Below are 344,359 nucleotides of genomic sequence, written 5' to 3' on the forward strand. Positions count from 1 at the left end.
GCGCATCGGCGCGGTGCGGAAGCGCCCGACGATCGGCTCGGAGACGAGATGGCTGGAATAGGGATCGCTGGCGGTGAAGCGATAGAAGATGTCCTGGTCCGGCAAGAGGCCCTGCAGCATCGCCTTGACCGTGTTGTCGGACGCGATCGTCGCCTTCTCGACGGGCAGGCGCGACGCGTTCAGGAAGCTCTCGGTCGTCGAATATTCCAGCGTCACCTCGGCCGGCCGGTCCACCCGCGCCCAGACCATGCCGGAGGAGCAATCGACATCGCCCGACTGCACGCCGTGGGAAAAGACCGGGCTGCCATGGCGCCGCGCATAATAGGGAACGGCCAGCGCCGAGGAGGTCGCGAGCGCGCCCGCCCCTGCGGTGTGAAGGAACGAGCGCCGCGTCAGCGTCTCGGGAACAATCGCCATGCCACCTCCGGCCAAGCCCGCGAATCGACGGGCAGACCATGAGTCCCGGGCATGTCAGTCCGGTAACGGGACGATGACGGTTCACCCAAGATTCGGTGACAGGACGATGACGCGCCTCAGGGCGCCTTGCCCTCTTCCGGCTGCTCGACGGAGTGGCGCATGATCAGCGGCATCTGCGACAGCGTGAAGAGAATGGTGATGGGCATGGTGCCCCAGACCTTGAAGGCCACCCAGAAATCCGTCGAGAAGGAGCGCCACACAACCTCGTTCAGCACCGCGAGGAAGACGAAGAACAGGCCCCAGCGCAGCGTCAGCTTGCGCCAACCCTCGTCGGTGAGCCTGAAGGCAGCGTGGAAGACGTAGCCGAGCAGCGATTTGCCGAAGAGAAGGCCGCCGAGCAGGATGGCACCGAACAGCGAATTGACGATGGTCGGCTTCATCTTGATGAAGGTGTCGTTCTGCAGCCAGAGCGTCAGCGCGCCGAAGACGAAGACGACGATGCCTGATATCAGCGGCATCATCGGCAGGGTGCGCGTCAGGACCCAGGAGACGACGAGGGCGATCGCCGTCGCCGCCATGAAGAGGCCCGTGGCGATGAAGATCGGCCCGCCCATCTCGGCCAGAACCGGAAACTGCGCGGCCAGCCACTCGCCGCGGGAATTGGCGAAGAAGAACACGACGAGGGGGCCGAGTTCCAGCACCATCTTGAGGAGCGGGCTGATCTTCTCCTCCGCCTTGGCCGGGGCGTCCAGCGTTGCCTTGCTCATGCCTCAACTCCTGCGATCGCTTCCGCGAAATCCTTGGCCTCGAAGGGTTCGAGATCGTCGATCCCCTCCCCGACACCGATGAAATAGACCGGCAGCTTGTGCTTGGCGGCAATCGCCACAAGGATGCCGCCGCGGGCCGTACCGTCCAATTTTGTCATGATCAGGCCCGAGACGCCCGCGACATTGCGGAAAATCTCCACCTGGTTCATGGCGTTCTGCCCGGTCGTCGCATCGAGCGTCTGGAGAACGGTGTGCGGGGCGTCGGGATCGAGCTTGCCGAGCACGCGCACGATCTTCTCCAGCTCCGCCATCAGCTCCGTCTTGTTCTGCAGGCGGCCGGCCGTGTCGATGATCAGGACGTCGCTCTTCTTCAGCTTCGCCTGCTCATAGGCTTCATAGGCGAGCCCCGCCGCATCCGCGCCGAGCTTCGAGGAGACGATGTCGGAGCCCGTGCGCTCCGCCCAGATCTTCAGTTGCTCGATGGCCGCCGCACGGAACGTATCGCCCGCCGCCATCATCACCTTCAGGCCCGCGCCCGAGAGCTTGGCCGCGAGCTTGCCGATCGTCGTCGTCTTGCCGGTGCCGTTGACGCCGACGACGAGGATGACATGCGGCTTGTGGTTGAGGTCGAGCGCGAGCGGCTTGGCGACGGGACCGAGGACCTTGGTGATCTCGCTCGCCATGATGCGCGACACATCCGCGCCCGTGACGTCCTTGCCGTAGCGCTCGGAGGCGAGCGTATCGGTGATGCGCAGCGCCGTCTCCACGCCGAGATCGGCCTGGATCAGCAGGTCTTCGAGGTCCTGCAGCGTATCGTCGTCGAGCTTGCGCTTGGTGAAGAGGCTGCTGATCTGGCCGGTGAGCTGCGAGGAGGTGCGGGCAAGCCCCTCGCGCAGGCGCTGGAACCAGGTGCGCTTCACCTGCGGCGCCGGGACGTCCACGACCGGTTCGCGCGCGGCCGCCGCAAAACCCTTCGGCAAGGCGGGCGCCTCGGCCTTCGGCTCGCTGCGGATCGCCTCTTCGAGGACCGGGTCTTCCGTCTCCGCAGGCGCCGTTTCTTCGGCCCGGACGATCTCGTCCTGCGGCTCGATGATCTCTTCCGCCGCTACGGGCTCCGCATCGACGATCTCCTCGACGGGAGCGACTGGCTCTTCCTCGGTAGAATCCTCCACCGTATCGGGCGCCGGCGCGTCATCCGCCGGGCCACCGGCGGTCTCCATCTCGGCGGGCGCGACCGGGTCTTCCGCAACGGGCAGATCCGGGGCGTGCGGGAGCGGATAGATGTCCGGCTCGGCTTCGTCGGGCACATGCTGCGCGGCTTCGGGATTGGCGGCCTCGGCCTCGTCGAGCAGCGCGTCCCGCTCCTCGACGACGGCAGGCTCTAGGCTTTCCGCGGCCGGTTCAGGCGCGACCTCGACGACCTTCGGCTCGACGACCGGCGCTTCCGCCTCCGGCTTCTGCTCGGGGGCGGTGTCTTTTCCGAAGGTGAAGATCTTCTTGATGAAGCCGAGGGCCATGAAGGATGTGTCCGCTAGTTATGCGAGAGGGCGGTTTCGGGCCGCATCGTCAGGTGTCTGCCATTGTGGCCGGTGATCGTGACCGGCACAAGGTCGCGGGGCTTGAGGCCCGCGGCATCGACGAGCGTGAAATTTTCCGTGTGGGCGAGGCCGTTGTTCTCGACGAGGATGATCTCCCGCTTCCCGATCATGGAAGCAAGATGGGCCTCGGCGAGCCGTTTTCCAGTCTCGCGCAGGCGGCTGGCGCGAGACTTGACGAGCGCCCGGTCGAGCTGCGGCATGCGCGCGGCCGGCGTGCCGGGGCGCGGGCTGTAGGGAAAGACGTGCAGATGGGCGATGCCGCAGTCTTCCGCAAGCCGCGCCGCATTGGCGAACATGTCTTCCGTTTCGGTCGGGAAGCCGGCGATCATGTCCGCGCCGAAACTGATATCGGGGCGAAGCGCGCGTACGCGCCCGCAGAAGGCGCGCGCATCGGCGCTGGAATGGCGGCGCTTCATGCGCTTGAGGATCAGGTCGTCGCCATGCTGGAGCGACAGATGCAGATGCGGCATGAAGCGCGGTTCGTCCGCGATGAGGTCCCAGAGGTGATCGTCCGCCTCGATGCTGTCGATCGAGGAGAGGCGAAGACGCCGGATATCCGGCACCTGCTTCAACAGCGTCTTGGCGAGGTATCCGAGGCTCGGCCGGCCCGGCAGGTCCGCGCCGTAGCTGGTGGCGTCGACGCCGGTCAGCACGATCTCACAGTAGCCGCTCTCGGTGAGCTTTCGCACCTGGTCGACGACGGCGCCCATCGGCACCGAGCGGGAATTGCCCCGGCCATAGGGAATGATGCAGAAGGTACAGCGATGGTCGCAGCCGTTCTGCACCTGCACGAAGGCGCGCACATGGCCGTCGATCAGCTTCACCATCTGCGGCGCGGTCTCGCGCACGCTCATGATGTCGTTGACGCGCAGCTTCTCTTCCGCCGAAACGCCGAAATCCGGCAGCGCGCGGTAGGAGGCGCTTTTCAGCTTCTCCTCGTTGCCGAGCACGGCGTCGACTTCCGGCATGTCGGCAAAGGTGTGCTTCTCCGTCTGCGCCGCGCAGCCGGTGACGATGATGCGGGCATGCGGATTGTCCCGCCGAGCCCGGCGGATCGCCTGGCGCGCCTGGCGCACGGCCTCGCCCGTCACGGCGCAGGTGTTGACAAGCACGGCATTGTTCAGCCCCGCCTTCTCGGCTTCGGCGCGCATCACTTCCGATTCGTAGGTGTTGAGCCGACAGCCGAAGGTTATGACCTCTACGCCGCTCAAAGGGCGGCCGCCTCGGCATCATCGCGGCGGAAGGCGCCTGTCGAAGGATCGAGCATGCCGGACCACTCCCATTCGGCCGGCCCGGTCATGACGACGTGATCGTCCCCGCGCCATTCGATGGTCAGCACGCCGCGGTTCGGGCTGCTGGCGACGGTTATCGCGACCGTGCGGCCCGTGCGGCCCGTGCGCGCGCCGGAAACGCCGGCAGCGCAGGCGGCCGAGCCGCAGGCGAGCGTCAGGCCGGCGCCGCGCTCCCAGGTGCGGGTCGTCATCGAGGCATTCGAGGTCACCTGCGCCAGCGTGATGTTCGCCTTTTCGGGGAACATCGGATGGTTTTCCAGCAGGGGGCCGAAGCGTTCGAGATCGAAGCTCATCGGATCGCGGTCGACCCAGAAGACGGCATGCGGATTGCCCATCGACATGGCGGCCGGCGAATGCAGCACCGGCGCGTCGATCGGACCGATCTGCAGTTCGATGCGGCTCGTGTCGAAGAATTCTTCAGCGAGCGGGATGCGGTTCCAGTCGAAGACCGGCTTGCCCATGTCGACGGAAATTGTGCCGTCCTCATGCTCTACGGCATTCAGGATGCCGGCGACGGTCTGGAAGGTGAAGACCTTCTTGCCCGTCTCGGCGGCCAGCGCCTGCACGACGCAGCGCGTGCCGTTGCCGCAGGCCTGCGCCTTGGAGCCATCGCAGTTGAGGATGTCGATGAAGGCATCCGTTCCGTCGACCCGCGGATCGTGGATCGCCATGATCTGGTCGAAGCGGGTGGCGGGATCGGCGTTGAGCGCGATCGCCGCCTCCGGCGTCACGACATCGCTGCGGCCGCGCATGTCCACGACCAGGATCATGTTTCCCAGCCCGTTCATCTTCGCGAAATCGACCGTCTTTGTCATTACACTCTGCCCATCCGGGCCGAACACGCCCGTTGCGGCCGTATATGGCGGAAAATCCCGCGGATTTCCAGTGCCTTGCTCAGACCGCGACAGCGGGAACATCGAACACTTCGCCCGGCCGCAGCGCGCGAAACCGTTCGCGGGCGATGCCGGCCGCATCGAGCGCCGCTTCCAGCGCGGCGAGCGGTTCGTCGATCGCCTCGTTCGTCAGCCGGAAGGTGCCCCAATGGTGGCCGGCCACATAGGCCGCACCGGAGGCCACCATGCCCTGAACCGCCTCGTCCGGGTTCTGGTGTTGCGGACGCATGAACCAGCGCGGCTCATAGGCGCCGAACGGCAGGTTGGCCAGGCGGATCGGCCCATGTTTCTCGCGGATCGCCCGGTAGTTGATGCCCTGGTGAAAGCCGGTATCGCCGACATGGTAGATCTTTCCGCCGGGCGTCTCGATGAGAAAGGCGGACCAGAGCGCCATGCGCCGGTCGCCGAGCCCGCGCGCCGACCAGTGGTGGCAGGGCTCGCAATGGAGCGTCACCCCGTCAGCCACCGTCAGCGCGCGACCCCAGTCCATCGTCGTTATGCGCGCCCTGTCGACCGTCGGCACGATGATGCGATCATTGCCGAGCGGCGTGACGATCCGGCAATCGTCCCGCTCGGCGAGCGCTTTCAGCGTCGCAAGGTCGAGATGGTCGTAGTGATTGTGCGTGACGAGCACGAGGTCGATCTTCGGCAGGTCGGCAAGGCGGATGCCCGGTGGGTTGACCCGCTTGGGCCCGGCGAAGGTGAACGGGCTTGCGCGGTCGCTCCAGACCGGATCGGTCAGGATATTGAGGCCGGCGGTCTGGATGAGCAGCGCCGCATGGCCCGCCAGCGTGACGACGAGGCGATCGCCGGCGATACGCGGTTCCGGAACGGCTGATGGAAAGGGGCTCGGCCAGTCGAGCGGCCAGGCGGAGCGCCCGCCCCCGAGCTGCCAGCGCATCAGTTCGAAAAAGCTGTTCGGCTCCTCGCCGTTCGGATTGAAGAAATGCGTGCCGTCGAAATGGTCGCTGAGCGGCCCGTCATAATAGCGCTTGGCCGCAAGGCTGCGGCTCCCAAAGCCGCTGCCGGCGAGCGTCGCCAGCGCACCGATGCCCGACCATTTGAGGAACGTCCGACGGTTCATCGGTGAAAGATAGGTTGCGCCCCGCCGCACTGCAATGCGCCCTCGCCACCTCCCGGAAAATTTACGGCGTAGCGGAATTGCCCGCTGTCCTTGACTTTCCGGCCTCTTTGCTGTTTAAGCCGCGCCATCTGCGACAAGCAACGAGACTTGCAGCCACCGACCGGGACCCTATTGGCGGTATAAACAGATCCCGGAGGTCAACACCCGACAGCGCGATGCGCCCTCGGGTGCTTTTCGGCTTTGCGTCTTGTTTTTGGCGCGGATGGCACCGATGTTTCCGCCTGACGCGGAAACAAGAAGGAAGACGTGATGTTTGAAACACTCCAGGACCGCCTTGGCTCCATTCTCAATGGACTGACAGGCCGTGGCGCGCTTTCCGAGGCCGATGTCTCGGCGGCGCTGCGCGAGGTCCGCCGTGCGCTTCTCGAAGCGGACGTGGCCCTGGAAGTGGTGCGCTCCTTCACCGATGCCGTGCGCGAAAAGGCCGTCGGCGCGGAAATCCTGAAGTCGATCAAGCCCGGCCAGATGGTCGTCAAGCTCGTGCATGACGAGCTGGTCTCGATGCTCGGCTCCGAAGGCGTCTCGATCGACCTCAACGCCGCCGCCCCCGTCGTCATCATGATGGTGGGTCTGCAGGGCTCCGGCAAGACGACGACGTCCGGCAAGATCGCCAACCGGTTGAAGACGCGCGACAAGAAGAAGGTCCTGATGGCCTCGCTCGACACGCGCCGCCCGGCCGCGCAGGAGCAGCTTCGCCAGCTCGGCGTGCAGACCGGCATCGATACGCTGCCTGTTATCGCCGGCCAGTCGCCGACCGATATCGCCGCGCGCGCCGTGCAGGCTGCAAAGCTCGGCGGCCATGACGTCGTCATCCTCGACACCGCCGGCCGAACCCATATCGACGAACCGCTGATGATCGAGATGGCGGAGATCAAGCGGAAGTCCAATCCGCACGAGATCCTGCTCGTCGCCGATGCGCTGACCGGCCAGGACGCCGTCAACCTCGCCCGCAACTTCGACGACCGCGTCGGCATCACCGGCCTCGTCCTGACCCGCATGGACGGCGACGGCCGCGGCGGCGCGGCCCTTTCCATGCGCGCCGTCACCGGCAAGCCGATCAAGCTGATCGGCGTCGGCGAGAAGATGGGCGAGCTGGAGGAATTCCACCCCCGGCGCGTCGCCGACCGCATCCTCGGCATGGGCGACATCGTCTCGCTCGTCGAGAAGGCGGCGGAGAATATCGACGCCGAGAAGGCGGCCGCCATGGCCGCCAAGATGGCCAAGGGCAAGTTCGACCTCAACGACCTCGCCGACCAGCTCGGACAGATGCAGAAGATGGGCGGCATGGGCGGCATCATGGGGCTTATGCCCGGCATGGCCGGCATGAAGGACAAGATGTCCGCCGCCGGCCTCGACGACAAGCTGTTCGCCCGCCAGATCGCCATCATCAATTCGATGACCAGGGCCGAGCGCGCCAATCCCGACCTGCTCAAGCATTCCCGCAAGAAGCGCATCGCCGCCGGCTCCGGCACCGATGCTAGCGACATCAACAAGCTTCTGAAGATGCACCGCCAGATGGCGGACATGATGAAGATGATGGGCGGCAAGAAGGGCGGCATGATGAAGCAGATGATGGGCGGTCTTGCCAGCAAGATGGGCCTTGGCGGCGGCATGGGCGGCATGCCCGACCTGTCCAAGATGGATCCGAAGCAGCTCGAGGCGCTCGCCAAGCAGGCGGAAGCCGCCGGCATCAAGCCGGGCAGCCTGCCGGGCCTTGGCGGTGGCGGTGGCCTTCCGGGCCTCGGGGGTGGACGCCTGCCCGGTCTCGGCGGCCTTCCGGGCCTTCCCGGCCTGCCGAAGAAGAAGTGAGGGGACGCGGCATGACGATCGATCCGAAGGTCAAGCAGCAATTGGGGGAATACCGGCAGTCGATCGACAATATCGACGCTGCCCTTGTGCATATGCTCGCCGAACGCTTCCGCTGTACCCAGGCGGTGGGCGTGCTCAAGGCGACGCATGAACTGCCGCCGGCCGATCCGGCGCGCGAGGAATACCAGATCGAACGCCTTCGCCGCCTGGCGAAGGATGCCAATCTGGATCCGGATTTCGCGGAGAAGTTCCTGAACTTCATCATCCGCGAGGTGATCCGGCACCATGAAGCCATTGCCGCTGAACACAGCGGCGCAAACCAGAACACCGCTTGAAAAGCGGTTCACGTCACATCCAAGGAGTAATGACATGTCCCTGAAAATCCGTCTCGCCCGCGGTGGCTCCAAGAAGCGCCCGTACTACCAGATCGTCGTTGCCGACGCCCGTTCGCCGCGCGACGGCCGCTTCCTGGAAAAGCTCGGTTCCTGGAACCCGATGCTCGGCAAGGACGACGCAAACCGCGTCCAGATCGACGCCGACCGCGCCAAGGAATGGCTCGCCAAGGGCGCCCAGCCGACCGACCGCGTTGCCCGCTTCCTCGATGAGGCCGGTGTCGTGAAGCGCGACGCCCGCAACAACCCGGAAAAGGCAAAGCCGGGCAAGAAGGCCCTCGAGCGCGCTGCCGAGAAGAAGCAGAAGGAAGAAGACGCCGCTGCTGCCGCCGCTGGCGAATAATCCTTCGCGACCAACCCCTCCTCCGTCATGCTCGGGTAGGCCCGAGCATGACGTCAGCGGGTGGGGCGAGGTTTGTCATCAAGCTGGCGGGCGGCGTGTTTCATGCCGCCCGTTTTCATTTGGAGCCGTGGCGCGAACGTAATAAAGCCTAGGCGTCCCATACACACGGAACCGAACCATGGCGAAACTGGAAAATCCCGTCCTCATGGGCACCGTCGGCGCGGCACAGGGCCTGCGCGGCGAGGTCCGCGTGAAATCCTATACGATCGACCCGACGGCGATCGGCGACTATGGCCATCTCCACACCGAGGACGGCCGGTCCTTCGAGGTGCTCGAAGTGCGCGAGGCGAAGAATGTCGTCGTGGTGCGCTTTCGCGGCGTCAACGACCGCAATGCCGCCGAGGCGCTCACCGGCACCGATCTCTATATCGAGCGCGACAACCTGCCGGACGAGGAACTGGACGAGGACGAGTTCTTCTATGCCGACCTCGAAGGGCTGGAAGCCGTCGATACCGACGGCCGCAGCCACGGCAAGGTGACGGGTATCTTCGATTTCGGCGCTGGCGACCTTCTCGAACTCAAGGGGCCCGGCAAGCGGCCCGTGCTCATTCCCTTCTCCGAAGCGGCCGTGCTGGAGATCGACCTCGAAGGCGGGCGCCTTCTGATCGACGCCGTCGCCGCCGGCCTGGAGGATGACGGGAACGACGGCCCGGGCAGCCGGCGCCGCCGTCCGCCGCAAGAAGACGGCGGAGAGTGACGTGGCTTTCCGCGCCACCATCCTGACGCTCTATCCGGAGATGTTCCCGGGATTTCTCGGGCAGTCGCTCTCCGGCAAGGCGCTCGCGCGCGGCGACTGGGCGCTCGACTGCGTGCAGATCCGCGATTTCACCACCGATCGCCACCGCACAGTGGACGACACGCCAGCCGGCGGCGGCGCCGGCATGGTGCTGAAGCCGGATGTGCTTGCCCGCGCCATCGACCACGCCTCTGAAGGCGACAGCCGCCCGCGCCTCCTGATGAGCCCGCGCGGCCGCCCGTTGACACAGGCCCGTGTCCGGGAACTGGCGGCAGGCAACGGCGCCATCATCGTCTGCGGCCGCTTCGAGGGTGTCGACCAGCGCGTCATCGACGGGCGGCAGCTCGAAGAGGTCTCGATCGGCGATTACATCCTCTCCGGCGGCGAGCCCGCGGCGATGATCCTGCTCGACGCCGTGGTGCGCATCCTGCCGGGCGTCATGGGCAATGCGCTTTCGGGCGAGCATGAGAGCTTCGAGGGCGGACTGCTGGAGCACCCGCACTATACCCGCCCGCAGGTCTGGGAAGGCATGGAGATCCCGGGCGTGCTCACCTCCGGCCACCACGCGGCGATCGAGAAATGGCGGCGCGAGGAGGCGGAACAGTTGACGCGCGCGCGTCGGCCCGATCTTCTCTCCGCTCAGCCCGTCACGAAATAATAGACCGTCAGCGCAAGGCCGACCGCGACCACAAGGCCGCGGATGACCGGCTGCGGCACGCGCCGCGCCGCCCAGACACCGGCATAGCCGCCGATCGCGCCCGCCGGCACCATGACCGCCGCCTGCGGCCAGCCGACCACGCCGCCGCTGGCGAAGACAACGATCGCCATGGCCGCGATGACGACGGCAACGAAATTCTTCAGCGCGTTCAGCCGGTGATAGTCGCCGCCCTTGGTGAGGCCCAGCACGGCGAGCGTCATGATGCCCATGCCCGCACCAAAAAAGCCGCCATAGATCGAGGTGATGCCCTGGAGGGCAAGGCCAAGCGGCGAGATCGGCTTTTCCGGGCTCAGCGTCCTGGGCTTGAGATAGGGTCCGGCCGCGAAGATCGCGGTCGCCGCCAGCAGGAGCCACGGCACCAGCGCGCGAAACGAGGGATTGGAGAGCGAGAGCAGCAGCATGGCCCCGGCAAGGCCGCCGACAAGCGACAGCGCGCCGAGCAGCAGCGCTTCCTTCCAGTCGGCGCGGATTTCCTTGGCATAGGCGAGCGTCGAGGTGACATAGCCGGGAAACTGGGTGATCGAGGAGGTGGCGTTGGCGACGATCGGCGGCAGGCCGGTCAGCGTCATCGCGCCGAAGGTCAGGAACGTACCCCCGCCGGCGATGGCGTTCACCACGCCCGACAGGAAGCCCGCGATGAACAGAAAGATGGCGTCGAAAACGGTCATGATGCTCCCCCGGCACGGCGGCTGTGGCTGCGCCCTCCTCAAGCGCGTGATAGCGTGGCGCCGGAAGGGCGGCAAGGCCCGAAGAACCGCCCTTCCGGCGCGGAATCTTTTGCCGTTGCGGCATGTCGCGCAAAAGCGCGCAGCGGTTTTGCGACAGCGGCATGCGCAAAACCAAAGCTTTGAAGCGCAGGGAGGGCATCGGAAAGGTCGCGATGCGCTTTAGGGGATGACAAGCCGGTTCGTTTGGTGTATTGGCCCGCACGGATTTGGGATTACTCCCGCCGACCTGCAATCAAAGAATGGCGAATCCGCTCCGTCCGGCAACGGACTAACCTTAGAGGCCATGGCCCAGAAGGTGACCGTCGAGCGCTCTGGCTGTTTCAGAAGAACCAGAAGGTTAGACCGATGAACATCATCCAGCAGCTCGAAGCCGAACAGGCCGCGAAGATCGAAGCCAAGCGCACCCTCCCGGAATTCTCCCCGGGCGACACCGTCCGCGTCAACGTGCGCGTCACGGAAGGTTCGCGTACCCGCGTCCAGGCCTATGAAGGCGTCTGCATCGCCCGTTCCGGCGGCGGCCTCAACGAGAGCTTCACCGTTCGCAAGATCTCCTACGGCGAAGGCGTCGAGCGCGTCTTCCCGGTTTACTCGCCGCTCGTCGAAAGCGTCGACGTCGTGCGCCGCGGTAAGGTCCGCCGCGCCAAGCTCTACTACCTGCGTGATCGCCGCGGCAAGTCGGCTCGTATCGTCGAGAACACCGGCACGCGCGCCCGCAAGCTGAACGATGCCGAGCGCCAGGCCATTGCCGAGGAAAAGGCACGTCTCGAGGCCGAGAAGGTGGCAGCCGCCCAGGCGCTCGCCGCTGAAAAGGCCGCAGCAGAAGCTGCCGAAGCCGCAAAGGCCGCGGAAGCTGCCGCCGAATAATCCGGCAGCCGCATCCATTCGAAGAAGCCGTCGGCCTTGCCGACGGCTTTTTTGTTTTACGGAAAAGCCTTTGCACGCAAGCGCCGTGCTTGCCTCCCTGCCTGAACCTGTGAGAGTGTTCCGCCGCCACAATTTCAGGAGCATATTTTGATGTTTTCCCGCCGCGCTGTTCTCGCAGGCCTTGCCGCCGCCGCCCTCATGCCCGCTGTCACCTTCGCCGCGGACCTGCCCGATCTCGGCGGCAAGACCGTCGTCGTCGTCACGGAGAACGCCTATCCGCCGCTGCAGTTCGTCGATCCGAAGTCGGGCGAGCAGATCGGCTGGGAATATGACGCGATGAACGAGATCGCCAAGCGGCTGAACTTCAAGGTCGAATACCAGAACGCCAGTTGGGACACGATGATCCAGGCGGTCTCCGACAACCAGTACAATATCGGCATGACCGGCATCACCATCAAGGACGACCGCAAGGAGAAGGTCGACTTCTCCGACCCCTACATGCGTTCGCAGCAGTTCATGCTGGTGCGCGGGGACGAGGAACGCTTCAACGACGCAAAATCCTTCGCGGCGCTGACCGATGGCCTGATCGCTGCCCAGCCCGGCACCTCGCCCTTCTACACCGCCGTCTATGAAATCCTCGACGGCAACGAGCAGAACCCGCGCATCAAGCTGTTCGAGACCTTCGGTGCGACCGTGCAGGCACTGCAGGCCGGCGACGTCGACCTGGTGCTCACCGACAGCGTCGCGGCCAAGGGCTATGTCGATGCCTCGGGCGGCAAGCTCAAGGTGGTCGGCGGGCCGCTCGGCACCGAGGACTTCGGCTTCATCTTCCCGAAGGGCTCCGATCTCGTCGCCCCTGTCAACGCGGCGATCGCGGCGTTGACGGCGGACGGCACGCTGGAAAGCCTCAACAAGAAGTGGTTCCTCGACTACAAGATGGGTGAGTGACGGGCAGCCATGGCTCCCGCTTCCCCTGATACGGCGAAGGGCGACTATCCCTGGTGGCTGGTCGCCCTCGGCGTCATCGCGCTGGCGCTTGCCGGCATCATCATTGCCAATGACCTCTACAGGCAGGTGTTCAGCGTCGTGCTGAAGGGACTGTGGGTGACGATCTTCGTGACCCTCGTCGCCTTCCTGCTCGCCACCCTGCTCGGCCTCGCCGTCGCCCTGATGGCGCTCTCCGAAAGCAAGGCGCTGCGCCAGATCGCGCGCTTCTACACGGAGGTGATCCGGGGCGTGCCGGTGCTCGTCCTGCTCTTCTACATCGCCTTCGTCGGCGCCCCGGCACTGGTGGCAGTGATCAATTTCGCGATCGGCCCGCTCCTTGCCGCCGGCTACCTGGAGCCTGTGCAGGTGCGCGACCTCTCGCTGATGTGGCGGGCGATCATCGCGCTGATGATCGGCTATTCCGCCTTCATCGCCGAGGTCTTTCGCGCGGGCATCCAGTCCGTCGACAAGGGGCAGATCGAGGCGGCGAAGGCGCTTGGCCTGTCGCGCTTCCAGCGCTTCCGCCTCGTCGTCTTTCCGCAGGCCGTGCGCGTCATCCTGCCGCCGCTCGGCAATGACTTCGTGGCGATGGTGAAGGATTCCTCGCTCGTCTCCGTGCTCGGCGTCGCCGACATCACCCAGATGGGCAAGGTCTACGCGTCGGGCTCGTTCCGCTTTTTCGAGACCTATTCCATCGTCGCCTATGTCTACCTCATCCTGACCATCGGCCTTTCCCTGGCCCTGCGGGCGCTGGAAAGACGTCTCCGACGGACATGATCCCTGCGCGCACGCGGGTGATCAGACGGTCGCCGCGCACCAACTTGCCGTGCCGTCAAAAAATCGTTATATGCGGGGCATGGAATCCAAGTTCGGATGCACGGAAAGGCATGTCGTCGTGCTGCAGGATCACAAGCGCCTGCCGGCACGCTTCTTTGCGCGTGTCTTCGGGGCGCTTATCAGCCGCCTATCCTGATCGCTCTCGATCCTGCGAGCCACGGGCTCGCCAAATTCCTGTACCCTAAACATGCCAAGCGGATGAAGAGCCATGAGCGCACCCCGTACCCTCTATGACAAGATTTTCGACGACCATATCGTCAGCCGCCAGGAAGACGGAACCTGTCTTCTCTACATCGACCGTCACCTCGTTCACGAAGTGACGTCGCCGCAGGCCTTCGAGGGCCTGCGCATGGCCGGCCGCAAGGTGCGCGCGCCGGAAAAGACGCTCGCCGTCGTCGACCACAACGTTCCCACCTCGCCGGACCGCCACCAGGGCATCAAGAACGAGGAAAGCCGGATCCAGGTCGAGGCGCTCGCCAAGAACGCCGCCGATTTCGGCGTGGAATACTATTCCGAAAAGGACGTGCGCCAGGGCATCGTGCACATCGTCGGCCCCGAGCAGGGCTTTACCCTGCCGGGCATGACCATCGTCTGCGGTGACAGCCACACCTCCACGCACGGCGCGTTCGGCGCGCTGGCGCATGGCATCGGCACCTCCGAAGTGGAGCATGTTCTCGCCACCCAGACGCTGATCCAGAAGAAGGCGAAGAACATGCTGGTGCGCGTCGACGGGAAGCTTCCCGAAGGCGTGACGGCCAAGGACATCATCCTTGCCATCATCGGCGAGATCGGCACCGCCGGCGGCACCGGCCACGTCATCGAGTTCGCCGGCGAGGCGATCCGTTCGCTGTCGATGGAAGGCCGCATGACGATCTGCAACATGACGATCGAAGGCGGCGCCCGCGCCGGCCTGATCGCGCCGGACGAGACCACCTTCGAATACATCAAGGACAAGCCACGCGCGCCCAAGGGCAAGGCGCTGGAGATGGCGCTGGACTACTGGAAGACGCTCTACACCGAGGAAGGCGCGCATTTCGACCGCGTCGTCGTGCTCGACGCCGCCAACCTGCCGCCGATCGTCTCCTGGGGCTCCTCGCCGGAGGACGTCGTCTCCGTCGAAGGCGTCGTGCCGAACCCCGACGATATCGAGGACGAGACCAAGCGCTCCTCCAAGTGGCGTGCACTCGACTATATGGGCCTGAAGCCGGGCACGAAGATCACCGACATCGCCATCGACCGCGTCTTCATCGGCTCGTGCACCAACGGCCGCATCGAGGACCTGCGCGCCGTCGCCGCCGTCGTCGAGGGCAGGAAGGTCGCTTCGACCGTCGACGCCATGATCGTCCCGGGCTCCGGCCTCGTGAAGGAGCAGGCGGAAGCCGAAGGCCTCGACAGGATCTTCAAGGACGCCGGCTTCGACTGGCGCGAGCCGGGCTGCTCCATGTGCCTTGCCATGAACGACGACCGCCTGAAGCCGGGCGAGCGCTGCGCCTCCACCTCGAACCGCAACTTCGAGGGCCGCCAGGGCTTCAAGGGCCGCACGCATCTCGTCTCGCCCGCCATGGCCGCGGCCGCTGCAATCGCCGGCCACTTCGTCGATATCCGCGACTGGAAGTGATCACGGCATCATCGCCATCGTGATAGAAGGCCGGGAGCATGCTCCCGGCCTTTTCGTTTGAAGGAGAGATCCCCGTGAAACGCCTTCTCCTCCTCCGCCACGCCAAGTCCGCCTGGCCCGAGGGCGTCGAAGACCACGCCCGCCCCCTCGCCGACCGCGGCCGCCGTGATGCCCCACGCATGGGCGCCTACATTGCATCGGAAGGCCTCGACCCGGATTTCGCGCTGGTCTCCTCCGCCCGGCGCACGCAGGAAACCTGGGCCCTCGTCTCGCCGGCCCTCGCAAAGCCTTGCCCGTCCCGCACGGTGGCGCCGATCTACGAGGCCGAACCGGCGGCCATCCTCACGGCGATCCGGCAGGCACCGGCGGAGAGCGAGACGCTGCTCGTCATCGGCCACAATCCAGGTTTCGAGGATCTGGCGGCCTTGCTCGCGCCACAGGGCGAGGCAACGGCGCTGGCGCGGCTACGGACAAAATTCCCGACGGCGGGGCTCGCCGTCATCGCTTTCGACATCGAGACATGGACGGACATTGCGCCGGGAGCAGGCCGGCTCGAAAGCTTCGTGACGCCGAAGACGCTGCCATAGACGAAACGGGCGGCCAAGCCGCCCCAATGCAGCCATCAGCGCGTATCAGCGACGCTCGGCACCCCACCCTCCACGTCATCCTCGGGCTTGACCCGAGGATGACGGAGGAGTTTTGCGGTTTGGCTGGCTTAGAACGTCGCCGTCATCGGATCGGGGCCGATGCGCTTGCCATCCTTTTCGAGGCTCGCGAAGGTCGCCATGTCCTCGTCGTCGAGCTTGAAGTCGAACACCTTGAAATTCTCCGCGATGCGCGACGGCGTCACGGACTTCGGGATCACCACCAGCCCGTTGTCGATGTGCCAGCGGGTGATGACCTGTGCCGGCGTGCGGCCGTGTTTTGCCGCGACCCTGGCGACGACCGGGTTTTCCAGGAGCGTGCCCTGACCGAGCGGGCTCCAGGACTGGGTGACGATCCGGTGCTTGTCGTGATAGGCGCGGGCCTCCTTCTGGGGGAAGTCCGGGTGCAGCTCGATCTGGTTGATGACCGGGGTGATGCCGGTCTCGTCGATCAGGCGCTGCAGGTGCTCCGGATAGAAGTTGGACACGCCGATCGAGCGGGCGCGACCTTCCTTCTGGAGCTGGATGAAGGCCTTCCAGCTATCGACATACTGGTCGCGCTTCGGCGCCGGCCAGTGGATGAGGTAGAGATCGACATAGTCGGTGCCGAGCCGCTTCAGGCTGGCGTCAAAGGCCTTCAGCGTCGCATCGTAGCCCTGATCGGAATTCCAGAGCTTTGTGGTGAGAAAGATCTCCGAACGGGCAATGCCGGAGGCGCGGATGCCCTCGCCGACCCCAGCCTCGTTCTCATAGATCGCGGCCGTGTCGACATGGCGATAGCCGGCGTCGAGCGCGGCCTTGACCGCGGTCACGGCCGTGTCGTTCGGGGTCTGCCAGACGCCGAGGCCGACCTGGGGAATGCTGTTGCCGTCGTGAAACAGGATTGTCGGTTGATCGCTCATCAGAATCTCTCCGTGAAAAAATGGCGTGCTTGAACCCGGGCGGGTTTCCCGTGGCGCCTTGAAGCCCGGCGACGGTCGAGGCTGATATAGGTTCCGCATCGCCGCATGTCAGCCTCCCTCGGTAAAATCCTCAGAGCACCCGCACGACCGTGCCGCGCCGCAGATGCGGCAGGATGCGCAGCATGTCGCGCCGTGCAAGGGCGATGCAGCCGGCCGTCGGCTCATAGCCGGGGCGGATGAGGTGGAAGAAGATCGCCGAGCCGGCATGGCGGCGGCGCGTGGTCACGTTCCAGTCGAGCACCAGGCAGATGTCGTAGAGCGCGTCCTTGCGCTGCATCTCCTCATGGCTCGGCTTGAAGGGCGCGCGCACGAGACGGTTGTAGGACGGATGCTGCGGCGCGTCGCACCACAGCATGGTGGGTCGGATGCGCCGGAGCGGCAGGGCGCTTTGCGGCTGGGCCAGCCGGTCACCGCGCAGGAAGCCGGAGAGAAGCGGCATGGCGGCGATCGGCGTCGCGCCGTCGCCCTCGCGCTTGCGGCTGGTTCGCCCGGAGCGGCCGATGGCGGCGGGCAGGCGCAGGGGGCCGACCTGGACGATGGCGCGGGTCTTCCTGCCCGGTGCCGGGCGCACCAGGATCGTCTTCACGCAATGTTCAGCAGATGTGATCCGGCTCATGTTGCTCCGCCATATTCGCGCCTTGTGGTAACCTGACTGGCTAAGCCATGGGCGGGCTTGCCAAAAGTCCCAATTCCCTTACTTTCCAGAGGAATGCCGAGAGGTAAAGCATGACATCCCGCACAATCCTTCTTGTCGATGACGACAACGACCTGCGCGAGACACTCGTCGAGCAGCTTTCGCTCTACGAGGAGTTCTCGACGCTCGAGGAAACCACCGCCGGCAAGGGCATCCAGACCGCCCGCGCCAATCAGATCGACCTCCTGATCATGGATGTCGGCCTGCCGGACATGGACGGTCGCGAAGCCGTGAAGCTGCTGCGCAAGGGCGGCTTCAAGGCGCCAATCATCATGCTGACCGGACACGACACCGATTCGGACACGATCCTCGGCCTCGAGGCCGGCGCGAACGATTACGTGACGAAGCCCTTCCGCTTCGCCGTGCTGCTCGCGCGCATCCGCGCCCAGCTTCGCCAGCACGAGAGCAGCGAGGACGCCACCTTCACCGTCGGCCCCTATACGTTCAAGCCCGGCCAGAAGCTGCTGACGCTGGAAAACGGCCAGAAGATCCGCCTGACGGAGAAGGAGGCGGCGATCATCCGCTATCTCTACCGCGCCGACCAGAAGGTGGTGACGCGCGACGTGCTGCTGGAGGAGGTCTGGGGCTACAATTCCGGCGTCACGACCCACACGCTGGAGACCCATGTCTATCGTCTGCGCCAGAAGATCGAGCGGGACCCTTCCAATGCGGAGATTCTCGTGACAGAGAACGGCGGTTACAAGATCGTACCTTAGCTTTTCACGCAACTCCGGACGGAAAACCGCTTCACACTTTTCCTGGACGTGCTTTTGAGGAACGCCCGCCGTGGGTCTCAGCGACGACATCGCCCTTCTTTCCCGCGTGCCGCTCTTCGCCGGCCTTGCCGACGACAAGCTGCGGCTGATGGCCTTCGGCGCCGAGCGGCGGCGGCTGGTGGAGGGACAGACGCTGTTTCGCGAGGGCACCTCGGCCGATTGCGGCTTCGTCGTCGCCTACGGGGCGTTCCGGCTCACCTCGACGCTCCGGGACGGAACGACGCGCGACGAAGGCACGGCCGGCGCCGGCACGCTGCTTTCCGAGCTCGCGATGATTTCCGCCGTGGAGCGCAAATATACGGCCGTGGCGACGGAAGACAGCGAGGTCATCCGTATCAACCGCCCGCTCTTCCGCCGCATGCTGGAGGAATATCCCGACGTTGCCGTGCTCGTGGACGCGCGCATCCGCGAGAACCTTTCGGCGATGATCAGCCAGATGCGCGGGCTCGCCGGGCGGTTTGCCTGAGACGAGAGGCTCCTGCACAAGGACCTGCAATCGCAGTTTCACCCCTCATCCGGCCTGCCGGCCACCTTCTCCCCGTAAACGGGGCGAAGGAGATATGCCGCGCACTTTTCCCCAACCAGCAGCCGTTCGCGGGGCACGTCCCCTCTCCCCGCCTGCGGGGAGAGGGTCAGGGTGAGGGGCAAATCCCTTAAAAATCGAACTCCGCAATCACCGGCACATGGTCGGACGGCCGTTCCCAGCCCCGCGCCTCGCGGATCACCGCGATGTTGCTGAGATGCGGCTCGAGGTCGGCGGAGGACCAGATATGATCGAGGCGGCGCCCCTTGTTGGCGGCGACCCAGTCGGCCGAGCGGTAGCTCCACCACGTATAGAGCTTTTCATGGGCCGGCACCTTGCGGCGCATGAGGTCGACCCAGGCGCCCTTGGTCATGACGTCGATGAGGCCTTCCGTCTCGATCGGCGTGTGGCTGACGATCTTGAGGAGCTGCTTGTGCGACCAGACGTCGTGCTCCAGCGGGGCGATGTTGAGGTCGCCGACGAGGATCGAGGAAATGCCGGCCTCGGCCTCGGCGTGCAGCAGCTTCATCTCCTCGATGAAATCCAGCTTGTGGCCGAATTTCGGATTGATCGTGCGGTCCGGCTCGTCGCCGCCGGCGGGCACATAGAAATTGTGCAGGCGGATCGATTTGTTCCGATGGTGGAAGAGCACCGAGACATGGCGCGCATCGCCGACGCCGCAATAGTCGCGCCGCTCGACGAGTTCGGTCAGCGGCAGGCGGGAGATGGTGGCGACACCGTGATAGCCCTTCTGGCCGTGCATGACGATATGCTCGTAGCCCAGCGCCTTCAGCGGCTTGGACGGAAAGAGATCGTTCGGACACTTGGTTTCCTGCAGGCACAGGATGTCCGGCGAGAAGGTCTTCAGGAAATGCTCGACGAGCGGCATGCGCAGCCGCACGGAGTTGATGTTCCAGGTCGCAATCGAAAGTGCCATGCCATCGCCCTCAAAAACACCCGGCCCGTTTTCACGGGCCGGTCGGGGCGTCTTAGCGCATGAAGGGCGAACCGGAAAAGGCCTCAGGCCCGAATTAACCGCCCTTGTTGCGCACTTCGTCGTAAGGAATGGAGAAGACCTTGTCGTCGAGCTTCACGCCGGTCTTGACGTTGAAGATCATCACGGAGGTGTCCTTGCCCTGCGCGTCGGTGATCGTCCACTGGCGCAGGTCGTAGGTCTTGGGATCGAACATCATGGTGATGGTCGAATCGCCGAACATGTTCCTGTCGCCGAGCACGATCGTCGTCAGGTCCGATTCTTCCTTGACGCTACGCACCATCTTGGCGGAAAGGTCGATCCTCTCGCCGAGCAGCAGGTTGAGCGGCGTCTTGGAGAGCGGATAGAGATCCCAGGTCTTCAGCTTGCGATTGCCGATGACGACGGCCTTGCCGTCGGCGATGACGCGCATCGGCGAAGGCTCCTCGTAGTTGAAGCGGATCTTGCCGGGACGGTAGATGTAGAACTTGCCGCCGGTCTGCTCGCCGCGCGGGCCGAACTGCACGAACTCGCCCATCATCGTCTTCACCGAGGCGAAGTGATCGGCGATCTTCTGGGCCGCACCGCTCGCCTGCGCCGAAGCCTCGACGGGCGAGAGCGCCGAAAGGCCGGCGGCCAGCGTGAAGGCCATCAGGCAGGTGAAGCCACGGCGGGTCAGCGTTCCGGTCGCGTGGCCGTTTTCCGATCTGATCATGTCGGTCTCCTTCATGCGTTCTTCATGCGGGCCAAACGCGGCGCCATAATGGCATGCGGCCCTGACGCGAGACTTGCCGGTCGAAACGCCGCAAAAGGCGCTCCGTTCCCGGTCAGCGTCCCGAAATTTCATCCTCCGTCGGCACGAGGATCTCGCGCTTGCCGGCGTGGTTGGCCGGGCCGATCAGCCCTTCCTTCTCCATGCGCTCGATCAGCGAGGCGGCGCGGTTGTAGCCGATGCCGAGGCGGCGCTGGATATAGGAGGTCGACGCCTTGCCGTCGCGCAGCACGACAGCCACCGCCTGGTCGTAGGGATCGTCCGAATCGTCGAGATTGGCGGTTCCGGCCGGACCATGACCACCCTCGCCGTCATCGTCGTCGTCCTCGGTGATCGCGTCAAGATACTGCGGCGCGCCTTGCGTCTTCAGATGCGCGACGACGGCTTCCACCTCGCCATCCGAGACGAAGGGGCCGTGCACGCGCTGGATGCGCCCGCCGCCGGCCATGTAGAGCATGTCGCCCATGCCGAGCAGCTGCTCGGCGCCCTGTTCGCCGAGGATGGTGCGGCTGTCGATCTTCGACGTCACCTGGAAGGAGATGCGCGTCGGGAAATTCGCCTTGATCGTGCCGGTGATGACGTCGACGGAGGGGCGCTGCGTCGCCATGATGACGTGGATGCCGGCGGCACGCGCCATCTGGGCAAGCCGCTGCACGGCGCCTTCGATGTCCTTGCCGGCGACCATCATCAGGTCGGCCATCTCGTCGATGATGACGACGATATAGGGCATCGGCTGGAGGTCGAACTCCTCCGTCTCGTACATCGCCTCGCCCGTCTGGCGGTCGAAGCCGGTCTGCACGGTGCGGCTGATCTGCTCGCCCTTGGCCAGCGCCTGCTCGACGCGGCTGTTGAAGCCGTCGATGTTGCGCACGCCGATCTTCGACATCTTCTTGTAGCGCTCCTCCATCTCGCGCACCGTCCACTTGAGGGCGACGACGGCCTTCTTCGGATCAGTGACGACGGGGGAGAGCAGATGCGGGATGCCGTCATAGACGGAGAGTTCCAGCATCTTCGGATCGATCATGATCAGGCGGCACTGTTCCGGCTTCAGCCGGTAGAGCAGCGACAGGATCATGGTGTTGATGGCGACGGACTTGCCCGAGCCCGTGGTGCCGGCGACGAGCAGGTGCGGCATCTTGGCGATGTCGGAAATCACCGGCTCGCCGCCGATCGTCTTGCCGAGAGCCATGGCGAGCCTGGCCTTCGAAGTCTCGAAGTCGCGGCTGGCGATGAGCTCGCGCAGGTAGACCGTCTCGCGGCTCTGGTTCGGCAGTTCGATGCCGATGGCGTTGCGGCCCGGCACGACGGCGACGCGGGCGGCGATCGCGCTCATCGAGCGGGCGATGTCGTCGGCAAGGCCGATGACGCGGGAGGACTTGATGCCGGGCGCCGGTTCCAGCTCGTAGAGCGTGACGACCGGGCCGGGACGGACATGGATGATCTCGCCCTTCACGCCGAAATCCTCCAGCACGCCTTCCAGCATGCGGGCGTTCTGCTCCAGCGCGTCGGCCGAAAGGGTCATGTCGCGCACCTGGCCCTTTGGCTCGGCGAGCAGGTGGATCGGCGGCAGCGCGAAACCATCCGGGCCGACGAAAGAGGTCTGCGCCTCGCGCTCGATGCGCTGGCCGGGCTTCGGCCGGGCAGCGGCGGGAACGACGCGGGCGGTCGTCGCCGGCATGGGCGGGCGGGCCGGCGCGCGGCGCGGCGCCCAGTCGGCGGCGATGTCGTCCATGTCGTCGTCGGGGAGGAGGCCGCTGGGGCGGGCAATCGGCTCGTCCATGTCGAAGGGCAGGTCGTCGTCATCGTCGGCCATCGGCGGAGCGGCGACGACGCGGCGGCCATCGAGGGAGGGCTCGACGCGATCGGCGGAGCGGGACGGCGTGCGGGCGCGGGCCGGCTCGTTCAGCGTGCCGAACTCGTCCTCGTTGAAATCATAGGGCTGCTCGATGCCGCGCGCCTTGCGGCGGCGGTTGGCGAGGCCGAAGATGCGGCGGAACCGCGCCTGGCCGGTATACCAGGCATGGGTCATGGCGCCGGCAAGGACGGTGAGCGGGCCTTCCCGCTCGTCGTCCTCTTCCTCGGCGATGGTGCGGGCGCGGCTCGGCGTCGGGACGGGCGCGAAATCCTCCTCGTCGTCGATCGCCACCGAGCCGATCAGGCCTGCGGCGAAGACCATCAGCCAGGCGGCGGGAATGGCGATGATGCCGCCGAGGATGCTGGCGAAGAGGCCGGTCGGATAGGCACCGGTGAACAGCGCGGGAAAGCGCAGGATCATGTCGCCGAAGACGCCGCCAAGGCCGGTCGGCAGCGGCCAGGTGACGGGCCCGGGCACGCAGGCGAGCGCCGCGGAGGCGAGGATCGCCCCCCCGAGCCAGGCGCCGGCGCGCTGCGGCACCCGGTTGAAGCGCCGACCGCTGATCAGCGCCAGGCCCCAGGCGACGACCGGCAACAGCGCGATGACGCTGGCAAGGCCGAAGAACTGCATGAAGATATCGGCGAAGACGGCGCCGGAATAACCGAGGATGTTGGCCGGCTCGCCGCCCGAGGCATAGGAGAGGCTGGGGTCGGAGACATTCCAGGTGGAGAGCGCGGCAATGGCGAAGGCAAGGCCGAGGAAGACGCAGATCCCGAGGAGGATCTGCACCTGCCGCCAGACGAATGCCGACAGAACGAAGCGGTCGTGACGGTTGTCCAGTCCTGCCGAAATGCTTCTGCTCATGGTTAAAGCCTATGGTCCACGCAAGAAATCGCACCTTTTCCGCCGAATCGCGGACTGTGCCTGACTGTGAACCCTACGAAGGAAGCCTTAATGGCATGTTAACCATGCAGCCTCGCGACATGGTTTCTCTCCGGTAAACGAAAAGGGCCCGGACACAAGGTCCGGGCCAAGGGCGGCATAGATGTCCTATGACCGCGACGGGATGTTTGGCGGCGGCCGCTGGGAGCCGCCGCAGGCATCTTAGGAGTGGTAGGCCGCTTCGCCGTGGGAGGAGAGATCGAGGCCTTCGCGCTCGGATTCGACGGTGACGCGCAGGCCGACGATCATGTCGACGATCTTGTAGAGGATCGCCGAGCCGATACCGCACCACAGGATGGTGACGATGACCGACTTGATCTGGATCCAGACCTGGCCGCCCATGCCGATACCTTCGGCATAGCCGACGCCACCGAGCGAGGTGGCGGCGAAGATGCCCGAGCCGATGGCACCGACAATGCCGCCGACGCCATGGACGCCGAAGACGTCCGCGGTGTCGTCATATCCGAACTTGTTCTTGACGACGGAGACGAAGAAGTAGCAGAGCGCCGAAGCGATCGCGCCGAGGAAGATGGCACCGATCGGACCGACGGCACCGGCGGCCGGCGTGACGGCGACGAGGCCGGCGATGACGCCCGATGCCGCACCCAGCATGGAAGCCTTGCCGCGGGCGAAGGATTCGATCACGCACCAGGCAACGACCGCGCCGGCGGTGGCGGTGAAGGTGTTGATCATCGCAAGGCCGGCGACGCCGTTAGCGGCGGCTGCCGAGCCGGCGTTGAAGCCGTACCAGCCGACCCACAGCATGGAGGCGCCGACCATGGTCAGCGTCATGGAGTGCGGCGCCATCATGTCCTTGCCGAAGCCGGTGCGCTTGCCGACCATGATCGCGCCGACGAGGCCCGCAACGCCGGCATTGATGTGAACGACGGTGCCGCCGGCAAAGTCGATCGCACCCCAGTCCCACATCAGCGCGCCGTCACCCGACCAGACCATGTGCGCCATCGGGAAGTAGACGAAGGTGACCCACAGGATGCAGAACAGCACGACGGCGGAGAACTTGATGCGCTCGGCAAACGCGCCGACGATCAGCGCCGGCGTGATGCAGGCAAACGTCATCTGGAAGGCGATGAAGACATATTCCGGGATCGAGCCGGAGACGCTGTCGGGCGTCACGCCGGAAAGGAACAGCTTCTCGAAGCCGCCGACGAAGGTGTTGAGGCCGCCGCCATTGGAGAAGGCGAGGCTGTAGCCGTAGACCACCCAGACGATCATGATCGCGGCGGAAACGACCAGGCACTGCATGAGGACGGACAGCATGTTCTTGCTGCGCACGAGGCCGCCGTAGAAGAGGGCGAGGCCCGGCAGGATCATGAAGAGGACGAGAACGGTCGAGGTCAGCATCCAGGCGGTATCGCCGGAGTTGATCGCGGCCTCGGCTGCGGCCGGCGCGGCTTCGGTTGCCGTTTCCGTTGCTTCCTGCGCAAGGGCCATCACCGGCGCCAGCAGGCCTGCTGCGACGACACCGACGCGGGCGAATGTGTTGAGGATCGAATTAGACGACATTAAGAATGCTCCCTGATCTGCCGTTTGCTTAGAGCGCTTCGGAATCGGTTTCGCCGGTGCGGATGCGCACGGCATGGTCGATCGAGTAGACAAAGATCTTGCCGTCGCCGATCTGGCCGGTCTTGGCGGCAGACGCGATCGCCTCGACGGCCTTGTCGACGACATCGCCAGGCACGGCGATCTCGATCTTCAGTTTCGGCAGGAAGCTGACGGCATATTCGGTGCCGCGGTAGATTTCCGTATGCCCCTTCTGGCGCCCGTACCCCTTCACCTCGGTCACGGTCAGGCCCTGGATGCCGACAGCGGTGAGGGCTTCGCGCACCTCATCGAGTTTGAACGGCTTGATAATGGCCATCACAATTTTCATCTGGTTTCCCATCCTTCGTGCTTGTCCCCAGCCGGGGGCCATCTCTCCTCATCGTTGGCGACGTCACGTCGACCACGACTGGGAACTACACATTCAAGGGGCGTGCCAGATTCGAACGGATCGGCTAAGCTTTTGAAATCAAATCGATAAAAATGAAAGTCATGCTGCGGCGCAAAAAATCGCCACCGCATGTGATTAAAAATAAGGCATTAATAGGATATTGAGCAAAAACTAGTCAGTTGCCTTTTTCCGAATCAGCCCTTCCTGGGCGACGGAGGCAATCAGGGTGCCGCTGCGGGTGAAAATCGCGCCACGGGTCATGCCGCGTCCGCCGGAAGCCGAGGGGCTGTCCTGGCTGTAGAGCAGCCAGTCGTCGAGAACCGGCGGGCGATGGAACCACATGGCATGGTCGAGGCTGGCGACCTGCAGCGTGCGGTCGAGCACCGAGGTGCCATGCGCGAAGAGCGAGGTATCGAGCAGCGTCATGTCCGAGAGATAGGCGAGCACGGCCGCCTGCAGGTGGCGCTCGGCCGGCACCGGACCTGTGGTGCGCACCCAGATGTTCTGCCGCGGCTCCAGCTTGTCTCCCGAAAAATAGTGCGCCAGCGAAACCGGCCGCAGCTCGATCGGCCGCGGCCGCTGCCAGTAGGCGCGGATATGCTCCGGCGCCTCGGTCATGAACCGTTCCTTCAGCTCCGCCTCGCCGAGCAGGTTTTCCGGCTGCGGCACGTCCGGCATCGGCACCTGATGCTCGAAACCGTTCTCCTCGTCCTGGAAGGAGGCGGTCATGAAGTAGATCGGCTTGTCATGCTGGATGGCGACGACGCGGCGCGTGGCGAAGGAGCCGCCGTCCCGGATGTTCTCGACATCGTAGATGATCGGCACGGAGGGATCGCCCGGCCGGACGAAATAGGCGTGCAGCGAATGCACGAAACGCCCCGCCTTCTCCACCGTCCGGGTCGCTGCGACCAGCGCCTGGCCGATCACCTGCCCGCCGAACACCCGCTGCCAGCCGACCTGCGGGCTCTTGCCGCGGAACAGCCGGCTTTCCAGCCGCTCCAGGTCCAGCGTCTCCAAAAGGACATCCATGGCGGGGTTCTTCGCAGGCTGACGCGACATTTGGACGTGACTCCGACGGTAGGAATACGGTTCCTCCTCCTCTATATAGAGGGGCAGAAGACCTCAAGCGGCCAGGAGTGCACCATGCCCGAAGCAACCATGCTCGACGTTCTTGTCGCCGGCGGTGGTTATGTCGGCCTGTCGCTGGCCGTTGCCATCAAGAAGGCCGCCCCGCATCTCGCCGTCACCGTGGTCGACGGCGCGCCGGAACATGCCTGGCAGAAGGATGAGCGCGCCTTCGCGATCGTGGCGGCCGCGCGCAACCTGCTCGATGTCATCGGCATCTGGAACGAGATCGCGCCCGAGGCGGAGCCGATCCGCCGCATGGTGATCACCGATTCGCGCACAGCCGATCCCGTGCGTCCCGTCTTCCTCACCTTCGAGGGCGCCGGCTCCGGTGACGACGGCCAGCCCTTCGCCCATATGGTGCCCAACCGCGCCGTGACGAGCAGCCTGCTGCGCCAGGCCGGAACGCTCGGCATCCCCGTGCGCTGGGCGACCTCGGCGGAGGGTTTTGCGACCGACCAGCACGCAACGACGGTCCGCCTGTCCGACGGAACCGAATGCCGGACCCGCCTCCTCGTCGCCTGCGACGGCGTGCGCTCGAAACTGCGCGACATGGCCGGCATCAAGACCGTTCACTTCGACTACGGCCAGTCCGGCATCGTCACGACGGTGGAACACGAACGCCCGCATGAAGGCACGGCGGAGGAGCATTTCCTGCCCGCCGGCCCCTTCGCCACGCTGCCGCTCACCGGCAACCGCTCCTCGCTCGTCTGGACAGAGCGCACGGAGGATGCCCGCCGCCTCGTCGAGAGCGATGACCTCGTCTTCGAGGAGGAGCTGGAGCGCCGCTTCGGCCACAAGCTGGGCGCGCTGAAGGTCGTCGGCGGCCGCCGCGCCTTCCCGCTCGGCCTGACGCTCGCCCGCGCCTTCGTCGCGCCGCGCTTCGCGCTCGCGGGGGACGCCGCGCACGGCATCCACCCGATTTCCGGTCAGGGCCTCAATCTCGGCTTCAAGGACGTGGCGGCGCTCGCCGAAACCATCGTCGAGGCCGACCGCCTCGGCCTCGATATCGGCGCGATCTCGGTGCTGGAGCGCTACGAGCGCTGGCGCCGCTTCGACACGGTGCGCATGGGCATCACCACGGATGTGCTGAACCGCCTGTTCTCCAACGATGCGACGCCGCTGCGCGTGCTGCGCGATGTCGGCCTCGGCGTCGTCGATCGCCTGCCGGGGCTGAAATCCTTCTTCATCCGCCAGGCGGAAGGCACCGCCGGCAGCGGACATCCGCGCATGCTGGCCGGGCAGCGAATCTGATCCGATGACCAGCCCGCAGTCTAATCCTTGATTTCCCGCGCCTCGGAAATCAGCATGATCGGGATGCCGTCGCGGATCGGATAGGCGAGCCTGGCCTTTTCCGACACGAGTTCGCCCGCGGCCGCGTCATAGGTCAGCCGCCCCTTTGTCAGCGGGCACACGAGAAGTTCAAGCAGCTTGGGATCGACGCGGCTGGTGCTGGAGTTCATCACGCCCGCCTATTGCAGCATCGTGTCGACGTCGCCATAACCGCGCGCCAGCACGATCTCGGTGATGGCGATCAGCGTTTCCGCCCGCGTCTTGAGATCCGGCGCCTCCAGCAGCGCCTGCTTTTCCGCCGGACCATAGGGCGACATCATCGCCATGGAATTGACGAGCGTCGCGTTGCTGGCACGCTCCACGCTCTCCCAGTCGGCCTCCAGCTTGTTGGCGTCGAGATAGGCCTTGAAGGCGGCGAGCAGCGCCTCGCGGTCGACGCTCTGCTCGTCGTCGCGCGCCAAAAGGTCGGTGATGAAGGGCGCGATGCGGAAACTGCGGTAGGACTTGTCACCGCATATCTCCTCCAGCAGGCGATAGCGGCAGACGCCGGTGAGCGAGATGATGTAGCGCCCGTCGCCGGTCTCGGCAAAGGAGGTGATGCGGCCGATGCAGCCGACCTGGCAGAGGGCGGGCGTATCCGTCACGGCGTCATCCACGCGGTCGGCGCCGAAGACGGGCTGCACCATGCCGATCAGCCGGTGCGTGGCGAGCGCGTCGTCGAACATGGAAAGGTAACGCGGTTCGAAGATGTTGAGCGGCAATTGCCCGCCGGGCAGGAGGAGGGCACCGGTCAACGGAAAGACGGGGATGGCCTCGGGCAGGTCCTCCGGCTTCAGATAACGCGCATTTCCCACATGCATGATAGTGCCTTCCCATTGCGCCCGGCGCGCGATCCGTCTCCCGCCCCGCGCCAGCGCGCCTCCCCCGAATGTGGGGTCGGCGCGGCATTTCTCAAGGGATGCCCCGCCGTTCTCCCGGAAAAAGCCTCAGGAAAACAGGATCGACGACAGCTTGCGCCGCGCGGCGATCGTCGCCGGATCCTTCGGACCCCAGACGTCGAAGAACTGCAGAAGCTCGCGGCGAGCGCCGTCGTCGTCGAAGGCGCGGTCGCGCTTCATGATGAAGAGCAGGTGATCGGCCGCCGCCTGGCGGTCGCCCTCGACATTGCGGATCTTGGCGAGCTTCAGCCGCGCCGCATGATCGTCCGGATCAAGCGCCAGCGCCTGTTCGAGCGCCGCGGGATCGCCGAGCTTGCGGGCTTCCTCGATCTGGTCGAGCTTCTTCAGCACCGCCGCGACGGCCGGGTCGGCCAAAACGGCCTCGGGCAGGTTGCCGAGGATCTGGCGGGCATTTTCCGGCTGGCCGGCGGCGATCATGCATTCGGCAATGCCGGCAAGGGCCTGCGGATTTTCCGGATCGGCCTGCAAGAGCGCGCCGTAGAGGTCGGCCGCGCCGGCAAGGTCGCCCGCATCGAACAGTGTCTTCGCTTCGGCAAGCAGCGCCTCGATCTCGGCCTTCTCGTCCGCGCCGGCGGGGCCTGCGACCTTGTCGATGAAGTCGCGGATCTGACTTTCCGGCACCGCGCCCATGAAGCCGTCGACCGGCCGGCCGCCGACGAAGGCGACGACCGCGGGGATGGACTGGATGCCGAGCTGGCCGGGAATGGAGGGATGGTCGTCGATGTTGAGCTTGACGAGCTTCACGCGGCCCGCACTCTCCCGCACGACCTTCTCGATGATCGGCTGGAGCTGCTTGCACGGGCCGCACCAGGGCGCCCAGAAATCGACGAGAACGGGCTGCTGGCGCGAGGCCTCCAGCACGTCGCGCGAAAAATTCGCCGTCGTCGTGTCCTTGATGAGGTCATCCGCCGGTGCCGCGCCGCCAAAGCTCGCCGAGACGTTCATCTGGCCGCCATAAGACGATGCGTAGGGGTTGTCGCCTGCACTCATGGGTCTCTCCTGTGGCGCCAAGCGCCTCGATGTCGTGTCTGTGCCCCAGATCGTATGTCAGGCCGTGACTTTCAAGACAAGCGGCTCGTGGCCGGTCGCCTCGATGAAGCGCAGGAGATCCTTCGAACCGATCGAGGTCGTCGCATCGTTCCTGAGCGGATGGCCGTTGATCGTGTCGAAGGCCATCAGGTCCGCATCGATGATGATCTTCACCTTGCCCGCCGTGTCGTTGATCACCCCGAAGGCGGTGACGGCGCCGGGAATGACCCCGAGATACTCCATCAGCTTCTCCGGCTTGCCGAAGGAGACGCGGCTCGCGGCACCGATGACCGAATGCACGGTCTTCAGGTCCACCGTCGCATGCTCCTCGACGGTCATCAGGAAATAATTGTCCTTCTTGTCCTTCACGAAGAGGTTTTTCGTGTGGCCGCCGGGAATTTCGTCGCGCAGCGCCACCGATTCGGCGACGGTGAAGACCGGCGCATGCTCTTTCGTGCTGTGGGCGATGCCCAGATCATCGAGAAACTGGAAGAGATCCCTGTCGGTCTTCGGCTGCGCTTCGGTCATTTTCCTGCTTGTCCCGGCTCAATTGACGTCCATCCGCTGATAGGACGTCGGCCGCACGAGCGCAACCGCCTGAGAATCCGGGACTTTGAAAGTCTCCGCATTTTTTTCTTCAAAATCTGACATTTCCCTGTTGCATTTGAAAAAACCTTGGGCCATATACCGCCCGTCGCCGCAACGCAGCGACCTTCGGCCACCGACTACCCCAGGCCGTCGACGATGAGCGGGTGTAGCTCAGGGGTAGAGCACAACCTTGCCAAGGTTGGGGTCGAGCGTTCGAATCGCTTCACCCGCTCCATTCTTCCTAATGGTTCAAAGCCTCGGTTCGCCGGGGCTTTTGTGTTTTCTGCGACAGGGATTGCGCGCTCAAGACGGGGGCGGGCGGTTTTCGGCGCGCCAGGTTGCGGGGCTCATGGCGGTGACCCGGCGGAATTCGCGGTTGAAGTTCGACTTGGTCTGGAAGCCGGATTCGAGCATGGCCGATGTCACCGGCATGTCGGTGTCGCGCAGCAGCCGGCAGGCCTCCGCGATGCGGAAATCGTTGATATATTGCGAGACGTTCCTGCCGGTCAGGCGGTTGATCGCGCCGGAAATCTGCCGGGCCGGTACGCCTGCCCGCCGGGCGAGGCGCGCAAGCGTCAGGTTTTCGTCGCGGAAGAGTTTCTGGTCGGCAAGGAGCCGGTCGACCCGCTCCAGCACGTCGCGATCCCGTTCCGACGTCGAATCATCCCGATCGCCCTCCTCCGGTGGAACGGGCATGGCGCGGGCGCGGGCAGCGACCGCCGCGGTGAGGCCGGCCAGGAAGAGGCTGAGCAGGTTGGCGTTGCTGACGATCATCGGCACGTTCTCGCCGCGGCTCCACTCGAAATCCAGCACGATGGCAATGTCGAGGGACGCCGAGAGGCAGAGCGAGCCGGCGGCGATGAGCAGCGCCTTGTGTGCCCCTACGGCGCCATCGAGCCGGGCCTCGTCCAGCCCATCGGGGCCGGCATTGGCGAGCCGCAGGAGGATGACGGCATAGCCGACGAAGATGACGACGAGCGCGCCGTCGATGAGATCGGGCGCCAGCATCAGGAGGGCGAAGATCAGCACCGGCGGCGCGGCGTTCAGCCAGGGAAGATCCGCCCGATCACGATGCATGAGGCTCTGGAAGCTCGCCAGCACCAGCGGCGGCAGGCCGCCCGCCAGCACGGGCAGGACATAGCGCACCGCCGTCACGTCATAGCCCCAGCGCAGGCCGACGGCGATCGATTGCAGGATGCAGAGCCCGATCAAGGCGAGGAACGGCCGGTTGCCACCTTCCTGCTGGCGCAGGAGCGCGACGAAACGCAGGAGCAGCAGGAGGGCGACGACGAAAGGCAGGGGAACGAAGAGCACGGGCAGCACGGATCGGTTGGCGTTGGCGGGCATCATGATCCCGATCGCGATCAAGGGCGACCTCAAACACGATCGAGGACGCGACGAAGGGCAGGTCGCGGCGAGGATCTGCCGGTCAAGTCCTATCGAACGAGGTTCCGATGTCCATCCTTTCCCTGTTTTCCGCCTTCCTCCTTGCCAGCGCCGCCGCCACGCCCGCCCATGCCGCCGAGGTCGGCGTCCGCACGACAACCGTCTTTGCGCCGGAGCGCGGGCGCGATATCGACGTCACGGTCTGGTATCCGGCCAGGGCCGGCGGCGCGCCGCTCCTGATCGGCGACAATCAGCTGTTCAAGGGCGCGCCGGCGCATGGCGATGCATCCGTCGCCAAAGGGCGTTTTCCGCTCGTGCTGCTCTCGCATGGCTCGGGCAGCCGGGTGGAGGGCATGAGCTGGCTTGCGACGGCGCTGGCCGAGGCCGGCTTCGTCGTCGCCGGGCCGAACCATCCCGGCACGACGAGCGGCGATTCGACGCCGGCCGCAACGCCGAGACTCTGGGAGCGCACCGCCGACCTCTCCGCCCTGATCGATGCCTTTTCGCAGGACACCGCCTGGCGCGCGACGATCGACCCGGCGCGCATCGGCGTCGTCGGCTTCTCGCTCGGCGGCGCGGCGGCGATGGAGATCGCCGGCGCACGGGCCGATCTCGAGGCCTATGCCCGCTATTGCGACGATTACGGCAAGTGGGATTGCGCCTGGTTCGCCGGCGGCCGGGGATATGTCGGCGACAAGCCGGTGGCGGTGGAGAAGGTCGACCTGCGCATGCTCGACAAGGCCCGCTTCGAGCAATCGAACCGGGATGCGCGGGTGCGCGGGGTGGTCGCGGTGGACCCGGGGCTGGCCCAGGCCTATGTCGCGGACAGCCTGAAGGCGATCGACATCCCGCTCACCTTCATCAATCTCGGCACTGCGGACGCGATCCCCGAAGCGGTGATCGCGGACGGACTGGCGGCGCTGGTGCCGCAGGCCTCCTATGCGGCGATCGCGGACGCCGTGCATTTCAGCTTCCTGCCGGAATGCAAGAAGGGCGGCGCCGACCTGCTGAAATCCGTGGGCGAGGTGGATCCGATCTGCGACGACCCCGGCGGCCGCACCCGGGCGGACATCCATGCCGAGCTGAAACGGCGGATCATCGATGCCCTCCGGAGCAGCCTGAAGAGCTCGTTCTGATCAAAAGAAGAAGGGCCAGCGGCCGGTTCCGGTCGCTGGCCCTTCGGCATGCGGTGCGGGATGCGGCTTACGCCGCCCGGCGCTGGTAGGCGGCGTTGCCGCGCTCCTCGCCGATATGGAACTGCGAGAGCGCGGCCTGAAGCTGGGCGGCCTCGCTGGCGAGCACCTGGCTGGCGGCGGTCGTCTCCTCCACCATGGCGGCGTTCTGCTGGGTCATCTGGTCCATCTGGTTGACGGCCGTGTTGATCTCGCCGAGCGCCGCAGACTGTTCCTGCGCCGCGCGGGTGATCGAGACGACATGGTCGTTGACGCGGTTGACGAGGTCCTTGATCTCCGAGAGCACGTCGCCGGTCGACAGCACCAGCGCCACCCCGCCCTTCACCTCGCCTGCCGAGGCGTTGATCAGTGCCTTGATCTCCTTGGCGGCATTGGCCGAGCGCTGGGCGAGCTCGCGCACCTCCTGGGCGACGACCGCAAAACCGCGGCCGGCCTCGCCCGCGCGGGCGGCCTCGACGCCGGCATTCAGCGCCAGGAGGTTCGTCTGGAAGGCGATCTCGTCGATGACGGAGATGATCTGGTTGATCTTCTGCGAGGACTGCTCGATGCGGCCCATGGCGTCGATGGCGTTCTGGACGATATCGCCGGATTTCTCGGCGCTGTCCTTCGCCTCGCGCACGATCTCGGAGGCCTCCAGCGCGCGGCTCGTCGAGGTTTTCACCGTGGTGGTGATTTCCTCGAGCGCGGCGGCGGTTTCCTCCAGCGAGGCGGCCTGCTGCTCCGTGCGGTGGGCGAGCTGGTCGGCGGCGGCGGAAAGCTCACGCGAATTGCCGGTGATGGTGCCGGCGGTCGAAAGGATGCCGGTCATGGTGCTGCGCAGCGTCAGCATCGCGCCGTTGACGTTTTCCTGGAGCTCGGCGAAATCGCCCTGGAAATGACCGGCCATTTCCTGCGTCAAGTCGGCATGGGAGAGCGAGGCGATCACGCGGCGCACTTCGCTGACGCCCCGGTCGACATTCTCGACCAGCGCGTTGACGCCGGTGGCGAAGCGGCGGAGGTCCTCATCCTCGTAGGCCTTGGTGATGCGGCGCGAGAAATCCCCGGCGGCAGCGGCAGCCACGATCGAGCTGATGTTCGCCTGCAGGTCCTTGCTCTGCGCCTGGAGGGCCGCTTCCTGCGCCTCCATCTCGCGCATCTGCATCTCGTTGGCGCGGAAGACGTCGAGCGTGCGCGCCATGGCGCCGATCTCGTCCTTGCGCTCGGTGCAGGGAATGGCATCGTCGAGCTTGCCGGCGGCGAGGTTGGACATCACGCCGGTCAGAAGCTGGATCGGACGAACGATGCCGGTGCGCGCAAGCAGCGTGCTGAGCAGCATGCCCGCGACGATACAGATGAAGGCGGTTGCCAGCAGCACGGCCTGCGTCGTCGTCGAGCGCGAGAGGGCTTCGGCGCGCGATTGCGAGAGCGTTTCGGCCGAATAGGTCGTATAGAGCTTGAGCGCGGCGGTGACCGCCTTCTGGCCTTCCAGCGCCTTGTCGAGCGCGGCGAGCATGGCGGCGCGATCCTGGCCCTGCGGCGAGCCGGCAACAGTGACCATGGCCCGGATGTCCTCGAAATAGGGCGCCAGCGATTCGCGCACGCCATCGAGCAGCTTGTTCTCCTCGGCATCGGCCGTCGAGGCGATCTTCGGCAGGCGATCCAGCATTTCCTTGGCGCGCGTTTCCGTCTCCGCGGCAAAGTCGGCCGCCTTTTCCGGTGCAAGCGCCAGTTGATAGGTCATGCGGCTGATGGCGATGACGTCGATGCGCAGGTCCATGGCCTCCCGCGCCACTTCTTCACGCGCACCGGTATCCTGCAGCGCCGAACCGAGCGAGCGCAAACCGCCACCGCCGACGACGGCGATCGTACCGGCCGCAAGACCCATCATGAGCATGAGAAGGCCGACCTTGCGGGAAATGGAGAGATCCGAGATTTTCATGGACAACGCCCCTGAGGGCGAGCGCCGCCATCCTGGCACGTTCAATCCCACACAACCTGGCAGCATCCCAGGTCCATGGGGTTGGTTTTTCCGGCACAAAGGTTTCGATTTTGTTGCCGTCCGGCACCGCAATGCGGGATTTCACCCCTTGCGGAAGACGTAATCCGTTTCCTGCCGCAAAACTTCGCCGGGCCGGAGAACGGCATTCGGAAAATGGCCGTGGTTGACGGCGTCCGGCCAGACCTGCGTTTCGAGGCAGAAACCGGCAAAAGCCCCATAACGGCGGCCTTCCAGCCCCGGAACGGCCGGGGCGACCTTGGCGCCGGTATAGAGCTGCACGCCGGGCTCGGTGGTCGCCACCTCCAGCGAGACGCCGGACTGCGGGCTACGGACCTCGGCCACCGGCCGTTTCGCTTGCCGCCGCGGCGAGAGGCAGAAATTGTGGTCGAAGGCGATCCCGCCCGCCTCCGTCTGCCGGCGCAGCGGCGTCCATTGCCGCAGATCGAAGGGCGTGCCGGCGACGGGGCGGATCTCGCCGGTCGGAATCAGTCTTTCATCGACGGGCAGGTAATGTTCCGCCGCGACACGAATCTCGTGGCCGAGCGCGTCGGGGCTGCCATCGAGGCTGAAATAGCTGTGCTGGCAAAGGTTGACGGGAGTCGGCGCATCCGTCGTGGCCTCATAGACGACGGAGAGCACGCCCTCGCCGGAAAGCCTGTAGGTGCAGGTGATGGCACAATTGCCGGGATAGCCGGCGCGGCCAGCAGGGTCGATCAGCGACAGGGTGACGACGTCGGTGTCCTGTGCGGCGATGCGCCAGTTCTGCCGACCGATGCCGTCTCTGCCGCCATGCAGATGGGTGACCCCACCCTCGTTGCATTCGAGCTGGAAATCCGCGTCGTCGATCGAGAAACGCCCGTCCTTGATGCGGTTGGCGCAGCGCCCGGGCGTCGCGCCGAAATAGGGCGAGTGATGGAGATAGCCGGCAAGGTCCTCGAAGCCGAGCACCAGCGGCGCATCGTGCCCGTCAAGCCGAAGGTCCTGGATGACCGCCCCCCAGGTGAGGACATGCGCCACCAGCCCGCCGCCGGCAAGGCGGATCCGCTCGACCGTTTCGCCATTCTCCAGGCGCCCGAAGATTTCATTTCCGCTGCCCACGCTCGCCTCTCCTCCGCTGGTCGCCGGTCCGGCGCGGCAACCTGCTGCAATTCCCCTTCATCCGCAACAGAAAAGTCATACTTTTCGACGGCCCTGTTCAGAAGGATTTCTGGTAGATGATGAAGGGCGTCTTGTCGGCGATGCGGTCATAGAGCTGGCGCGCCGTCGTGTTGAACGCCTGCGTCATCCAGTAAACCTCGGGCGAGCCCGCCTCTTTTGCCTTGGCATAGACGCCTTCGATCAACGCCCGGCCGATGCCGGAGCCGCGCACGTCGGGATCGGCAAAGAGATCCTGCAGGTAGCAGACATTGCCGATCGTCCAGCAGGAGCGGTGGAAGAGGTAGTGCGCAAGACCGACGGGCTTGCCGTCGAGCGTGGCGAGGAGGCCGCGATACTCGCCCTCCGATGCCTTGCCCGTCAGCCGGGCGAAGGTGGTGGCATAGACCTCCTCCGGCAGCACCGTCTCGTAGAAGGCGAGATAGGCGGTCCACAGGCGTCGCCATTCGCCTTCATCATCTTCATGCAGCGGGCGAATGACGACACGGCTCATGGGTCAGGCTCCGGTTCCGATCTTTTCCAGATCGTAGGGTGTGGTCTGGTAGATCTCGTTGATCCAGTTGCCGAAGAGCAGATGCGCATGGCCGCGCCAGCGGTTCTGCGGCGGCAGCGACGGATCGTTGTGCGGGAAATAGTTCTTCGGCAGCTTGATCGGCACGCCGGCCGAGACATCGCGGAAATATTCGTCGGCGAGCGAGGTGGAATCATATTCCACATGGTTGAAGATATAGAGGCGGTTTCCGGCCTGCTCCCGCACGAGGCAGACGCCGGTCTCGTCGGAATCGAGCAGGATGTCGAGCTCCGGCACCGCCCGGATGTCCTCGATGCGGATTTCCGTCCAGCGCGAGACCGGCACCTCGAAATTGTCGGAGAAACCGTTGAGATAGACCGACGAAGGCTTGCGGTTGTGATGGCGGTAGACGCCGAAGGCCTTTTCCTCCAGCGTGTGCTTCGGCACGCCGTGGAAATGATAGATCGCCGCCATCGCGCCCCAGCAGACATTCAGCGTCGAATGAACGTTGGTCGTAGTCCAGTCGAGGATCTGCTTCATCTCGTCCCAATAGGTGACGTCCTCGTAGTCGAGCGTCTCGACAGGCGCGCCGGTGATGATGAAACCGTCGAACTTGCGGTGCCGCACCTCCTCCCACGTATCGTAGAAGGCGAGCAGGTGCTCTTCCGACGTATTCTTCGCCCGGTGTCCGCCGACGCGCACCAGCGACAGCTCGACCTGCAGCGGGGAGGCGCCGACAAGGCGCGCCATCTGCACTTCCGTCTTGATCTTGTTCGGCATGAGGTTGAGCAGCCCGATCTGCAAGGGGCGGATATCCTGCCGGATCGCCACCGTCTCGGTCATCACCCGCACGCCCTCGTTGACGAGGGTTTCGAAGGCGGGAAGCGTATCGGGAATCTTGATGGGCATGTCTCACTCGATCGAAAAACAAAACCGGCCGCAACAGTGTCGCAACCGGTCCACGGAAGGTTTTTCCTCGCGCGGCCCTTTAGCGACTTGTTTAACGTGGCTGCAAGCCGGCCGGCCAAATCACCACGAGCCGTTTAAATAGCGCTAGTCAGGCGATGAATCAATCCATGGCCGGAAACGGGCAAGGCCCGGATGCGACGGGCATCCGGGCCTTGCTTCTACAAAAAAGGCGGCAGCTCAGTAGTAGCTGTAGTAACGCTTCTTGTAATAGACCTTGCCGCCCCAACCGCCGCCCCAGCGATGGCCGTAGTAGCCGTCATGGTGGCGCTTGACGCGGTAGTGCTTCTTGTAGCCGTGATGGCCGTGGCCGTAGCTCTTCCAGCCGTAGCTCTTGTGGCCGTAACCGTAATAGCCGGCCTGCGACGGGGCGGCGAAGGAAACAGCGGCGACGACGGCGACGACGGCGGAAATGACGAACTTGCGCATGGGACTCTCCTGATCTCTTCCGGGTTACAGGATGAGCTCCTCTCATCCAGTGATCAGACTGTCCCATATTGCCGGGCACGGCGCTGTTCCGGATGGAACACGGCCCCGGCAACCCTGATTTCGAGGTCGCCTACCCTTCCAGCTCCTCGCGCAGCATTTCCAGTTCCAGCCATTCTTCCTCCATCGCCGTCAGGGATTGGCGCAGCTTTTCCATCTCCGCGGCCAGCCTGTTGAAGGTGGCGGGATCCTTGGTGAAGAGGGCGGGATCGGCCATCTTCGCCTCGCGGGCGGCGATCTCCTTCTCCGCCTTCTCCATTTCCTTCGGCAGGTTCTCCAGGGCGAATTTCTGCTTGTAGGAGAGCTTCGCCTTGCCCCTGTTCTCCGCCGGGGCCGCGGCGGATGTCTCGACCGCCTTCGCCTTCTCGGCCTTTTCCGCCTTGCGCTTCTCCTCGATCGCGCCGCGGCGCTGCGCCATCATGTCGGAATAGCCGCCGGCATATTCGATCCAGCGACCGTCGGGACTTTCCGGGTCGGCGGGTGCGATGGTCGAGGTGACGGTGCGGTCGAGGAAGTCGCGGTCGTGGCTGACGAGCAGCACGGTGCCGGCAAAGCCCGCGACGATCTCCTGCAGGAGGTCGAGCGTCTCGATGTCGAGGTCGTTGGTCGGCTCGTCGAGGATGAGGAGGTTTGTCGGCCGCGACAGGATGCGCGCCAGCATCAGCCGGGCGCGCTCACCGCCCGAGAGGTTGCGGATCGGCGTGCGGGCCTGCTCGGGCTGGAACAGGAACTCCTTCATGTAGCCGGTGACGTGCCGCTGTTCCCCGTTGACGAGCAGCGTCTCGCCGCGCCCGTCCGTGAGGTAATGGGCGAGCGTGTCGTCGAGGTTGAGGTCCTCGCGGCGCTGGTCGAGCGTGGCGATCTCCAGGTTCGTGCCGAGCTTGACGGTGCCGCTGTCGGGCGCCAGTTGCCCGGTCAGCATCTTGAGCAGCGTCGTCTTGCCGGCGCCGTTCGGGCCGACGAGGCCGATGCAATCGCCGCGATGCACGCGGATCGAGAACGGCGCGACGATAGTGCGCTCGCCATAGGCCTTGGTGATCTTCTCCGCCTCGATCACCAGCTTGCCGGATTCCTGCGCATCGGAGGCGCTGGCCTGCACGCTGCCCTGCGGCCCCTTGTGGCCGCGATAGCGGGCGCGCAGATCGTGTAGCGCGCCGAGGCGGCGCATGTTGCGCTTGCGCCTTGCGGTGACGCCGTAGCGCAGCCAGTGCTCCTCGCGCTCGATCGCCTTGCCGAGCTTGTGCTGCTCCAGCTCCTCGGCCTCCAGCACCTCGTCGCGCCAGGCCTCGAAATGGCCGAAGCCGCGGTTGAGCCGCCGCGACTGGCCGCGATCCAGCCAGACGGTGGCGTTGGACACCTTTTCGAGGAAGCGGCGGTCGTGCGAGATGACGACGAGGGCCGAGCGGGTGGACTGCAGCTCGCCTTCCAGCCATTCGATGGTCGGAAGATCGAGATGGTTGGTCGGCTCGTCGAGGAGAAGGATGTCCGGCTCCGGCGCCATCACCCGGGCCAGCGCCGCCCGGCGCGCCTCGCCGCCCGACAGCGATTTCGGGTCCTCGCTGCCGGTAAGCCCGAGATGTTCGAGCAGATAGGTGACGCGATAGGGATCGTCGCTCGGCCCGAGGCCCGCCTCCGCATAGGCCGCGACCGTGTCGTAGCCGTCGAAATCCGGGGCCTGGTGCAGGTAGCGGATGGTCGCGGAAGGATGACGGAACACCTCGCCGGACTGCGCCTCGGCAAGGCCGGCGGCGATCTTCATCAGCGTCGACTTGCCCGAGCCGTTGCGGCCGACGAGTGAGATGCGGTCGCCCGGCTCCACCTGCAGGCTGGCGCCGGCGAGCAGCGGCGTGCCACCGAAGCTGAGGAAGATGTCGTCGAGTTTGAGAATGGGCGGTGCCAAGGGTCAGGCTCCTGAAAGATCGTAGGGCCGGGCGATGAGAATGGCGCGGCCGGCGGCGAGCGAAAGGCGGATGGGGCCTTCCGCCACGTTGGAGATGGTGCGCGAGGAGCCGAAGGGCAGCGAAAAGTCCTTCAGCGGATAGCGCGCATTGTCGATGGTGAGGCCCGAAAGGGGCGCAAGGCCGAGAATGGAGAAGAGGCTGCCCTTCGGCAGGTCGATGTCGCGACGGCCCGGCAGCAGGGGCCAGGCCTCCTCCTCACCGGAGGTGAGCTTCACGGCGAACCCCATCTCCTCCAGCGAGACGGCATAGAGGAGATGCATCAGCGCATGGTCGCTGCGCTCCCCGCCCAGCGCGCCGGCGAGCAAAATGGCGCGTGCCCCGCGCTCGGCCGCGACCGAGACGGCAAGCGCCCCGTCGGTCTCGTTCTTGGCGGCGGGATAGGGCTGTCGCTCGACCTGCGGCCAGGCGGCGACAAGCTCGGGCGGGGTCGAATCGAAATCGCCCACCCAGAGTTCCGGCACGGCACCAAGGCTTTCCGCATGCCGCATGCCGCCATCCGCGGCGACGACGCGCGCGCCGGCCATGTCCGCGCGAAGACGCGGCGTCACGATGAGCGCGCCCCCGAGAAGGACGACGAATTTCGGGTCTGTCGATACCGGCATGGTCATGGCTGATGCCCTTAGCGCATGTTCTTCAGAAAGGGAAAGATTTTGCGGCCGAAGGGCAAGGCATGGCCGACGGAAGGCATGAAACGCAAGAAGCGCGGGCAGAGCCCGCGCTTCGTTCTGGTCAGGACCGGAGCCTGCCTCAGGCGGCCTTGCTTGCCGCGACGGCGCGCGGCGAGAAGAGCAGCCGGTCGGAACCGGCGGTCACCTTGACGGTCGAGCCGTCCGGGATATCCCCGGCAAGGATCTTCTCCGCCAGCGGATCCTGAAGATGCTTCTGGATCGCCCGCTTGAGGGGACGCGCACCATAGACCGGGTCGTAGCCCTTCTCGGCCAGCCAGTGCACGGCGTCCTCGTCGAGGTCGAGCACGATCTTGCGATCCTCCAGCAGCTTGCGCAGGCGCGTGAGCTGGATGTCGACGATCGCGCCCATTTCCGACCGCCGGAGGCGATGGAACAGGATGATCTCGTCGATCCGGTTCAGGAATTCCGGCCGGAACGCCATCTTGACGACATCCATGACCTGGTCGCGGACGCTGTCGCTGTCCTCGTTCTCGCCGAGTGCCGTCAGATATTCGGCACCGAGGTTCGAGGTCATGATGATCATCGTGTTGCGGAAGTCCACGGTACGGCCCTGGCCGTCGGTCAGGCGGCCGTCGTCGAGGACCTGCAGGAGCACGTTGAAGACATCCGGATGCGCCTTCTCGATCTCGTCGAACAGCACGACCTGGTAGGGCCGGCGGCGGACGGATTCGGTGAGCGCACCGCCTTCCTCATAGCCGACATAGCCGGGAGGCGCGCCGATCAGCCGGGCCACGGAGTGCTTCTCCATGTATTCCGACATGTCCATGCGCTGGATCGCCGTCTCGTCGTCGAAGAGGAAGCGGGCGAGCGCCTTGGTCAGCTCCGTCTTGCCGACGCCCGTCGGGCCGAGGAAGATGAACGAGCCGATCGGCCGGTTCGGATCCTGCAGGCCGGCGCGCGCGCGGCGAACGGCGCGGGAAACCGCCTGGACGGCATCGCCCTGGCCGACGACCCACTTGCCGAGTTCGTCTTCCATGCGCAAGAGCTTGTCGCGTTCGCCTTCCAGCATCTTGTCCACGGGAATGCCCGTCCAGCGGGAGACCACATGGGCGATGTTGTCGGGGGTCACGACCTCCTGCACCATCGGATCGACATCGCCGACATCGCGGCCTTCGGCCTCTTCCAGCTCCTTTTCGAGCTTCGGAATGATGCCATAGGCAAGCTCGCCGGCGCGCTGGAATTCACCCTTGCGCTGGGAAATGGCAAGTTCGTTGCGCAGCTCGTCGAGCTGGCGCTTCAGGTCGGCGGCGCGGCCGAGCTTCGACTTTTCCGCCTGCCAGCGCGCGGTGAGCGCAGAGGCTTCCTCTTCCAGCGCGGCGAGGTCGATCTCCAGCTTTTCGAGGCGATCCTGCGACGAGCGGTCGGTCTCCTTCTTCAGGGCCTCGCGTTCGATCTTGAGCTGGATGATGCGACGGTCGAGCTCGTCCAGTTCCTCGGGCTTGGAATCCACCTGCATGCGCAGCCGCGAAGCGGCTTCGTCCATCAGGTCGATCGCCTTGTCCGGCAGGAAGCGATCCGTGATGTAGCGGTTGGAGAGCGTGGCGGCGGCGACCAGGGCCGAATCGGAAATCCGGACCTTGTGGTGCTGCTCGTACTTCTCCTTGAGGCCGCGCAGGATCGAGATCGTGTCCTCGACGGTCGGCTCGTCCACCATGACGGGCTGGAATCGGCGTGCGAGCGCCGCGTCCTTCTCGACATGCTTGCGGTATTCATCAAGCGTGGTCGCGCCGACGCAGTGCAATTCGCCGCGGGCGAGCGCGGGCTTCAGCAGGTTGGAGGCGTCCATCGCCCCGTCCGCCTTGCCGGCGCCGACCAGCGTGTGCATCTCGTCGATGAACAGGATGATCTCGCCGTCTTCCGCCTGCACTTCGGCAAGCACGGCCTTCAGGCGCTCCTCGAATTCACCGCGATATTTCGCACCGGCGATCAGCGCGCCCATGTCGAGCGCCATCAGCTTCTTTTCCTTCAGGCTCTCCGGCACGTCGCCGTTGACGATGCGCAGCGCAAGGCCTTCGGCGATCGCTGTCTTACCGACGCCGGGTTCACCGATGAGGACCGGATTGTTCTTCGTGCGGCGCGACAGGACCTGGATCGTGCGGCGGATCTCGTCGTCGCGGCCGATCACCGGATCGAGCCGGCCTTCGCGCGCATCGGCCGTCAGGTCCCGTGCGAACTTCTTCAGCGAATCGAAGCCCTGCTCCGCGCTCGCCGTGTCGGCGGTGCGGCCCTTGCGGATATCGTTGATGACCTGGTTGAGCTTGGCCGGCGTCACGCCGGCCTTCGCCAGGATATCAGACGTCGCCGCGGATTTTTCGATCGCGAGCGCCAGAAGCAGGCGTTCGACGGTGACAAAGCTGTCGCCGGCCTTCTTGGCGGCCTCTTCGGCGGTGGAGAAAACCTTTGCAAGCGGCTGGGAGAGATAGACCTGCCCGTTGCCGCCGGAAACTTTCGGCTGCTTGGCAAGCGCGGCATCGTTGGCGATCCGCGCGTCACGCGCATTGCCGCCGGCCCGCTCGATCAGCGACGTCGCCATGCCCTGCTCGTCGTCGAGCAGCACCTTCAGGACGTGTTCGGGCGTGAACTGCGGATTGCCGTCGGCCAGCGCCTTCGTCTGGGCGGATTGCAGGAAGCCGCGAACGCGTTCGGAGTATTTTTCAATGTTCATCATTCACCTCCAGGACTCGGCCGGCCCTTCGAGGCACCGGTCGACGTTTCAGGATAAGGCCCCCATCAAGGCGAGCCTGTCATGCTTGCGATCGTCCGGCCTTGCGACCGATCAACCGCCTGAAGCGAATATGGTGGAGGTTTTCCCGAATTAAAGGGAGCGTCCGGCCGCTGTTCGAGATTTTTCGCAGGCGCCTTGCGAAACGCAAGAACCCGGCACGAGGCCGGGTTCTTCTGGGGTATCGAAATGCCGTTATTCCGAGGCTTCGAGGGCCGGAGCGGCATCGCCGGCGGGCTGTGCGCCCTCACCGGCGGCCTCTGCCTCGCCGCGGCGCGGACGGCGCGGGCGGGGCGTGCTGCGGCGGCGCGCCGGAGCGCGGCCGGCGGCGGGAGCTGCAGCTTCGTCCTCGAGCGAGACTTCGGCCGGCGTACCTTCGATCACCGGCTGCGGGCCGGTGCCATCGATGACGGGCTGTTCGACTGCGGCGGGAGCCGCGGCGACCGGGGTCGGCGCAGCAGCGGCAACGGGTGCGGGCTCGTCGACGGCGGTCGAATCGATCTCGTCGGAGTCCCGCTCGAAACCGTCGCGGTCGTTATAATCGGTCCGCTCGGCATTGTCGGAGCGCTCGTCCCGCGGGAAGCGGTCCTGCATCTGCGCCTGGGCGGCGGCAATGATGCGGTTGTAGTGCTCGGCATGCTGCAGATAGTTTTCCGCCATGACGCGGTCGCCGGCGCTCTGGGCGTCGCGGGCAAGCGCTGAATATTTCTCGGCGATATGCTGGGCCGTGCCCCTGATCTTCACGTCCGGACCGGAACTGTCATAGGTCCGTGTCAGAGGATTTCCGCCCTTGCGGTGTTGGTTGTTGTTATTGTTGTTATTATTGTTGTTGTTACGCCCGCGGCCGCGCTTGTTTTGCTGTCCTGGCCTCATATGTCACTCACCTAACGTATCGTGTCTTGATGATCATGTGTCTGCACGCCTGATCGGGCCACGCCAGATCAAGCATCCTTACCCGCGGGCAAACCACGCCGGTCGGTGGTCCTGTCGCCGTAAGACGTCAAATTAACAGGTACCCGCACTAGGCAGTCTTCAACCCTAGCAACTCTTCGAGAGAGCAATCCTCGCGATCGGGTCATGCAGGAACGAATCTCTGTGCCATGACCGCTTGCCCAGTGCGTGGCCGCAACCTATCCCGCTTCTTTCCCGATTCCAAGCCTTTTCTTTGCGGTCGCAGAATTTGCTGTGCTTGCGCAGCAAATTACAGGGCAACCGCCCTTGTAAAGAGAAGAACACGGTCGTTGCCGCCAAGATCCTTGATCGCCGCAATCCGCGAAAAACCCTTTTCACGCATGATCGCCGTGACCTGATCCTTCTGGTCGTAACCGATTTCGTAAGCCACCAGGCCGTTATCCCTGATATGATCGCCCGCTCCGGCAGCGATGGCGCGATAGGCATCGAGCCCATCTTCCCCGCCATCCAGTGCCAGTATCGGATCGTGGAGCCGGACCTCGTCGTCCAGCGTTCCGACCACGGAGCGGACGATATAGGGGGGATTTGACACGATGATGTCGAACACCCCGGTCACGGCTGCAAACCAGTCGCTCTCGACCGCCTCGAAGCGATCCGCGACCCCGTTGATATCGGCATTGCGCCGCGCCGTTTCAAGGGCGCCGGCCGAAAGATCGGCCCCCACCCCGGTCGCCCCGGGCACGAGATCAAGGAGGGCCAGGCAGATCGCACCCGTTCCGGTGCCGAGATCGAGGATGCGGCAACCGCCCGTCGCACGCACGATCCGCTCTGCATGGGGCACGAGCGCATCGACGAGGACCTCGGTGTCCGGCCGCGGTTCCAGCGTTTCCGGCGACAGCGCGAGGTCGAGCCGGGAAAAGGCCCGGCGGCCAAGGATGCGGTGGACCGGTTCGCGCGCGATGCGGCGGGCGAGCGCGTCGTCGACGGCCTGTCGCTCGTCCTCCCCCAGGGCGCGATTGCCCTCGGTTATGAAGGATGTCGGCGTCAGGTCCAGCAGACCCATGAGCAGGGTTCGCGCATCGCCGGCTGGGTCTGTGATGCCCGCCTCGGCAAGCCGGCGCCGCGCCGCGGCCAGCACCTCGGCGAGCGTCGCGCCGTTCATCGGCCCTGTTCGCCGAGCTGCGCGAGGAGGCCCGCCTGATAGTCGGCGACCAGCGCATCGACCACCTCGTCGATCTCGCCGACCATCATGCGATCGAGCTTGTAGAGCGTCAGGTTGATGCGGTGGTCCGTGACACGGCCCTGCGGGAAATTGTAGGTGCGAATGCGCTCGGAACGGTCACCCGAGCCGACCTGGCTCTTGCGGTCGGCGGAGCGCTCGCTTTCCGCGCGCTGGCGCTCGATGTCGTAGAGCCGCGAGCGCAGCACCTGCATGGCCTTGGCGCGGTTCTGGTGCTGCGACTTTTCCGAACTCGTCACGACGAGGCCGGTCGGCAGGTGGGTGATGCGCACGGCCGAGTCCGTCGTGTTGACGTGCTGGCCGCCGGCGCCCGAGGAGCGCATCGTGTCGACGCGGATATCCTCCGGACGGATCTCGATGTCGATCTCCTCCGCCTCCGGCAACACGGCAACGGTCGCCGCCGAGGTATGGATGCGCCCGCTGGCCTCCGTCTCCGGAACACGCTGGACGCGGTGCACACCCGATTCGAACTTTAGCTTGGCGAAGACGCCGCGCCCGGTGATGGTCGCGATGATTTCCTTGAAGCCGCCGGCCTCGCCCTCGCTGGAAGACAGGACCTCCACTTTCCAGCCATGCGCGGCGGCATAACGCTCGTACATGCGGAAAAGGTCACCGGCAAAGAGCGCGGCTTCCGAGCCGCCCGTGCCGGCGCGGATTTCGAGGATCGCGCTCTTCTCGTCGGCGGCATCCTTCGGGAGAAGCAGGATCTGCATCTCCTTTTCCAGGCCCTCCAGCCGTTCCTTCAGCTCCGGCAGCTCCATCTCCGCAAGATCGCGCATCTCGCGATCCGTCGCCTTGTCGGCAAGCAGCGCGTCGAGATCGGCGATCTCGCCGCTGACCTTCTGGTATTCGCGGATCTTCGCCACAACGGGCTGAAGCTCGGAATATTCGGAGGCAAGACGCACATAGGTCTCCGAATCCGGTCCCGCCGACATGCGCGCCTCGATCTCGCCGAAACGGCGTTCGAGTTCGCGCATCTTTTCAACGGGAAGCTTCGCCACCGTTTAAACTCCAGTCAGGTCTTTAAAGCGGAACGCCGTTCTCGGCCGCGAAATCCGTGAGGATCTGGCGGATCGAGGCCGTCGGCCTGGTATCGTCGAGCGCCGGCATCAGCACCGCTTCGAGCTTGCCCGCATCGAGCGACAGCAGCATCGACTTGACCGGGCCGATCGCCGCCGGCGACATCGAGACCGAACGGAAGCCGATGCCGAGCAGCGCCATGGCCGAGATCGGCTTGCTCGCCATCTCGCCGCAAAGCGTCACCGGCGTGTCGTTGCGTATGCCGGCGCGCACGATATCGCGCAGGATGCGCAGGAACGGCCGGCCGAGCGTGTCGAAGCGGTCGGAGACGCGGGCATTGCCGCGGTCGACCGCCATGGCGAACTGGAAGAGGTCGTTCGAGCCGACTGACACGAAATCGACCTCGGCCATCAGCTCGTCGAGCTGCCAGAGCAGCGCCGGCACCTCCAGCATGGCGCCGAACTGCAGCTTCTTGGGCAGTTGCTCACCGATCTTCGACTGGCGCTGGATTTCCTTCTGGAGAAGGTCGCGGACCTCCTTCAGTTCGGAAACCTCGGTCACCATCGGCAGCATCAGTCGCAGATCGGCGCCCGCCGCGGCGCGCAGCATGGCGCGAAGCTGGGTGCGCAGGAGGCCCGGCCGGTCGAGCGACAGGCGGATGGCCCGCCAGCCGAGCGCCGGGTTCTCTTCCTCCGCCGCGCGGAAATAGGGCACGACCTTGTCACCGCCGATATCGAGCGTGCGGAAGGTGACGGGGCGGCCGCCGGCTTGCTTCAGCACGTTGCGATAGAACGCCTCCTGCTCCTCCGCCTTCGGCATGGTCGAGGCGATCATGAACTGGAGCTCGGTGCGGAAGAGGCCGATGCCGGATGCGCCGGATTCGTTGAGATGCGGCAGGTCGACGAGCAGGCCCGCATTCATCTGGAGGCTGATCGCGCGGCCGTCCTTCGTGACAGGCTCGACCGCGCGCAGCGCCCGGTACTGCTCCTGCCGGCGGGCGCGGAAGCGCACCTTCTCCTCGTAGGAGCGCTGGAGGTCCGGCAGCGGCCGCAGATGCACCCGGCCGTCGTCCCCGTCGATGATGATCGGATCGCCGTTTTCCGCCAGCGCCACGGCGCCGGCCGCCTGGCCGACCACCGGAATGCCCATGGCCCGCGCGACGATCACCACATGGCTGGTGACGGCACCTTCCTCAAGCACCAGACCGCGCACGTTCTGCCGCGGATAATCGAGCAGCTCCGCCGCCCCCATGGCGCGCGCCACGACGATCGCATCGTTCGGGAAGCTGCTGGCCGAAAGCTTCGCGCCATAGCCGGTGAGCTGGCGCAGCAGGCGATTGGCGAGATCGTCGAAATCGTGCATGCGCTCGCGCAGATAGGGATCCGTCAGGCGGATCATGCGCGCCTTGGTCTCGCTCTGCACGCGCTCGACCGCCGCTTCCGCGGTCAGGCCGTTGCGGATCGCCTCTTCGAGCTTCCTCACCCAGCCGCGGTCATGCGCGAACATGCGGTAGGTTTCCAGCACCTCGCGGTGCTCGCCCTCCATCGACACTTCACGGCGCGACAGCATGTCGTCGATCGAGATGCGTAGCGACCCGAGCGCTTCGGCAAGCCGGCCGAGTTCGTGTTCGGAATCCTCGTTCAGAAGGTTGGTGACGACGATGCGCGGCTCGTGCAGCACGACATAGCCGAGGCCGATGCCCTCGCCGAAGCTCGACCCCTCGATCGCGACGGGACGGGACAGGTCCAGCTCCAGGCCGGGCTTGGTGAGCTTCTTCAGCTCCCCGGTCGCCACCATTTCCGCAATCACCATCGCCGTCGTTTCGAGCGCCTCCACCTCGTCTTCGCGGTAGGTGCGGCTCGCCTTGTTCTGCACGACAAGCACGCCGAGCGCCCTGCCGGTGCGCAAGATAGGAACGCCGAGGAAGGAGTGGTAGATCTCCTCGCCCGTTTCCGGCAGGTAGGTGAAGGCGGGATGCGACTGGGCGTCGGAGAGGTTCAGCGGCCGCGCGGAGGCGGCGATGGTGCCGACAAGGCCCTGGCCCATCTTGAGCTGGGCGAGGTGGACGGCACCGGGATTGAGACCTTCGGTCGCATAGAGTTCGAGCACGCCATCGGAGCGCAGCACGTAGACGGAACACACTTCCGCGACCATGTTCTGCGCGATCTGGCGCACGATCTGGTCAAGGCGCTCCTGCGGCTCGAGCGGCTCCGCCATCAATTCGCGCAGCCGCTTGAGAAGAACGCGCGGACCCGCGGAGAGGTCTCTCATCGCGTGGCGTCTCCCGAAAATAACACTACCCTTGCCGGCGCGGGCCACGCCGGCGATCAGAAGATCGGCGCCGAGTCGGCCGGTCCTTACTTCTTATCGAGACCGTAGACGGAATGCAAAGTCCGAACGGCGAGTTCGGCATAGGGACCGTCGATCAGGATGGAAATCTTGATTTCCGAAGTGGTGATCGCCTTGATGTTGATGCCCTTTTCCGCCAGCGCCTGGAAGGCGGAGGCGGCGACGCCCGCATGGCTGCGCATGCCGATGCCGATGACCGACACCTTGACGAGGCCCGTCTCGTGCTGGATCACGTCGAAACCGACCTTTTCCTTGGCGCCTTCCAGCACCTTGAGCGCCTTCTCCATGTCGCCCGAGGGAACCGTGAAGGTCATGTCGGTCTTGGAGCCGTCCTCGGAAATGTTCTGGACGATCATGTCGACATTGATATGCGCCTCGGCGAGCGGGCCGAAGATCGCGGCCGAGACACCCGGCCGGTCGGCGACGCGGCGGAGCGAGATCTGCGCTTCATCCTTGGCATAGGCGATGCCGGTTACGACTTCCTGTTCCACGATCTCATCCTCATCACAAATCAGCGTACCGGGCGGGTTCAGAAGATCGCCCATGCCCGGCGCATCGGGATCCTCGAAAGAGGAACGAACGAAGGTGCGCACCTTGTGCACCATGGCGAGCTCCACCGAGCGCACCTGCAGGACCTTGGCGCCGAGCGAGGCCATTTCGAGCATTTCCTCGAAGGCGATCTTCTTCAGGCGCCGGGCCTTCGGCTCGATGCGCGGGTCGGTGGTGTAGACGCCGTCAACGTCGGTATAGATGTCGCAGCGGTCCGCCTTGACGGCGGCGGCGATGGCGACGGCGGAGGTGTCCGAACCGCCGCGGCCGAGCGTCGCGACGCGGTTGTCCGGGCCGAGGCCCTGGAAGCCGGCGACGACCGCGACCTGGCCCTCGCCCATGCGGCGGATGATCTCCGCGCCGTCGATATCGAGGATGCGGGCGGCGCCGTGCGCATTGTCGGTCCGGATCGGAATCTGCCAGCCCTGCCAGGAGCGGGCATTGATGTCCATCGACTGGAGCGCGATGGCGAGCAGCCCTGCCGTCACCAGTTCGCCGGAGGCGACGATCGCGTCATATTCGCGCGCGTCGTAAAAGGGGGAGTTCGCGCCCGTCACCTTCGGCATGTTCTGCACCCAGGCGACCAGTTCGTTGGTCTTGCCGGACATGGCCGAGACGACGACGGCGACCTCGTGGCCGGCATCGACCTCGCGTTTCACATGGCGGGCCACATTGTGGATACGGTCGAGGTCAGCGACGGATGTTCCGCCGAATTTCATCACGATGCGTGCCATGGTGTGTACCGCTATTTTCAATGTTTCGCGCGAGCGCGCGGGAGAAACCGCGGGGTCTCTTAGCGGAAGACCCCGCGCTGCGCAATGCATGGATTCCGGCTGAGACGAAAAGACCCGCGCACCTTCCGGCACGCGGGTAAAGGGGATCGGATGATGAAGGCCGCGGGCGAAAAACACCCGCGGCCGGTTCGGCTTACTTCTGCCAGCTCTTGACGAGTTCGTCGTAATTGACGGTGAGCGGCTGTTCCTTCTCGTTCTCGATCTTGAGCTGCGGCGCAAGGTTGCCCTTTGCGACGGCATCCTTGTTCCAGTATTCGAGATCGTGCTCCTCGGCGAGCTTCGGACCCATGTCGCCCATGACGCCGGCGCGTTCGAGGCGCTCCAGCACCTTCTCCTGCTCGGCGCACAGCGAATCCATGGCTTCCTGCGCGCTCTTGGCGCCCGAGGAGGCATCGCCGATCGCCTGCCACCACAACTGTGCCAGCTTCGGATAGTCCGGGATGTTCGTGCCGGTCGGCGACCACTGCACGCGGGCCGGCGAACGGTAGAACTCGATCAGACCGCCCAGCTTCGGCGCCCGCTCCGTGAAGGACGGATGGGCGATCGAGGATTCGCGGATGAGCGTCAGGCCGACATGGCTCTTCTTGACGTCGACCGTCTTGGAGACGACGAACTGCGCATAGAGCCAGGCAGCCTTGGCGCGGTCTTCAGGCGTCGACTTCAACAGCGTCCAGGAACCCACGTCCTGATAGCCGAGCTTCATGCCTTCCTTCCAGTAGACGCCGTGCGGCGACGGGGCGAAGCGCCACTTCGGCGTGCCGTCCTCGTTGACGACCGGCAGACCTTCCTTCACGAAGTCGGCGGTGAACGCCGTATAGGTGAACATCTGCTGGGCGACTTCGCCCTGCGAAGGAACCGGGCCGGATTCGGAGAAGGTCATGCCGCCGGCTGCTGCCGGTGCATAGGCCTTCAGCCAGTCGAGGTACTTCTGGATGGCATAGACCGAAGCCGGGCCGTTGGTGTCGCCGCCGCGGGCGACGCACGAGCCGACCGGACGGGAATTTTCGTCGACCTTGATGCCCCATTCGTCGACCGGCAGGCCGTTCGGGATGCCCTTGTCGCCGTTGCCGGCCATCGAGAGCCAGGCATCGGTGAAGCGCCAGCCGAGCGACGGGTCCTTCTTGCCGTAGTCCATGTGGCCATAGACCTTCTTGCCGTCGATCTCGCGACCGGTGAAGAACTCGGCGATGTCCTCATAGGCCGACCAGTTGACCGGAACGCCGAGGTCGTAGCCGTACTTCTCCTTGAAGTCCGCCTTGTTCTTCTCGTCGTTGAACCAGTCGTAGCGGAACCAGTAGAGGTTCGCGAACTGCTGGTCGGGAAGCTGGTAGAGCTTGCCGTCCGGCGCCGTCGTGAAGGACTTGCCGATGAAGTCGTCGAGGTCGAGGCCGGGATTTGTGACGTCCTTGCCTTCGTTCGCCATGAAATCGGTCAGCGAACGGGCCTGCTGGTAGCGCCAATGGGTGCCGATCAGGTCCGAATCGTTGACATAGGCGTCGTAGATGTTCTCGCCCGACTGCATCTGCGTCTGGAGCTTCTCGATGACGTCGCCTTCGCCGATCAGATCGTGGGTGATCTTGATGCCGGTGATGGCGGTGAAGGCCGGCGCAAGGACCTTCGATTCGTATTCATGCGTGGTGATCGTTTCGGAGACGACCTTGATCTCCATGCCGGCGAAGGGCTTGGCGGCATCGATGAACCACTGCATCTCCGCTTCCTGGCCGGCGCGGTCGAGCGTGGACAGGTCGCCGATTTCCGCATCGAGGAATTTCGTGGCGGCGTCCATGTCCGCGAATGCGGAACCGGTGAACGCCAGCAGCATGACTGCCGTCGTCGTCAGAAGTTGCTTTCGCATATTGATCCTCCCTTGGGGTTTTGCGATTGCATGCGCGAAGGCCCCTATTCTCCCCGGGGCCTTCCTTTCCTTTGCCTAGACGAAGCGGAACACGCCGATGGCGTAGACCACGGACAAGGCAAGAGCCCACCACAGGTTGGGACCGACGAGCCCCAGCCATGCGAGATGAATGAACGCCGAGCCGAGCAGCGACACGAAGAGCCGGTCGCCGCGGGTCGTCTCGAAGCGCAGGATGCCGACGCGCGGGGACCCGCCCGGACGGGCATATTCCCACACCGCCATCAGCGCGATCAGCGTGAAGATCGTCAGGAAGAACATGGCCGTCGGGAACGACCAGGCCATCCAGCCGCCCGGAATGAGCGAAGCGAACCAGTCGCGCGCGCCGTCCTTGACGGGGATCGCCATGACGAGGAGGCCGGTGATGACGGCATAGGCGGCGAGCACGGCGGCAAGCGCCACCGGCCAGCGGTTGTTGCGGTTTGCGACGGCGGCCATCAGACCCTCCCCAGGGCAAAGCCCTTGGCGATGTAGTTGCGGACGAAATAGATGACGAGCGCGCCGGGAATGATGGTCAGAACCCCGGCGGCGGCGAGCACGCCCCAGTCCATGCCCGAGGCCGAGACCGTACGCGTCATCGTGGCGGCGATGGGCTTTGCGTCCGTCGTCGTCAGCGTGCGGGCGATGAGCAGTTCGACCCAGGAGAACATGAAGCAGAAGAAAGCCGCGACACCGATGCCCGAGGCGATCAGCGGCACGAAGATCTTGGCGAAGAACTTCGGGAACGAATAGCCGTCGATATAGGCGGTCTCGTCGATCTCCTTCGGCACGCCGGACATGAAGCCCTCGAGGATCCAGACGGCGAGCGGCACGTTGAACAGGCAGTGCGCGATGGCGACGGCGATATGCGTGTCGATCAGGCCGAAGGCAGAATAGAGCTGGAAGAACGGCAGCGCGAAGACGGCCGGCGGCGCCATGCGGTTGGTCAGCAGCCAGAAGAACAGGTGCTTGTCACCGAGGAAGCGGTAGCGCGAGAAGGCGTAGGCCGCCGGCAGCGCCACGGCGACCGAGATGACCGTGTTCAAGACCACGTAGAGGATCGAGTTGATATAGCCGGAATACCAGGCCGGATCGGTGAAGATCACGGTGTAGTTCCGGAGCGTCGGCGACTGCGGCCAGAGCGAGAAGACGCCGGTGATCTCCTGGTTCGTCTTGAAGCTCATGTTGACGAGCCAGTAGATCGGCAGCATCAGGAAGACGATGTAGAGCGTCGGCACGAGCCAGGAGAGGCTGCGCTTCGAGCCGGCCCTGGCCTTCGCGCCGGCATTGCTCGCAACGCTCGTCTGGATTGTGTTTGCGGTGGTTGCCTGTGAGGTCATGGTTTCCTCCCTCACGCCTGTTCGTCGCTGCTGGTCATGACCGTGTAGAAGATCCACGAGAGCAGCAGGATGATCAGGAAGTAGATGATGGACATGGCCGCGGCCGGGCCGAGGTCGAACTGGCCGATCGCCATCTTGACGAGGTCGATCGACAGGAAGGTGGTCGAGTTGCCGGGGCCGCCGCCGGTGACGACGAAGGGCTCGGTATAGATCATGAAACTGTCCATGAAGCGCAGCAGGAAGGCGATGAGGAGCACGCGCTTCATCTTCGGAAGCTGGATGTAGCGGAACACGGCCCAGCGCGACGCGCCGTCGATCTTGGCGGCCTGGTAATAGGCCTCCGGGATCGAGACGAGGCCGGCATAGCACAGCAGCACGACAAGGCTCGTCCAGTGCCAGACGTCCATGATAATCAGCGTCATCCAGGCATCGAAGACATTATTGACATAGTTGTAGTTGATGCCGAGCGAATGGAGCGTGCGGCCGAGCAGGCCGATGTCGACGCGGCCGAAGACCTGCCAGATCGTGCCGACGACGTTCCACGGAATGAGCAGCGGCAGCGCCATCAGCACCAGGCAGACCGGCACGCCGAGACCCTTCTTCGGCATGTTCAGCGCGATCAGGATGCCGAGCGGGATCTCGATGGAAAGGATGATGCCGGAAAAGAGCAGGTTGCGCCCGAGCGCCTGCCAGAAACGGTCGGATTCCAGAACGTCCGAGAACCAGCCGACGCCGTTCCAGAAGAACTGGTTGTTGCCGAACGTGTCCTGGACCGAATAGTTCACCACCGTCATCAGCGGGATCACCGCCGAGAAGGCGACGAGCAGCAGCACGGGCAGGACCATGAACCAGGCCTTGTTGTTCCAGGTCTTGTTCATCGTCAGCCCTCCCTGCCGACACGCCAGGAATCGGCGTAGATGTTGATGGCCGCGGGGTCGAAGGTGACACGCGGCTCGGCCGGGATCTCGCCGTCCTCGGAAACGACGATGGCGATCGGCTTGCCGGCGAATTCGGCGCGCACGATCTTCTGGCGGCCGATATCCTCGACCTTGCTGATCGAGACGGGCATGCCCTCGCGCGACAGCGAAATGAATTCCGGGCGGATGCCGAGTTCCGTCTTCGCGCCGGCGGCGACCTGCGGCCGGTAGTCGAGCGTAAGCGTCTCCTCACCGATCTTGATGCTGCTGCCATCGATGGAGGCCGGCAGCACGTTCATGCCCGGCGAACCGATGAAGTAGCCGACGAAGGTGTGGCTCGGCTTCTCGAAAAGCTCGGCCGGCGTGCCGATCTGCACGATCTGGCCGTCATACATGACGACCACCTTGTCGGCGAAGGTCAGCGCCTCGGTCTGGTCATGCGTGACGTAGACCATGGTGAAGCCGAACTGCCGGTGCAGCTTCTTCAGTTGCGAGCGCAGCACCCATTTCATGTGCGGGTCGATGACGGTCAGCGGCTCGTCGAAGAGGATGGCGTTGACGTCGTTGCGCACGAGGCCGCGACCGAGCGAGATCTTCTGCTTCTGGTCGGCGGTGAGCCCGCGCGCCGTCTTCTTCGCCCAACTCGAAAGATCGATCATCTCAAGGATTTCGCGCACGCGACGGTCGACTTCGGGCTCGGCAACGCCACGGTTGCGCAGCGGAAAGGCGAGGTTGTCGTAGACCGTCATCGTATCGTAGATGACCGGGAACTGAAAAACCTGCGCGATGTTGCGCTGCTGCGTCGAAAGGTACGTGACATCCTTGCCATCGAACAGGATGCGCCCCTCGGACGGCTGCAGCAGGCCGGAGATGATGTTGAGCAGCGTGGTCTTGCCGCAGCCCGAGGGACCGAGCAGCGCATAGGCGCCGCCGTCGTTCCACTCGTGGTGCACTTCCTTCAGCGCATAGTCCGCCTCCGATTTCGGCTTTTCGCCGTAGGCGTGGCGGATGTGGTCGAGATTGATGCGTGCCATGGTCTCCTCCTCAGGCCGCCGCGGCCGCGGGTTCCGCGATCGCCCTGCCATCCGTGCCGAAGGCCATCAGGTGGCGCGTGTCGACATGGACGGTGATGACCGCGTCCGGCTCGATGTCATGGATGCCCGGCGAGAGCATGACCCAGCGGCTGCCCTCGAATTCGATGTGAATGAAGCTCTCGGAGCCCGCGATCTCCGAAATCGCGGTGCGCGCCTGAAGGCTTGCGGAAGCCGGATGCTGGCTCGCAAGCGCCAGGTGATGCGGGTGGAAGGCGATGGTGCAGGGGCCGTCCGGCAGCGCCGCGAGATGCGCCGGCACCGGCAGGACCGGCTTGCCGCCGATCTCGAAATGGCCACCGTTCTTCAGCACCTGCATGGTGTTGAGCGGCGGGTCCGCGAAGGTGCGGGCCGTCAGAAGATCGTTCGGACGGCGATAGACGTCGATCGTGCGGCCGAACTGCGTGATGCGGCCCTCCGACAGCGTCGCCGTGTTGCCGCCGAGCAGCAGCGCCTCGGAGGGTTCCGTCGTCGCATAGACGAAGATCGCGCCGGAGGCGGCGAAGATCTTCGGCAGTTCGAGGCGCAGTTCCTCGCGCAGCTTGTAATCGAGGTTGGCGAGCGGCTCGTCGAGCAGCACGAGGCTGGCATTCTTGACGATGGCGCGGGCGAGCGCCGTGCGCTGCTGCTGGCCGCCCGAAAGGTTGAGCGGCGTGCGGTCGAGATAGGGCGTCAGCTTCAGAAGATCGGCCGCCTTGCGCACTTCCCGGTCGATGGTCGCGCTATCGGCGCCCTTGATGCGCATCGGCGAGGCGATGTTCTCGTAGACGGTCAGCGCCGGATAGTTGATGAACTGCTGGTAGACCATGGCGACGCCGCGATCCTGCACGCGCACGCCCGTCACGTCCTTGCCGTCGAACCAGACGGAACCGGATGTCGGCTTGTCGAGGCCGGCCATCAGCCGCATCAGCGAGGTTTTTCCCGAAAGCGTCGGGCCGAGCAGCACGTTGAGCGAGCCGCGCTCGAGCACGAGGTTGGTCGGATGGATATGCGTCTCCGCCCCCGCCACCTTCGCGATGTTCTTAAGTTCCAGCATTCCTGTCTCCGTCGTTCCTCCCAGCCACCGGATGAGGGCGCTAGTGGGGAGCCGCCTGTGCGGCCGCCATGTAGTCTTCCAGTGCGGCCGCCTCCGCGGCCGTCAGATGCAATCCGCGTTTGGTCCGCCGCCACAGCACGTCCTCGGCATGCCGGGCCCATTCCTCCTTCATCAGCCAGCGCACTTCACGCTCATAGAGGTCGCTGCCGAAATGCCGGCCGAGATCGTCGATGCCCTTCGCACCGTCCAGCATCGCTGCCGCCCGCGTGCCGTAGAGCCGAACGAGCCGGCGGGCATGGGCCGGGGCGAGGAAGGCGAACCGCGCGGAAAGCGCCTTCACCTCGACATCGAACCCGTCGACCTTGAAATCGCCGCCGGGCAGGCGTGAGCCGGCCGTCCAGCGATCTCCCTTCGCGCCGATCGCATCCTCGATCTTCTCCAGCGCCGATTCGGCGAGGCGCCGGTAGGTGGTGAGCTTGCCGCCGAAGATGTTGAGCAGCGGTGCCTGGCCATCGCCGCCCTCGACCTTCAGCACGTAGTCGCGCGTCGCTTCCTGCGCCTTGCTGGCGCCGTCGTCGAAGAGCGGGCGCACGCCGGAATAGGTCCAGACGATGTCGTTCCGCGTCACGGGTTCGGCGAAATATTCGCTCGCCGAGGCGCAAAGATAATCGATTTCCGCGTCGCTGATGCGAACATCCCGGGGATCGCCCTGATAGTCCTGGTCGGTCGTGCCGATCAGCGTGAATTCTTCCTGGTAGGGAATGGCGAACATGATACGCCCGTCCGGGTTCTGGAAGAAGTATGCGCGCGGATCGGAGAACTTCCTCTTCACGACGATGTGACTGCCCTGCACGAGGCGGACATTGTGCACGTCGTTTCGGCCGAAGGCGGTTGAGAGGACCTTGTCAATCCAGGGGCCTGCCGCATTGACCAGCATGCGCGCACGAACGTTTTCACGCGCGCCCGTCTCGACATTCTCGGTCTCGACGGTCCAGTGGCCGTTTTCGCGGCGCGCGGTGACGACCTTGGTACCGGTGCGGATATCCGCGCCGCGATCGGCGGCGTCACGGGCATTCAGGACGACGAGGCGCGCATCGTCCACCCAGCCGTCGGAATATTCGAAGGCCTTGCGGAAGAGCTTCTTCAGCGGCCCGCCGGCCGGGTCCTTTGCAAGGTCGAGCGTGCGGGTGGCCGGCAACAGCTTGCGCCCGCCGATATAGTCATACAGGAACAGGCCGAGGCGGATGAGCCAGGCCGGGCGCAGGCCGCCCTTCTGGAAGGGCAGCACGAAGCGCATCGGCCAGATGACGTGCGGCGCCATGGCCCAGAGCACTTCGCGCTCCATCAACGCCTCGCGCACCAGGCGGAATTCGTAATGTTCGAGGTAACGCAGGCCACCATGGATGAGCTTGGTGGAGGCCGAGGACGTGCCCGACGCAAAGTCCTTCATCTCGGCAAGCACGACCGAATAACCACGGCCCGCCGCATCGCGCGCGATGCCGCAGCCGTTGATGCCGCCACCGATAACGAAAATATCGCGGATCACGTCGCCGTTCAAAGTTCCCTCCCCATTTCGCATCGCACAAATCCTGCGCAGTTGCGAAAGCCAGTGGAGTTAAAACGAAAACATTTCGAATGTCAAACGAATGCGAGTGAAAATACCGTTTCCTCCTTTCAGGCGAGCGAAGACGTCTCCACGAGACGCACGTCATGCTCCTGGCAAATGCTTCGAATGCCCTCGAAAGGACAGTTGTCGGTGATAAAGGTGTGGACCTGCGAAAGGTGGCCGATGCGAACCGGCGCGGTCCTTTCGAATTTCGTCGAATCCGAAACCAGGATGACATGGCGCGCATTCGCGATGATCGCCTGCGCCACCTTCACCTCGCGATAGTCGAAGTCGAGCAGCGCGCCGTCCTCATCGATCGCGGAAACGCCGATGACGGCATAGTCCACCTTGAACTGGCGGATGAAATCGACCGCCGCCTCGCCGACGATGCCGCCGTCCGCGCCGCGCACGACGCCGCCGGCGATCACCACCTCGATCGAGGGGTAGACGCGCAAACGGTTGGCGACGTTGATATTATTGGTGATGACCATCAATTCCTTGTGATCGAGCAGCGCCTCGCCCACCGCCTCCGTCGTCGTGCCGATATTGATGAAGAGCGAGGAATTGTCCGGGATCATGGCGGCGGCGGCTCGGCCGATCGCCTGTTTTTCCGGCGCGGCGATGGAGCGGCGCGCCTCGTATTTGACGTTTTCGTTGCCGCTCGGGAACAGCGCCCCGCCATGGATGCGCGTCAACACCTTGTTATCGCAGAGATCGTTGAGATCCTTGCGGATGGTCTGCGGCGTCACGGAGAAGCGTGCCGCAAGGTCTTCCACGAGCACGCGGCCCTCGGCCTTGGCGAGATCGAGGATTTCCGCCTGGCGACCTGTCAGAAACATCGGCTCCTCCCATTGCTTTCGTTTGTTTTCATAATATGCAAAAACGAAAGCACATCAATTGATCCGCCCCGCCTTCTTGGAGTGCGCCCCACTTTTTGTGATACTGGGCGGGCAGCAGGTCGCGGCCAGCATCGGAGGACAGCACATGTTTCATCCAGCCTTGTTCAAGGGGGCGAACGTCGTCGTGACGGGCGCGGGGCGCGGCATCGGCCTGGAGACCGCCCGGCAGTTCCTCGATTGCGGCGCCCATGTGCTGCTGCATGGCGGGCGCGCGGCATCCGGTCCCCTGCCCGATTTCCTGGAAGCCGCCGTCGCGGAGGCCCGCGCCCATATCGTCTATTCGGACTTCCTCGTCGAAGGCGGCATCGGGGCGATCCTGCAGCGGGTGGACAGCCTCTTCCCGCATGTCGACGTGTTGATCAACAATGCCGGCACGATGGTCGGCCGCTTCCCGGCCGCCGAGCTGACGGACGAACAGTACGAAACCATCGTGCGCCTCAACCAGACCTCCGTCGTCGAGGTGACGCGCGCGCTGCTGCCCTCCTTGCGGCGGGCGCCAAGCGCCGCCATCGTCAACACGGTCTCGATCTCGGCGCTGACCGGCGGCAGCCCGGGTTCGGCGATCTATTCGGCGACCAAGGCCTTCGTGTCGACCTATTCCAAGGGGCTGGCACGCGAGCTCGCGCCGGACGGCATCCGCGTCAACTGCGTCTCGCCGGGCACGATCACCACCGACTTCCATTCGCGCTATTCATCGGCCGAAAAGCTGGAGGCGACGCGCAAGACCATTCCGCTGCAGCGGCTCGGCACGGCGGAGGACTGCGCCCCCGCCTATCTCTTCCTCGCCTCCAAGGCCCTTTCCGGCTATATCACCGGCCAGGTGCTGGAGGTGAACGGGGGCCAGTTGATCTGCTGAGATCAGGCCTCGATCAGGCATTGATGTCGATGACGACGCGGCCTTTCACCTTGCCCTCGAGGATCCTGCCGGCCAGCTCCGGCAGGTCGGACAGCCGGTGCTCCACCACCATGGCCTCCAGCTTGTCCATCGGCAGGTCGGCGGCGATGCGGTTCCAGGCATCGACGCGCTGGTCGTAGGGCCGCATGACCGAATCGATGCCGAGCAGGCTGACACCACGCAGGAGGAACGGGATGACGGTGAAGGAGGGAACCGCGGCACCGGCGGCAAGGCCGACCGCGGCGACGGCGCCGTCATATTTCATCTGCTTGAGCACCCGCGCCAGCATGTCGCCGCCGACCGCATCGACGGCACCGGCCCAGCGCTCCGATTCCAGCGGCTTGCTGCTCGCCTCCGACAGCTCACCGCGGTCGACGATCGTTTCGGCACCCAGTTCCTTCAGGTAGCCCGCCGTTTCCGGCCGCCCCGTGACGGCGGCGACCGAATAGCCGAGCCGTGCCAGCAGCGCGACCGCCACCGAGCCGACGCCGCCCGCCGCGCCCGTCACCAGCACCTCGCCCTTCAGCGGCGAGAGCCCGGCCTCTTCCAGCGCGATGACGGACATCATGGAGGTGAGCCCCGCCGTGCCGATCGCCATGGCCTGCCGGGTCGAAAGCTCCTCGGGCAGCGGCACCAGCCAGTCGGCCTTGACCTTCGCCCGCGTCGCGTACCCGCCCCACCAGACTTCGCCGACCCGCCAGCCGGTCAGCACCACCCGGTCGCCCGGCCGGTAGCGCGGATCGTCCGAGGCTTCGACCGTGCCGGCGAAATCGACGCCCGGCACATGCGGGAAGGTACGCACCAGGCCGCCCTTGCCGTTGATGCAGAGCCCGTCCTTGTAGTTGAGCGTCGAATATTCGACGGCGACGGTGACATCGCCGTCCGGAAGCCGCGAATCCTCCAGTTCCCGGACAGATGCGGAAACCGCGCCATCTGCATCCTTTTCGACCAGCAATGCCTGAAACGTCATGGCGTCCTCCTCGTGATCATCCATCCGCCCCAGATATAGGGCGCGGGGCATTGGTGCCGCCACTGTTCTTTTGTATCAAGGACGCGGAGGCACGGGATGATAGACAAGCTCGAATACTTCATTGCGCTCGCCCGCGAGAAACATTTCGCCCGGGCGGCGGAAGAACTCGGCATCTCGCAGCCGACGCTTTCGGCGGCGATCCGCCAGCTGGAGGACCATCTGGGCGTGATGCTCGTCGTGCGCGGCTCGCGCTACCAGGGCCTGACGCCGGAAGGCCAGCGCGTGCTCGAATGGGCCCGCCGCATCGTCGGCGACACGCGCACCATGCGCGAGGAGATGCGCGCGGCGCGCAAGGGCCTGTCCGGCCATATCCGCCTCGCCGCCATCCCGACGACGCTCGCCATGGTGCCGCGCATCACCGCACCCTTCCAGGAAAAGCACCCCGACGTCACCTTCTCCATCGTCTCGACCACGTCGATCAAGATCCTCGGCCTCCTGGAGAACCTGGAGATCGACGCCGGCCTCACCTATCTGGAGAACGAGCCGCTCGGCCGCGTGACGAGCGTGCCGCTGCTGCACGAGCACTATTGCCTCGTCACCGCCAAGGGCACGCCCTTTGCCGATCGCGCGACCGTGACCTGGCAGGAAGCCGGCAGCGTTAGGCTTTGCCTATTGACCGCCGACATGCAGAACCGCCGCATCATCAACCGGCACTTTGCCGAAGCCGGCGTTTCGGTGGAACCCTCGCTGGAAGCCAACTCGATGATCGTGCTGTTCTCCCATGTGCGCACGGGACGCTGGGCGAGCATCATGCCGCGAAACGTCGCAAAATCGTTTGGATTTCCTGACGAAATAAGTATGGTTTCCCTCGTCGAACCCGAACCGCACCACACCGTCGGCCTCGTTGCCACCCATCGCGAGCCCTTCACCCCGCTCGTGTCCGCCCTGCTGCACGAAGCGCGCGTGCTGGCGGAGAAGGGGATCGATTGATAGGATTTTTCTATCGATCAACGGCTTTGCTTTATTGACCGGTCGTCTCCCGGCTGAGAAGCTGTTAGAATAACGCGTGGATCGACAGGGTTCCGGTCTTCGCCGAGCAGTTTCAATGGTATCGGCGCGACAGAACCCGGAGGCCTTGCGGTTCATTCGTGTCGGTTGGGAGGCCTGACGATGAATGTGCACGTATCCGGCAGCGATGTCGGCGCAAGAACGCTGGCGATCGTCAGCGAACTGAAGGGGCTCGAAGGGCCGCTTCTTCCCATCCTGCACGAGATCCAGGCGGAGTTCGGCTTCGTGCCGCAGGAGAGCCTGCCGGTGATCGCCCGCGAACTCAACCTGTCGCGCGCCGAGGTGCATGGCGTCGTCACCTTCTATCACGACTATCGCGACCATCCGACCGGGCGGCATGTGCTGAAGCTCTGTCGCGCCGAGGCCTGTCAGTCGATGGGCGGGGACGAGCTGGCCGAGCGCGTGAAGGCGCTGCTCGGCATCGATTTCCACCAGACGACGCTGGACGGCGCCGTCACGCTCGAACCGATCTACTGTCTCGGGCTCTGTTCCTGCGCACCCGCCGCGATGCTCGACGGCGAGGTGCATGGACGGGTCGATGCGGATCTGGCGAAGGAACTCGTCGCGGAGGCACGCCGATGACCGTTCGTCTCTACGTTCCCCGCGATGCCGCAGCCCTTGCGCTCGGCGCAGACCGCGTCGCCAAGGCCTTCTCCCGCGAGGCGGAGGCCCGCGGGCTCGACATTGCGATCGTGCGCAACGGCTCGCGCGGCATGCACTGGCTGGAGCCGCTGGTCGAGGTCGAGACGGCTGAAGGCCGCATCGCCTACGGGCCCGTCAGGCCCGCCGACGTGCCCGGCCTGCTCGATGCCGGCCTGCTGGACGGCAAGGCCCACCCGCTCTGTCTTGGCGGAACGGAAGAGATTCCGTTCCTGAAGAACCAGACCCGCCTCACCTTCGCCCGCTGCGGCGTCATCGATCCCGTCTCGCTCGAGGACTACAAGGCCCATGGCGGCCTCCGGGGCCTCAAAAAGGCCATCGCGATGGCGCCCGCCGACATCGTCAAGGAAGTCACCGACAGCGGCCTGCGCGGCCGCGGCGGCGCGGGCTTCCCGACGGGCATCAAATGGAAGACGGTTCTCGATGCGCCGGGTGACCAAAAATACATTGTCTGCAATGCCGACGAGGGCGACAGCGGCACCTTCGCCGACCGCATGATCATGGAGGGCGATCCCTTCGTGCTGATCGAGGGCATGGCGATCGCGGGCCTCGCCACCGGCGCCACCAAGGGTTACGTCTACACCCGCTCCGAATATCCGCACGCCATCGCCGTGATGAACGAGGCCGTCGCCATCGCGCGCGCCGCCGGCATGCTCGGCCCATCCGTGCTCGGCTCCGGCAGGGCGTTCGACATGGAAATCCGCGTCGGCGCCGGCGCCTATGTCTGCGGCGAGGAGACGGCGCTGCTCAACAGCCTGGAAGGCAAGCGCGGCATCGTGCGCGCCAAGCCGCCGCTGCCGGCCCTGCAGGGTTTCATGGGCCGTCCCACGGTGGTCAACAACGTCATCTCGCTCGCCTCCGTGCCGATCGTCATGGACAAGGGCGCCGCCTATTACCGCGATTTCGGCATGGGTCGCTCGCGCGGCACCATTCCGATCCAGATCGCCGGCAACGTCAAGCATGGCGGGCTCTACGAAACCGCCTTCGGCCTGACGCTCGGCGAGATCGTCGACACGATTGGCGGCGGCACCGCCTCCGGAAGGCCGGTCCGCGCCGTCCAGGTCGGCGGCCCGCTCGGCGCCTATTTCCCGCGCGCCCTGTTCGACACGCCCTTCGACTACGAGGCCTTCGCCGCGAAGGACGGCCTCATCGGCCATGCCGGCATCACCGTCTTCGACGACACGGTCGACATGCTGAAGCAGGCGCGCTTCGCCATGGAATTCTGCGCCGTCGAAAGCTGCGGTAAGTGCACGCCCTGCCGCATCGGTTCGACGCGCGGCGTCGAGACCGCGGACAAGATCGCCCGGGGCATCGAGCCGGAGAAGAACCGCGAACTGCTCGCCGACCTCTGCAACACCATGAAGTTCGGTTCGCTCTGCGCACTCGGCGGCTTCACGCCCTATCCCGTCATGAGCGCCATGACGCATTTCCCGGAGGATTTTTCCCCGGCCCCGATGGTGGAGGCGGCGGAATGAGCGCGACGGAAAAGGTCAAGGGCCCGGCATCCTACTTCCCCTCGATCGAGAAGACCTACGGTCAGCCGATCGAGCACTGGAAAGAGATCATCCGCGCGCAGGACGGCAAGGCGCATATGCAGATCGTCGCGTTCCTCAAGGAAACGCACGGCCTCGGCCATGGCCATGCCAATGCGCTCGTCGCGGCGACGCTCGCCGAGAAGACGTCGTAGAAACAAGTGAAGTCGCCGCCCACCCGCGGCGCAACGGATTGACCCGGAGGTTCCCATGCCCCTCGTTCCAGAAATCGACTTCGGCACTCCCGCCTCCCGCTCGGAAAGGATGGTGACGCTCACCATCGACGGGAACGAGATCACCGTTCCCGAGGGCACCTCCATCATGCGCGCCTCGATGGAAGCCGGCATAAAGGTGCCGAAACTCTGCGCCACCGACATGGTGGATGCCTTCGGCTCCTGCCGGCTCTGCCTCGTCGAGATCGAGGGCCGCAACGGCACGCCCGCCTCCTGCACGACCCCGGTGGCGCCCGGCCTCGTCGTCCACACCCAGACGAGCCGGCTCAAAGACATCCGCAAGGGCGTGATGGAGCTCTACATCTCCGACCACCCGCTCGACTGTCTCACCTGCGCGGCGAACGGCGACTGCGAGCTGCAGGACATGGCCGGGGCGGTCGGCCTGCGCGACGTGCGCTACGGCTACGAGGGCGACAACCACGTCAAGGCCCGCAACAACGGCGAGATCAACGCCCGCTGGATGCCGAAGGACGAATCGAACCCCTATTTCACCTACGATCCGTCGAAATGCATCGTCTGCTCGCGCTGCGTGCGGGCCTGCGAGGAGGTGCAGGGCACCTTCGCGCTGACCATCGAGGGCCGCGGCTTCGACAGCCGCGTCTCGCCCGGCATGCATGAGCATTTCCTCGAATCCGAATGCGTCTCCTGCGGCGCCTGCGTGCAGGCCTGCCCGACGGCGACGCTGACCGAGAAATCCGTCATCGAGATCGGACAGCCGGAGCATTCCGTCGTCACGACCTGCGCCTATTGCGGCGTCGGCTGCTCCTTCAAGGCGGAAATGCGCGGCGAGGAGCTGGTGCGCATGGTGCCCTGGAAGGATGGCCAGGCGAACCGCGGCCATTCCTGCGTCAAGGGCCGCTTCGCCTATGGCTACTCGACCCACAAGGAGCGCATCCTCAACCCGATGATCCGCGAGAAGATCTCGGACCCGTGGCGCGAGGTGACCTGGGAGGAAGCCAATGCCCATGTCGCCGCCGAGTTCCGCCGCATCCAGTACCAGTACGGCCGGGATTCGATCGGCGGCATCACCTCCTCGCGCTGCACCAACGAGGAGACCTTCCTCGTCCAGAAGCTGATCCGCGCCGGCTTCGGCAACAACAATGTCGACACCTGCGCCCGCGTCTGTCATTCGCCGACGGGCTACGGCCTCGGCCAGGCCTTCGGCACCTCCGCCGGCACGCAGAATTTCGACAGCGTCGAGCACACGGATGTCGTCATCGTCATCGGCGCCAACCCGACGGACGGCCACCCGGTCTTCGCCTCGCGCCTGAAGAAGCGCCTGCGCCAGGGCGCCAAGCTGATCGTCATCGATCCGCGCCGCATCGAGCTCGTCTCCTCGCCGCACATCAAGTCGTCCTATCACCTGCCGCTGAAGCCCGGCACGAACGTCGCCGTCGTCACGGCGCTCGCCCATGTCATCGTGACGGAAGGCCTCTACGACGAAAAATTCATCCGCGAGCGCTGCGACTGGTCGGAGTTCGAGGACTGGGCCGCCTTCGTCGCCGAGCCGCGCCACAGCCCCGAGGAAACCGAAGCCTTCACCGGCGTGCCGGCGGAGACGCTGCGCGGCGCCGCCCGCCTGTTCGCCACCGGCGGCAACGGCTCGATCTATTACGGCCTCGGCGTTACCGAGCACAGCCAGGGCTCGACCACCGTCATGGCGATCGCCAACCTTGCCATGGCGACCGGCAATATCGGCCGCGAGGGCGTCGGCGTGAACCCGCTGCGCGGCCAGAACAACGTGCAGGGCTCGTGCGACATGGGCTCCTTCCCGCATGAACTGCCGGGCTACCGCCATATCTCCGACGACGCGACGCGCGAGATCTTCGAGAAGCTTTGGGGCGTGACGCTCAACAACGAGCCGGGCCTGCGCATCCCCAACATGCTGGACGCCGCCGTCGAGGGCACGTTCAAGGGCCTTTACATCCAGGGCGAGGACATCCTCCAGTCCGACCCGGACACCAGGCACGTCTCCGCAGGCCTGGCCGCCATGGAATGTGTTGTCGTGCAGGACCTCTTCCTCAACGAGACGGCGAACTACGCCCATGTCTTCCTGCCGGGCTCGACCTTCCTCGAAAAGGACGGCACCTTCACCAATGCCGAGCGCCGCATCAACCGCGTGCGCCGCGTGATGACGCCGAAGAACGGCTATGCGGACTGGGAGGTCACCCAGAACCTCGCCAGGGCCATGGGCCTTGCCTGGAACTACAGCCATCCCTCCGAGATCATGGACGAGATCGCCGCGACGACGCCGAGCTTCGCCCTCGTCTCCTACGACTATCTGGAGAAGAACGGCTCGGTGCAGTGGCCCTGCAACGAGAAGAATCCCAAGGGCTCGCCGATCATGCACATCAACGGCTTCGTGCGCGGCAAGGGCAAGTTCATCCGCACGGAATATGTCGCGACGGACGAGAAGACCGGCCCGCGCTTCCCGCTGCTGCTCACGACCGGCCGCATCCTCAGCCAGTACAATGTCGGCGCCCAGACGCGGCGCACGGAAAACGTCGTCTGGCACGAGGAGGACCGGCTGGAGATCCACCCGCACGATGCGGAAAACCGCGGCATTCGCGACGGCGACTGGGTGCGCCTCGCCAGCCGCGCCGGCGAGACGACGCTGCGCGCCCTCGTCACCGATCGCGTCGCGCCGGGCGTCGTCTACACGACCTTCCACCACCCGACGACGCAGGCAAATGTCATCACCACCGATTTCTCCGACTGGGCGACGAACTGTCCGGAGTATAAGGTGACCGCCGTGCAGATCTCGCCGTCGAACGGCCCATCCGACTGGCAGATCGAATATGACGAACTGGCCCGTCGCTCGCGCCGGATCAGGGGCAAGCTGGAGGCAGCGGAGTAGGATAGCGGCGTGCCGGATTTTTCCACCACGACCAAGGTCGCCGAGATCGCCCGCCGCAACGGGCGGCTCGCGGAGGGCGAGCGCTTCGTGCCGGAGGAAACCCCGGTCGCCTTCTCCTATGCCGGCTCGACCCATGCCGTGATGATGGCGACGCCCGCCGACCTCGATGATTTCGCCGTCGGCTTCAGCCTGACGGAGGGCATCATCACCGATCCCGGCGAGATCGAGACCATCGAGGTGCTAGCCGAGGACAAGGGCATCGACGTGCAGATCCGGCTGGCGGACGCGCAGAACGACGCGCTGACCGCCCGCCGCCGCCACATGGCCGGCCCCGTCGGCTGCGGGCTCTGCGGCATCGAATCGATCGAGCAGGCCGTGCGCGTGACGCCCTCGGTGCGTGCCTCCTCCCTTACGCTCAGCGAAGATGCGGTCGTCGAGGCGGTACGCCTGCTGAACGGCCAGCAGCCGCTGCACATGGTGACGCGCGCCGTGCATGGCGCCGGGTTCTACGTCCCGGGCGAAGGCCTCATCGCCGTGCGGGAGGATGTCGGCCGGCACAATGCGCTCGACAAGCTCGTCGGCGCCGCGCGGCGGGCGGGCCATGCGGGCAGCACCGGCGCCGTCGTGGTGACGAGCCGCGTTTCCGTCGAGATGGTGCAGAAGACCGCGATCATCGGCAGCCCCTTCATCATCGCCATTTCCGCGCCGACGGCGCTCGCCATCCGCACCGCCGAAGAGGCCGGCATGACGCTGATCGCGCTGGTGCGCGGCGAGGAGTTCGAGATTTTCACCGGCGCGGAGCGCATCGTCTCCGGCACGCAACGCCGGATCGGCAACGGTTAGGAGACAGGAATGTCGGAAGGCAACAAGCTCGTCAGGATGGCAAACCAGATCGCCACCTTCTTCCACTCGCAGCCGGCGAGCGAGGCGGCGAACGGCGTGGCGACCCATATCAACAAGTTCTGGGAGCCGCGCATGCGCCGGCAATTCTTCGACATCGTCGACAACCATGGCGGCGAAGGGCTCGACAGCCTCGTCCTTCAGGCCGCGCCGCTGATCCACCGCCCGCCGCCGGCCGAAGTGCCGCCGGCAGCACGGGCCGGCAACGCCGCCGCCCATTGATTCCATCCCGAGAACGCGAACGGCCGGCATTGCTGCCGGCCGTTTTCATGCCGCGGTGCCCTCAGAACTCTTACCAGTTCTCCGTTGCCGGCGCCGTGGAGCCGCGCGGCGCACGCATGCTGCGCGCCATGGCATGAAGCTGCGATACGGGGGTGGGCGACGGCGTGCGCTGCACCGGCTGGGCGGGGTTGCCCGCTAGCCGGAACCGGCGGATGAGCGCGTGCAGCGCATCGGCTTCCCGCGCCATGGCGTGGCTTGCCGCCGTGCTCTCTTCCACCATCGCCGCATTCTGCTGCGTCGCCTGGTCCATCGCATTGACCGACTGGTTGATCTCGCGAAGCCCGGTCGATTGCTCCCGCGAAGCCTCGACGATGGCCACCACGTTGGCATGCACGTCCTGCACCTGCACCAGGATCTCCTGAAGCGCCCGCCCCGTCTCGTCGACCAGCGCCACGCCGCTCCTGACCTGCTCGCCGGAGGTGGTGATCAGCGCCTTGATATCCTTGGCGGCGCTGGCGGACCGCTGGGCGAGCTCGCGCACCTCCTGTGCCACGACGGCGAAGCCCTTGCCCGCCTCGCCCGCCCGTGCCGCCTCGACACCGGCATTGAGCGCCAGGAGGTTGGTCTGGAAGGCGATGTCATCGATGACGCCGATGATGTTGGAGATCTCCCGCGAGGACTGCTCGATCTGACCCATCGCGTCGATCGCCTTCTTGACGACCGCGCCGGATTTTTCCGCGCCCGCCCGGGTCTTGCCGACCAGCATGCCGGCCTCGTCGGCCCGCCGGCTCGAATCGCCGACCGTCGTGGTGATCTCGTCGAGGGCGGCAGCGGTTTCCTCGACGGAAGCCGCCTGCTGCTCGGTGCGCTTGGCGAGGTCGTCCGCCGCCGAGCGGATCTGCTGCGCACCGGAGGCGATCGCATTGGCGTTGCTCTCGACCGTGCGCATCGCCTCGTGCAGGCCGGCCACCGCCTCGTTGAAGTCGCTGCGCACCGTCTCCATCGACGGCACGAAGGCCGTGGCGAGGGTCTGCGTCAGGTCCCCCTCGGCCAGCGCCTTCAGCGCACCGCCGAGCGCGTTGATCGCCGACATGCGCTCGGTCACATCCGTCGCGAACTTGACCACCTTGTAGACCCGGCCGGAAAGGTCGCGGATCGGGTTATAGGCCGCCTGGATCCAGATCTCGCGCCCGCCCTTGCCGTAACGCACGAATTCATTGGAGATGAAGCGGCCCTCGGCCAAGCTTCTCCAGAAATCCACATAGGCCGTGGTCTGCACATAGGCGGGATCGCAGAACATACGATGATGCTTGCCGCGGATTTCGGAAAGGTCATAGCCGAGCGCCGCGCAGAAATTCTCGTTGGCATGAAGAATTTCGCCCGTTGGCGTGAACTCGATCACGGCCTGCGAGCGGGAGATCGCATCGAGCTTGGCGGCGTCTTCGCTCGCCTGCATCTTCGCCTGGGTGATGTCTGTCGCGAACTTGACGACCTTGTAGGGCTTGCCGCCGCGAAAGACCGGATTGTACGAGGCCTGGATCCAGATCTCGCCGCCATCCTTGCGCAGGCGCTTGTAGCTGGTGGCATCGTATTCCCCCCGTCCGAGCCGCGCCCAGAACTGGCGATACTCCTCGCTCGCCGTATAGGCCGCCTCGCAGAACATGCGATGATGCTTGCCGACGATCTCCTTCAGCTCGTAGCCGAGCGTCCGGCAGAAGTTCTCGTTGGCGGTCAGGATCGTACCGGTGAGATCGAACTGGATCACGGCCTGCGAGCGCGACAGCGCGTCGAAGATATGGCCCGCATCCATGGATTTTGCGAATGAAAGCATGACCTGTCCCTCTGTGCGATGCCACGGCCGGGATTGCGCGCATGGCGATCCTCATGTGTTGACACTCAGGCGCGGACGCCGCGGCGACCGCGCACTGGCAGCGGTGAAAACAATCTTCGCGAGAGGCTTCATGCCGGAGCGATGAAATGCGCATCTACAATCAAAGATGGCATTGCAGGCTTAAGAATCCATGAAAATCGAACGGCAAGATTATGAAGATACTATATAACAATGCTTTACGCCTGAACCTGGAGTTCGGAACTCAAGTTACGTTAGGTGAGCTCCGTCCTGCGCGCAAGCAAACTATCGTTAAAGTTGCATAAACAAACCGGCAACAAAAAAACCGCCGTACAATCGCACGGCGGTTCTTCATTCCAACGATGTTCGGGACGGATCAGGCCGCCATGTCTTCCACGTCGCGCTCCTTGAACATGCGCGCCAGGTTGAGGAAGCAGATCATGCCGTTCTCATGGGCGATGATGCCTTCCGCATAGACCTTGTCGAAGGAGGTCGTCACTTCCGGCACCGGCTGGATCTGCTCGCTGCGGATGGTGAGGATGTCGGAGACGCGATCGACGACGAGGCCGACGACCATGCTGTGCACTTCGGCAACCACGATGGCGCTGCGCTCGTTCGCTTCGGTGCTCTTCATGCCGAGCTTGTGGGCGAGATCGATGATCGGGATCACGGTGCCGCGCAGGTTCATCACGCCGATGACATCGGGCGGGGAATGCGGGATCGGCGTGGACGGCGCCCAGCCGCGGATTTCGCGGATCGTCGTCGTCTTCACACAGAATTCCTGATCGTGCAGGCGGAATGCGATGATTTCGAGCGTGTCGCCGGCAAAGCCGGCCGTCTTGATGGAGGTCATCGGGGTCTTTCCAGTTTCATCTGCTTCGTGCCCCGATCCTATGCACGGCCTGGTTAAAATCTTTCAAACGCGGCGCGGTTTGTTGCGCCCCGCACGCAAAAGGCCCCGCGTCACCGCGAAAGCACCCGGCAGCCTCCGCCGTGCCCTCAATATTCCTTCTCGTAGAAGATGCCCGCTCCCGCGCTGCCACCGCTGCCGGCCTCGCCGCGCAGCTTCAGGCCGCGGCCGACATCGAGGTTGATGACCGCCTTGGCGCCGTTCGTCTCCGGGTCCTGCTTCAGCTCGATATAGGTCCGCTCGTTGAGATATTTGCCGGCCGAGACCGCCGCCCGGCCTTCCGCATCCGTCGTGATGTCGAGGTCGTCGACGCCGAGCTTGCTGCGCAGGCTGTCGAGCAGGCCGGTCGAGCTGCCGCCGGCAAGCTGGCTGGCAGCCGAGGCGAGCTGGGCGATCTGCACCGCCGAAAGGTTCGACATCGAGCGGTTGAAGATGAGCTGCGCCAGGATCTCATCCTGCGGCAGCGAGGGCGAGGAGGCGAAAGTGACCGTCGGGTTGTTGGCAAGGCCGGCCACCGTCACCGTGATTTCCGTCGAGCCAACCGTGCTGCCGGCCACCAGATTGACCGTCGGCACGAGCCCCCCCGCAAAGCCGATATGGGCGCTGGTGAAGTCGAGGCGGCGCGTCAGGATCTCCATGCGCCCGCGCTCCAGTTCGAAACCACCTGACACGACCGGCGCGGCGGAGGTGCCGGTGATCTTCAGGCTGCCGCCGAGTTCCGCATTGATGCCCCGGCCGCGCACGAAGAGCTGGCCCGGCGCCTCGATGGTAAGGTCCAGCGCGATGCCGCGCGAGGCGCCGCTGCTGCCCTGGTCACGCTGCACGTCCGCCGTCATGCGCTTGACGTCGGCCGGCGCGTTGCGGTGCTTGATGTCGATTTCGGAGAGCGAAGCCGGCAGTTTCTGCGGAATGGTGATGTTCGCCTTGTTGATGCGCAGCTTGCCGCCGAGCGAAAGTCCGGCCACCGGCCCCTTCAGCGTCAGGTCGCCCGCGACATTGGCCGTCACCAGCGTGCCGTCGACATAGGTGATGTCGCCGAGCTTGACGGCGACATCTACCGGAAAGCCGCTCGCCGGATCGATGCCGACGCGCCCGCTGGCCGAAAGCTGGCCGCCGCTGGCGAGCCGGCCGGAAACCGTCTCGATCACCGCCTGCCGCCCATCCATGGTGACGCGGATCGTCAGGTTCTCCACCGCGAGGTTGCGGCGCACGTCGACGAGCCGCGCGCCGCCGGCCGTGATGCTGCCGGTGATCGAGGGTGCGGCCGCCGTGCCGCCGATGGAGACATCGACATCGGCATTGCCGGTCAGGACGAAGCCCTGGGCGGAAAGCTGGCCCTGCAGCAGGCCGAACGGCACCGTACCGTTGAACTTGAGCCCGAGCGGCGTCGCCCCGCCGATGCCGACGGTGCCGCCGCCGCGGAAGGAGAGGCCGCCGCCGCCCGAAAGCACCGTATCGAGCCGCACCTGGTTGTTGGAATATTCACCCTTGGCATTGATGGAAAGCACCCCGATGCCTGCGCCGCGGGTCTGGCTCGTCGCCGCCCCGTCCCAGTCCAGCGCATAAGTGACGACCGGCGCCGACGCGCGGCCCTTCACCGTGACCGTGCCGTCGATCGTGCCCTCCGCACCGAGGCCGGCGGCGAAATTGTTGACGAGCGCAGCCGGCAGCGCCGTAAGGCGGGCGGACAAATCCAGCGTCTCGCCCGCCCGGCCGGAGACCGCGATGGAGCCGCGGCCAGCCTGGATCGTCAGCCCGTCGAGCGCGGCGACACCGTTGACAACACCGATCGTCGTCGGCTTGGCCAGTTTTAAGGCGATGCCCCGCGGTGCCGCCTCGAAGGCCTCAAGGGCGACGTCCAGCCCGCCGTTGCGCTGGATGACCTTGCCCTTCGTCAGAAGCGGCGCGTCGTCGAGGCGGCCGGTCAGGTCGAAATTGGTCGCCTGCCCTTCGCGTGAAAAGTCGAGCTTCAGCGCGTCCAGCCGGTTCTCGCCCGAAGCGACCCGCTCGGCGCGCACCGTGCCTGATATCGCGGCGGTGGCGAGATCGGCAATGGCGAGATCGACGACCGGCCTGGTGATGCTCAGCGTATCGCGCCGGATGGCGGAGCCCGAAGCCTGGATGGTCGCGGACGTCCTGCCATTGCCGGTCGCGATTTCCACCTGGCCGGAAAGATCGCCGGCCGCCTGCTGCCCCGCCATGGCGGCGAGCAGGCCGAGATCGGGGAAATCGAAGCGGATCGTGCCATCAGGCATGAAGTTCTCCGCCAGCGCGAGCGAGCCCTTCAGCGTGTTCGGGCCGATCTCTGCCTCCAGCACCGGCACGGAGATGCGCCCGCCCTGCGAGGTGATGCTGGAGCGCACATTGATCGGCTGGCCGTCGAGCGCACCGGTCGCCGTCAGCTCGCCGGACGGGCTGTCGGCGACGGCCTTGCCGGTCAGCGTCACGACGAGGTCGCTGAGCGTGCGGCCGGAGAGGGTCGCCCCGCTCGACGTGACCTTGGCGGACACATCGAGCCCCGCGACGGGGCCGGTGGCGGAGAGTTCGAAGGCCGCCTCACCCGCCGCATCGGCGAGCAGCTTGCCGAGGTCCAGCACCTTGCCGGTCAGCGCGGCATCGAGCGTGCCATTGCCGAGCGAGACCGTGCCCGCCGTCTCCAGCGTGCCGGACTTGACCTGGAGGCCGGAAACCTGAACGGCGCCGTCACCCGCCACCTGGACCCGCCCCTCCATCGCGATCGTCGTGTCGAACTTGCCGGCCAGCGCCGGCGGCAGCACGGCCGGCAGCGCGAAGAGGCGGAAATTGACGTCGGCCTCGCGGCTTTGCAGCCCGTAGCGGCCGGAGAGCGTGCCGCCGATGCTGGCGCTTTCGAGCGTCGCGGGATCGAAGGCGATTTCATCCGGCGAGATATTCAGCGTCGCAACCAGCTTCGCCGGCCCCTTCACCATGCGGTCGAGATCGGCGTTGGCAAAGGCCGTCAGCCCGGTTTCCAGCGTCGCGTCGATGCGGCCGGACTGGCTGGCAACGTTGAAGGCATCGCTTCTAGCCGTCAGGCGGATGTTCTCCACCCGGCCGGCCGGCAGTTCGGCGGAAACCACGGTGGCATTGGCCTCAAGCGCCGCAGCGCTCGCCTCGCCGGTCAGCGAGATATCGGCGCCCTCGATCAGTACGCGCGCATCGCCCCCGGCAAGCGGCCAGCGGAAATCGATCGGCCCGTCCTTGCCGGAGAGCTTGACGTCGAGGTCGTTCGCGCCCTTGGCGCTGACGGTGCCGGAGGCGGCCAGCGTCATGGCACCGGTCGAGATGGAACCCTTCTCGATGCGCAGCATGTCCGAACCGTCGAAGGCCGCGACCACGTCGATGCCCGTCTCGCCGGCAAAGAGCGGGCGAAGCTGCGGCGGCATCAGCGCATCGAAGGTGCCGCCGCCATTGAGCGCGATCGTGTGCAGGCCGTTCGCCGAAAGATCGTGGCGGCCGTCGACCCTCAGCATTTCCGTGCCGTCGAGCGATGCGGAAAGCCGGCCGGTCCACTGCGAGAGCGGACCGTCGCCCGTCAGGCGGATCGCCACGGCCGGATCGTTCGGCAGCTTGAGCAGCGCCGCGAGCAGCCCGCCCTTCGGCTCGGCGACGTCGGCTTCGAGGCGAAGCTCGTTACCGGCCGGATTGAAGACGATATCGGCGGCGACCCGGGCATCCGGCCGCGCCTTCTCGGAAGCGGAGAGCTTTATCGCAACGCTCTCGGCGGTCGCATCGCCGCTGCCGGCAACGACGATGCGCTGGTCCCGCCCGGCGACCGTGCCGGAGACGAAAAGTTCCGGGATCGCCAGCGCGCCGACATGCACCTCCACCGGCAGGGTGAACGGTTCGTCCGATGGCTCCGCATCGGCCTTCGGCTCCGGCAGGCGCAGCAGGGAAACGGAAGAGGCGGAGACGCGCTCGGCCTCGAAGCTGAAGAACAGAAGCTCCCAGGGCGACCAGTCGACGGCAAGGTCGCGGATTTCCGCATAGGTGCCCTTCGCGTCCCCCACCGTGATCGTGCCGGCCCGCAGCTTGCCCGTGAGCAGGCCCGAGGGCTCGCTGATCGAGATCACCTGCCCGCTCGCCGCGGCGATCTTCTCCACCTGCGAGACGGCAAAACGCGCGCCCGCATCGGTAAAACCGACGAAACCGATGAACGCGACAAGAAGAACCAGGAGAATGGCAAGGCCATAACCGAGATAACGGAGCGTGGCGCGGAGAATTCGGGACAGCCTGTTCATGCCTTATCCATTTCGCGTGCGAAGAGCGCAAGGAATCGCTCCGGTCCGTCTTGAATCTGAATCGCGCGGCCGATCAAGAGTCTAGACGAAAATTGAGGCGACAGTCAGAAGGTTTGGCCGATGCCGGCATAGACGCCGAAGGAGGTGCCCCCGGGATATTTCTTCAGCGGCACGGCGACATCGAGGCGCAGCGGCCCGAACGGCGTCGCATAGCGCAGGCCGATGCCCGCGCCGGCGCGGATGTCCTTGAAATCGGGCACTTCGTCAGTCGAGACCGTGCCGACGTCGATGAAGGGCACGACGCCGATCGTCTCGGTGACGCCGATGCGCGCCTCGGCCGTGGCCGCGACATAGGAACGACCGCCGAGCAGCTTGTTGCGGCCGTCGCGCGGCGAGATCTCCTGGTAACCGTAGCCGCGCACCGTGCCGCCGCCGCCGAGGAAGAAGCGCCGCGTCGCCGGAATGTCCGAGAGTTCGTCGCCGCCGATGATCGTGCCGGCGGCAAGCTTCCCCGCCAGCACGAAGCGTTTCTCCTCGCCGAACGCCTGGTAACCGGTGATCGCGCCTTCGAAGCTGGAGAAGAAGGTGCCGCGCTCGATCTCGTAGCTCGGCTTCGCATTGATCATCGCGCGATAGCCTTCCGTCGGGTTCAGCTTGTCGTCGCGTGTGTCGCGCACATATTCGATCGGGATGGCGAGCGTGAGGTACTTGTTCTTGCCGAAGGCATCCTCGACATCGCTCCACATGACCTCGCCGCCCGCGCTGACCGTATCCCTGTCGGAAAGCTCGACGCTGACGCCGGCTGCGGCCGTGGTGGTGAACGCCTTGTAGGCATCGGGATCGACGATCGAGGCCTTGAGGCTGGCATTGAAGGTCGAGGCTGGCCCGAACGCCCCGGGCTTGGAGAAGAGGATGCCCACCGAATAGTCGAGATTGCCGATATCCGACTCGCCGATCCGGTTGACCGACCCTTCGAGGCGCAGGGATTCGGCCTGGCCGAAAAGATTGCGGTGGCCCCAGTAGCCCTGCAGGCCCAGGCCGTCCGTGTTCGAATATTGCGCGCCGACGCCGAAATAGCGGTGCTTGCCTTCGGAGACCTCGATGGTCATCGGCAGCGAACCGTCCGGCGCCAGCTTGTCGGCCTCGCGGATCGTCACGCTGGAGAAGACGCCGAGCGTGCGCAGCCGCTCGGCCGCCTTGGTAAGTGCTTCCGGCGAATAGGGCTGGCCGGCATTGATGCGCGAATAGCGCTGCACGAAATCCGGATCGACCGTCTTGGTGCCGGAAACGCCGACCTCGCCGACGGGCGCGACCGGACCGCCCTCGGCCGCGATCACCACGTCGACGGTCTGCGTCTTGTGGTCCGCCGTCGCGTTGCGCTCGGTGAGCCTGGCCAGCGGCCGGCCTTCGGCCTTCAGGTCGACGACGACCTTCTCGCCGGCCTTCAGGATGAGGGTGGAATCGGCCCGCGCGCCGGGCACCAGCCCGTAATCAGCCGGATTGCGCCCCTCCGCATCGCCGGAGAAGGCGACCTCGCCGAAGGTGAAGGCCGGACCGGGCTCGACGCTGATCGTCACCGGAACGGCGCCACGCTGGTTGAATTCGGGATTGGGCGGCAGCGAATCGAGGTCCTGCCCGCCGACCGTCACGGTCACCACGCCGCCGTAGCGGGCCTTTTCATAAAGCGCGGCGAGGATGCGGTCGCGGTCGTCGCGCGCCTTGATGACGAGGCCGAGATCGCCGGAGACCGGCGTTCCCTCGTCCTGCTTGAGACGCGCGGTGTTCTCGATCGCTTGCTTGAGGTCGTCGTCGTCCGTGCCGGGATCGAGCGTCAGCGTGTAGTTCACGGGATCGATGACGGCGGCGGCCGCCTCCTCGTCGTCACCCTCGAAGAACTTCATGCCGAAGAGCTCGAAGGCAGAGGCCGGCGGAGCCGACAAGGGACCACACACCAGCGCAGCAGCAACCGCGAGCGCGGTGCCAGCTCTCAGAAACGCAATACTCTTTTCCGGCCGGTTCACTTTATCCCGCATCCGCAGCTATCCATCGCCTTTCTCCTTCAGGTGCGGTGCGCGCGGCGGACCGACAGCTTTCCGTCACAGACTTCAGGCGCCCCGTCTCATACGGAGCTTTCAGGCAGGAAAAGACCCTAACGCGTTAGGTTTTCCGTAATGTTAACGGCGGTTTTACACGGATGGAGACAAGATTTGAAGCACCGCAGCGGTGATTTTACGCCACACCCGTAAAAGCAAAAGCCCCGGAGACACTCCGGGGCTTCGCATAGGTTGCATGAACCGACTATCAGTAACCTGACGGGCAACGGTCGATGTAGCGGCGGCCGTAGCGGTCACGGTAGTAGCACTGGCCCGGCTGTTCGGAGACGCTGCCGATGACAGCACCCGAGACACCGCCGATGGCCGCGCCGACGGCGGCACCGCGCACGTTACCCGTAACCGCGCCACCGATGATCGCGCCGGAGACGGCGCCGATACCCGCACCCTTTTCGGTCTGCGTGCAGCTGGCCACGGCCAGGCCGACCAGAACGAGCGCAATGACTTTCTTCATGAAGATGTTCTCCAAAGTTGAGCAGCGGCCACGTTTGCCGGGTCCGCCCTATCCCCTTCTACTCAGGCAACATACCCCGGCCGTCTTCAACGGTCAGGTTTGTCCAAGGTCGAAAATATACCCGGAAATCGGGAAGTCCATGGCATTGAAGTATTTTTTTGGCGTGCGAATAAATATCGTTTCCATTTCGTTTGATTGGCCCCAACACTTCGACCGGTCACGAGAAATTTCGCGGTTGCCTGAAAGTACCGGTTGATCGCCGCCGCAAAAAGTCAAATGATATGACTGTTGATGCCGCACCGGCGGTCGGAGGAACGGCCGGCGGCATTCCCGCTACGAATACAGTGCAGACAATGCTGGTGTCGTTTGATCCCAGGCCCGCGTCGTGAGGACGCCCGCTGCATGTGACGTCGGATCGATCGCCCCAGCGGACAATGAACCGCCAGGGAGGAACGCATGGCGAAAGTGGCAATGACCGTCAATGGCCGGAAGGTGAGCCGCGAGTGCGAGGACCGCACGCTGCTCGTCCATTTCATTCGCGACCAGCTCAGTCTCACCGGAACCCATGTCGGCTGCGATACGTCCCAGTGCGGGGCCTGCGTCGTGCATATGGACGGCAAGGCGGTGAAGAGCTGTTCGATCCTGGCGGCCCAGGCCGCCGGCGCCGAGATCCTCACCATTGAGGGCCTTGCGGCCAATGGCGAGCTGCACCCTGTCCAGGCCGCCTTCAAGGCCAATCACGGCCTGCAATGCGGCTTCTGTACGCCCGGCATGGTGATGAGCGCGGTCGACATGATCAACCGCTACGACGCAAGGCTCGACGAGAAGACGGTGCGGGAAAACCTCGAAGGCAATATCTGTCGATGCACCGGCTACCACAACATCGTGAAAGCCATCCTGGCCGCCGCCGCGGAAATGGGCGCGGCAGGCCGGCAGGCAGCGGAATAGGCGTTAGGCAATAGGCAGTAGCCAGCAGGGCGGCCAATTGCGCGACGGTGAAATCCCCAGCGCCTATTGGCTAACGCCTACTGCCTCACTTCTCTGGAGGAGATGAAGATGGGTGTCGAAGGCATCGGCGCGCGTGTCGCGCGAAAGGAAGACAAGCGGTTCCTCATGGGCCAGGGCCGCTACACGGACGACATGTCCGTGCCGGGCATGCGTTATGCGGCCTTCGTGCGCTCGCCGCATGCGCACGCGAAGATCAGGAGCATCGATACGTCGGCGGCAAAGGACATGCCCGGCGTCATGGCCGTGCTCACCGGCAGAGAGATGCTCGACGACGGCATCGGCAACCTGATCTGCGGCTGGATGATCCATTCCAAGGACGGTTCGCCGATGAAGATGGGCGCCTGGCGGCCGATCGCGCACGAGACAGTGCGCTATGTCGGCGACGCCGTCGCCGTGGTTGTCGCCGACAGCATGGGCGAGGCGCGCGATGCGGCCGAGGCCGTCCTCGTCGACTACGAGGTGCTGCCGGCCGTCACCGACGCCGTCAGGGCACTCGAAGCCGGCCAGCCGCAGCTCCACCCCGAGGCGCCCGGCAACCTCATCTTCGACTGGCAGCTCGGCGATTCCGACGCCACCGATGCGGCCATCGCCGCGGCCGCCCATGTCACGGAAATGCGGATCGTCAACAACCGGCTCGCGCCGAACCCGATGGAACCGCGCGCCGCGCTCGGCATCTATGATTCCGCCGAGGACCACTACACCTGCTACACGACCAGCCAGAACCCGCATGTCGCCCGCCTCGTCATGAGCGCCTTCTACAATGTCGCGCCGGAAAACAAGCTGCGGGTCATCGCCCCGGATGTCGGCGGCGGTTTCGGCTCGAAGATCTTCATCTATCCGGAGGAGATCGTCTGTCTGTGGGCCTCCAAGCGCGCGGGCGTGCCGGTGAAATGGACGAGCGACCGCACCGAGGCCTTCCTCACCGATGCGCACGGCCGCGACCATGTCTCGACCGTCAAGATGGCCTTCGATGCCGACAACCGAATCACGGCCCTGAAGGTCGACACGATCGCCAATTTCGGCGCCTACATGTCGCTCTTCTCCTCCTCTGTGCCGACCTATCTCTATGCCACCCTGCTCTCCGGCCAGTACGCCATCCCGGCCATCCATGCCAATGTGCGCGCGGTCTACACCAACACCGCCGCCGTCGACGCCTATCGCGGCGCCGGCCGGCCGGAAGCGACCTACCTGCTCGAACGCACCATGGAGACGGCCGCGCGCGAGCTCGGCGTCTCGCCGGCGGAGCTTCGCCGCATCAACTTCATCCGCGCCTTCCCCCACCAGACGCCCGTCATCATGAATTATGACGCCGGCGACTACGAGGCCTCGCTGGAAGCCGCCATGGCGGCCGCCGACTGGACCGGCTTTCCCGCCCGCAAGGCGGAAGCCGCAAGCCGCGGCATGAAGCGGGGCATCGGCATGAGCTGCTATATCGAGGCCTGCGGCATCGCGCCGTCGGCGGCGGTCGGCTCGCTCGGCGCCGGCGTCGGTCTCTGGGAATCGGCCGAGGTGCGCGTCAACGCCGTCGGCACGATCGAGGTTCTGACCGGCTCGCACAGCCACGGCCAGGGCCATGAGACGACCTTCGCCCAGCTCGTCGCCGAACGCTTCGGCGTGCCGATCGACAGCGTCTCCATCGTGCACGGCGACACCGACAAGGTGCAGATGGGCATGGGCACCTACGGCTCGCGCTCCGGCGCCGTCGGCATGTCCGCCATCGTCAAGGCGCTCGACAAGGTGGAGGCCAAGGCCAAGAAGATCGCCGCCCACCTGATGGAGGCCGACGAGAGCGACATCGTCATCGAGAACGGCGCGCTGAAGGTCGCCGGCACGGACAAGTCGGTGCCGTGGTTCCAGATGGCGCTGGCCGCCTATACCGCGCACAACCTGCCCTCCGGCATGGAGCCGGGCCTCAAGGAAGGCGCCTTCTACGACCCGTCCAACTTCACCTTCCCGGCCGGCTGCTACATCGCGGAAGTCGAGGTCGATCCGGAAACCGGCAAGACGACGATCGTCCAGTTCGTCGCCGCCGACGATTTCGGCAACATCATCAACCCGATGATCGTCGAGGGCCAGGTGCATGGCGGCATTGCCCAGGGCATCGGCCAGGCGCTGCTCGAAGGCGTGCACTACGATCCGGAGACGGGCCAGCTTCTGACGGCGAGCTACATGGACTACACCATGCCGCGTGCCGACGACCTGCCCTCCTTCAAGGTCTCGCACCAGGTGACGCCCTGCCCGGGCAATCCGCTCGGCATCAAGGGCTGCGGCGAGGCGGGCGCCATCGGCTCGCCGCCGGCACTGATCAACGCCATCACCGACGCCATCGGCAACAATGACCTCACCATGCCGGCAACGCCCCAGAAGGTCTGGGCGGCGGCGCTGGCCGCCGGCAACTGACGGAGGACGCCATGTACGCCACGAATTACCATCGCCCCTCCTCGATCGCCGAGGCCGTCGCCCTGCAGTCCTCTTCCGATGAGGCGAAATACGTCTCCGGCGGCATGACGCTGATTCCCACCATGAAACAGCGCCTCGCCGCCCCGTCCGATCTCGTCGACCTCCGCCACATCGCGGAGTTGAAGGGCATCTCCGTCAACGCCAGCCGGGTGCGCATCGGGGCCGGCACGACGCATGCCGAGGTCTCGGCCTCGCCCGAGCTTGCGGCCGCCTGCCCGGCGATCTGCCACCTCGCCGCCCATATCGGCGACCCGCATGTGCGGCATATGGGCACGATCGGCGGCTCCATCGCCAACAACGACCCGGCCGCCGACTACCCCTCCGCCATGCTGGCGCTGGGCGCGACGATCGTCACCAATGCCAGGGAGATCCCGGCCGACGACTTCTTCACCGGCCTCTTCGAGACGGCGCTGGAAGACGGCGAGATCGTCGTCGCGGTGACCTTCGACATGCCTGCGAAAGCCGCCTATTCCAAGTTCCCGAACCCGGCCTCGCGTTATGCCATGACCGGCGTCTTCGTGGCGAAGGCGCAGGACGGCGGCGTGCGGGTGGCGGTGACAGGCGCCGGCGCCAACGGCGTCTTCCGCCATGCCGGGCTGGAAGCCGCGCTTTCCGCCGACTGGTCAGCCGATGCCGCAGCGGGCGTGACCGTCGATGCCGGCGACCTGCTCTCGGACATCCACGGCAGCGCGGAATATCGCGCCAATCTCGTGAAGGTCATGGCCAAGCGCGCCGTCGCCGCCGCCTGACCCCTCGAAAAACTTGAAACTGTTCGATTAAAAGGACGGTTGAGGCCGTCCTTTTTTCATGCAGACTTGACATGCATCAACAGGAAATGGCCTTTGGGGGCTTAGGATACATTGGAATGGTTCAAAGGTGGCGCCGATTTGCCGCAGCGGATACCGTTGCGGGAAAAGGGCGTCTGATATAGCCGACTGAACGACCGCCAACGATGATGATGTCCGGGTTTCCGCCGGACAGGAGACTCTGGATGGACTTCGAGACCTACTTCAAGAACGAGCTGGACGGCCTGCATCAGGAAGGCCGCTATCGCGTTTTCGCCGACCTGGAGCGCCAGAAGGGCAATTTCCCGAGGGCGACCCGCCATACGGCGAACGGCCCGCAGGACGTCACGGTCTGGTGCTCGAACGACTATCTCGGCATGGGCCAGCATCCCAAGGTGACCGAGGCGATGAAGCTCGCCATCGACCAGTGTGGCGCCGGTGCCGGCGGCACCCGCAACATCTCCGGCACCAACCACTATCACGTCATCCTTGAGCGCGAGCTCGCCGACCTGCACGGCAAGGAATCGGCCCTGCTCTTCACCTCGGGCTATGTGTCCAACTGGGCCGCGCTCGGCACGCTCTGTTCCAGGATCCCCGGCATCATCTGTTTCTCCGATGCCGGCAACCACGCCTCGATGATCGAGGGCATCCGCCATTCGAAATGCGAGCGGGTGATCTGGAAGCACAACGACCTGAAGGACCTCGAAGCCAAGCTTTCCGCCGCCGATCCGAAGGCGCCGAAGCTGATCGCCTTCGAATCGGTCTATTCCATGGACGGCGACATCGCCCCCATCAAGGAGATCTGTGACCTCGCCGACAAATACGGCGCGATGACCTATCTCGATGAAGTGCATGCCGTCGGCATGTACGGCCCGCGCGGCGGCGGCATTGCCGAACGCGAAGGCCTGATGCACCGCCTGACCCTTATCGAGGGCACGCTCGGCAAGGCCTTCGGCGTCATGGGCGGCTACATTGCCGGCTCGGCGGCGCTCTGCGACTTCGTGCGCTCCTTCGCCTCCGGCTTCATCTTCACGACGTCGCTGCCGCCGGCGATCGCTGCCGGCGCGGCCGCGGCCATCCGCCATCTCAAGGAAAGCCAGGTCGAACGCTTCGCCCACCAGGAGCGCGTGCGCAAGCTGCGCAGCCTGCTCGACCGCAACGGCATTCCGCACATGCCCAATCCGAGCCATATCGTGCCGGTCATGGTCGGCGATGCGGCCAAGTGCAAGTGGATCTCGGACCTGCTGCTCGACAATTTCGGCATCTACGTCCAGCCGATCAACTATCCGACCGTACCGAAGAAGACCGAGCGCCTGCGCATCACGCCGACGCCGCTGCATGACGATGCCGATATCGAGCACCTCGTCGGCGCCCTGCATTCGCTCTGGTCGCGCTGTGCGCTCGCCCGCGCCGTCGCCTGACGGATCGGCGTAAGCCAGCACTATCCGATGAGCCCGGCGGCCACCCGCCGGGCTTCTTCGTCCGCGGCAAAGACATCGTCCATGGACGCGGCCGGCGGCAGATGCGTGAGCCTGTCCATCACCGCCTCGGCAATATCGGCCATTGCGAGGAAACCGATGCGCCCGCCGACAAAGGCATGGAACGCCACCTCCTCGGCCGCATTCATCACCGCGCCCTGCAGGCCGCCGCGCTCCAGCGCCGTGCGGGCCAGGCGCAGCGCCGGGAAGCGCTCTTCATCCGGCGCCTCGAAATCGAGCCGCGACAGTTTTGCGAAATCCAGCCGGTCGACATTGAGCGGCGAACGCCCGGGATAGGTCAGCGCATAGCCGATCGCCGTGCGCATGTCCGGTGCGCCGAGCTGCGCCAGCACCGAGCCGTCGACATAACCGACCATAGAATGGATGATCGACTGCGGATGCACCACCACCTCGATCTGGTCCGGCCTGACATCGAAGAGGTGCTTCGCCTCGATCATCTCCAGGGCCTTGTTGAACATGGAGGCGCTGCCGATCGAGATTTTGAGGCCCATCGACCAGTTGGGATGAGCCCGGGCGATATCGGCGGTGACATCGGCCATCTGCGCGCGGCTCCAGGTGCGGAACGGCCCGCCGGAAGCCGTCAGCACGATGCGCTCGACCGCGTGGCGCTGGTCGTCCTCCAGCGCCTGGAAGATCGCGCTGTGTTCGCTGTCGACCGGGATGAGCCGCCCGCCGCCCGCAGCGACGGCCCGGACGAAGAGGTCGCCGGCCGAGACGAGGCATTCCTTGTTGGCGAGCGCGATGTCCGCGCCCTTCCTCGCCGCCGCCAGCGTCGGCGCAAGGCCGGCCGTGCCGACGATCGCCGCCATCACCCAGTCCGCTTCGCCGGAGGCCGCTTCCAGCAGCGCCGAGCGTCCCGCCGCCGCTTCGATGCCGCTGCCGGCAAGAGCCTCCTTCAGCGCGCCGTAGCGGCTCTCGTCCGCCGTCACCGCCATCCTCGCCCCGCAGTCCTTCGCCTGCGCGGCGAGGAGATCGACATTGCCGTTGCCGGTCAGCGCCAGGACCTCGTAGCGATCCTGCCCGCCGAGCTGTCGCACCACGTCGAGCGTGCTGGTGCCGATGGAGCCTGTCGAGCCGAGAATGGTGATGCGGCGCTTTTGCCGCGCGTCGGGAGCCATGGTGAAGTCCGCGATTTTCTTGTTATCGACAGAAGGCTCTACAGGCGAAAGACGCCTGCAACAAGTCATGGAAATGCTGTAAAGCGAAGGCTGCGCCCGTCTTCGCAACCCCGCGGCTTGACCTTTTCGCCCGGACGGCCATAACGTCCCGGCAAAGCGGTCTTCCGCGCTGACGCGATTGGAGAAATCTGTGCACCGACGCCTGAGAGTATGGACCCTCGCCTGCCTCGCCTTCATGGCGGCAGCTCCGGCCTATGCCGACGAGCCGGTCCCGGGTGGTCTCGGCGGCACCTGGCTTGCCGAGGATATCGGCGGCAATGGTGTCATCGACGACCTGCAGACGACGCTGGAAATCAAGCCGGACGGCTCCTATGGCGGCAATGGCGGCTGCAACACCTATCGCGGCAAGCTGAAGGTGCAGAACGGCAACATCGCCTTCGCCCCCGCCGCCGCGACGCGCAAGATGTGCGCGCCGGCCATCATGGACCAGGAGCAGAAGTTCTTCGACGCGCTCGGCACCGTGACCTCGTGGAAGCTCGAAAACGGCATCCTGCACCTGACGGGCAAGGAAGGCGCACCCGCGATCCGCCTCGCCGGCCTCAAGAACAACACCGACATCGTCATCCGCCTGCCAGGCCCCGAACAGAGCGTGGCACGCGAAACGATCAACTACCAGTGCGACGCTGAGCAGCGCGTCGTCGTCGAATACATCAATGCCGGCGCCAATTCGCTCGCCGTCCTGAGGATCGCCGAAGAGACGGTCATCGCCGCCAACGTGCTCTCGGCCTCCGGCGCCAAATATGCCGGCGGCCAGTATGAATGGTGGACGAAGGACGACGAGGCAACGCTCTACGACCTGACCGGGGGCGAGAACGCGCCGGGCGTCAGCTGCCGCAAGACCGGCTGAGCCGGCCGGTCATTGGAGGGGGACATCGCATGCCCACATTCCGCGTCGGACAGAAGGTCGTCTGCATCAACGACCGCTTCAAGAACGTCTCGATCGACCAGGGCATCCGCAAGGGGCAGGTCTACACGGTCCGCTGGACCGGCCACTACCGCCACTATGTCGACGGCGACTTCTACGGCATCAAGCTGATGGAGCTCTACCGCGGCAAGGACGATGGCCCGGAAGGCTACGGCGCCGACGACATGCCCTTCCGCGCCAGCCGCTTCCGCCCGCTCGTGTCCGATCGCATCCGCAGCCTCCTCGGCCTCAAGGCCCCGCAGCCGAAGGTCGTCACCAAACCTTCGATCGTGCCGTCCATCCGCACCAAGCCCCGTGTCGTCACGCCGGAGCGCGAGAAGGAAGACGTCTGACGACATTCGGGGAACGGTGACCCCCCGCGCGACTCGACTCCACGACTTGGGCACGCGAGGGAGCAATATCCGCACGATGGAGGCCCCCATGCGCCACCTCATTCTTGTCGCCGCCCTCGCCTTGCTCGGCGCCTGCACCGCCGACCGCCCGGCAAACTGCGTCGTCACGCCCGCCGACCTCGTCGAGTGCGAGGCGAAGTAAAGGCCGTGCACAGGCTGAATGATCAGGCCGACGTCACCCTTTGAAGGTATCTTGGACGAAAGGCCACAAGCATGGCGGCCGCACCGCATCCTCTGCGCTTGCGAACAGCGCGCCGCGACTCAGAAGCAAGTGGTGATCCCGCCGCGATTCGAACGCGGGACCCCCAGATTAGGAATCTGGTGCTCTATCCTGCTGAGCTACGGGACCACTGATTGCACCCATACAAAAGCCGGGGCTTTTAGCCAAGTGGTTTTCAGGCCGCGAGGCGGCTTTCGGCGAGCTTGACCCAATAGCTCACCCCATGGGGGATGGCATCGTCGTTGAAATCGTAGGCCGGGTGGTGCAGGCCCGCGCTGTCGCCGTTGCCCAGGAAGATGAAGGCGCCGGGGCGGGCGAGCAGCATGTAGGAGAAATCCTCGCCGCCCATCATCGGATCGAGCGACGGGTCGACCGCGGCCTCGCCGGCGATCTCGCGCGCGACGGCGACGGCGTGGCCGGTCTCCTCGGGGTGGTTGGCCGTGACGGGATAGTTGCGGTGGTAGCCGACCGTGATCTCGGCGCCGTGGGCGGCCGCAAGGCCGTCGCAGATCTGGCGGATGCGGGTTTCCGCCTCCTGGCGCATCTCGGCGCTCAGGGTGCGCACGGTGCCGGCAAGCTGCGCCGTCTCCGGGATGACATTGTGGGCGAAGCCGGCGTTGAACTTGGTGACGGAGACGACGAGGGACGCGATGGGATCGGCGACACGCGAGACGATGGTCTGGAGCGCGGAAACCACCTGGGCGCCGATGACGATCGGATCGACCGTCTTGTGCGGCAGGGCGGCATGGCCGCCGCGGCCCCTGACCGTGATGCTGAACTCGTCGGTCGCCGCCATGATCGGGCCGGGGCGTGTGCCGAAGGAGCCGACCGGCATGCCCGGCAGGTTGTGCATGCCGTAGACCTCGGCAATGCCGAAGCGCTCCATCATGCCTTCCTTGACCATCTCGTTGCCGCCGCCGCCGCCCTCTTCGGCCGGCTGGAAGATGACCGCGACATTGCCGGAGAAATTGCGCGTCTCAGCAAGGTATTTCGCCGCACCGAGCAGCATGGCCGTGTGGCCGTCATGGCCGCAGGCATGCATCTTGCCCTTGGCGGTCGAGGCCCAGGGTTTTCCGCTCGCCTCCTCGATCGGCAGCGCATCCATGTCGGCGCGAAGGCCGATCGTGCGCCCCTCGCCCTTGCCGCGGATGAGGCCGACGACGCCCGTGCGGCCGATGCCGGTCACGATTTCGTCGACGCCGAATTCGCGCAGCTTCCCGGCCACGAAGGCGGCGGTCTTTTCCACGGCGAAGAGGATTTCCGGCTCCCGGTGGATCTGCCTGCGCCATTCAGCGATTTCGTCCTGCATCTCTGCGGCGCGGTTGAGGATGGGCATGCAACACTTCCTGTCATTTCGGCCGCAAAACCGGCCATCTGCATTCGATGGCTTTGCCATCACGGTGCCATATAGGTTAAATAGGGCGACGGTTCGAGACAACTCCCGATTTCGAGGACACAGCCTTGCAGATGAACGGACGAACGACGCGCCGGAGCGCATGGTTTTTGGGCTCCAGCCTGCTGCTCGCAGCCACCCTTCTGGCAACCGCGGCAACCGCCGCGCCGCGCATCCTTGTGGACGTCAACACGCTGAAGGTCATCGAGCACGAGGATGCCTTCCAGCGCTGGTATCCGGCCTCGCTGACCAAGCTGATGACCGCCTACACCGTCTTCCGCGCGATCAAGGCCGGCGAGGTCTCGCTGGAAAGCACGGTGACGATGACGAAGAACGCCGCCGCCGAGCCGCCGAGCAAGATGTACTACAAGCCCGGCCAGAAGATGACGCTCGACAGTGCGCTGAAGATCATCCTGGTGAAATCGGCCAACGACGTCGCCGTGGCGATCGGCGAATCCGTCGCCGGTTCGGATCAGGCTTTCGTCGCCCGCATGAATGCCGAAGCTGCCCGCATCGGCATGAGTTCCTCGCATTTCATCAATCCGCACGGCCTGCCCGGCAAGGGCCAGTACACGACGGCGCGCGACCTTGCCGTGCTCGCCGTGACGCTGAAGCGCGAATTCCCGCAATACGCCTCCTATTTCGCGCTGGAAGGTTTCACCACCGGCAAGAAGCAATATCCGAACTTCAACATGCTGATCGGCCGCTTCGACGGCGCGGACGGCATGAAGACCGGCTTCATCTGCGCCTCCGGCTTCAACCAGGTGTCCTCGGCCACCCGCAACGGCCGCAGCGTCGTCTCCGTCGTGCTCGGCTCCGACAGCCTCGGCGCGCGCGCGGACATTTCCGCCGGCATGCTGGAAAAGGGCCTGACGAAGCAGGCGGGCAATGTGCCGACACTCGGCCAGTTGCGCCCCTATGGCGAGACGCGCGACATCGTCGCCGACGTTTCGCAGGAGATCTGCTCGAAACACGCGGCCAAGGTGCGCAGCGAAAGCCGCGACGAGGCCGGGCGCCAGAAGCTCGTCTCGCCCTATATCCATGAGTTGAACCGGCCGCTGAAGCTGGTCTTCGCGGGCCTTATCGGCGGGGACACGGCCAAGCCCGCGGGCAACGAACAGGTCGCCGTCGGCGATACCGGCGGCCTTGCCAACGTGCCGATCCCGATCCCGCGTCCCACGACCTTCTGATTGGCCCTATTTGATTGGAAAGACCATGACCCCTGCTGAGCGGCGCGTGCCGGTTTCCGTGCTGACCGGATTTCTGGGCGCGGGCAAGACGACCCTGCTCAACCGCCTGCTGAAGGATCCGACGCTCACCGACACGGCCGTCATCATCAACGAATTCGGCGAGGTCGGCATTGACCACCTGCTCGTCGAACAGTCGAGCGACGGCGTCATCGAGCTTTCCGACGGATGCCTGTGCTGCACGATCCGCGGCGAGCTGGTCGATACGCTCGCCGACCTGATGGACCGCATGCAGACGGGCAGGATCCAGCCGCTGAAGCGCGTGGTGATCGAGACGACCGGCCTTGCCGATCCCGCGCCGGTGCTGCAATCCGTCATGGGCAATCCGGTGCTCAGCCAGTCCTTCAGCCTCGACGGCGTGATCACCGTGGTCGATGCCGTCCACGGCCTGTCGACGCTCGCCAACCATCCCGAGGCGGTCAAGCAGGTCGCCGTCGCCGATCGCGTGCTGATCAGCAAGATCTCGCTTGCCGATGCCGCGGCGGTGGAAGCGGTGCAGCGGGAGATCGCCGCACTCAATCCGCGGGCGAGCGTCTCGGACATCGACACGCCCGGCCTCGTCGGCCCGGCCCTCCTGGCCAACGGCCTCTACGATCCCGGCAGCAAGATCCCGGACGTCCGCCGCTGGCTGCACGAAGAGGCGCACGACCACCATGATCATGGGCACGATCACGCGCATCACCACGATCATGACCACCACCATCACGGCCATGACCACGGGCATCATCACCATCATGCCCACCAGCACGCCCATGACGTGACCCGCCACGACGCGACGATCCGCTCCTTCAGCATCGTGCACGACCGGCCGGTCGATCCGATGGCGCTGGAGATGTTCATCGATCTCCTGCGCTCCGCGCACGGGGAAAAGCTCCTGCGCATGAAGGGCATCGTGCTGATGTCCAACAATCCGGAGCGGCCGCTGGTGCTGCAGGGCGTGCAGAGCGTCTTCCATCCGCCGGAGCGCCTTTCCGCCTGGCCCGACCCCGCCGACCGTCGCACGCGGCTGGTGCTGATCACCAGGGACCTGCCGGAAGCCTTCGTGCGCGATCTCTTCGATGCCTTCACCGGCACGCCGAGGATCGACCGGCCGGACCGCGCCGCGCTGTCCGACAATCCCCTCGCCATTCCGGGCCTGCGCCTCTGATACCGGGCGGGGCAGGCGCTTACGGCATCCGCTGGAAGCGCCTTGCCATGCGCACCGTAAGCGCAGTGGCGTTGCGCAGGCATTCGGCACCGCGGCCGTCGTCGACCGCCAGCGTCGCCAGAAACGGCAAAGACCCGGATGCAGGGGACATCCGGGCCTTCGGGGAGGTCGGCGGGAAACGCGCTTACTTGCAGACCTTGACCGTCTTGAAGATGACATTGCCGTAGTAGTCGTAGGCCTTGACCTTCTTGATGAAGCAGTGCGGCTTGTAGCCGTAGCTGTAGTAGCCGGCCTGCGAGGGGGCGGCGAAGGAGACAGCGGCAACGAGGGCGACGGTGGCGGAAACGATGATCTTGCGCATGGGTCTCTCCTGATCTCTTGTTGGGGATGAGCCTCTCTCATCCGGTGATCAGAAGATCTCACATCGTCCCGCCCGCCGCTGTTTCGCAGGAAACAGGCGGGCGCGGCCCCGAAATCAGAAGCGGGCGCCGGCGAAATGGGCGATCTGCGCGCCGAGTTCGTAATAGCCCTCGCGCATCGAGCGGAAGGACTGCGCCTCGGGCGCGCTCACCGGCAGCGGCAGGTCCGTCTCGGCGATCTCACCGGAAATGAGCTCCGCCAGCGTGCGGCCGAAGACCGTGCCGGGCGCGATGCCGCGGCCGTTGTAGCCGGAAAAGCCGATGACGTTCTCGGCAAGGCGGTGGAAGCGCGGCAGGTTGTCCGTCGTCATGCCGATCTTGCCGTACCATTCCGCCTCGAAGGGGACATCGCCGATCGCAGGGAAGAGCTTTTTCAGCGCGCGCCGCGCCCAGGCCTTGTGGATGCCGGTGCCCGTGCCGCGCAGCGCGCCGACGCTGCCGAACACCAGCCGGCCGCGCTTGTCGAAGCGGAAGGAGGAGAGCACGTCCTTCGTGTCCCAGGCACCCTGCCGCTCCGGCAGGATCTTTGCCTGCATCTCGGGCGAAAGCGGCGCGGTGGCGAAGTTGAAATAGGGCAGGTGCACGAGCTCGCTGCGCACCTCGTTCCAGGGCGCCACCGTATAGGCATTGGTGGCGACGACCACCCAGTCCGCCGTGACGGAGCCGCGCGCGGTCTTCACCGTCCACCGTTTTCCCGTCCGCTCCGCGCCCGTCACCGGGCTTGCCGTGAAGACCGCAGCGCCGGCCGCAATCGCCGCGCGGGCAAGGCCGCGCGCATAGGCGAGCGGCTGGATCGTGCCGGCGCGCAGGTCGAGGAGCGAGCCCGCATAGGCCTCCGTGCCCACCTTCGCCGCCGTCTCGGCCGCGTCCAGCAGGCGAACCGGCGCGCCACGGCGGGCCCATTGCTCGGCGCGCTGCTTCAGTTCGTCGAGACCGGATTGGCCGACGGCGCAATGCAGCGTGCCGGCCGGGTTGATCTCGCAATCGATCGCATGCTTTTCGACGAGGTCGAACACGGCACGCGGCGCATTGCCGAGAAGTTCCAGCAGCCGGCTGCCGTACAGGTCGCCGAGCACGCCGGGCAGTTCGTCGGGCATCACCCACATGCCGGCATTGACGAGGCCGACATTGCGGCCCGAGCCGCCGTAGCCGATCTCCGCCCCTTCGAGCAGGATGACCCGCGTGCCGCGCTCGGCCAGATGCAGCGCCGTCGAGAAACCGGTATACCCGCCGCCGACGATGACGACATCCGCCTCCGCCCTGCCGGAAAAGGCGACGGTTTCGGGGGCGGGCGGAGCGGTCATCTCCCAAAGGCCATGGGAGCGCGGGTCGTTGAGCATGGGCGTCAGTCTTTTCCGGAGGAGGAGGATTTCTCGCCGCACAATCGGCCATGCGGCCCGACGACTAAAGCAAAAAATGAGAACGGGGTCATGCCCCCGCCGCATGATCGGCCGCGAAAATCCTATGCCGGGACCTGCCGGGAAATCCAGGCGCGAAACGCCTGGCTCAGCGGATTTTCGAGCTTTCCTTCCGGCACGACGAGATAATAGCTGTTCTCCGTCTCCATCGGCCGGTCGAAGACGACGGCGAGCCGGCCGCTCGCCAGCTCCTGCTCGATCAGGTAATGCGGCAGCAGCGCGAAGCCGAGCCCCGCGACGGCCGTCTCGATGACCATGGAGAACTGGTCGAAGCGATGGCCACGATAGGCCGTATCCGCCGAACCGCCGTTCAGCTCGAACCATTGCGCCCAGAGCTTCGGGCGCGTCGCAAGATGCAGGAGCGGCGCCCGCTCCAGGTCCTTCGGCTCGGCAAGGTTCCAGGATTTCACCAGCTCCGGGCTTGCCGCGGGGAGAATGACCTCGCTGCACAGATAGGTACAGGCCGCCCGCGCCCAGACCGGCTGGCCGTAGTGGATCGCGAGGTCGAAATTCTCCTCGTCGAAATCGAACGGCGCCGAGCGCGAGGCGATGTTGATGATCGTGCCGGGATTTTCCGCAAGGAAGCCCGGAATGCGCGGCGTCAGCCAGCGGCTGCCGAAGGTCGGCAGCGTCGCGATGGAAAGGCTGTGCTCGGAGGAGGCCGATGCCATGGCGCGCAGCATGGTCTCCTCCGTCTGGTGCAGCAGCTTGCGCACTTCCGGCAGGAAACGGCGGCCATCGTCGGAGAGCACCACGCGCTGGCGCACGCGCTCGAACAGCAGCACGCCCAGCTGTTCCTCAAGGTCCTTGATCTGGCGGCTGACGGCGCTCTGGGTGAGGTTCAGCTCATGGGCCGCCTGCGTGAAGCTGCCGTGGCGCGCGGCGCATTCGAACGCCTGCAGCGTGGTGACGTCGGGGATCAGCCTTCGACTGAGCTTCATTCTTTCCTCGCATCAACATAGTCAGAACGGTCGCAATCGCGGCAAGAAACGATCCGGTATGATCCGTTTTGAGAATGATCAGGGCCTCCCACCCTTCTAAAGCAATTCCAGGAAAAGTGTGAAGCGGTTTTCCATGCGGAATTGCGCAACATCGAGATGAGACCGCTCGCCATGAAAGCAAATTCGCACGTTTCCGCCGACAAGATCCGCGCGGACTTCTCCGCCGCGATGTCCGCCATGTACCGCAACGAGGTTCCCGCCTATGGCACGCTGATGTCGCTGGTGGCCGAGGTGAACGCCGAGACGCTTGCCGCCGACCCCGTCCTCAGGGAGCGCCTGGAGGCGACCGACACGCTGGAGCGCATCTCCGAGGAACGTCATGGCGCCATCCGCCTCGGCACGCCGGGCGAGCTTTCCATGATGCGCCGCGTCTTCGCCGTCATGGGCATGTTCCCGGTCGGCTACTACGACCTCTCCACCGCCGGCGTTCCCGTGCACTCCACCGCCTTCCGCCCGGTCGGCGCCGAAAGCCTCAGCCGCAACCCCTTCCGCGTCTTCACCTCGCTGCTGCGCCTCGATCTCATCGCCGACGAAAAACTGCGTGAAGAAGCGGCCGACGTGCTCGCCGCGCGAAAGATCTTCACCGACGAGGCCGTCAGGCTCGTCGAGAAGGCCGAACGTGACGGCGGCCTCGATGAAACCGATGCCGCCCGTTTCGTCAGCGAAGTGCTGGAAACCTTCCGCTGGCACGACCAGGCCATCGTCAGCGCCGACATGTACAGGCGCCTGCACGACGCGCATCGCCTGATCGCCGACGTCGTCTCCTTCAAGGGTCCGCACATCAACCACCTGACACCGCGCACGCTCGACATCGACAAGGTACAGGCCCGCATGCCGGAAGAGGGCATCGCCCCGAAGGCCGTCGTCGAGGGCCCGCCGACCCGCACCTGCCCGATCCTCCTGCGCCAGACCTCGTTCAAGGCGCTGGAGGAGGCCGTCTCCTACATCGGCGCCGATGGCGCCTGGCAGCAAGGCTCCCACACGGCCCGCTTCGGCGAGATCGAGCAGCGCGGCGTGGCGCTGACGCCGAAGGGCCGCGCGCTCTACGACAGGCTGCTCACCGAGACGCGCGCCCGCGTGCGCCCGGCCGCCGACGGCTCCAATGCCGCCGAATACGAGGCCGCGCTTGCCGACGTCTTCAAGGCTTTCCCGGATGACTGGGACGGCATCCGCAAGGCGGGCCTCGGCTATTTCACCTATTGCCTGACGGAGAAGGGCAAGGCCGTCACCGGCCGCAACACCGATCTCGAAACGGCGATCGAAGCCGGTCTCATCCGCTTCGACCCGATCGTCTACGAGGATTTCCTGCCGGTCAGCGCCGCGGGCATCTTCCAGTCGAATCTCGGCGACGACGCGACCCAGGACTTCGTCGCCAGCCCGAACCAGGTGATGTTCGAGCGCGATCTCGGCCATGCCGTCCTCGACGAATTCGCCCACTATGCCGCCATCCAGCGCGCGTCGCTTGAAATGTGCCTCGGCATCGTCAACATGGCTGCCGCTGCGGAGTGACGGAAGAGCGCATGATCGAGGCACGCCATATCGAAGCGCTGAAGGCCCTTGCCGGCGAGAAGGGTCTTCTCACCGAAGAAGCCGACATGGCCGCCTACGAGACCGGCGCGCGCTACGACAGGGGCCGCGCCGCCTTCGTCGCCCGCCCGGCCACGACGGCGGAGGCCTCCGCCATCATCTCCTATTGCGTGCGGAACGCCATCGCGCTCGTGCCGCAGTCCGGCAATACCGGCCTCGTCTCCGGCTCGACGCCCGACGGGAGCGGCCGACAGGGCGTGCTCAGCCTCGACCGCCTGACCGCCCCCTTCGACCTCGACCGGGTGAACCGCTCGGTCAGGGCCGGGGCGGGCCTGCGCCTTTCCGACCTCAACGGCAAGCTGGAAGACAGCGGCCTCTTCTTCCCGATCGACCTCGGCGCCGACCCGCGCCTCGGCGGCATGATCGCGACGAACACCGGCGGCTCGCGGTTCCTGCGCTACGGCGACGTGCGCCGCAATATTCTCGGCCTCACCGTGGTGCTCGCCGACGAGGCCGGCACCGTGCTCGACCTCTCCTCGGACCTGCGCAAGAACAATACCGGCGTCGACTGGAAACAGCTCTTCATCGGCACGTCGGGCGCCTTCGGCGTCGTCACCGAATGCGTGCTGAACCTCGAACCCGCCCCGAAACAGTCCGCCACCGCCCTGCTCGTGCCCGCCTCGGCAGACCAGGTCGCGACGCTGCTCGTCGCCATGGAAGACGCGCTCGGCAGCTATCTCTCGGCCTTCGAGGGCATGTCCGGCAATGCGGTCGCCGCCGCGCTCGATCATGTGCCGTCGCTGCGCAATCCCTTCCAGGGCGGCGTGGTGCCCGACTTCGTCATCCTCGCGGAAATCTCCCGCTCCACTCCGCCGCGCGCGGGCGAGCAGCCGCTCGACGCGGTGCTGGAAGAGGTGCTCGCCGCGATCTGGGAGCGCGAGGGCGCACCGCTCGCCGACGCCTTCGTCGGCCCGCCGCACGAGATCTGGGCGCTGCGCCATGCGCTCTCGGAGGGCGTGAAGCATCGCGGGCGATTGATCGCCTTCGATCTGTCCTTCCGCCGGGGTGACATCATGCCCTTCCTCGCCCATATGAAGGCGGAAATGCCTGATCACTTCGAGGACGTCACGATCTGCGACTTCGGCCATATCGGCGACGGCGGCGTGCATTTCAACCTGGTCGTCGCGAAGGACGATCCGCGGCTTGCCGATTCCGATTTCGAAGCGGACCTGCGCGAATGGGTCTTCACCGTCGCGGTCGAGCAATTCGGCGGCAGCTTCAGCGCGGAACACGCCATCGGCCGCAAGAACCAGGCCTTCTACGACAGATACACCCCGGAAAAGCTCCGCGCGCTTGCGGCCGGGCTGAAAACCATCACCTCGCCGGGCCCGCTCGGCACCATCACATTCTAAAAACAGACAGGGAGACACCCCATGACGAAAGTCGACGTGAAACAGGAAACCGAAACCCTTCTCGACAAGCTCGGCGTCGCGCGCAGCGCCTGGCAGGGCGGCGACATGGCCTCCTACAGCCCGGTCACCGGCGAGGAGATCGGCAAGCTGAAGACCGTTTCGGCCGCCGAGGCCGACAAGGCGATCGACGCCGCCCACGACGCCTTCAAGGCCTGGCGTCTCGTTCCCGCACCGAAGCGCGGCGAGCTCGTCCGCCTGCTCGGCGAGGAACTGCGCGCCGCCAAGGCCGATCTCGGCCGCCTCGTCTCCATCGAGGCCGGCAAGATCACCTCCGAAGGCCTCGGCGAAGTGCAGGAAATGATCGACATCTGCGATTTCGCCGTCGGCCTCTCCCGCCAGCTCTACGGCCTGACGATCGCCACCGAACGCCCCGGCCACCGCATGATGGAGACCTGGCACCCGCTCGGCGTCGTCGGCATCATCTCGGCCTTCAACTTCCCGGTCGCCGTCTGGTCGTGGAACGCCGCGCTGGCGCTGGTCGCCGGCAATTCCATCGTCTGGAAGCCGTCCGAAAAGACCCCGCTGACCGCCCTTGCATCGCAGGCGATCTTCGAGCGCGCCCTCGCCCGTTTCGGCGACGCCCCGGCGAACCTGTCGCAGGTCCTCATCGGCGACCGCGCCATCGGCGAAGCCCTCGTCGACAATCCCAAGGTCGCGCTCGTCTCGGCCACCGGCTCCACCCGCATGGGCAAGGAAGTCGGCCCGCGTCTTGCCAAGCGCTTTGCCCGTTCGATCCTCGAACTCGGCGGCAACAACGCCGGCATCGTCTGCCCCTCGGCCGACCTCGACATGGCGCTGCGCGCGATTGCCTTCGGCGCCATGGGCACCGCCGGCCAGCGCTGCACGACGCTGCGCCGCCTCTTCGTGCATGACAGCGTCTACGACCAGCTCGTGCCGCGCCTGAAGAAGGCCTATACCAGCGTTTCCGTCGGCAACCCGCTGGAAACCTCGGCGCTCGTCGGCCCGCTCGTCGACAAGCAGGCCTTCGACGGCATGCAGAAGGCGCTGGCAGCAGCCAAGGCCGAAGGCGGTTCCGTCACCGGCGGCGAACGCGTCGCGGAAGCCGGAAAGGACACGGCCTACTACGTCAAGCCCGCCATCGTCGAAATGCCGAAGCAGGCCGGCCCGGTTCTCGAAGAGACCTTCGCGCCGATCCTCTATGTCATGAAGTATTCCGACTTCGACGCCGTCCTGGACGATCACAACGCCGTTTCGGCCGGCCTCTCCTCGTCGATCTTCACGCTGAACATGCAGGAAGCCGAGCGCTTCCTCGCCGCCGACGGCTCGGATTGCGGCATCGCCAATGTCAATATCGGCACTTCGGGCGCGGAAATCGGCGGCGCGTTTGGCGGCGAGAAGGAAACCGGCGGCGGCCGCGAGAGCGGCTCCGACGCGTGGAAGGCCTATATGCGCCGCGCCACCAACACGGTGAACTATTCGAAGGCCCTGCCGCTCGCCCAGGGCGTCTCCTTCGACATCGAGTAGGCCGTGATGGATAACCGGACCAAGACAGAGGAGGCGGGCTTCACGCCCGCCTCGCGCATCGCCGCCATCGGCGTCTCGAAAATCCTGCAGATCGGCGCCCGCGCCGCTGCAATGAAGAAGGACGGCCTGCCGGTCATCATCCTCGGCGCCGGCGAGCCGGACTTCGACACGCCGGACAATGTCAAGGCCGCCGCCAAGGCCGCCATCGACCGCGGCGAGACGAAATACACCGCGCTCGACGGCACGCCGGAGCTGAAGAAGGCGATCTCCGAGAAATTCCGCCGCGAGAACGATGTCGACTATGCGCTCGACGAGATCACCGTCGCGACGGGCGCCAAGCAGATCCTGTTCAACGCCTTCATGGCGACGATCGATCCGGGCGACGAGGTGATCATTCCGACGCCCTACTGGACCTCCTATTCCGACATCGTGGAGATCTGCGGCGGCGTGCCGGTGCTGATCCCCTGCGACGCCGAGGCCGGTTTCCGCCTGAAGGCCGAGCAGCTCGAAAGGGCGATCACGCCGAAGACACGCTGGGTGCTGTTCAACTCGCCGTCGAACCCGTCGGGCGCCGCCTATGGCGAGGCCGACTACCGCCCGCTCCTCGACGTGCTGCTGAGACACCCGCATGTCTGGCTGATGGTCGACGACATGTACGAACACATCGTCTACGATGGATTCAGGTTCGTCACCCCCGTCGCCATCGAACCGCGCCTGAAGAACCGCGCGCTGACGATCAACGGCGTCTCCAAGGCCTATGCCATGACCGGCTGGCGCATCGGCTATGCCGGCGGCCCGAAGGCGCTGATCAAGGCCATGGCCGTGATCCAGAGCCAGGCGACCTCCTGCCCGTCCTCGGTCAGCCAGGCCGCCTCGGTCGAGGCGCTCACCGGCCCGCAGGATTTCCTCAAGGACCGTCAGGCGAGCTTCAAGCGCCGCCGCGACCTCGTCGTCTCGGCGCTGAACGCCATCCCCGGCCTTGCCTGCCGCACCCCGGAAGGCGCCTTCTACACCTTCGCCGGCTGCGCGGGCGTGATCGGCAAGGTGACGCCGAAGGGCAGGCGCATCGAAGCCGACAGCGACTTCACGGACTATCTCCTGGAAGACGCCCATGTCGCCGTCGTGCCCGGCTCGGCCTTCGGCCTTTCCCCCTATTTCCGCATCTCCTGCGCCACGTCGGAAGCGGAACTGACGGAAGCGCTGAAGCGCATCGCGGACGCCTGCGCAAAGCTCGCCTGAGCCGCGCCACCAATCGGGCAAAAGAAAAGGGGCCTCGAAAGAGGCCCCATTTTTATGGATCCGCGCCTTGTGGCGTTCTCTACTTCCCCGCGGCCGAGCCACAGATGCGAAAACGCCCCGGTCCGAACCGGGGCGTTTGAGGGGTCTGGAAGGTCAGGCGGCGCGGGCGCCGTGGTGTTCCTGGGCGTAGTAGTGACCGAAACGGTTGGCGAGGAAGGTGTCGAGGGCGATTTCCTCCTGGCGGACGAAACCCTCGGCGCGCAGCGAACCGTCGGCGAGCATGTCGAGCACGGCGCAGATCGAGCCGGCCGTGGTGATCTGGATGGCGGAATGCAGGACGCCGGCAACCGGGGCGCTGTAGACCTTGTTGGCGTAGGTTTCCTGGATCAGGCGACCGCCCTTGCGGCCCGAGACGGTCACGAAGATGATGACGACGTCCTGCGTGGTGGTCGGCAGGGCGTTTTCAAAAATGTCCTTGAGGACTTCGCGGCGGTGGCGCAGGCCGAGATCGTTGAGCAGCGCCTTCATGATGGCAGCGTGTCCGGGATAGCGGATCGTCTTGTAGTTCAGCGTGCGGACCTTGCCCTTCAGCGATTCGCAGAGCGTGCCGAGGCCGCCGGAGGTGTTGAAGGCCTCGTAGGTGACGCCGTCGAGCGAGAATTCCTCGCGCTCTTCGAGGGCCGGAACCTCGATCAGCGCGCTTTCGACGATGGCTTCGCAGGGCTCGATATATTCGTTGATGACGCCGTCCGTGCTCCAGGTGAGATTGTAGTTCAGGGCATTGGACGGGTACTGCGGCAGGGCGCCGACACGCATGCGCACGCTTTCGAGCGAATCGAAGCGGCTGGCGAGGTCGTTGGCGACAATCGAGATGAAGCCCGGTGCAAGGCCGCACTGCGGGATGAAGGCCGTCTTGGCGTTTTCCGCGATGCGCTTGACCTGGCGGGTGGATTCGACGTCTTCCGTGAGGTCGAGATAGTGCAGGCCCGCATCGGCGGCAGCTTCCGCGATGGCGACGGTCAGGTGGTAGGGCGCGGCGGAGAGAACGGCGAACTTGCCGGCGAGAAGGGCGCGCAGGGCAGAGCCGTCGGCAATGTCGACGACGGCGGTCGAAACGGCAGGGTGGCGCTCGATGGCGGCGAGCTGCTCGTCCGAACGGTCGGCGACGGTGACGCGGTAATCCCCGCTGTGAGCCAGCATGCGGGCGATGGTCGAGCCGATCTTGCCTGCGCCGATGACGACGATGTCCTTCATGTGATTTCCCTCCGGCATGAATTGATGCACTAATTTTGAGGGCGATGGGTGTCGATTTAAAGCGCCATATCCGGCATAATACATCATCGATATCGGCAGAATGACGGTGAAAATGAGCATTTCGACGCTAGGAGCCAAAGATCGCGAACTTCTCGCCATCCTCAGCGAGAACGCCCGCGAACAGACCGCGACGATCGCCCGCAAACTGGGTCTTTCCCGCACGACCGTGCAGGCGAAGATCGACCGGCTGGAGCGGGACGGGGTGATCGCCGGCTACGGCGTCAAGCTCTCGGATGCCTATGAGAGCGGCATGGTGAAGGCGCATGTGCTGATCACCATCGCGCCCAAGACGCTGGCGCGCATCACCACGGAGCTGCACGCCATCTCGGCCGTGCGCACGCTGCATTCGGTGAGCGGCAGTTTCGACCTGATCGCCGTGGTCGAGGCGGCATCGATCGCCGAACTCGACCACCTGATCGACCGCATCGGCGCGATCGACGGGGTGGAGCGCACGCTGTCGTCGATCATCCTGTCGACGCGGATCCGGCGTTAGGAAACAGCACCGGACTGGCGGGACGGCCAATCAGGGCTCACCTTATGCCCTTCGTCCCCGGAGCAAGCCGGGGAGGAATGCTTGTCGTCAAAACACCGCCGTCTTCAGAGGCCGAAGGCATCCTTGAACTGATACCACCACGAACCGATGGTGGAATATTGCGCGCGGAACAGGCGCCCGCCGGGGAAGGGGATCCAGGGCAGCTTTTCGAACTGGCTGAAGCGGGAGAGGTCGCCGTCGATCGCCTCGCTGAGGATGCGGCCGAAAAGGTGCGAGCCGGTCACGCCGTGGCCGCTGTAGCCATGGGCGAAATAGGTGTTCTTGCCGATCTTGCCCATCTGCGGCACGCGCGAGAAGGAGAGGGCGAAATTGCCGCTCCAGGCATAGTCGATCTTCACGCCCTTCAGCGACGGGAAGACCTTTTCGAGGTTCGGGCGGATCTTTGCCCTGACGTCCGCCGGGTCGGTGCCGCCGTAGACGGTGCCGCCGCCGAAGATCATGCGCTTGTCGGCCGACAGGCGGAAATAATCGAGGATATAGCGCACGTCCTCGACGCACATGTCGCTCGGGATCAGCGCGTCGGCGCGCTCGGCGCCGAGCGGTTCGGTGGCGACCATCTGGGTGGAGACCGGCATGACGCGCGAGACGAGCTTCGGCACGACATGGCCGAGATAGGCATTGCCGCAGAGCACGGCGACATTGGCCGTCACGCTGCCCTTCGCCGTGTGGATGACCGGCTTTTCCGCCTCGTGCTCGACGCGGGTGACGGGCGACTGCTCGTAGATCACGCCGCCGAGCGATTCCAGCGCCTTCGCCTCGCCAAGCGTGAGGTTGAGCGGGTGCATGTGGCCGCCGGTCGTATCCAGCATGCCGCCGATATAGGCGTCGGTGTTGACGAGCTTGCGCATCGCCGCCTTGTCGAGCATCTGGTGGTCGTCCATGCCGTAGCTCTTCCACAGGGCCTTCTTGTGTTCGAGGTCCTTCATGTGGGCGGGCGTATAGGCGGCATAGATGTTGCCGGTCTTCAGGTCGCAGTCGATATCGTACTGGGAAACGAGGCGGCGGATGATCTTGCCGCCCTCCTGCACCAGGCCGCCGACGAAGGCGCCGGCCTCAACGCCATAGCGGCGCTTGATCGTGTCGAGGCTGGCATTGAGGCCGTTGACGATCTGGCCGCCATTGCGGCCGGACGCACCCCAGCCGATGCCGGCGCCCTCGACCATCACCACCTTGTAGCCCTTTTCGGCAAGGTGGATGGCGGTCGAAAGGCCGGAATAGCCGGCGCCGAGCACGGCGACGTCGGCTGTCACCGCGCCTTCCAGCACTTTCGGCGTGCGGACGATGTTGCGGGAGGCGGCGTAGTAGCTGTCGGGGTAGGCACCGTTGCCGGCATAGGAGTCTTGCTTGGCCATCAGACGATTTCCAGGTAGGCGCTGAATTCGAAGTCGGTCACCTGTTCGGCGAAACCGGCGATTTCCTGCCGCTTGCAGGCGATCAGCATGGAGCGAAGGTCGGTGTCGAAGATTTCGGAGACGATCGAGCCGTTCTCGAAGGCGGTGACGGCCGAACCCCATTCGCTCGGAATGCGCGGCAGTTGTGAGAGATAGGCCCGGCCCGAGACCGGCGCCGGCGGCTCCCATTTGTTGCGGATGCCGACGAGGGCGGCGCCGAGAATGCCGGCCATGACGAGGTAGGGATTGGCGTCCGCGCCGGCGACGCGATGCTCGATGCGCCGCGCCTTGTTGTTGCCGCCGGGGATGCGGATGGCGGCGGTGCGGTTCTCGTAGCCCCAGGAGATCGAGGTTGGCGCGTGGGTATCGGGGCGCAGGCGCCGGTAGGAATTGTAGTGCGGCGCAAAGAGCAGCGTCGATTCCGCCATGCCGCGCATCAGGCCCGCCACGGCGTGCTTCATGATGTCGGAACCCTCGGGTGTGCCGTCGTCGAAGACGTTGTCGCCCTTCTCGTCGACCAGGCTGAAATGCATGTGCATGCCGCTGCCCGAACGCATGCCGTAGGGCTTTGCCATGAAGGTGGCGGCAAAGCCGTGCTTGCGCGCGACGCCCTTGATGATGCGCTTGAAGAACAGCGCGTCGTCGGCGGCCTTCAACGGATCGTCGGTATGCATCAGGTTGATTTCGAACTGGCCGATGCCGTTTTCCGCGACGGCCGAATCCGCCGGCACGTTCTGCCGCTCACATTCCGCATAGACGTCGGAGAAGAACTGGCCGAAATCGTCGAGTTCGTCGATGGAGAGGATGGCATCGGAATCGAGACGCTTGCCGGTATAGGGCGAGATCGGCGGCTCGGCATGATCGGGCTCGGCGTCGATCAGGTAGAATTCCATCTCCGAGGCGACGACGGGGCGCAGGCCCAATTCGTGATACTGCCGCACGATATGGGCGAGCGCCTGGCGCGGATCGGCGAGGAACGGTTCACCACCCTCCTTGAACAGCCAGAGCGGCACGACGGCCGACGGCTTTAGCGTCCAGTTGACCGGGAGCGCGCCGCGGCCCGTGGGGCTGCAGATGCCGTCCATGTCGCCCGAGGCGAAGACGTGGCTGGAGCCGACGATGTCCTCGCCCCACACGTCCACGCCGACGATGGACAGCGGCATGCGGATACCGCCCTTCAGCACCTTTTCCGCCTGTCCGACGGGCACGCGCTTGCCGCGCAGGATGCCGTTCAGGTCGCAGACTACGGCCTGGATGCTCTCCACGCCGTCGGCATTGATCAGCCAATTGGCATCATTGTTCGCAGTCATGGTTCCCTTCCGTATCACATAATTATTTTTGTGATCACATTTTCAAAATATGCACACTTTCTTGTCGGGGGTCAAGCTGCTAGAACCTGTCACAAAGCATAGGATAGCATCTGGCAGCCTTTCGTGGAGGGATGGATTGGGCAACTTGGCGCTTGAGCCACTGGACCGGCCGGAAGGCATGACGACGCATGAATATGCGCACCGGCGCCTGCGCCAGGCGATCATGGTCGGCTCGATCCGGCCGGGGGAATCGCTGACGATCCGCGGCATCGCCGAAGCGATGGAGAGTAGCCCGACACCGGTGCGCGAGGCGTTGCGCCGCCTCTCGTCGGAAGGCGCGCTGCGCGTGCTCGACAACAGGCGCATCATGGTGCCGCGCATGACGGCGGACCGGTTCAGCGAACTCGTCTCGCTGCGTTCCGTGCTGGAGCAGCATGCCGCGCGCCGGGCGGTGCCGCATATCACGGAGCGCCGGATCGACCGGCTGGAAGAGATCGACAGGGCGCAGGACGAGGCGATCGCCCGCAAGGACAATGCCAATGCCCTGCTCCTGAACCAGGAATTCCATCGCACGCTCTATACCGCCAATCCCGAGCAGGTGATCATGCCGATGGTGGAGAGCATCTGGCTCCAGCTCGGCCCCTTCCTCGGTATCGCCATGGAGCATGTCGCCCAGCTCTATTTCGTCGATCGCCACCAGGAAGCGATCGCCGCGCTGCGCAAGCGCGACGAGGACGCCGTGGCGTCCGCCATCAAGGCCGATATTTCCGAGGGCATCGGCGGCTTCGAACACGCGGCGATCGAAAACCTGCTGCGGCTGGCGGGACAATGACGCGCCTTGCCTTGGCGCGAGCCCGCATGCATTGATGCGCAAACGAAAATCTCCTGGGGCAGGCTCATGAAGACGGATGTCATCGTTCTCGGCGCGGGCGTGGTCGGCATTTCGACCGCGATCCATCTCCTCCGGCGCGGCAAGTCGGTGGTGCTCGTCGACCGCCGCGGCGCGGCGGAAGAAACCTCCTACGGCAATGCCGGCCTGATCCAGCGCGAGGGCGTCTTCCCCTATGGTTTCCCGCATGATTTCGGCGCGCTCTTCCGCTATGCGCTGAACAACACGATCGACGCGCACTACCACCCCTCGGCGATCCCCGGCATCATTCCGTTCCTTGCCCGCTACTGGTGGCATTCCGGCTTCCGCCAGCACCAGAGCATCGCCCATCTCTATGCGCCGCTCATCGAGAACTCGATTTCCGAACATGCCGACCTCATCGCCGCGTCCGGCGCGGACGACCTCATCCGCAAGGACGGCTGGATGAAGGTTTTCCGCACGGAGAAGGAGCGCGACAAGGCCTATGCGGACGCCGAAAAGCTGTCGGCCAATTTCGGCGTCAACCACCAGAAGCTGACGACGCGGGAGGTGGCCGAGGTCGAGCCGTCCATCCGCGCCGAGCTCACCGGCGGCCTGCGCTGGACCGACCCATGGTCGATCCTCGATCCGCAGAGCCTCCTGAAGCGCTACCTCGCCTATTTCCAGTCGCTCGGCGGCGAACTCAAGTCGGGCGATGCAGCGACCATCGAGCATGTGCTGGAAGGTGAAGGCTGGCGCATCGCCACGCCGGAAGGCCCGCTCGAAGGCAAGGAAGTCGTCGTCGCGCTCGGTCCCTGGGCCGATACGGTGACGCGCAAGCTCGGCTACCGCTTCCCGCTCGCCGTCAAGCGCGGCTATCACATGCATTACGGTGCGGAAGAGGGCGCGACGCTCAACAACTGGGTGCTGGATGCCGAGCGCGGCTATTTCCTCGCGCCCATGCAGCGCGGCATCCGCCTCACCACCGGGGCCGAATTCGCCAAGCGCGACACGCGCAAGACGCCGGTGCAGTTGCGCCGGGCCGAAAAGGTGGCGCGGGAATTCTTCCCGCTCGCCGAACGCCGCGACGAGGAGCCCTGGATGGGCGCCCGCCCCTGCACGCCGGACATGATGCCGATCATCGGCAAGGCTCCGCGCCACGCCGGCCTCTGGTTCGCCTTCGGCCACGCCCATCACGGCATGACGCTCGGCCCGATCACCGGCCGCGTGCTGGCGGAAAAGATGCTGGGCGAGCGGACCGTCATCAATATCGGCCCCTATCGCCCCGAGCGTTTCATCGCGTGACCGAAAAGAGGCAGGCAGGCTTTTTGACAGGTCGGGGCCGGCGCTTTCGCCGGCCTTTTGCTTGCCGCCGCCCTCTTGCGCCCCGCCGCAAGCGGGATTATGCCTTGCCTTGCTCTAACGGGGTGCCCGCGGATTTCGATCCGCTGGCTGAGAGGCGGTTTCGCCAACCCGAAGAACCTGATCCGGCTCGTACCGGCGGAGGGATTAGACGGCACATCCAGCGCCCTACTCCCGTTTTGTGAACAGCAAGGAGGCGCGGATGCGCAAGACACTTTTCTCCACCATCGCGGCGCTCGCCGTTTCCCTCGCCCTTCCCGTGCTGGCGCAGGAAAAGACGCTGACCGTCTACACCTATGAGAGCTTCGTCGCCGAATGGGGTCCCGGCCCGAAGGTCAAGGAAGCCTTCGAGAAAACCTGCGGCTGCACCGTCGAATGGGTCGGCGTTGCCGACGGCGTGGAACTCCTGACGCGCCTGAAGCTCGAAGGCGAGGGCACGAAGGCCGACCTGGTGCTCGGCCTCGACACCAACCTGATCACCGAGGCCAAGGCGACCGGCCTCTTCGAGGCGCACGGCCTTTCGCCGGAAGGCCTGACGGTGCCGGGCGGTTTTTCCGACGACACGTTCCTGCCCTACGACTACGGCCATTTCGCCGTCGTCTATGACAGCGAGACGCTCAAGACCCCGCCGACGAGCCTGAAGGAGCTGGTCGAGGGCGACCCGTCGCAAAAAATCGTCATCGAGGACCCGCGCACCTCGACGCCGGGTCTCGGCCTGCTGCTGTGGGTGAAGTCGGTCTATGGCGACGAGGCGGCCGGGGCCTGGGGCAAGCTGAAGGACCGCGTGCTGACGGTGACACCCGGCTGGTCGGAAGCCTACGGCCTCTTCACCAAGGGCGAGGCGCCGATGGTGCTGTCCTACACGACCTCGCCCGCCTACCACGTCATCGCGGAACAGACCGAGCGCTACAAGGCCGCCGCCTTCTCCGAGGGCCACTACGTGCAGATCGAGGTCGCCGGCCTGACGCGCACCGCCGACGACAAGGATCTTGCCCGCCAGTTCCTCACCTTCATGACCGGCCCGGACTTCCAGTCGATCATCCCGGAGACCAACTGGATGATGCCGGCCGCAAAGACGAAGGATCCGCTGCCTGCAGCCTTCGACGCGCTGGTGAAGCCGGAAAAGACCTTCCTGATGTCGTCGGACGAGGTCGCGGCCAACCGCAAGGCCTGGATCGACGAATGGCTGGCGGCGATGAGCGCCAGGTAACGTGATCTTCGCCCGCACTGAGCGACGGACGCTGCGTGTCGCCGGGGGCCTCGCCCTCGGCACCGTGCTCGCCTTCGTCGGTGCGGCGACGGCCGTGCTTCTCGCTCATGCCGGCCCTGGCGCCGGTGCGCCGCTCCTTGATGCCTATATCGGACGCGTCGCGCGGTTCACGCTGCTGCAGGCGACGCTCTCCACGCTGCTGTCCGTCCTGCTCGCCATTCCCGTCGCCCGGGCGCTCGCCCGGCAGCGGGATTTTCCGGGCCGCGTCTGGATCATCCGGCTGTCCGTCGTGCCGCTCGGCCTGCCGGCGCTGGTCGCCGCGCTCGGCGTCATCGAGATCTGGGGCCGGCAGGGCGTCGTCAACGACCTGCTCGGGCTTGCCGGGCTGCAGAACCCGGTCAGCGTCTACGGGCTTGCCGGCATCCTGATCGCCCACGTCTTCTTCAACCTGCCGCTCGCCGCGCGCTTCCTGCTGGCGGCCCTCGACCGCATTCCGGCGGAATACTGGCTGACCTCCGCCAATCTCGGCATGGGCGGCGGCGCGGTGTTCCGGCTGATCGAATGGCCGGTGATCCGGCGGGTCCTGCCGGGCATCGCCGGCCTCGTCTTCATGCTCTGCACGACGAGCTTCACCATCGTGCTGACGCTCGGCGGCGGGCCGGCCGCGACCACGATCGAGGTGGCGATCTACCAGGCGCTGCGCTTCGATTTCGACCCCCAGCGCGCGGTGCTGCTCGCCTTCCTGCAGATCCTCGTCACGGCAAGCCTGCTCTGGCTGATCTCGCTGTTCGCCCGCCCGCCCGAGGAAGGCATGACGGCGGGCCGCGCCATCCGCCGTTTCGACGGCCGCAGGCGGCGCGTCCCCGACGGCCTCGTCATCCTTCTCTTCACCCTCTTCACCGCCGCCCCGCTCGCCGCCACCCTCGTCTCGGGCCTTTCCGCCGATCTCGGCCGGCTGGCGCTCGATCCGCTGCTGCACCGGGCGCTCCTCACCAGCCTTGCCATTTCCTTCGCCTCAGCCTGCCTCAGCCTCGCGATCGCGCTGCCCATCGTGCTCGTGCCGCGGCTTGCCGAAACGGGCGATGCGGGCATCGCGACGCGGCTGATGGGCCGCGCACTGCCGGCGGTCGGTTCGCTCATCCTGCTCGTGCCGCCGGTCGTCGTCGCCACGGGCTGGTTCCTCGTGCTGAGGACCTTCGGCGAGACCGGGCGCTTCGCCCCTGCCGTCATCACCGTCCTCAATGCGCTGATGGCGCTGCCCTTCGTCGTGCGCGTGCTGGAGCCGGCCTATCGCACCCACCTCTCGCGCACCACCCGGCTCGCGCTCAGCCTCGGCGTCACCGGATTGCATCGCCTGCGATGGATCGACCTGCCGGCCCTGAAGAAGCCGCTGCTCACGGCCTTCGCCTTCGCCATGGCGCTGTCGCTCGGCGATCTCGGCGCCGTCGCCATCTTCGGCGCGGAAGGCTTCATCACCCTGCCCTGGCTGCTTTTCTCCCGCATGGCGAGTTATCGCACGGCGGACGCCGCCGGCATCGCGCTGCTGCTCGGCGTGATATGCCTTCTCCTGACGCTGCCCTCGACCACGGCGGAGCGCCCGACCGAAAGACAAAGCGCCGATGCCTGACCTTGCCATCCGCCTCACCGATGTCATCGTGCGCTTCGAGGAGAAGCGGCTTTCCTTCGACTGCGCCATTCCCACCGGTGCCGCAGTCGCCGTGGCCGGCCCCTCGGGCGCAGGAAAATCGACGCTGTTCAACGTCATCGCCGGCTTCCAGGCGCCGGCTTCGGGCGATGTCCGGCTGCTCGGCGAAGACATGGCGGGGCGCGATCCCGCGGAACGGCCGGTCTCGATCATCTTCCAGGACAACAATCTCTTCGCGCATCTGACGATCGCCGACAATGTCGGCCTCGGCATCGATCCGGCGCTGCGGCTGGATGCGCCGGCACGCCAGCGCGTGTTCACGGCGCTCGCGCGCGTCGGCCTCGGCGGCTACGAGCGGCGCCTGCCGGGCTCGCTTTCCGGCGGCGAGCGGCAGCGCGTGGCGCTCGCCCGCGCCCTGGTGCGGCGCCGACCCATCCTCCTGCTCGACGAGCCCTTCGCCGCGCTCGATCCGGCCATGCGGGCGGAGATGGCGAAACTTCTGGCGGAACTGCGCAGCGAGACGAAGAGCACGATGCTCTTCATCACCCACCAGCCGGAGGACATCCGCCGGCTGGCCGACCGGGTGATGTTCCTTGAGGCGGGCGCGATCCTTCTCGATGAGCCCGTCGGCGATTTCCTCTCGCGTCGGGAACCACCGGCCGTTGCAAAATTCCTCGGTCATTCCGCGCTTTAGCGGCGCGACCGGCGGGGCGTTCCGGCGGCACGCCACAATTTGGACGCCCCCCTGTGTCACCGGAGCCACAAGGGAAGCGTTTGTCGAATCGGGAGTTGCCGGCCAGGTATGGTGCGTCTATCTCATCCATTCGAGGACCCGGTTCGGGCTGTGGGCAAGAGATATGGCGAGAGCATCGCAGGAAGCTGCAATGGTATGCGGACGCGGGGTTTTGAAGCCCCTTGCGGCGTTGATGCTTGCCGGCACGCTTCTGTCAGGCTGCCAGTCGATCATCGAGCAGACCTATGAGCCGACGATCTCGCCCTCGTCCAATCCGCAGATTGTCGAAGAGGTGCAGAAGAACGACCCGCGCGCCCAGATGGGCGCCCGCGAGCACCCGCGCATCGTCGCGAGCTACGGCGGCGAATACAAGGACGCCAAGACCGAGCGGCTGGTCGCCCGCATTGCCGGCGCGCTGACGCTCGTTTCGGAAAACCCGAACCAGTCCTACCGCATCACCATCCTGAATTCCCCCGCGATCAACGCCTTCGCACTGCCGGGTGGCTATCTCTACGTGACCCGCGGCCTGCTGGCACTCGCCAACGACGCCTCGGAGGTCGCCGCCGTGCTCTCGCACGAAATGGCGCACGTCACCGCCAACCACGGCATCGAGCGACAGAAGAAGGAAGAGGCCGAGGTCATCGCCAGCCGCGTCGTGGCCGAGGTGCTTTCCAGCAACATCGCCGGCAAGCAGGCCCTGGCGCGCGGAAAGCTGCGCCTTGCCGCCTTCTCGCGCAACCAGGAACTCCAGGCGGACGTCATTGGCGTGCGCATGCTGGGCGAGGCGGGCTACGACCCCTATGCCGCCGCCCGCTTCCTCGATTCCATGGCGGCCTATGCCCGCTTCACCGCGGTCGATCCCGATTCCGACCAGAGCCTCGACTTCCTGTCGAGCCACCCGAACGCGCCGCAGCGCGTGGAGCTGGCGCGCCTGCATGCCCGGGCCTTCGGGGCGGAAGGCTCGATCGGCGACCGCGGCCGCGATTACTATCTCGCCGGCATCGATGGCCTGCTCTACGGCGATGCGCCGGAAGAAGGCTATGTGCGCGGCCAGACCTTCCTGCACGGCAAGCTCGGCATCCGCTTCGACGTGCCGGCCGGCTTCCAGATCGACAACAAGGCCGATGCGGTGCTGGCGACGGGTCCCGGGGATGTCGCGATCCGCTTCGACGGTGTCGCCGACAGCCGCAAGCAGAACCTCGTCAACTACATTTCGAGCGGCTGGGTGACCGGGCTCAAGCCGGAGACGATCCAGCCTATCACGATCAACGGGCTGGAGGCGGCGACGGCCAAGGCGGCGGCCGACCGCTGGGAATTCGACGTCACGGTCGTGCGCATCGACAACCAGATCTACCGCTTCCTGACGGCGGTTCCGGTGGGCTCGACTGCGCTGGAGCCGACCGCCGCGATCCTCAGGACCTCGTTCCGCAAGCTGACGCCGCCCGAAGTCGCCTCGCTGAAGCCGCTGCGCGTGCGCGTCGTCACGGCGCGGGCAGGCGACACCGTCGCCTCGCTGGCAGGGCGGATGATGGGCACGGACCGCAAGCTCGACCTCTTCCGCCTGATCAACGCGATGACGGCGGCAAGCACCGTCCGCCCGGGCGAAAAGTTCAAGATCATCAGCGAATAGGCATCTTGCCAAACAAAAACCCCGCCGGAAACGGCGGGGTTTTTGTTTGTTGGCGAACCTCGCCTCACCCCCGACGTCATCCTCGGCCTTGAGCCGAGGATCCACCGGCGTGCCCAAAGCGTCGGGTCAAGCCCGACCATCACGGAGGAGAAGTTTGGCGGACTGTCTCTCTTCGAAGTGAGACCCCGCCGTCTCCGGCGGGGTTCTTTCATTCAACCCTTCATCCGGCTTGGCGTTACTCGCGGTTGCCGAGGAAGCGCAGCAGGAACAGGAAGAGGTTGATGAAGTCGAGGTAGAGCGTCAGCGCGCCCATGATGGCCTTGCGGCCGGCAACGGCGACCTCGTCGGCTTCAAAATACATTTCCTTGATCTTCTGCGTGTCCCAGGCCGTCAGGCCCGCGAAGACCAGGACGCCGATCGCGGAGATCGCGAAGTCGAGCGCGGAGGACTGCAGGAACAGGTTGACGAGCGAGGCGATGATCAGGCCGAACAGGCCCATGATCAGGAACGAGCCGATCGCGGAGAGGTCCCGCTTCGTCGTGTAGCCGAACAGCGACAGCGCGCCGAAGGCGGCGGCGGAGACGAAGAAGGTCTGCGCGATGCTGGCGCCGGTATAGATCAGGAAGATCGACGACAGCGACAGGCCCATCAGGCCGGCATAGACCCAGAAGGTCGCCTGCGCGGCCGAAACGCTCATCTTGTGGATGCGGAAGCTCAGGAAGAAGACCAGCGCCAGCGGGGCGAGCATCACGACCCACTTCAGCGGGCTCACATAGATCGCGTAACCGAAGCTCGTGAGCTGGCCACCGGCAAAGGCGGCCTGCGAGGCGAAATACGCCACGACCCCGGTGATCGCGAGGCCCAGGGCCATCAGGTTGTAGACCCGGAGCATATAGGCGCGCAGGCCCTCGTCGATGACGGCACCGGCCTGAGCGCCGGCATGGGCCGTTCGGGTCTGGTAGTTGCGAAGATCAGCCATGTTTTCCTCTCGTAAAGCCCCCTGTGGTGACGGTGTCGGGTTCCCGTTTATTCGCCGATGGTCGGCACGGAATCCGGGCATCCGCTGCGGGGCTCCAGCTTGCCTGCGTTCAATATGCGCATGAATTGTGTCTCGTACAAGACCCGCGGCCCCTACGGGGCCCCGGATCCTGCCGGTCTCAAAGCTCGCGCAGCACGGGCGCGGCCTTCTGCCCCAGGATGCGCCAGGTGCCGGCAAGGCCGATGCCGACGGTCATGACGAGCGCCGTGACGACCGTCATGACGGCGACGTCCGGCAGGAAGCTCGACGGGAGCGTCATGATGCGGCTCACCACGAACCAGGCCGCCACCCCGCCGGCGAAGAGCGCGAAGACCGCCGTCGCCAACCCCAGCATGAGATATTCGTAGCTGAAGGCGCGGATCAGCGTGGCGCGCGTCGCACCCAGCGTCTTGAGGACCACGGCATCGTGCACGCGCGCCCGGTTGCCGGCGGCGAGCGCCCCGGCGAGCACGAGGATCGAGGCGATGAGCGCGACGGCCGCGGCGGCGCGAATGGCGGTGGCGAGCTGGCCGACCAGTTCGTTCACCACGTCGAGCGCATCCTTGACGCGCACGCTGGTGATCGTCGGGAAGGCATTGGTGACGGCCTTCAAGGTCGCCGCCTCCTGCCCGGCCGTCGCCTGCGGGTCGATCACCGTCGCCAGCCACGCATGCGGCGCGCCGGCAAAGGTGTTCGGCGAGAAGACCATGACGAAGTTGATCGACAGCGATTCCCATTCGACATTGCGGAAATTGGCGATGCGCGCCGTGATGTTGCGGCCGAGCACGTTGACCGTCACGCTGTCGCCGATCTTGAGGCCGAGTTCGCGGCCCTCCTCTGCAGCGAAGGAGACGAGCGGCTCGCCGGAATAATCCTCCGGCCACCATTCGCCTTCGGCAAGCGTGGAGTTTTCCGGCGTGCGCTTGGCATAGGTGATGCCGCGGTCGCCGCGCAGCACCCATTGCCCCTCCGGCGGCACCTTGACCTTCGAGACCTCGACGCCGTTCAGCTCCATGACGCGGCCGCGCAGCATGGGCACCTCGATGATCTTGCCGTCGGGCATGTTCGCCTGCAGCACGGTGCGGAACCCGTCGAGCTCGCTGCCCTGGATATCGACGAAGAAGAAGTTCGGCGCGCGCTCCGGCAGGTTGCCGGTGAGCTCCCGGCGCAGATTGCCGTCGATCAGCGTCAACGTGACGAGAAGCGCAAGGCCGAGGCCGAGCGACAGCACGACAGAGGAGGTCAGCGCGCCCGGCCGGTGGATATTGCCGACCGCCAGCCGCAAGGCCGGCGAATTGACGCGCGGGCTGCGTTTCGCGAGCGCGGTGATCAGCATGGCGACGGCGCGCAGCACGACGAAGGCGAAGGCGATCGCCCCGAGGAAGACGACGGCGATGTAGCGGTCATAGGCCGTGGCGATGGCAAGCCCGGCGAGCGCCGCAAGAAGCAGCGCCGCGCCCGCGACATAGGGCCAGCTCGGCAGGCGTCCTGCCTCGAAACCCTGCTCGCGGAAGAGCGCCGTCGCCGGCACCTCGCGGGCATGGCCGAGCGGCATGATGGCGAAGGCCAGCGCCGTCAAGAGGCCGAAGACGGCGGCGAGCAGCAGGGCCGCGGGATAGATCGTCGCCTCCGCCGGCACCGGCAGCACGCCGTCGAGGAAGCCCATCGCCACCATGGGCATCAGCGCGCCCGCCACGAGGCCGATCAGGATGCCGACCACGGCGATCAGCACAATCTGCGCAAGATAGACCAGCGCCACCAGCGAGGCCGGCGCGCCGAGGCACTTGAAGGTGGCGATGACGGAGCGCTTGGAATCGAGATAGGCGCGCACCGCATTGGCAACGCCGACGCCGCCGACGATCAGCGCCGTCAGGCCGACCAGCGTCAGGAACTGCGAGAAGCGCGTGATGTTGTTGGTGAGCGAAGGCGCCGCGCTGTTGGAGGTGCGGATCGACCAGCCGGCCTGCGGGAAGGCTTTCGTGGCGTCCGCCCGCACCCTGGACAGCGACATGCCGGCATCGGCAAGCCGGATGCGGTAGGCGTTCTCCACGAGGCTGCCGGTCTGCACGAGACCGCTCGCCTGCATGGCCTCTTCCGAGATCATCAGCCGCGGCGCGAAGCCGAACCCTTCCGAAACCGCGTCCGGCTCGCGCACCAGCGTCGCCGTCACCTTCAGCCTGGCCGTGCCGAGCAGGATCTCGTCGCCGACGGCGATGCCGAGACGGTCGAGCAGCAGCGGCGCGACGACCGCGCCGAAGGCCTCGCCGTCCCTGGCGAAGAGGGTCGCGGACGGTTGCTGGGAGCTGGTTTCCAGCGTGCCGTAGAGCGGATAGGCGCCGTCGACGCCTTTCGCCTCGACCAGCGTCTGGTCGGACCCGTCGGGCAGGCGCGCCATGGAGCGCAGGCTGGAGGAGAGGGAAACATCGCCCAGCCCCTGGAAGTGCTTCAGCTCTTCCGGGGTCGCGAAGCGGTTGTTGAATTCGAAGCGCACGTCGCCCGCAAGCAGGGTCTGCCCCTGCGAGGCGATCGCCTGGGTGATGGCGCTCGACACCGAATTGACACCCGCGATCGCCGCCGTTCCGAGCGCGATGCAGGCGAGGAAGATGTAGAACCCCTTGAGGCCGCCGCGCATTTCGCGCAGCGCCAGGCGAAGCGCCAGCGGAAACTGTCTGAGGACCGTGCCGATCCTCATGCCGGCACCGCCTCGGCCAGCGTCGCCTTGATCGGCGCCGCGCCGGAAACGATCTCGCCGGAGCGCATGGCAACCTGCCGGCTGCACCGGGCGGCGAGCGCGGGATCATGCGTCACCAGCACCAGCGTCATGCCGCGCTCGGCCTGCTTGGCGAAGAGAAGATCGGCGATCTGCCGGCCGGTCTCGGTGTCGAGGTTGCCGGTCGGCTCGTCGGCGATCAGCAGTTTCGGCGAGGGCGCGAGCGCCCGGGCGATCGCCACGCGCTGCTGCTCGCCGCCCGAGAGCTGGCCGGGATAGTGCGACAGGCGCTCGCCGAGGCCGACCGCCGTCAGTTCCCGCCGGGCGATCTCGAAGGCGTCCCGCACATTGGCGAGCTCCAGCGGCACAGCGACGTTTTCCAGCGCCGTCATGTTGGGAATGAGGTGGAAGGACTGGAAGACGATGCCGATATTGCGGCCGCGGAAATCGGCCACCTGGTCCTCGGTCATGCCGTGCAGGCCCGCGCCGTCGATATGGATCTCGCCGCTGTCCAGCCGTTCGAGCCCGGCCAGCACCATCAGGAGCGTCGACTTGCCGGAGCCGGACGGGCCGACGATGCCGACCGATTCGCCCCCCTCGATCGAAAGGTCGATCCCCTTCAGCACATGAACGGAGGCGGCCGCCCGGCCGAGGGTGAGATCGGCTTTTTTGAGATCGATGATGGTTTTGGCCAAGGAATTCTGCCCTATATGTCTTGAAGCAACTGGAATGCCAGCAATCTAGGATCAGCAACATGTCGTTTAAAGCGGCGCTTGGATTTTTCGCCTCACTTGCAATCACAGCTTTGTTATCCGTGAATGCCGCCCGGGCGGAGCCCGTGAAGCTCGTCGGCTTCGGCGACAGCCTGATGGCCGGCTACCAGCTACCCGCGACGGACGCCTTTCCGGTGAAGCTGGAGAAGGCGCTGCGCGAAAAGGGCTACGAGGTCGAGATCGCCAATGCCGGCGTTTCCGGCGACACGAGCTCCGGCGGCCTTGCCCGGCTCGACTGGTCGATCCCCGAGGGCACGCAAGGCGTGATTCTGGAACTCGGCGCCAACGACGCGCTGCGCGGCATTCCGCCGGAACAGACGGAGAAGAACCTCGACGCCATGCTGACGCGCCTCAAGGAGCGCGGCATCGCGGTGCTGCTTGCCGGCATGCTGGCCCCGCCGAACATGGGCCCCGACTACGGCGAGCGCTTCAACAGCATCTACCGGCGCATGGCGGAAAAGCACGGCGCCGCGCTCTATCCGTTCTTCCTCGACGGGGTCGTCACCAAGGCGAACCTGCAGCTCGACGACGGCATGCATCCGAATTCCGAGGGGGTTGACGTGATGGTCGCGACGATGCTTCCGGCCGCCGAAGCGTTCATCAAATCGATACCGGCGAAGGAGTAGTTTTCGCGGGTGCGAAATAAGGGTTGCGCAAAAATCCATTGCGTGATTCGCTGACAGTACATTCCAGCAGGGAGAAGTCGCCATGCCGAGACTTTTCGTCGCCCTCGAAGTGCCGCGCAATGCTGCCATGAGCCTCTCCTTGCTGAGAGGCGGACTTCCCGGAGCCCGCTGGATCGATGTCGAGAACTTCCACATTACCTTGCGTTTCATCGGCGATATCGACGGCCGCACCGCCGACGAGGTGGTCGACAAGCTCGACCGCATCGAGCGCCCGGAATTCCAGCTCGCCCTGTCGGGCCTAGGCTCCTTCGGCTCGAAGAAGCCGCATTCCGTCTTCGCCGGCGTGACGCAGGCGCCGGAAATGTACGCCCTCCAGGGCGAAATCGAGCGCATCTGCCAGCGCCTGGGCCTTCCCGCCGATCCGCGAAAGTTCACGCCCCACGTCACGCTCGCCCGCCTGCGCAACGCCCGCATCGAGGACGTCGCCCACTACCTTTCCGGTCGCGGCAATTTCCACACCGCCCCCTTCACGGTGAACCGCTTCGTGCTGATGTCCTCGAAGGAATCCGTCGGCGGCGGGCCATACCTCACGGAAGAGGTTTTCCCGCTTTACGAGTCCGGCGGCGGCTGGGACGGCGCGGACCTGCGCGACCATCCGGTTTGACCGGCGATACGGCGCACATCTCCAGGAGAGGACCGCCCTAACCGGGCAGCGGCGGCAAATCGGGTGCGTTCAGGCCCTGAAAGGGATCGCGCCACGCATCCATCTTTTCGAGCCGCTCGTTCCAGCGTTCTATCGCGGGATATTCGGCGAGCGGCAGCCGGGCGGCGTCGTTGAACGGCAGAAACGTCGCCATGCGGAAATCCGCAAAGGAAACCGCATCGCCGACGAGCCATGCGCGGTTTGCCAGTTCGCTCTCCAGCATGGCGGCGGCCTTGTGAAACTGCTGCAGTCCCTCTTCAACCATCCGCTCGTCGCAGGGCCCGAAGCCGTAACGCTGTTTCGTGCCGCGCTCCCAATGCACGATGTCGCATGCCTTGACGAAGTTTTCCTTCGCCCAGCTGATCCAGCGGATCATGTCCGGTTCCTCGTCGTCCGTCCGCCAGAAGTTCGAACCGGCGCTGCGCGAGAGCCAGCAGACGATGGCATCGCTCTCCCACAACGTCCGGCCGGGCAGCTCCAGAATTGGCAACAGCAGGTTCGGATTGAGTGAAATGTAACGCTCCGCCTGGCCCGGAGCGCGGGGAGCGGCGAACTCGAATTCGACGTCAGCGTCCAAGAATCGGGCCGCAGCGACCGTCAGGCGAGGGTTGGGATTACGGCTGAAATGGATCTTCATCTGGTTTGTCTCCGCTTGTCACCCCTCAAGGACGAACGAAGCGGTCACGGTCCGACACGGGAAGATGGAATCATGGCCGCTCGCGACTTCGCTTCGCGCCGGTCGGCCCATCAGGGCGCAGCCGCATCGCGCTTAATCCTTGATGCGATTCGGTATTTCGTGGCGCCGCAGCCAACCCCGCCAGTCCATTGTGGTGAACAAACCCTGAATCATCCCATGTCAGCGATTCGTCTCCGATTTGTTCGCAGACTGTTCCAGGCACCGTTCAATGCTGGAGAAAAGCGGCGCTTTTCGCCTTGCCCCTTGCCATTGTCCGCCTCGATGGGCATCTGTTGCCTGCCGGATGCGTCCGGCGAGAGTTGAAACCTGCCGGGGCGTGACTTGTCGCAAGCACCCATGATCTTGAGCGGCCGCGGGGTCACCGCGGTGCTCGGCCCGACCAATACGGGCAAGACCCACTACGCAATCGAACGCATGGTGGCACATGAGACGGGCATCATCGGCCTGCCTCTGCGCCTCTTGGCGCGCGAGGTCTATACGCGCCTCGTCGACAGGGTCGGCCAGCACAATGTGGCGCTCGTCACCGGCGAGGAGAAGATCACGCCGCACATGGCGCGCTATTCGGTCTGCACGGTGGAGGCGATGCCGCGCGAGACGCGCGCCTCCTTCGTCGCGATCGACGAGGTGCAGCTTGCCGGCGATCTCGAACGCGGCCACATTTTCACCGACCGGGTGCTGCATCTGCGCGGCCGCGACGAGACGCTGCTGCTCGGCGCCGCCACCATGAAGCCGATCCTCGAACAGTTGCTGCCGGGCCTCAACGTCGTGGAGCGCCCGCGGCTTTCCCAGCTCTTCTATTCCGGCTCCAAGAAGATCACCCGCCTGCCCCAGCGCACGGCCATCGTCGCCTTCTCGGCCGACGAGGTCTATGCGATCGCCGAACTGATCCGCCGCCAGCGCGGCGGGGCGGCGGTGGTGCTCGGCGCACTTAGCCCCCGCACCCGCAACGCCCAGGTCGCGCTCTACCAGGAGGGCGACGTCGAATATCTCGTCGCGACCGATGCGATCGGCATGGGCCTCAACCTCGACGTCGACCATGTCACCTTCGCCCAGGACCGCAAGTTCGACGGCTACCAGTTCCGCAACCTCAATCCCGCCGAGCTCGCCCAGATCGCCGGCCGCGCCGGCCGGCACCTGCGCGACGGCACCTTCGGCGTGACGGGCCGCGTCGATCCCTTCGACGACGAGCTGGTCAAGCGCATCGAGACGCACCAGTTCGACCCGGTGCGCGTCCTGCAATGGCGCACGCCCCGCTTCGACTATTCGTCTCTTGCGAACCTGCGCAAGTCGCTCGATGCGCCGCCGCCGATAGGCGGGCTGACGCGGGCGCTGCCGGCCGTCGACCAGCAGGCGCTGGAGCACCTGTCACGCTACCCCGACGTCCGTGATCTCGCGACGACGCCGGAACGTGTCGAAAAGCTCTGGGAGGCCTGCGCGCTTCCAGACTACCGCCGCATCACCCCCGCCCAGCACGCCGACCTCATCTCGACGCTCTATGCGGATCTCATAAAACGCGGCACAGTTAACGAAGACTTCATGGCCGACCAGGTGCGCCGCGCCGATAGAACCGATGGCGAGATCGACACGCTTTCGGCACGAATCGCACAGATAAGGACATGGACCTATGTGTCGAATCGGCCCGGATGGCTTGCCGATCCGACACACTGGCAGGAAAAGACGCGGGAAATCGAAGACCGATTGTCCGATGCGCTACATGAACGGTTGACGAAACGCTTTGTTGATCGCAGGACATCTGTGCTCATGAAGCGCCTGAGAGAGAATGCGATGCTGGAAGCTGAAATCAGTGTGAATGGCGATGTCTTCGTAGAGGGACATCATGTCGGGCAGTTGGCCGGTTTCCGGTTTACGCTGGCCTCCGGAACGGAAGGTCCCGATGCGAAGGCCGTGCAAGCGGCTGCGCAGAAGGCGCTCGCGCTGGAGTTCGAAGCCCGCGCCGCACGCCTGCACGCCGCCGGCAACAGCGATCTCGCGCTCGGCTCCGACGGCACCGTGCGCTGGCTCGGCGATCCCGTCGCGCGCCTGGCGGCAAGCGACCACGTCATGCGCCCGCGCGTCATCCTGCTCTCCGACGAGCAGCTGACCGGCAATGCGCGCGACCACGTCGCCGCCCGCATCGAGCGTTTCGTGAACCATCACATCGCGACCGTGCTGAAGCCGCTCGACGACCTTTCGCGCGCCGAAGACCTGCAGGGCCTCGCCAAGGGCCTCGCCTTCCAGCTCGTCGAAAACCTCGGCGTGCTCTTCCGCCGCGACGTGGCGGAGGACGTGAAGTCGCTCGACCAGGAAGCCCGCGCCTCGATCCGCAAGCACGGCATCCGCTTCGGCGCCTACCACATCTTCATGCCCGCGCTCCTGAAGCCGGCCCCGGCCGAGCTCATCACCCTGCTCTGGGCGCTGAAGAACGACGGCCTCGACAAGCCGGGCTACGGCGACCTCATCCCGGTGCTCGCCGCCGGCCGCACCTCCGTCGTCACCGATCCGAGCTTCGAGCGCGCCTTCTACAAGCTCGCCGGCTTCCGCTTCCTCGGCAAGCGGGCCGTGCGCATCGACATCCTGGAGCGCCTTGCCGACCTCATCCGCCCGCTGCTGCAGTGGAAGCCGGGCACGCCGCGCCCCGAGGGCGCCTATGACGGCCGCCGCTTCATGGCGACGACCGCCATGCTCTCCATCCTCGGCGCGACGCCGGACGACATGGAAGAGATCCTCAAGGGCCTCGGCTACCGCGCCGACAGCGTGAAGGCCGAGGAAGTCGCCGCCCATCTCGCCGCGCAGGCCCCGGCTCCGGCCGATGCCGCCGCCGCAGCGCCGGCCGAAGCAAATACGGAAGCGTCCGACGAACACGACGCCGATGCGGCGGAGGGCGAAGGCGAAGCCCCGGCTGCCGCCGTCGAGGCATCGGTTGCCCCCGTCGAAGCCCCGGCCGCCGAGACCGTCGAAGATCCGGTACCGGCAGAAGCCGCTGCAGAAGGCGAACCGGTCGAAGCCAAGCCCGTGCTGCTCTGGCGCCCGGGCTCGCGCCACGACAACCAGCGCCAGGGCCACCGCCAAGGCGGTGAGCGTCAGGGACAGGGCGAGCGTCGCGGCGGTGATCGCCATCGCGGCCAGCCGGCCGGCGAACGCGGCGAGCGGCGTGACGGCGGCCGCGGCCGGCCCGACCAGGCCAAGGGCCGCGACGGAAAGCCGCAGGGCGGCAATCGCCCGGATCGGAATGAGCATCGCCCCGATCGCGGCGGCAAGCCGCAGCAGGCGAAATTCGAAGCCCGGCCGCCCCGCAAGGAAAAGCCGATCGACCCGGATTCCCCCTTCGCCAAGCTCGCAGCGCTCAAGGAGCAGATGAAGAAGTAGGCCGATGGCACGCGACGAGGAACAGCCGGCAGGTCAGGCGCGACAGCGCATCGACAAATGGCTGTTCTTCGCGCGGCTGCGCAAGTCCCGCTCGCTGGCGGCGAAATCCGTGGAAACGGGCGATGTCAGCGTCAACGGCCAGAACATCCGCCAGCCCTCGCACATGGTGCGTCCCGGCGATGTCGTGGTGCTCTCGCTTGACCGGCACGACATGGTGGTGAAGGTGCTGCAGCCGGGCGAACGCCGCGGGCCCTACGAGGAGGCCCGGCTTCTCTACAGCGACATGACGCCGCCCCCACCGCCGCGCGAGGAGCGCTCGCTCTTCGAGCAGGCGACGCGCGAACGCGGCGCCGGCCGGCCCACCAAGCGGGAACGCCGCGAAACCGACCGCCTGCACGGTTTTCCCGGCGACGACGAGGATTAGAATTCTATACCTCGCATGCGCCCGGCAGCGCATGTATTACGCTTGCAAACCGCCCGCAAAGCCTTTACCTCAGCCTCCGGACGGCCCTTTACGCGCGCGGTCTCTCATGTCCGGCAAGCCGATCGCGTGACGGATACTGCGGTGACGGATGGTCTCGTCCGCACCCGCCTTATGACGATTCTGGAGTTCCTCATGACGTATGTCGTGACCGACAACTGCATTCGCTGCAAGTACACGGACTGCGTGGAAGTGTGCCCCGTCGACTGTTTCTACGAGGGTGAGAATTTCCTGGTCATCCACCCCGACGAATGCATCGACTGCGGTGTCTGCGAACCGGAATGTCCCGCCGAGGCGATCAAGCCGGATACCGAGCCGGGGCTCGACAAGTGGCTGCAGATCAACACGGAATTCGCCGCCATCTGGCCGAACATCACGGTCAAGCGCGATGCGATGCCGGAAGCGAAGGAAATGGACGGCGTGGAAGGCAAGTACGAGAAGTACTTCTCTCCCAATCCGGGCCAGGGCGATTGATCGCCGCATAGCGCGGCAAGCGAAGCTGGGGAAAAAAGCATGCTCCCGTCAAAAGGCGATGGGACAGGCTTGATGACCCATGCGAAGCAAATTATTGATTTCGGCACTTTTTTGTGGTAGGGTCCCGATACTGATCCACATCGCGGCATTTTGCGTGCCCGAACACCACCACGAAAGCAAACGATCCCTCGACGCCGCTCACCTCCCATAGGCAGCTCCGGTTGCTCAAATGTGAACGCGTCGCCGGGGACCTTTTTGCGCATGGCGGACGGACCAGAGTGGTGACACCGCAACGGTGCCCCCCGTCTTTCCCGGGTCCCCGGACCCACCCGGCCATGCCGGGAGCGTAACAGGGAGTATTTGAACAGAATGACGACCCAGCAGAAGAAATCTTCCACGCGCCAGGGCTTCAAGACCGGTGAATCGATCGTCTATCCCGCTCACGGCGTTGGCCAGATCGTGGCCATCGAGGAGCAGGAAGTCGCCGGCATGAAGCTTGAGCTTTTTGTCATCGATTTCGAAAAGGACAAGATGCGTCTCAAGGTGCCGGTTGCCAAGGCCGTTTCGATCGGCATGCGCAAACTGTCGGAGACCGATTTCGTCGACCGCGCGCTGAAGGTTGTCCAGGGCAAGGCACGCGTGAAGCGCACCATGTGGTCGCGCCGCGCGCAGGAATACGATGCCAAGATCAATTCGGGCGACCTGATCTCGATCGCCGAAGTGGTCCGTGACCTCTACCGCGCGGAAAACCAGCCGGAACAGTCCTATTCCGAGCGCCAGCTTTATGAAGCCGCGCTCGACCGCATGGCCCGTGAAATCGCCGCCGTCAACAAGATGTCGGAAACCGAGGCCGTCCGCCTCGTCGAAACGAACCTCGCCAAGGGTCCGAAGCGTGGCAAGTCCATCGAAGAGGACGACTCGCAGGACGAAGCGGCCTGATCTAGGGCGGCACGCTCGATTTTAAAGCCCGGCTGGCAACAGCCGGGTTTTTTTATGGGAACTTTTCCGGTCGTCGGCCGTTGCTCACGCGAGGACGACCGGCTTCGGGCGCCCGGCGGTGTGGCTTGCCCACTTTATTTTCTCGAAAACCGTTTTCGAGTGATCCGTTGGTCTTTCCGAAACGTCATCGTCAAGCAGGGCGCAAGGCCAGGAGCAGGAATGGGCCTGCTTGCGCCGGTTCGGTTAACGTGGAGAGACCCCCATGGCTACGACGACCGCAGACCGCCGCATGATCAAGCTCGCAATGTCCGCGCCCTATCTCGAACGGGACGAGGAACAGGCGCTGGCCCAGGCCTGGAAGAACAACAAGGATCAGGAAGCCCGCAACCGCATCGCCATGGCCCATATGCGCCTGGTGGTCTCGATGGCCGGGAAGTTCAGGAACTTCGGCCTGCCCCTCGGCGATCTCGTACAGGAAGGCTATATCGGGCTCTTGGAAGCCGCTGCCCGCTTCGAGCCGGAACGGCAGGTGCGCTTTTCCACCTATGCCAGCTGGTGGATCCGCGCCTCGATCCAGGACTATGTGCTGCGCAACTGGTCGATCGTGCGCGGCGGCACCAGTTCGGCGCAGAAGGCGCTCTTCTTCAACCTGCGGCGCCTGCGCGCGCGCCTCGCCCGCGGCGACACATACCTCACCGCCGAGGCGATGCACCAGGAGATCGCGGCCGCGCTCGGTGTCAGCACCGCCGACGTGCGCACCATGGATGCCCGCCTTTCCTCCTCCGACGTCTCGCTCCAGGCGCCGATCTCCTCCGCCGAGGGGGAGGGCTCGAACCGGCTCGACTTTCTCACCAGCGATGCCCCCCTTCCCGACGAGCAGGCGGAAGGCAGCATCGACGGTGAACGCCGCCATCACTGGCTGCATGCCGCGCTCGGCCAGCTCAACGAGCGCGAGATGAAGATTATCCGCGCCCGGCGGCTGGCGGAGAACGGCGCGACGCTCGAGGAACTCGGCGCCGTGCTCGGCATTTCCAAGGAGCGCGTGCGCCAGATCGAGAACCGGGCGCTGGAAAAACTGCGCGCCGTGCTGGTCAGCAAGACCACGGATTTCGCCTACGCCTGATACGCCTGACGGTGGAGCAGCCCGCAGGGGCCTGGTTTCAACCCGGGCCTCTTCATCGGCGTCGTGCTAAAAAACCTTACCGTTTCGTCCGGCAATCAAACGTGATGATCCCCGTTCATTGACGTTTCTGCCGATTCATGCGCATTGCTACGCAATCATGCATGATTGGATTCGGCAATGTCGGGACAGGACCTTCTTCTGCTTGACGAACGGCAAGACCTGATCCGCGCGCGGCTCGACCTTTCGGGGCGGGTGATCGCGGCGGAGCTGGCGCAGGAACTCGGCGTATCGGAAGACACGATCCGGCGGGACCTGCGTGAAATGGCGGCCTCCGGCCTCTGCCGCCGGGTCTATGGCGGGGCTCTCCGCATGACGCACGCCTCCACCACGATGAACGAGCGCATGGCGATTGCCGGCGAACGCAAGGCGGCGCTCGCCCGCGCGGCCGCCGGTCTCATCCCCGCCGGCGCCACCGTCTTCCTCGATGCCGGCAGCACCAATGTCGCGCTCGCCCGCGCCTTGCCGGCAGGCGCCGGCCTTACCGTCGCCACCAACGGGCCGGCCATTGCCGCGGCGCTTCTCGAACGCGACATCGCGACGATCCAGCTCGGCGGACTGATCGATGCCCGCTCGGGCGCGGCGATCGGCGCCAAGGCGATGCGCGACGCCGAGGCCCTGCGGCCGGACATCCTGGTGCTCGGCGTCTGCGGCATCGATCCGGAGGCCGGCGTCACCGCCGACACGTTCGAGGAGGCGGAATTCAAGCGCTTCGTCGCCTCGCGCAGCCGGACGGTGATCGTCATCGTCACCAACGACAAGCTTTTCACCGCAGCCCCCTATTCCGTCATCCCCTTGCCGCGCGTGGCCAGCGCCGTGATCGAGGCGGATGCGGGCGAGAGCGAAGCCGCCCTGCTCGCAGCCACCGGCATCGACATCCTGCGGGCCGGATAGGCGCCCCTCCCAGCATCCCGAAACGGACCTCCCATGACGACGCCCGAAAATGCCATCAAAGGCACCACTTTCGCGAAAACCGCCTTTCCACCGACGCGGCTTGCCGTCTCCGGCCTTTTCCTGCTGAACGGCATCTTCGCCGGCGCCTGGGCACCGAAGATCCCGGAATTCGCCAGCCGCCTGTCGCTCTCCGAATCCGGGCTCGGCCTGATGATCATGTGCTTCGGCATCGGCTCGCTCGTGCTGATGCCGATCGCCGGCATCCTGATCGCCCATTACGGCACGACGCGCACGGTCAAGGGCGCCGCGATCCTCTTCCTGTCCACCCTGATCCTGCTCTCCCTCGCCCCGACCGTTCCGCTGGGCGCCTTCGCCATCTTCCTCTTCGGCGGCCTGATGGGCGCGATGGACGTCGCCATGAACGGCAATGCCGTCGAGGTCGAAAAATCCATGCGGCGCGCGATCATGTCGTCCTGCCACGCCTTCTGGAGCCTCGGCGCCTTCCTCGGCGCCACGACCGGCGGTTTCCTCATCGAAGCCCTTGGCGTGATGGGCCATGCGGTGCTGCTCACCGGGCTCGGCGCCGTTGCGCTCGGCCTTGCCTGGCCCTTCGTGCTGCACGATGCGCCGCACCCCAGCGAGAAGCGCCAGAAGGTGCGCCTGCCGACGACGCTGCTGCCCTGGCTGATCGGCCTCATGGCGCTGTTCTCCATGGTGCCGGAAGGCGCGATCCTCGACTGGGGCGCGCTCTACATGCGCGACGAACTCGGCGCCTCGCTGGCGGTTTCCGGCTTCGCCTTCGGCGCCTTCTCGCTCACCATGGCCACCATGCGCTTTGCCGGCGACCATGTACGCGACCGCTTCGGCGCGGTGAGGACGCTGCGGTTCTGCACCGTCATGGCGATGATCGGCATGGTGATCTCGGGCATCGCGCCGAATGCCTATGTAGCGGTCCTCGGTTTCGCCATCTGCGGCATCGGCATTTCCAACATGGTGCCGATCGCCTTTTCCGCCGCCGGCAACCTGCCCGGCTTCGCTCAAGGGGTCGCGCTCTCCGTCGCGACGGTCATGGGCTATTCCGGCTCCCTTTTCGCCCCCTCCGTCATCGGCTTCATCGCCGAGCATACGGGCTTTTCCATCATCTTCGCCCTGCTGCCGGTGCTTTTCATCGTCGTGCTGCTGCTCTCGCACCATGCCGTGCATGCGGATGTGCGGGAACGCCCCTGAACGCGGGACGGGCGGCGATCAAATCGTCGCGCGTTCCCGTCCCGGCGGTTGACAAGCCCGGTTTCCTGATCCACCTGAGGGCAAAGGCTGCGCGAGCGATGCCGTGCGCGGCCGGTTTTCGAGCAAGAGGCTCCAGAATGTCCTTCTCCTTCGACTTTGAACCGAAGCCGCGACGCCGGTCCGTCGGCGTCGATGTCGGCGGCGTGCTCGTCGGCGGCGGTGCGCCGGTCGTCGTGCAGTCGATGACCAATACGGATACGGCCGATATCGACGGGACGGTGGCGCAGGTCGCCGCCCTCCACCGCGCCGGCTCGGAGATCGTGCGCATCACGGTCGACCGCGACGAGAGCGCGGCGGCGGTGCCGAAGATCCGCGAACGCCTCTTGCGCCTCGGCATGGACGTGCCGCTCGTCGGCGACTTCCACTATATCGGCCACAAGCTGCTCGCCGACCATCCGGCTTGCGCCGAGGCGCTGGCGAAATACCGCATCAATCCCGGCAATGTCGGCTTCAAGGACAAGAAGGACAGGCAGTTCGCCGCCATCGTCGAAACGGCGATCCGCCATGACAAGCCGGTGCGCATCGGCGTCAACTGGGGCTCGCTCGACCAGGAGCTCCTGACCCGGCTGATGGACGAGAACCAGGACAAGGGCTTTCCGCTGACCGCCCAGCAGGTGATGCGCGAGGCGATCTGCCAGTCGGCGCTGCTGTCCGCCGAGCTTGCCGAGGAGATCGGCCTGCCGCGCGACCACATCATCCTCTCGGCGAAGGTCTCCAACGTACAGGACCTCATCGCCGTCTATGCGATGCTCTCGGCGCGCTCCGACCATGCGCTGCATCTTGGCCTGACGGAAGCCGGCATGGGCACGAAGGGCGTCGTCGCCTCCTCCGCCTCGCTCGGCATCCTCATGCAGCAGGGCATCGGCGACACGATCCGCATCTCGCTGACCCCCGAGCCCGGCGGCGACCGAACCCGCGAGGTGCAGGTGGCGCAGGAACTGCTGCAGGTCATGGGCTTCCGCCAGTTCATCCCCGTCGTCGCCGCCTGTCCGGGCTGCGGTCGCACCACCTCCACGGTCTTCCAGGAACTCGCCCAGAAGATCCAGGACGACATCCGCAAGAACATGCCGGTCTGGCGGGAAAAATATCCGGGCGTCGAGGGGCTGAAGGTCGCGGTCATGGGCTGCATCGTCAACGGCCCGGGCGAAAGCAAGCATGCCGATATCGGCATCTCGCTGCCCGGCACCGGCGAACTGCCGATCGCTCCCGTCTATGTCGACGGCAAGAAGGCCATGACGCTGCGCGGCACCAACATCGCCGGCGAATTCGAGACGCTCGTCAACGACTATATCGAGAAGCGCTACGGCCAGGGCCAGGCGGCCGCCGAGTAGGGGCGGCCCTGGAGGGTTTGTCATTTCCACATGGAAACCGGGATCCGCTTTCCTGGAAATGCTCCAAACCTCAGACGATCTCCTCGACAGCGGCGATCAGCCGGTCGCATTCCTCGGGCGTGCCGATGGTGATGCGCAGGAAATCGGAGATGCGCGGCTTGGCGAAATGGCGCACCAGCACGGCGCGCTCGCGCAGACCCTTCGCCAGCGCCTCGCCGCTCACGGCCGGATGACGGGCGAAGACGAAGTTCGCCTGCGAGGGCAGCACCTCGAAGCCGCGCTGGCGGAGCGCCCCGGTGACGCGTTCGCGCGTCTCGATGACCTTGTCCCGCGTCTCGTCGAACCATTCGCGATCATCGATGGCGGCCGCGGCGCCGGCCTGCGCGATGCGGTCGAGCGGATAGGAATTGAAGCTGTCCTTCACGCGCTCCAGCGCATCGATCAGCGGGCGCTGGCCGATGGCATAGCCGACGCGCAGGCCCGCCAGCGAGCGGGACTTCGACAGTGTGTGGACGACGAGCAGGTTGTCGTATTTCCTGGTCAGCGGGATCGCGCTTTCACCGCCGAAGTCGATATAGGCCTCGTCGACCACCACCGGCTGGTCCGGGTGCCCGGCAACCAGCGCCTCGATGGCGGCAAGCGGCAGGCCGATGCCGGTGGGGGCGTTCGGGTTCGGCAGGATGATGGCGCCGCAGGGCCGATCGTAGTCAGCAAGATCGATGGTGAAGTCGTCCTTCAGCGCAATCTCCTCCGACTGAATGCCGAAGAGCCGGCAGTAAGTCGGGTAGAAGCTGTAGGTGATGTCGGGATAGACGAGCGGCTTGTCGTGCTTGAGGAGCGCGACGAAGGCGTGCGCCAGCACCTCGTCCGAACCGTTTCCGACAAAGACCTCGTCCGCGTCCACCCCATGGAAACGGGCGATCGACTGGCGCAGCGCCAGCGCGCTCGGATCCGGATAGAGCTTCAGGCTGTCGGCGATAGCGGCCTGCATGGCGGCGATCGCCTTCGGTGACGGGCCGTAGGGGTTTTCGTTGGTGTTGAGCTTGATGAGGTTTTGAATGCGCGGCTGTTCGCCGGCAACATAGGGCTTGAGCGTGGCGACGATGGGCGACCAGAATTTGCTCATGGCGTCAGTTCCTGCGATTGGCGATGAAATGGGCGGTTTCGATCAGGATGCCGGCCCGCTGGCCGAACGGCGCAAGAAGCGCCTCGGCCTCCGCAACGAGTTCGCGCAGGCGGTTCTCCGCCCAGGCCTGGCCGCGCCGGGCGACCAGCGTCGCCTTGCCGCGATCGGCATCCTTGCCGGTCGCCTTGCCCATGGTCGCGGCATCGGCGGTGAGGTCGAGCAGGTCGTCGGCGATCTGGAAGGCAAGGCCCACCGTTTCGCCATAGCGGCGCAGCGTCAGCCGGTCCCCCGCCGAGGCGCCCGCAACGATCGCGCCGGCCTCGCAGGCAAAGCGCAGCAGCGCGCCGGTCTTCATCTTCTGCAGCGTCACGATGCCCGCCTCGTCCGGCGCATCGGTCTCGGCCGCAAGGTCGAGCGCCTGGCCGCCGGCCATGCCGCCGATGCCGGCGGCGCGGGCGAGCGCCAGCACCAGCGCCGTCTTGGTGCCATCGGGCAGGCGCGTTTCGGGCGCCGCGACGATGTCGAAGGCGAGCGTCAGCAGGCTGTCGCCGGCAAGGATCGCTGCCGCCTCGTCGAAGGCGATGTGCACGGTCGGCTGGCCACGGCGCAGGTCATCGTCGTCCATGGCCGGCAGGTCGTCATGCACGAGCGAATAGCAGTGGATGCATTCGAGCGCGGCGCCGACGCGCAGCGCCGCCGTGCGCTCCACGCCCGGAAAGAGCGCGGCGGATTCGATGACGAGGAAGGGCCGCAGCCGCTTGCCGCCGTTGAGCACGCCGTGGCGCATGGCGGCGAGCAGCCGTTCGGGGCGGGCGATCTCGTCCGCCGCGACGCTGCCGGACAGCAGCATTGCCAGCAGCGCCTCCACCGCCTCGGCATTGCCCTTCAGCAGGGACTGGAATTCCTGGTAACGTTCGCTCATGGCCGCTCTTTGGCATGGGCTCCGGGCCGAAGCAACGGCCATGCCCGGGCTGCTTCAAAGAATCGCGCCGCAGACTGGTTTTTGGCGAGCCGTGACGGTATGAAGGCGCAACGACGGAAGGACGGACGCCGGCTCTTGGACATCGTACCGGAAACACGCGCAGATACGGTCAACACGGAGACAGAAGCCGGTGAGAAGGACGGTTGGATGAGCCGGCTTCGCCGGAACTGGCGACGCCTCGTGCTGGTGGTCCTGGCCATCGTCGCGCTGCCCTATGTGCTGATCCTGCTCTACACGATCGAATTCGTGCGCCCGGTTTCCACGCTGATGCTGCGCGATCTCGCGCTCCTGCGCGGCTACGATCGGCAATGGGTGGCGTTCGACGATATCTCGCCCAACCTGGTGCAGGCGGTGATGATGTCCGAGGACGGTCAGTTCTGCCGCCATGCCGGTGTCGACTGGGGCGAGATGCGCGCCGTCGTCAACGAGGCGCTGGCCGGCGAGCAGACGCGCGGCGCCAGCACGATCCCGATGCAGACGGCCAAGAACCTCTTCCTCTGGAACGGCCGCTCCTTCGTGCGCAAGGCAATGGAACTGCCGCTCGCCGTCGCGGCGGATTTCGTGTGGAGCAAGCGGCGGCTGATGGAGATCTACCTCAACATCGCCGAATGGGGCCCCGGCATCTACGGCATCGAGGCGGCGGCGCAGCATCATTTCAAGGTGCCGGCCGCCAAGCTCTCGCGCCGGCAGGCCGCCCTTCTCGCCGTCTCGCTGCCGAATCCCTACGAGCGCAATGCCGGAAAGCCGGGCCGCGGCCTGCAGCGCCTCGCCCACCTCATCGAGCGGCGCGCCAGCCGCTCAGGCGAATATATCAAGTGCCTTTATGAGTGAGTTCAGGCCTTTTCATTGGTGCCGGCCCCGGTGAAGACCTAGGGTCTCCGCCATGTCAAAAGCGCGCGGGAGCACCATGTCGGACCTCATCCTCTATGTCGGCAACAAGAACTATTCCTCCTGGTCCTTCCGGCCCTGGATCGCCATGGCGGCGGCCGGCGTGCCGTTCACCGACAAGGTCATCCCCTTCGACTTTCCCGCCGGCAACCCGGAATTCATCAAGATCTCGCCGACGGGGAAGGTGCCGGTGCTGCACCATGGCGCGGTGCGGGTGTGGGAATCGCTCGCGATCATCGAATATGTCGCCGAGCTCTTTCCCGATGCCGGCATCTGGCCGAAGGACGGCGCGGCACGGGCCGAGGCGCGGGCGATCTCGATGGAGATGCTCTCCGGCTTCCGGGCGCTGCGCAACGCCTGCCCGATGAACATCCGCCGCAAGCCGGGCGAAATCGACCTGCCGGACGGCGTGACGGATGACGTCGCCCGCATCGAGACGATCTGGAAGACGGCGCTCGCGCGCTCCGGCGGACCGTTCCTGTTCGGCGCCTTTTGCGCCGCCGATGCGATGTATGCGCCTGTTGTCAACCGGTTCGAGGCCTATTGCCTGACACGCGACGAAACCGTCCTGGCCTATATGGCGCGCATGAAGGCGCATCCGGCCTGGCGGACGTGGCAGACGGCGGCGCTGGCCGAGCCGTGGATCGTGCCCGAAGACGAGGTCTGACCGGCGGAATCGAAAAAAACCGTCCGGGGACTGGTCAAGCGGGATTTTGCTGTGTATAAGCCGGCCCAATTTCCGAGATAAAGACATGTCCCTGTCGCCCATCCGGTGGCCCGTGGATGTGTTTGCCCGATAAGTGGAGTTAGTGAAATGGCTGTACCGAAAAGAAAAACGAGCCCGTCCAAGCGCGGTATGCGCCGTTCCGCAGACGCTCTGAAGGGTTCGACCTACATCGAAGACAAGAACTCGGGCGAACTGCGCCGTCCGCACCATATCGACCTGAAGACCGGCATGTACCGCGGTCGCCAGGTTCTGACGCCGAAGGAAAACGCGTAAGCGTTTTCGGCATCAGCAGAGATCAGGGGCCGGCTTGCCGGCCCTTTTCTTTTGGGCCATCCGCCCCCGGAATGCCTGGCCGCCGCCGCGACGACATTTTCTTGTGCCGATTCTTGGGCTAAGAGGGCCATGAGGCCGCTCGTGCGACGATGATCGTTAGGGTATTTCCGCTTTTCTTCGAATCGCGAAAACGCCCTATCTGTTTGTTTTACGCAGTTCCGGGCGCAGGACCGCTTCGCACTTTTGCTGGAATTGCCCTAGGAGACCGCCGCCCATGCTTCTGGCCATACCGCTGCTGATCATCCCGTTCGCCCTCTACAACCTCGCCATGACCGGCCTTTTCGGGGACGGCGGCGTCGCCGTGCTCGACAGCGAGGTGATGGCAGTCAACATGCTGTCCGGCACGACCTGGACCATGGCCTTCGGCGACCTCCTCATCCTGATCGCGCTCGTGCTGCTCTTCGTGGAGATCCTGAAGGCCACGCGCCCAGGCTCGCGCGCACTGCTCGATCACATGCTCTCCATGGTGCTGTTCGTGGTGTTTCTCGTCGAGTTCCTGCTGGTGCAGGGCGCGGCGACGCAGATCTTCTTCATCCTGATGACGATCACCTTCATCGATGTCATCGCAGGTTTTGCCGTGTCGATCCGCACGGCGAGCCGGGATCTTTCGATCGGGCTGTGACGGGCGCGGGCCTGCCCGCGCCGGCCCGTTTTCAGCTGAGGTTGTCGAGCTTCGTCTGCAGCGCGCGTAGCTGTTCCTTCAGTTCGTCGAGATCCTTGGCCTCGGCCTTGCGCGTCTCCTTCGGCGGCGCGGCATTGGCGAAGGGTGAGAACATCTTCATCGCCTGCTGGAACAGTTCCGTGTTGCGCCGCGTCGTCTCCTCGATCAGCGCCATCGGCACCTGCAGGTTCTTGCCGAGCGGCGTGTCGCCGAAGGTCTTGTTGATCTGCTCGCGCATCTGCGACTGCTGCTCGGTGAAGGCCTGCATGGAGTGCTCGAGATAGCTCGGCACCACCATCTGCATCTGGTCGCCATAATAGGAGATGAGCTGGCGGAGGAACGAGATGGGCAAAAGCGTGTTGCCGGTCTTCGATTCCTGCTCGAAAATGATCTGCGTCAGCACCGAATGGGTGATGTCCTCGCCGGATTTGGCATCCTGCACGGTGAAATCCTCGCCCTTCTTCACCATGACCGCGAGATCGTCCAGCGTCACATAGGTGCTCGTGCCCGTGTTGTAGAGCCGCCGGTTCGCATATTTCTTGATGACGATCTGACCGTCGTTCCTGGCCATTAGGGTCTCCTCATCCCCGTATTTCCATTTCTTTTTTGGTCCCGGCGAGTATCGGCAAAAAGACGCGCGCTGACAATCGAATTGTGCGATGCGGCGAGCAATGCTGCGCAACATGGTTTTTCATGCTGCATGCCGCTTCCATGAAATTTTAGCGGCACCGGATATCCCGTTTGACTCTCCCCCTCCGCTTTGCCAGTTTTGATTTCGGGAGAACCGCCAAGCTCGCGCCGTTCGCGCGCCGGGCCTGGTTCCAAGGCCGACCGCAAGGTCGTCAGAACTGAGGAAGCACATATGAGCACCCCATCCATCGTCATCGCAAGCGCCGGCCGCACCGCGGTCGGTTCCTTCAACGGAGCCTTCGCCAACACGCCTGCCCACGAGCTCGGGGCGGCGGTCATTTCGGCGGTTCTGGAGCGCGCGGGCGTGGCAGTGGGCGAGGTGGACGAGGTGATCCTCGGCCAGGTCCTGCCGGCCGGCGAAGGCCAGAACCCGGCCCGCCAGGCCGCCATGAAGGCCGGCATCCCGCAGGAGGCGACCGCCTGGGGCATGAACCAGCTCTGCGGCTCGGGCCTGCGCGCGGTCGCGCTCGGCATGCAGCAGATCGCCACGGGCGATGCGAACATCATCGTCGCCGGCGGCATGGAATCCATGTCCATGGCGCCGCACTGCGCGCACCTGCGCGGTGGCGTGAAGATGGGCGATTTCAAGATGATCGACACGATGATCAAGGACGGCCTGACCGACGCCTTCTACGGCTATCACATGGGCATCACCGCCGAGAACGTCGCCAAGCAGTGGCAGCTTTCGCGCGACGAGCAGGATGCCTTCGCGGTTTCCTCGCAGAACAAGGCCGAGGCCGCCCAGAAGGACGGCCGCTTCAAGGACGAGATCGTCCCCTTCATCGTCAAGGGCCGCAAGGGCGACGTCACGGTCGACGCCGACGAATATATCCGTCATGGCGCGACGCTCGATTCGATGGCCAAGCTGCGGCCCGCCTTCGACAAGGAAGGCACCGTGACGGCCGCCAATGCCTCCGGCATCAATGACGGCGCCGCCGCCGCCCTCCTGATGAGCGAAGCCGAAGCCTCACGCCGCGGCATCCAGCCGCTCGCCCGCATCGTCTCCTGGGCGACCGCCGGCGTCGACCCGAAGATCATGGGCACCGGCCCGATCCCCGCCTCCCGCAAGGCGCTGGAGCGCGCTGGCTGGAAGATCGGCGACCTCGACCTCGTGGAAGCCAACGAGGCCTTCGCCGCCCAGGCCTGCGCCGTCAACAAGGACCTCGGCTGGGATCCTTCGATCGTCAACGTCAACGGCGGCGCCATCGCCATCGGTCACCCGATCGGTGCCTCCGGCGCCCGCATCCTCAACACGCTCCTCTTCGAGATGAAGCGCCGCGGCGCCAGGAAGGGCCTTGCCACGCTCTGCATCGGCGGCGGCATGGGCGTGGCGATGTGCGTTGAGAGCATGTAAGCATTAGCTTACGGACTGCTTTGCCATGACCCGCCGCCGGCGGGGCGACGGGTCGACTCGAAAAACAGTTTCAGGGGAGTGAGCCACATGAGCAGGGTAGCATTGGTAACGGGCGGATCGCGGGGCATCGGCGCGGCCATTTCGGTGGCGCTGAAGGCCGCGGGATACACGGTGGCCGCGAACTATGCCGGCAATGACGATGCCGCGAACGCCTTCAAGGCGGAGACCGGCATCCCGGTCTACAAATGGGACGTTTCGAGCTACGAATCCTGCGTCGAGGGGATCGGCAAGGTGGAGGCCGACCTCGGTCCGGTGGACATCCTCGTCAACAATGCGGGCATCACCCGCGACGCGATGTTCCACAAGATGACCCCGGACCAGTGGGGCGCGGTGATCAACACCAACCTCACCGGCCTCTTCAACATGACCCATCCGGTCTGGTCCGGCATGCGCGACCGCAGCTTCGGCCGCGTCATCAACATCTCCTCGATCAACGGCCAGAAGGGCCAGATGGGCCAGGCGAACTATTCCGCCGCCAAGGCCGGCGACCTCGGCTTCACCAAGGCGCTCGCCCAGGAAGGCGCCGCCAAGGGCATCACGGTCAACGCCATCTGCCCGGGTTACATCGGCACCGAAATGGTGCGCGCCATCCCGGAAAAGGTGCTGAACGAGCGGATCATCCCGCAGATCCCGGTCGGCCGCCTCGGCGAGCCGGACGAGATCGCCCGCATCGTCGTCTTCCTCGCCTCGGACGATGCCGGCTTCATCACCGGCTCGACCATCTCGGCTAATGGCGGCCAGTTCTTCGTCTGACCGCCTTTCATCGCAAACGGAACACGGCGCCTTCGGGCGCCGTTTTCCATGGTAGGATCGACCGGAAAGGAGCGCGCCATGAAACAGGAAAAGCTGAGCGAAGAGGCGATCGCCGCGGCGATCGCGGCCCTTGACGGCTGGACCCGCTCGGATGACGGCATCGCCATCCAGAAGACATTCAAGTTCAAGACCTTCCGCGAGGCCTTCGGCTTCATGACCGAGGGCGCGCTGGCGGCGGAAAAATTCAACCATCATCCCGAATGGTTCAACGTCTACAACCGCGTCGAGGTGCGCCTCACGAACCACGATGCGGGTGGTCTCACCGAGCTCGATGTCAAGCTGGCGACCGCAATGGACAAGGCGGCGGCCCTGCGCACGAAGAGTTGAAGACCCGTGAAGCCGTTCCCATATCATTCCCGCCGGGTTTTTTCCGGCATCGCCACCTGAAGGAGGCCGTGCATGGATGATGTGAAGATCGGCGAGATCCTTCTGCCGGGAGACGAGGACGAGCAGGAGCGTCAGGAGAACCGCGTGAAGAAGCGGTTCTGGCCGGTCCTCAAGCGCGCGATGCGGCAGGTGCCGTTCTCCCGCGATCTCGTCGCCGCCTACTATTGCGCGCTGGATCCCCGCACGCCGACCAAGGTACGCGGCATCCTGCTCGCCGCCCTCGCCTATTTCGTATTGCCGCTCGACGGCATTCCGGATTTCTTCGCGCTGGTCGGCTTTTCCGACGACATCGCCGTGCTGACGGCCGCCTTCGCCGCCATCCGCGGGCATATCCGCGAAGACCACTACGTGGCCGCCGACAAGGCGCTCGCGGACGAGCCGGATGCGCAGCCGGCCGGCTGAACCCGGCCGCCGCCCTTCCCGCGCTCGACCTCAGGGCGAGAAGTCAAATTCTTGCCCTATTCCTTGTGCCTTAAATGGCCTCGACGGGTTCTATCTCACCAAATGGGGACTGGGCACGCGCGCCTTTCTCAGCAGTTCCGGCAAACAGGCGAAGCGGAATTGCACCAACGAAGAGCGGCGGCGTTTCTGGAAGGCAGCGGCGTATTTCGACGCAAATTTGTCCCGGTGCGGCGCGGCAGACCTTTGTAAAATGAATGCATGTTGACGGTTTGGTAACCTGAATTAAGTCAAAATAAATCAAATCGTCATCATGCGTGGCCGACACCGGCATCGAGGGCACCGCCTTCGGCCGGGCAATCACTGGCAAGACAACCGGCAGGAAAACATGTTCGTAAGAAAGCTCGCAACCGCACTCGCCCTCGTCGTCGTGACCGCAGGCGTTGCCTCGGCCCAGACGCCGACGCGCATTCAGCAGTTCAATGCCTGGGGTGCCTATTCCTACCAGGCAAAGGGCGGCAAGGTCTGCTACGTGCTGTCGGTGCCGAAGGAGAAGAACCCGGCCGGCGTCGACCACGGCGACGTCTTCTTCCTCGTCTCCCAGCGCCCGGGCCAGAACATCAGCTACGAGCCGCAGGCGATGATGGGCTATCCGCTGCAGGAGGCCTCCAAGGTCAACGTCGTCATCGACGGGCGCACCTTCGTGATGTTCACCAAGGGCAATTCGGCCTGGGTGGAGAACGCCGCGGAAGAGCCGGCCCTCGTTGCGGCCATGAAGGGCGGCAGGGACATGCAGGTCCAGGCGAAATCCCGCCGCGGCACGGGCACGTCCTACTCCTATTCGCTGTCGGGCATTTCGGCGGCGCTGAAGCAGATCGAAAGCTGCCGTTGATCCGTCTTGCAGGCAGAAACGGAAAAGGCCGGCGCCTCCGCCGGCCTTTTCGTTTTCAGCGGCCGGGCGGACAGGTGACTTTGTGCCGGAACAATGCTAAAGGGCCGGCAACCGGGCCTTGCGCCGCATCGAGCGGCACCGGCAGGCCCCCAATGAACTTCTATCGAGCATGGACCGCTTGCGGCGCAGGAACCTGCGCCGGCGTGCCATGATCTTGAGGATGACCCGATGGCAAGCATGGACTTTCTCAACACGGCCGAGCCCGTCAAGGCGCCGCTCGTGCGCACCCTTCCCGCCGCTGAAAAGCCCTCGCTGATCGGCCTTTCGCGCGAGGAGATGGGCCGCGCGCTCGTCGAAAAGGGCGTCAACGAGCGCCAGGTGAAGATGCGCGTCAGCCAGCTCTGGCACTGGCTCTATGTGCGCGGCGTTTCCGATTTCGACGACATGACCAATGTCTCCAAGGACATGCGCGAAATGCTGAAGACGCATTTCACCATCGCCCGTCCCGAGATCGTCGACGAGCAGATCTCCAGCGACGGCACCCGCAAATGGCTCTTGCGCTTCCCCCCGCGCGGCGCCGGCCGGCCGGTCGAGATCGAAACCGTCTACATTCCCGAGGAAGGCCGCGGCACGCTCTGCATTTCCAGCCAGGTCGGCTGCACGCTCACCTGCTCCTTCTGTCACACCGGCACGCAGAAGCTGGTGCGCAACCTGACGGCCGAGGAAATCCTCTCGCAGTTGCTGCTCGCCCGCGACCGGCTGGGCGATTTCCCGGACCGCGACACGCCGGCCGGCGCCATCGTGCCGGCGGAAGGGCGCAAGGTCTCCAACATCGTCATGATGGGCATGGGCGAGCCGCTCTACAATTTCGAGAGCGTCAAGACGGCGCTGCTGATCGCCACCGACGGCGACGGCCTGTCGCTCTCCAAGCGCCGCGTGACGCTGTCGACCTCGGGCATCGTGCCGGAGATCTACCGGACCGGCTCGGAGATCGGCGTCATGCTGGCCATCTCGCTGCATGCCGTGCGCGACGACCTGCGCGACATGCTGGTGCCGATCAATAAAAAATATCCGCTAAAGGAGCTGCTGGACGCCTGCCGCGCCTATCCGAGCCTGTCGAACGCCCGGCGCATCACCTTCGAATATGTGATGCTGAAGGACGTCAACGACACGCTGGAGGATGCCAAGCTGCTGGTGCAGTTGTTGAAGGGCATTCCCGCGAAGATCAACCTCATCCCCTTCAATCCCTGGCCGGGCACCAACTACCAGTGTTCGGACTGGGAGCAGATCGAGCGTTTCGCCGATTTCATCAACCAGGCGGGCTATGCCTCGCCGATCCGCACCCCGCGCGGTCGCGACATCCTCGCCGCCTGCGGCCAGCTGAAATCGGAATCCGAGCGCATGCGCAAGGTCGACCGCATGGCCTTCGAGGCGATGATGATCGTCGGGCACGGCGAGGACGACTGAGGGGCCTTCATCCGGTCGCGCCGGGGGCCGCATCCTCCCGAGGTTGAGAACCTCTCTTCCATCATGCTCGGGCTTGACCCGAGCATCCACGCCGCGGGTGTCAGGTAGATCCTCGGCTCGGGGCCGAGGATGACGAAGTGGGTGGGCAATGCCTGCCGGCCATCCTCCCCGTGCGAGACGCTTCTCCGAGGGGCGGGCGCGGACAATGCCCCTTGTTCGGCACTTTGCCGCACCCATCCCATCATGAATTGTGATTGAAGCAGTCGATTCCGAGAATTGATTTGAAGGCACGTTTTGCCTAGAACCAGCCTAAAATCATTCTAGGGAGACCATCCATGCGCCACCTTCTGCTCGCTTTCGCGGCCACGCTCGCGATTTCGCTGCCGGCCAAGGCCGAGGACGTCACGGTTGCCGTGACCGCCATCGTCGAACATCCGGCCCTCGACGCCGCCCGTGACGGCGTGAAGGAAGCGCTGGAGGCCGCCGGCTACAAGGAAGGCGAGAACCTGAAGTTCCTCTACGAATCGGCGCAGGGCAACCCCGCGACGGCCGCGCAGATCGCCCGCCAGTTCGCCGGTGAGGACCCCAGCGTCATCGTGCCGATCTCCACGCCGTCCGCCCAGGCCGTGGTTTCCGCGACGAAGGACATCCCGGTCGTCTTCACGGCCGTCTCCGACCCGCTCGGCGCACAGCTCGTCAAGGACATGGACAAGCCCGGCGGCAATGTCACCGGCCTGTCCGACATGTCGCCGGTCGCCGAGCACCTGGCGCTGATCAAGGAAATCCTGCCCGAAGCCAAAACGATCGGCTACCTCTACAATTCGGGTGAGGCGAATTCGGTGTCGCTGCTCGCCGTCTTGAAGGAAGAGGCCGAGAAGGCCGGCCTGACCGTCGTCGAATCCGCCGCCACCAAGTCCGCCGAAGTCCAGGGTGCCGCCCGCGCGCTCGTCGGCCGCGCCGATGCGATCTACATCCCGACGGACAACACGATCATCTCCGCGCTGGAAGGCGCGGTCGCCGTTGCCGAGGAGGCAAAGCTGCCGCTCTTCACCGCCGACACGGATTCCGTCTCGCGCGGCGCCATCGCGGCGCTCGGCTTCAACTACAAGGACGTCGGCCGACAGACCGGCGAAGTCGTCGTGCGCATCCTCAAGGGCGAGAACCCGGGCGACATCGCCGTGAAGGTTGCCGCCGGCACCGACCTCGTCGTCAACAAGGGTGCTGCCGCCAAGATGGGCGTCACGCTTCCGGAAGCCGTCGTCGGCCGCGCGACCCGCGTGATCGAATAAGCCCGGGTTTCCCGGACATTTCCAATCGGAATCAACCGCTGCCGGATCGCCCGGCAGCGGTTGATCTGTTAAGAAGGCCCTTCCCGCGGAAAATGCGGAACGGGTGACAAAGAGAAAGCCGAAACCGTGAGCCTGATTGCCTTCTGGGGTGCCGTCGAACTGGGGCTGGTCTATGCCTTCGTCGCGATCGGCGTCTACCTTGCCTTCCGCGTGCTGGATTTTCCGGATCTCACGGTGGACGGCTCGTTTCCGCTCGGCGCGGCCGTCGCAGCCGTGCTGATCATCGCAGGCGTCAACCCGTGGATCGCCGCCGCGGTCGCCATGGTGGCCGGCGCCATTGCCGGCCTCGTCACGGCGATGCTGAACGTGCGCTTCCGCATCCTCAACCTGCTCGCCTCGATCCTGACCATGATCGCGCTCTTCTCGGTCAACCTGCGCGTCATGGGCAAGCCGAACGTCGCGCTGATCAATGCCGACACGATGATCAGCCCGTTCTTCGGCCATGGGCTGCGCGATTTCTACGTCCGCCCGCTCTTCGTCGGCATCCTGGTCGTCGTCGCGGTCGTGGTCGTCTGGCGCTTCCTGGAAAGCGATGCCGGCCTCTCGATGCGCGCGACGGGGGCGAATGCCCGCATGGCCCGCGCGCAGGGCGTCGACACCAACCGCCAGATCTATCTCGGCATCGCGCTCTCCAATGCGCTCGTCGCACTCGGCGGTGCGCTCTTTGCCCAGACGAACGGCTTTGCAGATGTCACCTCGGGCGTCGGCACCATCGTGGTCGGCCTTGCCGCCGTCATCATCGGCGAGACGCTGTTCGGTGCCAGGGGCATCCTCATCGCGCTGATCGGCTGCGTGCTCGGCTCGATCCTCTACCGCATCGCCATCCAGCTCGCGCTCTCCTCCGACGTGCTCGGCCTCCAGGCCTCCGACCTCAATTTCGTGACGGCCCTGCTCGTCACCGTAGCGCTCGTCCTGCCGCGCCTTCGCCGCGGGGGAGCCGCCTGATGATCTCCGTTTCCGATATCAAGGTCGTCTTCGGCAAGGGCACACCACTGCAGAAGCAGGCGCTGAACGGCGTCAGCCTCACCATCGAGGAAGGCCAGTTCGTCACCGTCATCGGCTCGAACGGCGCCGGCAAGTCGACGCTGCTCGGTGTTCTCGCCGGCGATGTCATCGCCACCGAAGGCCAGGTCAAGATCGGCACGACGGACGTGACCCGCCAGGGCACCGCCGCCCGCGCAGGCCGCGTCGCCCGCGTCTTCCAGGACCCGCTGACGGGCAGTTGCGGCGCGCTTTCCATCGAGGAGAACCTTGCGCTCGCCGCCCGCCGCGGCGAACGGCGCGGCCTTGCCTCCGCCCTCGGCCCCCAGCGCCGTACACTTTTCCGCGAGCGCATCGCCGAACTGAACCTCGGCCTCGAAAACCGCATGCGCGACCGGATGGACCTGCTCTCCGGCGGCCAGCGCCAGGCCGTCTCGCTCGTCATGGCGACGCTCGCCGGCTCCGACGTGCTGCTGCTCGACGAGCACACCGCGGCGCTCGATCCCGGCATGGCCGAGTTCATCATGACCCTCACGCAGAAGATCGTCTCCGAGCGCAGGCTGACGACGCTGATGGTGACGCATTCCATGCGCCAGGCGCTGGACTACGGCCACCGCACCGTCATGCTGCACGGCGGCGAGATCGTTCTCGACGTCGCTGGCGACAGCCGCAAGACGCTGCAGGTCGAGGACCTGATCGCCATGTTCCGCAAGATGCGTGGCCAGACGCTGGACGACGACGCGCTGCTGATCGGCTGAGGTGCCAACAAAGCGCCCGATTCCCTGCGCAGCGTGCCGCCTTGGAGAAGGAGGCGCCCATGCTGTTTCGTCGCACGCTGCTTGCAGGCGGCCTGGTCTCGGGGGCCGCCCTCGTTTTGCCGGCGGGCTTGCGGGCACAACCGGCCGAAGACGGCGCGCAAAAACTCGTGGTCGCGGCGCGGCGGCAGATCGGCGTCACGCTGACCTATGATCCCGCCTATTCCCGGCTGGACTATCCCGGCGGCGACGTGCCGCGGGAGCGGGGCGTGTGCACCGATGTCATCGTGCGCGCCTATCGCGACGGCCTTGCCATCGATCTCCAGGTCCTCGTGCACGAGGACATGCGCAAGGCCTTTTCCGCCTATCCGGCGCTCTGGGGCCTGAAGCGCACCGACCGCAACATCGACCATCGCCGCGTACCGAACCTGCAGACCTTCCTGAAGCGGGCGGGTGCCGCCCTGCCGGCCAGCAGGGATAGCGCGGACTACCGGCCGGGCGACATCGTCTCGCAGATGCTGCCGGGCAACCTGCCGCATATCGGCATCGTGGCGGACGACCGCAGTGCCGACGGCGCGCGCCCCCTCCTCGTGCACAATATCGGTGCCGGGGCGCGGCTGGAGGACGTGCTCTTCGCCTATCCCCTCACCGGTCACTACCGCTACCGGGTGTGACCCCGCTCAGCGCGCCTGCGTGAACAGGATCTTCGCCGCGAAGACGGAGAAGACGCCGGCAAAGGTATAGTCGATGCCGCGCAGCACCCTGGGGTTCCGCTGGAGCCAGGATGCCAGCTTGTCGGCGGCGAGGATCACCAGGATGTTCACGGGTATGCCGACGACAATGAAGAACAGGCCGAGGAAAATCAGCTTGCCGGTGACATCGGGATCGCCCGCGCTGATGAACTGCGGCAGGAAGGTCATGAAGAAGATGATGACCTTCGGATTGAGCAGGTTCACCCAGAAGCCGCTGGAAATATTGGCAAGCGCCGTCCCGCGCGGCCCCGCCGTCGCCTTGACGGAGAGGCTGGAGCCGTAGCGGATCGCCTGGATGGCCAGCCACAGGAGATAGGCGGCGCCACCGGTCTTCAGCATCAGGAAGGCGGTCGGCGAGGCCGTGATGAGGGCGGAGATGCCGAAGGCGACCAGCAGCGTGTGCACCACGATGCCGAGGCTGGTGCCGGCCACCACATAGAGCGCCGGCCCGCGCCCCTGCGAGAGCGCACGGCTGATCGACAGCGTCATGTCGGGACCGGGCGTCATCGCGAGCAGCAGGCTCGCGGCCGTGAAGGCGAGAAGCGTCGGAAGCGTGGGCAGGAAGTCCATGGCGAAGCCCTGAAAGCCGGAGGAGGTGAAAAACCTCTAATCCGGCTTTCCGGAAAACGCCAATCAAAGTCTATGATCGGCTGTAACGGCAATCCTTTGTCCCCTCACCCGTCGCCCTGTCGGGATGCCTGGGCAAGGCTCGCCGGCATCAGGCGCCTTCGACGAAGGCGCGGAACTTTTCGGCATAGTCCTTGTGCCAGCGCGACAGCGGCGGGCGGTTCTCGATGACATCGCCGACCGCCCAGGCCATGCGGCGCTCGTCAAGCGCGCGCGGCACGTCGTTGTCCGGGCACAGGATGTAGAAATCGCCGCGCTCCAGGCTCTGCATCATGAAATCGACGGTCTGGGCCGGCGTCCAGGCGGCATCCGGCTTTTCCGTCCGCTCGCCCTTCGTCAGCTCGGTGAAGACGAAGCCGGGGATCAGGAGATGGGCCGAGAGCCGTGCCCCCGCCGTGTTGCGCAATTCGTGCTGGAGCGCCTCGGTGAAGACCTTCACGCCGGCCTTGGAGACATTGTAGGCGGGGTTGCCGGGCGGCGTGGTGATGCCCTGCTTGGAGCCGGTATTGATGATGAGACCCGGTTCGCCATGGGCCAGCATGTTCGGGCCGAAGACCTGCGTGCCGTGGATGACACCCATCAGGTTGACGGCGAGGATATGGTCCCAGTTCGCCTCGGCGCTGAAGATGGAGGTGTCCGGCTGGATGCCGGCATTGTTCATCAGCACATGCACGCGCCCGAAGCGTTGCAGCACGGCGCGCTCCAGCGCCTCCAGCTCATGCCGGTGCGCGACGTCCGTCTCCACGGCCATGACATTCGCCTCGCCGGCGATGGTTTCGAGCTCGACGCGGGCTTCGCCCAGCCGGTCGACATTGCGGTCCGCGATGGCAACGCACATGCCGGCCTCGGCGAAACGTTTTGCGGCGGCAAGGCCGATGCCGGCGGCCCCGCCGGTGATGACGGCGACATTGGATTCCTTGAGAATGTCTTGAACGTTCGTCATGGGATCATCCCCTTCCATGGTCCACTCGGGAAGATATGGGGTCTATGCCGACAGGGTCAAATCCGCCCGCGCGCCGCCATGCGGCGGCACGCGCCCTTGCGTCACGCGCCAATCTCGCTAAAAGTGCCGCGACACCGGGCTTTCGCGGGTTTGCCGCGTCCCTCCATGCAACGGACCTCATCACCATGGCATCACACAAAGACGTGAAGAAAGTCGTGCTGGCCTATTCGGGCGGCCTCGACACCTCGATCATCCTGAAATGGCTCCAGACCGAACTTGGCGCGGAAGTCGTGACCTTCACCGCCGATCTCGGCCAGGGCGAAGAGCTGGAGCCGGCGCGCAAGAAGGCCGAGATGCTCGGCATCAAGGAGATCTTCATCGAGGACGTGCGCGAGGAATTCGTGCGCGATTTCGTCTTCCCGATGTTCCGCGCCAATGCCGTCTACGAGGGCGTCTACCTGCTCGGCACCTCGATCGCCCGCCCGCTGATCTCCAAACATCTCATCGAGATCGCCGCCAAGACCGGCGCCGACGCCATCGCCCACGGCGCGACCGGCAAGGGCAACGACCAGGTCCGCTTCGAGCTGTCCGCCTATGCGCTGAACCCCGACATCAAGATCATCGCACCCTGGCGCGACTGGTCGTTCAAGAGCCGCACGCATCTCCTGGAATTCGCCGAGCAGCACCAGATCCCGGTCGCCAAGGACAAGAAAGGCGAAGCGCCGTTCTCGGTCGACGCGAACCTCTTGCACTCCTCTTCCGAGGGCAAGGTGCTGGAAGACCCGGCCGTCGAGGCACCGGAATATGTGCATATGCGCACCATTTCCCCGGAATCCGCACCGGACAAGGCGACCGTCATCAAGGTCGGCTTCGAGCGCGGCGATGCCGTCTCCATCAACGGCGTGCGCATGTCGCCGGCGACGCTTTTGGCGACCCTCAACAATTACGGCCGCGACAACGGCATCGGCCGCCTCGACCTCGTGGAAAACCGCTTCGTCGGCATGAAATCGCGCGGCGTCTACGAGACGCCCGGCGGCACGATCCTGCTCGCCGCGCACCGCGCCATCGAATCGATCACGCTCGACCGCGGCGCCGCGCATCTCAAGGACGAGCTGATGCCGCGCTATGCCGAGCTGATCTATTACGGCTTCTGGTTCTCACCGGAGCGCGAGATGCTGCAGGCCCTCATCGACAAGAGCCAGGAGCATGTCGAGGGCGAAGTGACGCTGAAGCTCTACAAGGGCAATGTCATGGTCATCGGCCGCGAATCGGACAAGTCGCTCTATTCCGACAAGCTGGTCACCTTCGAGGACGACCAGGGCGCCTACGACCAGAAGGATGCCGCCGGCTTCATCAAGCTGAACGCGCTGCGCCTGCGCACGCTCGCTGCCCGCAAGCGCCGCGGCTGATCGCCGGATCGCGACCAGACAAGAGGCCCGCTGCCGTTCCCGGCAGCGGGCCTTTTCGTTTCCGGCAGGCGTTATTCCGCCGGCTCGGCGGCAAGCTGCGCATCGCGGCTGCAGATCGCGTGATACCAGGCGTAGGACAGGATCCCCATCAGGCCCATGGCAGGAATGATGGTGCCGAAGGCGAAAAGCGGCATGCCGATGGCGGCGGCAAGCAGGCCCGCAAGAAAGCCGGCCCCCATCTGGATGAAGCCCATGGCCGCGGAAGCCGAACCGGCGATCTCGGGGAAGGGCTCCATGGCGGCCGTCATCATATAGGGCATGACGAAGGCGATGCCGAAGGCGTAGATGCCGACCGGCCCCATGACGCTGAGGAAGCTCGGCGTCAGCAGATGCGACGTGAGCGCGATCAAAAAGCTGGCAAAGCCGATGAAGCAAAGGCCGGGCAGGACGATCCGGGCGGGCGCGACCGTGCGCATCAGAAGGCGCACGCAGACCGTGCCGGCGAAGAAGAAACCCGACTGCATGAGCATGCCGACGCCGAACTCCGTCGGCGTCAGGCCGACCGTGCCGATCAGGACGAAGGGCAGCATGGTCGCCTGGCCGTAGAGCGCCCCGACCGCGCCGGCCATGACGAGCGTGGCGGAAACGAAGCGGCGGCTCGTGGCAAGCGCTGCGTAGCCCGCAAGGATCGGGCCGATGCGGCCCTTCGCCGGATCCCGCACCGTGGTCTCGGCCATAAAGAAATAGACCGCACCGCAGGCCGCCAGCGCAAAGCCCACCATCAGGAAGAAGATCGACTGCCAGCCGAACAGGCCGAGCGCAAAGCCGCCGAGCGTCGGCGAGACGGCCGGGCCGACGGCCAGCATCATGCCGACCATGTTCATGATGCGGGCGGCCTCGGTGCCCGTGAACTGGTCGCGCACGATGGCGCGCGAGACGGTCATGCCGACCGACGCGCCGATGCCCTGCACGAGACGGCCGGCCAGGAGCACGCCGACGCTCGGCGCGAAGGCCGCCATCAAGCTGCCGGCGAGATAGACGGTCATGAAGATCAGGGTGGTCTTCCGCCGGCCGAGCACGTCCGACATGGTGCCGGAGACGAGCTGCGACAGCGCGAAACCGGCGAAATAGAGCGAAAGCGTCAGCTTGATCGCCGATTCCGTCGAGGAGAAGGCGCGCACAAGCTCCGGCATGGCCGGCGTATAGAGCGCCATGGAAACGGGACCGAGCGCGACGAGGAAGGCGGCGATGACGCTGGTGCGGCGCTCGCTCATGCGCGGCGTCGTCATCGGCCGGCGTCCTTTGCGAGCGCCGGAGCGGCGCTATCCTCCTCAAGGGCACAGAGATTCGCGCGCAGCCGCTTCAGCCGGTCGCGGATCAGTTCCAGCTCCTCCGGGCCGATGCCGCTCGTCACATGCTCCATCAGCTCGATCTGCTCGGTGCGGATACTGGCGATGAGGGCGCCGGCCGCCGGCGTGGTGAAGATCAGCTTGGCCCGGCGATCGGCCGGGTCGGGACGGCGCTCGATGAAGCCGAGGCTCTGCAGGCGGTCGAGATAGGTCGAGAGCGTCATCGGCTCGATGCCCATGCGCTGGGCGATGTCGAGCTGGCGGCTGCCCTCCAGCGTGGCGATGCGCACAAGGGTGCGCGCCTCGCCCGGCGTGAGGCCGAGACCGGCGGTGGCGATGCGGCGCTCGAAAGCGCTGCGCAGCATGCGGGCAACGTCGATGAGGACGAAACCGAGGGCGTCGGGATCGGGTCGAGAGGACATGTTCACTTTCTGGCTTATTGTAAGCGTAGCTTACTATGCATTGCCGGAAGGAACAACCGCCAAGCCACGACTGCGGCGCATGGCTGCCTTGCGAAACGGCAAATTTTTCGGGCACCACCCGAATGAAAATAACCGGAATGCTGAAAATTCAATAGGATAATCGGCATTCTCGACCTGCCATTCGGCACCGTCATGGCTGCCCTGCTTCAAGCTCGGCGCCCCTTCGCCAGAGAAGGGCAGGAGGGCGGCGCGCCCTCCCGGACAGCAGCCGTCCTAACCATCCACCGCGGGGAAGCGGATCGTCACGCAGAGGCCCCGGCCGTCCGCACCGCTGTCCAGCACCATCGTCGCATCGAACAGGGCGGCGATTTCCTCCACGATGGGCAGGCCGAGGCCCATGCCCGGCGCATCGCGATGCTCGCCGCGGGAGAAGCGCTGGCGCACGAGGCCGCGGCGTTCGGGCGGAATGCCGGGACCATTATCCTCCACGCCGAGAAGCACGGCACCCGCGGCGCGGCGCACGCGAACCGTCACCTCCGCCCCGTTGCCGGCATAGGCGATGGCGTTTTCCAGGAGATTGCGCAGGAGCTCGCCGAAAAGCAGCGGCTCGGCGCGGGCGAAGGCAGGTCCCTCTCCCTCGAAGCCGAGATCGATGCCGGCCTCGGCGGCCGTGGGCACGCGGTCGGCGGTGAGCTGCTGGGCGAGTGCGGCGATATCGACCGGCGCCGTCTTCTGCGGCTCGTTGGAGCCGGCGGCATCGATCTTGGCCATCAGCAGGAGCTGGGCGAGGATACGCTCGGCATGAGCGACGGCGGCATCGCCCTTGCGGGCGGCCTCCTGCGCCTCCTCCAGCGTGCCGGCGCGGCTCGCCAGCGCGAGCTGGGTGCGGATGATGGCGAGCGGCGTTCGCAGCTGGTGGCTGGCATTGCCGGAAAAATGCCGGAGCGCGTCGAGCGCCGATTGCAGGCGCACCATGAAGGAATTGACGGTATCGACGAGCCCCTGCACCTCGCTCGGCACGCGCTGCTCGATCGGGTGCAGGTCGTTCGGGCTGCGTTCGGCAATGGCGTCGCTGAGCCTGTAGAGCGGCCGGAGCGACACGGTGACGGCGATCCAGACGATGAGGGCGGCCCCCGCGATCATCATGGCAAGGCGCAGCGCCGACCGCAGCAGGATCGTCTGGGTCAGCTGGCGGCGGGCGATGGTGGTCTCGGCGACGGTGACGGCGAAGGGCACGGAATTGATGCCGGTCGACGCCGAACGCTGCAGCACCGCGATGCGGATCGGCTCGCCGCGGAAGGTCGCATCCCCAAAGCCCATCGGCTGGCCCGCCGTCTCCGGGATCGTCGGCAGGGTCTGGTAGCCGGTGATGAACTGGCCGGGCGGCCCGTCGACGCGGTAGAAGACCCGGTCCTGCGCGGCCGAGGTCAGCATTTCCAAGGCGACATAGGGAATGTCCACCTCGAGCGTGCCGTTCTCCGTCACCACGACCCGCTCGGCAATCGCCAGCGCCGACCCGGCGAGCACCCGGTCGGAAACCTCGTTCGCCGTCTTGACGGCCTCGTGATAGGTATCGACGAGCGCGACCGTGCCGATCACCGCCGTCGAGACGAGCAGCCAGAGCAGCAGGCGGCGGCGCAGCGATGAGGCCGGAAGGAGCGTCAAGCGGCGGGCGCCTTGTCGAGATAGTAGCCGATGCCGCGGGCGGTGCGCACGGTCAGCCCGTGCGGCGCCAGCCTCTTGCGGAGCCGGCTGACATATTGCTCGATGGCATTGGCCGAGAGATCGTCGTCGAAGGCGGCGAGCGATTGCATGATCGCTTCCTTGGCGACCACCTTTCCGGCGCGCATGAAGAGGATTTCGAGCAGGCCGAGTTCACGGGCGGGAATGTCGAGCGGCGCGCCGTCGGCGGAAAAGCTGCGCGAGTTGAGGTCCAGCACGACGCCGCCGAAGGTGATCGCCGCCGAGCGCAGCCCCGCCTGCCGGCGCAGCAGCATGCGCACGCGCGCCTCGAATTCCGAGATGTCGAAGGGTTTTATCATGTAGTCGTCGGCGCCGAGGTCGAGGCCGCGCACCCGCTCCTCCGGCGCGCCGCGGGCGGTGAGGATCAGGACGGCCGCCTTGCTCCGGCGCGCCCGCATGGCGCGCAGCACGTCGAGGCCGTCCATTTCGGGCAGCGTGAGGTCGAGGATGACGAGGTCGAAGCTCTCCGACGCGATGGCGGCATCGGCGGAGGCGCCGTCGCGCACCACGTCCACCGCATGCCCGGTGCCCTTCAGGATGGCGGACAGGCCATCCGCCAGGGCTTCGTTGTCCTCGACCAGCAGAATGCGCACGCCGTTCGTCCTCCCGCCGTGAACTTAACGGCGGGCGGCGCACTTGTGAACGGCCTCGCGCTTTGGCAAGGTCGCCCCATGCGTCTTGTCCTCATGCTTCTCGCGCTCCTGGCAGCGCCCCTGCCCGCATTTTCCGAGCCGGCCTTCTTCCCGGCCCGCAACGGCGATGCGGATGCGCCGGTGCTCGTCGTCTATTCCTCGCTGGACGAACCGCTCGCCCGGCCGATGATCGAGGGCTTCCAGCAGGCCAATCCGGATGTGGCGCTGCGCTATGACGAGATGCTGACCGGCGAGGTCTACGACCGCATCGTGCGCGAGACGGATGCCGGGGAGAAGACGGCCGATTTCGCCTTCTCCTCGGCGATGGACCTCCAGGTCAAGCTCAGCAATGACGGCTATGCCCAGCGCAGCGACCTGCCGATGAGCGACCGCTGGCCGGCCTGGGCCAACTGGCGCAACACCGCCTATGCGCTGACCTTCGAGCCCGCCGTCTTCGTCTACCACAAGCCGAGCTTCAAGGACGAGAAGCCGCCGGCCTCGCGCGCCGAGTTCGTCGACTACCTCAAGCGGCAGGGCGAGAAGGTCTACGGCCGCATCGGCACCTACGACATCGAGCGTTCCGGCGTCGGCTTCCTCTTCATGGCGCGCGATCAGGAGCAGTTCGGCGACATCTGGACGGTGATCCAGGCCATGGGGGCAGCGGGGGTGAAGCTCTATTCCACCAGCTCGGCCATCCTGGAGCGCGTCGCCGACGGGCGTTTCGTGCTCGGCTACAACATCCTCGGCTCCTACGCGGCGGACTGGGCCTCGCGCCATCCCGATGTCGGCATCGTGCTGCCGAAGGACTATACCGTCGTGATGTCGCGCATCGGCCTCGTGCCGCAGGCCGCCGCCTCCCCCGAACTCGGCCGGCGCTACCTCGCCTTCTTCATGTCGAAGGAGGGCCAGACGATCATGGCCCGCGAACTGCAGATCGCCGCCGTCAGCCCCGAAGTGTCGGGCACCAACACGGCGCGCACGATGAGCGCGCTGCTCGGCGCGCAGCTCAAGCCCGTACCTGTCAGCCCGGGCCTGATGGTCTATCTCGACCAGGTGAAGCGGGCCCGGCTCATCGCCCGCTGGAACGAGGTTCTGCGCACGCAGTAGCGCGAAGCGCGGCCATGCGGCAGCGCAATGTCAGGTAGATGTCAGCTTCCTGTGGTGCCTTTGGGCTCTTCATCGTCCGTGGAGGCGGACGGAAGACCGGGAGGAGAATTCTGCCGAGATCGCGCCCGCGGACATCCGTTCGCGCCGCCACCGGCCGCCCATCCTCCCGCCAGAGGCAACGATGCGCGCAAAGCCGCGCCTGACGGAGGATACACTCTTGAAACACTTCTTCCTGGCATCCCTCATCGCCGGCGCCATGGCGCTTCCGGCGCTCGCCGCCGATTACACGATCATCGCCCCGGCCGGCCCGGGCGGCGGCTGGGACCAGACCGCCCGTTCGCTGCAGACCGTCCTGCAGGACGAGAAGATCTCCGGCAGCGTGCAGGTGGTGAACGTTCCGGGCGCCGGCGGCACGATCGGCCTTGCCCAGTTCGCCAGCCAGAACAGCGGCAACCCGAACGCCCTCATTGTCGGCGGTTACGTCATGGTCGGCGCGATCCTCACCAACCAGTCGCCGGTGACGCTCAACGACGTGACGCCGATCGCCCGCCTCACCGGCGAATATGAAGCGATCGTCGTTCCGGCCGCTTCGCCGATCCAGACCATGGGCGACCTCGTGACGGCCCTGAAGGCCGATCCGGGCGCCGTTTCCTGGGCCGGCGGCTCGGCCGGCGGCACGGACCACATCACGGCCGGCCTGATCGCCAAGGCCGCCGGCGTCGATCCGACCAGGATCAACTACATCGCCTATTCCGGCGGCGGCGAGGCGCTTGCCGCCATCCTCGGCAACCAGGTGACAGCCGGCATTTCCGGCTATGGCGAGTTCGAGGCCCAGGTGAAGGCCGGCACGTTGCGCCTGATCGCCATCTCCAGCGCCGAGCGCGTGGACGGCATCGACGCCCCGACCATCAAGGAAGGCGGCCTCGACGTCGTCGTCGAGAACTGGCGCATGGTCGCCGCAGCGCCCGGCCTTTCGGCCGAGCAGGTGGCAGCCATCAACACCGATATCGAGAAGGTCGTGAACTCCGCCGCCTGGCAGGACACCCTGAAGACGAAGGGCTGGCAGAACACCTATCTGGCCGGCGATGCCTTCAAGGAGCAGCTCGAAAAGGACGTCGCCGCGACGGAAAGCATCCTCAAGGACATCGGGCTCGTCAAATGAGCGGGGTCCCCTCCAACGAAAGGCGCCGCCCCGACCGGGCGGCGCTGGTCATCGCCCCCGTCCTCTTCGCCATCGCCGCCGTGATCTGGTGGGATGCCGGACGCCTTGCGGAGATGAGCAACTATTCCCGCATCGGCCCCGCCACCGTGCCGCATGTCGTTGCCATCGGCCTTGCCCTGCTCGCCGTCTGGACGGCTTTCGAAGCCTGGCGCGGCGACTTCCCGGAGCGCGAGCCGATCGAGGTCAAGCCGGTCGTCTTCATCGTGGCGGGCCTTGCCGGGCAGATGCTGCTGCTCAAGACCGCGGGCTTCTCGATTGCGACGGGCATGCTCTTCGCCCTGACCGCCTTCGGCTTCGGCCGGCGCAAGCTGTGGATCTCGCTGCCGATCGGCATCGCCTTCAGCTTCGTCGTCTACATCATCTTCGGCCGCTTCCTGCAGCTCTCGCTGCCCGCCGGGCCGCTGGAACACCTGTTCTTCTGAGGAGCTGACGATGGGTACATTCGAATTCCTGCTGCAGGGCGTCACCATCGCCGCCCAGCCGATGAACCTGCTCTATGCGCTGATCGGCGTGACGCTCGGCACCGCCGTCGGCGTTCTGCCCGGCATCGGCCCGGCCCTCACCGTGGCGCTCCTGCTGCCCGTCACCTACAAGCTCGATCCGGCCGGCTCCCTCATCATGTTCGCCGGCATCTACTACGGCGGCATGTATGGCGGCTCGACGACCTCGATCCTGCTCAACACGCCGGGCGAAAGCGCCTCCGTCGTCACCGCGCTCGAGGGCAACAAGATGGCCCGCGCCGGCCGCGGCGGACCCGCGCTCGCGACGGCGGCGATCGGCTCCTTCGTGGCCGGTCTCATCGCCACGCTCTGTCTCGCCTTCATCGCGCCCTTCGTGGTCAAGTTCGCGCTCTCCTTCGGCCCGCGGGAATATTTCGCGCTGATGGTGCTCGCCTTCGTCACCGTTTCGGCGGCCTTCGGCGATTCGACGTTGCGCGGCCTCACCGCCCTCTTCGTCGGCCTCAGCCTTGCCGTCATCGGCATCGACCAGCAGACCGGCCAGGCGCGGCTTTCCTTCGGCATTCCGGACCTGCTCGACGGCATCGAGGTGACGACGCTCGCCGTCGCCATGTTCGCCATCGGCGAGACGCTCTACGTCGCCTGCCAGGGCGACCGCATCCCCGACAAGGTCGAGGCGGTGAAGGGTTCGATCTGGATGAGCGCGCAGGACTGGGCCCGCTCCTGGAAGCCGTGGCTGCGCGGCACCTTCATCGGCTTCCCGATCGGCGCCATGCCGGCCGGCGGCGCCGATATCGCCAGCTTCCTGTCCTATTCGACGGAAAAGCAGTTCTCCAGCCACAAGGAAGAGTTCGGCAAGGGCGCCATCGAGGGCGTCGCCGGCCCGGAGGCGGCGAACAATGCGTCCGCCGCCGGCACGCTCGTGCCGCTGCTCTCGCTCGGCCTGCCGACCACGGCGACGGCGGCGATCATGCTCGCCGGCTTCCAGCAATACGGCCTGCAGCCAGGCCCGCTCCTGTTCGCGACCAATCCGCAGCTCGTCTGGGGCCTGATCGCCAGCCTGCTCATCGCCAATTTCATGCTGCTGGTCTTAAACCTGCCGCTGATCGGCCTCTGGGTGAAGCTGCTGACGATCCCGAAACCCTGGCTCTATGCCGGCATCCTGCTCTTTGCGACGCTCGGCACGATCGGCGCCAACCCGTCGGTCTTCGAACTCGGCATGCTGCTCGTCTTCGGCCTGCTCGGCTTTGCCATGCGCATCTTCGGCTATCCGATCGCGCCCGTCGTCGTCGGCCTCATCCTCGGGCCGATGGCGGAGCAGCAATTGCGCCGGGCGCTGGCGATCAGTCAGGGCGATGTCTCCGCGCTCTTCCTGTCGCCGATCGCTGCCGTACTCTTCGTGCTGGCGATCCTCGCCGTCGTCGTGCCGCTCATCCTGCGCGCCCGCGGCAAGGGCGAAGTGCTCTCGCAGTTCGCGGCCAACGAAGACTGAACCTTACCGACGGTCCCTCCCAAGGCCGAACAAGACGCAGGCCGGAAACGCCCATTTCCGGCCTGCGTCCGTTGCATGGCTGGGCTGAGATTCCGTTACTTGTCCTTTGAGGCCCGAGACATCATCTTCTGCTCGTAAGCTAAAACAGAAAGCGAGCAATCCAATGACCACCCTCCGCAACTCCTTCGCCCAGGGCTTCTTCGGCCGGGCCTTCGCCGTACTGAGCGCTGCCAATGCAGCCGCCGCGGCTGTCGAAGGGCACCGCCGCCCGAAGGAACGCGACCTGAGAACGCTCGGCATCAATCCCGCCGACTTCCCGCGCGTCTGACGCCGTAGAGAGAATTCCTTGAACAAAAAGGCCCGCTGGTCGCAAGACCGGCGGGCCTTCTGTATTCGGGGCTTCGTCTTCTTCTGAAGACGAAGGAGCCGGCCGTCGGAACGGCCGGCCCATGGTGCCTCAGGCGCGTTCGCCGAGATGGGCCGCCACGCGGTCGGAGCCGTGCAGGTCGCCATGGATTTCCCGCGCACGTTCCCGCTTGTTGTAGCGGATCGACGACCAGAGCGAGATGCCGATCAGCGTCGCGCCGCCAAGGCCGGTGATGACTTCCGGAATGTGCACCAGCGTCTGGCAATACATGACCACCGAGAGGATGAGGATCGCGTAGAACGCGCCGTGCTCCAGGTAGCGGTATTCGGCCAGCGTGCCCTTGTCGACGAGCATGATCGTCATCGAGCGCACATACATGGCGCCGATGCCGAGGCCGATCGCGATGATGAAGAGGTTCTGCGTCAGCGCGAAGGCGCCGATGACGCCGTCGAAGGAGAAGCTGGCATCGAGCACTTCCAGATAGATGAAGGCGCCGAGGCCGCCCTTGGCCGCTTCCGACATCGCCTTCTGCGAGGCATCGAGCAAGCCGCCGACGACTTCCACCGCAAGGAAGGTCAGGAGGCCGTAGATGGCGGAGAAGACGAAGGTATTGGCGTCCTCGCCCTCGAGCAGGTTCGAGAAGACCAGGATCAGCAGCAGCACGAAGGCGATCTCGATGCCCTTGACGGTGGCCGAGCGGGCCATGTGCTTCTCGATGAAGCCGATCCAGTGCACGTCTTTCTCATGGTTGAAGAAGTAGGTAAGGCCGACCATCATCAGGAAGGTGCCGCCAAAGGCAGCGATCGGCAGATGCGCGTCGTTCATGATGCGGGCATATTCCGCCGGCTCGCGGGCCGCCAGCAGGATCGCCTCGAACGGGCCGATGCGGGCCGCGATCACCACGATCAGCAGCGGGAAGACGATGCGCATGCCGAAGACGGCGATGATGATGCCCCAGGTCAGGAAGCGGTGCTGCCACACCGGCGTCATGTCCTTGAGCTTGTTCGCATTGACGATGGCGTTGTCGAAGGAGAGCGAGATCTCCAGCACCGCAAGCACGGCGCAGATGAAGAAGACGGTCGCCATGCCGGAAAGCGTTCCGGTCGTCTGCCAGCCGAGCCAGGCGCCGAGCACCAAGCCGATGGCGGTGAAGATGAATGCCCACTTCAGGTAGGAAAGGGTGGATTTGCCTTCGCCGTTGCCGATCATGACAGCGCCTCCATGCTGGAGGTACGGGAAAGCGAAAAACGCATACCGCAAAGGGCATGCGGGTCAGGCATTGTCAGGATGTTCATGTGCGTATGAATCCGCCGGCTAATTGCTGGCGGTACCGACATCACGAGAGCGCCGTAAAAACTCTCGCCAGAGGGGCCCGGCACCAAGGTTCACCGCGGCAACCCGATGTCAAAGGCCGCGGATGGCCATCTTTTCACCGAAGTTGCCCTCCGCGTCAAGAGGCGGGCCGCCGCTCGTGCCCTAACGCCGTGATCGCCCAGCGGTTCCCGGCTATTTTGCGCGGCCGCCCTGTACCAAAGCCCCCCTCCATTCCTATATTCGCCGCACGCTGATTTGCCAGAAAGGACCAGACTCCCATGACCGAAACGCGCATCGATCCCGCCCTCGTCGAGTGGACCGGCCTCAACGGCCTGCCGCGTTTCGATCTCGTCAAGGACGACGCCTTCGCGGACGGGTTTGCCGCCGCGCTCGCCGCGCACGAGGCGGAGATCGATGCCATCGCCGGCAATCCGGAGCCCGCGACCTTCGACAACACGATCGCCGCGCTCGAAATTGCCGGCGACGAACTCTCCCGCGTTTCCGCGCTCTTCTGGAGCCGGGCCGGCGCCAACACCAACGACACGATCCAGGCCCTGGAACGCGACATCGCGCCAAAGATGTCGCGGCACTATTCGAAGATCGGCACCAATGCCGCGCTCTTCGCCCGCATCGACGCGCTCTGGGAGGCCCGCGAGACGCTGAACCTCTCGCTGGAACAGACCCGCGTGCTGGAGCGGCACTGGAAGGGCTTCGTCAAGTCCGGCGCCAGGCTGGCAAAGCCGGAACAGGACCGGCTCGCCGCGATCAACGAGACGCTGGCCGGGCTCGGCGCGAAATTCGGCCAGAACGTGCTGGCCGACGAGAAGAACTGGGCGCTCCTGCTCGACGAGGGCGATGCGCTCGACGGCCTGCCGGACTTCCTGAAGGACGCCATGGCCGCCGCGGCTCGCGAACGCGGCGAGGACGGCCGCTTCGCCGTCACGCTGTCGCGCTCGATCATCGAGCCCTTCCTCACCTTCTCCGCCCGCCGGGACCTGCGCGAACAGGCTTTTCGCGCCTGGGTGGCGCGGGGCGAGAATAAAGGTGAGACGGACAATCGCGGCATCGTCAGGGAGACGCTGGCGCTGCGCGCCGAAAAGGCCGGCCTGCTCGGCTACGAAAATTTCGCCGCGCTGAAACTCGACAACACCATGGCCAAGACGCCGGAGGCAGTGAACGGCCTCTTGATGCAGGTCTGGGAAAAGGCCGTGGCGCGGGCGCGCGAGGAAGAGGCGGAACTCGCCGCCCTCGCCGCGGAGGAAGGCCACAACCATGCGGTCATGCCCTGGGACTGGCGCTATCATGCCGAAAAGCTGCGCGCGAAGAAGTTCAGCTTCTCCGAGGCGGAGCTGAAGCCCTATCTGCAACTGGAAAAGATCATCGACGCCTGCTTCGACGTCGCCGGGCGGCTGTTCGGCATCCGCGCCGTCGAGAAGACCGGCGTGCCGGTCTATCACCCCGATGTCCGCGTCTTCGAGATCCGCGACCGCGACGACCGGCTCGTCGCCATGTTCCTCGGCGACTACTTCGCCCGCGCCTCCAAGCGCTCGGGCGCGTGGATGAGCTCCTACCAGAGCCAGCACCGCCTGCCGCTCAAGAACGGCACGGTCGGCGAACTGCCGATCATCTACAATGTCTGCAACTTCGCCAAGCCTGCCGAAGGCAAGCCGGCGCTGCTTTCGCTCGACGATGCGCGCACGCTCTTCCATGAATTCGGCCATGCCCTGCACGGCATGCTCTCCGACGTCACCTACCCCTCGGTCTCGGGCACCGGCGTCGCGCGCGATTTCGTCGAACTGCCCTCGCAGCTCTATGAGCACTGGCTGACCGTGCCGGAGATCCTGACGCGCTATGCGGTGCACTACCAGACCGGCGAGGCGATGCCCGCGGCGCTGCTCGACAAGGTGCTCGCCGCCCGCACCTTCAATTCCGGTTTCGCGACGGTGGAGTTCACGTCCTCCGCCCTCGTCGACATGGCCTTCCACACGCGCGGCACCGTCGAGGACCCGATGGCGGTGCAGCAGGAGGTGCTGGAAACGATCGGCCTGCCGGCATCCATCGTCATGCGCCACGCCACGCCGCATTTCCAGCACGTCTTCTCCGGCGACGGCTATTCGGCGGGCTACTATTCCTACATGTGGTCGGAGGTGCTCGACGCCGACGCCTTCGCCGCCTTCACCGAGACGGGCGATGCCTTCGACCCGGCCATGGCCGCGCGGCTGAAGACCTATATCTACGCCGTCGGCGGCTCGGTCGATCCGGAAGACGCCTACAAGGCCTTCCGCGGCAAGCTGCCGAGCCCGGAGGCCATGCTGGAAAAGAAGGGCCTCGCCGCCTGATGGCCATTCCGGCCGGGCTCCATGGCCCGGTCGGCGGCCTGTCTCAGCCGGCCTGCGCCGGCGTGCCGAGCGCCTTTTCGATGGCGGGATAAAGCCCGTCCTTGAGGCTCCTGTCGTCGAAGGGGCCGACCTTCTTGTAGAGGATCGTCCCGTCCGGGCCGACAAGGTAGGATTCCGGGATGCCGTAGACGCCCCAGTCGATCGCCATCTTGCCGACGGGGTCGAGGCCGATGGCGGAGAAGGGATTGCCAAGCTCGCCGAGGAAGCGCAGCGCGTTCTCGCTTCCGTCCTTGTAGTTGACGCCGACGACATTGAGGCGCGGGTCCTTGGACAGCGCCAGGATGACCGGATGCTCCTGCCGGCAGGGCACGCACCAGGACGCCCAGAAATTGACGAGCGTCAGCTTGCCCTTGCCGCTCTCGGCCGTCAGCGCCGGCACCTGCGCGCCGTCCTTCATCGCCCCGACCAGCGGCTCCAGGTCGCGGTAGGGCGCCTTGGTGCCGATCAGCGCGGAGGGGATTTCGGACGTGTTGCGGTTGGGATCGGTCAGCATGGTGAAGAAGATCGCCGCCATGCCCGCGAAGATCGCCAGGGGAAGCGCCGCAAGGACGAGGCGCGTGCGCTTGCCGCCGCTCCCCGCATTGCCGTCGGTGCTGCTCATGGCTTTTCCCCGCTGCGCGCCGAACGGCGGCGGATGCCTGCCGCTTCGAGCTGCGCCAACTCGCGGTGGCGCGCGCGATGGTCCAGCCAGACCCACAGGACGAGGACCGCCACGACGGCGAAGGCGGCGACATAGGATGCCGTCACATAGAAGGCATGGCTCATGCCGCATCTCCCGGGCGGCCGGCGGAGCGGGCGGCATACCGGCGCAGCACGGCGATGCGCCGTCGCAGGATCTCGTTGCGCATGGCAAGGACGTGCAGCGTGAAGAACAGGAACGTGAAGGCGACCGCCATCACGAGGAGCGGCCAGAGGAATTCCGGGTCGATGGTCGGCCCGTCGAGCCGCACGACGCTGGCCGGCTGGTGCAGCGTGTTCCACCATTCGACGGAGAACTTGATGATCGGGATGTTGACGAAGCCGACGAGGATGAGCACAGCGCTCACCTTGGCCGCCCGCGTCGGATCGTCCATGGCGCGGTTGAGCGCGATCAGCCCGAGATACATCAGGAACAGAACGAAGACGGAGGTGAGCCGCGCGTCCCACACCCACCAGGTGCCCCACATGGGCTTGCCCCAGAGCGAGCCGGTGATGAGGGCGACCAGCGTGAAGCAGGCGCCGATCGGCGCGGCCGCCTTGGCGGACACATCGGCGAGCGGATGGCGCCAGACGAGCGTGCCGAGCGCCGAAAGCGCCATGACCGTATAGCACATCATGGAAAGCCAGGCCGCCGGCACATGCACATACATGATGCGCACCGTCTCGCCCTGCTGGTAGTCGCCTGTCGTGGTGAAGGAGAGATAGAGCCCCGCGGCGAAAAGACAGAGCGTCAGCCCGGCAAGATAGGGCCAGACGATCGCGACCAGCGCCAGGAACCGGGTCGGGTTGGCGAGGTCGCTGAATTTGCGGATGGCAAGGCTTGGTTCGCTCATGATGGTTCTTTAACGCGGAAGCCCCCCCGCTTCAATTGATCTGCCGCAATCACATTCCCGTCAATTCGTCGCGTCAGTCGCTCGAAAGCCGAAGCGCCGCCGCCGCCGCCACCGGGCCGATGACGGCGAAGAACAGGTTGAGCGCGACGAGGACGAGGAAGGGCGGCAGGAAGGGCGCCGGGTCCTCAATCGCCGCATGGACCGCGCTGACGCCGAAGATCAGCACGGGAATGGCGAGCGGCAGAACGAGGATCGACACGAGCAGGCCGCCGCGCGGCAGCGCCACGGCAATGCCCGCCCCCGCCGCCCCGATGAAGGTGAGTGCCGGCGTGCCGGCAAGCAGCGTCAGCGTCGTCGCCCCGATCGCAATCTCGTCCATATTCATGAAGAGCCCGAGCAGCGGCGAGGCGATAACGAGCGGCAGGCCGGTCGCGATCCAGTGCGCCAGGCACTTGACGAACACCGTCAGCACCAGCGGCGTCTCCTGCATCAGGAGAAGATCGAGCGATCCGTCCTCACGCTCGGCCTGGAACAGCCGGTCGAGCCCGAGCAGCGCGGCGAGCAGCGCGCCGATCCACAGGATCGCCGGGCCGATGCGCGAGAGCAGGTTGAGGTCCGGCCCGACGCCGAAGGGAATGACCGCGACGACCGTCATGAAGAAGAGGACACCGATCAACGCGCCGCCGCCGGCACGCACGGAGAGTTTGATATCGCGCAAGAGAAGGGGAATCATGCCCAGCCTCCCGCGTCGACCGACACGAACCCCGCCAGCCGCAGCTCCCGCGCACCCTCAAGCCCGAGCGGCTGGTGCGTCGCGGCGATGGCGAGGCCGCCGCGGGCCAGATGCGCCATGACGAGGCCGGAAAACATCTCCTCGGCTGCGACGTCCAGCGCCGCCGTCGGCTCGTCGAGGATCCAGACCGGCCGCCAGGCGACGAGCAGCTTGGCCATCGCCATGCGGCGCTGCTGGCCGGCCGAGAGATAGCCGAACGGCAGGTGGGCGATGCCGCCGAGACCGACGGCCTCCACCGCCGCATCGACGGTGACGCCCTCGCCTCCGGCAAAATCGCCGAAGAAGGCCTTCCAGAAGGTAAGGTTCTCCTCCACCGTCAGCTCGCGCTTCATCGCATTGCGGTGGCCGAGATAATGCGCGGCCTCGCCGACGCGCTCGACCGGTTGCGCTGCAGCAAGAAGTTTCGCCGTTCCCGATTCCGCCGGCAGAAGGCCCGCGAGCACCCGCAGCAGCGTCGACTTGCCGGAGCCGTTCGGCCCCTTGACGACAAGCGCCTCGCCGCCGGCGATTTCGAAGGAAATATCGTGGAAAATCAAATCCTCGCCGCGCTTGGCACTCAATCCTTCGGCGACGAGCCGCATGATGTTTCACTTTCCCTTTACGACCTTGGTCGCAACGCAAAAAATTGTCCCGATTTGCCGGCCGGCACTCTGGAACGTTTCTTAGAAATTATCTATAACGCCGGCGACACGCCAGCGGTCGGCGTGAATTTGATGTTCAGCGCCGAACACGGGAGTGAATTCCGGGTACGGACAGCGGAAATGGCCGCACCCGCATCCCGACAGGCGCTTTGGCGCGCGGGCGTTCGTACGTCAGTTTCTGGCGACCAGACGGAACGGGGTATAACGTGTCCAGATCCCTAGACAGTTTCAATTGTCGTTCGACCTTGACGGTGAACGGCACCGACTATGTGTATTACAGCCTGCCGAAGGCCGAGGCGAACGGGCTTGCCGGGGTCTCGAAGCTGCCCTATTCGATGAAGGTGCTGCTGGAGAACCTGTTGCGCTTCGAGGACGGTCGTTCGGTGACGAAGGAGCACATCCTGTCGGTCGCCGCATGGCTTTCCAACAAGGGCACGGTGGAGAACGAGATCGCCTATCGCCCGGCGCGCGTCCTGATGCAGGATTTTACCGGCGTTCCGGCGGTGGTCGACCTTGCGGCGATGCGCGATGCGATGGTCTCGCTCGGCGGCGATCCGGAGAAGATCAACCCGCTGGTGCCCGTCGACCTCGTCATCGACCATTCGGTCATCGTCGACGAGTTCGGCACGCCGACCGCCTTTGCCCGCAACGTGGAGCTGGAATACGCGCGCAACGGCGAGCGCTACCGCTTCCTGAAGTGGGGCCAGCAGGCGTTCAAGAACTTCCGCGTCGTTCCGCCGGGCACGGGCATCTGTCATCAGGTCAATCTGGAATATCTGGGCCAGACGGTTTGGACCAAGGACGAAGACGGCGAGATCGTCGCCTACCCGGATACGTGCGTGGGCACGGACAGCCACACGACGATGATCAACGGCCTCGGCGTGCTCGGCTGGGGCGTCGGCGGCATCGAGGCGGAGGCGGCCATGCTCGGCCAGCCGGTCTCCATGCTGCTGCCCGAGGTCATCGGCTTCAAGCTGACGGGCAAGCTGAAGGAAGGCGTGACGGCGACCGACCTGGTGCTGATGGTCGTGCAGATGCTGCGCAAGAAGGGCGTGGTGTCGAAGTTCGTCGAGTTCTTCGGCCCCGGCCTCGACAACATGACGCTGGCCGACCGCGCGACGATTGGCAATATGGGTCCGGAATACGGCGCGACCTGCGGCTTCTTCCCGGTCGATGCCGAGACGGTCAACTACCTCACCATGTCGGGCCGCGAAGAACAGCGCATCGCGCTGGTCGAGGCCTATTCGAAGGCTCAAGGCATGTGGCGTGACGGCGACGGCTCCGACCTCGTCTTCACCGACACGCTGGAGCTCGACCTCGGCGACGTGGTTCCGGCCATGGCCGGCCCGAAGCGCCCGGAAGGCCGCATCCCGCTGGAGAACATCGCCTCGGGCTTTGCGAGCGCGATGGAGAACGACTACAAGAAGCCGGGCCAGCTCGAGAACCGCTATCCGGTCGAGGGCACGGATTACGATCTCGGCCATGGCGACGTGGCGATCGCCGCCATCACGTCCTGCACCAACACGTCGAACCCGTCGGTGCTGATCGCCGCCGGGCTTCTGGCCCGCAACGCGGTCGCCAAGGGCCTGAAGACCAAGCCGTGGGTGAAGACGTCGCTGGCGCCCGGATCGCAGGTCGTCGGCGAATACCTTGCCAAGTCCGGCCTGCAGGCCGATCTCGACGCGCTCGGCTTCAACCTCGTCGGCTTCGGCTGCACGACCTGCATCGGCAATTCCGGCCCGCTGCCGGGTCCGGTCTCCAGGACGATCAACGACAAGGGGCTGATCGCCGCGGGCGTCCTGTCGGGCAACCGCAACTTCGAGGGCCGCATCTCGCCGGACGTGCAGGCGAACTACCTCGCCTCCCCGCCACTCGTCGTCGCCTATGCGCTGGCCGGCTCCGTGCAGAAGGACCTGACGAGCGAGCCGCTCGGCGAGGACAGGGACGGCAAGCCCGTCTACCTCAAGGACATCTGGCCCTCCTCGCAGGAGATCCAGGCCTTCATCATGAAGTATGTCACGCGCGAGCTCTACGCCTCCAAATATGCCGACGTGTTCAAGGGCGACGCCAACTGGCAGGCCGTGCAGGTGCCGGCGGGCCAGACCTATGCCTGGGACGACCAGTCGACCTATGTGCAGAACCCGCCCTACTTCGTCGGCATGGGCAAGACCGGCTCGGGCCTTTCCGACATCAGGGGCGCGCGGGTGCTGGGCCTGTTCGGCGACAAGATCACCACCGACCACATCTCGCCGGCCGGCTCGATCAAGGCGGCCTCGCCTGCCGGCAGCTACCTGATCGGCCATGGCGTCGGCGTCGCCGACTTCAACCAGTACGGCACGCGGCGCGGCAACCATGAGGTGATGATGCGCGGCACCTTCGCCAATATCCGCATCCGCAACCACATGCTGGGGCCGAACGGCAAGGAGGGTGGCTACACGATCCACTATCCGACGAAGGAGGAGATGTCGATCTACGACGCGGCGATGAAGTACAAGGAGGAGGGCGTTCCGCTCGTCATCTTCGCGGGCGTGGAATACGGCAACGGTTCCTCGCGCGACTGGGCGGCCAAGGGCACCAACCTTCTCGGCGTCAAGGCCGTGATCGCCCAGTCCTTCGAGCGCATCCACCGCTCCAACCTCGTCGGCATGGGCGTCGTGCCCTTCGTCTTCGAGGACGGCACGACCTGGGCCTCCCTCGACCTGAAGGGCGACGAGACCGTCACCATCGAGGGCCTGGAAGGCGACATCAAGCCGCGCGAGAAGAAGATCGCCAGGATCACCTATGCCGACGGCACCGTCAGGGACGTCCCGCTGCTCTGCCGCATCGATACCCTCGACGAGGTCACATACATGAACAACGGCGGCATCCTGCAAACCGTCCTCAGAGACCTCGCAGCCTGAGCGATTTCCGCTTGAACGATGAAATGCCGGGGCTTTCGCCCCGGCATTTCCCGTTTTCAGGACCGGAAATCTCCACTATCGGTTTCACTCCATCGTGACTTCCTGTTGAAGCGGCAAGCGCGTATGACGGGCTCAAAAGGCTGGCATTTGCCGGCGCTCCACTGGAATTGATCATGCCGAGACCGCACATACCGCACTGTCTGGCGATCCTGCTGATGTTGGGAGCCGGCATTGACGCTTCCCTTGCCGGAGAAACCGTTCGCCCGAAAGGCGTCGTCGAGCTTTTTACCAGCCAGGGTTGTTCGTCCTGCCCGCCCGCCGACAAGGCGCTGGAGACGCTGGCGCGCGAGGGCGAGGTGGTCGCACTCTCCTATCATGTCGACTACTGGAACTATCTCGGCTGGGCCGACACGCTCGCTTCCAAGGACAATACCGACCGGCAATATGCCTATGCCCGCATGTTCGGCCGCAACGGCGTCTATACGCCGCAGGCCGTGCTGAACGGCCGCGAGCACATCAACGGCGCCGACATCACCGGCATCCGCTCGCGGATCGGCGCGATGCCCGGCGAAAACAAGGGCCTCCAGGTGCCCGTCGACGTCGAGGTGAAGAACGACGAGCTGCGCATCCGCGTCGGCGGCGGCGAAGGCAAGGCCAATATCGTCATCGCCTATTTCGAGCGCGAGCGCACGATCAACATCGAAAAGGGCGAGAACCGCGGCAAGATCGTGAACTACTGGCACGCTGTCACCGACATGGAGACGATCGGCATGTGGGAGGGCAAGGAAACCAACCTGGTGCTGCCCGCCGACATGCTGAAGAAGAAAAAGAAGTCCGGCGGCTGCGCCGTGCTGCTCCAGCGCATGCGCACGGCCGATACGCCCGGCGCCATCCTGGGCGCGACGGTGCTGACGGGCGACAAGGCTTCGCGCTAGGACAACTGCACCCTGTGCAGCGCCTGCAGCGGCCTTGCGGAAACAGCATGGAGAAAACGAACACCCTGGAGCGCGCGAGCGTTCCAGGGGAGGTCCGGTCCGGCTTCTTCGAGGGGCTTGGGGCTTGAGGGTTCGAAGAAAGACGGACCGGACCTGGACGAAGTCACCGGCAACGGAATACAGGGCGACTTCGACAGACGCTTCCCGTACCAGCCGCTTCCCGCACAAGGCAGCGGGCCGGTACGAGCTGCGACCGGCGAACTCTCTCCTGTAATTTGGGCGTCTGTTTGTCTGAATTGCGGCGAGACGGATTTTTGCGAGAACGTCCGCCCTGTCCATCCGCCTTGCATTTCGACACCGCTCAGGCACACTGTCACCGAGCCGTCATGGACGAAGCGCGGAGAACCGATGACAGATCAGCCGGATTTGCAGGCTTCCAACGTCGTGGTCGACCTGCTGGATTACCGAAACAGCAGGGACCCCTTGCCGGTAACCTTCCATCGACGGGAACTCGACGCAATCCTCTGGGTCTATGGCCGCATGGTCGGCGAAGGGGAATGGCGCGACTACGCCATCGACCACCTGCGCGACAGGGCCGTGTTCTCCGTCTTCAAGCGCTCCGGCGAAATGCCGCTCTACCGCATCGAGAAGAACCCGAAGCTCGCCGCCAAGCAGGGTGCCTACAGCGTGATCAACACGCATGGCACCATCCTGAAGCGCGGCCACGAGCTGAAACAGGTGCTGAAGATCTTCGACAAGGTGCTCCGTCTCGTCGAGACGTGAACCGTTACGCCATCGTTCCCGGAAAATCCGTCGCCGACGGCTCGGTTTGCGCACCCTCGCCGAGCGCGCGCTGCATGAAGACCGTGTCGAGCCAGCGCCCGTGCTTGAAGCCGGTCGCCGTCATCCGGCCGCTATGCGCGAAGCCCAAAGCGCTGTGCACGGCGATCGAGGCCGGATGCGCCCCGCCGATGACCGCCACCATCTGCCGGAAGCCGAGCGCCGTGCAGCGGCGGATGAGCTCCGCCAGCAGCGCCTTTCCGACACCCTTGCCGCGCGCTTCCGGCGCCAGATAGACCGAATCCTCGACGAGCCAGCGATAGGCCGGCCGTGTGCGGAAGGCCGACGCATAGGCATAACCGAGGATGAGGCCGGTCTGCTCCACCGCGACGATATAGGGATAGTCCTTGCCGGTGATCGCCTTGAAGCGCGCCTCCATCTCGTCGAGCGACGGCGGGTCGATCTCGTAGCTCGCCACCCCGTTCAGCACGGATTCGCGGTAGATTTCGGTGAAGGCGGAGATGTCGCCGAGGGCGGCGGTGCGGATGACGAAGCTCATGGAAGCCTCAGGGTCTCAAAGGCGATTTCGGGAAAAGCGAGCGCTGGTTTTGCGTCCGAAACGGCCTGAAAACAAGAGAAGGATGTGGAATGGAGCCTCCATCCCACATCCTTTCGCGATTTTACGACCCTGCCCCGCCGGTCAGGCGCCGAAGACGACGAGCAGGTCCTTGGCGTCGATCTGGTCGCCCGCTTTGACGAGGACCTCCGAGATCGTGCCGTCCTTTTCCGCATGCAGCGCCGTTTCCATCTTCATCGCCTCGATGGAGAGCAGCACGTCGCCGGCCTTGACCTGTTGGCCTGCCGAGACCGAGACCGTCGAGATGACGCCCGGCATCGGCGCGCCCAGATGGGCGGCATTGCCGATGTCGGCCTTGCGGCGCACGGCCGAGGTGGCGGCGCGATTGCGGTCCGGCACCTTGATGAGGCGCGGCTGGCCGTTCAGCTCGAAGAACACCTTCACCATGCCCTGTGCATCCGGCTCGCTTTTCGCCTGGTGCAGGATGACGAGGGAGACGCCCTTCTCCAGTTCCGGCTGAAGCTCCTCGCCGGGGGCAAGGCCGTAGAAATAGGCCGGCGTCGGCAGCACGCTGACCGGGCCGTAGGTATCGGCGGCCAGCGCATAGTCGGTGAAGACCTTCGGATACATGAGATAGGAGGCGAATTCGAAATCGTCGACCTTGCGCTCCAGCTTGTCCTCGATGGCCTTGCGCTCGGCATCGAGATCGGCCGGCGGCAGCAGCGAGCCGGGAACGGCCGTATAGGGCTCTTCGCCCTTCAGCGCCTTCTTCTGCAGGCCCGCCGGCCAGCCGCCCGGAGGCTGGCCGAGATCGCCTTTCAGCATCGAGACGACCGATTCCGGGAAGGCGATGTCCTTGGCCGGGTTCTCCACGTCGGCAACGGTGAGGTCCTGGCTGACCATCATCAGCGCCATGTCGCCCACCACCTTGGAGGACGGCGTCACCTTGACGATGTCGCCGAACATCTGGTTGGCATCGGCATAGGCCTGGGCGACCTTGTGCCACTTGGTTTCGAGCCCAAGCGAGCGGGCCTGTTCCTTGAGGTTGGTGAACTGGCCGCCCGGCATTTCATGGAGATAGACTTCCGAGGCCGGCCCCTTGAGGTCGCTTTCGAAGGCGGCGTACTGGAAGCGCACGGCCTCCCAGTAGAAGGAGATGCGGCGGATCCATTCGGGATCGAGGCCCGGATCGCGCTCCGACCCCTTCAGCGCCTCGACGATCGAGCCGAGGCAGGGCTGCGACGTGTTACCCGACAGCGCATCCATCGCCGCATCCACCACGTCAACGCCGGATTCGACGGCGGCAAGCACGGTCGCCGCGGCGATGCCCGACGTATCGTGGGTGTGGAAATGGATCGGCAGGTCGGTCGCCTCGCGCAGCGCCTTGAACAGCACGCGGGCGGCGGTGGGCTTCAGGAGGCCCGCCATGTCCTTCAGCGCGATCATGTGCGCACCGGCCTTTTCCAGCTCGCCGGCGAGGTTGGTATAATACTTGAGATCGTATTTCGGGCGGGCGGAATTGAGGAGGTCCCCCGTGTAGCAGATCGCCGCCTCGCAGATGCGGTTCTCCTCGGCGACGGCGTCCATCGAGACGCGCATGTTGTCGACCCAGTTGAGGCAGTCGAAGACGCGGAAGACGTCGATGCCGCCCTTGGCCGCCTGGCGCACGAAGTACTTCACGACATTATCTGGATAGTTCTTGTAGCCGACGCCGTTTGCCCCGCGCAGCAGCATCTGGAGCAGCAGGTTCGGCGCGTCCTCGCGGATACGGGCAAGGCGATCCCACGGATCTTCCGTCAGGAAGCGCATGGAGACGTCGAAGGTGGCGCCGCCCCAACATTCGAGCGAGAAGAGCTGCGGCAGGGCGCGCGCATAGGTGCCGGCGACGCGGGCGATGTCGTGGGTGCGCATGCGGGTTGCCAGCAGAGACTGGTGGCCGTCGCGCATGGTCGTGTCGGTGAGGAGGACGCGGCTTTCGGCGCGCAGCCATTCGGCGAACTTCTTCGGCCCGAGTTCGTCGAGCTTCTGCTTGGTGCCGGCGGGGATGTCGCCCTCGATGAAGGGCACGACGGGCTTGGCGACGTCGGCCGGCGGCTTCGGACGGCCCTTGGCCTCCGGATGGCCGTTGACGGTGACGTCGGCGAGGTAGGTGAGCAGCTTCGTCGCGCGGTCCTGGCGCTTCACCTGCTGGAAGAGTTCCGGTGTCGTGTCGATGAAGCGGGTCGTGTAGCTGTTGTCGCGGAATTTCTCGTGGCCGATGATGGCTTCCAGGAAGGTGAGGTTGGTGGCGACGCCGCGGATGCGGAACTCGCGCAGCGCGCGGTCCATGCGGGTGATCGCCTCGACCGGGTTCGGCGCCCAGGCGGTGACCTTGACGAGCAGCGGATCGTAGAAGCGGGTGATGACCGCGCCCGGATAGGCCGTGCCGCCGTCAAGGCGGATGCCGAAGCCGGAGGCCGAGCGGTAGCCGGTGATGCGGCCGTAGTCGGGAATGAAGTTCTGTTCCGGGTCTTCCGTGGTGATGCGGCACTGGAGCGCATGGCCGTTGAGGCGGATATCCTCCTGCTTCGGCACGCCCGATTGCGGCGTGCCGATCGCCTCGCCGTCGAGGATGTGGATCTGCGCCTTGACGATGTCGATGCCGGTCACGACTTCCGTGACGGTGTGCTCGACCTGGATGCGCGGGTTGACCTCGATGAAGTAGAATTTTCCCGTGTCGGCATCCATCAGGTACTCGACCGTGCCGGCGCCGATGTAATTCGTCGCGCGGGCGATCTTCAGCGAATAGTCGGCCAATTCCTGGCGCTGCGCATCCGAAAGATAGGGCGCGGGCGCGCGCTCGACGACCTTCTGGTTGCGGCGCTGGATGGAGCAGTCGCGCTCGAAGAGATGCACGACATTGCCGTGCGTATCGCCGAGGATCTGGCTTTCGACGTGGCGGGCGCGCTCGACGAGCTTTTCGAGATAGACCTCGTCCTTACCGAAGGCGGCCTTGGCCTCGCGCTTGGCTTCCGTCACCTCGCGGATCAGGTCCTTCGGATCGCGGATGGCGCGCATGCCGCGCCCGCCGCCGCCCCAGGAGGCCTTGAGCATGACGGGATAGCCGATCTCGGCGGCGAGGCGATGAATTTCCTTCTCGTCGTCCGGCAGCGGCTCGGTCGCCGGCACGACCGGCACGCCGACGGAAATGGCGAGGTTGCGGGCAGCGACCTTGTTGCCGAGCTGGCGCATCGTATCGGGCCGCGGGCCGATGAAGGTGATGCCGGCCGCATCGCAGGCATCGACGAATTCCGGGCTTTCCGACAAGAGGCCGTAGCCCGGATGGATCGCATCCGCCCCGGAAAGCTTGGCGACACGGATCACCTCGTCGATCGAAAGATAGCTCTCGATGGGGCCGAGATCGCGGGCCAGGTGCGAGCCACGGCCGATCTGGTAGCTCTCATCCGCCTTGAAGCGGTGCAGCGCCAGTTTGTCCTCTTCCGCCCATATCGCGACCGTTTTGAGCCCCAGTTCATTGGCCGCGCGGAACACGCGGATGGCGATTTCTGAACGGTTGGCGACAAGGATCTTGGAAATGGGCAAGTCGGACTCCTCAATGACTTGGAAGCGGGAAATGCTGCACCCGCGAAGAGGATTATTAGCGGGTAATTTTCAAAGTTCAATTTTGGAGTCGCCATCCGGCGAAAGATTTGCGGCCTGGAGGGCAAGTTCCGCAAAGGTGCGCCGGGGCATGGCGCAACGGAATTGCGCAAAACCAGACGGATACAACGTTTTCGCAAAGAGCGGTGAGCCGCGGCGGCTCAGGAGACGAGCCCCAGCCGGAAGGCGATGGCGATGGCGTGGTGCCGGTTGCGCGCGCCGAGCTTTTCCTGGATGCCGTTCATGTACCAGTCCACCGTATGGCTGGAAATGCCGAGAACCCGGCCGATGTCATGGGAGGTCATGCCTTCGGCCAGGAGGCTGAGCGCCTCCATCTCGCGGCGTGTCAATTCCACGTCCACGATGGCGGAAAGGCGGGCGGCGGCCTCCGGATCGGCGGCATGGATGAGCTTCCAGTAGAGCCGCCGCGCGATTCCGTCGAACAGGCCGACTTCCACGCTTTCCAGGTCGATCGGCTTGCCGCCGAGGCTGAGGCTGCCGAGAAGTCCCCGACGGCCATGGACGGGGAACACGTAACCGTCCTCCAGTCCGTTCTGCCGCGCGTCCACCATCATGCGCTCCATGCGCTTGCGGTGCGGGCTGAGGCGGAAGGCGCCGAGCGTGTCGCGCCAGCGGAAGCCCGCCTGCGCATGGCCGAGATAGCGCATCGTCGGATCGACCTGCATGTAGCGCTTGCGCAGATAGGTTTCGAGCCAGCCCTTGGGCCAATGGCCGGCAAGCAGCAGGCTCGGCGGGTCTTCCGCCGGCTTCGGCGCCTGGAGGAGGCCGTAGTAATCGAACCCGTACAACTTGATAAGACGCTCGAACTCGGCCGTGGTTTCCTCCCGGCCGCGCAACTCGTCGATCAGTGCAAGAAACTGCACCAGCAAGTTGATCTTCATGTGCCCCGCGCTTGAATAGCTTTGTTAACCAACTGATAAAGCTGAACCCGGCCGCAATCGGCCCAAGCGCCCCATTCATTGTCCCCATCTGACAGATGGCAGGAAGGCGGAGCGAAAATCAATCGCTTTGCACGCATGGCAGGCCTGAAATCGCATAATCACGCAAGATTTCAGCCGAGTCATGAAATTTGCTTGGCCGGGGAGAACTTTTGCCCCTTCCGCTGATTAATAGGCTGAGCCAAGGGACGGAAGGTGCCAATGCTGCACCGCATAACAGGTATTGCCGGAAAGGCCCGCATTCGTGTCTTTGTTTCAGGTTTATGCAAGAGCCCTCAGCTATCTCGGGGTCTACAAGATCCGCGTCGGTTCGGTCGTCGCCGCCAACATCGTGCTCGCGGTGATAACCATTGCCGAGCCGGTCCTGTTCGGCCGCATCATCGATGCCATTTCCACCAAGGGCGACGTGACGCCCATGCTTCTCCTGTGGGCGGGCTTCGGCCTGTTCAACACGATCGCCTTCGTGCTCGTCGCGCGCGAGGCCGACCGGCTGGCACATGGCCGGCGGGCGAGCCTGCTGACGGAAGCCTTCGGCCGCATCATCTCCATGCCGCTCGCCTGGCATAGCCAGCGCGGCACCTCCAATGCGCTGCACACGCTGCTGCGCGCCTGCGAGACGCTGTTCGGCCTCTGGCTCGAATTCATGCGCACGCACCTCGCCACCGCCGTCGCGCTCGTCCTGCTCATTCCCACGGCGTTTGCGATGGACTATCGCCTCTCGCTCGTGCTGCTGGTGCTCGGCGTTGCCTATGTCATCATCGGCAAAGTGGTGATGAACCGCACCCGCGAAGGCCAGGCCTCGGTCGAGAACCACTATCACACCGTCTTCTCCCATGTGTCGGACTCGATCAGCAACGTCTCGGTCGTGCACAGCTACAACCGCATCGAAGCCGAAACGCGGGAGCTGAAGCGCTTTGCCGAACGCCTGATCAATGCACAGTATCCGGTGCTCGACTGGTGGGCGCTGGCGAGCGCGCTGAACCGCATCGCCTCGACGATCTCGATGATGACCATCCTCGTCATCGGCACGGTTCTGGTGCAGCGGGGCGAAATCAAGGTGGGCGACGTCATTGCCTTCATCGGCTTCGCAGGCCTGCTCATCGGCCGCCTCGACCAGATGAAGGCCTTCGCCACGCAGATCTTCGAGGCGCGCGCCAAGCTGGAGGACTTCTTCACGCTGGAAGACGCCGTCAAGGAGCGCGAGGAACCGACGGGCGCCGGCGATCTCGGCGAGGTCAAGGGCAAGGTCGAGTACCGCAACGTCAATTTCGACTTCGCCAATGCCACCCAGGGCGTCAGCGACGTCTCCTTCACGGTGGAGGCAGGTCAGACCGTCGCCATCGTCGGTCCGACCGGCGCCGGCAAGACGACGCTCGTCAACCTGCTGCAGCGCGTCTACGAGCCGAAGTCCGGCCAGATCCTCATCGACGGCGTCGACATCTCGACGGTGACGCGCAAGTCGTTGCGTCGCTCGATCGCCACCGTGTTCCAGGATGCGGGCCTGCTCAACCGCTCGATCTCCGACAATATCCGCCTGGGCCGCGAAGGCGCCACGCAGGCGGAAATCGAGGCGGCGGCGGAAGCGGCCGCGGCGGGCGACTTCATCGCCTCGCGCCAGGGCGGCTACGAGACCCATGTCGGCGAGCGCGGCAACCGCCTGTCCGGTGGCGAGCGCCAGCGCATCGCCATCGCCCGCGCCATCCTCAAGAACGCGCCGATCCTCGTGCTCGACGAGGCGACCAGCGCGCTCGACGTGGAGACGGAAGCGCGCGTGAAGACGGCAATCGACCAGCTCCGGCGCAACCGCACGACCTTCATCATCGCGCATCGCCTGTCGACCGTCCGCGAGGCCGACCTCGTCGTCTTCATGGATCACGGCAGGATCGCCGAGATGGGCACGTTCAACGATCTCAGCCAGAGCAACGGCCGCTTCGCCGCCCTGCTGCGCGCCAGCGGCATCCTGACCGACGACGACGTGCGCAAGAGCCACACCGCCGCCTGATCGGCGTCGTCACCGCGGAGCATCGCTCCCCTTGACCGGCAGGGCCCCAAGGCCCTGCCGTCTTGCATTCTGGGCGATGACGGCGGCCTGCCAGTCGAGGTAGCGTGCATAGGCGAAGTGCAGCACGATGCCGAGCAAGACATAGAGCGTGCCGATAAGGGGGTTCTTGCCCGTAACGAACATCATCACCTGCCCCGCCATGGCGAGGATCGTGCCGAAGATGAAGACGGCGAGCGAATGCCGCCCGATCGCGACGAGCGGGTGGGAGAGCGGCAGCGCGGCCCAGTTCGAGAGGACCGGGATCGTCGCCACGAGATAGGCCCCCGCCAGCACATGCAGGAGCCGGGTCGTCGAGAGGAACGTCTTGTCGAAGCCCGTCAGCACCGCCGGCAGGCCGTAGGAGAAGTCGATGCTCCACCAGGAGAACACGACCCAGAGCATCGTGACGACGAGATAGGCCGCCGAAAGCGCGAGCAGGACCGGATTGCGCGCGATCCCCTTTTTCCTCGCCCGCAGCACGCCGACGAAGCCGATGACGAACAGGAACTGCCAGGACAGCGGATTGAGGAACCAGTAGCCGTCGTCCAGGAAGTTCGACGGCGCGATGTGCCAGACGCCCGCGCAGAGCCAGAGCGTGCCGGACACGGCGAGCAGCAGCATGGCGCTGCGCCGGTAGAGCCAGAGAAAGCCGGGCAGCATCAGGAAGACGACGGCATACATGGACAGGATGTTGTTGTAGCCGAACTGATGGCCGAGCAGCACCATGCTGACGACGCCCTGTTCCGTACGGTCGACGACAGCGCGCAGGTTGATCTCCGAGAGCAGATCCGGCCGGTCGAACCACAGTGCCCCGCCGGCAAAGATCGCGAAGGTGACGATGCTCGTCATGATATGGGCGACATAGAGCGTGAGAGCCCGGCGCAGGATGCGCAGCGTCACGGCAAGGCGTTCGCCGATGGCGAAGCGCGATCCGTAGGCGAGCCCCACGGACATGCCGGAAATCAGCACGAAGGCTTCCGCCGAATCGGAAAAGCCGAAATTCTTGTGCGTCAGGTGTTCCAGATACTGGCCGGGAACGTGGTTGACGAAGATCGTCAGGAGGGCAAGGGCCCGGAAGACGTCGAGGCGTGTGTCGCGTTGCCGCGGCACGGCGCCTGTCGGTCCAAATTTGTCTGTCATGATGCTCTGATCCACATGGCGTGGATCAGAGCAAATAGCCCTCGTTTGAAGATTTGATGACAGAGCCGTTCACACATGTCTGCCATCCACCGTCGCCGGCCCGCTCGACGCGGATCGACAGTTTCCTGCCGTCGAGATCGAGCGTCGCTTCGTAGCCGCTCCATGCCGCCGGCAGCGCCGGATTGACGAAGAGGCGGCCGCCTTCCTTTCGGATGCCGAGAATGCCTTCCACCGCCGCGCGGTAGAGCCAGCCGGCCGAGCCCGTATACCAGGACCAGCCGCCGCGCCCCGTGCGCTCGCCCTCGCCATAGACATCTGCGGCGACGACATAGGGTTCCACGCGGTAGAGTTCGGCCGCGTCCGGGCTCAATGCATGGTTGACGGGGTTGAGGATGCTGAAGCAGGTCCAGGCATCCTCCGCCCGGCCGAGGCGGGCGAGCGCCAGCACGACCCAGGTCGCTGCATGGGTATATTGCCCGCCGTTCTCCCGCACGCCCGGCGGATAGGCTTTTATATAGCCGGGGTCCTGCGGCGTCTCGACGAAGGGCGGGGTGAACAGACGGATGACGCCGTTCTCCCGGTCGACGAGGTTGTCCATGACCGCATCCATCGCCTGGCGCGACCGCTCCGCATCGCCGATGCCGGACAGCACGCTCCAGCTCTGCGCGATCGAATCGATCCGGCATTCGGCGTTTTCCGCCGAACCAAGCGGCGTGCCGTCGTCGAACGTGCCGCGGCGATAGTAGCCGCCGTCCCAGCCCGCCGTTTCCAGCGCCACCTTGAGGCGGCCGAGATGTTCCTGCCAGAGGTCGGCGCGGGGATGATCGCCGCGCTCGCGGGCAACGGGGATGAAGCCGGAGAGCGTGCCCGCCAGGAACCAGCCGAGCCAGACGCTCGTGCCCCGGCCCGCCTCGCCGACACGGTTCATGCCGTCGTTCCAGTCGCCGCCGAGGATGAGCGGCAGGCCGTTCTCCCCGGTGCGGCGGAGCGCAAGATCGAGCGCGCGGGCGCAATGCTCGTAGAGCGATGCTTCCTGCGCGGAGCGCTCCGGCGTGTAGAAGGCGTCGTGCTGCCCCTCGGCGAGCGGCGCGCCTTCGATGAAGGCGAGCGTTTCATCGAGGATCGCCCGGTCGCCGGTGGTGCGGCAATAATAGTCCACCGCATGGGCGAGCCACACCACATCGTCGGAGATCAGTGTACGCACGCCGGCCCCGCTGTCGGGCAACCACCAATGCTGCACGTCGCCCTCGACGAACTGGCGCGAGGCCGCATTGAGGATCTGCCCCCGGGCAAGCTCCGGACGATGCAGGATGAAGGCGAGCGTATCCTGCAACTGGTCGCGGAAGCCAAAGGCCCCGCTCGCCTGGTAGAAGGCCGAACGCGCCTGGATGCGGCAGCCCAGCGCCTGATAGGGCAGCCAGTCGTTGACCATGCGGTCGAGCGCGGCATCCGGCGTCTTGACCTGCAACGTGCCGGTAAAATCGCTCCAATAGGCACGGACGGCGGCCATGACGGCGTCGAAATCGGCTTGGCGGCTCTTTTCGGCGAGCGTCCGGGCGCTCTCCGTATCGGCCGTATCGCCGAGCACGAAGAGGAGTTCCCGCTTTTCGCCCGGCTTCAGGACGATCTCGACGGCGAGGGCCGCGCAGGGATCGCCGATGCCCTCGGCCGAGCCCGAAAGCGCCTGCCCAGCCGCAACGGCGGCCGGCAGCACGATATCGCCGCCGCGGCCGATGAATTCGCGGCGCCTGGCGGTAAAGCCCGCCACCGGCGCGTCGACGGCGAAGAAGCTGGTCCGGCCGGAAAAGTCGAAGCTGTAGGGATTGGTGGCGAAGAGCGCACCGCTCTCCTCGTCATGGCTGGTCAAAACGAAGGGCGCGGTTTTCGCCGGATTGTTGCCGAGCACCCATTCGACATAGCCGTAGACCGTCAGGCTGCGTTCCGTCTCGCCGGTGTTTTTCAGGACGAGACGGGAATATTTGACCGGCTCTTCCGGGTCGACCGTCTGCACGAGGTCGAGCTCGATACCGTCCTCCCAGCTACGGAAGGCGGAATAGCCGAGGCCGTGCCAGGCCTCGAACTTGACCGACTTCTTGCGCGAGAGGGCGGCGAAGGGCGCGATGACGGCGCCGCTCTCGCGATCCCGCACGTAAAACGCTTCGCCCGGCCGGTTGATGACCGGATCGTTCGTCCAGTGCGTCAGCTGGAAATCGCGCGAATTGCGGCTCCAGGTGTAGCTTGCGCCTTCCGCCGAGACGTGGAAGCCGAAATGCGGGTTGGCGATGACGTTGATCCACGGCTGGGGCGTCGCCTCGCCGCCGCGAAGCCGCACGGCATATTCCCGGCGCTCCTCGTTGAAACCGCCGAAACCGTTCCAGAAGGTGAGACCCTTGCCGTCGATCTCCACCGGTTCGCCAACGAGAGCAGGCAGTTTCGGCGCGGGCGCCGGCGTCGTCTCGGTCTTTGCCTCCTCCTCCCCGCGGGGCGTTGCGAAGAGGGAGACCGTACGGGCGATCTGGTCGGAGAGCGTGCCGTTGCGGGCGTGGAAGACCGCGCGGGCCGTCGCCAGCAACGCCTGCCAGGTGGTGACGTCCATCAGGTCGCGGCGCACCGTGAAGACATGCTGGCGCGCGCCGTCGGACTGGCTGCGGATGCGCAGGTTCTCGCACATATGGTCGAGCGTGTGCTGCATGTCCTGCGCATAGGAGGCGGCGCGCTCGTTGAGGATGACGAGATCGGCGATGACGCCGCGATGGCGCAGGTAATCCTGCGCGCGCAACGCCTCGCGGGCGACTTCCACGTCGATCTCGTCGTTGATGCGCAGCACGAAGATCGGGAAATCGCCCGAGATCGCCAGCGGCCAGAGCGCCGACTGGGCGGTGAGGCCGTTCTCGATCGTGCCGGTGTCGGCGCGCAGGTGCATGTCCGGATAGGTGAGGTAGCGGCCGAGCATCTGGAAGCTCGCCGCCTCCTGCGAGGTGACGCCGACATGGCGCATATGCACCTGCGAGCGCGTCCAGGCATGGATCATCTCGTGGTTGAAGCTGTCCGGGTGGCGGTAGCGGTCGATGGCGGCGTCCAGCTCCGCACGGCTCGGCGCGGCAATGGTCCAGAAGATGACCTTGACCTTCTTGCCCGCCGGCACGCGCACGACGCGGCGCAGCGCCATGACCGGATCGAGCGTGAAGCCGTCCGTGCCGGAAAGCTGCGCGCCCGGATCGAAGGCGGCGGCATTGGTCAGCGCGCGGCCGCGGCCGATGAAGCGGCGACGGTCCGTCTCGACCTCGGTGCGGCGCGAAGGCCCGGCATTGTCCACGATGAGGTGGGCGATCGCCATGTCCGGCTCGTTCGGATTGCGCTTCTGCCGCTCGGCGCGGATGACGTCGCCGCGCTTGCCGATCTCCGTCCGGATGAACATCTTCGAGAACATCGGGTGGGCATTGTCGGCCTCGTCCGTCGAGATGACGGGCTCCATATAGGAGGTCACCTCGATGAAGCGGTCTTCCGGCCCTGTGTTGAGCAGCGTCAGGCGGCGGCCTTCCGCATCGTGCTCGGTGGCGACGATGCATTCGACCTCGCTGGTCAGCGTGCCGACGGTCTTGATGAATTCCGCCTTGTCGTCGCCGAACTGGGTCTTCGTCACCTCGCCTTCCGCACGCTTCGGCTCGGCGGTAGCGGACCACCAGTCGTTCGTCGCCGTATCGCGCAGGAAGATGAAGGAGCCCCAGCGGTCTTCCGTCGGATCGGGCTTCCAGCGCGTGACGGACTGGCCGTTCCAGCGCGAATAGCCGGCACCGGTCGCCGTCAGCATCACGGCATAGTGGCCGTTCGACAGGAAGACCGTCTCGCGCTCCTTCAAGAAGGGTTCCTTGATGATGCGGATTTCCGGGCGCAGCAGGTCGGCCTGGGTGCTGCCGACGGTCTCCGGCTCACGCTTGGCGTTGATGACCGGAATGTCGCGCGGCGCCTTCTCCTGCAGGAGCAGCTCGGCCGCCTCGATGACAGGATCGGCGTGGAACCGCTCGCGCAGCGCACCGTTGAAGACGACGTTGGCGACCGCGGCGATCGACATGCCGTGATGGTGCGCCATGTAGTTGCGCACCACGGCGCAGGTCTTGCCCTCCGGCACGCGGGTCGGCGTGAAGTCCACGGCATCGTGGAAGCCGTAGACGCCGAGCGCGCCAAGTTTTCTCAGACGTTCGAGGTTTTCCAGCGCCGCCTTGGGCGCATATTGCGTCGCCAGCAGCGAGGCATAGGGCGCGATGACGGCATTCTGGCCGAGACCACGTTTCAGGCCGAGCGTCGGCACGCCGAAATTGGTGTACTGATAGGTCAGCTCGTGGTCGCGGGCGTTGAAGGCCGCTTCCGAAATGCCCCAGGGCGTGCCGAGGCGGCGTCCGTGGTTCATCTGCTCGACGACGACGAGGTTGTTGGTCTGGTTCAGGATGCCGCCCTGGCGCTCCTGCATGACGAGCGGCGGCATCAGGTATTCGAACATCGAGCCGGACCAGGAGACCAGCGCGCCGCGCGAGCCGACCGGCACGACCGGGCGACCGAGCTTGTACCAGTGTTCTGTCGGAAGGTCGCCCTTGGCGATGGCGAAAAGGCTCGTCAGGCGCGCTTCCGAAGCGAGCAGGTCGTAGCAGGCCTCGTCCAGTTCATTGGTCTCGACGCGGTAGCCGATCGAGAGCAGGCGGCGTTCCGGGCGGAAGAGGAAGCCGAAATCCATCGAGAAGGCGATGTCGCGCGCGCGGTCGCGCAGCACGACGAGGCGCTCGCGCAGGCCCTCGATGCTGCCGAGGTCGAAGACGCTGTCGGCGATATGCGCCTCGCAGGTCGCAACCAGCGCGCCGGCCCATCTGGCGAGCTCCCCGCTTTCGGCCGACTTGATCTCGTGGTCGAGGTTGACGATCAGCTTGTTGACGTCGCGCGCCAGCACCGCGAGGTTAATGACGCGGATGGAGGCGAATTCGTGCTCGCGCTTGACGGCGGCGAGCGCATTGTGGAAGCCGGCGATGCGCTCCTCGATGAGGCGGCGCAGGGGGCGCACGGTCTTGCGGTCGTCGGGAAGCTGCTTCAGCGTCTCGGAAAGGATCGAGGCGACGTCGCCGATGCCGTCGAGGCTGCCCTGGAGATGGGCCGAGGGGGCTTCCGCCCATTCGCGACACATGGAGGAGACGGCGATGAGATGGCCGGCAAGGTTGCCGCTGTCGACCGCCGAGACATAGCGCGGGCCCAGCGTTTCCAGCGTATTGGTGCGATACCAGTTGTAGAGGTGGCCGCGATATTTCGGCATGCCGTCGATGGTGGCGATGGTCTGTTCGAGGCGGCGGACCGTCTCCTCGAAGCTGATCCAGCCGAAATCACGGGCGGAAATCACCGAAAGCAGGTAGACGCCGATATTGGTCGGCGAGGTGCGCTCGGCGAGCACCGGCTGCGGCGTTTCCTGGAAATTGTCCGGCGGCAGGTAATGCTGCTCGGCGGTGACGAAGGTTTCGAAATAGCGCCAGGTGCGGCGCGCGATCTTGCGCAGTTCCGTCGCGACATGGTCGGAGACGACGAGCTGGTCCTCGGTCTCGGCCGTCTGGCTGACATACCAGGCAATGGCCGGCGAGAGCGCCCAGACGAGGGCGAAGGGGATTCCGATGAAAGGCAAGCCCGTCTTCGAGACCATGGCGAGCGCCACGGAGAGCGCGGCGAGCGCCGGGGCCTGCCACATCGATTTGTAATGGGCGAGAATGCCGCCGCGCGCGGCGCTGTCGGCCTGCGCGGCCGTGCGCCATTCCAGCATCAGCTTGCGGCTGACAATGGTGCGGTAGAGCGAGCGGACGATCGCATCGGCCATCAGGGCCGCCGAATGGGCGATGAAGGCGATGCGCAGCGCGACCTGGGCATTGGCCGCGCGGATATCCGAGATGACCCGGTGCACATGGGCGCGCGCGACAATGTCGTTGCGGCGGGGCATGATGCCGGAAATCAGCGAGAGCGTCGGGGCGACGAAGAGCAGGAAGATCAGCACGAGCTGCCAGATCAGCGCCTGGCGCGGCTCCATGTAGTACCAGCCCATGACGGAGGCGACGAGCCAGCCGACGGGGATGAGGCTGCGGCGCAGGTTGTCGTACATCTTCCAGCGGCCGAGCATGGAAATGCCGCTCGACGGGCCGAAGATATAGGGGATGAGCTGCCAGTCGCCGCGCGCCCAGCGATGCTGGCGCGAGGTTTCGGTGCCGTAGCGCGTCGGGAAGTCCTCGACCAGCTCGACATCCGTCACCAGCGCGCAATGGGCGAGCGAGCCTTCGAGCAGGTCGTGGCTGAGGACGGAATTCTCCTCGATCCGGCCCTTCACCGCCGTCTCGAAGGCATCGACATGGTAGAGGCCCTTGCCGGTGAACGTGCCTTCCCCGACGAAATCCTGGTAGACGTCGGAGACCGTGAAGACATAGGGGTCGATGCCGCGGTCGGCGGAGAAGATGCGCTGGAAGGTCGAGGCTTCCTTGCCCGTCGTCAGCGAGGGGGTGACGCGCGGCTGCAGGATGCTGTAGCCGGCTATGACCTCGCCCTTTTCCGCGTCGATCACCGGGCGGTTGATCGGGTGGTGCAGCTTGCCGACGAGCTTCGTCACCGCATCGCGCATCAGGCGTGTGTCGGAATCGAGCGTCATGACGTATTTCACGTCCGCCGGCACGATGTTGGCGCCCGGCAGGAAGGTGGTGTCGCCGTCGCCGCGCAAGAGCAGATTCAGCTCGTGCAGCTTGCCGCGCTTGCGCTCCCAGCCCATCCAGCAGCCTTCGGAGGGATTGTAGAGGCGGCGGCGGTGTAGCAGGTAGAAACGCGTCCGGCCGTCATAGGCGTAGCGCGCGGAGAGTGTCGCGATCTCGCGCTTGGCGTAGTCGAGCACGTCGAGGTCGGCCGGAGATTCCTCCACCTGGCTGTCGGCCCAGTCGCTGAGCAGCGCGAAATAGATCTCGCCGCGCGGATTGGCGAGGTAGTGCACTTCGAGATTGCGCACCAATTCGTCGACGTGGTCGCGCTTGGAGATCAGACAGGGCACGACGACGAGCGTGCGCGCATCCTCGGGAATGCCATCCTTGAACTCGTAGCCGACGAGGCGCGAGGGCGTGACGAAGAAGGTGACGAGCGTGTTGAACAGGCCCGTCGCCCCCTCCGAAGCGGGCAGGGCGAAAAGCACCAGCATGATCAGCCAGGCGCCATCCGGGATATCGAGCTGGTCGAGGAAATAATAGACCGCGATCATCGCCAGGAGCGTCAGCAGGATGTTCGGGCCGGCGATGGCGAACCAGTCGAGCTTGCGGCCGAAGCGCACGATGCGCTGGACGATCGACGGGCGGTAGCCGATGCGCTTTTCGAGCAGCTTGCGCTTCTTGCCGACGAGGAAGGCCGCGACATTGGCCTCGTAGTCGGGGTCTTCCGCGTGGGCGGCAGCATCTTCCGCCGTCATCGCCAGCGCCGTCTCGGTCACCTCCAGCTCGGTCTTGCCGGAGCGGCGGGCGAAACGCTCGATCGTGTTGCGGTACTTGTTGCGCGAGCCGAAATCGAGGTCGCTGTAGTCGGACCCCTGGCGCAGCGCCTCGTCGAGGCGGCTGACGCTCTCGAACCAGACGGGCCATTCCGTGTCGTCCACCGCACGCAGGCTCTTGATGAGCGAGCTCATCGTCACATTGCCGGAGGACAGGCGGTTGTTCTCCGCGACGATCAGCTCTTCGAGGTCGCTGCCGCGGCTCTCGATCTTGCGTTCCAGCCACTGGATCACCGCGCCGGAGGCCGTCAGGCCATCGCGCAGGCGATAGAGGAGCTGGATCACGAAGGTGTTGTCGTCGATGAAGCTCTCCAGCGACTGGAGATGCGCGATGGACTTTTCCGGATCGTTGAGGCGGATCAGCTCATCGGCCACCTCGTTGGCCTTGAAGCGCATTTTCCGTGAACGCTCGACGCGGCTGGAAATGCGGCGGAGGTTTTCGAGCAGTACGAAGCGGATGAAGGAGGGCAGCGCCCAGAGTTCGCCGATCTTCAGCGCGTCGACCTTCTGGAACCCCTGGACGAAGGCCGTCAGGCCCTCGTGCGAGACGCCGCTATGGGTATGCGCGACATAGAGCCAGGCGAGCGCCAGCGTGCGCGGCATCACCTGCCCTTCGACCTCGATGGTCGGAAGCTGGCGATAGAAGCGGCGCGGAAAATCGCGGCGGACCTCCTGGATCGCCTCTTCGACGACATAGTAGTTGTCGAGCAACCATTCGGCCGCCGGCGTGATCTGGGCGCCCGCCTCGACATCCTTGGCCGTCGCGCGATAGACGCGGAAGATTTCCTTCTCGTTTTCCTTGTGCCGGGCGCGGAACTCGAAGGGCTGGAAGCCGGGCAGCGGCGCGCTCTTGTCGCGCGCCAGGGCCTCACCGCATTCGGCCAGCTCTTCCAGCGTCAGATAGGTGGCGCGGATCGAATCGTTATAGTCGATCTGCTTGGCGTCAGCATCGCGCGAGGCGGCTTGCGGCGTATTGTGAAGGGGCATGTTTCTGATTCTGGATCCGGCCATGTTGAACCATCCGGCAACGGCCTTTGTGCCGAACGGTTTCTTGCGGACAGGCTTCATCTCGGTGCCGCGATCAGCCATGCGACCAAACAGCGCCCCGACGGCGCGGATGGGGTGGACATGGCTCAGGCGACACGCTGGTAGGCATCCTGGCCGCGTGGTGCATGAAAACGGCATTTTTTAGCCGTAAGGACAGAGACTTGCAACATGTCAACAGGACCGGATGGCACAGCATTGACCCTCATTTGCGGTTTTGGTGAATCGCCCGCCCCGCGTAAAGGGCGAGGGGGCGCATAGAACCGGTGGATGCGAAATGCCCGAGGTCGATAAAAGTTCCCAACGCCCTTGTCGCGCCTGTGCATGACCGATCCCGCCATTGACTTGCAGCCTCGCCCAAGCCAGTCTGCCGGCGTCAGGGTCTTCCGAGTCGATCGGCTCGGAGGCTAAGAGGGAAGCCGGTGCGATGCTCCGAAAGGAGCGCCAAGACCGGCGCTGCCCCCGCAACTGTGAACGGCGAGCTGCTGTCGCTCCAGGCCACTGGTGGATATCACCGGGAAGGCGAGACAGACGCGATGACCCGCAAGCCAGGAGACCTGCCCTGACAGTCGTAACGTCCATGGGCGGGGTGTCCCAGTGGTGCGCTTGCTTTTCGCCCTCCGGGCGAAGTTCCAGCAGCGTGCGTCCGGTCATCCCCCAATTTTCCGATTGGGGAAGAAAATGCTTGCCATCACCAATGACGGTCCTTCCGGCACCGGAAAGCCGGAATCCATCTTCATCTCCTGGCTGCTCTGGCAGCCGCGCGGCGCCGACCTTGCCGTCGAGGCGCTGAAGGAGGTGCAGAAACTTTCGCGCTACGAGAAGGTCGATCCGGATATCGCCCGCCTGAAGGCGCTTTTCGCCTCGCTGGCCGGGTCGGATCGGCTGGTGCACTGACCACAGCCGCATAAAGACATATTGACATAAAGATATCTTTATGTGATCTCCGGTGCAGGATTATTGCACCGGAGGGCTTTGCCATGGCCAAATCGCACCTGGACACCCTGTTCGGCCCCGAACTGCCGCCGCGCGACGGACGCGAGATCCTCGCCGCCCTCCAGGCCGCCGCGCGCGAGCGCATCCTCGTGCTCGACGGCGCCATGGGCACGGAAATCCAGACGCTCAAGCTGGTGGAGGAGGATTTCCGCGGCGAGCGCTTCGGCGACTGCGCCTGCCACCAGCAGGGCAACAACGATCTCCTGACGCTGACCCAGCCGGCGGCGATCGAGGACATCCACTATCGCTATGCGCTCGCCGGCGCGGACATCCTGGAAACCAACACCTTCTCCTCCACGACCATCGCCCAGGCCGACTACGGCATGGAGGACATGGTCTACGAACTCAACCGCGACGGCGCGCGCCTTGCCCGCCGCGCCGGCCTCAGGGCCGCCGAGAAGGACGGACGTCGCCGGTTCGTCGCCGGCGCGCTCGGCCCGACGAACCGCACCGCCTCCATCTCGCCGGACGTCAACAATCCCGGCTACCGCGCCGTCACCTTCGACGATCTGCGCATCGCCTATGCCGACCAGGTGCGCGGTCTCATCGACGGCGGCGCCGACATCATCCTCATCGAGACGATCTTCGACACGCTGAACGCCAAGGCGGCGATCTTCGCCACCCGCGCGGTCTTCGAGGAAAAGGGAATCGAACTGCCCGTCATGATCTCGGGCACGATCACTGACCTCTCGGGCCGCACGCTCTCCGGCCAGACGCCGGAGGCCTTCTGGAATTCGGTGCGCCACGCCGAGCCCTTCTCCATCGGCCTCAACTGCGCGCTCGGCGCCAATGCCATGCGCGCCCATCTCGCGGAGATCTCGTCCGTCGCCCAGACCTTCGTCTGCGCCTATCCCAATGCCGGCCTGCCGAACGCCTTCGGCAAATATGACGAAACACCGGAGGAAATGGCCGCCCAGATCGAGGGCTTCATGCGCGATGGCCTCGTCAACATCGTCGGCGGCTGCTGCGGCTCGACGCCGGACCATATCCGCGCCATCGCCGCGGCCGCCGCGCGCCACTCGCCACGCGAAATCCCCGACATCCCGCGCCACATGCGCCTCTCGGGCCTCGAACCCTTCACGCTGACCGAGGCCATCCCCTTCGTGAATGTCGGCGAGCGCACCAACGTCACCGGCTCGGCGAAATTCCGCAAGCTGATCACCGCGGGCGACTATGCCGCGGCGCTCGATGTCGCGCGCGACCAGGTGGCGAACGGCGCGCAGGTCATCGACATCAACATGGACGAGGGCCTGATCGATTCCACAAGGGCAATGGTGGAATATCTCAACCTCATCGCCGCCGAGCCCGACATCGCCCGCGTTCCGGTGATGATCGATTCGTCGAAATGGGAGGTGATCGAGGCGGGCCTGAAATGCGTGCAGGGCAAGCCGCTGGTCAACTCGATCTCGCTGAAGGAGGGCGAAGAAGCCTTCCTGCATCACGCCAAACTGGTGCGCGCCTATGGCGCCGCCGTCGTCGTCATGGCCTTCGACGAGAAGGGCCAGGCCGACACGAAGGCGCGCAAGGTGGAGATCTGCACCCGCGCCTACAGGCTGCTCACCGAAGTCGCCGGCCTTGCGCCTGAAGATATCGTCTTCGACCTCAACATCTTCGCCGTCGCGACGGGCATCGAGGAGCACGACAATTACGGCGTCGACTTCATCGAGGCGACGGTCGAAATCACCGCGACGCTGCCGCATGTCCATGTGTCCGGCGGCGTCTCCAACCTTTCCTTCTCCTTCCGCGGCAACGAGCCGGTGCGGGAAGCCATGCACGCCGTCTTCCTCTACCACGCCATCCAGGCGGGCATGGACATGGGCATCGTCAATGCCGGCCAGCTCGCCGTCTACGATACGATCGAGCCGGAACTGCGCGAGGCCTGCGAGGACGTGGTGCTGAACCGCGCACCGAAGGCCGGCGGCACCGCCACCGAGCGCCTGCTCGACATCGCCGAACGCTTCAAGGGCACTGCCGGCAAGGAAGCCAGGGAACGCGACCTCGCCTGGCGCGACTGGCCGGTGGAAAAACGCCTCGAACATGCCCTCGTCAACGGCATCACCGAATTCGTCGAGATCGACACGGAAGAGGCGCGGCAGAACGCCGAACGCCCGCTGCACGTCATCGAAGGCCCTCTGATGGCCGGCATGAACGTCGTGGGCGACCTCTTCGGCGCCGGAAAGATGTTCCTGCCGCAGGTCGTCAAATCCGCCCGCGTGATGAAGCAGGCCGTCGCCGTTCTGCTGCCTTACATGGAGGCCGAAAAGCTCGCCAATGGCGGCGGCAGCGAACGGCAGAGCGCGGGCAAGATCCTGATGGCGACCGTCAAGGGCGACGTGCACGACATCGGCAAGAACATCGTCGGCGTCGTGCTCGCCTGCAACAATTACGAGATCATCGACCTCGGCGTCATGGTGCCGGCGACGAAGATCCTCGAAACGGCGAAGGCCGAGAAGGTCGACATCATCGGCCTCTCCGGTCTCATCACCCCCTCGCTCGACGAGATGGTGCATGTCGCCTCGGAAATGGAGCGCGAAGGCTTCGACATCCCCCTCCTCATCGGCGGGGCGACGACGAGCCGCGTGCACACGGCGGTGAAGATCCATCCGCGCTACGACCGCGGCCAGGCGGTCTACGTCACCGACGCCAGCCGCGCCGTCGGCGTGGTCGGCTCCCTGCTGTCGGCCGAGATGAAGCCCGGCTATGTCGAGACGCTGAAGGCCGAATACCGCAAGGTCGCCGATGCACATGCGCGTAGCGAGGCGGAAAAGCAGCGCCTGCCGATCGCCAGGGCCCGCGCCAACGCGTTCAGGGCGGACTGGTCCGCCTATGAGCCGAAGCCGCCCTCCTTCCTCGGCACCCGCGTCTTCCAGGACTGGGACCTGGCGGAGCTTGCCCGCTATATCGACTGGACGCCGTTCTTCCAGACCTGGGAGCTGAAGGGCGTCTATCCGAAGATCCTCGACGACGAGAAGCAGGGGCCTGCCGCCCGCCAGCTCTTTGCCGATGCCCAGGCGATGCTGGAGAAGATCATTTCGGAAAAATGGTTCACGCCGAAGGCCATCGTCGGCTTCTGGCCGGCCGGCACGGTCGGCGATGACATCCGCCTCTTCACCGACGAGACGCGAAGCAAGGAACTTGCCACCTTCTTCACGCTGCGCCAGCAGCTTTCCAAGCGCGACGGGCGGCCGAACGTGGCGCTCTCCGATTTCGTCGCGCCCATCGACAGCGGCAAGCACGACTATCTCGGCGGCTTCGTCGTGACGGCGGGCATCGGCGAAATCGCCATCGCCGAGCGCTTCGAACGGGCGAACGACGACTACAACTCGATCCTCGTCAAGGCGCTCGCCGACCGCTTCGCCGAGGCCTTCGCCGAACGCATGCACGAATATGTGCGCAAGGAGCTCTGGGGCTATGCGGCGGAGGAGACCTTCTCGCCCACCGACCTCATCGGCGAGCCCTATGCCGGCATCCGCCCCGCGCCGGGCTATCCCGCCCAGCCGGACCATACGGAAAAGACGACGCTCTTCCGCCTGCTCGATGCCGAGAGGGAAATCGGCGTCGAACTCACCGAAAGCTATGCGATGTGGCCCGGCTCCTCCGTCTCCGGCCTCTACATCGCCTCGCCGGAAAGCTACTATTTCGGCGTTGCCAAGGTGGAGCGGGACCAGGTGGAGGACTATGCCCGCCGCAAGGGCATGGCCGTCACGGAGGTGGAGCGCTGGCTCGGCCCGGTGCTCAACTATGTGCCTGTAACCGCGCGGGAAAACGCGGCCTGAGCTTCCTCAGGCCGTCGCGAGGTTCAGAAGCACGGCCATCCCGTAGCTCACGACGACCAGCACGCCGAGCGACAGGACGACCGCGGCCGTCACCCGCGGACCTGCCCGCATCACGCGCCTGAGGTCGATGCCGAGGCCGAGGGCGGCCATGGAGAGGATCGTCAGCACGGTCGCGGCGCGCGCCATGCCTTCGGCAAGCCCCGCATCGATCACGCCGAAGCTGCGCGCGGCGAGCATGGCGAGGAAGCCGAGGATGAACCACGGCACCAGCCGGTGCAGCGCCGGGCGACGGCCGCTCTCCTTGCCCGCGGCGAGCGAGAGGAGGAAGATCACCGGCCCCAGCATCAGCACGCGCACGAGCTTGACGAAGGTGCCGATCTGGATGCTGAGCGCGGAGACCGGGGCGGTGGCCGCCAGCACCTGCGGCACCGCATAGACCGTCATGCCCGCCATCACGCCGTAGCCCGTCGCCGACAGGCCGAGCAGCGGCACCAGCACCGGCAGCAGCAGCACCGTGACCATGCCGAGAACGGCGGTGAAGGCGATGGAGGAGGCGACGTCCTCCGCATCCGCATGAATGACCGGCGCCGTCGCGGCAATCGCGGAATTGCCGCAGATCGAATTGCCGCAGGCGACCAGCAGCGCGACGGTGCGGGAAAGGCCGAGGCCGCGCCCGATGGCATAGCTTGCCAGGAGCACCACGCCCACCACCGCCGCGATCGCCCCGATCAGCGGCCAGCCCATGCCGGCGATCGCCGTGGCGCTGACGCCCGCGCCGAGAAGCACGATGGCGATCTCGAGGAAGTATTTCGCGGAGAAGGCGATGCCGGGATCGAACACAGCCGGCCGCCTCAGCAGCAGCCGACAGGCGGCGCCGAGGAGGATCGCCAGCACGAGCGCCTCGATCCACGCCCCGCCGGCAAGCCGTATTTCCAGCCGTTCGGCGAGCACTGCGAGGCCCGACACGAAGCCGGAGAGGAGCACGCCGGGCAGAAGTACGCGAATTCCAAGGATTGCTGGTTTGTTAGGTGAATTTTCCATGCGCGGACGATGCGCTTGAAAACCTATTCGATCCATCGGTAAATATCGGACATTTCATTCGACTGGATCGAACAGATGATGACGCTGGAACAGCTCCGGATCTTCGTCGCCGTGGCGGAACGAGAGCATCTGACGAAGGCCGCCGATGCGCTGAACCTAACACCCTCGGCCGTCAGCTCGGCGATCCGCGTGCTGGAGGAGCGCTACGGCATCGCGCTGTTCCATCGCACGGGGCGGCGGATCGAGCTGACCGAGACGGGCGAGGCCTTCCTGCCGGAGGCGCGGGCCACGCTGGCACGGGCAGGCAGCGCGGACCTCTTCCTCACCGAGATCGGCGGCCTGAAACGCGGCACGCTGACGCTCGCCGCCAGCCAGACCGTCGCCGGCTACTGGTTGCCGCCGCGTCTCATGCGCTTCCGCGACGCCTATGCGGCGATCGATATCCGCCTGACCGGCGGCAATACCGACGAGGCTGCCGAGGCGGTTCTCGACGGACGGGCGGAGCTCGGTTTCGTCGAAGGCGAGATCGACCATCCCGCCCTCGCCCAGCGCATCATTGCGCGCGACCGGGTGGTCATCGTCGCGCCATCGGACCATCCGCTCGCCGGCAAGCCCGGCATCGATGCGGAGGATCTGGCCGCCGCCCGCTGGGTGCTGCGCGAGCCGGGCTCGGGCACGCGGCGCGCCCTGACGGCGGCGCTGCCCGAGGAGGCGCTGGACATCGCGCTTTCCCTGCCCTCCAACGAGGCCGTGCGCAGTGCCGTGCTCGCCGGGCAGGCGCTGACGGCGGTCTCCGAATTCGTCGTGGAGGACGACCTTGCCGCCGGCCGCATGGCCCGCATCGCCTTCGACCTGCCGGAGCGCGCCTTCCGCCTGCTCCGCCACAAGGAGCGCTACCGCTCAAGGGCCTCGCTCGCCTTCGAAGCCCTATTGGCCTAAAGCCCGTCGCGTCCCCGGAACCGGCGCTGGTAGGCGGGATCATAGAGCGAGCTTTCGCGAAAATCCTCCGCGCCAAGCGTGCGGCCGACGAAGATCAGCGCCGTGCGCTCGATCGGCTCCTCGGCTACCTTCGCCACGATATCGGCCAGCGTGCCGCGCACCACGCGCTCATCGGGCCAGGAGGCCTTGACCACGATCGCCACCGGGCAATCCGCGCCATAGAGCGGCGTCAGGTCCATGACGACCTTGTCCAGCGCGTGGATGGCAAGATGGATCGCCAGCGTCGCCCCCGTCGCGCCGAAATTCTTGAGCGTCTCGCGGTTCGGCATCGGCGAGGCGCGGCCGGAAACCCGGGTGAGCACGAGGCTCTGCGCGACGGCGGGAATGGTGAGCTCGCGGCCGAGCGCGGCGGCGGCGGCGGCAAAGGAGGGCACGCCCGGCGTCAGCGTATAGGCAAGCCCGTGCTTTTCCAGCCGACGAATCTGCTCGGCGACGGCGCTCCAGACGGAGAGATCGCCGGAATGCAGCCGTGCCACATCCTCGCCCGCGGCGGCGGCGCGCAGATATTCCGCCTCGATCTCGTCGAGCGACATCGGCGCCGTATCGACGATGCGCGCACCCGGCGGGCAATATTGCAGAAGCTCCGGCGACACGATGGAGCCGGCATAGAGGCAGACCGGGCAGACGCCGATGAGATCACGGCCGCGCACGGTGATGAGATCGGCAGCGCCGGGGCCGGCGCCGATGAAGTGAACGGTCATTCCTCGTCCTCGATAGGTTGCGCCGGTTTCAGCCAGGCCCACTGCGTGACCGGCATGGCCGGCCGCCAGCCCGTCATCTGCCCGACGGGCGATGCGCGCGCGATGTCGATCCGGATCAGCGAACCGCCGAGCCGGGCATGCTGGGCAAGGAGCACGGCTTCCATTTCCGTCGTCACCGCATTGGCGACAAGCCGGCCGCCCGGCTTCAGGCCGTCGATCGCCGCCGGCATGACGCCCGCCTCGCTGCCGCCGCCGCCGATGAAGATCGCGTCCGGCGCGGCCAGTCCGGCAAGCGCCTCCGGCGCCGCCCCCTCGACCACGGCAAGGCCCGGCACGCCGAAGCGCCCGGCATTGCGGCGGATGCGGGCAGCGCGCTCCGCATGGCCCTCGATGGCGATGGCCCGGAGCGATGGGTCGGCCAGCATCCATTCGATGCCGATCGAGCCCGAGCCGGCGCCGATATCCCAGAGAAGCTCGCCGCGGCGCGGCGCAAGGGCCGAGAGCGTCAGCGCACGGACCTCGCGCTTGGTGATCTGGCCGTCATGCTCGAACAGCCCGTCGTCGAGGCCCGGCGTACAGGCGAGCACCCGCGCGCCATCTCCGGCGGCAACCTCCACCGCGCAGACATTCAGCATGTCGGCCCCGTCGAGGGCGAACCGACCGGCCTGATGGTGGCTCACCCGCTCCCGCGCGCCGCCGAGCGCCTCGAGCACGGTCAGCGCCGAGCCGCCAAAACCGCTTTCCGCCAGCAGCGCGGCAAGCGCCGCCGGCCCGTCGCCGTCCGAGGTCAGCGCCAGGATACGGCAACCGGGATGCAGGTGCGGGCGGATGAGATCGGCGGGACGGCCGTGCAGCGAAACGCAGACCGTGTCCTGCAGGGCCCAGCCCATGCGCGATGCGGCAAGGCTGAAGGCGGAGGGCGCCGGGAAGACGCGCATCTCCGCCCGCGCGATGCGCCGGGAAAGCGTGACGCCGACGCCGTAGAAGAACGGATCGCCCGAGGCGAGCACGACGACAGGCCGGCCCCGCGCGGCCAGAACCGCCTCCACGGAGCGCTCGAAGGGGCTGAGCCAGCCGTGGCGCGCGCCGCGGATCGCCGCATCGGCAAGTGCCAGGTGCCGCGCGCCGCCGAAGACGATTTCGGCGCGACCGATCGCGGTCTTGGCCTCGTCGCCGAGACCCGCTAGACCGTCTTCGCCGATCCCGACGATGGAAAGCCAGGGGGCGGCTGTCGAAAGGGGCTGATCAGGCGTGGACAAGCGACGCATCCTCATCTTGGGCGGCACGGCGGAGGCGCGCGACCTTGCCGGTGCGCTCGCCGGCAGGACCGATCTTGCCGTCACGCTGTCGCTCGCCGGCCGCACGCTCGATCCCGCGCCGCAGCCCGTGCCCGTCCGCACCGGCGGCTTCGGCGGCGTCGAGGGGCTTTCGACCTATCTTTGCGAGAATTCCATCGATCTCCTGATCGACGCGACGCATCCCTTCGCCCGGCAGATCTCCGCCAATGCCCGCGCCGCCAGCGCGGCGACCGGCCTCCCGCTGCTGCGGCTGGAGCGGCGCGGCTGGGATGCGGTGGAGGGCGACCGCTGGACATGTGTCGCCACGGTGACCGAGGCCGTCAGCGCGCTCGGCGAAACGCCGCGCCGGGTGTTCCTTGCCATCGGCCGCCAGGAGGCGAAGGCCTTCGACGCCGCGCCGCAGCACTACTATCTCGTGCGCAGCGTCGATCCCGTCGATCCGCCGCTTGCCGCCCCCGACGTCGCCTACCTGCTCGCCCGCGGCCCGTTTGCCGTGGAAGCGGAGGTCGAACTTCTGCGCGACCATCGCATCGATGTCGTCGTCAGCAAGAATTCCGGCGGCGACGCCACCTATGGCAAGATCGTCGCCGCGCGCATTCTCGGCCTGCCCGTCGTTCTGGTCGAGCGGGCGGAAGCGCGCGATAGCCACCACGCGGGAACCGTCGAGGATGCGGTGCGGCTCGCCGATCATCTCGTCGGCTCTTCGAGGAAGCGCGGCGTATAGACGAGGTCCGGCAGGCCCGGGCGGGAAATGACGCGCGTGGCCGGCGAGCCGATGACGACGCAGGTCGCCATGTCGGCACGCTCCGCCTCGGCCTCGCCGAGCGGCATGACCAGCATGCGCTCGTCCGGCCGGCCCGCGGCGCGGCCGAAGATGACGGGTGTTGCGGCCGGCAGCGTCCCGCGCAGGATCTCGAAGGCCCGGCCGAGCTGCCAGGGCCGCGCCTTGCTGATCGGATTGTAGAGCGCGATCACAAGGCCGGCCCCGGACACGAGGCGCAACCGCGTCTCGATGACTTCCCAGGGTTTCAGGTTGTCGGACAGCGAGATGGCGCAGAAATCGTGACCAAGCGGCGCGCCGATGCGCGCGGCGACCGCCAGCATGGCGGTGACGCCGGGCACGATGGTGAGATCCACCCTCTTCCATTCGTCCGGCCCCGCATCGATCGCCTCGCAGACGGCAGCCGCCATGGCGAAGACGCCGGGATCGCCGCCCGAGACGACGCAGACATCGACACCCTCGGCCGCCCGTCTCAGCGCGGCCTCGGCCCGGTTCAGCTCTTCACGGTTGTCGGAGGCGACCTTGATCTGGTCCGGCCGGAGGTTCAGCCGGTCGATATAGGGAAAATAGCCGAAGAATTCGCGCGAGGCCTCGACCGCCTGCCGTGCTTCCGGCGTCATCTGGTCCGGATTGCCCGGCCCGGTGCCGATCACGAAAAGCCGGCCCGTCATGCGCGGCCGCTCCAGCCCGGCACGAGGACCAGCGAGAAATAGGGCGCGGTGTCGTCGAGCTTTTCGGAAAGCCGCATGGACCGGCTGGCCGGCATGGTGCCGCGCTCGACATAGATCGCCTCGCCGAGCCGGCCGGCGCTCGCCAGCGCCCGGCGGATCTTCGGCAGATTGCGGCCGACCTTCATGATGACGGCGGCCTCGGTGTCGACGAGGCGGCGCGACAGTTCCGCCTCGCCCATCGTGCCCGGCAGCACGGAGAGCACGTCGTCGCCCTGCACGATCGGCAGCCCCGACAGTGACCAGCAGCCGGACATGGCGGTGATGCCGGGAATGACCTCGGTCGGGAAGCGATCGGCGAGCCGCACATGCAGGTGCATGTAGGAGCCGTAGAACATCGGATCGCCTTCCGAGAGGATGGCGACCGTGCGGCCGGCGGCAAGGTGCTGCGCGACGGCGGCCGCCGAGGCATCGTAGAAGGCCGTGATCTGGCGCTTGTATTCGTCGTGGTCCTTGTCGATTTCCGTCGTCACCGGATAGTAGAGCGGCAGCTCCGCCATGCCGGGCTTCAACAGGCCCTCGACGATCGCCCGTCCATTGCCCGCGCGGCCGGCCTTGGCGAAATAGGCGAGCACATCCGCCTCGCCGATCGCCCGCACCGCCTTCAAGGTCAGGAGTTCCGGATCGCCCGGTCCCGTACCCACGCCATAAAGTCGTCCCGTCACCGTCGCCACCATGTTCACAGTCCCGGCCTCGCCAGCGAATTGAGCGCCGCCGCCGTCATGGCGCTGCCGCCGAGGCGCCCGCGCACGATGGCGAAGGGCACGCCGTAGGAATTCTCGGCGAGCGCATCCTTGGATTCCGCGGCGCCGACGAAGCCAACCGGCATGCCGAGGATCGCCGCCGGTTTCGGCGCGCCATCTCTTAGGAGTTCGAGCAGGTAGAACAGCGCCGTCGGCGCATTGCCGATGGCGACGACAGAGCCGGCGAGGCGATCGAGCCAGAGGCGGATGGCCGCGGCCGAGCGCGTGTTGCCGATGTCCCGGGCGATGTCGGGCGTGCGCGGATCGCGCAGCATGCAGAGCACGTCGTTGCCGGCCGGCAGCCGGGCGGCGGTAACGCCCCGCGCGACCATCTCGGCATCGCAGAAGATCGGCGCGCCGGCCTGGAGCGCACCACGCGCCGCCGTGACGAAACCGGGAGAGAAGACGAAATGCGCCGCCGCCTCGACGAGGCCGGCGGCATGGATCATGCGCACCGCGACATCCGACTCCTCTTCGGAAAAGCGCGAGAGATCGGCTTCCGCGCGGATGATCGCGAAGGATTTCTCATAGATGGCCGTGCCATCCTTGATGTAGTCGTAATCGGTCATTGTTGGCCTTGATAAGCGGAAACAAGAGTGGCGGGCGCGGTGCGGTCGATGAGGTTTCCGGCCGTCTCGCCCTCTGCACGGCGCGCGCGCAGGAGGGCACCGAGACGGGTGAGAGCGGGCCGCAGCGCATCGGCGGGCAGGATCGCCGCGGCGGCATCGCCCGCGCGTCCACCAAGAATAAGGCCGACACCGGCGGCGGTGCCGCACAACGTGACGGCGGCGGCGGCCGGATGGGCGCAGCCCTTCGGGCAACCGGAGACATGCACGTCGAAGGAGCCGTCCAGGAGATCGCCCGCCTCCGCCACAAGGGCATCGGCGACGGCATGGGTATCGAAGCTGGCCGCGGCGCAACCGGCGGCGCCGGCGCAGACGGAGACGGCCCGTCCGGGCGCATCCTGCGTGCTCCAGACGCGTTCCCGCATCGCGCAGGCCTGCGCGGCGGCAAGCATCTGCGCACGGAGCCCGCGCACCAGCAGCGTGTGGTGCGGCGCAAGGCGGAATTCCGTCGCACCGCAGCCGGCAAGCGCGCGCACCAGCGCGGCAAGCCGGTCGGCATGGATCTGGCCATAGGCCGGGGCAAGCCCCAGCACCGTTTCGGTGCCGATCCGGTGCGCGCCGAGCGGATGAACGGGCGAACCGGTGGAAAGCGGCGGAGCCGGATCCGCACCGAGCGCGGCCGCCAGCAGCACGGGATCGAGATCCCGCGCCCGCGCCGCCGGCCCGATGGCGGCAAGGGCGGCGGCGACCGTCATCACGCCCTCGACAGCCCTTTCGCCGGGCAGCAGCGCAACGGCCCGCGCCGTGGCGCGATCGCCGCCGACGGAAAGCCGCCAGGCGAGGCCCTGTGCACCGGCGACGGCGTCGAGCCGGATATCGGCGACCATGTCGGCAAGGGAAAGCACGCCCCCGCCATCGACGACGACGGCAAGCTTGGGCGCCAGAGAAAGGGCGGCATCGGCAAGGGCCGCGCGCAGCGCATCGGCAAACGGCAAGGCATCGGCAAGCTCGGCCGGGTCGATGCCGGTAAGCGGCGGCACCTCGATGGCGACGCCCGTCTGCGGGGTAATGCCGGCCGCGGCAAGGCCGGCGGCAAGATGCGGAACGGAGGCTTCGGTGAGGCCGCGAAGCTGGAGATTGCCGCGCGCGGTGATCTCGATGAGGCCGTTGCCGTGCGCCCGTGCCAGATCGGCAAGGGCGAGGAGGTCTTGTGCCGTCAGGGCCGTCGCGACGGGGCGCAGGCGCACCAGAAGGCCGTCGCCGGTCCGCATCGGGGCGGCAATGGAGGGGCAGGCGCCGCGTCGCAACGTGCCGGTCTCGCCCGGGGGCAATACGCAGGTCGCCGTCATGCCGCGCCCTCCTCCGCCTCGGGTGCCGGGCGGCGGATCAGGTAGGTGTCCATGATCCAGCCGTGCGCCGCGCGCGCCTTGCGGCGCGTCTCGCTGATGGTGTCGGCGATATCGGCAAGCCGGCCGGACAGCAGGATCTCGTGCGGCGTACCGAGATAGGCGCCCCACCAGATGTCCGCCTCCGGGTCCTCCACCCTGCGGAAGGCCTCGACGCCGTCGAGCATGACGAGCGCATCGCGCGCGGCGCCCGGCCAGGCCTCGGCGAGGCGGCGGCCGGTGGTGATCTCGACGGGCAGGCCGATGCGGTTGAGCGTGATGGCATGGCTGGCGCAGAGCGCCTGGACGCTGGTGATGCCCGGAATGACCTCGATCTCGAAGGCGACGCGGCCGGCCGTGCGTACATGATCGACGATGCGCAGCGTGCTGTCATAGAGCATCGGATCGCCCCAGACGAGCAGGCCGAGCGTCTCGTCCTCGCCGACGTCATCTAGAAGGGTGCGTTCGTAGATAGTGGCGATGGCACGGTGCCAGTCGTTGACACCGTCCTCGTAGCTGCCGTCGGCGCGGCGCACCGGCACGGCATAATCGAGGATGCGGCAGCGCGCATTCTCGAGGAACCGGTCGCAGATCTCGCGGCGCGCATCGGCCAGAAAGGCCTTTTCGTCGCCCTTCGTCGGAATGAGCAGCACATCCGCCCGGTTCAGCGCACCCACCGCCTGAACGGTCATGTGCTCGGGATTGCCCGCGCCGATCCCGATGACCAGTATCTTTCTCAAAGTCCGTCTCCCGTGCGACCCCGCGCTCCCGGTTCGCGGCCCGACTTGGGTCCCGCACCCCTTCCTAATCCCAAAAGCCGGCGGAAAACAGTCCCCGGATCGCGTCCTTTGCCGGTCTTTTTGAGACTCAGGCGGCCGCGCGGCTGGTCAGATAGGCGCGCGGCGAGGTCCCCAGCATGCGCTTGAACATGGTGGTGAAGGCCGGCACGCTCTCATAACCGGCATCGAGCGCCACGCGCGTCACCGGCTCGCCGGCGGCAAGGCGCGGCAGGCAGGCGAAAAGACAGGCCTGCTGGCGCCAGGTGACGAAGCTGACGCCCGTCTCCTGCCGGAAGAAGCGCGTGAAGGTGCGCCGGCTCATGTTCAAGCGCCATGCCCAATCATCGATCTTGGCGACCGGCGAGGGCTGTTCGACGAAATCCCGGCAGAGTTCGGCCAGCCGGCCGCTTGCCGGAAAGGGCAGGCCGAGCCGGCGCTCCGGCAGGCGGCCGATCTCGTCGAGCAGCAGCGCCATGACGAGTTCGCTGCGCCCGCGATCCTCCGCCAGATCGTCCTGCCGGACGGTTTCCGTGATGAGCTGGCGGGCAAGGTCCGTCACCTCCAGCACGGTGGGCACCAGCGAGGCGGCCCGGCCCTCCGGCGAATAGATATAGACCGAGCGCATGCTGACATCGCTGAGCATCTCGACGGAATGTTCGAGACCGCGCGGGATGAGCAGCGCATGGCCGGGCGGGATCATCCAGCGCCCGCGCTCCGTCCCCACCAGCACCACGCCGGCGAAGACGCACAGGAACTGCGTGCGGCGATGGCGGTGCGGCGGCACCGTATAGCCGCCCGGAATCTCCGAACTGTGGACCAGGACATCCGTATTCGCCTGTTCCATGCGGGAAAGGTTGCGGATGTGGTCGTCATCGAGCGCCTTGCGGCGCTCATCGGTCAGTTTTTCCATCTTTGGCCCACTCGCGTAAGAAATGGACCTCAGCACGAAAGCAGGCCGCTGGCAATCCCTGTATGGGAAGCAGCCATGACGCGGAATTCGCGCGTATCATTCGAGGCCATCATGTCGACAGTCGTTCCCGCGGCGCCCCGCAGCGCTGCCACCACCACCTATTCCATCATCGTCGCCGTCAGCGCCTGCCACATGCTGAACGACATCATGCAGTCGCTGCTGACGTCGCTCTACCCGCTGCTGAAGGAAAACTACGCGCTCGATTTCGTGCAGATCGGCCTTCTGACCATGGCCTTCCAGGTGACGGCCTCGCTGCTGCAGCCGGCCGTCGGCATCGTGACGGACCGCTGGCCGATGCCCTTCTCGCTGCCGGTCGGCATGGGCAGCACATTCGTCGGCCTCATCATGCTCGCCTATGCGCACAGCTTCCCGGTTCTGGTCTTCGGCGCCTGCCTGATCGGCCTCGGCTCGGCGATCTTCCATCCGGAATCCTCGCGCGTCGCCCGCCTTGCCTCCGGCGGCCGCCACGGGCTTGCACAGTCGATGTTCCAGGTCGGCGGCAATGCCGGCACGGCGATCGGGCCGCTGCTCGCCGCCTTCATCGTGCTGCCCTTCGGCCAGACGAGCGTCGCCTGGTTCTCGGTGGTCGCGCTCCTCGGCATGGTCATCCTCAGCTGGGTCGGCAACTGGTATGCCGGCGAGCGGCGCCTGGCCGCCGGCCGGCCGGCCGTCAGCCGCGCGCTGCCGCTGCCGCGCGGAAAGGTCGCCTGGGCGCTTGCCGTTCTGGTTCTGCTGACGACGACGAAGAACGCCTATCTCGCCAGCATATCGAGCTATTTCACCTTCTATACGATCGAGAATTTCGGCCTTGGCGTGCGCGATGCGCAGCTCATGCTGTTCCTCTTCCTCGGTGCCTCGGCACTCGGCGTGTTCATGGGCGGGCCGATCGGCGACCGGTTCGGCGCGCGCTTCGTCATCTGGTTCTCGATCCTCGGCGTCATCCCCTTCGCGCTGATGCTGCCCTATGCGAACCTGTTCTGGACGGGCGTGCTGACGGTGCTGATCGGGCTGATCTTCTCCTCCGCCTTCTCCGCCATCGTCGTCTTCGCGCAGGAGCTGATCCCGGGCCGCGTCGGCATGATCGCCGGCATCTTCTTCGGCTTCGCCTTCGGGGCGGGCGGCCTCGGCGCGGCGGTGCTCGGCATCTTCGCCGACAGCCACGGCATCAACTTCGTCTACCAGATCTGCTCCTACATGCCGCTGCTCGGCATTCTGACGATCTTCCTGCCCCGCCTGCCGGGACAACATTGAGACGAAACTGAAAAGGCCGGCGTTTTCGCCGGCCTTTTTGTTCGGGGATCAGCCCATTCGCTCGGACTTGTAGGAACCCGGGCTCGGCGGGAAGACGATGGTCTTGTTGCCGTTCATGAAGACGCGGTGGTGGATGTGCGCATGCACGGCACGGGCGAGAACCTGGCTCTCCACGTCGCGGCCGATCGAGACATAATCTTCCGCCGACTGCGCATGGGTGATGCGCGCGACGTCCTGCTCGATGATCGGGCCTTCGTCGAGATCCTCGGTGACATAGTGTGCCGTCGCGCCGATCAGCTTCACGCCGCGCTCGAAAGCCTGCTTGTAGGGGTTGGCCCCCTTGAAGGACGGCAGGAACGAGTGGTGGATGTTGATGATGCGGCCCGACATCTTCTTGCAGACGGCATCCGACAGGACCTGCATGTAGCGGGCAAGAACGATCAGCTCGGCGCCGGACTGTTCTACCACTTCCATCAGCCGCGCCTCGGCCTGCGGCTTGTTCTCCTTCGTCACCTTGATGTGGTGGAAGGGGATGTCGTGGTTGACGATGACCTTCTGGTAATCGAAATGATTGGAGACCACGCCGACGATGTCGATCGGCAGCGCACCGATCTTCCAGCGGTAGAGCAGGTCGTTGAGGCAATGGCCGAAGCGCGAGACCATCAGCAGCACCTTCATGCGCTCGTCGCTGTCGTTGAAGCGGTATGTCATGCCGAAGGGCTTGGCGACCGGGGCGAAACCGGCCTTGATGTCCTCCTCCGACACGCCTTCCTGGGAAAGGAAGGTCAGGCGCATGAAGAACAGGCCCGTCTCCAGGTCGTCGAACTGCGACGAGTCGGAGATGTAACACCCCTTTTCGGCGAGGTAGCCGGTGATCGCGGCGACGATGCCGCGGGTCGATTGGCAGGATACGGTCAGGACGTGGCTTTTCATCGGTTCGTTTCTCGCGTTCGGCCGGTGCAGGGGCAAAGCACCGGCGATCCCCTTGTCTGCGGGCCGCACTCACGGCTTGGCGCATATTTCAGGCCGCTTGCCTCTGCGCAAGCCCTGCAATGGCCAGAAGCTACGCCGGCTCTTGCAAGGAATCCCTCCGGTTCGCGACATCCAATGCGTCGAAACTGCCAAGTGGGGCCTTCACGGCCCGCTCCACCGGTTCCGCGCCGTCACGCATGATCCGGCCTGACGGGGACGGCGAACGAATCTTTCAGCGATGCAAGGCCGCCCGTGACGGACAAAAATCCGTCTAGACACTATTATGGACACATGTTCTATAAAATGGACAGATTCGCCGGGAGCACGCCATGCATCTTTCCATGTGGACCTATCCCTGGGACATCCAGGACCAGGGATTGGAGGCGCTTGCCGCCGATCTTTCCGGCCGCGCCGGCCTCAACACGGTGAGCCTTGCGACCGCCTACCATGCCGGCCGCTTCCTCCAGCCGCGCAGCCCGCAACAGAAGGCCTATTTCCCGGAAGACGGCACCGTTTATTTCCGGCCGGACGAAGCGCTGTGGCAGGGCAAGGAAATCCGCCCCCTGATGGCGCAGAACGTCACTGACCGCGGCGACATGCTGGACGCCCTGACCAAAGCGCGCGCGACGACCGGCCTTGCCGTCTCCTGCTGGACGGTCTGCCTGCACAACACCCGCCTCGGCATGCTGCATCCCGACCATGTGACCCGCAACGCCTTCGGCAATGCCAACCATTACAACCTCTGCCCCTCCAGCCCGGCGGCGCGCGATTATGTCGTTACGCTGGTCCGCGACATAACGGTGAACCACAGGCCGGACATGCTGGAGCTGGAAAGCCCCAACTTCATGGGCTTCGCCCACGAATACCACCATGAGAAGGACGGCGTCGGCCTCAATGCCGAGGACGATTTCCTCCTGTCGCTCTGCTTCTGCGACCATTGCGCCGCCCGCGCCCGGAAGGCCGGCGTGCCGGTGGACGGCGCCCAAGAAACGGTGGCGCGCTTCATCGCCGAACTGTGCGAGCGCGCGGTGCCGGAAAAGCAGTTCCCCGATTTCCCCGCCGCCGGCATCGATGCCTTCCGCGATCACCCCGACCTGCACGCCTTCCTCGCCTGGCGCACCGAGCCGGTGACGAGCCTGATCGGCGAGATCAAGGCGGCCGCCGACCCGGCGACGCGCATCGTGCTGATCGACCTGAAGGACGGCTGGCTCGGCGGCGTCGACCTCGAAGCGGTCGGGAAGCTCTGCGACGGCGCGATCCTCTGCTGCTACGACATGGCGCCGGAGGCCGTCGGCGACGTCATCCGCACCGGCCGGGCGATGCTCGGCCCGGACAAGTTCCTGGGTCTGGGACTGCGCGTCTTCTATCCCGAGGTCGATGGCCCGGCCATCCTTTCCGCCCGTGCGAAGGCCGCCGTCGAGGCCGGTGCCGACGGCGTGAACTTCTACAATTACGGGCTCATTCCGGCAAAGCGCCTCGACTGGGTGAAGGAAACCGTCAGCGCGATCACCTGAGGTCTCAACCGTCGATCGGCTCGGCGACCTGGATCAGGCAGTCGCCGGCCTGGCTGTCGCAATGCAGCCGATGCGAGATGACGATGCCGCTTTCGGCAAAACGCAGCTCCTCCTCCGGCTGCTCCAGCCGTTCGAGATCATGATACCAGCCGGCAAGATCGCCCGCAGAGACGGTCGCGCCGAGCGGCACGGCGGGCTCGAACCAGCCGCGCCGGTCCGCATGGATGCCCTGGCTGTGTCGCGACAGCGACAGGAGCTGCAGGGCCGGTGGGGCGGCAAGCGGCACGCGCGACAGCACCGGCGCATCCGCAATGCCGAGTGCCATGAGCAGCCGGTCGATCGCCGCCGCCGTGAACGCCATGCTCTCCGGCGTCACCGTGCCGCCGCCGCCGAATTCGCCGGAAAGGCCGATCGTGCCGGCCCGTCCCGCCGCGCCCATGGAGGTCGGCGCCGCCGGTCCGTTATCGGCGATGAAGGCATGCGCGGCGCCCATTGCCCGCATCAGCGCGACCGAGCGCGCAAAGCGCGCGGCATCCGCCTGCCGCTCGATCAGCGTGCAGGGCAGATGCGCCATGGAGGTGCCGCCCGAATGCAGGTCGAGCACCGCGTCATGGCGCGGGAAGAGATCGTGTTCGAGGAAATGCGCCAGCCGCGCCGTGGGCGTGCCGGCCGGATCACCGGGAAAGGCGCGGTTGAGATTGCCGCCGTCGAAGGGCGAGCAGCGCTTCGCCGCCATCACCGCCGGCAGGTTGGCCATCGGCAGGATGGTGACGGCGCCGCGGATTTTCGTGATGTCGAGCCGGCGCATCAGCCGCCCGAGCTGGAGCTCACCCTCGTATTCGTCGCCGTGATTGCCCGCCATCAGCAGCAGGCTCGGCCCCTCGCCGTTCTTCAGCCGCAGGATGGGGATGCGGATCTGGTAATAGGGCGAGCGGTCGACCGAATAGGGGATGGCGAGATGCCCGGCCTGCCGGCCGTCCCGGGAAAGATCGATCGGATTGACGAGGCCGCTGTGCATGGTGGCTCCAGTTCGGGCGCGGATGTCAGAGCGCGGCGACGGCGGTCATTTCGACGCGCAGGTCCGGATCGGCAAGGCGGGCCTCGACGCAGGCGCGGGCCGGCGGGTTCTCCGGGTCGATCCAGGCATCGTAGACACCGTTCATCGCCTCGAAATCGACGATCGCCGGCAGGAAGACATTGACGGCGAGCAGTTTCGAGCGATCCGTGCCGGCTTCCTTCAGAAGGGCGTCGATCTTGCCGAGCACGTCGCGCGTCTGGTCCTCGAGGCCAGCCTTGCGGTTTTCCGCGACCTGGCCGGCAATATAGACGAGCCCGCCATAGCTGACGGCCTGGCTCATGCGCGAACCCTTCTGGTAACGCTGGATCATGGGGTATTTTCCTTTCTTCGTGGGAGGGTCAGCCGAAGCTGGTGGGATAGGCCGCCGTGACCGTGTGGTCGGGAGCAAGGCCGTAGAGGATCGCGTGCCGGTCGAGGCAGGTGCAGGGATGCGAGATGCCGAACTCGACCACGTCGCCGATACGCATATCGCTGCCGGCGGGAAGCGAAACGAAGGCATGCTGGTCGTTGAGGCGGAGCACGTCGGCCCCGGCAAGGCCGCCAAGCAATGCCCCGTCGCGATAGAGCGCCAGCGGCCGCGGCAGGCCCTGGTCCATCGCGACATCGCGCAGGCCCATGCCGCAGATCGCAAGGCCCGGCTCGGGCAGCGACAGCACCTCGGCCCAGACCCGCAGCGCCGGCCTGAAGCCGCTACCGGCCAAACGGACCTGCCCGCCGAAGCGGAAGCCCGCACGGGCATCCAGCCCGGCAAGGCCGCGCTCGTAGACGCCGTGATCATGGAAGAAGATCGCGCCGCTGCGCAGCACGAGCCGGCTGTCGGGATCGGCGGCGACGGCGGCGGAGAGGCCGGCCACCACCCGGTCGAAGAAGACCGAGCCGCCCGCCGTCACGATCAGCGGCCGCGCATCGCCGACACGGGCGCGGACCCCAGGCAGGAAGGCCGCCGTCAGCGCCACCAGCCCGTCGATCCGGCGCAGGGTCTCTTCCGCGTCCGCCGTTGCGGCGGCGCCCTCATAGGTCGCGATGCCGGTGAGCCGGAAGGCGGGCGTTTCCGCGGCAAGGATGGCATCAAGGATCGCGCCCGCCGCTTCGGCGCTGCGCACCCCGGCACGGCCGGCGCCGAGCTCGACGAGGAGCCCGAGCGGCGGGAGGCCCTTGCGCCCCTGCCAGGCGGCCCGCAGGGCGTCGACCAGGTCGACCGAATCGACGAAGACGTGCAGCTCCGCATCGGGATGGTTTGCGGCAAGCGCCGCGAGCCGGCGCGCGGCCGCCGCACCGCCGATCTCGTTGGCGAGGATCAGCCGGCGCTGGCCGGCCTTCAGCAGCACGGCGGCCTGGCGGATATCAGCCACCGTGGTGCCCCAGGCGCCGGCCGCCAGCAGCGCGCCGGCAAGCGCCGCCGACATCGGCGTCTTCGCATGGGGCGCGATGGCAATACCGTGATCGCGCACATAGTCCATCATCAGCGCGACATTGCCGGCAAAAGCCGCCTGGTCGAGCGAGATCAGCGGCAGCGCCATCGCGCCGTCATAGGGCTTCCAGCCCTGCCTGCCGACGGCATCGAGCGGCAGGGGCGCATGGCCCGGCGGAAAGCCGCGGATACGGTCGTCGATCACGGGATTGTCCGGTCCGGTCACGGAAAGGTCAGGCATGATTTCCTCCCCTGGCCGCGACGGGATCGGCGATCCCGAGGCGATAGGTGTCGTTGGCGGTGGTGAAGAAGAGGGCACGCTGCTCGTCGAGCGACAGCGGTTCGGCAGCCCCGCGAAAGACGGCATAGATCGCGTCGAACGAGGCATGCAGGCCAGCGACGGGAAAATCGCAGGCGAACATCGCCCGGCGAGGGCCGAAACAGGTAAGGCAATGCGCGATCACCGGGTGCAGGCTTTCCGGCGTCCACTTATTGTCATAGGCGACGAGGTCGGAGATCTTCAGCCGCACATTCTCTTCGCGGCCGAGCGCCGCAAGGCCGCCGCGCCAGAGCGCCATGCCCTCCGCGCTGCGATCGGCCGGGCTGCCGCCATGGTTGAGCACGAAGAGCGTCTGCGGAAAGGCGCGCACGAGATCGAGCGCCTCGTCCATCTGCCAGGGATAGAGCATGAGGTCGAAGACGAGATCGTGCCGGGCGAGATGGGACAAGCCGGCGCGCCAGGCGGGATCGGCCATGCGGTGGGCGCGGGAGGCGAAGCTCTTTGCCGGCTCCGGATGCCAGCTAACGATATCGCGGATACCGGCGACGTCGGGATTGGCCGCCTCCGCCTCGATCAGGCGGGCGGCGTCGGGACTGTCGAGCGGAACGCGGGCAACGCAGCGCTTCGCCACGCCGGACGTCCGGTCGAGACCGGCGAGCCAGCGGCTTTCCTCCAGCGGGTGGGCATCGGACCAGCCGGCCTCGACATGCACGCTGGCCACCACGTTCTGGTTCGCCGTATCCCGGCGGTAGTCTTCCACGCCGTAGTCCCGCAGGATCGGCGCGAGGCTGCCATAGACCATTTCCCCGCCCTCTGTCCGCGCCCTTTCCAGCCAGGGGTGACGCTTCAGCGAGAGGTCCCAAAGGTGGTGATGCGGGTCGATCACCGGCCCGACATAGCGCACCGTCATCGCCGCGCCTCGCGGCCGGAGATGAGCAGAAGCGCGAGGATCAGCGAGCCGAACATGATGGAGCGCCAGCCCGGCGAGGCATTGACGACGGTGATCAGCGCCGTGGTGGTGACGAGCAGGATGGCGCCGGGAATGGTGCCGGCATAGGTGCCGCGCCCGCCGAGGATGGAGGTGCCACCGAGCACGACCGCGGCGATCGACATCAGGAGATAGGGATCGCCGATGCCGACATAGCCCTGCCGGTTCATGCCGAGCACCAGGATGCCGGCAAGCCCCGCGAAGAAGCCGGACAGCGCATAGAGGAGCAGCGTGTTCCTGGCCACGCTGACGCCGGAAAGCCGGGCGGCCAGCGGATTGGCCCCGAGCGCGAGGAAGCGCGCGCCGAGCGGCATGCGGTGGATGATGAGGAGCACGACAATCGAGACGGCGATCCAGAGGAGGATGCCGGCGGGAATGCCGAGGGGACGGGCCTGGCCGAGCAGGATGACCGCCGGATTGCCGACCGTGACGGCGCTGCCGCCGGCGACGATGACGAGCAGCCCCTGGAGAAACGTCGCCATGGCGAGCGTCATGATGATCGGCGGCACGCGCAGATAGGCCGCGCCCGCCCCGTTGAGGAGGCCGATGCCGGTGGCGAGGGCAAGGGCGAGCACGATGCCGACGAGGCCGGTCGGGTCGGCGGCCGGCGAGATCAGCGGCAGCAGGATCGCCGTGACGGTGATGACCGCCCCGACGGAGAGGTCGATGCCGCCCATCAGGATGACCAGCGTCTGCCCGGCCGCGACGATGCCGATGACGGCGGCAAGCTCCAGGAGATAACGCAGGTGCCCGTAGGCGCCGAAGCCGCGCAGCGTGAGGCTGGCGACGAGCCAGACGAGGGCCACCAGGAGGAAGGTCAGGAGCGGCGGATTGCGGAACACGGCTTTCGCGGCCTTCATCGCCTTGCCCTCCATTGCTTCAAGAGTTCCGGCACCGCCACGGCGCCGACGATGATCAGGCCCTGCGCGACATATTGCGCGACCGGCGGGAAACCGAGGAAGAACATGACGTTGATCATGACCGAGAGCAGCAGGCTGCCGCAGATCGCGCCGCGCATCGTGCCCTTGCCGCCGAGGAAGCCGACGCCGCCGAGCACGGCGGCCGCGATGGAATTCAGCGTGGAGGGCGTGCCGATGACCGGATCGCCCGAGCCCGTCTGCGCCGCGACGAAGAGGCCCGCCAGCGCCGCCAGCAGGCCGGACAGCGCGAAGGCGACGATCTTCACCCGCTCGACCGGAACGCCGGAGCGGAAGGCGCCGATCGGGTTGTCGCCGGCGGCATAGATGCCGATGCCGAGCGGCGTCGCCAGGAACGCCTTCCAGCCGAGGAGGATGGCGACGAGCAGCAGGAAGGCGACCGGCGTGTGGCCGGCGAGCGTCGTCGACAGCCAGTCCGGAATGAAGCCGCCCGGACGCGGCAGCAGGATCAGCGCGACGCCGGTGATGATGAAGGAACCGGCCAGCGTGACGATGATGGCCGGCAGCCGCAGATGGGCGACGATGGCGCCGGTGACGGCGCCGATGGCAAGACCGGCAAGCGCGACGGCGAGGATGCCGCCGGGAACGCCCAGCGCGCCGCCCATGGTCGTCGCCGCGATCACCGCGCCGAGGCTGACCAGCGGGCCGATGGCAAGCGTGATGCCGCCGTTCAGCATCAGGAGCGCCTGCGCCATGGTGACGAGCGCCAGCGGGAACCAGTTCTGCGTGAACTTGGAAAAGCCGCTGACGGAGAGGATGCCGGGAAACAGCACCGCATAGAGGACGAGGAAGGCTGCGACGACCAGATAGAGGCCGCCGAGGCCGCGATTGCGGCCGCGCTGGATGGCGCCGTAAAGCCAACCGGAGGACGGAACGGCGCTCATGCGGCCTCTCCCTGTTCGTGGATGCCCATGGCGGCGCCGACGATGGCCTCCTCGCTGATCGCCGCGCCGGAAAGCCGGGCCGCGACGCGCCCTTCGCGCAGCACGACGACGCGATCGCACAGATGCACGAGTTCCGGCGTATCGGAGCTGGCGAGGATGACGAGCCTTCCTTCGGCGGCAAACGCGCGCAGCATGAGGTAGATCTCGCGCTTGGTCTCGATATCGACGCCGCGCGTCGGATCGTTGAGCAGCAGGATGGACGGATCGAGCGGCAGCCACTTGGCGAGCGCCACCTTCTGCTGGTTGCCGCCGGAGAGCGCCTGCACCGGCCGGGCGACGTCGCCCTTGATCGTCAGGCGCCGCGCCAGGTCGGCGATCAGCCCGGCCTCCGCCGCGCGGTCGCGAAAACCGCGGCGGGCGAGCCGGCCGAGCGAGGGCAGGATGAGATTGGCGGCGATGGAATGAGGCAGGACCAGCCCCTCATGCTTGCGATCCGCCGGCACATAGACGATGCCCGCGGCATTCGCCTCGCCGACATGGGCGGGCAGGCGGGGAAGGCCGGAGACCTCGGCATGGTCGGCCCGTGCTGGAATGGCGCCGTAAAGGCCGAGCAGCAGGTCTTCCTGCCCCTGCCCGACAAGGCCGCCGATGCCGACGATCTCGCCGGCGCGGGCGGAAAAGCCGATCTCGCGCACGAGGCCGGCCGAGAGTTTTTCGACGCTTATGCGCGTCGCGCCGGGCGCGGCGACCGGGCGCGGCGGGAAGAGATCGCCCGTCTCGCGGCCCACCATGAGGCGCACGAGCCCCTCGCCGTCGATGCCGGCCAGCGACTGGTCCGCCGTGACGCCGCCGTCCTTCAGCACCGTGACATGGGCGCAGAGCGCCTGCACCTCGTTGAGCCGGTGGGAGATGTAGAGGAGCGCCGTGCCGCGATCGCGCAGCGTCCCGATGAGGCGGGCGAGAATGCCGGCCTCATGCGCGGAAAGCGAGGAGGTCGGCTCGTCGAGGATCAGCACGCGCGGCTTGCGGAACAGCGCCTTGGCGATCTCCACCATCTGCCGGCGGCCGAGCGAAAGATCGGCGACCGGCATGTCGAGCGGCTCGGTGAGCCCCACCATGGCGCAGACCTCCCGCACGCCCTTCTGAAGCGCGGCATAGTCGATGAGGCCGAAACGCCGCGGAAAGGCGCCGAGCCCGATATTCTCTGCGATCGACAGGTCGGCGGTGAGGCTCAGCTCCTGCTGCACCACGGCAATGCCCGCGGCGCGGGCGGCGGCCGGGCTGAAACGCCCGATCGGCCGGCCATCGACGAGGATGGCGCCGCCGTCCGGCTGGAGAGCGCCGGAAAGGAGATTGATCAGCGTGGATTTTCCCGCGCCGTTCTCCCCGAGCAGGGCATGGACCCTGCCCGGATGAAGGGCGATGTCGACGCCCTTCAGAACGGGATTGCCGAAAAACCCCTTGAACACCTGCCGGGCCTCCAGCAGGGGTCTTGTTTCCGTCATGACGGCATCCTTCGCGGAATTACTGGGCGAGCAGCTTGTCGAACAGCGCCTTGTCGTAATCCGAGTAGATGTAGCCGTCGGCCGGGAACTGGTCTGCACGAGCGAGGTAGGTGTCGATGGTGCTGTCGTCGATGACGGGCAGCGGCACCTTGACGAAGGCCGGCACGTCCTTGCCTTCCAGCGCCTGCACGGCCGTGTAGACGGCGAGCGCACCGAGCCAGTTCGGCTGCATGGTGGCCCAGCCCTTCAGGCCCTTTTCCTTCCACAGTTCGAGGAACTGGCGGGCGTTCTCGCCGGTGATCGGCACCTGCTCGCGGCCCTGGCGGTCGAAGGCCATGACGGAACCGGCCGAGATCGCGCCGCCGAGCGAGAGCACGCCGTCGATCTCCGGATTGGCGAAGAGCAGGCTGGTCATCGCTTCCTGCGCGGGGGCGGAATTGTACTCCGTATTGGTCTCGGTGATGATTTCGAGGCCCGGATTGGCGTCGAGCACCGGCTGGGCGCCCTTGCGGCGGTCATCGCTGACGGAAATGCCGGCCGGGCCGTTCATGACGATGATCTTGCCCTTGCCGCCGAGCTGGTCGGCAAGCCACTTGGCAGCGCCCGCGCCCCATTCGCTGGAATCGGTGTTGATCTTCGCCGTCACCTTGTCCGTGTTGACGAGGCTGTCGAAGTTCACCACCGCGATACCCTTGTCGCAGGCATCCGAAATGACGCGGTCGAGCGCATTGGAGGAGCCGGCGATGACCACGATCGCATCGACATTGGCGTCGATCATCGACTGGATGTGCTGGATCTGCGTCTGGGCGTTGCCCTGCGCGTCCGTGATCATCAGGTCCTTCACAAGGCCGGCCGTCTTCAGCTCCTCGACCTCGGCGGCAATGGTGCCTTCGGTCTGCTTCATCCAGGTCGGCACCGAATAGATGTTCGCCCAGCCGACCGTATAGGGCGCCTTGCGGTCGCCCTTGATGCAATTGGCGGCGGCCGAGGCGCTGCCGGCCGAAAGGGCAAGGATGGCCGCAGCGGCGGCGACGCCCGCGAGAAGGCGGCTGCGCCGCGAAACGGTCGGGCTGTTTTCAAGCGTTTTCATGTCGTTCCCCTTTTTTGCGGCAGCAGATACGGGCTTGCCATCCGTTAATGTCCAATATATTGAACATATGATCCTTATAATGGACGATGTGATCTTATGCCGAATTTTCCGCCCTGCAAGGGGAGGTCGAAAATTTCGCATGCGACGACGACCGGCCGCCGCGGATTGACAGATCGCACGGGCGGCGGGAGAAGCGTGACGAGGACGAAGGCAGGAACAGACGAGATGGATGCTATTGCGGATGATGCAGGCGGCAAGCGGGCCCGGGGGCTCGATCGCGCCTTCGAGATCCTCGATTTCCTGCGCCAGAAGCGGCAGGCGCTGAAGCCGAACGAGATCGCCGCGCAGATCGGCGCGCCGCGCTCATCGGTCTACGAGCTGGTGAACCTCCTCCTGCGCAACGGCATCCTGGAATTCACCGGCGGCGACGGCCGCGTCTATCTCGGGCGGAAACTCTATTTCCTCGGCGCGGCCTACGAGAACCATTTCGACTTCACCCGCGAATGCGAGGCGGCACTGGAGCGGCTGGCCGGCGAAACGCGCGAGACTGCGCAGTTCTGCATGCTGGATGGCAACAAATACACCGTCGTGCACATGCGCGAGGGCGCAAGGCCCTTCCGCATCTCCACCGATATCGGCCAATCGGTGCCGATCCCGTGGACCGCTTCCGGCCGCCTGCTCGTTGCGCATATGACGGACGAGGAGATCCTCGCCTTCATCCCGCCGCAGGATTTCCAGCTTCCGGGCGGCGAATGGCTCGACCCGCAGGCCTTCCTCACCGAGGTGCGCCAGGCCGGGCACGAAGGCTTCTTCACCTTCAACAGCATCGTCGACAGCTTCACCCATTGCTTCGCCGTGCCGGTCATGGACGAGGGGCATGCCGCCGCCACGCTGTGCCTCGTCACCCCGCGCGACGACGGGCTGGCCAATCGCGATCGCTACCTCACCTGCCTGAAGGATGCGGCCGCCAGCCTCAGCCAGGCGCCGACCCGGCCGAGGCGCGGCTGACTGCTCGGGCTTAACCCGCCCGATTGGACAGCCAGCGATCGATACCCTCGGCCGCCGCCCGACCGGTCGCAAGGCAGGCCGTCAGCAGGTAACCGCCGGTCGGCGCCTCCCAGTCGAGCATTTCGCCGGCCACGAAGACCCCCGGCAGGGCCTTCAGCCCATAGTCCGCATCGACGGCATCGAATCGGATGCCGCCCGCCACGGAAATCGCCTCCGCGATCGGCCGCGGCCGGACGAGAGGGACCGGCAGCGCCTTGATCGCCGCGGCCAGCGCGCCGGGCGGCAAGGCCGGGACCTCACGGACACATTCCCGCAGCAGGGCCGCCTTGACCCCGTCGAGGCCCGCGCCCTTGCGGAGCCGGCTGGAAAAGCTCGCCTTGCCGCCCTGCCGGGCCAGGTCGGCCGCAAGCCGCGCGAGGCTGCGCCCGGGTGCAAGATCGAGCGTGAGGGAGGCCGCGCCCGACGCCTCCAGCGCATCGCGCAGCGCCGCCGCATGGGCATAGACGAGGCTGCCCTCGATGCCCGTCTTCGAGACGACGAATTCGCCGGGGATCGTGCCCGCCGCGGACTGCGCCGTGACGCCCTTGACCGGCGCGCCGGCAAAGCGCTCGGCGAAGACCGGCGACCAGTCCACGTCGAAACCGCAATTGGCCGGGCGGAAGGGCGCGATGCCGACGCCCCGTTCCGCAAGGCCATCGACCCAGGCCGCATCCGAGCCGAGCCGCGGCCAACTCGCGCCGCCGAGCGCCAGCAGGACCGCATCGAACGCCATCACGACCGCGCCATCGGGCGTCTCGACACGCAGCCCTTCCGGCGCAAACCCCGTCCAGCGATGGCGCACGCGGATGGCGACGCCCTGCCCTTCCAACCGCGCCCGCCAGGCCCGCAGCAACGGCGAGGCCTTCATGGCGACCGGAAACACCCGTCCCGAGGACCCGACAAAGGTCTTTGTGCCGAGCCCCTCCGCCCAGGCCCGCAGATCTTCGGGCGTGAAGGCATCGAGCGCCGGCCGCAGATGCGCGCCCGCCGCGCCGAAGCGGGCGGCGAAACGGTCATAGGGCTCGGAATGGGTGATGTTGAGACCCGACTTTCCGGCCAGCAGGAACTTTCGCCCGATGGTCGGCATGGCTTCCAGCACGCTCACCGCATGGCCGCGCGCCGCAAGCACCTCCGCCGCCATCAGCCCGGCCGGCCCGCCGCCGACGATCCCGATCCGCCGCTTGTCCATTCCGCACCGCCTTGAAACCCTGCGCCGTTCTCATAAATCGTCTCCGGCGGCTTCGCCAGCATTCTTGCCGGTATATGATCCGCACAGCAGAATCAGGAGACGGATATGGACATCAAGCGCAACGGCACCAGCCCCTCGACGCCAGGCCCGGCCGACTATTTCACCGGCAAGGTCCGCCTCGACACGCCCTTCAAGGCGCAAGCGCCCGGCCGCGCCGGCGGCGCCATCGTCACCTTCGAGCCCGGCGCCCGCACCGCCTGGCACACCCATCCGCTGGGCCAGACCGTCATCGTCACATCAGGCCTCGGCTGGGCGCAGCGCGAGGGCGGGCCGATCGAGGAGATCCGCCCGGGCGACGTCGTCTGGTTCCCGCCCGGCGAAAAACACTGGCACGGAGCGACGGACAAGACCGCGATGACCCACGTCGCCGTCGCCGAAGCGCAGGATGGTTCGCCCGTGACCTGGCTGGAACAGGTGACGGACGAGCAATATCTCGGCAAGGCGTGAGAACCAGCCGCTCGCCCCTTTGGCTCAGTTCGGAAGGCCGGGCGCCTCGTGGCCGGTCTGGGCGACATAGTCGGTATAGCCGCCCGGATATTGATGCACGTCGTCACCGTTGAGCTCCAGCACGCGGTTCGACAGCGCGCCGAGGAAATGGCGGTCGTGCGACACGAAGAGCATGGTGCCCTCGTATTCCGAGAGCGCCTTGATCAGCATTTCCTTGGTATCGAGGTCGAGATGGTTCGTCGGCTCGTCGAGGATCAGGAAGTTCGGCGGATCGAACAGCATCGCCGCCATCACCAGCCGCGCCTTCTCGCCGCCGGACAGAACCCGGCACTTCTTCTCCACGTCGTCGCCCGAAAAGCCGAAGCAGCCGGCGAGCGTGCGCAGCGGCCCCTGCCCCGCGCGCGGAAACTCCGCCTCCAGCCACTGGAACACGGTCAGGTCCCCGTCGAGCAGATCCATAGCATGCTGTGCAAAATAGCCGACCTTGACGCTCGCCCCGATCGTCACGCTGCCCGTATCCGGGCGCGCCGCCCCGGCGACGAGCTTCAGCAGCGTCGACTTTCCGGCCCCGTTGATGCCCATCACGCACCAGCGCTCCTTCCGGCGGATGAGGAAGCTGAAATCCCGGTAGATGGACCGGCTGCCATAGGCCTTGTCGACATTCCTGAGGCTGACGACGTCCTCGCCCGAGCGCGGCGCCGGCTTGAACTCGAACAGGACCGTCTGGCGACGGCGCGGCGGCTCGACGCGCTCGATCTTGTCGAGCTTCTTGACCCGGCTCTGCACCTGCGCGGCATGGGAGGCACGCGCCTTGAAGCGCTCGATGAACTTGATCTCCTTGGCGAGCATCGCCTGCTGGCGCTCGAACTGCGCCTGCTGCTGCTTCTCGTTCTGCGCCCGCTGCTGCTCGTAGAAGGCATAATCGCCCGAATAAGTGGTGAGCGAGCCGGCATCGATCTCGATGATCTTCGTCACGATGCGGTTCATGAACTCGCGGTCGTGCGAGGTCATCAAAAGCGCGCCGTCATAGCCCTTCAGGAACTGCTCCAGCCAGATCAGGCTTTCGAGATCGAGATGGTTGCTCGGCTCGTCGAGCAGCATGACGTCCGGCCGCATCAGGAGGATGCGCGCCAGCGCCACCCGCATCTTCCAGCCGCCGGAGAGCTTGCCGACATCGCCGTCCATCATCTCCTGGCTGAAGCTCAGGCCCGCCAGCACCTCGCGCGCCCGGCTTTCCAATCCGTAGCCGTCGAGCTCCTCGTAGCGCGCCTGCACCTCGCCATACCGCTCGATGATGGCGTCCATCTCGTCGAGCCGGTCCGGATCGACCATCGCCGCCTCGAGCGCGCGCAGCTCCGCGGCGACCGAACTCACCGGCCCCGCCCCGTCCATCACCTCGGTGACGGCGCTGCGCCCTTCCATCTCGCCGACATCCTGGCTGAAATAGCCGATCGAGACCGCCTTCTCGACCGAGACCTGCCCCTCGTCCGGCGCCTCCTGCCCGGTGATCATGCGAAAGAGCGTCGTCTTGCCGGCCCCGTTCGGCCCGACAAGCCCGATCTTCTCTCCCCGGTTCAACGCGGCGGACGCCTCGATGAACAGGATGCGATGGCTGTTGGACTTGCTGATGTTCTCGATGCGGATCATGAAAAACCGGGCCTCGTCGTGTCCCGCGCCCTATGCCATGACGCACCGCACCAAGTCCATGCGCCCGCCGCAGGAAAGCAGGCAAATCACGCAGTAATGCTAAGAAGGAAGTTTATGGCGGAGAGGGTGGGATTCGAACCCACGATACCCTTGCAGGTATGCCGCATTTCGAGTGCGGTGCATTCGACCTCTCTGCCACCTCTCCGCATCAGGTCGGCGCCTTTTGAGCGCGGGCGGTACATAGCGGGTGTCGGGCGGGGTTGCAAGGGGGCTGGGGCGCGGAAAGTTCATCTATTTGTCATGGTGACGGAAATCCCCTTGACAGTTTTCATGGCCTCACCTATTGCGCAAGGTGCAGTGGCATAGGTCTGACCCGTGCCGCAACGCTGGTTCTTTGTGCCGCCCGGCCTTGTCTATTGCAAGCGCCTGTCTCGCAACGAACCGCTTGAGCCGGCGGTGCGCCAATGCATCGCCATTACCGACTGACAAAAAGACGGCCTTGCCTTCAGAGGCAAAGAGCCGGCACGAACATGAAAGGATAAAATATGTTCGCAGTCATCAAGACCGGCGGTAAGCAGTACCGCGTGGCCGCCAACGACGTCCTGACGATTGAAAAGCTGTCGGGCGACGCAGGCGCCAAGATCGAATTCACCGAAGTGCTGATGGTCGGCGTCGGCGCCGATGCCACGATCGGCGCGCCCTTCGTCGAAGGCGCCGTCGTGACGGCCGAAGTCGTCGAGCATGGCCGTGGCAAGAAGGTCATCGCCTTCAAGAAGCGCCGCCGCCAGAACTCGAAGCGCTCGCGCGGCCATCGTCAGCACAACACGACTGTCCGCATTCTCGACATCGCCGCAGCCGGCAAGGCAAAGAAGGCTTCCAAGAAGTCCGAAGCCGCCGCTGAAGCCGCAGCCGAATAATCTGGACAGGTAAAGGAGAACTCCCATGGCACACAAAAAAGCTGGCGGCTCCTCGCGCAACGGTCGCGATTCCGAGTCCAAGCGCCTTGGCGTGAAGAAGTTCGGCGGCGAAGCCGTCGTCGCAGGCAACATTATCGTCCGTCAGCGTGGCACGCAGTGGCATCCCGGTGCCAATGTCGGCCTCGGCAAGGATCACACGATCTTCGCCCTTACGGCTGGCAATGTGAATTTCCGTACGAAGGCCAACGGTCGCGTCTACGTGTCTGTCGCCCCGAAAGCGGAAGCAGCGGAATAAGCCGGTAGCGCTCTAAAACAGCCGGCGTCTCATCGACCCGGCTGACGCTACAGGTTCAGGCCTGAAGAAAAAAGGGGAGATGGGGCAAGACTCATCTCCCCTTTTTGCTCTGGAGGACTGAACCATGCAGACCGAATTGTTAAGGGACGACCAATCACGGTCTCCCAAGGAACGGCTGAGGCCTGAACGGTCGAGGACCGATTGCCCGATCTTGCTGTCGCAGAGGCTCGTCATGAGAGCCCCGCACGAAGACGACATCGACGCCCTTGCCCATCTCGCCAACAACGCCAATATCGCCAACATGGTCGCCCGCATGCCGCACCCCTATACGGTCGCGGATGCTGCCGATTTCGTGCGACGCACACGCGCCGGCGCGATTGGCAAGTGCGTCTATGCCATTACGAAAGCCGACAACGGTGCCTTCCTCGGATGCTGCGGGATCGAACCGCACGAGGACGGGCGGACGGTCGAGCTCGGCTATTGGCTGGGCGAGCCCTACTGGAACCAGGGTTATGTCACCGAGGCGGCCCACGCGCTGATCGACATGGTCTTCCGCACCCGCGACATCGAGCAGATCGATGCGCGCTGCCGGGTCATGAACATCCCCTCGCGCCGGGTCATCCAGAAGTGCGGCTTCCAGTTCCAGGCGACCGGCATGGTGCAGAGCCTTGCCGTCGGCGGCATGGTGCCCGTCGAATGGTACCGGCTGGACCGCAAGACCTGGGTCTCGCTGAAGAGCTGGGGAGGCATGCGATGAACGCCATGCAGACCCAGATGGAACGCGCGTCCGTCGCCGGCCCCGGGCCCTGCCCGACCGTCGCGACGGCGCGCCTCGTCCTGCGCCCGCACCGCATGTCCGATGCGCAGGCGATCGCCCAGTCGCTGAACGACTTCCAGGTCTCGCGCATGCTGGCGCGGGTGCCCGCGCCCTATGACCGGCAGGATGCGGCCGAATGGCTTTCCGTCGCCACCACCGATCTCGCCGAGGGCTGGGCCTTCGCCATCACCGCGGGGGACGACGTGCATATCGGCTGCGTCTCCTTCGAGCGCCGCCGCGGCGGATGGGAGCTCGGCTACTGGCTGAACCGCTTCTACTGGGGACGGGGCTATATGAGCGAGGCCGTGCATGCGGCGACGGCGCGGTTCCTGATGCGGATGCCCGGCACGGACATCCGGTCCGGCATCTTCGCCGACAACGTCGCTTCGCTCAGGGTGCAGGAGAAGGCGGGCTTCCGCATCACCGGATGCAGCGATCTCTTCTGCGTCGCCCGTGGCGCGATGGTGCCGCATATCGAGACGCGGCTGGAGCCGGGCGATTTCCGCCCGGCGGCGCCGCGGCACTGAAAAAGAGCGGGGCGGAGAGATCCGCCCCGACCATGACGGTCACGACAGTTCGAACCAGACCGGCAGATGATCGGAACCGAAGGCGGTCTCGTCGACCCAGGCGTCCGTCAGCCGTTCCACGAGGCCATGGCTGAGGAAGCAGTAATCGAGGAAGAGGCGCTCGGCATGGTTCTTCGGATCGACCCAGCTATAGCTGGCGGCATGGCGCTTGCCGAGACCGGCCAGCGCGTCGACCGGATGGGTGGCACGGATCTGCCGGCCGTAGAGCGCATCCACGCCGCCGACCATCTCGCAATATTCCGGCGATTCCGGCACCATGTTGAAATCGCCCATCAGCACGTAGTCCTCCGGCACCGGCGGCTCGGCGAGGCCGAATTCATGGGCGCCGGAAATCGCGCCGCCCTCGACGGGGTAGAGCCGCGCACGATCCTTGAGGGTGCGGATCTGCGCGATGCGCTCGTCGCGGTGCACGTGGTCGAGATGCACGGAATAGACGCGGAGCGGCCCCCTGGGCGTGGCGATCACCGCCTCGGTCGCGCCGCGCTGCAGGTTCAGCTTGTCGAGGGTGCGCGTGCGCGGCAGGAGGATGGTGCGGGTCGACAGGATCGGCCAGCGCGAGAAGATCATGTTGCCGAACTGGAAGCGGCGGTTGACCACGCGGCCCTGCTCGATCGCCGAGCCCGCATCGAGATCGCAGGCCGCGCCGAAGACGGAATAGTGATTGGCAAGCAGCGTCTGCAACTCGGCGACCATGTCGACATGGTCGTTGCGGCTGAAATTGCGGGTCACTTCCTGCAGCGCGATGATATCGGCGCCGTGAATGCTGGAGACGATGCGCGGCAGATCGAACCGGTTGTCGAGACCGATGCCGTACTGGACGTTGTAGCTGACGAATTTCACGATAGTCTTTGACCTCTCACGGAAGCGGCTATATCGAAGACGGCACTATGAAAATACGAGAAAAGCGAACGGCGAGCCGATGAAGTTCCTGGACGAAGCAAAAGTCTATATCCGGTCCGGTGACGGCGGGGCAGGGGCTGTCTCGTTCCGTCGTGAAAAATTCGTGGAATTCGGCGGCCCCGATGGCGGCGATGGCGGGCGTGGCGGCGATGTCTGGGTGGAGGCCGTCAACGGCCTCAACACGCTGATCGACTTCCGCTACCAGCAGCATTTCAAGGCCGCGACCGGCACGCACGGCATGGGCCGCAACCGCACCGGCGCGAACGGCGCCAGCGTGACGCTGAAGGTGCCGGTCGGCACGCAGATCTTCGAGGAAGACAACGAGACGCTGATCGTCGACCTGGTGACGGAAGGCCAGCGCTTCAAGCTGGCCGCCGGCGGCAATGGCGGCTTCGGCAATGCGCATTTCAAGTCGGCGACCAATCAGGCGCCGAACTGGGCCAATCCGGGCCTGGAAGGCGACGAGAAGACCATCTGGCTGCGCCTTAAGCTGATCGCAGATGCGGGCCTCGTCGGCCTGCCCAACGCGGGGAAATCGACCTTCCTCGCCACCTGCACGCGGGCCCGGCCGAAGATCGCCAACTATCCCTTCACCACGCTGCACCCCAATCTCGGCGTCGCGACGATCGACGGCGGCGAGTTCATCCTCGCCGACATTCCCGGCCTCATCGAGGGCGCGCATGACGGCATCGGGCTCGGCGACCGGTTCCTCGGCCATGTCGAACGCACGCGCGTGCTGCTGCACCTCGTCTCCGCGCAGGAGGAGGACGTCGCCAAGGCCTACAGGACGGTCAAGCACGAGCTGGAAGCCTATGGCGGCGGCATCACCGACAAGCCGGAGATCGTCGCGCTCTCGCAGATCGACCTGCTCGACGAGGACGAGCTGAAGAAGAAGACCAAGGCGCTGGCGAAGGCGAGCGGGCAGACGCCGTTCCAGATTTCCGCCGTCGCCAATGTCGGCATGACGGGCACGCTCCGGGCGCTGCGCGACATCATCGTTGAGGCGAAGAACTCCGGATCCGACGACTGAGATGACGAAGCACCGCAAACCGCTCGGAAAACACCGCCGGATTGTGATCAAGATCGGCTCGGCCCTGCTCGTCGACCGCGCGAGCGGCCTGAAAAAGGCCTGGCTCGACGCCATGTGCAGGGACATAGCGGCGCTGCGCGCCGGCGGCACGGAGGTGCTCGTCGTCTCCTCCGGCGCCATTGCGCTCGGCCGCTCCGTGCTGAAAGTGCCCTCGGGCGCCCTGAAGCTGGAGGAGAGCCAGGCCGCCGCCGCCGTCGGCCAGATCGCGCTGGCCCGCGCCTGGTCGGAAAGCCTCTCGATGGACGGCATCGTCGCCGGCCAGATTCTCCTGACGCTGGGCGATACGGAGGAACGGCGTCGCTACCTCAACGCCCGCGCGACGATCAACCAGCTCCTGAAACTCGGCGCCGTGCCCATCATCAACGAGAACGACACGGTCGCGACGACGGAAATCCGCTACGGCGACAACGACCGGCTCGCCGCGCGCGTCGCCACCATGACCGGCGCCGACCTGCTCGTCCTGCTCTCCGATATCGACGGGCTCTACACGGCCCCGCCGCATCTCGACCCGGAGGCGCGTTTCCTCGAAACCATCGCGGCGATCACGCCCGAGATCGAGGCCATGGCTGGCGGCGCGGCCTCGGAACTGTCGCGCGGCGGCATGCGCACCAAGATCGATGCCGGCAAGATCGCGACGGGCGCGGGCTGCGCCATGATCATCGCCTCCGGCAAGGTCGACCACCCGCTGCGCGCCGTCGAGCAAGGCGCGCGCTCCTCCTGGTTCGCGCCCTCGGGCTCGCCGGTGACGGCGCGCAAGACCTGGATCGCCGGGCAGCTCCAGCCGGCCGGCCGGCTGGAGATCGACGCCGGCGCGGAAACGGCGCTGACCTCGGGCAAGAGCCTGCTGCCGGCCGGCGTGCGCGGCGTCTGGGGCACGTTCTCGCGCGGCGACACGGTCTCGATCTACGGCACGAACGGGCGCGAGATCGCCCGCGGGCTTGCCGGCTACGACGCGGACGAGGCCCGCATGATCATCGGCAAGAAATCGGCGGAGATCGCCGCTATCCTTGGTTATGCCGGCCGCGCCGCCATGGTGCACAGGGACGACCTCGTGGTGACCGGCCTTTCCGCGCCGCTCGCCGCCGAGGCGAAAAAGGACGTCAGCCATGCTTGACCAGGTCAGGACCGATATCGACAGCCTGATGGCCGAGATCGGCCGCAATGCCCGCGCCGCGGCGCGGCCGCTCGCCATCGCCACCGCCGAGGCGAAGAACCGCGCGCTTGACGCGATGGCCGCGGAAATCCTTGCCGGCCGCGATGCCATCCTCGCCGCCAATGCCATCGACCTTGCCAATGCCAGGGAAAGCGGCGTCGCCGCTTCCTTCATCGACCGGCTGACGCTGACGGCCGAGCGCATCGAGGGGATTGCGGGCGCGCTCCGCGACATTGCCGGCCTGAAGGACCCGGTCGGCGACGTCATTGCCGAATGGGACCGGCCGAACGGCCTGCATATCGAGCGCGTGCGCACGCCGCTCGGCGTCATCGGCGTCATCTATGAAAGCCGGCCGAACGTGACGGCGGATGCCGGGGCGCTGTGCCTCAAGGCCGGCAATGCCGTGATCCTGCGCGGCGGCTCGGACAGCGTGAATTCATCGCAGGCGATCCATTCCTGCCTCGTCGCCGGCCTCAAGGCCGCCGGCCTGCCGGAACACGCCATCCAGTACGTGCCCGTCACGGACCGTGCCGCCGTCGGCGCCATGCTGTCCGGTCTCGGCGGCACGATCGACGTCATCGTGCCGCGCGGGGGAAAAAGCCTCGTCGCCCGCGTGCAGAGCGAGGCGCGCGTGCCGGTCTTCGCCCATCTCGAAGGCCTCTGCCACATCTATGTCGACAAATCCGCCGATCTCGACATGGCGAAGACGATCGTCGTCAACGCGAAGATGCGCCGCACGGGCATCTGCGGCGCGGCAGAGACGCTGCTGATCGACCGCGCCGCGGCCGACACGCATCTCGCGCCGCTTCTTGAAGGTCTGCGCGCCGCCGGCTGCGAGGTGCGCGCGACGGACGAGATCCGCGCCCGGATCGAAAACCTTGTCGCCGCGACGGAAACGGACTGGTCGACCGAATATCTCGACGCCATCATCTCCGTCACGCTCGTCGACGGCATTTCCGGCGCGATCGAGCATATCAACCGCTGGTCCTCCGCCCATACGGAAGCCGTGATCGCCGAGGATCCCGCGGTCGTCGAGCGCTTCTTCACGGAAATCGATTCGGCGATCCTGCTGCACAACGCCTCCACCCAGTTCGCCGATGGCGGCGAGTTCGGCATGGGCGGCGAGATCGGCATCGCGACGGGCAAGATGCATGCGCGCGGCCCCGTCGGCGTCGAGCAGCTCACCTCCTTCAAATACCGCGTGCGCGGCACCGGACAGGTGCGGCCCTAAGTGACGTCGGACGCGGTTGCAGAGCGCTACCTGAGAATGCCGCATGCGGAAAAGGGCATGGCGATCGGCCTGTTCGGCGGCTCGTTCAACCCGCCGCATGAGGGCCATGCGCTGGTCGCGGAAATCGCCCTGCGCCGCCTCGGCCTCGACCAGCTCTGGTGGATGGTGACCCCCGGCAACCCCTTGAAGGACCACCGGAACCTCGCCCCGCTCGCCGAGCGCATCCGCCTCAGCGAGGACATCGCCCCCGGCCCGCGCGTCAAGGTGACGGCCTTCGAGAAGCGGCTTGGCCAGAGCTATACGGCGAAGACCCTCCAGCGTGTGCAGGCGCTCAACCGCGGCGTCCATTTCGTCTGGATCATGGGCGCCGACAATCTCGGCACCTTCCACCGCTGGCAGAACTGGCAGAAGATCGCCTGCACCTTTCCCATTGCCGTCATCGACCGGCCGGGCTCGACGCTCGCCTATCTCTCCTCACGCATGGCCAAGACCTTCGACTATGCACGCATCGACGAGGAGGATGCGATGTCGCTTGCCCGCCGCCGGGCGCCGGCCTGGACCTTCATCCACGGCCCCCGCTCGCCGCTCAGCTCCACGGCGCTGCGCAGCCAGGCGGCCCTAGAGAAAACCATCCCTCAGAAGTGACGTCTTGAAAGTGGTAACCTTTGATGCCTACATTTGGTAGGTGCCGGCCCGACACGCCGGTGCAAGACGTGCTTGTCCTGTTACACAGAAAGGAACGAACCTGACAACAGTGCACGCGAAGGGAAGCGTCATCGGCGTTTTCTCAAAGAGCGCGGGAAGGGGCGACGATGCCGCCGACCGTGCCCTTCAACTGGTCCTCGCAAGCCTCGAGGACTCGAAGGCAGAAGATATCGTCACCATCAACATTGCCGGCAAATCGGCGCTGGGCGACTACATGGTGGTCGTATCCGGACGCTCGAACCGTCATGTCATGGCGATTGCCGACCACCTCATCTCCGATCTCAAGGACGAAGGCCTGGGCAATGCCCGCGTCGAAGGCCTGGAGGCGGGCGACTGGGTGCTGATCGACACGGGCGATATCATCGTTCACGTGTTCCGGCCGGAAGTCCGGGAGTTCTACAACATCGAACGGATGTGGGCGGCTCCCGAGATCGAGGACGGCACCGTCCATTGAAATGACGCCGGGCGCCTGTCCGGCGAGGAAAAACGGTGGCGCGGCTTAGGCGTCACCCGAACGGACAGGGCTGCGGCGATGCGGGTTGGACTTTTTGCGGTTGGACGGCTGAAGGCCGGCCCTGAGAAGGATCTTGCGGCCCGCTACATGGACCGCTTCGCCAAGGCCGGCCCCGCGATCGGCCTGGAGCTCGGCAAGCTTGCCGAGGTCGGCGAAAGCCGCGCCGGCAATGCCGAGACGCGCAAGCGCGAGGAAGCGGCCCTGCTGCAGAAGGCGCTGCCCGACGGCGCCGTGCTGATCCTGCTCGACGAGCGCGGCAAGGCGCTCGACTCCCCCGCCTTTGCCGATCTCATCGGCGGGTTTCGCGATGCCGGCAAGCGCGAGCTGATGATCGCCATCGGCGGTGCCGACGGGCTCGATCCCGCCCTCTACGAGCGCGCCGACGCCACGCTCTGCCTTGGCAAGATGACCTGGCCGCACCAGCTCGTGCGCATCCTCATCGCCGAACAGCTCTATCGCGCCGTCACCATTCTCTCCGGCCACCCCTATCACCGTAGCTGACGCAAGCGTCACCGCCGCGCAAGGCTGGAGGCGCAGGATGGGCCGCAGCCGTATTTTCGGCGCGGTTTGTTGGCCAAGTGACGTTCTTGGCGAAAGCGCCAAATCAGCATAGAGCGGGGAGAACGGACGTTCGGGGAGCGATGAGGAAAGCCCAGACAACCAATCGGGGGGAAGGCGCCGGCCGTCTGCTGCGGCCGGCTTGGCTTTGTGCTGCCCTGATGCTGGCGCTTCTTCCCCACCCCATCGCCGCCGAGCCGAACGAGACCGGCGTCGCGCTGGAAAAGACGGGATCGCTGCCGAAGGCCGAGCCCGATCCGGCGGCCGCCCTGACGCTGCGCCGCGATAGCACGCGCCGTGAGCTCGAAGCGCTCTCCCAGTCCATCACGGTCTCCGAAGAGAAGACGAAACAGCTCGAAGCCGAGATCGCCAAGCTGGAAAAGACCCGCCAGACCCTGCGCGAGGAAATCGTCAAGTCGGCCGCCATGCGCAAGAGCATGGAGGAAAAGATCCTTGCCGGCGAAAAGCGGCTGGAGGGCATGCGCGAGCGCGAAGCGGGCGTTCGCGCCTCGCTGCACGAGCGCCGCGGCCTCCTGGCTGAGGTTCTCGCCGCGCTCCAGCGCATGGGGCGAAACCCGCCGCCCGCCCTGCTCGTCAATCCGGAGGACGCCCTCTCCTCGGTCAGGAGCGCCATTCTCCTCGGCGCGGTCGTTCCGGGCATCCGCAAGGAAACGGAAGATCTCGTCGACGACCTGACGGCGCTGATGGACATCAAGAGCGACATCGACCGCGAGCGCACGGAACTGACCGATGCCATGCAGCGGCGCATCGAGGAGGAAAAGCGCTCCGAACTGCTGGTCGCCCAGAACGAGGCGCTGGCGCAGACCAACAGCCGCACGCTGGCCGCCGAACGTCGCCGCGCCGAGGAACTCGCCGCCCGCGCCACCAGCCTCGAAGGCCTGATCGGCAGCCTGGAGCGCGACATCGGCTCCGTGCGCGACGCCGCCGCGCTCGCCCGCGCCAAAGAAGAGGAACGGCGGGGCCAGAGCGAGGCCGAGCGGGAGAAGGCGAGGGCGCTTGCCCGCGACAGCGTGCCCGACAAAAACCGCATTGCTCCGGCATATGAATTCTCCGAACTGCAGGCGAAACTGGACTTTCCCGTGGCGGGCGACGTTCTGCGCCAATTCGGCGAGGCGGACGGCACCGGCCATGATTCGCAGGGGCTGACGCTGGCGGCCAATCCGGGCGCGCTGGTCACGGCCCCCGCCGATGGGTGGATCGTCTTTGCCGGCACGTTCCGCAGTTATGGGCGCATGATCATCCTGAACGCCGGGGAGGGCTACCATCTCGTCCTTGCCGGCATGGACCGGGTGAGCGTGCGGGAGGGTCAGTTCGTCGTGGCGGGAGAACCGCTCGCCGTGATGGGCGAAAAAAGGGTGGCGAGTGTCAACGCTTTGACGCTGGAAACGGACAAGCCGACACTTTACATTGAATTCCGAAAGAACGGAAAACCGGTTGATTCCCGGCCGTGGTGGTCCGCTAAAAATTCTGGAAAGGCACGCAATGATACGTAGGGCTTCTCTTGTTCTCGTCGGTGCACTGATGGGTGCCACGGCGATGAGCGTCATCAACACGGCCACATTGCCGGCCGAAGCCGCCGGCTCGTCGACCTATCGCGAGCTTTCCATCTTCGGCGACGTCTTCGAGCGCGTGCGCGCGCAATACGTGACGCCGCCCAAGGAAGACCAGCTCATCGAGAATGCCATCAACGGCATGCTCACCTCGCTCGATCCGCATTCCTCCTACATGAATGCCAAGGACGCCGAGGACATGCGCACCCAGACGCGCGGTGAATTCGGCGGTCTCGGCATCGAAGTCACGATGGAAGACGAGCTGGTCAAGGTCATCACGCCGATCGACGACACGCCGGCCGCGCGCGCGGGCGTGCTTGCCGGCGACTTCATCTCCAAGATCGACGGCCAGGACGTGCGCGGCCTGAAGCTGGAGGAAGCGGTCGAGAAGATGCGCGGCGCCGTCAACACGCCGATCAAGCTGACGCTGATCCGCAAGGGCGCCGACAAGCCGATCGAGCTGACCATCATGCGCGACATCATCGCCGTGCGGGCCGTGAAATCCCGCGTCGAGAACGATGTCGGCTATCTCCGCGTCATCTCCTTCACGGAAAAGACCTATGACGACCTGGAAGCCGCGATCACCAAGATCAAGGAAGAGGTTCCGGCCGACAAGCTGAAGGGCTACGTGCTCGACCTGCGCCTCAACCCGGGCGGCCTGCTCGACCAGGCGATCAACGTCTCCGACGCCTTCCTGGAGCGCGGCGAGGTCGTCTCGACCCGCGGCCGCAACGAGGACGAGACCCGCCGCTTCAACGCGACGCCGGGCGACATCACCGACGGCAAGCCGGTCATCGTCATGGTCAATGGCGGTTCTGCCTCGGCGTCGGAAATCGTCGCCGGTGCGCTGCAGGACCTGCGCCGCGCCACCGTGCTCGGCACGCGCTCCTTCGGCAAGGGTTCCGTCCAGACCATCATCCCGATGGGCGATGCCGGCGCGTTGCGCCTGACGACGGCGCTCTATTACACGCCGTCCGGCAAGTCGATCCAGGGCACCGGCATCACGCCCGACATCACCGTCGAACAGCCGCTGCCGCCCGAATTGCAGGGCAAGCTGGAAGCCGCCGGCGAATCGAACCTGCGCGGCCACATCCAGGGCCAGAGCGAGACGCAGGAAGGCTCGGGCTCCTCGGCCTATGTGCCGCCGGAAGCCAAGGACGACCTCCAGCTTCAATACGCGCTGGAACTCTTGCGCGGCGAGAAGACCGACAAGGCCTTCCCGGCCAATCCGGAAAAGGCCGAGCTGAAGAAGTAACCCGCCTCCGCCGGGCCCGTGACGCACGGGCCCGGATTTATCCATGCACCACAAGCATGTCGTGATCGCAGAACCGCCGCACGCTTTTGCGTGACATGCTCTGGAGTCTTGTTTTACCGCATTCTCCGACGCCGAAGCGGTGCCGCTTCGGCTGGAAATGCTCTAGCGGCCGGCGCGGACTGACCTTGGGCACAGACATTCACGCACCTCTCGGCCAGAACCGCAAGGCAAGGCCCCGACCGGCGGGACCGTCGCGGTTCTCCACCGGCACGATCCTGTTCACGCTTGCCGCCATCGGTCTCATCGGCTTTTCGAGCTGGACCGCGACCGCCCCGAGCGGCCTTGACACCACGCCTTACAGCCCCCCGACGGAAGAAACCGTCGCGCAGGCGACCGCCGAAGGCAAGGCCGACCAGAAGACGGCGGCGGCGGCGAAGGACGGCGTGCGCCGCGCGAACGGCCTTTCCGGCGCCCGCGTCCAGGAAACGCTGACCGACGACGGCAATGTCGTGCGCACCTACACGCCCGGCACGCGCAGCGGCACCGGCCCGCTCATCATCGAGGCGAACCGCATCGGCCAGGACGCACGCTCCGCCGCCTTCCCGAACGAGGATCTGCTGGAGGAGACGTCCGACGGCAGGATCCCGATCATCGGCCTCGACGGCACGCGGCCGATGGACCAGTACGCCCGCCCCTGGTCCGGCGCGCGCGGCACGCGCATCGCCATCGTCGTCGGCGGGCTCGGCCTCAGCCAGACGGGCACGCAGCGCGCCATCCGCGAACTGCCGGGCGAAGTGACGCTCGCCTTCGCCGCCAGCGGCAACAGCCTGTCGCGCTGGATGCAGGAGGCCCGCCGCGGCGGCCACGAGATCTTGCTGCAGATGCCGCTGGAGCCCTTCGACTATCCGCAGAACGACCCCGGCCCCTATACGCTGCGCACCGATCGCGGCGAGGCCGGGAATCTTTCGGAACTGCACCGCGCCATGGCGCAGATCACCAACTATACCGGCATCGTCAATTTCATGGGCGGCCGCTTCCTGTCCGATGCCGACGCGCTGGAGCCGGTCATCCGCGACATTTCGAGCCGCGGCCTCTTCTTCCTCGATGACGGCAGTTCGGCACAGTCGCTGTCCGGCACCCTTGCCGGCGCCGTCGAGGCCCCGCACGCCTTTGCCGACCTCCAGCTCGACGGCGATCTGTCGCGTGAGGCGATCTTGAGGAAGCTCGACGAACTCGAACGCATCGCCCGGCGCAACGGCACGGCGATCGGCATGGCCTCGGCCTTCGATGAAAGTGTGGACGCGATCCGCGAATGGTGCGAGGAAGCAGGCGGCCGCGGCATCGAGATCGTCGGCGTCGCGTCGCTCGCAGCCGTTCCCGCCAAGCAATAGGACATTTCGATGGGCAAGGAAAAGGACAAGGGGATCAGGGCCGAGGACCTGCCGTACCGTCCCTGTGTCGGCATCATGGTGCTGAACGCCGAGAACAAGGTCTGGGCAGGCCGGCGGATTCCCGTCGGCAATTCCGAATATGACGGCTCGCCGCAGCTCTGGCAGATGCCGCAGGGCGGCATCGACAAGGGCGAGGACCCGCTGAAGGCCGCCTATCGCGAACTCTACGAGGAAACCGGCATCCGCAACGTCTCGCTGCTCGCCGATGCCGGCCGCTGGATCAATTACGACCTGCCCGCCCACCTGATCGGCGTCGGCCTCAAGGGCAAGTATCGCGGCCAGACGCAGCGCTGGTACGCGTTCCGCTTCGAGGGCGCGGAGGACGAGATCGCCATCAATCCACCACCGGGCGGTCACGACGCGGAATTCGACGCCTGGGAATGGAAGCCGATGCGCGATCTGCCGGACCTCATCGTGCCCTTCAAGCGCAAGGTCTACGAGGAGGTCGTCGCGGCCTTCGCGCATCTGGCGCCCTGACGACACCCGCTCCGGAATTGCGGCAGGAGAAATGCAAAAACCCCGGTCACAAGACCGGGGTTTTCTGTGTCGGGCGTAGGGCTTGCGCCTTATTCGGCTTCGTTCGCCGGCGCCGCGTTGAGCTGACCGTACTTTTCCTCGCCGAGCTTGCCGAGCAGCTCCAGCTGGGTTTCGAGGAAATCGATATGACCTTCCTCGTCGGCCAGCAGCTCCTCGAACAGCTTCATGGTGACGTAGTCACCGGCGTCATGACAGATGTCGCGCGATTTCTTGTAGGCCGTGCGGGCGTCGTATTCGCCGGCAAGATCGGCTTCCAGCACTTCCTTGACGTTCTGGCCGATGCGAAGCGGCGCGACGGTCTGGAGGTTCGGATGGCCCTCGAGGAAGATGATGCGGGCGACGAGCTTGTCGGCGTGCTGCATCTCTTCGATCGACTCGGCGCGCTCCTTCTTGGCGAGCAGCGTGTAGCCCCAGTCTTCCAGCAGACGATAATGAAGCCAGTACTGGTTGACGGCACCGAGTTCGAGATAGAGCGCTTCGTTAAGCTGCTCGATGACTTTTTTGTCGCCTTTCAAGGTCCGCTCTCCTGTTTTCTTCGTGGAATTGTTTGAGGCGGGTCATGAAATCAAATATCTCGTCATCCGTCGAGTGGCGGCCGGCGTGATACTGCTCGGTCGTGCGGATGATGATGTCGACGACATTGGGGAAACAGCCGCAGCAGCGGCCGCGCTTCTGCATGGCGTGATAGACTTTTGCGGGCACGATGAGCTGCCAACAGTCCTCGTCGAGGAGGCTGTTGATCACGTCAACGATTTCCTTTTCGGTGATGAAGTTACAGCTGCAAACCAGCATTTCGTCTTGCCTGCCATACGCAAAGTACTGAGTTTCCGGGATTAAGCAAAAGACGACCCTGACTGTCAAGAATGAACAGGTCAGCCTTGTTGACTCATCAGTTTAGAGTCATTCTAATCTTGATTATAAATGTCGTCTTTTCATAGACTTATGGCCCGGATCGCGCCGTCGAAACACGGCGTGGCTGCGGCAAACTGACCGATCACATTTTGTTGCAGAACCGCCCCGGACCCGATTCCATCACGCCGGCCGTTCTCCGCTCCTGACAGCGAAGGATCGAATCGACCGGCAGCGCGGTGCGCTCGCGCGCCGATGCACGCGGGGCATGCAATTTCATCCCTCGAAAAACGCTGGAAATCGTCTATATGACGGGCAAAGGAGAGCCCATGGCCCGCATTGACCAGACCGAGGATTGGCGCACGCGCCACGCCCCGACCATCAGCGCTTTCGAATCCCTGGCGGTGGAAGCCTATGGCCACCTGCCGGAAGAGTTCCGTGCGCTCACCGGCAACCTCATCATCGAGATCGCCGAGTTCCCGAGCGACGACGTCTTCGAGGACATGGCGCTGGAGACTCCGTTCGACCTGCTCGGCCTTTTCGAAGGCCGCGGCATCACCGAGCGCTTCACCGTCGAGACCGGCGAAATGCCGAACCGCATCACCCTCTACCGCCGCCCCATCCTCGACTATTGGGCGGAGAACGAGGAAACGCTGGGCGACATCGTCACCCATGTCCTCATCCACGAGATCGGCCACCATTTCGGCCTGTCGGACGACGACATGGAACGCATCGAGGCGAGCGCGGAAATCGCGGCGGGCTGAGCCGCCATCACCGAACCACAGCCGTCTCTTTCGTCATGGTCTGGCTTGACCCGTCCATCCACACCTCATCCTCGGGTTAAACCCGAGGATGACGGAGGTGAGGGAGGCGAGGTCTGCCGGAACGTCGGCGGCAGAGGGCGCCCGGGAGCATGTTCTCCCGCTTACTGCTCGGAAAGCTTGATATCGGGCGTATATTCCTTGCCCGGCACATCCTTCACCACCGCCTGGCCGCACTGCATCAGCTTGGTCTCGGCATTGTAGGCATAGGTCGGCGAACCGTGCAGGTCCCAGCCCTTGTTCAGCGCCAGCGTCACCTTGTGGCAGAACGAGGCATCATCAGGGCCGGTGAGGAAGCGGTAGACTTTCATGCTTTCTTCTTTCTGTCATTGATCAGGTCGGCCTTGGCGAGAATGCGCCCGGCCTGGTCGGCATGGAGCTTTTCGACCATGCGGCCGGCAAGGGAGACGACAGCCCTGCCGGCATTGTCGGGCGCAGCGAAGGCGGAGACGATGGCGAGCGCCTCGGCCGCCTCGGCCTCCGTGACGCCATAGGCTTCATTGGCGGCGGCGATCTGCGCGGGATGGATCAGCATCTTGCCGTCAAAGCCCATCTGCCGGCCCTGCCGGCATTCCGCCCCGAAATTCTCGTCGTCGGAAAAATCGTTGAAGACGCTGTCGATGACGTCGAGGCCGCAGGCCCGCGCCGCCACGACGACCTGCAGCAGCAGCGGCACGAGGAAGGGGCGGCCGGGAACATCCGCGATACCGGTTTCCTTGCGCAGGTCGTTGAGGCCGACGACGAAACAATCCAGCCGCCCGCCACGGGTGCGGCCCGTCTCGGCGATGGCGGCGAGGTTGAGGAGGGACGCTGCCGTCTCGATCATCGCCCAGAGGCGCGGCCCGTCATCCGCCCCCGCTTCGGAAAGCCAGTCGGCGACGGTCAGCACGTCCTGCGGTTCGGAGACTTTCGGCAGCAGCACCGCATCGGGCATGCAATCGAGCACCGCCTCAAGATCGAGCACGCCGTCCGGCCCGTCGAGCGCGTTGATCCGGATGACGTGCTCCTGGCCGGAGGAGCGGTCGAGCGTCTTGAAGTGCTCGACGAGGGCGGCGCGCGCCTCCGCCTTCTTCTCCGGCAGCACGGAATCCTCAAGGTCGAAGATGACGGCATCGCAATCGAGCAGGGCCGACTTGGCGAGCGCCCGCGCATTGACGGCGGGAACGCTGAGCACCGAGCGGCGCAGGCGAAGCGGATGGTGATGCGGTGTCCTGTTCATCCGCCCTTTTTGCCGCGCTTTGCCACGGCCCGCAAGCGCCGCGACATCGCTCTTGCCCGCAGGACGCTTTGGCGCACCGGATCCGGCGTATTCGGCCTTGCAATGAACAAATTCGCCCCCCACATTGCTTTATAGAGAAAGGGCAAATCAAAATGCAGCGCATCCGCTCCGTCGTCTTCGCCGTCTTCACCATGCTTGTCGCAGGCGCGACCTTCCTGTTCGCCGCCTCCGTGGGCCTTACCATCGCCGGCATCGTCGCCGTGCTGATGCTCGGTTCCATGCTCGCCGCCAAGCTCCAGCCGGCTCCGGTCCGCGCCACCGCGCGCAATGACCGCCGGGCGCCCGGTCAGCGCGAACCGCGCATCTGGAACGACGGCCGCGGCACGATCATCGACCTTTAAGAAGGTTTCGCTCCCGAAAGGGACGCCCGGGCGCTTTTTGCGCGCCCGGCATTTGCGTTTGACGCCCGGCTTTCCGGAAGATTCTCCTTCAAATCCGCGGAAAACTCATCTAAACGCTTGTGCCAACCGACATCATCGCATTTCGAGGGTTTTCGCATGGACAAGTTCGTCAAGCTGACCGGCGTCGCCGCGCCGCTTCCCGTCGTCAATATCGACACGGACATGATCATTCCGAAGGATTACCTCAAGACGATCAAGCGCACCGGCCTCGGCAAGGGTCTTTTCGCCGAAGCGCGCTACAACGAGGACGGCAGCGTCAACCCGGATTTCGTGCTGAACAAGCCGGCCTACCAGAACGCATCGATTCTCGTCGCCGGCGACAATTTCGGCTGCGGCTCCTCGCGCGAACACGCGCCCTGGGCCCTGCTCGACTTCGGCATCCGCTGCGTCATCTCCACCAGCTTCGCCGATATCTTCTACAACAACTGTTTCAAGAACGGCATCCTGCCGATCGTCGTCAGCCAGGATGATCTCGACAAGCTGATGGACGACGCCAGCCGCGGCTCCAACGCCATCCTGACCGTCGACCTGGAAGCCCAGGAAATCACCGGTCCCGACGGTGGCCGCATCACGTTCGAGATCGACGCCTTCCGCCGTCACTGCCTGCTGAACGGCCTCGACGACATCGGCCTGACGCTGGAGAAGGCGGCCTCGATCGACACTTTCGAGAAGCAGGCCGCGACCTCGCGCCCCTGGGCTTGAAGAGCATGCGCCGGCTGATCTCGTCCGGCTCTCCCTTCGAAGCGACGGCGGGCTATTCGCGCGCCGTCGTTCAGGGCAACTGGTGCTTCGTGTCGGGCACGACCGGCTACGACTATGCCACCATGACCATGCCCGAAAGCGTCGAGGACCAGACGCGCAACACGCTCGCCACCATCGGCAAGGTTCTGCAGGAGGCCGGTTTCTCCTTCGCCGACGTCGTGCGCTGCCACTACTACGTGACCGACGCCGCCTTCGCCGACCGCGTCTTCCCGATCCTCGGCGAGACCTTCGGAACGATCCGCCCTGCGGCCACCATGGTCGTCTGCGACCTCATCCGGCCGGAAATGCTCATCGAGATCGAAGTCACGGCGCTGCGCGCGAACTAAAGCATGTCGCGCAAACGTGTGCAGCGGTTTTGCGATAACGACATGCGAAAAATCAAAGACCTAAAGCGCGGGAGCGATCTGAAAGATCGCGATGCCGCTTTAGCCGAAAGGCGAAACGCCTCGCGCAAAATTCTTTCTTTTCGACGATTTTCCTTGAACGGAAGTTGCGCTAAGAAGCGCGCGACCATTCCGTGACATCAAGGACAATCCCATGACAGCGCGCACCCTCCTCCTTCTGCCCGGCGACGGCATCGGCCCGGAAGCCATGGCGGAAGTCCGCAAGATCATCGCCTACATGAACGCCGAACGCGGCGCCGGCTTTGAGACCGACGAAGGCCTCGTCGGCGGCTCGGCCTATGATGCCCATGGCGCGGCGATCTCGGAAGGCGACATGGAGAAGGCGCTCGCGGCCGACGCCGTGCTGTTCGGCGCCGTCGGCGGCCCGAAATGGGATGCCGTGCCCTATGAGGTGCGCCCGGAGGCCGGCCTCCTGCGCCTGCGCAAGGACCTGAAACTGTTCGCGAACCTGCGCCCGGCCATCTGCTATCCGGCGCTCGCCAACGCCTCCTCGCTGAAGCCGGAACTCGTCGAAGGCCTCGACATCCTCATCGTGCGCGAACTCACGGGCGGCGTCTATTTCGGCGAGCCGAAGGAGATCATCGACCTCGGCAACGGCCAGAAGCGCGGCATCGACACGCAGGTCTACGACACCTACGAGATCGAGCGCATCGCCGGCGTCGCCTTCGAACTCGCACGCACGCGCAACAACCGCGTCTGCTCCATGGAAAAGCGCAACGTCATGAAGTCCGGCGTGCTCTGGAACCAGGTGGTGACGGAAACGCACAAGCGCAGCTATTCCGACGTTCAGCTCGAGCACATGCTGGCCGATGCCGGCGGCATGCAGCTCGTGCGCGCGCCGAAGCAGTTCGACGTCATCGTGACGGACAACCTCTTCGGCGACATGCTCTCCGACGTCGCCGCCATGCTGACCGGCTCGCTCGGCATGCTGCCGTCCGCCTCGCTCGGCGCGCCCGACGCCAAGGGGCAGCGCAAGGCGCTCTACGAGCCCGTGCACGGCTCGGCGCCGGACATTGCCGGCAAGGGCATCGCCAACCCGATCGCCATGATCGCCTCCTTCGCCATGTGCCTGCGCTACTCCTTCAACATGGTCGCGGACGCCGACAACCTGGAAAAGGCGATCGCCGAGGTGCTCGACAGCGGCATCCGCACCGGCGACATCATGGCCGAAGGCTGCCGCAAGGTCGGCACCGCGGAAATGGGCGACGCCATCCTCGCCGCCTTCAAGAAGCTTTCGGCCTGAGCAATACCCCCTTCATCCGGCCCTTCGGACCATCTTCTCCTCAGTGGGAAGAAGGGGCTGGCAACCGGATGAGGGGACTGTGACCACGACCGAAAAAGGCTCCCGGCGCCAGCGCTCCGGGAGCCTTTTTCGTTACGGGTCCCTTGAAAAGCGGGCGGCGGCCAACACATGGAAGCCACGCCGTTCTCGAAGGATCGCCATGAACCGACCGCTTGCGACCTCCACGCTCTGGATCTTCGCCCTGACCGCCGTACTCGTCGTGGCCCTCATTCCCTTCGATCCCATGCTTTCGCAGCATGCACAGGGCCTGCCCGGCACCATCGTGAGCTTCAACGAGCGCATCACCGATTTCGGCACCTTCAGCTGGATGATCTACGGCTCCGGCTTCACCGTCATCCTCGCCTATATCGTCCACCGGGTCAGCCGGAACGAGACATTGGTGGGCCGGGCAAGGACGGCGCGGCGGCTGTCGCTCTATTTCTTCCTGACGATCGGCGCCGCAAGCGCCCTCGTCCATCTCTTCAAGATCATCGTGGGGCGCGCACGGCCGGAGCTTTTTGCCGAACTCGGCGCCTACAGCCTGACGCCCTTCGCCAACGACAACCTGTTCCAGAGCTTCCCTTCCGGCCATTCCGCCGCCGTCGGCTCGTTTTTCGGCGCCTTTTCCATGCTGGCGCCGCGGCTGCGCCCGCTCTTCTTCCTGGGCGCGCTGGCGATCGGCATCTCCCGCGTCATCGTCGGGGCGCACTATCCGAGCGACGTCGCCGCCGGCCTCCTGCTCGGCCTCTGGACGGCCATCGCCACGGCCTTCTTCTTTGCCGGCCGGGAATGGCTCTTCCGCTTCGACGCGCGCGGCTGGCCGCTGCCGAAATCCCTGCTGCCGCCCAAGGGCCAATAAAAAACCCGGCCCGTGTCGCCACGGGCCGGATCGCCATGAACTATCGGAAGGGGGAGATCAATCCATGGCGTGGATGTCGCGGTCCTTCGTTTCCGGCAGGAAGAGAAGACCGATGACCAGCGTGATGCCAGCGAAGACGATCGGGTACCAGAGGCCGTAGTAGATGTCGCCCTGGGCCGCGCTCATCGCGAAGGCCGTCGCCGGAAGCAGGCCGCCGAACCAGCCGTTGCCGATATGGTAGGGCAGCGACATGCCGGTGTAGCGGATGCGGGTCGGGAACAGCTCGACCAGCAGGGCGGCGATCGGGCCGTAGACCATCGTGACGTAGATCACGAGAACGGTCAGCACGGCGATGATCGTGATCCAGTTCACGCGCGCCGGATCGGCCACCATGGTGAAGGCACCGCCCTTGTCGATCGTGTAGACCGCCATGTCGGAGACCCCGGCGGCTTCCTCGGCCGTCAGCAGCTTGGCCGTGACGAGGTCGGCAGCCGGCATGGTCGCCTTCTCGCCGGCGCGGATGGCGGCGGCATCAAGGGCGAGTTCCGGGTTGCCTGCGATGAAGGCATCCAGCTTGGAATCCGGAACCTTGACCGCACCGCGGACCAGCGGGTAACCGTTCGCCTGCAGGGCCAGGTTGGTTTCCTTCTGGAAGGCCGCGTCGAGCGTCTTGACCTGGTCGGCCGAAGCGATGGCATCGTAGCTCGAGATCGTCTTGTCGCCGATCTGGACCGTTGCTGCCGTGCCGGCAGCCGCCGTGGTGACGACGTCATAAGGCACCGAGTTGCGGGTCAGGAACGAGGTCGCGATGTCGCACGAGGTGGTGAACTTCGCCGTGCCGGTCGGGTTGAACTGGAACTTGCAGTCGCCCGGAGCAGCGGTGACCGTTGCGCGGATCGTGTCCTGCGCCGTTGCCAGCGCCGGGTTGCCGGCCCAGGTCAAAGCCTTGAACAGCGGGAAGTAGGTCAGCATGGCGAGCACCAGGCCGGCCATGATGATCGGCTTGCGGCCGATCTTGTCCGACAGCCAGCCGAAGAAGACGAAGAAGCCGGTGCCGATGAGCAGCGAGCAGGCGACCATGATGTTGGCCGACTGGCTCTCGACCTTGAGAACGCCCGTCAGGAAGAAGAGCGCATAGAACTGGCCGGAATACCAGACGACGGCCTGGCCGACGACGGCGCCGAAGAGCGCGAGCAGCGCGATCTTGGCGTTGCGCCACTGGCCGAAGGCTTCCGTCAGCGGTGCCTTGGAGCCCTTGCCTTCTTCCTTCATCTTCGCGAAGGCCGGCGATTCGTTCATCTTCAGACGGATCCAGACGGAAACGCCGAGGAGCACGACCGACAGCAGGAACGGAATGCGCCAGCCCCACTCGGCGAAGGCTTCCTTGCCGACGATGAACTGCACCGCGAGGATGACGATCAGCGACAGGAACAGGCCGAGCGTCGCCGTCGTCTGGATCCACGAGGTGAAGTAACCGCGTCTGCCGTCCGGAGCATGCTCGGCCACGTAGGTCGCGGCACCGCCATATTCCCCGCCGAGCGCCAGACCCTGCAGCATGCGCAGGATGATCAGGATGATCGGCGCGGCAATGCCGATGGTGGCGGCACCGGGCAGGAGGCCCACGACGAAGGTCGAGACGCCCATGATCAGGATGGTGACAAGGAAGGTGTACTTGCGGCCGACGAGGTCGCCGAGGCGGCCGAACACCAGCGCGCCGAACGGACGCACGAGGAAGCCGGCGGCGAAGGCGAGCAGCGCGAAGATGTTGCGCGTCGTCTCCGGATACTGGCTGAAGAAGGTGGCGCCGATATAGATCGCCAGCGAGCCGTAAAGATAGAAGTCGTACCACTCGAAAACGGTGCCGAGCGAAGAGGCGAAGATCACCTTCTTCTGCTCGCCCGTCATGGGCGCAGCCTTGGCGTTGCCCACGGTCGAAACATTTGCCATTTCATTGTCCTCCACGAAAACGGCGTAGCGGGGCAGCCCATGACGGTCCGGAGTTTCTCCCTAAAAACACCGGACGGGGTGCGCCTGATGAAAGGATGGCAGAAAACGCCTTGCTGCATCAGCGCTGCTTTGGGCTTATGACTTTCGGCGTAAGACTTAAGTCGAGGGCGCTGGCGAAATCCCGGATCGTTCACGCAAGGCTTGACTCTTCGGCAGATGAGCGTATTCAGCACGCACGCAAAGGAACCGCCATGTACCGCTATGGTCTCGCCATCGCCCGCATGATCGCTCCGGCCTTCACCGCCGGACGGGTTCGTCATTGCGTATCGATTTCCAAAACAATGGCCAAAACGACGACGAAAACCGTCTGACGTCTCTGGCCACCGCTCTCTCCCCGGTATGGCCGGGGACCGGAACCCGCGTCATGGCCGGCGGGTTTCACCTCCTGAACCCGCGGAGAGACAGAGAAAGAGAGCTTTAGACATGGGTTTCAAGATCGCAGTCGCCGGCGCGACCGGCAATGTCGGCCGCGAAATGCTGAACATCCTTTCCGAGCGCGGTTTCCCGGCTGACGAAGTCGTGGCGCTCGCCTCCGCCCGTTCGCAGGGCACCGAGGTCTCCTTCGGCGACAGGACGCTGAAGGTGCAGAACCTCGAAAACTACGATTTCTCCGACACGGACATCTGCCTGATGTCGGCCGGCGGCACGGTTTCGCAGAAGTATTCGCCGAAGATCGGCGCCCAGGGCTGCGTCGTCATCGACAACTCCTCGGCCTGGCGCTACGACGCCGACGTGCCGCTGATCGTTCCGGAAGTGAACCCCGACGCCGTCACGCAGTTCACCCGCAAGAACATCATCGCGAACCCCAATTGCTCGACCGCCCAGCTCGTCGTCGCGCTGAAGCCGCTGCATGATCGCGCCACCATCAAGCGCGTCGTCGTGTCGACCTACCAGTCGGTCTCCGGCGCCGGCAAGGACGGCATGGACGAACTCTTCAACCAGACCCGCGCCGTCTTCGTCGCCGATCCGATCGAATCGAAGAAGTTCACCAAGCGCATCGCCTTCAACGTCATCCCGCACATCGACGTGTTCATGGAGGACGGCTACACGAAGGAAGAGTGGAAGGTTCTCGCCGAGACCAAGAAGATGCTCGACCCGAAGATCAAGGTGACCTGCACGGCCGTGCGCGTTCCCGTCTTCATCGGCCATTCCGAATCGGTCAACATCGAATTCGAGAAGGAAATCACGGCGGACGAGGCCCGCGAGATCCTGCGCGAGGCGCCGGGTTGCCAGGTCATCGACAAGCACGAGAACGGCGGCTACATCACCCCGTACGAATCGGCCGGCGAGGATGCCACCTACATTTCGCGCATCCGCGAGGACGCGACGGTCGAGAACGGCCTCAACATGTGGGTCGTCTCCGACAACCTGCGCAAGGGTGCCGCGCTCAACGCCATCCAGATCGCGGAGCTGCTCGTTGCCCGCGGCCTGATCAAGGCGAAGAAGCAGGCTGCCTGACGGCGGAAAGCGGAGCGCATCGCCTTTTCGAGAAAATTGGCAACGCTCCCTTAATCAATTTTAAATAAAAGTCCCGGTTGTTCCGTCTGAGGACAATCGGGACTTCGCTTTGAAGCGGTCCCGGCGGCATCGCCGGAACGGTTCACGGCAAGGTGCGATGACAGGAACAGGAGAGCATGGCATGCTTTCCCAGCGGAATTGACGAGATCACGGGGTTTTTCATGGGCATGACAAAGAGCGTGGCCAAGGTGCTGGCCGCAATGATCGCCATGGCGGCAGTGCCGGCGGTGGCCGAAGCGGCCAAGTGCGGCAACGACGGGGGCGGTTTTCCGGCCTGGGTAGAGGCGTTCAAGGACGAGGCGGCCGGCCGCGGCATCAGCCGTTCGACGATCGACAAGGCCTTCTCCAATGTCAGCTATGCCCGCGCCACGATCCGCGCCGACCGCGGCCAGAAGAGCTTCAAGCTCTCGCTCGAACAGTTCATGCAGAAGCGTGGCGGCCAGGCGATCATCCGCCGCGGCAAGAGCCTGAAGAAGCAGAATGCCGCGCTCTTCCAGCGCATCGAGGCGCGCTACGGTGTGCCGGCCGGCCCGCTGCTCGCCATCTGGGGCATGGAAACCGGCTTCGGCGGCTTCCTCGGCAAGGAACACACGATCTCGGCCGTCGCGACGCTCGCCTATGACTGCCGCCGGTCGGACTATTTCACCAACCAGCTCTACGCCACGCTCCAGCTCGTGCAGAAGGGCATCCTGTCGACCTCGGCCCGCGGCGCGGCGCATGGCGAAATCGGCCAGACGCAGTTCCTGCCGGCCAACGTTTTGAAATACGGCGTCGACGGCGACGGCAACGGCCGTATCGACCTCGTCGGTTCCAAGGCCGACGCGCTCGCCTCCACGGCCAACTTCCTGCGCGGCCACGGCTGGAGCGCCGGCGGCGGCTACCAGCCGGGCCAGACCAATTTCAGCGCATTGCAGGGTTGGAACGCGGCGAGCGTCTACCAGCGCGCGATCGCCATCATCGGTGCGGAAATCGACGGCGACTGATCGGCCCCGGGCCTCTCTCTGGCCATGGTCGGGTTTGACCCGACCATCCACGCTGCGGATACGGCGGTGGATTCTCGATGAGGCCGAGAGTGAGAAAAGAGCGATATATCAATAAGATAACCCGGTGCGAGCCTTCGCGCCGGGTTTTTCGTTATATGCCGGGGCGCTGGAAGTCGCCGGTCTTGGCGTCCATGATCCACAATTCGCCCGTCGAAATATCGAACCAGGCCCCGTGGAGCTGGATGCGGCCGCGCTCTTCCAGGATGCGCACGCAGGGGAAGCTGCGCAGGTTGGTGAGCGAATTGCGGATCGAGACGCGCTCCAGCGCACGCTGGCGCTCGCCCTGGGTCAGGATCTCGGCGCCCTGGATCTGTTCGGCGACGGGCTTCAGCATGCCCATCCACTTGCCGATGAAATCACCGGGCGACAGCGGCTCGGCATCCGGATCGAGCGCCGCGGAAATGCCGCCGCAGCGGCCATGGCCCATCACCACGATATCGCTGACCTTCAGCGACTGCACGGCGAATTCGAGCGCCGCCGACGTCGCATGGAACTGGCCGTCCGGCTCGTAGGGCGGCACGAGGTTGGCGACGTTGCGCACCACGAAGAGCTCGCCCGGCCCGCTGTCGAAGATCGTCTCCGGCGCGGCGCGGGAATCGCAGCAGGCGATCACCAGTGTCTTCGGTTTCTGGCCCGTCTCGGCCAATGCCCTGTAGCGCGCCGACTGCTCGGCGTAACGGCCGGACATGAAGTTGCGGTAGCCGTTCAGAAGACGATCGGGAAAACGGTTCATGGCGTCGGAATACCCCCGTGTAACAATCTACCGGATGAGGCCCCATCCGACCCTGCATAAACCATTCCGAAAGGCAGGGCGCAAGGCCGGATCGTTCAGGATCGCCGCGGCTGGGCCGGATGCACGAGGCGGCGCATGTGCACCATCGCCATGGGCGTGGAAATGCTGGAGGCGTCCTGTTCGAGCGTCAGCTCGTCGGCACCGCGCTTGGCTGTGCGTGCGACGATCTCGAAGACGCTGGCGGTCGCCATCATCAGGGCGCGCTCTTCCGGCAGGCCCTCCATCATCCGGGAGAGGAAGATCGCGGCCAGAAGGTCCCCCGTGCCGTTCGGCGGGTTCGGCACGAGCCGGTGCTCCGCCAGCAGCGCATGGCGCCCGGAGAGATAGAGATTGCCGGTGCTCCCCGCCATCAGCGCCAGCGAGGAGGTGACGAGCATGCGGGCAGGCCCGAGCGACAGCGCCGCCTCCATGATCGCCCCGTTGGTCTCGAGCGGCGCGCCGGCAAGCCAGGCAAGCTCGAAACGGTTGGGCGTGGCGATCGAGGCGAGGGGGATCAGCGCATCGCGGATCGCCACGGCCGTATCCTCCGGAACGTAAAGGCCGCGATCGTCGCCGCAGACCGGATCGCACATATAGACGAGATCGGGATTTTCCGCCCGCAGGGCCGTGACGAGCCGCGCCACCGAATGGGCCTGCGCAGCACTGCCGAGATAGCCGGACAGCACCGCCTTGACCTCGCCCCGCCAGGGCGCGCGGATGAGATCGGAGATCATCGCGTCGAAATCGTCAGCGGAAATCGCCACCCGCGTCGAACGCCCGCGACCGGGATGCCAGGGCAGGATGACGGTCGGCAGCGCCCAGACCGGATGGCCGAGCGTCTCGAGCGCGAAGACGGCGGCGCGGTTGCCCACCGTGCCGCGCACCACATGGCTCGAAATCACGATGACCGCGCCCTTGTCGCTCTCGTTCATAACCGGCTCCCCTGGTTCCGGCCGAGTGATGACAAGGGGGTCATTTCCTGTCAACGCCCACCCCTTTTTCGACCGTCGGCCGAAACGGGGAAAAAAGCAGCTCCGGCCGTTTTCGGGCTGCTTTTCGACGAGAAAACACGGATTTCACGACAAAACGACAGTGAAACTGACCTATCTTGGACAAAATCGATTGAATTTTCTCGCGATTCCACAAATTCCGTCGCGCGTATTTTTTCTTCTGCTAACGTCCGGCCATCGGATTCGAGGGAGAATTCCATGGGTGCCAGGACCAACGTGAAAAGAGAAAAACACATCGAGGCCGCAAAGGCCGCAGCCGCCGCCCTCGGCGCGAAGACGCTGAACCCGGACATCCTCTTCGGGCGCGCCAGCAAGGACGACCTCGAGCACTATACCGGCGAGATGCTGGCCGTCGCGGCCGCCCATGCCATGGCCGAGATCGAGGCCTGGGACGGCACGGAACCGCGCATCACCGTCACCACGCTGGCCGATGTTCGCCCGCAGGGCCAGCCCGTCTCGGTTCTGTCCGTCACCGACCGCAACCAGCCGTTCCTTTATGATTCGGTGATGGGCGAGGTGACGAGCACCCATCGCGACATCCACCTGGCGATCCACCCCATTCTCGTCGTGACGCCGGGCGAAGCGCCGAAACTCTTCTCGCCGGACGAGGACAGCGACCCGGCGCAGCGCGTCAGCCATATCGAGATCCACCTGTCCGAACTGGCACCGAACGAGGCCGCGGCGCTCGCCGAGCGGGTCGGGACCGTGCTCGACCAGGTGCACCTGGCCGTCGACGACTGGCCTTCCATGCTGGAAAAGCTCGACAGCGTCACGGCCGACATGGAGCGCTACGCCAAGGAGAAGCCGGGCAAGGAGGAGGCACTCGCCTTCCTTCACTGGCTGCGGGGCAACAACTTCACCTTCCTCGGCATGCGTGAATACAGCTATTCCGGCAAGGGCGAGGCGGCGACCGTCGAACGCGGCGGCGAAGGCCTCGGCATCCTCTCCGATCCCGACGTGCGCGTGCTGCGCCTCGGCAAGGACGCGGTAACGACGACGCCGGAAATCCTCGAATTCCTCGAAGGCCCTGATTTCCTGATCGTCACGAAGGCGAATGTGAAATCCGTCGTGCATCGCCGGGCCTATATGGACTATGTCGGCCTCAAGCGATTCAACGAGAAGGGCAAGGTCATCGGAGAACTGCGCATCGTCGGCCTCTTCACCTCGACGGCCTATACCCATGCCGCCGGCCAGATCCCGCTGCTGCGCTCCAAGGTCGAGCACATCATCGAGCATTTCGGCTACGATCCGAAGAGCCATTCCGGCAAGATGCTGATCAACACGCTGGAATCCTATCCGCGCGACGATCTCTTCCAGATCGACACCGGGCTGCTCGCCACCTTCTGCGAGCAGATCAACGAACTTGCCGACCGGCCGCGCATCCGCGTGCTGCCGCGCATCGACCGTTTCGACCGCTTCGTCTCGGTCATCGTCTACGTGCCGCGCGAACAGTACGATTCCGATGTACGGGAAAAGATCGGCAACTATCTGAAGTCGGCTTATGACGGCCGCGTCTCGGCCTATTATCCGGCCTTTCCGGAAGGCGGCCTTGCCCGCGTGCACTTCATCATCGGCCGTTCCGGCGGCAAGACGCCGCGCATCCCGCAGGGCAAGCTCGAACAGGCGGTGCGCGAGATCGCCACCCGCTGGACCGACCGCTTCGAGGCGCTCTCCAACGCGGACGGCGTGCGGCTCGTCACCGACCGCAGCTACCAGGAGGACTTCACCCCCGCCGAGGCCCATGCGGACCTGGCGCTGATCACCACGGCGACGCCCGAGAACCCGATCAGCATCGCCTTCTACCGCAAGGCCTGGCACACGGATCTCGCCTCGGTCGAATTGAAGATCTTCCATGCCGGCGAGCCCGTTTCGCTGTCGCGGCGCGTGCCGCTGCTGGAAAACCTCGGCTTCAACGTCATCAGCGAGCAGACGCACGACCTGACGCTGGCCAGCCTCGACGGCGACGGGCGCCGCGTCATCCTGCATGACATGGAGCTGCGGCACCGCGACGGCGTCGAGATCAACCTTGCCAGGCTGAGCCCGATGCTGGAGGAGGCGTTCCTCGCCGCCTGGCACGGCGAGGTGGATGACGACGCGCTGAACCGCCTCGTCCTCACCGGCGGCCTCTCCGCCCGCCAGATCATGGCGCTGCGCACCTATTCGCGCTACCTGCGCCAGACGGGCATCGCCTATTCGCAGGGCTATATCGCCGATACGCTCAACAAGTATCCGCCGATCGCCGCCGACCTCTTCCGCCTGTTCGAGACGCGCCTCGACCCGAAGCTCTCCGAGCGCCAGCGCGAGAAGAAATCCGCGGACGTGGCGACGGCCATAGAGGCGGCGCTGGCCAACGTGCCGAGCCTCGACGAGGATCGGATCCTGCGCCGCTACGTCAACGCCATCGAGGCCACGCTGCGCACCAACTATTTCCAGCGTGATGCAGACGGCAAGCCGCGTAAAACGCTGGCGATCAAGCTCGACCCGAAGGCCCTGGACGGCCTGCCGGAGCCGCGGCCCTTCCGCGAGATCTTCGTCTACGGCGCCGAGGTGGAGGGCGTGCACCTGCGCTTCGGCAAGGTCGCCCGCGGCGGCCTGCGCTGGTCCGACCGCGCGCAGGACTACCGCACGGAAGTGCTCGGTCTCGTGAAAGCCCAGCAGGTCAAGAACTCGGTCATCGTGCCCGTCGGCGCCAAGGGCGGCTTCTATCCGAAGCAGCTTCCCGTCGGCGGCAGCCGTGACGCCGTCTTCAAGGCCGGCACCGAGGCCTACAAGACCTATATCCGCACGCTGCTCTCCGTCACCGACAACATCGTCGGCCAGGACGTCGTGCCGCCGGCCGATACGATACGCCTCGACGGGGACGACCCCTATTTCGTCGTCGCCGCCGACAAGGGCACGGCGACCTTCTCCGATACGGCGAACGGGCTGGCGCAGGAAGCCGGCTTCTGGCTCGACGACGCCTTTGCCTCGGGCGGCTCGGCCGGCTACGACCACAAGAAGATGGGCATCACCGCCCGCGGCGCCTGGGAAACCGTCAAGCGCCATTTCCGCGAGATGAACATCGACATCCAGAAGACGCCGTTCACGGTCGCCGGCGTCGGCGACATGTCGGGCGACGTCTTCGGCAACGGCATGCTCTTGTCGCGCAAGATCCGGCTCCTCGCCGCCTTCGACCATCGCGACATCTTCATCGATCCCAATCCCGATACCGACACGTCCTTCGCCGAGCGCCGCCGCATGTTCAACCTGCCGCGTTCGAGCTGGCAGGATTACGATCGCTCCGTGCTCTCAAAGGGTGCGATGATCATCCCGCGCACGGAAAAATCCGTGACGCTGACGCCGGAAGCCATGGCCGTCATCGGCATCGACAAGGCCAAGGCGACGCCCTTCGAGATCATGACCGCGATCCTCAAGGCACCGGTCGATCTCCTGTGGTTCGGCGGCATCGGCACCTATATCCGCGGCCAGAACGAGACGGATGCGGAGGTCGGCGACCGCGCCAACGACCCGATCCGCATCGTCGCCGACGATGTGCGCGCCAAGGTGATCGGCGAGGGCGCCAATCTCGGCGTCACCCAGCGCGGCCGCATCGCCTTCGGCCTCAAGGGCGGGCGCTGCAACTCGGATGCCATCGACAATTCGGCCGGCGTGAATTCGTCGGACGTCGAGGTCAACATCAAGATCGCGCTCGCCTCTGCCATGCGCGAGGACCGGTTGCCGCGCGCCAAGCGCAACGTGCTGCTCGCCGCGATGACGGACGAGGTGGGTCACCTTGTGCTGCGCAACAACTACCTGCAATCCCTCGCGATCTCGCTGACGGAACGTCAGGGTACGGCCAACCGCGCGCCGCTGACCCGCCTGATGGACCGTCTGGAGGCTGCCGGCCAGCTCAACCGCAAGGTCGAGACGCTGCCGGACGACCGTACGGTGGCCGAGCGCTACCAGGCCGGCAAGCCGCTGACGCGGCCGGAGATCGGCGTGCTGCTCTCCTATGCCAAGCTGGTGCTGTTCGACGAACTGGTCGGCACCGACCTGCCGGACGAGCCCTATTTCGAACCGACGCTGATGAGCTACTTCCCGGCGAAGATGCAGAAGGCCTATGCGGACGACATCCGCGCCCATCGCCTGCGCCGCGAGATCATCGCGACGATCCTTGCAAACGAGGTGATCAACCGCGGCGGCCCGGCCTTCGTCAACACGCTGACGGATGGTACCGGCTTCGGTCCCGCCAATGCGGTGAAGGCGGCCGTCATCGCGCGCGACGGCTACGGCCTCGCCGCGCTCTATGCCGGCGTCGACGCCCTGGACAACCAGGTCTCCGGCTCCGTGCAGAACGAGCTCTACGAGGAGATCGGCCGCATCTACGCCTCCGTCACCAGCCTGCTCCTGACCACCGGGGCGGTATCAGGCCCCATGGGTGAGGCGGTGCACAAGCTCAAGCAGGCCCTGAAGCAACTGCGCCCGCAGCTTTCCACCCTCATTTCCGAACAGGCCGGCGACGAGGCCCGCCGCAAGGCCCATGCCTATGAGGACGAAGGCGTGCCGACGGAGCTGGCGGAAGAGATCGTCACGCTCTCCATGCTGACCTTCGTGCCGGAAGTCATGCTGATCGCCGGGGCGACGGGCGACACGCTCGGCAAGACGGCGCAGGCGTTTGCCGGCATCAGCGCGGCGCTCAATATCGGCCGGCTGCTTTCGGCGGCCAGCCGCATTCCGACCAGCGATCTCTACGAGGCACTCGCCCTGCAGCGCAGCCTCACCGACATCGCCAATGCCCGCCGCGATCTCGCCACCGTGGTGCTGACGCGCCACAAGGGCGACAAGACACCGCTCGCCACCTGGCAGCAGGGCGACCGCGAGCGGCTCGCCCGCGTCACCGCCAACCTCTCGGCGCTGACGGAAGCCGGCGAAGCCACGCTCGCCAAGGTAAGCGTCGCCGCCGGCATCCTGAGCGACCTTGCGCAGGAACGGGCACGATAAAGCCAACCTCGTCGCAGCCGTCTTTCGGCGGCTGCGACTGCTTCCGAAGCATATGGAATCAGACGTCGCCGTTCCCTTGTCCCTTCGCGGGGAGAAGAAGATGGGGCGGCGTTCTCATTCCATAGGCGATTGCCTGCCTTGCGGTAGACGGCCGGCAGGCACGAGGCGGGCGCTCTTTTTCACCGTCGTCCCACCCGTTGAACCCCATCACCCGCAAATGCTAGCCTCGCCCCGAACCGGCGCGAAAAAACCGCCGCTGCAACGATTCGAGGAGCAAGCGTGCGCGAAAACCGCCTCGGCATAACGGGCTGGATGCTGTTCGACTGGGCGGCGCAGCCCTTCTTCACGGTCATCACCACCTTCATCTTCGGCCCCTATCTCGTCTCGCGCCTCACCGAGGATCACGCGGCCGGGCAGGCGGCCTGGAGCTACACGCTCACCATCGCCGGCGTCGCCATCGCGCTGCTCGCCCCCGTCATGGGCTCCATCGCCGATGCCTCCGGCGCGCGAAAACCCTGGATCGCCGCCTTCGCCGCCGTCAAGATCCTGTCGCTCCTCGCCCTCTGGTATGCGGCGCCCGGCAGCAGCCTCGTCTTCGCCATGGCGATGATCGTGCTCGCCACCGTGACGGCGGAATTCTCCATCGTCTTCAACGATTCGATGATGCCGCGCCTCGTCAGCCCCGCGGATGTCGGCCGCATCTCCAACATCGCCTGGGGCCTCGGCTATCTCGGCGGCATGATCGTGCTGATCGCCGTCGTCGCGCTGCTGGCCGCAAACCCGGAGACCGGCCGGACGGCGATCGGCATCAGCCCGCTCTTCGGCCTCGACGCCGCCGCCGGCGAGGATGCCCGCATCACCGGGCCGATCTCGGCGCTCTGGTATCTCGTCTTCATCCTGCCGATGTTCTTCTTCACGCCGGACCAGAGCCGCGGGCTGCCCATTGCGGCCGCCGTGCGCGCCGGCTTTGCCGACCTCTCCGTCGCGCTGCGCGACCTGCGCAGGAAGCCGGGCATCCTGCGCTTCCTCATCGCGCGGATGATCTACCAGGACGGGGTCAACGGGCTGCTGGCGCTCGGCGGAACCTTCGCCGCCGGCATGTTCGCCTGGCAGACCTTCGAGCTCGGCATCTACGGCATCATCCTCAACGTGGTGGCGATCGGCGGCTGCCTCTATGCCAGCCGCATGGACAGGCGCCTCGGCTCGAAGGCCGTCGTCGTGATGAGCCTCGTCTGCCTGATCCTCGCCACCATCGGCATCGTCTCCACCGGCCCGGGCTTCACGCTGTTCGGCCTCATCCCTCTGCCGACCACCGATTCCGGCGGCCTGTTCGGCACCGCGGCGGAAAAGGCCTATATCGTCTACGGCCTCATGATCGGCGTCGCCTTCGGCCCCGTCCAGGCCTCCGCCCGGTCCTATCTCGCAAGAAGCATCCATCCCGACGAGGCAGGCCGCTATTTCGGCCTCTATGCCCTGTCCGGCCGGGCCACGTCCTTCCTCGCGCCGCTCTCCGTCGCGCTCGTCACCACGGCAACCGGCTCCGCCCGCCTGGGCATGATGGCGCTCATCGCCTTCCTCCTCACCGGTTTCCTGCTCCTGCTGCGCACGCCCTATCCGGCAGCGAAAGTTGAGGCCTGAAACGAAAAACGCCCCGCGAACGGGGCGTTTCTATCCGGCAAAGAATCCGGCTACAGAAGCCCCCGTGCACGAGGGTAAAGCCGTCTTGCCGGAGTTGCGCAGCGACCAGACCGATTTAGTGGCGGAAATGGCGCATGCCGGTGAAGACCATGGCAACGCCCGCTTCGTCGGCCGCGGCGATCACCTCCGCATCGCGCATCGAACCACCCGGCTGGATCACCGCCGTGGCGCCTGCGGCAATCGCCGAAAGCAGACCGTCGGCGAAGGGCAGGAAGGCTTCCGACGCGACGGCCGAGCCACGGGTCAGCGGCTCGGCAAGGCCCATGGCCTTGGCCGCTTCCTCGGCCTTCAGGCCGGCGATGCGGGCGGAATCGACGCGGCTCATCTGGCCGGCGCCGATGCCGGCCGTCTGGCCGTCCTTGGCATAGACCACGGCATTCGACTTGACGTGCTTGGCGACCTTGAAGGCGAACTTCATGTCTTCCAGCTCCTGCGCCGTCGGCGCACGCCTGGTGACGACCTTCAGTTCGAGGTCCTCGACCATGCCGTTGTCCCGGCTCTGCACGAGGAGGCCGCCCGACACCGTCTTGGCCGAAAGGCCCGGCACGCGCGGATCGGGCAGGGCGCCCGTCACCAGCAGGCGCAGGTTCGGCTTGCCGGCGATGACGGCGCGGGCCTTCTCGTCCGCGTCCGGCGCGATGATGACCTCGGTGAAGAGCTTGACGATCTCTTCCGCCGTCTCGCCGTCGAGCGTGGTGTTGAGCGCGATGATACCGCCGAAGGCCGAGACCGGATCGCAGGCGAGCGCCCGCGCATAGGCTTCCTTCAGCGTCCTGCCGGTGGCGACGCCGCAGGGATTGGCATGCTTGATGATCGCACAGGCCGGACCGTTTTCCGGCAGGAACTCGGCGACGAGCTCGAAGGCGGCATCGGTATCGTTGATATTGTTGTAGGAAAGCTGCTTGCCCTGCAGCAGCGTGGCGGTCGCCACGCCCGGACGGTTTTCACCGGTCACGTAGAAGCCCGCCTTCTGGTGCGGGTTCTCGCCGTAGCGCATCTCCTCCTTCAGGACGCCGCCGAGCACGCGGTGGCGCGGCATGGGTATATCGAGCGCATCGGCGAACCAGTTGGAGATCGCCGCATCATAGGCCGCCGTGCGGGCATAGGCCTTCGCCGCCATGCGCTGGCGGAAGGCGTAGGAAGTCGAACCATCGGCAAGTTCCTCCAGCAGCGCGGGATAATCGGCGGGATCGGTGACGATGGTCACATAGGCGTGGTTCTTGGCCGAGGCGCGGATCATCGCCGGGCCGCCGATATCGATGTTCTCGACCGTCGTCGGATAGTCGCCGCCCTTGGCGCGCACTTCCTCGAAGGGATAGAGGTTGATGACCGCAAGGTCGATCGCGCCGATGCCATGCGCCTTCATCGCCTCGACATGCTCCGCGTCGTCGCGGATCGCAAGCAGGCCGCCATGCACGGCGGGATGCAGCGTCTTCACGCGGCCATCCATGATTTCCGGAAAGCCCGTGACCTCGGAAACGTCGGTGACGTCGAGCCCGGCATCGCTGAGCGCCTTGTGCGTGCCGCCGGTCGAGAGCAGCCGCACGCCCTTTTCGGCAAGGGCGCGGGCGAGATCGACGATACCGGCCTTGTCGGAGACGGACAGCAGTGCCGTGCGCAGGGGGACACGGTCAGGGGCGGGGATTTTCTTGGAAATGACGGCCATGGGACGCTCCGTTCTGACGGCCCGGGAGGAGGGCCGGATGGTCATGTGCCCCGTTATCACAGGGCCGGCCCCGAGAAAACCGCCAAAAGCCGGGAATTCTCAGCGTTGCCGCACCAATGACCATTGAACCTCCGCCACCCTGGCAAGCGGCATGGTCAGCGTAAGCTGGCGCGACGCCCTGACGCCGGAGGGATCGGCGAAGAAGACATCCTCCTCTTCCTCCACGGCGACGTCGACGCAGGTCAGCGCCCAGGCCTCGCCATCGGGCGCGATCAGCCGCGTCTCGTTGGCCGAAACCCGATAGAGCTGGATCGTCGGAGGGATATGGAAGCGCACCACGGCGGTGCCCTTCTCGATTGCCCCATCCGGGTCGGCGGGCTTGTAGAAGCGCTCCCGGCCGCGGATCTCGCTGCCCGTCGCCGCCACGAGGATATCCCGTTCGTAGAGCAGGCCGAAGCGCTTGAGATAACCGTCGTGGGTCGCCGTCACGCTGTCGGCGCCGGACTGGCGCTCGGCACGCGACACATCCACCTTGCCGACGCCGCCGACGACGATCGGCCCGAGGAAACGGGAGGTGGAGATGCGCGAGGAGGACGTGTCGTTGAGCGTAGCGACGGAATGGGCCGCCGTGGTGCGCGACATCTGCCTGAGCGCCTCGCCGGCGAAACGCGGGCGCCCGGAATTGACGATGAAGCGGTTCTTGCCCGAGGACATTTCGATGGAAAGCGCACCGGCAGCGGCCGTCGCCGAAAGATCGACCGACTTGGGCACGCCCGTGTCCATCAGCACGACCGTCTCCTTGACCGCCAGGCGGTCGTAACGGCTCTGCGGCAGCGCCTTGAAGGGCGCGCCGCCGGTCTCGTCGTAGCGCAGCACCGACATCAGCTCGTTCGCCAGCGTATAGGTCGCGCCGTTGAACAACGCCAGCTCGCCGCCCTGGTGGCGGAAGAAGCGCAGCGCCGGGAAGATGCGGTCGATCGAGGGGATGAGCTGCGCGGGCACGTCATGGCCAAGATTGACATAGGTCTGGCGCAGCGGCAGCAGGTCGAGCAGCACGTCGAGCGCGGCCCGCGGATTGCGCGAGGAATGGCCGCCATCGGGCAGGATCTGCCGGTCGAGTTCCTCGTCGAGATGGCGGGCGGCCTTGCGCATGCGCGAGGCGGAGGCCGGCATGGCGATCGAGGCCATGGCGAGCGCGATGCGCACCCTCAGCCGCGGCTCGCCGTCGCGCGTCGTATCGGCGACATGGCGCAGATAGCGAACCTGGAAGGCAAGACTCTTCAGGAAGCGACGATAGAAGGGGTAATCGGCATCCTTCAGGACGACCGGCGAATGGGACAGCCAGGCAATGATGCGCTGCGCGGCGACATCGGGCCGCCAGGCAAGACCACCGATGACGCGTCCGTGGCTCTGCAGCCAGTCGTCGACGATGAAGCGGGCGGTGTGGGCGGCCTTTTCGGGATCGACCAGCCGCATATGCCGCAGCCAGCCGAAGGAATGCAGGCGCACGGCGAACTCCTCCGAGGGAAGCTCCAGTGCGAAGGGCGATTCGCCGTCGCATTCGAGGACGCGGCCGGCCAGCGGGAAACGTCCGGCGACGATTTCTTCGCCGGCAAACAAATCAGCGGGGTGAAGGTCCGTCGGGGCCACGACCAGCCGATCCGGCGTGCCGCCGGAAAAACGCATGGCACTGATTCGCCCGAGGGCGAGCCTCCGCGAAAACCGGCGCCAACCCTCACGCATATACAGATAGAGAAGCCGCTGCCTGTCGGAAAGCTGCATGGTTAACGAATGCCTCCTTGGCCTATAGCTAGGCCGAGAAGGCAAGCGGCGTCAATTGACCGGCGGTCGATGGGCTGTTGACGACGGCTGAAGTCTTTCGGAAGGGCCTTGGCAGCTCAGCCGGCATGGACGAGCCGTACGGCATAAAACCCGTCCAGGCCGCCGGCATGGCCGACCGTCGCGGGCAGCATGGCAGGCGTGGTGCGGAATTCGCCGCGCGGAGAGATCGCCGCCTCCAGACCCGGCCAATCGGCGGGATCGATCGGCGCGATGCGCCAGTCCGGATTGTCGGCGAGAACCCGGGCAACCATGTCCTCGCCCTCGCTCGGATCGAGCGAGCAGTTGGAGAAGACCAGCTCCCCGCCGGGGCGCACGAGCGTCAGTGCGTGGCGCAGCAGGCGCTCCTGCAGGCCGGCCAGCTTGCCGATATCCTCCGGTCCCTTGGTCCACAATACATCGGGATGGCGACGGATCGTGCCCGTCGAGGAGCAGGGCGCATCGAGCAGCACGGCATCGAACAGCTCGCCCGGACGGTATTCCGCCATGTTCGCCTCGACCGTCTCGGCCGAAAGATGCAGCCGGTCGAGATTGCCGATGAGCCGCTTCAGGCGATTGCCGGACTGGTCGAGGGCGGTGACCCTGGCGCCGGCAGCGGCAAGCTGCGCGGTCTTGCCGCCGGGTGCGGCGCAGAGATCGGCGACCCGCTTGCCGGCAAGGTCGGAAAACAGTTTTGCCGGCAGGCTCGCCGCGGCATCCTGCACCCACCATTCCCCGGCCTCGAAGCCTTCGAGCGCCGGAATGGCGCCGGAGGCAACGGGCAGGCGCACCGAACCGGTCGGCAGCACCAGGCCGCCGAGCCGCGCGGCCCAGCCTTCCGGGTCCGATTTCACAGTGAGGTCGACAGTGGAGGGTTCGAGCAGCGCATCGGCAATACGCGCGGCATGGTCACGGCCATAGACGGCGGAAAGCCGCTCATGGAACCAGGTCGGAATAACGGAAACCGCTTTTGTCGCCGTCAGATGCGAGGCCTTTTCGCGCGAAAGGCGGCGCAGCACCGCATTGGTGAGGCTGGCGAAGCGGCGGTTGCGCGGGTCGATCTGCGCCTGCTCGACCGCAAGGTCGACGGCGGAATGATCAGGCACGTCGAGATAAAGGATCTGCGCCGCCGCGACCGTCAGCACATGATGCAGCGCGCGGGCGCCGTCCGGCAGGGGCGTGCCGACGAGCGTATCCAGGATGGCCTCGATACGGGGGAGGTGGCGCAACGCCGTGTTGAGGATGGCCCGGACAAGCGCGCGGTCGGCATCGTTCAACTGGCAATAGGCCGGATTGCCGTTTTCGAGGTCGAGCATGCCGTCGAGCGGCGTCTTGCGATCGATGACCGCCGCCAGGATCTTGGCCGCGGCCTGCCGGGCCCGCAGGCCCGGCTTTTCCGGATGGTTCGCAGCAGGCCCCGGAGACGGCGCCTTGCCGCCGGGGCGATGGCGTTTCGGATGCGTTCTGTTTTTGTGTTTGTCGTCGTTCAAGACCAGGGACCTTTGGGCGGTTCGGAACCACCGCGTCCCCAGCCGGTCGACGGGACGGAGCGCGATTTGCGGGACGGATTATCAGCCCGCACCGGCTCCGTCGAGCGTGTCTGCATGCCGCGGGCCATTTCCTGAAGCGCCGCGATACGGTTCTCCGTGTTCGGATGGGTGGAGAACAGGTTGTCCATGCGCTCGCCCGACAGCGGATTGATGATGAACATATGGGCGGTCGCCGGATTATGCTCGGCAGCCTCGTTGGGAATGCGGCCGGCGGCAATGGCGATCTTCTTCAAGGCCGAGGCGAGCCAGAGCGGGTTGCCGCAGATCTCCGCCCCACGCTTGTCGGCAGAATATTCGCGCGTCCGGCTGATCGCCATCTGCACCAGCATGGCGGCGAAGGGCGCGACGATCATGGCGATGAGCACGCCGATGAAGCCGAGCGGATTGTTGTTCTCCCGGTTGCCGCTGCCGCCGAAGAACATGGCGAAGTTGGCGAGCATGGAGATCGCACCGGCGATCGTCGCCGTCAGCGTCATGGTCAGCGTGTCGCGGTTCTGGATATGGGCGAGTTCATGCGCCATCACGCCCGCCACCTCTTCATAGCTCAGGGCATGGAGCAGGCCCGTCGAGGCGGCTACCGCGGCGTTCTGCGGGTTGCGGCCGGTGGCAAAGGCATTCGGCTGGTCGCTGTTGATGACATAGACGCGCGGCATGGGCAGACCGGCACGCTTGGCAAGATCGCGCACGATGCCGTAATATTCCGGCGCCGAACGCTCATCGACCTCCTTGGCGCCGTACATGGACAGCACCATGCGATCGGAATTCCAATAGGAGAAGAAGTTCATGGCGATCGCGACGAGAAGCGCGATCATCATGCCGCCCTTGCCGCCGATGAGCAGGCCCACGCCCATGAAAAGCGCCGTCATGGCGGCGAGAAGCATGGCTGTGCGAACGATGTTCATGCGTTTTCGGCTCCTGTCTGGTCTCTTGCCGGGTTGCCACTCCCCCCGTTGTCAAGGGAATGTTTCACGTGAATCAGCGCTTTCCACAACGCCTTCATACCTAGCTTTGCATGTCGTTATCGCAAAACCGCTGCACACTTTTGCGCGACATGCCATATATGATGGGAAGCGAACAGGAATTCTTCAATATCCGGGAAGGATGCCCAATTTGATGGAAAGCGACAACGACAATCATACGGACGGCCGGAAAGTGCTTCCGCCCGCCGCCCAGCGTGCCCTTCGGGAAGCCGAGGAGCGGCGCAAGGCCGCCCCGCCGGTCGAACCCGCGCCGGAGATCGGCGGACGCGGCGGCGCCGACCCGGCACGCTTCGGCGATTGGGAGATCAAGGGCCGGGCGATCGATTTTTGAGAGGAAATCCGGAGAGCGGCCGTGACACATCGTCTCCCTCTCCATCGTCATGGTCGGGCTTGACCCGACCATCCACGGCCACAGGTGGAGCGTGGATCCTCGGGTCGAGCCCGAGGATGACGTCGGGAGGCAATCTTCCAGAAAGTTGATTCTTCAAACGAAAACGGCGGCCCGAAGCCGCCGTTTCGCTTTATGTTTCAAACTCAGCCGGCAGCCTTGTTCTGCCGGTTGGCGATCAGGTCGTCCACGACGGCCGGATCGGCGAGGGTGGACGTATCGCCGAGCGAACCGAAATCGTCCTCGGCGATCTTGCGCAGGATGCGGCGCATGATCTTGCCGGAGCGCGTCTTCGGCAGGCCGGGCGAGAACTGGATCTTGTCGGGCGTGGCGATCGGGCCGATCTCCTTGCGCACATGCTTGACGAGGTCCTGGCGCAGCGTATCCGTACCCTCTTCGCCCGCCATCAGCGAGACGTAGCAATAGATGCCCTGTCCCTTGAGGCTGTGCGGATAACCGACGACGGCGGCTTCCGAAACGAGGTGGTGCGAGACGAGGGCCGATTCGATTTCAGCCGTGCCGAGGCGGTGGCCGGAAATATTGAGCACGTCGTCGACGCGGCCGGTGATCCAGTAATAGCCGTCCTCGTCGCGCCGGCAGCCGTCACCGGTGAAGTACTTGCCCTTGTAGGTCGAAAAATAGGTTTCGACGAAACGCTTGTGATCGCCATAGACGGTGCGCATCTGGCCCGGCCAGCTGTCGGTGATGCAGAGATTGCCGTCGGCCGGCCCTTCCAGCACATTACCCTCGTTGTCGACGAGCTGCGGCTTGATACCGAAGAACGGCCGCGTGGCGGAGCCCGGCTTGAGCTCCGTCGCGCCCGGCAGCGGGGTGATCAGGATGCCGCCGGTCTCCGTCTGCCACCAGGTATCGACGATCGGCGAACGCCCTTCGCCGACGACGTTGTAATACCATTCCCAGGCTTCCGGATTGATCGGCTCGCCCACCGAACCGAGCAGGCGCAGCGACGAGCGCGACGAGCGCTTCACGAAGGCGTCGCCCGCTCCCATCAGCGCGCGGATCGCCGTCGGGGCGGTGTAGAAGATGTTGACCTTGTGCTTGTCGACCACCTCCCAGAAGCGGCCGGCATCCGGGAAGTTCGGCACGCCTTCGAACATCAGCGTGGTCGCGCGGTTCGCCAGCGGCCCGTAGACAATGTAGGAATGGCCCGTGACCCAGCCGACATCGGCCGTGCACCAGTAGACATCGCCGTCCTGGTAATCGAAGACGTATTTGTGCGTCATCGAGGCATAGACGAGGTAGCCGGCCGTGGTGTGCAGCACGCCCTTCGGCTTGCCGGTCGAGCCGGACGTGTAGAGGATGAAGAGCGGATCTTCCGCCTTCATCCTGGCCGGCGGGCAATCGCGCGGCACGGTCAGCACCTCCTGGTGGTGCCAGATGTCGCGGCCCGGCGCCCAGCCGATCTTGCCGCCGGTGCGGCGCACGACCAGGACCTTGTTGACGATGACATGCTGCTTGGCGGCGATGTCGATCGCCGTATCGGTGTTTTCCTTCAGCGGGATCGGCTTGCCGCCACGCACGCCCTCGTCGCAGGTGACGATGAAGGTGGATTCGCAGTCGACGATGCGGCCGGCCAGCGCATCCGGCGAGAAGCCGCCGAAGACGACGGAATGCACGGCGCCGATGCGCGCGCAGGCGAGCATGGCATAGGCCGCTTCCGGGATCATCGGCATGTAGATGGTGACGCGGTCGCCCTTCTTGACGCCGTGCTTCTTCATGACGTTCGCCATGCGGCAGACGTGTTCGTAGAGCTCGTTATAGGTGATCTTCTTGTCGATATAGGGGTTGTCGCCTTCCCAGATGATGGCGACGTCGTCGCCATGCGCCTTGAGGTGGCGGTCGATGCAATTGTAGGAGACGTTGGTGATGCCGTCCTCGAACCACTTGATCGGCACCTTGCCGGAAAACGATGTGTTCTTCACCTTGGTATAGGGCTTGAACCAGTCGATGCGCATGCCGTGCTTGTCCCAGAAGCGCTCCGGGTTCTCGATGCTTTCGCGATACCAGTTCTGATAGGTTTCGTTGTCGATCAGCGCACGGCTTTTCGCGGACTTCAGCACCGGATAGGTCTTTGCGGACATGGATTCCTCCTCACTGCGCATGGACGGGAAAACCGCGTCTCCTCCGGCTTCCCGCATCTCCGTCGCCATACATATCAGGTCAAATCCTTCGGGCAATTAGACAAAAGGTCATTTGCGCTTGAAGAATTGCATTTCTGCGACGGTGATTGTATAGAGGGCCGAATTCCCGGAACATAGTGGTTACACCCCACGGCCCGCGACACCGGCGCGGACGGACAGAAGGACTATATCCATGGCTCAGCAGCTCCTCATGCCAAAGGCGACCGCGGTCTGGCTGGTCGACAACACGGCGCTGTCGTTCGACCAGATCGCCACATTCTGCAAACTGCACCCGCTCGAAGTGAAGGCCATTGCCGACGGCGAATCGGCCCAGGGCATCAAGGGCCTCGACCCGATCTCCACCGGCCAGCTTTCGCGCGAGGAGATCGCCCGCGCCGAAGCCAATCCGAATCACAAGCTGAAGCTGTCCGAACCGAAGGTCCGCGTGCCGGAATCCAAGCGCAAGGGCCCGCGCTACACGCCGGTCTCCAAGCGCCAGGACCGTCCCAACGCCATTCTCTGGCTGGTGCGCAACCATCCGGAACTCAAGGATGCGCAGATCTCGCGTCTCGTCGGCACGACCAAGTCGACGATCGAACAGATCCGCGAACGCACCCACTGGAACTCGACCAACCTGACGCCGATGGACCCCGTGACGCTGGGCCTGTGCTCGCAGATCGACCTCGACCTCGAAGTCGAACGCGCCTCGAAGGGCCGACCGCTGCCGACCGCTGCCGAACTCGGCGCGACGCTGGAATCCGCGCAGGAAACGGAAAAGCTGCCCTACAGCACCGACCGCGAGGACGAGAAGGAAATCGACGCCGACGCCGTCTTCGCCAAGCTGAAGTCGTTGAAGTCGGCCACGCCGGACGAAGACGAAGACGACCGCTTCTGAGCCACACTCTTTTCGAGGCGGTGCCCCCTCTCATCCGTCACGCTCGGGCTTGATCCGAGCATGACGACAGCGGACGGGAAAGTTTCCCATTTATGCAACCCGGCCTTTCGGCCGGGTTTTTTATTGCTCAGACGATCCGCCGCCCGGACAGGACCTCGGCGATCTCGTCGAGGATGGCGGGATCGTCGATGGTCGCCGGCATCTTCCAGTCCACCCGGTCGGCAATCTTCTGCATGGTGCCGCGCAGGATCTTTCCGGAACGCGTTTTCGGCAGGCGCTTCACGCAGATCGCCGTCTTGAAGGCGGCGACCGGACCGATGCGTTCGCGCACGAGGCCCACAACCTCCTGCTCCACGAGCGATGATTCACGTGAAACACCGCTCTTCAGCACGAGGAAACCGGCCGGCAGCTGGCCTTTCAAGGCATCGGCGACGCCGATGACGGCACATTCGGCGACGTCGGGATGGCTGGCGCAGACCTCTTCCATCGCGCCCGTCGACAGACGGTGGCCGGCGACGTTGATGATGTCGTCGGTGCGCGACATGATGAAGACATAGCCGTCCTCGTCGACATAGCCGGCATCGGCGGTCTTGTAATAGCCGGGGAATTCCGACAGGCAGGCCGAGCGGAAACGCTCGTCGGCGTTCCAGAAGGTCGTCAGGCAGCCGGGGGGCAGGGGCAGCTTGATGGCGATGTTGCCGAGCGTGCCGGGCGCCACCTCATGGCCGGCATCGTCGAGCACATGCAGTTCGTAGCCCGGCATGGGTACGGTCGGGGAGCCGTGTTTTACGGGCAACTGGCCGAGGCCGAGCGGATTGCCGACGATCGCCCAACCAGTCTCCGTCTGCCACCAGTGATCGATGACCGGCACGCCGAGCACCGCCTCAGCCCAGCGGATCGTGTCCGGATCGGCCCGCTCGCCGGCAAGGAACAGCGCGCGCAGGCTGGAAATGTCGTGCCGCTTGACGAGCGCGCCCTCCGGGTCCTCCTTGCGGATGGCGCGAAAGGCCGTCGGGGCGGTGAAGAGCACCGAGACCTTGTAGTCCTCCACCACGCGCCAGAAGGCGCCGGCATCCGGCGTGCCGACCGGCTTGCCCTCATAGAGCACCGTGGTGCTGCCGTTGAGAAGCGGCGCATAGACGATGTAGGAATGGCCGACGACCCAGCCGATATCCGACGCCGCCCAGTAGACCTCGCCGCGCTCCACGCCGTAGAACGCCCGCATCGTCCAGGCGAGCGCGACCATGTGGCCGCCATTGTCGCGGATGACGCCCTTGGGCTGGCCGGTCGTGCCCGACGTATAGAGGATATAGAGCGGATCGGTGGCCGCCAGCGGTGCGCAGGAAATGATGCGCCCCGCATCCCGCGCCGCCGCAAGCGCGGGGCCGAGATCGACATCGCGCCCCGCTTTCAGCTCCGCCGCCAGTTCCGGCCGCTGCAAGACGAGGCAGCGCTCCGGCTTGTGCCCGGCAAGCTCGATCGCCGTGTCGAGCAGCGGCTTGTAGGCGACCACGCGATTGGGCTCGATGCCGCAGCTTGCGGTGACGACGAGCTTGGCGGTGGAATCGTCGATGCGTGCCGCAAGCTCGCTCGCGGCGAAGCCGCCGAACACCACCGAATGGATCGCCCCGATGCGCGCGCAGGCGAGCATGGCGAAGACCGCCTCGGGGATCATCGGCATGTAGAGAATGACGCGGTCGCCCTTCTCCACGCCCTGATCGACGAGCACCGCCGCCATGGCATTCACATGGGTGAGGAGCTCGTCGTAGCTGTAGCGCGCCTTGCGGCCGGTCACCGGGCTGTCATAGATCAGCGCGGCGTCCGCGCCGTGACCCGCCGCCACATGCCGGTCCACGCAATTGTGACAGGTATTGCCGACCGCATCGGGAAACCAGCGCCCGTAGACGCCCTGTTCAGCGTCGAAAATATCCGTCGGTTCGCTGAACCAGTCGATCGCCCGGGCCGCTTCGGCCCAATGACCCCTGTGGTCATTCTTCCACGCCCGATAGATCTCGGCATAGGTCTTCTGCATCGCATCCTCCATGTCCGGCCATGAAACCGGCCGGCTCCTCCAGAGGAAAGAATAGGAGAGGACGATGCGTCGGAAAAGCCAGACGAAAGCCGCAAGCGGCAAATCGCCCCTTGCGCTTCGTCAAGCGAGGATGTCAGCGCGTTCCGAAAATCGCCGAACCGACGCGCACGCTGGTCGCGCCGAAGCCGATGGCGACATCGTAGTCGCCGGACATGCCCATCGACAGCCGGTCGAGATTGCAGCGTTCGGCGAGCTTGGCGAGCAAGGCGAAATGCGGGCCTGGATTCTCGTCCGCCGGCGGAATGCACATCAGCCCCTCGATGGTGAGGCCGAGCTCGTCGCGGCAGAGGGCGACGAAGGCGACCGTATCGTCCGGCGCGATGCCGGCCTTCTGTGGTTCAAGCCCGGTATTGACCTGGACATAGAGCCGCAGCGCACGCCCCTGCCGCGCCATTTCGGCGGCGATCGCGCGGGCGATCTTCTCCCGGTCCACCGTCTCGATGACATCGAAGAGCGCCACGGCCTCGGCCGTCTTGTTGGATTGCAGCGGGCCGATCAGGTGAAGCTCGATGCCGGCCGTCTCGGCGCGCAGCGCAGGCCACTTGCCCTGGGCCTCCTGCACGCGGTTTTCGCCGAACACACGCTGGCCGGCCGCGATCGCCGGGCGAATCGCCTCGGCATCGAAGGTTTTCGAGACCGCCACCAGCGTCACCGCCTCGGGCCTGCGGCCGGCTTCGGCAGCCGCCTTGCGCATCCGGTTGCGAACGTCCTCGAGACGGTCCTGAAGGTCCATGCTCATTCTCCATCGGCATCTGGTTCCGGACCTAGCGAAATCGGCACGGTTTGCCAAGCGCGCGCATGCCGTATCTCTTTGGCCGGAGGCCGGAAAACTTGACGCTTCGGCGGTTTCATGATGAAGGTCTCGGCACCATATTCGCATGGGCGCACCGCCCTCCAAGACTCCCAAAAGACTTCCGGAACATCAAAGACATGGCCACCGAACGTTACAATCCGCGCGATGCCGAACCCCGCTGGCAGGCAAAATGGAACGACGACAGCGTCTTCCTGACCAAGAACGACGATCCGCGCGAGAAGTACTACGTCCTCGAGATGTTCCCCTATCCGTCGGGCCGCATCCATATGGGCCATGTGCGCAACTATGCGATGGGCGACGTGGTCGCGCGCTACAAGCGCGCCCGCGGCTACAATGTGCTGCATCCGATGGGCTGGGACGCCTTCGGCATGCCCGCCGAAAACGCCGCCATGCAGAACAAGGTGCACCCCAAGGGCTGGACCTACGACAACATCGCGACCATGCGCAACCAGTTGAAGTCCATGGGCCTCTCGCTGGACTGGTCGCGCGAATTCGCCACCTGCGACGTGGACTATTACCACCGCCAGCAGCACCTCTTCCTCGATTTCCTGGAAAAGGGCCTCGTCTACCGCAAGCAGTCCAAGGTGAACTGGGACCCGGTCGACCATACGGTGCTTGCCAACGAGCAGGTCATCGACGGCCGTGGCTGGCGCTCCGGCGCGCTCGTCGAGCAGCGCGAGCTGACCCAGTGGTTCTTCCGCATCACCGATTTCAGCCAGGATCTGCTCGATTCTCTGGAAACGCTCGACCAGTGGCCGGAAAAGGTCCGGCTGATGCAGAAGAACTGGATCGGCCGTTCCGAAGGCATGCTGGTGCGCTGGGAAATTTCCGAAGGCGCGGGCCTGACGGGCGAAAAGGACGTCACCGTCTACACGACCCGTCCCGACACGCTGTTCGGCGCCTCCTTCATCGCCATCTCCGCCGACCACCCGCTTGCCCGGGAGGCGTCTGCTAAGAACCCCGAGATCATGGCCTTCGCCGAGGAATGCCGCCGCGCCGGCACCTCGCTTGCGGCGCTGGAAACGGCGGAGAAGAAGGGCATGGACACCGGCATCCGCGTGCGCCATCCCTTCGACGCGGCCTGGGAGCTGCCCGTCTACATCGCCAACTTCGTGCTGATGGACTACGGCACGGGCGCCATCTTCGGCTGCCCTTCCGGCGACCAGCGCGACCTCGACTTCGCCCGCAAATATAACCTGCCGGTCGTGCCCGTCGTCATGCCGAAGGATGGCGACGCGGCCACCTTCGCCATCGCCGACGAGGCCTATGTCGGCGACGGCGTGATGATCAATTCCGGCTTCCTCGACGGCCTTGGCACCGAGGAAGCCTTCGAGGAGGTCGCGAACCGCCTCTCCGCCATCACGCTCGGCAACTCGCCGCAGGGCGAGCGCAAGGTGAACTTCCGCCTGCGCGACTGGGGCATTTCGCGCCAGCGTTACTGGGGCTGCCCGATCCCGGTCATCCACTGCGAGCAGTGCGGCGTCGTGCCCGTGCCGAAGGCCGACCTGCCGGTAAAATTGCCCGACGACGTCACCTTCGACAAGCCGGGCAACCCGCTCGACCGCCATCCGACCTGGCGCCACGTCGCCTGCCCGCAATGCGGCGGTGATGCCCGCCGCGAGACGGACACGATGGACACCTTCGTCGATTCGTCCTGGTACTTCGCCCGCTTCACCGCCCCGTGGGAAAACAACCCGACGGACCCCGCTGCCGCCAATGCCTGGCTGCCGGTCGACCAGTATATCGGCGGCATCGAGCATGCGATCCTGCACCTGCTCTATTCGCGCTTCTTCACCCGCGCCATGCAGGTCGCCGGCCATCTCGACCTGAAGGAACCCTTCAAGGGCCTCTTCACCCAGGGCATGGTGGTACACGAGACCTATAGCCGCGCCGTCGACGGCAAGCGCGAATGGGTGACGCCCGCCGAAATCCGCATCGAGGAAGAGGGCGGCAAGCGCCGCGCGGTCCATCTTGAATCCGGCGAAGAAATCGCCATCGGCTCGATCGAGAAGATGTCGAAGTCGAAGAAGAACGTCGTCGACCCCGACGACATCATCGCCTCCTATGGCGCCGATACCGCCCGTTTCTTCGTGCTCTCCGACTCCCCGCCGGATCGCGACGTCATCTGGTCGGAAGCTGGCGTTGAAGGAGCCCATCGCTTCGTCCAGCGCGTCTGGCGCCTTGTTTCCGAGGCCGCGCCGGCCCTCAAGGCCGCGGAAAGCCGCCCCGGAGCGGACGGCGAAGCGCTCGCCGTCTCGCAGGTCGCGCACAAGACGCTGAAGGCCGTGCAGGCCGATTACGACAAGCTCGCCTTCAACAAGGCCGTTGCGCGCATCTACGAATTCGTCAACGCGCTTGCCGCGCCGCTAACCGCCGCCGCTGCCGGCAAGGCCTCGGCCGATGTCGTTGCCGCCCTGCGTGAAGCGGTCGGCATCCTGATCCGCATCGTCGCGCCGATGACGCCGCATCTGGCGGAAGAATGCTGGCGCGAGATCGGTGGCGAAGGCCTCGTCGCAACGACCCCCTGGCCGTCCTACGAAGACCGCCTCGTCGCAGACGACGAAGTCACCCTGCCCGTGCAGATCAACGGCAAGAAGCGCGCGGATTTGACAATCGCCCGCGATGCGGACCAGACTGCCGTCCAGGCGGCCGTTCTGGCGCTCGACGCCGTCCAGGCCGTGCTCGCCGGCCAGCAACCCAAGAAGATCATCGTCGTACCGCAGAGGATCGTGAATGTTGTTGTCTGACGGAACCGGCCTCTCCCGGTTCGCAAAGGCGTTTGCCGGCATCGCCATCCTTGGCGTCATCGCCGGCTGCCAGGTGCGGCCGCTTTATTCCACGCCCGCCGGCACGGAGGGCAAGCTTGCCGCCGTGGCCATCTCGAAGGCCGATGACCGTGTGGAACAGCAGGTCCGCAACGACCTGATCTTCCTCTTCTCGGGCGGCGCCGGCGAGACGCAGAGCGCGCTCTATCACCTGGATCTCAACGTGACGGTCCGCAAGATCGGCGTGCTGCTCGACGTGCGCGACGACATTCCGCGCGCCGGCCGCATCGTCGTCTCGGCCGACTACAATCTCGTGCAGACCGACTCCGGCGAAACATTGGCGTCCGGCAAGCGTTCGGCTGTCGCTCTCGTCGATTATCCCGTGCAGGAATTTGCCAAGCTGCGCGCCGTCAGGGATGCGGAAAACCGTGGTGCCCGTGAGCTGGCGGAGCTGATCCGCGCAGACGTCGCGTCGGCGCTCGGCCGACGCTGAGCCGGCTATGGCCGAGGTCAAGTCGCACGAGTTCGACGGTTTCCTGAAGCGCAAACCGCTGCCCGTACGGCTCTTCCTGATCTACGGCCCCGATCGGGGCCTCGTTTCCGAACGTGCCGCGGCGCTTGCCGCGGCCAGCGGCGTCGATCTCACCGACGCCTTTTCCGTCGTGAAACTCGATGCCGGCGAGATCGGCGGCCAGCCGGGCCGGCTGATCGACGAGATGAACGCGATCGGCCTTTTCGGCGGCGATCGTCTTGTCTGGGTCCGCAATGCCGGCGGCGAGAAGGGCCTTTCCGACGCGCTGGACATCCTGGCCAAGATGCCGACCGGGCCATCCACCCTGATCATCGAGGCGGGCGACCTGAAGAAGGGCGCCGGACTGCGCAAGGCCGCCGAATCCAGTTCGGCCGTCGTGGCCATCCCCTGCTATGCCGATGACGGACGCGCCCTGCAGGCGCTCATCGACCAGGAGCTCGCATCCGAGGGCCTGCGCATTTCCCCCGCGGCCCGCACGCGCCTGGTGGAAACCATCGGCGGCGACCGGCTTGCCTCGCGCAACGAGGTGCGCAAGCTGGCACTCTACTGCCGGGGCAGGGAGTTGATCGAGGAACAGGATGTCGAGGAGATCGTCGGCGATGCCAGCGCGATCTCGACGGACGATGCCATAGACGCCATCCTCAAGGGCGACAAGGACGGTTTCCTGCACGCCATCCAGAAGATCGTCTCCTCCAAGACACCGGTCTTCCTCGTGCTGCAGGGATGCCTGCGGCAGTTCCAGCTCCTCGAATTGATGCGGGCGGAGATGGATGAAAAGCGGGCACCGGCCGCCCAGGCCATGGCGACCCTGGGCCGCCATCTGCATTTCCGCCGCAAGCCGATTGTCGAAAATGCCTTGAAAACCTGGACGGGGCAGGCGATCCGGCGTGAAACACAACGCCTGCAGGCCGCCATATTGCAAAGCCGGCAGCGGCCGGCCCTGGAAGACACAATCGCCATGCAAACCATGCTGGCGACCGTGCTTCAATCCGCACGGCGTTGAATCCGGCTAAGGATATTATCGCCGCTCCAGAAGACGGCAGATTTCCTCGAGCTGTTCGAGCGTCTTGTAGGCGATCCGCAGTTGTCCGCCGCTACCCTTGTGATTGACGGTCACATCAAGGCCGAGCACGTCCGAAAGCGTGCGTTCCAGCGCCAGTGTATCGGCATCCTTCTCGTCCTTACGCGGCGCCTGGCCGTGATTGGGATCGCTCTGCGCCTTGATGTCGTTCTGCGCAAGACGCTCCGCGTCACGCACCGACATGCCCTTCGCGACGACGGTCTTGGCTAGTCCGACGGGATCGGACGTGGGAATGAGCGCACGCGCATGGCCGGCAGAAAGCGAGCCGGAGGCCAGCATCTCACGCACCGGCTCCGGCAGCTTCAACAGACGAAGGCTGTTCGCCACGTGACTGCGGCTCTTGCCGATGATCTCGCCGAGATCGTTCTGCGTGTAGCCGTGATCGGCGATCAGCAGCTCATAACCCATCGCCTCTTCCAACGGGTTGAGATCGGAGCGCTGCACGTTTTCCACGATGGCGATTTCCAGCGCCGTACGGTCATCCACGTCCCTGATAATGACCGGAATATCGATCAGGCCGGCGAGCTGTGCGGCCCGCCAGCGACGCTCACCGGCGATGATCTCGTAACGATTGTCTGCCGTGGTGCGCACGACGACCGGCTGCACGATGCCATGCTGGCGAATGGAGGAGGCCAGGTCCTGCAGTTCTGATTCATCGAAGTAGCGCCGCGGATTGCGCGGATTGCGCCCGACGAACTCGATCGGAACCAGGCGATCCGGATTCACCGCCGGGCGTTCGCCGACATCGGCGGCGGGAAGCTGGTCCATTTCACCGATCAGGGCGGCAAGGCCGCGGCCAAGGCGCCGCTTTGAGTTGTCTTCGTTCATCGGTTCTACTCACGGATACTGAAATCAGGCAGCCCGACGCTGCCTTTCACGCTGGATCACCTCGGAAGCAAGCTGAAGATAGGCCTGGCTTCCGGCGCATTTGAGATCGTAGAGAATCGCCGGCTTGCCGTAGGAGGGCGCCTCGGACACGCGCACATTGCGCGGAATGAGCGTATGGTAGACCTTTTCGCCAAGATGTGTGCGCACATCATTGACCACCTGCTGCGCAAGATTGTTGCGCGAGTCGAACATGGTGAGCACGATGCCCTGGATATCCAAGTAAGGATTGACGGTACGGCGCACCTGATCCACCGTCTCCAAAAGCTGGCTGAGCCCTTCCAACGCAAAGAACTCGCATTGCAGGGGCACCAGCACCGAATGCGCGGCGGCAAGGGCATTCATGGTCAGCAGGTTGAAGGACGGCGGGCAATCAACCAGCACGTAAGAGTAAGACCGCGCCTCCGCCGATGCGAGCGCCCGCCGCAGCCGGAAGACGCGGTCGTTCTGCTGCGCGATCTCCATTTCGATGCCCAGGAGGTCCATCGTCGAGGGAATAATCGACAGATTGGGTACAGCCGTCTGCAGCACCGTCTCGGCAACTCCGTGGCTGCCGATCAAAAGGTCATAGGAAGAGAGCTCGCGGTTGCGGCGATCGATGCCGAGCCCCGTGCTGGCATTACCCTGGGGGTCCAGATCGACGATCAGCACACGCTCGCCGATCGCGGCCAGCGCCGTGGCAAGGTTGATCGCGGTGGTCGTCTTGCCGACGCCACCCTTCTGGTTTGCAATGGTGATGATCCGGTTCTTTTCGCCTGCCATGGACATCCGCCAATCACCCGCGTTTTCGCGAAAGCTTCGAAAGTTCGAGCACCACGGAATCCGGCTCGACAACACTGGCATGTTTTACCAGATCGAATCTCCACCTTCCATGCGCTTTCTCGACCTCCCGCTGATAATCCCGGCCTTTATGGAGGAAAAACTTGAGATCCGGATTGCGCTCGGCCCAGGGCAGGCCGAAATCCAACAAAAGATCCAGATCCGCCAGGGCCCGAGCCGAAATCGCATCACAATGCGCGATCGCGGTCGGCGCCTCCTCGATGCGAATCGCGTGCACCGAGGCACGCGCACCCGTTTCCAGGATGGCTGTCCGCAGAAAGGCGGCTTTCTTGTTGTTGCTTTCGACGAGATGAACCCATCCATCTCCTGCACCAGCCAGAAGAATACCGGTAACAATGCCCGGAAACCCACCACCACTGCCGAGATCGGCCCAGATCCGCGGCCCCGGGCACAGTGCGTAAATCTGCACACTATCGATGATATGGCGGTTCCAGACTTCCGCCAATGTCGAGGGCGCCACCAGATTGATGGTCTTCGCCCATTTCTGGAAGAGAGCGACAAAAGCGTTCAGCCTATCCTCAGTTTCACGTGAAACATTCAGGCCGGCAAACTCTCGGGGAAGCTGATTCATGCGCTGGCAGTCCGTTGTGTCGAAACCCCACCGGGGACAACACGCTTGAGATAGGCAAGCAGAAGCGTCAAGGCGGCCGGCGTCATGCCATCCACCCGCGCGGCCTGCGCGAGATTTGCCGGTCGAGCCGTCGCCAGCTTCTGCTGAAGTTCTATGGAAAGGCCCGGCAAGGCACTGAAGTCGAAATCGGCGGGAATACTCCGTTCCTCCTCTCGTCGCGCCTCGGCGATATCGGCCTCCTGCCGGCTCATGTAGACCGCATAGCTGGCCTCGATTTCGACAGCATCGCGAACGCGCGGTGAAAAGGCGTCGAGCTCCGGCCACACCGCCGCCAACCGTGTGAAGTCGATATCCGGATAGGCGAGAAGGTCATAAGCACTGCGGCGCACACCATCCTGGTTGATGCGGATTCCCTTGCTCGTGGCTTCATTGGGCGACAATTTCAAGGAACGAAGTTTTTCGCGCGCAACCTGCATCTCCGTCGACCATTGCTCGAAAAGATGGCGCCGATCTGCACCGACGACGCCAAGAGCCATGCCGGACGGCGTCAACCGCACATCGGCATTGTCGGCGCGAAGCGAAAGGCGGTACTCCGCGCGGGAGGTGAACATGCGGTAAGGCTCGGTCACGCCGCGGGATGTCAGGTCGTCCAGCATGACGCCGATATAACTCTCCGTGCGGCTGAAAACATGGCCGTCCATGCCCGTTGCCCGCCGCGCGGCGTTGAGGCCTGCAACCAGCCCTTGGGCGGCTGCTTCCTCATACCCCGTCGTTCCATTGATCTGACCGGCCAGGAAGAGCCCGGGTTGACGGCGCGCCTCCAAGGTCGCGGATAGCTCGCGCGGATCGACATGATCATATTCGATCGCGTAGCCCGGTTGCAGGATACGGACCCGCTCCAGTCCCGGAATCGTATGAATGAAGGCCTGCTGCACATCAGCCGGTAGCGATGTCGAAATACCATTCGGATAAACCGTGTCGTCGTCCAGGCCTTCCGGTTCAAGGAAGATCTGATGACCGTCGCGTTCGCCGAACTTGACAATCTTGTCCTCGATCGACGGGCAATAGCGTGGACCGACACCTTCAATCTGGCCCGAATACATCGCGGAACGCCCGATATTCTCCTCGATGATGCGGTGGGTCGCGGACGTCGTTCGGGTCACGCCGCATTCGATCTGCGGTGTCGTGATCCGATCCGTCATGAAGGAGAAGGGCACCGGTTCATCATCCGCCGCCTGACGCCCGACCGCATTCCAATCAATGGTCCGGCCATCAAGGCGCGCAGGCGTGCCTGTCTTCAGGCGGCCCAGCTTTAAGCCGAGACGTTCGAATGTCGCCGACAGCCCTACTGACGGTTCTTCTCCCACACGGCCGGCAGGTATCTTTTCGGAGCCGATATGAATAAGGCCTCGCAGGAACGTACCCGTCGTGATCACGACGGCGCCGCAAGCAAGACGGCGACCATCCTTCAAAACAACAGCCGCGACATGTCCATCGTGGCAATCGAGGTCATAGGCGTCACCCTCGATAACGGTCAGTCCGGGTATCTGTGCGATCTCCGCCTGCATGGCTTCGCGATAAAGCCTTCGGTCCGCTTGAGTCCGTGGGCCGCGCACGGCCGGACCCTTCCGGCGGTTCAGCAGCCGGAACTGGATACCGGCCCGATCCGCAACCCGTCCCATCAATCCATCGAGAGCATCCACTTCCCGGACAAGGTGGCCCTTGCCGAGACCGCCGATAGCGGGGTTACAGGACATGACCCCGATCGTCGACGCCTTGTGGCTCAAGAGAGCGGTTTGCGCGCCAAAGCGGGCGGACGCGGCGGCCGCTTCGACCCCCGCATGACCGCCACCAATCACCACCACATCATATATCGTCATTGCTGCCATATCGAACCACCTGTTTCACGTGAAACGTACAAAGCGACTCGTGTACGTTGTGTTGTTTCACGTGAATCACTTGCCTATGCAAAATTCCGAAAAGATCACGTCCAACAGATTTTCCACATCCACCCGCCCCGTGACCCGGCCGAGTGCTTGCCCGGCCAAACGAAGATGCTCTGCCTGTATATCAAGACCTCGGTCGCCCACAGCCAACGCGGCTTCGATATGAGCGCAGGTCGCCGCCAGATTGTCGGCATGGCGCTGGCGGGTTGGCAGCGCCAAGGCGCTACCTTGATCGAGATCCGGGAGATAGCTACCCACGCGATCAAGGAGCTCTGCTATGCCATCCCCTGTCCGCACGGAGATCATAACATCTGCGTTCGGCGCCGGCCAGGCAGTATCCCGCATATCTGCCTTGGTGCGTACTCGAACAACCGGACCATCATATCCTTCGATAAAGGCGGCCCAGTCGGGATTGTCGACCGCGGACAGGAGGAGGACCAGATGTGCTTCGGCCATCGATCGCTGCGTTCTGCGAATGCCTTCCTGTTCGACAAGATCGTCCGTCTCACGCAGGCCAGCCGTATCATAAAGTCGAACGGCAAAGCCGTCGAGGTCGAGATCGACATGCAGGACATCGCGTGTCGTTCCCGGAATCTCGGTGACGATGGCAACGTCTCTGCGTGCCAGATGATTCAGCAGACTCGACTTGCCGGCATTGGGCGGACCGACGATCACCACCTTGAGGCCATCCCGCACGATCTCTCCCACTCTTACGCCAGAAAGATGGTTAAGGATTTCCTGCTTCAGCGTCTGCATGTCCTGCCAGATTGCACTCGCCACGGAGCCGGGAACATCGTCCTCGTCGGCAAAATCCAGTTCGGCTTCGATCATCGCACGTGCATGCGTCAGCCGTTTCGCCCACGAATCATAAAGCTTCGACAATCCCCCGACGACTGCTCCGCCGCCAGACGGCGTTGCATCTCGGTCTCCGCAACGATCAGATCCGCAAGGCCTTCGACCTCGACCAGATCCATGCGACCATTCAAGAAAGCCCTTCGGGAGAATTCCCCGGCCTCTGCGGCGCGCAACCCTTCCATCGTGGCGAGTTCTGCAAGAACGGCCTTTACCGTCGCCCGGCCACCGTGAATCTGTAACTCGGCACAGTCCTCGCCCGTGAAGGAATTCGGTCCAGGAAAAACCAGGACAAGGCCGTCATCGAGTTTCTCACCGTTCCGGTTTCGAATCGAAAGGAGAGAGGCGCGACGTTCCGGTGGTTGGCGACCACAGAGTGCTTCAACAGCCCTCCCGCTAGCCGGCCCGCTCAGCCGAACCACCGCCACGCCGGATGGCAGGCCGCCGCTCGACAAGGCAAAGATCGTGTCCGTGGAACGCATGGGCTCATTATTCCGGATGCGAATCGGTAAGTCCGTTTCGGAGGAGAATCGATTCTCTCTTCTCAAATGAAAATGGTCCCGCCTTGCGGCGGGACCATGACGCGCGGAACGCGGTGTACGGCTTATGTGTTCATCGAATCGAAGAAATCGCCGTTGTTCTTCGTCTGCTTCAGCTTGTCGATGAGGAACTCGATCGCATCCGTGGTGCCCATCGGGGCAAGGATGCGCCGCAGAACGAAGATCTTCTGGAGATCCTGCCGCGGCACCAGAAGGTCTTCCTTGCGCGTGCCGGACTTGAGGATATCCATGGCCGGGAAGATGCGCTTGTCGGCGACCTTGCGGTCCAGCACGATTTCCGAGTTACCGGTACCCTTGAATTCCTCGAAGATCACTTCGTCCATACGGCTGCCGGTGTCGATCAGCGCCGTCGCAATGATCGTCAGCGAACCACCTTCCTCGATGTTGCGCGCCGCGCCGAAGAAACGCTTCGGGCGCTGCAGGGCGTTCGCGTCGACGCCGCCGGTCAGGACCTTGCCCGACGACGGAACGACCGTGTTGTAGGCCCGGCCGAGGCGGGTGATCGAATCGAGCAGGATGACGACGTCCCGGCCATGCTCGACGAGGCGCTTGGCCTTCTCGATGACCATTTCGGCGACCTGGACGTGGCGCGTCGCCGGCTCGTCGAAGGTCGAGGAAACGACTTCGCCCCGCACCGACCGCTGCATGTCCGTCACTTCCTCCGGACGCTCGTCGATCAAGAGGACGATGAGGTAACATTCCGGATGGTTGGCGGTGATCGAATGGGCAATGTTCTGCAGGAGAACCGTCTTACCCGTTCGCGGCGGGGCGACGATGAGGCCGCGCTGGCCCTTGCCGAGCGGTGCGACGAGATCGATGACGCGCGGAGAAAGATCCTTCGAGGTCGGGATCTCGAGTTCCATCTTGAAGCGCTCGTTCGGGTAGAGCGGCGTCAGGTTGTCGAAGTGGACCTTGTGACGGATCTTCTCCGGGTCGTCGAAATTGATCGTATTGACCTTGAGCAGAGCGAAATAGCGCTCGCCTTCCTTCGGGCCACGGATCGGGCCTTCCACCGTATCGCCGGTCTTCAGCGAGAAGCGGCGGATCTGGGAGGGCGAAATGTAGATATCGTCGGGGCCTGGCAGATAGTTCGCATTGGCCGAACGCAGGAAGCCGAAACCGTCCTGCAGCACTTCCACGACACCCTCGCCGATGATTTCCACGTCCTGCGCGGCCAGCATCTTCAGGATCGCAAACATCAGTTCCTGCTTGCGCATCGTGCTCGCGTTTTCGACCTCAAGCGATTCGGCAAAGGCAAGCAGGTCGGTCGGAGTCTTGTTCTTGAGGTCTTGTAGCTTCATTTCGGCCATGAATGGTCCATGCTGGGTGTCATCGGGATGGGAAAAGGCGTGCGGGTCAAGGCCGAACTGCGGGGGGAACGGTGCAGTTCACTGAACGAATACACATGCCACGAAAGATGAGATGCGCGGAAAATAGCGGTTCCGGTGCTGGCCTGCAAGGGGGCATTGGAATTTCATCCGTTTTGTCGCGAAAGACTCAGAACGGTTTGACGACGACCAGGACGACGATGAGGATCATCAGAAGCGCCGGCGCCTCGTTCCAGATGCGCCACTGGCGGCCTGTCCTGGTGTTGCGGTCCTCGGCAAAGGCCTTCACGGCGCGCCCATAAAATTGATGCACAGCGGAAAGGAGGACGACGAAGGCGAGCTTGGCGTGCAGCCAGCCGCCCTGGAAACCATGGACGGACCAGGCGAGGTAGAGGCCGAGCAGCCAGGAAAGGCCCATCGCCGGCTGCATGATGACCCGGTAGAGCCGCTGTTCCATCACCTTGAAGACCCGCGCTTCGGCCGAACCGGGCGGGGCGTCCGTGTGATAGACGAAGAGCCGCGGCAGATAGAGCAGGCCCGCCATCCACGAGATGACGGCGATGATGTGCAGCGCCTTGATCCAGAGATAGAGGTCCTCGGGCGGATAGAGCACGAGGAGGAGGGCAAGCAGCGCAAAGAGCGTGAGCGCCACCGCGGCACGTAGCCGCGCGCGGCGCCCCGCGCTCTCACCCGCCTGCTTCTCGCTCACCGCGCCGCTCCGCGCACACGCGCCACGAGACGCGTGACGTTGTCCGGATCCGCCTGCGGCGTGATGCCGTGACCGAGATTGAAGATCAGCGGCCCATTGCCAAGCGCCTGCAGGATGGCATCGATACCCTCGTCGAGCGCCGTGCCGCCGGCAACCACCCGCATCGGATCGAGATTGCCCTGGACGGGACCGTCCTTCTGCAGGTCGGCGGCAAAGGAGAGCGGCACGGACCAGTCGAGGCCGATCGCATCGGCACCGGTCTGCTGCCGGTAGGATTTCAGCAACAGGCCCGCACCCTTGGCGAAGGCGATAACCTTCGCCTGCGGGCGGCGGGCCTTGACCGAGGCGATGATCTTTTGCACGGGGCGGACGGCGAAATCGGCAAATTCGCGCTCGCCGAGAACACCGGCCCAGGAATCGAAGATCTGCACCGCATCGGCGCCGGCATCGATCTGCGCCACAAGGTAATCGGCCGAGAGCTCGGCAAGCACGTCGAGCAGGTGCGCGAAGGCGCGCGGTTCCCTGTAGGCGAAGAGACGCGCGGGAGCCTGGTCCGGCGTTCCGTGGCCGGCGATCATGTAGGTGGCAACGGTCCAGGGCGCGCCGCAGAAGCCGAGCAGCGCCGTTTCCTCGGGCAGGGCGCCCCGGATGCGGCCGACCGCCTCTATGACCGGCTTGAGGTGATCTGCCACCCCGTCGCCCTTCAGGGCCAGAATGCCATCGACATCGATCGGATCGAGGCGCGGTCCATGGCCTTCCTCGAAGCGGACATTGCGCTCCAGGGCGTCGGGAATGACGAGGATATCGGAGAACAGGATCGCTGCGTCGAAGCCATAGCGACGGATCGGCTGGAGCGTCACTTCCGTGGCCAGTTCCGGCGAATAACAGAGATCGAGGAAGCTTCCTGCTGCCGCGCGCGTCTGCCGGTATTCCGGCAGGTATCGTCCGGCCTGGCGCATCAGCCAGAGGGGAGGGGGGGAGATCGTTTTCCCGTTCAGGACATCGACGATCTTCCGGTTTTTCGCAGACACCGCGGGGTTCTCCCAATCAATCAAATAATCTCTTTGAAAAGGTTTCTATTTCTTAGAGTCGGTGACTATCAAGGATTAAATCCTCTCCACAGGGATCCGGCCTTGCCGGCAATGCACGGGAAAAGACGAGGCGTGATGGAAGAATTTTTGAGGAAATTGCGGAAAACCGGATTCGTCTTTTCGAATCAAGATGATTCCCGGCAGCCTGTAACGGCCTGTCCTGTGGACGAGCTGTGGAGCGGCGCGACACTTTGCCGTGTCATGAGTCTTATCCACACCGGCGCTGAATCCCTTTCCCGCCGCCCGCCGATTGTGGATAAAAGAGCAGTTATCCTCTTGCCTCCGAACCCCTGCCGTTCTTAGCTCGGTGCTGTCCCGGTTCATCAACAGGGGGCGGAGGATATTGTGGAAAGCACCAAAAACTACTTCCATCTGCACCTGATATCGGACTCGACGGGCGAGACGCTGATTGCCGCGGGGCGCGCGGCGGCCGCGCAATTCCAGTCGTCCCAGGCGCTCGAACATGTCTATCCGCTGATCCGCAACCGCAAGCAGCTCATGCCCGTGCTCGATGCCATCGACGGCGCCCCGGGCATCGTGCTCTATACGATCGTCGACCGGGAGCTTTCCGAGATCATCGATCAGCGTTGCCGGGAGATGGGTGTTCCCTGCGTCTCCGTGCTCGAACCGGTCATCGACCTCTTCCAGTCCTATCTCGGCGCGCCGTCGCGGCGGCGGGTGGGGGCGCAGCATGTGATGAACGCGGATTATTTCGCGCGCATCGACGCGCTCAACTTCACGATGGATCATGACGACGGGCAGCTGCCGGCCGATCTCGATGAGGCGGATGTCATCCTTGTCGGCATCAGCCGGACCTCGAAGACGCCGACGAGCATCTATCTCGCCAATCGCGGCATAAAGACCGCCAATGTGCCGATCGTGCTCGGCGTGCCCCTGCCGGAACGGCTGGCGACGGCGATGAAACCGCTGATCGTCGGGCTGATCGCCACGACGGATCGCATTGCCCAGGTGCGGCAGAACCGGGTGCTCGGCCAGACGCAGGATTTTCGCGGCGACGACTATATAGACCGGGCACAGATTTCCGAGGAGCTGAAATATGCCCGCGCCATCTGCGCGCGCAACAACTGGCCGATCATCGACGTCACCCGGCGCTCGATCGAGGAAACGGCCGCCGCTATCGTTGCTCTTCGCCCGAAGCTTCGCTAACCCGGAGCGGCAAACGGAGATTTCCATGACATCGTTGATCCTCGCCTCGCAAAGTCCCTTTCGCCGCATGCTGATGGAAAATGCGGGCCTTGCCTTTGAAACCGAGGCGGCGGCCATCGACGAGCGTGCGGTCGAGACGGCGCTTGCCGCGCGCAATCCCACGCCGCAGGAGGTCGCCGAGGCATTGGCGATCGAAAAGGCACTGGATGTCGCGCGCCGTCGTCCCGGCACCCTTGTCATCGGCTCCGACCAGACGCTGTCTCTGGAGGGGCGGGTGTTTCACAAGCCGGCCAACATGGCGGAAGCAAGGACCCACCTCCTGGCCATGTCCGGCCGCACCCATTCCCTGAACTGCGGCATTGCCCTGGTGCGGGATGGTGAGACGCTGTGGAGCCACGTTTCCATCGCGCATCTGACGATGCGGCCGCTGTCGGATGCCTTCATCGACCGTCACCTGGCGCGGGTCGGCACGCGGGTGCTGGCGAGCGTCGGCGCCTATCAGCTCGAAGGGGAAGGGGTGCAGCTCTTCGAGCGGATCGACGGCGACTATTTCACCATACTCGGGCTTCCCTTGCTTCCCTTGCTGGCTAAACTTCGCGATCTCGGTGCCATCGATGCATGATTCACGTGAAACATTCGTTCGCCATGCCTTTGTCACGGGCTATCCGGTCAAACATTCACGCTCGCCGTTGATCCATGGCTACTGGCTGAAATCGCTGGGACTGCAGGGGTCCTATACGCGGCAGGAGGTTTCGCCCGAAGATTTCGCCGGCTTCATTTCCCGGTTGAAAAGCGGCGAATCCGGCTTCGTTGGCGGCAATGTCACTATCCCGCACAAGGAAACGGCCTTCAGCCTTGCCGACCGGCCGGATGCGCTCAGCGAAGAGCTCGGGGCCTCGAACACGCTCTGGCTGGAGGACGGCCGGCTCCATGCGACCAACACGGACGGTCTTGGCTTCCTCGCCAATCTCGATGCCGCCGCGCCGGGCTGGGACAATACGGCTCGCGCCGTCATCCTCGGTGCGGGCGGGGCGAGCCGTGCGATCATTCAGGCGGTGCGCGATCGCGGTATCGGGGAGATCCATGTCGTCAACCGCACCGTCGGGCGGGCGCAGGAGCTCGCCGATCGTTTCGGGCGGAAGGTGCATGCCCATGCCATGGACGCCTTGCGGGAGGTGTCGGCAGGCGCGGGGCTTTTCGTCAACACGACCTCGCTCGGCATGGACGGCGAGGCGGCGCCGGACTTCGACTTCTCCCCGATGGCGGAGGGTGCTGTCGTGACCGACATTGTCTATGTGCCGCTGGTCACGCCGATCCTGCGCCAGGCGGCGGAGCAGGGGTTCGCCATGGTGGACGGTCTCGGCATGCTGCTCCATCAGGCAGTGCCCGGTTTTGAGAAATGGTTCGGTGTCCGTCCGACTGTCGATGCGGAGCTGCGCCAATTGATCCTCGCCGACATGGAGGCGCATTGATGATCGTGCTCGGCCTTACCGGATCGATCGGTACGGGCAAGTCGACGACCGCGGCGATGTTCCGCGATCTCGGCGTGCCGGTGCATGATGCCGATGCGACGGTGCATGATCTCTATCGCACGGACGCCGTCACGCCGGTCGCCGAGCAATTTCCCGAAGCGCTCAGGGACGGGGTCATCGACCGCAAGGCACTGTCGGCGGTGCTTGCGCGGTTCCCCGACCGCTTCGCCGCGCTGGAGGCGATCATCCACCCGCTCGTACGGGCACGCGAAAAAGCCTTTCTCGATGCGGAGCGGGATCGCGGTTCCCCGCTCGTCCTGCTCGATATCCCCCTGCTCTACGAGACCGGGGGCGAGGCGCGGGTGGACAAGGTGGTGGTCGTCACTTGCGATCCGGACATACAAAGACAGCGCGTGCTCGCCCGCCCGGGCATGACGGAGGAGAAATTCCAGCTCATCCTGTCGCGCCAGACGCCGGACGCGGAAAAGCGCAAGCGCGCCGATTTCCTCATCGATACCGGCAAGGGGCTTGAAGCGGCGCGCAAAGCGGTGGAAGAGATTGTCGGAAGTTTGAAGGGAAAAGAGGACTGATGCGCGAGATCATCTTCGATACGGAAACGACCGGCCTCGACAGCAAGCTCGACCGCGTCATCGAAATCGGCGGCGTGGAGCTGGAGAATCATTTCCCGACCGGCCGCACGCTGCACCTTTTCATCAGCCCGGGCGACCGCAAGGTGCACCCGGATGCGCTTGCCGTGCACGGCATCACGGACGAGTTCCTGAAGGACAAGCCGTCCTTCGCCGATCTGGCGCAGCAGATCCTCGATTTCTTCGGCGATGCCCGCTGGGTGGCACACAATGCCAACTTCGACATGGGCTTCATCAATGCCGAGTTCGAGCGCATCGGCCTGCCGCCGATCCTGCAGGAAAAGGTGACGGACACGCTGGCGCTGGCGCGCCGCAAGCATCCGATGGGGCCGAACTCGCTCGATGCGCTCTGCCGGCGCTACGGCATCGACAATTCGCACCGCACGAAACACGGCGCCCTGCTCGACTCCGAACTGCTCGCGGAAGTCTATATCGAGATGATCGGCGGCCGGCAGGCGGCGCTCGGGCTCGGCATGGCCGAGAGCGGCCGGCGGACGCTGGTCGAGGCGGAGGACGACGTCGTCCTGCCGCTCGGCGTCAGGCCGAAGCCGCTTGCGCCCCGTCTCTCCGAGGAGGAGCGCGCCGCCCATGCCGCCATGGTGCAGAAGATGGGCGACAAGGCGATCTGGACAAAATACGGCGATTGAAACCGGCCAGCTTTCCGGAAGGCAAAAGAAAACGCCCGGTCACCAGGTGGCCGGGCGTTTTCGTTGAATACCGGTGCTCGCCTCAGTTGGCGTTGACCTTGGCCTTGACCTGTTCCTCGGCCATGCGCTGGGTGAACATCTGCGCAAAGTCGATCGGGTCGATCATCAGCGGCGGGAAGCCGCCATTGCGGGTCGCGTCGGCGATGATCTGGCGGGCGAAGGGGAAGAGCAGGCGCGGGCACTCGATGAAGAGGACCGGCAGCATGTGCTCCTGCGGGAAGCCCGTGACGCGGAAGACGCCGCCATAGGCGAGCTCGGCGTTGAAGAGCATCTTGTCGCCGTCCTTGGCTTCCGCGTTCAGCGAAAGGATGACGTCGAAGTCCGTCTCGGAGAGCGGGTTCGCATTGACGTTGACGCTGATGTTGATCGCCGGCGCCTTGTCACGGGCCTGGAGCGACCGCGGTGCACCCGGGTTTTCGAAGGAGAAATCCTTCACATACTGCGCCAGAATGTTGAGCGAGGGGCTCGCGGCGTTGTTCTCGGTTGCTGCGTCGGTCATGGAAATATCCTCGGGGACTCTGGAAAGTCAGGCCATCTAGCATTTCAGCCCCGGGCTTACAACCCGCCGTCAGGGCCGGCCATCGCGATGAAAGTCGCTTTCGTCGAGATCGATCGTGCGCTGGGGATCTGTCTGCGGCCGGTTGCCGGGACGTGTGCCGCCGATGTCGACGACCACGATGTTGCGCATCAGCCGGTTCCAGAGGAACGCGCGGACCGGCGGCAGAAACAGGGCGAGTCCCACGATATCGGTGAGGAAGCCGGGGATCAGCAGCAGGATGCCGGCGATCATGATCATCGCCGCATCGAGTATTTCCTTGCCCGGCGCGTGGCCCTGCTTGCCGGACTGGCGTAGCCGCGCAAGCACGCCGAACCCCTGGATGCGCATCAGCACGACGCCGGCGACGGCCGAGAGCACGACCAGCGACAGGGTGGCAAAAAGGCCGATGCGCCGTCCGACAAGAATGAAGCAGGCGATCTCCGCCAGCGGCAGCAGGAGAATGAAGAGGGGAATGAGACGTCGCAGCATGGCCTTCACTGTCGCACAGATTCGCGCGGGCCGATACTGCCGGCGCCATTTGCGCGCGCCTTGGTCGCATTCACGTCATCGCCATTTGAATGATCGGGTTTTGCGGACTATATGGGAAAGGAACAAGAAAAACGAAAACGGCTGCGGATCGATAATGGGCTCATTCGACTTTGTGACGATTTTTTTCCTGGTGGCTGCGGTGGTCATCTTCCTGCAGCTGCGCAGCGTGCTCGGCCGGCGCACCGGCAGCGAGCGCCCGCCCTTCGATCCCTATTCCAAGCGCGAGGCCGCCGGCGAGGCTGATTCGGCCGATCGCGGCAAGGTGGTCACCCTGCCGCGGCGGGATGGGACGGACGAGGAGGAAAATCCCTATGCGTCCGTCGATGGCTTTGCCGCACCGGGCACGCCGCTCAACGAGCAGCTCCGCCAGCTCGTCAAGGTCGACCCGTCCTTCAACCCGAAGGAATTCGTCAACGGCGCGCGCATGGCCTATGAAATGATCGTCGTCGCCTTTGCCGACGGCGACCGCAAGGCACTGAAGAATCTCCTGTCGCGCGAGGTCTATGAAGGCTTCGACGCGGCCATCTCGGAACGCGAGAGAAACGGGGAGGTCGTCCGCTCCAGCTTCGTCGGCATCGAGAAGGCCGATATCGTCAGCGCCGAGGTCAAGGACAGCGAGGCGAATGTGACGCTGCGCATCGTCAGCCAGCTGATCTCGGCCACCTATGACAAGTCCGGCACGCTGATCGAGGGCGATGCGGAAACGGTGGCCGAGGTCAACGATCTCTGGACCTTCGCCCGCGACACCCGCTCGCGCGACCCGAACTGGAAGCTGATCGCCACCGAATCGGAAGGCTGAGCGAGGCAGGCCAATGGACTATCGCCTGGTTCCGGCCCGGTTTTCGGCGCTTCCCGGCTGGAACGAGGATGATCCGACAGCGCTTCTATCGGCAATGGCCCGCTGCCGCGATCACATCCGCACCGTAAAACCCTACAGGACAGGCTCGCTCGGCATCACTGCCGGCGAGCTTCTGGCTCTGCTCGACGCGGCGGCGGACGAGAAGCCGGAAGGGCCTGCCGCCGTGCGCGCCTTCTTCGAGGCGCAGTGCGTGCCGTTCCTCATCGAGAAGGCGGATGGTTCGCCCGGTTTCGTCACGGCCTTCTATGAGCCGGAGGTCGCCGTGCGGGCGGAGCCGGACGCGGAGTTCCGCCATCCCTTCTACGCCCGGCCGGAGGATCTGGTCGATATCGCCGACAACAATCGCCCGGCCGGTTTCCCGCCGGGCTTTGCATTCGGGCTCCAGACCGCCGGCGGCATCGTCGAACATCCCGACCGCGGCGAGATCGAGCGCGGCTATCTCTCGGGCCGCGGGCTGGAAATCGCCTATGCCCGCTCGAAGGTGGACGTCTTCTTCGCCCATGTGCAGGGCGCCGCGCGGCTCGTCTATCCGGACGGGTCGGTCAGGCGAATCACCTACGCCGCCAAGAGCGGCCATCCCTTTTCCGCGATCGGCAAGCTGCTGATCGACCGCGGCGAGATCGATGCGGCAACCGTCTCCATGGCTTCGATCCGTGACTGGCTGGCCCGCAACGAGGATCAGGTCGATGCCGTGCTCCGGCACAACCGCTCCTTCATCTTCTTCAAGGAAGCCGGGGTCGAAGATCTGTCGCTCGGCCCGATCGCCGCGGCGAAAGTGCCGCTCGTCGCCGGCCGTTCGCTCGCGGTCGACCGGATGATCCACACCTTCGGCCTGCCCTTCTTCATTTCGAGCGACAGCCTCACCCATATGGACGGCGGCAAGCCCTTCCGCCGCCTGATGCTGGCGCTCGACACCGGAACGGCGATCGTCGGCCCGGCGCGCGGCGATATCTTCACCGGTTCGGGCGATGCGGCGGGCGCGCTGGCCGGCCATGTGCGCAATGCGGCGACCTTCCATATCCTCGTGCCGAAGGCAGCGGCGGAGCGATACCTCCATGCCGAAGGATAAGACGCTTTCGAGCGAGGACCGTATCCTCTGGGGCAAGGTGGCGCGCAGCACGCGCGCACTGCCGGGCAGGCTCGACGCGCTGACGGAGTTCGAGGCGGCCTTCGCGGAAAAGCCGGAGGCCGAGAAGAAGCCCGAGCCGGAACCGAAGAAGACGAAATCCGCTCCGCCCGCCGAAGGCATCGCGCTCACCATCGGCCGCGACAAGGAGACCCGGCACCACCCGCTGGAGCGTCCGGTCAAGCGCAAGATCGCCAAGGGCCGCCTGGCGCTGGAAGCGCGCATCGACCTGCACGGCATGATCCAGAGCGAGGCGCATGGCTTCCTGCTCGGCTTTCTCATCCGGGCGCACGAACGGGGCCTGCGCCATGTGCTTGTGATCACCGGCAAGGGCACCTCGCTCGGCAGCGACGGCGCCTTGAAGCGGGCGGTGCCGCTGTGGTTCTCCCTGCCGGAGTTCCGGCCGCTGATTTCCTCCTACGAGCCGGCGGCGCGCAACCACGGCGGCGACGGCGCGCTCTATGTCCGGCTTGCCCGGCATCCGGGAGAAAAACGATGACGACACCCTTCGGCAAGGCCGTGCGGCACCTGCGCGATCGCAAGGGCGTTTCGCAGAAGGACATGGCCAAGGCGCTCGGCGTCAGTCCGGCCTATCTTTCGGCGCTGGAGAACGGCAAGCGCGGCACGCCGAGCTTCGATTTCCTCCAGCGCGTGGCGGGATACTTCAACGTCATCTGGGACGAGGCCGAGGACCTGTTCCGTATCGCCCGGATTTCCGATCCGCGCGTCGTGGTCGATACGTCGGGCCTGCCACCGGAATATACGGCCTTTGCCAACCGGCTTTCGGCGGAAATCCGCGACCTGCCGCCCGAGACAGTGCGCCGTCTTGCCGGTATTCTGGAAAAAGCATGCAATAACCGGGTAAAACCCGGCTGATCCCCTGAATTCTGCCGTGTTTGACCGCTCTCAGATTTGGAACTTCAGGGCAAAATCCCTATATTCAAGGACTTGGAAAGCGGTGATTCGCCGCGCTTCCCGCCTTCCGCGAACACTCTGGAAAGACGTTTGAATGACTGACACACCCGAGACCGAAAACGGCCCGGCCGAATATGGCGCAGACTCGATCAAGGTCCTCAAGGGGCTTGATGCTGTGCGCAAGCGCCCCGGCATGTATATCGGCGATACCGATGACGGCTCGGGCCTGCACCATATGGTCTACGAGGTCGTCGACAACGCGATCGACGAGGCGCTTGCCGGCCATGCGGATATCGTGACGGTCACGCTCAATCCGGACGGGTCCGTGACGGTGACCGACAACGGCCGCGGCATCCCGACCGACATCCACAAGGAAGAGGGCGTCTCCGCCGCCGAGGTCATCATGACCCAGCTCCATGCCGGCGGCAAATTCGACCAGAATTCCTACAAGGTTTCCGGCGGCCTGCACGGCGTCGGCGTCTCGGTGGTGAATGCGCTTTCGGTCAAGCTGAAGCTGAAGATCCGCCGCGGCGGCAAGATCCACGAGATGAGCTTCACCCATGGCGTGGCCGACGGCCCGCTGACGGTGACGGGCGAGTGCGGCAGCGAGACGGGCACGGAAGTGACTTTCCTGCCCTCGACCGAGACCTTCTCGAACATCGATTTCAACTATGCGACGCTGGAACACCGCCTGCGCGAGCTCGCCTTCCTGAATTCCGGCGTGCGCATCCTGCTCACCGATCGCCGCCATTCGGATATCAAGCAGGACGAATTGATGTACGAGGGGGGCCTCGAAGCCTTCGTGACCTATCTCGACCGGGCGAAGAAGCCGCTGGTCTCCAAGCCCATCGCCATCCGGGGTGAGAAGGACGGCATCACCGTCGAAGTCGCAATGTGGTGGAACGACAGCTACCACGAGAACGTGCTCTGCTTCACCAACAACATTCCCCAGCGCGACGGCGGCACGCATATGGCGGGCTTCCGCGGTGCGCTGACCCGCCAGGTCGTCTCCTATGCCGATACATCCGGCATCACCAAGAAGGAGAAGGTGACGCTGCAGGGCGAGGATTGCCGCGAAGGCCTGACAGCGGTGCTGTCGGTCAAGGTTCCTGATCCGAAATTCTCCTCGCAGACCAAGGACAAGCTGGTCTCCTCCGAAGTCCGCCCGGCCGTGGAGAACCTCGTCAACGAGGCGCTCTCCACCTGGTTCGAGGAACATCCCGCCGATGCCAGGACGCTTGTCGGTAAGGTGGTCGAGGCCGCCGCCGCCCGCGAGGCCGCGCGCAAGGCGCGTGAGCTGACGCGGCGCAAGGGTGCGCTCGACATTTCCTCGCTGCCCGGCAAGCTCGCCGACTGCTCCGAGCGCGATCCCGCGAAATCCGAACTCTTCCTCGTCGAGGGTGATTCGGCCGGCGGCTCGGCCAAGCAGGGCCGCTCGCGCGAGAACCAGGCGATCCTGCCGCTGCGCGGAAAGATCCTCAATGTCGAGCGCGCGCGTTTCGACAAGATGCTCTCGAGCCAGGAGATCGGCACGCTGATCACCGCGCTCGGCACCTCGATCGGCAAGGACGAGTTCAACGCCGACAAGCTGCGCTACCACAAGATCATCATCATGACGGACGCAGACGTCGACGGCGCGCATATCCGCACCCTGCTGCTCACCTTCTTCTTCCGGCAGATGCCGGAGCTGATCGAGCGCGGCCATCTCTACATCGCCCAGCCGCCGCTCTATAAGGTGGCGCGCGGCAAATCGAGCCAGTACCTGAAGAACGAGAAGGCGCTGGAGGATTACCTCGTCGCCGTCGGCCTCGACGATGCGGCGCTGGAGCTGAGTTCCGGTGAAGTGCGCGCCGGCCAGGATATCCTGGAGCTGATCCAGGATGCGCTGCGCCTGCGCACGCTGCTCGACGGCCTGCATTCGCGCTACAGCCGCGCGATCATCGAACAGGCGGCCATTGCCGGTGCGCTGAACCTCGAGCTCAGCCACGACCGCGAGGCCTATGCCGCCAAGGCGGAAGAGGTCGCCCGCCGGCTCGATCTCATCGCCGAGGAGACGGAGCGCGGCTGGACCGGGTCCGTCGCCCCGGATGGCGGCCTGCGCTTCGAGCGCATGGTGCGCGGCGTCAAGGAGTTCGCGCATATCGACATGGCGCTGATCGGCTCGTCCGATGCCCGCCATATCGACCAGCTTTCGGCTCGCTTCCAGGAAACCTATGCCGTGCCGCCGGTGCTGCGCCGCAAGGACGGCCAGGTCGAGATCTCCGGTCCGCGCGCGCTGCTCGACGCCGTTTTTGCGGCCGGCCGCAAGGGTCTATCCATGCAGCGCTACAAGGGCCTTGGCGAGATGAATGCCGAGCAGCTCTGGGAAACGACGCTCGATCCGAACGTCCGCTCGCTGCTGCAGGTGCGGGTGTCCGATGCGACGGACGCCGACGGCCTCTTCGCCCGCCTGATGGGCGACGAGGTGGAGCCGCGCCGCGACTTCATCCAGGAAAACGCCCTCAGCGTCGCCAACCTCGATATCTAAGCAAGAGAGCCGCCGAAGGGCGGCTCTCTTTTATCGAAAAGATATTGCCCTCTCCTCCGTCATGGTCGGGCTTGCCCGACCGCTCCGAGCGCGACGATGGATCCTCGGGTCAAGTCCGAGGATGACGACAGAGGGTGGGGCTTAGAGCAATTCCAGCAAAAGTGCGTAGCGGTTTTGCGTCCGGAATTGCGTAAAAACAAACAGATAGAGCGTTTTCGCGATTCGAAGAAAAGCGGAAATGCTCTAGGCGGCCGTGCGCCCATTGCAAGCCGTTTCAGGGCACGAAGCGGCCTTCGGAGACGAACTCTTCCACCTTCTTGCGCCCGCTCGGCACCTCGCGCTTCATCAGATCCTCCGGCAGCGTCTCCTTCGGGGCGATCTTGCCGATCGCAAGCGCCGCCTCCACGCGGAAACCGTCGGGAATGCCGAGAACCTCTCTCGCCTTCTCCCGGTCGATGCCGCCCATGCCATGGGCATGATAGCCGGCGCGCGTCGCTTCGAGGGCGAGATAGGCCCAGGCGGCGCCCGTGTCGAAGGCGTGGGTATAGGCCGGGCGCATCTCGCCGGCGGCGTTCGCCCGGTGGGTCTGCGAGATGATCACGGCGAGCACGGCGGCCTTGTCCGCCCAGCGGCGGTTGCCCTCGTCCAGCGTGTTGTAGATCCGCTCGAAGGCCTCGGTGCCGCGATGGCCGTAGACGAAGCGCCAGGGCTGGCCGTTGGCGGCGGAGGGTGCCCAGCGCGCCGCCTCGAACAGTGAAAGCAGCGTCTCATGCGGCATCGCCTCGCCGGTGAAGGCGCGGGGCGACCAGCGGTCGAGGTAGATGGGGTCGATGGCGTGGTCCGCGGTGCGGCCGGTCGGATGGGTCATTGCAAGCCTCGAATGTCAGTTTGGCCGGCCGACCTTAGACCCGGCGGCGCGTCGCGCGAAGCGGTAAAATCGCGTTCCTGTCGCATTGTCGAACCGGTGGGGGAGGCAATATAACCCTTCCGACATGTGAGAAACGGCATCGCGAAATGGGAGATATCCGATGAGCCTCAAAGACCCGAGCCTGCTGCGCCAGGCAGCCCTCGTTGGCACCCGCTGGATCGAGGCGGATGACAGCGGCATCGCCGTGAAGAACCCCGCGACGGGCGAACTGGTCGGCTACGTTCCCAAGCTCGGCGCGAAGGAGACGAAAGAGGCGATCGACGCCGCGGCGACCGCACAGAAGGGCTGGGCCGCCCGCACCGCCAAGGAGCGTTCGGCCGTGCTCAGAAAATGGTTCGAGCTGATGGTCGAGAACAAGGACGATCTCGGCCGCATCCTGACGATGGAGCAGGGCAAGCCGCTGGCCGAGGCCACCGGCGAAATCGTCTATGGCGCAAGCTTCGTCGAATGGTTCGCCGAAGAAGCCCGTCGCCTCTATGGCGACATCGTGCCCGGCCACCAGAAGGACAAGCGCATCCTCGTGATGAAGCAGCCGATCGGCGTCGTCGCGGCCATCACGCCCTGGAACTTCCCGAACGCCATGATCACCCGCAAGGCCGGCCCGGCCTTTGCCGCCGGTTGCGCCATGGTGCTGAAGCCCGCCTCGCAGACGCCCTTCTCGGCCATCGCCATCGCCATCCTCGCCGAGCGCGCCGGCCTTCCTTCCGGCCTCTTCTCGGTCATCACGGGCTCTGCCCGCGAGATCGGCGCGGAGCTCACGGCCAACCCGACCGTGCGCAAGCTCACCTTCACCGGTTCGACGGAAATCGGCGCCGAGCTCTACAAGCAGTGCGCCCCGACCATCAAGAAGCTCGGCCTGGAACTTGGCGGCAACGCCCCCTTCATCGTCTTCGACGACGCAGACCTCGATGCGGCCGTCGAGGGCGCGCTGATCGCAAAATTCCGCAACAACGGCCAGACCTGCGTCTGCGCCAACCGCATCTATGTGCAGGATGCCGTCTATGACGCCTTTTCCGAAAAGCTTGCCGCCGCCGTCGGCAAGCTGAAGACCGGCAACGGCTTCGATGACGGCGTCGTGCTCGGCCCGCTGATCGACCAGGCGGCGCTCGAAAAGGTCGAGGAGCACGTTTCCGACGCAGTGAAGAAGGGCGGCCGCGTGGTGCGGGGCGGCAAGCGGCATGCGCTCGGCGGCACCTTCTACGAGGCGACCGTCATTGCCGACGTGACGCCCGATATGGCCGTCGCCCGCGAGGAGACCTTCGGCCCCGTCGCGCCGCTCTTCCGCTTTACGGACGAGGACGACGTCGTTGCCCAGGCGAACGACACGGAATTCGGCCTTGCCTCCTATTTCTACGCCAAGGACCTGTCGCGGGTCTTCCGCGTCGCCGAGGCACTGGAATATGGCATGGTCGGCGTCAACACCGGTCTGATCTCGACGGCGGAAGCCCCGTTCGGCGGCGTCAAGCTCTCCGGCCTCGGCCGCGAGGGCTCGAAATACGGCATCGAGGAGTTCACCGAGATCAAATATGTCTGCCTCGGCGGCATCGCCTGAGATCAGATGACAGGAAAGACCCGGCCGGCATCGTCCGGCCGGTTTTGTTTTGAGAGGGAAAATCGTGGCAGCACCGAAAAACACTTTCAAGGCCGCGCTTCGCGAAGGCCGGTTCCAGCTCGGCCTGTGGGCGGCGCTCGGCAGTGCCTATGCGGCGGAAATCCTGTCCGGCAGCGGTTATGACTGGCTGCTGATCGACGGCGAGCACGGGCCGAACGACATGCCGCTGATCAGCGCGCAGATCGGGGCGCTGCACCGCTCGCCGACCCATGCCATGGTCCGCCCGCCGATGGGCGAGGCCTGGATCCTGAAGCAACTGCTCGACCAGGGCGCGCAGACCTTCCTCATCCCGATGGTCGAATCGGCGAAGGAGGCCGAGGCGCTGGTGCGCGCGGTGCGCTATCCGCCGCACGGCATCCGCGGTGTCGGCGCCGGCCTCGGCCGCGCGAGCGACTTCAACCGCACGCCGGATTACCTGACGACCGCCAATGACGAGATCTGCCTCATCGTGCAGGTCGAAAGCCGGGCCGGCCTTGCGGCGATCGACGAGATCGCGGCGGTGGAGGGCGTCGACGGCATCTTCATCGGCCCGTCGGATCTTGCCGCCGACATGGGGCTCCTCGGCAATCCCGGCGCGCCGGAGGTGCTTGCGGCGATCACCCATATCTTCGCGCGCACAAAGGCCCATGGCAAGGCGCGCGGCATCATGACCGTGTCGCTGCCGCAGGCCGCGGTCTACCGCGATCTCGGCGCGGATTTCATGGCGATCGGCACCGACGTCAATTGCCTGGTATCGGCCGCCGAGGCCCTGCGCCGCAGCTTCCTCGGCGAAGAGGGGAGCGAAAAGCGCGGCGGCGGTTACTGACCGCTCCCGCACGTCCATCCGACGTGAAGGCCTCTCGGATGGACGTGCGGTAAAAACAATAGCCTATAGCCGTTTCGGCGTGCCGGACTGCGCCGGAAGCGCTCCGGGGAGGGCCGTCCTCGTCAGTTGATCGATTGCAGGAGCGTTTCGCGCGCGGATTTCAGGTGCTGCCGGCAGGCCAGCTCGATCTCGATCGGATCGAGCGAGCGCAATGCCGCGATATAGGCAAGGTGCTCTTCCAGAGCCCGGGCATTGCGCTCGCGGGCATTCGTCTTGTTCCACTGGTAGTGGTAGTGGAAGACGATGGCGATGACGTCGTAGAAATCGACGATGAAGCGGTTCTTCGAGGCCCGGTGCACGAGGAGGTGGAAGCGCTCGTCCAGCTCGGAGAAATCCCGGTAGCGGTTCTCGATGTCGGCGAGGATCGCGTGGTGTACCGCCTCGATCGCGTCGAGTTCCTGCCAGGCGGGATGATCCTCCGGCAGGCGGGCGAAGGCGGTGGCCGAGCGCAGCTCGAACATCTCGCGCACTTCCGTCAGCTCCAGCGCGAAGTCCCGGGTAAAGCCCTTCAGCACCCAATGGCTGTTCGGCCGTTTCTCGATGAGGCCGAAGCGGCTGAAGCGGATGAGGAATTCGCGCACGCTCGTCGTGCCGATGCCGATCTCGCGGGCGAGTTCCAGTTCGTTGATCTGCATGCCCGGCTCGGCGCCGCCGGCGAGAATCCGGCGCATGAAGCTGCGTTCGATGATCTCGGAGAGCGAATCCGTTTCTTCGGTCGGAAAATAATCGGCGGCGACCGGCTTGCGCAGCACGATCTTGCGCCGCTTCTCCCAGGTGAGAAGGCCGACCTCCTCCAGTCGGGTGAGGATCGCGCGGACGGTCGTGCGGCTGATGCCGAGCGTGGCGCCGAGTTCCGGCTCCGAAGGCAGGTTCGCGGTCTGCTCCAGCAGTTTCAGGCAGCGATTGAAGGCGTCCTTGAAGACGGTGTTCTGTTTGGCCATGGGTGCCGCCGGTTTTCTGGTCTGTTGCGTCCCTTACGGGCTGACCGGGCGAAAGGCCAGACGCGGGTCGCTTGAAGCGCCGGCGCCGTCATCTCCCCGTTTCCTCCTTCCCGCATATTACCCATTGACGATAATCTGTCTATTGTCGATAAAAGACAAACGACGGCGGGAGGACGCCGGCGGGGAGGCTCAATGAAGACGCGGACCATCGGCAGGACGGCTCTTGCTGTGACCGAATTCAGTTTCGGCACCGCGGCGCTGGGCGGTCTTTACCGGGCCTGCCCCGCGATGCGGCGATGGCGACGCTTCAGCTCGCCTGGGACGAGGGCCTTCGCTATTTCGATACCGCGCCCTGGTACGGTTTCGGCCTTGCGGAGCGCCGCATCGGCGATTTCCTGCGCGACAAGCCGAAGGGCAGCTGGGTGCTGTCCAGCAAGGTCGGCCGCATCATGGTGCCGGTCGCGGACGACAAGGTGCCGAGCTACGGCTATGTCGAACCGCTGCCCTTCGACGTGCGCTACGACTACAGCTATGACGGCATCATGCGCTCCGTCGAGCTCAGCCATGCCCGCCTCGGGCTGAACCGCATCGATATTCTCTATGTGCACGATATCGGCGTCTACACGCATGGAGCCGAGCGCAACGCCTTCCATCTGCGCCAACTGCTGGAGTCCGGCCTCAAGGCGCTGGAGGAACTGAAGGCGTCGGGCGTCATCAAGGCCTACGGGCTCGGCGTCAACGAGGTGCCGGTCTGCCTTGACGTGCTCGGGAACGCCGATCTCGACTGCATCCTGCTCGCCGGCCGCTACACGCTGCTCGACCGCTCGGCTGTCGCGGAGCTGCTGCCGTTGTGCGGGAAGAAGGGCACGTCCCTGGTGGTCGGCGGCGTCTTCAATTCCGGCATCCTGGCGACGGGGCCGGTGGAGGGCGCGCATTTCGACTACATGCCGGCAACGCCTGATGTCGTGGCCAAGGTCGGCGCGATGATGGCGATCGCGCAGCAAGGGGGTGTGCCGCTCGCCGCGCCGGCCCTCCAGTTTCCGCTCAGCCACCCGGCCGTCGCCTCGGTGCTGATCGGCACCGCGAAGCCGGAGAGCCTGCGCCGCAACATCGCATTGGCGCGCATGGACCTGCCGAAAGACATTTACCCGGCTTTCGAGCCGCATATAGTGGTCGCGCCGGACCTCGGGGAAAACGCCGTCCGGCAATGATTTCGATCTGGGAGGATCGCCAGGGCATGTTGAAAGGCATTCATCCGCTGCTCGGGCCGGACCTGCTGCACGCCATCCGGACCATGGGCCATGGCGACGACATCGTCATCGCCGACGCCAATTTCCCCTCGAGTTTCCTCGGCCCGAAGGTCATCCGGGCCGACGGGGTCGATGCCGTGTCGATCACCGAAGCGATCCTCGCGCATATGCCGCTCGATACCTTCGTCCCGCAGGCCGTCTGGCGCATGGAGGTGGTCGGCGATCCCGCGGCGGTGCCCGAGGTCTGCGCGACCTTCCAGGATCTCGTCCACCGGCTGGCCGGCGATTTCACGGTGCATGCGGTCGAGCGCTTCGCCTTCTACGAGATGGCGCGGAAGGCGGCCTATATCGTCGCCACGACGGAGTTCCGCCTCTATGGCAATATCATTCTGAAAAAGGGTGTCGTGCACCCGCACGAGGTTTTTCGGGTCTAGCCGCCGGGCGGCCGCCGTTTGGGAGGACGGATGGCATGGACTGGAGCAGTTTCAAGGGACGCGTTTTCGTGAAAGGCCGCTTGCTTGCCAGCCCGGGCAGGCGGGTGTAGCGTGATCAAAATATGTTTTTTATCGATAAAAGATCGAGTTGTCCGCTTCCCGCGACGCGATCCCAACAGGAACGGGAAGCATTTGAGAGGAGAAACCTGATGAGCATTGTAAGATCGCTTCTGTCTCGCCGCGCCTTCACGGCGCTTGCGGGTGCCGCAGTCCTCGCCACCATGAACCCTGCCGCGTCCTTCGCGCAGGACGTCACCATCCCGATCATCGTCAAGGACACGACGTCCTTCTACTGGCAGATCGTGCTCGCCGGGGCACGCGCGGCGGGCAAGGACCTCGGAGTCAACGTGCCGGAACTCGGCGCGCAGTCGGAATCCGACATCAACGGCCAGATCAGCATCCTCGAAAACGCCGTGGCCGGCGGACCGGCGGCCGTCGTCATCTCGCCGACGGAATTCAAGGCGCTCGGCAAGCCGGTCGACGAGGCAGCCAAGTCCGTGCCGATCATCGGCATCGATTCGGGCGCTGACTCCCAGGCCTTCACCTCGTTCCTGACGACGGACAACGTCCAGGGCGGCCGCATCGCGGCGGACGGCCTTGCCGCGGCGATCAAGGCCGCAACGGGCAAGGAAGAGGGCGAGATCGCCATCATCACCAGCCTGCCGGGCGTCGGCTCGCTCGACCAGCGCCGCGAGGGCTTCCTCGACCAGGTCAAGACGAAATATCCGGGCCTGACCGTGGTGGCGGACAAGTATGCGGACGGCCAGGCCACCACCGGCCTCAACATGATGACTGACCTCATCACCGCCAATCCGAACCTCGTCGGCGTCTTCGCCTCCAACCTCATCATGGCGCAGGGCGTCGGCCAGGCGATCGCGGAAAACAAGCTCGGCGACAAGATCAAGGTCATCGGCTTCGATTCGGACGAAAAGACCGTCGGCTTCCTCAAGGAAGGCGTGCTGGCCGGCCTCGTCGTGCAGGATCCCTACCGCATGGGCTATGACGGCGTGAAGACGGCGCTCGCGGTCTCCAAGGGCGAGAAGGTCGAAACCTTCGTCGACACGGGCGCGAACCTCGTGACCCAGGAAAACATGGCCGATCCGAAGATCGACGCGCTGCTCAACCCGAAGATCTGATCGCTTCCCGCGAAGCGTTTGACGATCCCCCGCCCGGACCGCATGATCCGGGCGGGACGCTTTCCACGCAGTCAGGAGGAGACAGCGATGAGCAGCCTGGAAGAGCTCAGCCATCGGCATGAAGACGAGGCGAAGCTCGCCGAATCCGAAGCGGTGCCGCGCGGCGCGCCCATCCTCGAATTGCGTGGACTGCAGAAGAAATACGGCCTCGTGGAAGCGCTGAAGCCGGCGACGATCACGTTCCTTGCCGGTGAGATCCACGCCATCGTCGGCGAGAACGGCGCCGGCAAATCCACCCTCATCAAGCTTCTGACCGGCGTCATCCGCCGCACGGCCGGCGAGGTGCTCTGGTGCGGCAAGCCCGTCCAGCTCGCGACCCCGAACGAGGCGATTTCCCGCGGTATCAATGCCGTGCACCAGGAGGTCGTGCTCTGCCCGCATCTTTCGGTGGCGGCGAACATGTTCCTCGGCGACGAGATGAACCGCTACGGCCTGATGCGCAAGGGCGCGATGGAGCGCGCGGCCCAGGCGGTGCTCGACGATCTCGGCTTCCAGCTTCCGGCCGCCGCCCTTCTCGGCAGCCTCACCATCGGCCAGCAGCAGCTCGTCGCGACCGCCCGGGCCGCCATGCGCGGCATCCGCTTCCTCATTTTCGACGAGCCGACCGCCTATCTGACGCGCCAGGAATCGGCCCAGCTCTTCCGGCTCATTCGCCGGCTGCGCGACCAGGGCGTGACGATCGTCTATATCAGCCACCGCATGGAGGAGGTCTTCGAGCTGGCGGACCGCGTCTCGGTGCTGCGTGACGGCACCCATGTCGGCACGCGCCTGATAAGCGAGACCAACGAGAACGAGCTGATCGCGCTGATGATCAACCGTTCGATCGAGCAGATCTACCACAAGGAGAAGGTGCCGGTCGGCAAGGTCATCGTCGAGACGCGCGGCCTGTCCGGCCCGGGTTTCAGCGATGTGTCGCTTTCGGTGCGCGCCGGCGAGATCGTCGGCCTCTACGGCCTGATCGGCGCCGGCCGCAGCGAGTTCGCCCTCGGCCTCTACGGCCGCCAGCCGGTCTCGGCCGGCGAGATCTTCTGGGACGGCGCGAAGGTCGAGATCCGCAACGAGCGCCAGGCGATGGAGCTCGGCATCGCGCTTGCCCCGGAAAGCCGCCGCGACCAGGGGCTCTGCCTCAACCTGCCGATCGGCCTCAACATCAACCTGCCGATCTTCAGGAGGCTGAGCTCCGGCCTGACGATCCGCCGCGGCGACGAGGCCGCCAACGCCGACCGGCAGATCCGCGACCTGCGCATCAAGACGCCGTCGCGCCGCGTGCTCGCCTCTGCCATGTCCGGCGGCAACCAGCAGAAGATCGTCATCGGCAAGTGGCTGAGCCACGGCGCGCGGCTGTTCATCTTCGACGAGCCGACCGTCGGCGTCGACGTCGGCACCAAGGCGGAGATCTACCGCCTGTTCGGCGAACTCCTGAAGCAGGGCGCCGGCATCATCCTCATCTCGTCCTATCTGCCGGAAGTCTATGAACTGGCCGACCGGCTGCACGTCTTCCGCGGCGGCCGGCTCGTCGCCAGCCACGACCACCGGGCGGCCACCCACGAGGACGTCCTGACCCAGGCCATCGGCATCTGAACCGCCGCGCGAAAAAAGGGAGAAGAACATGAGCGTGGACACGACGACGGAAAGCGCACCGGCACCCAAGAAGGGCACGAACATCCTGCTCGGCCTGACACTGCTCGGGTTGCTGCTGTTCCTCTGGCTGCTGCTCGGCCTGTCCACCAATGCCTTCTGGACGCCGAACAACATCAGCAACCTCCTGCGCCAGGGGGCGATGACGGCGATCCTGGCGGTCGGCCAGACCTTCGTCATCATCACGGCCGGAATCGACCTCTCCGTCGGGGCCATCGTCGGCTTCACCAGCGTCATCGTCGCCTGGCTGCTGCAGGCCGGCGTGCCGCTCTGGCTGTCGATCATCCTGACGCTGCTGATCGGCGTCGCCATCGGTGCCTTTCACGGCTTCGGCATCGTGCGCATGGGCCTGCCGCCCTTCATCATCACGCTGGCGACGCTGACCTCGCTGCGCGGCATCGGCCTGCTCATCACCAACGGTTCGACGATCTCGATCAGCCACGAAGGCTTCACGAACTTCTCCCGCGCCGATTTCCTCGGCGTGCCGAGCCTGTTCTGGATGGTCATCCTGGTGGCCATCCCCGCCTTCGTCTTTCTGCATCTCTCGCGCTGGGGGCGCTATCTCTTCGCGGTCGGCTCGAACAAGGAGGCGGCGCGGCTTTCCGGCGTCAATGTCGACCGCACCATCTATCTCGCCTATATCCTGTCGGCCACCTGCGCCGCCTTCGTCGGCCTCTTGCTCGCCTCGCGCATCGGCATCGGCAACGCCACGCAGGCGGAGGGCTGGGAGCTGCAGGCCATCGCCTCCTCCGTCATCGGCGGCACCAGCCTTTTCGGCGCGGTCGGCTCGGTGCACGGCCCGCTGCTCGGCGCCTTCATCCTCGCGACCATCAACAACGGCGCGAACCTCCTCAACCTCAATTCCTTCTGGCAGCGAATCATCACCGGCCTCCTGATCATCGTCATCGTCTATTTCGACCAGTTGCGCCGCCGCGGAAGCCGTTGAGATGAAAGCCGTCGTCTGTGTGGAACCCGGCCACCTCGAAGCAGTCGAGCGCGCGAACCCGGCCGACCTGCCGGAGGGCTGGGTGCGCGTCGCCGTCAGCCATGTCGGCATCTGCGGCACCGATTACCATATCTTCGAGGGCAAGCACCCGTTCCTCGAATATCCCCGGGTGATGGGCCACGAGGTTTCGGCGACCGTCCTCGATCCCGGCACGAGCCCGCTTGCCGCCGGCGCGCCTGTGGTCGTGAATCCCTATCTTTCCTGCGGCACCTGCGTCGCCTGCCGGCAGGGCAAGCCGAACTGCTGCACGGCGATCCGCGTGCTCGGCGTGCACACGGACGGCGCGTTCTGCGAGGAGATCCTGCTGCCGGCGGACAATCTCTATCCGGCCGACGGCCTGTCGCTGGAGGCGGCGGCGACGGTGGAGTTCCTGGCGATCGGCGCCCATGCGGTGCGCCGGTCGCTGGCGCCGGTGGGCGCGCGCGCCCTCGTCATCGGCGCCGGCCCGATCGGCCTCGGCACGGCGCTCTTCTCGCGCATCGCCGGCCATGACGTCACCCTGATGGACACCTCCGCCGAGCGGCTCGCCATGGCGGCGGAGCGCTTCGGCCTGGCAAAGGGCATCCTTGCCGGCCCCGGTGCAGCCGAAGCGGTGCTGGCGGCCACCGGCGGCGAAGGCTTCGAAGCCGTCTTCGACGCGACGGGTTATGCGCAATCCATCGAGGCGGCCTTCCACCATGTCGCTCATGGCGGCACGCTGGTGCTCGTATCCGTGGTGAAGGAGGACATCCGCTTTTCCGATCCCGAGTTCCACAAGCGCGAGATGATGCTGATCGGCAGCCGCAATGCCACACGCGCCGATTTCGAGCATGTGATGGCGAACATCCGCGCCGGCCGCGTGCCCGTGGAGGCGCTGGTGACCCATCGCACCACGCTCGAAAATGTCCCGGTCGACCTTGCCCGCTGGGCGACCGAAAAATCGGGTCTCATCAAGGCCGTCGTGCGCATATCGCCTGAAAGCTGAAAACGCGATGAAAAGCCTTAAATCCGTTCATGCCCGCGAAAGGTTCACAGGTTTAGGATGTCCATGCGGCGTGTTGCCACGCAGCGAAAACATGTTAGTCTTTTCGCATCTGCGGAAACCGGGGTGACACGGTGCAGAGGGCTCTGAGCCCGGCACCCAGAATGGGGTATCGCGTCCGATGTATTATCAGCTCTACGAACTCAACCATGCGGTTATGGCACCTTGGCGCGCCGTGGCGGACCAGATGCGTCTCGCCTTCCGCAACCCGCTCAATCCGCTCACCCACACCTATTTCGGCCGCACCATGGCCGCCGGTTTCGAAGTGCTGGAGCGCAGCACCCGGCGCTACGGCAAGCCCGATTTCGACCTTCCGACCGCCTTCATCGACGGCCAGAGCGTTTCCGTGCATGAAAGGGTCGTCTGGCAGCGCCCCTTCTGCAATCTCGTCCATTTCGAGCGCTGTCTGCCGGCCGGCCACCGCAAGGACCCGAAGGTCCTGATCGTCGCGCCGATGTCCGGTCACTATGCGACGCTGCTGCGCGGCACGGTCGAGGCGCTGCTGCCGCATGCGGAGGTCCACATCACCGACTGGGTGGACGCGCGCATGGTGCCGCTGTCGGACGGCGGCTTCGATCTCGACGACTATATCGACTACGTCATCCAGATGCTGCACGCGCTGGGGCCGGATACCCATGTCATCGCCGTGTGCCAGCCGGCGGTGCCGGTGCTGGCCGCCGTCGCTGTCATGGAAGCCGACAACGACCCGCTGTCGCCCTCCACCATGACGTTGATGGGCGGGCCGATCGACACGCGCATCAACCCGACCGCCGTCAACAAGCTGGCGGAAGAAAAGCCGATCGAATGGTTCCGCGACAATGTCATCATGCCCGTGCCGTGGCCGCAGCCCGGTTTCATGCGCATGGTCTATCCGGGCTTCCTGCAACTGTCGGGCTTCATGTCGATGAATCTCGACCGCCATGTCATCGCCCACAAGGAGTTCTTCGCCCATCTGGTCAAGAATGACGGCGATGCGGCCGAAAAGCACCGCGACTTCTATGACGAATATCTCGCCGTCATGGATCTCACCGCCGAATTCTATCTCCAGACGGTCGAGACGGTGTTCATGAAGCACGCGCTGCCGAAGGGCGAGATGATGCACCGCTCGCGCCCGGTCGATACGACGGCGATCCGCAAGGTGGCGCTGCTCACCGTCGAGGGCGAGAACGACGACATCTCCGGCGTCGGCCAGACGAAGGCGGCGCAGACGATCTGCACCAACATCCCCGACCACATGCGCATGCACTACATGCAGCCGGATGTCGGCCATTACGGCGTCTTCAACGGCTCGCGCTTCCGCCGGGAGATTGCCCCGCGCATCCTGTCCTTCATCGCCGAGCATGGCCGTGGCGAAAAGGCAAAGCCCGTGACGCCGCGCGTCATCAAGGGCGGCAAGGCTGGCGCTGGCGCCTGATTTTTTGGTCCGCTTTCAGGCACTTGCCCGAATTGTCGGGGCATTGTCTTGAACGCGATCCGTGCTCTGCCCACATCGGATTCACCGGAAACCAGGGTGGTTTCCGCCGATCGTGAGGAAGATTGCACATGAACCAGTCAGCGCTTATTCGTCCGGACTGGACGCCTGCGACCATCGCCCTGATGGTGCTCGGCTTCGTGGTGTTCTGGCCGCTCGGCCTTGCCATGCTTGCCTACATCATCTTCGGCGACCGTCTGAAATCCTTCAAGAAAGACGCCAACGATACCGTCGACGGCATGTTCGCCTCCTGCCGCGGCAAGTTCGGCCGCCGCGGCGGTTCCGCCTTCCGCAGCGCCACCGGCAACGTCGCCTTCGACGACTGGCGTGATGCCGAACTCTCCCGTCTCGACGAGGAACGCCGCAAGCTCGACGAGATGCGCGAGGAATTCGACTCCTATGTCCGCGAGCTTCGCCGCGCCAAGGACCAGGAGGAATTCGACCGCTTCATGCGCGAACGCCGCGCCAAGGGCCAGGGCGACGTCCCGGGCTTCCCGGCGACCTGAACGGACGATACCGCGTGGAGATAGGGCATTCCGCCTCCCACACCCTCCGTCATGGTCGGGCTTGACCCGACCATCCATGCCGCCGGGTGTTGGATCCTCGAGGCGAGCCCGAGGATGAGGGAGGAAAAGGGATCGCGACCCTGGAAAGACCGGCGCCTCGAGCGCCGGTTTTTCGTCGGGGCGTTTCAGTTTCGGCCGAATCGGCTATGAAAGGCAGCATGTTCCCCTCGCTTCGCAAGCCCAGAAAGGCCCTGAAGACGCCGCCTCCGCCGGAGCGGCGGGAAATGGACGTCAACGGCAAGCGCCTGCCGCTCACCATAAGGCGGGATTTTCGCGCGACGCGGCTCACCCTGCGCATCGAGCCGGGCGGGCGGGCGCTGCGCATGACGGTGCCGAGCGGCATTGCCGAGCGCGAGATCCGCGACTTCCTCGATCGCCACCAGGGCTGGCTGATGACGAAGCTCGCCAGGTTCCGCACGACGAACGAGCTCATGGACGGCGGCTATGTGATGATCCGCGGCGTCTCCCATCGCATCGAGGCGACCGGCCGGCTGCGCGGCCTGACGGAGGCCCTGGTCATCGACGACGAGGCGGTGCTGCGTGTCGGCGGCATGGAGGAGAGCATTCCCCGCCGCATCTGCGATTTCCTGAAGAAGGAGGCCCGGCTGGAGCTGGAACGGCTCGTCGCCGTGCATGCCGGCCGCATCGGCAAGCGCGTGAAGTCGCTGACGCTGCGCGATACCCGCAGCCGCTGGGGTTCCTGCTCGGCGGACGGCGCGCTCAGCTTCTCCTGGCGCATCGCCATGGCGCCGCCCGGCGTGATCGATTATCTCGCCGCCCACGAGGTGGCGCATCTGAAGGAAATGAACCACAGCCCGGCCTTCTGGGCGCTGTGCGAGCAGCTCTGCCCGACGACCGAGGATGCCAAGCGCTGGCTGAAGCGCAATGGCAGCCTGCTGCACGCCGTCGATTTCGGCTGAATTCAGCGGCCGCGATCGGCGAGCGCCTCGCGGATCTTCTTGTCCGTATTGTACTGTCCCAGCGCATAGACCGCCCAGATGGCGGCCGGCAGCCAGCCGATCAGCGTGATCTGCAGGATGAGGCAGATGATGCCGGCAATCGGCCGCCCGATGGTGAAGAAGACGAGAAAGGGCAGAAGGATGGCGATGATGAGCCGCATGGGGATCTCCAAACTAAAGTCCCCTTCCATATGGGCCCGTTCAAAGCGGGCGCAAGGGTGGCGCTTCCCGAGGCTCAGGTGCCGTCTTTCGGCTCGACTCTTCCGGTGATTCGTGCGACTCCCTGCGCCCATGAAACGTGAAACGCCACTCGACATCAAAATCTGCGGGCTGAAGACCGAAGAGGCCGTCGACAGGGCCGTGGCGCTCGGCGCCACCCATATCGGCTTCATCTTCTTTCCCAAGAGCCCGCGCAACATCGAGCCGTCCGACGCCGGACGCCTCGCGGATCGGGTGCGCGGCCGGGTGAAGATCGTCGCCGTCACTGTCAATGCCGACAATGACGACCTCGACGAGATCGTCGACCAGCTCTCGCCCGATATCCTTCAGTTGCACGGCAGCGAAAGCCCGGAGCGCGTTTTGAACGTCAAGGCCGTTTACGGCCTGCCCGTCATGAAGGCCTTTTCGGTGCGCGAGGCGGACGATCTGAAGAAGATCGATCCCTATATCGGCATCGCCGACCGGTTCCTCTTCGATGCCAAGCCCCCGGCGGGCTCCGAGCTTCCGGGCGGCAACGGCGTCTCCTTCGACTGGACGCTCATGCATTTGCTTGACGGAAGCGTCGATTACATGCTTTCCGGTGGGTTGAACAAGGATAACCTCGCCGAGGCCGTAAGGCTGACCGGCGCGCCGGGCATCGACGCCAGTTCCGGGGTCGAGAGCGCCCCGGGCGTCAAGGACCTCGGCCTGATGGACGCATTTTTTGAAGCGGTACGGGAAGCGGAACGCCAGACCGCCGCAGGGAGAGGCAAGTGAACCAGTCACCCAACCTGAATTCGTACCGCGAGGGTCCGGACGAGGACGGCCGTTTCGGCATTTTCGGCGGTCGTTTCGTCGCCGAAACCCTGATGCCGCTGATCCTCGATCTTCAGGATGAGTGGAACAAGGCCAAGACCGATCCGGCCTTCCAGGCAGAGCTGAAGCATCTCGGCGCGCATTATATCGGCCGCCCGAGCCCGCTCTATTATGCCGAGCGGCTGACGCAGCATCTCGGCGGCGCGAAGATCTATTTCAAGCGCGAGGAGCTGAACCACACCGGCTCGCACAAGATCAACAACTGCATCGGCCAGATCCTTCTCGCCAAGCGCATGGGCAAGACGCGCATAATCGCGGAAACCGGCGCCGGCCAGCATGGCGTGGCCTCGGCCACCGTCGCCGCGCGCTTCGGGTTCCCCTGCGTCGTCTACATGGGCGCGACGGATGTCGAGCGCCAGGCGCCCAACGTCTTCCGCATGAAGCTGCTCGGTGCCGAGGTTCGCCCGGTCACCGCCGGCCATGGCACGCTGAAGGACGCCATGAACGAGGCGCTGCGCGACTGGGTCACCAATGTCGAGGACACCTATTACCTGATCGGCACCGCCGCCGGCCCACATCCCTATCCGGAACTGGTGCGCGACTTCCAGGCCGTGATCGGCACGGAAGCCCGCGAGCAGATGCTGGAAGCCGAAGGCCGCCTGCCGGACATGGTGGTCGCGGCCGTCGGCGGCGGCTCCAATGCCATCGGCATCTTCCATCCCTTCCTCGATGACAAGAACGTCCGGATCGTCGGCGTCGAAGCGGGCGGCAAGGGGCTCGACGGAGACGAGCACTGTGCCTCGCTCACCGCCGGCTCGCCGGGCGTGCTGCACGGCAACCGCACCTATCTGCTGCAGGATGCCGACGGCCAGATCAAGGAAGGCCATTCGATCTCCGCCGGCCTCGACTATCCCGGCATCGGCCCGGAGCATGCCTGGCTGCACCAGATCGGCCGCGCCGAGTATGTGCCGATCATGGACGAGGAGGCGCTGGAAGCCTTCCAGCTCCTTACCCGGCTTGAAGGCATCATCCCGGCGCTGGAGCCGAGCCACGCCATCGCCGAGGTGATCAAGCGGGCGCCCAAGATGGGCAAGGACCAGATCATCCTGATGAACCTCTCCGGCCGCGGCGACAAGGATATCTTCACCGTCGGCAAGATCCTCGGCATGGAGCTCTAAGATGACCGCACGCATGGACAAACGCTTTGCGGATCTCGCCGCCGAAGGCCGCCCGGCCCTCGTCACCTATTTCATGGGCGGCGATCCGGATTATGCCAGCTCGCTGGAGATCATGAAGGCGCTGCCGAAGGCCGGCTCCGACGTCATCGAGCTCGGCATGCCCTTCTCCGACCCGATGGCCGACGGCCCGGCCATCCAGCTCGCCGGCCAGCGCGCGCTGAAGGGCGGCCAGACGCTGGCCAAGACGCTGCAGATGGCCCGCGACTTCCGAAAGGACGATGATGCGACGCCGATCGTGCTGATGGGCTATTACAACCCGATCTACATCTACGGCGTCGAGCGCTTCCTCGACGAGGCGCTGGAGGCCGGCATCGACGGCCTCATCGTCGTCGACCTGCCGCCGGAAATGGACGACGAGCTCTGCCTGCCGGCGCTTGCCAAGGGCATCAACTTCATTCGCCTCGCGACGCCGACGACGGACGACAAGCGCCTGCCGGCCGTCCTGAAGAACACGTCCGGCTTCGTCTACTACGTCTCGATGAACGGCATTACCGGCTCGGCCCTGCCGGATCCCGCGCTGATCGGCGGTGCGGTCGGCCGCATCAAGGCGCATACCAAGCTGCCGGTCTGCGTCGGCTTCGGCGTCAAGACGGCGGAACATGCCCGCGCCATCGGCGCCTCGGCGGATGGTGTCGTCGTCGGCACGGCGATCGTCAACCAGATCGCTTCCAGCCTGACGGCGGACGGCACGGCGAGCGCCGCCACCGTCGCCGGCGTCGAGACGCTGGTGATGAGCCTTGCCTCGGGCGTGCGCGGCGCGCGCCTTGCGGCAGCGGAGTGAAATTCCCACATGGGAACGGATAAAGGCGATTCCGGGAGACGCATGACGCGGTTTTCCCGGGATTGCGCAGATTAACGGGAGTCTAGACCGTGAACTGGATCACGAATTACGTTCGGCCGAAGATCAACTCGATGCTCGGCCGCCCCAACCGGGATGTTCCCGAAAATCTCTGGATCAAGTGCCCGGAAACCGGCGAGATGGTGTTTCACCGCGATCTCGAGGAGAACAAGTGGGTCATTCCCGCCTCTGGCTACCACATGAAGATGCCGGCCAAGGCCCGCCTCAAGGACCTCTTCGACGACGGCGTCTATGAGGCCCTGCAGCAGCCGAAGGTGGCGCAGGACCCGCTGAAGTTCCGCGATTCGAAGAAATACACCGACCGCCTGAAGGACAGCCGCGCCAAGACCGACCTCGAGGACACGATCGTCGCCGGCGTCGGCAAGATGCGCGGCGTCAAGATCGTCGCCGTCGTGCACGAGTTCAACTTCATGGGCGGTTCGCTCGGCATCGCCGCGGGCGAGGCGATCATCAAGGCCTTCGAACGGGCGATCGCCGAAAAGTGCCCGCTCGTCATGTTCCCCGCCTCGGGCGGCGCGCGCATGCAGGAAGGCATCCTCTCGCTGATGCAGCTGCCGCGCACCACGGTCGCCGTGGAAATGCTGAAGGAGGCCGGCCAGCCCTATATCGTCGTGCTCACCAACCCGACGACCGGCGGCGTGACGGCCTCCTACGCCATGCTGGGCGATATCCACCTTGCCGAGCCGGGCGCCGAGATCTGCTTTGCCGGCAAGCGCGTCATCGAGCAGACGATCCGCGAGAAGCTGCCCGAAGGCTTCCAGACCTCGGAATACCTCCTGGAGCACGGCATGGTCGACCTCGTCGTCAAGCGCCATGACATTCCCGATACGCTCGCCCGCCTTCTGAAGATCCTCATGAAGAAGCCGGCAACCGCGTCCGTCACCAATGACGCGCTCGCCATCGCGGCCCAGTAAGCCGGACCGGCGGAGGGCGGCATGACGATGGTAACGGCCAGCGAAGCGGCAGCGGAGATCGAGAAGCTTCTCGGTCTCCATCCCAAGGGGTTCGATCTTTCGCTGGACCGCATCACGCGGCTGCTTGCCGCCCTCGGCGATCCGCACCTGAAACTGCCGCCGGTCATCCATGTGGCCGGCACCAACGGCAAGGGCTCCGTCACGGCCTTCTGCCGGGCGATCCTGGAGGCCGAGGGCCTCGGCGTCCACGTCCACACCTCCCCCCATCTCGTCAACTGGCACGAGCGCTACCGGCTCGCCGTCAAGGGCGAGCGCGGCGCGCTGGTCGGCGATGCCGTGCTGGCCGATGCCGTGCGCCGCGTGGCGGAGGCCAATGGCGGCGAGAAGATCACCGTCTTCGAGATCCTGACCGCCGTCACCTTCCTCCTCTTTTCCGAGCATCCGGCCGACGTGGCGATCATCGAGGTCGGCCTCGGCGGCCGTTTCGATGCGACCAACATCATCCCGCGCCCGGCCGTTTCCGTCATCATGCCGATCTCGCTCGACCACCAGGCCTATCTCGGCGACCGCGTCGAGCTGATCGCGGCGGAAAAGGCCGGCATCATGAAGCGCGGCGCGCCCGTCGTCATCGGCTACCAGTCGGAAGAGGCAGCCCGCGACGTGCTGGTCGAGACCGCCGAACGGCTCGGCTGCCCGCATGCCGTCTACGGCCAGGATTTTATGGCCCATGAGGAATTCGGCCGGCTCGTCTACCAGGACGAATTCGGCCTTGCCGACCTGCCGTTGCCGCGCCTGCCCGGCCGCCATCAATATGCCAATGCCGCCGCGGCGATCCGCGCCGTCAAGGCCGCCGGCCTTGCCGTTTCCGAACGGGCGCTGGAGCAGGGCCTTGCCCGCGTCGAATGGCCGGGCCGCCTGCAGCGGCTGACGGACGGCGCGCTCCTGCGGCTTGCCCCGCGCGGCAGCGAGATCTGGGTCGATGGCGGGCACAATCCCGGCGCCGGCCAGGTCATCGCCGAAACCATGGCGAATTTCGAGGAGCGCGAGCCGCGTCCGCTCTTCCTTGTCACCGGCATGATCAACACCAAGGAGCCGGTCGGCTATTTCGAGCCCTTCGGCGGCCTTGCCGAACGGGTCTTCACCGTGCCGATCCGCGGCTCAGATGCCGGCCTCGATCCCGTGGCGCTTGCCGCTGACGCGGCCCGCGCCGGCCTGGAGGCCGAACCACTGTCGACCGTTGCCGATGCGCTCGCCGAAATCGCCCGCATCACCGAGGAGGACGACGTGCCGCCGCGCATCCTGATCGGCGGCTCGCTCTACCTCGTCGGCGACGTTCTCGCCGACAACGGCACGCCCCCCGCCTGAGCACAAAAAAGCCCGGCCGAAGCCGGGCTTGATCGGGTCAAATCGCGCGGCCGGTCAGGCGGCGCTGGAGATCCAGCTCGAAAGGGCGGTCTTCGGCGCGGCGCCGACCTTGATGTCGGCGACTTCGCCACCCTTGAACATGGCGAGCGTCGGAATGGAGCGCACGCCGTACTGGGCGGCCAGTTCCGGGTTCTCGTCGATGTTCAGCTTGGCGACCTTCACCTTGCCGGCGAGTTCCGTCGAGATCTCCTCGAGCGCGGGGGCGATCATCTTGCACGGGCCGCACCATTCAGCCCAGAAATCGACGATGACCGGCTCTGCGGAATTGAGAACTTCAGCCTGGAAGTTGGACTGGTCGACTTTTACGGTAGCCATGAGGCTCTCCTTGGATGGTGATCGTTGTACCCAATGTGATGCAGGTGCGGGTCGCTTTCAAGGCCCGGCACCGCTCTGCCGGCGCCCCGCGGGGCGACCGGTCGTCCCGTCCGGTATCTCACTTCGAGGCGAGTTCGGCAAGGCTCGCCTCCATCAGGCCGGCATCCAGCCAATAGGTTTTTGCCGCTTCCGTGTAGATCAGCCCGCAGCGGATTTCCCGCTCTGGATAGAGCGGCGCGAGGATCGCACGGTAGATCGCAAGCTGCGCCCGGTGCTCGAAGGGAATGTCGGCAAGCGAGGCCGGCGGCACGCGGTTCGTCTTGAAGTCGACGATCTCGACAGCCGCATCGGTGATCGCCATGCGGTCGATACGGCCGGAGACCGCGTAGTCCCGGCTGCCGAGCGTCAGCGTGCCCATGATCGACACTTCCGCCCGGGCTGCGGGCGAGAAGATCGCGGCGAGGTCCCCGTCGCCGATCACCGCGAGCGCTGCTTCGGCCAGCGAGGCCTGTGCGCTTTCCGGCCAGTGGGCGGCCGCCCGTTCGAGATAGCGCCGCGCCGCCGCCGGCCGTTCCGCGGCATCGAAGGCGGGCAGGACCTGGAGGAAACGGTGCAGGATGCGTCCGCGCTCCATCGCAAGGCCGGCGCCGGGAACGCCGCCCTTCCGGCCGAAGAGCGCCGAGGGCACCAGGAGGTCCGCCGCATCCGTCTCGATCACCGCCGCCGCGCCCGAAGGGCTGAGCGGCCGGGGCAGCGATCTCTGCGGTGGCAGGGGCCGGCCCAGTGCCTCCGGAAGCGCGATCGCCGCTCTCTCCTCGGCAGGAGCCGTGGTAGCCGCCTCCAGGGTCGCCGCCCCGGTCTCGCGCCAGGCAAATCCCGGCCAGCTCTCGCCTGCCGTCGAGAAAGTCTTTTCAACGCACCGCGCACCATCGGCCGAAAGCGCCGCCGTGATCATCTGATGCCAGGTGTCCTTGTTCTCCAGCCGGCCGCGATAGCCGCAGACGACGAGGCGGTCCGCCGCGCGTGTCATCGCCACGTAGAGCAGGCGGCGATATTCCTCCTCCGCGCCGGCCTTGATGCGCTCCGCATCGGCCGCCGTCAGCGCGTTGCCGAAGTCCTTGAGCGGCAGCCAGGCCGGCAGGCCGCCGGCAAGGCCGGGCGCCGCAAGGAAGCGCAGATGCGGCATGTGGCTGGGGCTGAAGGGTTTCGCCCCGCCGTCGACGAGAAAGACGACCGGCGCCTCCAGGCCCTTGGCGGCATGCACCGTCATGATGCGGATCTCGCCGCGCGCCTTGTCCTGCTCGCGCTTGACGGTCGGGGCTTCGAGTTCCAGCGTGGAGACGAAGGCCTGCAGGCCCGGCAGGCCGTTCTCCTCCTGCTCCAGCGCGAATGTCAGGAACTCGTCGATGATCTCGCCGGCTTCCGTCCCGAGCCGGGCGAGGAAGGCCCGCCGCCCGCCGCCGGCACCCAGGATGCGCGCATAGAAATCGTGCACGGCCTGGCCCTGCGCATCGCGCAGCATGTCCCTGAGACGCCGCACGATGCCGGCCAGCACCGCGTCCTCTTCCGCCGCCGCGACGAGCCGCGCCCAGAGCCCCTGTTTTTCGCCGCGCCGCGCCGCCAGCGCGAACAACGCCTCCTCATCGAGGTTGAACAGCGGGCTCTTCAGCAGCGCGGCCAGCGAAAGGTCGTCCTCCGGCAGCACGGCGAAGCGGCCGAGCGCCATCAGGTCCTGCACGGCGATGTGCTTCGTCAGCACCAGCCGGTCGGCGCCGGCGACGGGCAGGTTGTGCCGCTGCTTCAGGGTGCGCGTCAGCGCATTGACGAAGGCATCGCGCTTGCGCACCAGCACGATGACGTCGCCGGCCGCCATCGGCCGCGTCTTGCCCTTTTCCGTCACCGTCTCCCGGCCGATCCAGGCCGCGAGCGTATCGGCGATGCGCCGGGCCAGCACGTTGATCGGCGCCTCCTCGGCCACCGCGTCGAAGGGCGCCGTCCAGTCCTCCTCGTCGAGCCCCGGCGGCGCGGCGATCACCTCCCAGATATCGACCGCGCCCGGCTCGCGCCCGCGGTTGGAGGCGTGCACGATCTCGCTGCCATCCGGCGTCAGGCCGCGCGCATTGGCGGGGTCGAGAAAGACCTGGTCGACGGCCGAGAGCACCTCGCGCGTCGAGCGGAAGGAAAGCAGCAGCCGGATGGGGCTGAAGGCGGCCTTCGCCGCCTGCGTGCGGCGAAGAACCGCGCGGCCCTCCTCGGCGAAACGCTCCGGCCGGGCGCCCTGGAAGGAATAGATCGACTGCTTCTCGTCGCCGACGGCGAAGATCGTGCGCTCCCGGTCCCGCGCCGTTTCGCCGGCAAAGAAATCGTCGGTCAGCGATTTGACGATCTGCCATTGCCGCGGGCTGGTGTCCTGCGCCTCGTCGACGAGGATGTGGTCGATGCCCTGGTCGAGCTTGTAGTGCACCCAGGCGCTCACCCGCTCGCGCGTGAGCAGCCGCGCGGTGCGGTCGATCAGGTCGTCGAAGTCGAGCAGGCTGCGCGCGCGCTTCAGGTCCTCGTAGTCCCCGATCAGCCGTTCGGCGATGACGAGCGCCGCGCGCGTCGCCTCGTACATGCGGAACCGCCGCAGCCGGTCGTCGCAGGCGATCACATGCGCCTGGGCGGCCAGAAGCGCGGCTTCGAGGTGGGGTGCGCTGTCACGAACCTTCTTCGACAGGAACGACCGGTCGAGGCTGCGCGGCGTGCCTTTATCGGTGAAGAAGAGATCGTGCAGCGCGGCGCGCCGGGCCTCGGCATCGGCCAGCCGGGCCACGCCGCGCAGGCCCGCGGCGGTGGCCTTCACCGTGTCGCTGCCAAGGTTCTCCGCCGCCGCGAGATAGGAATCGAGCACCGCGCCCTGCAAACCGTCAAGCGGCCAGAAGGCGGCGAGGATGTCGTCGGCCGTCTCGTGCGGGTCGAGCCCGGTTTCCCGGCGCAGCACGGCCTCCACGCCGCCCGCCTTCGCTGCGCCGTCCAGGAATTCGCGGATCGGCCCGCGGCTCGCCACGATATCGGCGATCAGCCGCTCCAGCCCGGTGTCGTCGGCAATGTCGAGCACGGTGGCGAAGGCGGCGGCGAGCGTGCTGTCGTCCTCGTTCGTCGTCGCCGTCAGGAGCGTGCGGCGGGCATCGGCCAGCAGCACGGCGGCGGCCCGGTCGTCGAGCACGGAGAAGTGGCCGGCGACATTGGCTTCCAGCGGGAACTGGTGCAGCAGCGCCTCGCAGAAGGCGTGGATCGTCTGGATCTTCAGCCCGCCCGGCGTTTCGAGCGCGCGCGCGAAGAGGCGTCGCGCCTCGGCGAGCTTGAACAGGTCCGGCTCCCGGTCCTCGATCACCGCCACGCGCTCGGTCAGCGCTTCGTCGGAGAGCGTCGCCCATTCCGCCAGCCGTTCGAAGACGCGGTTCGACATTTCGGAGGCCGCGGCCTTGGTATAGGTGAGGCACAGGATGGCGGAGGGCCGGCAGCCGGCGAGAAGCAGGCGGATCACGCGCTGCGTCAGCACATGGGTCTTGCCCGAGCCGGCATTGGCCGAAACCCAGGCCGAGCGCGCGGGATCGGAGGCCGTCGCCTGTTTCTGCGTGGTCCAGCTCAGCCAGGCGGCGGGCTCGGCGGAGGCGGGACGATCGTCCTCAAGCATCCTCGCCCTCCCCGTTGCTTTCCGCCGAGGACCATTCGGCGACGCGCGCGAGGTGGTCGTATTCCCCGCCATAGTCCCGTTCCTGTTCGGGAATGAGCCGGGAGGCAAAGCCGTAGCGGCCCTCGATGAGGCCCGTCAGCAGCTTTTCCAGCTCCGTCAGGGCTTCCTCGGCAAGCTCGACGGCGGATTTCGGCGTGACGTTCGCCGATTTGGCATGCTCGTTGTTCACCTGTTCGGCCTTGAACCGTTCGCCGGGTTTAAGGCGCACATAGAGAAGGTTTGCCGGCTCGCGAATTCCGGCCCGGCGGAAGGCGCCGCGCCGGATCGCCGCCGCCTCCAGCGCGAGCTGCGGGTCGAGCAACGCCCGCGCCACCCTCATCGAGGGCGTGCTGCCGGTCTTGTAGTCGAGAAGGTCGGCGCTGCCGTCCGGCAGGATGTCGATGCGGTCGGCAATGCCGGTCAGGCGGATGCCGCCGACCGACAGGTCGAGCGAGGCCGGCACCTCCGTCAGGCTCTCGCGCACGCCACCCGCCCGCTCCAGGTGCCAGTGGACGAAGGCGCGGGCGACGGCGGCAAAGCGCGGCCGCCAGACGGCGTCGATATGCGGGGGCAGGGCGACGGCGTCGAATTCTTCCGCAAGGATGCGGCCGATGAGGGTAAGGGGCTCGCCGCTCGCCTCTTCGCGCACGAAGCGGTCGACGATGCGGTGGTAGAGCGAGCCGCGCTCGGCCGGCCCGGGATCGAGATTGAAGGGTGCGATCGGATCGAGGCGCAGGATATGGCGGGCATAGATCGCATAGGGATCGCGCCGGAGACGCCCCACCTCGCTGAAGGAGTATTTCCTCGGCTGCAGCTCGGCCGGCGGATGCGGCGCCGGGCGGCGGGCATTCGGCACGGGCGGGCTGCGGTCGATGGCGTTCGCCCAGTCGATGAGGTTCCTTCCGCGCGCCTTGAGGTCGGCGGCAAGGGTGGGGCCGCCGACGGCGATGAGCCGCTGCAGCCAACGCGAGGCGACGGTCGGCGCGGTGCCGTTGCGCAGCGCCCGCGTCAGCACCAGTTTCGGTGCGGCAGCGGCCATCTGCAGGTCGTGGCCGAGCTGGCCGATGCGCCGTTCCGGTGGCTCCAGGCCGATCTCCACCTTCATGATGCGCGACAGGAAGGCGTCGTTCGCCGCCTGCCCCGGCCAGGTGCCTTCGTTGAGCCCGCCGATCACCACAGTGTCGACGCTCTGCAGGCGCGATTCGAGCGCGCCGAAGATGAAGACGCGCGGATGGCGCATGGAGCGCGGCTTGACGCTTTCGCTGGCCGCCAGTGCCTCGATGATGTCGCACCATTGCGGCCCGTCGGCCTCGATCTGCCCGTCCGTCTCGATCACGCTCTTGAAGAGGTTCGCCAGGCTGTCGCCGGCCTCGCCGGACCAGAGGGCGGCAAGGTTGCCGTGCTCGTCCACCGCCACGGCTTCGAGCGCGCGGCCGGTCCGTTCCGACCAGTCGGAGACCGCAAGCTTTGAGGAGAAGCGCCGGCCCGTGCGGCTTTCCTGCACGAGCGCGCCGGCAAGCGGCTCGACGGCTTCTGCGATACGGCGGGCGAGGTCGCGGGCAAGCGGGATTGCGGCCTCGGAAAGCGCCATGCGCCATTCCGGCGGGTGGCGATCCTGCGCCTGCCGGGCAAGGGCGGCCTCGAGCAGCGGTTCGAGCGTGGAAATGTCGATCTCGGCCGTGCCGCCGCGCAGCGCCGTCAGCTCCAGCGCGGTGACGGCCTCGGCAAGGTCCGCCACGGGCAGGCCGAAGCGGGCGAGCGGGTGTTTCAGCAGCGCGACGAGCGGCACCGGGTCGCCCGGCCGCAGCGCCGCCTCGGTGAGGAGACGCAGGAGCGTGCCCTGCGGCGTGGAGAGCAAGGGCGTGCCGGCCGAATCGTCCGCCTCGATGCCGAAGCGGGCAAGCTCCGCCGCCACGCGCCGGCCGAGCTTGCGGTCGGGCGTGATCAGCGCCGCCTGGGCGTCCTCGCCATCCTCCAGCGCCAGGCGCAGGGCAATGGCGATCGCCACCGCTTCTTCCCGCTCGTTGGCTGCCTCGACGAGCGACACGGCCTCGAAGGCCTCGGCGAGGCGGCCCGCATCGAGCGTGCCGCGAACCTCACCCCAGCCGGCCGTCGCCTGCGTCGGCAGGAAGGCACTGGAGAGGACCTGCGAGCGATATTCCAGCGCTTCGGGCGGCGTTCCGAGCAATTCGACATCCGCGCGCGTGCAGCCCATGCGGGCAAGCAGGCGGTGGAGGCCGTATTGCGGATGGCTGCGGGCTGCGGCATCGGGCTTCGGGGCGCCGTCGCCGCCGGCCTGGTGGCCGACCAGCAGCCATTCGGCATCTGACATGAAACGATCGAGCCCCGGCAGGATGACGACGCCGTTGGGCAGGTCCGCCACAGCCGCGATCAGGCCGGCGGTCGCGGGAATGGAGCCCGTCGAGCCGGCGATGATGACGGGGCCGGCAGGCGGCATGGCGCGGTAGCGTTCCGTCTCGGCATGCAGCGTCGCGTTGCGCCGCAGCGACGGGGAGGAGCGGTTGAGCTCCGTCAGCCGCGCCGGCCAGAATTCGCTGGCGATCTTCAGGAATTCGGCGGTGAGCTGCCACCAGAGCGCATGGTTGGAGACGTCGAGATTGTCGAGCGCCAGCCAGTCGAGCTCTTCCGTCTCCATCGCGTCGATGATTTCGGCGAGGTTGCGGGCAAGCCAGACGGCATCGGCGGGGCTCGCGGGCGCGACGAGCGGGCTTTCCGCATGCACGGAGGTGACCGCCGCGGGCAGTTGGTTGCGCCAGGCGAGCACGAGGCGGGCGAGTTCGAGAAGGCGCGCCGGGCCGGACAGCGGCTCGGCCATGTCCAGCAGCGCCGGCGCTGCCTCGTCGAAGAAGCCGCTGTCGTCTTCCGTCTCGCCGAGCGCGCGGATGACCGGCAGGATGGCCGAGCGCCCGCCGAAGAGATCGACGAATTCCGAGCGCAGCACGCGGGCGGAGCGGCGGGTCGGCACGTAGATCGTCACGTCGGCCAGCGCCAGCGGGTCGGCGGGGTCATAGGTGAAGCCGGGCACGAGCCGGCCGTCGACAAGGCTCTGGGCAGTCGTCCTCAGGAAGGGCAGGCTCGCCGGGATGGAATAGATGCGCCCGCGCGCCCGCGTCACGCCGCCGCCTCGCGCGCCGCGCCGATGACGGCTTCCGCCGCGCCGATCGCCTCCGGCGTGCCGACGGTGATCCAGTGGCCGTCCATCACGATGCCGTGGAGGCGGCCGTTTTCGATCGCCCGGTCGAAATAGATGTTGAGGTTGAAGGCGTCCTCGGGCGCATCGTCGAAGAGGGCCGGCATCATGGCGATGGCGCCGGCATAGACGAAGGCTGTTCCGTCGCCCTCCCGGTAGCGCGCCAGCCGCCCGTCGGCGTCCATGGAGAAATCCTTCTTGCCGTTGTGGCCGGTCGTGTCCTCCAGCTTCACGCAGAGCAGCAGCATGTCCATGCGCTTGGGGTCGAACGCCTCCGCCAGCCGTTCGAGATTGCTCGGCTCGCCGGGCTTCTCGCCGATCCAGAAGAGGTCCGCATTCATCACGAAGACGGGATCGCGGCCAAGCAGTTTCAGGCCCCTGGCGAGCCCGCCGCCGGAATTCATCAGGCGCTCCGTCTCGTCGGAGAGGATGATCTCCGGCACCGCTCGGCCGGCAAGATGCGCGATCATCTGGTCGGCGAAATGGTGCACGTTGACGACGGCGCGCTTGACGCCGGCCGCGGCCAGCGCGTCGAGCCCGTAGTCGATCATCGCCTTGCCGGCGACCGGCACCAGCGGCTTCGGCATCGTGTCGGTGATGGGGCGCAGGCGGGTGCCGAGGCCGGCGGCCAGCACCATGGCGTCTTCGATCTTCATCGGCTGCTCGCGATCATGATTCGGTCGCGAGGATTCCAGCCTTTTCGCACCACTCGCGCAAGGGGGCGAGGTCGGGATGGGCGAGCGCCCGTTCCAGATTGCGCAGGGTGCGCGGCATGTGACGCATATAGGCCGGCTTGCCGTCGCGCTGCATCAGCCGCACCCAGAGGCCGACGAGCTTGCAGTTGCGCTGCGCCGCCATGACATGCCAGTCGCGCAGGAAGCGCTCCCGGTTAAAGCCGGGATCCGCAGCCCGCAGCGACAGGTAATGGTCGAGCACGCTTTCCGCCACGCCCTCCGGCATGTCGACACGCGCATCCTGCACCAGCGAGGCGACGTCATAGGCCGAGGGGCCGATCATCGCATCCTGGAAATCGATGATGCCGACCCGGTCGGTGCCGGTCGCCTCCGGCCGCCAGATGATGTTCGGCGAGTGGAAGTCGCGCAGCAGCAGATTGTGCTCGGCGGCGGCAAGGCTGTCGATCAGCCCGTTCCACAGGGTGACATAGCCGCGGCGCTCGTCCTCGCTTGCCGGCGTGCCGCGCGTGTAGGGCAGGTACCAGTCGATGAGGAGGCTCACCTCGATCTGCATGGCGTCGCGGTCGAAATCCGGCACGCGGTGCACGATGTCGCCGGCAACGGGAAGGTCGCGCTCAGCGGCCTCCCCATGCAGATGCGCAAGGCAGGCGGCGCTTTCGCGGTAGCGCTCGGCGATCGGCATGCCGTTCTCGTCGAGCACGCCTTCGCTGCCGAGGTCCTCGATCAGGAGGATGCCCGCATCGATGTCCATCGCGTGGATGGCCGGAGCGCGCAGGCCGCGCGCCACGAGATACCGGCCGATGGCGATGAAGGGTTTCACGTCCTCGGCGATATGGGCGATCTGCTGGTAATATTTGCCATGGGCAAGGATCGGCCCCGGCGTGTGGCGTGGCGAATCCATCAGCACGAAACGCGCGCCGCCGACATCGACATGTTCATAGGCCCGCACCGAGGCATCGCCCGTCAGGTGGCGGCGCGCGGCATTTCGGTAGCCGGCTTCATCGAGGAAGGCGCGGATCGCCAGTGAGCGGCGGATGCGCGCCAGCGCCGGTGCCGGGGCGTCGATGGTGACGCGCCGCCCGTCCCCCTCATGCAGGAAGGTGAGCGTGATGCCGTCCGCCGGCAGCGCGCCAAAACCCTTTTCCGGCCATTCGACGAGGCAGATGCCGTCGGAGAGCGCTTCGTCGAAGCCGAGTTCGTCGATCTCCGCGGCATCGGCGATGCGATAGAGGTCGAAATGGGCGACGGGGATGCGCAGATCGTAGCTCTGGACCAGCGTGAAGGTCGGGCTCGGCACCTCGAGATAGGCGTCGTCGGCGATCGCCCGGATCAGCGCGCGGGAAAAGGTCGATTTGCCGGCGCCGAGATCGCCCGACAGCGCGACATAGTCGCCGCGCTTCAGGCCGAGCGCCATGTCCTCGCCGAAGCGGATGGTCGCGGCTTCGTCGGGAAGGAAGAGGTCGAGCGCCATCCGGGCCTATTCCGCCGCGGCGAAGGAGGTCATCGTCGCAGACGGGATGCGGCAGGTGACATCCGTGCCGCGCCCCTCGCGGCTGTCGATGGTGACGGTGCCGTGGTGCAGGCTGACGAAGCTCTCGACGATCGAGAGGCCGAGGCCCGCGCCGCCGCGCCGGCCGTGGCTTTCGAAGCGATCGAACACCGTCTGCAGCACGTCCTGCGGAATGCCCGGCCCGCGGTCGGAAACGGTGAAGACGAGGTCGGCGGCCTCGCGCCAGCATTTGAGGCCGATCGAGCTGCCTTCCGGTGCGAAATTCGCGGCATTGCTCAGCAGTTTTATCAGGATCTGCTTGAGGCGCTGCTGGTCGGCGACGATGGTGCCGAGATTGTCGGGGGCGGTGATTTCCAGCGTCACCTGCGCCTCGTGCAGCCGGTCGGCGAACTGCATGGAGACGTCGTCGAGCAGGTCCGTCAGGTTGATCTCGCTGTAGTCGAGCTCCATGATGCCGGCATCGACGGTGGCAAGGTCGAGGATGTCGTTGACGATGGTGAGCAGCACCGCCGAGGATGTCGCGATATGGTCGACATATTCGGCCTGCCGGTCGTTGAGCTCGCCCATGGTCGGCGTCTTCAGGAGATCGGCGAAGCCGATGATGTTGGTCAGCGGCGAGCGCAGCTCGTAGGAGACGTGCTGGACGAAATCGTTCTTCAGCGCATCGGCCTTGCGCAGCGCCTCGTTCTTTTCGGTGAGGGCCCGGCTGACGCGCACGCTGTCGGTGATGTTGACGAAGGTCAGCATCGTCTGGGCGTTGGAAAGCGGGATGACGGCGAAGTCGAGCACCAGCCCGGTGCGCAGCTCCAGCACGCCCTGGCAGGAGGGGCGCTCGTCGTCGAAGCTGGTGATGATATGGGCGAAGCGCTTCCAGCCGTCCGGCTTGTCGTAGGACGGCGCGCAGGCCTGCTCGATGGCGCGGATATGGGTGCCGGATTTCGCCTCGGCCTCGCTGATGCCCCAGAGCGCGCGGAAGGCCGGGTTGGAGAGGCGGATGCGCCCGTCCGGGCTGAACACGGCGACGCCCTCGGCGAGGTGGTCGATCGTCTCGTCCTGCACCTGCACCAGCGTGTTGTAGCGGGTTTCGAGATCGACCTTTTCCGTCAGGTTCTCGAAGACCCAGGTCGCGCCGCCCTGCGGGCGGGCGGTGGCGAAGACGCGCAGCGTCTGGCCGTTCGGCAGGTGCCAGAGGTCTGTCTGGGTGTCGATCGCGCGATAGACGGAAAGCGCATTGTCCTTCCACTGTTTCCAGTTGAGCTGTTCCGGCAGCTTTCCGCCGGCGCGAAGGCGGTCGAGCAGTTCGCCATTGCCGGGCTTGCCTTCGAGGAAGGCCGTGTCGATCTCCCACATGCGCTGGAAGGCCTGGTTGTAGAACTGCAGGCGCTGCTCGCCGTCGAAGATCGCGACGGGCGTTGCGAGGTGATCGAGCGTTTCCGCGTGGCTCTTCAGCGTGCGCACCAGTTCCTCGCGCACCGCCTCGATATCGGAGACATTGACGGCGATGCCGGCCGAGCCCGACGGGCTGCGCGCATCGACGACGTCGAAGAAGCTGCGGTTGCCGTGCACGACGGTGGAGACCTTGTCGCGGAACGGCGCGTCATAGGTGCTGGCGGCGCGGATTTTTTCGCGCGCGATGGTGGGGAGAAGCTCGCGGCCCTCGGTGACGGCGCTGGCCGCGTCCCTGGCCTCGACGGCCTCGGCATAGGCCTCGTTCACCCAGGCAAGCGAGCCGTCGGCGGCGCGCTGCCAGACGGGCAGGTCGATCTGGTCGAGCAGGCCCTGCAGCGTGGTGAGCGCCTGGACCAGCCGGTCGCGCTCCAGCCTCAACTCGGCGGCTTCCGCGCGCAAATTGTTCAGCGCCACGAAGCGCACGAAGGCCTGGCCGCCGGAAACGCGGCCCTGCGCTTCCAGCACTTCCTCGCGGCTCGTTTCGAGGATCAGGTCGAAACTCTGCGCCTGCGAGCGCAGCCGCTCCACGGCGCGCTCGATCTCAGCGGCGGAGGTGGGCTTCAGCCAGCGGCCGAAGGCGAGGAAATCGCGGTCGGCCTGCGGCGCGCCGGTCTCCGCCGGCAGCTGGCCCAGGAATTCCGGCTTCTCCGAAAGGCCGTCCCAGACGACGATGCGCCGGTCCTTGTCGCCGATCAGCGCCTGCAGGCGGGAAACATTGTGGCGGGCGTCGGAAAGATGCGCCTTCAGTTCGCGGCTTTCCGTCTCCATGCGGCCGCGCTGGCGGATCATCCAGATCGCCGAGACCATCGCCGCCGACATCACGCCGAGCAGCATGGAAACGGTGACGATTTCCGTGGTGGCGAGATAGGGGCCGGCCGCATGCGCCGGGCCGGCAAATGCCGTCAGCGCCGAGCCGGCCGACAGTGCCGATACGAGACGACGCCTGCCGTCCGTAAACCATTCGTTAACCATAAATTTATTCTGCGCAAGCGAATGCGCCCTGTTCCGCCCCGGCACGGCAAAAGCCTGCCCGGAACGGCCTCGTTTTCTGTCCGCCATCATCCCCGGTATGTCTCCGTCCGTTTGCCGCCTGATCGACAAGACATCCCAATCCGGCGCGAAGGGTCCGCATCTGCACGCCGAATCAATGCTTTAAACGATACTTGTTTCCAGAATCGTCGGGAAGGGAGGCGCCCAAAAAAGAAGCCGCGCGCCTTGTCAAGCGCGCAGCCCCTAGATGTTGTGGATAACCTGGGTAAGGATCAGTACCTGTAGTGCTCGGCCTTGAACGGACCCTGGGTCGTCACGCCGATATAGCCGGCCTGCTCCTCGGAGAGTTCCGTCAGGCGCGCGCCGAGCTTGGCAAGGTGCAGGCGGGCGACCTTCTCGTCGAGCTGCTTCGGCAGCACGTAGACCTCGTTCTTGTAGGTCTCGCCCTTGGTGAAGAGCTCGATCTGGGCGAGGACCTGGTTGGAGAAGGAGGCGGACATCACGAAGGAGGGGTGGCCGGTGGCGTTGCCGAGGTTCAAGAGGCGGCCTTCCGACAGAAGGATCATGCGGTTGCCCTTCGGGAACTCGATCATGTCGACCTGCGGCTTGATGTTGGTCCACTTGAGATTGCGCAGCGCGGCGACCTGGATCTCGTTGTCGAAGTGGCCGATATTGCCGACGATCGCCATGTCCTTCATCTCGCGCATGTGCTCGAGGCGGATGACGTCCTTGTTGCCTGTGGTCGTGATGAAGATGTCGGCGGTGGAGACGACGTCTTCGAGCTGCACGACCTCGAAGCCGTCCATGGCAGCCTGCAGGGCGCAGATCGGGTCGATTTCCGTCACCTTCACGCGCGCGCCGGCGCCGCGCAGCGAGGCGGCGGAACCCTTGCCCACGTCGCCATAGCCGCAGACCACGGCGACCTTGCCGGCCATCATGACGTCGGTGCCGCGGCGGATGCCGTCGACCAGCGATTCCTTGCAGCCGTACTTGTTGTCGAACTTCGACTTGGTGACCGAGTCGTTGACGTTGATCGCCGGGAAGGGCAGCAGGCCCTTCTGCTGGAGCTGGTAGAGACGGTTGACGCCGGTGGTGGTCTCTTCCGTCACGCCCTTGATGGCGTCGCGCTGCTTGGTGAACCAGCCCGGGGAGGCGGCGAGGCGCTTCTTGATCTGGGCGAAGAGGATTTCCTCTTCTTCCGAGCCGGGGTTGACCAGCACGTTCTCGCCGGCTTCGGCGCGCGCGCCGAGCAGGATGTACATGGTGGCGTCGCCGCCATCGTCGAGGATCATGTTGGAAAGGCCGCCATCGGCCCACTGGAAGATCTTGTCGGTATATTCCCAGTATTCGGTGAGCGTCTCACCCTTCACGGCATAGACCGGGATGCCGGCGGCGGCGATCGCGGCGGCGGCGTGGTCCTGCGTGGAGAAGATGTTGCACGAGGCCCAGCGCACATCCGCGCCGAGCGCGACCAGCGTCTCGATGAGCACGGCGGTCTGGATCGTCATGTGCAGCGAGCCGGTGATGCGTGCGCCCTTCAGCGGCTTGGACGCGCCGAATTCGTCGCGGCAGGCCATCAGGCCCGGCATTTCCGTTTCGGCGATCTGAATTTCCTTGCGGCCGAAATCGGCGAGCGCGATGTCGGCGACGTGGTAGTCCTGCGTGGTGGTCATGGGGTCTCCAGCCTTTTGGCACGTGCGGCATGAAGATGCCTGCGCACATGCGTGGAACGAACAGTTCCTGTTCGTGATGGCGCTTCCTATCAGGAAATGCCGGCTGGAGCAACAGGATATAAAGAAGTCTTTATATCCTTATATCATCGCATGGCTTACATTTCTTCGCCGAAACGATCGGCCACCAGCGCATCGAGCGCATCAAGGACCTCGCGGGCCTGGGCGCCGACCGCCGTCACCAGCACGGAACAGCCGGGGCTGGCGGCGAGCATCATCAGGCCCATGATCGAGGTGCCGCCCACCGTCATGCCGTCCTTGGAGACGGTAACCTCGGCGTCGTAGCCGTCGACCGTCTGGACGAATTTCGCCGAGGCGCGGGCGTGCAGACCGCGCTTGTTGATGATGAGGAGCTCTTTCGAGACGGTCATGGAGGGCGGAGAACCTTATTTGCCGCTCAAGACGCGGCTTGCCACGTTGATATATTTGCGGCCGGCCTCGGAGGCGTCGATCAGCGCCTTCTCCATGTTGTTCTCGCCGCGGATGCCGGCAAGCTTGATCAGCATGGGAAGGTTCACGCCGGCGATCACCTCTATGCCGTCGCCACTCATCACGGAAATGGCGAGGTTCGAGGGGGTGCCACCGAACATGTCGGTGAGGATGATGACGCCATGGCCCTGGTCGGCCTTCATCACCGCTTCCAGAATATCCTGGCGGCGCTGGTCCATGTCGTCCTCGGGGCCGATGCAGACGGTCTCGATCGCCTTTTGCGGACCAACGACATGTTCAAGGGCGTGCCGGAATTCCTCCGCAAGCTTGCCATGGGTGACAAGCACCAGTCCGATCATCAGCAGTCGCTCCAGTTTCCCAACTCAAACGGACGGCGGAATACCGCAATGCAGCAATTCCGTCCACCGTTGGGGTGGCCATCATGTCAATGAAAAGACCAAGTGCAAGCCCAAAATGCCCGATTCTGCTTTTTGACCGGGCTTTTGGGGTCAACTCTTGAGGATTTCCGGGTGAATCGCGACCAAGGTCGAAAGAGCGCTCACGCCGGGAAAGAGCGGCAGCCGGGTAAGGGGCAGCACGAACGACGGCAGGACCGCGACGGTTTCCCCTTCCGGCGGCAGGCGCTCGGCGAAAGGCGGTTCGATCGGCCGGATCGCCCGGGTCAGAACGGCCGCTTCGATCGTCTCCACCGCCACGATCCCGGCCCCGCGGATCTCCGCCAGGCCGGCGATGCTTTTTGGCGCACGGGCGATGAGCCGTCCGTTCGCTTCGGTGATGAAAACCTGGTCGTCGCTGATCAGGGCGGCGAAAAGGCCGCGCGCGCGGGCCTCCTCGATGCAGTGGAGCGCGACGGCGCTTTTTCCGGTGCCGGAGGGGCCGATGAACAGAAGCCCCGTCGTGCCGATGACGATCGCGGTGGCATGGAGGTTGACGGGCACTGCGTTCGGCATGCCCCTCATACCGCTGCCGCGACCTTCTCCCCGCAAGCGGGGAGAAGGGGGATGTTGCTTCGGTTTCCCAAGGCAATATCCGTTGTCGTGAAAGGGAAATTTCGCCTCTTGCCCCTTCTCCCCGCTTGCGGGGAGAAGGTCGCGGCAGCGGGATGAGGGGCGGCTTTCCCCGCAGGTCTCATCTTTTCCCGCGAAACCCCGCTCATTTCTGGTTGCCGGTCGGCAGCGACAGCGTGAAGCGGGCGCCGGCCAGTTCGCCGGTCGCCTTGTCGACGATGTTGTCGGCCTTCAGCGTGCCGCCATGCGCCTCGGCGATCTGCCGCGAGATGGAAAGGCCGAGACCGGAATTCTGGCCGAAATCCTCGGTGGCGGGGCGGTCCGTATAGAACCGCTCGAAGATGCGGTCGATGTTTTCCGCCTGGATGCCGGGGCCGTTGTCCTCGACCTGGATGATGCAGCGGTCGTTCCGCCCGCGCGACAGGCGCACGACGATGCGCCCGCCGGGATCCGGCACGAAGGAGCGGGCATTCTCGATGAGGTTGGTGACGATCTGGCCGATGCGCAGCTCGTAGCCCGATATCTCGAATTTCGCCTTCGGATTGTCCTTGCGGTCCACCACGAAATCGAGGGTGACCGGCTTCTTGCGCGTGTTGACCTGGCGGGAAATGTCGATGAGGTCGCCGAGCAGCTTTTCGAGGTCGACGGTGCGCGCATCGCTGCGGGCAAGCTCGGCATCGAGGCGGGACGCGTCCGAGATGTCGCTGATCAGGCGGTCGAGCCGGCGCACGTCGTGCTGGATGATGTCGAGGAGGCGCTTCTTCGATTCGTCCGTGCGCGCGAGCGGAAGCGTCTCGACGGCGCTGCGCAGCGAGGTCAGCGGGTTCTTCAGCTCGTGGCTGACATCGGCGGCAAAGCTCTCGATCGCGTCGATGCGGTCGTAGAGCGCGTTCGTCATCTGGCGCAGTGCAATCGAAAGGTTGCCGATCTCGTCCTGGCGCACCGAGAAGTCGGGGATCTCCTCGCGCTCCTTCGCGCCGCGCCGCACGCGGATCGCCGCCGCCGCAAGCCGGCGCAGCGGATTGGCGATGGTGCTGGAGAGCAGCAGCGACAGCGCGATGTTGACGAGGCCGGCGACGCCCGCGACGCGCATGATGGCAAGCCGCTCGGCATGGACGATCTTGTCGATGTCGCCCGCCTGGGTGGAGAGCAGCAAGACGCCGAGCACCGCCCGAAAACGCTGCACGGGCACGGCGACCGAGACGATCAGCTCGCCCTTGTCGTTGACGCGCACGACCGCACCGCGCACGCCGGTCAGCGCGTTCATCACTTCCGGATAGATCGAGCCGTCGCCGCCCGGCGCTTCCTTGTACTGCGGCAGGTTGCTCGGCTGGAGGATGCGGTTGAACCAGACGTTCATGCGCTCGATGAGGCTGGTGCTCTCCGGCTCCACCGGCGGCAGGTCGAAGCGCAGCACTTGGCCCTGCGTATAGAGATGGCGCGAATCGAGCAGCAGGTTGGCGTCCGTGTCGTAGATGCGCGCGCGGGTGCGGGTCGGCGAGATCAGCCTTCTCAGCACGGGCGCCACGCGCTCCGGATTGATCGGGAATTCGAGGTCCTCGTCGTTCGGCAGCGGCGTGATGCTCTGGCCGGCCTGCAGCTCCAGCAGCTTTTCCGGGTCGATGGTGATCGAGTTGGTGTCGACGGAGGCGGAGGCGGAGATCGCGCCGGCGATGATCTCGCCCTGGGTCAGGAGACTCTCGACGCGCGCGTCGATCAGCCCCTCGCGGAACTGGTTGAGATAGAGGATGCCCGCGACGAGCACGACGAGCGCGACGAGGTTGAAGAACAGGATGCGGCGCGTCAGGCTCGAAAAGACGGCATTGCCGAAGATGCGCCGGGCGAGCGTGAAGGGATGGGTCCAGCGGCGGCGGAGGGAGCGCGGCGCGGGCCGGCCCTCGACGTCGTCCCCATCCTTGTCCGGTCCATCCTTTTCCGACATTGTCTGCAACAAGCGGCTTCATCCTTCATGCCGGCGGCATGGTGCCGCCTGACCGCGGCATGCCATCGCCGCCGCGGTCCATGCAAGCGAAATCGCGTTTCAAGCGGTTTCGCGGAAGCGATACCCCACGCCGTAGAGCGTTTCGATCATGTCGAAGTCGGTGTCGACCATCTTGAACTTCTTGCGCAGCCGCTTGATGTGGCTGTCGATGGTGCGGTCGTCGACATAGACCTGCTCGTCATAGGCCGCGTCCATCAGCGAATCGCGGCTCTTCACCACGCCGGGGCGCTGGGCCAGCGAATGCAGGATGAGGAATTCGGTCACGGTCAGCGTCACCGGCTCGCCCTTCCAGGTGCAGGTATGGCGCTCCTGGTCCATGACGAGCTGGCCGCGCTCCAGCGAGCGGGCGGCGACTTCCCCCGCCTTCGCCGTGCTGCCGGCGGCCCCGGCGGAGGCGGCTGCCTCGCGGCTGGAGGCCCGGCGCAGGATCGCCTTGACGCGCTCGACCAGCAGGCGCTGCGAGAACGGCTTGGTGATGAAGTCGTCCGCGCCCATCTTCAGGCCGAACAGTTCGTCGATCTCCTCGTCCTTCGAGGTGAGGAAGATGACGGGGATATCGGATTTCTGGCGCAGCCGGCGCAGCAGTTCCATGCCGTCCATGCGCGGCATCTTGATGTCGAAGATCGCAAGATGCGGCGGACGGGCAAGAAGGCCGTCGAGCGCCGAGGCGCCGTCCGTATAGGTCTCCACCTTGTAGCCTTCGGCCTCCAGGGCGATCGACACGGATGTCAGAATATTCCGGTCGTCGTCAACGAGTGCGATCGTCTGCATCCTGCTAGTCTCCATATTCATGGGCGCCTTTCCCGACCTCGGATCGTTTCCTGTCCTGGATGTGATGCGCCTTCCTGGGGGTAAAGGTGGAACAAATTGTGGCGAAGATAAAGGGAGACGTTTCGGGCCGGCTTTCGGAGTTGTTTTTAAATCGATTATTCAAACGATTAAAAAAGTCACATAATTCTTTAAATCGATTAATTAATTGATATCATTGCCTAATTTCTACTTTCCTCTTGTCTTTGTGACAGGTGCGCATTAGGTTCTCGCAAAATTCACACCAGTCTTGTCGCCCTGGAGGAAAACTGGACCATGCAGGAACTCGGCGTTCGCAACCCCGCTCTGGGGCTCACCGCGATGGGTATCAACACCAACGGCACGGTCCGGTACAACTTTGCAGCAGAGGCCCTCTATGAAGAGGCCCTCGGTCGCGGCGAGGCGGTCAAGACGGCCCATGGCGCCCTCCGCGCCCTCACCGGCCAGCACACCGGCCGCTCGCCCAAGGACAAGTTCGTCGTGCGCGACGAGAACACCGAGGGTGCCATCTGGTGGGACAACAACAAGGCCGTCTCGCGCGAGCATTTCGACGTGCTGCACGCCGACATGCTGGCCCATGCGGCTGATCGCGACCTCTTCGTGCAGGATCTCGTCGGCGGCGCCGATGCCGATTACGCCCTGCCGACCCGCGTCGTCACGGAACTCGCCTGGCATTCGCTGTTCATCCGTAACCTGCTCATCCGCCCGGACGAGAAGGACCTTGCGGCCTTCGCGCCGAAACTGACGATCATCGACCTGCCGACCTTCAAGGCCGATCCGGAGCGCCACGGCGCCCGCACGGAAACCATGATCGCCTGCGACCTGACGCGCGGCATCGTGCTGATCGCGGGCACCTTCTACGCCGGCGAGATGAAGAAGTCGGTCTTCACCGTGCTCAACTGGCTGCTGCCCTCGGAAAAGGTCATGCCGATGCACTGCTCGGCCAATGTCGGCCCGGATGGTGACGCGGCCGTGTTCTTCGGCCTTTCGGGCACCGGCAAGACGACGCTGTCGGCCGATCCGAGCCGCACGCTGGTCGGCGACGACGAGCACGGCTGGGGCGAAAACGGCATCTTCAACTTCGAAGGCGGCTGCTACGCCAAGGCGATCCGCCTTTCGGCCGAGGCCGAGCCGGAAATCTACGCGACGACGCAGCGTTTCGGCTCAGTTCTGGAGAACGTCGTGCTCGACGCCAACGGCGTTCCTGACTTCAACGACGGCTCGCTGACGGAAAACACCCGCTGCGCCTATCCGCTGGACTTCATCCCGAATGCCAGCAAGACCGGCCGCGCGCCGCATCCGAAGACGATCATCATGCTGACGGCCGATGCCTTCGGCGTCATGCCGCCGATCGCCAAGCTGACGCCCGACCAGGCCATGTACCACTTCCTTTCCGGCTACACCGCCAAGGTCGCCGGCACGGAACGCGGCGTGACCGAGCCGGAAGCCACCTTCTCGACCTGCTTCGGCGCGCCCTTCATGCCGCGCCATCCGACGGTCTACGGCAACCTGCTGAAGGAACTGATTGCCGAGCACGACGTCGATTGCTGGCTGGTCAACACCGGCTGGACGGGTGGCGCCTATGGCGAAGGCCGCCGCATGCCGATCAAGGCGACGCGCACCCTGCTCGCCAGCGCGCTGGACGGTTCGCTGAAGGACGCGCTCTTCCGCCGCGACGACAATTTCGGCTTCCAGGTTCCCGTTTCGGTGCCGGGCGTCGACACGAAGATTCTCGACCCGCGCTCGACCTGGGCCAACGGCGCTGCCTATGACAAGCAGGCCCGCAAGCTCGTCGACATGTTCATCGCGAATTTCGAGAAGTTCGAGAACCATGTGGATGGCGGCGTGCGCGATGCCGCGCCGGGCCTGAAGGTCGCCGCCGAATAAGGCTTTTCGGCAATGATTCACGTGAAACCCGGCCCCTGCGGTCGGGTTTTTCGTCTGCGTTTTTCCTCTTTGGCGGCGGCTTCCCGTTTTGCCCGGTGCCGGTTAAAACGGCCGGGAAAGGAATTTCCATGGCCAGCGCCCCCCTCTACATCAAGAGTTCCATCACGATCGCCGGTTGGGAGCTGACCGAGCAGTTCGTGCTGGCGGGTGGTCCGGGTGGGCAGAACGTCAACAAGGTCTCGACGGCCGTGCAGCTCTTCTTCGACCTGCGCAACTCGCCCTCGCTGAGCGACCGGGTGAAGGCCAATGCGGAAAGGCTGGCCGGCCGCAAGGTCTCCAAGGACGGCGTGCTGATGATCGAGGCGAACCGCTTCCGCAGCCAGGAGCGCAACCGGGAGGATGCGCGCGAGCGGCTGAAGGAGCTGATCCTCAAGGCGGCCGAACCGCCGCCGCCGGTGCGCAAGAAGACGAAGCCGACGAAAGGCTCGGTCGAACGCCGGCTCAAGGAAAAGTCGGGCCGGTCGGACGTCAAGCGCATGCGGGCCAAGCCCGGCGGCGAATGATTGCCGCAACCCGGCCGTTTACCGATGAGCGTGAAACGGAACCTTTCCTTTGCGGAAGGGCTCTGCTTTAGTCCGGAAAACCAGGCAGGAAGACCAGGGAGGTAGCCATGGGTCTCTTCAGCTTCATCAAGAACGCCGGCAAGAAGCTCGGCATCGGTGGCGACGACGAAGCGCCGGAAGCGACGGCGGTCAAGAAGGAACTCGATTCCTTCGATCTCGGCACGCAGAATGTCGAAGTCTCCGTCGAGGGCGACAAATGCGTGTTGAAGGGGCTCGTGGCCGACCAGACGGCGTTTGAAAAGGCGGTCATCGCCGTCGGCAACACGCTCGGCATTTCCAGGGTGGAGGCCGCCGACCTCAAGGTCGTGCCGGCCGATTCCGGCCTCAAGCTCGGTAAGGCCGACATGGCCGCGCTGGTCGAGGCCGCAGCGCCCGCACGGGCGCCGACCCTCTACACCGTCAAGAAGGGCGACAATCTCTGGAAGATCGCCGAATCCCACTACGGCAAGGGCAAGGGTGCCAGGCACACGCTGATCTTCGACGCCAACCGGCCGATGCTGTCCCATCCGGACAAGATCTATCCCGGCCAGGTGCTGCGCATTCCGGACCTGGCGGAAGCATGAGCTGCGCACGACACGAGAGGCGTCATGGTTGAGCGCGGCCTCGCCCAGGGGCTGCGCTATTTCCCCGACCACTTCGATCGCCCGGCGCAGGAAACCCTCGTCGCCGCCATCAGGCAGGTCGTGGCCGAAGCGCCGCTCTTCGTTCCGCGCATGCCGAGGACCGGCAAGCCGATGTCGGTGCGCATGACCAATTGCGGCCCGCTCGGCTGGGTGACGGACAAGGCGGGCGGCTACCGCTACCAGCCGGCCCACCCCGAGACCGGCCGCCCCTGGCCCGCCATTCCCGACGCGCTTCTTGCCCTGTGGAACGAGGTTTCCGGCTTCGAGAAGCCGCCGGAGGCCTGCCTCGTCAATTTCTACGATCCCGATGCCAGGATGGGCTTGCACCAGGACCGGGACGAGACCGACTTTGCCGCGCCCGTCGTGTCCGTTTCGCTGGGCGACCAGTGCCTGTTTCGCGTCGGCGGCGTTTCACGCAGCGATCCGACGCGGTCGTTCCGTCTTGCGAGCGGCGACGTCTTCGTGTTCGGCGGCGAAAGCCGGCTGATCTTTCACGGGGTCGACCGGATCTATCCGGGCACGTCGACGCTGTTGAAGAATGCCGGACGCATCAACCTGACGCTTCGCCGGGTCAATCCGTAGCCGGCTTAAAGCAATTCCAGCAAAGTGCGAAGCGGTTTGCGTCCGGATCGCGTCAAAAAACTAGAGCTTGCGCAGCGCCACCGTCTCGATGAGGTGGTTCCGGCCCTTCTGCAGGATGAGGTCGGCGCGCGGGCGGGTCGGCAGGATGTTCTGGTGCAGGTTTTTCAGGTTGATGTTGCACCAGAGGTTTTCCGCGATCGCAAGCGCTTCCTCCTCGCTGATCGTGGCGTAGCGATGGAAGTAGGAATCCGGGTTGCGGAAGGCGGTTTCCCGAAGGCGCATGAAGCGCTCCACGTACCAGGCGTGGATCAGCGTCTCCTCGGCGTCGATATAGATCGAGAAATCGAAGAAATCGGAGACCATCGGCACGATCTTGCCATCCGCCGGCAGGTTGCGCGACTGGAGGACGTTGATGCCCTCGAAGATCAGGATGTCCGGCCGGTCGATGGTGCGGAAGGCATTGGGCAGCACGTCATAGGTGAGGTGCGAATAGGTCGGTGCCTTGACGTCCTTCTTGCCGGCCTTGATGGCCGAAAGGAAGCGCAGCAGCGCGCCGATGTCGTAGCTTTCCGGGAACCCCTTGCGCTCCATCAGGTTCTCGCGCTGGAGCACGGCGTTCGGATAGAGGAAGCCGTCGGTCGTCACGAGGTCGACCTTGGGGCTGGACGGCCAGCGCGACAGCAGTTCCATCAGGATGCGCGCGGTGGTGGATTTGCCGACCGCGACCGAGCCGGCAATCCCGATGACATAGGGCGTCTTCGCCTCGTCCGAGAGGCTGAGGAAGCGCTTGCGCTGCTCGAAGAGCATCTGCGAGGATTCGACATGGGCCGACAGCAGGCGCGACAGCGACAGATAGATGCGCCTGACTTCGTTGAGGTCGATCGGGTCGCCCAGCGAACGCAGGCGCTGCACCTCGTCGGCGGTCAGCGTCAGCGGCGTATCGGCGCGGAAGCGCGCCCATTCGTCTGCCGAGAAGAAGCGGTAGGGAGAATAGTCGTGATTGCCGAAATCGTCCGGAATATCCGCCTGGTTCTTGTCGCGCACTGCCTGGATCATCAACTCTTCCGGCTGGCCTTTTCCGCGAGGCCGGACTGGCTCGTCCGCCGCTCCAGCTCCCCCATGACATCTTGTAACGGGACGCCGCCGATTTTCAATACGACGATCAGATGATAGAGCAAATCGGCCGTTTCGCTCGTCAAGGCGGCCTTTTCGCCCTCGATCGCGGCGATAACGGTCTCGACGGCCTCTTCTCCGAGCTTTTTTGCCGCTTTCTGCTGTCCGGACGCGACGAGCTTCGCCGTCCAGCTTTCCGACGGATCGGCCTTGGCGCGGGCGTCGACGATGCGTTCGAGATCGGCAAGGGTGAAGGTGCTCATGTGCCTCTCCTCAGTCGAGCCGCATGGCGATGCCGTGCTCGGCCATGTAGCGCTTGGCTTCGCCGACGGTGTAGGTGCCGAAGTGGAAGATCGAGGCGGCCAGCACCGCCGTCGCATGCCCGTCGCGAACGCCCTCGACGAGGTGGTCGAGCGTGCCGACGCCGCCCGAGGCGATGACCGGCACGCAGACGCGGTCGGCGATGGTGCGGGTCAGCGCGATGTCGTAGCCGCCCTTCTGGCCGTCGCGGTCCATCGAGGTCAGGAGCAGCTCGCCCGCGCCGCGCTCCGCCATCTTTTCCGCGAAGGCGACGGCGTCGATGCCGGTCGGCTTGCGGCCGCCATGGGTGAAGATTTCCCAGCGGTCTTCCTCGCCTTCGCCGGACACCTTCTTGGAGTCGATCGAGACGACGATGCACTGGTTGCCGAACTTGTCGGCGGCTTCCGCCACGAAATCCGGATTGGCGACGGCGGCCGAGTTGATCGACACCTTGTCCGCCCCGGCGAGCAACAGCTTGCGGATATCGGCGACCGTGCGCACGCCGCCGCCGACGGTAAGCGGCATGAAGCAATGGTCGGCCGTGCGCGCCACGACGTCGAAGATCGTGTCGCGGTTGTCGGAGGAGGCGGTGATGTCGAGGAAGCAGAGTTCGTCGGCACCGGCGGCGTCATAGGCCTTCGCCGATTCCACGGGATCGCCGGCATCGACCAGGTTGACGAAGCTGACGCCCTTGACGACACGGCCGTCCTTGACATCGAGGCAGGGGATGACGCGGGCCTTGAGGGTCATGCGGCTTCTCCTCTTGCAGCGCGAATGACCGCCAGCGCTTCCGCGGGATCGATGCGGCCATCATAGAGCGCCCGGCCGGAAATCGCGCCCTCAAGCTTGCGCGCATCCGGCGCGACGAGGCGGCGGATGTCGTCCATCGAAGCGAGACCCCCGGAGGCGATGACGGGAATGGAGACGGCGTCCGCCAGTTCAAGCGTCGAGGCCCAGTTGATGCCGGTCAGGATGCCGTCGCGGTCGATGTCCGTATAGATGATCGCAGCGACGCCAGCGCCTTCGAATTTCCTGGCAAGCTCGATCACGCCGAGTTCGGACGCCTCCGCCCACCCCTCGACGGCCACCTTGCCACCCTTGGCATCGATACCGACGGCGACCTTGCCGGGAAATTCCCGGCAGGCCTCGATGACCAGCGCCGGATCGCGCACGGCGACCGTGCCGAGGATGACGCGGGAAAGCCCGCGCGCCAGCCAGCTTTCGATATGGTCGAGCGTGCGGATGCCGCCGCCAAGCTGAACCGGGTTTTTCGTCGCCTTGAGGATGGCGTCGACGGCGGCGCCGTTGACGCTCTCCCCGCGAAGGCGCCGTTGAGGTCGACGACGTGCAACCATTCGAAGCCCTGGTCTTCGAAGGCTTTCGCCTGGGCGGCCGGGTCGGGATTGTAGACGGTGGCCTGGTCCATGTCGCCGAGTTTCAGGCGAACGCACTGGCCGTCTTTCAGGTCGATGGCGGGAAAGAGGATCATGTCAGGGCTTCCAGCGCAGGAAATTGCTGATGAGGGAAAGGCCGAGCGCCTGGCTCTTTTCCGGATGGAACTGTGCGCCGGCCTTGTTGCCGCTCGCGACGAAGGCGGTCACCGGGCCGCCGTAGTCGACGGTCGCGACCACGTCGTCCGGGTTTTCGGCGGCGAGGTGATAGGAATGCACGAAATAGGCGTGCAGCGTCTCCGGGATGCCCTCGAAGAGCGGGTGCGCGTATCGGCGGGTGAGCGTGTTCCAGCCGATCTGCGGAATCTTCAGCGCCGGATCGTCCGGCGTCATCCGGACGACGTCGCCCCTGATCCAGCCGAGGCCTTCGGTGGTGGTCTTTTCGAGGCCGCGCGAGGACATGAGCTGCATGCCGACGCAGATGCCGAGGAAGGGCCGGGCCTTCGCCTCGACGGTGTCGCGCAGCGCCTCGACCATGCCGGGCACGGCGTCGAGGCCGCGGCGGCAGTCGGCATAGGCGCCGACGCCGGGCAGCACGATGCGGTCGGCGGTGGCGACACGCTCGGCCTTGTCGGTGAGGTCGATCTCGGTGGTGATGCCGGCTTCACGCGCGGCGCGCTCGAAGGCCTTGGTGGCCGAGCGCAGGTTGCCCGAGCCGTAGTCGATGATTGCAACGCGCATCTCAGCGTCCTTCCTTGAAACCGACGAGGCCGAGCATGGGAGCGTGCCGGCGCGGGGAGGTTTCGGCTGCCGGCAGGGAAACGGTGCGACGCGTCTCCGCTTCGCCGGTCGTGATGTCCATGTAGTAGATCTCTTCCGCTGTTGCACGGTCGTTCGCCGATATGGCCGCATCGACCCTCCAGCCCGCCCGCGTGAGGCCGGTGACGATCATCGTGGGGCCTTCAAGCGCGACGAGAAGATTGGTCGCAAGGCAGATGCCGAGGCCGGCGAGGCCAAAGATAGGATGCTCGGAGAGGACCGAGCCCAGCGCCTCAATCGCGAAAACAAGGGCTGCGGCCAGAAAAGCGCGATGCCACAGCAGCCAGATGAACGGCACGAAGAACGCGATCCACGAAAAACGATCACGGATGATCCGGGCTTTTTCATCCTGGGATTTTGCACCCGGCGGTATCAGAAAGAGGAACGTGGCCATATCGACAGGCCTCCATCTATGCCCTGGTCAGGCCAGCGAACCCTTCGTCGAGGGAACGCGGCCCGCCTGGCGGGGATCGATCTCGGTCGCGGTGCGCAGCACGCGCGCGACGGCCTTGAAGCACGTCTCCGAGATATGATGGTTGTTCGCGCCGTAGATGTTCTGGATATGCAGCGTGATGCCGGCGTGCTGGGCGAGCGCGTTGAAGAACTCGCGCACCAGTTCGGTGTCGAAGCTGCCGATCTTCGGGGCGGAGAAATTGACGTTCCAGACGAGGAAGGGCCGGCCGGACACGTCCACGGCGGCGCGGGTCATCGTTTCGTCCATGGCAAGGTCGAGCGAGGCGTAGCGCGTGATGCCGCGCCGGTCCCCGAGCGCCTTGGCGATGGCCTGGCCGATGGCGATGCCGGTGTCTTCCACGGTATGATGGTCGTCGACATGGAGGTCGCCCTCGGTCTTGATGTCCATGTCGATGAGCGAATGGCGCGACAGCTGGTCGAGCATATGATCGAAGAAACCAACGCCCGTCGAAATGGTCGACGTGCCGGTGCCGTCGATATTGACGGTGACGGCGACGGAGGTCTCGTTCGTCTTGCGCGAAACGCTGGCTGTGCGGCTCATGGCGGTCTCCGGTGATTGACCGCCGCTCCTTAACAGGGCTCTGTGGAAAACGCCAGTCGGGTGAGCCTTGCCGGACAGGCGAAAACCGCCTGCCGGGTGATGGAATGCCGGCTCGCGCCGGCGCCCGTCATTTCTTGCGCAGCGTGCTCTCGCTGTTCTTGACCTGGGAACCCAGCGTGGGCGCGGCGGCTTTTTCGGCGCCCTTCTCCTTCTTGGGTTTGCGTGCTTCCTTGTTGCCTCGGACCTGACCTTTTGCCATCGCCGTAACCCCTTGTGTTGGTGGGAAACCATAACCTGCTCATCGGGCGGCGAAAGCAAGGCTTATTTTGAACCGGCCGGCTTTCGCGCCGTCGCCGCGCAAGGCATCGCGTGCCGTTTGCAATTGCCGAAACGCCGCTTACATAGGACACAACGAAGCCGCCTCGCCGGCGGCACTCCTGCCCGAATGGGCCTAGAGGTCTATCGAATGAGTGAACACAATCCCTACGCTTCCATGCACGCCACGACGATCATCACCGTCCGCAAGGACGGCAAGGTGGTGATGGCGGGCGACGGCCAGGTGAGCCTTGGCCAGACCGTGATGAAGGGCAATGCGCGAAAGGTGCGCCGCCTCGCCAAGGGCGACGTGATTGCCGGCTTCGCCGGCGCGACGGCCGATGCCTTCACGCTGCTCGAACGGCTCGAAGCCAAGCTTGAACAGTATCCCGACCAGTTGATGCGCGCGGCCGTCGAGCTTGCCAAGGACTGGCGCACCGATCGCTATCTGCGCCGCCTCGAGGCGATGATGCTGGTCGCCGACAAGTCCGTGACGCTGGCGCTGACCGGCAATGGCGACGTGCTGGAGCCGGAACACGGCACCATGGCGATCGGCTCGGGCGGCAACTACGCCTATGCCGCGGCCCGGGCGCTGATGGACACGGACAAGTCGGCGGAAGAGATCGCGCGCCGCGCCATGCAGATCGCCGGCGACATCTGCGTCTACACCAACCACAATGTCGTGGTGGAGACGCTGGATGCCGATTGATCTCGCCCGGATCGGCTTTTCACCCGTTGGGGAAGAGCATTACCCGCTGCTTCTCGCATGGCTGAACAGGCCGCATATGCGCGAATGGTGGGGCGATCCGGAAGAGGAGCTCGGCTTCATTCGCGACATGGTGGAGGAAAAGGACACGACCCGTCCCTTCCTCATCATGCTCGACGGAAAGCCGGTCGGCTACATACAATACTGGTTTGTCGGCCATCACCAGAACGAGGAGTGGACGAAGGACAATCCCTGGCTTCTCGAGCTGCCGCAGGAGGCCGTCGGCGTCGATCTTTCGATCGGCGAGGCGGACAGGCTCTCCGCCGGCATCGGCTCGGCGGCGCTCATCGCCTTCGTCGCCCATCTTCGCGGCCTCGGCCACGAGACCATCATCATCGATCCCGATCCCGCCAACGCCCGTGCGGTTCGCGCCTATGAAAAAGCCGGCTTCCGGCCGGTGGAAAAGCTCCTGGGCCGCACCGGCGACGACGTGCTGATCATGCAATTCGACCCGAAAGCGAACGAGACATCATGACCAACTTTTCCCCCGCGAGATCGTTTCCGAACTCGACCGCTACATCATCGGCCAGCACGACGCCAAGCGCGCCGTGGCCATCGCGCTCCGCAACCGCTGGCGCCGCCACCAACTGGAGCCGGACCTGCGCGACGAGGTGATGCCGAAGAACATCCTGATGATCGGCCCGACCGGCGTCGGCAAGACGGAGATCTCCCGGCGCCTGGCGAAGCTTGCCGGCGCGCCCTTCGTCAAGGTCGAGGCAACCAAGTTCACCGAGGTCGGTTATGTCGGCCGCGATGTCGAGCAGATCGTGCGCGACCTCGTCGAGGTCGGCATCGGCCTGGTGCGCGAGAAGAAGCGCGCCGAGGTGACGGCCAAGGCCCACGCGAATGCCGAGGAACGGGTGCTCGACGCGTTGGTCGGCGCGACGGCCTCGCCCGCGACGCGCGACAGTTTCCGCAAGAAGCTGCGGGGCAACGAGCTCGATGACAAGGAAATCGAGATCGACGTCGCCGATACCGGTGGCGGCATGCCGGGCGGCTTCGAGATTCCCGGCATGCCCGGCGCCAATATCGGCGTTCTCAACCTTTCCGAGATGTTCGGCAAGGCGATGGGCGGGCGCACCAAGAAGGTGAAGACGACGGTCAAGGATTCCTACAAGATCCTGATCGACGACGAATCCGACAAGCTGCTCGACAACGAGCAGATCCAGCGCGAGGCCATCCGCTCGGCGGAAAACGACGGCATCGTCTTCATCGACGAGATCGACAAGATCGCCGCGCGGGACGGCGGCATGGGCGCGGGCGTCTCGCGCGAGGGCGTGCAGCGCGACCTCCTGCCGCTCGTCGAGGGCACGACGGTCGCCACCAAATACGGGCCGGTCAAGACGGATCACATCCTCTTCATCGCCTCCGGCGCCTTCCACGTCTCCAAGCCGTCCGACCTCCTGCCCGAGCTGCAGGGCCGCCTGCCGATCCGTGTCGAGCTGCGTGCGCTGACCAAGGAGGACTTCCGCCGCATCCTCACGGAGACGGAGGCGAGCCTCATCCGCCAGTACAAGGCGCTGATGGCGACGGAAAGCGTCGAACTCGACTTCACCGAGGACGGCATCGACGCGCTGGCCGATGTCGCCGTGCAGCTCAATGCGAGCGTCGAGAATATCGGCGCGCGGCGGCTGCAGACGGTGATGGAGCGGGTGCTCGACGAGATCTCCTTCGAGGCGCCGGACAAGGGTGGCAACAGGCTCCTCGTCGACGCGGCCTATGTGCACAAGCATGTCGGGGCGCTTGCGGCCAATACCGACCTGTCACGCTACATTCTGTGACGTTTGCGCACCGGTGGTCGCCCTTGCGGCTGCCGGTGCCCGTTTTTTGATGGCGGGAACCCTCGACAGGAAGCGTCGCGCGGCCTAGGCATTGCACGCATTCTGGCATCATTCCGACATTTTTGCGTTGCATCGGTCTGCCATGCCGACATTACGAGAAGACGGAACCGGACCCGTGCGACAGCTCATTTCCGTGCTTGCCCTTGCAGCCGCCCTTTTTGTCCAGAGCCAGACCACGGCCCTGGCGATCGACGTGGTGCCACCAGGCAACCGCAATGCCGAGCAGCCGCAGATCCCGGGCGCCTCCACGCGCCGCACCAAGGCGGGCAAGACATCCTTCGACGCGAAATACGAGAAGGTGCGCGATCTCATCGCCAAGGACGGCCAGCTGACCGGCAAGATCAAGGCGGTGGCGGGCAGGTACGGCATCGCCCCGATCCACATGGTCGGCGCGATCGTCGGCGAGCATACCTACAATGTCGACGCCTATGACCGCCTGCAGAGCTATTATGTGAAGGCGGCGTCCTATACCGGCTCGTTCCGCTTCGCCTATGACGGCGAAAACGTCGCCGATTTCGTCGCCCGGCCGGAATTTGCCAAATGCGCGGACAAGAAGGACTCCTATGCGCTCTGGACCTGCCGCGAGACGGTCTGGAACAAGACGTTCAAGGGCCGCACGGTCGGCGGCACGTCCTTCCCGAACAACCGCTTCAGCGCGGTGTTCTTCCAGCCCTTCTATGCCGGCCAGACCTTCGGCCTCGGCCAGATCAACCCGCTGACGGCGCTGACGCTGACCGACGACGTGGCGCGCATCTCCGGCTACGACCGGCTCGACGAGAAGGATGCGGCCGGCGTCTACCAGGCGATCATGGATCCCGACATCTCGCTTGCCTACATGGCGGCCTCGATCCGCCGCTCGATCGACGCCTACAGGAAGATCGCCGGTGTCGATATTTCGAAGAATCCGGGCGTGACGGCGACGCTTTACAATATCGGCAATCCCGATGCGCGCGCTGCCGCCTTCGCCGCGCGCCGCGCCGCGGGCGAGGCGACCTGGCCGGAAGAGAACTATTACGGCTGGCTGATCAACGACAAGCTGGCGGAACTCGAGGGCCTGCTCTAACTTTGGCCTTCCTGTTGGCTCACTCTCCGGGAATGAGCTGACTACAAGGAGGCAGACGATGGACGTGCGTCCCGAGCCGTTCGAACCGCCGGCGCCGATACCGCGCAGCGTTCCGCCGTCCAGGCTCGAAATCATCCGCACCGTCTTCCGCAATCCCCTGGAGCTGTGGGGCGAGCCCTCCTATACGCTGCCCTGGATCATGACGCGCTTCTTCGGCGAGAAGACGCTGATCGTCAACGATCCCGGCCTCATCAAGTACCTGCTCGTCGACAATGCCCAGAACTACAAGATGGCCGTGGTGCGCCAGCTCGTGCTGCGCCCGATCCTGCGCGACGGGCTGCTGACGGCGGAGGGCGCGGTCTGGCGCCGCTCGCGCAAGGCGGTCGCGCCGATCTTCACGCCGCGCCACGCCAAGGGTTTTGCCAGCCAGATGCTGGCGCAGTCCGAGCTCTATGCGAAGAAATACGAGGGATCGGACGGCACGGTCTTCGATATCGGCAACGACATGACGGAGCTCGCTTTCGCCGTCCTCTCCGAGACGCTGTTTTCCGGCGAGATCGTCACCCGGTCGGAGAGTTTTGCCGATGACGTGGAGGATCTGCTGCATTCCATGGGCCGCGTCGATCCGATGGATCTGCTGCGCGCGCCGTCCTGGGTGCCGCGGGTGACGCGGATCGGCGGGCTGAAGGTGCTGAAGAAGTTTCGCGGGATCGTGCGCGATACGATGGACCTGCGCCTCAGGCGCATGAAGGACAGCGACACGGCGCCGAACGATTTCCTCACCCTTCTTCTGCGTGCGGCCGGGCCGGAGGGCCTGACCATGGAGGAGGTGGAGGACAATATCCTCACCTTCATCGGCGCCGGTCATGAGACGACGGCGCGGGCGCTCGCCTGGACGCTCTATTGCGTCGCCAATTCCCCGCATGTGCGGGACGCGATGGAGGAGGAGATCGACCGGGTGCTGGAAAGCGGTGCCGATCCCGTCGACTGGCTCGACCGGATGCCCTGGACGCGCGCCGCCTTCGAGGAGGCGATGCGGCTCTATCCGCCGGCGCCCTCGATCAACCGTGAGGCGATCGCCGATGACGCCTGGATCAGCCCCAAGGGCGAGCGGGTGGAGATTCCCAAGGACGTCACCATCCTCGTCATGCCCTGGACGCTGCACCGCCATGCGCTGCTCTGGCAGAAGCCGCGCGCCTACATGCCGGAACGCTTCCTGCCGGAGAACCGGGAGGCGATCCACCGCTTCCAGTACCTGCCCTTCGGCGCGGGGCCGCGCATCTGCATCGGCGCGACCTTCGCCATGCAGGAGGCGATCATCGCGCTCGGCGTTCTGATGCGCCGCTTCCGCTTCGACATGACGGAGGAAACGCGCCCCTGGCCCGTGCAGCGCCTGACGACCCAGCCGGCTAACGGACTGGCGTTGCGGGTGACGGCTCGTCGACCCGCTTCTTCGATTTCTTGATCGTCTTGATCGCGGCGCAGGTCGCTTCCGGGTTCTTGCAGGGCTGGTAGACGACGATCTCGCTGCCGCTGCCGTCGTCCCAGACCGCCTGCACGGCGATGGTTTCCGCTTCGCCCGGCTTCAGGTTGATATAGATCCAGTTCTGCGTGTCGTCCGAAGGCAGGTTGAACGGCAGCTCCGGATCGCATTTGGCCAGCGGGAAGCGCTGGTCCAGCGTGTCGTTGTTGATCGAGTAGCGGATCTCCGACAGGCGGCAATGCATGGTCTGCAGGCTGGTGAAATAGATGAGCTGCTGGTCGGCGAAATTGCGGAACTGCACCCAGCCCGTCTGCTTGTTGGCATCCAGCATCGCCTTGTAGATCGAAACGTCCGGAATCTGCGCCTGATACTGTTCCTCGTCGTCCTCCTGGGCGGTGGCGGGCGGGCTGCCGGCCAGGAGCGCAGCGCCGAGGAAAAGGGCAGCCAGAAGCGGCTTTCGCAGGGTGGGATCGTTCACTGGGCAGGCTCCTCGTTCTTTCACGTCATGTCGCCGGCGGAATGGTGGCATTCGGCGCGGACATGTCATAACACCATAGGCAATAACACCATTCACGGCCCGCTTTGAAAAGAGACGGCGGGCGGTACGGAAGAATTCTCGTGGCAGACCATTTGTTACTCGGCATCGATACCGGCGGCACCTACACGGACGCCGTGCTCTACAGCGAAACCGCCGGCGTCGTCGCCCGCGCCAAGGCGCTCACCACCCGCCACGATCTCTCGGTCGGCATTTCCGGCGCCGTCGAAGCGGTGCTGGAGGCGGCCAAGGCCCCCGTCTCGGCTATCGGCCTCGTCTCGCTCTCCACCACGCTGGCGACCAACGCCCTGGTGGAAGGGCAGGGCGGCCGCGCCGGCCTGGTGATGATCGGTTTTGGCCCCGAGGACCTGAAGCGCGACGGCCTTGCCGATGCGCTCGGCAACGATCCCGTGCTGTTCCTGCCCGGCGGGCACAATGTGCATGGCGACGAGACGGCGCTCGACATGACGGCGCTGGACGACGCCCTGCCGGTCCTTGCCGAGACCGTCTCGTCCTTTGCCGTCGCCGGCTATTTCGCCGTGCGCAACCCGGCGCACGAGGAACGGGTGCGCGCGCGCATCCGCGAGGTCTCGCACCTGCCCGTCACCTGCAGCCACGAACTCTCCTCCAAGCTCGGCGGGCCGCGCCGGGCGCTGACGACGCTGCTCAATGCCCGCCTCGTCTCGATGATCGACCGGCTGATCGGCGCCTGCGAGGACTATCTCGACCGGCGCGGCATCCATGTGCCGATGATGGTTGTGCGCGGCGACGGGGCGCTCATCTCGGCGGCCGAGGCGCGGCTGCGGCCGATCGAGACGATCCTGTCCGGCCCGGCGGCCAGCCTCGTCGGCGCGCGGCACCTGACCGGGCTCGACAATGCCGTCGTCTCCGATATCGGCGGCACGACGACGGACGTGGCGGTGCTCGACGGCGGGCGACCGAAGCTCGACGCGGAAGGCGCCGTCGTCGGCGGCTATCGCACCATGGTCGAGGCGGTCGCCATGCGCACCTTCGGCCTTGGCGGCGATTCGGAGGTGCGCATCGACGACCGCGGCCTCAAGGCGAAGATCGAGCTCGGGCCGCGCCGCTTCCTGCCGCTGAGCCTTGCCTCGGCACTGCATCCGGGCGCGATCGTCCCGGTGCTGGAGCGCCAGCTGCGCGCGCCCCATGCCGGGCGGCACGACGGCCGCTTCGCCGTGCGCACCGGCGTGCCGGAGCGGTTGGCGAGCGGCCTCCAGCCGCAGGAACAGGCGCTCTACGAGAAGATCGGCATGGTGCCGCTGCCGCTGGAAGGGCTGCTCGCCACCATGCTGCAGAAGGTGACGCTCGACCGGCTGGTCGCCCGCGGCCTCGTGCATATCTGCGGCATCACGCCCTCCGACGCCATGCATGTGCTCGGCGGACAGGGCCAGTGGGACGCAGCGGCCGCTCGCCTCGGGCTGGAGATTGCCGCCCGCACGCGGGACGGTTCCGGCCGGCCGATCGCCGACAGCCCCGAGGCGCTGGCGCGCGTCCTCATCGATCGTCTCACCCGGCAGTCGGCCGATGTCATCCTGTCGGCCTGCCTTGCCGATGACGGGGCGGGGGCGATCGATCCGGTCAACTCGCTGACGATCGACCGCGCGCTGCACCGCGTGCCCGGCATCGTGCAGTTCCGCGTCGCGCTCGACCGGCCGCTCGTCGGCCTCGGCGCCTCCGCGCCGGTCTATTATCCCGCCATCGCCGACATGCTCGGCGCCGAATCAGCCATTCCCGCGGACGCCGGCGTTGCCAATGCGGTCGGCGCCGTGGTCGGCCAGGTGCGCAGCATGGTCACGGTGTTCGTGACCATGCCGGAAGAGGGCATCTTCATCGTCGGCGGCACGGGCGAAAGCGTGCGCCTCATCGACGAAAGCGAGGCCTTCGCGCTGGCGAAGGAGCGGGCCATGACGGCGGCGCTCACTGCCGCGCGGATCAACGGCGCGGACGAGCCGGCGGTGACGCTCACCGAGGAGATCGACGCGCCGGAGGTGGAGGGCCGCCGCAAGCTCATGGAGGCGCGCTTCACGGCGATCGCCAGCGGCCGGCCGCGCATCGCGCACGAAAGCTGACGCTTTTTTCGTCTTTCGGCCTCGCCTGGCCGCCTTTCGGGACGGTTATCGCGCGCCTATCGTATGATTTTATCCGAACGGGAATAAATTCTTTATGTCATTGCCGAATTGACTATGCATGCCCGTCTCCGGAAAGTGGCAGCATTCGGGATACTCCCCCCTCGTCCCGTCATTCGGAGTTTTTACATGACCTATATCGAGAAAGCCGGTCTTTCGATCGACCGCGACCTGCATGATTTCATTGTCACGGAGGCGCTTCCCGGCACGGGCGTGGACGCTGCGCGTTTCTTCGATGAATTCTCCGCCATCGTGCACGACCTTGCGCCGGAAAACCGCGCGCTGCTGGCCAAGCGCGACGCGCTGCAGGAGAAGATCGACGCCTGGTATCGCGCCAACGGCGCGCCGGCGGACATGGCGGCCTACGAGGCCTTCCTGCGCGAGATCGGCTACCTGCTGCCGGAAGGCGGCGAGTTCAAGGTAACGACCGACAATGTCGATCCCGAGATCGCCAGCCTCGCCGGCCCGCAGCTCGTCGTTCCCGTCATGAATGCGCGCTACGCGCTGAATGCCGCCAATGCGCGCTGGGGCTCGCTCTACGATGCGCTCTACGGCACGGATGCGATCCCGGAAACGGACGGCGCGGAAAAGGGCAAGGGCTACAATCCCAAGCGCGGTGAGAAGGTCATCGCCTGGGCCAAGGCCTTCCTCGACGATGCGGTTCCGCTGGAAGACGCCCGCTGGGCCGACCTCACCGGCATCGAGGCGGGTGCGGAACTGCGCCTTGCCGCCGGCGACCGCGCCGTTTCGCTGAAGCGGCCGGAACAATATGCCGGCCATGCGGAAGGCAAGGACGGCTGGCGCCATGTCCTCCTCAAGAACAACGGCCTCGGCATCGAGATCCTGATCAACCGCGACTGGCAGATCGGCAAGACCGATCCGGCGGGCATTGCCGGCGTCAATGTCGAGGCGGCGCTGACGACGATCATGGATTGCGAGGATTCGGTCGCGGCCGTCGATGCCGAGGACAAGGTCCTCGTCTACCGGAACTGGCTCGGCCTGATGAAGGGCGACCTGAAGGAGACCTTCCAGAAGGGCGGCGAGACAGTCGAGCGCAAGCTCTACAGCGACTTCACCTATACCGCGCCGGACGGCTCGCCCTTCGAGGTCAAGTGCCGTTCGCTGATGCTGGTGCGCAATGTCGGCCACCTCATGACCAATCCGGCGATCCGCGACCGTGACGGCAACGAGGTGCCGGAGGGCATCATGGACGCCATGGTGACGGCGCTGATCGCGCTGCACGACGTCGGCCCGGACGGCCGCCGCAAGAATTCGCGCGAAGGCTCGATGTATGTCGTCAAGCCGAAGATGCACGGGCCGGAAGAGGTCGCCTTCGCGGCGAAGCTGTTCGGCCGTGTCGAGGCCGCCATCGGCATGGCGCCGAACACCATGAAGATGGGCATCATGGATGAGGAGCGCCGCACGACGGTTAATCTCAAGGAATGCATCCGCGCCGCCAGGGAGCGCGTCGTCTTCATCAACACGGGCTTTCTCGACCGCACGGGCGACGAGATCCACACCTCGATGGAAGCGGGTCCGATGATCCGCAAGGGCGACATGAAGCAGGCCGCCTGGATTTCCGCCTACGAGAACTGGAACGTCGATATCGGCCTCGAATGCGGCCTGTCCGGCCATGCGCAGATCGGCAAGGGCATGTGGGCCATGCCCGACCTGATGGCGGCGATGCTGGAGCAGAAGATCGCCCATCCGAAGGCCGGCGCCAACACCGCCTGGGTTCCCTCGCCGACGGCCGCGACGCTGCATGCGACGCACTACCACAAGGTCAATGTCGCCGAGGTGCAGGCCGCGCTTCGCTCCCGCCCGCGCGCGAAACTCTCCGACATCCTCTCCGTGCCGGTCGCCGTCCGGCCGAACTGGACGCCGGAGGAGATCCAGCGCGAGCTCGACAACAATGCCCAGGGCATCCTCGGCTATGTCGTGCGCTGGGTCGATCAGGGCGTCGGCTGCTCCAAGGTGCCCGACATCAACGATGTCGGCCTGATGGAGGACCGCGCGACGCTGCGCATCTCCGCCCAGCACATGGCCAACTGGTTGCATCACGGCGTCGTGACGGAAGGCCAGATCGAGGAGACGATGCAGCGCATGGCCGCGGTCGTCGACGGGCAGAATGCCGGCGACCCGCTCTATCGCCCGATGGCCGGCAATTTCGACGGATCGATCGCCTACCAGGCGGCGCTCGATCTCGTGCTGAAGGGCCGCGAGCAGCCGAACGGCTATACCGAGCCTGTTCTGCACCGCCGCCGCCTGGAGCTGAAGGCCGCCGCGGCGTGAAGCAAAAGCCGTATGCTGGTTCCGACGGCTCTTATCGGCCCGCGGCAAGATTTCTCGAACCTCTCTTCCGTCATGGTCGGGCTTGACCCGACCATCCACGCTCCGGGCGCGGCGGTGGATCCTCGGCTCAAGGCCGAGGATGACGGTGGTGGGGAGGCCGGAGTGCTGCCCATCCGGGGGCGCTGCAAAGCAAAACAAAAGAAGCCGCCGGAGCGATCCGGCGGCTTCTTTCTTAAGCGGATTTTTTCCGCTTACTGCTGGACGACGACGCGGGCGCCCTTGCCGGGGCGGACGCGCTTGTAGAGGTCGATGATGTCCTGGTTCATCAGGCGGATGCAGCCCGACGAGGCGGCCGTGCCGATGGAGGCCCATTCCGGCGTGCCGTGCAGGCGGAACAGCGTGTCCTGGCCCTTCTCGTTGAAGAGATAGAGGGCGCGCGCGCCGAGCGGGTTCTTCAGGCCCGGGCCCATGCCTTCCTTGACGTAGCGCGCGACGTCCGGACGGCGGGCGGCCATTTCTTCCGGCGGATGCCAGGTCGGCCATTCCTGCTTCCAGGCGATGTAGGCCTCGCCCTGCCAGGCAAAGCCCTGCTTGCCGACGCCGATGCCATAGCGCACGGCCTTGCCGCCGGGCAGCACGTAATAAAGGAAGCGGTTCGGCGTGTTGACGACGATCGTACCGGGCTTTTCCTTGGTCGCGTAGTCGACGATCTGGCGGTGGAACCGGGTGTTCACCTTGTTGATCGGGATCGCGGGCAGGGCATAGCCGTTGTCCTCAACGGGGCCATATTCCGATGTGAAGATGGCGTTGGTCGCCACCTTTTCGCCCGGAAGCGAGGTCGAGGAGGAAGAGCAGCCGGCGAGCGTGACGGCCGCTGCGAGGCCGCACAGAAGGAGGGCATTGCGGAAACGCATGTGAATCTCTTGATAGGAAATTAAGAAGTTCCGAGCCGCGGAACTTTCATCGACTATGGTTTATTTTCGATTAAACCAGTCAATGCAAGTCTGTGTGCTCCGGCGCGGGCCTGTGCTTGAGCAAAAAGACCGGTGATTGTTTTTTTGCAACAACAAGACCTGCCCCGCCTGGCGCTTTCGCCGCGTCCGGATCAGGACAAGCACGCCTTTCCGGCTCGTTCAATGGTCTTCCGCAGCGCTGGCCCGAAGTCGCACAGGAACCGCGGGGCACGGTTAAGGGAACCTTTCGCGCCTTTCGAATCAGGCGGCGCCCTTAACTTTTTCGCGGCGCGCATTTGCGGGTAGAATGCGATTCGCCGAGGTTGACCCATGACGATCGTTTCCATTCACAACGACAATCCGCTGATCGACGGACGCCAGTCCGACCGTGCCATGATGGTGCGCCGCGGCGTGCAGCGCATGCTGACGGAGATGCGCCATGCGGTATTGCCCGAGCTGACGCTGGCGAGCGGCCGGCGCGCCGACCTCATCAGCCTCTCCGACCGGGGCGAGATCTGGATCGTCGAGATCAAGACGTCGATCGAGGATTTCAAGGTGGACCGCAAATGGCCGGACTACCGCCGCCATTCGGACCGGCTGTTCTTCGCCACGCACAAGGGCGTGCCGCTCGACATCTTCCCGGAGGATTGCGGCCTGATCCTCTCCGACGGCTACGGCGCGCATATCCTGCGCGAGGCGCCGGAGCACAGGCTGCCGCCGCCGACGCGAAAATCCGTCACCTTCGCCTTCGCCCGCGTCGCCGCGGGCCGGCTGCTGCTGGCGGAATTCGCTGCCGACACGCGGGGCGGCGGGCCGGACATGTCCGCCATCGTCTCGGGGAAGCGCGACGAGCCGGCGTGATGTCCTTTTGAAATAGCGTGTGGGGGTGCCGTCATCTCTTTCCTTCTCCCCGGCGGGGAGAAGGTGGCCCGAAGCGCCGGATGAGGGGCTTGCCGGAGACGCTCTTACTTCGGCGCGCGCTTGGCGAGGATGCGCTGCAGCGTGCGGCGGTGCATGTTGAGGCGGCGGGCCGTCTCGGAGACGTTGCGGTCGCACATTTCATAGACACGCTGGATGTGTTCCCAGCGCACGCGGTCCGCCGACATCGGGTTTTCCGGCAGCTCCACCTTCTCGCCCGGGCGCTGCGTCAGCGCGGCGAAGATGTCGTCGGCATCCGCCGGCTTGGCGAGATAGTCGACCGCGCCGAGCTTTACCGCGTTCACGGCCGTCGCGATATTGCCGTAGCCGGTCAGCATGATGATGCGCGTGTCGTCGCGGCGCTGGCGGATGGCGGCGATCACGTCGAGGCCGCTGCCGTCGCCGAGCCGGAGATCGACCACGGCGAATTTCGGCGGGTTGGTCTTGGCCTTGGCGATGCCCTCGGCGACCGATTCGGCCGTGTCGACGGCAAAGCCGCGCGTCTCCATGGCGCGCGCAAGGCGGCGCAGGAACGGCGCGTCGTCATCGACGAGGAGGAGGGAAGGATCAGGCCCGATATCGTCGGTTGCCGCGTGGGAGTCGGTGTTTTCTGCCATTTTTCGTCTTTCGTGGCCGAATGTCGTCCATACTTGATGAGGATCAGCTTATCACCCGTAAGCCGGGGTGGGTAAAGTCATTTTGCAGTCTTGGCCTCCATGCGCGCCCGCGGCCAATCGACCGACACGCGCGCGCCCGGCCGGTCGCCGGTGCGGTTGGCAAAGGTCAGTTTCGCGCCGGAGCGTTCCAGCAGCGTCTTGGCGATGAACAGCCCCAGGCCCAGCCCGCCGGCCCGCTCGTCGCGCTGGCGCTTGGTGACATAGGGATCGCCGATGCGCTGCAGGATGTCCGCCGCATAGCCGTCGCCGTCGTCCTCGATGACGATGGTCACCCGCTCCGCCGTGTGGCTGACGGTGATGGTCACCTCCTCGCGTGCATGGTCGACGGCGTTTTCCATGAGGTTGCCGAGGCCGTAGAGAATGCCGGGATTGCGATTGCCGACCGGCTCGCTCTCGCGCTCGCCGATTTCGACGAGGTTGAGGCGGATGCCGAATTCGCGATGCGGCGCCAGCACCTCCTCCAGCAGCGAGGAGAGCGGCAGCACCCGCATATGCGCCTCGTCCGCCGCCGAAAGCGTGGTGAGGCGGCGCAGGATGTCGCGGCAACGCTCGCTCTGGCTGCGCAGGAGCTGCACGTCCTCCTTGAAACGGTCGTCCGTGCCGAGCTCGCGCTCCATCTCGCGCGCCACGACGCTGATCGTGGCGAGCGGCGTGCCGAGCTCATGCGCCGCCGCCGCCGCCAGGCCGTCGAGCTGGGAAAGGTGCTTCTCGCGCTGGAGGATGAGTTCGGTCGCCGCCAGCGCGTCGGAAAGCTCCGCCGCCTCCTGCGACACGCGGTAGGAATAGAAGGCGGCAAAGGCCGTGGTCGAGACGATGGCGAACCAGAAGCCGGCCGTCAGGATCGGCGGCACGACGAGCACCGTGCCGGGAAACCACGGCAGCGGGAAGGGCGTGAAGGCGAGCGCCGTGATGCCGAGCACCGAGAGCAGGCCGAGCGGCAGGCTGAAGCGGATCGGCTGCAGCGAGGACGAGATGATGACCGGCACGCAGACGAGCGGCGCGAAGGGATTGGCAAGCCCCCCGGTGATGAAGAGCAGCGCCGTAAGCTGGCACAGGTCGAAGGCGAGCAGCAGGAAGGCGGAGGCCGGCGTCAGCCGGTGCGTCGGCGAGAACCGCACGGCGAGGAAGAAGTTCACCGCTGCGAGCAGCGCGATCAGCACGGCGGCCGGCAGCAGCGGCAGCGGGAAATCGAGCCACAGCCCGACGACGATGACCGTGATCGACTGGCCTGCGACCGCCAGCCAGCGCAGCCGGATGATCGTCTCGAGGCGCAGGCGCCGGCCGGAACCCTCGAAGTCGATGTCCTGGTAACCCGTCATCCCGCCGTCCTTCCGTTCGCAAACCTGCTTCTGCCCTTCTAGAGCATTTCCGCTTGTGTTCGAATCGCGAAAACGCTCCATCTGCTTGTCCTCAAGCATCTGCGGGACGCAAGGCGCTCCGCCCTTTCGCTGGAAGGCTCTAAACCGCGAAAATGCCGGGAGCGATTTGTCTTTCCGCAAGTTTCTGCGCAAAACCCCCGGGCAATTGCTGGAAATTGCGCGATCAGGTCCCGCGCGGCTTGGCGCGCGTCGTCGGCAGGGCGTCCGCCGGATCCTCCGGCCAGGGATGTTTTGGATAGCGCCCGCGCATGTCCGCGCGCACGTCGCGCCACGAGCCCGCCCAGAAGCCGGGCAGGTCGCGCGTCGTCTGGATCAGCCGATGGGCGGGTGAGTGGAGTTCGAGCAGCAGCGGCAGCCGCCCGCCCGCGACGGCCGGATGCTGCTTCAGCCCGAACAGTTCCTGCACGCGGATCGCCAGCACCGGCTCGTCGCCGTCGTAGCGGATCGGGTGGCGCTGGCCGGTCGGCGCCTTGAAATGGGTGGGGGCGAGCCGGGCGAGGTCGCGCTGCGCCGCATAGGGCACCAGCGCCATCAGCCCTTCCTGCAAGCGCGCCGAGGAAATGTCGTCGAGGCCGCGGGCGTTTTCCTGGAACGGCACGAACCAAGCGTCGAGCGTGGCGAGCAGCGCGTCGTCGCCGGTATCCGGCCAGGGTTCGCCGATCGAACGGTGCAGAAAGCCGATCCGGTCGCGCAGCTGCGCCGCCTCGCGGGAAAACGGCAGGATATCGAGACCGAGCTGGCGCACGCCCTCGGCCAGCGCCTGCGCCGCCTTCGGCCCGCTCGGCCGCGGAAGCGGCGTTTCTTCGAGGATCATCGCCCCGAGGCGAACGACCCGGCGGGCGCGCACCTGCCGGCTCGCCCGGTCGAAGACGCACTGGTCTTCCCGCACGATATTTTTCGCAAGTTCGGCCTCGACATCCAAGCGGTCGATTTCCGCCGCGGCGAGAATGCGCTGCCGCCCCGCCTGGCCGGTGAGGTCGGCGACGACGATCATGTCGGCGCCGGCCAGCCGCTCGGTCTCCGGAAGCTCCGCCCCGCGCCCGTTCGCCATGACGAAGCGCCCGCGCCCGCCGCGTTGCAGCGCGACGCGGTCGGGAAAGGCATGCAGCAGCAAGGCGCCAGGCGTGCTTGCGGCACTGGCTTTCGCCTTGCCGAACCCGTCCGCCATGCGCTGCGCCAGCCGCCGCGCCGCCTCCGCCCGCTCCCCGCGCTCATTGGCGAAGCGCCGCAGCCGCTCCTCGATATCGACGGCCGTGCCGCCAAGCCCCTGCTCGGTCAACAGCACCGCCAGCCGTGCCGCAGCCGCCTGTTCGCCCGCCGCCGCCGCATGAAAAATCATCGCCGCGAGCCGTGGCGGCAGCGCGAGGTCGCGAATGCGTTTTCCCGCCGGGGTCAGCGTGCCGTTTTCATCGAGCGCACCGAGAAGGCGCAGCAGGTTGCGCGCCTCTTCCACCGCCGCGGCCGGCGGCTGGTCGACGAGCCGCAGCGCCGCGGGATCGCTCACCCCCCAATAGGCAAGGTCGAGCATGAAGCCGGAGAGGTCGCTGGAGAGAATCTGCGGCGGCGTGAAGGCGGGCATCGCCGCCGTCTGCCCGGCATGCCAGAGCCGGATGGCGATGCCCGGCTCCGTTCGCCCGGCGCGGCCGGCCCGCTGGTCGGCGGAGGCGCGCGACACGCGCACCGTCTCCAGCCGGGTGATGCCGGTCGCCGCCTCGAAGACCGGCAGGCGCTGCAAGCCGCTGTCGATGACGATGCGCACGCCGTCGATGGTGATGGAGGTTTCGGCGATCGACGTCGCCAGCACGATTTTTCGCGTGCCCGCGGGGGCGGGGCGGATCGCCGCGTCCTGCTCCTTCTGGCCGAGATTGCCATAGAGCGGCACGATCGTGGTTTCTGCTCCGAACCGGCCCTCCAGCCGTTCGGCGGTGCGGGTGATTTCGGCCTGCCCGGGCAGGAAGGCGAGGATCGACCCGCTTTCGCCGCGATGCGCCTCGGCAATGGCGCGCGCCATCGTGTCCTCGATGCGCTCCCCCGCCGGCCGGTCCTGATGGCGGATGTCGACGGGAAATGCCCGCCCCTCGCTGACGATGACAGGCGGATCGTCGAGCAGAGCGGCGACGCGCGCCACATCGAGCGTCGCCGACATGACGAGCAGGCGAAGATCCTCGCGCAGCGCCGCCTGCACGTCCAGCGCCAGCGCGAGGCCGAAAT

The 344,359-nt window shown here is 65.6% G+C and carries 303 protein-coding genes, 3 tRNA genes, 4 pseudogenes and 3 riboswitches (2 of these 313 cut by a window edge); of the genes and pseudogenes, 153 read left to right on the plus strand and 157 right to left on the minus strand.

Annotated elements, in window-relative coordinates:
• The 6 genes from shn_RS18765 to shn_RS18790 all read right to left on the minus strand — a co-directional run.
• Nucleotides 1-417: the 5' end (the start) of an alkaline phosphatase gene (locus shn_RS18765; protein ID WP_064331770.1), read on the minus strand. 1,146 nt of this gene lie to the left of the window's left edge; only the first 417 of its 1,563 coding nucleotides appear in the window; its start codon is at nt 415-417; the stop codon falls past the left edge of the window.
• Between the two features lie 116 nt (nt 418-533).
• Nucleotides 534-1,184, minus strand: coding sequence for a septation protein A (locus shn_RS18770; RefSeq protein ID WP_064331771.1), 651 nt, complete (start codon nt 1,182-1,184; stop codon nt 534-536).
• Nucleotides 1,181-2,701 (minus strand): signal recognition particle-docking protein FtsY, encoded by a 1,521-nt coding sequence (gene ftsY, locus shn_RS18775; RefSeq protein ID WP_064331772.1) that lies wholly within the window; start codon nt 2,699-2,701, stop codon nt 1,181-1,183. Before ftsY ends, shn_RS18770 begins: the two co-directional genes overlap by 4 nt.
• Before the next feature lie 14 nt (nt 2,702-2,715).
• Complete coding sequence (gene mtaB / locus shn_RS18780) at nt 2,716-3,993, minus strand: tRNA (N(6)-L-threonylcarbamoyladenosine(37)-C(2))-methylthiotransferase MtaB (protein WP_064331773.1); 1,278 nt, start codon at nt 3,991-3,993, stop codon at nt 2,716-2,718.
• Complete coding sequence (gene dapF, locus shn_RS18785; protein WP_064331774.1) at nt 3,990-4,889, minus strand: diaminopimelate epimerase; 900 nt, start codon at nt 4,887-4,889, stop codon at nt 3,990-3,992. Before dapF ends, mtaB begins: the two co-directional genes overlap by 4 nt.
• Before the next feature lie 79 nt (nt 4,890-4,968).
• Nucleotides 4,969-6,051 (minus strand): MBL fold metallo-hydrolase, encoded by a 1,083-nt coding sequence (locus shn_RS18790; RefSeq protein ID WP_145925964.1) that lies wholly within the window; start codon nt 6,049-6,051, stop codon nt 4,969-4,971.
• Nucleotides 6,052-6,360: 309 nt separating this feature from the next.
• On the opposite strand from shn_RS18790, the gene ffh reads away from it, so the two are divergent.
• From ffh to trmD, 5 genes are all read left to right on the plus strand, one after another.
• Entirely contained in the window at nt 6,361-7,920 is a 1,560-nt protein-coding gene (gene ffh, locus shn_RS18795; protein WP_064331776.1) for a signal recognition particle protein, read from the plus strand.
• Nucleotides 7,921-7,931: 11 nt separating this feature from the next.
• Nucleotides 7,932-8,255: a chorismate mutase gene (locus shn_RS18800; protein WP_064331777.1), complete on the plus strand. Its 324-nt coding sequence runs from the start codon at nt 7,932-7,934 to the stop codon at nt 8,253-8,255.
• A 34-nt stretch (nt 8,256-8,289) separates the two neighbouring features.
• The gene (rpsP, locus tag shn_RS18805) at nt 8,290-8,655 is read left to right on the plus strand and encodes a 30S ribosomal protein S16 (RefSeq protein WP_064331778.1); all 366 of its coding nucleotides are present in this window, start codon (nt 8,290-8,292) and stop codon (nt 8,653-8,655) included.
• A 178-nt stretch (nt 8,656-8,833) separates the two neighbouring features.
• Entirely contained in the window at nt 8,834-9,412 is a 579-nt protein-coding gene (rimM, locus tag shn_RS18810; protein WP_064331779.1) for a ribosome maturation factor RimM, read from the plus strand.
• A gap of 1 nt (nt 9,413) precedes the next feature.
• On the plus strand, nt 9,414-10,109 hold the full coding sequence (trmD, locus tag shn_RS18815) for a tRNA (guanosine(37)-N1)-methyltransferase TrmD (protein WP_064331780.1): 696 nt from the start codon (nt 9,414-9,416) through the stop codon (nt 10,107-10,109).
• On the opposite strand, the gene shn_RS18820 is transcribed toward trmD, so the two are convergent.
• The gene (locus tag shn_RS18820) at nt 10,091-10,837 is read right to left on the minus strand and encodes a sulfite exporter TauE/SafE family protein (protein ID WP_064331781.1); all 747 of its coding nucleotides are present in this window, start codon (nt 10,835-10,837) and stop codon (nt 10,091-10,093) included. The genes trmD and shn_RS18820 overlap by 19 nt on opposite strands.
• Before the next feature lie 405 nt (nt 10,838-11,242).
• Between shn_RS18820 and rplS the strand changes: the two genes are divergently transcribed.
• The 5 genes from rplS (at nt 11,243) to shn_RS18845 (ending at nt 15,790) form a co-directional block, all read left to right on the plus strand.
• A complete protein-coding gene (gene rplS / locus shn_RS18825; protein ID WP_064331782.1) occupies nt 11,243-11,761 on the plus strand; it encodes a 50S ribosomal protein L19 in 519 nt (172 codons plus the stop codon).
• A 150-nt stretch (nt 11,762-11,911) separates the two neighbouring features.
• Entirely contained in the window at nt 11,912-12,709 is a 798-nt protein-coding gene (locus tag shn_RS18830; protein WP_064331783.1) for a transporter substrate-binding domain-containing protein, read from the plus strand.
• Nucleotides 12,710-12,718: 9 nt separating this feature from the next.
• On the plus strand, nt 12,719-13,525 hold the full coding sequence (locus shn_RS18835; RefSeq protein WP_064331784.1) for an amino acid ABC transporter permease: 807 nt from the start codon (nt 12,719-12,721) through the stop codon (nt 13,523-13,525).
• 268 nt (nt 13,526-13,793) lie between these two features.
• Nucleotides 13,794-15,203 carry a 3-isopropylmalate dehydratase large subunit gene (leuC, locus tag shn_RS18840; protein WP_064331785.1) on the plus strand — a complete coding sequence of 470 codons (1,410 nt, stop codon included), beginning with the start codon at nt 13,794-13,796 and terminating at the stop codon, nt 15,201-15,203.
• A gap of 38 nt (nt 15,204-15,241) precedes the next feature.
• Nucleotides 15,242-15,790, plus strand: coding sequence for a histidine phosphatase family protein (locus tag shn_RS18845; protein WP_064331786.1), 549 nt, complete (start codon nt 15,242-15,244; stop codon nt 15,788-15,790).
• A 128-nt stretch (nt 15,791-15,918) separates the two neighbouring features.
• On the opposite strand, the gene shn_RS18850 is transcribed toward shn_RS18845, so the two are convergent.
• Both shn_RS18850 and shn_RS18855 read right to left on the minus strand, forming a co-directional pair.
• Entirely contained in the window at nt 15,919-16,749 is an 831-nt protein-coding gene (locus tag shn_RS18850) for an aldo/keto reductase (RefSeq protein ID WP_064331787.1), read from the minus strand.
• 130 nt (nt 16,750-16,879) lie between these two features.
• Nucleotides 16,880-17,425 (minus strand): L,D-transpeptidase, encoded by a 546-nt coding sequence (locus shn_RS18855; protein WP_064331788.1) that lies wholly within the window; start codon nt 17,423-17,425, stop codon nt 16,880-16,882.
• Nucleotides 17,426-17,535: 110 nt separating this feature from the next.
• Between shn_RS18855 and shn_RS18860 the strand changes: the two genes are divergently transcribed.
• A complete protein-coding gene (locus tag shn_RS18860; RefSeq protein ID WP_024271121.1) occupies nt 17,536-18,219 on the plus strand; it encodes a response regulator transcription factor in 684 nt (227 codons plus the stop codon).
• 70 nt (nt 18,220-18,289) lie between these two features.
• Complete coding sequence (locus tag shn_RS18865; protein WP_064331789.1) at nt 18,290-18,745, plus strand: cyclic nucleotide-binding domain-containing protein; 456 nt, start codon at nt 18,290-18,292, stop codon at nt 18,743-18,745.
• 187 nt (nt 18,746-18,932) lie between these two features.
• Here the strand turns inward: shn_RS18865 and shn_RS18870 are convergent, their stop codons facing one another.
• The 6 genes from shn_RS18870 to tesB form a co-directional block, all read right to left on the minus strand.
• Nucleotides 18,933-19,739 carry an exodeoxyribonuclease III gene (locus shn_RS18870; RefSeq protein ID WP_064331790.1) on the minus strand — a complete coding sequence of 269 codons (807 nt, stop codon included), beginning with the start codon at nt 19,737-19,739 and terminating at the stop codon, nt 18,933-18,935.
• 94 nt (nt 19,740-19,833) lie between these two features.
• Nucleotides 19,834-20,490: an outer membrane lipoprotein carrier protein LolA gene (locus shn_RS18875; RefSeq protein ID WP_084438343.1), complete on the minus strand. Its 657-nt coding sequence runs from the start codon at nt 20,488-20,490 to the stop codon at nt 19,834-19,836.
• Between the two features lie 112 nt (nt 20,491-20,602).
• Nucleotides 20,603-23,266, minus strand: coding sequence for a DNA translocase FtsK (locus tag shn_RS18880; protein ID WP_064331792.1), 2,664 nt, complete (start codon nt 23,264-23,266; stop codon nt 20,603-20,605).
• Nucleotides 23,267-23,506: 240 nt separating this feature from the next.
• Nucleotides 23,507-24,868, minus strand: a complete 1,362-nt coding sequence (locus tag shn_RS18885) for an ammonium transporter (RefSeq protein ID WP_064331793.1) — start codon at nt 24,866-24,868, stop codon at nt 23,507-23,509.
• Between the two features lie 28 nt (nt 24,869-24,896).
• Complete coding sequence (locus shn_RS18890) at nt 24,897-25,247, minus strand: P-II family nitrogen regulator (RefSeq protein WP_064331794.1); 351 nt, start codon at nt 25,245-25,247, stop codon at nt 24,897-24,899.
• Nucleotides 25,248-25,466: 219 nt separating this feature from the next.
• Complete coding sequence (gene tesB / locus shn_RS18895; RefSeq protein ID WP_064331795.1) at nt 25,467-26,354, minus strand: acyl-CoA thioesterase II; 888 nt, start codon at nt 26,352-26,354, stop codon at nt 25,467-25,469.
• 99 nt (nt 26,355-26,453) lie between these two features.
• Here tesB and shn_RS18900 point away from each other — a divergent pair, with 99 nt between their 5' ends.
• Complete coding sequence (locus tag shn_RS18900; RefSeq protein WP_064332695.1) at nt 26,454-27,674, plus strand: ubiquinone biosynthesis hydroxylase; 1,221 nt, start codon at nt 26,454-26,456, stop codon at nt 27,672-27,674.
• Nucleotides 27,675-27,694: 20 nt separating this feature from the next.
• Here the strand turns inward: shn_RS18900 and shn_RS18905 are convergent, their stop codons facing one another.
• The 4 genes from shn_RS18905 to shn_RS18920 all read right to left on the minus strand — a co-directional run bounded on the left by shn_RS18905 (nt 27,695) and on the right by shn_RS18920 (nt 30,229).
• Nucleotides 27,695-27,883, minus strand: a complete 189-nt coding sequence (locus shn_RS18905; RefSeq protein ID WP_064331796.1) for a Trm112 family protein — start codon at nt 27,881-27,883, stop codon at nt 27,695-27,697.
• Between the two features lie 9 nt (nt 27,884-27,892).
• Complete coding sequence (locus shn_RS18910; RefSeq protein WP_064331797.1) at nt 27,893-28,573, minus strand: LON peptidase substrate-binding domain-containing protein; 681 nt, start codon at nt 28,571-28,573, stop codon at nt 27,893-27,895.
• Nucleotides 28,574-28,699: 126 nt separating this feature from the next.
• Nucleotides 28,700-29,662: a thioredoxin gene (gene trxA / locus shn_RS18915; RefSeq protein ID WP_064331798.1), complete on the minus strand. Its 963-nt coding sequence runs from the start codon at nt 29,660-29,662 to the stop codon at nt 28,700-28,702.
• A 57-nt stretch (nt 29,663-29,719) separates the two neighbouring features.
• Complete coding sequence (locus tag shn_RS18920; protein ID WP_024271118.1) at nt 29,720-30,229, minus strand: prolyl-tRNA synthetase associated domain-containing protein; 510 nt, start codon at nt 30,227-30,229, stop codon at nt 29,720-29,722.
• Nucleotides 30,230-30,449: 220 nt separating this feature from the next.
• Here shn_RS18920 and shn_RS18925 point away from each other — a divergent pair.
• Nucleotides 30,450-30,524, plus strand: a tRNA-Gly gene (locus tag shn_RS18925).
• Between the two features lie 68 nt (nt 30,525-30,592).
• Here shn_RS18925 and shn_RS18930 read toward each other — a convergent pair.
• Nucleotides 30,593-31,657, minus strand: a complete 1,065-nt coding sequence (locus tag shn_RS18930) for a helix-turn-helix domain-containing protein (protein ID WP_371328572.1) — start codon at nt 31,655-31,657, stop codon at nt 30,593-30,595.
• Between the two features lie 86 nt (nt 31,658-31,743).
• Between shn_RS18930 and shn_RS18935 the strand changes: the two genes are divergently transcribed.
• Entirely contained in the window at nt 31,744-32,811 is a 1,068-nt protein-coding gene (locus shn_RS18935) for an alpha/beta fold hydrolase (RefSeq protein WP_064331799.1), read from the plus strand.
• 67 nt (nt 32,812-32,878) lie between these two features.
• Here the strand turns inward: shn_RS18935 and shn_RS18940 are convergent, their stop codons facing one another.
• The 21 genes and pseudogenes from shn_RS18940 to shn_RS19040 all read right to left on the minus strand — a co-directional run bounded on the left by shn_RS18940 (nt 32,879) and on the right by shn_RS19040 (nt 58,920).
• Nucleotides 32,879-34,786, minus strand: coding sequence for a methyl-accepting chemotaxis protein (locus shn_RS18940; RefSeq protein ID WP_064331800.1), 1,908 nt, complete (start codon nt 34,784-34,786; stop codon nt 32,879-32,881).
• A gap of 141 nt (nt 34,787-34,927) precedes the next feature.
• Nucleotides 34,928-35,944, minus strand: coding sequence for an aldose epimerase family protein (locus tag shn_RS18945; RefSeq protein WP_064331801.1), 1,017 nt, complete (start codon nt 35,942-35,944; stop codon nt 34,928-34,930).
• Between the two features lie 97 nt (nt 35,945-36,041).
• Nucleotides 36,042-36,494, minus strand: coding sequence for a GNAT family N-acetyltransferase (locus shn_RS18950; protein WP_064331802.1), 453 nt, complete (start codon nt 36,492-36,494; stop codon nt 36,042-36,044).
• A 3-nt stretch (nt 36,495-36,497) separates the two neighbouring features.
• A complete protein-coding gene (metA, locus tag shn_RS18955) occupies nt 36,498-37,421 on the minus strand; it encodes a homoserine O-succinyltransferase (protein ID WP_064331803.1) in 924 nt (307 codons plus the stop codon).
• Between the two features lie 59 nt (nt 37,422-37,480).
• A riboswitch (SAM riboswitch) is annotated at nt 37,481-37,558 on the minus strand.
• A gap of 100 nt (nt 37,559-37,658) precedes the next feature.
• Nucleotides 37,659-37,907 carry a hypothetical protein gene (locus shn_RS18960; RefSeq protein WP_064331804.1) on the minus strand — a complete coding sequence of 83 codons (249 nt, stop codon included), beginning with the start codon at nt 37,905-37,907 and terminating at the stop codon, nt 37,659-37,661.
• Between the two features lie 130 nt (nt 37,908-38,037).
• Nucleotides 38,038-39,864, minus strand: coding sequence for an ABC-F family ATP-binding cassette domain-containing protein (locus shn_RS18965; protein ID WP_064331805.1), 1,827 nt, complete (start codon nt 39,862-39,864; stop codon nt 38,038-38,040).
• Nucleotides 39,865-39,867: 3 nt separating this feature from the next.
• Entirely contained in the window at nt 39,868-40,527 is a 660-nt protein-coding gene (locus shn_RS18970) for a thiamine diphosphokinase (protein WP_064332697.1), read from the minus strand.
• Between the two features lie 145 nt (nt 40,528-40,672).
• The gene (clpB, locus tag shn_RS18975; RefSeq protein WP_064331806.1) at nt 40,673-43,279 is read right to left on the minus strand and encodes an ATP-dependent chaperone ClpB; all 2,607 of its coding nucleotides are present in this window, start codon (nt 43,277-43,279) and stop codon (nt 40,673-40,675) included.
• A 252-nt stretch (nt 43,280-43,531) separates the two neighbouring features.
• A complete protein-coding gene (locus shn_RS18980) occupies nt 43,532-44,209 on the minus strand; it encodes a DUF4167 domain-containing protein (RefSeq protein ID WP_064331807.1) in 678 nt (225 codons plus the stop codon).
• Nucleotides 44,210-44,537: 328 nt separating this feature from the next.
• Nucleotides 44,538-45,410, minus strand: coding sequence for a peptide chain release factor N(5)-glutamine methyltransferase (prmC, locus tag shn_RS18985; RefSeq protein ID WP_064331808.1), 873 nt, complete (start codon nt 45,408-45,410; stop codon nt 44,538-44,540).
• A complete protein-coding gene (prfA, locus tag shn_RS18990) occupies nt 45,407-46,489 on the minus strand; it encodes a peptide chain release factor 1 (protein ID WP_064331809.1) in 1,083 nt (360 codons plus the stop codon). Before prfA ends, prmC begins: the two co-directional genes overlap by 4 nt.
• 22 nt (nt 46,490-46,511) lie before the next feature.
• Nucleotides 46,512-48,779, minus strand: coding sequence for a phosphoenolpyruvate--protein phosphotransferase (gene ptsP / locus shn_RS18995; RefSeq protein WP_064331810.1), 2,268 nt, complete (start codon nt 48,777-48,779; stop codon nt 46,512-46,514).
• Nucleotides 48,780-48,865: 86 nt separating this feature from the next.
• A complete protein-coding gene (locus shn_RS19000; protein WP_064331811.1) occupies nt 48,866-50,140 on the minus strand; it encodes an aspartate kinase in 1,275 nt (424 codons plus the stop codon).
• Nucleotides 50,141-50,333: 193 nt separating this feature from the next.
• Nucleotides 50,334-52,055: an ABC transporter substrate-binding protein gene (locus shn_RS19005; RefSeq protein ID WP_064331812.1), complete on the minus strand. Its 1,722-nt coding sequence runs from the start codon at nt 52,053-52,055 to the stop codon at nt 50,334-50,336.
• A gap of 75 nt (nt 52,056-52,130) precedes the next feature.
• The gene (locus tag shn_RS19010; protein ID WP_084438163.1) at nt 52,131-52,550 is read right to left on the minus strand and encodes a DUF2160 domain-containing protein; all 420 of its coding nucleotides are present in this window, start codon (nt 52,548-52,550) and stop codon (nt 52,131-52,133) included.
• A pseudogene (locus shn_RS19015) lies at nt 52,550-53,335 on the minus strand (carbohydrate ABC transporter permease); the annotation flags it as partial. The gene shn_RS19010 and the pseudogene shn_RS19015, both read right to left, overlap by 1 nt.
• Nucleotides 53,336-53,442: 107 nt before the next feature.
• Nucleotides 53,443-54,309: a carbohydrate ABC transporter permease gene (locus shn_RS19020; RefSeq protein ID WP_064331813.1), complete on the minus strand. Its 867-nt coding sequence runs from the start codon at nt 54,307-54,309 to the stop codon at nt 53,443-53,445.
• Between the two features lie 2 nt (nt 54,310-54,311).
• Nucleotides 54,312-55,382, minus strand: a complete 1,071-nt coding sequence (locus shn_RS19025) for an ABC transporter ATP-binding protein (protein WP_064331814.1) — start codon at nt 55,380-55,382, stop codon at nt 54,312-54,314.
• 10 nt (nt 55,383-55,392) lie between these two features.
• Entirely contained in the window at nt 55,393-56,475 is a 1,083-nt protein-coding gene (locus shn_RS19030) for an ABC transporter ATP-binding protein (protein WP_064331815.1), read from the minus strand.
• A 40-nt stretch (nt 56,476-56,515) separates the two neighbouring features.
• Nucleotides 56,516-58,033: a glycerol-3-phosphate dehydrogenase gene (glpD, locus tag shn_RS19035; RefSeq protein ID WP_064331816.1), complete on the minus strand. Its 1,518-nt coding sequence runs from the start codon at nt 58,031-58,033 to the stop codon at nt 56,516-56,518.
• Nucleotides 58,034-58,149: 116 nt separating this feature from the next.
• Nucleotides 58,150-58,920: a DeoR/GlpR family DNA-binding transcription regulator gene (locus tag shn_RS19040; protein ID WP_064331817.1), complete on the minus strand. Its 771-nt coding sequence runs from the start codon at nt 58,918-58,920 to the stop codon at nt 58,150-58,152.
• Nucleotides 58,921-59,065: 145 nt separating this feature from the next.
• Here shn_RS19040 and shn_RS19045 point away from each other — a divergent pair, with 145 nt between their 5' ends.
• Nucleotides 59,066-59,836: an SDR family NAD(P)-dependent oxidoreductase gene (locus shn_RS19045; protein WP_064331818.1), complete on the plus strand. Its 771-nt coding sequence runs from the start codon at nt 59,066-59,068 to the stop codon at nt 59,834-59,836.
• 13 nt (nt 59,837-59,849) lie between these two features.
• Here the strand turns inward: shn_RS19045 and shn_RS19050 are convergent, their stop codons facing one another.
• On the minus strand, nt 59,850-60,845 hold the full coding sequence (locus shn_RS19050) for an MDR family oxidoreductase (RefSeq protein WP_064331819.1): 996 nt from the start codon (nt 60,843-60,845) through the stop codon (nt 59,850-59,852).
• Nucleotides 60,846-60,941: 96 nt separating this feature from the next.
• On the opposite strand from shn_RS19050, the gene shn_RS19055 reads away from it, so the two are divergent.
• The 7 genes from shn_RS19055 (at nt 60,942) to shn_RS19085 (ending at nt 68,317) form a co-directional block, all read left to right on the plus strand.
• Nucleotides 60,942-61,835: a LysR family transcriptional regulator gene (locus shn_RS19055; protein ID WP_064331820.1), complete on the plus strand. Its 894-nt coding sequence runs from the start codon at nt 60,942-60,944 to the stop codon at nt 61,833-61,835.
• Between the two features lie 180 nt (nt 61,836-62,015).
• Entirely contained in the window at nt 62,016-62,495 is a 480-nt protein-coding gene (locus tag shn_RS19060; protein WP_023515338.1) for a formate dehydrogenase subunit gamma, read from the plus strand.
• On the plus strand, nt 62,492-64,048 hold the full coding sequence (locus shn_RS19065; protein WP_064331821.1) for an NADH-quinone oxidoreductase subunit NuoF: 1,557 nt from the start codon (nt 62,492-62,494) through the stop codon (nt 64,046-64,048). Before shn_RS19060 ends, shn_RS19065 begins: the two co-directional genes overlap by 4 nt.
• On the plus strand, nt 64,045-64,260 hold the full coding sequence (locus tag shn_RS19070) for a DUF4287 domain-containing protein (protein ID WP_064331822.1): 216 nt from the start codon (nt 64,045-64,047) through the stop codon (nt 64,258-64,260). Before shn_RS19065 ends, shn_RS19070 begins: the two co-directional genes overlap by 4 nt.
• 55 nt (nt 64,261-64,315) lie before the next feature.
• On the plus strand, nt 64,316-67,195 hold the full coding sequence (gene fdhF / locus shn_RS19075) for a formate dehydrogenase subunit alpha (protein ID WP_064331823.1): 2,880 nt from the start codon (nt 64,316-64,318) through the stop codon (nt 67,193-67,195).
• 9 nt (nt 67,196-67,204) lie between these two features.
• Nucleotides 67,205-68,038, plus strand: a complete 834-nt coding sequence (gene fdhD, locus shn_RS19080) for a formate dehydrogenase accessory sulfurtransferase FdhD (protein ID WP_064331824.1) — start codon at nt 67,205-67,207, stop codon at nt 68,036-68,038.
• 9 nt (nt 68,039-68,047) lie between these two features.
• Nucleotides 68,048-68,317, plus strand: coding sequence for a formate dehydrogenase subunit delta (locus tag shn_RS19085; protein WP_064331825.1), 270 nt, complete (start codon nt 68,048-68,050; stop codon nt 68,315-68,317).
• A 70-nt stretch (nt 68,318-68,387) separates the two neighbouring features.
• On the opposite strand, the gene shn_RS19090 is transcribed toward shn_RS19085, so the two are convergent.
• The 5 genes from shn_RS19090 to shn_RS19110 all read right to left on the minus strand — a co-directional run bounded on the left by shn_RS19090 (nt 68,388) and on the right by shn_RS19110 (nt 77,900).
• Nucleotides 68,388-70,148, minus strand: a complete 1,761-nt coding sequence (locus tag shn_RS19090) for a PAS domain-containing methyl-accepting chemotaxis protein (RefSeq protein WP_064331826.1) — start codon at nt 70,146-70,148, stop codon at nt 68,388-68,390.
• Between the two features lie 394 nt (nt 70,149-70,542).
• Complete coding sequence (locus tag shn_RS19095; RefSeq protein WP_064331827.1) at nt 70,543-71,019, minus strand: chemotaxis protein CheW; 477 nt, start codon at nt 71,017-71,019, stop codon at nt 70,543-70,545.
• A 146-nt stretch (nt 71,020-71,165) separates the two neighbouring features.
• Nucleotides 71,166-75,335 carry a translocation/assembly module TamB domain-containing protein gene (locus tag shn_RS19100; protein ID WP_064331828.1) on the minus strand — a complete coding sequence of 1,390 codons (4,170 nt, stop codon included), beginning with the start codon at nt 75,333-75,335 and terminating at the stop codon, nt 71,166-71,168.
• A 104-nt stretch (nt 75,336-75,439) separates the two neighbouring features.
• Complete coding sequence (locus shn_RS19105; RefSeq protein ID WP_064331829.1) at nt 75,440-77,368, minus strand: autotransporter assembly complex family protein; 1,929 nt, start codon at nt 77,366-77,368, stop codon at nt 75,440-75,442.
• Nucleotides 77,369-77,636: 268 nt separating this feature from the next.
• On the minus strand, nt 77,637-77,900 hold the full coding sequence (locus shn_RS19110; RefSeq protein ID WP_064331830.1) for a YMGG-like glycine zipper-containing protein: 264 nt from the start codon (nt 77,898-77,900) through the stop codon (nt 77,637-77,639).
• Between the two features lie 456 nt (nt 77,901-78,356).
• Between shn_RS19110 and shn_RS19115 the strand changes: the two genes are divergently transcribed.
• The 4 genes from shn_RS19115 (at nt 78,357) to hemA (ending at nt 83,574) form a co-directional block, all read left to right on the plus strand.
• Nucleotides 78,357-78,848, plus strand: coding sequence for a (2Fe-2S)-binding protein (locus shn_RS19115; protein WP_064331831.1), 492 nt, complete (start codon nt 78,357-78,359; stop codon nt 78,846-78,848).
• A gap of 108 nt (nt 78,849-78,956) precedes the next feature.
• Nucleotides 78,957-81,308 carry a xanthine dehydrogenase family protein molybdopterin-binding subunit gene (locus tag shn_RS19120; protein ID WP_064332699.1) on the plus strand — a complete coding sequence of 784 codons (2,352 nt, stop codon included), beginning with the start codon at nt 78,957-78,959 and terminating at the stop codon, nt 81,306-81,308.
• Nucleotides 81,309-81,319: 11 nt separating this feature from the next.
• Complete coding sequence (locus shn_RS19125) at nt 81,320-82,117, plus strand: xanthine dehydrogenase family protein subunit M (protein WP_064331832.1); 798 nt, start codon at nt 81,320-81,322, stop codon at nt 82,115-82,117.
• Nucleotides 82,118-82,359: 242 nt separating this feature from the next.
• Nucleotides 82,360-83,574, plus strand: coding sequence for a 5-aminolevulinate synthase (gene hemA, locus shn_RS19130; protein WP_064331833.1), 1,215 nt, complete (start codon nt 82,360-82,362; stop codon nt 83,572-83,574).
• Nucleotides 83,575-83,594: 20 nt separating this feature from the next.
• Here the strand turns inward: hemA and dxr are convergent, their stop codons facing one another.
• Nucleotides 83,595-84,770 carry a 1-deoxy-D-xylulose-5-phosphate reductoisomerase gene (gene dxr, locus shn_RS19135; protein WP_064331834.1) on the minus strand — a complete coding sequence of 392 codons (1,176 nt, stop codon included), beginning with the start codon at nt 84,768-84,770 and terminating at the stop codon, nt 83,595-83,597.
• A gap of 235 nt (nt 84,771-85,005) precedes the next feature.
• Between dxr and shn_RS37095 the strand changes: the two genes are divergently transcribed.
• The gene (locus tag shn_RS37095) at nt 85,006-85,677 is read left to right on the plus strand and encodes an META domain-containing protein (RefSeq protein ID WP_064331835.1); all 672 of its coding nucleotides are present in this window, start codon (nt 85,006-85,008) and stop codon (nt 85,675-85,677) included.
• A 29-nt stretch (nt 85,678-85,706) separates the two neighbouring features.
• The gene (locus shn_RS19145; protein WP_064331836.1) at nt 85,707-86,087 is read left to right on the plus strand and encodes a hypothetical protein; all 381 of its coding nucleotides are present in this window, start codon (nt 85,707-85,709) and stop codon (nt 86,085-86,087) included.
• Between the two features lie 332 nt (nt 86,088-86,419).
• On the opposite strand, the gene shn_RS19150 is transcribed toward shn_RS19145, so the two are convergent.
• Together shn_RS19150 and shn_RS19155 are read right to left on the minus strand one after the other, a co-directional pair.
• Nucleotides 86,420-86,496 (minus strand) — tRNA-Arg (locus shn_RS19150).
• A gap of 46 nt (nt 86,497-86,542) precedes the next feature.
• Nucleotides 86,543-87,703 carry a M20 aminoacylase family protein gene (locus shn_RS19155; protein WP_064331837.1) on the minus strand — a complete coding sequence of 387 codons (1,161 nt, stop codon included), beginning with the start codon at nt 87,701-87,703 and terminating at the stop codon, nt 86,543-86,545.
• A gap of 131 nt (nt 87,704-87,834) precedes the next feature.
• On the opposite strand from shn_RS19155, the gene shn_RS19160 reads away from it, so the two are divergent.
• Nucleotides 87,835-88,950, plus strand: coding sequence for a D-alanyl-D-alanine carboxypeptidase family protein (locus tag shn_RS19160; RefSeq protein ID WP_064331838.1), 1,116 nt, complete (start codon nt 87,835-87,837; stop codon nt 88,948-88,950).
• 25 nt (nt 88,951-88,975) lie between these two features.
• Nucleotides 88,976-90,154, plus strand: coding sequence for a GTP-binding protein (locus tag shn_RS19165; protein ID WP_064331839.1), 1,179 nt, complete (start codon nt 88,976-88,978; stop codon nt 90,152-90,154).
• Between the two features lie 19 nt (nt 90,155-90,173).
• Here shn_RS19165 and shn_RS37455 read toward each other — a convergent pair whose 3' ends face one another.
• The 4 genes from shn_RS37455 to shn_RS19175 form a co-directional block, all read right to left on the minus strand.
• A complete protein-coding gene (locus tag shn_RS37455) occupies nt 90,174-90,305 on the minus strand; it encodes a hypothetical protein (protein WP_256388481.1) in 132 nt (43 codons plus the stop codon).
• Nucleotides 90,306-90,338: 33 nt separating this feature from the next.
• Nucleotides 90,339-90,515 carry a hypothetical protein gene (locus shn_RS36465; RefSeq protein WP_168168930.1) on the minus strand — a complete coding sequence of 59 codons (177 nt, stop codon included), beginning with the start codon at nt 90,513-90,515 and terminating at the stop codon, nt 90,339-90,341.
• A gap of 114 nt (nt 90,516-90,629) precedes the next feature.
• On the minus strand, nt 90,630-91,913 hold the full coding sequence (locus tag shn_RS19170) for an FAD-binding oxidoreductase (protein WP_064331840.1): 1,284 nt from the start codon (nt 91,911-91,913) through the stop codon (nt 90,630-90,632).
• Nucleotides 91,914-92,035: 122 nt separating this feature from the next.
• Nucleotides 92,036-92,932: a LysR family transcriptional regulator gene (locus shn_RS19175; RefSeq protein WP_064331841.1), complete on the minus strand. Its 897-nt coding sequence runs from the start codon at nt 92,930-92,932 to the stop codon at nt 92,036-92,038.
• A 171-nt stretch (nt 92,933-93,103) separates the two neighbouring features.
• Here shn_RS19175 and shn_RS19180 point away from each other — a divergent pair, with 171 nt between their 5' ends.
• From shn_RS19180 to shn_RS19195, 4 genes are read left to right on the plus strand one after another with little or no spacing between them, the layout of a single operon-like run.
• Complete coding sequence (locus tag shn_RS19180; protein WP_064332700.1) at nt 93,104-94,501, plus strand: VOC family protein; 1,398 nt, start codon at nt 93,104-93,106, stop codon at nt 94,499-94,501.
• Between the two features lie 11 nt (nt 94,502-94,512).
• Nucleotides 94,513-95,931, plus strand: coding sequence for an FAD-binding oxidoreductase (locus shn_RS19185; RefSeq protein WP_064331842.1), 1,419 nt, complete (start codon nt 94,513-94,515; stop codon nt 95,929-95,931).
• 21 nt (nt 95,932-95,952) lie between these two features.
• The gene (locus shn_RS19190) at nt 95,953-97,476 is read left to right on the plus strand and encodes an aldehyde dehydrogenase family protein (protein WP_064331843.1); all 1,524 of its coding nucleotides are present in this window, start codon (nt 95,953-95,955) and stop codon (nt 97,474-97,476) included.
• Between the two features lie 6 nt (nt 97,477-97,482).
• On the plus strand, nt 97,483-98,715 hold the full coding sequence (locus shn_RS19195; protein WP_064331844.1) for a pyridoxal phosphate-dependent aminotransferase: 1,233 nt from the start codon (nt 97,483-97,485) through the stop codon (nt 98,713-98,715).
• A 153-nt stretch (nt 98,716-98,868) separates the two neighbouring features.
• On the opposite strand, the gene shn_RS19200 is transcribed toward shn_RS19195, so the two are convergent.
• Nucleotides 98,869-99,969 (minus strand): saccharopine dehydrogenase family protein, encoded by a 1,101-nt coding sequence (locus shn_RS19200; RefSeq protein WP_064331845.1) that lies wholly within the window; start codon nt 99,967-99,969, stop codon nt 98,869-98,871.
• Between the two features lie 112 nt (nt 99,970-100,081).
• Between shn_RS19200 and shn_RS19205 the strand changes: the two genes are divergently transcribed.
• The gene (locus shn_RS19205; protein WP_206362188.1) at nt 100,082-100,522 is read left to right on the plus strand and encodes an Lrp/AsnC family transcriptional regulator; all 441 of its coding nucleotides are present in this window, start codon (nt 100,082-100,084) and stop codon (nt 100,520-100,522) included.
• Between the two features lie 104 nt (nt 100,523-100,626).
• Here the strand turns inward: shn_RS19205 and shn_RS19210 are convergent, their stop codons facing one another.
• Both shn_RS19210 and shn_RS19215 read right to left on the minus strand, forming a co-directional pair.
• Nucleotides 100,627-101,934 carry an FAD-binding oxidoreductase gene (locus shn_RS19210; RefSeq protein ID WP_206362189.1) on the minus strand — a complete coding sequence of 436 codons (1,308 nt, stop codon included), beginning with the start codon at nt 101,932-101,934 and terminating at the stop codon, nt 100,627-100,629.
• On the minus strand, nt 101,934-103,283 hold the full coding sequence (locus tag shn_RS19215) for a glutamine synthetase family protein (protein WP_064331847.1): 1,350 nt from the start codon (nt 103,281-103,283) through the stop codon (nt 101,934-101,936). Before shn_RS19215 ends, shn_RS19210 begins: the two co-directional genes overlap by 1 nt.
• Nucleotides 103,284-103,461: 178 nt before the next feature.
• Here shn_RS19215 and shn_RS19220 point away from each other — a divergent pair, with 178 nt between their 5' ends.
• From shn_RS19220 to shn_RS19245, 6 genes are all read left to right on the plus strand, one after another.
• Entirely contained in the window at nt 103,462-104,115 is a 654-nt protein-coding gene (locus shn_RS19220; protein WP_064332702.1) for a GntR family transcriptional regulator, read from the plus strand.
• Nucleotides 104,116-104,181: 66 nt separating this feature from the next.
• Nucleotides 104,182-105,435, plus strand: a complete 1,254-nt coding sequence (locus shn_RS19225) for an FAD-binding oxidoreductase (protein ID WP_064331848.1) — start codon at nt 104,182-104,184, stop codon at nt 105,433-105,435.
• 108 nt (nt 105,436-105,543) lie between these two features.
• A riboswitch (TPP riboswitch) is annotated at nt 105,544-105,656 on the plus strand.
• Nucleotides 105,657-105,694: 38 nt separating this feature from the next.
• Nucleotides 105,695-106,702, plus strand: a complete 1,008-nt coding sequence (gene thiB / locus shn_RS19230; protein WP_064331849.1) for a thiamine ABC transporter substrate binding subunit — start codon at nt 105,695-105,697, stop codon at nt 106,700-106,702.
• Between the two features lie 4 nt (nt 106,703-106,706).
• Nucleotides 106,707-108,329, plus strand: coding sequence for a thiamine/thiamine pyrophosphate ABC transporter permease (gene thiP / locus shn_RS19235; protein ID WP_084438345.1), 1,623 nt, complete (start codon nt 106,707-106,709; stop codon nt 108,327-108,329).
• Nucleotides 108,322-109,041, plus strand: coding sequence for a thiamine ABC transporter ATP-binding protein (gene thiQ, locus shn_RS19240; protein ID WP_064331851.1), 720 nt, complete (start codon nt 108,322-108,324; stop codon nt 109,039-109,041). Before thiP ends, thiQ begins: the two co-directional genes overlap by 8 nt.
• A gap of 190 nt (nt 109,042-109,231) precedes the next feature.
• Nucleotides 109,232-110,710 (plus strand): M48 family metalloprotease, encoded by a 1,479-nt coding sequence (locus shn_RS19245; protein WP_064331852.1) that lies wholly within the window; start codon nt 109,232-109,234, stop codon nt 110,708-110,710.
• Between the two features lie 235 nt (nt 110,711-110,945).
• Here shn_RS19245 and shn_RS19250 read toward each other — a convergent pair whose 3' ends face one another.
• The 3 genes from shn_RS19250 to shn_RS19260 all read right to left on the minus strand — a co-directional run bounded on the left by shn_RS19250 (nt 110,946) and on the right by shn_RS19260 (nt 115,133).
• Nucleotides 110,946-111,689 carry a Bax inhibitor-1/YccA family protein gene (locus tag shn_RS19250; protein WP_064331853.1) on the minus strand — a complete coding sequence of 248 codons (744 nt, stop codon included), beginning with the start codon at nt 111,687-111,689 and terminating at the stop codon, nt 110,946-110,948.
• Between the two features lie 178 nt (nt 111,690-111,867).
• Nucleotides 111,868-114,420 carry an ABC transporter permease gene (locus tag shn_RS19255; protein WP_064331854.1) on the minus strand — a complete coding sequence of 851 codons (2,553 nt, stop codon included), beginning with the start codon at nt 114,418-114,420 and terminating at the stop codon, nt 111,868-111,870.
• Nucleotides 114,417-115,133, minus strand: a complete 717-nt coding sequence (locus tag shn_RS19260) for an ABC transporter ATP-binding protein (protein ID WP_064331855.1) — start codon at nt 115,131-115,133, stop codon at nt 114,417-114,419. The genes shn_RS19255 and shn_RS19260 overlap by 4 nt, the downstream gene beginning before the upstream one ends.
• Before the next feature lie 59 nt (nt 115,134-115,192).
• On the opposite strand from shn_RS19260, the gene shn_RS19265 reads away from it, so the two are divergent.
• Nucleotides 115,193-115,837, plus strand: a complete 645-nt coding sequence (locus shn_RS19265; RefSeq protein WP_064331856.1) for an arylesterase — start codon at nt 115,193-115,195, stop codon at nt 115,835-115,837.
• Between the two features lie 82 nt (nt 115,838-115,919).
• On the plus strand, nt 115,920-116,501 hold the full coding sequence (gene thpR / locus shn_RS19270) for an RNA 2',3'-cyclic phosphodiesterase (protein ID WP_064331857.1): 582 nt from the start codon (nt 115,920-115,922) through the stop codon (nt 116,499-116,501).
• A 37-nt stretch (nt 116,502-116,538) separates the two neighbouring features.
• On the opposite strand, the gene shn_RS19275 is transcribed toward thpR, so the two are convergent.
• Entirely contained in the window at nt 116,539-117,177 is a 639-nt protein-coding gene (locus shn_RS19275; RefSeq protein ID WP_064331858.1) for a glutathione S-transferase family protein, read from the minus strand.
• Nucleotides 117,178-117,573: 396 nt separating this feature from the next.
• Between shn_RS19275 and shn_RS19280 the strand changes: the two genes are divergently transcribed.
• From shn_RS19280 to ispG, 8 genes are all read left to right on the plus strand, one after another.
• Nucleotides 117,574-120,603 carry a helicase-related protein gene (locus tag shn_RS19280; protein WP_064331859.1) on the plus strand — a complete coding sequence of 1,010 codons (3,030 nt, stop codon included), beginning with the start codon at nt 117,574-117,576 and terminating at the stop codon, nt 120,601-120,603.
• Between the two features lie 4 nt (nt 120,604-120,607).
• A complete protein-coding gene (locus tag shn_RS19285; RefSeq protein WP_064331860.1) occupies nt 120,608-121,027 on the plus strand; it encodes an RNA-binding S4 domain-containing protein in 420 nt (139 codons plus the stop codon).
• 192 nt (nt 121,028-121,219) lie between these two features.
• The gene (gene fdxA / locus shn_RS19290; protein WP_064332703.1) at nt 121,220-121,558 is read left to right on the plus strand and encodes a ferredoxin FdxA; all 339 of its coding nucleotides are present in this window, start codon (nt 121,220-121,222) and stop codon (nt 121,556-121,558) included.
• 369 nt (nt 121,559-121,927) lie between these two features.
• Nucleotides 121,928-122,497: a CarD family transcriptional regulator gene (locus tag shn_RS19295; RefSeq protein WP_064331861.1), complete on the plus strand. Its 570-nt coding sequence runs from the start codon at nt 121,928-121,930 to the stop codon at nt 122,495-122,497.
• Between the two features lie 262 nt (nt 122,498-122,759).
• Nucleotides 122,760-123,620, plus strand: a complete 861-nt coding sequence (locus tag shn_RS19300) for an RNA polymerase factor sigma-32 (RefSeq protein WP_064331862.1) — start codon at nt 122,760-122,762, stop codon at nt 123,618-123,620.
• Between the two features lie 177 nt (nt 123,621-123,797).
• Nucleotides 123,798-124,571, plus strand: coding sequence for a DeoR/GlpR family DNA-binding transcription regulator (locus tag shn_RS19305; protein ID WP_145925965.1), 774 nt, complete (start codon nt 123,798-123,800; stop codon nt 124,569-124,571).
• A gap of 33 nt (nt 124,572-124,604) precedes the next feature.
• Nucleotides 124,605-125,798: an MFS transporter gene (locus shn_RS19310; RefSeq protein WP_084438174.1), complete on the plus strand. Its 1,194-nt coding sequence runs from the start codon at nt 124,605-124,607 to the stop codon at nt 125,796-125,798.
• A gap of 137 nt (nt 125,799-125,935) precedes the next feature.
• The gene (gene ispG, locus shn_RS19315) at nt 125,936-127,189 is read left to right on the plus strand and encodes a flavodoxin-dependent (E)-4-hydroxy-3-methylbut-2-enyl-diphosphate synthase (RefSeq protein WP_064331863.1); all 1,254 of its coding nucleotides are present in this window, start codon (nt 125,936-125,938) and stop codon (nt 127,187-127,189) included.
• A gap of 70 nt (nt 127,190-127,259) precedes the next feature.
• Here ispG and hisC read toward each other — a convergent pair whose 3' ends face one another.
• Nucleotides 127,260-128,315, minus strand: a complete 1,056-nt coding sequence (hisC, locus tag shn_RS19320; protein ID WP_064331864.1) for a histidinol-phosphate transaminase — start codon at nt 128,313-128,315, stop codon at nt 127,260-127,262.
• Between the two features lie 4 nt (nt 128,316-128,319).
• Nucleotides 128,320-129,237: a polyprenyl synthetase family protein gene (locus tag shn_RS19325; protein WP_064331865.1), complete on the minus strand. Its 918-nt coding sequence runs from the start codon at nt 129,235-129,237 to the stop codon at nt 128,320-128,322.
• Between the two features lie 135 nt (nt 129,238-129,372).
• Between shn_RS19325 and mtgA the strand changes: the two genes are divergently transcribed.
• The 4 genes from mtgA (at nt 129,373) to shn_RS19345 (ending at nt 131,867) form a co-directional block, all read left to right on the plus strand.
• The gene (gene mtgA, locus shn_RS19330) at nt 129,373-130,128 is read left to right on the plus strand and encodes a monofunctional biosynthetic peptidoglycan transglycosylase (RefSeq protein ID WP_371328573.1); all 756 of its coding nucleotides are present in this window, start codon (nt 129,373-129,375) and stop codon (nt 130,126-130,128) included.
• Between the two features lie 76 nt (nt 130,129-130,204).
• A complete protein-coding gene (locus tag shn_RS19335) occupies nt 130,205-130,852 on the plus strand; it encodes a glutathione S-transferase family protein (RefSeq protein ID WP_064331867.1) in 648 nt (215 codons plus the stop codon).
• A gap of 147 nt (nt 130,853-130,999) precedes the next feature.
• Entirely contained in the window at nt 131,000-131,185 is a 186-nt protein-coding gene (gene rpmF / locus shn_RS19340; RefSeq protein WP_064331868.1) for a 50S ribosomal protein L32, read from the plus strand.
• Nucleotides 131,186-131,459: 274 nt separating this feature from the next.
• On the plus strand, nt 131,460-131,867 hold the full coding sequence (locus shn_RS19345) for a hypothetical protein (protein WP_064331869.1): 408 nt from the start codon (nt 131,460-131,462) through the stop codon (nt 131,865-131,867).
• A gap of 31 nt (nt 131,868-131,898) precedes the next feature.
• Here shn_RS19345 and phaR read toward each other — a convergent pair whose 3' ends face one another.
• Nucleotides 131,899-132,477 carry a polyhydroxyalkanoate synthesis repressor PhaR gene (gene phaR / locus shn_RS19350; protein ID WP_064331870.1) on the minus strand — a complete coding sequence of 193 codons (579 nt, stop codon included), beginning with the start codon at nt 132,475-132,477 and terminating at the stop codon, nt 131,899-131,901.
• 291 nt (nt 132,478-132,768) lie between these two features.
• Here phaR and shn_RS19355 point away from each other — a divergent pair, with 291 nt between their 5' ends.
• The 4 genes from shn_RS19355 to shn_RS19370 all read left to right on the plus strand — a co-directional run bounded on the left by shn_RS19355 (nt 132,769) and on the right by shn_RS19370 (nt 135,612).
• A complete protein-coding gene (locus shn_RS19355; protein WP_064331871.1) occupies nt 132,769-133,950 on the plus strand; it encodes an acetyl-CoA C-acetyltransferase in 1,182 nt (393 codons plus the stop codon).
• Nucleotides 133,951-134,037: 87 nt separating this feature from the next.
• On the plus strand, nt 134,038-134,763 hold the full coding sequence (locus shn_RS19360; protein WP_064331872.1) for a beta-ketoacyl-ACP reductase: 726 nt from the start codon (nt 134,038-134,040) through the stop codon (nt 134,761-134,763).
• A gap of 78 nt (nt 134,764-134,841) precedes the next feature.
• A complete protein-coding gene (locus shn_RS19365) occupies nt 134,842-135,150 on the plus strand; it encodes a 4a-hydroxytetrahydrobiopterin dehydratase (protein ID WP_064331873.1) in 309 nt (102 codons plus the stop codon).
• Nucleotides 135,151-135,222: 72 nt separating this feature from the next.
• Nucleotides 135,223-135,612: a YkvA family protein gene (locus tag shn_RS19370; RefSeq protein ID WP_064331874.1), complete on the plus strand. Its 390-nt coding sequence runs from the start codon at nt 135,223-135,225 to the stop codon at nt 135,610-135,612.
• A gap of 70 nt (nt 135,613-135,682) precedes the next feature.
• Here shn_RS19370 and shn_RS35915 read toward each other — a convergent pair whose 3' ends face one another.
• Nucleotides 135,683-135,943 carry a hypothetical protein gene (locus tag shn_RS35915; RefSeq protein ID WP_133034457.1) on the minus strand — a complete coding sequence of 87 codons (261 nt, stop codon included), beginning with the start codon at nt 135,941-135,943 and terminating at the stop codon, nt 135,683-135,685.
• A gap of 54 nt (nt 135,944-135,997) precedes the next feature.
• Between shn_RS35915 and shn_RS19375 the strand changes: the two genes are divergently transcribed.
• From shn_RS19375 to shn_RS19400, 6 genes are all read left to right on the plus strand, one after another.
• Nucleotides 135,998-136,501 carry an invasion associated locus B family protein gene (locus shn_RS19375; protein WP_064331875.1) on the plus strand — a complete coding sequence of 168 codons (504 nt, stop codon included), beginning with the start codon at nt 135,998-136,000 and terminating at the stop codon, nt 136,499-136,501.
• 228 nt (nt 136,502-136,729) lie between these two features.
• Nucleotides 136,730-137,968 carry a 23S rRNA (adenine(2503)-C(2))-methyltransferase RlmN gene (rlmN, locus tag shn_RS19380; protein ID WP_064331876.1) on the plus strand — a complete coding sequence of 413 codons (1,239 nt, stop codon included), beginning with the start codon at nt 136,730-136,732 and terminating at the stop codon, nt 137,966-137,968.
• A gap of 335 nt (nt 137,969-138,303) precedes the next feature.
• A complete protein-coding gene (locus shn_RS19385) occupies nt 138,304-139,257 on the plus strand; it encodes an ABC transporter substrate-binding protein (protein ID WP_064331877.1) in 954 nt (317 codons plus the stop codon).
• Nucleotides 139,258-139,383: 126 nt separating this feature from the next.
• Nucleotides 139,384-140,262 carry an ABC transporter permease gene (locus shn_RS19390; RefSeq protein WP_064331878.1) on the plus strand — a complete coding sequence of 293 codons (879 nt, stop codon included), beginning with the start codon at nt 139,384-139,386 and terminating at the stop codon, nt 140,260-140,262.
• Entirely contained in the window at nt 140,262-141,056 is a 795-nt protein-coding gene (locus shn_RS19395) for an ABC transporter ATP-binding protein (protein ID WP_064331879.1), read from the plus strand. The genes shn_RS19390 and shn_RS19395 overlap by 1 nt, the downstream gene beginning before the upstream one ends.
• Before the next feature lie 59 nt (nt 141,057-141,115).
• Nucleotides 141,116-141,727, plus strand: coding sequence for a DUF1287 domain-containing protein (locus shn_RS19400; protein ID WP_064331880.1), 612 nt, complete (start codon nt 141,116-141,118; stop codon nt 141,725-141,727).
• Nucleotides 141,728-141,733: 6 nt separating this feature from the next.
• On the opposite strand, the gene shn_RS19405 is transcribed toward shn_RS19400, so the two are convergent.
• Both shn_RS19405 and shn_RS19410 read right to left on the minus strand, forming a co-directional pair.
• Entirely contained in the window at nt 141,734-142,375 is a 642-nt protein-coding gene (locus shn_RS19405; protein WP_064331881.1) for a LysE family translocator, read from the minus strand.
• A 148-nt stretch (nt 142,376-142,523) separates the two neighbouring features.
• Nucleotides 142,524-143,375 carry an SDR family NAD(P)-dependent oxidoreductase gene (locus tag shn_RS19410; protein WP_064331882.1) on the minus strand — a complete coding sequence of 284 codons (852 nt, stop codon included), beginning with the start codon at nt 143,373-143,375 and terminating at the stop codon, nt 142,524-142,526.
• 185 nt (nt 143,376-143,560) lie between these two features.
• Between shn_RS19410 and shn_RS19415 the strand changes: the two genes are divergently transcribed.
• Nucleotides 143,561-144,784: an argininosuccinate synthase gene (locus shn_RS19415; protein WP_064331883.1), complete on the plus strand. Its 1,224-nt coding sequence runs from the start codon at nt 143,561-143,563 to the stop codon at nt 144,782-144,784.
• Nucleotides 144,785-144,855: 71 nt separating this feature from the next.
• Here shn_RS19415 and shn_RS19420 read toward each other — a convergent pair whose 3' ends face one another.
• The 5 genes from shn_RS19420 to shn_RS19435 all read right to left on the minus strand — a co-directional run bounded on the left by shn_RS19420 (nt 144,856) and on the right by shn_RS19435 (nt 148,891).
• Nucleotides 144,856-146,073, minus strand: a complete 1,218-nt coding sequence (locus shn_RS19420) for a multidrug effflux MFS transporter (RefSeq protein WP_064331884.1) — start codon at nt 146,071-146,073, stop codon at nt 144,856-144,858.
• A complete protein-coding gene (locus tag shn_RS19425) occupies nt 146,070-146,555 on the minus strand; it encodes a MarR family winged helix-turn-helix transcriptional regulator (RefSeq protein ID WP_064331885.1) in 486 nt (161 codons plus the stop codon). Before shn_RS19425 ends, shn_RS19420 begins: the two co-directional genes overlap by 4 nt.
• Nucleotides 146,556-146,588: 33 nt before the next feature.
• On the minus strand, nt 146,589-146,765 hold the full coding sequence (locus shn_RS36470) for a hypothetical protein (RefSeq protein WP_168168931.1): 177 nt from the start codon (nt 146,763-146,765) through the stop codon (nt 146,589-146,591).
• 63 nt (nt 146,766-146,828) lie between these two features.
• Nucleotides 146,829-148,220, minus strand: coding sequence for a sensor histidine kinase (locus shn_RS19430; protein WP_064331886.1), 1,392 nt, complete (start codon nt 148,218-148,220; stop codon nt 146,829-146,831).
• Complete coding sequence (locus shn_RS19435) at nt 148,217-148,891, minus strand: response regulator transcription factor (protein ID WP_064331887.1); 675 nt, start codon at nt 148,889-148,891, stop codon at nt 148,217-148,219. The genes shn_RS19430 and shn_RS19435 overlap by 4 nt, the downstream gene beginning before the upstream one ends.
• Nucleotides 148,892-148,969: 78 nt before the next feature.
• Between shn_RS19435 and shn_RS19440 the strand changes: the two genes are divergently transcribed.
• The 5 genes from shn_RS19440 to shn_RS36475 all read left to right on the plus strand — a co-directional run bounded on the left by shn_RS19440 (nt 148,970) and on the right by shn_RS36475 (nt 153,537).
• The gene (locus tag shn_RS19440; protein WP_064331888.1) at nt 148,970-150,037 is read left to right on the plus strand and encodes an ABC transporter substrate-binding protein; all 1,068 of its coding nucleotides are present in this window, start codon (nt 148,970-148,972) and stop codon (nt 150,035-150,037) included.
• Nucleotides 150,038-150,254: 217 nt separating this feature from the next.
• The gene (locus shn_RS19445; protein WP_064332705.1) at nt 150,255-151,199 is read left to right on the plus strand and encodes a tripartite tricarboxylate transporter substrate binding protein; all 945 of its coding nucleotides are present in this window, start codon (nt 150,255-150,257) and stop codon (nt 151,197-151,199) included.
• Nucleotides 151,196-151,681 carry a tripartite tricarboxylate transporter TctB family protein gene (locus shn_RS19450; protein ID WP_064331889.1) on the plus strand — a complete coding sequence of 162 codons (486 nt, stop codon included), beginning with the start codon at nt 151,196-151,198 and terminating at the stop codon, nt 151,679-151,681. The genes shn_RS19445 and shn_RS19450 overlap by 4 nt, the downstream gene beginning before the upstream one ends.
• A 10-nt stretch (nt 151,682-151,691) precedes the next feature.
• Nucleotides 151,692-153,209, plus strand: a complete 1,518-nt coding sequence (locus shn_RS19455) for a tripartite tricarboxylate transporter permease (protein WP_064331890.1) — start codon at nt 151,692-151,694, stop codon at nt 153,207-153,209.
• A gap of 163 nt (nt 153,210-153,372) precedes the next feature.
• On the plus strand, nt 153,373-153,537 hold the full coding sequence (locus shn_RS36475) for a hypothetical protein (protein ID WP_024270181.1): 165 nt from the start codon (nt 153,373-153,375) through the stop codon (nt 153,535-153,537).
• 129 nt (nt 153,538-153,666) lie between these two features.
• Here the strand turns inward: shn_RS36475 and shn_RS19460 are convergent, their stop codons facing one another.
• Nucleotides 153,667-154,785: a DUF475 domain-containing protein gene (locus shn_RS19460; protein ID WP_064331891.1), complete on the minus strand. Its 1,119-nt coding sequence runs from the start codon at nt 154,783-154,785 to the stop codon at nt 153,667-153,669.
• 383 nt (nt 154,786-155,168) lie between these two features.
• Between shn_RS19460 and shn_RS19465 the strand changes: the two genes are divergently transcribed.
• Nucleotides 155,169-157,229, plus strand: coding sequence for a M3 family metallopeptidase (locus shn_RS19465; protein ID WP_064331892.1), 2,061 nt, complete (start codon nt 155,169-155,171; stop codon nt 157,227-157,229).
• Nucleotides 157,230-157,272: 43 nt separating this feature from the next.
• Here shn_RS19465 and shn_RS19470 read toward each other — a convergent pair whose 3' ends face one another.
• From shn_RS19470 to ccmA, 5 genes are all read right to left on the minus strand, one after another.
• The gene (locus tag shn_RS19470) at nt 157,273-157,890 is read right to left on the minus strand and encodes a DsbE family thiol:disulfide interchange protein (RefSeq protein ID WP_064331893.1); all 618 of its coding nucleotides are present in this window, start codon (nt 157,888-157,890) and stop codon (nt 157,273-157,275) included.
• Nucleotides 157,887-158,054 carry a heme exporter protein CcmD gene (gene ccmD, locus shn_RS19475; protein ID WP_064331894.1) on the minus strand — a complete coding sequence of 56 codons (168 nt, stop codon included), beginning with the start codon at nt 158,052-158,054 and terminating at the stop codon, nt 157,887-157,889. The genes shn_RS19470 and ccmD overlap by 4 nt, the downstream gene beginning before the upstream one ends.
• Nucleotides 158,051-158,821, minus strand: coding sequence for a heme ABC transporter permease (locus shn_RS19480; protein ID WP_064331895.1), 771 nt, complete (start codon nt 158,819-158,821; stop codon nt 158,051-158,053). The genes ccmD and shn_RS19480 overlap by 4 nt, the downstream gene beginning before the upstream one ends.
• Nucleotides 158,822-158,894: 73 nt before the next feature.
• Nucleotides 158,895-159,554, minus strand: a complete 660-nt coding sequence (gene ccmB / locus shn_RS19485) for a heme exporter protein CcmB (RefSeq protein WP_064331896.1) — start codon at nt 159,552-159,554, stop codon at nt 158,895-158,897.
• A complete protein-coding gene (ccmA, locus tag shn_RS19490; protein WP_064331897.1) occupies nt 159,551-160,195 on the minus strand; it encodes a heme ABC exporter ATP-binding protein CcmA in 645 nt (214 codons plus the stop codon). The genes ccmB and ccmA overlap by 4 nt, the downstream gene beginning before the upstream one ends.
• Nucleotides 160,196-160,461: 266 nt before the next feature.
• Between ccmA and acnA the strand changes: the two genes are divergently transcribed.
• The 3 genes from acnA to shn_RS19505 all read left to right on the plus strand — a co-directional run bounded on the left by acnA (nt 160,462) and on the right by shn_RS19505 (nt 164,873).
• Complete coding sequence (gene acnA / locus shn_RS19495) at nt 160,462-163,155, plus strand: aconitate hydratase AcnA (protein ID WP_064331898.1); 2,694 nt, start codon at nt 160,462-160,464, stop codon at nt 163,153-163,155.
• Nucleotides 163,156-163,325: 170 nt separating this feature from the next.
• A complete protein-coding gene (locus tag shn_RS19500) occupies nt 163,326-164,090 on the plus strand; it encodes a DUF1223 domain-containing protein (protein ID WP_371328609.1) in 765 nt (254 codons plus the stop codon).
• A 408-nt stretch (nt 164,091-164,498) separates the two neighbouring features.
• Nucleotides 164,499-164,873 carry a DUF2794 domain-containing protein gene (locus tag shn_RS19505; protein ID WP_064331899.1) on the plus strand — a complete coding sequence of 125 codons (375 nt, stop codon included), beginning with the start codon at nt 164,499-164,501 and terminating at the stop codon, nt 164,871-164,873.
• A gap of 4 nt (nt 164,874-164,877) precedes the next feature.
• Here the strand turns inward: shn_RS19505 and shn_RS19510 are convergent, their stop codons facing one another.
• The 3 genes from shn_RS19510 to shn_RS19520 all read right to left on the minus strand — a co-directional run bounded on the left by shn_RS19510 (nt 164,878) and on the right by shn_RS19520 (nt 169,988).
• On the minus strand, nt 164,878-165,429 hold the full coding sequence (locus shn_RS19510) for a GNAT family N-acetyltransferase (protein ID WP_064331900.1): 552 nt from the start codon (nt 165,427-165,429) through the stop codon (nt 164,878-164,880).
• Nucleotides 165,430-165,570: 141 nt separating this feature from the next.
• Complete coding sequence (gene pyc / locus shn_RS19515; RefSeq protein ID WP_064331901.1) at nt 165,571-169,029, minus strand: pyruvate carboxylase; 3,459 nt, start codon at nt 169,027-169,029, stop codon at nt 165,571-165,573.
• A 218-nt stretch (nt 169,030-169,247) separates the two neighbouring features.
• The gene (locus shn_RS19520) at nt 169,248-169,988 is read right to left on the minus strand and encodes a LuxR family transcriptional regulator (protein ID WP_064331902.1); all 741 of its coding nucleotides are present in this window, start codon (nt 169,986-169,988) and stop codon (nt 169,248-169,250) included.
• Between the two features lie 301 nt (nt 169,989-170,289).
• Here shn_RS19520 and shn_RS19525 point away from each other — a divergent pair, with 301 nt between their 5' ends.
• A complete protein-coding gene (locus tag shn_RS19525; protein WP_064332707.1) occupies nt 170,290-172,047 on the plus strand; it encodes a glucan ABC transporter ATP-binding protein/ permease in 1,758 nt (585 codons plus the stop codon).
• 9 nt (nt 172,048-172,056) lie between these two features.
• Here the strand turns inward: shn_RS19525 and shn_RS19530 are convergent, their stop codons facing one another.
• Both shn_RS19530 and shn_RS19535 read right to left on the minus strand, forming a co-directional pair.
• Nucleotides 172,057-173,226, minus strand: a complete 1,170-nt coding sequence (locus tag shn_RS19530; RefSeq protein ID WP_084438180.1) for an OpgC family protein — start codon at nt 173,224-173,226, stop codon at nt 172,057-172,059.
• A 25-nt stretch (nt 173,227-173,251) separates the two neighbouring features.
• Nucleotides 173,252-181,750: a GH36-type glycosyl hydrolase domain-containing protein gene (locus tag shn_RS19535; protein WP_064332708.1), complete on the minus strand. Its 8,499-nt coding sequence runs from the start codon at nt 181,748-181,750 to the stop codon at nt 173,252-173,254.
• A 419-nt stretch (nt 181,751-182,169) separates the two neighbouring features.
• A riboswitch (cobalamin riboswitch) is annotated at nt 182,170-182,387 on the plus strand.
• A 101-nt stretch (nt 182,388-182,488) separates the two neighbouring features.
• Here shn_RS19535 and shn_RS19540 point away from each other — a divergent pair.
• Both shn_RS19540 and metH read left to right on the plus strand, forming a co-directional pair.
• Complete coding sequence (locus tag shn_RS19540) at nt 182,489-182,704, plus strand: hypothetical protein (protein ID WP_064331903.1); 216 nt, start codon at nt 182,489-182,491, stop codon at nt 182,702-182,704.
• Nucleotides 182,705-182,787: 83 nt separating this feature from the next.
• The gene (gene metH, locus shn_RS19545; protein ID WP_064331904.1) at nt 182,788-186,579 is read left to right on the plus strand and encodes a methionine synthase; all 3,792 of its coding nucleotides are present in this window, start codon (nt 182,788-182,790) and stop codon (nt 186,577-186,579) included.
• 6 nt (nt 186,580-186,585) lie between these two features.
• Here the strand turns inward: metH and shn_RS19550 are convergent, their stop codons facing one another.
• Entirely contained in the window at nt 186,586-187,620 is a 1,035-nt protein-coding gene (locus shn_RS19550) for a YeiH family protein (RefSeq protein ID WP_064331905.1), read from the minus strand.
• A 78-nt stretch (nt 187,621-187,698) separates the two neighbouring features.
• On the opposite strand from shn_RS19550, the gene shn_RS19555 reads away from it, so the two are divergent.
• The gene (locus shn_RS19555; RefSeq protein WP_064332709.1) at nt 187,699-188,559 is read left to right on the plus strand and encodes a LysR family transcriptional regulator; all 861 of its coding nucleotides are present in this window, start codon (nt 187,699-187,701) and stop codon (nt 188,557-188,559) included.
• Here the strand turns inward: shn_RS19555 and cobM are convergent.
• Both cobM and cbiE read right to left on the minus strand, forming a co-directional pair.
• Nucleotides 188,556-189,320: a precorrin-4 C(11)-methyltransferase gene (gene cobM, locus shn_RS19560; RefSeq protein WP_064331906.1), complete on the minus strand. Its 765-nt coding sequence runs from the start codon at nt 189,318-189,320 to the stop codon at nt 188,556-188,558. The two genes, shn_RS19555 and cobM, sit on opposite strands and share 4 nt — an antisense overlap.
• A complete protein-coding gene (gene cbiE / locus shn_RS19565; protein WP_245337326.1) occupies nt 189,317-190,579 on the minus strand; it encodes a precorrin-6y C5,15-methyltransferase (decarboxylating) subunit CbiE in 1,263 nt (420 codons plus the stop codon). Before cbiE ends, cobM begins: the two co-directional genes overlap by 4 nt.
• Here cbiE and shn_RS19570 point away from each other — a divergent pair.
• A complete protein-coding gene (locus shn_RS19570) occupies nt 190,572-191,342 on the plus strand; it encodes a cobalt-precorrin-6A reductase (RefSeq protein WP_064331908.1) in 771 nt (256 codons plus the stop codon). The two genes, cbiE and shn_RS19570, sit on opposite strands and share 8 nt — an antisense overlap.
• Here the strand turns inward: shn_RS19570 and shn_RS19575 are convergent.
• The 6 genes from shn_RS19575 to shn_RS19600 all read right to left on the minus strand — a co-directional run bounded on the left by shn_RS19575 (nt 191,306) and on the right by shn_RS19600 (nt 196,510).
• Nucleotides 191,306-192,070, minus strand: coding sequence for a precorrin-3B C(17)-methyltransferase (locus shn_RS19575; protein WP_064331909.1), 765 nt, complete (start codon nt 192,068-192,070; stop codon nt 191,306-191,308). The two genes, shn_RS19570 and shn_RS19575, sit on opposite strands and share 37 nt — an antisense overlap.
• Complete coding sequence (locus tag shn_RS19580) at nt 192,067-192,804, minus strand: precorrin-2 C(20)-methyltransferase (RefSeq protein WP_064331910.1); 738 nt, start codon at nt 192,802-192,804, stop codon at nt 192,067-192,069. The genes shn_RS19575 and shn_RS19580 overlap by 4 nt, the downstream gene beginning before the upstream one ends.
• Nucleotides 192,805-192,806: 2 nt before the next feature.
• The gene (locus shn_RS19585) at nt 192,807-193,439 is read right to left on the minus strand and encodes a precorrin-8X methylmutase (protein WP_064331911.1); all 633 of its coding nucleotides are present in this window, start codon (nt 193,437-193,439) and stop codon (nt 192,807-192,809) included.
• Nucleotides 193,436-194,785: a precorrin-3B synthase gene (cobG, locus tag shn_RS19590; protein ID WP_064331912.1), complete on the minus strand. Its 1,350-nt coding sequence runs from the start codon at nt 194,783-194,785 to the stop codon at nt 193,436-193,438. The genes shn_RS19585 and cobG overlap by 4 nt, the downstream gene beginning before the upstream one ends.
• Complete coding sequence (gene cobF, locus shn_RS19595; protein ID WP_064331913.1) at nt 194,782-195,561, minus strand: precorrin-6A synthase (deacetylating); 780 nt, start codon at nt 195,559-195,561, stop codon at nt 194,782-194,784. The genes cobG and cobF overlap by 4 nt, the downstream gene beginning before the upstream one ends.
• 127 nt (nt 195,562-195,688) lie before the next feature.
• On the minus strand, nt 195,689-196,510 hold the full coding sequence (locus shn_RS19600) for a helix-turn-helix domain-containing protein (RefSeq protein WP_064331914.1): 822 nt from the start codon (nt 196,508-196,510) through the stop codon (nt 195,689-195,691).
• 111 nt (nt 196,511-196,621) lie between these two features.
• Here shn_RS19600 and shn_RS19605 point away from each other — a divergent pair, with 111 nt between their 5' ends.
• Nucleotides 196,622-197,821, plus strand: a complete 1,200-nt coding sequence (locus tag shn_RS19605) for an MFS transporter (protein ID WP_064332710.1) — start codon at nt 196,622-196,624, stop codon at nt 197,819-197,821.
• A 48-nt stretch (nt 197,822-197,869) separates the two neighbouring features.
• Here the strand turns inward: shn_RS19605 and purU are convergent, their stop codons facing one another.
• Complete coding sequence (gene purU, locus shn_RS19610) at nt 197,870-198,754, minus strand: formyltetrahydrofolate deformylase (RefSeq protein WP_064331915.1); 885 nt, start codon at nt 198,752-198,754, stop codon at nt 197,870-197,872.
• A gap of 368 nt (nt 198,755-199,122) precedes the next feature.
• On the opposite strand from purU, the gene shn_RS19615 reads away from it, so the two are divergent.
• Nucleotides 199,123-200,307: a hypothetical protein gene (locus shn_RS19615; protein WP_064331916.1), complete on the plus strand. Its 1,185-nt coding sequence runs from the start codon at nt 199,123-199,125 to the stop codon at nt 200,305-200,307.
• Between the two features lie 4 nt (nt 200,308-200,311).
• On the opposite strand, the gene shn_RS19620 is transcribed toward shn_RS19615, so the two are convergent.
• The 8 genes from shn_RS19620 to shn_RS19655 are packed head-to-tail and all read right to left on the minus strand — an operon-like array spanning nt 200,312 to nt 208,481.
• Nucleotides 200,312-201,325 carry a succinylglutamate desuccinylase/aspartoacylase family protein gene (locus tag shn_RS19620; protein WP_064331917.1) on the minus strand — a complete coding sequence of 338 codons (1,014 nt, stop codon included), beginning with the start codon at nt 201,323-201,325 and terminating at the stop codon, nt 200,312-200,314.
• Nucleotides 201,326-201,350: 25 nt separating this feature from the next.
• Nucleotides 201,351-201,695: a RidA family protein gene (locus tag shn_RS19625; RefSeq protein ID WP_023514656.1), complete on the minus strand. Its 345-nt coding sequence runs from the start codon at nt 201,693-201,695 to the stop codon at nt 201,351-201,353.
• 28 nt (nt 201,696-201,723) lie between these two features.
• Nucleotides 201,724-203,037 carry an alanine racemase gene (locus shn_RS19630; RefSeq protein WP_064331918.1) on the minus strand — a complete coding sequence of 438 codons (1,314 nt, stop codon included), beginning with the start codon at nt 203,035-203,037 and terminating at the stop codon, nt 201,724-201,726.
• Nucleotides 203,030-203,986, minus strand: a complete 957-nt coding sequence (locus shn_RS19635; RefSeq protein WP_064331919.1) for an amidohydrolase — start codon at nt 203,984-203,986, stop codon at nt 203,030-203,032. Before shn_RS19635 ends, shn_RS19630 begins: the two co-directional genes overlap by 8 nt.
• Entirely contained in the window at nt 203,983-204,939 is a 957-nt protein-coding gene (locus tag shn_RS19640; protein WP_371328574.1) for an ABC transporter permease, read from the minus strand. Before shn_RS19640 ends, shn_RS19635 begins: the two co-directional genes overlap by 4 nt.
• Nucleotides 204,921-205,886 carry an ABC transporter permease gene (locus tag shn_RS19645; protein ID WP_064331920.1) on the minus strand — a complete coding sequence of 322 codons (966 nt, stop codon included), beginning with the start codon at nt 205,884-205,886 and terminating at the stop codon, nt 204,921-204,923. Before shn_RS19645 ends, shn_RS19640 begins: the two co-directional genes overlap by 19 nt.
• Complete coding sequence (locus shn_RS19650) at nt 205,883-207,391, minus strand: sugar ABC transporter ATP-binding protein (RefSeq protein ID WP_064331921.1); 1,509 nt, start codon at nt 207,389-207,391, stop codon at nt 205,883-205,885. The genes shn_RS19645 and shn_RS19650 overlap by 4 nt, the downstream gene beginning before the upstream one ends.
• Nucleotides 207,392-207,410: 19 nt before the next feature.
• Complete coding sequence (locus shn_RS19655) at nt 207,411-208,481, minus strand: ABC transporter substrate-binding protein (protein ID WP_064331922.1); 1,071 nt, start codon at nt 208,479-208,481, stop codon at nt 207,411-207,413.
• Nucleotides 208,482-208,706: 225 nt separating this feature from the next.
• Here shn_RS19655 and shn_RS19660 point away from each other — a divergent pair, with 225 nt between their 5' ends.
• Nucleotides 208,707-209,489 carry an IclR family transcriptional regulator gene (locus shn_RS19660; protein WP_064331923.1) on the plus strand — a complete coding sequence of 261 codons (783 nt, stop codon included), beginning with the start codon at nt 208,707-208,709 and terminating at the stop codon, nt 209,487-209,489.
• Nucleotides 209,490-209,499: 10 nt separating this feature from the next.
• On the opposite strand, the gene shn_RS19665 is transcribed toward shn_RS19660, so the two are convergent.
• Nucleotides 209,500-210,717, minus strand: coding sequence for a TIGR03862 family flavoprotein (locus tag shn_RS19665; protein WP_064331924.1), 1,218 nt, complete (start codon nt 210,715-210,717; stop codon nt 209,500-209,502).
• 105 nt (nt 210,718-210,822) lie between these two features.
• Between shn_RS19665 and shn_RS19670 the strand changes: the two genes are divergently transcribed.
• Entirely contained in the window at nt 210,823-211,224 is a 402-nt protein-coding gene (locus shn_RS19670; RefSeq protein ID WP_064331925.1) for a cupin domain-containing protein, read from the plus strand.
• Nucleotides 211,225-211,248: 24 nt separating this feature from the next.
• Here the strand turns inward: shn_RS19670 and shn_RS19675 are convergent, their stop codons facing one another.
• Together shn_RS19675 and shn_RS19680 are read right to left on the minus strand one after the other, a co-directional pair.
• Nucleotides 211,249-212,871 (minus strand): ABC-F family ATP-binding cassette domain-containing protein, encoded by a 1,623-nt coding sequence (locus tag shn_RS19675; RefSeq protein WP_064331926.1) that lies wholly within the window; start codon nt 212,869-212,871, stop codon nt 211,249-211,251.
• A 115-nt stretch (nt 212,872-212,986) separates the two neighbouring features.
• Nucleotides 212,987-213,076: transfer RNA gene (locus tag shn_RS19680), tRNA-Ser, on the minus strand.
• Nucleotides 213,077-213,416: 340 nt separating this feature from the next.
• Here shn_RS19680 and rplU point away from each other — a divergent pair.
• The 4 genes from rplU to shn_RS19700 all read left to right on the plus strand — a co-directional run bounded on the left by rplU (nt 213,417) and on the right by shn_RS19700 (nt 215,427).
• Entirely contained in the window at nt 213,417-213,788 is a 372-nt protein-coding gene (rplU, locus tag shn_RS19685; RefSeq protein ID WP_064331927.1) for a 50S ribosomal protein L21, read from the plus strand.
• A gap of 25 nt (nt 213,789-213,813) precedes the next feature.
• Nucleotides 213,814-214,083, plus strand: a complete 270-nt coding sequence (gene rpmA / locus shn_RS19690; RefSeq protein WP_064331928.1) for a 50S ribosomal protein L27 — start codon at nt 213,814-213,816, stop codon at nt 214,081-214,083.
• 124 nt (nt 214,084-214,207) lie between these two features.
• Nucleotides 214,208-214,840, plus strand: coding sequence for a GNAT family N-acetyltransferase (locus shn_RS19695; RefSeq protein WP_064331929.1), 633 nt, complete (start codon nt 214,208-214,210; stop codon nt 214,838-214,840).
• Nucleotides 214,837-215,427 (plus strand): GNAT family N-acetyltransferase, encoded by a 591-nt coding sequence (locus shn_RS19700; protein WP_064331930.1) that lies wholly within the window; start codon nt 214,837-214,839, stop codon nt 215,425-215,427. Before shn_RS19695 ends, shn_RS19700 begins: the two co-directional genes overlap by 4 nt.
• 39 nt (nt 215,428-215,466) lie before the next feature.
• Here the strand turns inward: shn_RS19700 and shn_RS19705 are convergent, their stop codons facing one another.
• Nucleotides 215,467-216,327 (minus strand): endonuclease/exonuclease/phosphatase family protein, encoded by an 861-nt coding sequence (locus tag shn_RS19705; protein WP_064331931.1) that lies wholly within the window; start codon nt 216,325-216,327, stop codon nt 215,467-215,469.
• A 79-nt stretch (nt 216,328-216,406) separates the two neighbouring features.
• On the opposite strand from shn_RS19705, the gene obgE reads away from it, so the two are divergent.
• The 10 genes from obgE (at nt 216,407) to shn_RS19755 (ending at nt 226,392) form a co-directional block, all read left to right on the plus strand.
• Nucleotides 216,407-217,417 (plus strand): GTPase ObgE, encoded by a 1,011-nt coding sequence (gene obgE, locus shn_RS19710; RefSeq protein ID WP_064331932.1) that lies wholly within the window; start codon nt 216,407-216,409, stop codon nt 217,415-217,417.
• 1 nt (nt 217,418) lies between these two features.
• Nucleotides 217,419-218,591 carry a glutamate 5-kinase gene (gene proB, locus shn_RS19715; protein ID WP_064331933.1) on the plus strand — a complete coding sequence of 391 codons (1,173 nt, stop codon included), beginning with the start codon at nt 217,419-217,421 and terminating at the stop codon, nt 218,589-218,591.
• Nucleotides 218,584-219,861 (plus strand): glutamate-5-semialdehyde dehydrogenase, encoded by a 1,278-nt coding sequence (locus shn_RS19720; protein WP_064331934.1) that lies wholly within the window; start codon nt 218,584-218,586, stop codon nt 219,859-219,861. Before proB ends, shn_RS19720 begins: the two co-directional genes overlap by 8 nt.
• A 36-nt stretch (nt 219,862-219,897) precedes the next feature.
• Nucleotides 219,898-220,506 (plus strand): nicotinate-nucleotide adenylyltransferase, encoded by a 609-nt coding sequence (locus shn_RS19725; protein WP_064331935.1) that lies wholly within the window; start codon nt 219,898-219,900, stop codon nt 220,504-220,506.
• A gap of 40 nt (nt 220,507-220,546) precedes the next feature.
• Complete coding sequence (gene rsfS, locus shn_RS19730) at nt 220,547-221,020, plus strand: ribosome silencing factor (RefSeq protein ID WP_064331936.1); 474 nt, start codon at nt 220,547-220,549, stop codon at nt 221,018-221,020.
• A gap of 78 nt (nt 221,021-221,098) precedes the next feature.
• Nucleotides 221,099-221,581: a 23S rRNA (pseudouridine(1915)-N(3))-methyltransferase RlmH gene (gene rlmH / locus shn_RS19735; protein ID WP_064331937.1), complete on the plus strand. Its 483-nt coding sequence runs from the start codon at nt 221,099-221,101 to the stop codon at nt 221,579-221,581.
• A 218-nt stretch (nt 221,582-221,799) separates the two neighbouring features.
• Nucleotides 221,800-223,152, plus strand: a complete 1,353-nt coding sequence (locus tag shn_RS19740) for a murein hydrolase activator EnvC (protein ID WP_245337328.1) — start codon at nt 221,800-221,802, stop codon at nt 223,150-223,152.
• Nucleotides 223,142-224,464, plus strand: a complete 1,323-nt coding sequence (locus shn_RS19745; RefSeq protein ID WP_064331939.1) for a S41 family peptidase — start codon at nt 223,142-223,144, stop codon at nt 224,462-224,464. Before shn_RS19740 ends, shn_RS19745 begins: the two co-directional genes overlap by 11 nt.
• Nucleotides 224,465-224,649: 185 nt before the next feature.
• Nucleotides 224,650-225,855, plus strand: coding sequence for a divergent polysaccharide deacetylase family protein (locus tag shn_RS19750; protein ID WP_064331940.1), 1,206 nt, complete (start codon nt 224,650-224,652; stop codon nt 225,853-225,855).
• Between the two features lie 9 nt (nt 225,856-225,864).
• Nucleotides 225,865-226,392: an RNA pyrophosphohydrolase gene (locus shn_RS19755; RefSeq protein ID WP_064331941.1), complete on the plus strand. Its 528-nt coding sequence runs from the start codon at nt 225,865-225,867 to the stop codon at nt 226,390-226,392.
• A gap of 89 nt (nt 226,393-226,481) precedes the next feature.
• Here shn_RS19755 and bfr read toward each other — a convergent pair whose 3' ends face one another.
• Both bfr and shn_RS19765 read right to left on the minus strand, forming a co-directional pair.
• Nucleotides 226,482-226,967 carry a bacterioferritin gene (gene bfr, locus shn_RS19760; RefSeq protein WP_064331942.1) on the minus strand — a complete coding sequence of 162 codons (486 nt, stop codon included), beginning with the start codon at nt 226,965-226,967 and terminating at the stop codon, nt 226,482-226,484.
• Complete coding sequence (locus shn_RS19765; protein WP_064331943.1) at nt 226,933-227,244, minus strand: (2Fe-2S)-binding protein; 312 nt, start codon at nt 227,242-227,244, stop codon at nt 226,933-226,935. The genes bfr and shn_RS19765 overlap by 35 nt, the downstream gene beginning before the upstream one ends.
• A gap of 386 nt (nt 227,245-227,630) precedes the next feature.
• Here shn_RS19765 and shn_RS19770 point away from each other — a divergent pair, with 386 nt between their 5' ends.
• Nucleotides 227,631-228,065: a metallopeptidase family protein gene (locus tag shn_RS19770; RefSeq protein ID WP_064331944.1), complete on the plus strand. Its 435-nt coding sequence runs from the start codon at nt 227,631-227,633 to the stop codon at nt 228,063-228,065.
• 161 nt (nt 228,066-228,226) lie between these two features.
• Here the strand turns inward: shn_RS19770 and shn_RS19775 are convergent, their stop codons facing one another.
• On the minus strand, nt 228,227-228,433 hold the full coding sequence (locus shn_RS19775; protein ID WP_023517284.1) for a DUF1737 domain-containing protein: 207 nt from the start codon (nt 228,431-228,433) through the stop codon (nt 228,227-228,229).
• A complete protein-coding gene (locus shn_RS19780; protein ID WP_064331945.1) occupies nt 228,430-229,341 on the minus strand; it encodes a CoA ester lyase in 912 nt (303 codons plus the stop codon). Before shn_RS19780 ends, shn_RS19775 begins: the two co-directional genes overlap by 4 nt.
• A 152-nt stretch (nt 229,342-229,493) precedes the next feature.
• On the opposite strand from shn_RS19780, the gene shn_RS19785 reads away from it, so the two are divergent.
• The 5 genes from shn_RS19785 to shn_RS19805 all read left to right on the plus strand — a co-directional run bounded on the left by shn_RS19785 (nt 229,494) and on the right by shn_RS19805 (nt 233,109).
• Nucleotides 229,494-229,742: a hypothetical protein gene (locus tag shn_RS19785; RefSeq protein ID WP_064331946.1), complete on the plus strand. Its 249-nt coding sequence runs from the start codon at nt 229,494-229,496 to the stop codon at nt 229,740-229,742.
• A gap of 156 nt (nt 229,743-229,898) precedes the next feature.
• A complete protein-coding gene (gene leuD / locus shn_RS19790) occupies nt 229,899-230,504 on the plus strand; it encodes a 3-isopropylmalate dehydratase small subunit (RefSeq protein WP_064331947.1) in 606 nt (201 codons plus the stop codon).
• Between the two features lie 5 nt (nt 230,505-230,509).
• Complete coding sequence (locus shn_RS19795; RefSeq protein WP_064331948.1) at nt 230,510-230,890, plus strand: RidA family protein; 381 nt, start codon at nt 230,510-230,512, stop codon at nt 230,888-230,890.
• A gap of 211 nt (nt 230,891-231,101) precedes the next feature.
• Nucleotides 231,102-232,211: a 3-isopropylmalate dehydrogenase gene (gene leuB, locus shn_RS19800; RefSeq protein WP_064331949.1), complete on the plus strand. Its 1,110-nt coding sequence runs from the start codon at nt 231,102-231,104 to the stop codon at nt 232,209-232,211.
• Nucleotides 232,212-232,410: 199 nt separating this feature from the next.
• A complete protein-coding gene (locus tag shn_RS19805) occupies nt 232,411-233,109 on the plus strand; it encodes a phosphatase PAP2 family protein (protein ID WP_064331950.1) in 699 nt (232 codons plus the stop codon).
• A gap of 57 nt (nt 233,110-233,166) precedes the next feature.
• Here shn_RS19805 and shn_RS19810 read toward each other — a convergent pair whose 3' ends face one another.
• Entirely contained in the window at nt 233,167-235,056 is a 1,890-nt protein-coding gene (locus tag shn_RS19810; RefSeq protein ID WP_064331951.1) for an MFS transporter, read from the minus strand.
• Nucleotides 235,057-235,151: 95 nt separating this feature from the next.
• Here shn_RS19810 and shn_RS35925 point away from each other — a divergent pair, with 95 nt between their 5' ends.
• The 3 genes from shn_RS35925 (at nt 235,152) to shn_RS19820 (ending at nt 237,617) form a co-directional block, all read left to right on the plus strand.
• Nucleotides 235,152-235,427, plus strand: coding sequence for a hypothetical protein (locus tag shn_RS35925; RefSeq protein WP_133035152.1), 276 nt, complete (start codon nt 235,152-235,154; stop codon nt 235,425-235,427).
• A 112-nt stretch (nt 235,428-235,539) separates the two neighbouring features.
• Nucleotides 235,540-236,574, plus strand: coding sequence for an aspartate-semialdehyde dehydrogenase (locus shn_RS19815; RefSeq protein WP_064331952.1), 1,035 nt, complete (start codon nt 235,540-235,542; stop codon nt 236,572-236,574).
• A 221-nt stretch (nt 236,575-236,795) separates the two neighbouring features.
• Nucleotides 236,796-237,617, plus strand: coding sequence for a lytic transglycosylase domain-containing protein (locus shn_RS19820; protein ID WP_064332712.1), 822 nt, complete (start codon nt 236,796-236,798; stop codon nt 237,615-237,617).
• A 151-nt stretch (nt 237,618-237,768) separates the two neighbouring features.
• On the opposite strand, the gene shn_RS19825 is transcribed toward shn_RS19820, so the two are convergent.
• Nucleotides 237,769-238,410, minus strand: coding sequence for a carbonic anhydrase (locus tag shn_RS19825; RefSeq protein ID WP_064331953.1), 642 nt, complete (start codon nt 238,408-238,410; stop codon nt 237,769-237,771).
• A 95-nt stretch (nt 238,411-238,505) separates the two neighbouring features.
• Nucleotides 238,506-239,381: a pyridoxal kinase PdxY gene (pdxY, locus tag shn_RS19830; protein ID WP_064331954.1), complete on the minus strand. Its 876-nt coding sequence runs from the start codon at nt 239,379-239,381 to the stop codon at nt 238,506-238,508.
• 276 nt (nt 239,382-239,657) lie between these two features.
• Between pdxY and shn_RS19835 the strand changes: the two genes are divergently transcribed.
• Together shn_RS19835 and shn_RS19840 are read left to right on the plus strand one after the other, a co-directional pair.
• A complete protein-coding gene (locus tag shn_RS19835) occupies nt 239,658-244,439 on the plus strand; it encodes an NAD-glutamate dehydrogenase (protein WP_064331955.1) in 4,782 nt (1,593 codons plus the stop codon).
• Between the two features lie 279 nt (nt 244,440-244,718).
• Nucleotides 244,719-246,077 carry an MFS transporter gene (locus tag shn_RS19840; RefSeq protein WP_245337329.1) on the plus strand — a complete coding sequence of 453 codons (1,359 nt, stop codon included), beginning with the start codon at nt 244,719-244,721 and terminating at the stop codon, nt 246,075-246,077.
• Between the two features lie 115 nt (nt 246,078-246,192).
• On the opposite strand, the gene purH is transcribed toward shn_RS19840, so the two are convergent.
• From purH to htpX, 4 genes are all read right to left on the minus strand, one after another.
• A complete protein-coding gene (purH, locus tag shn_RS19845) occupies nt 246,193-247,803 on the minus strand; it encodes a bifunctional phosphoribosylaminoimidazolecarboxamide formyltransferase/IMP cyclohydrolase (protein ID WP_064331957.1) in 1,611 nt (536 codons plus the stop codon).
• Between the two features lie 99 nt (nt 247,804-247,902).
• A complete protein-coding gene (locus shn_RS19850; RefSeq protein ID WP_064331958.1) occupies nt 247,903-249,585 on the minus strand; it encodes a heparinase II/III family protein in 1,683 nt (560 codons plus the stop codon).
• A gap of 116 nt (nt 249,586-249,701) precedes the next feature.
• Nucleotides 249,702-251,111, minus strand: a complete 1,410-nt coding sequence (locus tag shn_RS19855; protein WP_064331959.1) for an RsmB/NOP family class I SAM-dependent RNA methyltransferase — start codon at nt 251,109-251,111, stop codon at nt 249,702-249,704.
• Complete coding sequence (htpX, locus tag shn_RS19860; RefSeq protein WP_064331960.1) at nt 251,108-252,073, minus strand: zinc metalloprotease HtpX; 966 nt, start codon at nt 252,071-252,073, stop codon at nt 251,108-251,110. The genes shn_RS19855 and htpX overlap by 4 nt, the downstream gene beginning before the upstream one ends.
• A gap of 211 nt (nt 252,074-252,284) precedes the next feature.
• Here htpX and shn_RS19865 point away from each other — a divergent pair, with 211 nt between their 5' ends.
• Nucleotides 252,285-252,482 carry a DUF1674 domain-containing protein gene (locus tag shn_RS19865; RefSeq protein WP_084438186.1) on the plus strand — a complete coding sequence of 66 codons (198 nt, stop codon included), beginning with the start codon at nt 252,285-252,287 and terminating at the stop codon, nt 252,480-252,482.
• Between the two features lie 203 nt (nt 252,483-252,685).
• Here shn_RS19865 and acs read toward each other — a convergent pair whose 3' ends face one another.
• The gene (gene acs, locus shn_RS19870) at nt 252,686-254,641 is read right to left on the minus strand and encodes an acetate--CoA ligase (RefSeq protein WP_064331961.1); all 1,956 of its coding nucleotides are present in this window, start codon (nt 254,639-254,641) and stop codon (nt 252,686-252,688) included.
• A 232-nt stretch (nt 254,642-254,873) separates the two neighbouring features.
• Between acs and shn_RS19875 the strand changes: the two genes are divergently transcribed.
• Nucleotides 254,874-255,575: a DUF1013 domain-containing protein gene (locus shn_RS19875; protein ID WP_064331962.1), complete on the plus strand. Its 702-nt coding sequence runs from the start codon at nt 254,874-254,876 to the stop codon at nt 255,573-255,575.
• 127 nt (nt 255,576-255,702) lie between these two features.
• Here the strand turns inward: shn_RS19875 and shn_RS19880 are convergent, their stop codons facing one another.
• Both shn_RS19880 and shn_RS19885 read right to left on the minus strand, forming a co-directional pair.
• Nucleotides 255,703-257,607, minus strand: coding sequence for a propionyl-CoA synthetase (locus tag shn_RS19880; RefSeq protein ID WP_064332714.1), 1,905 nt, complete (start codon nt 257,605-257,607; stop codon nt 255,703-255,705).
• A 133-nt stretch (nt 257,608-257,740) separates the two neighbouring features.
• A complete protein-coding gene (locus shn_RS19885) occupies nt 257,741-258,400 on the minus strand; it encodes a YggS family pyridoxal phosphate-dependent enzyme (RefSeq protein ID WP_064331963.1) in 660 nt (219 codons plus the stop codon).
• A gap of 197 nt (nt 258,401-258,597) precedes the next feature.
• Here shn_RS19885 and leuS point away from each other — a divergent pair, with 197 nt between their 5' ends.
• Genes leuS through holA form a run of 3 tightly spaced genes read left to right on the plus strand, consistent with a single transcriptional unit; the run spans nt 258,598 to nt 262,781 of the window.
• Nucleotides 258,598-261,228, plus strand: coding sequence for a leucine--tRNA ligase (gene leuS / locus shn_RS19890; protein ID WP_064331964.1), 2,631 nt, complete (start codon nt 258,598-258,600; stop codon nt 261,226-261,228).
• Nucleotides 261,215-261,739, plus strand: a complete 525-nt coding sequence (gene lptE / locus shn_RS19895; protein ID WP_064331965.1) for an LPS assembly lipoprotein LptE — start codon at nt 261,215-261,217, stop codon at nt 261,737-261,739. The genes leuS and lptE overlap by 14 nt, the downstream gene beginning before the upstream one ends.
• A 7-nt stretch (nt 261,740-261,746) precedes the next feature.
• Nucleotides 261,747-262,781, plus strand: a complete 1,035-nt coding sequence (gene holA / locus shn_RS19900; RefSeq protein ID WP_064331966.1) for a DNA polymerase III subunit delta — start codon at nt 261,747-261,749, stop codon at nt 262,779-262,781.
• A 15-nt stretch (nt 262,782-262,796) separates the two neighbouring features.
• Here the strand turns inward: holA and shn_RS19905 are convergent, their stop codons facing one another.
• The 8 genes and pseudogenes from shn_RS19905 to hemE form a co-directional block, all read right to left on the minus strand.
• The gene (locus tag shn_RS19905; protein ID WP_064331967.1) at nt 262,797-263,687 is read right to left on the minus strand and encodes a ParB/RepB/Spo0J family partition protein; all 891 of its coding nucleotides are present in this window, start codon (nt 263,685-263,687) and stop codon (nt 262,797-262,799) included.
• Nucleotides 263,688-263,711: 24 nt separating this feature from the next.
• Nucleotides 263,712-264,506 carry a ParA family protein gene (locus tag shn_RS19910; protein ID WP_064331968.1) on the minus strand — a complete coding sequence of 265 codons (795 nt, stop codon included), beginning with the start codon at nt 264,504-264,506 and terminating at the stop codon, nt 263,712-263,714.
• Between the two features lie 13 nt (nt 264,507-264,519).
• Nucleotides 264,520-265,155, minus strand: a complete 636-nt coding sequence (rsmG, locus tag shn_RS35130; protein ID WP_084438188.1) for a 16S rRNA (guanine(527)-N(7))-methyltransferase RsmG — start codon at nt 265,153-265,155, stop codon at nt 264,520-264,522.
• Nucleotides 265,152-267,035, minus strand: a complete 1,884-nt coding sequence (mnmG, locus tag shn_RS19920; RefSeq protein WP_064332715.1) for a tRNA uridine-5-carboxymethylaminomethyl(34) synthesis enzyme MnmG — start codon at nt 267,033-267,035, stop codon at nt 265,152-265,154. The genes rsmG and mnmG overlap by 4 nt, the downstream gene beginning before the upstream one ends.
• A 75-nt stretch (nt 267,036-267,110) precedes the next feature.
• Nucleotides 267,111-268,435 (minus strand): annotated as a pseudogene (gene mnmE, locus shn_RS19925) (tRNA uridine-5-carboxymethylaminomethyl(34) synthesis GTPase MnmE).
• A 122-nt stretch (nt 268,436-268,557) separates the two neighbouring features.
• Nucleotides 268,558-269,823 (minus strand): transcription termination factor Rho, encoded by a 1,266-nt coding sequence (gene rho, locus shn_RS19930; RefSeq protein ID WP_024271281.1) that lies wholly within the window; start codon nt 269,821-269,823, stop codon nt 268,558-268,560.
• Between the two features lie 187 nt (nt 269,824-270,010).
• A complete protein-coding gene (gene hemJ, locus shn_RS19935; RefSeq protein ID WP_064331970.1) occupies nt 270,011-270,550 on the minus strand; it encodes a protoporphyrinogen oxidase HemJ in 540 nt (179 codons plus the stop codon).
• Nucleotides 270,547-271,581 (minus strand): uroporphyrinogen decarboxylase, encoded by a 1,035-nt coding sequence (gene hemE / locus shn_RS19940; RefSeq protein WP_064331971.1) that lies wholly within the window; start codon nt 271,579-271,581, stop codon nt 270,547-270,549. Before hemE ends, hemJ begins: the two co-directional genes overlap by 4 nt.
• A 405-nt stretch (nt 271,582-271,986) precedes the next feature.
• On the opposite strand from hemE, the gene shn_RS19945 reads away from it, so the two are divergent.
• Genes shn_RS19945 through dnaQ form a run of 5 tightly spaced genes read left to right on the plus strand, consistent with a single transcriptional unit; the run spans nt 271,987 to nt 275,574 of the window.
• Nucleotides 271,987-272,808 (plus strand): pyruvate, water dikinase regulatory protein, encoded by an 822-nt coding sequence (locus shn_RS19945; RefSeq protein ID WP_064331972.1) that lies wholly within the window; start codon nt 271,987-271,989, stop codon nt 272,806-272,808.
• A gap of 25 nt (nt 272,809-272,833) precedes the next feature.
• Nucleotides 272,834-273,430, plus strand: a complete 597-nt coding sequence (locus tag shn_RS19950; protein ID WP_064331973.1) for a Maf-like protein — start codon at nt 272,834-272,836, stop codon at nt 273,428-273,430.
• Nucleotides 273,423-274,280: a shikimate dehydrogenase gene (locus shn_RS19955; RefSeq protein WP_064331974.1), complete on the plus strand. Its 858-nt coding sequence runs from the start codon at nt 273,423-273,425 to the stop codon at nt 274,278-274,280. The genes shn_RS19950 and shn_RS19955 overlap by 8 nt, the downstream gene beginning before the upstream one ends.
• On the plus strand, nt 274,280-274,870 hold the full coding sequence (gene coaE / locus shn_RS19960; protein WP_064331975.1) for a dephospho-CoA kinase: 591 nt from the start codon (nt 274,280-274,282) through the stop codon (nt 274,868-274,870). Before shn_RS19955 ends, coaE begins: the two co-directional genes overlap by 1 nt.
• Nucleotides 274,870-275,574, plus strand: a complete 705-nt coding sequence (gene dnaQ, locus shn_RS19965) for a DNA polymerase III subunit epsilon (protein WP_064331976.1) — start codon at nt 274,870-274,872, stop codon at nt 275,572-275,574. Before coaE ends, dnaQ begins: the two co-directional genes overlap by 1 nt.
• An 82-nt stretch (nt 275,575-275,656) precedes the next feature.
• Here the strand turns inward: dnaQ and secB are convergent, their stop codons facing one another.
• Both secB and shn_RS19975 read right to left on the minus strand, forming a co-directional pair.
• The gene (secB, locus tag shn_RS19970; protein ID WP_064331977.1) at nt 275,657-276,133 is read right to left on the minus strand and encodes a protein-export chaperone SecB; all 477 of its coding nucleotides are present in this window, start codon (nt 276,131-276,133) and stop codon (nt 275,657-275,659) included.
• A 69-nt stretch (nt 276,134-276,202) separates the two neighbouring features.
• Nucleotides 276,203-276,661, minus strand: a complete 459-nt coding sequence (locus shn_RS19975; RefSeq protein WP_064331978.1) for an FxsA family protein — start codon at nt 276,659-276,661, stop codon at nt 276,203-276,205.
• Between the two features lie 154 nt (nt 276,662-276,815).
• Here shn_RS19975 and shn_RS19980 point away from each other — a divergent pair, with 154 nt between their 5' ends.
• The 5 genes from shn_RS19980 to gyrB all read left to right on the plus strand — a co-directional run bounded on the left by shn_RS19980 (nt 276,816) and on the right by gyrB (nt 282,148).
• Nucleotides 276,816-277,520, plus strand: coding sequence for a Tim44/TimA family putative adaptor protein (locus shn_RS19980; RefSeq protein ID WP_064331979.1), 705 nt, complete (start codon nt 276,816-276,818; stop codon nt 277,518-277,520).
• Between the two features lie 13 nt (nt 277,521-277,533).
• Nucleotides 277,534-278,649 (plus strand): murein transglycosylase A, encoded by a 1,116-nt coding sequence (locus shn_RS19985; protein WP_064331980.1) that lies wholly within the window; start codon nt 277,534-277,536, stop codon nt 278,647-278,649.
• The gene (locus shn_RS19990) at nt 278,636-279,205 is read left to right on the plus strand and encodes a Smr/MutS family protein (protein WP_064331981.1); all 570 of its coding nucleotides are present in this window, start codon (nt 278,636-278,638) and stop codon (nt 279,203-279,205) included. The genes shn_RS19985 and shn_RS19990 overlap by 14 nt, the downstream gene beginning before the upstream one ends.
• Nucleotides 279,202-279,582, plus strand: coding sequence for a helix-turn-helix domain-containing protein (locus shn_RS19995; protein ID WP_064331982.1), 381 nt, complete (start codon nt 279,202-279,204; stop codon nt 279,580-279,582). Before shn_RS19990 ends, shn_RS19995 begins: the two co-directional genes overlap by 4 nt.
• A 133-nt stretch (nt 279,583-279,715) precedes the next feature.
• Entirely contained in the window at nt 279,716-282,148 is a 2,433-nt protein-coding gene (gene gyrB, locus shn_RS20000) for a DNA topoisomerase (ATP-hydrolyzing) subunit B (RefSeq protein ID WP_064331983.1), read from the plus strand.
• A gap of 274 nt (nt 282,149-282,422) precedes the next feature.
• Here gyrB and shn_RS20005 read toward each other — a convergent pair whose 3' ends face one another.
• Nucleotides 282,423-283,016 (minus strand): nitroreductase family protein, encoded by a 594-nt coding sequence (locus shn_RS20005; protein ID WP_064331984.1) that lies wholly within the window; start codon nt 283,014-283,016, stop codon nt 282,423-282,425.
• A gap of 160 nt (nt 283,017-283,176) precedes the next feature.
• On the opposite strand from shn_RS20005, the gene gabD reads away from it, so the two are divergent.
• Both gabD and shn_RS20015 read left to right on the plus strand, forming a co-directional pair.
• Nucleotides 283,177-284,628 (plus strand): NADP-dependent succinate-semialdehyde dehydrogenase, encoded by a 1,452-nt coding sequence (gene gabD / locus shn_RS20010; protein ID WP_064331985.1) that lies wholly within the window; start codon nt 283,177-283,179, stop codon nt 284,626-284,628.
• 64 nt (nt 284,629-284,692) lie between these two features.
• Entirely contained in the window at nt 284,693-285,493 is an 801-nt protein-coding gene (locus shn_RS20015) for an aldolase/citrate lyase family protein (RefSeq protein WP_064331986.1), read from the plus strand.
• Between the two features lie 122 nt (nt 285,494-285,615).
• Here shn_RS20015 and shn_RS20020 read toward each other — a convergent pair whose 3' ends face one another.
• The gene (locus shn_RS20020) at nt 285,616-286,494 is read right to left on the minus strand and encodes a GntR family transcriptional regulator (RefSeq protein WP_064331987.1); all 879 of its coding nucleotides are present in this window, start codon (nt 286,492-286,494) and stop codon (nt 285,616-285,618) included.
• A gap of 192 nt (nt 286,495-286,686) precedes the next feature.
• On the opposite strand from shn_RS20020, the pseudogene shn_RS20025 reads away from it, so the two are divergent.
• The 9 genes and pseudogenes from shn_RS20025 to shn_RS20065 all read left to right on the plus strand — a co-directional run bounded on the left by shn_RS20025 (nt 286,687) and on the right by shn_RS20065 (nt 296,056).
• Nucleotides 286,687-287,705: pseudogene (locus shn_RS20025) on the plus strand (aldo/keto reductase).
• Between the two features lie 26 nt (nt 287,706-287,731).
• Nucleotides 287,732-288,178, plus strand: a complete 447-nt coding sequence (locus shn_RS20030; protein WP_064332716.1) for an RbsD/FucU family protein — start codon at nt 287,732-287,734, stop codon at nt 288,176-288,178.
• A gap of 209 nt (nt 288,179-288,387) precedes the next feature.
• Nucleotides 288,388-289,374, plus strand: a complete 987-nt coding sequence (locus shn_RS20035; RefSeq protein ID WP_064331988.1) for an ABC transporter substrate-binding protein — start codon at nt 288,388-288,390, stop codon at nt 289,372-289,374.
• An 87-nt stretch (nt 289,375-289,461) separates the two neighbouring features.
• On the plus strand, nt 289,462-291,015 hold the full coding sequence (locus tag shn_RS20040; RefSeq protein ID WP_064331989.1) for a sugar ABC transporter ATP-binding protein: 1,554 nt from the start codon (nt 289,462-289,464) through the stop codon (nt 291,013-291,015).
• 28 nt (nt 291,016-291,043) lie between these two features.
• Complete coding sequence (locus tag shn_RS20045) at nt 291,044-292,018, plus strand: ABC transporter permease (RefSeq protein ID WP_064331990.1); 975 nt, start codon at nt 291,044-291,046, stop codon at nt 292,016-292,018.
• A gap of 1 nt (nt 292,019) precedes the next feature.
• Nucleotides 292,020-293,042, plus strand: coding sequence for a zinc-binding alcohol dehydrogenase family protein (locus shn_RS20050; protein WP_064331991.1), 1,023 nt, complete (start codon nt 292,020-292,022; stop codon nt 293,040-293,042).
• A 178-nt stretch (nt 293,043-293,220) separates the two neighbouring features.
• The gene (gene phaZ, locus shn_RS20055; protein ID WP_064331992.1) at nt 293,221-294,513 is read left to right on the plus strand and encodes a polyhydroxyalkanoate depolymerase; all 1,293 of its coding nucleotides are present in this window, start codon (nt 293,221-293,223) and stop codon (nt 294,511-294,513) included.
• A 128-nt stretch (nt 294,514-294,641) separates the two neighbouring features.
• On the plus strand, nt 294,642-295,076 hold the full coding sequence (locus shn_RS20060) for a DUF2852 domain-containing protein (protein ID WP_064331993.1): 435 nt from the start codon (nt 294,642-294,644) through the stop codon (nt 295,074-295,076).
• A gap of 218 nt (nt 295,077-295,294) precedes the next feature.
• On the plus strand, nt 295,295-296,056 hold the full coding sequence (locus tag shn_RS20065) for a M48 family metallopeptidase (protein WP_064331994.1): 762 nt from the start codon (nt 295,295-295,297) through the stop codon (nt 296,054-296,056).
• A 2-nt stretch (nt 296,057-296,058) separates the two neighbouring features.
• On the opposite strand, the gene shn_RS20070 is transcribed toward shn_RS20065, so the two are convergent.
• Nucleotides 296,059-296,256 carry a YqaE/Pmp3 family membrane protein gene (locus shn_RS20070; RefSeq protein WP_064331995.1) on the minus strand — a complete coding sequence of 66 codons (198 nt, stop codon included), beginning with the start codon at nt 296,254-296,256 and terminating at the stop codon, nt 296,059-296,061.
• A gap of 130 nt (nt 296,257-296,386) precedes the next feature.
• Between shn_RS20070 and shn_RS20075 the strand changes: the two genes are divergently transcribed.
• The 5 genes from shn_RS20075 to shn_RS20095 all read left to right on the plus strand — a co-directional run bounded on the left by shn_RS20075 (nt 296,387) and on the right by shn_RS20095 (nt 301,485).
• The gene (locus tag shn_RS20075; protein WP_064331996.1) at nt 296,387-297,070 is read left to right on the plus strand and encodes a phosphoribosylanthranilate isomerase; all 684 of its coding nucleotides are present in this window, start codon (nt 296,387-296,389) and stop codon (nt 297,068-297,070) included.
• Nucleotides 297,067-298,287 (plus strand): tryptophan synthase subunit beta, encoded by a 1,221-nt coding sequence (trpB, locus tag shn_RS20080; protein ID WP_064331997.1) that lies wholly within the window; start codon nt 297,067-297,069, stop codon nt 298,285-298,287. The genes shn_RS20075 and trpB overlap by 4 nt, the downstream gene beginning before the upstream one ends.
• A 1-nt stretch (nt 298,288) precedes the next feature.
• The gene (gene trpA / locus shn_RS20085) at nt 298,289-299,128 is read left to right on the plus strand and encodes a tryptophan synthase subunit alpha (protein ID WP_064331998.1); all 840 of its coding nucleotides are present in this window, start codon (nt 298,289-298,291) and stop codon (nt 299,126-299,128) included.
• A gap of 89 nt (nt 299,129-299,217) precedes the next feature.
• Nucleotides 299,218-300,120 carry an acetyl-CoA carboxylase, carboxyltransferase subunit beta gene (gene accD / locus shn_RS20090; protein ID WP_064331999.1) on the plus strand — a complete coding sequence of 301 codons (903 nt, stop codon included), beginning with the start codon at nt 299,218-299,220 and terminating at the stop codon, nt 300,118-300,120.
• A 21-nt stretch (nt 300,121-300,141) separates the two neighbouring features.
• On the plus strand, nt 300,142-301,485 hold the full coding sequence (locus shn_RS20095) for a folylpolyglutamate synthase/dihydrofolate synthase family protein (protein WP_064332000.1): 1,344 nt from the start codon (nt 300,142-300,144) through the stop codon (nt 301,483-301,485).
• A gap of 54 nt (nt 301,486-301,539) precedes the next feature.
• On the opposite strand, the gene trxA (shn_RS20100) is transcribed toward shn_RS20095, so the two are convergent.
• From trxA (shn_RS20100) to shn_RS20155, 12 genes are all read right to left on the minus strand, one after another.
• On the minus strand, nt 301,540-301,860 hold the full coding sequence (trxA, locus tag shn_RS20100) for a thioredoxin (protein ID WP_023513835.1): 321 nt from the start codon (nt 301,858-301,860) through the stop codon (nt 301,540-301,542).
• Between the two features lie 118 nt (nt 301,861-301,978).
• Nucleotides 301,979-305,536, minus strand: coding sequence for a double-strand break repair helicase AddA (addA, locus tag shn_RS20105; protein WP_064332001.1), 3,558 nt, complete (start codon nt 305,534-305,536; stop codon nt 301,979-301,981).
• Nucleotides 305,529-308,711: a double-strand break repair protein AddB gene (addB, locus tag shn_RS20110; RefSeq protein WP_064332002.1), complete on the minus strand. Its 3,183-nt coding sequence runs from the start codon at nt 308,709-308,711 to the stop codon at nt 305,529-305,531. Before addB ends, addA begins: the two co-directional genes overlap by 8 nt.
• Nucleotides 308,708-309,442 carry a nucleotidyltransferase family protein gene (locus shn_RS20115; RefSeq protein ID WP_064332003.1) on the minus strand — a complete coding sequence of 245 codons (735 nt, stop codon included), beginning with the start codon at nt 309,440-309,442 and terminating at the stop codon, nt 308,708-308,710. The genes addB and shn_RS20115 overlap by 4 nt, the downstream gene beginning before the upstream one ends.
• Nucleotides 309,443-309,455: 13 nt before the next feature.
• Entirely contained in the window at nt 309,456-310,952 is a 1,497-nt protein-coding gene (gene tsaE / locus shn_RS20120) for a tRNA (adenosine(37)-N6)-threonylcarbamoyltransferase complex ATPase subunit type 1 TsaE (protein WP_064332004.1), read from the minus strand.
• A 6-nt stretch (nt 310,953-310,958) separates the two neighbouring features.
• A complete protein-coding gene (locus shn_RS20125; protein WP_064332005.1) occupies nt 310,959-313,412 on the minus strand; it encodes a PAS domain-containing sensor histidine kinase in 2,454 nt (817 codons plus the stop codon).
• 290 nt (nt 313,413-313,702) lie between these two features.
• Nucleotides 313,703-315,103: an adenosylhomocysteinase gene (gene ahcY / locus shn_RS20130; RefSeq protein WP_064332006.1), complete on the minus strand. Its 1,401-nt coding sequence runs from the start codon at nt 315,101-315,103 to the stop codon at nt 313,703-313,705.
• A 155-nt stretch (nt 315,104-315,258) separates the two neighbouring features.
• Entirely contained in the window at nt 315,259-315,531 is a 273-nt protein-coding gene (locus tag shn_RS20135; protein ID WP_064332007.1) for an HPr family phosphocarrier protein, read from the minus strand.
• 15 nt (nt 315,532-315,546) lie between these two features.
• Nucleotides 315,547-315,948, minus strand: coding sequence for a PTS sugar transporter subunit IIA (locus shn_RS20140; protein ID WP_064332008.1), 402 nt, complete (start codon nt 315,946-315,948; stop codon nt 315,547-315,549).
• Between the two features lie 150 nt (nt 315,949-316,098).
• A complete protein-coding gene (locus tag shn_RS20145; RefSeq protein WP_064332717.1) occupies nt 316,099-316,560 on the minus strand; it encodes an HPr kinase/phosphorylase in 462 nt (153 codons plus the stop codon).
• A gap of 202 nt (nt 316,561-316,762) precedes the next feature.
• Entirely contained in the window at nt 316,763-318,559 is a 1,797-nt protein-coding gene (locus shn_RS20150; RefSeq protein WP_064332009.1) for a sensor histidine kinase, read from the minus strand.
• A 99-nt stretch (nt 318,560-318,658) separates the two neighbouring features.
• Nucleotides 318,659-319,390: a response regulator transcription factor gene (locus tag shn_RS20155; RefSeq protein ID WP_064332010.1), complete on the minus strand. Its 732-nt coding sequence runs from the start codon at nt 319,388-319,390 to the stop codon at nt 318,659-318,661.
• 312 nt (nt 319,391-319,702) lie between these two features.
• On the opposite strand from shn_RS20155, the gene shn_RS20160 reads away from it, so the two are divergent.
• From shn_RS20160 to shn_RS20175, 4 genes are all read left to right on the plus strand, one after another.
• Nucleotides 319,703-321,313 (plus strand): phosphoenolpyruvate carboxykinase, encoded by a 1,611-nt coding sequence (locus tag shn_RS20160; RefSeq protein ID WP_064332011.1) that lies wholly within the window; start codon nt 319,703-319,705, stop codon nt 321,311-321,313.
• Between the two features lie 128 nt (nt 321,314-321,441).
• Nucleotides 321,442-321,876, plus strand: a complete 435-nt coding sequence (gene arfB, locus shn_RS20165) for an alternative ribosome rescue aminoacyl-tRNA hydrolase ArfB (protein ID WP_064332012.1) — start codon at nt 321,442-321,444, stop codon at nt 321,874-321,876.
• A 107-nt stretch (nt 321,877-321,983) separates the two neighbouring features.
• Nucleotides 321,984-322,499, plus strand: coding sequence for a peptidoglycan-binding protein LysM (lysM, locus tag shn_RS20170; protein ID WP_064332013.1), 516 nt, complete (start codon nt 321,984-321,986; stop codon nt 322,497-322,499).
• Between the two features lie 24 nt (nt 322,500-322,523).
• Nucleotides 322,524-323,141 carry an alpha-ketoglutarate-dependent dioxygenase AlkB gene (locus shn_RS20175; protein ID WP_064332014.1) on the plus strand — a complete coding sequence of 206 codons (618 nt, stop codon included), beginning with the start codon at nt 322,524-322,526 and terminating at the stop codon, nt 323,139-323,141.
• A 60-nt stretch (nt 323,142-323,201) separates the two neighbouring features.
• Here the strand turns inward: shn_RS20175 and coaA are convergent, their stop codons facing one another.
• The 8 genes and pseudogenes from coaA to shn_RS37460 form a co-directional block, all read right to left on the minus strand.
• Entirely contained in the window at nt 323,202-324,197 is a 996-nt protein-coding gene (gene coaA / locus shn_RS20180) for a type I pantothenate kinase (protein ID WP_064332015.1), read from the minus strand.
• Entirely contained in the window at nt 324,197-324,517 is a 321-nt protein-coding gene (locus tag shn_RS20185) for a phosphoribosyl-ATP diphosphatase (RefSeq protein WP_064332016.1), read from the minus strand. Before shn_RS20185 ends, coaA begins: the two co-directional genes overlap by 1 nt.
• Nucleotides 324,518-324,527: 10 nt before the next feature.
• Nucleotides 324,528-325,304: an imidazole glycerol phosphate synthase subunit HisF gene (gene hisF / locus shn_RS20190; RefSeq protein WP_064332017.1), complete on the minus strand. Its 777-nt coding sequence runs from the start codon at nt 325,302-325,304 to the stop codon at nt 324,528-324,530.
• Nucleotides 325,301-326,043: pseudogene (hisA, locus tag shn_RS20195) on the minus strand (1-(5-phosphoribosyl)-5-[(5-phosphoribosylamino)methylideneamino]imidazole-4-carboxamide isomerase). The gene hisF and the pseudogene hisA overlap by 4 nt, the downstream one beginning before the upstream one ends.
• Before the next feature lies 1 nt (nt 326,044).
• Nucleotides 326,045-326,686, minus strand: a complete 642-nt coding sequence (hisH, locus tag shn_RS20200) for an imidazole glycerol phosphate synthase subunit HisH (RefSeq protein ID WP_064332018.1) — start codon at nt 326,684-326,686, stop codon at nt 326,045-326,047.
• Nucleotide 326,687: 1 nt separating this feature from the next.
• Nucleotides 326,688-327,158 (minus strand): DUF2628 domain-containing protein, encoded by a 471-nt coding sequence (locus shn_RS20205; protein WP_064332019.1) that lies wholly within the window; start codon nt 327,156-327,158, stop codon nt 326,688-326,690.
• A 27-nt stretch (nt 327,159-327,185) separates the two neighbouring features.
• On the minus strand, nt 327,186-327,779 hold the full coding sequence (hisB, locus tag shn_RS20210; RefSeq protein ID WP_064332020.1) for an imidazoleglycerol-phosphate dehydratase HisB: 594 nt from the start codon (nt 327,777-327,779) through the stop codon (nt 327,186-327,188).
• 127 nt (nt 327,780-327,906) lie between these two features.
• Nucleotides 327,907-328,038, minus strand: a complete 132-nt coding sequence (locus shn_RS37460; protein WP_256388482.1) for a hypothetical protein — start codon at nt 328,036-328,038, stop codon at nt 327,907-327,909.
• Nucleotides 328,039-328,245: 207 nt separating this feature from the next.
• Here shn_RS37460 and hslV point away from each other — a divergent pair, with 207 nt between their 5' ends.
• From hslV to shn_RS20235, 5 genes are all read left to right on the plus strand, one after another.
• Nucleotides 328,246-328,803 (plus strand): ATP-dependent protease subunit HslV, encoded by a 558-nt coding sequence (hslV, locus tag shn_RS20215; RefSeq protein ID WP_064332021.1) that lies wholly within the window; start codon nt 328,246-328,248, stop codon nt 328,801-328,803.
• Nucleotides 328,793-329,335, plus strand: a complete 543-nt coding sequence (locus shn_RS20220; RefSeq protein WP_064332022.1) for a GNAT family N-acetyltransferase — start codon at nt 328,793-328,795, stop codon at nt 329,333-329,335. The genes hslV and shn_RS20220 overlap by 11 nt, the downstream gene beginning before the upstream one ends.
• A 19-nt stretch (nt 329,336-329,354) precedes the next feature.
• Nucleotides 329,355-330,641, plus strand: a complete 1,287-nt coding sequence (gene hslU / locus shn_RS20225) for an ATP-dependent protease ATPase subunit HslU (protein WP_064332023.1) — start codon at nt 329,355-329,357, stop codon at nt 330,639-330,641.
• A 175-nt stretch (nt 330,642-330,816) separates the two neighbouring features.
• A complete protein-coding gene (locus shn_RS20230) occupies nt 330,817-331,764 on the plus strand; it encodes a DUF1402 family protein (protein ID WP_064332024.1) in 948 nt (315 codons plus the stop codon).
• Between the two features lie 58 nt (nt 331,765-331,822).
• Nucleotides 331,823-333,229: a cytochrome P450 gene (locus shn_RS20235; protein ID WP_064332025.1), complete on the plus strand. Its 1,407-nt coding sequence runs from the start codon at nt 331,823-331,825 to the stop codon at nt 333,227-333,229.
• On the opposite strand, the gene shn_RS20240 is transcribed toward shn_RS20235, so the two are convergent.
• On the minus strand, nt 333,174-333,725 hold the full coding sequence (locus shn_RS20240) for a hypothetical protein (protein WP_064332026.1): 552 nt from the start codon (nt 333,723-333,725) through the stop codon (nt 333,174-333,176). The two genes, shn_RS20235 and shn_RS20240, sit on opposite strands and share 56 nt — an antisense overlap.
• A gap of 140 nt (nt 333,726-333,865) precedes the next feature.
• On the opposite strand from shn_RS20240, the gene shn_RS20245 reads away from it, so the two are divergent.
• Both shn_RS20245 and shn_RS20250 read left to right on the plus strand, forming a co-directional pair.
• The gene (locus shn_RS20245) at nt 333,866-335,872 is read left to right on the plus strand and encodes a hydantoinase/oxoprolinase N-terminal domain-containing protein (RefSeq protein ID WP_064332027.1); all 2,007 of its coding nucleotides are present in this window, start codon (nt 333,866-333,868) and stop codon (nt 335,870-335,872) included.
• Nucleotides 335,873-336,058: 186 nt separating this feature from the next.
• Entirely contained in the window at nt 336,059-338,221 is a 2,163-nt protein-coding gene (locus tag shn_RS20250; RefSeq protein WP_064332028.1) for a malate synthase G, read from the plus strand.
• 251 nt (nt 338,222-338,472) lie between these two features.
• On the opposite strand, the gene shn_RS20260 is transcribed toward shn_RS20250, so the two are convergent.
• Nucleotides 338,473-339,135: a L,D-transpeptidase gene (locus shn_RS20260; RefSeq protein ID WP_064332030.1), complete on the minus strand. Its 663-nt coding sequence runs from the start codon at nt 339,133-339,135 to the stop codon at nt 338,473-338,475.
• A gap of 369 nt (nt 339,136-339,504) precedes the next feature.
• Between shn_RS20260 and shn_RS20265 the strand changes: the two genes are divergently transcribed.
• On the plus strand, nt 339,505-340,035 hold the full coding sequence (locus shn_RS20265) for an MmcB family DNA repair protein (protein WP_064332031.1): 531 nt from the start codon (nt 339,505-339,507) through the stop codon (nt 340,033-340,035).
• A gap of 104 nt (nt 340,036-340,139) precedes the next feature.
• Here shn_RS20265 and shn_RS20270 read toward each other — a convergent pair whose 3' ends face one another.
• From shn_RS20270 to hrpB, 3 genes are all read right to left on the minus strand, one after another.
• Nucleotides 340,140-340,709, minus strand: coding sequence for an ActR/PrrA/RegA family redox response regulator transcription factor (locus shn_RS20270; protein WP_064332032.1), 570 nt, complete (start codon nt 340,707-340,709; stop codon nt 340,140-340,142).
• A 77-nt stretch (nt 340,710-340,786) separates the two neighbouring features.
• Nucleotides 340,787-342,088: an ActS/PrrB/RegB family redox-sensitive histidine kinase gene (locus shn_RS20275; protein WP_064332033.1), complete on the minus strand. Its 1,302-nt coding sequence runs from the start codon at nt 342,086-342,088 to the stop codon at nt 340,787-340,789.
• Nucleotides 342,089-342,311: 223 nt separating this feature from the next.
• A protein-coding gene (gene hrpB, locus shn_RS20280) for an ATP-dependent helicase HrpB (protein WP_064332034.1) crosses the window boundary here: on the minus strand, nt 342,312-344,359 show its 3' portion. It continues 424 nt past the right edge of the window; 2,048 of the gene's 2,472 nt are visible here — the last part of the coding sequence; the start codon falls outside the window, past its right edge; it ends in the stop codon at nt 342,312-342,314.

The organism is Shinella sp. HZN7, from assembly GCF_001652565.1.
GTDB lineage: Bacteria > Pseudomonadota > Alphaproteobacteria > Rhizobiales > Rhizobiaceae > Shinella > Shinella granuli.

What these genes read in the sequence shown, in the direction of transcription:
- shn_RS18770 (WP_064331771.1), bottom strand. Translation starts at nt 1,184, where the DNA reads ATGAGCAAGGCAACGCTGGACGCCCCGGCCAAGGCGGAGGAGAAGATC.
- ftsY (WP_064331772.1), bottom strand. Translation starts at nt 2,701, where the DNA reads ATGGCCCTCGGCTTCATCAAGAAGATCTTCACCTTCGGAAAAGACACC.
- dapF (WP_064331774.1), bottom strand. Translation starts at nt 4,889, where the DNA reads ATGACAAAGACGGTCGATTTCGCGAAGATGAACGGGCTGGGAAACATG.
- shn_RS18790 (WP_145925964.1), bottom strand. Translation starts at nt 6,051, where the DNA reads ATGAACCGTCGGACGTTCCTCAAATGGTCGGGCATCGGTGCGCTGGCG.
- ffh (WP_064331776.1), top strand. Translation starts at nt 6,361, where the DNA reads ATGTTTGAAACACTCCAGGACCGCCTTGGCTCCATTCTCAATGGACTG.
- shn_RS18800 (WP_064331777.1), top strand. Translation starts at nt 7,932, where the DNA reads ATGACGATCGATCCGAAGGTCAAGCAGCAATTGGGGGAATACCGGCAG.
- rpsP (WP_064331778.1), top strand. Translation starts at nt 8,290, where the DNA reads ATGTCCCTGAAAATCCGTCTCGCCCGCGGTGGCTCCAAGAAGCGCCCG.
- rimM (WP_064331779.1), top strand. Translation starts at nt 8,834, where the DNA reads ATGGCGAAACTGGAAAATCCCGTCCTCATGGGCACCGTCGGCGCGGCA.
- shn_RS18820 (WP_064331781.1), bottom strand. Translation starts at nt 10,837, where the DNA reads ATGACCGTTTTCGACGCCATCTTTCTGTTCATCGCGGGCTTCCTGTCG.
- rplS (WP_064331782.1), top strand. Translation starts at nt 11,243, where the DNA reads ATGAACATCATCCAGCAGCTCGAAGCCGAACAGGCCGCGAAGATCGAA.
- shn_RS18830 (WP_064331783.1), top strand. Translation starts at nt 11,912, where the DNA reads ATGTTTTCCCGCCGCGCTGTTCTCGCAGGCCTTGCCGCCGCCGCCCTC.
- shn_RS18835 (WP_064331784.1), top strand. Translation starts at nt 12,719, where the DNA reads ATGGCTCCCGCTTCCCCTGATACGGCGAAGGGCGACTATCCCTGGTGG.
- leuC (WP_064331785.1), top strand. Translation starts at nt 13,794, where the DNA reads ATGAGCGCACCCCGTACCCTCTATGACAAGATTTTCGACGACCATATC.
- shn_RS18845 (WP_064331786.1), top strand. Translation starts at nt 15,242, where the DNA reads ATGCTCCCGGCCTTTTCGTTTGAAGGAGAGATCCCCGTGAAACGCCTT.
- shn_RS18850 (WP_064331787.1), bottom strand. Translation starts at nt 16,749, where the DNA reads ATGAGCGATCAACCGACAATCCTGTTTCACGACGGCAACAGCATTCCC.
- shn_RS18855 (WP_064331788.1), bottom strand. Translation starts at nt 17,425, where the DNA reads ATGAGCCGGATCACATCTGCTGAACATTGCGTGAAGACGATCCTGGTG.
- shn_RS18860 (WP_024271121.1), top strand. Translation starts at nt 17,536, where the DNA reads ATGACATCCCGCACAATCCTTCTTGTCGATGACGACAACGACCTGCGC.
- shn_RS18870 (WP_064331790.1), bottom strand. Translation starts at nt 19,739, where the DNA reads ATGGCACTTTCGATTGCGACCTGGAACATCAACTCCGTGCGGCTGCGC.
- shn_RS18875 (WP_084438343.1), bottom strand. Translation starts at nt 20,490, where the DNA reads ATGATCAGATCGGAAAACGGCCACGCGACCGGAACGCTGACCCGCCGT.
- shn_RS18880 (WP_064331792.1), bottom strand. Translation starts at nt 23,266, where the DNA reads ATGAGCAGAAGCATTTCGGCAGGACTGGACAACCGTCACGACCGCTTC.
- shn_RS18885 (WP_064331793.1), bottom strand. Translation starts at nt 24,868, where the DNA reads ATGTCGTCTAATTCGATCCTCAACACATTCGCCCGCGTCGGTGTCGTC.
- shn_RS18890 (WP_064331794.1), bottom strand. Translation starts at nt 25,247, where the DNA reads ATGGGAAACCAGATGAAAATTGTGATGGCCATTATCAAGCCGTTCAAA.
- tesB (WP_064331795.1), bottom strand. Translation starts at nt 26,354, where the DNA reads ATGTCGCGTCAGCCTGCGAAGAACCCCGCCATGGATGTCCTTTTGGAG.
- shn_RS18900 (WP_064332695.1), top strand. Translation starts at nt 26,454, where the DNA reads ATGCTCGACGTTCTTGTCGCCGGCGGTGGTTATGTCGGCCTGTCGCTG.
- shn_RS18905 (WP_064331796.1), bottom strand. Translation starts at nt 27,883, where the DNA reads ATGAACTCCAGCACCAGCCGCGTCGATCCCAAGCTGCTTGAACTTCTC.
- shn_RS18910 (WP_064331797.1), bottom strand. Translation starts at nt 28,573, where the DNA reads ATGCATGTGGGAAATGCGCGTTATCTGAAGCCGGAGGACCTGCCCGAG.
- trxA (WP_064331798.1), bottom strand. Translation starts at nt 29,662, where the DNA reads ATGAGTGCAGGCGACAACCCCTACGCATCGTCTTATGGCGGCCAGATG.
- shn_RS18920 (WP_024271118.1), bottom strand. Translation starts at nt 30,229, where the DNA reads ATGACCGAAGCGCAGCCGAAGACCGACAGGGATCTCTTCCAGTTTCTC.
- shn_RS18935 (WP_064331799.1), top strand. Translation starts at nt 31,744, where the DNA reads ATGTCCATCCTTTCCCTGTTTTCCGCCTTCCTCCTTGCCAGCGCCGCC.
- shn_RS18940 (WP_064331800.1), bottom strand. Translation starts at nt 34,786, where the DNA reads ATGAAAATCTCGGATCTCTCCATTTCCCGCAAGGTCGGCCTTCTCATG.
- shn_RS18950 (WP_064331802.1), bottom strand. Translation starts at nt 36,494, where the DNA reads ATGAGCCGTGTCGTCATTCGCCCGCTGCATGAAGATGATGAAGGCGAA.
- metA (WP_064331803.1), bottom strand. Translation starts at nt 37,421, where the DNA reads ATGCCCATCAAGATTCCCGATACGCTTCCCGCCTTCGAAACCCTCGTC.
- shn_RS18960 (WP_064331804.1), bottom strand. Translation starts at nt 37,907, where the DNA reads ATGCGCAAGTTCGTCATTTCCGCCGTCGTCGCCGTCGTCGCCGCTGTT.
- shn_RS18970 (WP_064332697.1), bottom strand. Translation starts at nt 40,527, where the DNA reads ATGCCGGTATCGACAGACCCGAAATTCGTCGTCCTTCTCGGGGGCGCG.
- clpB (WP_064331806.1), bottom strand. Translation starts at nt 43,279, where the DNA reads ATGAACATTGAAAAATACTCCGAACGCGTTCGCGGCTTCCTGCAATCC.
- shn_RS18980 (WP_064331807.1), bottom strand. Translation starts at nt 44,209, where the DNA reads ATGAGGCCAGGACAGCAAAACAAGCGCGGCCGCGGGCGTAACAACAAC.
- prmC (WP_064331808.1), bottom strand. Translation starts at nt 45,410, where the DNA reads ATGAACGGCGCGACGCTCGCCGAGGTGCTGGCCGCGGCGCGGCGCCGG.
- ptsP (WP_064331810.1), bottom strand. Translation starts at nt 48,779, where the DNA reads ATGAGAGACCTCTCCGCGGGTCCGCGCGTTCTTCTCAAGCGGCTGCGC.
- shn_RS19000 (WP_064331811.1), bottom strand. Translation starts at nt 50,140, where the DNA reads ATGGCACGCATCGTGATGAAATTCGGCGGAACATCCGTCGCTGACCTC.
- shn_RS19005 (WP_064331812.1), bottom strand. Translation starts at nt 52,055, where the DNA reads ATGCGAAAGCAACTTCTGACGACGACGGCAGTCATGCTGCTGGCGTTC.
- shn_RS19010 (WP_084438163.1), bottom strand. Translation starts at nt 52,550, where the DNA reads ATGGCCGCCGTCGCAAACCGCAACAACCGCTGGCCGGTGGCGCTTGCC.
- shn_RS19020 (WP_064331813.1), bottom strand. Translation starts at nt 54,309, where the DNA reads ATGAACAAGACCTGGAACAACAAGGCCTGGTTCATGGTCCTGCCCGTG.
- shn_RS19025 (WP_064331814.1), bottom strand. Translation starts at nt 55,382, where the DNA reads ATGGCACGCATCAATCTCGACCACATCCGCCACGCCTACGGCGAAAAG.
- shn_RS19030 (WP_064331815.1), bottom strand. Translation starts at nt 56,475, where the DNA reads ATGCTGGAACTTAAGAACATCGCGAAGGTGGCGGGGGCGGAGACGCAT.
- shn_RS19040 (WP_064331817.1), bottom strand. Translation starts at nt 58,920, where the DNA reads ATGTTTCTGACAGGTCGCCAGGCGGAAATCCTCGATCTCGCCAAGGCC.
- shn_RS19045 (WP_064331818.1), top strand. Translation starts at nt 59,066, where the DNA reads ATGTTTCATCCAGCCTTGTTCAAGGGGGCGAACGTCGTCGTGACGGGC.
- shn_RS19050 (WP_064331819.1), bottom strand. Translation starts at nt 60,845, where the DNA reads ATGACGTTTCAGGCATTGCTGGTCGAAAAGGATGCAGATGGCGCGGTT.
- shn_RS19055 (WP_064331820.1), top strand. Translation starts at nt 60,942, where the DNA reads ATGATAGACAAGCTCGAATACTTCATTGCGCTCGCCCGCGAGAAACAT.
- shn_RS19060 (WP_023515338.1), top strand. Translation starts at nt 62,016, where the DNA reads ATGAATGTGCACGTATCCGGCAGCGATGTCGGCGCAAGAACGCTGGCG.
- shn_RS19065 (WP_064331821.1), top strand. Translation starts at nt 62,492, where the DNA reads ATGACCGTTCGTCTCTACGTTCCCCGCGATGCCGCAGCCCTTGCGCTC.
- shn_RS19070 (WP_064331822.1), top strand. Translation starts at nt 64,045, where the DNA reads ATGAGCGCGACGGAAAAGGTCAAGGGCCCGGCATCCTACTTCCCCTCG.
- fdhF (WP_064331823.1), top strand. Translation starts at nt 64,316, where the DNA reads ATGCCCCTCGTTCCAGAAATCGACTTCGGCACTCCCGCCTCCCGCTCG.
- shn_RS19085 (WP_064331825.1), top strand. Translation starts at nt 68,048, where the DNA reads ATGTCGGAAGGCAACAAGCTCGTCAGGATGGCAAACCAGATCGCCACC.
- shn_RS19090 (WP_064331826.1), bottom strand. Translation starts at nt 70,148, where the DNA reads ATGCTTTCATTCGCAAAATCCATGGATGCGGGCCATATCTTCGACGCG.
- shn_RS19095 (WP_064331827.1), bottom strand. Translation starts at nt 71,019, where the DNA reads ATGACCTCCATCAAGACGGCCGGCTTTGCCGGCGACACGCTCGAAATC.
- shn_RS19100 (WP_064331828.1), bottom strand. Translation starts at nt 75,335, where the DNA reads ATGAACAGGCTGTCCCGAATTCTCCGCGCCACGCTCCGTTATCTCGGT.
- shn_RS19105 (WP_064331829.1), bottom strand. Translation starts at nt 77,368, where the DNA reads ATGCGGGATAAAGTGAACCGGCCGGAAAAGAGTATTGCGTTTCTGAGA.
- shn_RS19110 (WP_064331830.1), bottom strand. Translation starts at nt 77,900, where the DNA reads ATGAAGAAAGTCATTGCGCTCGTTCTGGTCGGCCTGGCCGTGGCCAGC.
- shn_RS19115 (WP_064331831.1), top strand. Translation starts at nt 78,357, where the DNA reads ATGGCGAAAGTGGCAATGACCGTCAATGGCCGGAAGGTGAGCCGCGAG.
- shn_RS19120 (WP_064332699.1), top strand. Translation starts at nt 78,957, where the DNA reads ATGGGTGTCGAAGGCATCGGCGCGCGTGTCGCGCGAAAGGAAGACAAG.
- shn_RS19125 (WP_064331832.1), top strand. Translation starts at nt 81,320, where the DNA reads ATGTACGCCACGAATTACCATCGCCCCTCCTCGATCGCCGAGGCCGTC.
- hemA (WP_064331833.1), top strand. Translation starts at nt 82,360, where the DNA reads ATGGACTTCGAGACCTACTTCAAGAACGAGCTGGACGGCCTGCATCAG.
- dxr (WP_064331834.1), bottom strand. Translation starts at nt 84,770, where the DNA reads ATGGCTCCCGACGCGCGGCAAAAGCGCCGCATCACCATTCTCGGCTCG.
- shn_RS37095 (WP_064331835.1), top strand. Translation starts at nt 85,006, where the DNA reads ATGGCGGCAGCTCCGGCCTATGCCGACGAGCCGGTCCCGGGTGGTCTC.
- shn_RS19145 (WP_064331836.1), top strand. Translation starts at nt 85,707, where the DNA reads ATGCCCACATTCCGCGTCGGACAGAAGGTCGTCTGCATCAACGACCGC.
- shn_RS19155 (WP_064331837.1), bottom strand. Translation starts at nt 87,703, where the DNA reads ATGCCCATCCTCAACCGCGCCGCAGAGATGCAGGACGAAATCGCTGAA.
- shn_RS19160 (WP_064331838.1), top strand. Translation starts at nt 87,835, where the DNA reads ATGAACGGACGAACGACGCGCCGGAGCGCATGGTTTTTGGGCTCCAGC.
- shn_RS19165 (WP_064331839.1), top strand. Translation starts at nt 88,976, where the DNA reads ATGACCCCTGCTGAGCGGCGCGTGCCGGTTTCCGTGCTGACCGGATTT.
- shn_RS37455 (WP_256388481.1), bottom strand. Translation starts at nt 90,305, where the DNA reads ATGTCCCCTGCATCCGGGTCTTTGCCGTTTCTGGCGACGCTGGCGGTC.
- shn_RS36465 (WP_168168930.1), bottom strand. Translation starts at nt 90,515, where the DNA reads ATGCGCAAGATCATCGTTTCCGCCACCGTCGCCCTCGTTGCCGCTGTC.
- shn_RS19170 (WP_064331840.1), bottom strand. Translation starts at nt 91,913, where the DNA reads ATGCTCAACGACCCGCGCTCCCATGGCCTTTGGGAGATGACCGCTCCG.
- shn_RS19175 (WP_064331841.1), bottom strand. Translation starts at nt 92,932, where the DNA reads ATGAAGCTCAGTCGAAGGCTGATCCCCGACGTCACCACGCTGCAGGCG.
- shn_RS19180 (WP_064332700.1), top strand. Translation starts at nt 93,104, where the DNA reads ATGAAAGCAAATTCGCACGTTTCCGCCGACAAGATCCGCGCGGACTTC.
- shn_RS19185 (WP_064331842.1), top strand. Translation starts at nt 94,513, where the DNA reads ATGATCGAGGCACGCCATATCGAAGCGCTGAAGGCCCTTGCCGGCGAG.
- shn_RS19190 (WP_064331843.1), top strand. Translation starts at nt 95,953, where the DNA reads ATGACGAAAGTCGACGTGAAACAGGAAACCGAAACCCTTCTCGACAAG.
- shn_RS19195 (WP_064331844.1), top strand. Translation starts at nt 97,483, where the DNA reads ATGGATAACCGGACCAAGACAGAGGAGGCGGGCTTCACGCCCGCCTCG.
- shn_RS19200 (WP_064331845.1), bottom strand. Translation starts at nt 99,969, where the DNA reads ATGAAGGACATCGTCGTCATCGGCGCAGGCAAGATCGGCTCGACCATC.
- shn_RS19205 (WP_206362188.1), top strand. Translation starts at nt 100,082, where the DNA reads ATGAGCATTTCGACGCTAGGAGCCAAAGATCGCGAACTTCTCGCCATC.
- shn_RS19210 (WP_206362189.1), bottom strand. Translation starts at nt 101,934, where the DNA reads ATGGCCAAGCAAGACTCCTATGCCGGCAACGGTGCCTACCCCGACAGC.
- shn_RS19215 (WP_064331847.1), bottom strand. Translation starts at nt 103,283, where the DNA reads ATGACTGCGAACAATGATGCCAATTGGCTGATCAATGCCGACGGCGTG.
- shn_RS19220 (WP_064332702.1), top strand. Translation starts at nt 103,462, where the DNA reads ATGACGACGCATGAATATGCGCACCGGCGCCTGCGCCAGGCGATCATG.
- shn_RS19225 (WP_064331848.1), top strand. Translation starts at nt 104,182, where the DNA reads ATGAAGACGGATGTCATCGTTCTCGGCGCGGGCGTGGTCGGCATTTCG.
- thiB (WP_064331849.1), top strand. Translation starts at nt 105,695, where the DNA reads ATGCGCAAGACACTTTTCTCCACCATCGCGGCGCTCGCCGTTTCCCTC.
- thiQ (WP_064331851.1), top strand. Translation starts at nt 108,322, where the DNA reads ATGCCTGACCTTGCCATCCGCCTCACCGATGTCATCGTGCGCTTCGAG.
- shn_RS19245 (WP_064331852.1), top strand. Translation starts at nt 109,232, where the DNA reads ATGGTATGCGGACGCGGGGTTTTGAAGCCCCTTGCGGCGTTGATGCTT.
- shn_RS19250 (WP_064331853.1), bottom strand. Translation starts at nt 111,689, where the DNA reads ATGGCTGATCTTCGCAACTACCAGACCCGAACGGCCCATGCCGGCGCT.
- shn_RS19255 (WP_064331854.1), bottom strand. Translation starts at nt 114,420, where the DNA reads ATGAGGATCGGCACGGTCCTCAGACAGTTTCCGCTGGCGCTTCGCCTG.
- shn_RS19265 (WP_064331856.1), top strand. Translation starts at nt 115,193, where the DNA reads ATGTCGTTTAAAGCGGCGCTTGGATTTTTCGCCTCACTTGCAATCACA.
- thpR (WP_064331857.1), top strand. Translation starts at nt 115,920, where the DNA reads ATGCCGAGACTTTTCGTCGCCCTCGAAGTGCCGCGCAATGCTGCCATG.
- shn_RS19275 (WP_064331858.1), bottom strand. Translation starts at nt 117,177, where the DNA reads ATGAAGATCCATTTCAGCCGTAATCCCAACCCTCGCCTGACGGTCGCT.
- shn_RS19280 (WP_064331859.1), top strand. Translation starts at nt 117,574, where the DNA reads ATGATCTTGAGCGGCCGCGGGGTCACCGCGGTGCTCGGCCCGACCAAT.
- shn_RS19285 (WP_064331860.1), top strand. Translation starts at nt 120,608, where the DNA reads ATGGCACGCGACGAGGAACAGCCGGCAGGTCAGGCGCGACAGCGCATC.
- fdxA (WP_064332703.1), top strand. Translation starts at nt 121,220, where the DNA reads ATGACGTATGTCGTGACCGACAACTGCATTCGCTGCAAGTACACGGAC.
- shn_RS19295 (WP_064331861.1), top strand. Translation starts at nt 121,928, where the DNA reads ATGACGACCCAGCAGAAGAAATCTTCCACGCGCCAGGGCTTCAAGACC.
- shn_RS19300 (WP_064331862.1), top strand. Translation starts at nt 122,760, where the DNA reads ATGGCTACGACGACCGCAGACCGCCGCATGATCAAGCTCGCAATGTCC.
- shn_RS19305 (WP_145925965.1), top strand. Translation starts at nt 123,798, where the DNA reads ATGTCGGGACAGGACCTTCTTCTGCTTGACGAACGGCAAGACCTGATC.
- shn_RS19310 (WP_084438174.1), top strand. Translation starts at nt 124,605, where the DNA reads ATGACGACGCCCGAAAATGCCATCAAAGGCACCACTTTCGCGAAAACC.
- ispG (WP_064331863.1), top strand. Translation starts at nt 125,936, where the DNA reads ATGTCCTTCTCCTTCGACTTTGAACCGAAGCCGCGACGCCGGTCCGTC.
- hisC (WP_064331864.1), bottom strand. Translation starts at nt 128,315, where the DNA reads ATGAGCAAATTCTGGTCGCCCATCGTCGCCACGCTCAAGCCCTATGTT.
- shn_RS19325 (WP_064331865.1), bottom strand. Translation starts at nt 129,237, where the DNA reads ATGAGCGAACGTTACCAGGAATTCCAGTCCCTGCTGAAGGGCAATGCC.
- shn_RS19335 (WP_064331867.1), top strand. Translation starts at nt 130,205, where the DNA reads ATGTCGGACCTCATCCTCTATGTCGGCAACAAGAACTATTCCTCCTGG.
- rpmF (WP_064331868.1), top strand. Translation starts at nt 131,000, where the DNA reads ATGGCTGTACCGAAAAGAAAAACGAGCCCGTCCAAGCGCGGTATGCGC.
- shn_RS19345 (WP_064331869.1), top strand. Translation starts at nt 131,460, where the DNA reads ATGCTTCTGGCCATACCGCTGCTGATCATCCCGTTCGCCCTCTACAAC.
- phaR (WP_064331870.1), bottom strand. Translation starts at nt 132,477, where the DNA reads ATGGCCAGGAACGACGGTCAGATCGTCATCAAGAAATATGCGAACCGG.
- shn_RS19355 (WP_064331871.1), top strand. Translation starts at nt 132,769, where the DNA reads ATGAGCACCCCATCCATCGTCATCGCAAGCGCCGGCCGCACCGCGGTC.
- shn_RS19360 (WP_064331872.1), top strand. Translation starts at nt 134,038, where the DNA reads ATGAGCAGGGTAGCATTGGTAACGGGCGGATCGCGGGGCATCGGCGCG.
- shn_RS19365 (WP_064331873.1), top strand. Translation starts at nt 134,842, where the DNA reads ATGAAACAGGAAAAGCTGAGCGAAGAGGCGATCGCCGCGGCGATCGCG.
- shn_RS19370 (WP_064331874.1), top strand. Translation starts at nt 135,223, where the DNA reads ATGGATGATGTGAAGATCGGCGAGATCCTTCTGCCGGGAGACGAGGAC.
- shn_RS35915 (WP_133034457.1), bottom strand. Translation starts at nt 135,943, where the DNA reads ATGCCGGTGTCGGCCACGCATGATGACGATTTGATTTATTTTGACTTA.
- shn_RS19375 (WP_064331875.1), top strand. Translation starts at nt 135,998, where the DNA reads ATGTTCGTAAGAAAGCTCGCAACCGCACTCGCCCTCGTCGTCGTGACC.
- rlmN (WP_064331876.1), top strand. Translation starts at nt 136,730, where the DNA reads ATGGCAAGCATGGACTTTCTCAACACGGCCGAGCCCGTCAAGGCGCCG.
- shn_RS19385 (WP_064331877.1), top strand. Translation starts at nt 138,304, where the DNA reads ATGCGCCACCTTCTGCTCGCTTTCGCGGCCACGCTCGCGATTTCGCTG.
- shn_RS19395 (WP_064331879.1), top strand. Translation starts at nt 140,262, where the DNA reads ATGATCTCCGTTTCCGATATCAAGGTCGTCTTCGGCAAGGGCACACCA.
- shn_RS19400 (WP_064331880.1), top strand. Translation starts at nt 141,116, where the DNA reads ATGCTGTTTCGTCGCACGCTGCTTGCAGGCGGCCTGGTCTCGGGGGCC.
- shn_RS19405 (WP_064331881.1), bottom strand. Translation starts at nt 142,375, where the DNA reads ATGGACTTCCTGCCCACGCTTCCGACGCTTCTCGCCTTCACGGCCGCG.
- shn_RS19410 (WP_064331882.1), bottom strand. Translation starts at nt 143,375, where the DNA reads ATGACGAACGTTCAAGACATTCTCAAGGAATCCAATGTCGCCGTCATC.
- shn_RS19415 (WP_064331883.1), top strand. Translation starts at nt 143,561, where the DNA reads ATGGCATCACACAAAGACGTGAAGAAAGTCGTGCTGGCCTATTCGGGC.
- shn_RS19420 (WP_064331884.1), bottom strand. Translation starts at nt 146,073, where the DNA reads ATGACGACGCCGCGCATGAGCGAGCGCCGCACCAGCGTCATCGCCGCC.
- shn_RS19425 (WP_064331885.1), bottom strand. Translation starts at nt 146,555, where the DNA reads ATGTCCTCTCGACCCGATCCCGACGCCCTCGGTTTCGTCCTCATCGAC.
- shn_RS19440 (WP_064331888.1), top strand. Translation starts at nt 148,970, where the DNA reads ATGCGTCTTGTCCTCATGCTTCTCGCGCTCCTGGCAGCGCCCCTGCCC.
- shn_RS19450 (WP_064331889.1), top strand. Translation starts at nt 151,196, where the DNA reads ATGAGCGGGGTCCCCTCCAACGAAAGGCGCCGCCCCGACCGGGCGGCG.
- shn_RS19455 (WP_064331890.1), top strand. Translation starts at nt 151,692, where the DNA reads ATGGGTACATTCGAATTCCTGCTGCAGGGCGTCACCATCGCCGCCCAG.
- shn_RS36475 (WP_024270181.1), top strand. Translation starts at nt 153,373, where the DNA reads ATGACCACCCTCCGCAACTCCTTCGCCCAGGGCTTCTTCGGCCGGGCC.
- shn_RS19460 (WP_064331891.1), bottom strand. Translation starts at nt 154,785, where the DNA reads ATGATCGGCAACGGCGAAGGCAAATCCACCCTTTCCTACCTGAAGTGG.
- shn_RS19465 (WP_064331892.1), top strand. Translation starts at nt 155,169, where the DNA reads ATGACCGAAACGCGCATCGATCCCGCCCTCGTCGAGTGGACCGGCCTC.
- shn_RS19470 (WP_064331893.1), bottom strand. Translation starts at nt 157,890, where the DNA reads ATGAGCAGCACCGACGGCAATGCGGGGAGCGGCGGCAAGCGCACGCGC.
- ccmD (WP_064331894.1), bottom strand. Translation starts at nt 158,054, where the DNA reads ATGAGCCATGCCTTCTATGTGACGGCATCCTATGTCGCCGCCTTCGCC.
- shn_RS19480 (WP_064331895.1), bottom strand. Translation starts at nt 158,821, where the DNA reads ATGAGCGAACCAAGCCTTGCCATCCGCAAATTCAGCGACCTCGCCAAC.
- ccmB (WP_064331896.1), bottom strand. Translation starts at nt 159,554, where the DNA reads ATGATTCCCCTTCTCTTGCGCGATATCAAACTCTCCGTGCGTGCCGGC.
- ccmA (WP_064331897.1), bottom strand. Translation starts at nt 160,195, where the DNA reads ATGCGGCTCGTCGCCGAAGGATTGAGTGCCAAGCGCGGCGAGGATTTG.
- shn_RS19505 (WP_064331899.1), top strand. Translation starts at nt 164,499, where the DNA reads ATGACAGATCAGCCGGATTTGCAGGCTTCCAACGTCGTGGTCGACCTG.
- shn_RS19510 (WP_064331900.1), bottom strand. Translation starts at nt 165,429, where the DNA reads ATGAGCTTCGTCATCCGCACCGCCGCCCTCGGCGACATCTCCGCCTTC.
- shn_RS19520 (WP_064331902.1), bottom strand. Translation starts at nt 169,988, where the DNA reads ATGAAGATCAACTTGCTGGTGCAGTTTCTTGCACTGATCGACGAGTTG.
- shn_RS19530 (WP_084438180.1), bottom strand. Translation starts at nt 173,226, where the DNA reads ATGACAGACAAATTTGGACCGACAGGCGCCGTGCCGCGGCAACGCGAC.
- shn_RS19535 (WP_064332708.1), bottom strand. Translation starts at nt 181,750, where the DNA reads ATGCCCCTTCACAATACGCCGCAAGCCGCCTCGCGCGATGCTGACGCC.
- shn_RS19540 (WP_064331903.1), top strand. Translation starts at nt 182,489, where the DNA reads ATGCTTGCCATCACCAATGACGGTCCTTCCGGCACCGGAAAGCCGGAA.
- metH (WP_064331904.1), top strand. Translation starts at nt 182,788, where the DNA reads ATGGCCAAATCGCACCTGGACACCCTGTTCGGCCCCGAACTGCCGCCG.
- shn_RS19550 (WP_064331905.1), bottom strand. Translation starts at nt 187,620, where the DNA reads ATGGAAAATTCACCTAACAAACCAGCAATCCTTGGAATTCGCGTACTT.
- shn_RS19555 (WP_064332709.1), top strand. Translation starts at nt 187,699, where the DNA reads ATGACGCTGGAACAGCTCCGGATCTTCGTCGCCGTGGCGGAACGAGAG.
- cobM (WP_064331906.1), bottom strand. Translation starts at nt 189,320, where the DNA reads ATGACCGTTCACTTCATCGGCGCCGGCCCCGGCGCTGCCGATCTCATC.
- shn_RS19575 (WP_064331909.1), bottom strand. Translation starts at nt 192,070, where the DNA reads ATGACGGGCCGGCTTTTCGTGATCGGCACCGGGCCGGGCAATCCGGAC.
- shn_RS19580 (WP_064331910.1), bottom strand. Translation starts at nt 192,804, where the DNA reads ATGGTGGCGACGGTGACGGGACGACTTTATGGCGTGGGTACGGGACCG.
- shn_RS19585 (WP_064331911.1), bottom strand. Translation starts at nt 193,439, where the DNA reads ATGACCGATTACGACTACATCAAGGATGGCACGGCCATCTATGAGAAA.
- cobG (WP_064331912.1), bottom strand. Translation starts at nt 194,785, where the DNA reads ATGACGGCGACCTGCGTATTGCCCCCGGGCGAGACCGGCACGTTGCGA.
- shn_RS19600 (WP_064331914.1), bottom strand. Translation starts at nt 196,510, where the DNA reads ATGGAAAAACTGACCGATGAGCGCCGCAAGGCGCTCGATGACGACCAC.
- shn_RS19605 (WP_064332710.1), top strand. Translation starts at nt 196,622, where the DNA reads ATGTCGACAGTCGTTCCCGCGGCGCCCCGCAGCGCTGCCACCACCACC.
- purU (WP_064331915.1), bottom strand. Translation starts at nt 198,754, where the DNA reads ATGAAAAGCCACGTCCTGACCGTATCCTGCCAATCGACCCGCGGCATC.
- shn_RS19615 (WP_064331916.1), top strand. Translation starts at nt 199,123, where the DNA reads ATGCATCTTTCCATGTGGACCTATCCCTGGGACATCCAGGACCAGGGA.
- shn_RS19620 (WP_064331917.1), bottom strand. Translation starts at nt 201,325, where the DNA reads ATGCACAGCGGCCTCGTCAATCCGATCGATCTTTCCCGGGACGGCCGG.
- shn_RS19625 (WP_023514656.1), bottom strand. Translation starts at nt 201,695, where the DNA reads ATGATCCAGCGTTACCAGAAGGGTTCGCGCATGAGCCAGGCCGTCAGC.
- shn_RS19630 (WP_064331918.1), bottom strand. Translation starts at nt 203,037, where the DNA reads ATGCCTGACCTTTCCGTGACCGGACCGGACAATCCCGTGATCGACGAC.
- shn_RS19635 (WP_064331919.1), bottom strand. Translation starts at nt 203,986, where the DNA reads ATGACGGTGCGCTATGTCGGGCCGGTGATCGACCCGCATCACCACCTT.
- shn_RS19640 (WP_371328574.1), bottom strand. Translation starts at nt 204,939, where the DNA reads ATGGAGGGCAAGGCGATGAAGGCCGCGAAAGCCGTGTTCCGCAATCCG.
- shn_RS19645 (WP_064331920.1), bottom strand. Translation starts at nt 205,886, where the DNA reads ATGAGCGCCGTTCCGTCCTCCGGTTGGCTTTACGGCGCCATCCAGCGC.
- shn_RS19650 (WP_064331921.1), bottom strand. Translation starts at nt 207,391, where the DNA reads ATGACGGAAACAAGACCCCTGCTGGAGGCCCGGCAGGTGTTCAAGGGG.
- shn_RS19655 (WP_064331922.1), bottom strand. Translation starts at nt 208,481, where the DNA reads ATGAAAACGCTTGAAAACAGCCCGACCGTTTCGCGGCGCAGCCGCCTT.
- shn_RS19660 (WP_064331923.1), top strand. Translation starts at nt 208,707, where the DNA reads ATGGATGCTATTGCGGATGATGCAGGCGGCAAGCGGGCCCGGGGGCTC.
- shn_RS19665 (WP_064331924.1), bottom strand. Translation starts at nt 210,717, where the DNA reads ATGGACAAGCGGCGGATCGGGATCGTCGGCGGCGGGCCGGCCGGGCTG.
- shn_RS19670 (WP_064331925.1), top strand. Translation starts at nt 210,823, where the DNA reads ATGGACATCAAGCGCAACGGCACCAGCCCCTCGACGCCAGGCCCGGCC.
- shn_RS19675 (WP_064331926.1), bottom strand. Translation starts at nt 212,871, where the DNA reads ATGATCCGCATCGAGAACATCAGCAAGTCCAACAGCCATCGCATCCTG.
- rplU (WP_064331927.1), top strand. Translation starts at nt 213,417, where the DNA reads ATGTTCGCAGTCATCAAGACCGGCGGTAAGCAGTACCGCGTGGCCGCC.
- rpmA (WP_064331928.1), top strand. Translation starts at nt 213,814, where the DNA reads ATGGCACACAAAAAAGCTGGCGGCTCCTCGCGCAACGGTCGCGATTCC.
- shn_RS19695 (WP_064331929.1), top strand. Translation starts at nt 214,208, where the DNA reads ATGCAGACCGAATTGTTAAGGGACGACCAATCACGGTCTCCCAAGGAA.
- shn_RS19700 (WP_064331930.1), top strand. Translation starts at nt 214,837, where the DNA reads ATGAACGCCATGCAGACCCAGATGGAACGCGCGTCCGTCGCCGGCCCC.
- obgE (WP_064331932.1), top strand. Translation starts at nt 216,407, where the DNA reads ATGAAGTTCCTGGACGAAGCAAAAGTCTATATCCGGTCCGGTGACGGC.
- proB (WP_064331933.1), top strand. Translation starts at nt 217,419, where the DNA reads ATGACGAAGCACCGCAAACCGCTCGGAAAACACCGCCGGATTGTGATC.
- shn_RS19720 (WP_064331934.1), top strand. Translation starts at nt 218,584, where the DNA reads ATGCTTGACCAGGTCAGGACCGATATCGACAGCCTGATGGCCGAGATC.
- shn_RS19725 (WP_064331935.1), top strand. Translation starts at nt 219,898, where the DNA reads ATGCCGCATGCGGAAAAGGGCATGGCGATCGGCCTGTTCGGCGGCTCG.
- rlmH (WP_064331937.1), top strand. Translation starts at nt 221,099, where the DNA reads ATGCGGGTTGGACTTTTTGCGGTTGGACGGCTGAAGGCCGGCCCTGAG.
- shn_RS19740 (WP_245337328.1), top strand. Translation starts at nt 221,800, where the DNA reads ATGCTGGCGCTTCTTCCCCACCCCATCGCCGCCGAGCCGAACGAGACC.
- shn_RS19745 (WP_064331939.1), top strand. Translation starts at nt 223,142, where the DNA reads ATGATACGTAGGGCTTCTCTTGTTCTCGTCGGTGCACTGATGGGTGCC.
- shn_RS19755 (WP_064331941.1), top strand. Translation starts at nt 225,865, where the DNA reads ATGGGCAAGGAAAAGGACAAGGGGATCAGGGCCGAGGACCTGCCGTAC.
- shn_RS19765 (WP_064331943.1), bottom strand. Translation starts at nt 227,244, where the DNA reads ATGCTGGTTTGCAGCTGTAACTTCATCACCGAAAAGGAAATCGTTGAC.
- shn_RS19770 (WP_064331944.1), top strand. Translation starts at nt 227,631, where the DNA reads ATGGCCCGCATTGACCAGACCGAGGATTGGCGCACGCGCCACGCCCCG.
- shn_RS19775 (WP_023517284.1), bottom strand. Translation starts at nt 228,433, where the DNA reads ATGAAAGTCTACCGCTTCCTCACCGGCCCTGATGATGCCTCGTTCTGC.
- shn_RS19780 (WP_064331945.1), bottom strand. Translation starts at nt 229,341, where the DNA reads ATGAACAGGACACCGCATCACCATCCGCTTCGCCTGCGCCGCTCGGTG.
- shn_RS19785 (WP_064331946.1), top strand. Translation starts at nt 229,494, where the DNA reads ATGCAGCGCATCCGCTCCGTCGTCTTCGCCGTCTTCACCATGCTTGTC.
- leuD (WP_064331947.1), top strand. Translation starts at nt 229,899, where the DNA reads ATGGACAAGTTCGTCAAGCTGACCGGCGTCGCCGCGCCGCTTCCCGTC.
- shn_RS19795 (WP_064331948.1), top strand. Translation starts at nt 230,510, where the DNA reads ATGCGCCGGCTGATCTCGTCCGGCTCTCCCTTCGAAGCGACGGCGGGC.
- leuB (WP_064331949.1), top strand. Translation starts at nt 231,102, where the DNA reads ATGACAGCGCGCACCCTCCTCCTTCTGCCCGGCGACGGCATCGGCCCG.
- shn_RS19805 (WP_064331950.1), top strand. Translation starts at nt 232,411, where the DNA reads ATGAACCGACCGCTTGCGACCTCCACGCTCTGGATCTTCGCCCTGACC.
- shn_RS19810 (WP_064331951.1), bottom strand. Translation starts at nt 235,056, where the DNA reads ATGGCAAATGTTTCGACCGTGGGCAACGCCAAGGCTGCGCCCATGACG.
- shn_RS35925 (WP_133035152.1), top strand. Translation starts at nt 235,152, where the DNA reads ATGGCAGAAAACGCCTTGCTGCATCAGCGCTGCTTTGGGCTTATGACT.
- shn_RS19815 (WP_064331952.1), top strand. Translation starts at nt 235,540, where the DNA reads ATGGGTTTCAAGATCGCAGTCGCCGGCGCGACCGGCAATGTCGGCCGC.
- shn_RS19820 (WP_064332712.1), top strand. Translation starts at nt 236,796, where the DNA reads ATGGGCATGACAAAGAGCGTGGCCAAGGTGCTGGCCGCAATGATCGCC.
- shn_RS19825 (WP_064331953.1), bottom strand. Translation starts at nt 238,410, where the DNA reads ATGAACCGTTTTCCCGATCGTCTTCTGAACGGCTACCGCAACTTCATG.
- pdxY (WP_064331954.1), bottom strand. Translation starts at nt 239,381, where the DNA reads ATGAACGAGAGCGACAAGGGCGCGGTCATCGTGATTTCGAGCCATGTG.
- shn_RS19835 (WP_064331955.1), top strand. Translation starts at nt 239,658, where the DNA reads ATGGGTGCCAGGACCAACGTGAAAAGAGAAAAACACATCGAGGCCGCA.
- purH (WP_064331957.1), bottom strand. Translation starts at nt 247,803, where the DNA reads ATGGCCGTCATTTCCAAGAAAATCCCCGCCCCTGACCGTGTCCCCCTG.
- shn_RS19850 (WP_064331958.1), bottom strand. Translation starts at nt 249,585, where the DNA reads ATGCAGCTTTCCGACAGGCAGCGGCTTCTCTATCTGTATATGCGTGAG.
- htpX (WP_064331960.1), bottom strand. Translation starts at nt 252,073, where the DNA reads ATGAACATCGTTCGCACAGCCATGCTTCTCGCCGCCATGACGGCGCTT.
- shn_RS19865 (WP_084438186.1), top strand. Translation starts at nt 252,285, where the DNA reads ATGGAAAGCGACAACGACAATCATACGGACGGCCGGAAAGTGCTTCCG.
- acs (WP_064331961.1), bottom strand. Translation starts at nt 254,641, where the DNA reads ATGTCCGCAAAGACCTATCCGGTGCTGAAGTCCGCGAAAAGCCGTGCG.
- shn_RS19875 (WP_064331962.1), top strand. Translation starts at nt 254,874, where the DNA reads ATGGCTCAGCAGCTCCTCATGCCAAAGGCGACCGCGGTCTGGCTGGTC.
- shn_RS19880 (WP_064332714.1), bottom strand. Translation starts at nt 257,607, where the DNA reads ATGCAGAAGACCTATGCCGAGATCTATCGGGCGTGGAAGAATGACCAC.
- shn_RS19885 (WP_064331963.1), bottom strand. Translation starts at nt 258,400, where the DNA reads ATGGACCTTCAGGACCGTCTCGAGGACGTTCGCAACCGGATGCGCAAG.
- leuS (WP_064331964.1), top strand. Translation starts at nt 258,598, where the DNA reads ATGGCCACCGAACGTTACAATCCGCGCGATGCCGAACCCCGCTGGCAG.
- lptE (WP_064331965.1), top strand. Translation starts at nt 261,215, where the DNA reads ATGTTGTTGTCTGACGGAACCGGCCTCTCCCGGTTCGCAAAGGCGTTT.
- holA (WP_064331966.1), top strand. Translation starts at nt 261,747, where the DNA reads ATGGCCGAGGTCAAGTCGCACGAGTTCGACGGTTTCCTGAAGCGCAAA.
- shn_RS19905 (WP_064331967.1), bottom strand. Translation starts at nt 263,687, where the DNA reads ATGAACGAAGACAACTCAAAGCGGCGCCTTGGCCGCGGCCTTGCCGCC.
- shn_RS19910 (WP_064331968.1), bottom strand. Translation starts at nt 264,506, where the DNA reads ATGGCAGGCGAAAAGAACCGGATCATCACCATTGCAAACCAGAAGGGT.
- rsmG (WP_084438188.1), bottom strand. Translation starts at nt 265,155, where the DNA reads ATGAATCAGCTTCCCCGAGAGTTTGCCGGCCTGAATGTTTCACGTGAA.
- mnmG (WP_064332715.1), bottom strand. Translation starts at nt 267,035, where the DNA reads ATGACGATATATGATGTGGTGGTGATTGGTGGCGGTCATGCGGGGGTC.
- rho (WP_024271281.1), bottom strand. Translation starts at nt 269,823, where the DNA reads ATGGCCGAAATGAAGCTACAAGACCTCAAGAACAAGACTCCGACCGAC.
- shn_RS19950 (WP_064331973.1), top strand. Translation starts at nt 272,834, where the DNA reads ATGACATCGTTGATCCTCGCCTCGCAAAGTCCCTTTCGCCGCATGCTG.
- shn_RS19955 (WP_064331974.1), top strand. Translation starts at nt 273,423, where the DNA reads ATGCATGATTCACGTGAAACATTCGTTCGCCATGCCTTTGTCACGGGC.
- coaE (WP_064331975.1), top strand. Translation starts at nt 274,280, where the DNA reads ATGATCGTGCTCGGCCTTACCGGATCGATCGGTACGGGCAAGTCGACG.
- dnaQ (WP_064331976.1), top strand. Translation starts at nt 274,870, where the DNA reads ATGCGCGAGATCATCTTCGATACGGAAACGACCGGCCTCGACAGCAAG.
- secB (WP_064331977.1), bottom strand. Translation starts at nt 276,133, where the DNA reads ATGACCGACGCAGCAACCGAGAACAACGCCGCGAGCCCCTCGCTCAAC.
- shn_RS19975 (WP_064331978.1), bottom strand. Translation starts at nt 276,661, where the DNA reads ATGCTGCGACGTCTCATTCCCCTCTTCATTCTCCTGCTGCCGCTGGCG.
- shn_RS19980 (WP_064331979.1), top strand. Translation starts at nt 276,816, where the DNA reads ATGGGCTCATTCGACTTTGTGACGATTTTTTTCCTGGTGGCTGCGGTG.
- shn_RS19985 (WP_064331980.1), top strand. Translation starts at nt 277,534, where the DNA reads ATGGACTATCGCCTGGTTCCGGCCCGGTTTTCGGCGCTTCCCGGCTGG.
- shn_RS19990 (WP_064331981.1), top strand. Translation starts at nt 278,636, where the DNA reads ATGCCGAAGGATAAGACGCTTTCGAGCGAGGACCGTATCCTCTGGGGC.
- shn_RS19995 (WP_064331982.1), top strand. Translation starts at nt 279,202, where the DNA reads ATGACGACACCCTTCGGCAAGGCCGTGCGGCACCTGCGCGATCGCAAG.
- gyrB (WP_064331983.1), top strand. Translation starts at nt 279,716, where the DNA reads ATGACTGACACACCCGAGACCGAAAACGGCCCGGCCGAATATGGCGCA.
- shn_RS20005 (WP_064331984.1), bottom strand. Translation starts at nt 283,016, where the DNA reads ATGACCCATCCGACCGGCCGCACCGCGGACCACGCCATCGACCCCATC.
- gabD (WP_064331985.1), top strand. Translation starts at nt 283,177, where the DNA reads ATGAGCCTCAAAGACCCGAGCCTGCTGCGCCAGGCAGCCCTCGTTGGC.
- shn_RS20020 (WP_064331987.1), bottom strand. Translation starts at nt 286,494, where the DNA reads ATGGCCAAACAGAACACCGTCTTCAAGGACGCCTTCAATCGCTGCCTG.
- shn_RS20030 (WP_064332716.1), top strand. Translation starts at nt 287,732, where the DNA reads ATGTTGAAAGGCATTCATCCGCTGCTCGGGCCGGACCTGCTGCACGCC.
- shn_RS20035 (WP_064331988.1), top strand. Translation starts at nt 288,388, where the DNA reads ATGAGCATTGTAAGATCGCTTCTGTCTCGCCGCGCCTTCACGGCGCTT.
- shn_RS20040 (WP_064331989.1), top strand. Translation starts at nt 289,462, where the DNA reads ATGAGCAGCCTGGAAGAGCTCAGCCATCGGCATGAAGACGAGGCGAAG.
- shn_RS20045 (WP_064331990.1), top strand. Translation starts at nt 291,044, where the DNA reads ATGAGCGTGGACACGACGACGGAAAGCGCACCGGCACCCAAGAAGGGC.
- shn_RS20050 (WP_064331991.1), top strand. Translation starts at nt 292,020, where the DNA reads ATGAAAGCCGTCGTCTGTGTGGAACCCGGCCACCTCGAAGCAGTCGAG.
- phaZ (WP_064331992.1), top strand. Translation starts at nt 293,221, where the DNA reads ATGTATTATCAGCTCTACGAACTCAACCATGCGGTTATGGCACCTTGG.
- shn_RS20060 (WP_064331993.1), top strand. Translation starts at nt 294,642, where the DNA reads ATGAACCAGTCAGCGCTTATTCGTCCGGACTGGACGCCTGCGACCATC.
- shn_RS20065 (WP_064331994.1), top strand. Translation starts at nt 295,295, where the DNA reads ATGTTCCCCTCGCTTCGCAAGCCCAGAAAGGCCCTGAAGACGCCGCCT.
- shn_RS20070 (WP_064331995.1), bottom strand. Translation starts at nt 296,256, where the DNA reads ATGCGGCTCATCATCGCCATCCTTCTGCCCTTTCTCGTCTTCTTCACC.
- shn_RS20075 (WP_064331996.1), top strand. Translation starts at nt 296,387, where the DNA reads ATGAAACGTGAAACGCCACTCGACATCAAAATCTGCGGGCTGAAGACC.
- trpA (WP_064331998.1), top strand. Translation starts at nt 298,289, where the DNA reads ATGACCGCACGCATGGACAAACGCTTTGCGGATCTCGCCGCCGAAGGC.
- shn_RS20095 (WP_064332000.1), top strand. Translation starts at nt 300,142, where the DNA reads ATGACGATGGTAACGGCCAGCGAAGCGGCAGCGGAGATCGAGAAGCTT.
- trxA (WP_023513835.1), bottom strand. Translation starts at nt 301,860, where the DNA reads ATGGCTACCGTAAAAGTCGACCAGTCCAACTTCCAGGCTGAAGTTCTC.
- addA (WP_064332001.1), bottom strand. Translation starts at nt 305,536, where the DNA reads ATGCTTGAGGACGATCGTCCCGCCTCCGCCGAGCCCGCCGCCTGGCTG.
- shn_RS20115 (WP_064332003.1), bottom strand. Translation starts at nt 309,442, where the DNA reads ATGAAGATCGAAGACGCCATGGTGCTGGCCGCCGGCCTCGGCACCCGC.
- tsaE (WP_064332004.1), bottom strand. Translation starts at nt 310,952, where the DNA reads ATGGCGCTCGACCTCTTCCTTCCCGACGAAGCCGCGACCATCCGCTTC.
- shn_RS20125 (WP_064332005.1), bottom strand. Translation starts at nt 313,412, where the DNA reads ATGGTTAACGAATGGTTTACGGACGGCAGGCGTCGTCTCGTATCGGCA.
- ahcY (WP_064332006.1), bottom strand. Translation starts at nt 315,103, where the DNA reads ATGACCACCACGCAGGACTACCACGTCGCCGACATCGCGCTCGCCGAT.
- shn_RS20135 (WP_064332007.1), bottom strand. Translation starts at nt 315,531, where the DNA reads ATGACCGTCTCGAAAGAGCTCCTCATCATCAACAAGCGCGGTCTGCAC.
- shn_RS20140 (WP_064332008.1), bottom strand. Translation starts at nt 315,948, where the DNA reads ATGATCGGACTGGTGCTTGTCACCCATGGCAAGCTTGCGGAGGAATTC.
- shn_RS20145 (WP_064332717.1), bottom strand. Translation starts at nt 316,560, where the DNA reads ATGCCGAACGCAGTGCCCGTCAACCTCCATGCCACCGCGATCGTCATC.
- shn_RS20150 (WP_064332009.1), bottom strand. Translation starts at nt 318,559, where the DNA reads ATGTCGGAAAAGGATGGACCGGACAAGGATGGGGACGACGTCGAGGGC.
- shn_RS20155 (WP_064332010.1), bottom strand. Translation starts at nt 319,390, where the DNA reads ATGCAGACGATCGCACTCGTTGACGACGACCGGAATATTCTGACATCC.
- shn_RS20160 (WP_064332011.1), top strand. Translation starts at nt 319,703, where the DNA reads ATGCAGGAACTCGGCGTTCGCAACCCCGCTCTGGGGCTCACCGCGATG.
- arfB (WP_064332012.1), top strand. Translation starts at nt 321,442, where the DNA reads ATGGCCAGCGCCCCCCTCTACATCAAGAGTTCCATCACGATCGCCGGT.
- lysM (WP_064332013.1), top strand. Translation starts at nt 321,984, where the DNA reads ATGGGTCTCTTCAGCTTCATCAAGAACGCCGGCAAGAAGCTCGGCATC.
- shn_RS20175 (WP_064332014.1), top strand. Translation starts at nt 322,524, where the DNA reads ATGGTTGAGCGCGGCCTCGCCCAGGGGCTGCGCTATTTCCCCGACCAC.
- coaA (WP_064332015.1), bottom strand. Translation starts at nt 324,197, where the DNA reads ATGATCCAGGCAGTGCGCGACAAGAACCAGGCGGATATTCCGGACGAT.
- shn_RS20185 (WP_064332016.1), bottom strand. Translation starts at nt 324,517, where the DNA reads ATGAGCACCTTCACCCTTGCCGATCTCGAACGCATCGTCGACGCCCGC.
- hisF (WP_064332017.1), bottom strand. Translation starts at nt 325,304, where the DNA reads ATGACCCTCAAGGCCCGCGTCATCCCCTGCCTCGATGTCAAGGACGGC.
- hisH (WP_064332018.1), bottom strand. Translation starts at nt 326,686, where the DNA reads ATGCGCGTTGCAATCATCGACTACGGCTCGGGCAACCTGCGCTCGGCC.
- shn_RS20205 (WP_064332019.1), bottom strand. Translation starts at nt 327,158, where the DNA reads ATGGCCACGTTCCTCTTTCTGATACCGCCGGGTGCAAAATCCCAGGAT.
- hisB (WP_064332020.1), bottom strand. Translation starts at nt 327,779, where the DNA reads ATGAGCCGCACAGCCAGCGTTTCGCGCAAGACGAACGAGACCTCCGTC.
- shn_RS37460 (WP_256388482.1), bottom strand. Translation starts at nt 328,038, where the DNA reads ATGGCAAAAGGTCAGGTCCGAGGCAACAAGGAAGCACGCAAACCCAAG.
- hslV (WP_064332021.1), top strand. Translation starts at nt 328,246, where the DNA reads ATGAGTGAACACAATCCCTACGCTTCCATGCACGCCACGACGATCATC.
- shn_RS20220 (WP_064332022.1), top strand. Translation starts at nt 328,793, where the DNA reads ATGCCGATTGATCTCGCCCGGATCGGCTTTTCACCCGTTGGGGAAGAG.
- shn_RS20235 (WP_064332025.1), top strand. Translation starts at nt 331,823, where the DNA reads ATGGACGTGCGTCCCGAGCCGTTCGAACCGCCGGCGCCGATACCGCGC.
- shn_RS20250 (WP_064332028.1), top strand. Translation starts at nt 336,059, where the DNA reads ATGACCTATATCGAGAAAGCCGGTCTTTCGATCGACCGCGACCTGCAT.
- shn_RS20260 (WP_064332030.1), bottom strand. Translation starts at nt 339,135, where the DNA reads ATGCGTTTCCGCAATGCCCTCCTTCTGTGCGGCCTCGCAGCGGCCGTC.
- shn_RS20265 (WP_064332031.1), top strand. Translation starts at nt 339,505, where the DNA reads ATGACGATCGTTTCCATTCACAACGACAATCCGCTGATCGACGGACGC.
- shn_RS20270 (WP_064332032.1), bottom strand. Translation starts at nt 340,709, where the DNA reads ATGGCAGAAAACACCGACTCCCACGCGGCAACCGACGATATCGGGCCT.
- shn_RS20275 (WP_064332033.1), bottom strand. Translation starts at nt 342,088, where the DNA reads ATGACGGGTTACCAGGACATCGACTTCGAGGGTTCCGGCCGGCGCCTG.